This window comes from Serratia sp. AKBS12, assembly GCF_024793895.1.
In the GTDB taxonomy this organism is placed as follows: domain Bacteria; phylum Pseudomonadota; class Gammaproteobacteria; order Enterobacterales; family Enterobacteriaceae; genus Serratia_F.
Genome location: NZ_JANUSB010000002.1, coordinates 57,672 through 519,044 on the forward strand (window position 1 = coordinate 57,672; position 461,373 = coordinate 519,044).

395 protein-coding genes, 6 tRNA genes, 13 pseudogenes, 3 CRISPR repeat arrays, 1 riboswitch and 1 other annotated feature (2 of these 419 running past the window's edge) are annotated in these 461,373 nt (G+C 56.9%); of the genes and pseudogenes, 161 read left to right on the forward strand and 253 right to left on the reverse strand.

All coding sequences use genetic code 11. The annotated features are described in order from the left end of the window. Positions 1–449, reverse strand: the 5' portion of a protein-coding gene (locus tag NYE85_RS00300; RefSeq protein ID WP_259002314.1) for an aminotransferase class I/II-fold pyridoxal phosphate-dependent enzyme. Its footprint begins 733 nt before the window's first position; 449 of the gene's 1,182 nt are visible here — the first part of the coding sequence; its start codon is at positions 447–449; its stop codon lies off the left edge, out of view. 135 nt (positions 450–584) lie between these two features. Here NYE85_RS00300 and NYE85_RS00305 point away from each other — a divergent pair, with 135 nt between their 5' ends. From NYE85_RS00305 to queD, 6 genes are all read left to right on the forward strand, one after another. Further along, positions 585–833, forward strand: a complete 249-nt coding sequence (locus NYE85_RS00305) for a hypothetical protein (RefSeq protein ID WP_259002315.1) — start codon at positions 585–587, stop codon at positions 831–833. Further along, positions 830–2,377, forward strand: coding sequence for a sodium:solute symporter family protein (locus NYE85_RS00310; protein WP_259002317.1), 1,548 nt, complete (start codon positions 830–832; stop codon positions 2,375–2,377). The genes NYE85_RS00305 and NYE85_RS00310 overlap by 4 nt, the downstream gene beginning before the upstream one ends. Beyond that, on the forward strand, positions 2,374–3,375 hold the full coding sequence (locus NYE85_RS00315) for a GntR family transcriptional regulator (RefSeq protein WP_259002319.1): 1,002 nt from the start codon (positions 2,374–2,376) through the stop codon (positions 3,373–3,375). Before NYE85_RS00310 ends, NYE85_RS00315 begins: the two co-directional genes overlap by 4 nt. Continuing rightward, positions 3,362–4,063 (forward strand): creatininase family protein, encoded by a 702-nt coding sequence (locus tag NYE85_RS00320; RefSeq protein ID WP_259002321.1) that lies wholly within the window; start codon positions 3,362–3,364, stop codon positions 4,061–4,063. Before NYE85_RS00315 ends, NYE85_RS00320 begins: the two co-directional genes overlap by 14 nt. After that, positions 4,060–5,226 (forward strand): beta-aspartyl-peptidase, encoded by a 1,167-nt coding sequence (gene iadA / locus NYE85_RS00325; protein ID WP_259002322.1) that lies wholly within the window; start codon positions 4,060–4,062, stop codon positions 5,224–5,226. The genes NYE85_RS00320 and iadA overlap by 4 nt, the downstream gene beginning before the upstream one ends. A 74-nt stretch (positions 5,227–5,300) precedes the next feature. Then, the gene (gene queD / locus NYE85_RS00330; protein ID WP_259002323.1) at positions 5,301–5,660 is read left to right on the forward strand and encodes a 6-carboxytetrahydropterin synthase QueD; all 360 of its coding nucleotides are present in this window, start codon (positions 5,301–5,303) and stop codon (positions 5,658–5,660) included. Between the two features lie 139 nt (positions 5,661–5,799). Here queD and queE read toward each other — a convergent pair whose 3' ends face one another. After that, complete coding sequence (gene queE, locus NYE85_RS00335; RefSeq protein ID WP_259002324.1) at positions 5,800–6,471, reverse strand: 7-carboxy-7-deazaguanine synthase QueE; 672 nt, start codon at positions 6,469–6,471, stop codon at positions 5,800–5,802. A 280-nt stretch (positions 6,472–6,751) separates the two neighbouring features. Here queE and NYE85_RS00340 point away from each other — a divergent pair, with 280 nt between their 5' ends. The 8 genes from NYE85_RS00340 (at position 6,752) to hutH (NYE85_RS00375) (ending at position 17,543) form a co-directional block, all read left to right on the forward strand. Further along, entirely contained in the window at positions 6,752–8,089 is a 1,338-nt protein-coding gene (locus NYE85_RS00340; protein WP_259002326.1) for an aromatic acid/H+ symport family MFS transporter, read from the forward strand. 373 nt (positions 8,090–8,462) lie between these two features. Then, positions 8,463–10,154, forward strand: coding sequence for a urocanate hydratase (gene hutU / locus NYE85_RS00345; RefSeq protein WP_259002328.1), 1,692 nt, complete (start codon positions 8,463–8,465; stop codon positions 10,152–10,154). After that, positions 10,151–11,686 carry a histidine ammonia-lyase gene (gene hutH / locus NYE85_RS00350; RefSeq protein WP_259002329.1) on the forward strand — a complete coding sequence of 512 codons (1,536 nt, stop codon included), beginning with the start codon at positions 10,151–10,153 and terminating at the stop codon, positions 11,684–11,686. Before hutU ends, hutH (NYE85_RS00350) begins: the two co-directional genes overlap by 4 nt. A gap of 99 nt (positions 11,687–11,785) precedes the next feature. Beyond that, a complete protein-coding gene (locus NYE85_RS00355; protein ID WP_259002330.1) occupies positions 11,786–13,189 on the forward strand; it encodes an amino acid permease in 1,404 nt (467 codons plus the stop codon). A gap of 63 nt (positions 13,190–13,252) precedes the next feature. Next, positions 13,253–14,233 (forward strand): ABC transporter substrate-binding protein, encoded by a 981-nt coding sequence (locus NYE85_RS00360; protein ID WP_259002331.1) that lies wholly within the window; start codon positions 13,253–13,255, stop codon positions 14,231–14,233. A 63-nt stretch (positions 14,234–14,296) separates the two neighbouring features. Next, on the forward strand, positions 14,297–15,151 hold the full coding sequence (locus tag NYE85_RS00365) for a proline/glycine betaine ABC transporter permease (RefSeq protein WP_259002332.1): 855 nt from the start codon (positions 14,297–14,299) through the stop codon (positions 15,149–15,151). Next, on the forward strand, positions 15,151–16,008 hold the full coding sequence (locus tag NYE85_RS00370) for a glycine betaine/L-proline ABC transporter ATP-binding protein (RefSeq protein ID WP_259002333.1): 858 nt from the start codon (positions 15,151–15,153) through the stop codon (positions 16,006–16,008). The genes NYE85_RS00365 and NYE85_RS00370 overlap by 1 nt, the downstream gene beginning before the upstream one ends. 8 nt (positions 16,009–16,016) lie before the next feature. Then, positions 16,017–17,543, forward strand: a complete 1,527-nt coding sequence (gene hutH / locus NYE85_RS00375) for a histidine ammonia-lyase (protein WP_259002334.1) — start codon at positions 16,017–16,019, stop codon at positions 17,541–17,543. Between the two features lie 84 nt (positions 17,544–17,627). Here the strand turns inward: hutH (NYE85_RS00375) and eno are convergent, their stop codons facing one another. From eno to rlmD, 5 genes are all read right to left on the reverse strand, one after another. Further along, positions 17,628–18,923: a phosphopyruvate hydratase gene (eno, locus tag NYE85_RS00380; protein ID WP_004955312.1), complete on the reverse strand. Its 1,296-nt coding sequence runs from the start codon at positions 18,921–18,923 to the stop codon at positions 17,628–17,630. 207 nt (positions 18,924–19,130) lie between these two features. Continuing rightward, on the reverse strand, positions 19,131–20,768 hold the full coding sequence (pyrG, locus tag NYE85_RS00385) for a glutamine hydrolyzing CTP synthase (RefSeq protein WP_198773292.1): 1,638 nt from the start codon (positions 20,766–20,768) through the stop codon (positions 19,131–19,133). 380 nt (positions 20,769–21,148) lie between these two features. Beyond that, on the reverse strand, positions 21,149–21,943 hold the full coding sequence (gene mazG, locus NYE85_RS00390; RefSeq protein ID WP_259002335.1) for a nucleoside triphosphate pyrophosphohydrolase: 795 nt from the start codon (positions 21,941–21,943) through the stop codon (positions 21,149–21,151). Positions 21,944–22,046: 103 nt separating this feature from the next. Continuing rightward, positions 22,047–24,278, reverse strand: a complete 2,232-nt coding sequence (gene relA / locus NYE85_RS00395; protein WP_259002336.1) for a GTP diphosphokinase — start codon at positions 24,276–24,278, stop codon at positions 22,047–22,049. A gap of 9 nt (positions 24,279–24,287) precedes the next feature. Next, complete coding sequence (rlmD, locus tag NYE85_RS00400; protein WP_259002337.1) at positions 24,288–25,637, reverse strand: 23S rRNA (uracil(1939)-C(5))-methyltransferase RlmD; 1,350 nt, start codon at positions 25,635–25,637, stop codon at positions 24,288–24,290. A gap of 62 nt (positions 25,638–25,699) precedes the next feature. Between rlmD and barA the strand changes: the two genes are divergently transcribed. Further along, positions 25,700–28,429, forward strand: coding sequence for a two-component sensor histidine kinase BarA (barA, locus tag NYE85_RS00405; protein ID WP_259002338.1), 2,730 nt, complete (start codon positions 25,700–25,702; stop codon positions 28,427–28,429). 160 nt (positions 28,430–28,589) lie between these two features. Here barA and NYE85_RS00410 read toward each other — a convergent pair whose 3' ends face one another. The 6 genes from NYE85_RS00410 to NYE85_RS00435 are packed head-to-tail and all read right to left on the reverse strand — an operon-like array spanning position 28,590 to position 35,513. Beyond that, positions 28,590–29,729: a glycerate kinase gene (locus NYE85_RS00410; RefSeq protein ID WP_259002339.1), complete on the reverse strand. Its 1,140-nt coding sequence runs from the start codon at positions 29,727–29,729 to the stop codon at positions 28,590–28,592. 12 nt (positions 29,730–29,741) lie between these two features. Then, the gene (gene garR / locus NYE85_RS00415) at positions 29,742–30,632 is read right to left on the reverse strand and encodes a 2-hydroxy-3-oxopropionate reductase (protein WP_259002340.1); all 891 of its coding nucleotides are present in this window, start codon (positions 30,630–30,632) and stop codon (positions 29,742–29,744) included. Between the two features lie 10 nt (positions 30,633–30,642). Next, positions 30,643–31,416 carry a 2-dehydro-3-deoxyglucarate aldolase gene (gene garL / locus NYE85_RS00420; protein WP_259002341.1) on the reverse strand — a complete coding sequence of 258 codons (774 nt, stop codon included), beginning with the start codon at positions 31,414–31,416 and terminating at the stop codon, positions 30,643–30,645. Positions 31,417–31,460: 44 nt separating this feature from the next. Continuing rightward, a complete protein-coding gene (gene gudD / locus NYE85_RS00425) occupies positions 31,461–32,801 on the reverse strand; it encodes a glucarate dehydratase (RefSeq protein ID WP_259002342.1) in 1,341 nt (446 codons plus the stop codon). Positions 32,802–32,823: 22 nt separating this feature from the next. Then, positions 32,824–34,161 (reverse strand): glucarate dehydratase family protein, encoded by a 1,338-nt coding sequence (locus NYE85_RS00430; RefSeq protein ID WP_259002343.1) that lies wholly within the window; start codon positions 34,159–34,161, stop codon positions 32,824–32,826. Further along, the gene (locus NYE85_RS00435) at positions 34,158–35,513 is read right to left on the reverse strand and encodes an MFS transporter (protein ID WP_259002344.1); all 1,356 of its coding nucleotides are present in this window, start codon (positions 35,511–35,513) and stop codon (positions 34,158–34,160) included. Before NYE85_RS00435 ends, NYE85_RS00430 begins: the two co-directional genes overlap by 4 nt. A 452-nt stretch (positions 35,514–35,965) precedes the next feature. On the opposite strand from NYE85_RS00435, the gene garD reads away from it, so the two are divergent. After that, a complete protein-coding gene (gene garD, locus NYE85_RS00440) occupies positions 35,966–37,531 on the forward strand; it encodes a galactarate dehydratase (RefSeq protein ID WP_259002345.1) in 1,566 nt (521 codons plus the stop codon). Positions 37,532–37,673: 142 nt separating this feature from the next. On the opposite strand, the gene NYE85_RS00445 is transcribed toward garD, so the two are convergent. The 3 genes from NYE85_RS00445 to dgt form a co-directional block, all read right to left on the reverse strand. Beyond that, the gene (locus NYE85_RS00445; protein ID WP_004955335.1) at positions 37,674–38,828 is read right to left on the reverse strand and encodes a CdaR family transcriptional regulator; all 1,155 of its coding nucleotides are present in this window, start codon (positions 38,826–38,828) and stop codon (positions 37,674–37,676) included. 177 nt (positions 38,829–39,005) lie between these two features. Next, positions 39,006–40,442, reverse strand: a complete 1,437-nt coding sequence (gene degP, locus NYE85_RS00450; protein ID WP_259002346.1) for a serine endoprotease DegP — start codon at positions 40,440–40,442, stop codon at positions 39,006–39,008. A gap of 185 nt (positions 40,443–40,627) precedes the next feature. Further along, positions 40,628–42,145: a dGTPase gene (gene dgt / locus NYE85_RS00455; protein ID WP_259002347.1), complete on the reverse strand. Its 1,518-nt coding sequence runs from the start codon at positions 42,143–42,145 to the stop codon at positions 40,628–40,630. Between the two features lie 130 nt (positions 42,146–42,275). Between dgt and mtnN the strand changes: the two genes are divergently transcribed. Genes mtnN through NYE85_RS00470 form a run of 3 tightly spaced genes read left to right on the forward strand, consistent with a single transcriptional unit; the run spans position 42,276 to position 44,399 of the window. Next, a complete protein-coding gene (gene mtnN / locus NYE85_RS00460; RefSeq protein ID WP_259002348.1) occupies positions 42,276–42,977 on the forward strand; it encodes a 5'-methylthioadenosine/S-adenosylhomocysteine nucleosidase in 702 nt (233 codons plus the stop codon). 1 nt (position 42,978) lies between these two features. Next, positions 42,979–43,785, forward strand: coding sequence for a vitamin B12 ABC transporter substrate-binding protein BtuF (gene btuF / locus NYE85_RS00465; RefSeq protein ID WP_259002349.1), 807 nt, complete (start codon positions 42,979–42,981; stop codon positions 43,783–43,785). Further along, entirely contained in the window at positions 43,785–44,399 is a 615-nt protein-coding gene (locus NYE85_RS00470) for a TRIC cation channel family protein (RefSeq protein ID WP_259002350.1), read from the forward strand. Before btuF ends, NYE85_RS00470 begins: the two co-directional genes overlap by 1 nt. A 55-nt stretch (positions 44,400–44,454) precedes the next feature. Here the strand turns inward: NYE85_RS00470 and erpA are convergent, their stop codons facing one another. Next, entirely contained in the window at positions 44,455–44,799 is a 345-nt protein-coding gene (gene erpA, locus NYE85_RS00475; RefSeq protein WP_259002351.1) for an iron-sulfur cluster insertion protein ErpA, read from the reverse strand. Positions 44,800–44,888: 89 nt separating this feature from the next. Continuing rightward, positions 44,889–46,328: a H(+)/Cl(-) exchange transporter ClcA gene (gene clcA, locus NYE85_RS00480; protein ID WP_259002784.1), complete on the reverse strand. Its 1,440-nt coding sequence runs from the start codon at positions 46,326–46,328 to the stop codon at positions 44,889–44,891. A 179-nt stretch (positions 46,329–46,507) separates the two neighbouring features. Here clcA and hemL point away from each other — a divergent pair, with 179 nt between their 5' ends. Then, positions 46,508–47,797, forward strand: coding sequence for a glutamate-1-semialdehyde 2,1-aminomutase (gene hemL / locus NYE85_RS00485; protein WP_259002352.1), 1,290 nt, complete (start codon positions 46,508–46,510; stop codon positions 47,795–47,797). 46 nt (positions 47,798–47,843) lie between these two features. Here the strand turns inward: hemL and ampE are convergent, their stop codons facing one another. Then, on the reverse strand, positions 47,844–48,698 hold the full coding sequence (gene ampE / locus NYE85_RS00490; RefSeq protein WP_259002353.1) for a beta-lactamase regulator AmpE: 855 nt from the start codon (positions 48,696–48,698) through the stop codon (positions 47,844–47,846). 210 nt (positions 48,699–48,908) lie between these two features. Between ampE and nadC the strand changes: the two genes are divergently transcribed. From nadC to hofC, 4 genes are all read left to right on the forward strand, one after another. Next, positions 48,909–49,799: a carboxylating nicotinate-nucleotide diphosphorylase gene (gene nadC / locus NYE85_RS00495; RefSeq protein ID WP_259002354.1), complete on the forward strand. Its 891-nt coding sequence runs from the start codon at positions 48,909–48,911 to the stop codon at positions 49,797–49,799. A gap of 201 nt (positions 49,800–50,000) precedes the next feature. After that, complete coding sequence (gene ppdD / locus NYE85_RS00500; RefSeq protein ID WP_259002355.1) at positions 50,001–50,444, forward strand: prepilin peptidase-dependent pilin; 444 nt, start codon at positions 50,001–50,003, stop codon at positions 50,442–50,444. Further along, the gene (gspE, locus tag NYE85_RS00505) at positions 50,441–51,880 is read left to right on the forward strand and encodes a type II secretion system protein GspE (RefSeq protein ID WP_259002356.1); all 1,440 of its coding nucleotides are present in this window, start codon (positions 50,441–50,443) and stop codon (positions 51,878–51,880) included. Before ppdD ends, gspE begins: the two co-directional genes overlap by 4 nt. Continuing rightward, positions 51,877–53,076, forward strand: a complete 1,200-nt coding sequence (gene hofC, locus NYE85_RS00510) for a protein transport protein HofC (protein WP_259002357.1) — start codon at positions 51,877–51,879, stop codon at positions 53,074–53,076. Before gspE ends, hofC begins: the two co-directional genes overlap by 4 nt. Positions 53,077–53,116: 40 nt before the next feature. Here hofC and NYE85_RS00515 read toward each other — a convergent pair whose 3' ends face one another. Next, positions 53,117–54,160: a GMP reductase gene (locus tag NYE85_RS00515; RefSeq protein ID WP_259002358.1), complete on the reverse strand. Its 1,044-nt coding sequence runs from the start codon at positions 54,158–54,160 to the stop codon at positions 53,117–53,119. 317 nt (positions 54,161–54,477) lie between these two features. Here NYE85_RS00515 and coaE point away from each other — a divergent pair, with 317 nt between their 5' ends. From coaE to yacG, 3 genes are read left to right on the forward strand one after another with little or no spacing between them, the layout of a single operon-like run. After that, positions 54,478–55,092, forward strand: a complete 615-nt coding sequence (gene coaE / locus NYE85_RS00520) for a dephospho-CoA kinase (RefSeq protein ID WP_259002359.1) — start codon at positions 54,478–54,480, stop codon at positions 55,090–55,092. A gap of 5 nt (positions 55,093–55,097) precedes the next feature. Next, on the forward strand, positions 55,098–55,850 hold the full coding sequence (gene zapD / locus NYE85_RS00525; RefSeq protein ID WP_259002360.1) for a cell division protein ZapD: 753 nt from the start codon (positions 55,098–55,100) through the stop codon (positions 55,848–55,850). Between the two features lie 49 nt (positions 55,851–55,899). Beyond that, the gene (gene yacG, locus NYE85_RS00530; RefSeq protein ID WP_259002361.1) at positions 55,900–56,103 is read left to right on the forward strand and encodes a DNA gyrase inhibitor YacG; all 204 of its coding nucleotides are present in this window, start codon (positions 55,900–55,902) and stop codon (positions 56,101–56,103) included. A 100-nt stretch (positions 56,104–56,203) separates the two neighbouring features. Here the strand turns inward: yacG and mutT are convergent, their stop codons facing one another. The 3 genes from mutT to secM form a co-directional block, all read right to left on the reverse strand. Beyond that, on the reverse strand, positions 56,204–56,608 hold the full coding sequence (gene mutT / locus NYE85_RS00535; protein WP_259002362.1) for an 8-oxo-dGTP diphosphatase MutT: 405 nt from the start codon (positions 56,606–56,608) through the stop codon (positions 56,204–56,206). A 94-nt stretch (positions 56,609–56,702) separates the two neighbouring features. Next, positions 56,703–59,414 (reverse strand): preprotein translocase subunit SecA, encoded by a 2,712-nt coding sequence (gene secA / locus NYE85_RS00540; RefSeq protein WP_259002363.1) that lies wholly within the window; start codon positions 59,412–59,414, stop codon positions 56,703–56,705. An 85-nt stretch (positions 59,415–59,499) separates the two neighbouring features. Further along, the gene (gene secM / locus NYE85_RS00545; RefSeq protein ID WP_259002364.1) at positions 59,500–60,033 is read right to left on the reverse strand and encodes a secA translation cis-regulator SecM; all 534 of its coding nucleotides are present in this window, start codon (positions 60,031–60,033) and stop codon (positions 59,500–59,502) included. A 26-nt stretch (positions 60,034–60,059) separates the two neighbouring features. Between secM and NYE85_RS00550 the strand changes: the two genes are divergently transcribed. Continuing rightward, positions 60,060–60,584, forward strand: a complete 525-nt coding sequence (locus tag NYE85_RS00550; RefSeq protein ID WP_259002365.1) for a DUF721 domain-containing protein — start codon at positions 60,060–60,062, stop codon at positions 60,582–60,584. Between the two features lie 160 nt (positions 60,585–60,744). Here the strand turns inward: NYE85_RS00550 and lpxC are convergent, their stop codons facing one another. The 21 genes from lpxC to leuO form a co-directional block, all read right to left on the reverse strand. Further along, positions 60,745–61,662 (reverse strand): UDP-3-O-acyl-N-acetylglucosamine deacetylase, encoded by a 918-nt coding sequence (gene lpxC / locus NYE85_RS00555; protein ID WP_004955367.1) that lies wholly within the window; start codon positions 61,660–61,662, stop codon positions 60,745–60,747. 103 nt (positions 61,663–61,765) lie between these two features. Further along, positions 61,766–62,920 (reverse strand): cell division protein FtsZ, encoded by a 1,155-nt coding sequence (gene ftsZ / locus NYE85_RS00560; protein ID WP_004955368.1) that lies wholly within the window; start codon positions 62,918–62,920, stop codon positions 61,766–61,768. Positions 62,921–62,994: 74 nt separating this feature from the next. Continuing rightward, positions 62,995–64,251 carry a cell division protein FtsA gene (ftsA, locus tag NYE85_RS00565; RefSeq protein ID WP_004955369.1) on the reverse strand — a complete coding sequence of 419 codons (1,257 nt, stop codon included), beginning with the start codon at positions 64,249–64,251 and terminating at the stop codon, positions 62,995–62,997. Beyond that, positions 64,248–65,111 (reverse strand): cell division protein FtsQ, encoded by an 864-nt coding sequence (gene ftsQ / locus NYE85_RS00570; protein ID WP_259002366.1) that lies wholly within the window; start codon positions 65,109–65,111, stop codon positions 64,248–64,250. Before ftsQ ends, ftsA begins: the two co-directional genes overlap by 4 nt. Before the next feature lies 1 nt (position 65,112). Then, positions 65,113–66,033, reverse strand: a complete 921-nt coding sequence (locus tag NYE85_RS00575) for a D-alanine--D-alanine ligase (RefSeq protein WP_259002367.1) — start codon at positions 66,031–66,033, stop codon at positions 65,113–65,115. Beyond that, positions 66,023–67,501, reverse strand: a complete 1,479-nt coding sequence (gene murC / locus NYE85_RS00580; RefSeq protein ID WP_259002368.1) for a UDP-N-acetylmuramate--L-alanine ligase — start codon at positions 67,499–67,501, stop codon at positions 66,023–66,025. The genes NYE85_RS00575 and murC overlap by 11 nt, the downstream gene beginning before the upstream one ends. Before the next feature lie 86 nt (positions 67,502–67,587). Further along, a complete protein-coding gene (gene murG, locus NYE85_RS00585; protein WP_259002369.1) occupies positions 67,588–68,652 on the reverse strand; it encodes an undecaprenyldiphospho-muramoylpentapeptide beta-N-acetylglucosaminyltransferase in 1,065 nt (354 codons plus the stop codon). Positions 68,653–68,655: 3 nt separating this feature from the next. Then, positions 68,656–69,858, reverse strand: coding sequence for a cell division protein FtsW (gene ftsW / locus NYE85_RS00590; protein ID WP_259002370.1), 1,203 nt, complete (start codon positions 69,856–69,858; stop codon positions 68,656–68,658). Next, on the reverse strand, positions 69,855–71,174 hold the full coding sequence (murD, locus tag NYE85_RS00595; protein ID WP_259002371.1) for a UDP-N-acetylmuramoyl-L-alanine--D-glutamate ligase: 1,320 nt from the start codon (positions 71,172–71,174) through the stop codon (positions 69,855–69,857). Before murD ends, ftsW begins: the two co-directional genes overlap by 4 nt. Positions 71,175–71,176: 2 nt before the next feature. Then, positions 71,177–72,259 carry a phospho-N-acetylmuramoyl-pentapeptide-transferase gene (gene mraY, locus NYE85_RS00600; protein WP_259002372.1) on the reverse strand — a complete coding sequence of 361 codons (1,083 nt, stop codon included), beginning with the start codon at positions 72,257–72,259 and terminating at the stop codon, positions 71,177–71,179. Beyond that, positions 72,253–73,614 carry a UDP-N-acetylmuramoyl-tripeptide--D-alanyl-D-alanine ligase gene (gene murF / locus NYE85_RS00605; RefSeq protein WP_259002374.1) on the reverse strand — a complete coding sequence of 454 codons (1,362 nt, stop codon included), beginning with the start codon at positions 73,612–73,614 and terminating at the stop codon, positions 72,253–72,255. Before murF ends, mraY begins: the two co-directional genes overlap by 7 nt. Continuing rightward, entirely contained in the window at positions 73,611–75,098 is a 1,488-nt protein-coding gene (gene murE, locus NYE85_RS00610; RefSeq protein ID WP_259002376.1) for a UDP-N-acetylmuramoyl-L-alanyl-D-glutamate--2,6-diaminopimelate ligase, read from the reverse strand. Before murE ends, murF begins: the two co-directional genes overlap by 4 nt. After that, the gene (locus tag NYE85_RS00615) at positions 75,085–76,848 is read right to left on the reverse strand and encodes a peptidoglycan glycosyltransferase FtsI (protein WP_088499869.1); all 1,764 of its coding nucleotides are present in this window, start codon (positions 76,846–76,848) and stop codon (positions 75,085–75,087) included. Before NYE85_RS00615 ends, murE begins: the two co-directional genes overlap by 14 nt. Positions 76,849–76,890: 42 nt before the next feature. Further along, positions 76,891–77,211, reverse strand: coding sequence for a cell division protein FtsL (gene ftsL, locus NYE85_RS00620; protein WP_259002378.1), 321 nt, complete (start codon positions 77,209–77,211; stop codon positions 76,891–76,893). After that, a complete protein-coding gene (gene rsmH / locus NYE85_RS00625) occupies positions 77,208–78,149 on the reverse strand; it encodes a 16S rRNA (cytosine(1402)-N(4))-methyltransferase RsmH (RefSeq protein WP_259002380.1) in 942 nt (313 codons plus the stop codon). Before rsmH ends, ftsL begins: the two co-directional genes overlap by 4 nt. Positions 78,150–78,151: 2 nt before the next feature. Beyond that, on the reverse strand, positions 78,152–78,610 hold the full coding sequence (gene mraZ, locus NYE85_RS00630) for a division/cell wall cluster transcriptional repressor MraZ (RefSeq protein WP_259002382.1): 459 nt from the start codon (positions 78,608–78,610) through the stop codon (positions 78,152–78,154). A gap of 754 nt (positions 78,611–79,364) precedes the next feature. Next, positions 79,365–80,369, reverse strand: a complete 1,005-nt coding sequence (gene cra / locus NYE85_RS00635; protein WP_259002384.1) for a catabolite repressor/activator — start codon at positions 80,367–80,369, stop codon at positions 79,365–79,367. 215 nt (positions 80,370–80,584) lie between these two features. Next, positions 80,585–81,076: an acetolactate synthase small subunit gene (gene ilvN / locus NYE85_RS00640; RefSeq protein WP_039991162.1), complete on the reverse strand. Its 492-nt coding sequence runs from the start codon at positions 81,074–81,076 to the stop codon at positions 80,585–80,587. A gap of 2 nt (positions 81,077–81,078) precedes the next feature. Further along, positions 81,079–82,797, reverse strand: a complete 1,719-nt coding sequence (gene ilvI, locus NYE85_RS00645; protein ID WP_259002386.1) for an acetolactate synthase 3 large subunit — start codon at positions 82,795–82,797, stop codon at positions 81,079–81,081. A gap of 323 nt (positions 82,798–83,120) precedes the next feature. Continuing rightward, entirely contained in the window at positions 83,121–84,920 is a 1,800-nt protein-coding gene (locus NYE85_RS00650) for a long-chain fatty acid--CoA ligase (protein ID WP_259002388.1), read from the reverse strand. 455 nt (positions 84,921–85,375) lie between these two features. After that, a complete protein-coding gene (gene leuO / locus NYE85_RS00655) occupies positions 85,376–86,323 on the reverse strand; it encodes a transcriptional regulator LeuO (protein ID WP_259002390.1) in 948 nt (315 codons plus the stop codon). Between the two features lie 882 nt (positions 86,324–87,205). Here leuO and leuA point away from each other — a divergent pair. Genes leuA through leuD form a run of 4 tightly spaced genes read left to right on the forward strand, consistent with a single transcriptional unit; the run spans position 87,206 to position 91,890 of the window. Beyond that, a complete protein-coding gene (gene leuA / locus NYE85_RS00660; protein WP_259002392.1) occupies positions 87,206–88,780 on the forward strand; it encodes a 2-isopropylmalate synthase in 1,575 nt (524 codons plus the stop codon). Positions 88,781–88,782: 2 nt separating this feature from the next. After that, on the forward strand, positions 88,783–89,874 hold the full coding sequence (gene leuB, locus NYE85_RS00665; protein WP_259002786.1) for a 3-isopropylmalate dehydrogenase: 1,092 nt from the start codon (positions 88,783–88,785) through the stop codon (positions 89,872–89,874). Between the two features lies 1 nt (position 89,875). Beyond that, positions 89,876–91,276, forward strand: coding sequence for a 3-isopropylmalate dehydratase large subunit (gene leuC / locus NYE85_RS00670; RefSeq protein ID WP_259002394.1), 1,401 nt, complete (start codon positions 89,876–89,878; stop codon positions 91,274–91,276). Between the two features lie 11 nt (positions 91,277–91,287). Then, a complete protein-coding gene (gene leuD, locus NYE85_RS00675) occupies positions 91,288–91,890 on the forward strand; it encodes a 3-isopropylmalate dehydratase small subunit (protein ID WP_259002396.1) in 603 nt (200 codons plus the stop codon). A gap of 58 nt (positions 91,891–91,948) precedes the next feature. Here the strand turns inward: leuD and NYE85_RS00680 are convergent, their stop codons facing one another. From NYE85_RS00680 to sgrT, 3 genes are all read right to left on the reverse strand, one after another. Beyond that, complete coding sequence (locus NYE85_RS00680; protein ID WP_259002398.1) at positions 91,949–93,421, reverse strand: anion permease; 1,473 nt, start codon at positions 93,419–93,421, stop codon at positions 91,949–91,951. Between the two features lie 141 nt (positions 93,422–93,562). After that, a complete protein-coding gene (locus tag NYE85_RS00685) occupies positions 93,563–94,750 on the reverse strand; it encodes a sugar efflux transporter (RefSeq protein WP_259002400.1) in 1,188 nt (395 codons plus the stop codon). Between the two features lie 145 nt (positions 94,751–94,895). Beyond that, positions 94,896–95,069: a glucose uptake inhibitor SgrT gene (sgrT, locus tag NYE85_RS00690; protein WP_259002402.1), complete on the reverse strand. Its 174-nt coding sequence runs from the start codon at positions 95,067–95,069 to the stop codon at positions 94,896–94,898. A 92-nt stretch (positions 95,070–95,161) separates the two neighbouring features. Here sgrT and sgrR point away from each other — a divergent pair, with 92 nt between their 5' ends. The 7 genes from sgrR to ilvN (NYE85_RS00725) all read left to right on the forward strand — a co-directional run bounded on the left by sgrR (position 95,162) and on the right by ilvN (NYE85_RS00725) (position 102,694). After that, positions 95,162–96,823: an HTH-type transcriptional regulator SgrR gene (sgrR, locus tag NYE85_RS00695; protein ID WP_259002404.1), complete on the forward strand. Its 1,662-nt coding sequence runs from the start codon at positions 95,162–95,164 to the stop codon at positions 96,821–96,823. A 37-nt stretch (positions 96,824–96,860) separates the two neighbouring features. Continuing rightward, positions 96,861–96,959: riboswitch (TPP riboswitch) on the forward strand. 82 nt (positions 96,960–97,041) lie between these two features. Continuing rightward, a complete protein-coding gene (gene thiB / locus NYE85_RS00700; protein ID WP_405050651.1) occupies positions 97,042–97,998 on the forward strand; it encodes a thiamine ABC transporter substrate binding subunit in 957 nt (318 codons plus the stop codon). Next, on the forward strand, positions 97,974–99,578 hold the full coding sequence (gene thiP, locus NYE85_RS00705; RefSeq protein ID WP_259002408.1) for a thiamine/thiamine pyrophosphate ABC transporter permease ThiP: 1,605 nt from the start codon (positions 97,974–97,976) through the stop codon (positions 99,576–99,578). Before thiB ends, thiP begins: the two co-directional genes overlap by 25 nt. Positions 99,579–99,685: 107 nt before the next feature. Continuing rightward, complete coding sequence (thiQ, locus tag NYE85_RS00710; RefSeq protein ID WP_259002410.1) at positions 99,686–100,387, forward strand: thiamine ABC transporter ATP-binding protein ThiQ; 702 nt, start codon at positions 99,686–99,688, stop codon at positions 100,385–100,387. Positions 100,388–100,492: 105 nt separating this feature from the next. Continuing rightward, positions 100,493–100,591: an ilvB operon leader peptide IvbL gene (gene ivbL, locus NYE85_RS00715; RefSeq protein WP_071586693.1), complete on the forward strand. Its 99-nt coding sequence runs from the start codon at positions 100,493–100,495 to the stop codon at positions 100,589–100,591. A gap of 112 nt (positions 100,592–100,703) precedes the next feature. Then, positions 100,704–102,398: an acetolactate synthase large subunit gene (ilvB, locus tag NYE85_RS00720; protein WP_259002412.1), complete on the forward strand. Its 1,695-nt coding sequence runs from the start codon at positions 100,704–100,706 to the stop codon at positions 102,396–102,398. A gap of 2 nt (positions 102,399–102,400) precedes the next feature. Continuing rightward, complete coding sequence (gene ilvN, locus NYE85_RS00725; RefSeq protein ID WP_259002415.1) at positions 102,401–102,694, forward strand: acetolactate synthase small subunit; 294 nt, start codon at positions 102,401–102,403, stop codon at positions 102,692–102,694. Between the two features lie 35 nt (positions 102,695–102,729). Here ilvN (NYE85_RS00725) and NYE85_RS00730 read toward each other — a convergent pair whose 3' ends face one another. Further along, complete coding sequence (locus NYE85_RS00730; protein ID WP_259002417.1) at positions 102,730–103,497, reverse strand: DedA family protein; 768 nt, start codon at positions 103,495–103,497, stop codon at positions 102,730–102,732. A 191-nt stretch (positions 103,498–103,688) separates the two neighbouring features. On the opposite strand from NYE85_RS00730, the gene NYE85_RS00735 reads away from it, so the two are divergent. The 3 genes and pseudogenes from NYE85_RS00735 to rluA all read left to right on the forward strand — a co-directional run. Beyond that, entirely contained in the window at positions 103,689–106,043 is a 2,355-nt protein-coding gene (locus tag NYE85_RS00735; RefSeq protein WP_259002787.1) for a DNA polymerase II, read from the forward strand. 268 nt (positions 106,044–106,311) lie between these two features. Beyond that, a complete protein-coding gene (gene rapA, locus NYE85_RS00740) occupies positions 106,312–109,218 on the forward strand; it encodes an RNA polymerase-associated protein RapA (RefSeq protein ID WP_259002419.1) in 2,907 nt (968 codons plus the stop codon). A 53-nt stretch (positions 109,219–109,271) separates the two neighbouring features. Further along, a pseudogene (gene rluA / locus NYE85_RS00745) lies at positions 109,272–109,766 on the forward strand (bifunctional tRNA pseudouridine(32) synthase/23S rRNA pseudouridine(746) synthase RluA); the annotation flags it as partial. A gap of 73 nt (positions 109,767–109,839) precedes the next feature. Here rluA and djlA read toward each other — a convergent pair. After that, entirely contained in the window at positions 109,840–110,667 is an 828-nt protein-coding gene (gene djlA / locus NYE85_RS00750; protein ID WP_259002421.1) for a co-chaperone DjlA, read from the reverse strand. A 223-nt stretch (positions 110,668–110,890) separates the two neighbouring features. Between djlA and lptD the strand changes: the two genes are divergently transcribed. From lptD to apaH, 6 genes are all read left to right on the forward strand, one after another. Beyond that, the gene (gene lptD, locus NYE85_RS00755) at positions 110,891–113,260 is read left to right on the forward strand and encodes an LPS assembly protein LptD (protein WP_259002423.1); all 2,370 of its coding nucleotides are present in this window, start codon (positions 110,891–110,893) and stop codon (positions 113,258–113,260) included. A 66-nt stretch (positions 113,261–113,326) separates the two neighbouring features. Then, positions 113,327–114,628, forward strand: a complete 1,302-nt coding sequence (surA, locus tag NYE85_RS00760) for a peptidylprolyl isomerase SurA (RefSeq protein WP_259002424.1) — start codon at positions 113,327–113,329, stop codon at positions 114,626–114,628. Further along, the gene (gene pdxA, locus NYE85_RS00765; RefSeq protein WP_259002425.1) at positions 114,615–115,607 is read left to right on the forward strand and encodes a 4-hydroxythreonine-4-phosphate dehydrogenase PdxA; all 993 of its coding nucleotides are present in this window, start codon (positions 114,615–114,617) and stop codon (positions 115,605–115,607) included. Before surA ends, pdxA begins: the two co-directional genes overlap by 14 nt. Then, complete coding sequence (rsmA, locus tag NYE85_RS00770; RefSeq protein WP_198773268.1) at positions 115,600–116,418, forward strand: 16S rRNA (adenine(1518)-N(6)/adenine(1519)-N(6))-dimethyltransferase RsmA; 819 nt, start codon at positions 115,600–115,602, stop codon at positions 116,416–116,418. The genes pdxA and rsmA overlap by 8 nt, the downstream gene beginning before the upstream one ends. Positions 116,419–116,430: 12 nt before the next feature. Beyond that, a complete protein-coding gene (gene apaG, locus NYE85_RS00775) occupies positions 116,431–116,808 on the forward strand; it encodes a Co2+/Mg2+ efflux protein ApaG (RefSeq protein WP_259002426.1) in 378 nt (125 codons plus the stop codon). 2 nt (positions 116,809–116,810) lie between these two features. Beyond that, complete coding sequence (apaH, locus tag NYE85_RS00780; protein WP_259002427.1) at positions 116,811–117,662, forward strand: bis(5'-nucleosyl)-tetraphosphatase (symmetrical) ApaH; 852 nt, start codon at positions 116,811–116,813, stop codon at positions 117,660–117,662. Between the two features lie 66 nt (positions 117,663–117,728). On the opposite strand, the gene NYE85_RS00785 is transcribed toward apaH, so the two are convergent. The 4 genes from NYE85_RS00785 to NYE85_RS00800 all read right to left on the reverse strand — a co-directional run bounded on the left by NYE85_RS00785 (position 117,729) and on the right by NYE85_RS00800 (position 121,837). Further along, positions 117,729–119,618 carry a PhoX family phosphatase gene (locus NYE85_RS00785; protein ID WP_259002429.1) on the reverse strand — a complete coding sequence of 630 codons (1,890 nt, stop codon included), beginning with the start codon at positions 119,616–119,618 and terminating at the stop codon, positions 117,729–117,731. Positions 119,619–119,959: 341 nt separating this feature from the next. Continuing rightward, complete coding sequence (folA, locus tag NYE85_RS00790) at positions 119,960–120,442, reverse strand: type 3 dihydrofolate reductase (protein ID WP_259002430.1); 483 nt, start codon at positions 120,440–120,442, stop codon at positions 119,960–119,962. 133 nt (positions 120,443–120,575) lie between these two features. Then, positions 120,576–121,040: a threonine/serine exporter gene (locus NYE85_RS00795; RefSeq protein ID WP_259002432.1), complete on the reverse strand. Its 465-nt coding sequence runs from the start codon at positions 121,038–121,040 to the stop codon at positions 120,576–120,578. Further along, positions 121,037–121,837, reverse strand: a complete 801-nt coding sequence (locus NYE85_RS00800; RefSeq protein ID WP_259002434.1) for a threonine/serine exporter ThrE family protein — start codon at positions 121,835–121,837, stop codon at positions 121,037–121,039. Before NYE85_RS00800 ends, NYE85_RS00795 begins: the two co-directional genes overlap by 4 nt. Before the next feature lie 126 nt (positions 121,838–121,963). Between NYE85_RS00800 and NYE85_RS00805 the strand changes: the two genes are divergently transcribed. Next, a complete protein-coding gene (locus NYE85_RS00805; protein WP_259002435.1) occupies positions 121,964–122,578 on the forward strand; it encodes a LysE family translocator in 615 nt (204 codons plus the stop codon). Positions 122,579–122,709: 131 nt separating this feature from the next. Here NYE85_RS00805 and kefC read toward each other — a convergent pair whose 3' ends face one another. The 6 genes from kefC to dapB form a co-directional block, all read right to left on the reverse strand. After that, a complete protein-coding gene (gene kefC / locus NYE85_RS00810) occupies positions 122,710–124,569 on the reverse strand; it encodes a glutathione-regulated potassium-efflux system protein KefC (RefSeq protein WP_259002437.1) in 1,860 nt (619 codons plus the stop codon). Next, the gene (kefF, locus tag NYE85_RS00815) at positions 124,562–125,119 is read right to left on the reverse strand and encodes a glutathione-regulated potassium-efflux system oxidoreductase KefF (protein WP_259002438.1); all 558 of its coding nucleotides are present in this window, start codon (positions 125,117–125,119) and stop codon (positions 124,562–124,564) included. Before kefF ends, kefC begins: the two co-directional genes overlap by 8 nt. A 186-nt stretch (positions 125,120–125,305) precedes the next feature. Then, on the reverse strand, positions 125,306–127,477 hold the full coding sequence (gene fhuE, locus NYE85_RS00820; protein ID WP_259002440.1) for a ferric-rhodotorulic acid/ferric-coprogen receptor FhuE: 2,172 nt from the start codon (positions 127,475–127,477) through the stop codon (positions 125,306–125,308). Between the two features lie 304 nt (positions 127,478–127,781). Further along, positions 127,782–131,003: a carbamoyl-phosphate synthase large subunit gene (carB, locus tag NYE85_RS00825; protein ID WP_259002442.1), complete on the reverse strand. Its 3,222-nt coding sequence runs from the start codon at positions 131,001–131,003 to the stop codon at positions 127,782–127,784. A 17-nt stretch (positions 131,004–131,020) separates the two neighbouring features. Then, complete coding sequence (carA, locus tag NYE85_RS00830; protein WP_405050646.1) at positions 131,021–132,169, reverse strand: glutamine-hydrolyzing carbamoyl-phosphate synthase small subunit; 1,149 nt, start codon at positions 132,167–132,169, stop codon at positions 131,021–131,023. 470 nt (positions 132,170–132,639) lie between these two features. Next, positions 132,640–133,461 carry a 4-hydroxy-tetrahydrodipicolinate reductase gene (gene dapB, locus NYE85_RS00835; protein WP_259002445.1) on the reverse strand — a complete coding sequence of 274 codons (822 nt, stop codon included), beginning with the start codon at positions 133,459–133,461 and terminating at the stop codon, positions 132,640–132,642. A gap of 325 nt (positions 133,462–133,786) precedes the next feature. Here dapB and NYE85_RS00840 point away from each other — a divergent pair, with 325 nt between their 5' ends. The 6 genes from NYE85_RS00840 (at position 133,787) to NYE85_RS00860 (ending at position 139,814) form a co-directional block, all read left to right on the forward strand. Then, entirely contained in the window at positions 133,787–134,518 is a 732-nt protein-coding gene (locus NYE85_RS00840) for a FadR/GntR family transcriptional regulator (protein ID WP_259002447.1), read from the forward strand. Positions 134,519–134,644: 126 nt separating this feature from the next. Beyond that, positions 134,645–135,049: a 2-dehydro-3-deoxygalactonokinase gene (locus tag NYE85_RS22770; protein ID WP_405050647.1), complete on the forward strand. Its 405-nt coding sequence runs from the start codon at positions 134,645–134,647 to the stop codon at positions 135,047–135,049. Beyond that, positions 135,046–135,693 carry a 2-dehydro-3-deoxy-6-phosphogalactonate aldolase gene (locus NYE85_RS00845; RefSeq protein ID WP_259002449.1) on the forward strand — a complete coding sequence of 216 codons (648 nt, stop codon included), beginning with the start codon at positions 135,046–135,048 and terminating at the stop codon, positions 135,691–135,693. Before NYE85_RS22770 ends, NYE85_RS00845 begins: the two co-directional genes overlap by 4 nt. A 106-nt stretch (positions 135,694–135,799) precedes the next feature. Further along, positions 135,800–137,197 (forward strand): MFS transporter, encoded by a 1,398-nt coding sequence (locus tag NYE85_RS00850; RefSeq protein ID WP_259002451.1) that lies wholly within the window; start codon positions 135,800–135,802, stop codon positions 137,195–137,197. Positions 137,198–137,199: 2 nt separating this feature from the next. Next, a complete protein-coding gene (gene ilvD / locus NYE85_RS00855; RefSeq protein ID WP_259002453.1) occupies positions 137,200–138,912 on the forward strand; it encodes a dihydroxy-acid dehydratase in 1,713 nt (570 codons plus the stop codon). Continuing rightward, a complete protein-coding gene (locus NYE85_RS00860) occupies positions 138,912–139,814 on the forward strand; it encodes a dihydrodipicolinate synthase family protein (RefSeq protein ID WP_259002454.1) in 903 nt (300 codons plus the stop codon). Before ilvD ends, NYE85_RS00860 begins: the two co-directional genes overlap by 1 nt. Before the next feature lie 183 nt (positions 139,815–139,997). Here NYE85_RS00860 and NYE85_RS00865 read toward each other — a convergent pair whose 3' ends face one another. Then, the gene (locus NYE85_RS00865) at positions 139,998–141,257 is read right to left on the reverse strand and encodes an MFS transporter (protein WP_259002455.1); all 1,260 of its coding nucleotides are present in this window, start codon (positions 141,255–141,257) and stop codon (positions 139,998–140,000) included. Positions 141,258–141,335: 78 nt separating this feature from the next. Further along, positions 141,336–142,643, reverse strand: a complete 1,308-nt coding sequence (locus NYE85_RS00870) for an alpha-glucosidase/alpha-galactosidase (RefSeq protein WP_259002456.1) — start codon at positions 142,641–142,643, stop codon at positions 141,336–141,338. A gap of 221 nt (positions 142,644–142,864) precedes the next feature. Between NYE85_RS00870 and NYE85_RS00875 the strand changes: the two genes are divergently transcribed. Further along, positions 142,865–143,737: an AraC family transcriptional regulator gene (locus tag NYE85_RS00875; RefSeq protein ID WP_259002457.1), complete on the forward strand. Its 873-nt coding sequence runs from the start codon at positions 142,865–142,867 to the stop codon at positions 143,735–143,737. 46 nt (positions 143,738–143,783) lie between these two features. Here NYE85_RS00875 and ispH read toward each other — a convergent pair whose 3' ends face one another. From ispH to ribF, 5 genes are read right to left on the reverse strand one after another with little or no spacing between them, the layout of a single operon-like run. Next, a complete protein-coding gene (ispH, locus tag NYE85_RS00880) occupies positions 143,784–144,737 on the reverse strand; it encodes a 4-hydroxy-3-methylbut-2-enyl diphosphate reductase (protein WP_259002458.1) in 954 nt (317 codons plus the stop codon). Further along, positions 144,718–145,188 (reverse strand): FKBP-type peptidyl-prolyl cis-trans isomerase, encoded by a 471-nt coding sequence (fkpB, locus tag NYE85_RS00885; RefSeq protein ID WP_259002459.1) that lies wholly within the window; start codon positions 145,186–145,188, stop codon positions 144,718–144,720. The genes ispH and fkpB overlap by 20 nt, the downstream gene beginning before the upstream one ends. 1 nt (position 145,189) lies before the next feature. Continuing rightward, a complete protein-coding gene (lspA, locus tag NYE85_RS00890) occupies positions 145,190–145,711 on the reverse strand; it encodes a signal peptidase II (protein ID WP_259002460.1) in 522 nt (173 codons plus the stop codon). Positions 145,712–145,725: 14 nt separating this feature from the next. Beyond that, positions 145,726–148,542 (reverse strand): isoleucine--tRNA ligase, encoded by a 2,817-nt coding sequence (gene ileS, locus NYE85_RS00895; RefSeq protein ID WP_259002461.1) that lies wholly within the window; start codon positions 148,540–148,542, stop codon positions 145,726–145,728. Positions 148,543–148,573: 31 nt separating this feature from the next. Next, positions 148,574–149,512, reverse strand: a complete 939-nt coding sequence (ribF, locus tag NYE85_RS00900; RefSeq protein WP_259002462.1) for a bifunctional riboflavin kinase/FAD synthetase — start codon at positions 149,510–149,512, stop codon at positions 148,574–148,576. A gap of 392 nt (positions 149,513–149,904) precedes the next feature. Between ribF and rpsT the strand changes: the two genes are divergently transcribed. Next, a complete protein-coding gene (rpsT, locus tag NYE85_RS00905) occupies positions 149,905–150,168 on the forward strand; it encodes a 30S ribosomal protein S20 (RefSeq protein WP_039991180.1) in 264 nt (87 codons plus the stop codon). 65 nt (positions 150,169–150,233) lie between these two features. Here rpsT and nhaR read toward each other — a convergent pair whose 3' ends face one another. The 4 genes from nhaR to dnaK all read right to left on the reverse strand — a co-directional run bounded on the left by nhaR (position 150,234) and on the right by dnaK (position 155,868). Further along, the gene (gene nhaR, locus NYE85_RS00910) at positions 150,234–151,130 is read right to left on the reverse strand and encodes a transcriptional activator NhaR (RefSeq protein ID WP_259002463.1); all 897 of its coding nucleotides are present in this window, start codon (positions 151,128–151,130) and stop codon (positions 150,234–150,236) included. Between the two features lie 189 nt (positions 151,131–151,319). Continuing rightward, entirely contained in the window at positions 151,320–152,486 is a 1,167-nt protein-coding gene (nhaA, locus tag NYE85_RS00915) for a Na+/H+ antiporter NhaA (protein WP_259002464.1), read from the reverse strand. 230 nt (positions 152,487–152,716) lie between these two features. Beyond that, positions 152,717–153,847 (reverse strand): molecular chaperone DnaJ, encoded by a 1,131-nt coding sequence (gene dnaJ / locus NYE85_RS00920; RefSeq protein ID WP_259002465.1) that lies wholly within the window; start codon positions 153,845–153,847, stop codon positions 152,717–152,719. Positions 153,848–153,954: 107 nt separating this feature from the next. Then, complete coding sequence (gene dnaK / locus NYE85_RS00925; protein WP_259002466.1) at positions 153,955–155,868, reverse strand: molecular chaperone DnaK; 1,914 nt, start codon at positions 155,866–155,868, stop codon at positions 153,955–153,957. A 324-nt stretch (positions 155,869–156,192) separates the two neighbouring features. Between dnaK and satP the strand changes: the two genes are divergently transcribed. Continuing rightward, positions 156,193–156,792 (forward strand): acetate uptake transporter, encoded by a 600-nt coding sequence (satP, locus tag NYE85_RS00930; protein WP_259002467.1) that lies wholly within the window; start codon positions 156,193–156,195, stop codon positions 156,790–156,792. Between the two features lie 44 nt (positions 156,793–156,836). Here satP and NYE85_RS00935 read toward each other — a convergent pair whose 3' ends face one another. The 3 genes from NYE85_RS00935 to tal form a co-directional block, all read right to left on the reverse strand. Then, a complete protein-coding gene (locus NYE85_RS00935; RefSeq protein WP_259002468.1) occupies positions 156,837–158,144 on the reverse strand; it encodes an MFS transporter in 1,308 nt (435 codons plus the stop codon). 120 nt (positions 158,145–158,264) lie between these two features. Continuing rightward, on the reverse strand, positions 158,265–158,852 hold the full coding sequence (gene mog / locus NYE85_RS00940; RefSeq protein ID WP_259002469.1) for a molybdopterin adenylyltransferase: 588 nt from the start codon (positions 158,850–158,852) through the stop codon (positions 158,265–158,267). A gap of 147 nt (positions 158,853–158,999) precedes the next feature. Then, on the reverse strand, positions 159,000–159,953 hold the full coding sequence (gene tal / locus NYE85_RS00945; protein ID WP_259002470.1) for a transaldolase: 954 nt from the start codon (positions 159,951–159,953) through the stop codon (positions 159,000–159,002). A gap of 381 nt (positions 159,954–160,334) precedes the next feature. Between tal and NYE85_RS00950 the strand changes: the two genes are divergently transcribed. Continuing rightward, positions 160,335–161,768, forward strand: coding sequence for a sodium:alanine symporter family protein (locus NYE85_RS00950; protein ID WP_259002471.1), 1,434 nt, complete (start codon positions 160,335–160,337; stop codon positions 161,766–161,768). 107 nt (positions 161,769–161,875) lie between these two features. Further along, positions 161,876–162,649 (forward strand): peroxide stress protein YaaA, encoded by a 774-nt coding sequence (yaaA, locus tag NYE85_RS00955; protein WP_259002472.1) that lies wholly within the window; start codon positions 161,876–161,878, stop codon positions 162,647–162,649. Positions 162,650–162,693: 44 nt separating this feature from the next. Here yaaA and thrC read toward each other — a convergent pair whose 3' ends face one another. From thrC to NYE85_RS00980, 5 genes are all read right to left on the reverse strand, one after another. Further along, complete coding sequence (gene thrC, locus NYE85_RS00960; protein WP_259002473.1) at positions 162,694–163,983, reverse strand: threonine synthase; 1,290 nt, start codon at positions 163,981–163,983, stop codon at positions 162,694–162,696. 3 nt (positions 163,984–163,986) lie between these two features. Further along, positions 163,987–164,916 (reverse strand): homoserine kinase, encoded by a 930-nt coding sequence (gene thrB, locus NYE85_RS00965; RefSeq protein WP_259002474.1) that lies wholly within the window; start codon positions 164,914–164,916, stop codon positions 163,987–163,989. Between the two features lies 1 nt (position 164,917). Further along, complete coding sequence (thrA, locus tag NYE85_RS00970) at positions 164,918–167,377, reverse strand: bifunctional aspartate kinase/homoserine dehydrogenase I (protein ID WP_259002475.1); 2,460 nt, start codon at positions 167,375–167,377, stop codon at positions 164,918–164,920. A gap of 25 nt (positions 167,378–167,402) precedes the next feature. Further along, positions 167,403–167,522: a sequence feature (Thr leader region), on the reverse strand. Further along, entirely contained in the window at positions 167,461–167,547 is an 87-nt protein-coding gene (gene thrL / locus NYE85_RS00975) for a thr operon leader peptide (protein WP_071586630.1), read from the reverse strand. It overlaps the preceding feature by 62 nt. Before the next feature lie 194 nt (positions 167,548–167,741). Then, positions 167,742–168,428 (reverse strand): tRNA/rRNA methyltransferase, encoded by a 687-nt coding sequence (locus NYE85_RS00980; protein ID WP_259002476.1) that lies wholly within the window; start codon positions 168,426–168,428, stop codon positions 167,742–167,744. Between the two features lie 628 nt (positions 168,429–169,056). On the opposite strand from NYE85_RS00980, the gene arcA reads away from it, so the two are divergent. Then, a complete protein-coding gene (arcA, locus tag NYE85_RS00985; RefSeq protein WP_004955501.1) occupies positions 169,057–169,773 on the forward strand; it encodes a two-component system response regulator ArcA in 717 nt (238 codons plus the stop codon). 50 nt (positions 169,774–169,823) lie between these two features. Here the strand turns inward: arcA and creA are convergent, their stop codons facing one another. Next, on the reverse strand, positions 169,824–170,303 hold the full coding sequence (gene creA / locus NYE85_RS00990) for a protein CreA (protein WP_259002477.1): 480 nt from the start codon (positions 170,301–170,303) through the stop codon (positions 169,824–169,826). 343 nt (positions 170,304–170,646) lie between these two features. Between creA and robA the strand changes: the two genes are divergently transcribed. Beyond that, complete coding sequence (gene robA, locus NYE85_RS00995; RefSeq protein WP_259002478.1) at positions 170,647–171,516, forward strand: MDR efflux pump AcrAB transcriptional activator RobA; 870 nt, start codon at positions 170,647–170,649, stop codon at positions 171,514–171,516. Here robA and gpmB read toward each other — a convergent pair. Further along, positions 171,513–172,160 (reverse strand): 2,3-diphosphoglycerate-dependent phosphoglycerate mutase GpmB, encoded by a 648-nt coding sequence (gpmB, locus tag NYE85_RS01000; RefSeq protein WP_259002479.1) that lies wholly within the window; start codon positions 172,158–172,160, stop codon positions 171,513–171,515. The two genes, robA and gpmB, sit on opposite strands and share 4 nt — an antisense overlap. A gap of 112 nt (positions 172,161–172,272) precedes the next feature. Between gpmB and yjjX the strand changes: the two genes are divergently transcribed. After that, positions 172,273–172,815 carry an inosine/xanthosine triphosphatase gene (yjjX, locus tag NYE85_RS01005; RefSeq protein ID WP_259002480.1) on the forward strand — a complete coding sequence of 181 codons (543 nt, stop codon included), beginning with the start codon at positions 172,273–172,275 and terminating at the stop codon, positions 172,813–172,815. Positions 172,816–172,832: 17 nt separating this feature from the next. Here the strand turns inward: yjjX and trpR are convergent, their stop codons facing one another. Beyond that, on the reverse strand, positions 172,833–173,162 hold the full coding sequence (gene trpR, locus NYE85_RS01010; protein ID WP_259002481.1) for a trp operon repressor: 330 nt from the start codon (positions 173,160–173,162) through the stop codon (positions 172,833–172,835). Positions 173,163–173,216: 54 nt separating this feature from the next. Beyond that, positions 173,217–175,136, reverse strand: coding sequence for a murein transglycosylase (gene sltY, locus NYE85_RS01015; RefSeq protein ID WP_259002788.1), 1,920 nt, complete (start codon positions 175,134–175,136; stop codon positions 173,217–173,219). Positions 175,137–175,654: 518 nt separating this feature from the next. Between sltY and NYE85_RS01020 the strand changes: the two genes are divergently transcribed. The 4 genes from NYE85_RS01020 to ettA all read left to right on the forward strand — a co-directional run bounded on the left by NYE85_RS01020 (position 175,655) and on the right by ettA (position 179,848). Next, on the forward strand, positions 175,655–176,260 hold the full coding sequence (locus NYE85_RS01020; protein WP_405050648.1) for a YfiR family protein: 606 nt from the start codon (positions 175,655–175,657) through the stop codon (positions 176,258–176,260). Then, entirely contained in the window at positions 176,257–177,504 is a 1,248-nt protein-coding gene (locus NYE85_RS01025; protein ID WP_259002482.1) for a diguanylate cyclase domain-containing protein, read from the forward strand. The genes NYE85_RS01020 and NYE85_RS01025 overlap by 4 nt, the downstream gene beginning before the upstream one ends. A 37-nt stretch (positions 177,505–177,541) precedes the next feature. Continuing rightward, a complete protein-coding gene (locus tag NYE85_RS01030; protein WP_259002483.1) occupies positions 177,542–178,039 on the forward strand; it encodes an OmpA family protein in 498 nt (165 codons plus the stop codon). A gap of 141 nt (positions 178,040–178,180) precedes the next feature. Continuing rightward, complete coding sequence (gene ettA, locus NYE85_RS01035) at positions 178,181–179,848, forward strand: energy-dependent translational throttle protein EttA (protein WP_259002484.1); 1,668 nt, start codon at positions 178,181–178,183, stop codon at positions 179,846–179,848. A 61-nt stretch (positions 179,849–179,909) separates the two neighbouring features. Here the strand turns inward: ettA and NYE85_RS01040 are convergent, their stop codons facing one another. Then, on the reverse strand, positions 179,910–180,815 hold the full coding sequence (locus NYE85_RS01040; RefSeq protein ID WP_259002485.1) for a LysR family transcriptional regulator: 906 nt from the start codon (positions 180,813–180,815) through the stop codon (positions 179,910–179,912). A 101-nt stretch (positions 180,816–180,916) separates the two neighbouring features. On the opposite strand from NYE85_RS01040, the gene NYE85_RS01045 reads away from it, so the two are divergent. Next, complete coding sequence (locus tag NYE85_RS01045) at positions 180,917–181,918, forward strand: zinc-binding alcohol dehydrogenase family protein (protein WP_259002486.1); 1,002 nt, start codon at positions 180,917–180,919, stop codon at positions 181,916–181,918. 24 nt (positions 181,919–181,942) lie between these two features. On the opposite strand, the pseudogene NYE85_RS01050 reads toward NYE85_RS01045, so the two are convergent. From NYE85_RS01050 to serB, 4 genes and pseudogenes are all read right to left on the reverse strand, one after another. Beyond that, positions 181,943–182,204, reverse strand: a pseudogene (locus NYE85_RS01050) (glycosyltransferase); the annotation flags it as partial. A gap of 228 nt (positions 182,205–182,432) precedes the next feature. After that, complete coding sequence (gene nadR / locus NYE85_RS01055) at positions 182,433–183,683, reverse strand: multifunctional transcriptional regulator/nicotinamide-nucleotide adenylyltransferase/ribosylnicotinamide kinase NadR (protein WP_259002488.1); 1,251 nt, start codon at positions 183,681–183,683, stop codon at positions 182,433–182,435. A gap of 58 nt (positions 183,684–183,741) precedes the next feature. Continuing rightward, entirely contained in the window at positions 183,742–185,121 is a 1,380-nt protein-coding gene (radA, locus tag NYE85_RS01060) for a DNA repair protein RadA (protein ID WP_004955526.1), read from the reverse strand. A 92-nt stretch (positions 185,122–185,213) separates the two neighbouring features. After that, complete coding sequence (serB, locus tag NYE85_RS01065) at positions 185,214–186,191, reverse strand: phosphoserine phosphatase (protein ID WP_259002489.1); 978 nt, start codon at positions 186,189–186,191, stop codon at positions 185,214–185,216. Between the two features lie 102 nt (positions 186,192–186,293). Here serB and NYE85_RS01070 point away from each other — a divergent pair, with 102 nt between their 5' ends. Further along, entirely contained in the window at positions 186,294–186,965 is a 672-nt protein-coding gene (locus NYE85_RS01070; RefSeq protein WP_259002490.1) for a YtjB family periplasmic protein, read from the forward strand. A gap of 96 nt (positions 186,966–187,061) precedes the next feature. Here the strand turns inward: NYE85_RS01070 and deoD are convergent, their stop codons facing one another. From deoD to NYE85_RS01100, 6 genes are all read right to left on the reverse strand, one after another. Then, positions 187,062–187,793 (reverse strand): purine-nucleoside phosphorylase, encoded by a 732-nt coding sequence (gene deoD, locus NYE85_RS01075; protein ID WP_004955532.1) that lies wholly within the window; start codon positions 187,791–187,793, stop codon positions 187,062–187,064. A gap of 69 nt (positions 187,794–187,862) precedes the next feature. Beyond that, a complete protein-coding gene (deoB, locus tag NYE85_RS01080; RefSeq protein ID WP_259002491.1) occupies positions 187,863–189,086 on the reverse strand; it encodes a phosphopentomutase in 1,224 nt (407 codons plus the stop codon). 244 nt (positions 189,087–189,330) lie between these two features. Further along, positions 189,331–190,653, reverse strand: coding sequence for a thymidine phosphorylase (gene deoA / locus NYE85_RS01085; RefSeq protein ID WP_259002492.1), 1,323 nt, complete (start codon positions 190,651–190,653; stop codon positions 189,331–189,333). Positions 190,654–190,719: 66 nt separating this feature from the next. Then, positions 190,720–191,499, reverse strand: a complete 780-nt coding sequence (gene deoC / locus NYE85_RS01090; RefSeq protein ID WP_259002493.1) for a deoxyribose-phosphate aldolase — start codon at positions 191,497–191,499, stop codon at positions 190,720–190,722. A 299-nt stretch (positions 191,500–191,798) separates the two neighbouring features. Next, the gene (locus tag NYE85_RS01095) at positions 191,799–193,076 is read right to left on the reverse strand and encodes a NupC/NupG family nucleoside CNT transporter (protein WP_259002494.1); all 1,278 of its coding nucleotides are present in this window, start codon (positions 193,074–193,076) and stop codon (positions 191,799–191,801) included. 220 nt (positions 193,077–193,296) lie between these two features. Next, positions 193,297–193,620 (reverse strand): 5'-nucleotidase C-terminal domain-containing protein, encoded by a 324-nt coding sequence (locus NYE85_RS01100; protein WP_259002495.1) that lies wholly within the window; start codon positions 193,618–193,620, stop codon positions 193,297–193,299. Between the two features lie 187 nt (positions 193,621–193,807). Here NYE85_RS01100 and NYE85_RS01105 point away from each other — a divergent pair, with 187 nt between their 5' ends. Next, positions 193,808–194,812, forward strand: a complete 1,005-nt coding sequence (locus NYE85_RS01105) for a LacI family DNA-binding transcriptional regulator (RefSeq protein ID WP_259002496.1) — start codon at positions 193,808–193,810, stop codon at positions 194,810–194,812. Positions 194,813–194,818: 6 nt separating this feature from the next. Here NYE85_RS01105 and araD read toward each other — a convergent pair whose 3' ends face one another. The 15 genes from araD to NYE85_RS01180 all read right to left on the reverse strand — a co-directional run bounded on the left by araD (position 194,819) and on the right by NYE85_RS01180 (position 209,129). Then, positions 194,819–195,511: an L-ribulose-5-phosphate 4-epimerase gene (araD, locus tag NYE85_RS01110; protein ID WP_259002497.1), complete on the reverse strand. Its 693-nt coding sequence runs from the start codon at positions 195,509–195,511 to the stop codon at positions 194,819–194,821. Continuing rightward, entirely contained in the window at positions 195,505–196,374 is an 870-nt protein-coding gene (locus NYE85_RS01115) for an L-ribulose-5-phosphate 3-epimerase (RefSeq protein WP_259002498.1), read from the reverse strand. The genes araD and NYE85_RS01115 overlap by 7 nt, the downstream gene beginning before the upstream one ends. Next, complete coding sequence (locus NYE85_RS01120; protein WP_259002499.1) at positions 196,361–197,848, reverse strand: FGGY-family carbohydrate kinase; 1,488 nt, start codon at positions 197,846–197,848, stop codon at positions 196,361–196,363. The genes NYE85_RS01115 and NYE85_RS01120 overlap by 14 nt, the downstream gene beginning before the upstream one ends. 8 nt (positions 197,849–197,856) lie before the next feature. Further along, positions 197,857–198,846, reverse strand: coding sequence for an ABC transporter permease (locus NYE85_RS01125; protein ID WP_259002500.1), 990 nt, complete (start codon positions 198,844–198,846; stop codon positions 197,857–197,859). Continuing rightward, positions 198,843–200,333, reverse strand: coding sequence for a sugar ABC transporter ATP-binding protein (locus NYE85_RS01130; protein WP_259002501.1), 1,491 nt, complete (start codon positions 200,331–200,333; stop codon positions 198,843–198,845). Before NYE85_RS01130 ends, NYE85_RS01125 begins: the two co-directional genes overlap by 4 nt. 54 nt (positions 200,334–200,387) lie before the next feature. After that, positions 200,388–201,305, reverse strand: a complete 918-nt coding sequence (locus NYE85_RS01135; RefSeq protein ID WP_004955564.1) for an ABC transporter substrate-binding protein — start codon at positions 201,303–201,305, stop codon at positions 200,388–200,390. A gap of 134 nt (positions 201,306–201,439) precedes the next feature. Then, complete coding sequence (locus NYE85_RS01140; RefSeq protein WP_259002502.1) at positions 201,440–202,507, reverse strand: zinc-binding dehydrogenase; 1,068 nt, start codon at positions 202,505–202,507, stop codon at positions 201,440–201,442. A 428-nt stretch (positions 202,508–202,935) separates the two neighbouring features. Beyond that, complete coding sequence (locus tag NYE85_RS01145; protein ID WP_259002503.1) at positions 202,936–203,718, reverse strand: TatD family hydrolase; 783 nt, start codon at positions 203,716–203,718, stop codon at positions 202,936–202,938. Next, positions 203,715–204,833: a patatin family protein gene (locus NYE85_RS01150; protein WP_259002504.1), complete on the reverse strand. Its 1,119-nt coding sequence runs from the start codon at positions 204,831–204,833 to the stop codon at positions 203,715–203,717. Before NYE85_RS01150 ends, NYE85_RS01145 begins: the two co-directional genes overlap by 4 nt. A 10-nt stretch (positions 204,834–204,843) precedes the next feature. After that, entirely contained in the window at positions 204,844–205,029 is a 186-nt protein-coding gene (locus NYE85_RS01155; protein ID WP_259002505.1) for a stress-response protein, read from the reverse strand. 57 nt (positions 205,030–205,086) lie between these two features. Beyond that, on the reverse strand, positions 205,087–205,248 hold the full coding sequence (locus tag NYE85_RS01160) for a DUF1328 domain-containing protein (RefSeq protein ID WP_004955572.1): 162 nt from the start codon (positions 205,246–205,248) through the stop codon (positions 205,087–205,089). Between the two features lie 150 nt (positions 205,249–205,398). Next, positions 205,399–206,013, reverse strand: coding sequence for a molecular chaperone OsmY (osmY, locus tag NYE85_RS01165; RefSeq protein ID WP_259002506.1), 615 nt, complete (start codon positions 206,011–206,013; stop codon positions 205,399–205,401). Between the two features lie 500 nt (positions 206,014–206,513). Next, positions 206,514–208,103 carry a peptide chain release factor 3 gene (gene prfC / locus NYE85_RS01170; RefSeq protein WP_004955577.1) on the reverse strand — a complete coding sequence of 530 codons (1,590 nt, stop codon included), beginning with the start codon at positions 208,101–208,103 and terminating at the stop codon, positions 206,514–206,516. 200 nt (positions 208,104–208,303) lie between these two features. Further along, positions 208,304–208,747: a ribosomal protein S18-alanine N-acetyltransferase gene (rimI, locus tag NYE85_RS01175; RefSeq protein ID WP_259002507.1), complete on the reverse strand. Its 444-nt coding sequence runs from the start codon at positions 208,745–208,747 to the stop codon at positions 208,304–208,306. Next, entirely contained in the window at positions 208,692–209,129 is a 438-nt protein-coding gene (locus NYE85_RS01180) for a DNA polymerase III subunit psi (protein ID WP_259002508.1), read from the reverse strand. Before NYE85_RS01180 ends, rimI begins: the two co-directional genes overlap by 56 nt. Before the next feature lie 156 nt (positions 209,130–209,285). On the opposite strand from NYE85_RS01180, the gene rsmC reads away from it, so the two are divergent. Continuing rightward, on the forward strand, positions 209,286–210,332 hold the full coding sequence (gene rsmC, locus NYE85_RS01185) for a 16S rRNA (guanine(1207)-N(2))-methyltransferase RsmC (RefSeq protein WP_259002509.1): 1,047 nt from the start codon (positions 209,286–209,288) through the stop codon (positions 210,330–210,332). A gap of 95 nt (positions 210,333–210,427) precedes the next feature. Here the strand turns inward: rsmC and NYE85_RS01190 are convergent, their stop codons facing one another. Then, positions 210,428–211,420, reverse strand: a complete 993-nt coding sequence (locus NYE85_RS01190) for an aldo/keto reductase (RefSeq protein WP_259002510.1) — start codon at positions 211,418–211,420, stop codon at positions 210,428–210,430. Positions 211,421–211,540: 120 nt separating this feature from the next. Here NYE85_RS01190 and NYE85_RS01195 point away from each other — a divergent pair, with 120 nt between their 5' ends. The 4 genes from NYE85_RS01195 (at position 211,541) to NYE85_RS01210 (ending at position 212,903) form a co-directional block, all read left to right on the forward strand. After that, positions 211,541–212,485, forward strand: coding sequence for a LysR family transcriptional regulator (locus NYE85_RS01195; RefSeq protein ID WP_259002511.1), 945 nt, complete (start codon positions 211,541–211,543; stop codon positions 212,483–212,485). A gap of 72 nt (positions 212,486–212,557) precedes the next feature. Beyond that, positions 212,558–212,644 (forward strand) — tRNA-Leu (locus NYE85_RS01200). 40 nt (positions 212,645–212,684) lie between these two features. Then, positions 212,685–212,771 (forward strand) — tRNA-Leu (locus NYE85_RS01205). Between the two features lie 45 nt (positions 212,772–212,816). Then, a tRNA-Leu gene (locus NYE85_RS01210) sits at positions 212,817–212,903 on the forward strand. An 83-nt stretch (positions 212,904–212,986) separates the two neighbouring features. Here the strand turns inward: NYE85_RS01210 and NYE85_RS01215 are convergent. Beyond that, complete coding sequence (locus tag NYE85_RS01215) at positions 212,987–213,271, reverse strand: DUF1435 domain-containing protein (RefSeq protein WP_259002512.1); 285 nt, start codon at positions 213,269–213,271, stop codon at positions 212,987–212,989. 368 nt (positions 213,272–213,639) lie between these two features. On the opposite strand from NYE85_RS01215, the gene NYE85_RS01220 reads away from it, so the two are divergent. Then, complete coding sequence (locus NYE85_RS01220; RefSeq protein ID WP_259002513.1) at positions 213,640–214,716, forward strand: diguanylate cyclase; 1,077 nt, start codon at positions 213,640–213,642, stop codon at positions 214,714–214,716. A 4-nt stretch (positions 214,717–214,720) separates the two neighbouring features. Here NYE85_RS01220 and fucP read toward each other — a convergent pair whose 3' ends face one another. The 7 genes from fucP to NYE85_RS01255 form a co-directional block, all read right to left on the reverse strand. Continuing rightward, the gene (gene fucP / locus NYE85_RS01225; RefSeq protein ID WP_259002514.1) at positions 214,721–215,950 is read right to left on the reverse strand and encodes an L-fucose:H+ symporter permease; all 1,230 of its coding nucleotides are present in this window, start codon (positions 215,948–215,950) and stop codon (positions 214,721–214,723) included. A gap of 138 nt (positions 215,951–216,088) precedes the next feature. Further along, complete coding sequence (locus NYE85_RS01230) at positions 216,089–216,448, reverse strand: L-rhamnose mutarotase (protein ID WP_259002515.1); 360 nt, start codon at positions 216,446–216,448, stop codon at positions 216,089–216,091. Then, entirely contained in the window at positions 216,445–217,221 is a 777-nt protein-coding gene (locus NYE85_RS01235) for an SDR family oxidoreductase (protein ID WP_259002516.1), read from the reverse strand. The genes NYE85_RS01230 and NYE85_RS01235 overlap by 4 nt, the downstream gene beginning before the upstream one ends. Beyond that, on the reverse strand, positions 217,205–218,056 hold the full coding sequence (locus NYE85_RS01240; RefSeq protein ID WP_259002517.1) for an amidohydrolase: 852 nt from the start codon (positions 218,054–218,056) through the stop codon (positions 217,205–217,207). The genes NYE85_RS01235 and NYE85_RS01240 overlap by 17 nt, the downstream gene beginning before the upstream one ends. An 8-nt stretch (positions 218,057–218,064) precedes the next feature. Beyond that, positions 218,065–219,342, reverse strand: a complete 1,278-nt coding sequence (locus NYE85_RS01245; protein ID WP_259002518.1) for an L-fuconate dehydratase — start codon at positions 219,340–219,342, stop codon at positions 218,065–218,067. A gap of 2 nt (positions 219,343–219,344) precedes the next feature. After that, the gene (locus NYE85_RS01250) at positions 219,345–220,199 is read right to left on the reverse strand and encodes a fumarylacetoacetate hydrolase family protein (RefSeq protein ID WP_259002519.1); all 855 of its coding nucleotides are present in this window, start codon (positions 220,197–220,199) and stop codon (positions 219,345–219,347) included. A 53-nt stretch (positions 220,200–220,252) separates the two neighbouring features. Continuing rightward, positions 220,253–220,993: an SDR family oxidoreductase gene (locus NYE85_RS01255; protein WP_259002520.1), complete on the reverse strand. Its 741-nt coding sequence runs from the start codon at positions 220,991–220,993 to the stop codon at positions 220,253–220,255. A gap of 235 nt (positions 220,994–221,228) precedes the next feature. Between NYE85_RS01255 and NYE85_RS01260 the strand changes: the two genes are divergently transcribed. The 4 genes and pseudogenes from NYE85_RS01260 to ampH all read left to right on the forward strand — a co-directional run bounded on the left by NYE85_RS01260 (position 221,229) and on the right by ampH (position 225,251). Further along, positions 221,229–221,987, forward strand: a complete 759-nt coding sequence (locus NYE85_RS01260; RefSeq protein ID WP_259002521.1) for a FadR/GntR family transcriptional regulator — start codon at positions 221,229–221,231, stop codon at positions 221,985–221,987. A gap of 985 nt (positions 221,988–222,972) precedes the next feature. Further along, positions 222,973–223,376 (forward strand): annotated as a pseudogene (locus tag NYE85_RS01265) (heme-binding protein). A 52-nt stretch (positions 223,377–223,428) separates the two neighbouring features. Continuing rightward, a complete protein-coding gene (gene uraH, locus NYE85_RS01270; RefSeq protein ID WP_259002790.1) occupies positions 223,429–223,839 on the forward strand; it encodes a hydroxyisourate hydrolase in 411 nt (136 codons plus the stop codon). 269 nt (positions 223,840–224,108) lie between these two features. Beyond that, positions 224,109–225,251, forward strand: a complete 1,143-nt coding sequence (gene ampH / locus NYE85_RS01275; RefSeq protein WP_259002522.1) for a D-alanyl-D-alanine-carboxypeptidase/endopeptidase AmpH — start codon at positions 224,109–224,111, stop codon at positions 225,249–225,251. Positions 225,252–225,289: 38 nt separating this feature from the next. Here the strand turns inward: ampH and NYE85_RS01280 are convergent, their stop codons facing one another. The 11 genes from NYE85_RS01280 to NYE85_RS01330 all read right to left on the reverse strand — a co-directional run bounded on the left by NYE85_RS01280 (position 225,290) and on the right by NYE85_RS01330 (position 235,709). Further along, positions 225,290–225,805 carry a 4-hydroxyphenylacetate 3-monooxygenase reductase subunit gene (locus NYE85_RS01280; protein WP_259002523.1) on the reverse strand — a complete coding sequence of 172 codons (516 nt, stop codon included), beginning with the start codon at positions 225,803–225,805 and terminating at the stop codon, positions 225,290–225,292. Between the two features lie 19 nt (positions 225,806–225,824). Then, entirely contained in the window at positions 225,825–227,387 is a 1,563-nt protein-coding gene (gene hpaB, locus NYE85_RS01285; protein ID WP_259002524.1) for a 4-hydroxyphenylacetate 3-monooxygenase, oxygenase component, read from the reverse strand. Between the two features lie 213 nt (positions 227,388–227,600). Beyond that, complete coding sequence (hpaA, locus tag NYE85_RS01290; protein ID WP_259002525.1) at positions 227,601–228,482, reverse strand: 4-hydroxyphenylacetate catabolism regulatory protein HpaA; 882 nt, start codon at positions 228,480–228,482, stop codon at positions 227,601–227,603. A 27-nt stretch (positions 228,483–228,509) separates the two neighbouring features. Next, positions 228,510–229,880, reverse strand: coding sequence for a 4-hydroxyphenylacetate permease (gene hpaX / locus NYE85_RS01295; RefSeq protein WP_259002526.1), 1,371 nt, complete (start codon positions 229,878–229,880; stop codon positions 228,510–228,512). Between the two features lies 1 nt (position 229,881). Further along, positions 229,882–230,676 (reverse strand): 4-hydroxy-2-oxoheptanedioate aldolase, encoded by a 795-nt coding sequence (hpaI, locus tag NYE85_RS01300; protein WP_259002527.1) that lies wholly within the window; start codon positions 230,674–230,676, stop codon positions 229,882–229,884. A gap of 26 nt (positions 230,677–230,702) precedes the next feature. After that, positions 230,703–231,506, reverse strand: a complete 804-nt coding sequence (hpaH, locus tag NYE85_RS01305) for a 2-oxo-hept-4-ene-1,7-dioate hydratase (protein WP_259002528.1) — start codon at positions 231,504–231,506, stop codon at positions 230,703–230,705. A gap of 14 nt (positions 231,507–231,520) precedes the next feature. Continuing rightward, positions 231,521–231,907, reverse strand: a complete 387-nt coding sequence (locus NYE85_RS01310; RefSeq protein WP_259002529.1) for a 5-carboxymethyl-2-hydroxymuconate Delta-isomerase — start codon at positions 231,905–231,907, stop codon at positions 231,521–231,523. 8 nt (positions 231,908–231,915) lie between these two features. Further along, on the reverse strand, positions 231,916–232,773 hold the full coding sequence (hpaD, locus tag NYE85_RS01315) for a 3,4-dihydroxyphenylacetate 2,3-dioxygenase (protein ID WP_259002530.1): 858 nt from the start codon (positions 232,771–232,773) through the stop codon (positions 231,916–231,918). Between the two features lie 91 nt (positions 232,774–232,864). Next, a complete protein-coding gene (gene hpaE / locus NYE85_RS01320; RefSeq protein ID WP_259002531.1) occupies positions 232,865–234,319 on the reverse strand; it encodes a 5-carboxymethyl-2-hydroxymuconate semialdehyde dehydrogenase in 1,455 nt (484 codons plus the stop codon). Continuing rightward, the gene (locus NYE85_RS01325) at positions 234,316–235,080 is read right to left on the reverse strand and encodes a fumarylacetoacetate hydrolase family protein (RefSeq protein WP_259002532.1); all 765 of its coding nucleotides are present in this window, start codon (positions 235,078–235,080) and stop codon (positions 234,316–234,318) included. The genes hpaE and NYE85_RS01325 overlap by 4 nt, the downstream gene beginning before the upstream one ends. Further along, complete coding sequence (locus NYE85_RS01330) at positions 235,077–235,709, reverse strand: fumarylacetoacetate hydrolase family protein (RefSeq protein ID WP_259002533.1); 633 nt, start codon at positions 235,707–235,709, stop codon at positions 235,077–235,079. Before NYE85_RS01330 ends, NYE85_RS01325 begins: the two co-directional genes overlap by 4 nt. 297 nt (positions 235,710–236,006) lie before the next feature. Between NYE85_RS01330 and hpaR the strand changes: the two genes are divergently transcribed. Continuing rightward, on the forward strand, positions 236,007–236,462 hold the full coding sequence (gene hpaR, locus NYE85_RS01335; protein WP_259002534.1) for a homoprotocatechuate degradation operon regulator HpaR: 456 nt from the start codon (positions 236,007–236,009) through the stop codon (positions 236,460–236,462). Position 236,463: 1 nt separating this feature from the next. Here hpaR and NYE85_RS01340 read toward each other — a convergent pair whose 3' ends face one another. Genes NYE85_RS01340 through NYE85_RS01360 form a run of 5 tightly spaced genes read right to left on the reverse strand, consistent with a single transcriptional unit; the run spans position 236,464 to position 240,883 of the window. Beyond that, complete coding sequence (locus NYE85_RS01340) at positions 236,464–237,246, reverse strand: SDR family oxidoreductase (RefSeq protein WP_259002535.1); 783 nt, start codon at positions 237,244–237,246, stop codon at positions 236,464–236,466. Continuing rightward, a complete protein-coding gene (locus NYE85_RS01345) occupies positions 237,243–238,043 on the reverse strand; it encodes a molybdenum cofactor biosynthesis F family protein (protein WP_259002536.1) in 801 nt (266 codons plus the stop codon). Before NYE85_RS01345 ends, NYE85_RS01340 begins: the two co-directional genes overlap by 4 nt. 9 nt (positions 238,044–238,052) lie before the next feature. Continuing rightward, on the reverse strand, positions 238,053–238,835 hold the full coding sequence (locus NYE85_RS01350) for an SDR family NAD(P)-dependent oxidoreductase (RefSeq protein WP_259002537.1): 783 nt from the start codon (positions 238,833–238,835) through the stop codon (positions 238,053–238,055). Next, entirely contained in the window at positions 238,828–239,415 is a 588-nt protein-coding gene (locus NYE85_RS01355) for a DUF3156 family protein (protein WP_259002538.1), read from the reverse strand. Before NYE85_RS01355 ends, NYE85_RS01350 begins: the two co-directional genes overlap by 8 nt. Continuing rightward, positions 239,390–240,883 (reverse strand): APC family permease, encoded by a 1,494-nt coding sequence (locus NYE85_RS01360; protein WP_259002539.1) that lies wholly within the window; start codon positions 240,881–240,883, stop codon positions 239,390–239,392. Before NYE85_RS01360 ends, NYE85_RS01355 begins: the two co-directional genes overlap by 26 nt. A gap of 433 nt (positions 240,884–241,316) precedes the next feature. Here NYE85_RS01360 and NYE85_RS01365 point away from each other — a divergent pair, with 433 nt between their 5' ends. The 4 genes from NYE85_RS01365 to NYE85_RS01380 all read left to right on the forward strand — a co-directional run bounded on the left by NYE85_RS01365 (position 241,317) and on the right by NYE85_RS01380 (position 245,296). Then, positions 241,317–241,976 carry a response regulator transcription factor gene (locus NYE85_RS01365; RefSeq protein ID WP_405050649.1) on the forward strand — a complete coding sequence of 220 codons (660 nt, stop codon included), beginning with the start codon at positions 241,317–241,319 and terminating at the stop codon, positions 241,974–241,976. Positions 241,977–242,103: 127 nt separating this feature from the next. Further along, positions 242,104–243,288 (forward strand): MFS transporter, encoded by a 1,185-nt coding sequence (locus NYE85_RS01370; RefSeq protein WP_259002540.1) that lies wholly within the window; start codon positions 242,104–242,106, stop codon positions 243,286–243,288. Then, positions 243,285–244,397 (forward strand): class II histone deacetylase, encoded by a 1,113-nt coding sequence (locus NYE85_RS01375; protein WP_259002541.1) that lies wholly within the window; start codon positions 243,285–243,287, stop codon positions 244,395–244,397. The genes NYE85_RS01370 and NYE85_RS01375 overlap by 4 nt, the downstream gene beginning before the upstream one ends. Before the next feature lie 59 nt (positions 244,398–244,456). Then, positions 244,457–245,296 carry an alpha/beta hydrolase gene (locus NYE85_RS01380; protein ID WP_259002542.1) on the forward strand — a complete coding sequence of 280 codons (840 nt, stop codon included), beginning with the start codon at positions 244,457–244,459 and terminating at the stop codon, positions 245,294–245,296. On the opposite strand, the gene NYE85_RS01385 is transcribed toward NYE85_RS01380, so the two are convergent. The 3 genes from NYE85_RS01385 to NYE85_RS01395 all read right to left on the reverse strand — a co-directional run bounded on the left by NYE85_RS01385 (position 245,272) and on the right by NYE85_RS01395 (position 247,813). Then, the gene (locus NYE85_RS01385) at positions 245,272–245,637 is read right to left on the reverse strand and encodes a cupin domain-containing protein (protein WP_259002543.1); all 366 of its coding nucleotides are present in this window, start codon (positions 245,635–245,637) and stop codon (positions 245,272–245,274) included. The two genes, NYE85_RS01380 and NYE85_RS01385, sit on opposite strands and share 25 nt — an antisense overlap. Positions 245,638–245,655: 18 nt before the next feature. Next, positions 245,656–246,957: an FAD-binding oxidoreductase gene (locus NYE85_RS01390; protein ID WP_259002544.1), complete on the reverse strand. Its 1,302-nt coding sequence runs from the start codon at positions 246,955–246,957 to the stop codon at positions 245,656–245,658. 97 nt (positions 246,958–247,054) lie between these two features. Next, positions 247,055–247,813: a response regulator transcription factor gene (locus NYE85_RS01395; RefSeq protein WP_259002545.1), complete on the reverse strand. Its 759-nt coding sequence runs from the start codon at positions 247,811–247,813 to the stop codon at positions 247,055–247,057. A 159-nt stretch (positions 247,814–247,972) separates the two neighbouring features. On the opposite strand from NYE85_RS01395, the gene NYE85_RS01400 reads away from it, so the two are divergent. Both NYE85_RS01400 and NYE85_RS01405 read left to right on the forward strand, forming a co-directional pair. Continuing rightward, positions 247,973–249,100, forward strand: coding sequence for an iron-containing alcohol dehydrogenase (locus tag NYE85_RS01400; protein ID WP_259002546.1), 1,128 nt, complete (start codon positions 247,973–247,975; stop codon positions 249,098–249,100). A 192-nt stretch (positions 249,101–249,292) separates the two neighbouring features. After that, positions 249,293–250,387, forward strand: coding sequence for a hypothetical protein (locus NYE85_RS01405; protein WP_259002547.1), 1,095 nt, complete (start codon positions 249,293–249,295; stop codon positions 250,385–250,387). On the opposite strand, the gene NYE85_RS01410 is transcribed toward NYE85_RS01405, so the two are convergent. The 7 genes and pseudogenes from NYE85_RS01410 to NYE85_RS01440 form a co-directional block, all read right to left on the reverse strand. Beyond that, positions 250,384–251,634, reverse strand: coding sequence for a phospholipase D-like domain-containing protein (locus NYE85_RS01410; protein ID WP_259002548.1), 1,251 nt, complete (start codon positions 251,632–251,634; stop codon positions 250,384–250,386). The genes NYE85_RS01405 and NYE85_RS01410 overlap by 4 nt on opposite strands. Then, positions 251,627–252,277, reverse strand: coding sequence for a MotA/TolQ/ExbB proton channel family protein (locus NYE85_RS01415; protein WP_259002549.1), 651 nt, complete (start codon positions 252,275–252,277; stop codon positions 251,627–251,629). Before NYE85_RS01415 ends, NYE85_RS01410 begins: the two co-directional genes overlap by 8 nt. Positions 252,278–252,295: 18 nt before the next feature. After that, complete coding sequence (locus NYE85_RS01420; protein ID WP_259002550.1) at positions 252,296–254,539, reverse strand: TonB-dependent receptor; 2,244 nt, start codon at positions 254,537–254,539, stop codon at positions 252,296–252,298. 39 nt (positions 254,540–254,578) lie between these two features. After that, a complete protein-coding gene (locus NYE85_RS01425; RefSeq protein ID WP_259002551.1) occupies positions 254,579–255,331 on the reverse strand; it encodes an energy transducer TonB in 753 nt (250 codons plus the stop codon). Between the two features lies 1 nt (position 255,332). Then, positions 255,333–255,740 (reverse strand): biopolymer transporter ExbD, encoded by a 408-nt coding sequence (locus NYE85_RS01430; protein ID WP_259002552.1) that lies wholly within the window; start codon positions 255,738–255,740, stop codon positions 255,333–255,335. 287 nt (positions 255,741–256,027) lie between these two features. Beyond that, positions 256,028–256,948, reverse strand: a complete 921-nt coding sequence (locus NYE85_RS01435; RefSeq protein ID WP_004955671.1) for a L,D-transpeptidase family protein — start codon at positions 256,946–256,948, stop codon at positions 256,028–256,030. A gap of 79 nt (positions 256,949–257,027) precedes the next feature. After that, positions 257,028–257,351 (reverse strand): annotated as a pseudogene (locus tag NYE85_RS01440) (SOS response-associated peptidase family protein); the annotation flags it as partial. Positions 257,352–257,763: 412 nt separating this feature from the next. Between NYE85_RS01440 and NYE85_RS01445 the strand changes: the two are divergent. Together NYE85_RS01445 and NYE85_RS01450 are read left to right on the forward strand one after the other, a co-directional pair. Further along, entirely contained in the window at positions 257,764–259,197 is a 1,434-nt protein-coding gene (locus NYE85_RS01445; protein WP_259002553.1) for a glycoside-pentoside-hexuronide (GPH):cation symporter, read from the forward strand. Between the two features lie 80 nt (positions 259,198–259,277). Then, positions 259,278–260,630, forward strand: a complete 1,353-nt coding sequence (locus NYE85_RS01450; RefSeq protein WP_259002554.1) for a NosD domain-containing protein — start codon at positions 259,278–259,280, stop codon at positions 260,628–260,630. Between the two features lie 89 nt (positions 260,631–260,719). On the opposite strand, the gene NYE85_RS01455 is transcribed toward NYE85_RS01450, so the two are convergent. The 4 genes and pseudogenes from NYE85_RS01455 to NYE85_RS01470 form a co-directional block, all read right to left on the reverse strand. Further along, the gene (locus NYE85_RS01455) at positions 260,720–261,685 is read right to left on the reverse strand and encodes a carbohydrate kinase (protein ID WP_259002555.1); all 966 of its coding nucleotides are present in this window, start codon (positions 261,683–261,685) and stop codon (positions 260,720–260,722) included. Continuing rightward, positions 261,685–263,412, reverse strand: a complete 1,728-nt coding sequence (locus tag NYE85_RS01460; RefSeq protein WP_259002556.1) for a glycoside hydrolase family 32 protein — start codon at positions 263,410–263,412, stop codon at positions 261,685–261,687. Before NYE85_RS01460 ends, NYE85_RS01455 begins: the two co-directional genes overlap by 1 nt. Before the next feature lie 108 nt (positions 263,413–263,520). Further along, a complete protein-coding gene (locus NYE85_RS01465) occupies positions 263,521–264,531 on the reverse strand; it encodes a LacI family DNA-binding transcriptional regulator (RefSeq protein ID WP_259002557.1) in 1,011 nt (336 codons plus the stop codon). A gap of 146 nt (positions 264,532–264,677) precedes the next feature. Then, positions 264,678–265,036 (reverse strand): annotated as a pseudogene (locus NYE85_RS01470) (resolvase); the annotation flags it as partial. Between the two features lie 150 nt (positions 265,037–265,186). On the opposite strand from NYE85_RS01470, the gene NYE85_RS01475 reads away from it, so the two are divergent. The 3 genes from NYE85_RS01475 to NYE85_RS01485 all read left to right on the forward strand — a co-directional run bounded on the left by NYE85_RS01475 (position 265,187) and on the right by NYE85_RS01485 (position 267,244). Then, positions 265,187–265,447: a hypothetical protein gene (locus NYE85_RS01475; protein ID WP_259002558.1), complete on the forward strand. Its 261-nt coding sequence runs from the start codon at positions 265,187–265,189 to the stop codon at positions 265,445–265,447. 690 nt (positions 265,448–266,137) lie between these two features. After that, positions 266,138–266,638 carry an RES family NAD+ phosphorylase gene (locus NYE85_RS01480; RefSeq protein WP_259002559.1) on the forward strand — a complete coding sequence of 167 codons (501 nt, stop codon included), beginning with the start codon at positions 266,138–266,140 and terminating at the stop codon, positions 266,636–266,638. Positions 266,639–266,902: 264 nt separating this feature from the next. Then, a complete protein-coding gene (locus NYE85_RS01485; RefSeq protein WP_259002560.1) occupies positions 266,903–267,244 on the forward strand; it encodes a colicin E1 immunity protein in 342 nt (113 codons plus the stop codon). 10 nt (positions 267,245–267,254) lie between these two features. Here the strand turns inward: NYE85_RS01485 and NYE85_RS01490 are convergent, their stop codons facing one another. Further along, positions 267,255–268,001, reverse strand: coding sequence for a colicin-like pore-forming protein (locus NYE85_RS01490; protein WP_259002561.1), 747 nt, complete (start codon positions 267,999–268,001; stop codon positions 267,255–267,257). Between the two features lie 81 nt (positions 268,002–268,082). Between NYE85_RS01490 and NYE85_RS01495 the strand changes: the two are divergent. After that, positions 268,083–268,626: pseudogene (locus NYE85_RS01495) on the forward strand (antirestriction protein ArdA). Between the two features lie 61 nt (positions 268,627–268,687). On the opposite strand, the gene NYE85_RS01500 reads toward NYE85_RS01495, so the two are convergent. Together NYE85_RS01500 and NYE85_RS01505 are read right to left on the reverse strand one after the other, a co-directional pair. Further along, positions 268,688–269,566, reverse strand: coding sequence for a helix-turn-helix domain-containing protein (locus tag NYE85_RS01500; protein ID WP_259002562.1), 879 nt, complete (start codon positions 269,564–269,566; stop codon positions 268,688–268,690). Positions 269,567–269,576: 10 nt separating this feature from the next. Further along, positions 269,577–269,960 (reverse strand): hypothetical protein, encoded by a 384-nt coding sequence (locus tag NYE85_RS01505; RefSeq protein ID WP_259002563.1) that lies wholly within the window; start codon positions 269,958–269,960, stop codon positions 269,577–269,579. Positions 269,961–270,079: 119 nt separating this feature from the next. On the opposite strand from NYE85_RS01505, the gene NYE85_RS01510 reads away from it, so the two are divergent. Beyond that, complete coding sequence (locus NYE85_RS01510; protein ID WP_259002564.1) at positions 270,080–270,901, forward strand: helix-turn-helix domain-containing protein; 822 nt, start codon at positions 270,080–270,082, stop codon at positions 270,899–270,901. Between the two features lie 11 nt (positions 270,902–270,912). Here NYE85_RS01510 and NYE85_RS01515 read toward each other — a convergent pair whose 3' ends face one another. The 9 genes from NYE85_RS01515 to NYE85_RS01555 form a co-directional block, all read right to left on the reverse strand. Then, on the reverse strand, positions 270,913–271,893 hold the full coding sequence (locus NYE85_RS01515; RefSeq protein WP_259002565.1) for an AraC family transcriptional regulator: 981 nt from the start codon (positions 271,891–271,893) through the stop codon (positions 270,913–270,915). 45 nt (positions 271,894–271,938) lie between these two features. Next, positions 271,939–274,284, reverse strand: coding sequence for a beta-glucosidase (locus NYE85_RS01520; protein ID WP_259002566.1), 2,346 nt, complete (start codon positions 274,282–274,284; stop codon positions 271,939–271,941). A 15-nt stretch (positions 274,285–274,299) separates the two neighbouring features. Further along, positions 274,300–275,658, reverse strand: a complete 1,359-nt coding sequence (locus tag NYE85_RS01525) for an MFS transporter (RefSeq protein WP_259002567.1) — start codon at positions 275,656–275,658, stop codon at positions 274,300–274,302. A 363-nt stretch (positions 275,659–276,021) separates the two neighbouring features. After that, positions 276,022–276,792: a 3-hydroxybutyrate dehydrogenase gene (locus NYE85_RS01530; RefSeq protein ID WP_259002568.1), complete on the reverse strand. Its 771-nt coding sequence runs from the start codon at positions 276,790–276,792 to the stop codon at positions 276,022–276,024. 13 nt (positions 276,793–276,805) lie between these two features. Then, complete coding sequence (locus NYE85_RS01535) at positions 276,806–278,200, reverse strand: GntP family permease (RefSeq protein WP_259002793.1); 1,395 nt, start codon at positions 278,198–278,200, stop codon at positions 276,806–276,808. Positions 278,201–278,226: 26 nt separating this feature from the next. Next, a complete protein-coding gene (locus tag NYE85_RS01540) occupies positions 278,227–279,150 on the reverse strand; it encodes a 3-hydroxyacyl-CoA dehydrogenase family protein (protein ID WP_259002569.1) in 924 nt (307 codons plus the stop codon). Positions 279,151–279,163: 13 nt separating this feature from the next. Beyond that, a complete protein-coding gene (locus NYE85_RS01545; RefSeq protein ID WP_259002570.1) occupies positions 279,164–280,348 on the reverse strand; it encodes an acetyl-CoA C-acetyltransferase in 1,185 nt (394 codons plus the stop codon). 14 nt (positions 280,349–280,362) lie between these two features. Further along, the gene (locus NYE85_RS01550; RefSeq protein WP_259002571.1) at positions 280,363–281,016 is read right to left on the reverse strand and encodes a CoA transferase subunit B; all 654 of its coding nucleotides are present in this window, start codon (positions 281,014–281,016) and stop codon (positions 280,363–280,365) included. An 11-nt stretch (positions 281,017–281,027) separates the two neighbouring features. Continuing rightward, positions 281,028–281,726: a CoA transferase subunit A gene (locus NYE85_RS01555; protein WP_259002572.1), complete on the reverse strand. Its 699-nt coding sequence runs from the start codon at positions 281,724–281,726 to the stop codon at positions 281,028–281,030. A 164-nt stretch (positions 281,727–281,890) separates the two neighbouring features. Between NYE85_RS01555 and NYE85_RS01560 the strand changes: the two genes are divergently transcribed. The 5 genes from NYE85_RS01560 (at position 281,891) to NYE85_RS01580 (ending at position 286,546) form a co-directional block, all read left to right on the forward strand. Then, positions 281,891–282,781, forward strand: coding sequence for a LysR family transcriptional regulator (locus NYE85_RS01560; RefSeq protein WP_259002573.1), 891 nt, complete (start codon positions 281,891–281,893; stop codon positions 282,779–282,781). Between the two features lie 94 nt (positions 282,782–282,875). Next, complete coding sequence (locus NYE85_RS01565; protein WP_259002574.1) at positions 282,876–283,277, forward strand: hypothetical protein; 402 nt, start codon at positions 282,876–282,878, stop codon at positions 283,275–283,277. 274 nt (positions 283,278–283,551) lie between these two features. After that, positions 283,552–284,091, forward strand: coding sequence for an SRPBCC family protein (locus tag NYE85_RS01570; RefSeq protein ID WP_259002575.1), 540 nt, complete (start codon positions 283,552–283,554; stop codon positions 284,089–284,091). Next, complete coding sequence (locus tag NYE85_RS01575) at positions 284,091–285,257, forward strand: zinc-dependent alcohol dehydrogenase (protein WP_259002576.1); 1,167 nt, start codon at positions 284,091–284,093, stop codon at positions 285,255–285,257. The genes NYE85_RS01570 and NYE85_RS01575 overlap by 1 nt, the downstream gene beginning before the upstream one ends. A 212-nt stretch (positions 285,258–285,469) precedes the next feature. Continuing rightward, positions 285,470–286,546 (forward strand): YncE family protein, encoded by a 1,077-nt coding sequence (locus NYE85_RS01580; RefSeq protein WP_259002577.1) that lies wholly within the window; start codon positions 285,470–285,472, stop codon positions 286,544–286,546. Between the two features lie 26 nt (positions 286,547–286,572). Here NYE85_RS01580 and NYE85_RS01585 read toward each other — a convergent pair whose 3' ends face one another. From NYE85_RS01585 to NYE85_RS01615, 7 genes are all read right to left on the reverse strand, one after another. Further along, the gene (locus NYE85_RS01585) at positions 286,573–287,730 is read right to left on the reverse strand and encodes a sugar diacid recognition domain-containing protein (protein WP_259002578.1); all 1,158 of its coding nucleotides are present in this window, start codon (positions 287,728–287,730) and stop codon (positions 286,573–286,575) included. 23 nt (positions 287,731–287,753) lie between these two features. Continuing rightward, entirely contained in the window at positions 287,754–288,920 is a 1,167-nt protein-coding gene (locus tag NYE85_RS01590; RefSeq protein ID WP_259002579.1) for a glycerate kinase, read from the reverse strand. Between the two features lie 10 nt (positions 288,921–288,930). Then, entirely contained in the window at positions 288,931–290,268 is a 1,338-nt protein-coding gene (locus tag NYE85_RS01595; RefSeq protein WP_259002580.1) for an MFS transporter, read from the reverse strand. A gap of 112 nt (positions 290,269–290,380) precedes the next feature. Beyond that, positions 290,381–291,571, reverse strand: coding sequence for a thiolase family protein (locus tag NYE85_RS01600; protein WP_259002581.1), 1,191 nt, complete (start codon positions 291,569–291,571; stop codon positions 290,381–290,383). A gap of 10 nt (positions 291,572–291,581) precedes the next feature. Then, complete coding sequence (fabG, locus tag NYE85_RS01605) at positions 291,582–292,319, reverse strand: 3-oxoacyl-ACP reductase FabG (RefSeq protein WP_259002582.1); 738 nt, start codon at positions 292,317–292,319, stop codon at positions 291,582–291,584. Beyond that, positions 292,316–293,923, reverse strand: coding sequence for an acyl CoA:acetate/3-ketoacid CoA transferase (locus tag NYE85_RS01610; RefSeq protein WP_259002583.1), 1,608 nt, complete (start codon positions 293,921–293,923; stop codon positions 292,316–292,318). Before NYE85_RS01610 ends, fabG begins: the two co-directional genes overlap by 4 nt. A gap of 18 nt (positions 293,924–293,941) precedes the next feature. After that, positions 293,942–295,483 carry a class I adenylate-forming enzyme family protein gene (locus NYE85_RS01615; RefSeq protein ID WP_259002584.1) on the reverse strand — a complete coding sequence of 514 codons (1,542 nt, stop codon included), beginning with the start codon at positions 295,481–295,483 and terminating at the stop codon, positions 293,942–293,944. A gap of 270 nt (positions 295,484–295,753) precedes the next feature. Between NYE85_RS01615 and NYE85_RS01620 the strand changes: the two genes are divergently transcribed. Further along, a complete protein-coding gene (locus NYE85_RS01620; protein ID WP_259002585.1) occupies positions 295,754–296,515 on the forward strand; it encodes a metallophosphoesterase in 762 nt (253 codons plus the stop codon). Between the two features lie 112 nt (positions 296,516–296,627). On the opposite strand, the gene NYE85_RS01625 is transcribed toward NYE85_RS01620, so the two are convergent. After that, positions 296,628–297,137 carry an SRPBCC domain-containing protein gene (locus NYE85_RS01625; protein ID WP_259002586.1) on the reverse strand — a complete coding sequence of 170 codons (510 nt, stop codon included), beginning with the start codon at positions 297,135–297,137 and terminating at the stop codon, positions 296,628–296,630. A 127-nt stretch (positions 297,138–297,264) separates the two neighbouring features. Between NYE85_RS01625 and NYE85_RS01630 the strand changes: the two genes are divergently transcribed. The 5 genes from NYE85_RS01630 to NYE85_RS01650 all read left to right on the forward strand — a co-directional run bounded on the left by NYE85_RS01630 (position 297,265) and on the right by NYE85_RS01650 (position 303,503). Beyond that, positions 297,265–298,167, forward strand: a complete 903-nt coding sequence (locus NYE85_RS01630; protein ID WP_259002587.1) for a LysR family transcriptional regulator — start codon at positions 297,265–297,267, stop codon at positions 298,165–298,167. A 261-nt stretch (positions 298,168–298,428) separates the two neighbouring features. Next, positions 298,429–300,603 carry a carbon starvation CstA family protein gene (locus NYE85_RS01635; protein ID WP_259002588.1) on the forward strand — a complete coding sequence of 725 codons (2,175 nt, stop codon included), beginning with the start codon at positions 298,429–298,431 and terminating at the stop codon, positions 300,601–300,603. Between the two features lie 83 nt (positions 300,604–300,686). Beyond that, positions 300,687–300,890, forward strand: coding sequence for a YbdD/YjiX family protein (locus NYE85_RS01640; protein ID WP_259002589.1), 204 nt, complete (start codon positions 300,687–300,689; stop codon positions 300,888–300,890). A gap of 11 nt (positions 300,891–300,901) precedes the next feature. Continuing rightward, complete coding sequence (yjiA, locus tag NYE85_RS01645; protein WP_259002590.1) at positions 300,902–301,864, forward strand: GTPase; 963 nt, start codon at positions 300,902–300,904, stop codon at positions 301,862–301,864. Between the two features lie 40 nt (positions 301,865–301,904). Continuing rightward, the gene (locus tag NYE85_RS01650; RefSeq protein ID WP_259002591.1) at positions 301,905–303,503 is read left to right on the forward strand and encodes an ABC transporter substrate-binding protein; all 1,599 of its coding nucleotides are present in this window, start codon (positions 301,905–301,907) and stop codon (positions 303,501–303,503) included. A gap of 118 nt (positions 303,504–303,621) precedes the next feature. Here the strand turns inward: NYE85_RS01650 and NYE85_RS22720 are convergent. The 3 genes and pseudogenes from NYE85_RS22720 to NYE85_RS01660 form a co-directional block, all read right to left on the reverse strand. Next, positions 303,622–303,699, reverse strand: a pseudogene (locus NYE85_RS22720) (TIGR03757 family integrating conjugative element protein); the annotation flags it as partial. Positions 303,700–303,800: 101 nt separating this feature from the next. Then, the gene (locus tag NYE85_RS01655; protein ID WP_259002592.1) at positions 303,801–304,103 is read right to left on the reverse strand and encodes a hypothetical protein; all 303 of its coding nucleotides are present in this window, start codon (positions 304,101–304,103) and stop codon (positions 303,801–303,803) included. Positions 304,104–304,724: 621 nt separating this feature from the next. Then, positions 304,725–305,477 (reverse strand): Appr-1-p processing protein, encoded by a 753-nt coding sequence (locus tag NYE85_RS01660; protein WP_259002593.1) that lies wholly within the window; start codon positions 305,475–305,477, stop codon positions 304,725–304,727. A gap of 291 nt (positions 305,478–305,768) precedes the next feature. Here NYE85_RS01660 and NYE85_RS01665 point away from each other — a divergent pair, with 291 nt between their 5' ends. After that, positions 305,769–305,942, forward strand: a complete 174-nt coding sequence (locus NYE85_RS01665) for a type I toxin-antitoxin system SymE family toxin (RefSeq protein WP_259002594.1) — start codon at positions 305,769–305,771, stop codon at positions 305,940–305,942. A gap of 45 nt (positions 305,943–305,987) precedes the next feature. Here the strand turns inward: NYE85_RS01665 and NYE85_RS01670 are convergent, their stop codons facing one another. Genes NYE85_RS01670 through NYE85_RS01680 form a run of 3 tightly spaced genes read right to left on the reverse strand, consistent with a single transcriptional unit; the run spans position 305,988 to position 311,046 of the window. After that, positions 305,988–306,317, reverse strand: a complete 330-nt coding sequence (locus tag NYE85_RS01670; RefSeq protein ID WP_259002595.1) for a hypothetical protein — start codon at positions 306,315–306,317, stop codon at positions 305,988–305,990. Further along, positions 306,310–310,581: an RHS repeat-associated core domain-containing protein gene (locus NYE85_RS01675; RefSeq protein ID WP_259002596.1), complete on the reverse strand. Its 4,272-nt coding sequence runs from the start codon at positions 310,579–310,581 to the stop codon at positions 306,310–306,312. The genes NYE85_RS01670 and NYE85_RS01675 overlap by 8 nt, the downstream gene beginning before the upstream one ends. Positions 310,582–310,593: 12 nt before the next feature. After that, positions 310,594–311,046 carry a DUF1795 domain-containing protein gene (locus NYE85_RS01680; RefSeq protein ID WP_259002597.1) on the reverse strand — a complete coding sequence of 151 codons (453 nt, stop codon included), beginning with the start codon at positions 311,044–311,046 and terminating at the stop codon, positions 310,594–310,596. Between the two features lie 674 nt (positions 311,047–311,720). Here NYE85_RS01680 and NYE85_RS01685 point away from each other — a divergent pair. Further along, positions 311,721–312,536, forward strand: a complete 816-nt coding sequence (locus NYE85_RS01685; RefSeq protein WP_259002598.1) for a hypothetical protein — start codon at positions 311,721–311,723, stop codon at positions 312,534–312,536. Positions 312,537–312,573: 37 nt separating this feature from the next. Here NYE85_RS01685 and NYE85_RS01690 read toward each other — a convergent pair whose 3' ends face one another. Continuing rightward, complete coding sequence (locus NYE85_RS01690; protein WP_259002794.1) at positions 312,574–313,215, reverse strand: hypothetical protein; 642 nt, start codon at positions 313,213–313,215, stop codon at positions 312,574–312,576. 681 nt (positions 313,216–313,896) lie between these two features. Here NYE85_RS01690 and NYE85_RS01695 point away from each other — a divergent pair. Beyond that, complete coding sequence (locus NYE85_RS01695) at positions 313,897–314,202, forward strand: hypothetical protein (RefSeq protein ID WP_259002599.1); 306 nt, start codon at positions 313,897–313,899, stop codon at positions 314,200–314,202. Between the two features lie 477 nt (positions 314,203–314,679). On the opposite strand, the gene fbpC is transcribed toward NYE85_RS01695, so the two are convergent. The 6 genes from fbpC to NYE85_RS01725 all read right to left on the reverse strand — a co-directional run bounded on the left by fbpC (position 314,680) and on the right by NYE85_RS01725 (position 322,481). After that, on the reverse strand, positions 314,680–315,726 hold the full coding sequence (gene fbpC / locus NYE85_RS01700) for a ferric ABC transporter ATP-binding protein (protein ID WP_259002600.1): 1,047 nt from the start codon (positions 315,724–315,726) through the stop codon (positions 314,680–314,682). 4 nt (positions 315,727–315,730) lie between these two features. Beyond that, positions 315,731–317,809 (reverse strand): iron ABC transporter permease, encoded by a 2,079-nt coding sequence (locus NYE85_RS01705; RefSeq protein ID WP_259002601.1) that lies wholly within the window; start codon positions 317,807–317,809, stop codon positions 315,731–315,733. A 72-nt stretch (positions 317,810–317,881) separates the two neighbouring features. Further along, a complete protein-coding gene (locus NYE85_RS01710; protein WP_259002602.1) occupies positions 317,882–318,913 on the reverse strand; it encodes an ABC transporter substrate-binding protein in 1,032 nt (343 codons plus the stop codon). A gap of 4 nt (positions 318,914–318,917) precedes the next feature. Further along, a complete protein-coding gene (gene uhpC / locus NYE85_RS01715; protein ID WP_259002603.1) occupies positions 318,918–320,225 on the reverse strand; it encodes an MFS transporter family glucose-6-phosphate receptor UhpC in 1,308 nt (435 codons plus the stop codon). Between the two features lie 85 nt (positions 320,226–320,310). Further along, positions 320,311–321,852 (reverse strand): MASE1 domain-containing protein, encoded by a 1,542-nt coding sequence (locus NYE85_RS01720; RefSeq protein WP_259002604.1) that lies wholly within the window; start codon positions 321,850–321,852, stop codon positions 320,311–320,313. Next, positions 321,852–322,481 (reverse strand): response regulator transcription factor, encoded by a 630-nt coding sequence (locus NYE85_RS01725; protein ID WP_259002605.1) that lies wholly within the window; start codon positions 322,479–322,481, stop codon positions 321,852–321,854. Before NYE85_RS01725 ends, NYE85_RS01720 begins: the two co-directional genes overlap by 1 nt. Positions 322,482–322,875: 394 nt before the next feature. Between NYE85_RS01725 and tnaC the strand changes: the two genes are divergently transcribed. From tnaC to NYE85_RS01745, 4 genes are all read left to right on the forward strand, one after another. Continuing rightward, on the forward strand, positions 322,876–322,971 hold the full coding sequence (tnaC, locus tag NYE85_RS01730; RefSeq protein WP_071586633.1) for a tryptophanase leader peptide: 96 nt from the start codon (positions 322,876–322,878) through the stop codon (positions 322,969–322,971). A 126-nt stretch (positions 322,972–323,097) separates the two neighbouring features. After that, positions 323,098–324,486 (forward strand): tryptophanase, encoded by a 1,389-nt coding sequence (gene tnaA, locus NYE85_RS01735; RefSeq protein ID WP_259002606.1) that lies wholly within the window; start codon positions 323,098–323,100, stop codon positions 324,484–324,486. A gap of 381 nt (positions 324,487–324,867) precedes the next feature. Further along, on the forward strand, positions 324,868–325,125 hold the full coding sequence (locus tag NYE85_RS01740; protein WP_259002607.1) for a YjhX family toxin: 258 nt from the start codon (positions 324,868–324,870) through the stop codon (positions 325,123–325,125). Positions 325,126–325,258: 133 nt separating this feature from the next. After that, entirely contained in the window at positions 325,259–326,005 is a 747-nt protein-coding gene (locus NYE85_RS01745) for a cyclopropane-fatty-acyl-phospholipid synthase family protein (protein WP_259002608.1), read from the forward strand. Between the two features lie 171 nt (positions 326,006–326,176). On the opposite strand, the gene NYE85_RS01750 is transcribed toward NYE85_RS01745, so the two are convergent. The 5 genes from NYE85_RS01750 to NYE85_RS01770 form a co-directional block, all read right to left on the reverse strand. Next, positions 326,177–327,667 (reverse strand): sodium:alanine symporter family protein, encoded by a 1,491-nt coding sequence (locus tag NYE85_RS01750; protein ID WP_259002609.1) that lies wholly within the window; start codon positions 327,665–327,667, stop codon positions 326,177–326,179. Positions 327,668–328,145: 478 nt separating this feature from the next. Next, entirely contained in the window at positions 328,146–329,471 is a 1,326-nt protein-coding gene (locus tag NYE85_RS01755; protein WP_259002610.1) for an MFS transporter, read from the reverse strand. Between the two features lie 50 nt (positions 329,472–329,521). After that, entirely contained in the window at positions 329,522–330,379 is an 858-nt protein-coding gene (locus tag NYE85_RS01760; protein WP_259002611.1) for an NAD(P)-dependent oxidoreductase, read from the reverse strand. A 20-nt stretch (positions 330,380–330,399) separates the two neighbouring features. Then, on the reverse strand, positions 330,400–331,404 hold the full coding sequence (locus tag NYE85_RS01765) for a transketolase family protein (RefSeq protein WP_405050650.1): 1,005 nt from the start codon (positions 331,402–331,404) through the stop codon (positions 330,400–330,402). Continuing rightward, positions 331,401–332,252 carry a transketolase gene (locus tag NYE85_RS01770; RefSeq protein ID WP_259002796.1) on the reverse strand — a complete coding sequence of 284 codons (852 nt, stop codon included), beginning with the start codon at positions 332,250–332,252 and terminating at the stop codon, positions 331,401–331,403. Before NYE85_RS01770 ends, NYE85_RS01765 begins: the two co-directional genes overlap by 4 nt. Before the next feature lie 191 nt (positions 332,253–332,443). On the opposite strand from NYE85_RS01770, the gene NYE85_RS01775 reads away from it, so the two are divergent. After that, on the forward strand, positions 332,444–333,337 hold the full coding sequence (locus tag NYE85_RS01775; protein ID WP_259002612.1) for a LysR substrate-binding domain-containing protein: 894 nt from the start codon (positions 332,444–332,446) through the stop codon (positions 333,335–333,337). 348 nt (positions 333,338–333,685) lie between these two features. After that, positions 333,686–334,444 carry a DNA-binding transcriptional repressor XynR gene (gene xynR, locus NYE85_RS01780; RefSeq protein ID WP_259002613.1) on the forward strand — a complete coding sequence of 253 codons (759 nt, stop codon included), beginning with the start codon at positions 333,686–333,688 and terminating at the stop codon, positions 334,442–334,444. A gap of 4 nt (positions 334,445–334,448) precedes the next feature. On the opposite strand, the gene NYE85_RS01785 is transcribed toward xynR, so the two are convergent. From NYE85_RS01785 to NYE85_RS01805, 5 genes are all read right to left on the reverse strand, one after another. Further along, entirely contained in the window at positions 334,449–336,068 is a 1,620-nt protein-coding gene (locus tag NYE85_RS01785) for a glycoside hydrolase family 43 protein (protein WP_259002614.1), read from the reverse strand. Positions 336,069–336,079: 11 nt separating this feature from the next. After that, positions 336,080–337,462, reverse strand: coding sequence for an MFS transporter (locus NYE85_RS01790; RefSeq protein ID WP_259002615.1), 1,383 nt, complete (start codon positions 337,460–337,462; stop codon positions 336,080–336,082). A gap of 335 nt (positions 337,463–337,797) precedes the next feature. Beyond that, positions 337,798–339,765 carry a xylonate dehydratase YagF gene (yagF, locus tag NYE85_RS01795; RefSeq protein WP_259002616.1) on the reverse strand — a complete coding sequence of 656 codons (1,968 nt, stop codon included), beginning with the start codon at positions 339,763–339,765 and terminating at the stop codon, positions 337,798–337,800. Positions 339,766–339,779: 14 nt separating this feature from the next. Further along, positions 339,780–340,688: a 2-keto-3-deoxygluconate aldolase gene (yagE, locus tag NYE85_RS01800; protein ID WP_259002617.1), complete on the reverse strand. Its 909-nt coding sequence runs from the start codon at positions 340,686–340,688 to the stop codon at positions 339,780–339,782. 225 nt (positions 340,689–340,913) lie between these two features. Then, positions 340,914–341,366 (reverse strand): YhcH/YjgK/YiaL family protein, encoded by a 453-nt coding sequence (locus NYE85_RS01805; protein ID WP_259002618.1) that lies wholly within the window; start codon positions 341,364–341,366, stop codon positions 340,914–340,916. A 458-nt stretch (positions 341,367–341,824) separates the two neighbouring features. Here NYE85_RS01805 and NYE85_RS01810 point away from each other — a divergent pair, with 458 nt between their 5' ends. Then, positions 341,825–342,217 carry a VOC family protein gene (locus NYE85_RS01810; RefSeq protein ID WP_259002619.1) on the forward strand — a complete coding sequence of 131 codons (393 nt, stop codon included), beginning with the start codon at positions 341,825–341,827 and terminating at the stop codon, positions 342,215–342,217. Between the two features lie 77 nt (positions 342,218–342,294). Here NYE85_RS01810 and NYE85_RS01815 read toward each other — a convergent pair. After that, a pseudogene (locus NYE85_RS01815) lies at positions 342,295–342,381 on the reverse strand (DUF4102 domain-containing protein); the annotation flags it as partial. Between the two features lie 287 nt (positions 342,382–342,668). Beyond that, positions 342,669–343,466 carry a helix-turn-helix transcriptional regulator gene (locus NYE85_RS01820; RefSeq protein ID WP_259002620.1) on the reverse strand — a complete coding sequence of 266 codons (798 nt, stop codon included), beginning with the start codon at positions 343,464–343,466 and terminating at the stop codon, positions 342,669–342,671. A gap of 238 nt (positions 343,467–343,704) precedes the next feature. Here NYE85_RS01820 and NYE85_RS01825 point away from each other — a divergent pair. Continuing rightward, positions 343,705–343,989 (forward strand): annotated as a pseudogene (locus tag NYE85_RS01825) (5'-nucleotidase). Between the two features lie 77 nt (positions 343,990–344,066). Here the strand turns inward: NYE85_RS01825 and NYE85_RS01830 are convergent. The 5 genes and pseudogenes from NYE85_RS01830 to NYE85_RS01850 all read right to left on the reverse strand — a co-directional run. Next, on the reverse strand, positions 344,067–344,942 hold the full coding sequence (locus NYE85_RS01830) for a phosphorothioated DNA-binding restriction endonuclease (RefSeq protein WP_259002621.1): 876 nt from the start codon (positions 344,940–344,942) through the stop codon (positions 344,067–344,069). Positions 344,943–345,157: 215 nt separating this feature from the next. Continuing rightward, a pseudogene (locus NYE85_RS01835) lies at positions 345,158–345,289 on the reverse strand (integrase); the annotation flags it as partial. Positions 345,290–345,740: 451 nt separating this feature from the next. Continuing rightward, positions 345,741–346,748, reverse strand: coding sequence for a restriction endonuclease (locus tag NYE85_RS01840; protein ID WP_259002622.1), 1,008 nt, complete (start codon positions 346,746–346,748; stop codon positions 345,741–345,743). Positions 346,749–347,005: 257 nt separating this feature from the next. Next, positions 347,006–347,086 (reverse strand): annotated as a pseudogene (locus NYE85_RS01845) (TA system toxin CbtA family protein); the annotation flags it as partial. Then, a pseudogene (locus NYE85_RS01850) lies at positions 347,084–347,868 on the reverse strand (IS3 family transposase); the annotation flags it as partial. The pseudogenes NYE85_RS01845 and NYE85_RS01850, both read right to left, overlap by 3 nt. A gap of 200 nt (positions 347,869–348,068) precedes the next feature. On the opposite strand from NYE85_RS01850, the gene NYE85_RS01855 reads away from it, so the two are divergent. After that, positions 348,069–349,295, forward strand: coding sequence for a phospholipase D family protein (locus NYE85_RS01855; protein ID WP_259002623.1), 1,227 nt, complete (start codon positions 348,069–348,071; stop codon positions 349,293–349,295). Here the strand turns inward: NYE85_RS01855 and NYE85_RS01860 are convergent. From NYE85_RS01860 to NYE85_RS01875, 4 genes and pseudogenes are all read right to left on the reverse strand, one after another. Beyond that, positions 349,292–350,128, reverse strand: coding sequence for a hypothetical protein (locus NYE85_RS01860; RefSeq protein WP_259002624.1), 837 nt, complete (start codon positions 350,126–350,128; stop codon positions 349,292–349,294). The genes NYE85_RS01855 and NYE85_RS01860 overlap by 4 nt on opposite strands. Then, on the reverse strand, positions 350,125–351,372 hold the full coding sequence (locus NYE85_RS01865) for a type II toxin-antitoxin system RelB/DinJ family antitoxin (protein ID WP_259002625.1): 1,248 nt from the start codon (positions 351,370–351,372) through the stop codon (positions 350,125–350,127). The genes NYE85_RS01860 and NYE85_RS01865 overlap by 4 nt, the downstream gene beginning before the upstream one ends. A 350-nt stretch (positions 351,373–351,722) precedes the next feature. Next, a pseudogene (locus NYE85_RS01870) lies at positions 351,723–352,986 on the reverse strand (tyrosine-type recombinase/integrase). A gap of 176 nt (positions 352,987–353,162) precedes the next feature. Continuing rightward, positions 353,163–353,247: transfer RNA gene (locus tag NYE85_RS01875), tRNA-Leu, on the reverse strand. Between the two features lie 475 nt (positions 353,248–353,722). Here NYE85_RS01875 and NYE85_RS01880 point away from each other — a divergent pair. From NYE85_RS01880 to NYE85_RS01890, 3 genes are read left to right on the forward strand one after another with little or no spacing between them, the layout of a single operon-like run. Continuing rightward, positions 353,723–354,490 carry a DeoR/GlpR family DNA-binding transcription regulator gene (locus tag NYE85_RS01880; RefSeq protein WP_259002626.1) on the forward strand — a complete coding sequence of 256 codons (768 nt, stop codon included), beginning with the start codon at positions 353,723–353,725 and terminating at the stop codon, positions 354,488–354,490. 26 nt (positions 354,491–354,516) lie between these two features. Continuing rightward, positions 354,517–355,479: a D-erythronate dehydrogenase gene (gene denD, locus NYE85_RS01885; protein ID WP_259002627.1), complete on the forward strand. Its 963-nt coding sequence runs from the start codon at positions 354,517–354,519 to the stop codon at positions 355,477–355,479. Next, entirely contained in the window at positions 355,479–356,867 is a 1,389-nt protein-coding gene (locus NYE85_RS01890) for a GntP family permease (RefSeq protein WP_405050652.1), read from the forward strand. Before denD ends, NYE85_RS01890 begins: the two co-directional genes overlap by 1 nt. Positions 356,868–356,928: 61 nt before the next feature. Here the strand turns inward: NYE85_RS01890 and lptG are convergent, their stop codons facing one another. Beyond that, positions 356,929–357,999, reverse strand: coding sequence for an LPS export ABC transporter permease LptG (lptG, locus tag NYE85_RS01895; protein ID WP_004955810.1), 1,071 nt, complete (start codon positions 357,997–357,999; stop codon positions 356,929–356,931). Then, entirely contained in the window at positions 357,999–359,093 is a 1,095-nt protein-coding gene (gene lptF, locus NYE85_RS01900) for an LPS export ABC transporter permease LptF (RefSeq protein WP_259002629.1), read from the reverse strand. The genes lptG and lptF overlap by 1 nt, the downstream gene beginning before the upstream one ends. A 282-nt stretch (positions 359,094–359,375) precedes the next feature. Here lptF and pepA point away from each other — a divergent pair, with 282 nt between their 5' ends. From pepA to NYE85_RS01920, 4 genes are all read left to right on the forward strand, one after another. Then, a complete protein-coding gene (gene pepA / locus NYE85_RS01905; RefSeq protein ID WP_004955813.1) occupies positions 359,376–360,887 on the forward strand; it encodes a leucyl aminopeptidase in 1,512 nt (503 codons plus the stop codon). Positions 360,888–361,046: 159 nt separating this feature from the next. Beyond that, a complete protein-coding gene (locus NYE85_RS01910) occupies positions 361,047–361,496 on the forward strand; it encodes a DNA polymerase III subunit chi (RefSeq protein ID WP_259002797.1) in 450 nt (149 codons plus the stop codon). A gap of 13 nt (positions 361,497–361,509) precedes the next feature. Further along, positions 361,510–364,386 (forward strand): valine--tRNA ligase, encoded by a 2,877-nt coding sequence (locus tag NYE85_RS01915; protein ID WP_259002630.1) that lies wholly within the window; start codon positions 361,510–361,512, stop codon positions 364,384–364,386. 198 nt (positions 364,387–364,584) lie between these two features. Beyond that, complete coding sequence (locus tag NYE85_RS01920; protein ID WP_259002631.1) at positions 364,585–365,088, forward strand: GNAT family N-acetyltransferase; 504 nt, start codon at positions 364,585–364,587, stop codon at positions 365,086–365,088. A 163-nt stretch (positions 365,089–365,251) separates the two neighbouring features. Here the strand turns inward: NYE85_RS01920 and NYE85_RS01925 are convergent, their stop codons facing one another. Further along, complete coding sequence (locus NYE85_RS01925) at positions 365,252–366,010, reverse strand: tRNA isopentenyl-2-thiomethyl-A-37 hydroxylase MiaE (RefSeq protein ID WP_259002632.1); 759 nt, start codon at positions 366,008–366,010, stop codon at positions 365,252–365,254. Positions 366,011–366,065: 55 nt separating this feature from the next. Continuing rightward, entirely contained in the window at positions 366,066–366,497 is a 432-nt protein-coding gene (gene rraB, locus NYE85_RS01930) for a ribonuclease E inhibitor RraB (protein WP_259002633.1), read from the reverse strand. 163 nt (positions 366,498–366,660) lie between these two features. Between rraB and argF the strand changes: the two genes are divergently transcribed. The 5 genes from argF to NYE85_RS01955 all read left to right on the forward strand — a co-directional run bounded on the left by argF (position 366,661) and on the right by NYE85_RS01955 (position 373,319). Continuing rightward, positions 366,661–367,680, forward strand: coding sequence for an ornithine carbamoyltransferase (gene argF / locus NYE85_RS01935; protein ID WP_259002634.1), 1,020 nt, complete (start codon positions 366,661–366,663; stop codon positions 367,678–367,680). 428 nt (positions 367,681–368,108) lie between these two features. Next, complete coding sequence (gene pyrB / locus NYE85_RS01940; RefSeq protein ID WP_259002635.1) at positions 368,109–369,044, forward strand: aspartate carbamoyltransferase; 936 nt, start codon at positions 368,109–368,111, stop codon at positions 369,042–369,044. A 13-nt stretch (positions 369,045–369,057) separates the two neighbouring features. Continuing rightward, a complete protein-coding gene (gene pyrI, locus NYE85_RS01945) occupies positions 369,058–369,522 on the forward strand; it encodes an aspartate carbamoyltransferase regulatory subunit (protein WP_039992442.1) in 465 nt (154 codons plus the stop codon). A gap of 222 nt (positions 369,523–369,744) precedes the next feature. Beyond that, positions 369,745–370,131 carry a 2-iminobutanoate/2-iminopropanoate deaminase gene (gene ridA, locus NYE85_RS01950; RefSeq protein WP_259002636.1) on the forward strand — a complete coding sequence of 129 codons (387 nt, stop codon included), beginning with the start codon at positions 369,745–369,747 and terminating at the stop codon, positions 370,129–370,131. 203 nt (positions 370,132–370,334) lie between these two features. Beyond that, entirely contained in the window at positions 370,335–373,319 is a 2,985-nt protein-coding gene (locus NYE85_RS01955) for a non-ribosomal peptide synthetase (RefSeq protein ID WP_259002637.1), read from the forward strand. Positions 373,320–373,355: 36 nt separating this feature from the next. On the opposite strand, the gene NYE85_RS01960 is transcribed toward NYE85_RS01955, so the two are convergent. Then, complete coding sequence (locus NYE85_RS01960) at positions 373,356–375,746, reverse strand: beta-N-acetylhexosaminidase (RefSeq protein ID WP_259002638.1); 2,391 nt, start codon at positions 375,744–375,746, stop codon at positions 373,356–373,358. Positions 375,747–375,910: 164 nt separating this feature from the next. Next, entirely contained in the window at positions 375,911–378,619 is a 2,709-nt protein-coding gene (gene mgtA / locus NYE85_RS01965; protein ID WP_259002639.1) for a magnesium-translocating P-type ATPase, read from the reverse strand. A 411-nt stretch (positions 378,620–379,030) separates the two neighbouring features. On the opposite strand from mgtA, the gene treR reads away from it, so the two are divergent. The 5 genes from treR (at position 379,031) to nrdG (ending at position 386,501) form a co-directional block, all read left to right on the forward strand. Then, positions 379,031–379,978, forward strand: a complete 948-nt coding sequence (gene treR, locus NYE85_RS01970; protein WP_259002640.1) for a trehalose operon repressor TreR — start codon at positions 379,031–379,033, stop codon at positions 379,976–379,978. Between the two features lie 265 nt (positions 379,979–380,243). Further along, on the forward strand, positions 380,244–381,662 hold the full coding sequence (treB, locus tag NYE85_RS01975; RefSeq protein WP_259002641.1) for a PTS trehalose transporter subunit IIBC: 1,419 nt from the start codon (positions 380,244–380,246) through the stop codon (positions 381,660–381,662). A gap of 130 nt (positions 381,663–381,792) precedes the next feature. Further along, on the forward strand, positions 381,793–383,457 hold the full coding sequence (treC, locus tag NYE85_RS01980; RefSeq protein ID WP_259002642.1) for an alpha,alpha-phosphotrehalase: 1,665 nt from the start codon (positions 381,793–381,795) through the stop codon (positions 383,455–383,457). Positions 383,458–383,817: 360 nt separating this feature from the next. Then, complete coding sequence (gene nrdD, locus NYE85_RS01985) at positions 383,818–385,956, forward strand: anaerobic ribonucleoside-triphosphate reductase (protein ID WP_259002643.1); 2,139 nt, start codon at positions 383,818–383,820, stop codon at positions 385,954–385,956. An 80-nt stretch (positions 385,957–386,036) separates the two neighbouring features. Beyond that, a complete protein-coding gene (nrdG, locus tag NYE85_RS01990) occupies positions 386,037–386,501 on the forward strand; it encodes an anaerobic ribonucleoside-triphosphate reductase-activating protein (RefSeq protein ID WP_259002644.1) in 465 nt (154 codons plus the stop codon). Positions 386,502–386,517: 16 nt separating this feature from the next. Here nrdG and NYE85_RS01995 read toward each other — a convergent pair whose 3' ends face one another. Further along, a complete protein-coding gene (locus tag NYE85_RS01995) occupies positions 386,518–387,576 on the reverse strand; it encodes a permease (RefSeq protein WP_259002645.1) in 1,059 nt (352 codons plus the stop codon). Positions 387,577–387,800: 224 nt separating this feature from the next. Between NYE85_RS01995 and phnF the strand changes: the two genes are divergently transcribed. The 10 genes from phnF to phnP are packed head-to-tail and all read left to right on the forward strand — an operon-like array spanning position 387,801 to position 395,436. Next, positions 387,801–388,526 carry a phosphonate metabolism transcriptional regulator PhnF gene (phnF, locus tag NYE85_RS02000; protein ID WP_259002798.1) on the forward strand — a complete coding sequence of 242 codons (726 nt, stop codon included), beginning with the start codon at positions 387,801–387,803 and terminating at the stop codon, positions 388,524–388,526. After that, positions 388,527–388,970: a phosphonate C-P lyase system protein PhnG gene (gene phnG, locus NYE85_RS02005; protein WP_259002646.1), complete on the forward strand. Its 444-nt coding sequence runs from the start codon at positions 388,527–388,529 to the stop codon at positions 388,968–388,970. Between the two features lie 2 nt (positions 388,971–388,972). Further along, entirely contained in the window at positions 388,973–389,554 is a 582-nt protein-coding gene (phnH, locus tag NYE85_RS02010) for a phosphonate C-P lyase system protein PhnH (protein WP_259002647.1), read from the forward strand. Further along, positions 389,554–390,639 carry a carbon-phosphorus lyase complex subunit PhnI gene (locus NYE85_RS02015; protein WP_259002648.1) on the forward strand — a complete coding sequence of 362 codons (1,086 nt, stop codon included), beginning with the start codon at positions 389,554–389,556 and terminating at the stop codon, positions 390,637–390,639. The genes phnH and NYE85_RS02015 overlap by 1 nt, the downstream gene beginning before the upstream one ends. Then, a complete protein-coding gene (locus NYE85_RS02020; RefSeq protein ID WP_198773194.1) occupies positions 390,632–391,489 on the forward strand; it encodes an alpha-D-ribose 1-methylphosphonate 5-phosphate C-P-lyase PhnJ in 858 nt (285 codons plus the stop codon). The genes NYE85_RS02015 and NYE85_RS02020 overlap by 8 nt, the downstream gene beginning before the upstream one ends. After that, positions 391,489–392,277, forward strand: a complete 789-nt coding sequence (gene phnK / locus NYE85_RS02025) for a phosphonate C-P lyase system protein PhnK (RefSeq protein ID WP_259002649.1) — start codon at positions 391,489–391,491, stop codon at positions 392,275–392,277. Before NYE85_RS02020 ends, phnK begins: the two co-directional genes overlap by 1 nt. Positions 392,278–392,292: 15 nt before the next feature. Next, positions 392,293–392,997, forward strand: coding sequence for a phosphonate C-P lyase system protein PhnL (gene phnL, locus NYE85_RS02030; protein ID WP_259002650.1), 705 nt, complete (start codon positions 392,293–392,295; stop codon positions 392,995–392,997). Next, entirely contained in the window at positions 392,994–394,130 is a 1,137-nt protein-coding gene (gene phnM / locus NYE85_RS02035) for an alpha-D-ribose 1-methylphosphonate 5-triphosphate diphosphatase (RefSeq protein WP_259002651.1), read from the forward strand. The genes phnL and phnM overlap by 4 nt, the downstream gene beginning before the upstream one ends. Continuing rightward, the gene (phnN, locus tag NYE85_RS02040) at positions 394,130–394,696 is read left to right on the forward strand and encodes a ribose 1,5-bisphosphokinase (protein ID WP_259002652.1); all 567 of its coding nucleotides are present in this window, start codon (positions 394,130–394,132) and stop codon (positions 394,694–394,696) included. The genes phnM and phnN overlap by 1 nt, the downstream gene beginning before the upstream one ends. Beyond that, on the forward strand, positions 394,687–395,436 hold the full coding sequence (phnP, locus tag NYE85_RS02045) for a phosphonate metabolism protein PhnP (protein ID WP_259002653.1): 750 nt from the start codon (positions 394,687–394,689) through the stop codon (positions 395,434–395,436). Before phnN ends, phnP begins: the two co-directional genes overlap by 10 nt. Here the strand turns inward: phnP and NYE85_RS02050 are convergent. After that, on the reverse strand, positions 395,426–396,067 hold the full coding sequence (locus NYE85_RS02050; protein WP_259002654.1) for an NAD(P)H-binding protein: 642 nt from the start codon (positions 396,065–396,067) through the stop codon (positions 395,426–395,428). The two genes, phnP and NYE85_RS02050, sit on opposite strands and share 11 nt — an antisense overlap. A 194-nt stretch (positions 396,068–396,261) precedes the next feature. On the opposite strand from NYE85_RS02050, the gene NYE85_RS02055 reads away from it, so the two are divergent. Next, positions 396,262–396,780 (forward strand): type 1 glutamine amidotransferase domain-containing protein, encoded by a 519-nt coding sequence (locus tag NYE85_RS02055; protein WP_259002655.1) that lies wholly within the window; start codon positions 396,262–396,264, stop codon positions 396,778–396,780. Positions 396,781–396,819: 39 nt separating this feature from the next. Here the strand turns inward: NYE85_RS02055 and NYE85_RS02060 are convergent, their stop codons facing one another. The 9 genes from NYE85_RS02060 to ascF all read right to left on the reverse strand — a co-directional run bounded on the left by NYE85_RS02060 (position 396,820) and on the right by ascF (position 410,604). Further along, a complete protein-coding gene (locus NYE85_RS02060) occupies positions 396,820–397,248 on the reverse strand; it encodes a YhbP family protein (RefSeq protein ID WP_259002656.1) in 429 nt (142 codons plus the stop codon). A gap of 117 nt (positions 397,249–397,365) precedes the next feature. Next, positions 397,366–397,873: direct repeats of the CRISPR family, unit length 28 nt; unit sequence TTTCTAAGCTGCCTGTACGGCAGTGAAC. A gap of 128 nt (positions 397,874–398,001) precedes the next feature. Continuing rightward, positions 398,002–398,556, reverse strand: coding sequence for a type I-F CRISPR-associated endoribonuclease Cas6/Csy4 (gene cas6f / locus NYE85_RS02065; RefSeq protein ID WP_259002657.1), 555 nt, complete (start codon positions 398,554–398,556; stop codon positions 398,002–398,004). A 9-nt stretch (positions 398,557–398,565) separates the two neighbouring features. Beyond that, positions 398,566–399,570, reverse strand: coding sequence for a type I-F CRISPR-associated protein Csy3 (csy3, locus tag NYE85_RS02070; RefSeq protein ID WP_259002658.1), 1,005 nt, complete (start codon positions 399,568–399,570; stop codon positions 398,566–398,568). A gap of 17 nt (positions 399,571–399,587) precedes the next feature. Further along, entirely contained in the window at positions 399,588–400,520 is a 933-nt protein-coding gene (csy2, locus tag NYE85_RS02075; RefSeq protein ID WP_259002659.1) for a type I-F CRISPR-associated protein Csy2, read from the reverse strand. After that, positions 400,517–401,869, reverse strand: a complete 1,353-nt coding sequence (gene csy1, locus NYE85_RS02080) for a type I-F CRISPR-associated protein Csy1 (protein WP_259002660.1) — start codon at positions 401,867–401,869, stop codon at positions 400,517–400,519. Before csy1 ends, csy2 begins: the two co-directional genes overlap by 4 nt. A 28-nt stretch (positions 401,870–401,897) precedes the next feature. Next, positions 401,898–405,152, reverse strand: a complete 3,255-nt coding sequence (gene cas3f / locus NYE85_RS02085; RefSeq protein ID WP_259002661.1) for a type I-F CRISPR-associated helicase Cas3f — start codon at positions 405,150–405,152, stop codon at positions 401,898–401,900. Further along, positions 405,149–406,129: a type I-F CRISPR-associated endonuclease Cas1f gene (cas1f, locus tag NYE85_RS02090; protein ID WP_259002662.1), complete on the reverse strand. Its 981-nt coding sequence runs from the start codon at positions 406,127–406,129 to the stop codon at positions 405,149–405,151. Before cas1f ends, cas3f begins: the two co-directional genes overlap by 4 nt. Before the next feature lie 304 nt (positions 406,130–406,433). After that, positions 406,434–407,481: a CRISPR direct-repeat array (repeat unit 28 nt; unit sequence TTTCTAAGCTGCCTGTACGGCAGTGAAC). 216 nt (positions 407,482–407,697) lie between these two features. Beyond that, positions 407,698–409,128 carry a 6-phospho-beta-glucosidase gene (locus tag NYE85_RS02095; RefSeq protein ID WP_259002663.1) on the reverse strand — a complete coding sequence of 477 codons (1,431 nt, stop codon included), beginning with the start codon at positions 409,126–409,128 and terminating at the stop codon, positions 407,698–407,700. 36 nt (positions 409,129–409,164) lie between these two features. Then, the gene (ascF, locus tag NYE85_RS02100; RefSeq protein WP_259002664.1) at positions 409,165–410,604 is read right to left on the reverse strand and encodes a PTS cellobiose/arbutin/salicin transporter subunit IIBC; all 1,440 of its coding nucleotides are present in this window, start codon (positions 410,602–410,604) and stop codon (positions 409,165–409,167) included. A gap of 200 nt (positions 410,605–410,804) precedes the next feature. Here ascF and NYE85_RS02105 point away from each other — a divergent pair, with 200 nt between their 5' ends. Both NYE85_RS02105 and NYE85_RS02110 read left to right on the forward strand, forming a co-directional pair. After that, the gene (locus tag NYE85_RS02105) at positions 410,805–411,848 is read left to right on the forward strand and encodes a LacI family DNA-binding transcriptional regulator (protein ID WP_259002665.1); all 1,044 of its coding nucleotides are present in this window, start codon (positions 410,805–410,807) and stop codon (positions 411,846–411,848) included. Positions 411,849–411,852: 4 nt separating this feature from the next. Further along, positions 411,853–412,170 carry a GIY-YIG nuclease family protein gene (locus tag NYE85_RS02110; RefSeq protein ID WP_259002666.1) on the forward strand — a complete coding sequence of 106 codons (318 nt, stop codon included), beginning with the start codon at positions 411,853–411,855 and terminating at the stop codon, positions 412,168–412,170. Here the strand turns inward: NYE85_RS02110 and NYE85_RS02115 are convergent. Beyond that, a complete protein-coding gene (locus NYE85_RS02115) occupies positions 412,157–412,660 on the reverse strand; it encodes a GNAT family N-acetyltransferase (protein ID WP_259002667.1) in 504 nt (167 codons plus the stop codon). The two genes, NYE85_RS02110 and NYE85_RS02115, sit on opposite strands and share 14 nt — an antisense overlap. Next, complete coding sequence (locus tag NYE85_RS02120) at positions 412,654–413,175, reverse strand: SCP2 domain-containing protein (protein ID WP_259002668.1); 522 nt, start codon at positions 413,173–413,175, stop codon at positions 412,654–412,656. The genes NYE85_RS02115 and NYE85_RS02120 overlap by 7 nt, the downstream gene beginning before the upstream one ends. A gap of 254 nt (positions 413,176–413,429) precedes the next feature. Here NYE85_RS02120 and NYE85_RS02125 point away from each other — a divergent pair, with 254 nt between their 5' ends. Together NYE85_RS02125 and NYE85_RS02130 are read left to right on the forward strand one after the other, a co-directional pair. Next, on the forward strand, positions 413,430–414,425 hold the full coding sequence (locus NYE85_RS02125) for a peptidase U32 family protein (protein ID WP_259002669.1): 996 nt from the start codon (positions 413,430–413,432) through the stop codon (positions 414,423–414,425). Between the two features lie 11 nt (positions 414,426–414,436). After that, positions 414,437–415,315, forward strand: a complete 879-nt coding sequence (locus tag NYE85_RS02130) for a U32 family peptidase (RefSeq protein WP_259002670.1) — start codon at positions 414,437–414,439, stop codon at positions 415,313–415,315. A gap of 86 nt (positions 415,316–415,401) precedes the next feature. Next, a CRISPR array of direct repeats spans positions 415,402–416,029; the repeat unit is 28 nt; unit sequence TTTCTAAGCTGCCTGTACGGCAGTGAAC. A 159-nt stretch (positions 416,030–416,188) separates the two neighbouring features. Here NYE85_RS02130 and NYE85_RS02135 read toward each other — a convergent pair. The 3 genes from NYE85_RS02135 to NYE85_RS02145 are packed head-to-tail and all read right to left on the reverse strand — an operon-like array spanning position 416,189 to position 419,432. Next, positions 416,189–417,328, reverse strand: a complete 1,140-nt coding sequence (locus NYE85_RS02135) for an ABC transporter permease (protein ID WP_259002671.1) — start codon at positions 417,326–417,328, stop codon at positions 416,189–416,191. Beyond that, positions 417,325–418,479, reverse strand: a complete 1,155-nt coding sequence (locus tag NYE85_RS02140; protein WP_259002672.1) for an ABC transporter permease — start codon at positions 418,477–418,479, stop codon at positions 417,325–417,327. The genes NYE85_RS02135 and NYE85_RS02140 overlap by 4 nt, the downstream gene beginning before the upstream one ends. Then, positions 418,461–419,432, reverse strand: a complete 972-nt coding sequence (locus tag NYE85_RS02145; RefSeq protein ID WP_259002673.1) for an HlyD family secretion protein — start codon at positions 419,430–419,432, stop codon at positions 418,461–418,463. The genes NYE85_RS02140 and NYE85_RS02145 overlap by 19 nt, the downstream gene beginning before the upstream one ends. A gap of 209 nt (positions 419,433–419,641) precedes the next feature. On the opposite strand from NYE85_RS02145, the gene NYE85_RS02150 reads away from it, so the two are divergent. Next, positions 419,642–420,655 (forward strand): luciferase-like monooxygenase, encoded by a 1,014-nt coding sequence (locus NYE85_RS02150; RefSeq protein ID WP_259002674.1) that lies wholly within the window; start codon positions 419,642–419,644, stop codon positions 420,653–420,655. A 29-nt stretch (positions 420,656–420,684) separates the two neighbouring features. Here NYE85_RS02150 and yedF read toward each other — a convergent pair whose 3' ends face one another. The 19 genes from yedF to rlmE form a co-directional block, all read right to left on the reverse strand. Further along, positions 420,685–420,924: a sulfurtransferase-like selenium metabolism protein YedF gene (yedF, locus tag NYE85_RS02155; protein WP_259002675.1), complete on the reverse strand. Its 240-nt coding sequence runs from the start codon at positions 420,922–420,924 to the stop codon at positions 420,685–420,687. Beyond that, positions 420,921–422,135, reverse strand: a complete 1,215-nt coding sequence (gene yedE, locus NYE85_RS02160; protein ID WP_259002676.1) for a selenium metabolism membrane protein YedE/FdhT — start codon at positions 422,133–422,135, stop codon at positions 420,921–420,923. Before yedE ends, yedF begins: the two co-directional genes overlap by 4 nt. Before the next feature lie 144 nt (positions 422,136–422,279). Continuing rightward, positions 422,280–424,208, reverse strand: a complete 1,929-nt coding sequence (locus tag NYE85_RS02165) for a DEAD/DEAH family ATP-dependent RNA helicase (RefSeq protein WP_259002677.1) — start codon at positions 424,206–424,208, stop codon at positions 422,280–422,282. Next, a complete protein-coding gene (yrbN, locus tag NYE85_RS22775; protein WP_096335046.1) occupies positions 424,198–424,278 on the reverse strand; it encodes a protein YrbN in 81 nt (26 codons plus the stop codon). Before yrbN ends, NYE85_RS02165 begins: the two co-directional genes overlap by 11 nt. A 118-nt stretch (positions 424,279–424,396) precedes the next feature. Further along, positions 424,397–425,281, reverse strand: coding sequence for a lipoprotein NlpI (gene nlpI / locus NYE85_RS02170; RefSeq protein WP_004955899.1), 885 nt, complete (start codon positions 425,279–425,281; stop codon positions 424,397–424,399). Positions 425,282–425,409: 128 nt separating this feature from the next. Next, positions 425,410–427,530 carry a polyribonucleotide nucleotidyltransferase gene (gene pnp, locus NYE85_RS02175; protein ID WP_259002678.1) on the reverse strand — a complete coding sequence of 707 codons (2,121 nt, stop codon included), beginning with the start codon at positions 427,528–427,530 and terminating at the stop codon, positions 425,410–425,412. Between the two features lie 242 nt (positions 427,531–427,772). Then, complete coding sequence (gene rpsO / locus NYE85_RS02180; RefSeq protein WP_010279698.1) at positions 427,773–428,042, reverse strand: 30S ribosomal protein S15; 270 nt, start codon at positions 428,040–428,042, stop codon at positions 427,773–427,775. 155 nt (positions 428,043–428,197) lie between these two features. Continuing rightward, entirely contained in the window at positions 428,198–429,142 is a 945-nt protein-coding gene (truB, locus tag NYE85_RS02185; RefSeq protein ID WP_259002679.1) for a tRNA pseudouridine(55) synthase TruB, read from the reverse strand. Beyond that, positions 429,142–429,552 (reverse strand): 30S ribosome-binding factor RbfA, encoded by a 411-nt coding sequence (rbfA, locus tag NYE85_RS02190; RefSeq protein ID WP_004955903.1) that lies wholly within the window; start codon positions 429,550–429,552, stop codon positions 429,142–429,144. The genes truB and rbfA overlap by 1 nt, the downstream gene beginning before the upstream one ends. 82 nt (positions 429,553–429,634) lie before the next feature. Further along, positions 429,635–432,325: a translation initiation factor IF-2 gene (gene infB, locus NYE85_RS02195; protein WP_004955904.1), complete on the reverse strand. Its 2,691-nt coding sequence runs from the start codon at positions 432,323–432,325 to the stop codon at positions 429,635–429,637. Positions 432,326–432,349: 24 nt separating this feature from the next. After that, complete coding sequence (gene nusA / locus NYE85_RS02200; RefSeq protein WP_004955905.1) at positions 432,350–433,837, reverse strand: transcription termination factor NusA; 1,488 nt, start codon at positions 433,835–433,837, stop codon at positions 432,350–432,352. A 21-nt stretch (positions 433,838–433,858) separates the two neighbouring features. Beyond that, positions 433,859–434,311, reverse strand: coding sequence for a ribosome maturation factor RimP (gene rimP, locus NYE85_RS02205; RefSeq protein WP_071586634.1), 453 nt, complete (start codon positions 434,309–434,311; stop codon positions 433,859–433,861). 216 nt (positions 434,312–434,527) lie between these two features. Next, positions 434,528–434,604, reverse strand: a tRNA-Met gene (locus tag NYE85_RS02210). 61 nt (positions 434,605–434,665) lie between these two features. Continuing rightward, positions 434,666–434,752: transfer RNA gene (locus NYE85_RS02215), tRNA-Leu, on the reverse strand. A 70-nt stretch (positions 434,753–434,822) separates the two neighbouring features. Further along, positions 434,823–435,158: a preprotein translocase subunit SecG gene (gene secG, locus NYE85_RS02220; RefSeq protein WP_004933519.1), complete on the reverse strand. Its 336-nt coding sequence runs from the start codon at positions 435,156–435,158 to the stop codon at positions 434,823–434,825. A gap of 236 nt (positions 435,159–435,394) precedes the next feature. Further along, complete coding sequence (gene glmM / locus NYE85_RS02225; protein WP_004955912.1) at positions 435,395–436,732, reverse strand: phosphoglucosamine mutase; 1,338 nt, start codon at positions 436,730–436,732, stop codon at positions 435,395–435,397. Between the two features lie 4 nt (positions 436,733–436,736). Then, entirely contained in the window at positions 436,737–437,573 is an 837-nt protein-coding gene (gene folP / locus NYE85_RS02230; RefSeq protein WP_259002680.1) for a dihydropteroate synthase, read from the reverse strand. A gap of 91 nt (positions 437,574–437,664) precedes the next feature. Further along, a complete protein-coding gene (gene ftsH / locus NYE85_RS02235) occupies positions 437,665–439,596 on the reverse strand; it encodes an ATP-dependent zinc metalloprotease FtsH (protein ID WP_259002681.1) in 1,932 nt (643 codons plus the stop codon). A gap of 56 nt (positions 439,597–439,652) precedes the next feature. Beyond that, on the reverse strand, positions 439,653–440,282 hold the full coding sequence (gene rlmE / locus NYE85_RS02240) for a 23S rRNA (uridine(2552)-2'-O)-methyltransferase RlmE (RefSeq protein WP_088499850.1): 630 nt from the start codon (positions 440,280–440,282) through the stop codon (positions 439,653–439,655). A 143-nt stretch (positions 440,283–440,425) separates the two neighbouring features. On the opposite strand from rlmE, the gene yhbY reads away from it, so the two are divergent. Further along, positions 440,426–440,719: a ribosome assembly RNA-binding protein YhbY gene (gene yhbY, locus NYE85_RS02245; protein WP_004933536.1), complete on the forward strand. Its 294-nt coding sequence runs from the start codon at positions 440,426–440,428 to the stop codon at positions 440,717–440,719. A 114-nt stretch (positions 440,720–440,833) separates the two neighbouring features. On the opposite strand, the gene greA is transcribed toward yhbY, so the two are convergent. Further along, positions 440,834–441,310 (reverse strand): transcription elongation factor GreA, encoded by a 477-nt coding sequence (gene greA, locus NYE85_RS02250; RefSeq protein ID WP_259002682.1) that lies wholly within the window; start codon positions 441,308–441,310, stop codon positions 440,834–440,836. 256 nt (positions 441,311–441,566) lie between these two features. Between greA and dacB the strand changes: the two genes are divergently transcribed. From dacB to pmrB, 3 genes are read left to right on the forward strand one after another with little or no spacing between them, the layout of a single operon-like run. After that, entirely contained in the window at positions 441,567–443,000 is a 1,434-nt protein-coding gene (gene dacB, locus NYE85_RS02255) for a serine-type D-Ala-D-Ala carboxypeptidase (RefSeq protein ID WP_259002683.1), read from the forward strand. 24 nt (positions 443,001–443,024) lie between these two features. After that, positions 443,025–443,687, forward strand: coding sequence for a two-component system response regulator PmrA (pmrA, locus tag NYE85_RS02260; protein ID WP_259002684.1), 663 nt, complete (start codon positions 443,025–443,027; stop codon positions 443,685–443,687). Continuing rightward, a complete protein-coding gene (gene pmrB, locus NYE85_RS02265; RefSeq protein WP_259002685.1) occupies positions 443,684–444,748 on the forward strand; it encodes a two-component system sensor histidine kinase PmrB in 1,065 nt (354 codons plus the stop codon). The genes pmrA and pmrB overlap by 4 nt, the downstream gene beginning before the upstream one ends. A gap of 70 nt (positions 444,749–444,818) precedes the next feature. Here the strand turns inward: pmrB and cgtA are convergent, their stop codons facing one another. The 4 genes from cgtA to rplU all read right to left on the reverse strand — a co-directional run bounded on the left by cgtA (position 444,819) and on the right by rplU (position 447,802). After that, entirely contained in the window at positions 444,819–445,991 is a 1,173-nt protein-coding gene (cgtA, locus tag NYE85_RS02270) for an Obg family GTPase CgtA (protein ID WP_004955923.1), read from the reverse strand. 16 nt (positions 445,992–446,007) lie between these two features. Then, complete coding sequence (locus NYE85_RS02275; RefSeq protein WP_259002686.1) at positions 446,008–446,979, reverse strand: DMT family transporter; 972 nt, start codon at positions 446,977–446,979, stop codon at positions 446,008–446,010. 236 nt (positions 446,980–447,215) lie between these two features. Continuing rightward, positions 447,216–447,473, reverse strand: coding sequence for a 50S ribosomal protein L27 (gene rpmA / locus NYE85_RS02280; RefSeq protein WP_004955926.1), 258 nt, complete (start codon positions 447,471–447,473; stop codon positions 447,216–447,218). 17 nt (positions 447,474–447,490) lie between these two features. Further along, entirely contained in the window at positions 447,491–447,802 is a 312-nt protein-coding gene (gene rplU / locus NYE85_RS02285) for a 50S ribosomal protein L21 (RefSeq protein WP_004955927.1), read from the reverse strand. Between the two features lie 268 nt (positions 447,803–448,070). Between rplU and ispB the strand changes: the two genes are divergently transcribed. Then, on the forward strand, positions 448,071–449,042 hold the full coding sequence (gene ispB, locus NYE85_RS02290; protein ID WP_259002687.1) for an octaprenyl diphosphate synthase: 972 nt from the start codon (positions 448,071–448,073) through the stop codon (positions 449,040–449,042). 13 nt (positions 449,043–449,055) lie between these two features. Here ispB and NYE85_RS02295 read toward each other — a convergent pair whose 3' ends face one another. Then, positions 449,056–449,451 carry a DNA-binding protein gene (locus tag NYE85_RS02295; RefSeq protein WP_259002688.1) on the reverse strand — a complete coding sequence of 132 codons (396 nt, stop codon included), beginning with the start codon at positions 449,449–449,451 and terminating at the stop codon, positions 449,056–449,058. A gap of 178 nt (positions 449,452–449,629) precedes the next feature. Here NYE85_RS02295 and NYE85_RS02300 point away from each other — a divergent pair, with 178 nt between their 5' ends. Next, positions 449,630–449,890, forward strand: coding sequence for a helix-turn-helix transcriptional regulator (locus NYE85_RS02300; RefSeq protein ID WP_259002689.1), 261 nt, complete (start codon positions 449,630–449,632; stop codon positions 449,888–449,890). 67 nt (positions 449,891–449,957) lie between these two features. Here NYE85_RS02300 and mdh read toward each other — a convergent pair whose 3' ends face one another. Further along, on the reverse strand, positions 449,958–450,896 hold the full coding sequence (gene mdh, locus NYE85_RS02305; protein ID WP_004955932.1) for a malate dehydrogenase: 939 nt from the start codon (positions 450,894–450,896) through the stop codon (positions 449,958–449,960). 464 nt (positions 450,897–451,360) lie between these two features. Between mdh and argR the strand changes: the two genes are divergently transcribed. From argR to yhcN (NYE85_RS02320), 3 genes are all read left to right on the forward strand, one after another. Next, a complete protein-coding gene (gene argR / locus NYE85_RS02310; RefSeq protein WP_259002690.1) occupies positions 451,361–451,831 on the forward strand; it encodes a transcriptional regulator ArgR in 471 nt (156 codons plus the stop codon). Between the two features lie 415 nt (positions 451,832–452,246). Then, on the forward strand, positions 452,247–452,510 hold the full coding sequence (gene yhcN, locus NYE85_RS02315) for a peroxide/acid stress response protein YhcN (RefSeq protein ID WP_259002691.1): 264 nt from the start codon (positions 452,247–452,249) through the stop codon (positions 452,508–452,510). A gap of 130 nt (positions 452,511–452,640) precedes the next feature. Then, positions 452,641–452,904, forward strand: a complete 264-nt coding sequence (yhcN, locus tag NYE85_RS02320; protein WP_259002692.1) for a peroxide/acid stress response protein YhcN — start codon at positions 452,641–452,643, stop codon at positions 452,902–452,904. 405 nt (positions 452,905–453,309) lie between these two features. Here yhcN (NYE85_RS02320) and mpl read toward each other — a convergent pair whose 3' ends face one another. Then, positions 453,310–454,689: a UDP-N-acetylmuramate:L-alanyl-gamma-D-glutamyl-meso-diaminopimelate ligase gene (gene mpl, locus NYE85_RS02325; RefSeq protein WP_259002693.1), complete on the reverse strand. Its 1,380-nt coding sequence runs from the start codon at positions 454,687–454,689 to the stop codon at positions 453,310–453,312. A gap of 170 nt (positions 454,690–454,859) precedes the next feature. Between mpl and fbp the strand changes: the two genes are divergently transcribed. Beyond that, a complete protein-coding gene (gene fbp, locus NYE85_RS02330) occupies positions 454,860–455,864 on the forward strand; it encodes a class 1 fructose-bisphosphatase (protein ID WP_004955940.1) in 1,005 nt (334 codons plus the stop codon). 83 nt (positions 455,865–455,947) lie between these two features. Here fbp and NYE85_RS02335 read toward each other — a convergent pair whose 3' ends face one another. Further along, the gene (locus NYE85_RS02335; RefSeq protein WP_259002694.1) at positions 455,948–457,501 is read right to left on the reverse strand and encodes a methyl-accepting chemotaxis protein; all 1,554 of its coding nucleotides are present in this window, start codon (positions 457,499–457,501) and stop codon (positions 455,948–455,950) included. 246 nt (positions 457,502–457,747) lie between these two features. Here NYE85_RS02335 and ppa point away from each other — a divergent pair, with 246 nt between their 5' ends. Beyond that, positions 457,748–458,275, forward strand: a complete 528-nt coding sequence (gene ppa / locus NYE85_RS02340) for an inorganic diphosphatase (RefSeq protein WP_259002695.1) — start codon at positions 457,748–457,750, stop codon at positions 458,273–458,275. Between the two features lie 55 nt (positions 458,276–458,330). Here the strand turns inward: ppa and NYE85_RS02345 are convergent, their stop codons facing one another. Both NYE85_RS02345 and NYE85_RS02350 read right to left on the reverse strand, forming a co-directional pair. Continuing rightward, entirely contained in the window at positions 458,331–458,678 is a 348-nt protein-coding gene (locus tag NYE85_RS02345; protein WP_259002696.1) for a gamma-glutamylcyclotransferase, read from the reverse strand. Between the two features lie 2 nt (positions 458,679–458,680). Then, positions 458,681–461,373, reverse strand: the 3' portion of a protein-coding gene (locus NYE85_RS02350; RefSeq protein WP_259002697.1) for a translocation/assembly module TamB domain-containing protein. 1,126 nt of this gene lie beyond the right edge of the window; 2,693 of the gene's 3,819 nt are visible here — the last part of the coding sequence; the start codon falls outside the window, past its right edge; it ends in the stop codon at positions 458,681–458,683.

Consider the following 461,373-nt stretch of genomic DNA (forward strand, 5'->3'; position numbering starts at 1 on the left):
AGCAGCGCGTCAAGATCGCGACATACCAGACCAAAGCTGTACTGGATCATGACCGCTTTGGTGTTGGGCGTGATCGCCTGCGCCATCGCCGCCGCGCTGATGCCAAAGGTGTCAGCCTCGATATCGACAAACGCTATTTCGATACCGTTATAACTGAAGGCATTGGCCACGCACTGACAGGTAAACGCCGGGATCAGCACGCGATCCCCCGGCTGCAGCCCAAGCGTGTGGATCACCGCATACAACGCCGCACGCCCGGCCATAAAGCTGGCTACGCCGTCAGTCTGCCAGATTTCGCCAATCTGCCGATGCAACGCCTGCACCTGCGCTGCGGGGGCAATCGCCCTATCGTCCCCCTGCATCAACCAACGACGAGCACAGTGGTCCTCTTGTTCAGACAGCGTAGCGTTCAACAACGGCACCCGGCGTGCAAAGGGTGGAAAAGTCATCGCGGCTCCTTGACTTGCCAAAAAAAGTGTTGTTATTTTGCACTGCTGTTATAAAAAACTATAACACCTAATACAACAATAAATTATTCCTCAACCTGATTTTCTTATACGCAAACACAACGATAAGGGAAAACAATGGATATATTAAGTAACTGTTTTGAAAGAAAATGGTTTTATATCTTCATGTTTATGTATCTGCTGATCATGATGCCGTTGCCATTTTTCTTTAACACGCAATACCAACCCGGCTGGCTAGGGATCCCAACATTCATCTTCGGCTGGCTAATACATGGCATCACAGTATCGGCACTGATTATTCTGTTTGCCTGGCAGTGTCTGCAACGCCCGGAATATCAGGGCAATATCGACGAGGAACAGCCATGAACAGTCATCTCGCGACCCTGTTGCAACCGGAACCGATACCGTTTTACACCACCCTGATCCTGTTTTTGCTGCTACTTGGCGGCATTGGCTGGTACGCCGCGCGCGCCACCAAATCGTTGAGTGATTTTCTGGTGATGGGCGGCAAGGCCGGGGCGCTGGTCGGCGGTTTTGCCTACTTCGCCAGCCAGTACAGCATGAGTACCTTTATGGGCGTGCCGGCGATGACCTACAGTACCGGCTTTGCCGGCATGAGCGTGTCCGTGCCGGGATTGGCATTTTCCATGATCGTGCCGGTGCTGTTCGTCGGCCGCAAACTGATGCTGATGGGCCGTCGCTACAACATGATGACCATGAGCGACTACCTGTCCGACCGCTACGAGTCCACCGCCATTCGCGGCGTGCACGCGGTGATGATGGTGATCTTTCTGATCGCCATGATGGGCGCCCAAACGGTCGGCGCCGGGGTGATCCTCAACACCTTTACCGGCTTGCCGGAGTGGATTGGCGTGGTGGTGATGGGCGTAGTGGTGGTGTTGTACTGCATGACCGGCGGTATGACCGGCGCCATGATGACCGACGTGTTGCAGGGAGGGCTGATGATCGCCACCGCCGTGGTCACCTTTGTGGTGTCGATTCACGCCGGCGGCGGCATGGAGGCGATCACCGGCAAGCTGGCGGCCGAGATGCCCAACCATCTGACCCACCCCGGAGCCAAAGGCGACTTCCCGTGGCAAACCTATGTGTCGATGATCGTGATGTGGAGCTTCTTCACCATCGGTCAGCCGACGCTGTTTACCAAATTCTTCACCATGAACAGCTACCGCACCATGTTTAAAGCGGTGATCCTTGGCACCCTGGGCATGCTGTTCTCGGCGACCATGATTGAATGGTCCGGCGTCAATGCCGCCACCTTTATCAGCGGTCTGACCGGGCAGGAAACCGATTTTATCGTACCGGTGATCCTGCAACAGAATCTGTCACCATGGATCGCCGCACTGCTGATCACCGGCATCGTTTCCGCCGGGATGTCGACCATTTCGGCGTTGCTGGTCGTCGCCACCGGCGGCATTACCCGCGACATCTATCAGAACGTTTTCCGGCCACGGGCGTCTGCGGATCAGATCCTGCGGCTGTCACGCTGGATAACGGTGCTGCTGGGCATCGCCGCCATCGCCATCGGCATCATCAAGCCTGCGGGGATCTTCGCCCTGATTCGTTTTGCCTTCGGCGGCCTCGGGATCTGGGTGGCGCCGGTGATCCTCGGCATGTACTGGAAGCGCGCCACGCTCGCGGGAGCCATCAGTTCGGTGATCCTTGGCGAGCTGGCCTATGTGGCGATGAAACTGTGGTTCCCGCAGCTGGCGTTCGGCTTTGATCCGCTGATCGTCTGCTGGAGCTTTACCATGCTGGTGATGGTGCTGGTTAGCCTGTTCACCCGCCCGAGCAGCGATGCTACTCTCAGACGCCACTTTGACGATCTGGCTGCATTGTGTGCCGCACGCGCCCGACGAAGCACACCGACAACCGTGACACCAACCAAATGACAGAGGCCTGCATTATCAACATCGACAAGAACTTGCCCATTGCGCTGCAAACCCAGATCGTAGGGGCTATCGAATACGGCATCATGGCCGGCACCTATCGCCATGATGTCGCGTTACCGTCGGTACGCGCGCTCAGTAAACAGCTGGGAGTAGCGCAACTGACGGTCAGCCATGCCTACCAAACCCTGAAGAGCATGGGACTTATCGAGACCATCGCCGGCAAGGGAACCTATGTTGTGCGCAACCGGCAGGAAATGGCCCATGAAGATCAGGTCAGTCAGCTGCATCAGCGCTTTCAGCAATTGCTGCAGGATGCCGCGCGGCTTGGCCTGTCGGAGTCGTTCTTTATCGGTGCGTTGAATCAGATGCAGGCGGCCGCCCCGCCCCCCATCGCGCTGCGCATGGCGATGGTGGGTAATTCCAACCGTATCAATCGCAGCTATATCGACAGCATCTGCGAAGTTCTGGGTAATCAGCAACCGATCGATACCTATACCTTCCGCGAATTCGCCGAACTGGCGGCGGACAAACTGGCCAGCTATCAGTTCTGGCTGACCATTCCACACTGTATCCCGCGCTTGCGCCAGCGCATTGATCCACAGACGCCGGTATTTGCCCCGTATCTGATCCCCGCCGAAGATACTCGTACCCGGCTGGCTCAGCTCAGCGCCGATGCCTCGGTACTGCTGGTTTCACGCTATCAGGCTTTCCTGCCTGCCATGCTGGAAGGGGTAAAAACCTTCGCGCCGCATATTGGCCAGATAGCCGTCGCCGCGCTGGAAGATGAAGGTCTGACGGCGGCGCTGGCAAGCCACAAAACCATCATTTACAGCACCGGCTGCCATAGTCATCTGCAACCGCTGCTGCCGGCGTCCCGTATCGTCTTTGAATATCGCCATACCCCGGAACCCCGCTATCTGCGGGAAATCTTGCGTCCCGCCTGGCATCACTATTGTCAGCACCTGGCTCTTCAAGGAGAGAATAATGAAAATCAGTGAAATGAACTGGTTTCAAGTACAGGAATACCTCGCTCGTGACGATCGGGTTATCCTGTCACTTGGTAGTACTGAACAACACGCCTATCTCAGCCTGTGTACCGACCACCTGCTGGCTTCCCTGCTGGCCGAACAGGCCGGCGAACGGCTGGGCATCGCGGTGTATCCCGGCTTGCCGTTCGGTATGGCGCCCTATTTCAGTCAATTCCCCGGCACCATCAATTTACGCCCGGCAACCTATAATGCCCTGCTGGAGGATCTGCTCTCCAGCCTGTACCAGAGCGGTTTTCGTCGTATTTTTCTGCTTAATGGCCATGGCGGCAACAGCCCGGTACAGGTACAGATCCATAACTGGCTCAACCAGCATGACGACGCGCGCGTACAGTTGCATAACTGGTGGGCCGCGCCGAAAGTGATGGGGTTGGTGAAAAGTTTTTCCGCCAACGCCTCCCATGCCTCGTGGATGGAAAACTTCCCCTGGACGCGTTTACCCGACGTCGCCATGCCGCAACAGGAAAAACCGGCCATCGAGGTTGCCAGGCTGGCGCAACTGCCGGCCAGTGCGGTGAAGGCTTATATCGGCGATGGCAACTATGGCGGCGAATACCAACGCAGCGACGACGACATGCAGCGCATCTGGCAGGTCGGCCTGGAGGAAACCTGTCAGCTGCTGGAACAGGGGTGGATATGATGAGCTACAGCCTGATCGAAAACGCCCGGCTGCTGACCGGACAAGGTATTCAACGCCAGCAGCTGTTGATCGGCATGGGCCGGATTCTGGCCATCGGCGAGGATCTGTCAGCGCCGGCGCTGCAACCATGCCAACGCTTTGACGCCGGCGATCGCCTGCTGGCACCAGGACTGATCGACCAGCATGTCCATTTGATTGGTGGCGGCGGCGAAGCCGGGTTCCATACCCGCACGCCGGAGGTGCAACTGTCGCAACTGTTGCGCAGCGGTATTACCAGCGTGATGGGACTGCTCGGCACCGACGGCGTCACGCGCCACGTCCAGTCGCTGTTCGCCAAAGTGATGGGGCTGCGCAACGAAGGCATTTCCGCCTGGATGCTGACCGGCTCCTATCAAGTGCCAACCATTACCGTCACCGGGTCGATATGCGATGACATCACCTTTATCGAGCCGATATTGGGGGTGAAAACGGCGATTTCCGATCATCGTTCTTCACAGCCCAGTTGCGAAGCGTTGATCCATATCGCGACCCAGGCGCGCGCGGCAGCATTATTAACGCAGAAACCGGGACTGGTGGTAATGCATATGGGCAACGCGCAGGCCGCCCTGACGCCGCTGGAAGAGATTCGCGATCGCTGCGAGGTGCCACTCGGTCATTTCTTGCCCACCCACGTCAACCGGCAACGGCACCTGTGGCGACATGCCATGCGCCTGGCCAGGCAGGACGGCGTCAATCTCGATCTGACCTCGGGGATCAGCCCACATCTGGGCGCTCGTGGCGCAGTAAAACCCAGCGAGGCGATACTGGAAGCGCTGGACGAAGGGATCCCACTGGCACAGCTGACGCTCAGCTCCGACGGCAACGGCAGCATTCCGGCTTTTGACCAGGCCGGCAATATTTGTGGCATGGCAGTCGCCGGTTTCGGCAGTCTGCTTGACGAGGTGCGCGATCTCAGCGGCGAACTGCCGCTCGAACAATGTTGGGCATTGGTGGCGTCCAACGTCGCACAGCGCTTGAAACTGCAAGACAAGGGAGAAATCAGCGTCGGTAAAGATGCCGATCTGCTGCTGCTGGATGACGCCTTACAGCCCTGTTCACTGTGGGCAAAGGGGCGTTTGATGCTGCACAATGCCGAGCCGCTGGTTCGGGGAACCTTTGAATAAAACGGCAAGCTGATAGCCCCGGGCGTACATTTCCGGTAGACTTCGCCGGTTTTTGAGTCAATGAGGCCGTAATAATGGCAACCACGCTGTTTAAAGATTTTCAGTTTGAAGCCGCACACCGTTTGCCGCACGTGCCGGAAGGTCATAAATGTGGCCGTCTGCATGGGCATTCGTTTATGGTGCGTCTGGAAGTGACCGGTGAGGTCGATGCTCATACCGGTTGGGTAATGGATTTTGCCGAACTTAAAGCGGTGTTTACCCCCGTCTGGGAACGGTTGGATCACCATTATCTGAACGATATTCCAGGGTTGGAAAATCCCACCAGCGAAGTGCTCGCCGCCTGGATTTGGCAGCAGTTGAAACCGCAGTTGCCGGAGCTCAGCGCCGTGATGGTCAAGGAAACCTGTACCGCCGGCTGTGTATATAAAGGCTAATCCCCTTTATGCTTGAAGTGGCATCGATGTTGGCTACGCTCACTCACCCGAATCACTGACGCATGTCAGCTCATCGGGCCTGGTTTCCTGGCCGCCTTGATGCCACTCCCATTATTTGGGGTCTCAGCGCTCACCGCTGTTAAGCAATATTCAAATACTTATGGGTTTGCATCGATAACCGCCAGTTGCGCGCGATGCAGGTTTCAATGCACAGTCTGGTGGCTTCGTCTTTTTGACTGATCGGCTGCAAGGCGATAATCCGCCGTTTCTCATCGTGCAACGTATCCAGCAGTGCATCCAGCGCGTCAATATCACGTTGACGTCCCACCGGGTGCTTGATTTCATCGGCACGCGTCAGCGCCTGCTCCAGCACCTTCATGCCGCCACGCATATTCACTTTGGGTGAAACCGTCACCCAGGTGTTTGGCGTGCACAAAATCTCATGGGTACCACTGGTTTCAATCTGGCAGGCGTAGCCGTTGAGCTCAAACAGCCTGGTCAACGGGATCAAATCATAAATGCAGGGTTCGCCACCGGTGATGACGATATGGCGCGCGGTGTAGCCCTGCTGTTGCACCACCTCCAGCAGCTGTTCCGCCGTGGCACTCCCCCAGGCGTCGCTTTCTTCGGTTTTGACCAGGATCCGCTGCATGTCCACTTCCCGATTGGCTTCCTTTTCCCAGGTGTGTTTGGTGTCGCACCAGCTGCATCCCACCGGGCAGCCCTGCAGGCGGATAAAAATAGCCGGAACGCCGGTGAAGTAACCTTCACCCTGCAAGGTCTGGAACATTTCATTAATCGGGTACTGCATCGGTTTCTCAATTCGGAAGGATAAAGCGTGATTATCGCAGATTCCACGGCGGTGACCAAATCGCGCATGAGAAGATCGACCGCCTCGCAAAATCTAACAAACAAGCAACAGATAAGATAAATGTATTTGACATTTTGCTCGCCGACGCCCAGATGTATAGACATGCAAACACAAGCCGGGCGCGCGTTCCGGTAACTACAACAACCGTGAAACAGGCCCACATTATGCGGCTTGCAGGCAATGATCCTGCAACTGACGACATGGCGGGCTGGGAGGGACTATGGCATTTTCCAGCGAGTTGAACATCCAGCAGGCAATTGACGACAGCAGGTTTTCGTTATTCCACTGGACCCTGATTATCCTCGGCTTTCTGATCCTGGCAATTGACGGCTTTGACACCGCGGCAATGGGTTATATTGCGCCGTCGGTGGCGAAAGACTGGGATATCGTCAAGCAGGATCTCGGGCCGGTGCTCAGCGCCGCGCTGCTAGGGTTGTCGCTCGGCGCCCTGGTGGCCGGGCCAATGTCCGACCGCATCGGCCGCAAGCGGGTGCTGGTGTTTTCCTGTCTGTTCTTCGGGTTATCCAGTCTGGCCACCGCCTATGCCGGTTCGCTGACCAGCCTGACGCTGTGGCGTTTTCTTACCGGCCTGGGACTGGGCGCGGCCATGCCCAATGCCATCACGCTGATTTCCGAATATGCGCCACAGCGCTGCCGGTCGCTGGCGATTAACACCATGTACTGCGGCTTTCCGCTGGGTGCGGCGGGTGGCGGTGCCATCTCGTCCTGGCTGATTCCGGCTTACGGCTGGCACAGCGTATTGCTCCTGGGCGCCATAGCCCCACTGGTGCTAACGGTGTTGCTGGTGCTGTTTCTACCGGAGTCGGTCAAATATATGGTCAATCGCGGCCATGATGCGCAAAAAATCAAGCGCATCGCGCAGCGTTTTGTCAGTCAGAACATCAGTCATGTCACCCACTTCCTGCTGTATGAAGAAAAACTGGCCAAGTCGAAAACCAGCGTTGGGCTACTGTTCAGCGGCCCTTACCTGATCGGAACCCTGATGCTATGGATCACCTACTTTATGGGGTTGGTGATCTATTACGTACTGCTCAGCTGGATGCCGATCCTGATGCAGGGCCTGGGCTACCAGCTGGAACAATCCGCACTGCTGACCTCACTGTTCACCTTTGGCGGCACGCTGGGCATTTTGATCGCCGGCTGGCTGATGGACCGCTGGAATGCGCATAAGGTGGTGTCGAGCGGCTTCGTGGTTACCGCGTTGCTGATCGTGGCCATGGCGATGGAAGACAGTCACATCGTACTGCTGGGGGCATTGATCTTTCTGATGGGCATCGCCATGAACGGTGCGCAATCCGGGCTGCAAACGTTGGCGGCCACCTATTATCCTACCCATAGCCGCGCCACCGGCATCGCCTGGATGCAGGGCATTGGGCGTTTTGGCGGCGTAGCCGGCACCATGACCGGCGCGCAGCTGCTGGCGCTGCAATGGGAAGTGCAAAGCATCCTGATGTTCCTGTGCGTGCCGGCGCTGGTCGCGGCCATCGCCACCGTGTTCAAGATGACGCGTCGCCCGCTATTGCAGCCTGCCAGTTGAGCCACCCACGGGCGCAGATCGTGCGCCCGTTACCGCCAGGGATACGCTTTACTGATATCCCACCACAATCTGTAATACAGATGTAAAATTATTGTGACTTACCGCGCAGAAATGACGCGATTTTAGTTCGATTTTGTTGAATAGCTCACTATTCCAGACCGTTTCCTCGCCGCCAGTTTCGGAAAAAATAAAAATAATCTTCTGATTTTAAACAAGAATAATTTTTTCTTATGCCATTTATCGCTATTTCGCCGCTGGTGTTGCATATGCTTGTACATACAAGTATATGTTAATAAACCCATGCACGATAACGACGAGGCAATAACCCGGCCGCGTCATGCAATCTGTACCGATACTGTTTGAGGAAAAAGCTGTGACTGCAAATAACAAAGTTCGCAACGTTGATGTACGCGCGCCTCGCGGCACCACGCTAAACGCAAAAAGCTGGCTGACCGAAGCACCGCTGCGCATGCTGATGAACAACCTCGATCCAGAGGTCGCGGAAAATCCGCACGAGCTGGTGGTATACGGTGGTATCGGCCGTGCTGCTCGTGACTGGGACTGCTACGACAAAATTGTCGCCACCCTGAAAACGCTGGAAGATGACGAAACGCTGCTGGTGCAATCCGGCAAGCCGGTCGGCGTGTTCAAGACCCACAGCAACGCGCCACGCGTGCTGATCGCCAACTCCAACCTGGTGCCTCACTGGGCCACCTGGGAACACTTCAACGAACTGGATGCCAAAGGCCTGGCGATGTATGGCCAGATGACCGCCGGCAGCTGGATTTACATCGGTAGTCAGGGCATCGTGCAGGGCACCTATGAAACCTTCGTCGAAGCCGGTCGTCAGCATTACGACGGCAAGCTGCAGGGCCGCTGGGTTCTGACCGCCGGTCTGGGCGGCATGGGCGGCGCGCAACCGCTGGCCGCCACGCTGGCCGGTGCCTGTTCGCTGAATATCGAATGCCAGCAAAGCCGCATCGACTTCCGCCTGAAGACCCGCTACGTCGACGAACAGGCTGACGATCTGGACGACGCGCTGGCGCGCATCAAACGCTATACCGCCGAAGGCAAAGCGGTGTCCATTGCCCTGTGCGGCAACGCGGCGGACATCCTGCCGGAGCTGGTAAAACGCGGCGTACGCCCGGATATGGTCACCGACCAGACCAGCGCTCACGATCCGCTGAATGGCTATCTGCCAAAAGGCTGGAGCTGGGAAGAATACCGTGAACGCGCGCAGCGCGAACCGGCGCTGGTAGTACAGGCCGCCAAGCAATCGATGGCCGAGCACGTGCAGGCGATGCTGGCGTTCCAGCAAATGGGCATTCCAACCTTCGATTACGGCAACAACATCCGTCAAATGGCCAAAGAGATGGGCGTCGACAACGCTTTTGACTTCCCGGGCTTCGTACCGGCGTATATCCGCCCGCTGTTCTGTCGTGGCGTTGGCCCGTTCCGCTGGGCAGCGCTGTCCGGCGATCCGCAGGACATCTACAAAACCGACGCCATGGTCAAAGAACTGATCCCGGACGACGCCCACCTGCACCACTGGCTGGACATGGCCCGCGAGCGCATCAGCTTCCAGGGGCTGCCGGCCCGTATCTGCTGGGTTGGTCTTGGCCAACGCGCCAAACTGGGTCTGGCATTTAATGAGATGGTACGCCGCGGCGAACTGTCCGCACCGATCGTCATCGGCCGCGACCACCTCGACTCCGGCTCGGTCGCCAGCCCGAACCGCGAAACCGAAGCCATGCAGGACGGCTCCGACGCCGTTTCCGACTGGCCGCTGCTCAACGCCCTGCTGAATACCGCCAGCGGCGCAACCTGGGTATCACTGCACCATGGCGGCGGCGTTGGCATGGGCTTTTCACAGCATTCCGGCATGGTGATCGTCTGCGACGGCAGCGACGAAGCCGCCGAACGCATCGCCCGCGTACTGCATAACGATCCGGCCACCGGCGTGATGCGTCATGCCGATGCCGGTTACGATATCGCCATCGACTGCGCTCGCGAACAGGGTCTTAACCTGCCGATGGTCGCCGCAACTCAGGAGAAGCAGGCATGAAAACCTTGATAATCCGCCCAGGCAAACTTCAGCTATCGCAACTGCGCGAGGTGTATCAACAGCCGGTAAAACTCCAGCTTCCCGACGACGCCTATGCGGCGATCGACCGCAGCGTGGCCTGCGTTGAACGCATTGTCGAAGAAAACCGCACTACCTACGGCATCAATACCGGCTTTGGCCTGCTTGCCTCGACGCGCATTGCGCGGGAAGATCTGGAAAACCTGCAACGCTCAATCGTGCTGTCGCACGCCGCCGGCGTCGGCGCGCCAACCGATGACAATCTGGTACGGCTGATTATGGTGTTGAAGATCAACAGCCTGTCGCGCGGCTTTTCCGGCATTCGTCGTGAAGTGATCGAAGCGTTGATGGCCTTGGTCAACGCCGAAGTCTATCCACACATTCCATTGAAAGGTTCGGTCGGCGCATCGGGCGATCTGGCCCCGCTGGCGCACATGAGCCTGCTGCTGCTGGGCGAAGGCAAGGCGCGTCATCAGGGTGAATGGCTGAGCGCCGACGCCGCACTGGCGAAGGCCGGGCTGAAGCCGCTGACGCTGGCGGCCAAAGAAGGCCTGGCGCTGCTGAACGGCACCCAGGTTTCTACCGCCTTTGCGCTGCGTGGTCTGTTTGATGCCGAAGACCTGTACGCCGCCGCCACGGTGTGCGGCAGCCTGACGGTGGAAGCGGCACTGGGCTCGCGCAGCCCGTTTGACGCCCGTATTCATGAAGTACGCGGCCAGCGCGGCCAAATCGACGCCGCCGCCGCTTACCGTCACCTGCTGGGTGAACGCAGCGAGGTCTCCGATTCGCACCGCAACTGCGACAAGGTGCAGGATCCCTACTCCCTGCGTTGCCAGCCACAGGTGATGGGCGCCTGCCTGACGCAGATCCGCCAGGCCAGCGAAGTACTGGAAGTTGAAGCCAATGCGGTATCAGACAATCCGCTGGTGTTCGCCGAACAGGGCGACGTCTTGTCCGGCGGCAATTTCCACGCCGAACCGGTGGCAATGGCCGCAGACAATCTGGCGCTGGCGCTGGCGGAAATCGGCTCGTTGGCCGAACGCCGTATTTCGCTGATGATGGACAAGCATATGTCGCAACTGCCGCCGTTCCTGGTGGATAACGGCGGAGTGAACTCCGGCTTTATGATTGCCCAGGTGACCGCCGCGGCGCTGACCAGTGAAAACAAGGCGCTGGCGCATCCGGCCAGCGTCGACAGTATCCCAACCTCCGCCAATCAGGAAGATCACGTGTCGATGGCGCCGGCCGCCGGTCGCCGACTGTGGGAAATGGCCGACAACGTGCGCGGCATTATCGCCGTGGAATGGCTGGCCGCCTGTCAGGGGCTGGATCTGCGCAAAGGGCTGCACACCACCGAAGGGCTGGAGCAGGCACGCCGCCTGCTGCGCGAACACGTCAGTTATTACGACAAGGACCGTTTTTTCGCCCCCGACATTGAAGCCGCCAGCCAGCTGCTGGCGTCCGGTCACCTGACGGCGTTAGTCCCTGCGGCGTTGTTGCCAAGCCAGGCATAAACGCCACTACCCTACATCAAGTTCGTACCTATCCCGCCGGGGCAGCCCTGGCGGGATAGCGCTGCCCGTCCGATAACAACGCAAAATACGGAGAGCAACATGCGTAACGACGAAACACAACCCTCCCAGTTGCGGCGCGGCCTGAATGCGCGGCACATTCGTTTTATGGCGCTCGGCTCAGCCATTGGTACCGGGCTGTTTTACGGTTCGGCCGGCGCCATCCAGCTGGCCGGGCCGGCAGTGCTGCTGGCCTACCTGGTCGGCGGCGCGGCGGTGTTCATGGTGATGCGTGCGCTGGGAGAGATGGCAGTACACCAACCGGTTTCCGGTTCGTTCGGTCACTATGCCAGCCACTACCTCGGCCCGCTGGCCGGTTTCCTCACCGGCTGGACCTACACCTTTGAAATGGTGATCGTCGCACTGGCGGACGTCACCGCCTTCGGCATATACATGGGGCTATGGTTCCCGGACGTCGCCCAGTGGGTGTGGGTGCTGAGCATCATCTTCTTCATCGGTGCGCTCAACCTGTGCAACGTCAAGGTGTTTGGCGAAATGGAATTCTGGCTGTCGCTGATCAAGGTGGCGGCTATCGTGGCGATGATCGTCGGCGGTGCGGCGGTCATGCTGTTTGGCTTCGGCCAGACCCAGACCGCCACCGGCTTTGACAACCTGTGGCAACACGGCGGTTTTATGCCGAACGGCATCGGCGGCGTGGTGGCCTCGTTGGCGGTGGTGATGTTCGCCTTTGGCGGTATCGAGATCATTGGTATCACCGCCAGTGAAGCAAAAGACCCGGCCAAGATGCTGCCACGGGCGATCAATGCAGTACCGCTGCGCATCCTGCTGTTTTACGTGCTGACGCTGCTGGTGCTGATGGCGATTTACCCGTGGAACAGCATCGGCCAGAACGGCAGCCCGTTTGTCGAGATCTTCAGCAGCCTGGGCATCAGTTCCGCCGCCCATCTGCTTAACCTGGTCGTGATCACCGCCGCCATTTCCGCCATCAACAGCGATATTTTCGGCGCCGGCCGCATGATGTACGGCATGGCGCAGGAAGGTCAGGCGCCGAAGTGCTTTACCCGGCTGACCGGCAATGGCGTGCCGTGGATGACGGTGCTGGTGATGTCGCTGGCGCTGCTGCTGGGGGTGGTGCTCAACTACCTGATACCGAAACAGGTCTTTATGATCATTGCCTCTATCGCCACCTTCGCCACCGTCTGGGTGTGGCTGATGATCCTGCTGTCGCAAATCGCCATGCGCCGTACGCTGAGCAAGGCGGAGATTGCCAACCTGAGCTTCCCGGTGCCGTGGTGGCCACTGGCCCCCTTGCTGGCGACGGCGTTCATGTTCTTTGTGATCGGTCTGCTCGGTTACTTCGAGGAAAGCCGGATCGCACTGTATGTCGGACTGGTCTGGGTGGCATTACTCACCCTGGCTTACTGGATGTGGGTGCGCAAAAAAGGCGGGGGATCACCTGTCGCCACCTCACCCCAGGGTCTGTAGTGACGGGGCCCGCCGTTCCCGGGCCCTTACATTCTCCCAAACACATAATGGGGAAAGATAACCATGCAAACCACAACGTCAGTTGTTTTTAAAACACTATGGGTACCGCTTATTGCTCTCGGCTTAACCTTTGGCAGCAGCGCTGCCAAGGCTGCCGGCTGGTGCGAGTCCGGCAAGCCGGTCAAGTTTGCCGGGCTGAACTGGGAGAGCGGCATGTTGCTGACCGACATCATGCAATACGTGCTGCAAAAGGGTTATGACTGCAAAACCGATGCGCTACCGGGTAACTCTATCACCATGGAGCAGGCGGTCGGCACCAACGACATCCAGGTGTTTGCCGAAGAGTGGATTGGCCGTAGCGAAGTGTGGAACAAGGCCGAAAAAACCGGCAAGGCGGTCAGCGTCGGCGCGCCGATCGTCGGTGCGGCGGAAGGTTGGTATGTGCCACGCTATGTGATCGAAGGCGACGCCAAACGTAACATCAAACCATTGGCACCCGATCTGAAAAGCATTCCGGATCTGGCGAAGTACGCGCAGGTTTTCAAGGATCAGGAAGAGCCGGACAAAGGCCGCTTCTATAACTGCCCGGCTGGCTGGACCTGCGAGCTGGATAACACCGCCATTCTGAAAAAATTCAAACTGGACGACAAGCTTACCAATTTCCGCCCGGGCACCGGGCCGGCGCTGGATACCGCCATTCTGTCCAGCTACCGCCGCGGCGAACCGATCCTGTTCTACTACTGGTCGCCTACGCCGCTGATGGGTCAGCTCGATCTGGTCAAGCTGGAGGAACCCGGCGTGGATAAAAACATTCAGATCAAAGTCGGTCTTTCCAGCGTCTTCAATCAGCAGGCGCCAGAACTGGTGGCGGTGCTGGGCAAGGTCAATCTGCCACTCGATCTGCTGAACCAGAACCTGGCGCGGATGAGCAAAGAGCGCATCCGTTCCGACAAGCTGGCGCTGGAGTTCTTCCGCCAGCATCCGGAAATCTGGCAAAGCTGGGTGAGCGAAGAGGCAGCGAAGAAAATCCAGGCGTCCCTGTAAGGCGACTGACGTTAGATAACCACCGGGGCCGGCTGAACCCCGGCCCAGACAGGGGCTACATGTATGTTTCCAGAACGCTTTACCTTCTCGATTGCCGATTGGATTAATGGCTGGGTCGATATCCTGGTCAACAACTACGGCGATATGTTCCGCAATATTTCCGACAGCCTGCTGTGGGCAGTGATCCAACTTGAAGGCCTGCTGCGCGCGACGCCGTGGTGGCTGATGCTGGCCATCGTCGGCTTGCTGGCCTGGCATGCAACCCGCCGCTGGCTGCCAACGGCGGTGATGGTCGGGCTGCTGCTGCTGGTTGGCGCCGCCGGCATGTGGGACAAACTGATGCAAACGTTGGCGCTGGTGCTGGTCGCTACGCTGCTGGCGGTGATCGTTGGCATCCCGCAGGGTATTTTGGCAGCGCGTAGCGATCGCGTGCGGGCGGTAATGATGCCACTGATGGACGTAATGCAAACCATGCCAAGCTTTGTCTACCTGATCCCGGTGCTGATGCTGTTCGGCCTGGGCAAGGTGCCGGCGATCCTGGCCACGGTGATTTACGCTACGCCGCCGCTGATCCGCCTGACCGATCTGGGTATTCGTCAGGTCGATAAGGAAGTGATGGAATCGGTCACCGCATTTGGCGCCAACCGCTGGCAAAAACTGTTCGGCGTCCAGTTGCCGCTGGCACTGCCGAGCATTATGGCCGGTATCAACCAGACCACCATGATGTCGCTGTCAATGGTGGTGGTAGCGTCGATGATCGGCGCACGCGGGCTGGGCGAGGACGTGCTGGTGGGCATCCAGACGCTGAACGTCGGGCTGGGGCTGGAGGCCGGATTGGCCATTGTCATTCTCGCCGTGGTCATTGACCGCATCACTCAGGCATATGGCCGCTCTGCGGTTGTCGCGAGGGAATCCTGATGAATAAAATCGAAATCAAAAACGTTTACAAGATCTTCGGCCAACGCACCGCCGAGGCGCTGGCGCTAAGCCGGCAAGGAAAAACCAAGCCGGAGGTGCAGGCTGCCACCGACTGCGTGATCGGCGTACACGATCTGTCGATGAGCATCGCTGCCGGTGAGATCTTTGTCATCATGGGGCTGTCCGGATCGGGGAAATCCACCCTGGTGCGCCACTTCAACCGCCTGATCGAACCGACCAGCGGCGAGATCCTGGTGGACGGCGAAGATATCCTGCGCTACGACGAAAAACGGCTCGAGCATTTTCGCCGGCACAAAATCAGTATGGTGTTCCAGAGCTTCGGTCTGCTGCCGCATAAAACGGTGCTGGAGAACGTCGGTTACGGCCTGAAGGTGCGCGGTGAAACCAGAGAAGTTTTTCAGGCGCGGGCGCAACACTGGATCGACACCGTTGGCCTGAAAGGTTATGAGAAATCCTATCCGCATCAACTTTCCGGCGGTATGCGTCAACGCGTCGGACTGGCGCGCGCCCTGGCCACCGACACCGATATCATCCTGCTGGATGAAGCCTTCAGCGCCCTCGACCCGCTGATCCGCGCCGAGATGCAGGATCAACTGCTGGCACTGCAAAAAGAGCTGCATAAGACGCTGGTGTTTATCACCCACGATCTGGATGAAGCGGTGCGCATCGGTAACCGTATTGCCATCTTGAAGGACGGCAAACTGATTCAGGTCGGTACCCCGCAGGAAATCCTGAATAATCCGGCAGATGAATACGTGAACCGTTTTGTACAGCGCAGATTGGCGTTGGATGAAAACATGCAAAAACCGCGTCCAATGATGATGGCCAGCGCCTGAGGAGAACCATGATGCATTCCGTTTCCGGCGTGGAGATTGATTGCCAGCCGCTGCGCTGGCAGGACGTGGTGGCGGTAGCGCGCGACGGCGCGCCGCTCAGCCTGTCCCCTGCCGCCTGGGCGCGTATCGACAATGCGCACGGCATCGTCAGGCAGATTGTCGACGGAAAGCAGCGCGCTTACGGCGTCAATACCGGGCTCGGCGCGCTGTGCAATCAGGCGCTGCATGGTGAACAGCTGGCGCAGCTGTCGCGCAATACCCTGCTGAGCCATGCCTGCGGCGTCGGGGCGCCGCTCAGCGATAGCCAGACGCGGGCGATCATCTGCTGTGCCGTGATCAACTACAGCCACGGCAAGTCCGGTATCCAGCGTCCGCTGGTGGAAGCGCTGCTGGCGCTGCTAAACCGCGGCATTACGCCGCAGGTACCCGCGCAGGGGTCGGTCGGCTATCTGACGCATATGGCGCACGTTGGCGTGTCGCTGCTTGGCCTTGGCCAGGTCAGCTATCGCGGCCAGATTGTCGCCGCCAGCCAGGCACTGGCCGAGGAACAGATTGCGCTACCGGCGCTCGGCGCCAAGGACGGCCTGTGCCTGGTGAACGGAACTCCGTGCATGACCGGCCTGGCCTGTCTGGCACTGGCGGACGCCTGGAGTTTGCTGCGTTGGGCCGATGTACTGGGTGCGATGAGTTTTGAAGCGTTGCGCGGTCAACAGGCGGCCTTCGACCAGGAAATCCTGGCCTTGAAGCCGCATCCCGGCATGCAGCAGGTGGGGCATAATTTGCGCACCTTGCTGAGCGGCAGCGAAGTGATTGCCGCCGCAGAAGGCATCCGCACCCAGGATGCATTGAGCATTCGTTCCATACCACAGGTACATGGCGCCTGCCGCGATCAGTGGGCGCATGCCGCGCGGCAGATCGAAAACGAGCTGAACGGCGCCAGCGATAACCCACTGCTACTGGGTACACCGCAACGCTATCGCGTGGTATCACAGGCCAATCCTCACGGCGAATCGGTCGCGATGGCCGCCGATCTGCTGGCGATCGCCATGGCCGAACTGGGGGGTATCGCCGAGCGCCGCATCGATCGCCTGATTAACCCGCTGGTCAGCGGCCTGCCGGCGTTTCTGGTCAGTGAACCGGGGGTCAACTCCGGCATGATGATCGCCCAATACGTCGCCGCCGCGCTATGTGCGGAAAACCGCCAGTTGGCGCAGCCGTGCGTGGTGGACAACTACGTTACTTCGGCATTGCAGGAAGATCACCTCAGCCTCGGTACCGGAGCGGCGCTGCGCTTGCATAAGGCGGTGGCCAACTGCCGACAGATTCTGGCGATTGAATACCTGCTGGCCGCCCAGGCGTTTGAGTTCCTGACGCCAGCGCGTTTCGGCGTCGGCACCGGGCGAGCCTGGCAACGGCTGCGGCAGAGCGTCGCGCCGTATCACCAGGATCGCTGGCTGGCGCCGGACATTGCCGCCAGCGCCGCCTTGATTGCCGATGATGGTGTTCTGGCCGAAATCGCCCCAGCCCTCGGCTAACCACCACACAGGGCGCGAGGCGATCGACAGGCGTAAAAAAACCCGCCGCAGCGGGTTTTTGATTCATCACCTGGCAAAGCGTGATTACTGACCTTTCACTTCTTTCAGGCCATTGAACGGCGCGCGGTCGCCCAGCGCTTCTTCGATGCGAATCAGCTGGTTGTATTTGGCAACGCGGTCAGAGCGGCTCATGGAACCGGTCTTGATTTGGCCAGCCGCAGTACCTACCGCCAGATCGGCGATGGTTGCGTCTTCGGTTTCACCTGAACGGTGAGAGATCACCGCGGTGTAGCCAGCATCTTTAGCCATCTTGATTGCAGCCAGGGTTTCGGTCAGAGAACCGATCTGGTTGAATTTGATCAGGATGGAGTTGGCGATGCCTTTCTCGATGCCTTCTTTCAGGATCTTGGTATTGGTTACGAACAGATCGTCGCCAACCAGCTGGATTTTGTCGCCCAGCACTTTGGTCTGGTAAGCAAAACCGTCCCAGTCAGATTCGTCCAGACCGTCTTCGATAGACACGATCGGATACTGCTTGGTCAGCTCTTCCAGGAAGTGGGTGAACTCTTCAGAAGTGAAGGCTTTGTTGCCTTCGCCAGCCAGCACATATTTGCCGTCTTTGTAGAATTCGGATGCCGCACAGTCCATCGCCAGCGTCACGTCTTTGCCCAACTCGTAACCGGCCGCTTTCACCGCTTCGGCGATAACCGCCAGCGCTTCGGCGTTGGAACCCAGGTTAGGCGCGTAGCCGCCTTCGTCACCAACGGCAGTGTTCAGGCCTTTGGCCTTCAGCACTTTTGCCAGGTGGTGGAACACTTCGGAACCGATACGCACCGCGTCTTTCAGCGTCTTGGCGCCAACCGGCTGAATCATGAATTCCTGAATGTCGACGTTGTTGTCGGCGTGCTCGCCGCCGTTGATGATGTTCATCATCGGCAGAGGCATGGAGAATTTGCCTGGGGTACCGTTCAGTTCAGCGATGTGCTCATACAGCGGCATGCCTTTGGAAGCCGCTGCCGCCTTGGCCGCAGCCAGGGAAACCGCCAGAATGGCGTTGGCGCCGAACTGGGATTTGTTCTCGGTGCCGTCCAGTTCGATCATGATCTTGTCAATGTTCGCCTGATCTTTAGCATCTTTGCCCAGCACGGCCTGAGCGATTGGCCCATTTACTGCTGCAACGGCTTTCAGTACGCCTTTACCCAGGAAACGAGACTTGTCACCGTCACGCAGTTCCAGTGCTTCACGGGAACCGGTAGAAGCACCTGACGGCGCAGCAGCCAGACCAACGAAACCGCCTTCCAGATGCACTTCGGCTTCAACGGTTGGGTTGCCGCGTGAATCGATGATTTCACGGCCGATGACTTTAACGATTTTGGACATATAGGTTTTCCTCAGTCACAAGTTGAATATACCCTTGGTCTTTCAAGCCGCATCGTTGTTGGCTGCGGCTGCTCACCCCAGTCACCTGGTGATCCAGGCTGCCGAGGATGCGCATCCTTGCCGCCTGAATGCAGCTCGAAATCCGTTGGGTAACAAATCCCAGACAAACAACGCGCGGTTTATGCCGCGCGTTGCCTACCAAAACTCTTATTTCACTTGACGCTTCTGGTGCTCACCCGCCGCCTTGACAAAACCAGCGAATAACGGATGCCCATCACGCGGCGTCGAAGTAAACTCCGGGTGGAACTGACAAGCAACAAACCACGGGTGGTTCGGCAGCTCGATAATCTCAACCAGCTTGTTGTCTGCGGAGCGGCCCGCCACACGCAATCCGGCAGCTTCGATCTGCTTCAACAGCATGTTGTTGACTTCATAACGGTGACGGTGCCGCTCAACGATGGTAGCTTCGCCGTACATCTGGCGCACCAGACTGTTGTCGGTCAGGTGGCATTGCTGGCCACCGACGCGCATCGTGCCGCCCAGATCGCTTTCTTCGGTACGCACTTCAACGTTGCCGTCTTCGTCGCGCCATTCGGTGATCAGCGCCACCACAGGGTATTTACAGTCTGGCACAAACTCGGTCGAATTGGCGTGTTCCATACCCGCAACGTTACGGGCGAACTCCATCAGCGCAACCTGCATACCCAGGCAGATACCCAGATACGGAATATTGTTTTCACGCGCGTACTGCGCGGTCATCACCTTACCTTCAACGCCACGGTAACCGAAGCCGCCAGGGATCAGGATCGCATCCAGACCTTTCAGCACGTCGACGCCGCGGGTTTCAACGTCTTGCGAATCGATCAGCTTGATGTTGACCGTCAGACGGTTCTTCAGGCCGCCGTGCTTCAACGCCTCGATCACCGACTTGTAGGCATCCGGCAGTTCAACGTACTTGCCGACCATGCCGATGGTCACTTCACCGCCTGGATTCGCTTCTTCGTAAATCACCTGTTCCCATTCGGCCAGGTTGGCTTCCGGCACGTTCAGGCTGAATCGTTTACAAATATAATCATCAAGCCCTTGAGATTTCAATAGGCCTGGAATTTTATAAATAGAATCAACATCTTTCAGCGAGATAACCGCTTTTTCCGGCACGTTGCAGAAAAGTGCAATTTTCGCGCGTTCGTTAGCAGGAACCACGCGATCGGAACGGCAAATCAGCACATCCGGCTGGATACCGATGGAAAGCAGCTCTTTTACGGAATGCTGGGTAGGCTTGGTTTTCACTTCGCCGGCAGCGGCCATGTACGGCACCAGCGTCAGGTGCATGTACAGCGTGTGCTCGCGGCCCACTTCCACCGCCATCTGGCGAATGGCCTCGAGGAACGGCAGCGATTCGATGTCGCCGACGGTACCGCCGATTTCCACCAGCACCACATCGTGGCCTTCGCCGCCTTCGATGATGCGTTCCTTGATAGCGTTGGTAATGTGCGGGATAACCTGTACGGTCGCGCCCAGGTAATCGCCACGGCGCTCTTTACGCAGTACGTCGGAATAGATACGGCCAGTGGTGAAGTTGTTGCGGCGCGTCATTTTGGTGCGGATGAAGCGCTCGTAGTGACCCAAGTCCAGATCGGTTTCAGCGCCGTCTTCGGTGACGAAAACTTCCCCATGCTGGATCGGGCTCATGGTGCCCGGATCCACGTTGATGTACGGGTCCAGTTTCATGATGGTAACGTTGAGGCCACGGGCTTCGAGAATAGCCGCCAGAGAGGCTGCGGCAATGCCTTTACCCAGAGAGGATACGACCCCGCCGGTCACAAAAATATAATTAGTTGTCATGCTGAACCTGAGAGTTTAGGTTTAAAGACGATGGAAGAACCAAGACGGGAAAGTAGTATACCCGAACCTCTCTGGACCTACAAACGATCGTTTTACTCGCCATCATCTCTGTCGTCACCGTATGTTCCTCGAGGTTTAGCCTGTCAGCGCCGTTGACTCACTCTTTTCAAAACAATGAGTTAGTGGGAAAAATTTTTATTTAAAGCCATTCTGCCGCGCTAAAACGTCTTACATTTCAGTTTGTTGGCCTTTTCCCCTCGCCCCCGATGCACGGCTGCGAAACCATTTTCAGCTTAACCGTTTCAGCTTGGGCGAACCTTGTCGTCGATCAAACAAGCGGCAGGATTACCCTACCGCTGATGAGACAACGAAAAAACCGTTTAGTTTTCCGCTTTCTTCACCTGTTGCCAGGCCTGCTCCATCTGTTCCAGCGTGGCCTGCGACGTCGTCAGACCCTGCTGCGCGATCAGGGTTTCCACCTGCCGGAAGCGCCGCTCAAACTTGCGGTTGGCGGACTGGAGTGCGGTTTCCGCCTTATGGCCCAGATGGCGCGACAGATTCACCGTGGCAAACAGCAGGTCGCCGATTTCCTCTTCCAGTTTCTGTTGATCGACCACCGCCTGCTGCGCTTCGTGCATCACTTCGTCGATTTCTTCGTACACTTTGTCGAGCACCGGGCCGAGGGTATGCCAGTCAAATCCCACCGAGGCGCAGCGCTTTTGAATTTTGTGCGCCTTCATCAGCGCCGGCAGCGCCGCGGGAATGTCATCCAGCACCGAATGCAACGCCTTCTCCGCGCGCTCCCCGGCCTTTAGCTGCTCCCAGCGGGCAGCCACTGTGCCGGCATCGCCAGCCACGGCTTCACCAAAGATATGCGGATGGCGGCGTTCCAGCTTATCGCTGATGGCGTTACACAGGTCGTTGAAGTCGAACAGCCCCTGCTCTTGCCCCATCTGGGCATAGAACACCACCTGGAACAACAGATCCCCCAGTTCGTCGCGCAGATCGGCATAGTCGCGGCGCTCGATGGCGTCCAGCACTTCGTAGGTTTCTTCCAGCGTGTAGGGTGCAATGCTGGCAAAGGTCTGTTGGCGATCCCACGGGCAGCCGTTGTCAGGATCGCGCAGCGTTTTCATGATGGTTAGCAGACGCTGCAAGGCAATAGGTTGGGTCATGTAAAAGTCTCTGACAAAAGAAAGGGCCGGTTACGGCCCATAGCGGTTGATGCCCGGGGCTCTCCCCCCGCCAGCAACCAGGCGGCGCGAAACACGCCGGGATTCAGCTACCGTGCAGCCGCTTGGCATCGATCACGTCCGGCAACTGGTTCAGCTTGGCCAACACCCGCCCCAGCACCTGCTGGTTGTAGATTTCGATATCCATATCGATGGTTGCCACCTGCTTTTTGGTATCGCTCCTGCTGGCCACGCCCAGCACGTTGACCTTTTCATTGGCCAGGATGGTGGTGATGTCGCGCAGCAGGCCGCTGCGATCGTTGGCCGTTACGCGCACCACCAGCGAATAGCCGCTGGAGTAGCTTTCGCCCCACACCGCGTCGACGATGCGTTCAGGGGCATGGGATTGCAGCTCGGCCAGTTGATCGCAATCGGCACGGTGGATCGAGATACCGCGCCCCTGGGTGATAAAACCAATGATGTCATCGCCCGGGATCGGTTGGCAGCAGCGCGCAATGTGGTGCATCAGATTACCAACGCCTTCCACTACCACCCGGCCGTCATCCTTGCGGCGCGTAGTCGGCGGTGCCTTGTGCTGTACCAGCTGGCGCAAGGCTTCGCGGTCCTGCTCCTCGGCGCTCGGTTTGTTGAACTTGCCTTGCAGGAAGTTGACCATCTGGTTGAGGCGAATATCGCCGCCGCCGATCGCCGCCAGCACTTCATCCAGCGAGTTCATGTTGTAACGCGGGATCAGCAGCTTTTCCGCGTCCTTCAGGCTGATGCCAAGATGCTCCAGCTCGTTGTCGAGCATTTGCCGTCCGGCCAGTATATTCTTGTCACGATCCTGCTTGCGGAACCAGTTGTGTATCTTTGAACGGCCGCGGCTGGTGGTCACGTAGCCCAGGTTCGGGTTCAGCCAGTCACGGCTGGGGTTCGGCTGCTTCTGAGTGATGATTTCGATCTGATCGCCCATCTGCAACTGATAGGTAAATGGCACGATGCGCCCGCCAATCTTGGCGCCGATACAACGGTGACCGACATCGCTGTGAATATGGTAGGCAAAATCCAGCGGCGTAGAGCCGGCCGGCAGATCCACCACGTCGCCCTTTGGCGTAAACACATATACCCGGTCGTCGAATACCTGGCTGCGCACTTCGTCGAGCATTTCGCCAGAGTCGGCCATTTCTTCCTGCCAGGCAATCAGCTTGCGCAGCCAGGCAATACGTTCTTCATAACCGGAGCGCACCGTAGCGATGGCGCCCTCTTTGTATTTCCAGTGTGCCGCCACGCCCAGCTCGGCGTCTTCATGCATCTGCCGGGTACGGATCTGAATTTCGACCGTTTTGCCGCGCGGCCCGAGCACCACGGTATGGATTGACTGATAGCCGTTCGGTTTCGGGTTGGCGACATAGTCGTCGAACTCGTCAGGCAGGTGGCGGAAATGGGTGTGCACGATGCCCAGCGCCGCGTAGCAGTCCTGCAAACGTTCGGCCACGATACGCACCGCGCGCACGTCGAACAGCTCATCGAACGCCAGCGCCTTCTTCTGCATTTTGCGCCAGATGCTGTAGATGTGTTTTGGCCGGCCATAAATATCGACCTTGATGCCTTCGTCGGCCATCGCCTTGCGCAGCGAGGAGACGAAGTCGTCGATAAACTGCTCGCGATCGATGCGCCGTTCATGCAACAGCTTGGCAATGCGCTTGTACTCTTCCGGGTGCAGATAGCGGAAGCAGAAATCCTCCAGCTCCCACTTCAGCTGGCCGATACCCAGCCGGTTCGCCAGCGGCGCATAGATGTTGGAACACTCTTTTGCCGCCAGTACGCGTTCGTCTTCCGGCGCGTCCTTGACCTCCCGCAGATGGGCAATACGCTCCGCCAGCTTGATCACCACGCAGCGGAAATCTTCCACCATCGCCAACAACATGCGGCGCACGTTATCGACCTGCTCGGAGCCCATCGAATCGTTGTGCGTCGCCTTCAACTGGCGAATGGCGTCCATGTCGCGCACGCCGTGCACCAGGGCGACGATGCCCTTGCCAAAGGTCTCGCTCAGGGTATCTTCCGCCACTACGTTGGCATCCACCAGCGGGAACAGCAGCGCGGCGCGCATACTGTCGTTGTCCATGCTGAGCGTCGACAGGATTTCCACCATTTCCAGACCGCGCCATAACAGGATCGGCGCATCGGGATGATGCTGAGTTTGCTGCTCACAGTAGCGCCAGGTTGCGGCTAAACGCTCACATGACTGCGGGTTAGGTAGCCCAAGGCTTTCGATCCACGCATCGAGCGCGAATTCGCCCGCCGTGTTCAGATGTGCACTTCTTACCGCAACCATACCTTCTCCCTACTTTGCAGCGGCCCCTGACGCCGTGTCGTTTATGAACAGCGCCATTGATTCAAGATGCCCCGTGTGCGGGAACATATCCAACATTCGCACACGCGCAAGACGATAACCGGCGGCCAGCAACACCTTGCTGTCGCGTGCCAGCGTGCTGGGGTTACAGGAAACGTAAACCACTCGCTCTGGCGCCAGTTTTACAATATGTGACATCACGCCAGCCGCACCCGCACGGGCAGGATCCAGCATCACTTTATCAAATCCCTGTGCTGCCCAAGGCTGCCGCTCAACGTCATCTTCCAGATTCTCATGGAAGAAAGACGCATTATTCAGCAAATTCCGATGTGCATTATATTGCCCATTCGCTACCAGCGTGGCAACACCTTCGATGCCTACTACCGCTTTGGCGCGCCGGGCCAGCGGCAAGGTAAAGTTGCCCATGCCGCAGAACAGATCCAATACACGATCATTGGGCTGTAGCTCGAGCCATTCAAGGGCCTGAGCCACCATTTGCTGGTTTACCGCGTCATTTACCTGAATAAAGTCACGCGGACTGAAGTCTAAGCGTAGTCCGTCAACCTGATAATACGGCGTTTCACCGCACAGTTTTTCCAGCCGTTCGCTGTTGGCAGCCAGATAAATCGCTAGCGTATGCTGCTCGGCAAACGCCAGCAGCGCCTGGCGATCGGCCGGTTTCAGCGCATCAAGATGGCGCAGCACCAGAAGCGGACCGTTGTCCGCCAGCACCAGCTCGGCATGGCCCAGGCGATTGGCGGCCTGCAGGCCGCTCAGGCAGGCGTGCAGCGGTGACAACAGACGCTCCAGCGCCGGTGCCAGCACCGGACAGTGGCTAATGGGCACCAGATCGTTGGAAGCCGCCTGGCGGAACCCCATCGTCAACGTCTGCCGCCGGGGTTGCCAGGACAGCCCCAGGCGCGCACGGCGCCGATAGCCATACTGCGGCCCGGCAATCACCGGTTCCTGCGGCACTCTGACGCCGGTTTCCCGTTCGATCATCCGCCCGAGCGCCACCGCCTTGCTCTGCTGCTGCAACGTCGCATCGGCATGCTGCTGCTGGCAACCGCCGCACACGCCAAAATGCGGGCATTGCGGCTCAACCCGCTGCGGGCTGCGCGTCAGCAGGCGTTTCAGCTTGCCTTTGGCGAACTGACGCTTGTCTTCCGTCAGTTGGATTTCCGCCTGTTCGCCCGGCAGTACCCCGGCGACAAATACCGCCTTGCCGTTGTGACGCGCCACGCCCTGGCCAAAGGGATCGAGATCGTCCACGGTAACGGTCAATATTTGTGGACTCTGCCGGGTCGTCACGCGGCGTTTGGGAGAGTAGAATTGCGCCATAAAATTGTCGATTGCTGGTTCATTAAGCTAGGATGAGCGCAATTCTCCCACATTGGATTCCCATGACCAAATACAGTCTGCGCGCACGCATGATGGTACTGATTCTGGCCCCGACGTTATTGATCGGCCTGCTGCTCAGCACCTTCTTTGTGGTGCACCGTTACAATGAGCTGCAAGAACAACTGGTTGATGCCGGCGCCAGCATCATTGAGCCGCTGGCAGTGGCCAGCGAATACGGCATGACATTCCGCAGCCGCGAATCGGTACGCCAGTTGGTCAGCCTGCTGCATCGCCGCCATTCGGACATTGTGCGCTCCATCACGGTGTTTGACGCGCAGAACAACCTGTTTGTTACCTCCAATTATCACCATAATTTTGGCCAGTTGCAGTTGCCGAAGGGTGTGCCAATGCCCACCGAACTGATGCTGACGCGACGTGGTGATTCGCTGATCCTGCGTACCCCGATCCTGTCGGAAAGCCAATACCCCGACGAAACCGCCAGCGCCGACGTGCAACCGAATAATAATCTTGGCTACGTGGCGATTGAACTGGATCTGCAATCGGTACGCCTGCAACAGTATAAAGAAGTGTTTGTTTCCACCCTGCTGTTGCTGCTGTGCATGTGCATTGCCATTCTGTTCGCCTACCGCCTGATGCGCGACGTCACCGGCCCGATCCGCAACATGGTCAACACCGTCGACCGCATCCGCCGTGGCCAGCTCGACAGTCGGGTCGAAGGCTTTATGCTCGGCGAACTGCATATGCTGAAAAACGGCATCAACTCAATGGCGATGTCGTTGACCGCCTATCACGAAGAGATGCAGCAGAACATCGATCAGGCCACCTCCGATCTGCGCGAAACGCTGGAGCAAATGGAGATCCAGAACGTCGAACTGGATCTGGCGAAGAAACGGGCGCAAGAAGCGGCGCGCATCAAGTCCGAGTTTCTGGCCAACATGTCGCACGAGCTGCGTACCCCGCTCAACGGGGTGATCGGCTTTACCCGCCAGACGCTGAAAACCGATCTGAGTGCCACGCAAACCGACTATCTGCAAACCATTGAGCGCTCGGCCAATAATCTGCTGACTATCATTAACGATGTGCTGGACTTCTCCAAACTGGAAGCAGGCAAACTGGTGCTGGAGCATATTCCGTTCGCGCTGCGCGAAACGCTGGACGAGGTGATCGTGCTGCTGGCGCCCAGCGCACATGAAAAAGGGCTGGAGCTGACGCTGGATGTGCATAACGACGTCCCTGAGCAGGTGATCGGTGATTCGCTGCGCTTGCAGCAGGTGATCACCAACCTGTTGGGCAACGCGGTAAAATTTACCGAAACCGGCAACATTGATATTCGCGTCGAGCTGCGCAACCACTTTGAACGCCAGGTTGAACTGGAGGTGCAGATCCACGATACCGGCATCGGCATCTCCGAGCGCCAGCAATCGCAACTGTTCCAGGCCTTCCGCCAGGCCGACGCCAGCATCTCCCGCCGTCATGGCGGCACCGGTCTGGGGCTGGTGATCACCCAGAAACTGGTAAAGGAAATGGGCGGCGATATCTGCTTCCACAGCCAGTTGAACCGCGGTTCGACCTTCTGGTTCCATATTACCCTCGACCTGAACGAAGGCATGCTGACGCTGCCGTCGCGCCTACCTGAACTACAGGGGAAAACGCTGGCCTATATTGAAGCCAACCCAACGGCGGCGCAGGCGACGCTGAATATGCTCAGCGTGACGCAACTGATCGTCACCCATTCGCCGACCTTCGCCCAATTGGCCAAAAACGACTACGATTTTCTGCTGGTCGGCATACCGATCCCGTTCCGCGATACCCTTGGCCAGCACAAGGAAAAATTGCAAGAAGCGCTGCTGTTTGCCAAACGTGTGATCCTGGCGTTGCCCTGTCAGTCACAGATCGATGCCGAACAGCTAAAGCAGCTTGGCGCCGTGGGTTGCCTGACCAAACCGATTACCGCCAATCGCCTGTACCCGCTGCTGCGCATGGAAAGCCAGGCTCGGCAGAATGCATTGCCGGAACGCCGACGTTTGCCGCTGACGGTAATGGCGGTGGACGATAATCCGGCCAATCTGAAGCTTATCGGCACGCTGCTGGACGAGCAGGTAGAACAGACCCTGCTGTGCGAAAGCGGCGAGGAAGCGATCGCACTGGCGCGCGATAACGTGCTCGACATGATCCTGATGGACATTCAAATGCCAAACATCGACGGCATACGCGCTGCCGAACTGATCCGCCAAATGCCACACCACAATTCCACGCCGATCGTGGCGGTCACCGCCCATGCCGTCAGCGGCGAGCGCGAGCACCTGTTGCAGTCCGGCATGGATGACTATCTGGCGAAACCGATCGACGAAGCGATGCTGACACGCGTGCTGTCGCGTTATCACAGCGACGGCGACGCACTGCCAGCGACAATGCCGTACGCCGGCGATGCGCAGCGCTCACTCGATTGGCCACTGGCGCTGCGCCAGGCGGCCAATAAAGAGGATTTGGCGCGCGATCTGTTGCAAATGCTGCTCGACTTCCTGCCGCAGGTCAAAAAGCAGGTGCAGGCCCTGCTGGACGGCACGCTGGAGGTGGAGATTATCGACATCATTCACAAACTGCACGGCAGTTGCAGCTACAGCGGCGTTCCGCGCCTGAAGCAGCTGTGTTTTTATCTTGAACAACAGCTGCGTCTGGGCGTCAGCAGCAGCGATCTGGAGCCGGAATGGCTGGAACTGCTGGATGAGATCGAACTGGTCAGCCAGGCGGCTCGCCAACATTTGCGCTAGGCATGCGGGCCAGGCGCTCCCCCGTCAGAAGCTGGCCAATCCCAGGCCAATGCGCCGCGTTGCCGAGCGGCCTTGGTACCCGCACTCAGGGGGATTGCCGTGTTTGGCCATTGCATCCTATGGCTGAGCGGCCCCTGCACATACTGCCAGGGGCCAGAAACTACACCTGCTGCGCCAGTCGCAGCGTCGCCGCAATATTGCGCGCCGCCATGCGTACGTTGTCGGCCGCGCCGTTGAGCGCTTCCTCCAGGGTACAAACGCTATACAGCACGCTAAATACCGCATCCAGACCGTGTTGGTGCACCACACCGACGTCGCTGCTCAGGCTACCGGCAATGCCGATCACCGGCTTGTTATGACGCTTGGCCACCCGCGCGACGCCAATCGGCACTTTGCCGTTGATGCTCTGGCTATCGATACGCCCCTCGCCGGTGATTACCAAGGTGGCATCGCGCACCAGGGCATCAAGCCCCAGGGCTTCGGTAACGATTTCGATGCCCTGCCGTAACTCGGCCTGACAGAACGCCAGCAACCCGGCCCCCATGCCACCCGCCGCTCCGGCGCCGGGCACCCGTTCGACGTCGATACCCAGCGTGCGCTCAATCACCTGCGCATAGTGCTGCAAGGCACGGTCCAGTTCGGCCACCATCTGCGGCGTTGCCCCCTTCTGCGGGCCAAAAATGGCGGAGGCACCATCGGCGCCGGTCAACGGATTGCTGACGTCGCAGGCGACTTCGAATTTGCACTGACCGATGCGCGCATCCAGCCCGCTGAGGTCAATATCGGCCAGCGTCGCCAACGCCGCGCCGCCAAAAGCGATATCGTTGCCCTGCTCATCCACCAAGCGTGCGCCCAATGCCTGCACCATGCCGGCACCACCGTCATTGGTGGCGCTGCCGCCAATGCCGATAATGCAGTGCTTTACCCCATGATCGAGCGCACAGCGAATCAGTTCGCCGGTGCCGTATGAGGTGGTGTGCAGCGGATTGCGCCGGTCGGCCGGCAGCCGCTCCAACCCGCTGGCGGCGGCCATTTCAATAAATGCGCTTTGTTCATCACCGGACAGGCCAAAAAATGCCCGCGTTTTCTCTCCCAATGGCCCGGTTACCTCTACTTCGATTGTCTTGCCACCGGTTGCGGCCACCATCGCCTCAACCGTGCCCTCGCCACCGTCGGCCAGCGGTAATTTAACGTATTCCGCATCGGGGAAAATCTCCCGGAACCCGGCTTCAATACCGGTAGCCACCGCCAGGGCAGATAAACTTTCTTTGTATGAATCCGGCGCAATCACTATTTTCATAAGCAGCCTGCGTTACCTCTGACGAGTGACTTCAACCTGGGCCAATTTTTCGTAATAGCAGGCCAACGCACTGTGATCGGCATTGCCCAGATCGTCAACGCGCAACGCCTGCATCATTTCCATCACCGCGGCGGTGAGGGGCAGCTGGGCGCCAATGCCATGCGAAGTATCCAGCGCGTTGGCCAGATCCTTGATATGCAGGTCGATACGGAACCCCGGCTTGAAGTTGCGATCCATCACCATTGGCGCCTTGGCGTCCAGTACCGTACTGCCCGCCAGCCCGCCGCGGATTGCCTGATACACCAGATCCGGGTTGACGCCGGCCTTGGTGGCCAATACCAACGCCTCGGACATTGCGGCAATATTCAGCGCTACAATCACCTGATTGGCCAGTTTGGTGACGTTGCCGGCGCCGATTTCCCCGGTGTGCACCACCGAACCTGCCATCGCTTTCATCACTTCGTAGCAACGATCAAATACCTCTTTGTCGCCACCCACCATCACCGACAGACTGCCGTCAATCGCCTTCGGCTCGCCACCGCTGACCGGCGCATCCAGCATCGCAATCTGCTTTTCCGCCAGCCTGGCGCTGATTTCACGGCTGGCCAACGGCGCGATCGAACTCATGTCGATCAGTACGCTGCCCGCTCTGGCGCCGTCGATAACGCCGTGTTCACCCAACACAACCTGCCGTACCTGCGGGGAATTGGGCAGCATGGTGATCACGATATCGCTCTGCGCCGCCACCGCCTGCGGCGTCTCGGCCGACTCGGCGCCCAACGCCACCAGTTCGGCCGTGGTATCGGCGTGATAATTGAGCACCACCAGCGAATACCCGGCTTTCAGCAGGTTTTTGCTCATCGGCTTGCCCATGATCCCCAGACCAATAAATCCAACTTTCATCATATTCCCCTTATTTCTCGCTAGGTTTAAAACGGTCGCATAGCGCCTGGGTGGCATTGCGGAACACCCCCAGATCGCTGCCGACGGCGACGAACTGCGCGCCCCATTGCAGGTAGCGACGCGCATCGGCCTCCGCCGGTGCCAAGATGCCGCTCGGTTTACCGGCGGTTTTGGCTCGGTCGAAAATATGGCGGATCACCGCCTGTACTTCCGGATGATTCGGCTGGCCGAGATACCCCAGCGCCGCCGACAGATCGCCTGGCCCGACAAAAATGCCGTCCACGCCGTCCACTGCGGCGATCGCATCGAGATTATCGACCCCGGCCTGGGTTTCGATCTGCACCAGCACGCTGACGTTGTCGTTGATGGTGGCAAAATAATCCGCTACCGTGCCGTAGCCGTTGCTGCGGTGTGAAACCGACACGCCGCGAATGCCGGCCGGCGGGTAGCGCGTCGAGGCCACCGCCTGCAGCGCCTGTTGTTCGCTTTCGACAAACGGGATCAGAAAGTTGTGAAAGCCGATATCCAGCAAGCGTTTGATGATCACCGGCTCGTTGCACGGCGGGCGCACTACGGCAGCACTGTCACTGTCTTTCAATGCCATTAGCTGTGGTACGAAGGTGGTGATGTCGTTGGGTGCGTGTTCGCCATCCAGCACCAGCCAGTCAAAACCGGCCAGCCCAAGTACTTCTGTAGAAATTGGATTGCCCAGCGCCGACCAGCAGCCGATAAGGGTTTCCCCCTGCTGCAATGACTGGCGGAAGCGGTTGTGGCAACTTTTCATGGCGTTTCCTTGTATGTTGCGGTGGAGAAGAGGTGCATCGGGTATCAACGCACCAGGCATGGGCGTTTCGGGTCAAAGGTCCAGTCGGGGATCAGGTACTGCATGCCCATGGCATCATCGCGCGCACCGAGGCCGTGGGCTTTGTACAGCTCATGGGCCTGCATCAATCGATCGCGATCGAGTTCGATCCCCAGCCCCGGTTTTTGCGGCACCGCCACGCGGCCGCCGGTAATGCTCAGCGGTTCACGCGTCAGACGCTGGTTGCCCTCCTGCCATATCCAGTGCGTGTCGATGGCGGTGATATTGCCCGGTGCCGCAGCGGCAACGTGCGTAAACATCGCCAGCGAAATATCAAAATGATTATTGGAGTGCGAACCCCAGGTGAGGCCAAATTCGTGGCACATCTGCGCCACCCGCACCGAACCGCTCATGGTCCAGAAATGCGGATCCGCCAGCGGGATATCTACCGACTGCAATTGCAGCGTGTGGCCCATCTGTCGCCAGTCGGTGGCAATCATGTTGGTGGCGGTCGGCAGGCCGGTGGCACGGCGGAATTCCGCCAGCACCTCGCGGCCGGAAAAACCCTGCTCCGCGCCGCACGGATCTTCCGCGTAGGCCAGCACGTGCCGCAGCTGTTTGCCAAGGCCAATCGCCTCTTCCAGCGACCAGGCGCCGTTGGGATCGAGGGTAATGCGCGCCTGCGGGAAACGCGCCGCCAGCGCCGTGACCGCTTCGGCTTCCTCGCTACCGGCCAGCACGCCCCCCTTCAGTTTAAAATCGTTAAAACCATATTTTTCATAGGCGGCCTCCGCCAGCCGCACCACCGCCTGCGGCGTCAGCGCGGGTTCGTGGCGTAACCGATACCAGTCGCAGGCATCATCGGGCTGACTCTGGTACGGCAACGGCGTTTTACGGCGATCGCCGACATAGAACAGATAGCCAAGCATTTCGACCGAATCGCGCTGCTGCCCATCTCCCAGCAGGGCGGCTACCGGCACCTGCAGGAATTGTCCAAGCAGATCGAGCATCGCAGCCTCGATGCCGGTCACCACGTGAATGGTGGTACGCAGATCGAAGGTTTGCTGGCCACGCCCCGAGGCATCACGATCGGCAAAGCGCTGGCGCACCGCTGTCATCACATTTTTGTATTCGCCGAGCGTCTTGCCGATCACCAACGGCTGCGCGTCCTCCAGCGTCTGACGGATTTTTTCACCGCCGGGGATCTCCCCCACGCCGGTGTTGCCGGCGTTATCCTGCAAGATAACGATATTGCGCGTGAAGAACGGCGCATGCGCGCCGCTCAGGTTGAGCAACATGCTGTCGTGGCCGGCAACCGGCACCACCTGCATGGCGGTAATTTTTGGAGCAGCCTGAGTCGTTGTCATGTTTCTGTCCTTTTCGTTGTGTTCAGCGGCCAAACGCCGGGCGCTTGCGATCGAACTGCCAGCCGGGAATCAGATATTGCATTGCCAGTGCATCATTGCGGGCGCCGCTCGGCAGCGCCTGGTGCAGCCGGTGCGCCTGTTCCAGCGCCGCCCAGTCAAGCTCGACGCCCAGCCCCGGACGGTCCGGCAGAGCAATTTTGCCGTCGACAATCTGCAACGGGTTGTTGGTCAGGTGTTGACCTTCCTGCCAGATCCAGTGGGTATCAATGGCGGTGGGATTGCCCGGCGCCGCCGCGCCGACGTGGGTAAACATTGCCAGTGAAATGTCGAAATGATTATTGGAGTGGCAACCCCAGGTCAGCCCCCACTGGTCACACAGCTGCGCCACGCGCACCGCGCCGTGCATGGTCCAGAAGTGCGGATCCGCCAGCGGGATGTCCACCGCCTGCATCATCACCGCGTGGTTCAGCTCACGCCAGTTGGTGGCGATCATATTGGTGGCCACCGGTAAACCGGTGGCGCGGCGAAACTCGGCCATCACTTCACGACCGGAATAGCCCTGCTGCGCCCCGCACGGATCTTCGGCATAGGCCAGAATGCCCTGCATGCCTTTGCACAGCTCGATGGCCTCGTCCAACAGCCATGCACCATTCGGATCGACGGTAATGCGCGCTTCGGGAAAGCGTTTTGCCAGTTGGCAAACTGCGTCAATCTCCTGTTCGCCCGGTAGAACCCCACCCTTCAGCTTGAAATCCCTGAAACCGTAACGATCTTGCGCCGCTGCCGCCTGCTCGACGATCGCCGCACTGTCCATCGCCGGCTGGTGGCGCAGTTGGTACCACGGGTGCCGCCCGCTTTCACCGGCCTGATACGGCAAATCGGTCTGTTGCCGGTCACCGATGTAAAACAGATAGCCGAGCACCGTAACCTCATCACGCTGTTTACCGGGGCCAAGCAGTTCTGCCACCGGCACGCCGAGAAACTGCCCCAGCAGATCGAGCAGCGCCGCTTCAAGCGCCGCCACCGCGTTGACCCGCAGTTCAAAGGTCCAGGCACCGTTGCCGAAGGAGGCGAAATCCGATGACTGGTTGCCGCTGTGAATGGCGTGCACCAGTTTGTTCATGCAGGCGATTTGCTGGCCTTCCACCGGCGGGATCGCCGCCAGCAAGGTCTGGTAGATCACCTCACCGCCCGGCGCTTCGCCAACGCCGGTATGCCCGGCGCTGTCGGTCAGTACCACAATGTTGCGGGTGAAGTAGGCGCCGTGCGCACCGCCAATGTTCAGCAGCATGCTGTCATGGCCGGCGACCGGAATAACGCGCATGGTGGTAATCACCGGCGTCGCTTGTGTATGGCTCATGCTGCACTCCTTGCCATTGGCTTCAGTTCGATGCGCTTGATTTCACCAACGATGAACAGGTAACTGGCTACCGCCAGCAGCGCATGGATGCCGACGTAAATCAGCGCGCCGTTGAAGGAGCCGGTGGTACCGATGATGTAGCCGATGGCAATCGGCGTGACGATGCCGGAAACGTTGCCGAACATATTGAACAGGCCGCCGCTCAGCCCGCTGATCTCTTTTGGCGCGGTATCCGCCATCACCGCCCAGCCCAGCGCGCCAACCCCCTTGCCGAAGAACGCCATCGCCATGATGCCGACCACCATCCATTCGGTATCGACGTAGTTACAGAACACCATCGACATGGATAACAGCATGCCGAACACGATGGGGACCTTGCGCGAGAAGGTCAGCGAATTGGTACGCCGCATCAGGTAATCGGAAATCACCCCGCCGAGCACCCCGCCGACAAAGCCGCAGATCGCCGGAACCGAGGCCACGAAGCCGGCCTTGAGGATCGACATGCCGCGCGCCTGCACCAGATACACCGGGAACCAGGTAATAAAGAAATAGGTCAGCGCATTAATGCAGTATTGGCCGATATAGACGCCAATCATCATGCGCGATTGCAGCAGTTGCTTGATCTGGAACCACTTTTCACCTTTGATTTTCTGCGTTTTTTCCTGCTTCTGATCCATGTTGATCAGCGCGCCACCGGCCTCGATATAGTCCAGTTCAGCCTGGTTGATGCCGGGATGATCCTTGGGATTGTGCAACACCTTCAGCCAGACAAAGCTCAAAATGATGCCCAACCCGCCCATAAAGAAGAACACGTGCGACCAGCCGACTGCATGCGTCAACCATCCCATGATTGGTGCAAAAATCACCGTGGCAAAATACTGCGCCGAGTTGAAGATTGACACCGCAGTGCCGCGCTCATGCGCCGGGAACCAGGCCGCAACAATACGGCTATTGCCAGGGAAGGAAGGCGCTTCAGCCAGCCCGACCAGAAAACGCAGGGCAAACAGGGAAACGACGATGCCAAAGCCGCTGAAGATATCCACGAAGCCTTGCAGCAAGGTGAACAGCGACCAGATGAAAATACTCCAGAAATAGACGCGCTTGGAGCCAAAGCGATCGAGCAGCCAGCCGCCGGGGATCTGGCCGATAACGTACGCCCAGGAAAAGGCGGAAAAAATGTAGCCCATTCCGACCGGATCGAGGCCGATATCTTTCGCCATCGATGAACCGGCAATCGACAGCGTTGCGCGGTCGCCGTAGTTGAATGAGGTGACGATAAATAACATCACCACAATCCAGTAACGCGTGTTGGTTCTTTTTATTGCACTGGTCGCGGAACTGATAGTAGACATGGTGTTCTCCTGAATCTAGCCGTTGCTATATTCATCCTGAACTACATAAATTTCTCAGAACGAAATTGATTGAATTGAATGTCAGCCGTTGTTGAGCAGTGCGATTAATCCGGCAGCGGCAATACCAAACTCAATAAATTTCTCTACGGCAAAAAGTATATGTGCCTGTCCAGACAGACTCATCGGGCAATATCCCAAGGATCGGCGCGATATTGCCGCTTGTTTATGGCATTTGCCCTATGGTGCGCTGTACAGCTCACGAAACCCGGCAGCGCCGTGAGCCAGCTCACAACCTATTGGACCAATGCCAAACAATTGATTCTCCTATCAGCGTAATACCGGTCATTTGCATAGTGCCGCTCCCAGGCCCCCCACATATACTTATCCCTGAGCAGCCCGCCGGTGATATCCCGTAGCGAATAACAATAATGAATATGGCAAGTGAGGTTTTAATGTCTAAAGAAAATGATAACCGTGACGCGCCGCTGTATATAAAAGTTCATGCGCAAGATAATGTCGCCATTGTGGTTAATAATGACGGCCTGCCAAAAGGGACATTATTTTCCTGCGGTTTGCAATTAATGGAACATATACCGCAGGGGCATAAAGTGGCGCTGGACGATATTGCCGCCGGCGGCAATATTATTCGCTATGGCGAGATCATCGGCTACGCGCTGCGCAACATCGCCCGCGGCAGCTGGATTGATGAGTCGCTGGTAGTCCTGCCGGAAGCGCCCGAGTTGCACAGCCTGCCGCTGGCCAACCGGGTGCCGGCACCGTTGCCACCGTTGACGGGCTATACCTTCGACGGTTATCGCAATGCCGACGGCAGCGTCGGCACCAAGAATCTGTTGGGTATCACCACCAGCGTGCACTGCGTGGCTGGCGTGGTCGACTTCGTGGTGAAAATCATCGAACGCGATCTGTTACCAAAGTACCCCAACGTTGATGGCGTGGTGGCACTAAACCACCTGTACGGCTGCGGCGTGGCAATCAATGCCCCCGCAGCGGTGGTGCCGATCCGTACCATCCACAATCTGGCACTCAATCCCAATTTTGGCGGCGAAGTAATGGTGGTCGGGCTAGGCTGTGAGAAATTGCAGCCGGAACGCCTGCTGCAAGGCACTGACGATGTGCAGCCGATCTCGCTCGACGCCGGCAATATCGTGCGCCTGCAGGATGAGAAACATGTTGGCTTCAAATCGATGGTCGATGACATTCTGGCGCTGGCCGAACGCCATTTGCAGCGCCTTAATCGGCGTCAACGCGAACCCTGCCCGGTTTCCGAACTGGTGGTCGGCATGCAATGCGGCGGCAGTGATGCCTTTTCCGGCGTGACCGCCAATCCGGCGGTGGGCTACGCCTCGGATTTGCTGGTGCGCTGTGGCGCCACGGTGATGTTTTCCGAGGTAACCGAAGTGCGCGATGCCATTCACCTGTTGACACCGCGTGTGGCTGACCAACAGGTTGGCAAGCGTTTACTGGAGGAGATGAGCTGGTACGATGATTATCTGAGCCAGGGCCAGACCGATCGCAGCGCCAATCCCTCCCCGGGCAATAAAAAAGGTGGCCTGGCCAACGTGGTGGAAAAAGCGTTGGGGTCGATCGCCAAATCCGGCACCAGCGCAATCGTAGAAGTCCTGTCCCCTGGCCAGCGGCCAACCAAACGCGGCCTGATCTTTGCCGCCACGCCGGCCAGCGACTTTGTCTGCGGCACACAACAGCTGGCCTCCGGCATCACCCTGCAGGTATTTACCACCGGACGCGGCACACCGTATGGCCTGACGGCGGTACCGGTGATCAAAATGGCCACCCGCAGCGCGCTGGCCGAACGCTGGCACGATCTGATGGACATCAACGCGGGCACCATCGCCACCGGTGAGGCAACGATTGAGCAAGTCGGCTGGCAGCTGTTTGAGCTGATTCTGGCGATCGCCAGCGGCCGGCAGAAAACCTGGTCGGATCAATGGGGGTTGTATAATGCATTGGCCGTGTTTAATCCTGCGCCCGTCACCTGACTTCCATCCTCTTGGCCTTTTGCCGCCTAGCGTTGTTGGCTAGACGGCTGCCCCCGGGAACTGGCCGCTGCCGGCTCCCGGGGAGTTAGCCTCTTGCCACCTGGCTATACGACGAAATAGGTTGGGTATCGAAAATCCAGCGTTATACCTCATCCAGTTGCAGCCCGACGTACAGCAGCAGGCGGTCGTCGAAACTGGACAGATTCAACCCTGTCAGCTCTGAAATGCGATTTAGGCGATATTCCAGCGTATTGCGGTGAATATACAGCGCCTTGGCGGTAGCGCTCGGCTGAACGTTATTGAGAAACCAGGCATTCAGCGTACGACGCAGCAGGCCGTTACCGTCCATCGCCTTTAACCGCGCCAGCGGCCTGACCAGTTCATCGGCCTGCCAACCGCCACGCAGACTGTCCAGCAGCACTGGCAGCATCAGGTCCTGATAATAATAGGCGCGTTGATCGAACATTCGCTGTTTGCCGACCGCCATGGTAGTGCGCGCCGTACGATAAGAGCGGGCGATGCTGCCCGGCCCGGTAAAGAAGTTACCCAGCGCTACCCGTACCCGCAGGCGGCTGCTTTCATTCATGCGCGACAACAGATTTTCCACCCGCCGTCGATGGTCTTCGGCATCCCAGCGGCCATGCGCGTTGAGCGCCGGCTTCAGTACCACCATTTCGCTCAGTGAAACGATGGCGATCAGGTTGTCGCGCTCCGGCAATGTCAGCAACGCCTGCAGTTGCTGCAATTCCGCCATCGCGCTGTCAACGCCGAGCTGCCCGCTGTCTACTTCCACCACCGCCACTACCCGCGGTTGATTGGGATCGATACCTAATCGCTGCGCCCACTCCATCAGCGCCGGCGACAACTCTTCGGTGCGGATCAGGTTGAGTACCAGCTCTTCGCGAAATCGGCTGTCCTGCGCCAGCATATGCATCAGACGCGCCTGTTCGAGCATCATTTCGGCGGTCATGCACACCAGTTCGCCGTATTGCCGTAACTGCGCCGGATTGCCGGTCAGGCCAATGACGCCGACAATCTTGCCGTCGATGCGCAACGGGAGATTGATACCGGGGCGCACGCCGTGCAGATGGCGGGCAACCGCCTCATCGATGTCCACCACCCTGGCCTGCGACAGTACCAGCAGCGCACCTTCATGCAACTCGCCGACACGCTCACGATCGCCACTACCGATAATTCGGCCGCGCGCATCCATTACATTGACGTTGCCGTCAATGATTTGCATGGTGCGGGCAACGATTTCCTGCGCCAGCTTGCCGTCAAGATGGTATTCCGCCATTCAGTTCTGCCCCAAACCAATTTAGATAAGCGCCCAGCATACCGACGCCATACCGCCTGCACATTGTGCAGATGCCCAAAGCGTTTTGGCAGCAACGGGAGTTGTGGTGAGCTTCACAATTTTAAGACATAAAAAAGGCACGCAGAATGCGTGCCTTGGTCAGCATAACCGTGGTGATTACTGCATCAGCAGATACAGCGTGCTGTCGCCACGTTGAACGTTCAGCGCCAATACTGGCGGCTTGCTGTCGAGGATTTTACGCAACTCGCCCAGGTTCTGGATCGGCTGTTGGTTAACCCCGAGGATCACATCGCCTTTTTTCAGGCCGATACGCGCCGCGGCGCTGCCGGGCTTGACGCTGTCCACCTTAACGCCTTTCTGGCTACCCGCCTGGGTATTGCTCAGTTCGGCCCCTTCAATGCCGGTATAAATGTTGCCGGAATCGACCTGCGTCTGTTTGCTCTGCTCCAGCGTCACGTCCACCGTCACCGGTTTGCCGTCGCGGATCAGACCCAGTGCCAGTTTACTGCCGACCGGCAGCGTACCCACTTCGGCGCGGAAGGAGGCGAAGCTGGAAATCGCCTTGCCGTTAAGCGTGACGATCACGTCGCCGGCCTTGATGCCCGCCTTCGCAGCAGCTGATTTTGGCAGTACCTGGCTGATGAACGCGCCACGCTGGGCGTCGACCTTCATCGCTTTTGCCAACTCAGAATTCAGTTCGGTGCCCATGATACCCAGCTCACCGCGTTTTACCTGGCCATATTCCACCATTTGCGCCGTCAGGTTTTTCACCATATTGCTCGGGATGGCAAAGCCGATGCCGATGTTGCCGCCGTCCGGCGCCAGGATCGCGGTATTGATGCCAATCAGTTCACCGTTCAGGTTGACCAACGCACCGCCGGAGTTACCACGGTTGATAGCAGCATCGGTCTGAATAAAGTTTTCGTAATTTTCAATGTTGAGGCCGCTGCGACCCAGCGCTGACACGATGCCGGATGTAGCGGTTTCACCCAGCCCATACGGGTTACCAATCGCCACGGTATAATCGCCCACCCGCAGCTTGTCGGAATCCGCCATCTTAATCGCGGTCAGATTCTTGAAGTCTTTCAATTGAATCAGCGCGATATCGGAACGCGGATCCTTACCGATCATCTTGGCATCGAAACGGCGGCCATCGCTCAGCTGCACCTGGATCTTGCTGGCGTTATCCACCACGTGGTTATTGGTGACGACATAGCCTTTAGTGGCATCAATCACCACGCCGGCGCCCAGCGCCTGAAACTTCTGTTTGGCGCCCTGATCGCCCGGGCCACCTTGCCCGCCCTGACACATCGGCGAGCCCTGGAACGGTGAACCATCCTGGCAGAATGGCGAATCCTCACCGAAGAATTGCTGGAACTGCGGTGGCATACGCGGCGTATTGACCGCGGTGCTGCCTTCGACGTTGATGCTCACCACCGACGGCATGACCTTTTCCAACATCGGCGCCAGGCTCGGCAATTGCTGCGAAGGCGTGCTTGCCGATGCGGTCTCTGCGGCGCTGGCCGTTACCGGGCCCATCGCCATACCAATACTGAATGCCAGAGCGCTCAGAACTAATGCGGTTTTTTTCATCTGTGTGTCTCTTTAAAATTTTCGGGATAACTTTTTGTTGTGTTTAATGAGAACCTATTAATAGCGCGAAGTTCCAGCGTAGTTTGTTGATAATGGTAAATAAATATTGGGCATCTTTACAAAACTCCAAACAGCCTGCCCGCCGCATTGCACCCGGTGGGAAATAGAGTCGTTAGCCTGAAAAATTATTCCGCCGCCATTAACCGGCGGTATTCGTCATAGGCATAAAGATCGGTCATGCCGCTGATATAATCCTGTAATAGACGCGCGCGGAAATAATACTCTCGGATGACCAACTGTTCCGGCGATAAATGCTGTAATCCTTCCACCGCTTCCTGATAAGCCAGCCGGTGTTTGGTCGACAGTTTGTGAAACAGCCGCGTTTCAATCGGATAGCCGCGGTGACTGTCATCTTGCACCAGACGGCTAAAATCCGCCAACGGCATTGCCAGCAACGGGCTGTAGATATCCAGCAGGCCGCTGATGACACGGTAGCCTTGCAGTTCCAATTGCTCGACTTCCGGATGATTGAATACGTGCTTGAACGCCACATTCTTGAAAATCTTCAATAATTGATATGCCGGGCTGGAGTCCTCCAGCAGCGCCTGATTGAAATTGCCCTGATAGACCGCCTCCAGATTGTCGATAAAGCGCTGCGCAGCATGCGGCACCAGGCGCGCCACGGTAAATACTCGCAGATACATGAAGAACTGATCTTCCGCGCTGCGACGCGCGCCGCCACGGTCGATTTTACGAAAGGCGCTGGCGACGGTTTTATCAAACAGGTCGCCCGGGGTAATGACGCCCCATTCCTGAGTCAGATGCAGATAAAGTTGCTCAACGGTAAAGATATTCTTTTCTACCGCATCTTCCAGGTCGGCAACGCAATAAGAAATATCGTCGGCGGCCTCCATAATATAGGTCAATGGGAAGCGATCGAACTCTCCCATATTCAATTCTCGACGCAGGCGATCGACAAAGGCCTCTTCCGCCAGATAAAAGCCGGGCTTCTTCATCAAATAGCTGTGACTGGCGGGAATATCCGCTGCCCAATATGCCGGACGGGTATATTTTAATATACAGCCCACCTGCGCGTAGGTCAGATTCAATTTCAGCAGGGTATGCACCAACCGAATAGCCTGGGCATTGCCCTCAAAATGGCTAAGATCGTGACGAATGCGGCTGCGCAGGCGGTTAAGATCGCTTTCGCCCTCATGCAAACGCAATACCTCAACCGAGCAGCGATCCTGACTGCTCGGCTGGCTGCCGCAGCTGGCAGGATCCAGACGCTGGCTGAACCAGTCGTTGATCGCCGACTCGCCAAAGTGGCCAAACGGCGGATTGCCGATGTCATGCATCAGGCAGGCCATTTCCACAATGCTTTCAAACGGATCGAGCAGGCGGCTCAGACCGAGCCGCTCGATGCGCTGCTCCTGTTTGAAACGGTTAAGGATCTCTTTGGCAATATGCCGCCCGACCTGCTGCACTTCCATCGAGTGGGTCAGACGACTGCGCACCGCGGCATTGCGCTCCAATGGGAAAACCTGGGTTTTTTGCTGCAATCGGCGGATCGCCGCCGAATTGACGATCCGCCCGCGATCGCTCTCGAACTGACGAATGATATCGTATTCTTCTTCGGCCTCGATCGGTTTGCTGAACGGCCGCTGGAAGCTGATTTTCTGTTTAAAGTCGATCCCGGACATCTGGTTCTCCACCCTTGGCGCATCAGCCCCCGTGATAACAATTCCCGACGGCGGATGCAACGGATTATCTCTCTTTCACAGCCATGATAGACTATGCGCAATTCTCACACTCAATCAGCGAGTATTATTTATGAAAGTAGGCATCATCGGCGCCATGGAACAAGAAGTGACCCTGCTGCGCGAACAAATTGAAAACCGTCAGACGATTCAACGCGCGGGCTGTGAAATCTATACCGGTCAGATCGGCGGCGTCGAGGTAGCGTTACTGAAGTCTGGCATCGGTAAAGTTGCGGCAGCGCTGGGCACCACCCTACTGCTGGAACATTGCCAACCGGACGTGGTGATCAACACCGGATCCGCCGGCGGTCTGGCGTCAACGCTAAAAGTAGGCGATATCGTGGTGTCTGAAGAAGTGCGCTATCACGATGCCGACGTGACTGCCTTTGGCTATGAGCCAGGCCAAATGGCCGGCTGCCCGGCGGCCTTCGTTGCCAATGATGCGCTGATTGCGTTGGCAGAGAACTGCATCAAACAGCTGGAGCTCAATGCGGTACGCGGCCTGATTTGCAGCGGTGATGCCTTTATCAACGGCGCAGAGCCGCTGGCGCGCATTCGTGCCACCTTCCCAAATGTAGCGGCGGTAGAGATGGAAGCGGCGGCCATTGGCCATGTTTGCCACCAGTTCAACACGCCGTTCGTCGTGGTACGCGCCATTTCCGACGTCGCTGACAGCGAATCGCACATGAGCTTTGACGAGTTTCTGGTGGTCGCGGCCAAACAGTCCTCGCTGATGGTCAACGCGATGCTGCAAACGCTGGCCAAACGCGGTTAATGTGAAGCGACGCGGCTCTCTCTTTTCGTGGCTGCTGGCGCTGGCGCTGGCATTGCCTGCGTCAGCGGCGCAACGCGTCATCAGTCTGGCGCCAAACACCACCGAGTTGGCCTATGCCGCCGGCATGGGAGATAACCTGCTGGCGGTCAGTGCCTTTTCCGATTATCCCCCGCAAGCCAAAAAGCTGGAGCAGGTAGCCTCCTGGCAGGGGATCAATCTCGAGCGGGTATTGGCGTTGAAGCCGGATCTGATCCTGGCCTGGCGCGGTGGCAACCCACAGCGGGTATTGGATCAGCTAGCGTCTTTCGGCATCCCGATTTTTTATGCCGATGCGAAAAACATCGAAGACATAGCCCAGTCGCTGGACGATCTGGCTCGTTACAGCCCGCATCCGCAGCAGGCACACCAGGCGGCAGAACAGATTCGTCGGCAAACTGCGCAACTGAAAGCCCGCTATGCCAGCAATCAGCCGCGCCGCGTCCTGTTGCAGTTCGGCACTCAACCGCTGTTCACCAGTTCGGGCGCTACGCTGCAAAGCCAGGTACTGTCGCTGTGCGGCGCCGAAAATCTGTTTGCCGACAGCCGCATGCCGTGGCCACAAATCAGTCGCGAACAGGTGCTGGCACGCAAGCCACAGGCGGTAGTCATCACCGGCGACGCCAGGCAGATCGCCAGCGTCGAGGCGTTTTGGGCTCCGCAACTACAGGTGCCGGTGATTGCGCTGAACGAAGACTGGTTCAACCGCGCCGGGCCGCGCATTATGCTGGCGGCGCAGCAGCTGTGTAGCCAACTGGCGGAGATCCGCTGATGCTGGTGTTCTGGCTGGATATTCTGGGCACGGCGGTATTTGCCATTTCCGGCGTGCTGCTGGCGGGCAAATTACGCATGGATCCGTTCGGCGTCCTGGTGTTGGGGGTGGTCACTGCGGTCGGCGGTGGCACCATCCGCGATATGGCGCTGGCCAACGGGCCGGTATTCTGGGTGCAGGATCCTACCGATCTGGTGGTGGCGATGGTCACCTGCGTACTGACGCTGCTGCTGGTGCGACAGCCGCGCCGTCTGCCGAAATGGATCCTGCCGGTGCTGGATGCCGTCGGACTGGCGGTGTTTGTCGGCATCGGCGTCAACAAAGCCTTTGCCGCCGGCAGCGGACCACTGGTGGCCATCTGCATGGGGGTCATTACCGGCGTCGGCGGCGGTATCATTCGCGATGTGCTGGCACGGGAAATCCCGATGATCCTGCGTACCGAAATTTACGCCACCGCCTGCATTATCGGCGGCATCATCCATGCCACGGCCTATCACAGCTTCGGCATGCCGCTCCAGCAGGCAATGATGCTCGGTATGGCCATTACGCTGATAATCCGGCTGGCGGCGATTCGCTGGCATCTGAAACTGCCGGCCTTTATCCTCGAACAATAGGCAATAAAAAACCCGCCAACGGTATTCCGCTAGCGGGTTTTTGCCATTCAGTGCATCAGATGCTGAATGAAGAACCGCAACCGCAGGTGGTTTTGGCATTCGGGTTGGTGACCACAAAACGAGACCCTTCCAGCCCTTCGGTATAGTCCACCGCCCCGCCGACCAGATATTGCAGGCTCATCGGATCAACCACCAGCGCCACGCCCTGTTTTTCAATGGTCATGTCGCCTTCGTTGATCTTGTCGTCGAAAGTGAAGCCGTATTGGAATCCGCTGCACCCACCGCCGGTAATATACACCCGCAACTTCAGATCCGGGTTTTCTTCATCGGCAATCAGGAATTTCACCTTTTTTGCTGCCGCCTCGGTAAATTGCAGGGGCAGTGCCGTTTCATCGCTCATAGTCGTTACTCCCAACATTGTTCAGCCTCAGGTCGCGACGATGGCAGCCTGATTAATAATAATGATTATCCAATACCTGAGTGCTGCGTTCAAGTATTCGCCGCATTTGTTGCATCTTCTTTACCTGTTTTATCGGCCGCGGCCTGCCTCTGCCGCGCTTCCTGCTTTTCTAACGTGCGGGCCAACAGTGAGGAATACAAGGGCTTACCGCCGAGTAATTGCGCCACCAGCGTCGCACCGAGGCAAGTTATAATCATTGGTAATATCAACTGATAATTGTCGGTCATTTCCAGTACAAGCACGATGCCGGTCAGCGGTGCACGCACCGTGGCGGCAAACAACGCGCCCATGCCGGCAATGGCAAAGGTACCGGCTTCCAGGCCGTACTGCGGGAACAAGTGCCCGCTGGCCAAGCCAAATGCGGTACCGAACAGGGTGCCCAACGCCAGCATCGGCGCAAAAATGCCGCCAGGCGCACCGGAGGCGAAGCACAACAGGGTGGTCACAACGCGCGCAATAAAAATGAACATCAGCATGCCAACGGTGTAATTGCCTGCAGCAGCGATCGGTATCAAGCCAAAACCGCCGCCCGCCGCCTGCGGCTGGATAAGACCTAGAATGCCGCACATGCCGCCGAGTAGGCCACCGATCAGCAGGATCTTGCGCATGTTACCGCCGTGAATGCGTGCAAACATATCTTGAGTGCGGAATATCAAGCGGTTAAACATCACGCCAACCGCACCGAACACCGCACCGAGCACCAGATACAGCCACAGCGTATTGGTGGGTGCCGAAGACAGTTTGCCCACCTCGATCACCGAGTGTTGCCCATTGAAAATCTGGAACACCACCGCCGACATGATCACACCGATAAACACCGCTTTTATCGAAATCAGGTTATAACGAAACTGCGGACGCATCTCTTCGATAATGAACAGTATTCCGGCCAACGGCGCGTTAAACGCGGCGGAAAGCCCGGCGGCGGCGCCGGTGGCCAATAACGAATGACGCGCTTCCGCGCCGCGAATGCGGAAAACATCCAGCACCATGCGCCCGACGTTGCCCCCCATCTGCACCGTCGGCCCTTCGCGCCCGAGCACCATACCGGCTCCCAGCGTGCCCATGCCGCCGATAAATTTCACCGGAATCACTCGCCACCAGCGCACCGGCCGCAACTCCTCCAGCGCACCTTCGATTTCAGGAATACCGGATCCCCCGGCCTCCGGTGCAAAGCGCCGCACCAGGTAATAGCCGAGCACCGCCAGCGCCGCGGAGAACAAAAACGCCAGCGGCCAGACCAGAAACCAGTAATTGGCAACATAGGCCAAACCGGAGAGCCGTTGCTGCTGAACCCAATCTACGGCTTTCTCAAACGCGACGCCCAGCAAACCGGCCAGGGTGCCTACCAGCGCCGCCATCACCAGTATTGCCACCGGCGTTTTGTCGCGACGCATAAACTGGCGCACGCGGTCGCTGGGCTTCAGGTGCGCAAGACGCGCCTGCGGAGGTTGCTTTTGTAAATCAGTCATCATCAGTTGGTTATTATTGGCAAGATAAGTAATACAAATAGCGAGCGTGCCATTCTAGCGCAGACCGGCAGTTGCCGCCCGGCGAAATAGGTATCTGACTGTGATCGTTTCATAACGGCGCGCACTTCTCTAGAATATGCCGGTCAAATTAATTTAATGAAACCTCCAGGAGCCGATTTATGAGCTTACACAGCAAGTCCGAAAGTCTGTATGCGCAGGCGCAACAGTTGATCCCGGGTGGGGTTAACTCTCCGGTGCGTGCATTCACCGGTGTAGGCGGTGTACCGCTGTTTATCGAGCGTGCCGACGGCGCTTATCTGTTTGATGCCGATGGCAAAGCCTATATCGATTATGTCGGCTCCTGGGGCCCGATGGTGCTGGGACATAATCACCCGGCCATCCGCAACGCGGTTATCGAAGCGGCCGAGCGCGGTCTGAGCTTTGGCGCGCCGACCGAGATGGAAGTCAAAATGGCCGAGCTGGTAACCGAGCTGGTGCCGACCATGGATATGGTACGCATGGTGAACTCCGGCACCGAAGCCACCATGAGCGCCATTCGTCTGGCTCGCGGCTATACCAGCCGCGACAAGATCGTCAAGTTTGAAGGCTGTTACCACGGCCACGCCGACTGCCTGCTGGTAAAAGCCGGTTCCGGCGCGCTGACTCTGGGTCAGCCCAATTCTCCGGGCGTACCGGCAGATTTCGCCAAGCACACCCTGACCTGCACCTATAACGATCTGGATTCCGTTCGCAGCGCGTTCGAACAGTACCCATCAGAAATTGCCTGCATCATCGTTGAACCGGTTGCCGGCAACATGAACTGCGTGCCACCGCTGCCCGAGTTCCTGCCAGGCCTGCGCGAACTATGTGACAAATACGGCGCACTGCTGATCATCGACGAAGTAATGACCGGATTCCGCGTGGCGCTGGCCGGAGCACAGGCCCATTATCAGGTGGTGCCGGATCTGACCTGCCTGGGCAAAATCATCGGCGGCGGTATGCCGGTAGGGGCATTCGGCGGTCGTCGTGAGGTGATGGAAGCATTGGCGCCAACCGGCCCGGTCTACCAGGCCGGTACCTTGTCCGGTAACCCGATAGCCATGGCAGCCGGCTTTGCCTGCCTGAATCAGGTCGCTCAGCCGGGTGTACACCAGACGCTGACCGAGCTGACCGAAATGCTGGCGGCGGGCCTGCTGCACGCCGCCAAAGAAGAGAATATCCCGTTAGTGGTCAACAACGTCGGCGGTATGTTCGGCCTGTTCTTTACCGATGCCGCCTCGGTGACCTGCTATCAGGACGTGATGCAGTGCGATGTGGAGCGCTTCAAGCGTTTCTTCCACCTGATGCTGGATGAAGGCATTTATCTGGCGCCGTCGGCCTTCGAAGCCGGTTTTATGTCGGTGGCACACAGCAAGGAAGATATTCAGCGCACCATTGATGCGGCACGCCGCTGCTTCGCCAAACTGTAAGCTCGCTAGGCAAAAATGATAACGGGCGCCTTATGCGCCCGTTTTTTTACAGCAGCGTGCCGTAAATCGTCAGCAGCGCTACTACCACCACCACGACCAGCGTGACTTTACGTGCCAGCGTAACCGCGGCACGCGGTGTTTGCACCGGGTCGGTATGAGGCTCGCGCGCCAGCGAGAATTGTGCCAGATGTGTCAGCACCTGATACTGCGAAGTGCGGCGGTCGCCCAACGAGGCAAACCAGGCAGGCAGCGCCTTTTCGCCATGGCCGATCAACGCATAAGCCACGCCGACCAAGCGCACCGGGATCCAGTCCAGCCAATGCAGCAGGCTGTCAATGCCGGAGCGTGAACGTTCCAGCGGTGTATTATGACGCGCCAGCCAAGTCTGATAGGCACGCAGGAAGGCATAACCGGCCAACGCGATCGGACCGTAAGGACCGCTGACCACAAACCAGAACAACGGCGCCAGATAATAGCGGTAGTTGATCCACAGCAGCGCATTCTGCAATTCGCGCAACCGCTCTTCCTCACTGCAATCCACCGGCAGCCCGTGGATCAACGCCAGCTCTTCCGCCATTTGATCGCTGGCATGGGCATCACCCTGCCGTGCCGCTTGCAGATACGCCCGATAATGCTTGCGCTTGATGCCTGCCCCTACGCACAGCAAACCGATAATCACCCACAGTGCCAGTGTCAGCACGCCGAAGAACAGCCCCTGCGACAGCCACAAAAGTGCACCGACCACCACCATCCAGCCGAGCACCAGAGCCAGCGTTTGCGCCAGCGAGAATCGGTGCAACCGATGAAACACCACCTCCAGCCGGTGATCCAGCTGCCAGTGTTCGCCCAGTTTAAACAGGCGTTCCCACGCCAAAACCAGTAACAGCGTAAACAGCGTCATTAGCTATGCTTCTCCCTTATTATCGCGCCCAGCCGGGTGCCTGGGCTAAACTGCGTTGCTCCACAGATGCCAGATAATTCTTGCTGCCGATATCGGATAATACCTGATTCATATTTCAGTAACAGCGGCCCACACTGCCGGTGGTACTTATCTTTGCAACAGAGTAGCATGTTTCAACTTCTTACTAAGTCCCCTTTTCAGGAGTCACCTATGCCGTCACGTCGCTACAATGCCGACAGCCGCCGCAGCGAACTTCTTGCACGAATTGAACATGACATTCCCTATGCTGTGGCTCAGGCACTGCGGGAAGATCTGGGAGGTGAAGTGAATGCGGATCGCGATATTACCGCCCAGCTGTTGCCGGCCGACAAACAGGCACAGGCCACCATCATCACCCGCGAAGCCGGCGTTTTTTGCGGGCAGCGTTGGCTAAACGAAGTTTTTATCCAACTGGGCAATCGGGTCCAGGTTGAATGGCTGGTTGCCGACGGCGATGCGCTGACGCCCAACCAGCCATTGTGCCGTCTAAACGGCCCGGCGCGCATCCTGTTGACCGGCGAACGTACCGCGCTGAACTTTGTGCAAACGCTGTCCGGCGTCGCCAGCGAAGTCAGCCGTTACGTTGCCCTGCTGGCTGGCACCCGCGCCCGTCTGCTTGACACACGCAAGACACTACCGGGGCTGCGCACCGCCCTAAAATATGCGGTGCTGTGCGGTGGCGGCAGCAATCACCGCCTGGGACTGGCCGATGCATTTCTGATCAAGGAAAACCACATCATTGCCGCCGGCTCGATCAGAAACGCGGTAGAGCAAGCCTTCTGGTTACATGACGATGTGCCGGTAGAGGTGGAAGTGGAATCACTGGACGAACTGCAGCAGGCGCTGGATGCCGGTGCCGATATCGTCATGCTGGACAATTTCAGCGTCGACATGATGCGCCAGGCGGTTGCTCTAACCCAGGAGCGTGCCCAATTGGAAGTCTCCGGTAATGTCACCAGTGAAACCCTGCGTGAATATGCTGAAACCGGTATCGACTATATTTCGGTTGGCGCGCTGACCAAGCACGTTACCGCTCTCGATCTTTCCATGCGCTTTAACTAATCCCCCCTGTTAGCGCCTCCCATACCGGTCGGGAGGCGTGCCTGCCATGTAATGTTGCACTGCGCATCGCATAAATAATGCCGCCCATAGCAATTACCGCTCTATTTTGTGAAAGCAGTACGCAACCTGACCAACCGCCGCTCGCCCGACGTCATTTTGCGTATTACCGTTGCCACCTCAATCATAAGGAGGTAGCAATTGATGGACAGCCAACGTGGATTTACCCTGATCGAACTGATGGTGGTTATCGCCATTATTGCCATTCTCAGCGCTATCGGCATCCCTTCTTATCAGCGTTATGTCCAGAAGGCCGCCATGACCGATATGCTGCAAGCGATGGCACCTTATAAAATGGCGGTCGAGCTTTGCCTGCTGGAAGGCGGCGGTCCTGCCGGCTGCAACGCCGGTAGCAAGGGCATTCCTGAAGGCGCAGCATCCCGCTATGTGAGCAAAATTCAAGTGAAGCAGGGCGCGATCGATCTCACCGGCAGCCAAACGCTGCAAGGCCTGACGGTGGCGCTGACTCCGGTGCAAAACAGCGTCGGGCTGACGCGCTGGACCCGCCAGTGCAACAGCGAAAGCGACACTCTGAAACAAACATGTCAGGACGTGTTCCACTTCGACGATACGGCTCAAGAGCCATGACCGGTCACGACATTAGCGATGAAATCCATGCGCTGTGCCTACGTTACCAGGCGCTGGCGCTAAGCCAGGATGAGACACGCCTGACCATCGCATTAAACGGCGATCTGCCGGCCTTGCTACTGCCGGCGCTACGCTTCGCCACCGGCAAACACATCGTTGTCGAGCAGTGGCCGCTGGCACGTCTGGAGCAGGCGCGCAACGAACAGCAAAACTTGGCATTGCCGGCGCCAAGCGCCACAACAGATGACGCTGCACCATCGTTGAATGATGACAGTGATGCACCTGCGGTACGTTTTATCAATCTTACGCTGCGCACGGCACTCCAGCGCCGTGCCTCCGATGTCCACTTCGAACCTTATCAACGTCAGCTACGCGTTCGCCTGCGCATCGACGGCGTACTGCAGGCCGTTGTCTCACCGCCCTTCGCGTTGGCGGCTCGTGTGATCGCCCGGCTGAAGATCATGGGACAGCTGGATATCGCAGAACGCCGCTTGCCACAGGACGGCCAGCTCGGTGTACAGTTGGATAACGCCAGCTATTCAATGCGCATCTCCACCCTACCGACGTTGTACGGCGAAAAAGTGGTTTTACGTATCTTGCAAACTGACCGGCAGGAACTGCCGCTGGAACAATTAGGCATGAGCCCGGCCGATCGCGATGATTTTGCCAGCGCGCTTGCCAAACCTCAGGGCCTGATACTGGTCACCGGCCCAACCGGCAGCGGCAAAACCGTCACACTGTACAGCGGCCTGCGGCAGCTGAACGATCAACAGAGCAATTTGTGCAGTGTGGAAGATCCGATCGAGATCCCGGTGTTCGGCATCAACCAAACCCAGATCAACGCGAAAACCGATTTGGGTTTTGCTCGAGTATTGCGCGCACTGCTGCGGCAGGATCCGGACGTGATCATGATCGGCGAGATCCGCGACGCGGAAACGGCAGAGATCGCCGTCAAGGCGGCGCAGACGGGTCATCTGGTGCTATCGACGCTGCACACCAACTCCACCAGCGAAACGCTGACGCGCTTGACTCACATGGGGGTGGCTGGCTATCTACTGGCCGCCAGCCTCAAGTTGGTCATCGCGCAGCGGCTGGTGCGGCGGCTTTGCGTTCATTGCCGCTATCCGCTCACCGAGCCACAACGCTTCCCGCCGGCGATTTGGCCGCAAGCACTAACCCCCTGGCGTGCGGAGGGCTGCGAACACTGTTTTGGCGGCTATTACGGGCGGATCGGCATCTATGAACTGCTACACATCACCCCAGAGGTGCAACAGGGACTGCTGCAAAACCTGTCAGCCAATCAGCTGGCGGCCATTGCCCGGCAGCAGGGGCAGCGCTCGCTGCTGCAAGCCGGTCTGGCGCTGGCAACCCAGGGAGTGACCTCGCTGGAAGAGGTATACCGGGTAATTGGCAGCAGCAAGGATCACCAGCCATGAAAACCCGGCGATTATTTCTTTGGCAGGCAATTGATGCGAATGGCAATATTTGCCAAGGAGCGGTACTTTTCGAGACCAAGGCACAGGTTTACGACTGGTTGATTGAGCAGGGGTTGCAACCTTCCCGTGTCGGCGGCGGTAAACGGATCGCTCCCCGCCAATGGCGTGGCGAGGCGTTGGTCCAGTTCACCCGACAATTGGCCACCCTATTGCAAGCCGGGCTCCCGCTGGTCAATACCCTGCAATTACTGGCCCAGCAGCACCCCAGCGCCGCGTGGCGTTGCCTGCTGCATGAAATCGGCACTCAGGTCGCACAAGGGCAACCTTTTTCCGAAGCAGTAGCCGATCACCCGCAGGTCTTCCCGCAGGTATACCGGCAGCTTATTGCCATTGGCGAACTGACCGGCAATCTCGATCGCTGTTGTTGGCAATTGGCGCAACAGCAAGAGCAACAGCAAAGACTGCAGAAGAAAGTCGTCACGGCGCTGCGCTACCCACTGTTTATCTGCATGGTGGCGCTGTTGGTCAGCGTCCTGATGCTGACCATGGTACTGCCCGAGTTTGCCAAGGTTTACCAATCTTTTGACGCCCCCTTACCCTGGTTTACCCAGGGATTACTGGAACTGTCCGCTTTATTGATTACCGTAGGGCCTTATCTGTTGGCAATAACCACCGGCACCGCCGGGGTGTACTGGCAGTACTTGCACCCTCGCCCGGACTGGCAGCAGCGAGAACAACGGCTGTTGCTGCGGTTACCGCTTATTGCGCGCCTGGTTACCGGCAGTTGTCTGAGCCAGATTTTCCGTACGCTGAATATGACCCAGTTGGCAGGGTTAACGCTGGTTGATGGACTGCATGCAGCACGGTTGGCGATAGGCAATCCGTTTTTCCGCCAGGCGTTGGACAGCGTTCAGCAGCAGCTGGCACAGGGGGTGTCTTTCCATCGAGCACTGAGTGAGCAACCGCTGTTTCCGCCTCTTTGCCAACAATTGGTGCGGATCGGCGAAGCGTCCGGCACGCTGGACACGCTGTTAGGCAAATTGGCGCAGTGGCACGAACAACAGACGCACGAGCTGGCGGATACCCTGGCGCAAACGCTGGAGCCGGTGTTGATGCTAACGGTGGGCGGTATTGTCGGTGGCTTGGTTGTCGCCATGTATCTGCCGATCTTTCAATTGGGCAGCGTATTGGGATAACAGCTAAAACCCCCGCGTCTGCGGGGGTGATGCGCGTCGGTTACTTGGCACCGAAAACGCGGTTTTCCTGCTCCGCCACGCGGATAAAGGTCGTGCGCTTGGTCAGCTCTTTCAGGCGCTCGGCACCTACATAGGTGCAGGCCGAGCGCAGCCCGCCAAGGATATCACGAATAGTGAACTCCACTTCGCCGCGCAACGGCAGCTTGACGGTCTTCCCTTCCGCTGCACGGTACTCGGCAACACCACCCACGTGGCGTTTCATCGCCGATTCGGAGCTCATGCCGTAGAACAGCATGAATTTCTCGCCGTTTTCTTCCACCACGCTACCTTCGCATTCGTCATGACCGGCCAACATACCGCCCAACATGACAAAATCGGCACCGCCGCCAAAGGCTTTGGCCACGTCTCCCGGCACCGAACAACCGCCGTCGCTGACGATTTGCCCGCCAAGGCCGTGCGCAGCATCGGCGCACTCAATCACCGCAGACAGTTGCGGATAGCCAACGCCGGTTTTTACCCGGGTGGTACAAACAGAACCCGGTCCGATACCGACCTTGACGATATCCGCGCCGGAGAGGATCAGCTCTTCGACCATTTCGCCGGTAACCACGTTGCCGGCACAGATCACATGCTGCGGACAGGCTTCACGCGCTTTTTGCAGGAAAGCAACAAAATGCTCGGAGTAGCCGTTTGCCACGTCTATACAGATGAATTTCAACGCCGGAGACAGTGCCAGGATCTGCTTCATTTTGACGAAGTCGGCGTCAGACGTGCCGGTAGATACCATCACATGGCGCAATGTGGCTTCGGGAACGCGCTGAACGAATTCAGCCCATTGTTCAACGGAATAATGTTTATGCACGGCGGTGAGGACGTCAAAGGAAGCCAGCGCTTCAGCCATGCGAAAAGTACCCACCGTGTCCATATTGGCGGCGATAATCGGTACACCTGACCAGTTACAACCGGAATGTTTGAATGCGAACTGGCGGGCCAGTTCAACCTCAGAGCGGCTTTTCAGCGTGGAGCGCTTAGGGCGGATCAGCACATCTTTAAAACCCAACTTCAAATCTTCTTCAATACGCATGACAACTGATTTCCTGGTTTATGGCGACGGATCGCAGGGTGGTGATCGAATCTTTTAGTGCCAGTTCCAGTGGAGTTATCATACGCCGGAATAAACACACGACAAGACTGCGATTTCATCTTTATTTAGGCTACAATCACAGAAATTTACCCATGCAAATGCAGTGTGATGCTGCACTCACTTTCCCCACCCTATTGCAAAATTCCCAACCCTGCGTGACCGTTACAACAGAGTGCGTGCGTTGACTTGCACTTCTGTGCGATCGCTTTATGATTCGTCTATTATTTTTTTATGAATTTCGGGTGCATCCACAGACCATGACCTACATAGTTGCGTTGACCGGCGGTATTGGCAGCGGCAAGTCCACCGTGGCTGACGCCTTCGCACGCCATGGCGCGCCAATCGTTGATGCCGACGTGATTGCCCGCCAGGTAGTACAGCCCGATACGCCGGCATTGGCCGCCATCGCCGCGCATTTTGGTAAGGAAATATTGCTGTCGGATGGCACGCTTGACCGTGCGGCATTGCGTGAACGCATCTTTAGCCAGCCAGACGAAAAGGCCTGGCTAAATCAACTGCTGCATCCGCTGATTCAGCAGGAAACCCAACGCCAACTGGCCCAGACTGCCCACCCGTACGCGTTGTGGGTGGTGCCGCTGCTGGTCGAGAACAATCTTCAGTCGCGCGCCGACCGCGTACTGGTGGTCGATGTCGATCGCGAAACCCAGTTGGCCAGAACTATCGCCCGCGACGGCATCAGCCGCCAGCAGGCGCAAAACATTTTATCTGCCCAGGCAACGCGCGAGCAGCGCCTGGCCGTGGCGGATGACGTTATTGACAATAGCGGCACCGCTCAAGGGATAGAGCCACACGTAGCCGACCTGCATCGCCGCTATCTCGAACTGGCGGCACCGGCGCCCCAACAGGATTAAACTGAATGAGTGACGCTTCTCCAACCGTTCTCTTTGAACACCCGTTGAACGAAAAAATGCGTACCTGGCTACGCATTGAATTTTTATTACAGCAATTGCACGGTCAGCGGGCACTGAGCGAAACCGCAATCGCCCTGACCTTCTTCCGTACGATTTCCGATCTGCTGGACGTGCTGGAACGCGGAGAAATCCGTACCGAGCTGTTGAAAGAGCTGGAACGCCAGCAGCAAAAACTGCTGCAATGGGCCGACGTACCGGGCGTTGATATGACGCGCGTCGATCAACTGCGCAGTCAGTTAAAAGAACGCTCTAGCCAGTTGATGTCCGCACCGCGCATGGGTCAGGCACTGCGTGAAGATCGCCTGATCGGCCTGGTGCGACAGCGGCTAAGCATTCCTGGCGGCTGCTGCAGCTTTGATTTGCCGACGCTGCATATGTGGATGCACGTAGCCCAACATGAGCGTGATGCCGACGTCGCGCAATGGCTGCAAACCCTGGAGCCGTTACATCAGGCGCTGACCATGATTCTGAATCTGATCCGCCAGACCGAGCCGTTCCGCAACCAGATCAGCCTGAACGGTTTTTATCAGGATAATGCCGAAGGTGCCGATCTGCTGCGTTTGCGCATCGATCTGGCGCATCAGCTGTATCCGCAGATTTCCGGCCACAAGACGCGTTATGCGATCCGTTTTTTACCGCTGGATAGCGAGCACGGCCAGGTTCCCGAGCGTCTGACATTTGATTTGGCGTGTTGTTAGATTTTTGAATTAAAAGGCCTTTGATATTAACCAAGGCTAAGGAAGCAAGATGACTACCGTAGTAAAATGCCCAACCTGTGGCAAAGGCGTGGTATGGGGTGAAGTCAGCCCGCATCGTCCGTTCTGCAGCAAACGCTGTCAGCTGATCGATCTTGGCGAATGGGCCGATGAAGAAAAGCGCATTCCCAGCAACGGCGATTTGAACGAAAGTGATGAATGGTCGGAAGAACAGCACGATCGCGAGCGAGACTGACGACGCATGCAGTAGCACTAGCCAGGTAGCGGCGGGCACCAGCCAGGCCTGGAGCGACAATCTCACCGCTTAAACGGCCTGCTGACGCAGGCCGTAACCATTATTGGGCCGCGTTGGCCAGTGCTACCAGACGTTGTACAATGGTGAGGTTGGCCGGCGGAAACTCGCCTGCCTGCAAATCTGCCTGCCTGACCCAGCGCATCGGTTGCCCCTCTCGACCAAACGGCTCACCTTGCCAGCGTTCTACCAGATAGAAATTCAGCGTCACCATACGATCGGTGAACTGGTGCTCCAGCACCTCCAGCAGTTCGGCGCCTTCCGCCTTGATACCGGTCTCTTCCAGCAATTCTCGGGTCAGCGCCTGCTCGGGCGTTTCCCCCAGCTCGATTTTACCGCCTGGAAACTCCCAGAATCCTGCCATATGCGCGTCTGCCGCGCGGCGGGTGATAAAGATTTCCTGTTGAGCATTACGAATGATGCCCACGGCGATGTTGACATGTTTCATCGCAAATTCCTCGATAGCGGTATAATGTTGCGCCCAGATACGATTAGGGCCGGACATGCCGGCCCTAACGGGTTTAATCAACCTTTGTCGCGGCTTACTTTTGCAGGCGACCGTGGCATTGCTTGTATTTCTTACCTGAACCGCAAGGACACGGATCGTTACGTCCCACCTTGCGCTCGGCGCTGGCCGGGGCGTTCGGATCTTCCGTTACCAGCGAGTTCTCATCTTTGTGGCTCAGCTGTTGCTGCTGCGCCAGACGTTCCGCTTCTTCACGACGCTGTTGCTCCAGCGCTTCCACTTCTTCCGGCATCCGCACCTGAACCTTGCTCAGCACGCTGATCACTTCGTACTTGAGTGATTCAAGCATCGCGGCAAACATGGCGAACGATTCACGCTTGTATTCCTGCTTTGGATCCTTTTGCGCATAACCACGCAGGTGAATGCCCTGACGCAGGTAATCCATCGCTGCCAGGTGCTCCTTCCACAGGGAGTCCAGCGTTTGCAGCATCACGCCTTTTTCGAAGTTGCGCATCATCTCGCTACCAACAACCTCTTCTTTGCGTTGATACTCTTCTTTGGCGTTATCCAGAATGCGCTCACGCAGCGTTTCTTCGTGCAACTGCGGTTCTTTATCCAGCCATTCCGCAATCGGCATATCCAGATCGAAGTCGTTTTTCAGACGCTCTTCCAGACCCTGTACGTCCCACATTTCTTCCAGCGACTGCGGCGGAATGTAGTTATCAATGGTGGCCTTGAACACGTCTTCACGGATGCTGGCGATGGTTTCGCTAACGTCGGACACGTCAAGCAGTTCATTACGTTGGCTGTAAATCGCGCGGCGCTGATCGTTGGCCACATCATCGTATTCCAGTAGTTGCTTACGGATGTCGAAGTTACGACTTTCCACTTTACGCTGGGCGTTGGCGATGGCCTTGGTTACCCACGGGTGTTCAATCGCTTCGCCCTCTTTCATCCCCAGTTTGCGCATCATGCTAGATACGCGATCGGAGGCAAAAATACGCATCAACGCATCTTCCATCGACAGATAGAAGCGTGATGAACCGGCATCACCCTGACGGCCGGAACGGCCGCGCAGCTGGTTATCGATACGGCGAGATTCGTGGCGCTCGGTACCGATAATGTGCAGACCGCCAGATGCCAGCACCGCGTCATGGCGGAGTTGCCATTCCTGTTTGATAGCAGCAATCTGCTCTTCGGTTGGCGCTTCCAGCTTGGCAATTTCTGACTGCCAGCTGCCGCCCAGCACGATATCGGTACCACGACCGGCCATGTTGGTAGCGATAGTTACCGCGCCTGGCTGACCAGCCTGCGCCACGATGTCTGCTTCCATGGCGTGGAATTTGGCGTTCAACACCTTGTGGTCAATGTTGGCCTTCGCCAGCTCGCGGGAAATGACCTCAGACTTTTCGATCGAGATGGTCCCCACCAGCACCGGCTGACCATTCGCCGTGCGTTCGCGGATATCCTCAATGATTGCACCGATTTTCTCGAGCTCGGTCATGTACACCAGATCCGGCATGTCCTTGCGCAGCATTGGACGGTTGGTCGGTACCACGATGGTGTCCAGCTTGTAAATCGAGCTGAACTCAAACGCTTCGGTATCGGCCGTACCGGTCATGCCAGCCAGTTTTTCATACAGGCGGAAGTAGTTCTGGAAGGTGATCGAAGCCAGGGTCTGGTTTTCGTTCTGAATCTCTACGCCTTCTTTCGCCTCGACCGCCTGATGCAAACCGTCCGACCAGCGGCGCCCCTGCATGGTACGACCGGTGTGCTCATCAACGATAATCACTTCGCCGTCTTTCACGATGTAGTCAACGTCACGGGTGAACAGCACGTGGGCACGCAGGGCGGCGGTGACGTGGTGCATCAGCATGATGTTGGTCGGCGAATACAGGGATTCACCCTCTTCCATAATGCCGGCTTCGACCAGCATTTCTTCGATCAGGATCAGCCCACGCTCGGTCAGGTGAACCTGGCGCGCTTTTTCGTCGACGGAAAAGTGGCCTTCACCCTGGAAGCTGTCAGAGTCTTCCTTTTCCTGGCGAATAAGCTTTGGAATCAGCTTGTTAACCTTGATATACATTTCCGAACTGTCTTCAGCCGGGCCGGAGATGATCAGCGGCGTACGCGCTTCGTCGATCAGGATCGAGTCAACCTCATCCACCAGCGCATAATGCAGCTTGCGCTGTACCCGCTCTTCGGGGCTGAACGCCATATTGTCGCGCAGATAGTCGAAACCGTATTCGTTATTGGTGCCGTAGGTGATATCAGCAGCGTACGCTTCACGCTTGGCCGGTGCCGGCATGCCCGGCAGGTTGATACCGATGCTCAAACCGAGGAATTCAAACAGCGGGCGGTTGTTTTCGGCATCGCGCTGTGCCAGATAGTCGTTGACGGTCACCACGTGCACACCGCGGCCACTCAGGGCATTCAGGTAGGCAGGCAGGGTTGCGGTCAGGGTTTTACCTTCACCGGTACGCATCTCGGCGATGCAACGGTCATTCAGTACGATACCGCCCAACAGCTGTACGTCAAAGTGACGCATGCCGAATACACGCTTGCTCGCTTCACGCACTACGGCGAACGCTTCAGGGATCAGCGACTCCAGCACTTCGCCTTTCTTCAGGCGCTCGCGGAATTCGTTGGTTTTGGCTTTCAGCTCGTCGTCGGACAGTTTTTCCATGTCCGGTTCCAGACGGTTGATCTGCTCAACCACTTTGCGCATACGGCGCAGTGTACGATCGTTACGGCTACCAAAAACTTTGGTCAATAATTTAGCTAACATAATATTTGATGTCTCTGTCATGACCGCGCTCACAGGCGATCAACGTGCTGTTATTTTGTTGGTATAGGTGCCCAGAGGGCGAGAATCAGCTGCGAAGCGTCGGCCCGGCGCGAATGCCCTGCACCTGCGCGAGCCATAACCCGGCCTGATGCTGCGCTAAAGAAGGATGAACAGAATGATGGGTATCACGAATGATGGTCGGCGGCTTCGGCTCATGCGTCAGCAGCGCGTTAAGCGTTGACAGTAACGCCAGTCGTTCTACCTGCAATGGCGGCTCGGTGGCTTCGACCTCGCTTTCCTGTACCCGCGCATAGACAACCTGTGGCACCAGGGCAAAAGAAAGGTGACGAATGACGGTACGTAGCGCATGCTGTTGCCAATAATCGACGCTGAACGTCGGTCGACGATGCGCGTCTTGCAACAATGCCAGGCTGTTAAAGGCGTTGGCTGCGGAATTCTGCCGGTTAAGGCTGGATGAGGTACTCGGTAAGGCGGCCTGTTCGGCATTGCCCGACAGATTTTGCGGTACGCCAAGCGTGGCCGCTACCATCCCTAACAGGAGATGAGGCCAAAAATAACGTCTGCCAAATTGTCGCCAACGATTTAGAATACCGATCACAAGTTTATAATCCGCCGGAGCCCATTATGCGCGATAGCCGTCCACAATTATTAGATGTCCTGTTCGACGAAGCGTCCGCAGCAGATAAGGGACCGTTGCACAACGTACAACAGCGCGCCGTGGCGCTGCTGAAGCTTAACCGTGCAGTCAAGGGCTTATTGCCTGCTCCACTGCATCCCTGGTGCCGCGTCGCGAACTTCAGACAGGGTATTTTAGTGCTGGAAACGGCAAATGCCAGTTGGATGATGCGCTTGCGCTACGAACAGCCTAACTTGTTATCAGCACTACGAGCGCAAATTCTACCATCATTGTCATCGATCGACATCAGGATTAATCCTGCGTTGATGGCGAAAAGCAGCAATCTACAGCAGCAGGCGGATAAAAAGCCGGCAAACAGCCAGACAGATACGCCAATGCGCACCCTAAGCGTGGAAAGTGCGGAACAATTGAGGGGGTTGGCCAGTCGCAGCCCGGAAAAATTGCGCAAGACGCTGGAACGACTGGCATCGATGGCCGGAGAGGGTGCCAACGCTACCAGTCGTGACAAATAAAACCAGCGATATCTACCCGTCACGCTTCAAGCTGCATCTCAGGCGCTCTGTTCAGCCCATCCCGGTCGTTCGCCTGAGCAAATGAACTCGGGAGGGTGATAGCTTGGCCAGTTAACCGTCCCGTGCCACCAGGATGCGCTCGAGGTTCTCAGGTACAGGCTTATGCCAATACGGTTGACGGCGCCTTGAATGCCAATGGCATTTCGGCTTCGTCCTGGAAGGTGACGAATTCCCACGCTTCCTGTTTGGCCAATACGGCCTGCAGCAGTTTGTTATTCAATGCGTGGCCAGACTTGTACGCGGTAAACGCGCCAATGATGTTATGGCCGCACATAAACAGGTCGCCAATGGCGTCCAGCATTTTGTGGCGCACGAATTCGTCTTCAAAACGCAGACCGTCTTCGTTCAGTACACGGTAATCGTCGACGACGATGGCGCAATCGAAGCTGCCGCCCAGAGCCAGGCCACGGGATTGCAGATATTCGATATCACGCATAAACCCGAAGGTACGCGCACGGCTGATTTGACGCACGAACGAATCGGCAGAAAAATCCAGGCGGTAGCGCTGGGTGCTGGCGTCAATCGCCGGGTGGTTGAAATCAATGGTAAAGTCCAGGCGGAACCCGTTATGCGGGGACAGCTCGGCCCATTTATCGCCATCTTCAACACGCACTGTGTCTTTCAGACGCAGGAATTTCTTCGCTGAGTTCAGTTCTTCGATGCCGGCATCCAGCAACAGGAAGACGAACGGACTGGCGCTACCGTCCATGATTGGGATTTCGGCGGCGTCAACTTCGATAATGATGTTGTCGATGCCAAGCCCAGCCAGTGCGGCATTAAGATGCTCAACGGTAGAAATACGCACGTCATGCTCGTTCACCAGACAAGTACAGAGCATGGTATCACGCACGGATTTTGCATCAGCCGGAAAATCAACCGGTGGATTCAAGTCAGTGCGACGATAGATGACCCCGGTATTAGCCGGCGCTGGGCGCATGGTCAGCGTGACTTTCTTGCCGGTATGCAAACCGACACCAGTCGCCTGAACAATACGTTTTAATGTCCTTTGTTTGATCATCGTTTTATCTCGCAATGTTATCCATCCTACCAGCCAAGCATACAGCAAGGCCGGCGGGACAGTTTAGCACAAAGAGCGGAGATTCCAAATTATCAGGAAATTCTTAGTCTGCCTGCTTGCGCAGGAAGGCCGGGATATCCAGATAGTCAGGCTCTTTATTCGGTTGCGCGTTCTGATCGTTGACCACCTTGGCAGCAGGCTTCACTTCCTGTTGCAGCGGAGCCATACCGTGCTGTTGGTAACGGTGATCCATCACTGGCTGGCTGACCTGCTTGTTGGTCACCAGGGTGATTTCAGGACGTTTGTCCATGCCGATACCGGTAGCCACGACGGTAACACGCAGCTCGTCGTTCATTTCCGGATCCAGTGAGGTACCGATTACCACGGTCGCATTGTCGGAAGCAAACGCACGAATGGTGTTACCCACGGTTTCGAACTCATCCAGACGTAGGTCGAAGCCGGCGGTGATGTTAACCAGAACGCCGCGCGCGCCGGACAGATCGATATCTTCCAGCAGCGGGCTGGAGATGGCCATTTCAGCGGCTTCTTCAGCACGGTCTTCACCGCAGGCAACGCCAGAACCCATCATTGCGTAGCCCATTTCGGACATCACGGTGCGCACGTCGGCGAAGTCGACGTTCATCAGACCCGGACGGGTGATCAGTTCGGCAATACCCTGCACCGCGCCTTTCAGCACGTCGTTGGCCGCACCGAAGGCGTCCAGCAGAGAAATACCGCGCCCCAGAACTTTCAACAGCTTGTCGTTCGGGATAGTGATCAACGAGTCCACGTGCTTGGACAGTTCGGCGATGCCCTGCTCAGCGAACGCCATGCGTTTCTTGCCTTCGAAATTGAAAGGCTTGGTAACCACGGCTACTGTCAGGATCCCCAGATCCTTGGCAACTTCGGCCACCACGGGTGCTGCACCGGTACCGGTACCGCCGCCCATACCGGCCGCGATGAAGACCATGTCTGCACCTTCCAGAGCGGCGCGCAGGGCTTCACGGTCTTCTTCCGCCGAATTGCGACCCACTTCAGGGTTCGCGCCTGCACCCAGACCTTTGGTAATACCGCTACCAATCTGGATGGTTTGGCCAACTGCCGTTTTACGAAGCGCCTGAGCGTCTGTATTAACGGCAAAGAATTCAACACCTTCGATGCGCTCACGCACCATGTGTTCAACGGCGTTACCGCCGCCACCGCCGACGCCGATGACTTTAATCACCGCGTCATTGGTTAGTTCCATTGGTTCAAACATAGTTTCTCTCCGTTTTGTGCCTGTCGCTGCGAGATCATAAAAAGATTACTCAGCATGATCTCTTAGTTGAAACATTAAAACTCTTTTCTCAGCCAGCTATTGATACGTTTAAACCAATTGCCCACCGAGGCGCGTTTTTCTACTTCTGACTCACCGCTGAGGTGAGACTCTTTTCCATAGTGCAGCAGACCTACCGCCGTTGAGTAGTAAGGCTCCTGCGCATAATCCGTCAGACCCGTGATGTTCAAGGGTTGGCCGATGCGTACCTGGGTGTGGAACACCCGTTGCGCACAGGCTGCCAGGCCATCAATCTGGGCGGCACCGCCGGTCAGCACAATACCCGCTGCCAGATGGTGCTTCACCCCTTGCTGACGCAGTTGCTCCTGCAATTGCAAAATTTCGTCGTTAACCAGATTCAACAGTTCGGCGTAGCGTGGCTCAATGACTTCAGCCAGTGTCTGTCTTTGCAGACTACGTGGAGGACGTCCCCCGACGCTAGGCACCTCTACACTCTCATCCTTGCTAACAATCGACCCAAGCGCACAACCGTGTCGAACTTTAATTGCTTCCGCATCCGTCGGCGGCGTACCGAAGGCGTAGGCGATATCGCTGGTGACCACGTTGCCGGCATACGGAATAACCTTGGTATGGCGCAGCGCACCGCCGGTATACACCGCCATGTCCATGGTGCCGCCACCGATATCCACCACGCAAACGCCGAGTTCGCGTTCATCTTCGGTCAATACCGCATAGCTGGCGGCCAGACCGGCGAAAATAAGTTGGTCAACTTTCAGACCGCAACGTTCAACCGCTTTGACAATGTTTTTTGCCATGTCGTTATGGCAGGTAATCAGGTGCACCTTGGCTTGCATACGCACGCCGGACAACCCCACCGGGTTTTTGATGCCTTCCTGATAGTCGATGGCGTATTCCTGAGGAATCACATGCAAAACGCGATGCTCATCGCGCACACGCACCGACTTGGCGGTATGGACGACGTTCTCCACATCCTCCTGGGTCACTTCCTCTTCTGAAATAGGAACCATCCCTATTTCGTTCTGGCAACTGATATGTTTGCCCGATAATGCGAGGTAGACCGAAGAAATCTGGCAGTCAGCCATCAGCTCGGCCTGATCGATAGCGCGCTGTACGCACTTCACTACCGACTCCAGGTCGTTAACGCCGCCCTTATCCATACCCCGGGACGGACAACTGCCCACCCCGATAATGTTGACCATGCCATCGGGCAGAACTTCCCCTACCAATGCGGCGACTTTCGCCGTACCGATCTCCAGTCCAACTACCAGTTTTCTGTCCGTCGACTTGATCATTGTTGTTTTGCCTGTGCCTGATTTTGTTGCTGATTACTGTTTTGCTGTTGACGTGCCGCCGCATCGCCCGCCTGCGGGTCAATCGGCAACGGGGACCAGCCCACCGATGCACCTGCGTCATAACGCAGGTCGACATAACTGACACGCTTGCCTTCCGTCTGGCCCTGTTGCTCCAGTACCGGATACAGCTCGATAAAGCGTTGCAGGCGTCCTGCACGATCGTCACGCCCCAGTTCCAGCCGGACATCGTTATCCAGCGCCAGTTGCCAAGAGTGACGTGCCGTCATCGACGCCATTTTCAGCGTAAACTTGTCGGCCGCCAACGCGCTGCTCATGGTCCGATACCCTTCCAGAACGTCTTGTTCGCTCCCTTCCGGACCATAGAGCAACGGCAATTTCTGCTTGCCGACACGTTCTGCCGGCACGCTGAACGATTTGCCCTCGGCATCCACCATATGCAAATCGTTCCAACGCGCCACCGGGACATATTCCACCAAATGGATTTTCAGCTCGTCCGGCCATTGCTTGCGCACGCTGGCCTGCTTAATCCACGGCAACCGCTCAATCTGCTGCTGGATGACATCGACATCCTGCGTCATGAACGTACCTGGCGATCCCAGCGCCAGAATAGCCTGGCGAATATCATCGTTGGTGGTGTAATGGCGTTCGCCGGTCACCACCAGCCGCGAGAGCGGCAGGCGACTGGCATCTTTCATCCAGCCAATCACCGCCCAGCCGCTCCACAGGACCGTTCCCAACACCATCAGCAGGAAGACGATCCCCGCCAATTGGCTTCCGTTGCTGCGCCGCGGGTTATTTTCAACCTCGCGTTCGCGCGCATTCAGGGCAGCTTGCGACATATCAGTCGGCCAATTCCAAAATTCTCGCGACCAACTGCGAGAAGTCCAATCCAAACTGGCGCGCTGCCATCGGCACCAGGCTATGACTGGTCATGCCTGGCGAGGTGTTCACCTCGAGCAGATAGAAGCTGCCATCGTTATCCTGCATCACGTCAACCCGACCCCAGCCGCTGCAATCAAGGCCACGATAGGCCCGAGCTGCCAGCGCGGCCAGCTCGTTTTCCTGCTCGGCGCTCAAACCGCTCGGACAGAAATACTGGGTATCGTCCGAGATGTACTTGGCCTGATAGTCGTAAAATACGCCGGCCGGCTGAATGCGGATTGACGGCATTAATTGGTCACCCAAAAATGCCACGGTATATTCCGGGCCACTCAGCCACTTTTCGACCAGCACATCGTCGTCATGACGGAACGCCTCGTCCAGCGCCGCTGTGAGTTCGCCGAATTCGCTGACCTTGCTCATACCGACGCTGGAGCCTTCGCGGCTCGGCTTGACGATCAGCGGCAGGCCCAGTGCCTCCACGCTCGCCAGCAACTGGCTTTTCGCCTCGCCGACAAACTCCGCGCGGTGCAATGCCACGTACGGTGCTACCGGCAGCCCCATCGACTGCCACACCATTTTGGTGCGCCATTTGTCCATGGTCAGCGCCGATGCCATCACGCCGCTACCGGTATACGGCAGGCCGAGGAATTCCAGCATTCCCTGTAGCGTACCGTCTTCACCACCGCGGCCGTGCAGCGCGATAAATACCTTGCTGAAGCCCTGTTCCTTCAACTGGGTCAGCGGGAAGTCACGCGTATCAATACCGTGGGCGTCAATACCGGCTTCGCGCAATCCGGCCAGCACCGCCGCGCCGGATTGCAGAGAAACGTCACGTTCAGCGGAAGTGCCCCCCAGCAGGACGGCGACTTTATCGGCCATGCTGTTCCTCCTCGGTCTTCGGCGACTGCAGCTTCAATTCAGCCAGTTTGCGGGCAATTTTGCCGACGTTGCCGGCGCCCTGCACCAGGACCAGATCGTCATCTTGCAACAGCTGCGCCAGGGTTTCCGGCACCGTATCAGCGTCGGATACCAGGATCGGATCCAGCTTGCCGCGGTTGCGGATGGTGCGACACAGCGAACGGCTGTCGGCACCTGGGATCGGCGCTTCACCCGCCGGGTACACGTCCAGCATCAGCAACACGTCAACCTGAGACAGCACGTTGGCAAAATCGTCGTACAGATCGCGCGTGCGCGTGTAACGGTGCGGCTGAAAAATCATCACCAGACGCTTGTCCGGCCAGCCGGCCCGCGCCGCTTTGATGGTAGCGTCCACTTCCGTCGGGTGATGGCCGTAGTCATCCACCAGCATCGCACTGCCCGCCTTGTCGTTAACCGGCGCCAGCGGATACTCGCCAAGGAAGTCGAACCGGCGTCCGGTGCCCTGAAAGCCCGCCAGCGCGCGCAGAATATCGTCGTCTTCAATGCCTTCTTCGGTGGCTACCGCAACCGCCGCCGCCGCGTTTAGCGCATTATGACGGCCTGGTGCGTTCAGGGTCACCGTCATCAACGGCTTGTCCTGGCGGCTCAGGGTAAAGTGCCCCTGCGGGCCAACCTGGCTGTAACTCTCAATGCGCACGTCAGCATCGTCGCTGAAACCGTAGGTCGTAATGTGGCGACCTACGCGTGGCAGCAGTTCGCGCACCACCGGATCGTCAATGCACATCACCGCACGGCCGTAGAACGGCAGGTTGTGCAAGAAATTGATAAACGTCTGCTTCAGGTTTTCGAAATCGCCATGGTAAGTGTCCATATGGTCGGCTTCGATGTTGGTGACAATCGCCACCATCGGTTGCAGATGGAGGAATGACGCATCGCTCTCATCGGCTTCGGCAATCAGGTAACGGCTCGACCCCAGACGCGCGTGGGTGCCAGCCGCCTTCACCAACCCACCGTTGACAAACGTCGGGTCCAGACCGGCTTCCGCATAAATGCTGGAAACCATCGCCGTGGTGGTGGTTTTACCGTGCGTTCCCGCCACTGCGATACCGTGACGGAAGCGCATCAGCTCCGCCAGCATTTCCGCGCGACGGATCACCGGGATACGCGCCTCGCGTGCGGCGACGATTTCCGGATTGTCGGACGGGATCGCCGTCGACACCACCACCACGCTGGCATCCAGCACGTTTTCCGGCCGGTGATGGAAGTAAATTGTCGCGCCCAGCGCGCTCAACTGCTGGGTCACCGGGTTCGGCGCCAGATCCGAACCGCTGATCTGATAGCCTTCATTAGCCAACACTTCGGCGATACCACCCATGCCGGCACCACCGATGCCGACAAAGTGAATGTGCCGGACGCGTCGCATCTCGGGCACGAAAGTACGTAGTTTCGCCAGTTGCTGTGTATTCATCACTCTCTCTAATCCGGCTTCGGCGCACCGAGCCCTTACATGACGTTGCTGTATTTGCAGGCCCGGCGAACCAGACCCTGCATGTTTTATTTGGCGACGCGAATCAGCTCCGCCGCTACGCGTTCGGTGGCATCAGGGATCGCCACCGCGCGCGCCTTGTCGGCCATCGCCAGTAACGTTGGGCGATCCCAGCCGGCCAACAGTTCCGCCACCGTATCGGCGTTGAACTGCGGCTGTTCAATGATTTTCGCGGCACCGGCTTCTTCCAGTGGACGCGCGTTCCAATATTGCTGACGATCCTTGTGCTGGAACGGCACGAATATCGCAGGCAGGCCCGCCGCCGCAATTTCGCTGACGGTCAATGCGCCGGAACGGCACACCACCACATCGGCCCAGGCGTAGGCGGCAGCCATATCATCGATAAACTCGGTCACCTTGTGCCCGGTCTGCCCTACCCTTTCATATTCATGCTGAACCGATGCCAACGCGCCTTTGCCAACCTGATGCCAGAGCGTAATTCTATCGTCCAAACGCGCCGCGACTTCAGGAACTGTCTGATTCAGCACGCGAGCCCCCTGACTTCCGCCAATAACCAGCACGCGGATCGGCCCTTCTCGTCCGGCCAGGCGTTCTGCCGGCAACGGCAGCGCCAATACGTCGGTACGTACCGGATTGCCCACCACTGCGGCGTTCGGGAACGCGCCGGGGAAAGCCTGCAATACCGTTTTGGCCAGGCGTGCCAGCCAACGATTGGTTAACCCGGCAATGCCGTTCTGTTCATGCAGCACCACCGGTACGCCGCACAGCCAGGCGGCCAGGCCGCCGGGACCGGAAACGTAACCGCCCATGCCCAGCACCACGTCCGGTTGGTAGCTGCGCATAATCGCCTTGGCCTGGCGCACCGCACGCCAAATACGCAGCGGCGCACTCAGCTGAGCCATCAGCCCTTTGCCGCGCAGGCCGGAGATACGGATAAAATCAATCTCGATCCCGTGCTTTGGCACCAGATCGGCTTCCATTCGGTCTGCGGTTCCGAGCCAGCGCACCTGCCAGCCCTGCGCCATCAGATGATGTGCGACCGCCAGCCCCGGGAACACGTGTCCGCCGGTACCGCCTGCCATCACCATTAAACGCTTAGCTTTCCCGCTCATCCCTTACCTCTTCACAAACGCCTGGGCTTTCGCCAGACGCGTTTCAAAATCAATGCGCAACAACAGCACGATGGCCGTCGACATGATCAGCAGGCTGGAACCGCCGTAACTGATCAGCGGCAGCGTCAGACCTTTGGTCGGCAGCATCCCCGCCGCGGCTCCCACGTTAACCAGCGCCTGGAAGCTGAACCATACGCCGATAGAACAGGCCAGAAAGCCGGAAAAACGCTGATCGAGTTCTAACGCCCGACGGCCAATCGACATCGCGCGAAAAGCGACGAAGAATACCATTAACAGGGCAAAAACCACACCGATATAGCCCAGCTCCTCCCCAAGGATCGAGAAGATGAAATCGGTATGCGCTTCTGGTAGATACTCCAGTTTCTGCACTGAGTTCCCAAGACCCTGGCCCCAGAATTCACCGCGACCAAACGCCATTAGCGACTGGGTCAGCTGGTAGCCGCTGCCGAACGGATCCGCCCACGGGTTCCAGAACGATGTTACGCGGCGCATACGGTACGGCTCGGCAATGATCAGCAGCACCACGGCAAATACGCCGGAGCCGATAATCGCCAGGAACTGCCACATTTTGGCGCCGGCCAGGAACAGCATCGCCAGCGTGGTAATGAACAGCACTACCACGGTACCGAGGTCCGGCTGTGCCAGCAGCAGTACCGCCAACACCACCATTACGCCCATCGGCTTGCAAAAGCCCCAGAAGTTGCTGCGCACTTCTTCTACCTTGCGTACCAGATAGCTGGCCAGGTAGCAGAACAGCGACAGTTTCGACAGCTCTGCCGGCTGAATGCGCAGCGGCCCAAGCGAAATCCAGCGTGACGCCCCGTTGACCGAGCTACCGACCACCAACACAATCAGCAGCAGAACGATCGAGGCCAGCAGCATCACGTTGCTGTAACGCTGCCATACCGCCATCGGGATGCGCAGCGTGACCAGCGACAGGCCGAACGCCAGCCCCAGATAAAGCGCGTCACGTTTGGCGAACAGGAACGGATCTTCCGCCAGACGCTGACCGATCGGCATCGAGGCCGAGGTCACCATCACAAAGCCGATAATCGCCAGGCCGAAGGTCAGCCACAGCAGGGTGCGGTCATACAGCACCATGGTGGCGGCATCGCTTTCACGCGAACCCATCACCCAGTCTTTCAGCCTGTCGGTCAAACCGAAGTTCGGCATCCGTAGTTTCATCCGCCAAGCTCCTGCGCCAGACGGGCAAACTCATTGCCACGCACTTCAAAATTGCGGAACTGATCGAGGCTGGCGCAGGCCGGTGACAACAGCACCATATCGCCCGGCTGCACAACGGCAGCAATCGCCTGCATCGCCTGTTCCATGGTGTCGGTTTGCGTTGCCACATCGGAGCGTAGTTGCGCCAATTGAGCACCATCGCGGCCAAAACAGTACAAACGAATATTGTCGCCCTGCAGATAACGCGTCAGCGGCGAGAAATCGGCGGATTTGCCGTCACCGCCCAGCAGCAGATGCAGCGTGCCGTCAACTTGCAGACCGTTCAGCGCCGCTTCGGTGCTGCCGACGTTGGTGGCCTTGGAGTCGTTAATCCAGCGAACGCCATTATGATCCAGCACCAGTTGGAAGCGGTGCGCCAACCCGGCATAGGTAGTCAGTGCAGTCAGGCTGGAGGCCCGCGGGATATGCACCGCGTCGGCCAGCGCCAGCGCCGCCAGCGCATTGGTGTAGTTATGGCGGCCGGTCAGTTTCATTTCTCGGGTGTTGAGTATTTTTTCGCCGCGCACACGCAGCCAGATTTCACCCAACTGGCGATTCAGGTGGTAATCACCCACGTCCGCACCAAAGCTGATGCAACGCGGATCGGCACCGCGTACCGGCATGGTCAGCGCGTCATCGGCATTTACCACGCATACCTTGGCGTTCTCGTAAATGCGCAGCTTGGCCGCGCGATATTGCTGTAAACCGAAGGGATAGCGATCCATATGATCTTCGGTCACATTGAGAATCGTCGCCGCAGCGGCATGCAGACTGTGGGTGGTTTCCAATTGGAAACTCGACAACTCCAGTACGTACAGCTGATATTCCTGCCGCAGCAACTCCAGCACCGGCAGCCCGATATTACCGCCCACGCCCACCGCCCAGCCGGCGGCCTTCGCCATTTCACCGACCAGCGTGGTGACGGTGCTTTTGCCATTGGAACCGGTGATGGCAACGATCGGTGCCTGCGCTTCGCGACAAAACAGCTCCACGTCACCAACGATTTCCACCCCGGCATCCGCTGCGGCGCTCAACGCCGGTGATGCCAACGCCACGCCTGGGCTGGCGACGATCAGATCGGCTGCCAGCAGCCAGTCTTCATGCAGACTGCCCAGGTGGCGATCTACGCTTTCTGGCAACCGGTCCAGCCCTGGCGGAGACACGCGGGTATCCATGACGCGCGGCGTCACGCCACGTGCCATAAAGAAATCAACACAGGACAGGCCGGTCAGGCCCAACCCGATGATGACGACTTTTTTACCCTGATAATCCGCCATGATTAACGTACCTTCAGCGTTGCCAGGCCAACCAGCACCAGCATCAGCGAAATAATCCAGAAACGCACGATCACCCGTGGTTCCGGCCAGCCTTTCAATTCATAGTGGTGGTGAATCGGCGCCATGCGGAAAATGCGTTGTCCGCGCAGCTTGAACGACCCCACCTGCAAGATCACCGACAGCGTTTCAACCACGAACACGCCGCCCATAATCACCAGCAAAAACTCCTGACGCAGCAGTACCGCGATGGTGCCCAGCGCGCCGCCCAGAGCCAGCGAACCGACGTCGCCCATAAACACCTGCGCCGGATAAGTGTTGAACCACAGGAAACCCAGCCCGGCACCGACGATGGCGGTGCACACCACCACCAGCTCACCGGCGTGCCGCAGATACGGAATATGCAGGTAATTGGCGAAGTTCATGTTACCGGTCGCCCAGGCGACCAGGGCAAAACCGGCAGCGACGAACACCGTTGGCATAATCGCCAGTCCGTCCAGCCCGTCGGTCAGGTTGACCGCGTTGCTGGTGCCGACAATGACGAAATAGGCCAGCAGCACATACAGCAATCCCAACTGCGGCATCACATCCTTAAAGAACGGCACAACCAGCTCGGTGGCTGGCGTGTCTTTTCCTACGGCGTACATGGCAAAGGCGACAATCAGCGCAATCACCGACTGCCAGAAATACTTCCAGCGGGCGATCAGCCCTTTGGTGTCCTTGCGCACCACCTTGCGGTAATCGTCGACGAAACCGACGATGCCGTAGCCCACCAGCACGAACAGCACGCACCAGACGTACGGATTGGACGGGTAAGCCCACATCAGCACCGAAATGGTGATGGAGGTCAGGATCATGATGCCGCCCATGGTCGGCGTTCCGCGTTTGCTGAAGTGCGACTCAGGGCCGTCGTTACGCACCACCTGACCAAAGGACATCTTCTGCAGATGCGCAATCAGTCGCGGCCCCATCCACAAGGAAATAAACAGCGCGGTCAGCAGGCTGACAATGGCTCGGAACGTCAGGTACGAAAAGACGTTAAAGCCGGAATAATATTTGACCAAATGCTCGGCCAGCCAAACTAACATGGTGCTTTCTCCTGTAACGCGCGTACTACCTGCTCCATTGCGGCACTACGTGACCCTTTGATTAATACGGTAATTACCGCATGTTCCCTCAGTAATTCCGCCACGCGCGCGATCACTGCTGCCTTGTCTTGAAAATGCTCCCCCTGGCCCGATGCGGCGCTTAACAACTGGCTCAGCGAGCCAACGGTCAGCACTTTGTCGATACCAGCCAGACGGGCGGCTTCGCCCACCTGACGGTGACATTCTTCCGCTTCGTCGCCCAGTTCGGCCATATCACCAGCCACCAGCACGCGGTAACCCGGCATCTCTGCCAGCACCTGCGCTGCGGCGGTCATTGAACCGACGTTGGCGTTATAGCTATCATCCAGCAACAGCTGGCCGGGCTTGAGCTGAATGGGGAATAGACGCCCCGGTACTGCCTGCAATTGGCCCAGCCCGACGCGTACCGCCTCAAGCGATGCGCCGACCGAGGTTGCCAGTGCGGCAGCCGCCAGCGCGTTCGCCACGTTGTGGCGGCCCGGCAACGGCAGTTCGATCGCTACCTCGCCAAACGGGCTGTGCAAGGTAAACTGCGTCCCCTTGCCGTTTACGCTAATTTCGCTGGCAAAGAAATCCACGCCGTCGGTGGCCTGCGGCGAGAAGCGCCACACGGTTTTGCCCACCAGCTGCGCCTGCCAATGCGGCCAGTCATTGCTATCCGCGTTAACGATCGCCACGCCATCCGCCGGCAAACCGGCGAAAATTTCGCCCTTCGCCTGCGCTACGCCGGCCAACGACCCGAAACCTTCCAGATGCGCCGCCGCCAGGTTGTTCACCAGCGCAGTCTGCGGGCGCGTCAGCGCAGTGGTATAGTCGATTTCACCGATATGGTTTGCGCCCAGCTCAATCACCGCAAAATCATGCTGTGGCTGCAAACGCAGCAGCGTCAGCGGCACGCCGATGTCATTGTTGAAATTGCCGGCGGTATACAGTACCTCGCCGCACTGGCGCAAAATGGCAGCGGTCATTTCCTTCACCGAGGTTTTGCCCGATGAACCGGTCAAGGCGACCACTCGCGCCGGCACCTGCTGACGTACCCAGGCAGCCAGTTGTCCCAGCGCCAGGCGGGTATCCTTGACCACTAACTGCGGTGCATCTACCGGTAAGCGCTTACTGACCAGTAACGCACCGGCACCGGCGCCTAACGCGTCGGCGGCAAAATCATGCGCGTCAAAACGTTCGCCTTTCAGCGCCACAAACAGGCAGCCTGGAGAAACCTGGCGGGTATCCGTCGTCACCTCATTAATTTGGCAATCGGCACCGATCAACTCAGCGCTCAATACATCGGCCAAGGCCTGAAGGGAGACAGAAATCATGCGATTACCCCCAGCAAACGTGCGACGGTAGTACGATCGGAGTAATCCAGACGACGATTCCCCACCAGTTGGTAATCTTCATGGCCCTTGCCTGCCACCAGCACTACGTCCTGCTGCTCCGCCTGCATCACCGCGCTGGTGACCGCTTCTGCACGGCCATGAATGACCTGTGCACGCCCCGGGTCCAACAAGCCGGTCAGGATATCGGCGATAATTGCCTGTGGTTCTTCGGTACGCGGATTATCGTCCGTTACCACCACGCGATCGGCGAACTGCTCGGCGATGCCGCCCATCAACGGGCGTTTGCCCTTGTCGCGATCGCCGCCGCAGCCAAACACGCACCACAGCTGCCCCTGGCAGTGCAAACGCGCCGCAGCCAATGCTTTTTCTAGTGCATCCGGCGTGTGGGCATAATCCACCACCACCGTCGGCTTGCCTGGCGCAGTGAACACTTCCATACGGCCACAGACCGGTTGTAACTGGCTAGCGGACTTCAGCAATGCTGCCAGCGGGTAACCCAGTGACAGCAACGTTGCCAGCGCCAGCAACAGATTGCTGACGTTAAATGCGCCCATCAGGCGGCTTTCGATTTCCCCGTCGCCCCAGCTTGAGCTGAAACGCACGGTCGCGCCGTTATCGTGATAATTGACATCGGTGGCTTTCAGCCAACGACCACGACAGCCCGGCTGCAGGTTCCCCTGCATGGTCACTGCTACCGCATCCGGCAACTGCGCCAGCCAACGCTGCCCCACTTCATCATCAGCATTGATGATTGCTTGCCCCACGTCGTGTCCGGTAAACAGCGACCACTTGGCAGCTTCATAACTGGCCATGTCACCATGATAATCGAGATGATCGCGACTCAGGTTGGTGAACACCGCGGCGGCAAACGGCAACGCCGCCACGCGATTCTGCACCAGGCCGTGGGAAGAGACTTCCATTGCAGCAAAGGTTGCGCCGCGCTCGGCCAAATCGTTGAGAACATGCTGCACATCAACTGCCGAACCGGTGGTATTTTCGCTCGGACAAACCTGGCCCAGCAGGCCGTTGCCAACGGTCCCCATCACGGCAGCGGTCTCCCCCAGCAACTGGCTCCATTGCGCCAACAGTTGGGTAGTCGTGGTTTTGCCGTTGGTGCCGGTCACGCCGACCAGACGCAAACGTTCGGCCGGTTGATGGTAAAAACGCCCGGCCAACGCAGACAGACGCTGATTGAGCTGGCTCAGATAAATTACCGGTACGCCGTGCATTTCGCGGATTTCTCCGTCGGCGGCGTCACCTTCAGCCTCGGCGATCACGGCGGCTACGCCCTGGGCGATGGCTTGCGGAATATAGCGGCGTCCATCTGTCTGATGGCCGACGACGGCGACAAACAGATCCCCGGCAGCCGCAATTCGGCTGTCTAATGTCATTTCCCGCAGCGCGCGCTCGGGTGCCGTCGGCACCCATGGAGCGAGTAAGTCGCGCAAATTACGATCTGCCACCTGAACCCTCTTTTTTATTGATTACCAATTCGCTTTTATCCGCGGTGGGCAACGCATCCGGCTCGACGTTCATGGTACGCAGTACGCCGCCCATAATGGCGCCAAACACCGGTGCAGAAATTGCACCACCGTAGTACTTGCCACCCTGTGGGTCGTTGATGACCACCACCAGGGCAAAACGCGGGTTACTAGCCGGCGCAACGCCAGCGGTATAAGCGATATAGCGATTGACGTATTTGCCGTCCGGGCCGACCTTTTTGGCGGTACCGGTTTTAATGGCAATCCGGTACCCCTTGATGGCCGCCTTCACGCCACCACCGCCCGGCAGAGCCACGCTTTCCATCATATGCACCACGGTGCGAACCAGTGGTTCAGGGAAAACGCGCTCACCGGCGACCGGCGGGTCAACCTTGGTAATCGACAGTGGGCGATACACCCCCATACTGCCGATCGTTGCATAGACTCGCGCCAACTGTAACGGCGTTACCATTAGCCCGTAGCCGAAAGAGAAGGTGGCCCTCTCTATGTCAGACCACCGTTGTTTTTTTGGGTATATGCCACTGCTTTCTCCGACCAGCCCCAAATTGGTCGCTTTTCCCAGTCCAAAACGTGAGTAAGTATCTACCAACGCCGAGGACGGCATCGCTAACGCCAGCTTTGAAACACCGACGTTACTCGACTTCTGCAAGATCCCGGTGACCGAAAGTTCCGGATAACGTGCCACGTCTTTTATTTCATGGCCGTTAATGCGGTAAGGCACGGTATTGAGCACGCTATTCTCTCTTACCACACCGTGCTGCAAGGCGGTCATGACCACCATCGGTTTTACGGTCGAACCAGGTTCAAAAATATCGGTAATGGCACGGTTACGCATGGTGTCCTTCGGCGTACCGGCCATGTTGTTCGGGTTGTAGGACGGGCTGTTGGCCATGGCCAGCACTTCGCCGGTGTTGACGTCAATCAGCACCGCCGTGCCGGACTCGGCCTTGTTGAACGCCACCGCGTTGTTGAGTTCGCGATACACCAGCGCCTGCAGACGCTCGTCAACGCTCAACACCAGGTTGTGCGCCGCCTGACTGTCAACCGAAGAGATGTCCTCGATCACCCGTCCATAACGGTCTTTGCGCACCGTGCGCTCGCCCGGCTGGCCGGTCAGCCAGCGATCGAAACTTTTTTCAACCCCTTCAATACCCTGACCGTCAATGTTGGTGACGCCGATGATGTGTGACGTTACCTGTCCGGCCGGATAGTAGCGGCGCGATTCCTGACGCAGATAAATGCCCGGCAACTTCAGTTTGTGGATGTAATCACCGATGGCCGGGTTGACCTGGCGCGCCAGATACACAAAGCGCCCTTTCGGGTTGGCGTTGATCCGGCTGGACAATTTGTCCAGCGGGATTTCCAACGCATCAGACAGCGCCTTCCAACGGCTGTCGAGCGTGATGCCGCCGCGTTCGTTCAGCTCTTTGGGGTCGGCCCAGATAGCATTGACCGGTACGCTGACCGCCAGCGGGCGGCCGGCCCGGTCGCTGATCATCCCGCGTGCGGTCGGCACCTGCTGAACACGCAAAGAGCGCATATCGCCTTCTTTGACCAGCCGATCGGGGTTAATCACCTGCAGGTAGGCGACACGCAGCATCAATCCGACCAGCGCCAGCAAAATACAGCCGCACAGCAACGCAAAACGCCAGCTGACAAAGCTGGCTTGATCTTCCTGGCGTTTCAACTTACCGGGGCGTGCTGCTTTCATGCGTTCCCTTTTTGCTCCATGTTAGGCCGTCGGTTAAACCATTCATTGTTTAACGATGATATTTTCTTGCGCCGGATCCACATGCTGCATTTGCAGCTTCTCCGTTGCGATACGTTCCACCCGGCTATGATCGCCCAGGGCGTTTTCTTCCAGAATCAGGTTGCGCCATTCGATATCCAGCGCATCTTTCTCTAATACCAGTTGCTCGCGCTCCGCGGTCAACAAGCGGGTGCGGTGTGCCGTGGTCACCACCAGAATGGCGGAGACCAGTACGGCGATCAGCAAAATCAGCGGGATCTTGGCGTTGCGCAGCAAATCGCCGCCAATCACCCCAACCAATCCATGACGCTCGTTGCCAATCACGCAGGCATCCTCTCGGCAATGCGCAGTACCGAACTGCGCGCACGTGGGTTTTCCGCCACTTCCGCTTCTGACGGCATCATTTTGCCCAGCGACTTCAGGCTACGGCCGCCCAATTCACGCAGTTGCGCTTCGGTCAATGGCAGACCGGCCGGTACCTGGGCGCCGCGGCTGTGGTGGCGCATAAAGCGTTTGACGATACGGTCTTCCAGCGAATGGAAGCTGATGATCGATAACCGCCCCTGTGGTGCCAGCACTTCCAGTGCGCCATCCAGCGCACGTTCGATTTCTTCCAGTTCGCTGTTGATGTAGATGCGGATCGCCTGGAAACTGCGGGTTGCCGGGTGCTTGTGCTTTTCACGGAAAGGGCTGGCGTCGGCGATCAGATCGGCCAGCTCTTTGGTGCGCGTCATTGGTTCGGTCTTGTTGCGCTCGACGATGGCACGCGCGATACGCTTGGCAAAACGCTCTTCGCCAAAGGTTTTCAGTACCCAGGCGATATCGTCCGCTTCAGCTTTCAGCAACCATTCGGCCGCTGACTGGCCACGCGTGGGATCCATGCGCATATCCAGTGGACCGTCGCGCATAAACGAGAAACCGCGTTCTGCGTCATCCAGCTGAGGGGAGGAAACGCCAAGATCGAGCAGTACGCCGTCGATTTTGCCAACCAGTTCGCGTTCGCGCACATAATGTGACAAATCGGAAAATGGGCCGTGTACGATAGTAAAACGAGGATCTTCAATAGATTTGGCGGCTGCAATCGCCTGCGGATCACGGTCAATTGCCAGCAAGCGTCCTTCCGGCCCCAGCTGGGACAGAATCAGACGAGAGTGGCCACCGCGACCAAAAGTACCGTCGATATATATGCCGTTGCTGCGGATGTTGAGGCCATTAACCGCCTCATCCAACAGCACGGTGGTGTGTTTATAGTTTTCCAACATGCTTATAGCGACAAGTCCTGTAGCCGCTCAGACAACGGTTCCTGAGACGACTGTTCAGCGTCAATATCATCCTTGACTTGTTGATACCAGGTCTGTTCATCCCACAGCTCAAACTTGTTGAACTGCCCGACCAGCATCACTTCTTTAGTGAGCGCGGCGTGTTGACGTAGCGTACTGGCTATCAGCAACCGACCGGCGTTATCCATCTGACATTCACTGGCATGCCCCAACAGCAAGCGCTGAACGCGGCGCTCGACGGGATTCATGCTCGACAGACGCGATAATTTTTGTTCAATGATTTCCCATTCAGGCAATGGATAAAGCAGCAGGCAGGGCTGATGGAGGTCAATGGTACAAACCATTTGGCCTTGCGATTCCTCGTTCAGCGTTTCCCGATAACGGGTAGGTACGGCAAGCCGGCCCTTGCTGTCGAGATTGACCATCGTCGCTCCACGGAACATCCCCGAGCTACCCCTTCATGACCTTTTTCACCACTTTACCCCACAAATTCCCACATAAAGGAGTTTACGGAGGGTATGAAAACCTTGTCAAGCCAGAGCGGCAGTGCTTTGGCAATATTTCTCTGGGTATTTTGGGAGCTGGCTCGCGAAAGGAACTCTTTTTATTCGACGATTAAAAATTAACACCATGATAAACGAGGAGAATTTTCATAAAGGAAAGCGTGCGGTTAAAAACCTGGCAATTTGGTTATTAATTGGCTCAATACTTTCTTCTGCAATCGAGGTCTCATTTTTCAATTCGGTAATCACAGCCCTGTAGCACCCTCACCGCCGCAGCCGAGAAGGCCTCGCCGGGAGCTCGCCCGCTGCGCTGTCGGCCACTGAGGCCGGCGTTAATAACACACAGCTGCGGTAACGCCACAACAAGGGCGCTATATTACTTCAATTATTCGTGCAATACAGAGTGGGAGAAAAAAATAAATAGCTCGGATATTACGAGGTGGGCAAATATCGATTTAAATCATTCGGCTAAGATTATTCCCAAAATAACCGAGTGCGCGGGGAGTTTCATTTTCTTACATGTTTATTCCTATCGTTTTTTGCATTTTAATTCGGAAAAAACAGTCAAAAATCTCAACTCTTTGTTTTATATATACTTATTAAAAAATGGCAATTTTGCGGCCTAAGCATGGTGGGCTGCCGCCCTCGTCAGCGTTAAACAGGGACTCAGCGCTCGAATCCCTGTCAGCCAATGCTATTTGCGGCTCAGGCTGCCACGCCGAAACAGGTTGCGGCGGATACGCGTCAATCCCGGTTTCGGTTTGCGCGGTTCATCCAGGCTGGCCAGCACCAGTTCCAGCACGCGCTCGGCGACGTCACGATGTCGCTGCGCCACCGCCAGCACCGGGCATTCCAGGAAGTCCAACAGCTCGTTGTCACCAAAGGTGGCAATCGCCAGATCGGTAGGCAAACGGCCCTGTTGCTTGAGTGTCACATCCATCACGCCCTGCAATAACGAAAATGAGGTGGTGAATAACGCCTGCGGCATCGGGTTGCTCTTCAGCCAAGTGGCAAACAGCGTACCGGCGGCTTCACGTTCATAACCGTTGGCATAAAGATAATCGACGTGCCGTTCGTCGTCCTGCCAGGCCTGTCTGAACCCCTGTTCACGCAGGAAACTGACCGACAGTTCGGGCAATGCGCCAAGATACAGCACCGATTTGGCCGGGAAGGTGCGCAATTCCTGTGCCAGCGCGAAGGCATCTTCCTGATCGGCACCGACCACGCTAATGAAATGCTCGCGATCCAACGCGCGATCCAGCGCGATGATCGGCAGCGGATCGTTGGCCCAACGCTGATAGAACGGATGTTCCGGCGGCAAGGCGGTGGAAACGATAATGGCGTCCACCTGACGCTGCAACAGATGTTCAATGCAGCGCATTTCGTTATCGGGCTGGTCTTCCGAACAGGCGATCAACAGTTGGTAACCGCGCTGACGCGCCTGACGTTCGAGATAGTTGGCAATGCGGGTGTAACTGGTGTTTTCCAAATCGGGAATCACCAGGCCGATAGAACGGGTCCGACCGGCACGCAGCCCGGCCGCGACGGCGTTCGGATGATAATTATGCTCCCTGACCACGGCCATCACTTTATCGACGGTTTTATCGCTAACGCGATACTGCTTCGCCTTTCCATTGATGACATAACTGGCCGTGGTGCGCGAAACGCCCGCGAGACGCGCGATTTCATCCAGTTTCACGTTAACCCCTTACTGAAGCTGTTATGTAGAGTGTGACGGCTGTCGGCGGATCTGACTTTCCCCTCGTCCGGCCCAGCGATCTAACAGCAGAAAACGCCATCGGGCAACCGCTTTTGCCAAAAGCGGTTGGTAATCAAACAATTTGTATTGGAAATCTTGACCAAAAACAAAGGGCGCGCCGTGGCACCCTCCACATTATCAACATGTTTTACCTTTCAGCGCATGATTTTGTCGCCGCGCGATACGCCAACCACGCCGGAACGCGCCACTTCAACGATTTCCGCCACTTCACGCACCGCATTGATAAACGCATCGAGCTTGTCGCTGGTGCCGGCCAGTTGCACGGTATACAGCGTCGCGGTGACGTCGACAATCTGGCCGCGGAAGATATCAGCACAGCGCTTGACCTCTTCTCGCCCGTAGCCGCTGGCTTGCAGTTTCACCAGCATGATTTCCCGTTCGACATGCGCGCCCTGCGCCAGTTCGCTGACGCGCAGCACGTCCACCAGCTTGTGCAGTTGCTTTTCGATCTGCTCCAGCACCTTTTCATCGCCGACGGTCTGAATGGTCATGCGTGAGAGGGTTGGATCGTCGGTTGGTGCCACCGTCAGACTTTCAATGTTGTAACCACGCTGAGAAAACAGCCCAACCACGCGCGACAGGGCGCCGGATTCGTTTTCCAGCAGTACAGATAAGATACGGCGCATGATCAGGTCCTCTCCGTTTTGCTTAACCACATTTCGTCCATGCTTCCACCGCGGATCTGCATTGGATACACATGTTCGGTTTCATCGACGGTCACATCGACAAACACCAGCCGGTTCTTTTCTGCCAGCGCCTGCGCCAGCTTGCTTTCCAGCTCGTCCGGTGTGCGAATGGCGATGCCCACATGACCATAGGCTTCAGCCAGTCTGACGAAGTCGGGCAGAGACTCCATATAGGACTGTGAGTGGCGGCCAGAGTAGATCATGTCCTGCCACTGCTTCACCATCCCCAAATAACGGTTATTAAGATTGACCACCACTACCGGCAGATTGTATTGCAGCGCGGTGGACAATTCCTGAATGTTCATTTGAATGCTGCCGTCGCCGGTAACGCACACCACGGTTTCATCGGGTAGCGCCAGCTTCACGCCCAGCGCCGCCGGCAGGCCAAAGCCCATGGTGCCGAGCCCACCGGAGTTGATCCAGCGGCGTGGCTGGTCAAACGGATAATAAAGTGCGGCAAACATTTGATGCTGCCCAACGTCCGAGGTGACGTAGGCATCACCTTTGGTCAGGCGGTGCAGGGCTTCGATTACCGCCTGCGGTTTGATGGTCGGACCGGTTTTGTCATAGCCCAGGCAATCGCGCGCGCGCCATTGTTCGATCGCCTGCCACCAGTCGCGCAGCGCATCGTGATCCTGCTGCTTTTCCCCTTGTCCCAGCAGCTCGAGCATCTGCGTCAGCACCTGTTTGGCGTCGCCGACAATCGGGATATCGGCATCCACCGTTTTCGAAATCGAGGTGGGATCGATATCGATGTGCAGCACAGTGGCATCCGGACAGTATTTGGCCAGGTTGTTGGTGGTACGATCGTCAAACCGCACGCCAACAGCGAAGATGACATCTGAATGATGCATGGTTTTGTTGGCTTCATAGGTTCCGTGCATGCCCAGCATGCCTACGCTCTGACGATGCGTACCAGGGAATGCGCCCAATCCCATCAGCGTACAGGTCACCGGCAGGTTGAGTTTTTCTGCCAGTTCCCGCAGCTCTTGATGGCAGGCAGCATTGATGGCGCCACCGCCGACATACATCACCGGCTTCTTGGCCGCCAATATGGTTTGCAACGCCCGCTTTATTTGCCCTCGGTGCCCCTGCACCGTCGGATTGTAAGAGCGCATGCTGACGTCCTGCGGGTATGCATAAGGCATTCTTACCGCCGGCCCGACAATGTCTTTTGGCAAGTCGATGACCACCGGACCCGGGCGACCGCTGGCCGCCAGATAGAAGGCTTTTTTCAAAATGGAAGGAATGTCTTCGGTGCGCTTAACCAGGAAACTGTGTTTTACCACCGGGCGGGAAATACCCACCATGTCACATTCCTGGAAGGCATCGTAACCAATCAGCGAGCTAGGTACCTGGCCCGACAGCACCACCATCGGAATCGAATCCATATAGGCGGTAGCAATGCCGGTAATGGCGTTGGTCGCGCCGGGGCCGGACGTCACCAGCACCACCCCGACTTCGCCAGTGGCGCGGGCGTAGCCGTCGGCCATGTGCACCGCTCCCTGCTCGTGACGAACCAGCACGTGATCAATGCCGCCCACCGTGTGCAGGGCATCGTAGATATCGAGCACCGCCCCGCCCGGGTAGCCGAATACATGCTTTACGCCCTGATCGATCAACGATCGGACGACCATCTCGGCTCCTGATAACATCTCCATGGGTTTGCCTCCAGGCTTGCTTATTCTTGTCTGGCACCGGAACGTGGCGCCTACAGTGGGGAATGCCCCAACGTTTTTATGGTCTGTTCATAACCCCTTAACATAACGTCAGAGTATGAGGCAGGCAAACGGCAAAATGGCGCAATAATCGCACAGAAGGTGCAACAGGCTGGCGTCAGGGGGCGACTTAAAACAATGCACTAGCCAGAAGGGCGTTCGGCTAGGCATTGTTTTGGCAAGGACAGTAATTACAGAACTATATCGGGTGAATGACATGCCGGTTTTTTCGGCAACGGCGGTTCAAAAAAAGCCCAAAACAGCCGTTACCGGTACATGGCCTCAATTTCATGCTGATAACGCTGAAGAATGACTTTGCGGCGCAGCTTCAATGTCGGCGTCAGCTCGCCCAGCTCCATCGAGAATGCCGCTGGCAGCAGGGTGAACTTTTTCACCTGCTCAAAGCGCGCCAGTTCGTTTTGCATCTCACGCAGGCGCGCCTCGAACATCTCGATGATGTGGCTGTTACGTAGCAGTTCCAGGCGATCGTGATACTTCAGATTGATCGATTTGGCGTACAGTTCCAGCGACTCAAAACACGGCACAATCAGCGCGGAGACAAACTTGCGCGTGTCGGCGACGATCGCCACCTGCTCAATGAAACGATCCTGCGCCAACCTGCCCTCCAGCATTTGCGGAGCGATATACTTGCCTCCAGAGGTTTTCATCAGGTCTTTCAGACGCTCGGTAATGAACAGGTTACCGTGGTGGTCTACCGTACCGGCATCGCCGGTTTTCAACCAGCCGTCGGCGGTAAAGGCATCGGCAGTTTCCAGTGGCTTGTTGAAATAACCGCGCATGACGACTGGCCCACGAACCTGGATTTCGTTTTCTTCCGCGATGCGCACCTCGAGCGTCGGCAACGGTTTGCCGATCGAGCCGAAACGGAAGTCCCGCTCTTCCCAGCACGATACGGTAGCGCAGGTTTCCGTCATGCCATAACCGTATTTAATGTTCACGCCCATTGCCTGGAAAAACAAAATCACGTTGTCATCCAGTTTGGCACCTGCCGCTGGCAGAAAACGCACCCGGCCGCCTAAAATGCCGCGCAGCTTGCTCAGTACCAGTTTGTCTGCCCAACGGTGCGCCAGCTCCAGCGTTTTACCTACAGGTCTGGCAGCGCGCTCCTGCAAAAACTTTCGTTCGCCACAGCCGATCGCCCAATGGAACAGCTTTCTGCGCCACCACGGCGCACGCGCGACCTTTTCGTGAACCGCACTGTAGATCTTTTCATAGAAGCGCGGCACCGCACACATCACACTCGGCCGCACCGCTGCCATCGCCTCACGTACCCAATCGGTATTCGGCAAAAAGACGTTCTGGGCGCCGCAATGCATGATAAAGAAACTCCAGGCACGCTCGAAAACGTGCGACAACGGCAGGAAGCTGAGTGAAATGTCGTCGGCATCGACGGTCAGGCGTTGGTCATGCAAACACAGCTGAGCCGCCATATTGCGATAGTCGAGCATGACGCCCTTGGGCTCCCCGGTGGTGCCGGAGGTGTAGATCAGGGTAAATAAATCCTGCAAATCCTGGCCAGCAATACGTTCCGCCAGGCGCGCATGGTGCTGTTCAACGTCGGCTTCGCGCTCAATATGGCTCAGATAGCGGGCGATGTCGCAACCGCGCAAATCGACGGCATCGTCAAATACCACAATATGCGCCAGCTGTGGACAAACGCCGCGCAACGCAATCGCCGCATCCATTTGCGCCTGCTCGCCAACGAATAAAATGCGCACATCGGCATCATTAACTATAAATGCCGCCTGCGCCGGCGTGTGGGTAGCATACAGCGGCACGCTGATCGCCCGTAAATGCAAAATCGCCAGATCGGCCAGCGACCATGCCATGCTGTTATTGGCGAAAATTGCCACACGCTCCTGAACCTCGACGTTCATCGACAGCAGCGCGCTGGCAATATGATTGATATGCGTGCCAACCTGTTGCCAGGTCAGTTGGCTCTCTCCTGCTGGCGTCCATTGCCGGAAAGCCACGCAATCGGCACGTTGGGAAATCTGCTGCTGTATCCGGTTAACCTGGTGGTATTGTTGCAAGTCTTTGATCATAAAAGCTCGAGCCTGAAATAAATCAAAAAGTTAGCCTTCACCAGAGCCACAGCCCGGCATCTCAGCTTACACGTGTTTATTTTTTTCGCGCAGTCTACCTACACTCTCGTCACGGGGAAAGGATTTTCAGCGTAGGGCTGTGCGCCAAATATCGCCAGAATCGAGCGACGGACTCAGCACCACCGCAAAGCAAGCAGGGAATTTTACGGCCACAGAAGCAAAACAAAAGCCGGTAATAGCAGTAGAACAAAATACTGCCGTATAAAAAAATATTGGTGTTTGATATCAGACCAAAAAATATCTTTTCAATCCATATCAAACGATGGACACCCACTATCCGTTAGAGGATTAAATAAGAAAATACTGCCAGATAAATAAGTATTATCTTATTTATAGTATGCAATATGTCTATTAACCCGGAGCCGCTACCGGCTCCCGGACGAATATTCCCTGACTTAACGCAACAGATCTGCCTGGCTCAATACAGATTTTATCCATTGATGCCCTTTATCCCGCTCGGCAGATTCATGCCAGGTAAGATAGCAGGTGGCTTGATTTTGCTCTGAGGGCAACTCCAGCATCCTGATATTCAGCGCGTCGGTATATTGCTCGGCGAACCAGCGCGGTACCATCGCCACCCTGTCCGTATGCGCCACAATATGCAGTGCGCTATAAAGATCGGTGCATTGCTGCATTACCGTGCGCAACATGTTTTCCTGCAGATAGTAAGGCTTGCTGAAGGAACAATAATTATCCAATGACACCACGGCATGATGTTCCGCCAATAACTGCTCCTGAGTGATGCTGTCGTGGATCCGCGGGTGCGTCTGCGACACCACCAGCACTAATGGATCGGAAAATAGCGGTTGATTTTGAAACTCGTGATGGGCAAATGGGCTATAACCGATGACGAATCCCACCTCCTGGAAACGTAACTGGTGCTCGATATAATCATTAAAACAGGCGCTGACCCGCAAACGGATATGCGGTGCCATGCATTTTACGTTATTCAGCACTTTGGCCGTCAAACGCAAATCCAGCGGACTGCAAATGGCAATCGAAAATAGCCGATCGCTGGTCTGACTGTCGAATCCGCTGCCAGGCAGCTCGTTCCTCACCAATTGCAGTGCCTGCCGCACCGGCCCGAACAGCTGTCGAGCCCGTAAGGTTGGTTGAATGCCACGGCCGAAACGCACGAACAGCTCGTCATTGAACATGATTTTCAAGCGGGCCACCGCATTGCTCACCGCCGGCTGCGACATGCCCAATACGTTTGCCGCACGCGTAATATTCTGCATTTGCATTACGGCATCAAATACGGTGAGTAAATTAAGATCAACCCCACGTAAGTGAATATCTTCCTGACCCTTTTCTAAGACATTTCCTGAATTATATTCAGACATATCTAACCCCACTCCGTCCTATGTCATTAATATCACCTATGTACGGAACAGTGCGAATTATCGCCGCCACACTGCTGTATGTTCATTAAGCGAAATGCGTTATCGTGATGACTATCTGGTTGGCACAAAAAACAAGCGAACTTCGGTGAAACATTGCCACCAAAAGTGTTTTACACCCACTGAAAATCGCGCACTTATTGGACTGTCAGCAACGAAGTGATAAATCCACCCCGTAAACTACCTTCAGCCCGCATCGCTGCACGGTGAATAAAATCATGATATAGACAACCCACAATGCCATATAGGCAATCCGCCAATAAAGCAAGGCATTGCATTATTGTTAACAGAATATAATAGTAGAATTAATTTATAGACACCTAACAAAAACCATTAACAGAAAAAATTAGACCGCTGCTAATCAGTATTGGATTCAATCCATGCGCTTTTCATGCCAGGCGGTAATTTTAACCCAGCGAGATCGATAAGCAACGCGTTATCACTTTATTCAGCTGATTTATGCCAAGCGGCTCGCAATTCCGAACTTTTCGTTTAACTGGAACTATCATCTTTTACAGAACTATCTTCTGTTGGTTGTTCTCTGTCGATTATCGCGAGGCCAATTCGCGCCATTTTCAATCAAGAGTTGACATCGGCTGATCAATAACGTATCAAATTAAGCAACGCACACATTTAGAGACGTTGAATCACATGATCCGAATTACTCAGCTACTAGGCCTACTACTTATCGCATCTTCTTTGCGCGGTATGCCAGTGGGCAGAGTTCGGGGCTGATTCAGCCACTCACCCATAAGAAACCCGCGCTACTGCGCGGGTTTTTTTTTGCCCGCTTAGCGTGAAACAAACACGATAAGGAACAATCAGATGAGCCAACAAGTCATTATTTTTGATACCACGCTGCGTGATGGTGAACAGGCGCTGCAAGCCAGTCTGAGCGTAAAAGAAAAGATCCAGATCGCCATGGCTCTGGAACGCATGGGCGTTGATGTAATGGAAGTCGGCTTCCCGGTTTCCTCACCGGGTGATTTTGAATCGGTGCAAACCATCGCTCGCCAGATTAAAAACAGCCGGGTATGCGGTCTGGCTCGCTGCGTCGACAACGATATCGACGTCGCCGCCGAAGCGCTGCGCGTCGCCGAAGCGTTCCGTATCCACGTATTCCTGGCCACTTCGACGTTGCACATCGAATCAAAATTAAAACGTTCCTTCGACGAAGTGCTGGAAATGGCGGTACGCTCGGTGAAGCGTGCGCGCAACTATACCGATGACGTCGAATTTTCCTGCGAGGATGCCGGCCGCACGCCGATCGACAACCTGTGCCGCGTGGTGGAAGCCGCGATCAACGCCGGCGCCACCACCATTAATATTCCAGACACCGTCGGCTACACCACGCCAAACCAGTTTGGCGGCATCATCACTACTCTGTACGACCGCGTGCCAAATATCGACAAGGCCATAATCTCGGTGCACTGTCACGACGACCTGGGTATGGCGGTCGGCAACTCCATTGCCGCGGTACAGGCTGGGGCGCGTCAGGTCGAAGGCACTCTGAACGGCATTGGTGAACGCGCTGGCAACACCTCGCTGGAAGAAGTGATTATGGCGATCAAGGTGCGTCAGGACATCATGAATGTGCACACCAATATCAACCATCAGGAAATCTATCGTACCAGCCAGTTGGTCAGCCAGCTGTGCAATATGCCCATCCCGGCCAACAAGGCCATCGTCGGTTCCAACGCCTTCGCCCATTCCTCCGGCATCCATCAGGATGGCGTGCTGAAAAACCGCGAAAACTACGAAATCATGTCACCGCAGACCATCGGCCTGAAGGACGTGCAGTTGAATCTGACCTCACGTTCCGGTCGCGCGGCGGTGAAGCACCGCATGGAAGAAATGGGTTATAAGGAACAGGACTACAACCTGGATGATCTGTACAGCGCCTTCCTGAAGCTGGCAGACAAAAAAGGTCAGGTGTTCGACTACGATCTGGAAGCGCTGGCGTTCATTAACAAGCAGCAGGAAGAGCCGGAGCATTACAGCCTGGGCTACTTCAGCGTCCAGTCAGGCAGCAGCATTATGGCAACCGCATCGGTCAAACTGATCTGCGGCGGCGAAGAAAAAGCCGAAGCCGCGACCGGTAACGGCCCGGTTGATGCCGTTTATCAAGCCATCAACCGTATTACCGACTACCCGATCGAACTGGTGAAGTATCAGCTGACCGCCAAGGGTCAGGGTCGAGACGCGCTGGGCCAGGTTGATATCGTGGTTTCCTACAACGGCCGCCGCTTCCATGGCGTCGGGCTGGCAACAGACATCGTCGAATCCTCTGCCAAGGCGATGATTCACGTATTGAACAATATTTGGCGCTCCCAGCAGGTAGAAAAAGAAAAACAGCGTCTGCAACAAAATAAACATCAAAATAATCAGGAAACGGTGTGAACATGACGAAAAGCTACCACATTGCCATCTTGCCCGGAGATGGCATCGGCCCGGAAGTAATGGCCCAGGCACGCAAAGTGTTGGACGCAGTGCGCCAGCGCTTTGATATTCGCATTAGCGCAGCGGAATATGACGTTGGCGGTATTGCCATCGATCGCCACGGCAGTCCGCTGCCGGCGGCAACCGTTGCCGGCTGCGAACAGGCGGATGCGATCCTGTTCGGCTCGGTCGGCGGGCCAAAATGGGAGCATCTGCCAGCGGCAGAACAACCCGAGCGCGGCGCGTTGCTGCCGCTGCGCAAGCATTTCAAGCTGTTCAGCAACCTGCGCCCTGCCCGCCTGTATCAGGGTCTGGAGGATTTCTGCCCGCTGCGCGCGGATATTGCCGCCAACGGTTTTGACATCCTGTGCGTACGCGAGCTGACCGGCGGTATCTATTTCGGCCAGCCAAAAGGCCGCGAAGGTCAGGGCATGCAGGAACGCGCGTTCGACACCGAGGTTTATCATCGCTTCGAGATCGAACGTATCGCGCGCATCGCCTTTGAATCCGCCCGCAAGCGTCGTGGCAAGGTGACCTCTATCGATAAGGCCAACGTGTTGCAGAGCTCGATCCTGTGGCGCGAAGTGGTGAACGGCGTCGCCAAGGATTATCCGGACGTGTCGCTGTCGCACATGTATATCGACAACGCCACCATGCAGTTGATCAAGGATCCGTCGCAGTTCGACGTACTGCTGTGCTCCAACCTGTTCGGTGACATTCTGTCTGACGAGTGCGCGATGATTACCGGCTCGATGGGCATGCTGCCTTCTGCCAGCCTGAACGAGGCCGGTTTCGGCCTGTACGAACCGGCAGGCGGTTCCGCGCCAGACATCGCCGGTAAGGGCATTGCCAACCCGATCGCCCAGATCCTGTCCGCCACCCTGATGCTGCGTTACAGCCTGGGAGCCGATGAGGCCGCCGACGCGATCGAACGCGCCATCAACCAGGCGTTGGAACAAGGGTACCGCACTGCCGATCTGGCCGGTGAGGGCAAGGCAATCAGCACCGATGAAATGGGCGATATCATCGCTCGCTTTGTAGCTCAGGGGGCTTAACATGGCCAAAACGTTATATCAAAAACTGTATGATGCCCACGTAGTGTACGAAGCGCCGAACGAAACGCCGTTGCTGTACATCGATCGCCATCTGGTGCACGAAGTTACTTCTCCGCAGGCGTTTGACGGCCTGCGCGCCATGGGTCGCAAGGTTCGCCAGCCGGGCAAAACCTTCGCCACCATGGATCACAACGTCTCCACCCAGACCAAAGACATCAATGCCAGCGGCGAAATGGCACGTATCCAGATGCAGGAACTGATCAAGAACTGCGCTGAGTTCGGCGTATCGCTGTATGACCTGAATCACCCGTTCCAGGGCATCGTACACGTGATCGGCCCGGAACAGGGCATGACGCTGCCGGGCATGACCATCGTCTGCGGCGACTCGCACACCGCTACCCATGGCGCCTTTGGTTCGCTGGCGTTCGGCATCGGCACCTCCGAAGTGGAACACGTGCTGGCCACTCAGACCCTGAAGCAGGGCCGCGCCAAGACCATGAAAATCGAAGTGACCGGCGACGCTGCCGAAGGCATCACCGCCAAGGACATCGTACTGGCGGTAATTGGCAAGACCGGTAGCGCCGGCGGTACCGGCCACGTCGTGGAATTCTGCGGCAAGGCAATTGAGCAGCTTTCCATGGAAGGCCGCATGACGCTGTGCAATATGGCGATCGAAATGGGCGCCAAAGCGGGTCTGGTGGCACCGGACGAGGTTACCTTCGATTACCTGAAGGGTCGCCAGTTCGCCCCAACCGGCGACAACTGGCAGCAGGCGGTTGCCTACTGGCGTACGCTGAAGTCCGACGACGACGCCAGCTTCGACAGCGTGGTAACGCTGCGTGCAGAAGATATCGCGCCACAGGTCACCTGGGGTACCAATCCCGGGCAGGTGATCGCGGTCAATCAGGCGATCCCTGCACCGGAGTCGTTCAGCGATCCGGTTGAACGCGCCTCGGCGGAAAAAGCCCTGGCCTATATGGATCTGAAACCGGGCATTAAACTGACCGAAGTCCCAATCGACAAAGTGTTTATCGGCTCTTGTACCAACTCGCGCATCGAAGACCTGCGCGCAGCGGCGGCCATTGCCAAAGGCCGTAAAGTGGCCAGCGGCGTACAGGCGATCGTGGTGCCCGGGTCCGGGCCGGTCAAGGCCCAGGCAGAAGCGGAAGGCCTGGACAAGATATTTATCGAGGCCGGTTTTGAATGGCGTCTGCCGGGCTGCTCAATGTGCCTGGCGATGAACAACGACCGTCTGAATCCGGGCGAGCGTTGCGCATCCACCAGCAACCGTAACTTCGAAGGGCGCCAGGGGCGTGGTGGGCGCACCCACCTGGTCAGCCCGGCGATGGCTGCCGCAGCCGCCGTCAGCGGCCATTTCGCCGATATCCGTGAATTGCACTAAGGAGCACGACCGTGGCTAAATTTACTCAACATACTGGCATCGTCGTGCCTTTGGATGCCGCCAACGTCGATACCGACGCCATCATTCCAAAACAGTTTTTGCAGAAGGTGACGCGCACCGGCTTCGGCCAGCACCTGTTCAATGACTGGCGTTTCCTCGACGACGCCGGCCAGCAGCCGAACCCCGAGTTCGTGCTGAACAAGCCGCGCTACCAAGGGGCCAGTATCCTGTTGGCGCGTGAAAACTTCGGCTGTGGCTCCTCGCGCGAACACGCGCCGTGGGCACTGACCGATTACGGTTTCAAGGTGGTGATTGCGCCGAGCTTTGCCGACATTTTCTACGGTAACTCGTTCAACAACCAGCTGTTGCCGGTGACGCTGAGCGAACAGGATGTCGATACCCTGTTCCGGTTGGTCGCCGACAACGAAGGTATCGAATTTACCGTCGATCTGGAAAACCAGACGGTGAACGCCGGCGGGCGCAGCTACCCGTTTGACATCGACGGCTTCCGCCGCCACTGCATGATCAATGGTCTGGATAGCATCGGCCTGACGCTGCAGCACGAAACGGATATCACGCGTTACGAAGCGCAGCAGCCGGCATTTTTGAACTGATCGTCAGTTAATATCTGCAATCATTGACGCCGCCAGACGGCGTCAACAGTGGCTGGGATTACCAGTATCCCAGCCACTTCCACCATAAACTGCCAATGACCAGCCAGATCGTCAGGTTGACGACACTCATTACCAGGCCGGTTTTCCACCATTCTCCCAGCGAGACATAACCCGAACCGAAGATGATCGGCGCGGTCCCGGTTGCATAGTGGGTTAGCGACATCATCAGCGAAGAGGAAAACGCCAGGATCAGTCCAAGCAATACCGGTGGTGCGCCAAGGGCAATACCGGCGGCGAAGAAGGCGGCGAACATCGCGGTAACGTGCGCGGTGGTGCTGGCAAAGAAGTAATGGGAATAGAGATAAACCAGCGTCAGTAACAGCGTGCCACCCACCCAGCTCATCCCCATATGGGCAATAGCGGCGCCTACACTCTGCGATAGCCAGGTAATCAACCCGAGTTTGCCCAGATAGGTTGCCATCATCACCAGTGCCGAGAACCATACCACGGTGTCCCAGGCGCCCTTGTGTTTCAGTATGTCATCCCAGCTCAGCACCCCGCTGGCCAACAGCACCGCCAGCCCAACCAGGGCCGCAGTGGTTGGGCTCACCGCCAGCGCCGGGCCGAATATCATCGCCGGAATGCCGGCCCACAATACCAGCAACAGCGCGAACACCGCCAAAGTGATTTTCTCCGGCAGCGTCACCGGCCCGAGTTCACGCAGCTTTTCCTGAGCAAAATGCGGCGCATTCGGCGTGCTTTTGATTTCCGGTGGATAGAGGAGATAGATAACCAACGGCATAACGAACAGTGAACAGATCCCCGGTACCAGCGCCGCCAGCGCCCACATGCCCCAGGACAGCTCCACGCTGTCGTGGGTACCTTTGGCTATCAGACTGACCACCAGCGGATTAGGCGCGGTAGCGGTGATAAACATCGCCGAGGTCACCGGATTGATGTTGTAATTCACCAATGCCAGATAACGGCCAATTTTGCCCGCGGTGTTCAGTTCGGCCTTAGAGCCAAAGCTGTCGGCGATCGACTTCATGATTGGGTGGATGATCCCACCACCGCGTGCGGTATTGCTTGGCGTTACCGGCGCCAGCGTGGTTTCCGCCAACGTCAGCGCATAGGCAATACCCAGCGTCTTTTTGCCAAACAGCGAGATAAAGTAATAACCGATTCGCCCACCCAGGCCGGTTTTGTTCAGGCTGAGGGAAATCATGATCGAAAAACCGATCAGCCAGATCAGAGGGTTGGAAAAACCACTCAGCGCATCACTCAACGCCGCTCCGGGCTTGCCGGGATGGGTAACTTCGGTGAGCGCCACCAGCGCAATGGCAATGATCGATACCGCGCCTATCGGCATCGCTTTGCCGATGATGGCAATAATAGTGCCGATGAACAGTGCCAGCAGTTGCCAGGCATTGGGTTCAACACCCTCGGGAGCCGGGATGACAAACCAGATAAGCAGCGCAGCGGCGACGGCAATCAGCGTAGGAACAGGCTTGAGCGGAGACAGTTTGTCCATAACATACCCACTTTTTCAACGGATCGGCATCTCAAACAAGATGGCTGAGCGCGCTACAATCAACGCGCGGAAAGTCCGTTCAGCTTGGGGGTAAGGCGTAAGTTTCTCAATGACATATGTCAATGATGAGGGAAGTAACGATCATGCTTCGCGTACCCGGCTACATAACCATAGCGACAGAGCGGCCAACGCCGTCGCCAGCCAGTACACCGCGTAATGGCCAAGGTTCTCCACCAGCACGCCTTGCAGGATGCCCGCCAGGATGACGCCGGTCGAAATGCTGTTGGTGAACATGGTGGTGGCCGCACCGGGCCGACCCGGCATCAAATCCTGGAAGTACAGCATACCGATGCCAGCGATGATACCGATAAAAATCGCATTGAACAGTTGCAGCACCATCAGCGCCAGTTTGAACTGGAACAGCACCAGACCGGCGTAGAACACGATGCCGGCCACAATGGCAAACAGCATCATGCTGCGCTTGCCGAAATGCTTGACCACATAACCCGCCAGCAGCATCGCCGGGATCTCCAGCGCGGCTGCGGTGCCCATCAGCAGCCCCGCCAGCCGTTCCGGCAGGCCGAGATCGCTGGTGATATACAGGGGCATATCAATGATATACATGGTATTGCAGGTCCACATCAGCATCGATGCGACAAACAGCCGCCGCACATCGCGGTCGCGCCAGGCGCTCGGCGGTGCAATCGGCGAGGCGTCGAGGCTACCGGTTTGCGCTGCGCGCGGTACCGACGGCAGGCAAAACCACACCAGTATGGCACAGAGCAGGAAAATGCCGGCGGCAATCAGAAACATCACGGTAAAACCGTAATTCAGCGCCAGCGCAAACGACAGCGGCGGGCCAATAACCCACGCCAGAGACAATTGGGCGCGCATCACCGAACTGAACATCACCACTTCGCGCGCCGTACTGTCAGCATACTCACGCGCCAGGGCAAAGATTTGCGGCATGGCGGTATTGGCGATCGCCGCCAGCAGTACCCCGGCGGTAATCAGCGTCATATAGTCGCGGTTAAAGGCAAACAGCACGCAGTTCCCCACCGCCATCAGGCAGCACAGCAAAATCAGCCTGCGCCGGTCGCCGCGAGTATCCGAGCGCTTGGCCAGCAAAAAACTGACCAGAATGCCGGCCACGGCGTTAACGGTATAAAACAGCCCGACCCACAACGGCCGCGCTTTGACTTCGGTGGTTAAAAACAGACTCAGCGTCGGCGCCTGCAACGCGCCGGCGATACCGGCAAGAAAGGCAACAATCAGGAATGCGGTGAAAATCGGGTTAAAACGGCGTGGCAACCAGCGTTTGGAATTCATACCTGCATCCCTGACCAGAGACAAAATCGTTATGCTACAGAAGGAAATTGGCAGAAGAAAGCAGCAGCGAAAGATAAAAAAACCAGTGGGTCGCCCCACTGGCTGGTGAAATGCACCATTACTCAGAAATTGGGTTATTCAAGCCCTAGAGGCGCCGACGGTATTCCTTGTCCGACAGTGTCGGCAGATCCCACTGGGTGAGATGGGCCAGCATTTCCATACGCGCCTGCGGCGGCACCAGCGTCAGCCAATCGGCTTTTTGGCGGCCAATGGCGGCGAAATAGCGCTGATAAAACTGTCTGGTCAATAAAAGGTTCATAAGCCGCACCCCCGTGCTTTCATCTGACAAAATTATCGGCGTAATATAGGGAAAGATAAATTGACGAGTTAACCGCGGAGTGTTCCTCTTTTATGTCCACCTCACGCTTGCAACAACAATTCATCCGCCTCTGGCAACGCTGCCATGGTGAAACCACCGAAACCACCTTGCAGGAACTGGCAGAGGTACTCAGCTGTTCTCGCCGCCACGTGCGCTCATTGCTGGGCGCGATGCAGCAGGCCGGCTGGCTGACCTGGCATGCGGAGGCTGGGCGCGGCAAGCGTTCGCAACTGACTTTCCACTACACCGGCCTGGCGCTACAGCAGCAGCGGGCAGAAGAGTTGCTGGAACAGGATCGCATCGACCAGTTGGTGCAGCTGGTCGGCGACAAAAACGTGGTACGCCAGATGCTGCTTTCCCAACTGGGGCGCAGCTTTCGCCAGGGCAAGCACATATTGCGCGTACTGTATTACCGCCAGCTGTCCAATCTGTTGCCCGGCTCGGCGCTGCGCCGCTCGGAAACCCACCTGGCACGGCAAATTTTCAGCGGACTGACAGGTATAAATGAGGAAAACGGGGAACTGGAATCCGATCTTGCCCACCATTGGCAGGCGTTAACTCCACTGCACTGGCGTTTTTATCTGCGACCGGCGATTCACTTTCACCATGGCCGCGAACTGGACATGGAGGATGTGATCCAATCGCTGACGCGCCTGATGCCGCTGCCGCTGTTTTCCCATCTCGCTCGCGTCACCTCACCGACGCCGTATGTCATCGACGTCCATCTGCACAGTCCGGACTACTGGCTGCCATGGCTGCTGGGCAGCGTCCATGCGATGATTGTGCCGCGCGAATGGCGCAGCCTGCCAGATTTCGCCCGTCAACCGGTCGGTACCGGCCCCTACAAAGTGGTGCGAAATCATCAAAATCAATTGAAAATTCACGCCTTTGACGATTATTTCGGTTTTCGCGCACTGATTGACGAGGTCAATATCTGGGTATTGCCGGAGGTGACCGAAGAGCTGGTGCACTCCGGCGTACAGCTGCAAGCCGATGACACCGGCAAAAACGAACTGGAGAGTCGGCTGGAAGAAGGCTGCTACTTTCTGCTGTTCGACCAGCGTTCGGCGTTGGCCGCCGACCCGACGATCCGCAGCTGGCTGTGTGAGCTGATCAACCCCATTGCGTTGCTAAGCAATGCCGGGCCGGTGTACCAGCGCTACTGGTCCCCCGCCTACGGCATTTTGCCGCGCTGGCACCACAACCGACAGTTGGCACAACAAAGCAAGCCGCCAGGTCTGACCGAACTGACTCTCACCTACTACAGCGAGCACTCCGAATTTTATGCCATCAGCGAAGCCATTGAGCCGCTGCTGGCACAGCACGGCATCAGGCTGAAGGTGCAAATCATCGATTACGATTGCTGGCACCAGGGCGCAGCGCACAGCGATATCTGGCTCGGCAGCGCCAACTTCTACTTGCCGCTGGAGTTTTCGCTGTTTGCTACGCTGTATGAATTGCCGCTGATGCAGCACTGCATGAGCGAAGATCTAAATCAGGACGCGGCGCAATGGCGTGACAATACCCTGCCGCTGGCAGAATTCTGCCAGCGCCTGGTCAGCCGTCATCATCTGCACCCGCTGTTTCACCACTGGCTGCAATTGCATGGTCAACGCAGCATGCGCGGGGTGCGCATGAATACGCTCGGCTGGTTCGATTTCAAATCCGCCTGGTTCGCACCGCCGGAGGCATAATCGTCTTTCGCCGAAGACGCAGACTCTTTACAATAGCGCCGTCTCAACGGGGTGCGGAAGACAGTTTCCGCTGAGAGCAAACCCGTCGAACCTGAACCGGCTAATACCGGCGGAGGGATTTGAGCATCGCCAACGGATAACCCGCTTGCCTTCTCAGAAACCTTGCCCCCTTATTCCAGGAGTGCAACGTGATCAAAAAATACCTGCCCTGTCTGTTAATGCTGCTGGCCGCTCCGGCGCTGGCGAAAGAAACGCTGACGGTTTACACCTATGATTCCTTTGCCGCCGATTGGGGCCCTGGCCCGGCTATCAAAAAAGCCTTCGAGGCCGACTGCGACTGCGAACTGAAGTTCGTCGCGCTGGAAGATGGGGTTTCCCTGCTTAACCGGCTGCGGATGGAGGGCAAAAACAGCCCGGCCGACGTGGTACTGGGACTGGACAACAACCTGCTGCAGGCCGCCGAGCAAACCGGGCTGTTCGCGCCAAGCGGCGTCGATACCGCCAGTCTGACGGTGCCGGGCGGTTGGCAAGACCGCACCTTCGTGCCCTACGATTACGGCTATTTTGCTTTCGTCTATAACAAGCAGAAGTTGAAAAACCCACCGAAGAGCCTACAGGAACTGGTCAGTAGCGACCGACCATGGAAAGTCATTTATCAGGATCCGCGTACCAGTACCCCCGGATTGGGCCTGCTGCTGTGGATGCAGAAAGTCTATGGCGATCGCGCCCCGCAGGCGTGGCAACAGCTGGCGAAGAAAACCGTCACCGTGACCAAGGGCTGGAGCGAAGCCTATGGCCTGTTCCTGAAAGGGGAAGGCGATTTGGTGCTCAGCTACACCACCTCCCCGGCCTACCATCTGATCGAAGAAAAGCAAGACCTGTACGCCGCCGCCAACTTCAGCGAGGGTCACTACTTGCAGATCGAAGTGGCCGCCAGGCTGAAAGCCGGCAAACATCCGCAGCTGGCCGAACGGTTTATGCAATTTATGCTGACGCCGGCATTCCAGAACACCATTCCGACCGGCAACTGGATGTATCCGGTGATCAACACCACGCTGCCGGCGGGCTTTGATTCGATACAGGTACCGCAGACCGCGTTGCAATACAGCGCGCAAGAGGTGGCCAAACAGCGCAGCAACTGGATCCGTACATGGCAAACCGCCGTCAGCCGCTGATCCCCGCCTGGCTGTGGCCGGGGCTGATTGCCGCGGGTCTGCTCCTACTGGTCGCCGCGCTGGCGTTCGGCTCGCTGTGGCGACACGCGCCGCAAAGTGACTGGCAGGGCCTCTGGCACGACGCCTATTTGTGGCACGTGGTGCGCTTTACCTTCTGGCAGGCGTCATTGTCCGCGCTGATTTCCGTGCTGCCGGCCATTGTGCTGGCGCGGGCGCTATACCGTCGGCGCTTTCCCGGCCGCACGCTATTGCTGCGGCTGTGCGCCATGACGCTGGTGTTGCCGGTGCTGGTGGCGGTATTCGGGTTGCTCAGCGTCTACGGACGGCAGGGATGGCTGGCGGCACTGTGCGGCTGGCTGGGGATTGACTACCAGTTTTCACCGTATGGGCTGCAGGGCATTCTGCTGGCGCATATGTTCTTCAACTTGCCGCTGGCGACGCGATTACTGTTGCAGGCATTGGAAAACGTTCCGGTGGAACAACGCCAACTGGCGGCCCAGTTGGGCATGAACGGCTGGCAGCAGTTTCGCTTTGTCGAATGGCCGGCATTGCGTCGCCAAATATTGCCGAGCGGAGCGCTGATATTCATGCTGTGCTTCGCCAGTTTTGCCACCGTGCTGTCGCTAGGCGGCGGTCCGCAGGCCACCACCATCGAATTGGCTATCTACCAGGCACTGAGCTACGACTACGATCTTGGCCGCGCGGCGCTGCTGGCGCTGATCCAGCTTGCCTGCTGCCTGGGGCTGGTGGTGTTCAGTCAACAGCTGGGCCAGGCGCTACCGGTCGGTCATACCCAGGGCGCGCACTGGCGTAATCCGCAAGACAGCCGCCGACAACGCGTAACCGATTTTATGCTGATCGCCGCCGCCCTGCTGTTGCTAGTGCCGCCGTTGCTGGCGGTGATCGTCGATGGCGCCAATCAGGCGATGGCCAGTGTGCTACGCCAACCGGTGCTGTGGCAGGCGCTGCTAACCTCGCTGTACATCGCCGTCGGCGCCGGCCTGCTGTGCGTGTTGCTGACCATGATGCTGGTGTGGAGCAGCCGCGAGCTGAAACTGCAACAGCGTCTGCGCTGGGGGGAAACGCTGGAACTGAGCGGCATGGTGATCCTGGCGATGCCGGGCATCGTGCTGGCCACCGGTTTCTTCCTGCTGCTGAGCGATACCGTTGGGCTGCCGCAGTCGCCGTACGCGCTGGTTATCCTGACCAATGCGCTGATGGCGGTGCCGTACGCCCTGAAGGTGCTGGAAACGCCGATGCGCGATCTGGCGGAGCGCTATAATCCCCTGTGCCTGTCGCTGGGCATGCAGGGCTGGCAACGGCTGCGCTGGGTTGAACTGCACGCGCTGCGGCGACCGCTGGCACAGGCGCTGGCCTTCGCCTGCGTGCTGTCGATCGGCGATTTCGGCGTGGTGGCGTTGTTCGGCAATGAGCAGTTCCGTACTCTGCCCTTCTACCTTTACCAGCAAATTGGCGCTTATCGCAGCAACGACGGCGCGGTCACCGCGCTGATACTGCTGATGCTGTGCTTCCTGCTGTTTACCCTGATTGAACGCTTACCGGGCCGTACGGCCCGATAGATTTCACGCCGCCAAAGGCGCGGCGAGCAAGTGCGTAGCCGGTTCCCGAGAAGACAGGAACCTCTGATGCCAGCCAGCGGCGCGGTACTGTGAAAAATGAAGGATCTATGCTAGAGCTTGATAACCTGACCTATCTGTATGAACACCTGCCGATGCGCTTTGATCTGCGTATCCAGCCGGGTGAGCGCGTGGCGGTACTCGGCCCGAGCGGCGCCGGCAAAAGTACCCTGCTGAGCCTGATTGCCGGTTTTCTGCCGGCCGCCAGCGGCAGGCTGCGACTTGACGGCGGCGATCATACCCACACGCCGCCGGCGCAGCGGCCGGTGTCGATGCTGTTTCAGGAAAACAACCTGTTTGCCCACCTGACGGTACGGCAGAACATCGGACTGGGGCTGGATCCCGGCCTGCGTCTCAACGCCGATCATCAGAGGAGTCTGGCGCAGATCGCCGAGCAGGTCGGACTGGCGGAACATCTGTCCCGCTTGCCGGCACAGCTGTCTGGCGGCCAGCGTCAACGCGCGGCACTGGCCCGTTGCCTGATACGCCAGCAGCCGATTTTATTGCTCGACGAACCGTTTTCAGCGCTCGATCCGGCACTGCGTAGCGACATGCTGCAACTGCTGGACACGGTGTGCCGCCAGCGCAACCTGACGCTGCTGATGGTGTCGCACAATCTGGATGACGCCGCACGCATCGCCGCACGGACGCTGCTGGTGGTGGACGGGCGGATTTATTACGACGGTTCAACGCAGGCGCTGCTCGACGGCAGCACGCCGGCAGCGCGGGTGGTGGGGATTTCGGCAAAATAGTGATCTGACGCGCGTTTTTTATGCTGCGCCAATAAACCTGTTGTGCGAATTTTACGCCTGTGCTTTTATAAAATTCTGTTTTTCATTATTGATGATAAGGTCCCCATGATCGCATCCTCGCTGACTTCGACCCTACTAGTTACCGCGCTACCAGCCGCGGTGGTCGTCGTGCGTGTGGTGGTGGTCGTCGGCAGTGCGCCGTAGGGTCCGAATCAACGCATCGATTCCCAAACCCCGCCGGCGCAAACCGGGCGGGGTTTCTTGTTTCTACACCCTGCTCAGCGAAGCACACCGGCTCTGAGAAAAGGATAGAAACATGGCAATTTCGGGCACGCCTCATCCCAAGCAACGCTTTACCGGCGCACAGTTGATCGTGCATCTGCTGGAACGCCAGGGCATCACTACCGTCGCCGGCATCCCCGGCGGCGCCGCCTTGCCGCTGTACGACGCGCTGAGCCAGAGCAGCAGCATCCAGCACGTGCTGGCCCGCCATGAACAGGGCGCGGGCTTTATGGCGCAGGGCATGGCGCGCGCCAACGGCAAGGCGGCGGTGTGCATCGCCTCCAGCGGCCCGGGCGCCACCAACCTGGTGACCGCCATTGCCGATGCCAAGCTCGACTCGATCCCGCTGGTATGCATCACCGGCCAGGTACCGTCGTCGATGATTGGTACCGACGCATTCCAGGAAGTCGATACCTACGGTATTTCCATCCCGATAACCAAGCATAACCACCTGGTGCGCGACATCCGCGAACTGCCACAGGTTATCTGCGATGCGTTCCGCATTGCCGAATCTGGCCGCCCCGGGCCGGTGTGGATTGATATCCCGAAAGACGTGCAAACCGCCGAAATCGAACTGGATCGGTTGCCGCCGATCGCCGAACCCGACGCCGCACCGACGTTCGCTGCCGCCGAGGTCAGCCAGGCTGCGGCGATGATCAACCAGGCCAAACGGCCGATCCTCTATCTCGGCGGTGGTATCATCTGCGCCGAGGCACACCAGGCGGCACTGGCGCTGGCAGAGCGCGCCAACCTGCCGACCACCATGACGCTGATGGCGCTGGGCGCCATGCCGGTCGACCATCCGCTGTCGCTGGGCATGCTGGGCATGCACGCCGCACGCAGCACCAACTTTATTCTGCAGGAAGCCGACTTGCTGATCGTGCTGGGGGCGCGCTTTGACGATCGGGCGATCGGTAAAACCGAACAGTTCTGCCCAAATGCCCAAATCATTCACGTAGATATCGATCGCGCCGAACTGGGTAAGGTAAAACAGCCGCAGGTGGCAATTCATGGCGACGTCGGTCAGGTGCTGCAACAGCTGTTGCCGCAGATCGACGCGCAGTCGCGCAACGCATGGCTGAACACCGTCAACGACCTGAAACGCGAATTCCCGTTCAGCATGCCGAACGCCGACGATCCGCTGAGTCACTATGGGCTGGTACTGGCGGCGGCACGCTGCGTCGACGACAATGCGATTATTACCACCGACGTCGGCCAGCATCAGATGTGGGTGGCGCAGGCCTATCCGTTGCGTCGCCCGCGCCAGTGGCTGACCTCCGGCGGGCTCGGCACCATGGGGTTCGGCCTGCCGGCGGCTATCGGTGCAGCGCTGGCCGAGCCACGGCGCAAGGTATTATGCTTTTCCGGTGACGGCAGCCTGATGATGAACATTCAGGAAATGGCGACGGCGGTAGAACACGATCTGGACGTGAAAATTATTCTGATGAACAATCAGGCGCTGGGGCTGGTGCATCAGCAACAAACCCTGTTTTACCAGCAACGCATTTTTGCCGCCGCCTATCCAAAACGTACCGACTTTCTGAAAATCGCCGCCGGTTTCGGCATGGATATCTGTGATTTAAACGCCGCCGCCGATCCGCAGGCGGCGCTGGCGGATGCCATCCAACGCCCTGGCCCGTGCCTGATCCACGCATTGATCGACACCAATGAAAAAGTATTCCCGATGGTGCCGCCGGGTGCCGCCAACATCGACATGATTGGAGAATGAACATGCAACTACAGCAAAAGAACCCGCAGGTGATTCTGGAATTGGCAGTACGCAACCACCCGGGCGTGATGTCGCACGTCTGCGGCCTGTTCGCTCGCCGCGCGTTCAACGTCGAAGGCATTCTATGTATGCCGCTAAAAGATGGCCAGCAAAGCCGCATCTGGCTATTGGTGGCTGACGACCAGCGCCTGGTGCAGATGATCAGTCAGGTAGAAAAGCTCGAAGATGTGCTACAGGTAAAACGCCACAACGAAGACGTACGGGTGTTTGAGCAATTGGCCACCTTCTTTCAGTAAACCGCCACAGCGGGGCCGTCACCCGGCCCCGCCCTTCAGCCCGCCAGCACCTGCCACAGCAAGTGGCGGTAAACCGGCATCAGCGGCTGTTGGTGCATCAGGTAAAAACAGGCGGCGGCGGCCAACCAGGCCAGTACACAGGCCAGACGCAGGCGTAGCGGCGTCAGCCAGGCGCTTAACCGGTCGCTGCTGCGCTTGCCTGTGCGCCACCAGCGCCAGCTCAGCCAGACCGCCAGCCAGATCAGCACCACCACGCCAAACAGCAGCCATTTGAACAGGGCGCTGTGGCTATCGGCAGGAATATCCAGCGCCACTCCGGCCAGGATACCGGGGAAGAAGTAGACCGGTGGCCAGGTGATGCAGCCGATAATGTTCGGCAAGGCGAACTTGTACGGCGGCAGATCGAGCATGCCGGCCACCATCGGCACCAGCGGGCGCGTCGGCCCGACAAACCGGCCCAACAGCACGGTAAAGATACTGTGCTGGTGGAGCGCATGTTCGGTGCGGTCGAGCATCGCCTTGTGTTTTTTCAGGAATGACCAGCGATGCAGCGGCGCCTTGAACGCCCGGCCAATGAAATAGGAAATCCAGTCTCCCAGCAGGCAGCCACCGATACCCGCCACCCACGCCAGATAAAAATCAATCTGTCCGCTGCCAATCAGCGCACCAATGCTGGCCATCATCACCGTGCCGGGCAGCAGTAGCCCGACCAGCGCCAACGACTCCAGAAACGCCACCAGCGCAATCACCATCAGAGTGAAGGCCAATGACTGAGTAATCAGATGCTGTAAATAGGCTTCCATTGAACCTCTAGTGAATTGAAAATCGCCGGGTCGGGGATTGTCCGGTCAGTATCTCAATGAGTCAACTGGTGAATTGTATGCGTTTTTGGCAGTCTCGCCAGAAGGTGGACAATTACTGTATAAAAAACCATACTATTGCATATGTCTCCATCGGATAAGCCTGGCCGTTGAACAATACCGTCACCTCACCCATGCAGGGATTCCTGCTAACCCGCCACTGGCGCGACACCCCCGCCGGCAGCGAAATCGAGTTCTGGCTGGCCACCGACAGCGGCCCGCAGCAGCTGCGCTTGCCGCCGCAAACGTCGGTGGCGTTCATCCCCGTCGAACAGCGCCAGCGCGCCGAACTGCTGCTGCGCGGCGAACGGCAGATCTCGCTGAAAATACTGCCGCTGAAGGACTTTCACGCCCGACCGGTGCTGGGCCTGTACTGCCGTCAGCACCGTCAGTTGATCAAGCTGGAAAAATTGCTGAAAGAAGGCGGCGTCAGCGTCTACGAGGCCGATATCCGTCCGCCGGAACGCTACCTGATGGAGCGTTTCATCACCGCGCCGGTCTGGTTTAGCGGCCAGCCCAACGGCAACGGTCCGCTGCTGAACGCGCAGCTCAAACCCGCACCACACTATCGCCCACGGCTGAAGATGGTGTCGCTGGACATTGAAACCACCGCCCATGGCGAGCTGTATTCCATTGCGCTGGAAGGCTGTGGTCAACGGCAGGTGTACATGCTGGGTCCGGCCAACGGCGGCAATCAACCTCTGGATTTCGATCTGCACTACTGCGCCAGCCGCCCTCTGTTGCTGGAAAGGCTCAATCAGTGGCTGGAACAGTACGATCCCGACGCCATTATCGGCTGGAATCTGATCCAGTTTGATCTGCGGGTGCTGCAAAAACACGCCGACCGCTATCAGATCCCGCTGCGTTTTGGCCGTGGCGGCAACCTGCTGGAGTGGCGCGAACACGGTTTCAAACAAAATCACTTCTTTTGTTCCGCCGCCGGTCGGCTGATTATCGACGGCATTGAGGCGTTGAAATCTGCCACCTGGAACTTCCCGTCGTTCAGTCTGGAGTCGGTGTCGCAGACGCTGCTGGGTGAAGGCAAGTCGATCGATAACCCATATCAGCGCATGGCCGAGATTGACCGTCGCTTTGCCGAAGACAAACCCGCGCTGGCCCGCTATAACCTGAAAGACTGTGAACTGGTGACGCGCATCTTCGCCAAAACCGAGCTGCTGACCTTTTTACTGGAACGTGCCACCGTCACCGGACTGGCAGCCGACCGCAGCGGGGGTTCCGTAGCGGCCTTCAGCCATCTGTATCTGCCGCGCATGCATCGCCAGGGTTACGTTGCGCCCAATCTGGGCGAACTGCCGCAAGAGCACAGCCCCGGCGGGTTTGTCATGGACTCGCAGCCCGGCCTGTACGACTCGGTGCTGGTACTGGATTACAAAAGCCTGTATCCCTCGATCATCCGCACCTTTCTGATCGATCCGGTCGGACTGGTGGAAGGCGGGCAGCACCCAGACGATGCCGACTCGGTTGCCGGCTTTCGCAATGCGCGCTTCTCGCGCAGCAAACATTGCCTGCCGGCGATCGTCAGCCAGATCTGGCAAGGGCGCGAAACCGCCAAAAAACAGCACAACAAACCGCTGTCACAGGCGCTGAAAATCATCATGAACGCCTTCTACGGCGTACTGGGCGCCAGTGGTTGCCGGTTCTTCGATCCGCGCCTGGCCTCCTCCATTACGTTGCGTGGCCACGAGATCATGCGGCAAACCCGAGAGCTTATCGAAGCTCGCGGCTATCAGGTCATCTACGGCGATACCGACTCCACCTTCGTGTGGCTGAAGACGCCCCATAGCGAAGCGCAGGCGGCACAGATCGGTCGTCAACTGGTGGAGTACATCAATAGCTGGTGGCAACGGCATTTACAGCAGCAGTATCGCCTGGACAGCGCGCTGGAGCTGGAGTTTGAAACCCATTATTGCCGTTTTCTGATGCCGACCATTCGCGGTGCGGAACAGGGTAGCAAAAAGCGCTATGCCGGGCTTATCGCCAACCCCGACGGCAGCGAGCAAATGATCTACAAGGGACTGGAAACGGTACGTACCGACTGGACGCCGCTGGCGCAGCAGTTCCAACAGCAGCTGTATCAGCTGATTTTCAAACGTCAGCCCTATCGGGAGTTTGTACTCGATTACGTGGCCAAAACCCTCGATGGCACCTTCGACGATCGCCTGATATACCGCAAGCGCCTGCGGCGGCGGCTGGACGAATACCAACGCAATGTACCGCCGCACGTGCGCGCCGCGCGCATCGCCGATGACTATAACCGACAGCAGGGGCGACCGCTGCAATACCAGAGCGGCGGCTGGATCGGCTATGTCATGACGGTTGCCGGCCCGGAGCCACTGGAAACGCAACGGTCCGCCATTGACTACGATCATTACCTTGAGCGCCAGCTGCAACCGGTGGCAGACGCTATACTTCCTTTCCTGCACGATGATTTCGCCACGCTGGTCACCGGGCAGATGGGTTTGTTTTAAACGGCATCGGGTCAAGTGAATTCGTAATTTTCTTGCCGAATTGCCAGCGAATGCGGGAAGTAAAAAATCCTCAAGTTTTGCAGGTGACGAACGCGCTGCCTTCCATTACCATAGCGCCCTTCCCAAATTCTGAATCATTACCCGTGGCGTTGTAGAACGTATACATGGGAGCTATAGCTATTGCCCGCCAAATCACAATAAATCGGGTTTAATACAGGTCGCTGCACCGTAGCGACAGGACTTACTTAAAGAATCGAGCCGACAATATATGCCTTTTACACTTGGTCAACGCTGGATCAGCGATACGGAAAGCGAGTTAGGACTGGGAACCGTCGTAGCGCTGGACGCGCGGATGATTACTCTGCTTTTCCCCGCCACCGGCGAAAACCGCCTCTATGCCAGAAATGACTCGCCGATCACCCGCGTAATGTTCAACCCGGGAGACACCATCAGCAACCACGAAGGTTGGCAACTGCTGGTTGAGGAAGTAAAAGAAGATAACGGACTGCTGACCTACATCGGGACCCGCCTGGACACCCAGGAAAGCGGCGTGGCAATGCGCGAAGTGCTGCTGGACAGCAAATTGACCTTCAGCAAACCGCAAGACCGCCTGTTTGCCGGCCAGATCGATCGCATGGACCGTTTTGCGCTGCGTTTTCGCGCCCGCAAATATCAGAGCGAGCAATACCGCCTGCCGTTCGCCGGTCTGCGCGGCATGCGCGCCAACCTGATCCCGCACCAGTTGCATATCGCCTACGAAGTCGGCCAGCGCCATGCACCGCGCGTGTTGCTGGCCGATGAAGTCGGGCTGGGCAAAACCATCGAAGCCGGCATGATTATTCACCAGCAGCTGCTGGCCGGGCGCGCCGAGCGTGTGCTGATCGTGGTGCCGGAAACCTTGCAGCACCAGTGGCTGGTCGAAATGATGCGCCGCTTCAACCTGTACTTCTCGCTGTTCGATGACAGCCGCTACGCCGAAGCCAAGCTCGACAGCAGCAACCCGTTCGAAACCGAACAGCTGGTGATCTGCTCGCTGGACTTTGTGCGCCGCAACAAGCAGCGCCTGGAAGAGCTGGCAGACGCGCAATGGGACCTGCTGGTGGTTGACGAAGCACACCACCTGGCCTGGAGCGAAGAAGCGCCAAGCCGTGAGTATCAGGTTATCGAACAACTGGCCGAGCATATTCCCGGCGTACTGCTGCTGACCGCAACGCCAGAACAGCTGGGCCAGCAGAGCCACTTTGCCCGTTTGCGCCTGCTGGATCCGAGCCGTTTCCACGACTATCAGGAATTTGTCACCGAACAGCAGAAATACCGCCCGATCGCCGATGCGGTCACTCTGCTGCTGAGCGGCGAACGGCTGGCTGACGATAAGCTTAACCTGTTGGGAGAGCTTATCGATGAACAGGACATCGAACCGCTGCTGAAGGCGGCCAACAGCCACGACGACCAAGCCGAGTCGGCACGTCAGGAACTGGTCACCATGCTGATGGATCGCCACGGCACCAGCCGGGTGCTGTTCCGTAACACCCGTAACGGCGTGAAAGGCTTCCCGCATCGTCATCTGCATCAGATCAAGCTGCCGTTGCCGACCCAATATCAGACGGCAATCAAGGTGTCTGGCATTATGGGCGCCAAAAAGAGCGTCGAAGCGCGGGCACGCGATATGCTGTACCCGGAGCAGATCTATCAGGAGTTTGAAGGCGAGAACGCCACCTGGTGGAACTTTGACCCACGCGTTGAATGGCTGCTGAACTATCTGCTGGCCAACCGCCACGAAAAAGTGCTGGTGATCTGCGCCAAGGCCGCCACCGCGCTGCAGCTGGAACAGGTATTGCGCGAACGTGAAGCGATCCGCGCAGCGGTATTCCACGAAGGGCTGTCGATTATCGAACGTGACCGCGCCGCTGCCTACTTCGCCTCGGAAGAGGACGGTGCGCAGGTGCTGCTATGTTCCGAAATCGGCTCCGAAGGCCGCAACTTCCAGTTTGCCAGCCATCTGGTGATGTTCGATCTGCCGTTCAACCCCGATTTGCTGGAGCAACGTATCGGTCGTCTCGATCGCATCGGTCAGTTGCACGACATCCAGATCATGGTGCCATACCTGGAAAACACCGCGCAGGCAGTACTGGGGCGCTGGTTCCATGAAGGGCTGGACGCCTTCGAACACACCTGCCCAACCGGTCGTACCATTTATGACAGCAGCTACGAACGCCTGATCGGCTATCTGGCAGCGCCGACCGAACAGGAAGGTCTGGATGAGTTTATCCACGCCTGTCGTCAGCAGCATGATCGGTTGAAAATCCAGCTGGAGCAGGGTCGCGACCGCCTGCTGGAGATGCACTCCAACGGCGGCGACAAGGCGCAGGCGCTGGCCGATGCTATTGCCGAGCAGGACAATGACGTCAATCTGGTGGGCTTCGCGCTTAACCTGTTCGACATTGTCGGCATCAATCAGGAAGATCGCAGCGATAGCCTGATCGTGCTGACCCCGTCCGATCACATGCTGGTACCGGACTTCCCTGGCTTGCCGCAGGATGGCTGCACCGTGACGTTCGATCGCGATCGCGCACTATCGCGTGAAGATGCCCAGTTCGTCAGTTGGGAACACCCGATCATCCGTAACGGTCTCGACCTGATTTTGTCCGGCGACACCGGCAGCTGCGCGGTTTCCCTGCTGAAGAACAAGGCGCTGCCGGTCGGCACGCTGCTGGTTGAACTGGTATATGTGGTTGAGGCGCAGGCGCCGAAGCACCTGCAGTTGACCCGCTTCCTGCCGCCGACACCGATTCGCATGCTGATGGATCGTAAAGGCAGCAATCTGGCGGCGCAGGTGGAGTTTGAGAGCTTCAATCGTCAATTGAACGCGGTTAACCGCCACACCTCAAGCAAGCTGGTGAACGCCGTACAACAGGACGTTCACGCCATGCTGCAGCAGGCAGAAGGCCTGGTTGAAGCCGAAGCGCGCACGCTGATTGAGCAGGCGAAACAGGAAGCGGACGACCGGCTGAGCACCGAGCTGGCGCGTCTGGAAGCGCTGAAAGCGGTCAACCCGAACATCCGTGACGACGAAGTCGAAGCACTGGAGTTCAACCGCAGGCAGGTACTGGCAAACCTGAACGAAGCAGGATGGCGTCTGGACGCTATTCGCCTGGTGGTGGTCACTCACCAGTAACTCGCCGCAACGGGGGGCTTCGGCTCCCCGTCAGGCCCTCAAGCGGAGCTGTCATGCAACCCTACCATCCCCCTACCGGTCCGATGCACATTCTGTATCAGGATGAACATATCATTGTGGTCAATAAGCCCAGTGGTTTGCTGTCGGTACCCGGCCGCGCGCCGGAAAACAAGGACAGTCTGATGACGCGTATTCAGGCCGACTTTCCAGCGGCCGAATCGGTGCATCGGCTGGATATGGCCACCAGCGGGGTGATTGTGGTGGCGTTGAACAAGCCCGCCGAGCGTGAACTGAAGCGCCAGTTTCGCGAACGTGAACCCAAGAAATCCTACATTGCCCGGGTCTGGGGCCATCTGGAACATGACGAGGGGATGGTGGATTTGCCGCTGATTTGCGACTGGCCGAATCGGCCATTGCAGAAAGTGTGTTTTGAAACCGGTAAATCGGCCCAGACAGAATACCAGGTGCTGTCACGCGACGCCGATGGCAGCACGCGTGTCAAGCTGACGCCGATTACCGGACGTTCGCACCAGCTGCGCCTCGAGATACCCTAAATAATTGGCGTTGCGTCGCGGCGGCAACCAAGCGCACCCCGAGAGCGTACATAAAGTACGGGTATCGTTATTTGAAGCCTTTCTCACGCTTGATCAGGTCATACGCCGCCTGAATCTCCTGCGCCTTCTGCTTGGCCATTTCCATCATTTCCGGCGGCAGGCCTTTCGCTACCAGTTTATCCGGGTGATGTTCGCTCATCAGCTTGCGGTAGGCGCGCTTGATAGTGGTGGCGTCATCACTGCTGTCTACCCCCAGCACCTTGCAGGCGTCTTCCAGCGTCGGCCCACGTTGCGCCTGCCGGTGACCGCCGTGCGAATAACCGCCCTGTTGATGATAGCCGCCGCCAAACTGCTGGCCGCCTTCCATCATGCGTAGGAACTGATCGAACTGCGCGCGTGAAATGCCCAGCTCTTCGGCAATCACATACAGCACCTGACGTTCGTTCGGGTGCAGCGAGCCATCGGCAAACGCCGCCTGGATCTGAATTTCCAGAAACATCCTAATCAGATCGAAACGACCGAAACAGATGCTGCGAAACTGCTGCAGGGTCTCTCGCAACGGGAAATTGCCCTGCTTGCCTTCACGAAACGCCTGCTGGGCAGCGGTACGCGCTTCGCCGTGTAGCTGCATGCGATCCATAAACAGGCTGGCGATTTGTATGTCAGCCTCGGTAACGCGCCCTTTTGATTTGGTGAGGTGCCCCATTACCTGAAATGTGGTGCGGAAAAACAGCGTTTGCCGCGTTTGCTGGTCAGCGAAAAAGCCTCGGCTGCGCTTATTGTTGCGCGCAGTATCGATCATATGGCCGACAATCAGCCCCAAAACTACGCCCCAGAAGCCCGCGCCAGACCAAATGGCGACAATGACTCCGAGCAGTTTTCCCCAATACTGCATATACTCCTCAATTATATTACTTTCAGCGCAATGCCCCGCCGCAATAGCTAAGGGTTAGGCGATTTTTCCCAAGATTTCGATTATCATACCTGTCATTTATCGCTGCGCCTAACAACGACGCAGTTAAACGGCAGGATTTAACTAGCGCAACGCAGATGAGTGATATAGTCTCTGACCGTTTGCCGGACATGACGCCTCTGATGACGGAACACCAAAACCGCGTATGAAAAAAAGTTTCCCAACACTGCTGGCCACAATGATTTGGACGGCACTCTACAGTCAGCATGCGCTGGCTGATCTGGCCGAGCAGTGCATGCTCGGCGTTCCTACCTATGACAAACCGCTGGTCAGCGGCGACCCCAACAGCCTGCCGGTCACCATCAATTCCGATGATTCCCGCGCCGACTATCCGGGGAGCGCGTTATTCAGCGGTGATGTAAAAATCGAACAGGGCAACAGTACGCTGACGGCGAAACAGGTCGAACTGAACCAGAAGCAGGAGCCGGGTCAGGCCGATCCGATCCGCACCGTCACCGCCACTGGCGATGTGCACTACGACGATAACCAAATCAAGCTGAAAGGGCCGAAGGCCTGGTCAAACCTGAACACCAAGGACACCGATGTCTACCAGGGTGATTACCAGATGGTTGGCCGTCAGGGGCGCGGTGACGCGGACAAGATGAAAATGCGCGGCCAGAATCGCTACACCATTCTGGAAAATGGCACCTTTACCTCTTGCCTGCCGGGCGACAACAGCTGGAGCGTAGTCGGCTCCGAAGTGATCCACGACCGTGAAGAGCAAGTAGCGGAAATATGGAATGCACGCTTTAAAATCGGCGGCGTTCCGGTGTTCTACAGCCCGTATCTGCAATTGCCGGTGGGCGACAAGCGGCGTTCCGGCTTCCTGATCCCCAATGCGAAATATGGCAGCAATAACGGCTTCGAATTCATGCTGCCGTATTACTGGAACATCGCGCCCAACTTCGACGCCACCATTACGCCGCATTACATGACCAAACGCGGTCTGCAACTCCAGAACGAGTTCCGTTACCTGACGCAACCGGGCGCCGGCACCATCGAATTTGACTGGCTGCCAAACGACAGCGAATACAACAAGGACAACCCGCAGGACAGCAACGATACCCGCTGGCTGTTCTACTGGAACCATAGCGGCGTGATGGATCAGGTGTGGCGCTTCAACGTTGACTACACCAAGGTCAGCGACTCGCAATACTTTAACGATCTGGACTCGTTGTACGGTTCCACTACCGATGGTTACGCGACGCAAAAATTCAGCGCCGGCTATGCCGATGAGAACTTTGACGCCACCATCTCGTCCAAGCAGTTCCAGATCTACGACAATACCAGCCGTACCAGTGCGGATACCTACAAGGTATTGCCGCAGATTGACCTCAACTATTACAAGAATGACCTTGGTCCGTTCGACTTCCGCGTTTACGGCCAGGCGGCCAAGTTCGTCAACATCAACCCTTACAGCCCGGACGCCACGCGCCTGCACCTTGAGCCGACGCTGAACCTGCCGTTGACCAACGGCTGGGGCTCGCTCAACAGCGAAATCAAGCTGATGGCGACGCACTACCAGCAGGATATTCCGGACGGTTTCGCCGGCAACTACAAGAGCCGTACCGGCCGCGACGCGCCAGAGCTGGACGACTCGGTCAATCGTGTACTGCCGCAGTTCAAGGTTGACGGCAAGATGGTATTCGACCGCAACATGGACTGGGCGAAGGATTATACCCAGACGCTGGAACCGCGCCTGCAATACCTGTACGTGCCGTATCGCGATCAGAGCAACATCTATTCCTACGACTCCACGCTGCTGCAGACCGACTATTCCGGCCTGTTCCGCGACCGCACCTACAGCGGTCTGGATCGGATTGCCTCGCAGAACCGTCTGGCCGCCGGGGTAACGTCGCGCGTTTATGATGATGCGCTGGTTGAACGTTTCAACGTTTCTGTGGGTCAAATCTATTACTTCAGTCGTTCGCGCACCGGCGATCAGAACTCCGGTTACGACAACAATGATGACACCGGTAGCCTGGTATGGGCCGGCGACACCTATTGGAAGATCGACGATCGTTGGGGTCTGCGCGGCGGGGTGCAATATGACACTCGCCTCGACAGCGTAGCGCTCGGTGATGCAGTGCTGGAGTACCGTCAGGACGAAAACCGCATGGTGCAGTTGAACTACCGCTACGCCAGCCCGGAATATATCCAGGCAACGTTGCCGCAGGTCACCAGCCCGGGCTATCAGGACGGCATTTCGCAGGTGGGCGTTACCGCCAGTTGGCCAATTGCCGATCGTTGGGCGATCGTCGGGGCTTACTACTACGACACTCGCGCGCAACAGTCCGCAGATCAACTGGTTGGCCTGCGTTACAACACCTGCTGCTGGGCGGTTAACCTCGGTTACGAACGCAAGATTACCGAATGGGATACAGGTAATCAGTCCAGCAAATATGACAACAAAGTTTCATTCAACATCGAACTGCGTGGCCTGAGCAGCGATCATAGTCTCGGTTCCGGTGAAATGCTGCGTTCAGGCATTCTGCCATACCAACGTGCGTTTTGATGTTCTGTAATACTTTGAAAAACGAGAACTTTCACCCGCATTTGCGGATTACATAATGGGAAATGTATGAAGAACTGGAGAACGCTTATTCTCGGATTGGTGGTTTGTGCCAATGCCGCGTTCGCAGCACCCCAAGAAGTGGATAAAGTCGCCGCCGTCGTGGATAACGGCGTGGTACTCGAGAGCGACGTCAATGGCTTACTGCAGTCGGTGAAGCTCAATGCGCAGCAGGCCGGCCAGCAATTGCCAGACGATAAAACGCTGCGTCATCAGATCCTCGAGCGTTTGATCATGGATAACATCCAGTTGCAGATGGCCAAGAAAATGGGCATCAACGTCACCGATGCCGATCTGGATAAAGCCATCGCCAATATCGCCGCGCAAAACCGCATGTCCACCGATCAGCTGCGCAGCCGTCTGGCTTACGAAGGGTTGAACTACAACACTTACCGTTCGCAGATCCGCAAAGAGATGCTGATCACCGAAGTGCGCAACAACGAGGTGCGTCGTCGCGTCACCATCCTGCCGCAGGAAGTTGATGCACTGGCGAAGCAGGTCGGGGCGCAAAATGGCAGCGACACCGAAATGAACATCAGCCACATCCTGATCCCGCTGCCGGAAAACCCGTCGCAGCAACAGGTTGATGAAGCGGAAACGCTGGCCAAGCGCCTGATCGGCGAAATCAACAGCGGTGCCGACTTCGGCAAGCTGGCTATCACCTATTCTGCCGACTCGCAGGCACTGAAGGGCGGTAATATGGGCTGGGGCAAACTGCAAGAGATCCCTACCCTGTTTGCCGAACGCCTGGTCAGCGCCAAAAAAGGCGATATCGTCGGTCCCATCCGTTCAGGCGTTGGCTTCCATATCCTGAAGGTCAACGATCTGCGTGGCGCCAGCCAGTCCATTTCGGTTACCGAAGTTCACGCACGTCACATCCTGCTGAAACCGTCGGTGGTGATGACTGACGATCAGGCGCGGGCGAAACTGGAAGAAGTGGCAGCAGCAGTCAAAAGCGGCAAAGCCAAATTCGCTGACGAAGCCAAACAGCTGTCTCAGGATCCTGGTTCTGCCCTGCAGGGCGGCGACCTGGGTTGGGCGTCACCGGATATCTATGACCCGGCCTTCCGCGATGCGCTGCTGAAACTGCAAAAAGGCGAAGTCAGCCAACCGGTGCATTCGGCATTTGGCTGGCACCTGATCCAATTGCTGGATACCCGCCAGGTAGATAAAACCGATGCGGCGCAGAAAGAACGTGCGTACCGCATGCTGTTCAACCGCAAGTTTGCCGAAGAAGCGCAAACCTGGATGCAAGAACAGCGCGCTGCCGCCTACGTAAAAATTCTTGATGGCAGCGATGCACAACAATAATCGTCTGGTGATTACCCCCGGTGAACCCGCCGGGGTGGGGCCGGATCTGGTGATAGCGCTGGCGCAGCAGGCATGGCCTGTAGAGCTGGTGGTGTGCGCCGATCCGGCCCTGTTGCTTGCGCGTGCACAGCAGTTGAAGCTGCCGCTGCAGCTGCGCGAGTATCAGCCGGGCGTCGCGGCCCAGCCCCAGCAAGCCGGCAGTCTGACGGTGTTGCCGATCGCACTGGCGACGCCGGCGATTGCCGGTCAGTTGGACGTCAGCAACAGCAGCTACGTGGTGGACAGCCTGGCGCGCGCCTGTGACGGCTGTCTGAACGGTGAATTCGCCGCACTGATCACCGGCCCGGTCAACAAGAGCATCATCAACGATGCCGGCGTGCCGTTTAGCGGACACACCGAATTTTTCGCCGAACGCAGCCAGCGCGATCGGGTAGTAATGATGCTGGCTACCAAAGAATTGCGCGTCGCGTTGGCTACCACGCACCTGCCGTTACTGGCAGTGCCGGGCGCCATTACCGAGCAAAGCCTGCACGAAGTGATCACCATTCTTGATCATGATTTGAAAACCAAGTTTGGTATCGCGCAGCCGCAGATTTATGTTTGCGGGCTCAACCCGCATGCCGGGGAAGGCGGCCATATGGGCCGTGAAGAACTGGACGTGATCATTCCGGCGCTGACCGCGTTGCGCGCTCGCGGCATTGCGCTGACGGGTCCGCTGCCGGCCGATACGCTGTTCCAGCCAAAGTATCTGCAACATGCAGACGCGGTGCTGGCGATGTATCACGATCAGGGTCTGCCAGTGCTAAAATACCAAGGGTTCGGCCGCGCGGTGAATATCACGCTCGGCTTACCTTTTATCCGTACCTCGGTGGATCACGGTACCGCGCTGGAACTGGCCGGCACCGGCACCGCCGACGTGGGCAGTTTCAAAACGGCGTTAAATCTCGCCATTAAAATGATAAATAATTGTAATGAATAATAGAGTCCACCAAGGGCATTTTGCCCGCAAACGCTTTGGACAGAACTTTTTAACCGATCAGTTTGTCATCGATAGCATCGTTTCCGCCATTCACCCGCAACCGGGTGAAGCGGTGGTTGAAATCGGCCCAGGGCTTGGCGCATTGACCGAGCCGGTCGGCGCTCGCATGGATCGCATGACGGTGATTGAGCTGGACCGCGATCTGGCGGCCCGCCTTGCCAGTCACCCACAGCTGAAAGACAAACTGACCATTCACCAGCAAGATGCCATGACGGTCAATTTCTCCGAAATGGCCGAACAGGCTGGTCAACCGCTGCGCGTGTTTGGTAACCTGCCGTATAATATTTCGACACCGCTGATGTTCCACCTTTTCAGCTATACTCAGGCTATTCGCGACATGCATTTTATGTTGCAGAAAGAAGTGGTTAATCGCCTGGTTGCCGGCCCGAACAGCAAGGCCTATGGCCGTTTATCGGTAATGGCGCAATATTATTGCAACGTTATTCCGGTGCTGGAAGTTCCGCCAACCGCGTTCGCGCCGCCGCCAAAAGTGGACTCTGCCGTGGTACGTCTGGTTCCGCATGTTGTCATGCCGCATACCGTCAGCGATGTTCGCATGCTGAGCCGCATAACCACCCAGGCTTTTAATCAGCGTCGTAAAACCGTGCGTAACAGCCTTGGCGATTTGTTCACGCCGGAACAGCTGAGCGAGCTCGGTGTCGATCCTACGCTCAGAGCAGAAAATATTTCTGTGGCGCAATACTGCCAGCTGGCAAACTGGCTATCAGCCAAACCGGCGCCGCAGCAATAAGGAGTCGAAACCATGATTGATTCACCCCGTGTGTGTGTTCAGGTACAAAGCGTCTATGTGGAATCACAGTCGCAGCCGGAAGACGAGCGCTATGTCTTCGCCTATACCATCACTATTCGCAATCTGGGGCGTTTCAACGTGCAACTGCTTGGCCGTTACTGGTTGATTACCAACAGCAACGGTCGGCAAACTGAAGTTCAGGGCGAAGGCGTGGTTGGCGAACAGCCAATCATTCTGCCCGGCAGTGAATTCCAATATACCAGCGGCGCGATCCTCGAAACGCCGCTGGGCACCATGGAAGGCCACTACGAGATGGTTGATCATCTGGGTCAGTCGTTCCGCACCGCTATTCCCGTCTTCCGACTCGCTATCCCAACGCTGATCCACTAACTATGTCGACATATCTTATCGGTGACGTTCATGGCTGTTTCGATGAACTCAAGTCGCTATTAGCTCAGGTTTCTTTTGATCCGCAGCAGGATACGCTGTGGTTAACCGGCGATCTGGTGGCCCGTGGGCCGGGATCGCTGGAAGTGTTGCGCTTTGTGCGCTCGCTCGGCCCGGCAGTACGCATGGTATTGGGCAATCACGATCTGCATTTGCTGGCGGTGTACGCCGGCATTAGCCGCAATAAGCCCAAGGATCGCATAACCCCGCTACTGGAAGCACCTGACGCCGACGAACTGATCAACTGGCTGCGCCGCCAACCGGTATTGCAGGTGGATGAGCAGCAGCAGCTGATCATGGCGCATGCCGGCATCACGCCGCAGTGGGATATTGCAACCGCCAAAACCTGCGCGCGCGAAGTCGAAGCGGTGCTCAGCAGCGATAGCTATCCGCTGTTTCTCGATGCCATGTACGGCGACATGCCGAACAACTGGAGTCCCGAACTGAGCGGCCTGGCACGTTTGCGTTTTAGCACCAACGCCCTGACGCGCATGCGCTACTGCTTCCCGAACGGTCAACTGGACATGATCAGCAAAGACGCGCCGGGCACCGCGCCCGCGCCGCTAAAACCCTGGTTTTCCCTGCCGCGTCTGGTGGACCCGCAGTACACCATCATCTTTGGCCATTGGGCGTCGCTGGAGGGCAAGGGTACCCCTGACGGGATTATTGCGCTCGATACCGGCTGCTGCTGGGGTGGAGAGCTGACGATGTTGCGCTGGGAGGATAAACGCTACTTTACCCAGCCGTCCAACCGGCGGGAAATGCTGGACGGCAGCGATACGCTGGCGGCGTCATAACCGACTCGGCGTACAATGAACAAGGGCGCCGTTTGCGCCCTTGTTCATCAAGTCTGGCCAGCCGGGTCAGGCGCCAATCACCCCGCCGTCTTTGCGGGTGATCATCAATACCGAAGAGCGTGGACGCGGACTGTTATTCGGGAAGTGGGAATCGCCTTCCTCTCCAGGGTGCTGGACGTTGACAAACATCGTTTTGTAATCTGGCGTGAAGGTAATGCCGGTCAGTTCGCATGATTTCGGTCCTACCATAAAGCGGCGGATCTCGCCGCTTTGCGGATCGCCCACCAGCATCTGATTGTTACCCTGCCCCTGATAATCGCCTTTATTACTGTACTTGCCATCGGTCAGGATCCATAGGCGCCCCGCCTTATCGAACCCCAGACCATCCGGACTGTTAAACGTATTTTCCGCCGTAATGTTTGGCGTGCCACGGTTGACCCCTTCCGGATAGGCAATCGGATTGCCGCACAGCACATAAATATCCCACGAGAACGTTTCCGCCGTCGCATCACCGCCTTCGTCCCAGCGGATAATCTGGCCGTAAACGTTCTTTGGCCGCGGGTTGGCGGCATTCAACGGCATGCCTTCTTCGCCGCGCTTGCTGTTGTTGGTCAAGGTGCAGTAGGCACGCCCGTCATGCGGATTGACCGCGATCCATTCCGGGCGATCCATTTTGGTTGCGCCAACCTGCGCGGCGGCCTTGCGGGCAAAGATCAGCACTTCTGCCGCATCACGGAAGCCGTTTTCCGGCGTCAGGCCATTTTTGCCGAACTCCAGCGCGATCCAGCGCCCTTTGCCTTTAAGCGGCGTACCGTTGGCGTCGCCGTCAAACTGCGCCACGTACAGCGTGCCGTCATCCAGCAGGCCGCGATTATTCGCCGGGTTGGCGACGTCAACCTTGCCTTTGGAAACGTATTTATAGATATGCTCGCCGCGTTCATCGTCGCCCATATACACCACCAGGCGCCCGTCCTTAGCCACGGTTACTGCGGCATTTTCATGCTTAAAACGCCCCAGCGCGGTGTGTTTTATCGGCGTCGAGGTCGGATTCATCGGGTCGATTTCCACAATCCAGCCGTGGCGGTTAAATTCGTTCGGATTCTTCGCCACGTCGAAACGGTCGTCAAAATCCGGCCAGTTGCGTTCTGGCTCGCTGACGTTGAGCGTGTAGCGCTGCTGTTCCGGCGTGGTTTTATAATCGGCCTGTTTGGTGCCGAAATAGGTATCGAAGTTCTCTTCGCAGGTCAGATAGGTGCCCCACGGCGTTTTACCGTTGGCGCAGTTGCCAAAGGTGCCAAGCACCTTACGCCCGGACGGGTCGGCGGCGGTTTGCAGCAGCGGATGGCCGGCTGCCGGGCCGCTGAATTGCATTTCGCTATTGGCGGTAATGCGGCGGTTGTAGCGCGATGGACGCTCAACCTCCCAGCGCTGCGTATCGCCAATGCGTTTCACCGCCACAATCGAGACGCCGTGCCCAGCCTGAGACTTGCGCACGTCTTCCAGACTGGTGGCCTTGCTGCCGCCATGGGCGAACAGGTATTGCTCGTTAACGTATTCGTTATTGATCGCCATTACCCCGTGGCGCTCGTCGATCGGGAAGAAGCTCATACCATCGTTGTTATCGCCGAACTGTTTTTCCTGATCGGCCGCGCTGTTACCGCCATTGGCATCAAACGGCGCCGCGCCATCAACCAGCGGCTCCCCCCAGGAGATCAGCACTTCGGCCTGGTATCCCGGAGCAATCACCACCTCATCGGCGGTAGAAGCAGCAATCCCTTTAAAGCCCAGCAGCCTGTTTGCCGGCAGATCTTCGGCCAGCGCTTCGGCCGACACGCTCAAGATACCACCGCCGAGGAAACCGGCCAGGCCAACGGCACCGGCGCTGCCCAGCAGCAATTTACGACGAGTAGGATCGATCAGGCGATCGGCATTTAATTGCTCAATTTTATTGGTCATGATTTTCGCTTCCTGGTAGACGGCGCCACGATCAAAGGTCACCAGAGTTGCCGAGGCGCTCAAGGTTGGGCTTCATACTAATCAGGAAGTGTGACGAAAATGTTACAGATGTCAGCCAGAGGCGCAATTTGCCGGCAAAAGCAAAATAGTTCGCGAAAACAAAGCGCTTAAAATCCTCTGCATGCCGGATGACCGCCAGACTGGCGCGTTGCTGCCCCGTGCGCTAACCCGATCGGTGCCGCATAGCGTTCAACGTGTGGGGCTGAGGAGGGGAACCTCAGGGGCGCAATCGCTTTGCCCCCCTGCGAGCCTTTTACAGCTTAAGCTGCATGACCCGTCGATTAACGACGTTCGAGAATTTCAAAACAGTAGCTGTGCGAGTTCTGTTCGTCTGCGTCATGGAATTCGCTAAACGAGGTTTCCCATTCGTCTGGTTCGTAGTCCGGGAAATGCGTATCACCACCGACTTCTGCGTCGATGTGTGTCAGGTACATGCGGTTGGCACGCGCCAGGAACTGGCTATAGATACGCCCGCCGCCCATCACCATCACTTCTTCCACGTCGCCCGCGGCAGCCAGCGCTTCATCCAGCGAGGTTGCCCAGGTCACGCCGGTGTCGACGCCCGCTCGGCTGCTCAACACGATGTTATGGCGCCCCGGCAACGGGCGGCCAATCGACTCAAACGTCTTGCGGCCCATAATGACCGGCTTATTTAACGTATTACGTTTAAACCACGCCAAATCGGCAGGCAGATGCCATGGCATGGCGTTTTCCATGCCAATTACGCGATCCGCCGCCAAGGCAGCGATCAGGCTGATAATCATTGTTAAACCCTGTATAGGCAGCAAAATTGCTCACACTATACGTAAAGCCCCATCGGCCGTCGATAGGGCAAACAAGCAATGTGAATATATAAGATAGCTCTTATCAGAATAGCTAATAATTACCGCCACTAAGCTACACCCCGGGGCGTTTGCGATACAGCCATAATCCCGGTAACGACAGACCGATCGACAGCGCGCCGACGATAAAACATGCCTTGAGAAAATGCGTCACCATTACCGCCATCAGCGCCTCGCTATAGCCAAGGTGCGAAATCTCGACCAGCGTAATCATGGCGGTATAGGCCGGAATGCCGGGGAACATCGGGATGACCGCCGCTACGGTGAATACTTTCGGATGCGCTAACAGCCAGCGCGACCAATATATACCGATAATGCCAATCAGCACCGCCGCCAGAAACGACGCCCATTCTACGTTGATGCCAGCCAGCATCAGCAGCATGCGCGAGCCGTGCCCCAACGCACCAAGCAAGGCGCAATAGCGCAGCGCGCGCAATGGCACGTTGAACACCATGGCAAACCCCAGCGCCGGCACCGCCGCCAGCAGCATGTCGCGCACCAGCGCCCATAACAGCATCATGACCACCCCCGCAAACCCCACAGCGACATCGCCACTATTACGCCAATGCAGGTGGCAAGCGTTAACAGGCTGGCCATTGCCCAACGCGCCAGGCCGGTATTGACATGCCCTTTGAACATATCCGCCACCGCATTGATCAGCGGAAAACCCGGTACCAGCAGCAACACGCTGGCGGCCATTGCCACGCTGGCCGTCTGGTTAAACAGGGGCAGACGCAGCAGCAAGCCGGATACCGACGTGGCGACAAATGCCGTCAGGCAGAAGTTGATCAATGGGTTCATCTGTCGAGCGGTCAACATCTGCCGCACCCACATCGCCAGACCGCTGGCGATAAAGGTCACGGCGAACGCATCGCTGCCGCCGCCGTTGAGCATACTGAAGCAGCCGCAGGACAGCGCCACCATCAGCACCACCAGACCGCGTGGGTAACGCAGCGGGCGAATCTTGTCGAGGCGCTTTGCCACCTCGTCGACGTCCGCCAGCCGATGTTCCGCCAGAATCACCACGTGCTGCACCTCGGTAACCATATGCATGTTGATACCGCGATCGATGTTCTTGCGCGTCGTGGTCAGACAGGCTCCGTTGCTGATGGTCGTCAGCACCACCGCATTGGCGGAGATCGAGCTTTCCACGCTGTCCATGCCCAACGCCAGCCCGAGTCGGGTAGAGAGTTGTTCGACCACCATGCTTTCGGCACCGTGCTGTAACAGCATCAGTGCGCATTGAATACACAGCCGGGTGATGTCTCGTTGTTGCCGGTTAGGCTCCGGCATGCTGATGATGGCTTGTTGCTTCATACTGCCCCGTGATTCACGCTGAATGAATGTTCATCATATTGCTTATTCTGACCACAATGGGTTGATGCGCGTCAGGGTGCTCGGCGTTATTATCAACGCAATGACTTTTTTACCGAGATTGTGACCATGCTGGAAACCACATTATTTGTCGCCGGGATCGCCACGCTGGGCATGCTGTCGCCGGGGCCGGACTTTTTCCTGGTGATCAAGAACGCCGCGCGTTACCCGCGGCCGGCGGCGCTGATGACCGCCTGCGGCGTGATTTTCGGCGTCGCGACCCATATGTCGTATTGCGTCGCCGGGCTGGCGGTGGTGATCACCACTACGCCGTGGCTGTTTAACCTGCTGAAATATGCCGGTGCGGCCTACCTTATCTGGATTGGCATCCAGGCGTTGCTGTCACGCGGCGGCGGCAAGATAAACGTCAGTAGCCTGCCTGCCCAGCAGGTCAGCCTGAAAAACGCCTTTATGCAGGGTTATCTGTGCAATCTGCTGAACCCGAAAGCCACGCTGTTTTTCCTGGCGGTGTTCACCCAGGTGTTGCAGATCGATTCTGGCATCGGCGAAAAACTATGGTATGCGGGGATAATCCTTGGCCTGTCGGCGCTGTGGTGGCCGCTGCTGGTGTATCTGATTCAAAGCGGGCCGGTACGCCGCGGGTTGGAAAAAGCGCAAAAGGTAGTCGATAAACTGCTGGGCGGCATGTTGATTGCGCTTGGTATCAAAGTCGCGCTGAGCTGATTTACCCTGCATCCCCGCCGTTGCGCGTTGTTGGCTGTGTACATTTACCCCGGTCACTTGGCTCACCAAGCTGCCGGGGCTTCACCGACTTGCCGCCTAGCCGCAGCACCACATATTTTGGGTAAATATCATCATGATAAGCCCTTCGCTTCCACCACCTCGTCCTCCGGTGCCTTGCCGTCGATGCTGCCGCGCCAGCCGATTTGCTGCGATCGCACCAGACGTGATTGATCCTGTTCGATGGCCGTGCTGAGCATTTCCTTGGCCCGCTGCACGGTGGCGATACGGAATTCGGTATCTTCGTAATTCTCCATCATCGCCTCCAGCATTTGCAGATTGTAATGGCGGAAGGTGTCGGCTTTCTCACGTGCCTCGTAGGCATCCAGCCCCAGCAGCTCCAGCGTTTCACGACCAATGCGCAGCGAACTTTCGAAAGTCTCGCGCTCCGGCCTTTCCACGCCCAACTGACGCAACTGATACCAGTGGTCGACGTCGCGTGCACGCGCCACCACTTTCAGGTGCGGGAAATGACGCTTGGCCAGCTCGGTCAGTTGCAGGCTGGCCTCCACGTCATCGATGGCGTTAATCAGCACTTTGGCGTGCTCTGCGCCAGCGGCCTCCAGCAGATCGGCACGGGTGGCATCGCCGTAAAACACTTTGGTGCCGAACTTGCGCAGCGTTTCGATATGATCAGGGTCGTGATCCAGTACCACGGTGTGCACCCCGTTGGCCAGCAGCAAGCGACCGGCGATCTGACCAAACCGGCCAAAGCCGGCGATGATGACGCTGGCATTCTCTTCGTCAATCACATCGGCCGGACGATCGTCCTTCGGCGCATTCTTTTCCAGTCGCGCGGCGATAACCAGCAGCAGCGGCGTTGCCGCCATTGACAGAGCCACCGCCAGCGTCAGTGCTTTCGCCCAATCCACCGGCAGCACGCCGGCCATTTGCGCCGCGCCGAAGATCACAAACGCGAACTCACTACCCTGCCCCAGCAGAATGGCGAACAGCCCACGCTGGCGCTTCGGCACGCCCAGCAACGGTGCAATCAGCCACAGCATCGCGGCCTTGAGCAACATAAAACCCAGCAGCAGCGTGGCGATCAACAGCGGGTGGCTGAACAGCGTGCCGAAATCAATCGACATGCCGACGCCGATAAAGAACAGGCCGAGCAACAGGCCTTTGAACGGCTGAATGTCGCTTTCCAGCGCATGGCGGTATTCGGAGCTCGCCAGCAGCACCCCGGCGAGAAACGCGCCCATCGCCATCGACAGCCCGGCCATTTCCAGCAAAATGCCGAAGCCGAACACCAGGAACAGCGCCACGGCGCTGAACACTTCACGCATGCCGGAGCGTGCGACAAAGTGCAGCAGCGGCCGCGTCACGTAACGGCCAAGCAATACCACCAACGCCAACGCTCCAACCACCTTCGCCGCTGACAGTGCAAAGGCTTCCAGCGTGGTAGCCGCGCCGCTATTCGTCAGCAGCGGGATCATCGCCACCAGCGGAATGGCCGCAATGTCCTGAAACAACAAGACGGCAAACGAACTGCGGCCAATCGGTGACGGCGTCAGGTTGCGCTCGCTCATTGCCTGCATGGCAATGGCGGTCGAAGACAGCGCCAGCGTCAGGCCAATCAGCAGCGCCACTTTCCAGTCCAGCCCCAGAAAATAACAGAACGCGCTCAGCATCAGCCCGCAGCCGGCCATCTGTAAGCCACCGCCGCCAAACACCGAGGCGCGCAGCGTCCATAGCCGTTTGGGATCCAGCTCCAATCCGATGATGAACAGCATCAGCACCACGCCAATTTCCGCAAAGGTCAGGATCGATTCGGCATCTGACACCAGCTTCAACCCCCACGGGCCGATGATGCAGCCGGCAATCAGATAGCCCAGCACCGATCCCAGTCCCAGCCGCACCGCCATCGGCACCAGCAGACCGGCCGATCCCAGATAGATCAGCCCTTCAATCATCATGCCGTGGTTATCCATTTTCAACTCCCTGTGCCAACGGTTGTTCACTGTCCATCAGATATTGCATCAGCCGCTGGCGGTAAGCCTCGCCGGCGGCCATCAGCGCCGGCTCATTGCAGGTAAACGTGTTATGCACGGCAAAGTACGGCAGCCAGTTCATGCCACAATATATTGCCGTTGCCTGCAACGGTTGCGCCAACACCGCAAAGTTGGGGAAGTCTCCCAGATCGAAGTGGTGTTCATCGCCGCCGCTGGTCACCGCCCACAGGCAGTCCTTGCCAACCAGCGCATCGCCCTCATGGCCATACGCCCAGCCGTGTTCCAGCACCTTGTCGATCCACAGTTTCAACAGCGGTGGCAGGCTGTACCACTGCATCGGGTGCTGTAACACCACCAGGTCGGCACGCTGCAACGCTTGCTGCTCGGCATTGCTATCAATATTAAAATCGGGATAAAGCTCGTACAGCGAGCGGATTTCCACTTCGGGAATGTCCTTAACCGCCTGCAATAAGCGCTGATTGGCATGGGAATGCCGGGGATAGGGGTGTGCGTAAATAATTAGAATCATGCTGTTCTCATCATTCCTTGCCAATACATTAAGCATATATACCAATCACACAGCCTGACAGGTTGTGGTTTGATTGATAGCTGAAATTTTTAACGTAAGCCAACAAATTTGCTGAATGAATTTAAGCAGCGGATAAAAACCACCAGTAGCGTTCAAGGAGCCTGCAAAGCAGGCTCCTCCCTGGTATCAGAACTGATAATTGGCGGTGACGGAAACGCTGCGTGGCGCACCGTAGACCGCATAACTGCCGAGGTAGTCGTAATACTCTTTGTCAAACAGGTTATTCACGTTGGCCTGCAGCGAAAACTGTTGGTTGACCTGATAACGCGCCAGCAGATTCACCAACGCGTAGCTGCCCTGTTCGGGACGCGATGCCCCCGCCGGGCCGGCGTCGTCACGCCAGGTATGGTTTTGCCAGTTGACGCCGCCGCCGAGGGTCAGCGCCTGTAGCGTCGGCACGCGATAGCTGGAAAACAGCTTCAGCGTGGTGCGTGGCATAAACGGGTTTACCGCTTTGCCGTCCTTGTCCTCGGCAACAAAACGCGACGCGCCGAAGGTCATTTGCCAGTTGTCGGTCAGCGCGCCGTTGACTTCAAACTCCACCCCGCGGCTCACCGTGCCGCTGATCGATTCATATGCCATCTCGGCGGTGCCGGGAATATAGGTGCCGGTGCTGACACCCAGGTTATCCTGCTCGGTACGGAACACCGACAGTGAGGCCGTCAGACGGCTGTTATGCCAATCGCCCTTTACCCCCGCTTCGTAGTTCTTGCCGGTGGTCGGGTCAAGATAGTTGCGGTTGGCATCGCGAACCGTTTGCGGCTGGAAGATTTCGGTGTAACTGATATAGGCCGAATAGGTGTCGTTAATGTCGTAGATCAGGCCGGCATACGGCGTCACCGCGTCTTTGCTGCTGGTGGCGGTGGTACCGTTGGCGCGCCAGTCGGTATAACGCGCGCCGACAATCAGCGACAGCGGATCGGCCAGCGAGAAACGCACCGCGCCGTAGAATGACTTTTGTCGCAGCGTGTCGTCGGCATACACCACCCACGGTGACCAACTGCCCTGCGTGACGTTGCCGTCCCATTGGTTATAGTCACCGACGTCGGCGGTGGACAGCATCGACTGCGAGTTGAAGTAATAATTGTTCTGCTTGCTGTAGCTACCGCCGGCCACCAGTTCATGCTGGCGGCCGAACAGTTGAAACGGTCCGCTGGCGTAAGCGTCCAGCGAGTCGAGCTTGCGCGTGCCCTTGTTCCAGCCACCGTAGGCCATCACCCCATCGCCGGTGATTTTATCCGGATAACCCGAGGCATACATCAGCTTGGAGTCAAAGGTGGTTTTAGCGTGGGTTGCGTTCACGCGCGCCTGCCAGCCGTTGTCAAAACGCTGCGTCAGATCGGCGAATAGCTTGTTCGACTCCTTGTCCGAATACGCCCAGTCCGGCGCCGGGTTGAAACTGCGATCGTAATGAGTCCGACTGCCGTCGCTGTACCAGGTCGGTAAACCGCCCCAGGTCGGGTTGCTGGTGTGACTCTGCTGGTATTCCCACCCCAACGACAATTTGGTGGAGTCGGTCAGATCGGCATCCAGCGCGGTATACAGGAATTTTTTGCGATTGCCGTAGCGGTCCAGCCAACCATCACCATCCTGATAACCAGCCACCGCCCGCCCGCGCACGCTACCGTCGGCGTTGAGCGGCGTACTGACGTCACCAACGTAGCGCTGCTTGTTCCAGCGGCCATAACTGGCGGACAGATTGCCGGTCAGCTCGCGGCTGTCGGCATGTTTGCGTACCATATTGATGGCTGCTGACGGGTTGCCCGATCCGGTCATCAGGCCGTTGGCACCACGCACCACCTCGATGCGCTGATAGATTGCCGTATCACCGGCGGCATCGCCAAAGTTCCACACCTCATCGACGGTAGTCGGGATATCATCGTACAGATAATTGTTGATAAAGAAGCCGCGCGAAAAATAGGTCGAGCGATCGGAGTCGATATTGTTGGCGCTGATGCCGGTGGTGTTGCTCAGCACGTCACCGATGGTTTGCAGATCCTGATCCTGCATGCGCTGCTGAGTGATAACGCTGACCGACTGCGGAATATCGCGCGGCGTCAGCGCCATTTTGGTGCCGGCGCGTGTTACCGGCACCGCATAGTCCTGTTCCGGCAGCCCGCTGCCGTTGGCAGCGCCGTCGACGACAATGGTGTCTTCATTTTCCGCCGCCATGGCTACCGGCGCGGAACAGCACGCCGCCACCAATAGCGCCAAGCTGGAACGTGTAAAACCGCCGACGGCAGACGGCCGGAAGCCGCAGGCATGGTTTCCCCTGAGACAAGAAGCAGCGAAGGACATGATGGTTCCTCAATATAGTTTTTATTGTGTCAGGGCGCTCAACGCCCCGAGCAGGTCACGAATACGTTTGTTTGACGGCGCAGACATGCAAAAACAAATGAGAACTATACGCATTAGCCTTATCAGGGTAAACCGCTGTTTCAAAAAGTTCCAAGAAATTTCTTAATTGAGCGTGGGTCAAGGCAGGAGATGGAAACGACGGGTGAAAAAAGGCGGAGAAATGCCAGAGAAAAGGCGGAGAACGACGAACGGCGCTCTCCGCCAGCGTTCGCCAGGCAATCCCCTGGCGAACGCCGGTGCGGTGTTATTTGATACGGGCGTGCATTTCCTGCACCGAGGTAACCTGCTCGGTCGGATCGGCCTTCAGCGCCATGGCGGTGGCAAAACCGCCGTTCAGCGTGGTGTCGTAATGCACTTTATATTGCAGGGCGCTGCGGCGGATCAGTTTGGAATCCTCAATCGCCTGGCGACCTGCGGTGGTGTTGACGATATAGGTGTATTCGCCATTCTTGATGCGATCCTGAATGTGCGGACGCCCTTCATGCACCTTGTTGACCAGGCGCGGGTTAATCCCTGCCTCACCCAGCACCACCGCGGTACCATGGGTCGCATCCAGCTCAAAGCCCTGCTTCAGCAGGCTGGCGGCCAGATCGACCACCCGCGCCTTGTCGCCTTCACGCACCGACAGCAGCGCACGGCCCTGTTTTTTCATGCCGGAGTTGCTGCCAAGCATCGCTTTGGAAAACGCTTCGGCAAAGGTGCGGCCAACGCCCATTACTTCGCCGGTAGAGCGCATTTCCGGACCGAGAATCGGGTCAACCCCCGGGAATTTGTTGAACGGCAGCACCACTTCCTTAACCGAGTAGTACGGCGGAATCACTTCTTCCGTCACACCCTGTTCGGCCAGGGTTTTGCCAGCCATCACGCGCGCCGCCACTTTCGCCAACGGCACGCCGGTGGCTTTCGAGACGAACGGCACGGTACGCGCCGCACGCGGGTTGACTTCAATCAGGTAGACTTCATTATCCTTGACCGCAAACTGCACGTTCATCAAACCGCGCACCTGCAGTTCGAACGCCAGTTTTTCCACCTGTTGGCGCATTACGTCCTGGATTTCCTTGCTCAGCGTATAGGCCGGCAGTGAACAGGCCGAGTCGCCGGAGTGAACGCCGGCCTGCTCGATGTGCTCCATAATGCCGCCAATCAGCACGCGTTCGCCGTCGCAGATGGCGTCGACGTCCACTTCCACCGCGTCGTCCAGGAAACGGTCAAGCAATACCGGCGCGTCGTTGGATACGCTGACCGCATTCTGGAAATAGCGACGCAGGTCGATTTCGTCGTAGACGATTTCCATCGCACGGCCGCCCAGTACGTAGGAAGGGCGCACCACCAGCGGATAACCGATGCCGGCTGCCTTTTCTACCGCCTGATCGATTGCGGTAACGGTGGCGTTGGCCGGCTGTTTCAGACCCAGACGGTTTACCGCCTGCTGGAAACGCTCGCGGTCTTCGGCGCGGTCAATCGCGTCCGGACTGGTACCGATAATCGGTACGCCGGCCGCTTCCAGCTCACGTGCCAGTTTCAGCGGAGTCTGGCCGCCGTATTGCACGATAACGCCCTTTGGCTGCTCGATGCGCACGATTTCCAGCACGTCTTCCAGCGTTACCGGCTCGAAGTACAGACGATCGGAAGTGTCATAATCGGTTGAAACGGTTTCCGGGTTACAGTTGACCATAATGGTTTCGTAACCGTCTTCGCGCAGTGCCAGCGAGGCGTGCACGCAGCAGTAATCGAACTCGATGCCCTGACCGATGCGGTTCGGACCACCACCCAGCACCATCACCTTCGGTCGGTCATGGGTCGGGTTGGATTCACACTCTTCTTCATAGGTGGAATACATGTAAGCAGTGTCGGTGGAAAATTCCGCCGCACAGGTATCCACGCGCTTGTAAACCGGGTGCAGGCCGTAACCGTGACGCAGTTTGCGCACTGCGCTTTCCGCTACGCCGGCCAGTTTGGCCAGGCGCGCATCGGCGAAGCCCTTGCGCTTCAGGGTGCGCAGGAATTCCGGCGTCAGCCCGTTGATGCCGGACGCTGCCACCTGCTCTTCCAGACGTACCAGCTCTTCAATCTGCACCAGGAACCAGCGGTCGATGTTGGTCAGGTTGAACACGCCATCGACAGACAGGCCTGCGCGGAAGGCATCGGCGATGTACCAGATGCGCTCAGCGCCGGCGTCTTTCAGCTCGCGACGGATTTTGGTCAGCGCTTCCGGATCGTCCAGGCTGACTTTCGGGTCGAAACCGGTAGCACCCACTTCCAGCCCACGCAGCGCTTTCTGCAATGATTCCTGCTGGGTACGGCCAATCGCCATGACTTCGCCGACCGATTTCATCTGGGTGGTCAAGCGGTCATTGGCGCCGGCGAATTTTTCGAAGTTGAAACGCGGGATTTTAGTGACCACGTAGTCGATCGACGGTTCAAAGGAGGCCGGGGTACGTCCACCGGTGATGTCGTTCATCAGCTCGTCGAGGGTGTAGCCCACCGCCAGCTTGGCGGCGATTTTGGCAATCGGGAAACCGGTCGCCTTCGACGCCAGCGCCGAGGAGCGTGACACACGCGGGTTCATTTCGATCACGATCAGACGGCCGGTCTTCGGGTTCACCGAGAACTGCACGTTGGATCCGCCGGTTTCCACGCCGATTTCACGCAGTACCGCCATCGAGGCGTTACGCATGATCTGGTATTCTTTGTCGGTCAGGGTTTGTGCCGGCGCAACGGTGATCGAGTCGCCGGTGTGAATGCCCATGGCGTCGAAGTTTTCGATAGAACAGACGATGATACAGTTGTCGTTCTTGTCGCGCACCACTTCCATTTCATACTCTTTCCAACCGATCAGCGACTCATCGATCAACAGCTCTTTGGTCGGTGACAGATCCAGGCCGCGTTCGCAGATTTCCTCGAACTCTTCGCGGTTGTAGGCAATGCCGCCGCCGGTGCCGCCCATGGTAAAGGACGGACGGATAATGCAGGGGAACCCGACGTCAGCGGCCACTGCCAGCGCTTCTTCCATGGTATGCGCAATACCGGAACGCGCGGTATCCAGGCCGATTTTCTTCATTGCCACATCAAAACGGCGACGGTCTTCGGCCTTGTCGATGGCATCGGCGGTGGCGCCAATCATGGTCACGCCAAATTCCGCCAGCACCCCCTGACGCTCCAGCTCCAGCGCGCAGTTCAGCGCCGTCTGGCCGCCCATGGTCGGCAGTACCGCGTCTGGACGCTCTTTTTCGATGATTTTGCGCACCACTTCCCAGTGGATCGGCTCAATGTAGGTCGCATCAGCCATTTCCGGATCGGTCATGATGGTGGCCGGGTTGGAGTTCACCAGAATAACGCGGTAACCCTCTTCACGCAGCGCCTTGCAGGCCTGAGCGCCCGAATAGTCGAATTCGCACGCCTGGCCGATAACGATCGGGCCAGCGCCGAGGATCAGGATGCTTTTTATATCAGTACGTTTTGGCATTTTATCAAGGCTCCTGATTATTTGGCGTTGGAACGGTAAGTCTCAATCAGTTCGATAAAGTGATCGAACAGCGGGGCGGCATCGTGCGGACCCGGGCTGGCTTCCGGGTGTCCCTGGAAGCTGAACGCCGCTTTGTCGGTACGATGAATGCCCTGCACGGTGTGGTCGAACAGCGATTTGTGCGTCACGCGCAAATTGGCCGGCAGGTGGTTTTCGTCAACCGCAAACCCGTGGTTCTGCGCGGTGATCATCACCGTGTGGTTATCCAGATCTTTCACCGGGTGGTTGCCGCCGTGGTGGCCGAGTTTCATCTTCACCGTTTGCGCGCCGCTGGCCAGCGCCAGCAACTGGTGGCCAAGGCAGATGCCGAACACCGGGATGTCGGTGTCGAGGAACTGTTTGATGGCGGCGATGGCGTAATCACATGGCTCCGGATCGCCCGGGCCGTTAGAGAGGAAAATGCCGTCTGGCGCCATTTTCAGCACCTCTTCCGCCGAGGTCTGCGCCGGTACGACCGTCAGGCGGCAGCCGCGATCCACCAGCATGCGCAGGATATTGCGTTTGACGCCATAGTCATAGGCCACCACGTGGAATGGCAGCGCGGCCGCGTCTTTGGCTTCCGGCAGCTCGCCGTCAAGCGTCCAGCTGCCCTGTTGCCAGGCGTAAGCTTCTTGGGTGGTCACTTCTTTTGCCAGATCCATCCCTTTCAGACCCGGGAAGGCCTTGGCCTTTTCCAACGCCAGCGCTGCGTCCGGCGCGTCGCCGGCAATAATGCAACCGTTTTGCGCACCCTTTTCACGCAGCAGACGCGTCAACTTGCGGGTATCGATATCGGCAATCGCCACAATGTTGTTGCGCTTCAGATACTCCGACAGCCCTTCTTCACAGCGGTAGTTGCTGGCAATCAACGGGAGGTCGCGAATAACCAGGCCTTGAGCATGAACAGCGGAGGATTCTGCGTCGGAAGCATTGGTGCCGACATTGCCGATATGGGGATAAGTAAGAGTAACGATCTGGCGGGAGTAGGAAGGATCGGTGAGGATTTCTTGATAGCCGGTCATCGACGTATTGAAGACCACTTCCCCCACTGCCGTACCTTCTGCCCCGATGGCCCGACCGTGGAATTGGGTTCCGTCTTCCAGAACCAATAGCGCTGACTTAATCAAAACACCCTCCGAGGAATAATCAATCACAATATTTGCATATTAATTCAGATATCACGATCTAAATCAATGCAAAAACCGGCCTCAAGGCTAATTTTTGGCAAATTGGGCGCATTTTAATGATGGGTGCTCGGTTTGTCTACTCCAAGTGCCATTTTTCTAGCTATTTTTGCATATTTCACGGTTTTCTTGCCACCTCAGCCATAAAAAGACATGCAAACCGGCAATGAGTAAACGGTTGCGAGCCACAATGACAGGAAAGCCGGCTTTTTTCCACCTGGGAGACGGCTGGCGCGGGTAAAAAAGGTCAACCAACCAACATAAAGACAAGTTAACCAACGAAAATACAAGAAAAACAAATAAACCTGCATTAAAGCTCTATTTTTCATGTTAAAGAAAAGGGCAATAAATATATTGCCCTATTATCATGGAGTTATGATAAATAAACAGGTATCACGGCGATGTTAAAAAAATTATAACCGGTCCAAACCCAGCACGTCACGCATATCAAATAGCCCATTTTGGCGATCTGACAGCCAACCTGCCGCACGAACCGCACCATTAGCAAAGGTCATGCGACTGGAGGCCTTATGGGTGATTTCCACCCGTTCACCGATGTCGGCAAACATGGCCGTGTGCTCGCCGACGATATCCCCGGCACGAATAGTCGCAAAGCCAATACTATGCGGCTCGCGTTCGCCGGTATGGCCTTCACGGGCATACACCGCACAGCTTTTCAGATCTCGGCCCAGCGCGTCGGCGATTGCTTCCCCCATCGCCAGCGCGGTACCCGAGGGGGCATCCACCTTATGGCGATGGTGAGCTTCAACAATTTCGATGTCGGTATAGTCGCCCATCACTTTGGCTGCTTTCTCGAGCAGTTTCAGCACCACGTTGACGCCAACGCTGAAGTTGGCGGCAAACACGATGCCAATATGCTGCGCGGCATCGCGGATAGCCGCTTTGCCGGCATCGTCAAAACCGGTGGTGCCAATCACCATCGCCTTGTGATGCTCGACGCAAAACGCCAGATGCGCCAGCGTGCCTTCCGGACGGGTGAAATCGATCAGAATGTCGAAGTCATCCGCTACCTTTGACAAACTATCGCTCACGGTGACGCCCAGTGCGCCGATACCGGCCAACTCACCGGCATCGGTGCCCAACAGGCTGGACCCTGGACGCTCCAACGCTGCCCCCAGCACCACGCCCTGCGCCTGCTGCACGGCCTGGATCAATTGACGCCCCATCCGGCCACCGGAACCCGCAATCGCAATGCGGATCTGTGTATCAGTCATGCTTTTATCTCTCTTTTTGATTTGATGCCTATCCCATAGGCTATCGATTCAGGGTAACCGTCTCACCTTACCACCGCCAGAGGATTTAAATCATGATTAGAAAATTATGATATCCCCAATTTTTTATCAGTAACGCCATCACTGGCGGATAAGACGGCCGACGCGGTTTCAACCGCCGATTGTACATAATCATGCAATTTCAATCCGCGCGATCCGCGTCCCGCCAGGGTGTGTTACTTACCCGTGAAGCAGCATGGGTACCACCTGGTCGTCGCTTGGCTTATTATGTGATCCCAATGCCGTATTACCTGCCTGAGATCACCAGATGAAAAGCGTAAAAACCACCCTATCGGAAACTCTGACACAGGATTTAGCCCGCCGCATCATCAACGGTGAACTGCCGCCAGGGCTTTCGCTGCCCGGGGAAAACGAGCTGGCCTTGCAGTATGACGTGTCCCGTACCTCAGTGCGCAACGCCTTGCAGGTATTGGCCGCAAAGGGATTGATCAGCATTCAGGCCAAGAAACGCAGTACGGTCAATACGCGCGAACAATGGAGCTTTTTGGATCCGGACGTATTGAGCTGGTTGGCGCAGGGCAGTCTCGATCAGCAACTGGTTGAACAATTAATGGTCACACGGCTGATTTTTGAGCCGAATATCGCGGCATTGGCCGCGGTTAACGCCACTGGGCACGATCTTGCCGCGTTGGAAGATGCCTGCCAACTGATGGCGCAAGGGCAACGGCAGGCCAGCCGCCAACTGTTTGAACAGGGCGATATGGCGTTTCATCTCGCGTTGCTGGCCGCCAGCCATAATCCCTTTTTGCATTCACTAGGCAGCGCACTTTCCGCAGCCATGGCGCTCTCTTTTCAGCAAACGCTGGAAGAAGATGTCCGGCTGACCAAAAGTGCGGTAGAAGAGCACCAGCAATTGTTGGAAGCGATTCGCTTTAAACAGGTCGAAACTGCGCGCCAGCGTATGCGCGTCATTTTGCTCAACGCGGCCAAAAAGCATAACTGGCAGCAACAACCGGCGATGTTCGCCCATATCCTTTAAAAAACCTTCTTTGCGGTAATTTCGATCCCCCTCACAGATCCTGCGCGGTTTTCGCTCTAGCATTCTTGTATTACAAGATTAACATACATGTATTACCAACATGAATGACAACTGGATTGCTATTGATTGGGGGACGACTCACTTTCGCGCTTTTTTAATGCAGGTACAGCGGCTGCTGGGCTGCTTCAGTCGCTTCTGCGGCCGGCCTGCGGCAGGAAAAAACCGCCTCGCCGTTACCCTGCAAATCCTATTACCCCCTGGTTGCCTGAGCAGGGTGCCTTGCCGCTGGTCATGGCCGGCATGGTGGGGTCACAACAAGGCTGGCATGAAGCCGCTTGCTTCAACCAGCCGCGTGGGCTTAACGGCCTGGCCGCCGGCGCCATAAAGCTCACCGCCAACCGGAGCCGTCCGGCGTGGATAATCCATGGCGTTCAGGGGTTGGGGCTGTCCTTGAACACCATGGACGGCGATATCTGTTTTATCAACGGGTTAAGTCAACTTTACCCCCTACTGTCAGGAGTCTTCCAATGAGTCCAGAGAGCTTCATCCAACGATGGCAACAACAGGCACTTCCCCTGGTTGCCATTTTACGTGGCATCACCATCGACGAGGCGGAACCCGTCGCCGAAATCCTTCTCGACTGTGGTTTCCTCTACCTGGAAGTGCCGCTTAACGGCCCCGCCCCTTACGACGCTATCCGCCTGATCAGGAAAACCGTCGGCGACCGCGGTTTTGTTGGAGCCGGCACCGTACTGAACGTTAGGCAAGTTGAAGCGGTGGCCAACGCCGGCGAGCAATTGATAGTTTCCCCTAATACCGACGCTGCAGTAATTGGCCATTCCCGTTCGTTAAATCTGATCAGTTTGCCCGCCGCGGCCACCCCCTCCGAAGCCTTCAGCGCTATTAACGCCGGAGCCAGCGGACTGAAATTGTTTCCGGCGGAGAGTATTACCCCTGCGGTAACCAAGGCGCTGAGCGTGGTGCTGCCGAAGAATATCGTCTGCCTGCCAGTAGGTGGCGTGCAACCTGACAGTACGCAAATGCGCGCTTACCGATTAGCCGGCGCTCATGGTTTTGGCTTGGGCAGCGGTTTGTACCAGCCCGGAATCAACCTGATGGCGTTACGCCAGCGGGCTTTGGCCTATCGGGCCGCGTGGCGTCAATCGATGGAGTAACGCCCAATCTCTGCGTACCGAACCACCGTTACCCCAGGCTGTCGATCGCTCCTTGAATACGCCGATATCCCCCGGCGAATAAAAAAACAAATCAGAGGAAAACATCATGAAGCTGACCACGGAAACCCCAACGACAGAACAAGCCATTGAATCACGGGTATATGGCAAAATTACCCGCCGCCTGATCCCTTTCCTGATTTTGTGCTATTTCTTCGCTTACCTGGATCGCGTTAACGTCGGCTTCGCCAAGCTGCATATGCAAGATGCCCTTAGCTTCAGCGATACCGTGTATGGCCTGGGTGCCGGCATATTCTTTATCGGTTATTTTATTTTTGAGCTGCCTAGCAACCTGCTGATGCAACGCTACGGCCCACGTTTCTGGATCGCACGTATCATGGCAACCTGGGCGGTGCTGTCCGCAGCCATGATGTTTGTCACCACGCCAACCACTTTCTATGTACTGCGTTTCCTGCTCGGCGTAGCCGAAGCCGGTTTCTTCCCCGGTATCGTGTTCTATTTAACATTGTGGTTCCCGTCGTGGCGTTCCGCCCGCACGCTGGGCCTGTTTATTCTGGTCACACCATTGTCGGTGATTATCGGCAGCCCGCTTTCCGGCTTGATCCTCAAGCTGTTTGAAGACGTCGGTAATTTGCATAACTGGCAATGGTTGTTCCTGGTCGAGGCGATCCCCTCTTTTGTGCTGGCCTTTGTGGTGCTGCGTTACCTGGATAACAACGTGGCCGAAGCCACATGGCTCACCACCGCAGAGAAAAACCTCGTGCTGGCCGACCTGGCAAGGGATAGTAACAACCGGGATCGTGCGGCAAACGGCAAAGCAGCCCACAGCCTGAAAGAGATGCTGGCGAACCGCTATGTCTGGTTGCTGGCGCTGATTTTCTTCAGTTTCAACGTCGGTTATTACGGCGTCAGTTTCTGGCTGCCTTCCATTATTAAAACCTCGGGCATCAGCGACGATTTCCAAATCGGCCTACTGGCAGCCTTACCCTACGTTTTTGGTGCCGCATTTATGGTCTGGAACAGCCGCCACTCCGATCTGAAACAGGAGCGTCGCTGGCATATCGCCATTCCGGCAGTGATTGGCTGTATCGGTCTGACATTGAGCGCCTATTGCAGCGGCTCCACTTTCTGGATGATGACCTGGATCTGCGTTGCGATGTCCGGCACCCTGGCGCTGATCCCCACCTACATCAGCCTGCCTGGCACTCTGCTTTCCGGCACCGCCGCCGCTGCCGGTATTGCCCTGGTGAACTCTGTCGGCAATCTCGCGGGTTTCTTCGGCCCTACCGTGCTCGGCTGGCTGAAAGACCAAACCGGCCAAACCGACAGCGGCCTATACATTCTGGCGGGTTTCCTGCTGCTCTGTGCGCCGTTGATCTTCATGCTGCCAGCCAAACTGCTTGGCGCTAAAAAAAACCACGACACGCCCCCCCATGTAGAACAACCTGACACTGACAACCCTTTGAATATCAACGAGAGAATTTGACTATGAGCGGATGTGGAACCTGCGGCAACGGTGGTTGCAGCACGCATTTCAACCCCATTCTGGAAGGCGATGACGGCGCTTTGAAGCGCGCGCTGTACAAATCCATGGGGCACAGTGACGAACAGCTGCGCCGCCCGGTGATCGCCGTGGTCAACAGCTATACCAATGCCACCGCCGGTCATGCCAATCTGAACGAACTGACGGCCAAGGTATTGCAAGGCATTGAAGAAGCCGGCGGCGTCGGCATGGTATTTGGCACTATCGCTCCCTGTGATGGCATCGCCGAAGGGCATCTCGGCATGCGCTATATTCTGGCCGCTCGCGAAGTGATCACCGCCTCAATCGAGGTGATGATGCGTGCCCATCGTTTCGACGGTATGGTATTGCTGGGTTCTTGCGACAAAATCGTTCCCGCTATGCTGATGGCTGCGGCACGGTTGGACATTCCGGCTATTATGGTCAATGGCGGACCGATGTACCCGGCAGAATATAAAGGCAAACACTGGGATGGCAATATCGTCACCGAGGCCATCGGTTGGAAGATGCGAGGCGAAATCGATGAGGCAGAATTTGCACATATCGAAAATATCGCCGAACCCGGTCCTGGCTCCTGCACCATGTATGGCACTGCCAATACCATGTGTTGTATCGCCGAAGTGCTCGGCATGAGTCTGCCAGGCAGTAGCACGCTGCCCGCAGTTTCGGACGCGCGCCGTACGTGCGCAATCGACAGCGGGCGCACCGCGGTCGAACTGGTATTGAAAGGCATCAACGCGCGCCAGATCATCACCGCTGCCTCAATCCGCAATGCGGTGATCTACCTGCTGGCTACGGGAGGCTCTACCAACGCCATTCTGCATCTGCAAGCCATTCATTACGAAGCGGAACTGGGCCATCTGCCTCTGTCTGTCTTCGATGAGTTGAGCCATCAGGTACCGTTGGTCGCTTCGCTCTACCCGGCCAGCGAACACGACATGATCGATTTTTGGGAGGCGGGTGGCGTACCGGCAGTAGAGATTGAGATTGCCAGGCTGCTCGATCTCAATGCATTAACCGTTACCGGTAAAACCAAGGCTGAACTATTGGCGAAAACGCAGCCAAGTCGACGCCCGGAGGTCATCCACACCTTGGCTATTCCGGTGCGTAATGAGGCCGGCGTCGCGGTACTGCACGGCAATCTGTCACCGCTCGGCTGCGTCGTAAAACCGGCCGCCGTTCCGGAAAATTTAATGTGTTTCCGTGGGCCTGCCGTGGTGTTCAACAGCGAGCTGGAATCTGTTGAGGCGATAATGTCTGGCCATATCAAACCGGGTAGTATCCTGGTTCTGCGCTATGAAGGTCCCAAAGGTGGCCCCGGCATGCCGGAAATGTACAAGCCAATGAAATCTCTGGAGGGCATGGGATTAGCCGACAGCTGTGCCCTGATCACCGACGGCCGTTTTTCCGGCTCCAACCGAGGGTTGTTTGTCGGACATATATCGCCTGAGGCGGTGGACGGTGGCGAACTGGCATTGGTGCAGAACGGCGACGAGATATCCGTCGATATTCCCATGCGAACCCTGACACTGCACGTCAGCGAGGCGGTTTTGGCGCAGCGGCGTCAACGCTGGCAGCCGGTGGACAAAGAGGTACCACGCGGCTTCCTGCGTTTATATCGCCGCTGGGCTTTACCTGCCGCGCAGGGTGCCGTATTAGCCGATCGGGAGGTGAAGTAATGAACCGTTACCAAGCGACTAATATTGCCGGGGTCAACCCGATCGTCGCGATGCCGTTCAAGGCTAATGGCGAGACCGACCCACAGAGTTTTATACATCTACTGGAACATTTGGCCGCAACCGGCGTTCAAGGCATGACGCTGTTTGGCATCGCCAGCGAATTCCCAAAACTCGAGGAACGCGAACGTGAGCGTCTGGCGGAAATATTTATCAACGAATTGGCGGGGGCGTCGCTATATCGCGCTATATCGATCACCGATCACAGCAGCGAAGTCGCCGTAAAACGCGCCCGGCATTATCAAAAACTGGGGGCTGATGCCTTGATGCTGTTGCCGCCGTTCTTTCTGCAACCCAGCCCGCAGGCGATCCAGCAGCATATTTTTGCCGTTTTGGAGGCGGTAGAGATCCCCGTAATGGTGCAATATGCGCCGGGCGAAACCGGTTTGCCGATCACCCCGCAACAATTGGCCGACGTGGCAGCCCGCTATCCCCATGCCGTCTTCAAGATTGAATGTAATCCACCGGTGGATTACACCCGGGAGTTTTTGCAATTGGCCCCACAGGCCAACGTGCTAAACGGCTATGCTGGCCTTTATATGCTGCAAATATTGGCCGCAGGCGGTAAAGGCGTGATGCCGGGTTGTTCGTTCAGCGAGGTTTACCTGAGTATTTTTCGTCATTGGCAAGGTGGCGAAGTAGAGCGGGCGCAGCAACTGCACCAGGCATTATTGCCTTATATCCAACGTTGGATGAGCCACTGCGAATACATCATCCAGATTGAGAAAACGATTTTACATCGGCGCAATATCATCGCTACCGACTATTGCCGCCATCCCGGTTGGCAACTGGCGCCGGAGGATCATCAGATGATCGACCAATTCCTGAACCGGTTTTCACTGTAACCGGTGGCTGCCTTATCTCGATCGACTCTGGGCCCAGCGCCAGGATAAACGGCAAGGCAACCAATAGCCAAGCGCAGCAAGGGGGCAAAAGCCCCCTAGGATAAAACGTACTCACCCGGTTAATACCAGCGCCTCATCGGCGATGGTCGCCAGCGGCCACCGCGCAGCGTATAGCGGCTGGTGCTAGGGGGCTGGCGTGGCCAGGCGGCTTTTGTCGGCAAAGGCTGCCGGCGCTTTGCCACTTAGCGTAAAGGCCGAAACACAGGTAAACAACAGCGCAATGCACCCCAGGATCAGATAGGCCGTTTTGAAACCGTACGCCGAATACATCATGCCGGCCGCGTATGACATGACGATCGCCGAAAGCTGCTTGAAAAAACAGAAGCCAAACAGGTAGATGGAAGCTGACAGCTTGACGTCGAATTGCGTGGTGATGTACTTGAAAATGCCGACCAGCAAAAACGGCACTTCAAACATATGCAGCGTTTTCAATACGATCACTGCCGGAACCGAATCCGCAAAGGACGATCCGATAATCCGTACCGACATGATGACCCCGGCGATCAACAAAGCATTTTTGCCGCCAATGCGGTTAATGATCAACGGTGCAAAAAACATGATGAAAGCGTTGAGAAACTCCCCGAGGGTGGTGACATAGCCAAATGCCTGGGTACCGGCATGACGATCCTGAAAGAACGAGGTGAAGAAATTGGCGAACTGCTGATCAAATACGTCATATACGCAGGCCACGCCGACGATATACATCACCAGATACCAAAATTTGCGCATCTTCAGCAGTTGTAGCGCGGACCGCACGCTTACCGGGTTCTTGTTCAACGCCAACTGGTCTGCCACCGTCACGGTGTGGCTTGTTTCTGGCCGGAACAGGAACAGCAGCAGCGCCAGAATCAGCGTGCAGCCCGACGCCAGCCAAAACGAAAACTGGTTATTGATGGTAAACATGTAGCCGACGATGGAAGCGCAAATCGCCCAGCCGATACAGCCAAACAGCCGTACCCGGCCATATTCGAAATGGCTGCGGCGACTGACTTTTTCAACGTAGGCTTCAATCGCCGGCGAACCGCCGCTGGCCACCAGCCCAAGGTAGAGACCACACAGCAGTGCACCGAGCCAAAAATGCGTTTGCAGTAACGGCGATATCACATAGATAAACAACGGCGCCAAAAACACCAGCAATATGATAATCATCCACAACAGGTGTTTTTTTAGCCCAAATTTATCGGTGATCACGCCAAACACCGGTTGGCAAACCAGGGCAAAGAACGCAGTAATCGAAAACACCAGGCCGGTTTGCTGTTGGTCGAGGTGGTTGACGTCATGCAGCCAGATGGGAAAGAAAGGCAGAATCGAACCAAGGATGAAAAAGTAGAAGAAGCAAAAGCCGCTGAATATCCAGAAATTCTTGTTTTTTAGATAGTACATAGCTCGCCATCCCTTTTTGCAGGCGCGGGATCCGCGCCCGTGGTGTTATTGGAGGAAGTGATATGCAGGAGAGAACGGTTAGTGGTACGCCGGCAGCCAGTCGCCGTGGGCTTCGATCAGGGCATCACACAGCTTGCGAATGTCATCGATGGATAATTCGGCCGAAGTATGTGGATCAAGCAGCGCGGCATGGTAAATCGCCTCGCGTTTCTGGGTCACCGCCGCTTCAATGGTCAGCAATTGAGTATTAATGTTGGTGCGGTTAAGCGCCGCCAGTTGCTCCGGCAAGTTACCGACGTGACACGGCGTGACCCCCTGTCCATCCACCAGGCAAGGTACCTCCACGCAGGCTTCATTGGGCAGGTTGGTGATCAACCCGGTATTGAGCACGTTACCGCCGATCTTGTACGGCCGATCGGTTTCCATCGCCTCGATGATGTACGAAGCGTACTCATGAGTTCGCGTGTGACTGAGGTGGGCATCGTGGGTCAGCGCCTGTTTTTGCTGCTCCCACTGGGCAATTTGCTCGACGCAGCGGCGCGGATATTCATCGAGTGGAATATTAAAGCGCTCGATCAGCTCCGGGTAGTTGCGCTTGATCCAGTAAGGCATATATTCGGCGTTATGTTCGGAGGACTCGGTCACGTAATAACCGAAGGTTTTCATGATTTCATGACGCACCATATCATCATGCTTGTCATGCAGCGCGGCGGCCCGGCGTTTGATTTCCGGATAGAGATCCTGGCCATGGCGTCGTATATCCAGCAACCAGGCCATGTGGTTAATGCCGGCGATATGGAACTGTACGCCATCGCTCGGCATGCCCACGCTTTTCAACAACGTTTCTGCGCACACCTGAACACTGTGACACAGCCCGACGGTTTTCACGCCGGTATGACGTAGCATCGCGCCGGTCAGTGAAGCCATCGGATTGGTGTAGTTCAACAGCCAGGCGTCAGGGCAGACCTCCTCCATGTCGCGCGCAAAGGAAAACAGCACCGGGATGGTACGCAGAGCGCGGAAGATGCCGCCAATGCCCAGCGTATCGGCAATGGTCTGGCGCAGGCCGAACCGGTTCGCCACCTCAAAGTCGGTGACGGTGCAGGGATCGTAGCCGCCAACCTGGATAGCGTTCACCACATAATCTGCATTTTTCAGCGCCGCACGACGCTGCTCGACGCCGAGATAAGGCGTGATGATCGCTTTGCCGCCGTTAACGTTTTGATTGATGTTATTGAGCATGGTCAGCGATTCATTCAAGCGGCCGCTATCAATATCGTACAGCGCGATTTCCACTTCCTGTAAGGCCGGGGTGCACATGATATCTCCCAATACATTCTTGGCAAAGATAGTGCTGCCAGCCCCCATAAACGTCACTTTAATCATCTCATTTCTCCACTGTTGCGAGGCAGATTACCGTTGGTGTGTGTTGAAAATAGTGTTCGGCCGAGTGGTTGTATATGGAGGAAAGTGACCTGCTTATGGGTAAAAATGACGCTCGGGGGAAAGTGTGAGCTGGGTCTTGCTGTACTTACAGAACAACATACGACATGACAACAAGCTGCTACCGTTAATGCCATGGCATGCCAATGTGAAGGGAGCGGTTGATGCATAAGAGTTTTACCCTGGCACACACTTCGAACATCGAGCTGAACGTGTTCCAGTTTGGCGTCGAAGATTGTGCACCGGGCCACTGTTTCGGCCCGGCGGTGCGCCAGCATTATCTATTTCATTATGTGATATCCGGTACCGGTACCTTACGTACCGAGCATGGTACTTTTAGCGTGCAACCCGGCGAGGGCTTTCTGATTTATCCGCACGATATCACCACCTACAGCGCCGACCAGCAGTACCCCTGGCACTACATGTGGATCGAAGTTGACGGGCTGATGGCGGCCAATATCTTTCAGCAATGCCGTCTCAGCCGCCAAATGCCGATTTATCGCCCGCAACGCTATACGCCCGACGCCGCTGAGCGAGGTTATCTGACAGAGATTGTCGCACACCAACAAAACGAAGCCTGGCTGAAGATTATTGGCTTGAGCTACCTGTTTTTTTCCGCGCTGATTGCCAATGCGCATGCGTCCCCCAAAGCAAAGCCGCCGGAGAAGCAGCGTCACCTGGCAAAGGCGATAAAATATATCGAGAGCCGTTACCACGAGAATATCTCTATCGCGCAGCTTGCCGATTATTGCAGCATTAATCGCAGTTATATGAGTCGACTGTTCAAGGCCGAGTTTGGACTCGGGCCAAAAGAATATCTGTTGCAGTATCGTATGGGCATCGCCGCCGGCCTGCTGCGCCACGGTAGTGCGGCCATCAAGGTTGTCGCCCTGTCGGTCGGCTACGCCAACCAACTGCATTTTTCCAAGGCATTCAAACAGGTACATGGACTGACGCCAAGCGCCTGGCGCCACGGCGCAGACGGCCAGAGCCTTGACGCGCGCATCGCGCCTCGGCTGATTGCGCCGACGCTGTAACGCAAAACGGGGAGCCGAAGCTCCCCGTTACCTTGCCGCTAGTGGCTCAATCAACCTGCTTGATGTCCATCCGCAGCTCTTTCGGCACCTCGAACACGATATTCTCTTCACGGCCGGTGATCTCATGCACCTCTTTGCCGCCCAGCGCCTTCAGACGACCGATCACATCCTGCACCAGCACATCCGGCGCCGAAGCCCCGGCGGTAACGCCGATGTTGCTGGCATTTTTCAGCCATTGCTCCTGAATGTCTGCCGCAGAATCAATCAGATAAGCAGGTTTGCCAACCCGCTGCGCCAGCTCGGCCAACCGATTGGAATTGGAGGAGTTCTTCGAGCCAACCACCAGCACCACGTCCGCGTCTCCTGCCAGATTGCGCACCGCTTCCTGCCGGTTGGTGGTCGCGTAGCAGATGTCGTCCTTGCGCGGGCCGATGATTTTCGGGAAGCGTTGACGCAATGCGTCAATCACGTCCGAAGTATCATCCACCGACAACGTGGTTTGCGTCATAAAGCACAGGTTGTCTTCGTTCTTCACCTGCAATTTCCACACGTCTTGCGGCGATTCAACCAGGTACATGCCCCCTTGCGGATTGCTGTACTGGCCCATGGTACCTTCGACTTCCGGGTGTCCGGCGTGACCGATAAGGATCGCCTCGGTACCCTTGCGGCTGGCGCGCGCGACTTCCATATGCACTTTGGTCACCAGCGGACAGGTGGCGTCAAACAGCATGGTCAATTCGCGCGCTTTGGCTTCGGCTCGCACCGCCTGCGAAACGCCGTGTGCCGAGAAGATCAGAATCGAGCCGTCCGGTACTTCGGCAATTTCTTCGATAAACACCGCGCCGCGTGCGCGCAGGCTGTCCACCACGTAGCGGTTATGCACCACTTCGTGACGCACGTAGATCGGCGCGCCATAAAGCTCCAGCGCACGTTCCACGATGCTGATCGCACGATCAACCCCGGCACAAAAGCCGCGAGGGTTAGCCAGCAATATTTGCATGCGTCTCCTCCTGCTGCGGGTCGATTTCCAGTACCTCGATATCGAAGGTCACCGGGTGTCCCGCCAGCGGATGGTTAAAATCAACGGTCACCGATTCTTCTGCAACTTCACGCACCACGCCCGGCATTTCGCTACCGTCGATGGCAGTGAACAGCATAATGGTGCCCACTTCCGGCACGCCGGTTTGCGCAAAGTCACGGCGCAAGAAGAACTGAATCAGATCCGGGTTATTGTCGCCAAAAGCGTCTTCCGGTTGTAGCGTGAACGCGCATTTATCGCCGGCACGCAGGCCAACCAGCTGCTGCTCCAACGGCGCCGACAAACTGCCGTCGCCAAGGCGAAACAGCGCCGGCTTGCCGTTACCGCGCGTAGATTCCGCGGTGGAACCGTCTTCCAGTTTCAGCGTAAAGTGCACCAGCACCGCGCTGTCGGGTTGTACTTGGGCCGTCATGTTACTCACCTTGTTGCTTGTCCTGGCTGTCGCCTGCCCGCTTGCTGGCCGGCAGGAAACCTTCTAATACGATCATCGCAGCCCCTACGCAGATGAAGCTGTCTGCCAGATTGAAGGTCGGGTAATGCCAGTTGCCGACGTAAAAATCGATAAAGTCGACCACGAAGCCATGCCACAGGCGGTCGAACAAATTACCCAGCGCCCCACCGATAATAAAAGCGTAGGCGATATTGTTCAGCTTCTGCGTCGCCTGGCTGCGATACATCATCACCAGCAGCACCACCACAATCGCGATGGCAATGCCGGCAAAGAACCAGCGCTGCCAGCCGCCATGGTCGGCCAGGAAGCTGAACGCCGCGCCGTAGTTACGTGCATAGTACAGGTTAAACGAGGGGATCAAGGGCTGGGACTGGCCCAGCACAAAATGACTCAGGATCCACTGCTTGCTGGCAAAATCCAGCACCAGCACCACCAACACCAGCCACAGCCAACGCAGGCCGGTCGAACAGATCGGTTTTTTCATCAGGCACTTGTTCATTAGGCAAAGTTACGCTTTTCGCCGTCGCCGGCAACGTTGGTTACACAGCGGCCGCAGAGATCTGCGTGCTCCGCTACCTTGCCGATGTCGGTAGTGAAATGCCAGCAGCGTGGGCACTTCTCGCCTTCAGCAGTACCGAAGGCGATTTTCAGACCCTTCAGCAATTCGCTCTGCTGGGCATCTGCCGGAGCGTCTGCCAGCGGTGCAACGCGCGCAGCGGAAGTCAGCAGCACAAAGCGCAGCTCATCCTGCAGGCTGTTCAAGCGGGCCGCCAGCGCGTCATCGGCATACAGCGTCACCGCAGCCTCCAATGAACCGCCGAGGCGTTTGTCCGCCCGCGCCTGTTCCAGCACCTTGTTCACTTCGCCACGAACCTTCAGCAGCTCGGCCCAGAAGGCGTCGTTCATGCTTTCGCCCTCAGCCAGGCCGAACAGGCCGTCGTACCATTCTTCGGTAAAGACGTATTGCGCACGTTTACCCGGCAGGAAGCCCCAGATTTCGTCTGCGGTAAAGGACATGATCGGCGCCATCCAGCGCACCAGCGCTTCCGCAATATGGAACAGCGCAGTCTGACAGCTGCGGCGGGCGACGCTGTCGCTCTTCGCGGTGTACTGGCGATCCTTGATGATATCCAGATAGAACGACCCCATCTCGACCGAACAGAACTGCATCAGGCGCTGTACCACTTCGTGGAAATCGTAATTGGCGTATGCCTGTTCGATATCCAGCTGTGCCGCCTGTGCACGACCGACTGCCCAGCGATCCAGTACCACCATTTCGTCCGGCGCCACGCAGTCGCGGCTTGGATCGAAGCCATTGAGGTTCGCCAGCAGGAAACGCGCGGTGTTGCGGATGCGACGATAGGAATCCGCTGCACGCTTCAGGATTTCGTCAGATACCGCGATCTCGCCGGTGTAATCGGTCGACGCGACCCACAGACGCAGAATATCGCCGCCCAGCTTGTTCATCACGTCCTGAGGACTGATAGTGTTACCGATCGACTTGGACATTTTGCGGCCCTGACCGTCGACGGTGAAGCCGTGGGTCAGCACTTCTTTGTAAGGTGCCTTGCCCTTCATGGCGGTGGAGATCATCAACGAGGACATAAACCAGCCGCGGTGTTGATCGGAGCCTTCCAGGTACATGTCCGCACCATGGCCATGGAACTCGGGGCGCACGTCAACCACCGACGCGTGGGTCGACCCGGAGTCGAACCAGACGTCCAGCGTATCCGGCACTTTCACGTAGTCGGCCGCTTCCGCGCCGAGGATATCGGCCGGTTGCAGATCCCACCATGCCTGGATGCCGTCCTGCTCCACGCGTTTGGCGACCTCTTCCATCAGCTCGACGCTGCGGGGATGCAGCTGCTCGGTGTCTTTATGCACGAACAGCGACATCGGCACACCCCAGGTACGCTGACGCGAGATACACCAGTCCGGGCGGTTCGCCACCATCATTTCAATGCGCGCCTGGCCCCAGTCTGGGATCCACTGCACGCCCTTGATCTCTTCCAGCGACTGCTGACGCAGGCCTTTTTGATCCATGCTGATGAACCATTGTGGCGTAGCGCGGAAGATGATCGGCGTTTTATGACGCCAACAGCACGGGTAGCTGTGCACCAGTTTTTCTACGTGCAGCAACGCGCCCGCGTCGCGTAGCATCTCTACGATCAGATCGTTGGCCTTGAAGACAAACTTGCCGTCCAGCAGCGGATGAGTGCCGGTCAGGTAACAGCCGTTCGGCCCTACCGGATTGGCGATTTCCAGGCCGTATTTCTGGCTGATCACAAAGTCGTCCGGGCCGTGGCCGCCAGCGGTGTGCACCGCACCGGTACCGGCGTCCAGCGTGACGTGGTCGCCCATGATCGCCGGCACGTCGAACCCCATGAACGGATGCTGGAAGCGCAACAGCTCCAGATCGCCACCCTGGCAGCTGCCCAGCACCTGCCAGTCGGCAATACCGGCGCGTTTCATCACGCTTTCCACCAACTCCGCCGCCAGGATCAGGCATTGGCCGTCAATCTGTACCAATTGATAGGTGAAGTCCGGGTGCAGCGAGATGGCGCGGTTAGCCGGTAAGGTCCAAGGCGTGGTGGTCCAGATGACCAGCGAAACCGGGCCATTGACGCTGCTGACGCCGAATTTGGCGGCCACCGCAGCCGGATCGACCGCCTGGAACGCCACGTCGATCGACGGCGAGGTCTTGTCGTAATATTCTACTTCTGCTTCGGCCAGCGACGAGCCGCAGTCGGTACACCAGTGTACCGGCTTGGCGCCTTTCAGCAGATGACCGTTGCTGATGATTTTACCCAGCGCGCGGATGATGTTGGCTTCGGTTTTGAAGTCCATGGTCAGGTACGGACGATCCCAATCGCCCAGTACGCCCAGACGGATGAAGTCTTTTTTCTGGCCTTCAACCTGCTCGGCGGCATACTCGCGGCATTTCTGGCGGAATTCCGCCGCCGTGAGCTTTTCGCCCGGCTTGCCGTACAGCTGTTCCACTTTCAGTTCAATCGGCAGGCCATGGCAGTCCCAGCCCGGTACGTATGGCGAGTCGAAGCCGGACATCCCTTTCGACTTGATAATAATGTCTTTGAGAATTTTATTAACCGAGTGACCAATGTGAATGCTGCCGTTCGCATACGGAGGGCCGTCATGCAGAATGAAGGTTTTTTTGCCCTTTTTGGCAGCACGAATAATCCCGTACAGATCCTGTTCATACCAACGTTGCAGCATGCCAGGTTCGCGCTTGGCGAGATCGCCGCGCATCGGGAACCCTGTTTCCGGCAAGTTCAGGGTGTTCTTGTAGTCACTCATTAGATTCTCGATCTCGTTTCGGTTTGTGAGATTAAACCGGTGTCTTTAGCCCGAAGAAACTCCGGGCCGTCACCACATCATTGGCGATTTGCTGCTTCAGCGCATCGAGCGAAGCAAAACGCTGTTCATTGCGCAATTTTGCGCGGAGCACCACGTCAAGGTGGCGCCCATAAAGATCCATTGTGACATCCAGCAAATGCACTTCCAGTTGCTGACGCACGCCGGCAACGGTCGGGCGGGTGCCGATATTGGCCACGCCCGGCAGCGGCTGGGGCCCCAGGCCATACACATCCACCGCATAGACCCCTTTTACCGGGGCAACCAGGCGTTTTAGCGGCAGGTTGGCAGTAGGAAAGCCGATGGTGCGCCCCAACTCGTCGCCGTGCACCACGCGCCCGGAAATGCTGTACGGATGCCCGAGCAGCTTTTCCGCCAGCGGCAGGTCGTCATCACGCAGCGCATTGCGAATCGCCGTGCTGCTGATGCGCCGCTCGCCCTCACGGAAGGTCGGCGTGCTGACTACCTCAAAGCCGTATTCCTCGCCGGCTTTTTGCAACAGTGGGAAATCGCCAATGCGATTGGCACCGAAGCGAAAGTCATCCCCCACCATCAGGAACCTGACGCCCAGTTTCTCCACCAGCAGCTCGGCAATGAACGCCTGCGCGGTATTGGCGGCAAAACGGGGATCGAACTTGACGCACAGCAGGGTATCTACCCCGGCCTGCGCCAGATATTTGGCCTTGTCACGCAGGCGCGTAAGACGGGCCGGCGCCTTGTCCGCTGCAAACAGTTCCAGCGGTTGCGGCTCAAAAATCATGACTATCACCGGCAGCCCAAGGCGTTTGCCCTCTTGCTCCAGCTGCTCCAGCAGCGCCTTGTGACCGCGATGAACGCCGTCAAAGTTGCCGATGGTGAGCACGCAACCACGGTGGCGTGCCCGGATATTGTGAATGCCGCGAATTAGCTCCATAGCTGGCTCAAAACAGTGGAAATCGGCGGATTATACCTTGTACAGCGGTTAAGGTTAACCCGCGATTGCTTCCTTGGATGTAATAGTCACACCATACCGGAGATACGCCGCCGGAGAAACGTCTAAACCGCAGTTTCTCCGGCGGCGAACGCCGGTTTTATGCCCGGCAGCAATGGCTTGGCATCACCACGCAGCAAACAGTGGCGAATTTTCTCGCGAAACACTGTATTCCCATGGCCGAAGCTGGTAAAATCCTGCGCCATCACAACGTAGCAAGTGCCGCCCGTACAAACGGCGCTTATTTGCACAAATCCATTGACAAACGAAGGCTAAAAGGGCATATTCCTCGGCCTTTGAATTGTCCTCAATAGAATATATTTGGGAGTTGGACCTTGGCTAATATCAAATCAGCTAAGAAACGCGCCGTACAGTCTGAGAAACGCCGCAAGCATAACGCTAGCCGTCGCTCAATGGTGCGTACCTTCATCAAGAAGGTAGACGCAGCTATCGCAGCTGGCGATAAAGAAGCAGCACAAAACGCATTCACCGTAATGCAACCACTTGTGGATCGCCAGGCAGCTAAAGGCCTGATCCACAAAAACAAAGCAGCGCGTCATAAGTCAAACTTGTCCGCGCGCATCAACGCAATGCAATAAGCATTACGTTGTCTGCTTGTTGAAAAAACCGGCCTTGGCCGGTTTTTTTACGCCTGTCGTCAACGTCAGAAGTTGAACAGCGCCGAAAAGTCCTTGTTGCACACCCGCTGCACCGCCGGATGCTGGATCATTCGCTCAGCGAAGATGATGTAATATTCTTCCTGCACGTTATCGATACGACCGATTTCCACCACCGCGTCGTCATTATAGGTATCTTGCGCATACAGCGTTGGCGCCACGAAGATGGCATTGTGATACATGCCGAACGCCTTCATCAATGCCGCATCGTCAAATTCACCGAGAATTTCTACCTGGATGCCCTGGGTATTGAACCAGTTGAGCAATTGACGCCCGAGCATGGAACGACGGCCGGGGATTAATAGCTTACGCTGTTCCAGACAGGCGGGGAACGGCAGGTCCGGCACCGGCTGTCGGCAGAAGAAGCTGATGCCGCATTCACCCAGTTTCAACGAAAACAGCCCTTCCTGCTGGCTGGAGTCTACCGGACAGTCTGAAATAATCATGTCCAGCTTGTGCTGGCTCAGCTGTTCCAGCAGCATCTCGTGCGTCGATTCAAAGCAGCGCAGGTGAATCTGTTCGTGATCGACCACTGCGGTTTCCAGCACCTGGCTCACCAGCCGTTTGGACAGGGCATCCGCCACGCCGACGTCAAACAGCAAATTGGATTCTTTGCGGTAGTTGACGATATCCAGCATTTCCTGGCTGAGCATAAACATCTTGTCCGCGTAGCGGAATACCAACTGACCCAGTTCAGTAGGCACCAGCCCCCGCCCCTGGCGTTTGAACAACTTGCCATCCAGCCGCTCTTCCAGCGCCTTAATCTGGCCGGTGATGGTCTGTGGTGTCAGAAACAGCGCTTCGGCAGCGCCAACCACCGATCCTTCTTTGCAAACCTGCCAGAAGTAGTAGAGATGATTAAAGTTGATATGCGACATTCTCACGCGGTGAACTCCTTACGTTTCGCTGCGGCAAACGGTCTGCCGGATTAAGCGACAAACTCCCTTTGTTATTCGGACCACGAATTACAACGCTTGCTCCAAACAACGTGGCCGAAGCTACAGGAAAATCTCCCTACAGCTCCGACCAGATAGTGTAGTGCATCGATCAGATGAATGGTTAACCTAATCGAACTACCTTACTTTTGGCAACGAAAGACGCAGCAGACTATAGCCAACCGTCGCCGCCATCGTCGACCCCAACAGGATGCCCAGGCGAGAATACGTGCTCAGGGCAACCATGGTTTCGCTGAAGGCCAGCGAAGCGATAAAGATCGACATGGTGAAACCAATACCGCACAGCACCGAAACGGCAAATACCTGTTTAAATCCGATCCCCTCGGGCAGCCGCGCGATACCCATCTTCACCGCCAACCAACTAAAGAGGAAGATGCCCAGCGGCTTGCCGATAAACAACCCGGCGGCAATGCCCATCGGCAGCAACGAGGTCAGCCCGTCGAGCGTGACGCCTTGCAGTGATACGCCGGCGTTGGCAAAGGCGAACAACGGCAGAATCAAAAACGCCACCCAAGGATGCAACTCGTGTTCCAGGGTTTCCGAAGGTGACGGCCCCTTCTTGACGTTCAACGGGATCATAAAGCCGACAATAACACCGGCCAGGGTCGCGTGCACTCCAGACTTCAGGATCGCCACCCACAGCACCAGGCCAACTATCATGTAGATGGAGGTTTTACCCACCCCGCGCCAGTTCATGATCGCCAGCAGCGCCACCGCCGCCGCCGCCACCCCCAGTGCCGTCATCGACACCTCATGGGTATAGAACAGCGCAATAATAATAATGACGCCCAGATCATCAATGATGGCGAGTGCCAACAGGAAGACTTTCAGACTGGTCGGCACACGATTGCCCAACAGCGCCATCACGCCAAGCGCAAAGGCAATGTCCGTCGCCGCCGGGATCGCCCAGCCCTGACGCGTCACCTCATCGGCGCCGTTGAACAGCAGGTAAATCAGCGCCGGCGCCAGCATGCCGCCCAATGCAGCGACGGCCGGGAAAATGGCTTTATCCCGCCCTGCCAGCGAGCCTTGCATCAGCTCGCGTTTGACTTCCAGCCCGACCACCAGGAAAAAGATCGCCATCAGGCCATCATTGATCCACAGCAGCAGTGGCTTGGCAATTTCCAGCGAGGAAATCTTCACCATCACCGGTAAATTCAGAAAGGCCTGATAAATCCCCTGGGCCGGGGTGTTGGCCATGATCAAGGCAATAATGGCCGCCACGATCAGTATTACGCCGCCAGCGGCTTCCTGGCGTAAAAATTGACGAATAATATTGGTCACTCGGTTTGCTCCCGGTATCAGCATCGCGTTTCCGCTTCGCTTTCCAAACGATAAACTGAGTATAGCCCGCATAATGATTCGAAAAAACAAGTTTATTAATGCACAAATACTCGGAATAATCGATTCATAAGAGCCTTAAGTCACATTTTATATAGGGTTATAACTGGCCTTACGGCAAATAAAAACCCCGGTTAGAAACCGGGGTTGTCATAGAGGAATAACGGCAACGCTTAACGCGTCAGATCGTCAAAGAACTTTTTCACGCCATCGAAGAAGCTCTTCGAACGTGGGCTGTTCTTGTCACCGGACGGGCCACCCAGGCTCTCTTCCAACTCTTTGAGCAGCTGTTTCTGCCGATCGTTGAGTTTAACCGGGGTTTCCACCACTACGCGGCACAGCAAATCGCCCTGGCTGCCACCACGTACAGATTTAACCCCTTTGCCACGCATGCGGAACAGCTTGCCGGTCTGCGTTTCCGCCGGTACCTTCAGGTTGACACGCCCGTCGAGCGTCGGCACTTCGATTTCACCGCCCAGCGCAGCCATGGCAAAGTTGATCGGCACTTCGCAATACAGGTTGTTACCTTCACGTTCGAAAATCGGGTGAGCCTTCACCTGAACCTGAACGTACAGGTCGCCCGCAGGCGCACCGTGCTCACCGGCCTCGCCCTCGCCTGCCAGACGAATGCGGTCGCCGGTATCCACGCCGGCAGGAATTTTCACCGACAGCGTTTTGGATTTTTCCACCCGGCCATGACCATGGCACTTATTGCAGGGATCTTTAATGATCTGACCGCGGCCATGACAATGTGGACATGCCTGCTGCACGGTGAAGAAGCCCTGGCGCATTTGCACCTGGCCCTGGCCGTGACAGGTTGGACAGGTCACCGGTGAACTGCCCGGCTTGGCGCCGCTGCCATGGCAGACGTCGCACTCTTCCAACGTTGGAATACGGATCTCTTTGGTTACGCCACGCACCGCCTCTTCGAGGGACAGTTCCATGTTGTAACGCAGATCGGAACCGCGACTGGCGCGCTGACGGCGACCGCCGCCAAAGATATCGCCAAACACGTCGCCGAAAATATCGCTAAAGTCGGCACCGCCGCCAAAACCACCGGCACCACCGCCCATCCCGCCCTGCTCAAACGCAGCGTGACCGTATTGGTCATAAGCGGCGCGTTTCTGGTCGTCAGTCAGGATCTCGTAAGCTTCCTTGATCTCTTTAAACTTGGTTTCGGCGTCTGTTTCCTGGTTACGGTCCGGATGGTATTTCATCGCCAGGCGCTTGTAGGCCTTTTTGATTTCGCGCTCATCCGCCGTTTTGGCGACGCCAAGAACCTCGTAATAGTCTCTTTTCGCCATTATTTTGCAAACCCTTAACATGCGTGCACGGGCGTAGAGTTGCCTCGACGCCCGTGCTGGTTTCCGGTAACGCCACAGTCGACGTTACCGTGCCCGCTTAAGGGCGATTATTTTTTATCTTTAACTTCTTCAAACTCGGCATCGACCACGTCGTCGTCTTTCTTCGCCGCGTTGTCTGCACCTGCGTCAGCACCCTGTGCCTGCGCCTGAGCCTGAGCCATTTCCAGCAGTTTGCCGGAAACCTGCACCAGCGCCTGGGTTTTCGCTTCGATGTCGGCTTTGTCTTCGCCTTTCGCTGCGGTTTCCAGATCTTTCAGTGCGCTTTCGATAGCCGTTTTGTCTTCAGCCGGCAGTTGCTCGCCTGCTTCTTCCAGCTGCTTACGGGTACCGTGGATCAGGTGATCCGCCTGGTTGCGCGTTTGTACCAGCTCTTCGAACTTACGGTCAGACTCGGCGTTCGCTTCGGCATCACGCACCATTTTCTGGATTTCCTCTTCGTTCAGACCAGAAGAAGCCTTGATGGTGATTTTCTGCTCGCGACCGGTGTTCTTGTCTTTGGCAGAAACGTGCAGAATGCCGTCGGCATCGATGTCGAAAGTCACTTCGATCTGCGCCATGCCACGCGGTGCTGCCTGAATACCGTCCAGGTTGAACTGGCCCAGCGACTTGTTGTCGTTGGCGCGTTTACGCTCACCCTGCAGCACATGGATGGTTACCGCAGACTGGTTGTCCTCGGCGGTCGAGAATACCTGGCTGTGCTTGGTCGGGATGGTGGTGTTCTTGGTGATCAGTGGAGTCATTACACCGCCCATGGTTTCGATACCCAGCGACAGCGGGGTAACGTCCAGCAGCAGCACGTCCTTCACATCACCGGCCAACACGCCGCCCTGGACCGCAGCACCGATCGCTACCGCTTCATCCGGGTTAACGTCTTTACGCGGTTCTTTACCGAAGAAATCGGCAACTTTTTTCTGAACCATTGGCATACGAGTCTGACCGCCCACCAGGATCACGTCCTGAATGTCGGAAACCGACAGGCCGGCATCTTTCAGCGCCACTTTCAGCGGTTCAATGGAACGCGTAACCAGGTCTTCCACCAGTGACTCCAGTTTTGCGCGGGTCACTTTGATGTTCATGTGTTTTGGACCGGTGGCGTCTGCCGTCACGTACGGCAGGTTTACATCGGTCTGCTGAGCGGAAGAGAGTTCGATCTTCGCTTTTTCAGCTGCTTCCTTCAAACGCTGCATCGCCAGTGGGTCGTTACGCAGGTCGATACCCTGGTCTTTCTTGAATTCATCAACCAGATAGTTGATCAGACGGCTGTCGAAGTCTTCACCACCCAGGTGGGTATCACCGTTGGTCGCCAGCACTTCGAAGGTTTTTTCGCCGTCAACGTCGTCGATTTCGATAATCGAAATATCGAAGGTACCACCACCCAGGTCATAAACCGCGATGGTACGGTTGCCGACTTCTTTGTCCAGGCCATAGGCCAGGGCAGCTGCGGTCGGTTCGTTGATGATACGTTTTACTTCCAGGCCCGCGATACGGCCGGCATCTTTGGTCGCCTGACGCTGCGCATCGTTGAAGTAGGCCGGTACGGTAATAACCGCTTCAGTTACCGGTTCACCCAGGTAATCTTCCGCCGTCTTTTTCATTTTCTTCAGCACTTCGGCAGAGATCTGCGGCGGTGCCATTTTCTGGCCTTTCACTTCCAGCCATGCGTCGCCGTTATCCGCCCCGATGATTTTGTACGGCATGATGTCTTTGTCACGCTGTGCTTCTTCGTCCTGGAAGCGACGGCCAATCAGGCGCTTGATCGCAAACAGGGTATTCTGCGGGTTAGTAACAGCCTGACGCTTAGCCGGCTGGCCAACCAGAGTTTCACCATCCTGGGTATATGCAATGATCGAAGGAGTTGTGCGGTCGCCCTCGGCGTTTTCCAGCACGCGTGCCTTGTTACCATCCATAATTGCTACACAAGAGTTGGTAGTACCCAGGTCGATACCAATAATTTTGCCCATCTAAACGTCTCCACTAATAAATTCATGTTCGGTCAGGTTGCTAACCAATATGCGGGCGTTTTTTTGCTTTTCAACTGCCCGAAAGTTCACGCCTCAACGCGGTTAGCAACTGCGGTTGAGAATAAGATGGGGTCATCCCGACCGGCATCAAGGGGCAAGGCAAAAAAAATTTCTTTTTTATCCCCTGTCAGATCATTGTTTCCTGCTCGGCGGATCATTATGATGCCGCGCGCTCTGATGGAAATTAGCCTTTTTTCCGCCATTCGGGTCATTTCTTTTTTAAATAAGCTGTTTTCATTAATTTTCTGTTATTGCAGAGGACATATGCACACCAACAAGTTGGCGAATCCTGGCCCTCTGGGTCTGATGGGCTTCGGGATGACCACCGTCTTGCTGAACCTGCACAATGCGGGATTTTTTCCACTGACGTCCGTTATTCTCAGCATGGGGATCTTCTTCGGAGGGCTGGCGCAGATTCTTGCCGGGCTGCTCGAATACAAGAAAGGCAATACCTTTGGCTTGACCGCCTTTACCGCCTACGGCAGCTTCTGGCTGAGTCTGGTCGGGGTGCTGTTGCTGCCGCGCCTGGGGCTGGCTGAGCCAACCGACGCCACCTTCCTCGGCGTCTATCTAGCACTGTGGGGCATCTTCACACTGTTTATGTACTTCGGTACGCTGCGCGCCAACCGGGCATTACAGTTCGTGTTTGCCAGCCTGACGCTGCTGTTTACCTTGCTGGCGATCGGCAACATCACCGGCAACGCGGCCATTTTGCGCTTTGCAGGCTATGAAGGGATGCTGTGCGGCGCCAGCGCCATTTATCTGGCCATGGCAGAAGTGCTTAATGAGCAACTGGGCCGCAAGGTGTTGCCAATCGGCGAAGTAAAACCGACGGCACAAGTAACGCTGTCAGCACAAGCATAAACTGTATCAATGACAGGCCCTGCGGGTTAAACGCAGGGCCTTTTTTATACCAGCGATCCGCTGCGCTGTGTCTGGCGCTCGCCGTTCAGGTCACGATGCAGATAAATGCCCAACGCCAACCCAAGCACCGACAGCGCTAACACATAGTAAGCGGGCGCTAACGGGGTTAACTTCATGATCAAGGTCACAAATATTGGAGTTAAACCACCAAAAATGGCGTACGCAACGTTATATGAAAACGAAATGCCGCTAAACCGCACTTCTGCAGGGAAAGCGCGCACCATCACATAAGGCACCGCCCCCACCACGCCTACGCTAAACCCCACCAGCGCATAGCAGGCAAACAGCATTTCAGGGCGAACCCCCACCGTCTGATAGAACCACCAGCTGCATGCCGCCAACAGTACGCTACCCACCATAAAGGTTTTACTGGCGCCAAAGCGGTCTGCCGCCAGACCGGCGCTGATGCAGCCGAAAATCAGCATGATGGTGGCAATACTATTGGCCTGCAAGGTCAGCGCCGGCGCGATACCGAACTGCTTTTGCAGGTAGGTGGGCGTCATGAGGATCACCACCACGATACCGGCCGATAGCAGCCAGGTCAGCAGCATCGACACCACCACTTCTTTCTTATGGTTCACCACCACCGATTTCAGCGGTAGCTCTTCCGCCAGCGCCTTGCGCTCCTGCATTTCGATAAAAATCGGCGTTTCCCGCAGCCAGCGGCGCAAATACATGGCTATCAAACCAAACACACCGCCCAGCAGGAACGGGATACGCCAACCGCCGGCGGCAATGCTTGTCGGACTGAGGGTGGTATTGATGATGGTCGCCACCAGCGACCCCAGCAGGATGCCGACGGTCAGCCCGGCGGTCAGGGTTCCACAGGCGAAGCCAATGCGCTTGCGCGGAACGTGTTCGGCCACAAATACCCAGGCACCCGGCACCTCGCCGCCGATAGCGGCACCTTGCAACATACGCAGCAACAGCAGCAATAACGGCGCAGCGATGCCAATATTGGCGTAGGTTGGCAACAGGCCCATACCCAGCGTCGGTAGCGCCATTAATAAAATGCTCAAACTGAACATCTTCTTGCGGCCCACCAGATCGCCAAAATGCGCCATGATGATGCCACCCAGCGGGCGCGCCAGATAGCCGGCGGCAAAGATGCCGAAGGTCTGCATCAGTCGCAGCCATTCAGGCATGTCTGCCGGGAAGAACAGTTCACCCATTACCGCGGCGAAGAAAACGAAGATAATGAAATCGTAAAACTCCAACGCTCCGCCCAGCGCAGCCAACGTCAGAGTTTTATAGTCTTGCCGGTTCAACCGGCGATTATTATCGTGATGCATAGGGTACCGTCAGAGGAAGCAGTTGGAATCATGCGTATCCGCGGATACGCTGTAAACGTATGCTTACTATAACGGCAAATTATTTTCACACCACCCTACTCTTTACCTTTAGCGCGCTCGTTATGAATTGGGCTCCCGGCGCGCGTTTTTAGGGCGAAAAGCGGCGACCACCGCATCATGGGTTTCCACATACGGGCCTTCCAGCAGTTGGATACAGTACGGCACGCTGGCAAAAATGCCATGCACCACCACGCCGCCCTGCGGATCCTTGACCCCTTCCAGCGTTTCCTTGATCGATTTCGGTTGACCCGGCAGGTTGATGATCAGCGCCTGCTTGCGGATCACCCCCACCTGACGTGAAAGAATTGCCGTCGGCACATAGTGTAGGCTGATTTGCCGCATTTGCTCACCAAAACCCGGCATGACGCGGTCGGCAATCGCCAGCGTGGCGTCCGGTGTTACATCGCGCCGCGCCGGGCCGGTACCTCCGGTGGTCAGCACCAGATGGCAGCCCATCTCATCCACCAGCTCACACAGCGTGTGTTCAATCAGCATCTGTTCATCGGGGATCAGACGAGTTTCCAGTTTGAACGGCGTTGCCAGCGCACCAGCCAGCCATTCGGCCAACGCCGGAATGCCTTTATCCTGATAAACGCCGCCGGAAGCGCGGTCAGAAATTGAAACCAAACCAATGCGTAATGTATCCATGCTTACCTCTACTGCCTGAAGACGTCGGACGGGTTGTTTCCCCTCCTGTTATCAATGCGCAGAGTATACGGCGTCTGGCCGTCGGCGGAAGCCGCGCACATAAAAAAAGGCGGCCTAAGCCACCTTTTTCAGCATTGTCTGCGGTTATTACAGCAGATCGGCGATCATTTTTTCCAGTTTGCCCTGGTCTACGGCAAACTTGCGGATACCGTCGGTCAGTTTTTCAACCGCCATTGGATCCTGGTTGTGCTGCCAGTAGAACTCAGGCTCGGTCAGCGGGGCCGGACGCGCTTTGACTTCACCGGTGTAGGACAGTTTGCGCTCCAGCGCGCCCTCGCTTTCTGCCAGCTCTTTTAACAGCGCAGGCGCGATGGTCAGGCGGTCACAACCTGCCAGTTCGATGATTTCACCAACGTTACGGAAGCTGGCACCCATCACGACGGTATCGTAGCCGTGCTGCTTGTAATACTGGTAAATCTCGGTAACCGATACCACGCCCGGATCTTCGTGCGGCGCAAATTCTTTCTTGTCGCCGTTCGCCTTGTACCAGTCGAGGATACGGCCAACAAACGGAGAAATCAGGTAGACGCCGGCCTCGGCGCAGGCGCGAGCCTGAGCAAAGGAGAACAGCAGGGTCAGGTTACAGTTGATGCCTTCTTTTTCCAGACGCTCCGCCGCGCGGATGCCCTGCCAGGTCGAAGCCAGTTTGATCAGGATACGATCGTTGCTGATGCCAGCTTCGTTATACAGTTTAATCAGACGCTTGGCCTTGGCAACGCTGGCTTCGGTGTCATAAGACAGACGCGCGTCCACTTCGGTGGAGATGCGACCTGGCACCAGCTTCAGGATTTCCAGACCAATATTAACCGCCAGTTTGTCGGCGGCGTCGGCGATTTGCTGTTCGCGATCGCTGCTCTGCTCACGCGCCCAGGCAATGGCTTCGTCGATCAGTTTGCGGTATTCAGGAATTTGGGCTGCATTGAGGATCAGCGAAGGGTTGGTGGTGGCATCTTGCGGTTGATACAGCTTCATTGCAGCAATATCACCCGTGTCCGCAACCACCGTAGTGAGCTGACGTAGGGAAGTCAATTTATCGGTCATGTTGGCATTATCTCATCGTTTGTGCATGAACTTTTGGCATCGTTCAACCATGCCCTTTGCTGATAATAACATGCGCCAGGCCCGGCGCAAGGCTGGAAAATCGTGGCCAGACAGCGTGTGTTTTATCCTTGGGCGAGCAACCGTTTACGCCGCTATCTTTCGCCATTTCCTACAGTTTTAAAAGACAATAACGTGCTTTGGGTTGAAAAAATAATGTTAAATTTCCAAAATTGTGTGCAATTGACAGAAAAACCTGAGAAAAACCTCGGCTCGCCGAAACGCGTCTGCTTCCGGCTAAACGCGGGTAAAAAACTAGACCTATGCATTTCACCCCGGTGAATGCCGCGCTGTGCGCCTTACGTCGCTAACAAGGAGGGATCCGTGACGGATCTGATTAATTTTATTAACAATATCTTATGGGGCTCGGTACTGATCTATCTGCTGCTTGGTACCGGCATTTACTTTACTCTGCGCACTCGTTTTATTCAGTTACGCCACTTTGGCCACATGTTCTCGGTGCTAAAGAACAGCAATAAAAGCGACAGTTCGGGGATATCTTCCTTCCAGGCATTGTGTACCACGTTGGCCGCGCGCGTTGGCACCGGCAACCTGACCGGCGTTGCCATTGCCCTGACCGCTGGCGGCCCCGGCGCCATCTTCTGGATGTGGGTGGTGGCTTTCATCGGCATGGCTACCTCGTTCATTGAAAGCACGCTGGCCCAGCTGTACAAAACCCGCGACGATCGCGGTAACTACCGTGGAGGCCCGGCGTATTACATGGAAAAGGGTCTTGGGATGCGCTGGATGGGTGTGCTGTTTTCCATCTTCCTGATCATCGCCTTCGGCCTGGTATTCAACGCGGTTCAGGCCAACTCCATTGCCCAGGCCAGCGCGGTCGCCTTCGACTTTAATCCGTTGTATGTCGGTATTGGCCTGGTGATACTGAGTGGCATCGTGATCTTCGGCGGTATTCGCTCCATTGCCCGCGTGGCGGAGCTGGTGGTGCCGATCATGGCTATCGCCTATCTGCTGCTGGCCTTTTGGGTTATTGCCCAGCATATCGAGCAGCTCCCGGCCATTTTCACCCTGGTGGTCAAAAGCGCCTTTGGTCTGCAAGAAGCAGCGGCCGGTGCGGTGGGCTATGGAATTTCTCAGGCAATGACCCACGGCGTACAGCGCGGGTTATTCTCCAACGAAGCCGGTATGGGGTCGGCGCCAAACGCCGCAGCGTCTGCAGCGCCCTATCCGCCACACCCCGCTTCGCAAGGCTATGTACAAATGCTCGGCGTGTTCATCGACACTATCGTCATCTGTAGCGCCACCGCGGCGATTATTCTGGCTTCCGGCGCGCTGGATAACCCGAGCGCCGGTATCAGCGGCATCGAACTGACGCAGCGTGCGCTGTCCAGCGCGGTCGGCAGCTGGGGCTCGCCGTTTGTCGCCATTGCCATCTTCTTTTTTGCCTTTACGTCGATCATTGCCAACTACGCCTATGCCGAAAACAACCTGATCTTTCTGGAGCACAATCACCCCGCGCGCTTGCTGATATTCCGTTGCGTAGCTCTGGGAATGGTGATGTTCGGCGCGTTGGCGGAGCTGCCGATGGTGTGGAAAATGGCCGATACCGCGATGGCGCTGATGGCGATCACCAACCTGACGGCGATCCTGCTGCTTTCCCGCGTGGCGTTGAAGCTGGCGCGTGATTACAACCAACAACGCGCGCTGGGTAAATTGCCGACCTTCGATCCACAGCATTATCCGGAGCTGAAATCCCAACTGGAACCCGGCGTCTGGGAGGATAACAAGCCGCAGTAACGTCCAACGATTCAGGGCGCACCTAAAGTGCGCCCTATCAGACCAATTGCCCCTTTTCCCCGCGCTTTTTGCTACAGTATCCACACTTTGATAAACAGGATGTGGCCATGCTCGTTATTATTTCCCCTGCTAAAACCCTCGACTACCAAAGCCCGCTGGCAACTGAACGCTTCACGCAACCTGAACTGCTGGATAAATCCCGGCAGCTTATCAAGATCTGCCGTGAACTGACGCCGGCGCAAATTTCCAGCCTGATGGGCATCAGCGACAAGCTGGCAGGGCTGAACGCCGCGCGTTTTAGCGACTGGCAACCGACCTTTACCCCGGACAACGCCCGTCAGGCGTTGCTGGCGTTCAAGGGCGACGTTTATACCGGCCTGCAGGCGCAGGACTTCAGCGAGCAGGACTTTGACTTTGCACAACGGCATTTGCGCATGCTGTCCGGTTTGTACGGCGTGTTGCGTCCGCTGGATCTGATGATGCCATATCGTCTGGAGATGGGCATCCGGCTGGAAAACCCCAAGGGCAAGGATCTGTACAGTTTCTGGGGTGAGAAAATCACCAAAAAGCTGAACGAAGCGCTGGAGCTGCAAGGGGATAAAGTGGTGGTGAACCTGGCGTCAGACGAATACTTCAAGTCGGTCAAAACCGCCAAGCTGCACGCCACGCTGATCAAACCGGTGTTCCTCGACGAGAAGAACGGCAAGTACAAGGTCATCAGCTTCTATGCCAAGAAGGCCCGTGGCTTGATGAGCCGTTTTATTATCAAAAATCGTCTGACCAACGCCGAACAGCTGGCCGATTTCAATCTGGAAGGCTACGCCTTCGATCGGGCGGCGTCTAACGGTAATGAACTGGTGTTCAAGCGCCCGGAACAATAAAAAAAGCCGTCAGATGACGGCTTTTCAATGCGGCAACGCTACCCTCAGGCCGGCAATGCCATCAGGAATTTGCGCAATTCGGCAAAGTCGGCGCTCTGCGAATGCGACAGCAACGGCAGTTCGGCGCGCAGCGCCAGCGCCTTGGGCAACGCCAGCTGCTGCTCCAGGATCGCTTCTACGCTCTCCTTGAACTTGGCCGGATGCGCGGTACCCAGGAACAGCCCGAACTCCCCTTCCTTCAGTTGATCACGCAGCAGCCGATAGGCAATCGCCGCATGCGGCTCGGAAATGTAGCCCAGCGCCGCCAGCTCTTTCATGGTCTCTTTGGTCGTTTCATCACTCACCGCGCCGTAGCCCAGATCCTTTAACTGCCAGATCTTGCGACGGAACAGCTCTTCCACCCGCGGCCAGTTGTTGGGCTGGCTGACATCCATGGCGTTGGACAGGGTAGCAACGGTGGCATTAGGCTGCCATTGGCCGTTCACCAGGAAACGCGGCACCGTGTCGTTGGCATTGGTGGCAGCGATAAAACGCTTCACCGGCAGGCCGAGCGACTTGGCCAGCAGACCCGCAGTCAAATCACCAAAGTTGCCGCTGGGCACCGAAACCACCAGTTGGTTGCGGGCTTCCTGTGGCAGTTGCGCCACCGCTTCGAAGTAATAGCAAATCTGCGCCAGCAGGCGGCTGATGTTGATCGAGTTGGCGGAGTTGAGATGCAGCGCCTGTTTCAACGCCTGATCGTCAAACGCCTGTTTTACCAGTGCCTGGCAGGCGTCAAAATCACCGTCGATAGCTACGGTGTGGATATTGCCGCCCAGCGTGCAGAACAGTTTTTCCTGTAGCGGACTGATCTTGCCCTGCGGATACAGGATCACCACGCGCACGTTTTTCAGGCCGTAGAACGCATGCGCCACCGCCGCGCCGGTATCACCGGAGGTGGCGGTCAGAATGGTCACCGGTTGATCGCCGGCCACTTCCGCTAGCATCTGCGCCATAAAACGGCCGCCGAAATCCTTGAACGCCAGCGTCGGGCCGTGGAACAGCTCCAGACAGGCAATGTCATCTTGCACCTGTGCCACCGGCGCCGGGAACTCAAACGCCGCCTTGACCCGCTTGTGCAACGCCTCTTCGCTGACTTCCTCACCAATAAACGCGGACAGAATACGCGTGCTGCGGGTAACAAAATCCAGTTCCAGCAGATGATCGATCTCGGTCAGTTCGAACTCCGGCAGTTCCAGTGGGAAGAACAGCCCCTGCTGCTTGCCCAGGCCCTGTTTGATCGCCTGTGCGAAGCTGACCTGTTCGTTGTGATCCTTAAGATTGTACAGTTTCATGCGTTATCCCAATAGTCGTGCGCCTGCGGTATCCAGACGGCAAATATGAACAAAACCTTCGTCGTTTTGCAGATAGTGGTTTTTCAGCCAGTCGGCCATGCGCTGTGCGGTTGCGCCGTCGTCACAAACGGCAAACAGCGTAGGGCCGGAGCCCGAAATTCCACAGGCCAACGCACCGATATCCTGCGCGGCCTTGCGCGCATCGGCGAATCCTGGCAACAGGCGAGTGCGATATGGTTCGGCAATCACGTCCTGCATCAGTTTGGCCGCCAGCTTCGGCTGCTGCGTGTGGCAGGCATGGATAAAACCCGCCAGATAACGCCCGTGACTAATGCAATCCTGACGGCGATACTGCGCCGGCAAGATGGCGCGAGCTTCGGCGGTGGATACCTTGATGCCCGGGTACGCCATCACCCACAGCCAGTCGTTAAAGCATGGCACTTCCTGACTGATGAAGCCTTCTTCTTCCAGCATCAGTTGCAGGCCGCCGAGATAGCAGGGGGCGACGTTGTCGTAATGCACGCTGCCGGAAATCCGCCCTTCCAGTTCGCCCATCAGCGCCAGTAACTGCGTTTCATTAAGCGGGCGATGACAAAATTCGTTCATCGCCATCAGACCGGCAACCACCGAGCAGGCGCTGGACCCCAGGCCGGAACCGATCGGCATGTTTTTTTCCAGCCGCATGGCTACCGGAACCTCACGGCCGATTTCCTGGCAAAAACGCTGCCAACACTGATAAACGATGTTGTCTTGCGGATCGGCGGGCAGCTTGCTGACGAAACGCCCGGCATTTTCCAGGCTGAACGCGTCGGCTGCCTCAACGCTGACGCAATCACCCAGCAATGTGCCATCGATCGGTGAAACGGCAGCGCCAAGCACGTCAAAACCGACGCTGACGTTACCGATTGAAGCCGGTGCATACACCTTAACCATATTAAACTCCCAACTTCCATGACAGTGTGCGCAACAGATCGGCAAACACCCCCGCCGCGGTCACATCATTGCCAGCGCCATAGCCGCGTAACACCAACGGCAATGGCTGATAATAGCGACTGTAAAAGGCCAGCGCATTTTCGCCGTTTTTGACTTTATATAATGGATCATTGCCATCAACAGCATCAATACGCACCTGGCAGCGCCCCTCTTCAATAACACCAACATAGCGCAGCACTTTGCCCTGTTCTGTGGCATCGACCACGCGACGGGTGAATTCCCCGTCCAGCTCAGGTAAACGCGCCAGGAAGGTGTCTACATCACCGCTGGCATCAAAGCCTGGCGGCAGCACCGATTCCACCTCGATGTCGTCCAGTTCCAATTTGTAACCGGCTTCACGTGCCAAAATCAACAGTTTACGCGCCACGTCCATGCCGGACAGGTCGTCACGCGGGTCCGGTTCGGTATAGCCGTTGGCCTTGGCCTGCAAGGTGGCGGCGGACAGCGACATGCCTTCATCCAGTTTGCCAAAGATAAATGACAGCGAACCGGACAGAATGCCGGAGAAACGGGTCAGTTCGTCGCCGGCGTTCAGCAGGTTCTGCAGATTTTCGATCACCGGTAAACCGGCGCCGACGTTGGTATCGTAGAGAAACTTGCGTCGCGATCCGGCAGCGGCCGCACGCAGCTGTTGATAGAAATTCATCGACGAGGTGTTGGCTTTTTTATTCGGCGTGACCACGTGGAAGCCGTCGGCCAGGAAGTCGACATATTGATCCGCCACCGCCTGGCTGGAAGTGCAGTCGACGATCACCGGGTTCAACAGATGGTACTCTTTCACCAGGCGGATCAGACGCCCCAGATTGAACGGCTCTTGCGCGCTGGCCAACGCCTCGCTCCAGCTGTCCAGCGCAATGCCATGTACGTCGGTCAGCATGGCGCGGGAATTGGCAATACCACACACCCGCAGATCGATATGTTTTTGCTTCAGCCACGGCTGCTGGCGATAAATCTGTTCGATCAGCGCGCCGCCGACCCCGCCGACGCCAATCACGAACACCTCAATCACCTGATCGGTGTTGAACAGCATCTGGTGACACACGCGCACGCCGGTAGTGGCGTCTTCGTTACTGACCACCACCGAGATCGACCGCTCGGAGGAGCCCTGTGCAATCGCCACGATATTGATATTGGCGCGGGCCAGCGCGGAAAAGAAGCGTGCCGAAATGCCGCGCAGGGTGCGCATGCCATCGCCAACCACCGAAATGATCGCCAGATTCTCGACCACGTCCAGCGGCTCCAGCAGGCCGTCTTTCAATTCCAGGTAGAACTCATCGCCCAGCGCGCGACGGGCGCGTTGCAGCTCGTTTTGCGGCACGCAGAAGCTGATGCTGTATTCGGAAGATGACTGGGTGATCAGCACCACCGAAATGCCGGCCCGCGACATCACGGCAAACACTCGCGCCGCCATGCCGACCATCCCTTTCATTCCTGGGCCGGAAACGTTGATCATCGCCATGTTGTTCAAATTGGTAATGCCTTTGACCGGCGTATCGTCAGCCACGCTTTCACCGCCTATCAGGGTACCTGGCGCTTGCGGGTTGGCGGTATTTTTAATCAGGCAGGGGATCTGGAACTGGGCAATCGGCGTGATGGTGCGAGGATGAAGCACTTTGGCGCCGAAATAAGACAGCTCCATCGCTTCCTGATACGACATCGACTTCAGCAGCCTGGCATCCGGTACGGTGCGCGGATCGCAGGTGTACACGCCATCGACGTCGGTCCAGATCTCGCAGCAATCGGCACGCAGGCAGGCGGCCAGCACCGCGGCGGAATAGTCGGAGCCGTTACGCCCCAGCACCACCAGCTCGCCCTTGTCGTTGCCGGCGGTAAAGCCCGCCATCAGGATGATATGATCGGCCGGGATCGCTGCCGATGCAATGCGTAGCGTGGACTCGGCGATATCTACGGTAGATTCCAGATAGTGGCCCTGCGCCAGCAGTTTTTCTACCGGATTGATCACCGTCACCGGGAAGCCCCTGGCCTTGAACACCTCTTCCATGATGGCTATCGACAGTTTTTCACCACGGCAGATGATCGAGGCATTGACGCTGTCCGGACATTGGCCTAGCAGCGCTACGCCATGCAGCACCTGCTTGAGCTGAGCAAACTCCTGGTCGACGACGCTTTTCAGTCGAGGGTAGTCAAAGTTCGGCAGAGATTGTGCCAATCCGCTCAACAGATCGGCAAAAATGCGTTCCGCGTCGCTCATATTGGGCAGAATGTCTTGCCCCGCCACCGTTTTTTCAATCATCGCCACCAGATGGTTGGTGATTTTAGCCGGCGCGGACAACACCGTGGCAACCTGTCCCTGACCTGCGTTACTTTCCATGATATCGGCAACGCGCAAAAAACGTTCCGCGTTCGCCACCGAGGTTCCGCCAAATTTCAGCACTCGCATTTCTGTTATCTCCCGAATTTACGCCGAAAAAAAAGCCCGCACTGGTTAGGTGCGGGCTTTTTTCTTCTTGTTTCCTGTACGCGTCAGCCCGCCCCGTTACCTGTGGTATCGGTGGTGGTAATAATTGTGGTATTCAGGCTGATGGTTCGCATTTTGTCTGTCTGTCTCATTAGAATCTCTGTCCCCTCTATTGGTTAAAGCAATCGCGATCCCAAGTCAAATTATTTCTTGTTTTTGCGTAATTACTGTCCAATGACCAGGTTGCGCAATGAGACCGGCAAAAAAGCCATAAATCAGAATATAAAACGGCCATATGGCAATATTGCAGTCAATCACACCACAGATTCCCTTTGGCATATCGCCATCACTTGGTCAGTTTTTTTTCTATGTCGTGCAGCAAAGTATGTAGCATCACGGTGTCACGTTGCGGCAATGACCCCAGCCGTTGATGCAGCCAGTCACGCAATTTCTGGTCGTCACCCACCTCCAGATTTTGCAATAACCGATCGGCTCGCTGACGCAGCGCCTGCAGCTGACCGCCATCGGCCATTGGCGATTGCGGTGCAGCCACGTGCATCAACGCAGACAGCTGGTAGCAGTAGACCATTACCGCCTGGCCGAGGTTGAGCGACGGGTAATCCGCCTGCATCGGCACACCGGTCAGCAGATCGGCCAGCTCCAGCTCTTCGTTGGTCAGCCCCGAATCCTCGCGGCCAAACACCAGCGCCGCCTGCGGCATCCATTGGCTGCGTTCGCTTAATTGCCCCAGCAGTTCCTGCGGCGTGCAGTAATAATGGAAGCGGGCACGGCTGCGGGCGGTGGTGGCCACGGTGAAGTCAACGTCTGCAAGCGCCTGTTGCAAAGTGGGGAAAGTCTGCACCGCATCCAGTATCTCACCGGCGCCATGCGCCACCCAACGCGCCGCCGGCTGCAAATGTGCGTCGCTGTCAACGATACGCAGCGAACTGAACCCCATGGTTTTCATTGCCCGCGCGGCTGCGCCGACGTTTTCCGGCCGAGCCGGTGCGACTAAAACAATATGTAACTGCATCGATGCTCCATTACTGCGCGCTGGCTTTTGACTGTTCAGCGATGACTGATTATATTTACAAATGCGTAACAAAAATTCACTAGCATGATGAATGAATAATAAAATAAGCAGTTGACACATTAATGACCGCTAAAGACCCATAATTATAGGTTGTTTTTTTTACTTTTTATTCATCAATCAGTTAGACAGCAGAGTTTGGTATTCCGTCGAGAATTGTAACGCATTAATCCCACGAATGCTGAATCGTTAATACTTTTTGTGGTTCCAAGGCATAAACTGGCAGCCCGGTAAGTGTTTTTCACAAATCTGTTAACGTGCTACAATTGAATTTGATATATGTCAACAAACCGTAGTTTTGTTGGGTGATGAATTCGGCACGCGCTGTTATATTGCTGTTAATAGGGTTAGGATATGCGCCGTTTTGGCACCTTTGGGGTTGTAGGGAATAGCATCCCCACCAAGCTAGCGATCTTGTTGACATGAGATGGAAAGTGCATCAAGAACGAGTTTACGTACTTTAGTCATTTGGTAATGGGGGAACGTGAGCAATATCTCTGCCCTCGTCTAACAAAACAAAGACTTCTGTACTTCCTATTTTCTATTTTGTTGGCAATTTTAGGTAGCAAATATGCAGACCCCGCACATTCTGATTGTCGAAGACGAGTTAGTCACTCGTAACACCCTGAAGAGCATTTTCGAGGCGGAAGGCTACGTTGTTCATGAAGCCAATGATGGTGCAGAGATGCACAACATTCTGTCTGAAAATGATATCAACCTGGTTATCATGGATATCAACCTGCCGGGCAAAAACGGCCTGCTGTTGGCACGTGAACTGCGTGAACAGGCCAGCGTAGCACTGATGTTCCTGACCGGCCGCGATAATGAGGTAGATAAAATCCTCGGCCTGGAAATCGGTGCCGATGATTACATCACCAAGCCGTTCAACCCGCGTGAGCTGACTATCCGCGCGCGCAATCTGCTGTCTCGCACCATGAATCTGGGCAGCATTGGCGAAGAACGCAAGCTGGTGGAAAGCTACAAGTTCAACGGTTGGGAGCTGGACATCAATAGCCGCTCACTGATAAGCCCGGCTGGCGAACAGTACAAGCTGCCGCGCAGCGAATTCCGCGCCATGCTGCATTTCTGCGAAAATCCGGGCAAGATCCAGTCCCGCGGAGAGCTGCTGAAGAAAATGACCGGCCGCGAACTGAAACCCCATGATCGCACCGTTGATGTGACCATTCGTCGCATTCGCAAGCACTTCGAATCCACGCCGGATACGCCAGAAATCATCGCCACCATCCACGGCGAAGGTTACCGCTTCTGCGGCGAGCTGGAAGAGTAATCTCCCGCCTCGGTGATTAAAAAGGGTTCAGCATGCTGAACCCTTTTGCATTAGCGTGCGCCGCTCCATGGGATGATCGGCACCGCGCTCAAGGCGTTCTTTGGGGAACCGTCTACTACCTTGTCCGAATAGGTCAGATACACCAGCGCGTTGCGCTTGGCGTCGTAGAAACGTACCACCTGCAGCTTCTTGAATACCAACGAGGTGCGTTTCTGGAACACCACGCTGCCCTTGTCTTTACCATTCTTGATTTTGTCACTCAGTTCAATCGGCCCGACCTGCGAACAGGAAATCGCCGCATCCGCAGTGTCTTCCGCCAGTCCCAGGCCGCCTTTGATACCGCCGGTTTTAGCGCGACTGATATAACAAGTTACATTTTTAACATCAGGATCGTCGAAGGCTTCGACCACAATTTTATGATCCGGACCAAACAGTTTAAATACGGTATCTACGGAGCCTACCTGTTCCGCCTGCGCACTTGTAACCGTAGCGCAAACTAATCCCAACAAAAATATCCATCCTTTTTTCATTCACTTAACTCCAGCAAAAAGTGCGCGGTAATACCGAGGTTTATTATTAAACTTATTAATGCTTTTAGGCATAAAAAAGTGACCTCCCTGACCTATGGCGTTCTTTTTAGCACAGCGAGTGAAAAAAATCTTTGGAAGTCTCAAACGAAAAAAATTGCTATCATGCGGCGTCGTTATTTCTTTGCGCCCGGAGGGAGAATTACCCCTTCACACTCTGGCCATGCAGGCAACAGGTGGCAAAGATTGCAACGCAGAACCGCTTGGGACAAGCGTTCGTGACAGGCACCCGCGCATTGAATAAACAGTTCGGGTTCCGACCCCAAAAGCTCTACGAGGAAGATCTATGGATCAAGCCGGTATCATTCGTGATCTGCTTAGCTGGCTGGAAAGCCATTTGGACCAACCTTTGTCACTGGATAACGTGGCGGCAAAAGCGGGCTACTCAAAATGGCATCTGCAACGGATGTTCAAAGATATTACCGGTCATGCCATCGGCGCATATATCCGGGCCAGACGATTATCCAAAGCGGCGGTGGCGCTGCGTTTGACCAGCCGGCCGATTCTGGATATCGCATTGCAGTATCGCTTTGACTCACAGCAGACCTTCACTCGCGCATTCAAAAAACAGTTTGCGCAGACGCCGGCACTGTATCGCCGTTCCGAGGACTGGAGCGCATTCGGTATCTGCCCGCCGATTCGCCTGGGGGCGTTTACCCTGCCGCAGCCGGAGTTCATTGTCTTGCCGGAACAGCAGCTGATTGGCCTGACGCAAAGCTATTCCTGCACGCTGGAGCAGATCTCCAACTTCCGTACCGAACTGCGCGCGCAATTCTGGCGACAGTATCTGGGCGACAGCGACACGCTGCCGCCGGTGCTGTACGGCCTGCACCACTCACGCCCGAGCCAGGAAAAAGACGACGAGCAGGAAGTGCTGTACACCACCGCGCTCGAACCGCACCACGTGCCGGACAAAGTGTCGGAAGGCCAGCCTATCATGCTGCAAGGCGGCGAATATGCACTATTCCGCTACGAAGGGCCGAGTTCTGGCCTGCAGGATTTTGTCCTGACGCTGTACGGCACCTGCTTGCCGGCGCTAAAACTGACGCGCCGCAAGGGCCACGATATCGAACGGTTCTACCCGAAGGATAATCGCCGAACACCGCAGCCACCAAGCGAGCTCAGTTGCGAATACCTGATCCCGATTCGCCGTTAACGCTGTAATTCGTCCAGCGCGGGCATGTCGAGATGCGACACATCGCCCGCGGTTTCGACGATCCAGCCCGACGCCAGCCACGGGCTCTGCTGGTGATCGATCCGCGACAATGAGCAGTTACGCAGGCGCAGACGACGTTCGGCATACGGCGGTAAACCCAGTACCGTACCGATCAGACAGCCCAGCGCAATACCATGGCTGACTATCAGCGGCTTGCTGCCTTCCGGCAACATCAGGCAGCTTTCCAGCGCGCCGCGCATGCGTTCCGCCAGTTCGCTCATCGATTCACCTTGAGGGATTCGGCCGTCGGCAGTACCATCGACCATCTGCTTACGCCACTGTTCTTCCTGCGGGGTCAGACTGTCAATCAGACGTTCTTCCAGAACGCCCATGTGCAGCTCACGCAGGCGAGGCTCGTCGATCACCTCACAACCGCAGGCCTCTGCGATGATTTGCGCGGTGCGGCGGGTTCGGCCCAGGTCGCTGGTGATCACATGCGTGATACCTTCACCACTGACGCGTTTGGCAACCAGATGGGCCTGGTGTTCGCCGGTGGCGGTTAACGGGCTGTCAGATTGGCCCTGGATGCGGCGAGCCGCGTTCCATTCCGTTTCGCCGTGGCGAACGAGGTATACCTGTAACATTTTTCTTTTCCGTTATACTGCGTGAAACTTGAGTTTATCTTCCGAGGTCAAGCGCGTGCGCCCGTGCTCGGTATTCAGGATAGGCTCTTAGCTTAAGGATGCTAAACCCGTTATGTACCATGTTGTCGCTGCTACCACCAACCCGGCAAAGATCAAGGCTATTCAATTGGCCTTTGAAGATACCTTCGGTGCCGGCCACTGCCGCATTGAACCCCTTGACGTCGCCAGCGGCGTCTCACTGCAACCTATCGGCAATGCCGAAACCCGAACCGGCGCGCGCCAGCGTGTGATGGAAGCACGTCAGGTGCGGCCTGAGGCCGACTTCTGGGTCGGCGTCGAGGCAGGCATCGAAGATAATATGACGTTCGCCTGGATGACCATCGAAAGCCCGCACACCCGTGGCGAATCACGTTCAGCCAGCCTGATGCTGCCAGAAACGATTTTACAGGGGATCCGTGCGGGGCGCGAACTGGGGAGTGAAATGGCGGATATTACCGGCAACGCCGACGTGAAACGCCAGGGCGGCGCTATCGGCTTCTTCACCGACGGGCGCCTAAGCCGCACCAGCGTTTATCACCAGGCGTTAATGCTGGCGCTGGTGCCTTTCCATAATCCGATTTACCAAAACCACCTCAATAGCCCCCTGAATCAGTAAACCAACTGGGCTTGGCGCTACTGTGCTTCGCCCAGCAGTTGCTGTTCCAGCCATTGCTTGAGCGCCGGCGGCGCCGCCTTAAGGCTATTGGATCCACGGGTTATCGTGGCAATGCCGGCACCCAGCTCATTTTTCAGCTCGCGCTGGCTCATCTCGCCGCGCATCAGTTCCTGAATGATCCGCACGCGCGTACCCAACGCGGTGCGCTCGTCCGGCGTCAGCAGCAGTTGCATCAGCGGCTGGTGCAGCTCCTGGTCAAAAGCGTTCTGCAACAGCGCGACGAAGCGCAACCAATCTTCATTGCCTTGTTCTGAAAGAGCGGGATCGTTAAGAGATAATTGCGTCATGGCAGCCACCATACTATTTAACTAGTACAGCAGCATACCATAACGAAACTGAAATCAGTAACGCCTCTGCCATTCGGCATCGGTTAACACTTTTGCCTGCTGATGCATGAAGTAGCGATAAAACGCGTCATAGGCCAGCACGTTCTTCACGTAGCCACGGGTTTCCGAAAACGGAATGCTTTCGACAAACGCGATCGCGTCGATGCGGCCATCGCTGCTGCCAAGCCAGGTATTCACCCGTGACGGCCCGGCGTTATACGCCGCCGATGCCAGAATACGGTTACGGCCAAACTGCTGATAGACCGACTCCAGATACTGGGTGCCAATGGTAATGTTGGTTTGCGGATCAAACAGCTGGCTCTGACTTGAATAGCCTGCAATGCCGAACTTCTGCACCGTATGCTGGGCGGTGCGTGGCATCACCTGCATCAGGCCGGCGGCCCCTACCGGCGATTGCGCCTTCGGGTTCCAGGCACTTTCCTGGCGCGCGATCGCCATCGCATAACTCGGCGTAATGCCTTTGTCATCGGTGGCACGGCGGAATTCGGCCGGCCAGGCCATCGGGAAACGCTCTTCCAGATGATCCCACATTTTACCAACGATGGTAGCCTGAACGCTCAGGTTGGCCCATTTCTGGTCGAAGGCGTAACGCGCCAGCGCCTCCTGTTCCGGACGGCTGCGGCTGGCAACAAAGGAACTCCACTCGCTACGCGCCAGATTATCCATATTCCAGTACATCAGTTCACGCACCCGGGCCACTTCCGGGCCACTGACCAGCGGCGCTCGCGGCGTGGCGGCCACTGCCACCATCACCGGGTAAGTGACATTCAGTTTCTGCGCCGCCACCATCGGGTAGAAACCGCGATCGTTCATCAGGTTACGCAGCATCTCTTCGCCTTCGCTGCGCTGACCTTGATCGATCAAGACGCTGGCACGCCAATAGCGCCATTCATCTTTATTGCGCGACGCCTCCGGCAACCGCGCCAGCCAGGTTTTCAGCCCGGCCTTGTCACCAGCGCCCAGCGCCATACGCACCCGACGCTCAAGCAGCGACGGCGACTGGCTGCGCAGGATCACCGCATCGCGCCACTGCGCCTGTTCATAGCTGGCGTCGTTGCCCATCAGACGCCAGGCCACCGATTCCTCCAGCTCCAGCCGTTCGCTTTCGCTCATCTTTTGCAGACGGGCCAGGGTCGGGATCATCAAGCGGGCATTTTCGGCATCCTGACGCGCCAAACGGGCAAAGGCGATGCCGGTTGCCGCCCGGGTGAAATCGGTCGGGCCGACGCTGCGGGCAAACGCTTCGACGTTGGCCGGATCGTTTTGCAAACTGACCAGCGCGTCGCCCATGGTTTGGTAATCCGACGGCAATTGCCGCGCCAGATGGTTCACCAGGCCGCTGTTGCCCTCTTTCAATGCCAGCTTCATGCGCTCCAGCGTGATCAGCGGCGTTTGCCTGCCAGCGGCCTGCCAGACGCTGAACAGCTTGTCACAGGCGCCCGGCAACGACTTGCCAGACAGCCAGATCTCTTCCGTACCGGCCCAGGCGGCCTGGCTATCGCCGGTGGCCCATTTGGCATAGTAATAATTACAGCGGGCGGCGACCGGCTTTGGCGCCTGTGGACTGAAGGTCAGCAGCGTTCGCCAGTCTTCGCGACGCGCCAGTTCGTTGACAAAACGGGCGGAGAGAGACTTGGCCGGGGGTAACGTTGGGTGCTGCTGGATAAAGGTACTGACCTGAGAATAGCCGACGCTGCCAAGATCCTGCGTGAGCTGACGGTATTCCAGATATGGATAAAGCGGATAATCACGCAGCGTCGGCATCAATTGCGCCACCACGTCCAGTTGCTGATTGTCCCAGGCCTGCTTGATTTGCTGGTAGCGCTGGCGTTGAGCATCCAGGGAATCCGCCGCTGCCATCCCTGAAAAGGCCGTCAGGCAAAGGCCTACCGCCAGAAACCGCCACTTGTCCACCTTGACCATACTGATTCTATCCTCGCTGATTGTGGTGCCTGGAGCCGACGCCCCGTTGCCGCGCCGGCAGTCAACGAGCCGTGACGTTCACTCCACGAGTGTCTCACGCCCTACCGTGGAATGTCACGCCAGAGCAAATGCCTTACGCCAGAAATGGCGCTTTATCATAGACAGCGCAAAAGCCTATCCATTCATTACTGTAGATGAAAAACCGCGGAAAAATGCGCAACGCGCTGCCTGCACGCTGAATTATGGTGCGAACGCCAAATAAAAAGCCTGGCACAACCGGTTTGTGGTTTTTTTTAGTGCAAAAAAAGGTAGGATAATTCCGAGAAAACGGCACATAAAGCGCACATCAGGTAATGCTTATAATACAATCCGCGCAAATTGTGGGTTAGAAAACGTTCATTAAATAGTGCAGTTGATAGATTTCGGCAATATCTCTCCCCTTCATCCGGGCCTGGTTATTTATTATTTCGCTGCCGTCGCGGGGCTGCAAGCATGAGCGGAATCGGCAGATGACAATATTACAGCTTGCCAGCAAAGGGCGCACGGAGTCGCAAGGTTCATTGATGAGCCTGATTGTCGCACGCCCCTGTCTTGTCGCTCTGTTAATGTCGCTGATGGCGTTCAGCAGCCATGCGCGCCCCAAGGCGGTCGATCCACTGCAGACGCGCACCCATGCCGTCACCACCATTGTGGTCGGTATTATCAGTTATGCGCGTTGGCCGAGCGAGCCCAACCCCATCCGCCTGTGTGTCACGGCACCCACGCGTTATGCCGCCGGGCTGTTCGATCCGGTGCTGCTCGGCGCGCCGCACCCGATAAAAACCGTGAGCCTGCCGTTCGACAGCCCGGCGCTGAGCAGCAGTTGCGATGTGATCTACCTTGGCGAAGTCAGCCACGCACAACGGCAGGACTTTATTCGCCGTATCGCCGGCCACTCGATTCTCAGCATCAGCGAAAACGACGTTGAGTGTTCCGCCGGCAGCGCTTTCTGCCTGCAAAATAAAAGCAGCGATCAAGTCGGTTTTAAAGTCAATCTGGACGCATTGGCGCGCAGCGGCGTGCGTGTGCATCCAAACGTATTGCAACTGGCGCGCAAACAGGAGCCATCGCAATGAACCTGTTGCGCAAAAAGCGCTCGGGTCAGTCACGCCCGACGCTCGGTCGGGTATTGCAGCGCATGAACCTGGGATTGGCGTTAATCGCCGTCGGCACCGCCGGGGTGTTTCTGACGCTGGTGGCGCTGATTGCACTGCGTGCCTATGCCGATCATAACCTGCACCTGATCGCACGTTCGATAAGCTATACCGTGGAAGCCGCAGTGGTGTTCGAGGACCGCACCGCGGTGCGCGATACGCTGGTGATGATTGCCTCCCATGAAGAAGTGTCGGAAGCACGCATCTCCGACAGTCATAATAAAGTGCTTGCCAGTTGGCATCCCCCCAAAGACGGGCCGCTGCATGGCCTTGAGCAAATGGTCGCCCGCTGGGCGCTGCCGGAAGCCGTGGTGCTGCCGATCATGCACGGCGGCAAGCAGGTCGGCACCGTGTGGCTGAGTGGCCACGGTGGCAGTCTGCTGCGCTTTTTGCTGCGCGGCCTGATCGGCATGCTCGCCTGCCTGGCGCTCAGCACCCTGTGCGCTCTGGTCTTGTCGCGGCGCATGCTGCGCGGCATCGTCAGCTCGCTGGACGATATTGCCAACGTGGCACACGCGGTACGGCGCGATCGCACCTTTGGCCTGCGCGTACCATCGGCGCCGATTGCCGAACTGCATGAATTGAGCAGTGATTTCAATGGGTTGCTTGACGAACTGGAAGCGTGGCAGGCGCACCTGAAACAGGAGAACGACTCCCTGACCCATCGCGCCACGCACGACAGCCTGACCGGCCTGCCCAACCGCGCCTTTTTCGAGGGGCGGTTGAGCCGCGCGGTTAGCGACAGCGATGCCACAAAAAAACTGGCGGTGCTGTTTATTGACGGCGACCGCTTTAAGGAGGTGAACGACAGTTACGGACATGCGGCAGGCGACACGGTGTTAACCACCATCGCCGGACGTATCCGCGCGCAGTTGCGCGATGGCGATCTGGTGGCACGCCTGGGCGGCGATGAATTCGCGGTACTGTTGGCCCCGATTCACGGCACTGAGGACGCCACGCGGATTGCCGACAATATTATCGACTGCATGACACAGCCGGTAATGCTGCCGAACGAGGAACAGATGGTGCTCTCGCTCAGCATTGGTATTGCCCTTTATCCTGAGCATGCGGTAACGCCTCAGGGTTTATTGCACCAAGCCGACGATGCGATGTATCAGGCAAAGCATCGTTACAATGGAGGTTGGCGGCTCGCGATCCACCAATAAAGCACCGCAGCCAGCTAAGTAAAATCAGGGAAAAATTATGAAACAGCAATCGTCTAACACACCTTTCTCACTATTGGCCATGATGTTCATTGCCGTGCTGACCCTGGCGGGCTGCCAGAGCAAACCGCAGGGACTGACAGCGGAGCAGGTAGCACTGCTGCAGGCGCAAGGGTTCAAGTTGACCGATAATGGCTGGGAGTTCGGCATGTCGGACAAGGTGCTGTTCGGTAATAATATTGGCAAACTGAACCCTGAAAGCACCGAAACGGTGCAGAAAATGGGCCGCGCCCTGCTCAGCGTCGACATCGTCAAGTTCCGCCTGGACGGCCATACCGATAACTACGGCGAAGACAGCTATAACGATCGGCTGTCGTTGCGCCGCGCCAACGCGGTGGCCGATCTGCTGGCCAGCGTCGGCATCCCGCGCGCCAACATCGAAACCCGAGGCCGCGGCAAGCGCGATCCGGTGGCTGACAACCACACCGCCAGCGGCCGCGCCGAAAACCGCCGCGTTTCCATTATCGTCACCCCATAAATCACCGCAAAATGCGTCTGCAAAGGCGCATTTCCCGTTATACTTGGCGATCGTCACCTGATGGCTGGGATCAAACGGCAAAACGGGCTACACTCCCGCCCCAGACATCCTACAAAACTGATATAGCGAGGCTCGAGCACCGTGGCTCAATACGTCTATACCATGCATCGCGTCGGCAAGATTGTTCCGCCGAAGCGTCATATTTTGAAAAACATCTCCCTCAGCTTCTTCCCCGGCGCAAAAATCGGCGTTCTGGGCCTGAACGGTGCGGGTAAATCCACCCTGCTGCGCATTATGGCCGGCATCGATACCGACATCGAAGGGGAAGCGCGCCCGCAGCCTGGCATCAAGATCGGCTATCTGCCGCAGGAACCGCAGCTTAATCTGGAACACACCGTTCGCGAGTCGGTGGAAGAAGCGCTGGCTGAAGTGGTAGGTGCGCTGAAACGCCTGGATGAAGTGTACGCGCTATACGCCGAAGAAGGCGCCGATTTTGACAAGCTGGCCGCGGAACAGGGGCGACTGGAAGAGATCATTCAGGCGCACGACGGCCATAACCTCAATGCCCAGCTAGAGCGCGCCGCCGATGCGCTGCGCCTGCCAGAGTGGGACGCCAAAATCGCCAACCTTTCCGGTGGTGAACGCCGTCGCGTCGCGCTGTGTCGCCTGCTGCTGGAAAAGCCGGACATGCTGCTGCTCGACGAACCAACCAACCACCTGGATGCCGAATCCGTGGCCTGGCTGGAACGCTTCCTGCATGACTTCGAAGGTACCGTAGTGGCGATTACCCACGACCGTTACTTCCTGGATAACGTAGCCGGCTGGATCCTCGAACTGGACCGCGGCGAAGGTATTCCATGGGAAGGCAACTATTCGTCCTGGCTGGAACAGAAGGATGCGCGTCTGGCGCAGGAAGCCTCTGCCGAAGCAGCGCGTCGCAAATCCATCGAAAAAGAGCTGGAGTGGGTGCGTCAGGGTGCCAAAGGTCGTCAGTCCAAAGGCAAGGCCCGCCTGGCACGCTTTGAAGAGCTGAACAACACCGAATACCAGAAACGCAACGAAACCAACGAACTGTTTATTCCGCCTGGCGCACGCCTTGGTGACAAGGTGGTTGAAGTCAGCAATCTGCGCAAGTCTTACGGCGACCGTGTGCTGATTGACGATCTGTCGTTCTCGGTACCGAAAGGCGCCATCGTCGGTATCATCGGCCCGAACGGCGCGGGTAAATCCACCCTGTTCCGCATGATGTCCGGCCAGGAACAGCCTGATTCGGGCAGCATCGTACTAGGCGATACCGTCAAGCTGGCCTCGGTCGATCAGTTCCGCGACAGCATGGATAACGGCAAAACCGTCTGGGAAGAAGTGTCCGGCGGTCAGGACATCATGCGCATCGGCAACACCGAAATGCCAAGCCGTGCCTACGTCGGCCGCTTCAACTTCAAGGGCGTCGATCAGGGCAAGCGCGTGGGCGAACTGTCCGGCGGTGAACGCGGTCGTCTGCATCTGGCCAAGCTGCTGCAAGTGGGCGGTAACGTACTGCTGCTGGATGAACCGACCAACGACCTGGACATCGAAACCCTGCGCGCGCTGGAAAACGCCCTGCTGGAGTTCCCGGGCTGCGCCATGGTTATCTCGCACGACCGTTGGTTCCTTGACCGTATTGCCACCCACATTCTGGACTACCAGGATGAGGGTAAAGTGGAGTTCTTCGAAGGTAACTTCACCGAATACGAAGAATACAAGAAGCGTACGCTGGGCGCCGAGGCGCTGGAACCGCACCGCATCAAGTATAAGAAGATCGCCAAATAAGCCGTCTTCAGCAGCAAAAAGCCCGCAAAAGCGGGCTTTTTTATTGGTTTTCGCCAAGGTGTCAGAGCGACAGCGCCTGACCGTAATCAGCAAACGCCGGGTGCTGCGTGACGACATCGATAAAACAGGCCAGCGCCGGTGAGTTCAATTTGCGACTCGGATACACCAGATAAAGTTCATTGCCTTCCGCCCGCCATTCCGGCAACACCTCCACCAACCCCCGGTTTGCCACCACTTCACGGCTGAGAAACGCCGGCAGCAAGGTAATACCAGCCCCTGCCAGCGCACATTCCCGCGCATACAGCAAATTATCGGTGGTATGCGCGCTCGGCAACTGCCAGCGGAAATACTCGGCCTCACGTCGTAATATCAACGCCGTCCAGGCGCGATGAGCAATGCAACGGTGCAGCGACAGCTGCTGCGGATGCACGATCGGCGGGAACTGCGCCAGATACGCCGGTGACGCCAGCAGATAGCGTGGCGCATGGCCCAGCCGGCGGCCAATCAGCGATGAATCCTGCGGCTTGCCGGTACGCAGCGCTACATCAAACCCCTCTTGCACCAGATCGACCATGGTGTCGGATACCGACACTTCCAGCGAAACGTCGGGATATTGACGCTGAAAATCGGTCGCCAGCCACGGCAGCAGGGTTGCGCCAAGCCCCGCAGGGGTAGATATGCGCAAACGGCCGCTGGGATTGTCACGCAGCCGCTGCAAAGCCAGATCGGCGCGCTCGGCGGCGCTCAGCATCTCCTGACAATGCACCAGATAACGTTCGCCAGCAAACGTCAGGTTCAGCTGGCGTGTGGTACGGTTCAACAGGCGCAGCCCCAGCGTGCTCTCCAGTTGGCTGATGCGCTGACTGACGCTGGATTTTGGCAGCCCGGCGCGCTTCGCCGCTGCGGTGAAACTGCCGCACTCCGCCACCAGGGCAAATAATGCCATATCCTGCAGTTGCTTAAACAAGATTGTTCACCTGACACGAACTGTGAGTTAGTTATTGTCCATATTATCATTCATCGGCCACGGGTCTACACTGTGGTTATTCATTCAACAGGAGACTTATCATGTCTGTTAAAGCAATTGCCGTCGATCCCGCCAACCCTGCCGACTTTATCGAAATCAGCCCGGAGAAACCGGTTCCTGGTCAGTACGACCTGCTGGTGGCGGTGAAGGCCGCATCGGTTAATCCGGTCGACACCAAGGTGCATGCCGGCCTGCAAAAAAACGGTCTGCAACAGCCGCGCATACTCGGCTGGGACGCCAGCGGCGTGGTGCTGGAGGTAGGCAGCAGCGTTAGCGGATTCAAACCGGGCGATGAAGTGTGGTACGCCGGTGATATCACCCGCCCCGGCAGCAACGCCAGCCACCAGTTGGTTGATTCACGCATCAGCGCCCATAAGCCGCGCAGCCTGAACTGGGCCGAAGCCGCCGCAATGCCGCTTACCGCGCTGACTGCCTGGGAAGCGCTGTTCGAACATTTGCAGATTCAGCACGCGCAAGCCGGTAAAACCTTGCTGATCGTCGGTGGCGCCGGCGGCGTCGGCTCGCTGGCGATCCCCCTGGCCGCACTGCGCAGCAAGCTCAAAGTGATCGCCACCGCCTCTCGCCCGGAATCCGCTGCCTGGTGCCGTGAACGCGGTGCCGAACTGGTGGTGGATTATCACGATCTGCAAGGCAATCTGGCCAAAGAAGGCATTGAAAGCGTCGATTATATCCTGTGCCTGAACGATACCGACGGCCATTGGCAGGCGTTGAGCGAATTGATTGCGCCAATGGGACACATTTGCACCATCGTCGAAAACGAACGACCGCTGGATCAAAACGCGCTGAAATTAAAAAGCGCGGCTCTGCACTGGGAGTTCATGTTTACCCGCAGCATGTTCACCACGCCAGACATTGCCCGTCAGGGCGAGATCCTGCAACAGGTCGCACAGCTGCTGGATGAAGGGAAACTCACCGGCACGCTGAGCGAAACGCTGCAAGGACTGACGGTGGCAACGCTGAGCGCCGCGCACCGTAAACTGCTGGAAGGCCACATGCAGGGCAAGCTGGTGATCGCCTACTGAGTGACGATGGCTGACGCAGTGACGTCAATGCGGCTGCGGCCTGACAAAGGCCACGCATAGCATCTGCGGTTCAGCATGCGGATCGGCCTGGAACGGCAGATTCTGCTGCCAGGCAATGCGCAACTGCGGCCAGCTGTCCAGCACGTCGTTAAAGCGACTCTGCGCGCGGCTCTCGTCCAGCCGACCAATCAGCGCCATGCCGTGCAATCTGCGTGGCGCTGAGATCGGCGTTATAGACATTAGGTCGCGTAGCCGGCGTCCAGCGCGTCACAGTCTGCGGTCGGGAGCAGCGTCCATGCTACCGCATGGCGCAGCAACCAGAGAATCAATGGGCGATACGTCATAGCGTTACGATCTTGAGTTTGACGAAAAGCCCAACCTAATCAGTGCTTAATCAACCCTGGCTAAACGAGATGGTAAATACGCATGCACCGCGGCGTTGCTGTTAGCCAGACGGCACATTACGCTAACCCGCCACGGCCGACACTCGACTACCGCCTCTCTGACCGCACGGCTAACAGGCCAGCAGGCGCTCGGCATCGGCGGCCAGCAGTTGTTGCACCAGCTCGACGCAACGCAGGAAACGTTCTTCGTAATCGCTGGATTCGACGTGCACATAGTCAATGTTATTGGCGTGCAGCATCTCTTCGAGCAGATGCTGGAACGCCTTGCGGTCGGTCGGCGCCCCCAGGCTGCGCAAGCCGTCGGCCACCCACGGTGTGTTGTTTTCCAACAGGATCACCAGATCGAAACGGTACTCGTCAATCAGCGCCTGGACAAACGGGTGCTCGCGCCCCTCGTATTTTTTGCAAAACGCCTGGGTAGTGACGAAATCGGTATCGATAAACGCCACTTTGTTGGCATATTTCACAGCAAAATCAACGTATTGAGCCTGACCGAGCGCAATCTTGTCGTAGTCGGAATATTGCAGCGCCATCTCGTCGCCGCCAAGGTGGGAAAACACATAATCGCGGCCATATTCCCAGGCGCTGGTGGTATTGAAAATATTGGCCAGCTTGTTGACCAAGGTCGATTTCCCGCTCGACTCACCGCCGAGTATCGCCACGGTGCGCACGAAAAACGGTTTTACCTCGGTTGGAATGTATTCCCAATAGCGGAACGGATCCTGGCGAATCTGCCGACCGCTGATGTTCATAAATGAACGCTGGGGATCGATCAGAATGGTTTCGGTATCGAGGTACTCGCGATAACGCGGTGCGTCCTGCGTTTCGCTGGAATAGATAAAACTCGGTACAATGCCCTGCTGATCCATAAACTGCTTCATGCCGTTGCTCCATACGCCCCAGCCGTGCGGATACGGCTCGATGCCCTGTTCGTCAAACGCATGAATACGGATGTTCTTCTGGTATTTGAAGGTTTGCAGCAGCCAGCGCAGCCGGTCGCTGACCGTGGGCTGTTGCGACATTGAACTGTTTTCGAACAGCTCGCGATCGCGCGGTTCGTCGTAACACAGAATGACGTGCAGCTCATCCACCTGGCTGCAGGCGCGCTGGATCAGGTAGATGTGACCGGTATGCAGTGGGTAAAATTTACCAAACACCACGCCCACCGTTTTTACCCGGCGTGGAAATTCCAGCCCCAGATAACGGTGCAGCGCCTCCAGCTTTTGCGCGCTCGGGCTTTTGATTTTGTCGTTGAGCAATTGGCTAAGATAGCCTTTGGTCATGCTGCTGGCATCAGCCACCTGTTGCAGAGTGCAGCCTTTTTGCTTGATCGCTGCTTTCAGGTAATCAAATTGCGGCATACCGCCTCCCGTTTAATATGCTAAACAAAATAGCATAATTTCGCCGAACCATGGCAGATTAAAACTCGTCCAGCACCGCCAGCGCGTCCGCCAGTTTCTTCACGCCGAATACCTGCATATTCGGCGGCATCTTTTTCGGTACGTTGGCATGCGGCACGATGGCGCGCTTGAAACCGTGCTTGGCCGCCTCGGAAATCCGCTCCTGACCGCTCGGCACCGGGCGAATCTCACCGGCCAGCCCCACTTCGCCGAACACCACCAGATCCTGTGGCAACGGCCGATCGCGCAAACTGGACACCAGCGACATCAGCAACGCCAAATCGGCGCTGGTTTCCGTTACCTTCACGCCGCCGACCACGTTAACGAACACATCCTGATCCGCCATCTGCAACCCGCCATGGCGGTGCAGCACCGCCAGCAGGATCGCCAGGCGGTTCTGTTCCAGCCCGACCGCCACGCGACGCGGGTTGGACATCATCGAATGATCGACCAGCGCCTGGATTTCCACCAGCAGCGGCCGGGTACCTTCCCACACCACCATCACCGAACTGCCGGAGGTGACTTCACCACGGCTGAGGAAGATCGCCGACGGGTTGCTGACTTCACGCAATCCCTGCTCGGTCATGGCAAACACGCCAAGTTCGTTCACCGCGCCAAAGCGGTTTTTGTGGCTGCGCAGCGTACGGAAGCGCGAATCGGCATCGCCATCGAGCAGAATCGAACAGTCGATGCAGTGTTCCAGCACCTTCGGCCCGGCCAGCGAGCCGTCTTTGGTGACGTGCCCCACCATCACGATGGCCACGCCACGCGTCTTGGCGAAGCGCGTCAGATAAGCCGCCGTTTCGCGCACCTGCGCCACGCTGCCCGGCGAAGACTGGATATCCGCCATGTGCATCACCTGGATGGAGTCAATCACCATCAGCCTGGGCTGTTCCTGTTCGGCGATCAGGCAAATCTGTTCGATGCTGGTTTCCGACAGCATATTCAGATTGTCGGTCGGCAAGGCGAGGCGATGCGCGCGCATTGCCACCTGCTGCAGCGACTCCTCGCCGGTGACATACAGGGTTTTCATCTGTTCGGACAGTTTGCACAGCGTTTGCAGCAACAGCGTACTTTTCCCCGCGCCGGGGCTGCCGCCGATCAGAATGGCGCTGCCCGGCACCACGCCGCCGCCGAGCACACGGTCAAACTCCAGGAAACCGGTCGAGAAACGCGGTAGCTCTTCCAGGCTGATGTCCGACAGCCGCTGCACCTTGCTAACGCCGGTTTCGCCGGCATAGCCGCTGAAACGCTCGGTACGCGCCGAAGAAGACGCCGCAGCCAGACGAACTTCCGTAATGGTATTCCAGGCGTGACACGCGCTGCATTGCCCCTGCCAGCGCGGATAATCCGCACCGCACTCATTACATACGAACGCCCGTTTTGCTGCTTTTGCCACGTATTACCTCTTGAGAATGCTGATTGCTGATGCCACTGCTCCGCCCTGCCGAATGGCGCTGCACATCAGGATAGGTGCGTCGCCGCTCCGGCTTAGCGAACCTCGCGCTTCAAACTGCCGCTGAGCACGCATAATACGCCCATCAAATCGGCATGGCGAATCGCCACCTGTGCTTTGTCATACACTTTCGGCTTGGCGTGGTAGGCGATGCCCAGGCCGGCCGCCTGCATCATTTTCACGTCGTTGGCACCATCGCCGATGGCCACGGTCTGCTGTAGCGGAATCTGCAGTTTTTCCGCCAACCGCAGCAGCGTCTCCGCCTTGTGTTGCGCATCCACGATCGGCCCCAGCACTTCGCCGGTGAGTTTGCCGTCTCGGATTTCCAGCTCGTTGGCCACCACCGCCGTCAGCTTCAGCTTGTCGCGCAGGTGTTCGGCATAATAGGTGAAGCCGCCAGAAGCAATGGCGACGTGCCAATCCAGCGCCTGCAATTTACGCACCAGACTGGTGAGGCCGGGCATCAGCGGCAGCGTTTCCAGCACCTGTTTAAGAATATTGGCATCGGCGCCCTTCAGCGTGCCGACGCGTTGACGCAAACTGGCGGTGAAGTCCAGTTCGCCGCGCATTGCGCGTTCGGTGACCGCCGAGACCTGCTCGCCCACGCCGGCCAGTTTGGCGATTTCATCGATACATTCAATCTCGATCGCCGTGGAATCCATATCCATCACCAACAAGCCCGGGGAGCGCAGATGCGGGATCTTGCCGAGCGGCGCGACGTCGAGGCCATTTTCCGCCGCCAGCGTTTTAGCGCGCGGCGTCAGGCTACCGGCCAGGCGCACCACCTGATAATCCTCTACGCACCAGGCGGTGACGATGACCATTGCCGCACCCAGCTTGCGCTGAAATTGGGTGATGCGCTCCTTGTCCAGCCGTCTGCCATACAGTAGCCAACCGGTGTGACCCGCCCGATAATCCAGCGGCATCACTTCGTCACCGCTCAGCGAAAGCGGAAGACCCGGCCATTGAGAGATCTCGGCCGGGAGATCGCAATAGGTCAGACTATTCGACATTATTAACTCCTGCAGGGGCACCAGTAGAAAAACGACGCATCAAGCTATCCTATCGTAGTTGGTTCTGGCAACATAAAGTGTCCCTGATCCCAAGGAAGCCGCATGGCTAAAGCTAAACTTAAATTCCGCCTGCATCGTACGGCTATCATACTGATTTGCCTGGCGCTGCTGGTATTGTTGATGCAGGGTGCTTCCTATTTTAGCCTCAGTCATCAATTGGCGCGTTCAGAACAGGTGGAAGAGCTGGCGCAAACCCTGACCAAACAGGTCGCCTTCAGCCTGGCACCGCTGCTCGACAGCGACGTCGACGACCAACGAATAGACGCGATACTGCAACAGCTGACCGACCATAGCCGCATTCTCGACGCCGGCGTCTATCTGCTGGACGGTTCGCTGGTGGCCCATGCCGGCGAAAACATCAGCGTGCGCGATCGGCTGTCGCTCGACGGCAAGCGCGCCGGCAGCTATTTCAATCATCAACTGGTCGCCATGATCCAAAGCAAGGATGGCCCGCTCGGCTTTCTGCGCGTAACGCTGGATACTCACGTGCTGGCGACCGAATCCAAACAGGTCGACAACACCACCAACCTGCTGCGGCTGATGATCCTGCTGGCGCTGGCCATTGGCATTATTCTGGCGCGCACCCTGCTGCAAGGGCGACGCAGTCGTTGGCAGCAGTCGCCTTATCTGCTCACCGCCAACAACCCACTGGAAGAAGGCAGCAGCGTAGAAGACGCGCCGGACGACAAGTCGAATAAAACCGGCGGCGGGTAACGCGGCTGTTCAGCGGCAATAGAATGCAAAAATGCCGGTCAGGATTAACTGACCGGCATTTTTCATGGCGGCGCTGTCAACCGCCGCAACGTCGATTTACGCTTTGTCGCCCAGCAGCACGGCTTCCAGCGCGATGACGATCATGTCGTTAAAGGTGGTCTGGCGTTCCGCCGCCGTCGTCGCTTCGTGACGCAGGATATGGTCGGAAACGGTGCAGATGGTCAGCGCCTTGCAGCCAAACTCTTCATACAGCTCCGCCGCCACGCCGTAGATACCGGCAGCTTCCATTTCCACGCCCAGAATGCCGTACTTTTTCATGACCTGGAACATGTCGGCATCTGGAGTGTAGAACAGATCGGCCGAGAAAATATTGCCCACGCGTGCCGGAATGCCCTGCGCCGCCGCCGCGTCTACCGCGTTGCGTACCATGTCGAAATCGGCAATGGCCGCGTAGTCGTGATCCTTAAAGCGCATGCGGTTGACCTTGGAGTCGGTACAGGCACCCATACCGATCACCACGTCACGCAGTTTGACATCGTCACGCACCGCGCCACACGATCCCACGCGGATGATTTTCTTCACGCCGAATTCCGCGATCAGTTCACGCGCATAGATGGAGCAGGACGGGATACCCATGCCATGGCCCATTACCGAGATTTTACGGCCCTTGTAAGTGCCGGTGAAGCCCAGCATGCCACGCACGTTATTGACTTCCACCGCGCCTTCCAGGAAGGTTTCGGCGATATATTTCGCACGCAGCGGATCGCCCGGCATCAGTACTACGTCAGCAAAATCACCCATCTCAGCATTAATATGCGGCGTTGCCATAATTATTTTCCTTCAAATCATCGTCATGAATAAAAATGCGCCGGGCACTAACCCGGCGCCAACAGGTGTTTAGAACATGGATTTGCCATATTCCATCGGCGACAGGCCAAAGTAGCTGGCAACGGTCTGGCCGATATCGGCGAAGGTTGCGCGATGGCCCAGCGAACCCGGCTTGATTTTCGGGCCGTACACCAGCACCGGAATGTGCTCACGGGTGTGGTCGGTGCCGCTCCAGGTCGGATCACAGCCGTGATCGGCGGTGAAGATAATCATATCGTCATCTTTCACCAGCTTCAGCAGCTCCGGCAGGCGGCGATCGAACAGCTCCAGCGCGGCGGCGTAGCCCGCCACGTCACGACGGTGACCGTAAGAGGAGTCGAAATCGACAAAGTTGGTGAACACAATGGTGTTGTCGCCGGCTTTTTCCATTTCGCTTACCGTGGCGTCAAACAGCGCATCGATACCGGTAGCCTTCACTTTTTGGGTAATGCCGACGTTGGCGTAGATATCGGCAATTTTACCGATCGACACCACTTCCCCGCCCTTCTCATCCACCAGCTTTTTCAGCACGGTCGGTGCCGGCGGCTCGACCGCCAGATCGTGACGATTGCCGGTACGCTGGAAGTTGCCCGGCTTATCGCCGATGAACGGCCGCGCGATCACCCGGCCAATGTTGTAGCCGCCTTCGGTCAGTTCTTCGCGGGCGATCTCGCACAGTTGGTACAAACGCTCCAGGCCAAAGGTCTCTTCGTGGCAGGCAATCTGGAACACCGAATCCGCCGAGGTATAGAAGATCGGCTTGCCGCTCTTCATGTGCTCTTCGCCAAGCTGATCGAGGATCACCGTGCCGGACGAATGGCAGTTGCCAAGGTAACCCGGCAGCTTGGCGCGCTCGACCAGTTTATCCAGCAGTTCCTGTGGGAAACTGTTGTGTTCGTCGCTGAAATAACCCCAGTCGAACAGTACCGGCACGCCGGCGATTTCCCAGTGGCCTGACGGCGTGTCCTTACCGGAGGACAGTTCGCTGGCATAGCCGTAAGCACCAATGATATTGGCGTTTTCATCCAGCCCCTGCGGGAAGCTGCCGGTGGACTCCTGCGCCGCCTTGCCCAGGCCGAGACGGCTCAGATTTGGCAGGGTCAACGGGCCGTTACGGCCGGTATTGGCCTCACCGCGCGCACAGGCTGCGGCAATGTGGCCAAGCGTATCGGAGCCTTTGTCGCCAAAACGTTCGGCATCTTCGCTTGCGCCGATGCCGAATGAGTCCAAAACCATAATAAACGTACGTTTCATGCTGTTCTCCTGCGTGATACCCGTTGTCTTTCGCGCTGCGGCGTGGTTGGCTGCGCGTTACTCGGCCCATCGCCGGGTCTTGCCCTGCCGGGGCCAAGCTTGGCTGATTGGCCACCCCGGGCACTTACCGAGTAAGTTCCAGAGCTGCCCGCCCTTGCCGCCTAGCCGCGGTGCGAAATCCATTGGGTATAGCTGGCAACCACAAAAATGGCGGTTGCCATCAATTCAATATAATAAGCCGACGTTATGCCGTAATGCGCTTGTATACCACCGGCGTGGTTTCTGCTGCCGTAGTCCCCAGCGTCATCGCGCTGCGCACCGCGTCTGCCGCATGCTGCCAGCTCTCTTCGTCGTTGGCATGGATCACCGCCAGCGGCCGCTGGGTATCGATGCTGTCGCCCAGACGCGCCATGTCGGTCAGGCCAACGCTGTAATCAATGCTGTCGGTTGCCCGGCGACGTCCGCCGCCCAACGTCACCACCGCCATGCCCAGCGCACGGGTGTCCATGGCGGTAACGATACCCGGCTGGTCGGCATACACCGGCTTGCTCATCATGGCAACCGGCAGATAGTGGTCGTAACGCTCGACGAAATCGCTCGGCCCCTGCTGCGCCGCAACCATGCGGCCGAAGATCTCTGCCGCCTTGCCGTTGTCCAGCACCGCGTGCAGCTTGGCGCGCGCGTCGGCGTCGTCCTGCGCCAACCCTCCCGACAGCAGCATTTCCACGCACAGCGCCAGCGTCACTTCCAGCAGGCGCGGATTGCGGTATTCGCCGGTCAGGAAACGTACCGCTTCGCGTACCTCAACCGCGTTGCCAGCGCTGGAAGCCAGGACCTGATTCATATCGGTCAGCAGTGCGGTAGTTTTGCAGCCGGCACCGTTGGCCACGCCAACGATCGCCTGCGCCAAATCTTCTGACAGCGCGTAGGTTGGCATAAAGGCGCCAGAACCGACCTTGACGTCCATTACCAACGCGTCCAGCCCTTCCGCCAGCTTTTTGGCGAGGATTGAGGCGGTAATCAGCGGAATCGAATCCACGGTGGCGGTGATGTCGCGGGTGGCATAGAACCGTTTATCCGCCGGAGCCAGCGAGCTGGTCTGGCCGATAATCGCCACACCGACGTCCTTGATGATTTTGCGAAACGCGTTGTCATCAGGGAAAATATTGAAGCCCGGAATGGCCTCCAGTTTATCCAGAGTACCGCCGGTATGGCCGAGGCCGCGACCGGAAATCATCGGCACGTAACCGCCACAAGCAGCCACCATCGGGCCGAGCATCAGCGACGTCACGTCGCCCACGCCGCCGGTGGAGTGTTTATCGACGATTGGCCCGTTCAACGACAGGCTTTTCCAGTCCAGCACCGTGCCGGAATCGCGCATCGCCATGGTCAGCGCGACGCGCTCCGCCATGCTCATGTCGTGGAAATAGATGGTCATCGCCAACGCGGCGATTTGCCCTTCGGACACCGAGTTGTCACGAACGCCATTGATGAAGAAACGAATTTCCTCTTCGCTCAACGGTTGTCCATCGCGTTTTTTACGTATTATCTCTTGAGCCAGGAACACAGCATCCCCCTGCGTAAATGTAGGGTCATCAACACCACCGCAGGCATGCCACGGTGGAAAATGTCATCAGTAGCCGCTGCCGGAAGCCTGGCCGTCATGGCCCAGCGTCGTCAGCAGACTCGCCAGCAGGCTGGAGGCGCCGAAGCGGAAATGGCGCGCATCAGCCCAGTCTTTGCCCATGATACGCTCGGCAAGTTGCAGATAATGCAGTGCGTCTTGCGCGGTACGCACCCCGCCGGCCGGTTTGAAACCGACCCGTGCGCCGACGCCCATGTCGCGAATTACCGACATCATCAGCTCGGCGCTTTCCAGCGTGGCGTTGACCGGGACTTTGCCGGTCGAGGTTTTAATAAAATCGGCACCGGCGTTGATGGCAATTTCGCTGGCCTGGCGGATCGTTGCGGCGTCTTTCAGCTCGCCGGTTTCAATAATCACCTTCAACAGCACGTTTGCCTGCTCGCAGGCCTGCTTGCACTGCTTGACCAGATCAAAACCGACCTGGGCATTACCGGCCATCAGCGCACGATACGGGAACACCACGTCAACCTCGTCGGCACCGTAGGCGATGGCCGCGCGGGTTTCGGCCAGCGCAATGTCGATGTCGTCATTGCCGTGCGGGAAGTTGGTGACGGTGGCGATGCGAATGTCCGGCGTGCCTTGTTCGCGCAGCGTTTTGCGGGCAATCGGGATAAAGCGCGGATAGATGCAAACGGCGGCGGTATGGCCAGCCGGGCTGTTGGCCTGACGACACAACGCGATCACTTTCTCGTCGGTGTCATCATCGTTCAGCGTGGTTAAATCCATTAAATTCAGCGCACGTTGCGCTGCGGCGGTTAATTCGGTCATAAAACTCTCCAACTGAGTATCTTGCCGTTGGCGAGCGGACTTGGTTCCATGAAGATAGCGCGGGGCAATGATTCCCCTCGCGGCAACTGAGATCCTTCTCACCGCAGATGTAATAGCTATTTGAACACGCCCCTGGAGGGAAAATCGTGTTCGGATTCACATTCTATGAAATAACACTGTAACAGGCCGGAATTATATGTGAAGAACATCACAAAAGAACGCGATATCGTTCACAAATTCGCTAAGGGTTCGTACCGGGATAACGGGCGCCCAACCGGACGCCCGTAACAGAGTTTAGCTTAAAGCGCCAGGAAGAACCCGGCGATTGTGGCGCTCATCAGGTTAGACAGCGTACCGGCCACTACCGCTTTCAGGCCAAAGCGCGCGATATCGTGACGTCGGCTCGGCGCCATGCTGCCCAGGCCACCCAACAGGATCGCCACCGAAGACAGGTTGGCAAAGCCGCACAGTGCAAACGAGATGATCGCTTTGGTATGCGCAGAAAGCACCTGCAAGCCTTCGGCAGCCACCACGGCGTCCGGGCGCAGATAGGCCCCGAAGTTCATGTAAGCGACAAATTCGTTGACGATAATCTTCTGGCCGATAAACGAACCGGCGGTCATCGCCTCATGCCACGGCACGCCGATCAGGAAAGCAAGCGGTGAGAAGATCCAGCCAAGAATCAGCTCCAGCGACAGCTGCGGATAGTCGAACCAGCCGCCGATTCCGCCAAGGATACCGTTCAGCAAGGCGATCAACGCAATGAACGCCAGCAGCATGGCACCGACGTTCAACGCCAGCTGCATGCCGGATGCCGCACCGGACGCTGCCGCGTCAATGACGTTGGCCGGGCGGTCGTCTTCAGCGATCAGCTTCATCGCATCGTCTTTATCGTGGGTTTTTTCCGTTTCCGGCACCATCAGCTTGGCAAACAGCAAGCCACCTGGCGCCGCCATAAACGAAGCGGCAATCAGGTATTCCAGCGGCACGCCCATCTGCGCATAACCCGCCAGCACCGAACCGGCCACTGAAGCCAGGCCGCCACACATGACGGTAAACAGTTCAGACTGGGTCATGGTGGCAATATAAGGACGCACCACCAGCGGCGCTTCGGTCTGGCCAACAAAGATATTGGCGGTTGCCGACAGTGATTCGGTGCGCGAGGTGCCGAGCAGTTTTTGCAGGCCACCGCCGAGCACCCGGATCACCAGTTGCATGATGCCCAGATAGTACAGCACCGCAATCAGCGAGGAGAAGAACACGATCACCGGCAACACCCGCAGGGCGAAGACAAAACCACCACCGCCGAACACCTCGAACATCTTGTCGGAAACCAGTCCGCCAAAAATAAAGGAAATGCCCTGATTGCCATAGGCTATCACGTTAGCCACGCCGGCCGACATGCCGCCGAGCACCGCGCGACCCACCGGCACATACAGCACCAGCGCGCCGATGGCGACCTGAAGAACAAATGCCCAGACAACGGTGCGCAGATTAATCGCGCGGCGGTTGCTGGAGAGCAGTACCGCAATCGCGATCAGCGCCGCCATGCCGACCAGGCTCATGATGAGTTGCATGTAAAGTATCCCTGTTGCGAATAAAGTAATACATCCCTGCCCAAGAGGAACACAGGGTTGCTTATGAATGTTTTCGGGGTGTGATTATACGGAGCGGGACAATACCCGCACCGATTCATATCACAAAAATATACAACCAGACGCAATGGAAAACATAATTACGTGATACTAATCACAGTTTAATCCTTCCGTCTAACGCCTACTCGCCAGGTCTGATTGGCTACAATGCCAGGTCCTTAATGCGCTTGTGGGTATTGGGAACGATCTCCGGTTGCGACTTGATATAGTCTACCACCGCTGCCGTCGCACCGCTGCCGGGAAGCGTTCTGAGATTACGCCCTTCGGCAAAGGCGCTGAAGCCATCTCCTCCCGTCGCCAGGAAAGAATTCACCACAATCGGATACCAGGCGTCATCCTTGAGCGGCTGCCCTTGCACCGTTAGCGAGACAATGCGCTGATTGAGCGGCTTGCGGCTATCGTATTCCATCTCGATACCTTTCGAGACTTGCAGAACGCCATTGGTCAGATTTGCCGCATGATTCATTAATGAAAGCAGGCATTGCCTTGTCGCCATGGCCTGACGTTGCAACAATAGCGGCTGATTGCTGAAATGGCCGGGATCGTAAAAAGTGCGCGCAACAATTGCTGGACTTCCCCCACATCCCCCTAGCCCCCCAACCTCCCTTTCCCTACAATAAGGGATCTGTTGAGGCATAACGCAAGGAAAGACGGTGTCGAAAGCCAATCCCAATGCCACCATCGTGGACATCGCCCGCCGTGCCAGGGTGACCAATATCACCGTTTCCCGTGCCTTCAATAAGCCCGAGCTGGTCAAGCCGGAAACCCGTGAACGCATTCACGCCATCGCCAAAGAGCTAAACTACGTGCCCAACGCCTTTGCGCAGGGGCTGAAGAGCAGTAGCAGCCAGATTATCGGTATTGTCACCAGCAGCATGTATAACCCGTTCTATTCCGGCCTGATCAAGACCGTGTCGCGCATTGCGCGCCAGCAGGGTTACCAGATCATGCTGTTCGACACCGATGGCAGCGAAGAGGCGGAAATGCGCGCCATTCAGGCGCTATTCGGCTACAAGGCGCGCGGTATCCTGCTATCGGCGGTGCGTGATGACAAACACTATCGTCCCGCCTACCTCGAACTGGCCGAGGTGTACGGCATCCCTCTTATTCTACTCGACCGCGATCTCTACGATCAGCAACTGAGCGGGGTATTCCTCGACAACCGCGAGATCGGCGTTCTCGCCGGCCGCTATCTGGCGGAGCAGCCGGAGAAGAAACTGCTGATTATCGGCGGCCCGGCCGACTCGGAGATCACGCTGACGCGTACCGCCGGCATCGTCGCCGCGCTGAAAGACCGCGGCCGTGAACTGCATATCATCAACGGCGACTACGATTTCATATCGCAGGAGAGCGAGGTCCGCGCCTATCTGGCCCAGCCGGAGAATCGCCCGGATTACATTATCGGCCTGAACGGCATTATCACGCTGGGCGCCATCGCCATCTGCCACGAAATGGGGCTCTATCAGCAGGTGAAGTTCTTCTCGATCGACGAACCGCCACGCGCCGGCGCTTACGGCCTGCACATTCCCGGGGTATATCACGATACGCAGAAGTTGGGGGAGATCGCCGCGGAACTGTTGTTCAGCGCGATCAACAGCCCGCGCGGAGAGCTGCCGGTGCGCAGAGAGTTCTTCACCGGCTCGCTGTTGAATCGCTGACCGGCGTTATTGCCCGTAATAGGCGCGTTTACCGTGCTTGCGCAGGAAGTGTTTATCCAGCAGCGCCGGCTGCATCGGGGCGATCGCCGGTGCCAGTTGGCGCGTCGCCATCGCCATCACCGCCACCTCTTCCAGCACCACCGCGTTGTGCAGCGCATCCGCCGCGTCCTTGCCCCAGGCGAACGGCCCGTGGGAATAGACCAATACCCCCGGCACCTGCTGCGGATCGCGCCCGTCTTGCTGGAAAGTCTCGACGATCACCTTACCGGTTTCCTGCTCGTAATCACCGGCGATCTCGGTCTCGCGCATCGGCCGGGTGCAGGGAATATCGCCGTAAAAATAGTCGGCGTGGGTGGTGCCGAGCGCCGGGATCGGCAGTCCGGCCTGCGCCCAGATGGTGGCGTTGCGGCTGTGGGTATGCACCACGCCGCCGATATCGCCAAAGGCGCGGTATAACGCCAGATGGGTCGCGGTATCGGACGAGGGTTTGCGATGTCCTTCCTGCACCTTGCCGTCCAGATCCACCACCACCAGATCCTCCAGCGTCATCGCGTCATAGGCGATGCCCGAAGGCTTGATCACCACCAGCCCGCGTTGGCGATCGATCGCCGAAACATTGCCCCAGGTAAAGGTCACCAGACCGTATTGCGGCAGGCTGAGATTGGCGGCCAGCACCTGTCGCTTGAGTTCGTTCAGCATGTGATTCCTCCACCGATCATCTGTTGTTCGATCCAGGACTTGGCCTGGGCGATGCGCTGTTTATCCTGCCCGTCTTCACGTGCCCACATCTCCAGCAGATAGGGGCCGCGATAGCCGAGCGCGTCAAGTACGGAAAAGGCGTGGGCGAAATCCACGCAGCCTTCGCCGAACGGCACGTCGCGAAACTGCCCGGCGCTGCCCGGACCGACCGCGATGGTGTCCTTGAGGTGGATAGCGGTGATGCTGCCGATGTCCAGCGCCAGCTCGGCGGCAATATCGTTGCCCCAGGCGCTGAGGTTGCCGAGATCGGGATACACCGTGAACCACGGGCTGTTGACATGGCGCGCAATGTCACGCCATTTGCTGATGCTGTTGATAAACGGCGTGTCCATCACTTCCACCGACAGCATCACCTGCGCCCTGCCGGCCTGCGCCACCGCCCACTGCATGCCCTCGATAAAGCGCGCACGGCTGTGGCGATCGGCGGGTTCGTAATAGACGTCGTAACCCGCCAGCTGGATGTTGCGGATACCGAGATCTACCGCCAGTTCCAGCGCCTTGCTCAGTAGCACCCGCGCCCGTTCACGGGTGGCCACGTCGGCACTGCCGAACGGATCGCGCCGGTGTGCCGACAGACACAGGCTCGGCACCGTCACCCCACTGTCGAGACGCGCCTGGATAAACGCCAGTCGCTGACTGCGATCCCAATCCAGGCGCTGCTGGCGCGCCGGCTGTTCGTCGATCGACATCTCCACAAAATCAAACCCCAGCTCCGCGGCGATCGCCAGCCGCTGCGGCCAGCTCAGATTGGCGGGCAGTGCTTTTTCATACAGCCCGAGACAGGCGACATTAGTTGTTTGCATCATTGACCTCATTCAAAGCCTGGGCGACCGCCAGATAGCGCGCCTGCTGGGCGCGCAGACGCCGATGGGCGGCGGGCGCGGGGTAAAAACAACGCAGCTTGGGCGGCGCGGCGGCGATCGCTTCGGCGAACCCGGCATACTCTCCGGCGCCAACCGCGGCGCACAGCGCGGCGGCACGGCAGCCGCTCTGGCGGCTTGCCACCACCTCGAGCGGCAGATTGCCAGCGTCGGCGTACATCTGCATCCAGACGTCGGACTGCGTCGGCCCGCCGGTCATGCGCACCCGTTCAATACGCGGGTTCAGTTGTACCATGCGCTGCTGATGGATCAGGTGCGAGAACACGATGCCCTGATAGATAGCCTGAACCACGTCCGCCATTTCATGATGAGCGCTCAGGCCGATCAGCCCGCCTGGCGTGTTGCCGCCAAGGTTGGAGCCGTACAGATAGGGCAGGAACAGCAGCTCGCTGGGTCGTTCGCAGCGCTCCGCCACCCAGGCATTGAACTGGGCATAGCGTTGCCGGTCGTCGGCGCAAAACTGGCGCAGAAACCAGGCCAGATTGCTGGCCGAGGTCGGGCTGCCTTCATGCACAAAATAGAGGCCGTCGATGCAGTAACGCCCCCAGGCGTAGGGATAGTCGGCAGGCAGCAGTTGCTCAGTCACGCAAGTGGCTATCGACCAGGTACCCGCCACCGCGCTGAGCGTGCGATCGTCGGCTACGCCGGAGCCGAGCGCCGCGCCCACCACGTCGAACAGGCCGCCGTATACCGCGGTGCCCGTCCGCAGGCCGCACTGCGCCGCCGCTCCAGCCGTCACTCGCCCGGCCAGTTGCGCCGAGCCAATCACCGGCGCGGTTTTCTCCACCGCCTCTTCGATGCCAAAAGCCACCATCAGCGCAGGATCGTAAGCACCGCTGTGCTGGTTAAACAGATTGCTGCCGGAAATGTTGGTCACCTCGGCCGCCGCCTCGCCGGTCAGGCGAAAGCGCAAATAGTCATGCGCCATCAAAATACGATCGACGGCGGCGTACTGCGCCGGTTGATGCTGCTTCAGCCAGCGCAGCAGCAGCGCCGGGTGGCTGGGCCACAGCGGCTGCAGACTACGCGGATAGGTCTGCGCGTCCACGCCGGCGCGCTGCAAGGCAGCCACCGTTTCCGCTGCGCGGTTGTCCGAAGAGAGGATGCCGTTGCCGACCGGCTTGCCGTGCCGGTCGATGGCGTACAGCCCTTTGCCGTGCGCCGAAAAGCCGACGCCGCGCACCTGGCCTGCATCCAGCGCCGCTGCGTGCAGCGTCTGGCGGATCGCAGCGCAAACGTCATCCCACAGCGCCTCCATATTGCGTTCGCAAAAGCCTGGCCGGGCGGCGATCGCCGCGCCGTCGCGTTCGGCTATCGCCAGTTCTTCACCGTCGGCCCGGTACAGCCCGGCCTTGATCACCGTGCCGCCGACGTCTATGCCAAGAAAAATGCCCATCACGCCCCCTATTTGCGCCGCACGGAACTGAGGTAGATGGCGGCCAGGATGATGCCGCCCTTCACCACGTTCTGGATATACGGCGACACGCTCATCAGATTGAGTCCATTGTTCAGCACCCCGAGCATCATAGCCCCCACCAGGGTGCCGACGATGGCTCCACGCCCGCCGGAGATCGCCGCCCCGCCGAGCACTACCGCGGCGATGGCGTCCAGCTCGAAGCCTTCGCCGGCGTTGGGCTGCCCGCTCATCAGGCGCGAGGTCAGCACCAGCCCGGCCAGCGCGGCGGTCAGGCCGCTGATGACGTACACCAGCATCTTGTAGCGCGGCACGCGGATGCCGCTCAGGCGCGCCGCCTCTTCGTTACCGCCCATCGCGTAGATATAGCGGCCGAACGGCAGCTGGTTCAGCATCAGCCAGGCCAGCAGGTACACGCCGAGCATGATCAGGATCGGCACCTGGATGCCCAGCACCGTGCCGCGGCCAAAGAAGGCGAAAATCTCGGGCAAACCGGAGATCGGGTAGCCGCCGGTGTACAGCAGCGCCAGACCGCGGGCGATCCCCATCGACGCCAGGGTGACGATGATCGGCGGCATGCGCAGATAGGCGATGCAGGCGCCGTTGGCCAGACCAAACAGTGCCCCGACCGCCAATGCCGCCACCATCGCCAACGGGATGGGGATCGCCGCCAGCATCAGCCCGGCGGCGACGGAGCCGGCCAGCGCCATTACCGGCCCGACCGAAAGATCAATACCGCCGGTGAGGATGGCGCAGGTCATGCCCACCGCGATGATGGCGTTGATCGACACCTGGCGCGCCACGTTGGTCAGGTTGTTGACGCTAAGAAAACTGTCGTTCAGCACGCTCATCAGCGCGAACAGGATCACGAAGCCGATAAACGGCAGCACCGCTGGGTGATGCAGCAGTTTTTCCCAGCGCTTGCCCAGGCTGGGAGCAGCGGCGCGGCGCGCCACGGCGGGTTGTTCAATTCCGATCATAATGCACTCCCGGTAGCGTGAAGCATGATGTGGTTGGATTCGATGTCGTCGCCGGTCAGTTCGGCGACGATGTGACCGCCGCGAAACACCAGCACGCGGTCGCACACGCCGATGATCTCCGGCAGTTCGGAGGAAATCATGATGATGGAGATACCCTGCTGGGTCAGTTGCTGCATCAGCTGGTAGATCTCGGCCTTGGCGCCCACGTCGATGCCGCGCGTCGGCTCGTCGAAGATCAAAATGTTGCAGTCGTTGTTAAGCCAGCGGGCGATCACCACCTTCTGCTGGTTGCCGCCGCTCAGGGTGCTGACGGCGGTATCCGCGCCCGGGGTTTTCACGCCCACGGCGTGGATCAGCCGCTGTACCACGTCGCGATCCTTGCTGGCGCTGACGAAGATCTTGCCGCGCCGATGATGCCGGTTAAGGGTGATGTTCTGCGCTACCGAGAACGGCAGCACCAGACCTTCGGTTTTGCGGCTCTCCGGCAGCAGACCGATGCCCTGTGCCAGCGCCTGCGCCGGAGAGTTCAGCGCCGCCGGCCGGCCGCCGAGGCTCACGCGTTTGCGGTGGCAGCGACTGGCGCCGATCAGCGCCGACACGGTCTCGGTGCGCCCGGAGCCTACCAGACCGGCGAAGCCAAGGATCTCGCCCTTATGCAGCCGGAACCGATCCGTTGCACCATGCTTCTCGCGCTGGATCTCCGCCTCCAGCAACAGCGTCGAGGTATCCACCGGGTGCTGTTTCAGCGGGAAGGCGTTTTCGATCTTGCGCCCGACCATCAGCCGTACCAGCTCTTCCACGTTGGTGTCACCGGTGGCCAGCGTCTCGATATAGCTGCCGTCGCGCAGCACGGTGATGCGATCGCAGATGGTGAAGATCTCATCCAGATGGTGCGAGATAAACACCATGCCAACCCCCAGCAGTCGCAGATCGTTCATCACGCTGAACAGGTGCTCGGCCTCGCCCGGGGTCAGCGTGGCGGTCGGTTCGTCCAGCACCAGCACGCGCGCGTCCAGCGACAGCGCCTTGGCGATCTCCACGAACTGCTGTTGCGCCACGCTCAACTGCTCTACCGGGCAGTCGAGATCGATATCCACCGTCAGCCGTTTGAAGATGGCTTCGGCCCTGCGCCGCATCGCACGTCGATCCAGCAGGCCCCAACGATTTTTGATCTCCCGGTTGAGAAAGATGTTGTCGATGGCGCTCATGTAGGGAATCAACGAGAATTCCTGAAAAATAATGCCGACGCCGGCCTCGATCGCCTGGCGATAGTTGCTAAAACGGCACTGCTGGCCGTCGATAAAAATGTCGCCCTCGTCCGGCTGATAAATGCCGCACATGATTTTCACCAGCGTCGATTTGCCGGCGCCGTTTTCGCCCAGTAAGGCGTGCACCTCGCCGCGTTGAATGGCGAGATCGATGCCGTCCAGCGCCTTCACGCCGGGAAAGCTCTTTTTAATCCGCTTCAATTCCAGTAAGGCTGTCACCGCAATACCCTCCGCGCCGAACGCCCCACCGCAGCGGGGCGAACCTGGCCACTGTTACCAGCTAAAGCCGGCCGCATTGCTGCGGTCGATAAGCTTCACCTTGACCGGCACGGTTTTCGGCACGGTGGCACCCCAGTAGCGAGCCAGCGCGATACCGAGCGCGATACGCAACTGGTCACGCGGGAACTGCGCCGAGGTGGCGATAAACGGTGAATTCGGTTTGAGGATCTCTTTGATGGCCTCCGGCTGGCCGTCGACGCTGACCAGTTTTACCTTGGCGCCATTGCTTTCAATCGCCGCCAGGGCGCCGAGCGCGCCAACGTCGTTAACGCTGAAGATGCCCGCCAGATCCGGTGCCGATTGCAGCATGTTTTCAGTCACGGTCAGCGCGGTGTCGCGCTCCTGCTTGCCGTTTTGCTTGGTGACAATCTTGATGTCGGGGTACTTCTTCATCGCCGCTTCAAAGCCGCGCACGCGCTCCAGGATCGGCACCACCGGGATGCCGTCAAGGATCGCCACCTTGCCTTTGCCACCCAGTGATTTCGCCAGGTATTCGCCCGCCTGGAAACCGGCGTCGTAGTTTTCCGAACCGACGAACGAGTCCAGGGGGCCGTCGGCCTGCGCGTCGATCGCCACCACCACCGCACCGGCTTTATGGGCGGAGATCACCGCCGACTGTACCCCCACCGAATCGGTCGGGTTGATCAGCAGGATATCCACCTTCTTCTGCAACATGTCCTCCACGTCGCCGATCTGCTTGGCGACATCGTGACGCGCATCGGCCACGTACACTTTGGCGCCGATATCAGCCGCTGCCTGATCCAGCGCCTGTTTCATGGTGACGAAATAGTCGTTGTTCATCTCCTGGAACGACATACCGATAGTGATCTGCTTGGCCAGCGCCACATGGCTGGCCGCCAACATTCCACCGGCGACGATAAAGGGTAAGGTCTTTTTGAAAAATGAAAACATAGCCAATTCTCCTGTAGGGTAGCGTTTTGTTGTGATTATCAGAGCAACAGCATGTCTTTACCTTTGGCCGACCGCCGGCCCATCCCTGCGAACGGGACGGTGGTCGTTACTGCAACAGCGGTACGGCGGCAACCTCAGGGAACCAGGATCACCTTGATGGAGTCGGTCGAATCCGCCAGAGCGAAAGCCTGATCCCAGTCGTTCAATGAATAGCTGTGAGTGACCACGCCGTTGGAGGTCACCAGTCCGCGCTCGAACAGATCGATGGCGATTTCATAGCTGTAGGGCGCCAGGTGCGCGCCGCGAATGTCCAGCTCCTTGCGGTCACCGATGATCGACCAGTCGACGGTGGTTTCCTTGCCGAACACGCTGAACTCCACGAAGCGGCCCAGCTTGCGGATCATCTGCAGCCCCTGGGTCACGCCGATCGGCGCGCCGGTGGCCTCGATATATACGTCACAGCCGTAGCCACCGGTCAGCGATTTGACGATGCTGTCAGCGTCTTCTTTCAGCGGGTTTATCACCAGGTCGGCGCCGAACTCTTTCGCCAGTGCCAACCGCTCGTCGATGGCGTCGATGACGATCAGTTTCTTAGGCGTCTTCAGGCGTGCCACCTGCACCATACATAGCCCGAGCGGCCCGGCGCCGGCCAGTACCACCACGTCATCCAGCTGAATGTCGCCACGCGCCACGGTGTGAATGGCGCAGGCCATCGGCTCAATCAGCACCGCGTCTTCATGGCTCAGGCTTTCCGGGATCTTGTGCACGATGGCGTTCTCGGAAAAGCGCATATACTCCGCCATGCCGCCTTCCGCCACGTCTTTCTGGAAGCCGTAAATATTGTGCGTTTCGCACATCCAGTAGCTGCCGGACTTGCAGTAGCGGCATTCCCAGCACGGCACGATCTGCTCGGCGATCACCCGTTCCCCAACCTTGTATTTGCCTTCAGCGCCCTCGCCCAACGCGGCAATACGCCCATAGAACTCATGCCCTGGCACTACCGGCGGTTTCACCCATGGATTCTCCCCCCAGAACATCTGCGCGCCGTTTTTGCATTTGCAGTCACCGGCGCAGATGCCGCAGCCTTCCACCTTGATCACCAGTTCGCGTGCCTTCGGCAACGGCGTAGGCACCTGTTCGAAACGATAATCCTGCGGGCCGTGGCAAACGACCGCGCGCATTTTTTCCGGCAACTGGCTCATGTCTTCCTCCAATGTATTTGTTAACAGCTTGAATTCTCTTAATGTTGACGTTGTCATTTTTATCCAACAAAAAACGAACAACGTTATAAACCTATAAATTTCAATAAATTAATCATCACGAACACCGAAAACTCAAAATGACAACGTGAACATAGAGCAACATATAACCAAAGCTGTAAAAATAATTATTTGAGCAAAATCACATATCGTTAACATTAAGCTTAAAAATGCTACAAATCCGGATCGCGATCCCATTCTGCTGCATCATCGATCCGTTCGGATCCACTGATTTCAAGCCGGCACCGGCAATGGCAAATCCGGCAAACTGCCAGCCGCAACGCGCACGCATTCGGCCGCCGGGCAGCGTGTGAAGAGAATGGTGGGGCCAACAGCAACGGGAAATCAGGCGGGGGGATCGATAAAAGTCTTCAAGCCACTGGCATAAACAGGCTATCAGCGTTGTGTTGCAGCTGGGCGGCAATTTCGTCGGCTGACTCGGGACGCAGCTGACACAGCACCTCAAATACCTTGGCGGCGCGCTCCGGCCGATTGGGCTGCCCCTGATAGCCGGCTAACGGCATATCCGGTGCGTCGGTTTCCAGCAGCAGCGAGGTCAGCGGCAATTGCGCCATCACCGCCCGGGTTTTTTGCGCCCGCTCATAGCTGATGGTACCGCCGACGCCAATACGGTAGCCCAGGCGGATAAACGCCTGCGCCTGCGACAAACTGCCGGCAAAGCCGTGTACCACGCCACAACGCGGCACATCGGTGCGGCGCAATGTCGCGGCCAGCACATCGTGGCTGCGGCGCGAATGCAGGATCACGGGTAAATCATGCCGTTTTGCCAGTTTAAGCTGGGCAGTCAGCAACTGCTGCTGCCGCTTGAACTGCGGCGCTTCCATGTACAGATCGAGACCGATTTCACCAACGGCCACCAGTGTGTCCGGTTTGCCAGCCAATAACGCCGCCAGCTGTTCCAGCTGTTGGTCGTGGTGCTGTGCGACATACAGCGGATGCAGCCCGAGCGCGGCATACAGCGGTGGATAGTCCTTGGCCAATTGCAGTACCCGCGCGAAACGATCGGCGGTGACCGTCGGTACGATAATACGCTGCACTCCGGCAGCCGCGGCACGTTGCAGGCTTTCTGCCTCATTGCCGGCAAACGGCGGGAAGTCGAAATGGCAATGGGTATCGGTAAAACAGTGGCTCATGGCGCCTCTCCACCGCCACTCGGCTGGCCGTGTGGCAAGACGATCTGCGGCTGCGCTTCCGCTTGGCTACCGGTTACCGCAATGGACGAATGAACCGCCTCGGTGACGATCGGCGACGGCATCGCCACGCTGTCCGGCTGAATTAAACGGCGCGACAGCGGAGTTTTCACCTTGATACCGTCGTGTTTCTCCTGTGTCAGCAGCCAGTGGCCGACCGTGGCCAGGAAGTAACGCCCGCAGCGCCGCCCCAGATGGTAATCGCGATTCAACGCCGCAACCTTGCTGCCCAGCGCATTGCTGGCCAACGGTTTCGGCGGGAAGATTTCGAAGATACGCAAGTCGCTCGGCGGCTTTTCAATAAACTGCTGAATGCGGTGATAGCTCTGCTCATGATGCTGCATCACCCGTACCATCTGTTGCAGGCTGCTTTCACTCAGCCACTGCTCCATGCGCTTCACCCACTGCGGCGTATAATACATTTGCGATGGCACGGTGCGGATCACCACGATGGTATCGGCGCCGCGGCGATAGGCTTCCTCCACCGGAATGGCATCGCTGATGCCGCCATCCTGATAGCTGATGCCGTCCAGCTCTACGCCCAGGCGGTAAAAACCGGGGATCGCGCTGGACGCCTTGATCGCCGGCAACCAGCTGTCACGCTGCGCCGGTAGATAGGTGGGCTCAAAGTTGTCGCTGCGGCAGGCACACATCAGAAATTCCCGTCCGTCGATCAGCTGCTTTTCGGCAACGTCCATCGCCAGCGGCAATTGCTGCGAGGTAATGTCGACCAGCCAGTCGAGATCGATCAGATGCCCGCCGCGCACGAAACGCAGCGGGTTAAAGAAATTGGAGGTGGTGGTGTAGCGGGTGATGACCCTGCGCGCGTAGCCCAACTGCCCACAGACAAAGGCCGACAGGTTTTGTGCCCCCGCAGAGGTGCCGATCATCAGCTCAAAAGGGTTAAAGCGGGCCCGCTGGAATTCGTCCAGCACGCCGGCGGTGAAAATACCGCGCTGCCCGCCCCCTTCACATACCAGCGCCATTTTACCGGGCCGGTATGGTTTATACGCCAGTGGCTCTATATTGCCGAGCGTGATGGGTATTCTGTATCCCAACCCGATATCCTCAATGTGGTGTTTTGACTGAGGATACCTCTTCTTGCCCTCTTCCGTAATCTTCTTGCAGTACACCAGAAAGGCAGTCATTGCTCCCCGCCAGCCATGCGCAATCGCTGCCGGAGAAATCGGCCCAGGCCTGCCAGACCTGGCCTTTCAGCTGTTTCCAGCGTCCGAGAATAATATCGCTGTTCATGACTTGCCTCCCTACTGCAAGAAAAGGACTTAAGCTTTGTTACAATTTGAGAGCAGGCTAAGGACGTCGGCGACCGGTAAACAGGCTCACCAGGAACAGGATGATGCCGACAACAAAGACGATTTTAGCCGCCCAGGCAGCGGTCCCTGCCAGCGTACCAAACCCCAGCGCAGCGGCAATCAGTGCAATAACTAAAAAGATAATGCCCCAACGAAACATAAGCCTCTCCTTACCATAGTGAAAAAACGCATCACAGCCTGCCGGTTGCCCAAACAGGCAACGTAAAACCAGGCCGCGGGTTATTCTATTTTTGTGGTACTTCCCGGGCTGTTGCCCGGGAATTGATGCTTGCTGTTACCGGTATTGCGATTACGGTTTTACTACCAGATCGTTCTTGACGCTCTTCACGCCATCAATTGCCTTGGCAATGCTTTCGGCACGATCGGACTGCGCCTGTGACTTCACTTCACCAGAAAGCTGAACCACGCCGTCGGTGGTTTCTACTTTCACATTGCGTGAAGGCACGATATCGTCTGCCAGCAATTTGGCTTTCAGTTCGCTGGTGGTTGCAGTATCACCCGCGTAAGATTTAACAGACTGTTTATCTTCATCTTTCACGTGCAGCTTGTCGCTGACGGATTTTACGCCCTCAACTTTACCGGCCACCTCAACCGCATGCTCGGCCTGTGCCTGGCTGCCGACGAAACCACTCAGCGTCACTACACCCTGTTCCGTTTTCACGGAAATATCGGTGCTTTTGATGCTGTCATCGTCTACCAGTGCACTTTTAACTTTAGCCGTTGTTGCGCTGTCATCCATGTAGCCGTCGACTTTTTTCATGGAGCTATCGATTTTGGCGCCAGTGCTGTCAGCTGCGCTGTTTGCTTTATTGAGCAGCGTATCTTCAGCCAGAGCACTACCACTAACCAGAACGGAACCCAACACGACAGCCATCAGCGAATGTGCAAACTTGGTCTTTTTCATCGATCTCTTCCTTTTGTTGTGAATCCAAACCTACTGCGGATTCTTCCGCCACGACATGATGTGGCTCACTCATGAATACTTCACGTTATCTATTCGATCGGTAGTTCATGTCAGGACTCTTGCAACCGCCGTGCCAATCCTTTAACCGCCATATAAATCAATAAGATAATTAAATACGCTCAAAAAACACGCCGATTACTGTCGCTTATAAACGACAACTTTGCCCGACCGTGGTGACAGTATTGATAACTTACTGATATTTAACAGTTCACATTGTCTCTGATTGGCAACACTACCGAATAACACGCTACCGATCGTACAAATACCAGTGATTTTCGCTTTAAGCGAGGCAAATACACCCTGTTAAATATAGACCATTGGCCGGAGTTTGCCGGTAAAGGCGGAAGATTCTGAAGCGGCTAAAATGCCGGAACTGATGAGGAGGGTTAACGAATAAAGCAAGCTTACGGCCTGGCGCGAGAGCCAGGCCGTGGACGAGATTAATGCTCGCGCGTCTTGCGGAAGGTCACATCCGGGTAACGTTCTTGCGTCAGGTTGAGGTTAACCATGGTAGGTGCGATATACGACAGGTTGTCGCCGCCGTCCAATGCCAGGTTCTGCTCGTTCTTGCGCTTGAATTCCTCGAATTTCTTCACGTCGGCGCATTCAACCCAGCGCGCGGTAGAGACGTTAACCGATTCGTACAGCGCTTCTACGTTGTATTCGGTCTTCAGACGCGCTACCACCACGTCAAACTGCAGTACGCCGACCGCGCCAACGATCAGATCGTTGTTGGCTATCGGGCGGAACACCTGTACTGCACCTTCCTCAGACAGCTGTACCAGCCCCTTCAGCAACTGTTTCTGCTTCAGCGGATCGCGCAGGCGAATGCGACGGAACAGTTCCGGTGCAAAGTTAGGGATACCGGTAAACTTCATGTCTTCACCCTGGGTGAAGGTATCGCCAATTTGAATGGTACCGTGGTTGTGCAGGCCGATGATGTCGCCCGGATAGGCTTCTTCAACGTGCGAACGGTCACCTGCCATAAAGGTCAGCGCGTCGGAAATCACCACGTCTTTACCGGTACGCACCTGGCGCAACTTCATGCCTTTCTCGTAGCGGCCGGAAACCACGCGCATGAACGCCACGCGGTCACGGTGTTTCGGATCCATATTGGCCTGGATCTTAAACACGAAGCCGGTGAATTTTTCTTCGGCTGCCACCACCTCGCGGGTGTCGGTTTTACGCGGCATCGGCGCCGGCGCCCAGGCCACCAGACCGTCGAGCATATGGTCAACGCCAAAGTTACCCAGCGCAGTACCAAAGAATACCGGTGTCAGTTCACCGGCCAGGAACGCCTCCTGCTCGAACTCGTGCGATGCGCCCTGCACCAGCTCCAGTTCTTCACGCAGTTGGGCCGCCAGGTCTTCACCGACCGCAGCATCCAGATCCGGGTTGTTCAACCCTTTGATCATCCGCACTTCCTGAATGGTATGGCCTTTACCGGTCTGATAAAGATAGGTTTCGTCTTTATACAGGTGGTAAACCCCTTTAAACAGCTTGCCGCAGCCGATAGGCCAGGTGATTGGCGAACAGGCGATCTTCAGCTCGCGTTCGACCTCGTCCATCACTTCCATTGGGTCGCGAATATCACGGTCGAGCTTGTTCATAAAGGTCAGGATCGGCGTATCGCGCAGACGGGTCACTTCCATCAGCTTGCGGGTACGATCCTCTACGCCTTTTGCGGCGTCGATCACCATCAGACAGCAGTCCACCGCGGTCAGGGTACGGTAGGTATCTTCCGAGAAGTCCTCGTGCCCAGGGGTGTCCAGCAGGTTGACCAGGCTGTCGCGGTACGGGAACTGCATCACCGAGGTGGTGATCGAAATACCACGCTGCTTTTCCATTTCCATCCAGTCGGATTTGGCGTGCTGGCTGGAGCCACGCCCCTTGACCGTACCGGCGGTCTGGATAGCCTGTCCGAACAGCAGCACCTTTTCGGTAATGGTGGTTTTACCGGCATCGGGGTGCGAAATGATGGCGAAGGTTCTTCTTTTTGAGACTTCGCGGGCGAATTCACTAGGAGACATGTTTTTCACGTTTCTACGGTTAGTCCGCCCTGCATCATCGGAACGCGCCAATCGCGGCGCCAGGCAAAGCGGTGATAAAAAGATAATAGCCGGTCATTTTCGCTGATTTGGCAACCGGTGACAATCAATGGATGCCGCAGCGCCGGATTAATTGGTCAATGCAGACGGAAGTCTGGAGCTAACGCGCCCAATGCCGGCGATCACCCCAACGGCAGCGCCATCACGATGGCGTCTTCCCGGCCGTCGGCGCTGGGATAATAGTTGCGGCGCACGGTAACTTCGTTGAAGCCAAGGCGATGGTAAAGCGCGATTGCGCCGGCATTGGAGGCACGTACCTCCAGCCACAGCGTCAGAATGCCACGGCTTTCCAGCTGCGCGATCAGCGCATCCAGCAGCGCGCGGCCAAAGCCTCGGCGTTGCCATTGCGGATCGATGGCGATATTGAACAACGTCGCTTCGTCGAGCACCACCTGGGTGATGGCAAAGCCCGCCATCTGTCCGGCGGTTTCCAGTTTAAGATTGAGATAGCGTTCACCCTGATTGCTGGCGAGCGTGGCTTCGCTCCAGGGAAAGGCATGACTGGCCTGTTCAATCGTCAAGGCGGTGGCCAGATCGGCCGTCGTCAGGGAAGAAATGGTGTTCATAATGACAAATCTGCTGCCAGAGTGCGCGTTTGGCACTCGCGTCTAAAGAAAGCTCGGCCAACGCCGGGCTGGATAACTGCGCACCGGCTAGCGCAAGCGGCTCCGCAATGCCCAGCCGCCAACTGTTGCATTCGCTATCGTCCGGCAGCATCGCCGCCTGTTCCGGCGTCAGGCAGTAGGCCTGCGCCGGGGTCAGACCCAGGCTGCGCAGCACGTCGCAAAACAGCGGATCGCCGGCCTCTGGCAAAAGGGAGGCTACCACCACCAGTCGAGCTTCCGCCGGCAAATGGACCGCCACTTCGCCTTGCAACACCCCCGGGCGGCGCAATGTCCACTGCGTAATACCCAGTTGTTGTAACAGCCAGTCGCGTTGAGATGCCATGCCGATTCCTGTAGGGAGCTACCGTTAATGCGCGTTGCGCGCCATATGCTAACAAACCCGCGCGGCCAACGCACCTGCGGCTTGTAACAAGACGGGTATAAATTATCACCGCAACGCTCTATAATCGCCGGCTTAATCTTGAGGAGCCAAAACCTGATGTCTGCATTAACCCCCGCCAGCGAAGTGATGCTGCGCCACAGTGATGAATTTACCGAACGTCGCGTGCTGTTCGCCGGTGATCTGCAAGATACGCTGCCGGCGCAATTCGAGGCCGCGGACGTACGCGTTCATACCCAGCAATATCATCATTGGCAGTTATTAAACCGTGCGATGGGTGACAACGTGCAATTCGGCCTGACGGTCGATGCAGCCTTCGTTGCCGAATGCGATACGCTGGTTTACTACTGGCCAAAGAGCAAACAGGAAGCACAATTCCAGCTGTACAATCTGCTGGCGCTGCTGCCGGTCGGCGCAGAGATATTTGTCGTCGGTGAAAACCGCAGCGGCGTACGCAGTGCCGAACAGACCGTCGAAGGCCACGTTACGCTGGCGAAAATCGACAGCGCACGCCGCTGCGGTCTGTACCATGGCCGGATCGACGCCCAGACCACCTTCGATCTGAACGACTGGTGGGACAGCTACCCGCTGCACGATCTGGAAGTGAAAACCCTGCCAGGGGTATTTAGCCGCGACGGGCTGGACGTTGGCAGTTCACTGCTGTTGTCGACGCTGGACAAACACATGAAGGGCAAGGTGCTGGACGTCGGCTGTGGCGCTGGCGTGATGGCCAGCGTGATGGCCAGAATGTCGCCAAAGGTGAAGCTGACGCTGAGTGACGTCAACGCCGCAGCAATAGAATCCAGTCGCGCAACGCTGGCTGCCAACGGCATCGACGGCGAGGTGATCGTCAGCAACGTCTATTCCGACATTAGCGGCCGTTTCGACATGATCATCTCCAATCCGCCGTTCCACGACGGGCTGGCAACCAGCCTGACGGCGGCCGAAACCCTGATCCGCGGCGCGTTAAAACACCTGCCGATTGGCGGTCACTTACGCATCGTCGCCAACGCCTTCCTGCCGTACCCGGACATTCTGGACGCTACCTTCGGTAGCCATGAGGTATTGGCGCAGAACGGCCGCTTCAAGGTCTATCAAGCCACCGTTGGCCGCCCACCGCGTGATGCGAAGAAGAAAAAGAAATAGCATGCCCGCAATGGCAAAAAGCCGCCCGGTTAACCCTGGGCGGTTTTTTTTTGCCTGACCGGGACGCTACCAACGGCGGTGCCCGTCGCGTTGCATCAACCGTTAATGTAGGTCATGGCTTCTTCGCCATAGCGTGCCCCCGCCGCCGCCTGCAGCGGGAATACCGCCTCGATCGCCGCCAGCTCCTGTTCACTCAGGGCTATCGAGGTTGCGGCGACGTTTTCTTCCAGATAGCGCCGGCGTTTGGTACCGGGGATCGGCACAATATGTTCGCCCTGCGCCATCACCCAGGCCAATGCCAGCTGTGAGGGAGTGACGCCCTTGCTGCGTGCCAGTTCGCCGACCTTGTCCACCAGCGCCAGATTGCGGGCAAAATTATCCCCTTGAAAACGCGGATTGCTGCGGCGAAAGTCGTCCTCAGCCAGGTCGTCCGGCCGCTGAATCGCGCCGGTCAGAAAACCACGCCCCAGAGGGCTATAGGCCACAAAGCCAATCCCCAGACGCTCACAGGCCGCCAGTTGCCCCTGCTCGGCGTCGCGCGTCCACAGTGAATATTCGCTCTGTAATGCGGTAATTGGATGAACACGATGCGCCCGTTCCAGCGTTTCCACCGACGCCTCGCTCAGGCCGATATGGCGGATTTTACCCTCTGTAATCAGATCCGCCATCGTACCGACCACGTCTTCGATCGGCACCTGCGGATCGACCCGGTGCTGATAGTAAAGATCGATAGTCTCCACCCCCAGCCGCTGCAGGCTGCCTTCCACCGAGCGGCGGATGTAGGCCGGCTGGCTGCTGACGCCGCGTGCGTGCGGATCGGACGGATCGCGCACGATACCGAATTTGGTTGCCAGGAACACCAGCTCGCGCTTACCCTTGATCGCCTTGCCGATCAGTTGCTCGTTGGTATGCGGCCCATACATATCGGCGGTATCCAGCAGCGTAACGCCCAGCTCCAGCGCGCGATGCAGCGTCGCGATGGCTTCTTTTTCATCTTGATCGGTGGAGTAGAAATCGCTCATTCCCATGCAGCCCAACCCCAGCGCTGAAACGCTCGGACCCTTGGCGCCTAATTTTCGCTGTTGCATCGTTGTTACCTCATCAATCGGGTTAATGTCGATACCGAGTGTGGTTGTTGGCGCTGGAAAGATAAATAAGGCATATTGCTCAACACTGTTCAAAAAACGCTAACAATCATGGACGGCAGCATGGATCAGATCCAGGCAATGCGCATCTTCACGCGAATCGTCGAGCTGGGTAGCTTCAGCCGCGCTGCCGAGCGCCTGCAACTGCCGCGTGCCACGGTCAGCAATACGCTGAAACGACTGGAGCAGCGGCTCGGCGTGCGGCTGCTGATCCGCACCACCCGGCAGGTCAACGTCACCCACGAGGGCACCTTGTACTACCAGCGCTGCATTCAACTGTTGGGTGCGCTGGAGGAAGCCGATACGCTGTTCAGCCAGCAAAAGCTGCAGCCGTCGGGCAAAGTGCGTATCGATATGCCGCATTCGCTGGCCCGTGGCATCGTCATTCCGGCGCTGGGGGATTTCTATCAGCGCTATCCGCAAATCACCCTGGCGCTCGGTGCTAACGATAGCCATGTCGACTTGCTGCGTGAAGGGGTCGACTGCGTACTACGCGCCTGGGAAACCGAAGACGACAGCCTGATCGCCCGGCAGATCGCCGCAATGCCGCAACTGACCTGCGCCTCGCCAGCCTATTTGCAGCGCTACGGCATACCACAGTCGATCGACGATCTGCACCATCACCATGCGGTGGGCTATTTTTCTCTCGTCACCAACCGCGACTATCCGCTGGAATTCTGCCGCCATGGCGAGCTGGAGCTGCGCCAACTGCCCAGCCGGCTGAGCGTCAGCGGGGCAGATGCCTATATCAGCGGCTGCCGTGCCGGTTTGGGGCTGATACAGGCGGCGCGCTATTCGCTGTCGCCGTGGCTGAAGCGCGGCGATCTGGTGGAAGTATTGGCGGATACGCCACCACCGCCGATGCCGATTTACATCATGTATCCCCCCGGCCGCTTCCTTGCCCCTCGCGTGCGGGTGCTGATCGATTGGCTGATTACGCTGTTCGACGCGCATCAGCGGCAACGAGATGACGCTTTTTCCAGCAAACGCCCGCAATCACTGAAATAACAGTTGACGTCCACGCCAAAATCTCTAGAATTCGCCCCCGTGGTGACATTATTACGGTAATGTTTCTGGTACGCGAAGGTGGCGGAATTGGTAGACGCGCTAGCTTCAGGTGTTAGTGTCCTTACGGACGTGAGGGTTCAAGTCCCTCTCTTCGCACCAAATAACCACGCGATTGACATTTATATTGCACAGCATCTGTGCGAAGGTGGCGGAATTGGTAGACGCGCTAGCTTCAGGTGTTAGTGTTCTTACGGACGTGAGGGTTCAAGTCCCTCTCTTCGCACCACGCTGGTGACAATATAAATCAAATCGACGCAACAACATCGGCTGTGCGAAGGTGGCGGAATTGGTAGACGCGCTAGCTTCAGGTGTTAGTGTCCTTACGGACGTGAGGGTTCAAGTCCCTCTCTTCGCACCAATCGATGCTCTCTCCGGCAGTACCTCATTCAACTTTCCCTGTAAGCACAAGAAACAACACGTTTAAACGTGGTTTTGTGGTATTCAGTCGAGATTCAAATGCAGCCCAATTGCCGCCAGACCGCCCGCTAGCGCCATGCAGGACGGCAACAGCAGATAGTGTCGCCAGCGGCTGTTGAACAGCATCACCAGCGTCGCCAGCATGGCAATGACGATCAAACTGCGCAATTGCGTCATGTCCAGGTTGACCAAAGCCAGCAACGGTAACAAGGCACAGGGCAACAGTACGCCCCAGGCGCTGGCCAACCGGTCGCCCAGACACCAGCTCACTCCCCACAGCCCGCACGCGGTAATCATGGCGGCAATCATGATAACCTCACCCCTCAAGTGATAATGATAACCAATATCATATACCAGTTTTTTTCACCCCGCACCTATTTAACCGCCAACCGCTTTCCGAGATGACAGAACGGCGAAAAAATGATAGTTTGACATAAGAAAATTCTTAGATTCATCGCGCGTTAATAATCACCCGATAAAACTATAGTCAACGTCATTCGAGTTTCGTCGGCGCGGCAAATACCAGCCGTCGGCAAGACTCAGTGGCCGGGATGAGCGCATACAGCCAACCAGCATGCGGCGTGAGATATAACGGATATATTCACGCAAGTAATGTTTATCACTTGCCCAGAATTTTCAACACCCTCACTATTCGATTGGTAAAGAGTAAACTCCGTATGAACGCGCGTTCTTATCAGGAACTGCTGACCAGCAAGCATCGATTATCGTTATTCCTTTTCTTGTTGATGAATGCCGCCTCTTCAATATTTACGTTATTGATGCCATTCAAAAATACGCCGGTCATTACCTTGCCACTCATGGGGATTCCCTTATTTTGTCTGGCTGCCATGGCGTACACGGTATTTTGTCCTCGCGATTACGTGCGGAAACTGCATGGGTTCGCCGCTATTCTCGGCGTGCTGTGGGCGGCGCATATCTATTTAAAAAGCCGCTACTGCGTGCCGGATAGCCAAAATTTTTTATTAATTAGCCTATTCAGCATGTTTTTTATCAGCGCCATTGCGTTGACCGATAATTTCGTCGCTTTTTGCCTGCATTCGGTGCCTTCCGCCATCACCATTTTGCTGCTGGATGACATGAACAATACCGTGCGCATCGTGTTTACCTCGGTGCTGCCGATCATTGCTTTTTCTATCCATCACCTGATGCTCAAACGCAGCGAAGCCTTTACCCAGGCGCTGGTCGCCAACCTGTATGACGAGCGCGACAAACTCAGCGATCTCAGCATGCTCGATCCGCTTACCGGGCTGTATAACCGCCGCGGGCTGGAAAACAAGCTCAACCAGTTGCTGGCACCTACCGCCGGCCGTCACTTCGTGGTACTGCTGGATATCGATCGCTTCAAGGCCTACAACGACAACTATGGCCACACCATGGGCGATCAGGCGCTGGTACAGGTCGCCGCCGCAATCCGCGATGCGGTGCGCTCACGGGATATCGTGGTGCGCTATGGCGGGGAGGAGTTTCTGGTACTGTTGACCAACGTCAGCGAGGCCTATGCGGCGCAACTGGCAGAACGCGTGCGCCAACGGGTGTTGGGCTTGCAGATCCCGCATCGCTTCAACCAGTTGGCCATCACCAGCGTCACGCTCAGCGCCGGCATTTCGGCGCTGGAGCAACTGGACGTGAAGTCGGCTATTCGCGCCGCGGATGCCGCGCTGTACCAGGCCAAGAACAACGGTCGCAATACCATTCAACTGGCGGAAAACGCCCAGTCCGCGCCCCTGGCCTGACGCCTCAGTGTCGGCGTTGGTGGATGCCATAGAACAGCACCACGATAAAGCACAGCAGCGGCAAGACGTAAGAAATGGCGGTGCTGTAATGGTCAGCGATGGCGCCCATAAAATACGGCATGATGGCGCCGCCGACGATCGCCATGATCATGAAGGAACTGGCGCGTTTGGTATGCTTGCCCATGTTTTTCACTCCCAGGGCGAAAATGGTCGGGAACATGATCGACATAAAGAAGAATACCGCGATCAGCGCCACTACCGACACGCCGTCAATGCTCATCATCACCACCCCGCACAGCAGGATATTGATCAACGAATAGCAGGCCAGCAACGTAGCCGGTTTGACCCGCCCCATCAACCAGGTGCTGAAGAAACGGCCAATCATAAAGCAGATCATGGCAATGGACAGCAGATAGGATGCGCTCTGGTTGGACACGTCATCCCAGTGTTCGGTGGCATAGTTGATAAAGAACGCCCCGACGCCGACCTGCGCCGCCACGTAGAAGAATTGGGTAACCACCCCGCCGACAAAATGCGCATGCTGCCACAGCCCCTGCGCCACCACGCCATGCGGCAGCGGCTCGTCTTCACGAATGTCAGGCAGCCGGGTGCGGCTGAACAGCAAGGCGATGCCCAGCACCAGTACCGCAATCGCCACATAGGTCATCTTCACCATGTTTTGATCGCCGCCGCCGGCGCTTTGCGTTGCCGAAAAAAACAGCGTGCCGCCGATCATCGGGCCGATGAACTGCCCCAGCCCATTAAATGACTGCGACAGGTTCAGCCGACGTTCCGCGCCTTTCGCATCGCCCAGCACCGTGGCGTACGGATTTGCCGCCGTTTCCAGACAGCCAAGGCCACAGGCAATCACGAACAGCGCCAACAGGAATAGCGCAAAACTGTTGGCCGAAGCGGCCGGAACAAATAACAACGCGCCGACGGCATACAGGCACAGACCAACCAGAATCCCGGCCTTATAGCCGCGTTTATCCATAAAATAGCCGGCAGGCAACGCCACCAGGAAATAGGCGCCAAAATACGCCGCCTGCAATAATCCCGATTGCGCCTTGGTGACGTGCAACGTTTCCTGGAAATGTTTATTCAACACGTCCAACAGGCCATAAGACAGGCCCCACATAAAGAACAGACTGGTGACCAAAATAAAGGCCCAGCGCAGGTTGGCGCGCGCGTTGGCGACCACTTGCGCAGGCGCAGCGGTTTTATCAGCAAGCATGATATTATCCTCGTAGAGTACTTTCATACACCGGGCCGCCGCGACGATGGCACGCGTTCACCCCGGCCACGCCCTGTATCGACCTTTCCGGGGATTCGCTACACCAACCTTCTGCTGCAACTCGAATGATGTTGGCTATTATTGTTTTGCTAATGAAAATATCTGTTCCATTGCCACCCATTTTTCGCCCGGCGGCGTCCAGGGCGTGGCAACCTGGTATTGCCACATCAGCGCTTCCCAGCGCTGCACATCGGGATGATTGTTACTGGCGGCAGCAAAACGTTCGGCATCAAATTCCGCGCTGACCTCGACAATCATGAATAATCGGCTGCCGATGCGGTAAATCTCCATCTCCAGAATGCCCTGGTGGCGCAGGTGTTCGGCAATCTGCGGCCAGATGCGTTGATGATGGCGCTGATACTCGGCAATCAACGCCGGTGAATCCACCAGATCGAGCGCCTGGCAAAAACGCCGTCGGCAGGTCGCCGCGCCGCTCATGTAATAGCCCGATCGAGGTGCAGATAGCCGCCGTCTACCGACAGCCATTGGCCGGTGGTATGCGAACTGCGACTGGAAATCAGAAATACCACGGTATTGGCGATTTCCTGCGGCGTGGTCATGCGCTGTCCCAGCGGAATGCGCGCGGTGATTTTTTCCAGCTGCTGCTGTGGTTGCTCAAAAGTGTTGATCCAGCGCTGATACTGCGGGGTAATCACTTCCGCCGGCACCACCGCATTGACCCGCACGCCGTCCGCCCGTAGCGACACCGCCCACTCGCGCGTCAACGCCAGCACCGCTCCTTTGGCGGCGGTATAGCCGCTGGTGCCGCCCTGGCCGCTGAGCGCGGTTTTCGAGGCGATATTGATGATGGCGCCGTGACTGGCCCGCAGCGCCGCCTGGCACAGATGCGCCATCTGGTAATAATGCAGCAGGTTCTTTTCCAGCGATCCAAGAAACGCCTCGCGACCGGCCTCCAGCCCGACGCCGTCGTTCACCCCGGCATTGTTCACCAGACCGTCCAGCCGGCCGTACTGATCCAGCGCCTGTGACACTGCGCGCCGGCACTCCGCCTCGCTGCACAGATCGGCTATCGTCACGCTGCTGCGTGGTTGCAGGCGTTTAAGCTGGGTGAGGAAGTCATCATCCGGCATGACATTGGTGACGATAACCGGCACCGCGCCTTCTTGCGCCAGCGTCAGCGAAATCGCCGCGCCGATGCCGGAGCCGCCGCCGGTCACCATCACTACTTTATCGTTAAGATATAAATCCATCGTCAGATCCCGTTAAACCATAAATCCGGCAGGCCGTACCGCCCCAGATCGCCGCCTGCTGCGACGGGCTGAGCGTGGCCACCCCCTGCTCACATAGTTGATAAACCTGCTGATATTCACCGGCCAACAGGCACACCGGCCAGTCGGAACCGAACATCAGCCGCTGCGGGCCAAAGGCCTCCAGCGCCACCTCGAAGAAAGGCAGCAGTTGCGCGGCCTGCCAGTGACCGCCCGGCACTTCGGTGATAAGCCCCGATAGCTTGCACGCCACGTGTGGCAATGCCGCCAGCGGTGCGATCTGCCGGGCCCAGTGCGCCGCGCCGCGCGCCACGTCCGGTTTGCCGAGATGATCGAGCACCAGCCAGTGATCGTCATGGCGAGCGGCGAACGCCGCCGCCGCCGCCAGATGCCGATGCGTCACCAGCAGGTCATAGACGCAGCCGTGCCGCTGCAGCAGACGCATGCCGCGCTGCACCGCCGGCAGCGCCAGCCAGTCCGCCGGATCCGGCTCATCCTGCACCAGGTGCCTCACGCCGCACAGCAGCGGGTGGCGCGCCGCCAGACGCTCATCCAGCGCCGGCGCGGTAATGTCCAGCCAGCCAACCACGCCACACACCCCGTCAAGTTGCATCGCCTGCGCCAGCAAATCGGCATTTTCCGCCTCGCTGTGCCGTGCCTGCACCAGCAGCGCGCCGTCCAGCCGATGCTGCTGCAACAGCGGTTGCAGCTGCGCCGGGCCGAAATCCTGCTGGAGCACCGCCATCCCATCGTCGATCCATGGGTAATGCTGTGGCTGGTAGCGCCAATAATGCTGATGAGCGTCGATGCGCAACATACCTCCCCCTAACCGCGAAAGCGGTATTGCTCGATCGATTCCGGTCGCATTTCAATCGAATAGCCCGGCGCACGCGGTGGCATATAGGCCGCGCCGCGTATCTCGCACGGGTACAGGAAATGCTGATGCAGGTGATCGACGTATTCGATCACCCGCCCTTCATGGCTGCCGGCAATGCACAGAAAATCGATCATCGACAGATGCTGAACGTATTCGCACAGCCCGACGCCACCGGCGTGCGGGCATACCGGCAGGTTGTACTTGGCCGCCATCAGCATCACCGCCAACACCTCGTTAACCCCACCAAGCCGGCAGGCATCGATCTGCACCACGTCAATCGCGCCGCGCATGATGAACTGCTTGAACATGATGCGGTTCTGGCACATTTCACCGCTAGCCACCTTCACCGGATGCACTCCCTCGCGGATGCGCCGGTGCCCTTCCACGTCGTCGGGACTGGTGGGCTCTTCGATAAACCACGGCTTGGCAAAGGCCAGATGCTTCACCCACGGGATCGCTTCATCAACCTCCCAGACCTGGTTGGCGTCGATCATCAACTGACGATCCGGTCCGATCACCTCGCGCGCGATGCGCACCCGGCGAATGTCGTCCTCCAGATCGCGACCCACTTTCAGCTTGAGGTAGGAAAAACCGGCATCGACCGCCTGCTGGCACAGCCGGCGCAGCTTGTCGTCCGGATAGCCCAGCCAGCCGGCCGAGGTGGTGTAGCAGGGATAACCGTGTTCCAGCAGTTGCTCGCGCCGCTGCGCCTGGCCTGCCGCCCGATTTTTCAGCAGCGTCAACGCCTCCTGCGGCGTAATGCAGTCGGTGATGTAGCGAAAATCAATGCAGCGCACCAGCTCCTCTGGCGTCATGTCCGCCACCAGTTGCCATAGCGGCTTGCCTTCCGCCTTGGCCCACAGATCCCACAGCGCATTGATCACCGCGCCGGTGGCCAGGTGGATCGCCCCCTTGTCCGGCCCGATCCAGCGCAACTGACTGTCGCTGGTGAACTGGCGCCAGAACGCCCCCATATCGGCGGTGATGGTCGCCAACTGCTGGCCGACAATCTGGTGCTCCAGCGCACGGATCGCCGCGCAGCAGATTTCGTTGCCGCGGCCAATGGTAAACGTCAGCCCGTGACCGTTGAGATCGGCGCGATCGGTTTCCAGGATCACATAGGCTGCCGAGTAATCCGGATCCGGGTTCATGGCGTCGGAGCCATCCAGCCCCAGCGAGGTCGGGAAGCGGATATCTTCAACCCGCAGCGCGGTAATGGTGGTCATGGTCAATTCTCCTGCACCTGAACCGTTTGCTGTTGTTGTTCACCCAATCCCTCGATGCCCAGCCGCATCACCTGGCCGGGCTTGAGATAGATTGGCTGCGGTTTTTGCCCCATGCCCACCCCCGGAGGGGTGCCGGTGGAAATCACATCCCCCGGCTGCAAGCTCATAAAACGGCTCAGGTAGCTGATGATGTGCGGAATGGTAAAAATCATGGTGCTGGTATTGCCGTCCTGATAGCGCTTGCCGTCTACCTCGAGCCACAGGTTGAGCTGGTGCGGATCGACAATTTCGTCGGCGGTTACCAGCCATGGGCCGGTCGGGCCAAAGGTGTCGCAGCCCTTGCCCTTGTCCCAGGTGCCGCCGCGTTCAATCTGGAATTCACGTTCGGACACGTCGTTGATCACACAGTAGCCGGCCACGTGCTGCATGGCGTCCTGTTCGGCGATGTAGCGTCCACCCTTGCCGATCACCACGCCCAGCTCTACTTCCCAGTCGGTTTTTTGCGAACCGCGCGGGATTTCCACGTCGTCATTCGGCCCCACCACCGCGCTGGTCCACTTGTTGAACACCACGGGTTCCGCAGGGATGGCCGCGCCGGTTTCCGCCGCGTGATCGGCATAATTAAGCCCAATGCAGATAAACTTGCCGATGCCGCCGACGCAGGCGCCGATCCGCGGCTGCCCCTCCACCAACGGCAGGCTGTCGATATCCAGCCGCTGCAGTGCGGCGATGCTGTCCGGCAACAGCGCCACGCCGCCAACGTCGGCAATATGGCGTGAAAGATCGCGGATTCGCCCCTGAGGATCCAATACTCCCGGTCGTTCCTGCCCTACCTCTCCATAACGTAACAGTTTCATAATTTCCTCAATCTCAACGATAAATTTCCGCCCGACCCGCAAGCCGTGGCCAATCAGTTGCTCCAGCCGCCGTCGATAATCTGCACGGTGCCGGTGGTGTAGGAACTGGCGTCTGAGGCCAGATACAGCGCCAGTTGCGCAATCTCGCCGGTCTGACCGATGCGGCCAATCGGCTGGCGTGCAGCAAACGCCTGGTAGACGTCTTCTTCACTGCGGCCCTGTTCCCGCGCCTGTTCGGCAATGCGCTGACGCAGCGACGGTGACTCTACCGTGCCCGGACAGATGGCGTTGCAGCGTATGCCCCGGGTAACGTAGTCCGCCGCCACCGAGCGCGTCAGGCCAATCACCGCCGCCTTGGTAGCGCTGTAGGCAAAACGGTTCGGTACGCCTTTGACGCTGGAGGCCACCGAGGACATGTTGATGATCGAACCTTTCTGCTGCGTCAGCATGGCGGGCAAAAAGGCGCGGATCGTGCGGAACATCGCGGTTACGTTCAGATCGAGCGCGAACTGCCATTGCGCTTCGCTGCATTCCAGGATCGACCCGCTGTGCACTACGCCCGCACAGTTGAACAGCACGTCCAGACGACCGACGGTTTCCGCCGCGGCGGCGATGGCGTCGCCATCGGTGACATCCAGTTGCAGCGGCGTAATACCGCTGATTCCCTGTAACGAGGCGATATTGATATCGCTGGCAATCACCTCAGCGCCGGCCTCGGCAAACAGCCTGGCAGTGCTGAAACCGATCCCCTGCCCGGCGGCGGTGATCAGCACACGTTTTCCGGTTAAATCCATTGCAACTCCTTGGTCAAAAGGTCTAATGGTCAGGCCACTAAGGGCGGTTAAAGGTCAGACCTTTCACATGACAAAAGACGTTTTAAGCGTTATGGTTTGAAGAAGATGTGAATAAAAAAGATGTAAAACAGCATTTCAATTAACCAAGTTTTTACACCTGATTAACGAATACTCAAGCAGCTTGAGCAGTTTTTGTGCGCTGAATCACTTAACGCTAACGTGCCGAAGGTAAAAAATGCCGATTACCCGACTGGAAAATCCTCGTATTTACAGACAGATAGCCGACCAGCTGAAACGCCTGATCGAAAACAACGAATTCCCGCCCGGTAGTCGCCTGCCGTCGGAACGCGATCTGGCTCAGCAGTTACAGGTCAGCCGCGCCTCGGTGCGTGAGGCATTAATCGCCCTGGAAGTGATTGGTTTGGTCGACGTGAAGGTGGGTAATGGGGTGATCGTCAAGGGACTGTCACCGGCCATTACCTCACAGGAACCGGTGATGACCCAGGCCGGACGCAATCAGTGGGCCGACATCGACGACGAGCTGAACATCGAACTGGACTTTAACGCCGAGCTGCCGCCATTTTCGCTGCTGCAAACCCGTTTGCTGATCGAACCGGAAACCGCTGCGCTGGCGGCCCGACACGCCACCGATGAAGAGTTGGCGGGTATTCGCGCCGCGTATGAACAAAACTGTCGGGATAATCGGGCCGCTTCCGCCACCCACCCCGGCGATCGGCTGTTTCACATTCGCATCGCGCAGGCCAGCGGCAACCCGGCCTATGCGTTTATCATCGCCCACCTGCTCGGCCACCGCTATGGCAGCATGTTTCGCGTGTTGCAGCATCACTATACCCCGGAGGACATGCCACACCGTTCCGAGCAGGAACACCGGGCGATCCTCGCCGCCATTGAAGCCCGCGACGTTCGAGCGGCGCGTAAGGCGATGAAAACACATCTGGATGAAGTGATTGCCATCTTTACCCGGGCACAATAACCCTGCCGCGCGCCGTTACACCGCGATCCGGCGGCATGCGCTGGTCGGACAGACCGATGCCCAGCCAGCGCAACGGCGCTTAATCAACCGATTCACTCTGCCGAGGCGCGGAGATTAATCACTACAGCAGCCATGGCTGGGCAATGCCAGCCCTCGGTATCGCGTGCTCGGCGGGTTAACGTTTTGCCGTAGTGGTGGCCGTTACCGCACTAATGGCATCAATGACGTCAATGTCTGACTCCTGTTGATGGTAATTCGGAGGCATTGCACGGCTAAATACCGGTCTGCGACGGCGGTAATATACGATGAAATATATTAACCTCAATTACCGGCTTCCCCATTGCGCTATGGATATTATCTTTAATCGCCTGACACCGCGGTGGCTTTAAGCCTATCGAGGCTGTTTCAATAATTATTTTTCGGCACTCCCCCTCAGCGACTGTAATGTGATCATAAAAACGCATTGATATTCCCATTAGACGTTTTTTTATAAGGGGGTAAATCGGTGCGCTTTATCAATGAAAACCTTCCCCTGCCTGTTACCCAAATCTTAATCCGTGCTGCGCCAGACCGTCGGAAAACTGGGTATCACCGATGCTAACGGCGTCAGAACGTGCGATATCTTGGTCACCAAGATGCGCCGTTCAGCGCTATCCTGGCCACTAAACATTAACGTCAGCATTGCCGCATCCAGGCGGTTTTATTTCACAACGGAAAATTAAAAAACAACTAAGTCATGGGGTTTCTTCATTCCAATCATATAAATCACTACTTAACTCACCTTGCACTTAAATAACATTACAAAATTGTCACGGTCGTGACATGTTGCTGTTCATACTCAACGGATAATATCGCTTTCACTTACCACGGAACATGAAAAAGGATATTTACCATGCTTATGCATAGAATTTATTTCCCTTTGGCAGGCCTGCTGTTTGCCGTTTCCGGTAATGCATTTGCCGTTGCCCCCATCAAACAAAATAATATGTCGCTGGCCCTGGCAAATGCATTAGTGGAGGCCACCCTGTCCAGTTGCCATGGGCAAGGCCGTTCAGCCGTGGTTACCGTCATCGACCGCGGTGGTAACCTGTTGGCACTGCAACGTGACGATAATGTCGGCCCACATAATACCGAAGCCGCCCGCAAAAAGCGTTCACCGCCCTTTCAACCAAAACCCCGTCCCGGCAACTCGCCGAAAACGCCAGAAGTCAGCCTGAATCAGCGAACTTGACCACTGTCGATAGCCTGCTGCCGATCGGTGGCGGTGTCCCGGTAAAAATCGGCGATAAGGTGATTGGTGCGATCGGTGTCGGCGGCTCTGGCGGCGCGGCCTCCGACGAGGCCTGTGCCTTACAGGCGATCAAACAGGTTCTGCCCGCCGGTGAATAATATTTTTTAGTCACTACAGCAAGCCGTTGATTATCAATAAGGAGAGAACATGATGAAAACAAAAATGCTATTTACCGGGCTGTTGCTCAACGCCGCGCTCAACGCCACGGCCTTTGCCGCGACCAACCCGCTGAGCGTGCATGTACTTAATCTGCAAGACGGCCTGCCCTCCGCCGGCGTGAGCGTCATGCTGGAAAAGCAGGAAGGCAATAAATGGGTGCATCTCAGCGATGGCGTGACCAACAAACAAGGCCGTATTACCGCGCTTTACCCGGCCGATAACGCCATTGAAAAGGGTAACTATCGCGTTACCTTCAAAACCGGCGAATGGTTTGACAAGCATAATACCGCGACCTTTTTCCCTGAGGTTCCGGTGATTTTCAAAGCCGACGGTTCTGTGCCTCACTACCATATTCCGCTGCTGCTTAGCCCCTATGGCTTCTCCAGCTATCGCGGGAATTGATTTATTGCGCAACCCCGTGAGCGCGCCAGGGAGAAGTCAACCGATCTGGTGACAACGGGCCGGTTCGCTTCTCCTTTTCTGCCATTCACTTTCTCTTTCCCCAGGCACTACGCCAATAACCCGCGGGTAGTACAGCCCCTATCACGGGTCTTCCGACGGCGTAATAAAGTGCCATATCTTGCCATTTTTCAAATGCCAACGGGGTAATATGGCATTACACTGAAAGGCTGATTTCCCACCCTGTCGCCTTTTAATATGGATAACGATCGTTGAAGAACATTCTCTCTGTTTCCCTGCTGGTGCTGGGCCTGTGCGGCGCGCCGCTGGCTGCCTACGCCGCAACGCCGCAACTGACTTCACAGATCGTCGATCAATATGCCGAGCATATATTCTACAACAGCGGTGCGACCGGCATGGCGCTGGTGGTGATCGACGGCAATCAGGTGGTTAACCGCAGCTTTGGCGATACCAAACCCGGCAATAACCTGCGCCCACGCCCGGACTCACTGATCCGCATCGCCTCCATCACCAAGCTGATGACCAGCGAAGTGATGGTAAAAATGGCGGCGCAAGGCCAGGTCAAACTGACCGACCCACTGCGTAAATACGCGCCACGCGGTGCCTATGTGCCGAGCTATAATGCGCGCCAGCCAATCACCCTGTTGAATCTGGCGACGCACACCAGTGGCTTACCGCGTGAGCAACCGGGCAAGAAACCGCCGAAAACACCGGTGTTCGTCTGGCCGACCAAGGCGCAACGCTGGCAATGGCTGGAACATGCCAAAATCACCGTGCCGCCGGGGGTACATGCCGCCTATTCCAATCTGGCGTACGATTTACTGGCCGACGCGCTGTCACGCGCGGCGGGCAAGTCATACAACGCATTATTGAAAGAAAAAATCACCGGACCGCTGGGAATGGTCGATACCACGCTGACGCCGAGCGCCGAACAGTGCTCACGTCTGATGGTCGCCGCCGCCGGGCCGAGCGCCTGCCGTGATACCACTGCCGCCGCCGGCAGCGGCGGTGTCTATTCCACTCCGCGCGATATGCAGCGCTGGATGCAGCAATTCCTGTCCTCACAGGCGTTTGGGCCGCGCAAGCCCACCGCTGCCAACGAGCAGACCATGTACTTCCAGCGCCGCGATCTGGTATCGCTGAAAGGCATGGACGTACCGGGTCAGGCGGATGCATTGGGATTAGGCTGGGTGTATATGGCACCTAAGGACGGACTGCCGGGCATTATCCAGAAGACCGGCGGCGGCGGCGGTTTCATCACCTATATGGCCATGTCACCACAGCACAATGTCGGCGTTTTCGTAGTGGTTACCCGTTCCGAATTGAGTAAATTCACCAATATGAGCGATCCGGTCAACCGGCTGGTCAGCGATCTGGTGGCCAACAAAGGGTAGTAACGCAGCAACCGGCGCGCTCTCGCGCCGGTTGTCTGTCACGCCAGCGCCGCCATTTCATGCTTTACCGGGTGGAAGTTGCGCTTGAAGTAGATCAGACCGTGGCCACTGTCGCTCAGCACGATCTGTTTGATCTCCACCAAATAGACCTGATGGGTGCCGATGCTCTGGATTTGCGCGATCTCCCCTTCCAGGCTGGCGAGAGTATTGCACAGCAGTGGCTGGCCAAGCGGCCCCTGATGCCACACCTCCTGGCGGAAGCGCTCTTCCATGCTGACACCGGTCATGCCGGCAAAGTGGCGCGCCATCAGCTCCTGCTGGTGGTTAAGCACATTGACGCACAGCTTGCCGTTCTCTTGAAATACCGGGTTCATCGCGCTGTTGCGGTTGATACACACCATCAGCGTCGGCGGGCTATCGGTTACCGAACAGACCGCAGTAGCGGTAATGCCGCAGCGCCCCGCCGGGCCGTCGGTGGTGACGATATTCACCGCCGCCGACAGGCTGGCCATCGCATCGCGAAAACGCAGCCGGTGTTCATTTTCCTGAGACATACACACCTCCAAGACCAAACTATTTCAACAGGTTGTCTAACTGATTGATATCGCCGTTGTTATGCAGATGCGGCACCGTCCAGCCGTGTCTATCGTAATCAGACAGGCAGCGATCGACCATTTGCATCATCTGATCCATGCTGCCGGAAGTTTGCGCGTGACGCAGACACTGCAGGCGGATCTCGTCCTGGCTACCGGCATAGTTGATCTCATACAGTTCGTGACGGCCACCGAACTCACTGCCGATGGCATCCCACATCAGCTTGAGGATCTTGATGCGCTCAACGTGATCCATGCCGTTCGAGCCGCGCACGTACTGCGCCAGATACTTGTCGATCGCCGGATTGTCCATGTCGCGCACGCTGGAAGGCAGGTAGATCAGTCCGCTGGTGACGTTCTTTTCGATGATGTGCTTCACTTTGGTATAGGCCATCGGCGCCATCACGCGATAGGTTTGCAGCGCGGCCGAATCCGGCAGATAGGCGCCGTTTTGCCACTCGGTGGCTTCGGCACACATCGCATCGCTCAGCGACCAGAACAGGTTGCGCCAGGCCACCACTTCGCCCAGATCGGCCTGCACGCCACGGAACTCCAGTACCCCGGTGCAACCGAGGCTTTTTTGCAGCAACGCAGTGATAAAATCCATCTTCACCGCCAAACGTACACAGGCCTGCAATGGGAACAGGCGCGCAAAGCCGCCTTCGGTACTCCAGCGGCGGCAGCGATCGAAGTCGCGATAGATCAGCACGTTTTCCCACGGGATCAGTACATGATCCATCACCAGGATCGCATCGTTCTCGTCGAAGCGGCTGCTGAGTGGATAATCGAACGGCGATCCGGTAGCGCCAGCCACCAACTCGTATGATGCACGTGAGATAAGCTTGACCCCTTCGGCATCCATCGGCGCAACGAACATCAGCGCGAAGTCCGGGTTATCGCCCATTACCTGCGCCGAACCGAAGCCAATAAAGTTGTAGTGGGTCAGGGCCGAGTTGGTCGCAACCACCTTGGCACCGCTGACCACAATGCCGGCGTCGGTTTCTTTTTCCACCTTGATGAACACGTCCTTCACCTCGTTGACCGGCTTGTGACGGTCGATCGGCGGATTGACGATGGCGTGGTTAAAGTACAGGCCGGTTTCCTGAATACGCTGATACCAGTGGCGCGCATTGTCGGCAAACTGACCATAAAATTCAGGATTTGCGCCTAATGCGCTGCCAAAAGCGGCTTTATAGTCCGGCGTTCGCCCCATCCAGCCGTAGCTTTGGCGCGACCAGTCGGCGATGGCATCACGCTGTTGGCGCATCTCCTGTGGGCTACGGGCATAGCGAAAGAATTTATGGGTATAACCGCCGTTGCCGGTGTCGGTGCCCCAGCACAGGCGATCGTGGCTGGCCGGCGCGTGCAGTGCGTCATACAGCTGGCCGACGGACGCCGCCGCGTTGCGAAAGGCAGGGTGCGTGGTGACGTCCTTTACCCGCTGGCCGTAGATGTAAATTTCGCGGCCATCTTGCAGGCTTTTCAGGTATTCGGCTCCGGTAAATGGGCGCTTGGCATCAGCACGGAAATCTTCTGGTTTCATTGCATCTTCCTCGTAATCGGCAGTTTAAGACCGTTGGCTCGGTCATTGTTAAAATAATGTTTTTATTTGGTTGCTTAATTGAAGCTGCCGAGTGCGGTTTCGAGAAGAGACTTTTGCGGCAATCGCCGGTACTTTTCGGTGAGGATCGCCGCCAGAGCGGCAAACTGTGACACAGGTACGCTATGGCCGCCGCGCTGTCGGCGACGGCCTGCTTTAACGCGAGCGGTAACTCGATGGCGAGCAGCCTTCCAATCGATTGAAAAATCGTGCGAAATAGGCCGGATCCTTGAATCCCAGATCGTAGGCGGTTTCATGCACCGTGCAGGCACCGAACAATAGCAGCCGCTTCGCTTCGCGCAAGATCCGGTCAAAGATCAGCCGCTTGGGTGAGCGGTTGGCAAATCGCCGACACAAATCGTTGAGCCGCGACTCCGTCACCCCCAGCGCCTGTGCATATTCCGGCACCGGCAAGTGTTCGCGAAAGCGCTCATCCACCATTTTGTTGAAGCGCTGGAATATTTTCAGCTCGCCACGCACGCCGGTGGTGGCAGAATCCTCCAGATCGGTATTGCGCAGCAACAGCGTGAACACCGCCTGCGCCAGCAATGCCAGCGTTGACCCGCGAGCGGCCAGGTTGCCGGCAAACTCGCGACGGATCAGCGCCCAATAATGGCTGAGCGCCGTCAGTTCTTGCGGCACAGCGGCCAATGACAGGCAGATACCTGGCATATCCAGCGCCAGATTACTGCCGGGATACAGTCGCTCCAGCAGTGGCCAGATCAGTTCCTGGCGCACCGTCAGCACGTGTCCGTCGCTGTCGGGTTCGGTGAAAAAGGCATGCGGTACCGACGGTGGCGTCAGAATGAACAGCGGCGCCTGCACTGAATAATGCTGATCGTCCAGCTGCAGCTCGATTTTGCCGGTTTCCAGAAAATGCACCTGAAAAAAACTGTCATGCCAGTGCACCTGCATATCGCGGCCAAAAAACGCCGCCAGTCCGGCAAAGGTTTCGTAATGCACCTCATCTGCGGCGTAGCGCGCATCGTACTCCTTGCAAATATCGATGTTGGCGATAAAGCCGGTACTTTTCTGCACCTGTTGACTCCTCTGGTTTACCGGTGACTATGCCGTTGCGCGTGGGCGCGACGCCTTCATCGGGATCCGCCATACCAACAGCGCGCCGATCACCAGCAGCGCCGCCACGAAATACAGCCCGGCGTTGAAGCTGCCGGTGAGATCCTTGAGCCAGCCGATCAACAGCGGGCTGACCGCCGATCCGATATTGCCGGTGGCATTGATCACCGCGATCCCTATCGCACGCGCTTCCAGGCTGATCGACCGATCGGGGGTGGTCCAGAAGATCGCCATCGCGGTAAACGAGCCGACCGACGCCATGATGATGCCAAACAGCTGGATCAGGCTGTGATCGGTGGCCGACGCCAGCAGCCAGCCGGCGGCGGCAAACAGATAGGGCAATGCGGTATGGTGTTTGCGCTCCTGTAGTCGATCCGATCGTTTGCTCCACCACACCATGCCGGCGATGGTACAGATCTGCGGGATCGCCGCCAAAATGCCGATGGTGATATTGCTGCTACTCTGGTTAAAACTTTGCAGGATCTGCGGCGTCCAGATATTGATCGCACTGAGGGTATTGGTCAGGCAGAAATATGCCAGCGTATACGCCAGCACGATCGGCGTGAAGATTTCACGCCACAGGCTGCGCTGCTGCAATGCCTGGTGGCTGCGTGGCCCTTCCGGTTGCACCAGCGTCAGCCGGTCGGCGGCCATCATCGCCTGCAGGCTGGTTTTTTCCTCGTCCGTCAGCCATTTGGCCTTCGCCGGCGTATCGTCGAGGTAGAACCACACCGCCACGCCGAGGATCACCGACGGGATGCCTTCCAGCAGGAACAGCCACTGCCAGCCTTTCAGATCCAGCACACCGTCCAGCGCCAGGATGTAGCCTGAAACCAGCGAACCGATCGCCATGGTCACCGGCATGGCGATCATGAACAGCGCGTTGGCGCGGGCGCGGTAAAACGCCGGGAACCAGTAAGTGAGGTACACCAGAATGCCTGGCAGAAAACCGGCTTCGGTGATGCCGACGATCATGCGCAGCACGTACAGACTGGTCGGCCCGGTGGCGAACAGCGTGCAGGTGGAGGCGATGCCCCACAACACCATGATGGTGGCTATCCAGCGGCGCGCACCAACGATGCTCAGCATCATGTTGCTGGGGATACCGAAAATCACGTAAGTCACGTAAAACAGCGTGGCCGCCAAGCCGAACATGGTCGAACTAAGCCCAAGATCCTTGCCCATGGTCAGACCGGCAAAGCCGATGTTGATGCGGTCGAGGAACGAGAAAACAAACAGTACAAACAAGAACACGATCAGGCGCCGAAACAACTTTTTAATCACCGATTGCTCGGCGGCGGTTAACGCTTTATGTTGCTGCGCCGGATTGGCCGGCGCGATCGAATCGACGTGGTTCATATCAGTAGACCCCGGAAGGTTGCGTCGGCGAGTTACCCGGCTTGAAACGGCCGGCCAATGCTTCGGCTGCGCGCGCCAGCAACGTGGTATCGACCCCAACGGCGACAAACAGCGCGCCGGATTCCAGATAGTGCTGCGCCAGATCGGGCTGCGCCATCAGGATGCCCGGCGCTTTGCCGGCGGCGCAAATGCGCGCAATGGCGTCGTCAATGGTGCGCTGCACCTGCGGATGCTGCGGATTGCCAGCAAAGCCCATATCGGCGCTGAGATCGGCCGGGCCAATGAAAACCCCATCCACGCCGTCCACCTGTAAAATTTCATCCAGGTTTTTCACCGCTTCGCGGGTTTCTATCTGCACCAGCACGCACATCTGCGCGTCGGCGGCCTGCAGGTAGTTCGGCACCCGGTTCCAGCGCGACGCGCGCGCCAGCGCACTGCCCACGCCCCGTATGCCCTGCGGTGGGTAGCGGGTAGCACGCACCGCGTCCCGCGCCTGTTCGGCATTTTGGATCATCGGGATCAGCAGGGTTTGCGCGCCGATGTCCAGCAGTTGCTTGATCACCACCGGATCGTTCCACGGCGGGCGCACCACCGGCTGCACCGGATACGGTGCCACCGCCTGCAACTGGCCGAGTACCGTCTGCACGTTGTTGGGGGCGTGTTCGCCGTCGATCAGCAACCAGTCAAATCCGGCCCCGGCGAGCAGTTCCGCGCTGTAACTGCTGCACAGCCCTAGCCACAGACCGATCTGTGGGCGTTTTTGCTGCATCGCCTGCTTGAAGGCATTGGTTAACATGATGTTCTCCTTGTTGACTGCCGGCGTTAGACAAAGCGGCAGCTGATACAACCCATCTGGCCATAATCCACGTGGAAGGTGTCGCCGCGCCGCGCCGCTACCGGCCGGGTAAACGATCCGCCGAGGATGATCTGCCCGGCCTCCAGTTCCACGTCATGCGGGAACAGTTTGTTCGCCAGCCAGGCAACGCCGTTGGCCGGGTGGTTGAGCACCGCAGCCGCAACCCCAGACTCCTCGATCACCCCGTTGCGATACAGCAGTGCCGATATCCAGCGTAGATCCAGGGCGTCCGGTCTGATCGGCCGCCCGCCCAGCACCACGCCGGCGTTGGCCGCGTTGTCGGAGATGGTGTCGAACACTTTGCGCGGTCGCTGGGTTTGCGGATCGACGTTATGGCTGCGTGCGTCAATGATCTCCAGCGCCGGGATGACATAGTCGGTGGCGTTGTAGACGTCGAACAGCGTGCAGTTCGGCCCGCGCAGCGGTTTGGCCAGCACGAACGCCAGCTCCACTTCGACGCGCGGCACGATAAAGCGATCAAGGGGGATGTCACCGCCGTCGTTAAAGAACATATCGTCCAGCAACGCGCCGTAGTCCGGCTCGCTGATTTGCGAACTGACCTGCATGGCACGTGACGTCAGGCCAATCTTGTGCCCCTTCAACTGCCGCCCTTCGGCGATCTTCAGCGCTACCCATTGCCGTTGAATGGCATAGGCGTCCTCGAGCGTCATCTCTGGGTGATCCAGCGACAGTGCGCGGATCTGCTCCCGATTTTGTTCCGCCTGATGCAGGCGTTGTACGGCACGGCTCAAAACGTCTTTATCCAGCATTTACGGCCCCTTGCTCACTCGTTACGCAATAGCGCGTGTACGTTGTTCTGCTTGTAATTCAGCAGCGGATCCAGTTCTTCAATGGTGAACGACAGCGCCAGATAGCGGCTGGCCATCAGCGCGGCGAAATGCTGCCCGATCAGGTCGAACAGCATCTCGCCCACCTGTTGTCGGCTGTCCAGGCTGCGACCGTGGCCGATTTTCAACGTCATGTGTACAAAGGCGTAGTCATGCTGGCCGTCGGCCATCTGCCAGGTATCCAGCCAGATGGCGCGGCTGCGCACCCCGGCCAGCGGGAAAATACCGGTATCGGCCAATGCCTGGTTGACCTTGGCGAACAGCCCAGGTAAATCAGCCTCTGCGCGGATATTGTCAGTACATTCAGCGTAAAAATGTGGCATGCGGCACCTCAAGCGTCGGCGGGCAGAGGAAAAACGGCATTAACCTGCCCGGTGCCGGAACTGGCGAACAGCGGGGTGATAAACTCTACCTTGCCGTCATAGTTATCCCAGCCAAGCAGGCCCAACAGCATCACGGTGTCGTGCATATTGCCTTCGCCATAGCAGTAGTCGGCGTATTCGGGCAGCATTTCGCAAAACTCGCGAAAACGCCCTTCTTCCCACAGTTTCACCACCCGTTGGTCCATTTGCCGATCGAACTGGCGGGTGTAGCTGTTCATCCCCTGTTCGGCACGTTGATCGTCGATAAAGCGATGCGACAGCGAGCCGCTGGCCAACACCGCTACGGTGCCGTCGTATTGTTCAATCGCGCTCCCGATCGCTTCGCCCAGACGGCGGCTGTCGGCAAAGTCGTGCACCGTACAGAAGGCGGAAATCGACACCACCTTGAAGTGCCGATCGGCGTTCATATAACGCATCGGCACCAGCGTGCCGTACTCCAGCTTGAGGCTCGGGATATCATGCGCCTTGGCGCGTACCCCGAGCTTGCAGGCCTCGTCGGCGATCAGCTGTCCGAGCTGCGGATTGCCGTCATATTCATAGCTCATGTCGCGAATGAAGTGCGGCAGTTCGTTGCTGGTGTAAACGCCCTGAAAATGCGCGCTGCAATTGATGTGATAGGCGCTGTTCACCAGCCAGTGCGTATCGAACACGATAATGGTATCAACGCCCATTTCACGGCAGCGGGCGCTGATTTCCCGATGGCCGTCGATCGCCGCCTGGCGGCAACCGTGATTTTTGCCCGGCAGTTCGGACAGGTACATTGATGGGACGTGTGTAATCTTTGCTGCCAACGCTAACTTACCCATAGGTCCTCCTCCCCCGCATCCTTCGCATCGCCGCCTGTCCGCAATCCGACAACCCCGGGGTGTATTTTGTTTTTAATATAAAAACAACCGGTTATACGCCCCAGCGCGGGATCGGGTGATCCCCCATGGAAATACAGACGTTCTTCATTTCGGCAAATACCTCGAAGCTGTACTCGCCCCCTTCACGCCCGGTGCCAGAGGCTTTCACCCCGCCAAACGGCTGGCGCAGATCGCGCACGTTCTGGGTATTGACGAATACCATGCCGGCTTCGATGCTGCGCGCCAGACGCATCACCTTGCTCACGTCCTGGGTCCAGATATAGGACGCCAGACCGTACTCTACGTCGTTGGCCATGCGCAGCCCGTCCTCTTCGCTCTTGAACGGCAGCAGGCAGGCCACCGGGCCGAAGATCTCCTCCTGCGCCACGCGCATGCGGTTATCGACGTCTGCCAGCACCGTCGGCCGCAGGAAGTTGCCGTGCTCCAGCCCCTGCGGTTTTTCCGGGCCGCCAGCCAGCAGGGTGGCACCCTCTTCCATTCCCAGCCGGATATAGCCGGAGACCTTTTCCCAATGCTGCTGACTGATCAATGCGCCCACCTGAGTGTGCGGATCGGTCGGATCGCCAACCCGCAGGCGATTGGCGCGCTCGGCGAAACGCTCGACGAACTGCGGATAAATACTCTGCTGAATGAAAATGCGCGACCCGGCGGTGCAGCGTTCGCCATTGATCGAGAAAATGGTGAACAGCGCGGCGTCCAACGCGCGCTCAATGTCGGCATCCTCGAACACCAGTACCGGCGACTTGCCGCCCAGCTCCATCGAATACTTTTTCAGGCCGGCATTTTGCATGATGCGGCGACCGGTAGCGGTGCCGCCGGTAAAGGACACCGCACGCACGTCGGCGTGGCGCACCAGCGCGTCGCCGGCGCTGGCGCCGTAGCCCTGCACCACGTTCAACACCCCGGCCGGAATGCCGGCTTCCAGCGCCAGTTCACCCAGCCGATCGGCGCTCAGCGGCGACAGTTCGGACATTTTCAGCACCGCGGTATTGCCCAGCGCCAGGCACGGCGCCGTTTTCCAGGTGGCGGTCATAAAGGGGACGTTCCACGGCGACACCAGCGCACAGACGCCGACCGGCTGCACCAGCGTATAGTTGAGCATCTTGTCGTCCACCGGGTAGGTGCGACCATTCATCTGCTGACAAATTTCGGCAAAGAATTCAAAGTTGTGCGAAGCGCGCGGGATCAGCACATTCCTGGTCTGATGGATCGGCAAACCGGTGTCGGCAGTTTCCATTTCGGCAATCTGCGGCACGTTCTGGTCAATCAGCTCGCCCAGACGCCGCATCAGGCGCGCACGTTCCTTCATCGGCGTGTTGGCCCATTTCGGAAACGCCTGTTTGGCGGCGGCCACCGCCAGTTCGATTTCCGCCTGTCCACCGGAAGCGACCTCCGCCAGCACCTCGCCGTTGGCCGGATTGCTGGTGGTGAAGTATTCTTTGCTGGCAACGTTCTTGCCGTTAATCCAATGGTTGATGGTTTTCATCCCAGGCTCTCCTGATAATTTCTTTCACTGATGATGTGGTTGACCAAACGACCAATGCCTTCGATCTCCACCACCACTTCATCCCCCGGCTGCACGTCGGCCAGCCCCTTCGGCGTCCCGGTGGCGATCATGTCGCCCGGTTGCAGCGTCATAAACGCGCTCAGATAGCTGACAAGGAAAGGAATGTCGAAAATCATGTCGGCGGTGGTACCGCGCTGGCGCAGCTCGCCGTTGATATAAGTGCTGAGTGATAAATTGTGCGGATCGTCAATATCGTCACGATCGACGATATACGGGCCAATCGGCGTCAACCCGTCGCGACTTTTCACCCGCAGATTCGGACGGTAGTAATTTTCCAGATAGTCGCGAATGGCGTAGTCATTGCACAGGGTGTAGCCGGCAACATACTCCATCGCCCGTTCACGACTGACGTTGCGCGCAGTTTTGCCGACAACCGCCACCAGCTCGGCTTCATAATGCATGTATTCCACCCCGGCCGGGCGCACCGACACCTGACGGTGGCCGATCAGCGTGTTCGGTGCCTTGAGGAACACCAGCGGCTCTTCCGGTGCCTTGAACTCCAGTTCGCTGGCGTGATCGGCGTAGTTCAGACCCAGCGCGAACACCGTACCCTGCGATGGCGGCAGCCATTCGACCTCGGTCTCTTCAAGGATCTGGCCGTTCGGCAGCGTTACGCGCAGCTGCGGGTCAACGGTTACGTTCAGCGTCTGGCCATGGTGGCGAATACGGGCGTGTCTCATGGTTGGCTTCCTCCTTGCACCACACGGTTAGTCAGCGGCGGCAGCCCGGCGGCGCGCAGCGTTAGCTGGTCACCCGGCCTGATTTCAACCCGCCGCTGCGGCGTGCCGAGCAGCAGCGCATCGCCAGGCTGCAAGGTGATGAATTCGCTGATGGCGGCGAGCAGCTCGGCAGGCGAACGCAGCAAATCGGCGCTAGACCAGCGGTCCTGTTCCACGCCGTTGATTTCGGTGACAATCTGCACATCATCAAGCGCCGCCAGCGGGCCGATATCCCCCAGCGGACAAAAGCCGTCGCGACATTTGGCTTTGATCGCCGGACGATAGAAGCTGTCTTCCGCCAGGCTGACGTCATTGGCCAGCGCATAGCCGGCAATGTAATCAGCCGCCTGTTGTACCGGCACCTTACGCGCCACGTCACCGATCACCATCGCCAACGTAGCGCCGCTGTAAACGGCTTCACCCTGCGGCAACGGGATGACGCCGCCATTGGCGAGGAAGGTGTTGCGCGGTTTGATAAACCACACCGGCGTTTTCGGCGGGGTTTTATACGGCGGTTCGCGAAACGCCTGATGCCAGGCGTCGAGCTGGCTGCGGTGATTGAGCGCAACCGCAAAAACGGTTCCTTTCATGCAGACTCCTTGGGGGTCGGTCGTGACAACGGCCATTCATTAATATATTAACGAATACTTTTATCCGCTGTTCAGGGTTTGTGCAATGCGGGAAATTTAATTTGTGATCGTGATAACAAAAAATTTACATATTTGAAATATTCATAATATTAATCAGCGAATTGCGGTTAACTTGCATTTTTTTTCACCGAAAATTGTTTTTTTGCTTCCTTCGTTACAATAAACCTGGCTACTATTAAGTTATTAACGAACGGCCGCGGTCCGCGGGCGCAACACTTTTAACAGCAGGCCATCGCTATGCATGAATCCTTGACCATCGCCCTGTTGCAGGCGCGTGAAACTGCCATGGGTTTTTTCCGCCCGATATTGAAACGCCATAACCTTACCGAACAGCAATGGCGCATCATCCGCGTGCTGGCGGACCAGCGGTCGATCGAATTTCACGAATTGGCGGCGCAAACCTGCATTCTGCGCCCCAGCCTGACCGGCATTCTGTCGCGCATGGAACGCGACGGGCTGATATTCCGCCTAAAGCCGGTCAACGATCAGCGCAAGCTGTACGTTTCGCTGACTCAGCAGGGCCAGGCGCTGTATGACGTGGCGCGCTCGCAGGTGGAACAGGGTTACAACGAGATAGAAGCGGCGTTTTCGCCAGAAAAGATGCAGCAGTTGATGGCGTTGCTCGACGAGCTGATCACCCTCGGTGACAGCCTGCCGAACAACGTTATCGCCCACCCCGGCAAGCAGCAGTAAGTCAGGTAGGCAGAACCGTTTCAGGCAGCAACGCACCACCGTCCACCACCAGCGTCTGCCCGGTGATATAACCCGCCGCGCTCGAGGCGAGAAATACCATCGCGGCGGCAATATCCTCCGGTTCGCCCAACCGACCGAGTGGCACCGCCGTGCCAATCGTCCGTGTCAGCGCCTCGCCGCCCAGATTGGCCATCGCCGGTGTACGGATCATCCCCGGTTCAACGCCGTTGACGGTGATGCCGTACGGTGCCAGCTCCAGCGCCGCGGCGCGGATAAACCCGTTCACCCCAGCCTTGGAGGCCGCGTAATGCGCCAACCCCGGGTAGGCCACTTTCGGTCCGGTCACCGATGACGTCACCAACAGCCGCCCGCCGCCCTGCCGGCGCATCCACGGTAACGCGGCCTGTGCCAGAAAGAACGGCGCCATCAGGTTGACGCTGAGGGTTCGTTGCAGCAGTTCGGCATCAATGTGCGCAAACGGCGTCAGCGGGAAGTAAGCCGCATTGTGGATCACCACATCCAGCCGCGCGTGTCGCTGCGTCACCCGAGCCACCAGTGCGGCGATTTGCGCCGGTTGCGCGACATCACACGCCTCTGCCTGCACCTGCCAACCCAGCTCGACCAGTTCGGCGGCCGCCTGCTGCGCTTTGCCCGCCTGCCTATCCGCCAGCACCACCGTTGCCCCCAGCTGCGCAAAGGCGCGCACAATCGCCAGCCCGATGCCTTGCGCCCCACCGGTCACCAGCACCAACCGGTGCTGGAAGGCGTTTGCGGCAAACGTCATGCAGCCCCCCGCGGGTGCCGCGTCACATTGAGCACCTGCGCGTGTGCGCCAACCGCAAAGTTGCTCAACGCAGCGAAGTCACTGCCCTGATAGCCAAGGATCTTGCCGTCGGTACGCATCCCTTGCAGATCGATCATTACCACGCCGAGCGTGGGCACGATTTTTTCGCGCCAGACGAACAGGTAGAGTTTTTCAGCCACTTTGACATAGTGGCAGCGATCAACGTCTGCCAGCCCCTGCTCGACGCCGTCCAGGCACTGCCAGGCATAAAAATTGTCATTTAGGTAGATATGCTCGTAACGCTCGGTAGGACTGTAGGTATACATATTGCGCAGCCCAATCAGCTCATCGGTAAACTGCGGCAACGGTGCATCGCGGTTATCCAGCCGGCCAAAACGAAACATTGCCTGCACCGCCGTCAGTGGCAATCCTTGTTCCACCCGGCTAAAGGCGTCCAGACGGACTTGCCGTTGGTCCGGCAATGCGCCGTACAGCGCGGTGAAATTGCCCTGATGCCGATCGCATACCATGCTAATGCTGGCGTTGGCGCGCTGAGGGTCAAGAAAATCGATAAACAGTATGCCGTCGCGAATGCTGGTGGCGCGATAAGCCACGCGCTGCCCGTGCCACTCCAGCGTCTGGCTGTCGACAAACCGCAACGTCGCCAGCTCGCCGTCGGCAAAATGCAGGGCCAGTTGCCGACCCGCCAAATCCGCCAAGGGTGCCAACGTGTGGCTGTGCGGCGCGAAACCGTCCGCCAGCGCGCCGACCTGAATAAATACCGCTTCTGAATCCATGATTGCTCCTTAAAGAGAAGTAAAAGCCAGGGTGGGAACGTCTACAATGCTTGAGCCACCATCAGCCACCAGCGTCGCGCCGGTGATCGCCGACGCCTCCGCAGAACAGAGAAAGCGGCAGATACGGGCGATTTCTTCCGCGCTGGCCGGACGGCGCAGCGGCACGTCGCGACACACCCGCTGATATGCCTGTTCCAGCGTCAACTGGTGCGCCGCCATCAACGGTTGCATTTCTTCATCGGCCATCGGTGTCGTCACCCAGCCGGGGCATAGCGCATTGGCTCGCACGCCAAGCGGGCCGTAGTCGCGGGCAATCGAGCGCATCAGTCCAATCAGTGCATGCTTGGCCGTCACGTAACCGCATACCGCCGGCCCGGCGGCCAGCGAGGCGATCGACGCCACCAGCAGCAGGTTGCCGCCGGTTTTCACCAGTTCCGGCAAACAGGCGCGCGCGCTGGCGAAGGCGCTGTTGAGATTGCTGTCCAGCGCTTGCCGCCACTGGGCATCGCTGACCTCGGTAATTTGCCCCAGCCCCATGCCGCCGGCGCAGCCCAGCAAACAGTCGATACGGCCCGCTGCGTGCAGGATCTGCGGCAACAGTTCATCGCGCCAGCACTCGCCGCTGGCAGCGTCGCCAACCAGCGCCAACGCGCCAATGTCGTCGGCCAGCGCGGCAAGCGGTGCGCGGCGGCGGCCGATAACCACCACCCGGTCGCCCTGGGCCGCCAATAGTCGTGCGCAGGCAGCGCCGATGCCGCTGCCGCCGCCGGTGATCACCACCACTCTATTCATCCAATTTCTCCATTAACTGACTGAACATCAGGCAAACGCTCAGCAACAGGCGACGCTGCTCAGGCAATAGGCGCAGATATCGCCGCCCGGCGGGTAGCCGGCTCACCACCTCGGAGGCGGCGAAATGCTCCAGTTCCAGCTGCCAGTGGCCATCGCGCAGCGTCAAGGCCGCGTGGCGGAAATCCAGCTGCGCCAGCGCCTCGCCAATCTGCGGATAACGTTGCAGTGCCGCCAGCAGCCGTTGCCCACCGCTGCCGGCGTGAACCAGGCGATAACGCACCGCCCCGCGCCGCAACCAACCGCCGACGCCGATGGTCAGCGTCAGCGCATCCGTTAACGCCGTACCGCCATTGAGGCTGAACCGGTGGCTGACGATATGCGCCAGAAACAGCGACTGCGGCCGTTCGCGCACCGTAATCACCGGCCCCTGCGGCAGCCTCAGCGTCAACGCGCCGATGGCGTGGCGTTCGCAGGCATAAGGGCGTAAATCGCGCTGTAACCGATCGAGCGCCTCTCCCGGCCGATAACCGGCGGGATTACGCCGCCAGAAGCGATCAAGTGAGGGAAGTAAGGCGATCAAACTGCACCTCCTCACGTTCGGACTTGTCAAACGCCGCCAGCAATACCTGCTCTATCGGCACCGGCTTGAAGGGATTGACGCGCTGCACGCACAGCGTCCAGAACAACGCATAGATCGCGGTCAGGCCAATCATGACGCCAAACGGGATATAGACTTCGCTACGCTGCATACCCGGCGGCGTGATATAGACGATTGCCAGCACGATACCCATGCTGGAGACTATCTGTGGCAGCGGAAAAAACGGCGATTTATAGGCACGCGGCAAGTCCGGGCGACGCAACCGCAGCAATACCACCGATAACGTCACCAGCAGATAGGCCACACCCCAGGCGCACACCGCCGCCAGCACCATCGGGATAATGCGATTGAGATCGCCCTGAATGGCAAACGCATGCACACAGGGGATCAGCACCGCCACGGCAATACCCACTACCGGCGTTTTAAACCGCGGGTGCAGGTACGAGAACATTTTCGGCAATGCGCCATCCAGCACCATGCCGTAGAGAATGCGCGGCACCGCCGCCATCAGCGTATTGATGGTGGCCGCACCGGCCAGCAGCAGACCAACGCCGAGCCAGTATTTACCGAACTCGCCCATCACCTGGCCGGCAAACGCCGGGATCGCCATCGGCGTATCCAGCAGCCTGACGTTGTTGGCAGCATCAATCACCACATTTTCCACCTGATGGCCAAGCGCTGCGCCGTACAGCGCCATACACACCGCCACCCCACACAGACCCAGCGCCATGGCGCGCGGGATCACCCAGGCGGAACGTTTGATCTCCGGCGCCATCGGCGTGACCAGTTCGCAGCCGACAAACATGAACATCGCCATCCCCACCAGGCTGAAAACGGCAAACGGGTCGCCAAGATCGAGCGTGCTGCCAAACCAGCCAGGCAGCGCCACCGCGTGCGGCGACAGCAGGCCGGCGATGCCAAAAATCACCAACGTGCTCCACATGCCGAAGGTCAGCACGATTTCCGTCTTGCCAAAGGCTTCAATGCCCAGCGCATTCAGCAGGCCGAAAATGATCACCAGCCCAACGCCAACCATCCAAGAGGAATTGTGGCTCTCCATCAGGGTGTTGAGATGTTCGAAGTTCACCAGCGCCATAATGCCGGCAAGAATGGTTTCGGCGGTGCCGGCAAAGATATGCACGATCAGGTAGGCGGACAGCGTGCCGGTAATGGCAAAAAAACGCCCCATGCCACAGGAGATATAGTCGTAGACCGAACCGGTGGTCGGCAACAGCGCCGACGCTTCGGCAAAGGTGGTGAGCTGCGCCTGCATCATGATGAAGGCAATCAGCATCGCTAACGCAAAGGTATCTCCGCCAATGCCGAACCCACTGGTGACGGTCAGGATCACCGGGCTGGCCATAATAACCCCCACCGAACTGGCCAGCGTGGTGGGGAATCCGACTTTGCCCCGTTCAAGGTGGGCGTGCAGCCGTGACGACAGGTTCATGGGTGTGTCCTCTCAAGTGTGGTTAGACTCGCCTGACGACCACTGTGGGCGCTACCGGCACTATAGAAAGGAACGGAAAAGTCTGGCTATCGTTCTTAAGAACGAGGCGAAAACGCGCTGGGCGAGGGCTAAAACGGCTACCGCCCCAACGACCTGCGGCAACACACCGCCTAGAACCGCAGGGAAAAACAGGTCAAATGAGGAACATAGACTTCATTAACAGTTTAATGAAGTGCCTGAGAGAGGAGGAAAACAGCGCCAGAGACAACGGTTTCTGCTTTGTTATTTATGGTATTTATTGCAATCCAGTTCACGTTGTTAATATGTTTTTATTGTGTTGCCAAATTGCTACAACTATGCTTTTATCGTTCAGATATTGACCGCATTCCAATTCCCAAACTGAATGAAAAACGCAAATGGGAGGAAATGAATTATGCACACTCAGTTGTCTGCTGGCGCTAATGATGCATTGATATCCAGCTGTCTGAATACCATCGCCCATTTGATTCCGGTTTCAGCCGGGGTATTTTATTTGGTTAATCCACAATTAAAACCGGAACATTATATTCTACAGGGAATAACCGATAACACCCATCGGCAATATCTGGACTATTACCAGCAGATTGATCCGTTAAAACCGGCCAATTTTCATCAGCAGGATATCACCATGGTCAGTATGACACCGTCGGCCATCGCCGATAATCGGCAATATTACCATGACTTTATGCTGCCCAATCGCATGCGCGACATGACCGAGATTTTTATCCGCCAGCGCAGACGCATCGTCGCCGGGGTTTCACTGATCCGCGATACGCCATTTACCGCGCTGGAGCGCAGCCGCCTGCATGCCGTACTGCCGTTGATCGAGCTGGCCACCCGCGATCTTCTGCCGGAAGGCGAAGCACAATTGCTGACAGCCAAAGAACAGGAAATCGTCAATATGGTACGCGAGGGCGCCAGTAATAAACGCATTGCGTTAAACCTGGGAATCTCCCTGTCCACGGTAAAAACCCATATGCGAAATATATTCGCCAAAACCGCAGTGGTTAATCGTACCGAATTAGTTTCCAGCGGTTTTATTGCCCAGGGCTGAGGCAATATTCCGCCATAATTAATTGCCATAATAAAAATATATGGCTCCATAGCATATACCTTTAATTCGACGTTAACGGGGCGGGTTTCGCCTGTTCGCAATACCGTCATCAACCAAGGTAGGCATTATGTCCAGCAGTTCCTATTCTACGCCGGTTAATCGGCCGGCATTGCCCTGTCCGCCAAGGTTGCTGACGGCGATTATCGTTTGCGCCGCCATCGCGCCGGGGATTTTAATGACCGCACCGGCGGTGGCGGCGCAGTTGGCAAGCGAATGGCGCCTGTCACCCACTCAGATTGGGCGACTGTTCTCCACCGAACTCGGTGCCATGAGCCTTGCCACCCTGCCAGCCTGGTGGTGGATCGGACGCATGGACTGGCGGAAAGTGGCCGGATTGGCGGCAACGGTGTTCCTGTTCGCCAACCTGGCGTCGGCGCTGACCAGCGACTTCAGCACCCTGCTGCCCCTGCGTTTTATCGCCTCGCTGGCTGGCGGCACGCTGATGATTTTGTGCATAACCTGCGCCGCCGGCACTGCCAATCCCAGCCGAGTTTATGCCGGTTGGGTATTGGGTCAGTTGCTGCTGGGCACGATTGGCCTGCTGGTGCTGCCGTCGCTGTTCGGCTACTTCGGTCTAATGGTGGTCTATCTGATTTTGGCAGCGCTGATGCTGTGCTGCCTGCCGCTGCTGGTGGCGTTCCCCCGCGGCTTTCAAGCGCCAACCGCCCAGTCGGCAACCGCAGCGCCCTCGCCGCTCGTCAGGCTGGGCGCGCTGCTGGCAGTACTGTGCTTTTACATTAGCCTGAGCGCGGTATGGACCTTTATCGGTAACATCGGCATCAACGCCGGGCTGTCGGCGATACACAACGGCCAGGTGCTGGCGGCGGCAACGGTGTTCGGCATCGTGGGCGCGGCAACCGCGGCGTTGGCCGGCGGCATGCGCCGACGCCTGCTGATGACGCTGGGCTATCTGTTGCTGACGGTCAGCATCGCCCTGCTGCTGAACACGCCAGCGCTGCTGCGCTTTGCCGCCGCGGCGGTGATGTTCAAATTTACCTGGACCTTCGTGCTGCCATTCATATTGGCGCAGGTTGCCGAACTGGATAATAACGGCAAGCTGATGAACGGCATCAATCTGGTCATCGGCGGCGGCATGGCCATCGGGCCGCTGCTGGCCGGTTATCTGCTGCAAACTTCCGGCGGCTTTGGTGCGCTGCTCGGCGCTGCGCTGGCTTGCGCACTGCTGTCGCTGCTGCTGATTTCGCTGACGTCCCCGCGCACAACGCGCCCTGTAACAGGAGTTGAAAGGTGAAACGAAAAACCGGCTTTTTCTTCGATGAACGCTGTTTTTGGCACAGCACCGGCCTGCATGCCACCACGCTGCCGGTGGGCGGTTGGGTGCAACCCCCTGCCGGCGCGGGTCATGCCGAATCGCCGGAAACCAAACGCCGCATGAAGAACCTGATGGACGTATCCGGTCTGTCGTGCCAGCTCCAGCTGCAAAGTGCCGAACTGGCCGACGAAGACGACTTACGCCGCATCCACCCTGCCGATTATCTGCAACGCTTCAAACAGTTGAGTGATAACGGTGGCGGCATGCTGGGTGAGGAGGCACCGCTCGGGCCTGGCAGCTATGACATCGCCAGACTGTCCGCCGGATTGGCCTGCGCCGCGCTGGAATCGGTACTGCGGGGCGAACTGGATAATGCCTATGCGCTGTCGCGCCCACCGGGCCACCATTGTCTGCCGGACCGCTCGATGGGGTTTTGCTTTCTGGCCAACATTGCCATCGCCATCGAACGCGCCAAGGCAAAATGCGCTCTTGGCAAGGTGGCCGTGATCGACTGGGACGTTCATCATGGCAACGGCACCCAGCATATTTACTGGCAGCGCGACGATGTGCTGACCCTGTCACTGCATCAGGACGGCTGTTTCCCGGCGGGTTACGCCGGCGAGCAGGATCGCGGTGCCGGCGCGGGGCTGGGCTGCAATATCAATATTCCGCTGATGGCCGGGGCCGGTGATGACAGCTATCTGTACGCCATGCGTCAGATAGTCATCCCGGCGCTGGAGCGCTTCCAGCCGGAGGTGATTATCGTCGCCTGCGGTTATGACGCCAATGCCCTCGATCCGCTGGCGCGGATGCTGCTGCACAGCGACAGTTTCCGCATGATGACCGCACTGGTTCAGGATGCCGCCGATCGGCTATGCGGTGGCAAACTGCTGATGGTGCACGAGGGCGGTTATGCAGAATCCTACGTACCGTTCTGCGGGCTGGCAGTGATGGAGCAGCTCAGCGGTATCCGCACCGAGGTGCAGGATCCGCTGTTGGCATTTATTCAACAACAGCAACCGCGTGAGGCCTTCAACCGTTTCCAGCGTGACGCCATCGACCAGCTGGCGCGACAGTTCAGCCTATAATTGCTCTGTGAAGCCACGGGCGCGCCGATCGCGCCCCAACAGAACAGGAAGGGGGGAATATGTCGGAACATAACGTCAGTTTTATCAAGGGATGCCGCGGCAACATCGCACTGCATGACTGGGGCAATCCGCAGCCACGTTTTCTGGCGCTGCTGGTACACGGTTACGGCGAACACCTGGGGCGTTATCACTACGTGGCGCGCACGCTGCACGACATCGGCGCACGGGTGTTCGGCCCCGACCATCTCGGCCACGGGCTGTCACAGGGCGAACGGGTGCTGATTGACGACTATGACGCGCTCGTCGATGACCTGCATCAGGTTGCGACACGCTTTCAGCATCAATTTCCCTCGCTGCCGCTGGTGCTGATTGGCCATTCGATGGGCGGGATGATCGCCAGCCGCTACGTACAGCGCTATGGCGAGCAGGTAAACGCGCTGGTGCTGTCCGGGCCGTTGATCGGCCGTAAAACTGCCATTTCCGACCTGTACGATCTGGACACGCTACCCGACGATCCGCTGGATACGACGACGCTGTCGCGCGATCCGGCGGTTGGCGCAGCCTATAATGCCGATCCACTGGTGTGGCACGGCCCGTTCAAGCGGGCAACGCTGGGCGCCATGCAGGCCATGCTGGCCAGGATTAACGCCGGGCCTAGCTTTGGCAGCCTGCCGACGCTGTGGCTGCACGGCGAAAACGACAGGCTGGTACTGCTGGAAGAAACCCGCACCGGCATCGACATACTGCGAGGCAGCAATATTGAAACGGCGATCATCCCTGGCGCACAGCACGAAATATTCAATGAAATCAATAAAGATCAGGTACTGAAACGGGTGACGACCTTTATTGAGCGCCAGCTGTCGTCACCTCAGCCTCAGCCGCTGACCACCGCCAGATAGTGCTTCACAAAACGATCGCAGGTGATTTCCCAATGCACTTTGCGGCCCTGTTCGACAAACCAGGCGTCGCCGGGCTGATAGTGCACCGACTCGCCGGTGCTTTCGTCGGTCAGCGTCGCCGTCCCCTGCCAGACCGTCGCATGTTCGGCAAACGGGTATTCCATCGCAAAGCTGCCGCGCGTACAGCTGAACACCCCGCAACTCAGGCTGTCCGTGGGTTGACCAAAGATCATCGCCACGCCAACGTTCGGATCCCCAGTCAGCACCGTAGCCCCCAGATTGCTGACGCTGCCAATTTCCTGCAACGGCGGCAGAGGGTGTTTAAGCAATAATGGTTTCATGTTTTCTCCTCGAGATGATTAACGACGTCCTTTCCAATAGCCGGAAGTTTGATGCCAGATCTTGCCAGCCGAGGTAATCACAGGGCGCAGTTGATGTTTGCCAAAAATATTGCGATGCGGGATAGAACTCAGCAGGTCATAACGTGCCGACCCCTCCGCCATCCCTTCCGCTAGCACCTTGCACACAATGTGGCTGGGGGTCACGCCAAACCCCGAATATCCCTGCACGTAAAACACATTGTCATGCGCCGGCAGCGTGCCGATTTGCGGGAACAGATTGGCGCTGCAACACAGCGGCCCGCCCCAGGCCAGGTCGATTTTCACGTCCTTAAGATAGGGGAACACCTTGAGCATCAGATGGCGGTTCCAGGCTTTCAGATCGGCAGGAATATATTCAAGCAACCGGGTGGCGCTGCCGAACAGCAAGCGGTTTTCATTGGTCACGCGGTAATAGTCGATCACCGGACGTATATCGCTGTAAGCGCCGCGAATCGGGCTTATCTGCCGGATCAGCGCCTCTGGCAACGGTTCGGTCGCCAGTTGAAAGGCATAGGTATTGATGGTTTTTTTATCGATATACGGCTCCATGCCGTTGAGAAAGCCATTGCAGGCCCACAGCATTTTCGCGGCACGGATCGACCCCGTCGCGGTGCGGACGGTCACGCGCGCTCCATACTCCACGCTCAGCACACTGCTGTTTTCGAAGATCTGTACGCCATAGCCGGTCAGAGCCTTTGCTTCGCCCAACAGCAAATTGAGCGAATGTACGTGACCGCCCCCCATGTGCTTCAACGCGCAGGTATAGGCATCGGAACCGACTACCTGCTGCACCTCTGCGCCGGTGTACAGTTCGATCTCTTCCTGTGGCGATACCGACTTGAATTCTTGCAGCCAGCCGCGCAGGGTCTTTTCCTGACGCGCGTTACTCCCCAGATAGCCGTAGCCAAAGCAAAAGTCGGCGTCTATCGCGTACTTTTTGATGCGCTCGCGGATGATGCCGGCACCGAGATTACTGATCTTGAAAATGGTTTCCAGCCCCTGCGACCCAACGTGACGCTTGATCTTTTCCAGATCGTGGCCAATGCCGGCCATCACCTGGCCGCCATTGCGGCCGGTGCCGCCGTAGCCCAGATGTCGCCCTTCGAGAATGGCAATATTAGTGATGCCTTTTTCCGCCAGCTCCAGCGCGGTATTGATGCCGGAAAAACCGCCACCGACGATCACCACGTCAACGTCCAGATCGTCAGCCAGTACCGGGAAACGCAGATCGTATTTTTTGGTTGCCGCATAATAGGTTAACGATTCGATATTGTTGTTCATTGCCGCACTCCGGTCGCCGATGCCATAAACGGGATTATCGGCGCAGGCAGCGGACGCGGCCATGTCCCTTTAGGGATATTTTAACTGTTATTTAACATTATCGACGGGAGGGCGAAGCGGTCGCCAGAAACAGATTAAACAGCGCGGCCTGTGAGCCGATGCCGAGCTTGCTATAGATGTTTTTGCGGTGATTTTTAACCGTGCCGAGGCTGATGAACAACCGGGCGGCGATTTGCCGGGAACCCAGCCCTGCCAGGATCAGATCGACGATTTCCCGCTCGCGCGCCGTCAGCGTTTGGCCAGCGCAGGCGAGCGGGTTTGGCGCCACGTCGGCCGGCAGCTTGTCCGCCATCGATGCGGCATGCAGCCGTACGACGCTACGGGCCAGCACCAGCGCTTCCGGCAGTTCGGCGGCGCTGGATTGGCGTACGCCCACCGTCTGCTGCGACGAACCGAAGAACACGCCAAGGCGGCGCTGCGGCGTCAGTTGCAACAATACACCGGCTTCGTCTCGCCAACCGGTTTTGCGATAAAAGTTGCGGTAATATTCGCTGTGATAGAAGCCGCACGGGGCCAATTGCCGCAGGGTGAATAGCTCACTCTGCGCGTTGTCGTTCAGCGCACGGTAAAACGGATCTTGCAGGTAGGCGCCCTGCTGATAAAGTGCGTTAATCGCATCGCTGTTTTCTTTTTCGGCCTTGTAGAGGCAGCATGGCGCGCGCTGGGACTCAAACGCGTAAATCAGGGCGTGGTCGAACGCAAAAAAGCGTTCCAGATAATCGAGTAATTGCGGATAGAAATGGCGGGTTGTCGCCGCGTCGATTAGCGACGCCAGTTTTTCAACCTGAATGCCCATGCCGCCCCCAAATCATTAACAGATTAACGATCGACGTCGTATTCTGGCGAAACGGCGCATTCGGCCAGATACAGATAAAAAAGCACCCCGCTGGGCGAAAAGCAACCAGACAAACGTTATCATGTTAAATAAATCACAACTTCGCAACAAGGAGATCCCATGTCCAGCAGTCTGACGATCGCCAACCGGCAAACCTGGTTTGGCCACGGCAGTATTCGGCACCTGCTGCCACTGCTCCAGGCAGAGGCGCAGCCCACCCTGTTGTTCAGCTGCCGTTCGTTTCTCAACGGCGAGGTTTATGCCGCACTGGCCGCCGAACTGGAGCCGTTGCTGGTGGGAACCGAAATCGTCAGTCACGAGGCGTCGCCGCAGGACATCGATCGCTGGGTGGCTCGCTGGCGTGGTAAAGCCGCTCGGGTGGTCGCCATCGGTGGCGGCAGCGTGCTGGACGCCGCCAAGGCATTTTCCGCGCTGGTACAGCACCCGCTGCCGACGCTGCGTTATATGGAAAAGGTCGGTGATAGCCCGCTCAGCGGCGCGACGTTGCCGCTGATTGCCATTCCCACTACCGCCGGTACCGGCAGCGAGGTAACGCAAAACGCCGTGATCACCGATACCCAGCTCAGCAAGGTGAAAGCCTCGTTGCGCCATAACAATTTTGTGCCGCAGGTGGCGATCCTCGATCCGCAGCTGCTGGCCGGCGCGCCGGATCGGGTGCTGACCTACTGCGCCATTGATGCCTTCACCCACCTGTTTGAAGCCTATCTGTCCAAAACCGCCAACAGCCTGTCGCGCGAAATGTCATTGACCGGCATCGGTCTGTTCCTCGAGGCCTGGCCGGCGCTGAACCGCAGCGATGCTGCGCGGGAAGCCATCATGCACGCCTCGTATCTGGGGGGGCTGACGCTGAGCATGGCGGGGCTGGGGGTGATCCACGGTATCGCCGGTGAAATCGGCGCGCTGCGCGCCTACCACCATGGCCAGCTGTGTGGCCGACTGCTGCTGCCGTTTCTGTCGTTGCTGGCAGACAGTGCGCAGCCCGAGCAGCGCGCGCGCATGGCACAGCTGGCGGCGCGGCTGTTCCCGCAACACGCCCAGCGCCCGGAACGGTATCTGCACCAGATGATTACCGAACATGCCATCACGCCGTTTTGGCAAAACGATCTGCCCTTGAGCGAGGATCAGTTGCTGATCGTCATCGACAAGTCCAACAGCAAGAATTCGCTGGTTGATTATTCTGCCGCCCAGCGCCGCACGATGATCGAACAGGCATTGCGCATTGAATGATCATATAATCAAACAACTAGCGGGAGGTAGGTATGAGTATCATTGATTGGATCCTCGCCGGCATCGCGGTGGGCCTGATTGTCGGTGCACTGATGAAAATGTTCGGCAAGAAAAACAAAGACCAGTAACTTACCGAGGGAGCTATGCAAATAGCTCCCTTGGGAGCCGGTGATGACAACTTCAAGGGACTGGATGATGAACCGTTTACGCTTATTTCTCGCCTCACTAACCCCACAAAACATAAACATTGCCCTTGCGGTCACGTTTATTGCCATCGCAATAATCTCCCCCAAAATGGCAGCGATACTGATATATATAATAATGGGGTTGGCATTATTAAAAATAATATACTCAACGATAAAAAGAATTTTCGTCATTTTCCCCCTGGTAAGAAAGAAGATAATCACACGCGGCTGGCGTATGGTGGTGCATACACGTAAATTTTATGCCATATCCCCCACGACCGAATTATTCTTTCTACTATCCTTATTGATTATTCCGGTTATTTTCGTCGTTCTGCTAATCTGGCAGAACCTATCCGGGGCAAATGTGCTTATCGCGATATTGGCCATCACGCTATCATGTGCGGCCTTCTTCGATATTAAAGGCAAGGTAAGCTGGCTGATAAAGAAGGCCTGGGCACGTGTCATCGGCAAGCTGCTGTTCGCCGGTATCGGTTCCGTTGCTTTTTTTATCGCGCTCGCAGGGATCAAGCAATCGCTCTATCAAATGACACAGGTCGACGCCAAGCACTTTCCGGAGTTCGTCAATCTTGCTGCCACCCTTTATACACCGATAATCTACTGCTATTTCATCGGTTTTTTATTGATGACGATGGTCGTGATTGAATGGTTTGCCATCATGCTACCGATGTCGATTTCACCGCTTTTAAGCTCTTTTTACCCCGGGAAATTAGCGCGCGTTTCTTATCGCCTGCGCACCGGTAAAAAAGAGCCTTCAGACCATACGCCATTTCAACCCAGAGACCTGCTGTTCCTGTTGCGCATTTTCGCACCATTAGCCTTAGTCATTACCTTTAGCTATATTGCCAATGGCTTATCGGCAACCACCGACGGCTGGCTCAACAAGACTATTATCTCCGCGCTGATTGAAATGCATTATCACGATAATGCCGATTGTCAAAACTTACCTTGGAATACCAAACTGTTACGTTTGGACAAAGACACGGTTTCTGTCGTTCAATCGACAGAAACCGGCGGATTCACATTTTCAAAACAACGCTGTCCGTTAACGTCGGTAATGGATAATCCACAACATAATCCTTAATCACCGCCCGGCTTTGGTGCCGGGTAGTCATAGTCGACGCGCAGCGCAGCGGCGTAGTCACTGTCCCACAGCTGACTGAACAGCCGATCGACCCGCTGCGCCATGGCGGCGTTGTTCAGCACCAGTTCCAGATTGCGTGAATTATCCAGGTAGCCGCCGGTCCAGTTGCTGGTGCCGATCCACGCACGTTCGCCGTCAATGGACATGATTTTGCTGTGGATCACCCGCGCATACGGGATGAAACCGCCTTGCGCCTCGGGGATGGTCACCACCTTGATCTGCACATTAGGCAACAGCGCCAGGCTTTTCAGGTAGTCGATATCGGGCTTGTCGGTGTTCCAGTTGGCAACCATCAGTTCGATCTGCACGCCGCGCGCTGCCGCGCTACGCAACGCGTTGTCGATCACCGCGTAGTAGGGTCGGCTGCGTTGCGGGCCATAAGACAGTGGCGCATAATCCATCACCTGCACCCGCACCTGCCGCTTGGCCGCTGCCAACAGGCGTGGCAGCTCGTCTTGCGAATCGGTAACCCCGGGCGGATCGTAAGCCCGCGGGCTGGCAACCAGATAATTTCCGCCGGACTGCGGCTCTGCCGGCGGCTGATAATCCAGCGCCGGCACCGGCTTGCCGGCCGCCAACCGGGCCTGAGCCTGCCAATCCTGCTCAAAAATCGCCTGCACCTGGCTCACCACCTTGCCGTCGCTGATGCGCAAACCGGTTTCCTGGATATGTTCCAGCGCCCGCCAGTCAAAATTCTGACTGCCGACAAACGCCTGTTCACCGTCCACCAGCAGGTATTTGGCATGCAGAATGCCGCCGCTCAACTGCTGATACGGGATAATACGCAACTCAAGGTTGGGGATCGCCTTCAGCTGTTCCAACGTGGCCGGCGTCGAGTTGCGGATCCCTTTCTGCTCCAGCAGAAAACGGATCTTCACTCCGCGCTCGCCGGCCGCCTTCAACTGCGCCAACACGCCGTCCAGCCGCCCTCCGGGCTGGTTGGCAACGTAAAACTGGGCAATGTCGATACGCTGCCTGGCCGCCGCAAACATCTGTTGCCAGACCTCGGCGGTGTCGCGCAGATCGTCGTTATGCAGGCGGGTCTCCACTGGCGCGCTATACACCAGTTCATAGCCGGGGATTTCAAAACGCGCCGCGGCGGCGTGGCTCAACATCAACAGACAGCTCCCCCATAATGCCGTGCATAGGCGGTGTGATGGCCGCCGTGGTTGACGGCCATTAGGCATAACGTTGCTCCCCACTGTCAACCCAACGGTCGGTCTGGTCTTGTTCCGGGCGGCTGGTCGGCGTGCCGGCACGGATCAGCAGTACCTTCAGCAGTTCGTTAATCCGCTCCATGCGGCTTTGCAGGTAATTATTGCCTACCAGACACAGCAGCGCGATGGCGATACCGAGGCCGGTGGCGTACAGCGCGGTGCCCATGCCGGCCGACACCAGGCTCGGTTCGGACACCCCGGACGCCGCCAACGCCTTGAAGGTTTCGATGATGCCCATCACCGTGCCGAGCAGTCCAAGCAGCGGTGCGGCGGTAACGATGGTTTCCAGCAGCCACAGCCCGCGGCTCATCAGCGGTTTGCTCAACAGATACTGCGCGTCGATCACATCCCCCAGCGCTTCACGATCGCCAGCCTGATGTTTATGTTCCAGTACCGGCAGGATCACCGCCAGCGGCAAACTGTTGCGCTGGGTTAATGACTGCGGCAGATCGCCGGCGCGGCGCACCTGCGGCGTCAGCGCCTGTTCCAGCCGACGCGCCTGCCGTTGGGTGTAGGCAAAATACAGCGCGCGTTCGATAATAATCACCAGCGCAATCACCAGCGCGGCGTACATCACGTAAAAGATAATGTCGTGCAACAGATTGGCATTCATAACGCCCCCTTCAATCAATTAAAATGTGGCTTCCAGCGATACGCTAAAGGTGCGCTCTTCGCCGACGTTGTAATACGGCGTGCTGGCTTTTACGCCGTTATACGCTGCCGCATTGAACGTGGTACTGCGCACCGAGGTCAGGTATTCCTTGTCAAACAGGTTGCTGACGCCAAAACGCAATGCCGCGCTCTTGACGATTTTCTTGTCCACCGGCAGATAAACCCCGGCCGCCAGATCGACCACCGTGCGCCCACCGATTTTTTCGTCGTTGGTCAGATCGCCATAGAACGAACTGACGTATTTGCTACTGACGCTGCCATAGTACAAACCGTCGTCGTAGCCCAGCGTCAGGTTGAGCAGGTTCCTGGGTACGTTAGGCACGTCCTTGCCGGAGGTCGGCAATTCATGGCCGCCGTTGCTGACGATGTTGTTCTGCTGCTTGGCCTGGGTGTAGGTATAGGAAGCGTAATAGTTGAAGTTATGCGGCAACTGACCGCTCCACTCCAGCTCCAGCCCCTTGTTCTCCACATTGCCAATGTTCATCATTTCGTAATCGCCGTCGGCATTGGTGGTAGAAATCTGCCGATCGCTGTAACGCAGGTAGAACAGCGTGGCGCTCAACAGCATGTCCTCCTGCTGGAAACGCCAGCCCAGCTCGTGGTTCCAGCTGAGTTCCGGTTTGGTATTGATCGAATCGCCCACGTTGTACAGCACGTAGTTCGGCGGGGTGCGCATATTGCGCGTCAGGTTGTAAAACAACTGGTTTTCCTGATTGAGCCTGTAGCTGGCGCTGAAGTTAGGCAGTAATTCGTGGTAAGTGGCCTTGCGGTTTTCCGGCACGTTGTACAGGCTGCCGCGGTTTTCCCCCTTGCGCTCCACATACTGGTACGCCAGCCCGCCGACAAAGGTCCATTCCGGCGAGAAGAACCAGGTATCCTGCAGCCAGACTTTTTGCGCCGGCGTCACGGTGTACTGGTTGCGCCCCTGTACGGTGTTGCCGTTGGCGTCCTGTACCTGATCGCTGCCGCCCGGCTTGCCCCAGATCTGCGCCGGGTTGCCGTCGCCGTTGATGCTGATGAACGGCTGCGTTTGCAGCTGACGTGCTCGCTCATACCAATAGCCCACGTCGAGGCTGTGCTGTTCGTTGATGTCCCACTTCAGTTTGGTGGTAATGCCCGGCCGCCAGGTTTGTGTCCACGATGGGCGATAGTAGGTATTGGACCCGAGATTGCTCAGGTCATATTGTCCGGCGCGATCCGAGGTGCTGGACAGTACCGAGGCGGTCTGGCCGGTGAAGCTGCCGCCGTTGCCCCAGTAATAGTACGGTTGCAGCGTCAACGACAGGTTGTCGCGCAGTTGCAGCTTCTGGGTAAACGACAGGGTAAAGTTTTCGAACGGGTTGCGGTCGATTTTGTAGTATTTGTTCAACTGTCCTTTGCTGTTGTACTCCGGCGTGGTGGCGTAATCGGTATAGCGGCCATCCTGTTCGAACTGCGCCTTGCTCAGGGTGTTGTAGTTGGCGTTTTCCTGCCGGTTATATTTCATCACCAGGTTACTGCTGTTGCCGTTGCCGTCTTCATACAACGAGTTCATTTCAAACTTGTCGGAATATTCACGCCCTTCGCCGCGCCACTTTTTGGCTTCGGTGTGCGAATAGGAGATCCAGTTGCTAAAGCCGTTATACTCGCCGGTTTCCAAACGAGCGAAGGTCTTGCTGAGATTATTGCTGCCGAGCGTCTGCTTGACGAAGCCGCCAAAGTCCTTGGCCGGGCGGCGCGTCACCAGCCCGATATTGCCGCCGCTGGAGCCGATGTGCGGACCGTCGACCTCGGAGGAACCCTGGGTGACGAAAATTTCCTGCAGGTTTTCCGCGTCGCCTAGCAGGTTCGGATAGACCGCATAGTTACCGGAATCGTTAATCGGAATGCCGTCCATCGACAGGCCGATTTGGTCTGACGTCATGCCGCGCATGGTGTAATCAACACCGCTCAGACCGCTGGCGTCGTTGCTGTTAATGTTCAGGCCCGGCGTATATTTCAATTTATCGATGGCGTTACCGGCGGCCGGCATTTTATCCAGCGCTTCCCTGGTCACGGTAGATCGCGCCTTGGCGCTGTCCTCCTGCACCATCATGCCGCCGCCCAGCGGCTGCCCCTGAACGCTGATGGTACCGACGTCGGTACCCTCTTGCGCCATTAGCGCCCCTGGCAACAGCGCCGACATCACCACCAGGTAAATCCCAGAACGTTTGAACGATTTCATTATTTTTCATCCCATAGCGAACAATGGTTATTTCAGGCTTTATGGCGCCCGATAATTAAACGTGGCTGTGAAACGTTTTTTTGCCTGCCCGGCAAAAGCCTGGCTGGGGAACGGCTTTACCTGGTTGATGCTCTGCAGACTGCTGGCTGCCGCGCGGTTAAGCAGCATGCTGCCGGCTTTGCTGGCAATGCCCGAGGCCACTACCCGACCACTGCGATCCACTTCCAGCCATACTTCCACATTGCCCTGCGGCCGCTCCAGCGACGCCTGACGTCCGGTTGGATAACGCTTGCGCTGTTCCAGTTCGCGGCGCAGCGCAAGCAGATAGCCATTTTCCAGCGCCTGGGCATTGACCGTCGGCGTTGCCGGGCGGGCAGGCGCAGCGGCCGGGGTTGGCGGCGACGTGCTGGACAACGCGCGCGGTGCACTGGCGGTTGGCCGTGGCTTGTCCGCCACTCTGGTTTTTTCCTTCACCGGTTTCGGTTGCGGTTTGGGCTCAGGCTTCGGCCTGGGTTTGGGCTGCGGCTTGGGCGTCGCCTCAACGATCGGTTCCGGCGCTGGCAGCAGCGGTTCGGCAATCGGCGGCGGTTCCGGCTGCGGCAGCGCCTCCGGCACAGGGGGTTCCTCCGGGGATTCCTCCGGCGTTTCCACCAGCGCCAACGCCATGGTGGTGTCGTCGTAGCGAGGCTGGATCTTCAACGTTGCCTGCTGGCTGGCGAACAGCAGGCAACCAGCGACGATCAGCGCCGGCAACCAGCTGAAAAGGTGTCTTGAGCGATAGAGCAGATACATGTCACAGCTTCCGGGTAGCGATGGAAACAGAGAAGAAGCCGCCCTGGCGCAGGCTGTCCATCACGGCTACCAGCCGCTCCACCGCAACGCCCTTATCACTGTTGACGATAATGGTGGTAGGCCGATCGCCCTGCTGCTGTTGCTTTAGTGTGCTAACCAGGGCGTCCAGCGCAACCGGCTGCCCGTCGAGCTGCAACTGCTCGTCGGCGCCCAGGGTGATGATGGCCTTTTTCTGCGGCTTCAACTGCTGCGCGCTGCCGGCGCTGGGCAATTGGGTCTTCAATCCCAGCGCCGGGATCACGTTCAGGCTTATCAAGACGAAAAACACCAGCAAAAACATCATCACGTCGATCATCGGTATCAGTTCGATGTGCGCTTTATTTTTCTTAGGTTCGTTCCAGTTACGCATGGCATGCCCTCCCAAAAGCAAAGCAGCCAATATAGTGAGGGTATGTTTATCTTTTGTTACGTTTGTGTGATGTTATTTTCACAATCACGTCATTTTGAGAGGATTTTTTCAATTCGAAGGGCAGTTTGAAGGCGCGAAAATCGCGAGTGCTCTGGAGGAAAGGAGAATATCGCAGCAAAAAAGCCGGCAAGCCAGGCGCCTAATGCCAATGCAATGTGAGAATAATGACAGCCTGCACCATAAAAAAAGACGCCCGTGGGCGTCTTTTCACCGCGAAACAGCCGCTGTCAGTTCACTTTGACCGGCATGCCGGAACGCGCCTTGATTGCCGCATCCACTTCGCTCTGGTTGATACCCGCATCCATCAGCACTTTGCCGACCGCAGGGGTGATGGTTACCGGCACCGGATCTTTCGACTTCAGTTCTTCTTCGTTGGCGGAAAGCGGATTGTGCACTTCCAGATAACGGGAACCGTCTGGCTCCACCGAGGCTTTCACCGGCTCATTGATAAACTGCACGCGGGTGCCGACCGGCACGCTGTCGAACAGATATTTGATGTCGTCGGCACGCAAACGCACACAGCCATGGCTGACGCGCAGGCCGATACCGAAGTTGGCATTGGTACCGTGAATGGCATACAGACGGCCTACGTACAACGCGTACAGACCCATCGGGTTGTCCGGGCCGGCCGGGAATACCGCCGGCAGGATTTCGCCGTCTGCGGCATATTCTTCACGCATTTTGGCGGTCGGCGTCCAGGTCGGGCCGTCTTTCTTGCGCTGTACGCTGGTTACCCAGTTCAGCGGCGTGTCCTTGCCCAACTGGCCGATGCCGATTGGCAATACCACCACGGTGTTGCTGCCCTTCGGGTAATAGTACAGGCGCATTTCGGCGCTATTGATGATGATGCCCTGACGCGGCGCGTCTGGCAGGATCAACTGCTGCGGAATGGTCAGGGTGCTGCCCGGCGTTGGCAGGAAGGGATCCACCCCCGGGTTGGCTTCCAGCATATTGCTCAGGCCCATCTGATATTGAGCGGCAAAGCTTTCCAGCGGCAGCTTGCTGTCGGCTGGAACCTGGATTTGAATATTTTGCCCCACCAGGCGGCTATCCTTGGCAGGCAGTGGGTATACAACGGCGAAGGCTGCCTGGCTGAACGCAACCAGTGCCGTAAACAGGGTTAATAACGCGCGAATGCTCATTTTCATCTTCGTGTTGGTGTGTGGGCCGCACTGGCATAAGTATTATCCAGGTCAAAAAAGACCGGATGCGCATTATATGTGCACTTTAGCAAAAGTGTGAAACTTTCCCGGTTGCAGAACGCACTTTTTTGTAACGCGCTAAGCTGGTATTGAGCCAGTCGCGCGCGGCGGCCGGTGGCAGCGACAGAGGGCGTCGATCATGAATATCAGCCAGGCTGGCATGACTGGCGGCCGTGATAATGACAAAGCTGCTGCAGCCGTCGCCATCCGCTGCGTACAGCGCCGCAAAGAACAGCGGCTGGCGATCGGCGCCACGGATAAAATAGGGCTGCTTCAGCCGAGGATTGTCCGACGATTTTTTCCATTCGTACCAGCCTGATGCCGGCACCAGCGCGCAGCCATGCTTCCAGGGGTCAATTTGGATATCGAAAATTATTGTACGTTAAGGCGATTTTTTGTACCTCGGAGCTGTGGTAGAGCTTAAACACTTTGACGAGCAGCTCTGAGCGAAGTGCAGATATTACAGCCATTCTAATTGATGCATTAATCATCTGCGCGCAGGTCAATACCAGTCTACGACGTTGGTATTTGACTCTGTGTCACTACGCCAAATTATAGTGAGAGCAATATCCGTTTTCTATGTAACGAAAAGACATGTGCCCTTGCTTACATTTTTCACTTTCTTCACCCTCTATAGTGGGTCCCACTGTTAGTGCGCCACACGATTCTGTATACCCAGAACGGGGGCATATTCTCCCTTTTTCGTTGGTACTGCCGTCACGGTCAGTGCTCTAGATTCTTGACTATGCAATGAGGTGTGTATGTCTGCTTCAGTAATTGAAAAGCAGAGTGCTTATGGGAAGTTGAACCTGAGAGAAAAAGTCGGCTACGGCATGGGTGATGCAGGTTCCTGTATGATCTGGAGTGTCCTGGCACTTTACCTGACCTGGTTCTATACCGATGTTTACGGGCTGGATCCTGCGATCGTCGGTACTTTATTTCTGGTCATTCGTATTTTCGATGCTTTTAGCGATCCCATTATGGGAGCAATATGCGATCGTACCAAAAGCCGCTGGGGTAAATTCCGCCCGTGGTTGTTGTGGATGGCTATTCCCTTTGGTTTGGGGGCGGTCGTGATGTTTTCCACGCCAGACCTGAGCATGAACGGAAAAATCATTTACGCCTGGGTCACCTACCTGATGATGTCCTTAATCTACACTGCCATCAATATTCCCTATTGCTCGGTAGCAGGTGTTATTACGCTCAATCAGAAAGAACGCATGAGCTGTTTATCATGGCGTTTCTTCCTTAACGGCCTGGCAACGCTTATCGTCTCCTCAACTATATTACCCCTTACCGACTGGCTGGGTAACGGCAGCCGTGCCTCTGGTTTTCAGTTGACCATGATGATTATGGGAGGAGCTGCAACCTTAATGTTCCTTTTCTGTTTTTCCAGCATTAAGGAGCGTGTTGTTTCAGTAAAAGCCAATGAATCGTTAAAACGTGACCTGAAAGATATAATTAAAAATGATCAATGGTTGCTGATGATTTCCATTACGTTTCTGAACGTCTTTCCCGCCTTTATTCGTGGGGCGGTCACCATTTACTATGCAACTTATGTCATGCATGCCTCTGTCGGGTTCATTACCTTCTTCATGGCGCTAGGTGTTGCATGCAATATGCTGGGAAGCGTTATTGCGAAACCTCTTACCGATCGTTTCGATAAAATTAAAATCTTCCGCGTACTTAATATTATTCTGGGTATACTGTCGTTCGCATTATGGTTTGTGAACCCCGTTTCCCTGACACCACTGTTAACACTGTTTGTCATCATTAATATCCTGCATTTGATTCAGTCTGGCCCTATTCTGTGGGCTATGATGTCCGATGTTGACGACTACGGCGACTGGAAGTTTGGCAAGCGCCTGACGGGTATTTCCTTTGCAGGTAACCTGTTTATGCTGAAAATGGGCCTCGCTGTGGCCGGGGCTATCGTTGCCTGGGTTCTGGCATCAACAGGTTATATCCCCAATCAGCCACAACAGAATCCCGAAACGATCCAGTGGATTATCATCATGTTCTCGTTAATGCCAATGCTGAGCTATTTTGTCAGTGCGTTTCTGGCGAGCTACTTTAAATTAAACGACGCATTCCTTGAAAAAATAAAAGTCGAACTGGCAAAACGTGAACTGGCAAATGGCCGGTCGCAACGATCAGAACGTATTGACACCCACACGACTCAACTCTCACATTAATTTATGAATAAAATGTGGCATCCCAATAGCGGATGCCGCACTGTTTGATTGTTATTTTTCGATTCAGGAGTATTTAATTAATGTCCAGTGTAAATTATTATGATGTAACAGAATGGAATGTTGGCAACCCGTACAATGATATTGGTGAAGTCATCAATAGTATTATCGCGGATATCAAAGACAGGCAAACGCAGGTTGATCTTGATGAAAACGGGAAGCCGGGTGCGGTTATCTATATTCCACCGGGAGACTACCATCTCACGACACAGGTCTTGATTGACATCAGCTTTCTTAAAATCATGGGTTCCGGTCACGGCTTTACGTCTTCGAGTATTCGGTTTAATACGCCGGATACCTCAAACTGGCATGAAGTGTGGCCGGGGGGTAGCCGGGTCATGGTTGATCTGTCTCCGCAGGTGGGGGATGAAGAATATAAGGGGGCTGCGTTTTACGTGAAACGCGATGGCGACCCGCGTATCAGCTCCGTTGAATTCACTAATTTCTGTATTGATGGTTTGCACTTTGTCGATGATGGCTCAGGGGACAACGATCCTGAGAATACCTATGTGAACGGAAAAACGGGTATTTACATCGCCAGTGCTCAGGACTCATTTCGGATCAATGGCATGGGGTTTGTCTATTTAGAACACGGCTTTACCAGCTATGATGCCGACGCCCTGTCAGTCCATGACAACTTTATTGCTGAATGCGGGAACTGTATTGAACTGCGCGGCTCAGGACAGGCGTCAAAAATCACCGATAACCTGATCGGTGCCGGTTACAAGGGTTACTCCATTTATGCCGAGAACTTTGCTGGCCTGTTAGTGACCGCGAATAACGTCTTTCCACGCGGTTCAAGCAGCATCCATTTCTCCAACGTAGTACGTTCAACGATCGCCAGCAACAGGCTGCACTCGTTTTATCCAGGCATGCTGGTTCTTGATAACCAATGTACCGAAGTTCTGGTGTCTTCTAACCACTTTTTCCGCGAGCATGAACCCTGGGAGCCAATGCAACCGTATGATAACGGTTTAGATGATTTGCACGGCCTGTTATATATTAATGGCAGCAATAACTCATTAATTTCAAATCATATTTCTGAATCTATCGACGCACAGTACATTAAGCCACTCGGGGCAAAACCAGTCATCATCCATGTGGTTTCAGGCAGCGGAAATTATATTTCTGACAACCGTATTGTGGCAACGACGTGCGCTACTGGTGCCAAGACGACAAAAACAGATTCCTGTTTCGAGGCGCAGGTGAGCTCAATGCTGTCGGTCAGGGATCTTGTTCCGCTTGACGTCACCATGGTACATATCGAACAAGAGTCTCAGCAAAACATCGTTCTGGACTCAGGAAATAACACTCAGGTTGTCATGGACATTGCAGTAAATGCATTCAGGCCGACTCCGGTACCTGGCGGCGTATAGATTATTATCTGAATTTATCAATGGTCAATGGGAGCTTCAAAAGCCCCCATTTTTATACCTGAAAGTAAATACTGAACCGTTAGCTGTTTTTAAACCAGTTCAGCCAAAGATGGGATAGCGTCGATTGCGCCAAATTGCGTACAGGTTAGCGCCCCGACTCTGTTAGCCCAGGCGACATCCACGACAAAATCATCAAAGTTTATTGCCAGGGAGTCTCGCTGGGTAAAGCGCAGCAGCAGCGCGCCAACAAAAGCATCCCCGGCTCCTGTTGAATCGACGGATTTGACCGCGACAGAAGGAACCAGGACATACTTACCGTCCCGATGGCTAGCCCAGGTTCCCTTACTGCCGAGGGTGATGGTGACAAACGCGGCCCCCCGGTCGTGTAAATACCGACATCCCTGAACCCTGTCGGTACAGCCGGTAATGAGCTCCAGTTCTTCCTCACTCATTTTGATCACATCGGCCATATTCAGGAATGGCTCACAGCGCCGAATAAACTCGGCCTCGTTCCCTCCCCACAAACCGCTGCGGAAATTAGGGTCGAAGGAGAGCATTTTGTCCTCCTCTTTCGCCCGACGAGCGACCGTCGCGTAAGTCTGATAAAACTCGCCGTCCAGTAAACCGGTCGCAGCCCCAAGGTGAACAATCCCACTACCTTTTAGAAAATCAGCAGGCAAACTTTGCAGCGATAAATTGCCATCGGCCCCACGGCAGAACACAAAGTCACGCTCACCGTCGTGCTGGATCCCCACAAAAGCCAGTGTTGTGGGTACACGGCTATCGCGAATAATAAGCGTGGTGTCCACTGCTTCCTGACGCATTGTCTCTATCAAAAACTCACCAAAAGGGTCGTTTCCTACCTGTGCTGCCAGCCGGACCTCGCCACCCAGACGGGTAATCGCCACAGCAACGTTTGCCGGTGCTCCGCCCGCTTTCTTCAGAAAGTTCTCACCTTTTACCAGCCCCTGATCGATGTCGGTACACACAAAATCAATCAGCAGTTCACCCAGACATACAATGCTCAGGTCCTTCATGGTTGCTTCTTCGCTCATTATTGTTGACTCCATGCCGTACGATATTGTGACAATAATGCCGTCGTCATTGTCGCTGAAGGGTTATATTCCAGTTCAATAAGCTGGCATTCACTGACGTGGAAGTAGCGACGCGTGCCGCACCGGCTCCCCTGGTTGGCAAACACCTCAAGAATGCCCGCGTCGAAGAACATCTCAAGTTCGCTGAGCTCGTCCACGTGAACGCTGTAGCGCATATCATCCAGCCCGATGGCATGTAGCGTCAGCATCTCTGCGCTGTAGCACAGCGTAATGTGTTGACCGTTTTCGCTGTGCAACGTCAGCGTTACATCGCTAAGCGCGGTGCCTTTCAGCTTCAGTGAGAATGATTGCCATGCATCAACATGAAGCTGCAACCGCCCTTCAGCGCATGCGTTCAGGTGATCTTGTTGCTGGATAAGGCAGGAAGCTGGCGGCGGTACAGGTTGCATACACACCAGCCCGGCGTTGTTGAGCTCAAACTGGCGAGGAAGGGACATTTCACCGTTGTAAACGGAATCAGCGGTTTTCTTGCTGGCCCAGTTATACAGCCACGCAAAGCCAATTGTCTTTTCCTCATCGCGGAACGTTTGTAACGCATAAAAATCCGTCCCGAAATCAAGCGTCTGCATGATTTTATCATCAGGAATAAAGCGACCATCATTAAACTCACCGGTCACGGCATAAAGCAGGTTGTGACGCCCGGTTTCAGGTTCCGTATAGCCCACGATCCCCATGATTAACACCCATTTATCACCGATGGGGAAAAAGTCCGGACATTCCACGCAGCGCCCTCCGTGTTGGCTGAAGGTTTTATCCGCCCTGTAGAGCACATGGTCAAATACCCAGTCATCCCCGTTTGGGGAAGTGAAAAGCAATACGGCGGGATCGTTGTCCACCGCCGCACCCAGCAGCATAAAATAGCGCTGCTGTTGTTTATCAAACCAGACCTTTGGATCGCGGAAGTCACAGCTTACCCCCTCTGGCAGGTCGCTCAACACCTGTCTGATAGATTCCACCTTATCCAGCCAGCGACCGGGGCGCGCACATTTCTGAACTTCCCGATAACCGGAATAGAGGTCGTAGGCAGGTAAACGCTCGGTGAAGTAGAACCGGGTACTGCCATCACGGTCCTGGAAAGCAGTACCGGAAAACGCACCGCCGGACGCGCCGAGAGCTTCAAGATTCTGCTCTGGCTGTAAAAACACCGGATAATGACGCCAATGGTAGAGATCGTCGCTGATGGCGTGCCCCCAGTGCATGGGGCCCCATTCAGTGCTATGCGGATGAAATTGATAGAAAAGGTGATAGGTATCGCCAATTTTGCACAGTCCGTTGGGGTCATTCATCCAACGGCTAAACGGTGAAAAGTGCAGTGCCGGGCGCAACGGTTCTTGCGTATACCAGCCCTCCATTTCATCTTTCCCCACTGCGCGTAGCGAATTGGCTTCACCGACCAGGTACGTCACTCCCTCCCGGTGTACCGTTTCAGGTTGCCAAAAATAAAATAACGAAATATCAGCCGCGTCATTATCCCATTCAATAGATATCGACTCGTCAGAATAGTGAGTCCAGGTGAAATACTGATAATATTCAGCAGCTGTTTTTATAGTGTAAACGATTTTTCCGGCCACTGAAAACTGTAGCAGCGGTGAATTGTGCTCATGACTTTTCTTCAGCCACAGATCAAACCGCGTGCCTGACACCGCGGGCAGAATTAATTTTTTCATAGTGATTGCTCTTTGGTTAATTGATATAAAATTCCTTTGGACAGAATAGTGCCACCTTCGAACAGGATTAATAAAATGGATTGATATTTAACGAGTAAGCAATGTGGGTTAATTTTTGGTTATCGTCATCCCCAGACTGCTTTCACGAACAATCAATCGGGTCGTTAGCTCAACTGAATCAATGCCATCTTTTGTTTCCGTGCTATTGATCAGTTCAAACGCTAACTTGCCCATTTCATTAATAGGTTGGGCGATGCTGGTGATATTCATCATTTGGGCGATAATAGTGTTATCGAAGCTTGCTATCGCGATATCCTCTGGGATGTTAACGCCTTTTCGCCTCAGCCTTTCAATTACGTAGCTCGCAGCAACATCGTTATAAATAATCAGACAATTTATTTTGTTGCCCTGAGTGATAATATTATCTACGATATTATCCAGCGAGTGGATATGCCCCCGGTTAATTTCACCATCGCCTTTAGGTATCCAGTAACAATGGTGTTTCTCCACCTGATGGCCATGGCTGAGCGTTTTCTTGCAGAAGGCTGACATTTTACGATTGTCGACACCATCTTGACCGATAAAGCCAGGGCGAGTACGACCGATATCGATAAAATGCCCGGCTATTGTCTCTGCCCCACGCTCCTGGTTATTGCAAACAGAATTAAAAAAGCGTGAATTTTGTGTCACCACAGCGGTATGGATACCGGTGTTTATCAGCCACTCCGACAATGATGATTCGGCTTCTGTAGGCACCCAAATCAACGCTTCAATACCCATCCCGGCAAGCGTTTTAACTATTTGCTTGTCCTGAAAAGGCTGGTTTTGATGTGTTTTAACAATGACAGATTTGCCGACATATCGGGCCTCTTCCTCAAGCGAGGCCAGCAGTTCGCAAAAATGCGGATTAAGCAAATTAGGTACTACAACCCCAATCAAACCGGAGCATTTGCCACTCAGCTGAACGGCATTTCTGTTGGGAACATAGCAAAGAAAGTCCATAGCTTCATGCACTGCGCGGCGAGTTTGTGCCGTCACGCTCGGGTGATTGTTAATCACCCTGGATACCGTAGCGGTTGAAACACCCGCCTTCGTTGCCACATCTTTGATAGAAGCCATTAAGTTATGTTACCGATTACATTAGTTACATACATTGTAACTCAGCCCCTGTCGAAAAATATCTTGTAGATCTCATGTTGCGTCGTTACATCGTTCTAGTCTTAAGATCACAGATTCAGAAGGACAAATACCGCTATCCCAGCTTTTCAGGCAGATTCATTATTTTTATAAAGCGATTGTATTCGACAAACTTGCGAAGTACTGTAACCCGTTGCATCTGCGGTCTCGCGAATGCTCAGTTTCTTGATCTGTCGGGAGTACAGGACTTTCTGATGTCGTTCTTGATCGGCCTGCTTACCCCGGTATTTTCCCAACGTATGTGCCCGTTCAATCCCCTGTTTTGCCGCTGGCGGCGACTCAGCCAGTCCTTATGTGACATTGCGGCCATCAGGTCGATAAGCATACTATTGATGGCGGTTATTACTGCGCGAGTGATCGAGTCGGCTTGCGACGGGTCTTTATCTGACAGTGCCTGCCATGATGTGGGCACATCAAAGCTGACAATCATACGGGGAAGCGTAGCTTTGCCGTGTGTGAAATGATACAGACTGCCTCTCCTACCCGCATCCTTCCTCCTGAGTCTAGAGATCATAAAGGTCGGGATCGAACTTATCGTCGGGATGAATCGTTTGGTCGAAGGTTATCTCGTAACGATATGAAGGCGTTTGATCAGGGGTTGCTGGCAGCCGTGGGTATGTACTCCTTGCAGGAGAAACTTGATAGAACAATTCAAAACGGTCAGATGCAGTCAGCTGAGTTGGAGGAGTTACGGCCTGAAGTTGAAACAATACGGGAAGAACTTGCGGAGTTGAGGGATAAATACCGTATATTGTCTGGCTTGTACCAAGCATCATCTGGACATGCTACAAGAGAAGACGTTGAGCAGGAAATCATAGAGTATATAGGGCTTGGCTAGCAGTCAGAATAGTGGTGTACTTAGCGCATTGGTAGGGGTAAAGAGACGGCACTCTCCCTGCGACGCTGAAAGATGCAAGCCGACGAACACAAAATTTGTAGTACAAAAAGGCCACCTTATTAGGTGGCCTTTTTGTATATCTATATCAACAGATTCCTTTTCATACTGATGCGCGGATAAAATTCTTGTCCGTTCGATAAGACGCCAATTCTGCCGAGTGCCCCGCCGCCCTATTTTTTCGGCTTCTCAGCTTTGGCTTTCGGTTCAGCTTTCCCGGTCAACAGCACAGCCAGTTGGTCGTTATGCGCTTTCAGCGCCTGAAGCTCGCCCGTCATGACCGCTTTTGCCTCCCGCGCATCGCTGGCCGCTTTCTGAGCACTGTTCCAGTGCTTTTTGGCGGGTTTTCATTTCCTCGGCGTGCTGTGCCCTGCTCTCCTGCATTTCTGCCGCATGGCGTGTGATCGCCTCGGCCAGCTTGTTCTCGGTGTCGGGGGGCTTTCGCCTGCCCTGGTGTTGGTCAAGGATTCGGTTAAACTTTTGTACAGAACGATTTAACCGAACCGTAGCCGGCGTGCCAACCGCAGCGCTGGGCAAGCACAGTGCTGCATCCATCCATAGCAGAAAGGATCATTCCTATGTTTACCCCATGCTTATTTCACTATTCACATCCCCTAAGAAAAGGAGATATTAATGACTTTAGAATGTGAGGGCGACCTACATGATCGCCTAAATGACATTATGCACTTGGAAGACCAGGGCGAAATTGAGGTGACGAAAATCATCCCAGCCGGCACTGGCTATTACAAGTTGCAGGCCGAATACCACGGCGGGAACGGCGTGTACTTCAATCCTGAAAGCAACAACCGTTTTTCGTTGTCCGAGCAATCCAAATGGCCGATGTACCTGGCCGACTCGCCCCATACGGCGTGTAGTGAATTTTTCCAGGATGAAGAGTTCATTGATCGTTCGGACTTTGAGACCAACTGCATGGCTGAAATCACCATAGAACGGCCATTGAAGGTGTTTGATCTGACCCGCTTAGGGCCTCATCTGAGGCTGCCTGTCGGCGATTTGATGGCACCCAAAGCGACCTATCCGTTGACGCAGGAACTGGCAACGGAGATGGCACAGCATGCAGATGGCGTTGAGTATTTGTCCAGACACACCGGTAAGCCGTGCCTGGCTATTTGATCAGACAAATTACAATGAAAATCTTAAACGCGCGCAACTTTTATACATCCGTTTGGATGTGACACAACCCCCTTCCGTTTTCTGCCAAAGTCGGAAAGCCTCTTACAGATGCAGTTTGCCGTTCATGCCCGCGTACTGGTTAGGATGCCTACTTTTCAGTGAGCATGACATTTACCTTTTCAGCAGGCATTACGTTTTCACCCGGCAAGGGTGGTAAAATATAAATCGAGCTGCAGGAACGAGAGTGACAACACGGGAAAGATAATGATGACCAAGGCATTTTATCTGAAGAATATAGTGTATGGTTCTTTGTGGGCGGTCTTGGCCGTGTTTGTCTATTACAGTGGTTTCAATCAGGGTCATTCGGTAGGCATGTATCTCATCTTTGGGCTGTCTGCCGTCCTCTTTCCTTTTGCAAAATGCCTGGTTGAGACGCTGGCCCTCAAATACACCACACGTGAGTTCTGGTCGCGGGGACCGTTTGTTGAGACCCCGGCAAAGAATGGCCTCTACGCCTTGTACCATATGGCTTGCTTCGTGGTTTCCATCCCGTTTGGTCTTCTCTATCTGCTGCTCAATAAAAACGCCCTACAGGGTAAAGTGTAGGGCGGTAAGTTTAGCGGAAAATGGTGTCGTTGATTTTTCGGATCAACGCATCATTGATTAGCGTGCTGGTGATGGCCAGTAACAACCCATAGGCCAGAATGCCCAACGGTGTGGCGGTTAGCACCGCAAAGGTAAAGGCAACAAGGGCCGATGCCGCCAGTGAGGCACCAATGGTCTCGGCCCTGACATAAAAGGACTTGTAGTCGCCGGTCCGGATCCCTTTGGCTAACTCCACGGACAGCGATACGGCGTCAATGGTGTACCCTACTGCGCCGAAAGCTTTACTGAATTTGGCCAGATTTTGGGCCACCAGATCGCGATTCACAGATTCCAGGGCACGTGCAATCGCTTCTCGATCCTGCACGCTGAATTTGCGGTGTATCGCAAGCCCATACTTTTCATACGCTTGCAAGGCTTCGGTGACATTCCTGATCTTTTTCCCTTTTGCCGAATCCGCCAGTTCCCGTGCGATGGCGGCCGAGTTAACCCCATATTTCGCAGTAACCTCTTTAAAATAATCAGCGGTGAATCTCACCGCCGCATTAATTTCATTGAGATAGGCGCGTACCTGATCCTCTGCTTTATTATGTTGATAACGCCTTACTGACGTATTAGCACTCTGTTTTCCTGAAACTAAAGAAGGATAAAGGTCTTGTTTTTCATTATAAACCACTACTGAAAAGGTATTGTTCTCAACTTTAGAGTAATACTCAGGACTGTCGTTATTTGCACCAAAGAATCGACCAGTATCTACCACATTCTTCGCTTTCCGTCGGGCTGTCGTGTCGGCACGGCATACGCCGGTCTTATCACCACGCTTGACTATGGAGATATGACGATGAACAGCGCAACTATCCCATCGGTATATGTAGGTACCTACCATAAATATAACTGCGGCAGTATCCAGGGCGATTGGGTTGATCTGACCGAATTTGATAACCAGACGGATTTTTACCAGGCATGCTGTCGAATGCTACACAGTGACGAAGCCGAACCGGAATTGATGTTTCAGGACTGGGAGGGAATTCCTCGTACAGTATCTTCCGAAAGTTCAATTGATTGGACGTATATCGCGGCATTCAAGCAGGCTCATGACAATGGGCATGATGAGGCATATGTAACATGGGTTGAATACACCGGTGAAACGGATTACGACGCATTTCAAGATGCCTACTGCGGGCTGGCGGAAAGTGAAGAAGAGTACGCAATTAACCATGTTGAAGAACATGGGGGTACTTGACGGCGTTCCGAGTGAGCTCCGTGGCTACTTTGATTACGAAAGTTATGCGCGCGATATGTTCTGCAATGGACTAACCACAGAAGATGAATTTTATTACCCAACGGCGTTTAGCGATTGCCCCGTAAACCCTCGCCCAATCTGAACTGCACCCCAAAAGTTGGACACCAACTGAGTAAGGTGCAGTTCATAACGGCGGGGAGCAGTCACCACGCCGTTTTTCCAGCCGACAGCCGACGGATGGGGATCAGGTATTCGCAACGGATAGCGCTGGTCGCCTGATGGTAAAATCCGCTTTGCGCAGGGTAAAACCGTTCGATATCACGCCCCGGTCGGCGCACCACGTCCAGTTCCGGCATCGCGGTATCGTAAATTCGCGCAATAAAGTTTTGCAACTCCTCGGCCTGGCCATGGTAAACGAAGCTGGCGTACTCACCCGGTTCAATCTGCACCACCTCCCCCACGGTTTGCTCATCTACCAGCGCGGCGGTGTACACCATGCGCTGCCGATCGCGCTGCCGGCCGTCGAGTTCCAGGCCGATCAGACCGTAAGCCACCGACGGCGGCAACGCATTGGGTTGCGGCAACGTACTCCAGGCGCTATGGCGCAACTCTTTCTTCATGCGCCCCAGTTCGTTCAGCGTCATCATGCGGCGCTGGGTCCGCCCGACCAACCGCATCGCCGGCAGTTCGACAAAGTCCGCCGGCGGTAACGGTTGTGCGGCGATGCGCAATGGCGGCTGCATACCGTAGCTCGACCAATCGGCACAACGCCGGTAGGCCGCGGGCGGCAGGCCAAACTGCTTTCGAAAACCGCGGGTAAAGGTCTGCTGCGAATCGAACTGATATTTGTCGGCGACGATCGCCACGCTGGTGCGCGTCAGACGCAGCTCGCGTGCGGCGGCGGTCAGCCTTCGGCGGCGCGCGTAGGTGCCCAGTATGTGGCCGGTCTGCTGCTTGAACATCCGCTGTAAATGCCACTTCGAATAACCGGATTTCGCAGCAATGTCATCCAGCGTCAGCGGCTGTTCCAGATTCTGTTCGATCCAGGCCAATAATTGGTCGATCACGTCCAACTGATGCATCGCTGCCCCCTTATAAGCTCAACAAATTTTGCGCCCGCTGCCGGGCCTGTGTTTCATCGGCCACCACCTCGATCGGATAACCCCAAAATCGACTGGCGAAGTCGGCAAACTGCTCGGCAGCGCTGCGACGTTCCACGTCTGGCTCAATCATGACCATGCCTTTGACATATTTTTTCAGCGCATCGCGGCGGTCACGTTTCCACAGCGCTACCTGCGTGCGCCGATCGCGATCGGGCTCTTGCTCATCGGTGATACGCAGTGCACACAACAGCACAAACGGCTGCTGTCTGGCTAGCAATGCGTCAAACTCGGCAAATTCATCGGCGACGTCGCGAGGCTGCCCCACCGGTTGGCGCATCCACACCCAAGGGAAACTAGCAGTATCTAATGACATTACGTTGACTCCAAAGAAACCTGACGGCATGCCGCTTACTTTATCGACGACCGCACTAGACCACATTGCACAATCAGGACATAATATTTCTCATTCACGCCAAAATGAGAACTATTCTCATGAGTTTCGTTGCCACCAAACCACGTTTGGATATTGATAAGGTGCCGCGCACCATTTTTGCCGTGCAGGGCACCAGCATTACCGAGGATTGGGAAGTTGCGCCGCATCGCCACCAGAAAGCGCAACTGATCTACACCGCACGCGGCATGATCCGCTGCGAGGCGGAAAGCGGCCTGTGGCTGGTACCACCGCAATGTGCGTTATGGATGCCCAGCAACACCATGCATAATGCGCAAGGCACCGGATCAACCGAGTGCTATTGCCTGTTTGTCGATACATCGACCTTCGACGGCCTGCCGCAAAACTGCTGTACCCTGGCGATTTCACCGTTGCTGCGCGAGCTCTTGCTGCAGGCCAGCCGTTTTGACCCGCTGTACGACCAACAGGGCAGCGAAGGCCGTCTGATTGCGGTGCTGCTGGATCAGCTGGCGATCGCACCGGTAGAAAACCTGCATCTGCCGGTGTCGCAGGACGTGCGCATACGTCAACTGATGGAGCGACTGTTGGCCAATCCGGCGGATAAATCCACCATCGGGCAATGGGCGCAGCGCATCGGCATGAGCGAACGCTCGCTGAGTCGCACGCTACAGCAGCAACTGGGTATGAGTTTTGGTCAGTGGCGACGCCAATTGCACGTCATGCTGGCGCTACAACGCCTGACGCAGGGCGAAAGCGTACAGACCGTGGCGCTGGATCTCGGCTACGAAAGTGCCAGCGGTTTTGTGACGATGTTCAGGAAAGCCGTCGGCAAGCCACCGGCGCGTTATCTGGCAGAAAAAGCGGCGGCCGGCCAGCAACTGGACGGCAGCATAGCCATGTGATGTACCGGCATTCAGGCGGGTGCAGACAACCATTGGATGACTTGGGCACTGAGCGGCAAACAGCGAAAATCGGTCATTACCGCCAAATCCGCGTCGGGCTGATTCAGCCCGGCCAGCATTCTTTTACGAAACTCGCTGGGAGTCACCGAACAGTATTTGTTAAAGCAGGCATTCAAATGCTTATGTTCTTTAAAACCGCAGAGGTGGCTGATTTCGGTAATCGGGATCTGGGTATTTTTTAACAGTGATTTTGCTTTATTGGTACGCAGGATCATCAGATATTCTTTGAAATTGTATCCGCTGACTTTCTTGAACATGCGAGAAAAATGGAAGTAACTCATACCCGCCATGTCCGCCATCTTCGACAAATTCAGCTCGCGGGTTAAGTGCTCCGCAATATAATGCATGCTCTGCTTAACCAGTTGGCCGTCACGTTTGCTGTATCCCTCGGACGGCACGCCCGCGCCGGGCTGCTCGGCATATTCAAGCGCACTCAATAACGTATAGATCGCAGCCAGTTTGGCAAAGGACGAAGCCTGCGCCATCTGCCGCTGGGTAATCAGCAGTACGGCGTCCCGCAATGCCCGATCCTGTGGCCGTTGCTCGGCCCAGGACGCACGGCAGTAATCGATATGCGGCGCCGGGTGAGCGTCATCAAACAGGCGTGGGGAAAACTGGATGGTCAGTAAGCGGCTGTTGGCTGCCGTGGCCTCCAACGCATGTATCTCATCGGGATTGATATACACCATACCGCCGGCGGCCACCTGATGGCTGCGCTGACAAACATTGACAGTGAAACTGCCGGTCAACACGCAGATCAGCTCCGGTGCGCTATGCCAATGGGGTTCACAGTAGCGCACCTCGGCAGCAAACAGATTGTATTTTTCGGCATCAAAGGAAATCAGCTCGTACCCTGACCCTTCATGCACGCCCCCCGAGCGATGGCTGCCTGCGCTCTGCCCAGCGCGATGGACTACTGCGAATGGAAACATGTGCTCCCCCGGTTCCCGGCAGGGCTGCCCTGCCGGCCAGAAAAGTTAATCGACGCTGCCCTGCAACGCCGCCTCGAGCTCGTCAATACTGATGTCCACGGCCAGAAACTCGGTCAGGCCAATGAACATGCCGCAAAACAGTTCAGGCGCTATCGATGCGAGCCTGTCACCGACAACCCCCTCCGGTTGACCGCTTTTTTGCGCCACCAATGCGGTGACCCGACGAAAGGCTGCCGGTTGCTGCAATAGCTGTTGCAAGGAGTTATCCGGTTTTAACGGTAAATACCACGGTGCCGCCTGCAGGCTCACCACCGCCTGCAAGGCAACGTCACGCGACGATCTGGCTATATGCAGGCCATAATCCCCTGACGACATGACCCAGCGTTGCAGCGTAGGATGATAGCAGGCCAAGTCCTGCGCCTGAATGTTCATGCTCACGCTGCGCGTTTCTCCCGGTTCAAGGGCAACCTTGGCAAAGGCCTTTAACGCCCTCGGCTCTCGCGGCAGCGCCTGTTGCGGCGCGCTGATATACAGCTGAACGATTTCCTTGCCGGCACGTTGGCCAATATTGGTGATATCCACGCTCACGGTCAGCGTTTCCCCCTCACGCAGCGTTGGCGTGGAAAGACGCAAGTTGTCATAGGCAAAACGCGTATAGCTCAAGCCAAACCCGAACGGGAACAGCGGCGTCATCTTGCGCTTGTCATAGTAACGATAACCCACATAAATCCCTTCGGCATAAGCATGTTTTAAATCTTCGCCCGGATAATGCAGCCAGGCGGGAGTCTCCTCCAACGTATTAGGCACCGTCACCGTCAGCTTGCCGCATGGGTTGGCATGGCCAAACAGAATATTGGCCACTGCACGCCCCATTCCCTGGCCGGCGAAGAAGGTTTCCAGCACGCCCTTGCAGTGATTCAACCAGGGCATTACCACCGCGTCGCTGTTCGCCAGCACCACGATCAGATTGGGTTGCACCGCCGCAACGGCGCGAATCAACGCCTCGTGGCTGGCGATAATATCAAGATTACTGCGGTCACCGTTTTCGCCGTCCTCGCCGATGGCGGTGCTGGCAAACACCACCGCCACGTCTGACTGGCGCGCCAGCGCAACCGCCTGAGCCAGCGCGGCGGCGTTGTCCGCGTCGTCATCGGGTGCGCCAATGGCATAGTCGATATGAAAATCATTGCCGGCAACGTCCAGGATCTCGTCCAGCGGCCGATCCAGCATATAGGGTACGGTGGTCGCGCAGCCGGATCCCTGGATCACCGGTTCATGGGCCGGCTTGCCCAAAATCGCGATGCGCTTCACCTTGTCGACCGTCAGCGGCAAAATATCCGCCTCGTTTTTCAACAGCACGACAGACTCCTGGGCTATCTGCTGAGCCAGGGCATGGTGCGCAGTAAAATCGGCCTTGAACCCCGGTTTGCGATGCCGCTGCACCTTGTCAATCAATGCCAGCATACGCAGGCAGGAGCGATCGACCACGGCTTGCGGTACGTCACCGGCATTAATCGCCGCTAGCAGCGAGCGCTTGTCGCGCCGCGTTTCCGGCATCGCCAGATCGTTGCCGGCCAGCAGCGATGCCGGGCGATGCTTAATACCGTACCAGTCTGACATCACCACGCCGTCATACTGCCACTCGTCCCGCAGTATCTCGGTCAGCAACTGGTGATGTTGGGATGTCTGAATGCCGTTGAGACGGTTATAAGAGGACATCAGCGTCCATGGATTGGCCTTTTCAATGACACGCTTGAAACCGGCCAGGTAGATTTCCCGCAGCGCACGCTCCCCCACCTGCGAATCCATTTCGGTTCGTCGATATTCCGAATTGTTGCAGGCAAAATGCTTGAGGCTGGCGCCGACCCCCTCATCCTGCAAGCCGTTGATCAAGCCTGCGGCAATATCAGCGCTCACCAGCGGATCTTCCGCATAGTATTCATAACCGCGGCCGGCTAACGGCGTGCGGCGGATATTGATGCCCGGCCCGAGCAGAATGCCAACCCCCATCTCCTGGCATTCGTGAGCCAGCGCCTGCCCCATGCGGTAAGCCAGTTCAACGTCCCAACTGCACCCCAGGCTGGAACCGTTGGGGAAGCAGGTCGCCGGGCGCGAATAGCTGAACAGCGCTTCGGAACCACCGGCAGCCTCCTGATGACTTTCTGCTGCGTTTTGGCCGACAACCGACAGGAAATCGGTAATGCACCAATTTTCCCCGCCATCGATCTGGCTGGCACTGTAACGCACGCCGTAGGTGCCGTCGGTCATCACCAGGCTTTCAATACCCAGTCGCGGCAATGCCGCCGTGCGCCACAACCCCTGGCCAGTCAACAGCGCCACCTTTTCTTCCGTAGTCATGGTAGCAAGCGTGGCGGAAAAATCGTTTTTCATAAGAATCACCTTGAGTTACGCGAGGTTTTGCTTGGCCAGTTCAATTTTTTTAATAATTTCACGGTAGGTTTTTTCATCTAAGGTATAAAACACCACAAATACCATACCGAGAATAAACATCAGGCCGGGGAAGACGGTCATCATCAGATTGATGCCATTACGCGCAGGTTCGCTGATACTTTCTGCACTGTAATTGAAATAGTCGAGCATAACGCCGGCGCAGCCGCCGCCGATCGCCATGGCTATTTTGGTAATAAAATTAAAGAATCCGTAAATAGCCCCTTCGGTTCTGACGCCATGTTTCCATTCCGCATATTCGACGGTGTCGGCAATCATTGACCACATCGAAACAAACCCCATACCCAGAGTAATACTGAACAGACACACGCCGGCCATAATTAAATAGATGTTTTCACCAGCAAAAAGATATTGACCAAACAGGCCGACAACCCCAATGGTCAGCGCCAGTAACGTCATGTATTTTTTACCCATCATGGCGATCAACCTGGCTGAAATCACCGTACCCAAAATATAGGCTGCGGACTGAATGGCAAAAAACTCGGAGGTGAACGACTCATCGCTAATGATATACTTGATGAAATACACCGCAATCGCCATCCAAACGGTGTAAGCGATATAAAAGAATACGGTAAACAGGGAAAGATTGATCAGCGGCATATTACCGGAAACCGCCTTGATCATTTCTTTTAACGTCGGGGACTGCAATTGTACCTTTACCCGCTCTCGGGTCATGCCAAAGCAGGCAAGGAACAGAAAGGTCGCCAATAGCGCAAAACAGCTGACGGCAAAAACATACCCCATTTTTTGATCGGTAACGCGCGAAATCAGCAGATCGGCGCAGGTCGACACCACCAGATAGCCCAAAATGGCAAACACAAAGCGGTACACCGACAGCGATGCGCGCGATCCTTCATGCTGGGTCAGCATATTGGTCATGGCCGAATACGGCGTATTAACCGCAGTATAAGCCAGACAATAAAGGGTGTAAGAGCACAATGCAAAATAGAACTTGTGATCGATATCCGGTGTGTAAAAGCAAAACAGGGTTAATAAACCTAACGGTACCGCGCCAAAAAGCAGATAGGGTCTTAATTTCCCATAGCGCGTTTGCGTTTTATCGATAAAGAACCCAACGGCAATATTGAACAAGGCATCGATAACCCTGGCAATAACAAAAATCAGACTCGCCTGGGTGGCGCTGATACCGTAAATATTGGTGTAAAAATAAAGCAAAAACAGGGAGACGAAGCCAAAAGAAAGATTCGAGGCCATATCGCCAAAACCATAGCCAATTTTTTCTCGCACGCTGACTACGACATAACTATCACTCACCACTGCGGTTGTTTTTTTCATACCCTGGCTCTTTTAATGTTGGTGAACATATGCGGTTTATCGTAAGGGCCACCTGATAACATGGCCTGACGCTGGCAGCGGTAATCGCTAATAAAACCGGCCAGGTCAATACGTTGTTTAATTGATTCTCACCGCAACGCCATATAACCATAAAAAGAGTGACGCGACTTCCCGCTTTTTGCGGGATGACTACCGTTTTTTTGCCGTCTCGGGGTTTATGCAAAATATGTGAGGAGCCGCATGTTTTTGCCGTTCTGGCCGCGGCGACAGCGGCAGCATGTGGCGCGACCGCGTCGGATTTCAGCAAGTCACCAGAACGGGGCGATCGGCATCGCCGCGCAGAAGGAATACCGCTGGCGCGAATTATTGCGCCAGCCAGCCGCCGTCGATGTTCCACGCCGCGCCGCGCACCTGTACCGCCGCGTCACCGCACAGGAACAGCACCAGTTCGCCCAGCTGCTGCGGCGTGACAAACTCCTGTGACGGCTGTTTTTCCGCCAGCAGATCGTCGCGCGCCTGCTGCGCATCGACCCCTGCGGCAATGCGTTGGTCGATCTGCTGCTGCACCAGCGGCGTCAGCACCCAGCCAGGGCAAATGGCATTACAGGTAATCGGCGTACGGGCTGTTTCCAGCGCGACGGTTTTCGTCAGTCCGACAACGCCGTGCTTGGCCGCCACGTAGGCCGCCTTGTCCTTTGACGCTACCAGCCCGTGCACCGAGGCCACGTTGATGATGCGCCCCCAGTTACGCCGGCGCATCATCGGCAGCGCCAGACGGCTGGTATGAAACACCGAAGACAGGTTGATCGCGACGATCGCATTCCATTTTTCCTGCGGGAAAGCGTGAACCGGCGCCACGTGCTGGATGCCGGCATTGTTCACCAGAATATCCACCCCGCCGTAGCGCTGCTCGACGTAACGCATCAGATCGTCGATCTGCGCCGGATCGCCGAGATCCGCCGGATGATAGCCCGGCTCCAGTCCCAACGCTGCGATATGCCGCTTTGCCTGTTCTACCTCGCCAAAGCCGTTCAGGATCACCTGTGCGCCAGCCATTGCCAGGCTTGACGCGACACCCAGGCCAATGCCGCTGGTGGATCCGGTGACTAATGCCGTTTTACCGGTTAAGTTCATGTTGCTTGCTCCTCTAGACAATGCCGGTCAGGTAAAATACGCCAATCACAAACAGCACCGCGGCACTTTTGATCACGGTGATGGCGAAGATGCCACCATACGCCTGACGGTGGCTAAGGCCGGTAATGGCCAACAGCGTGATCACCGCCCCGTTGTGCGGCAGCGTATCCATGCCGCCGCTGGCCATCGAGGCTACCCTATGCAGCACCTCCAACGGAATGTTGGCCGCATGGGCCGCCGCGATAAACGAATCTGACATCGCCGCCAGCGCGATGCTCATGCCACCGGATGCCGAACCGGTGATCCCCGCCAGCAGCGTCACGCTGATGGCTTCGTTTAACAGCGGATTCGGGATAGCCGCCAGCGTACTGGATAACACCAGAAAACCCGGCAACGCGGCGATCACCGCGCCAAAACCGTATTCGGAGGCGGTGTTCATTGCCGCCAGAATCGCACCGCCTACCGCGGTTTTACTGCCTTCCGCCAGCCGGCCGCGTATATTGCGCATGCCAAACAGCACCACCAGCAAAATGCCGGCCACCAGCGCCGCTTCAACCGCCCAGATGGCGGTGATCTTGCCAACGTCGGTGTTAATCGGCGTTGCCAGCCCCGGCAGCGCCAGCGTATGGCTGGCCCCGTACCACTGCGGGATCCAGTGGGTAAACAGCAGGTTGAGCACCCCGACCGCGAACAGCGGCATGATGGCGATCAGCGGATTGGGCAGATTGATGTTATCCGGCGTTTCCGGCTCGTTTTGCAGATCGCTGCCATAACCTTCGCCGCGCGCCTGCGCCTTGCGTCGCTGCCGCTCCAGATAGCACAGCCCGACAACGATGATAAACAGCGACCCGATAAGCCCCAGCCACGGTGCCGCCCAGGCATTGGTGCCAAAAAAACTGGTGGGAATGATGTTCTGGATTTGCGGCGTGCCGGGCAAGGCGTCCATGGTGAACGAAAAAGCGCCAAGCGCCACCGTCGCCGGGATCAACCGTTTGGGAATGCCGCTCTGGCGGAACAGTTCGGCGGCAAACGGATACACCGCGAACGCCACCACAAACAGTGATACGCCGCCGTAGGTCAGCAGCGCACACACCAGCACGATCACCGGAATGGCGTGACGCCGGCCCAGAATGCGGATCGCCGCCGCTACAATCGAGCGGGAAAAACCGGACAGTTCGATCAGCTTGCCAAACACCGCCCCCAACAGGAACACCGGAAAATAGAGTTTGACGAAGCCGACCATTTTTTCCATAAACAGGCCGGTGAAGGTCGGGGCCACCGCACCGGGGTCGGTAAGCAATACCGCGCCCAGTGCGGCGATCGGCGCGAACAGAATGACGCTGTAGCCGCGATACGCGGCCAGCATCAGCAATCCCAGTGCTGCTAACGCTATCAATACGCTCATAATGCAGTTAACCCATTGTTATTGTGTAATCAAGGTTTTAGCGCAAAGCGCAGTTGATGTGCGCGTCGCCGTTGAATGCGCTCCTTGCGGCCATCGTCCCAGGTATAGAATCCGCTGCCGCTGCGCAGCCCGGTGTTGCCGTCTGCCAGCCGTTGCCGAACCAGCTCCATCATCTCGCTGCCGCTGGCCAGAGTCGGCAGCAGGTGCTGGGCGATATCGCATACCGTGTCCAGACCGGTCATGTCAGCGGCCTCCAGCGGCCCGACCATCGCATAGCGTCGCCCCAGTGAAGCTCGCATCACCCGATCGACCACCTGTGGGCTGGCGATACCGCTTTGCACGATGTGCAACGCTTCGCGCAGCAGCGCAAACTGCAAACGGTTACCGACAAACCCCGGCGCGGCGCGCTCCAGCAGCACCGCTTCCAACGCCATGTCGCTGAGTAGGGTTTGCAGCGCCTGCAGGTGCCGTTGATCGGTGGCGCTACCGGGTACGATTTCAACCAGGGGGATCAGGTGCGGCGGATTCCAGAAATGTGCGATCAGCAAACGCTGTGGATGGCGCATGTTTTCTGCTAACCGATCCGGCGGTAGGCCGCTGGTATTACTGGCGATGATCGCATCCTCGGCGATCAGATCCTCCAGTTGCGCATACAGCGCATGCTTGAGCGGCAGACGCTCCGGAATGGCCTCGATCAGCAGGCGCGCCGGCGCCAGCCGTTGCAGATTGTCGCTGCCGTGCAGCCGCGCCAGTATCTCCGCCACCTGTGACGCCGCCAGCAGATCGACCTCGACCAGCTCCGCCAGAATGCTGCCGGCTACCGCCGGCACCTCCGCCAGCCGGGCAGAGTCAGTGTCGTACAGCAGCACCTCATGGCCGTAGCGGGCAAAATGGACGGCGATACCGACCCCCATCAATCCGGCGCCCAGCACCGCAGTCTGCGTGTCATGCATGATGTTTCTCCTGTCAGGGACGCTCAACCGCCAGCGCCACGCCTTGCCCGCCGCCGACGCACAGCATCGCCAGCCCTTTACGCGCCTCGCGCTGCTGCATGGCGTGCAGCAACGTCACCAGTATCCGGCAGCCGGATGCGCCAATCGGGTGCCCCAGCGCAATCGCCCCGCCGTTGACATTGACTCTGTCTTCGTTCCAACCCAGCAACTGCCCCAGCGCTAATGCCTGGGCGGCAAAGGCTTCGTTGGCCTCAATCAGATCCACCTCATCCAGTTGCCAGCCGGCGCGTTGCAGGCAACGCTGTGCCGCCTGCACCGGCCCAATGCCCATCACCGCCGGATCGACGCCCGCCACCGCGTAGGAAACAATGCGTCCCAGCACCGGCAATTGCAGCTCGGCGGCCCTGGCGGCGCTCATCAGCAGCACCGCCGCCGCGCCGTCGTTCAGCGACGAAGCATTGCCGGCGGTCACCGTCCCGCCTGGTTTGCGAAATGCCGGACGCAAGCGCGCCAGTATTTCCGGCGTGGTTTCCGCACGCGGTTGCTGATCCTGCGTAACTGTCAACGGCTCACCTTTCGCTTGCGCTACCGTCACCGGGGTAATTTCCGCCGTAAAGCGCCCGGCGGCCTGCGCCAGCTGGGTTTTATGTTGCGATCGCGCAGCAAACGCATCCTGCGCTTCGCGGCTGATAGCGTACTTTTCCGCCAGATTTTCGGCGGTAATGCCCATGTGATAATCGTTGAAAGCGTCCCACAGGCCGTCGTGGATCACACTGTCGACCAGTTTTCCGTGGCCAAGGCGCAAGCCGGCCCGCGCGCCCTCCATCAGGTACGGCGACTGACTCATGCTTTCCTGCCCGCCGGCGATCACCCCCTGCGCGTCGCCACAACGGATGGCCTGCACCGCCAGATGCACCGCTTTCAGGCCTGAACCACAGACCTGATTGACGGTAAAGGCCGGCACCGTGAACGGCAGGCCGGCACCGATCGCCGTCTGACGCGCCGGATTTTGCCCGCAGCCGGCGGTCAGCACCTGACCCATGATCACTTCATCAATCGATTCGACGGCAACGCCGCTACGCGTCAACAGCGCCTTGGTCACCAGCGTGCCCAGCTCCACCGCCGTCAGCGATGCCAACGCGCCATGCAGGCTGCCAATCGGCGTGCGGGTGGCCGCAACAATCACTACCTCTTGCATCTTTGCCTCCTGGTTCAAAACTGCATTTCCGGCACGTTGTCCGGTACGATCAACTGGCCCGCCGTTTTGGCGACGATCTCCGCCACGCTGACCCCCGGCGCGCGCTCGCGCAACACAAAGGCGCCACGCTCGATTTCCAGATAGGCCAAATCGGTCAATACCTTGCGAATACAGTTGGCACCGGTGAGCGGCAGCGTGCAGCGCGGCAGCAGCTTGGATTCGCCATTTTTCGACGCGTGGGTCATCACCACAATGATGTTTTCGGCACCGGCCACCAGATCCATCGCGCCGCCCATGCCTTTGACCAACTTGCCGGGGATCATCCAGGAGGCGATGTTGCCCGCCACATCAACCTCAAACGCCCCCAGCACGGTGAGATCGACATGGCCGCCGCGGATCATGGCGAACGACTGCGCCGAATCGAAGATCGACGCGCCGGCGCGGGCGGTGACGGTCTGCTTGCCGGCGTTGATCATGTCGGCATCCAGCTGCTCCTCGCTGGGAAAGCCCCCCATGCCAAGCAGGCCGTTTTCCGATTGCAGCATCACGTCCATACCGGCCGGCACATAGTTGGCCACCAGCGTTGGGATGCCAATGCCAAGATTGACGTAATAGCCGTCACGCAGCTCTTGCGCCACGCGCTGCGCCATTTGTTCACGGGTGAGCATCGCGGTTCTCCTTAGCTACGCAGGGTGCGCTGTTCGATGCGCTTTTCGAAGGTGCCTTGAATCAGGCGATCGACATAGATGCCTGGAGTATGGATCGCCGCCGGATCCAGTTCGCCCGGCGCCACGATCTGTTCCACTTCCACCACCGTGATACGCCCGGCGGTAGCCATCAGCGGGTTGAAATTTTGTGCGGTATGGCGGTAAATCACATTGCCGTAATAGTCCGCCTTCCAGCCTTTGACGATGGCAAAGTCACCAACGATCGCCGGCTCCAGGATGTAGGGACGGCCGTTGAATTCACGTACCTCTTTGCCTTCGGCCACCGGCGTACCGTAACCGGTAGCGGTGAAAAACGCCGGTATGCCGGCGCCGCCGGCGCGGATCTTTTCCGCCAGCGATCCTTGCGGCGTCAGCACGACTTCCAACTCACCGCTGATCGCCTGCTGTTCGAACAGCGCATTCTCGCCGACGTAAGACGCTACCACCTTGCGGATTTGCCGGTTTTCCAGCAGCAGACCCAGGCCAAAACCGTCGACGCCACAGTTATTGGAGACCACCGTCAGGCCATGCACCCCACGGCGACGGATTTCATTGATCAGGTTCTCCGGAATGCCGCACAGGCCAAAACCGCCCGCCAGCACCGTCATGTTGTCGGTCAGCCCCTCCAGCGCTTCCTGATAGGTGCCGACGCGTTTGTCTAATCCCGCCATACGCAGCCTTGTGTTTTTTGCCGGGAGCACCGTGCTCCTGCCCATGCCTGGCATCATCAGCGTGCAAAAATGATTTGTTAATTTTGTTTTTGTGACCTATTCATTGGGATTTTTTATTAATATGTTGTTAATTAATATTTTCCAATAAGTTAAGAAACTGCAAAATGAAAATGAACATCAAGCAGTTACGCGCGTTTTTAGCGGTAGCTCACACTCTGAACTTTGCCCAGGCCAGCGAACGGCTGAATATTTCGCAGCCGGCGCTCAGCCTGTCGATCCGCGGGCTGGAAGAAGCGCTGGGGGGTGCCTTGCTGATGCGCACTACCCGGCGTGTGGCGCTGACGCCGGAAGGGGAAAGCTTCTTCCCGATGGCAAGGCAATTGCTGGCGGACTGGGACAACGCCGAAGAGGCACTGAGACAACGCTTCACCCTGCAACGCGGTAAGGTGTCGATCGCCGCAATGCCCTCGTTTGCTGCCAATCAGCTACCGCCAATCCTGAAGCGCTTTCGCGATCGTTATGCCGGCATCAACGTGGCGGTGCACGATGTGATAAATGAACAGGTGTTCGAAATGATCCGCGAAGGCCGGGTGGAAATGGGCATCGCCTTCGAACCGGAACCCAGCGACACTCTGCACTTCACTCCGCTGGGTAACGATCGCTTTGTGGCGGTGGTACCGCACGATTCGCCGTTGGCAAGCAAAGAGCAAATCAGCTGGCGTGAACTGCTGACGCTGGACTTCATTACCCTGCAACGCCCTTCGGCGGTACGCCTGTTGCTGGAACAGGCGCTGGCCCGCAGCGGTACGAAACTGGAGGTAGCGTTCGAAAGCCATCAGTTGGTGACCGTCGGCCGGATGGTGGCCAACGGATTGGGTGCCAGCGCGGTGCCGGCGCTGTGCGAACGGCAAATGGGCGAACTGGGCGCCAAATGCGTGCCATTGATCGGCCCGTGCATCGAACGACGCATCGGCCTGCTCCGCCTGGCGCAGCATCAACTGTCCACCGCCGCACAGGCCTTGGCCGAGGTGATTGAAGGGGAGGTCAGCGGGTGAGGTTTCAGATAGTTTATAGGTAATAACATTATCATCCGGCTGTTCCCTGCCAGCTGAAAATGTTAAGTTTCACGATATTGATGCTAGGTGAATAATGAAAATCGCGGTCATCGTCTGTTTATTGTTGGTTTTGCTGTGCATCCTGGTTCAATACCTGCTTGCTCGTCTGCATAAAAAAGAATTCGATGATTTTTATAAAAACTATGTCGCATATGGACATTTTGTCCCGCCTTACGTGGTGTTTGCAGATAACCTGGGCGTCCTTGGCACCTCGTTGAAGGCAAAATGGTTTCTTTGGATTTTGCGAGGCAGGAAAATAAAAACACAGCGCAATAAGTGGTTGGATAAAAAAACGTATGATTTTGTACAGGAGCACGCTTCAAAAAAGTTGCAATCCTGGATCAGGCTCGACCTTACCCTATTGATATATCAAGGAATATTTTTGTTTCTGGCTGAGGCACTCATTTTACTGATAAATAATGAAATAATCAGCTGAGATGAAATACCTCGGGATTGGTTAAGCTAATAACAGGCTGTTTTATTACCGATAACATTCTTCTCGAACGGGACAACGTTAACACCACAATCCAGCAGCGATCCCTCTTTGTTCTGCATTACCTTTCACGCCCCTCTCCTGCGCCAGCCAAGCGTAACGGCAGGAAAAATCCTGAGTTTTTGCTTAACTTGAATAATGAGGAAATAACCCACAAGGAAACCCCGAACACCGCAGACTGTATTTAACACGGCCTGTGTTAACGACGAGGAGAGTTATGCAACATACTCAACTGAACGTCGAAGGCGTTAAAAACAAAAGCAAAGCGGTTGAAGTCAACCGATGGATCACCATCGGTAAACCGGCGCTGGAACTGCAACGGCTGTGGTGCGAACCGCATACCTTGCCGCTGATCATGTCCCACTTCGCCAAGGTCGATATCCTCAACGAACGCGAATCCAGCTGGATGGTGGAAGATATGCTGAGCCAGAAATGGTATTGGCAAAATCGCATCACCGAGCTGCAACCTGGCGTCGCCATCTATTGGCAATCCTTGCAAGGCGCCGACCTGCCAAACGAAGGCAGCCTGCTGTTCCGCGAGGCTCCAGCCGCGAAAGGCACCGAACTTTCCCTACGGGTTATTTTTGAGCCCCCCGGCGGTGAAATGGGCAAAAAAATCGCCGACTGGTTAAACGTGGTGCCAAATGAGATCGTCAGCAAAGCGCTACACCGCTTTAAGAGCCTGGCCGAAACCGGCGAAATCCCGCTGGTTTCACCACCGCCGGCTGGTGCTGACCGAGCGAAGAAGGAGGCGTGATGCGAGCACTGTGCTGGAACGGGGTCAATGACCTGCGTGTAGAAACGGTGAACGACCCCACGCTGCTCAACCCTGGAGACGCAATTGTGAAGGTCAGGCTGACCACCACCTGCGGTTCGGATTTACACCTGATCGACGGGCTGATCCCCAGCATGCAAGACGGCGATATTCTTGGCCACGAATTTATGGGTGAAATTGTCGAAATCGGCCGTGGGGTCAAGCGGGTAAACGTCGGCCAGCGCGTGGTGGTACCGTCATTCATTGTTTGCGGCTCCTGCTGGTACTGTCAGCATCAGCTGTATTCCTGCTGCGACAATACCCACCCGCAGCCCGAGCTGGGCGAAACCATGCTGGGCTATCCCACCGCCGGTATCTATGCCTACAGTCACGCCTTTGGTGGCTACGCCGGTTCGCACGCCGAATACGTGCGCGTGCCGTTTGCCGATAACGACTGTTTCGTCATTCCGGACGGCGTCAGCGATGAACAGGCGCTGTTTTTGTCCGATGCGGCGCCCACCGGCTATATGGGTGCCGATTTCTGCAATATTCACTCTGGCGATATCGTCGCGGTGTGGGGCTGCGGCGGCGTCGGCCTGATGGCACAGCAGAGCGCGTTGCTGATGGGCGCCGAAAAAGTGATCGCCATCGATCGCTTCCCGGAGCGGCTGGCATTTGCGCAAAACACCTTCGGCGCCATTCCGCTGAATTACACCCAGGTAGATGTGCCGGAAGCGTTACTGGAACTGACCGGCGGCCGCGGCCCGGACAGCTGCATTGACGCCGTCGGCATGGAAGCCAAAGGCGAAGGGCTGACCCAGATCTACGATCGCACCAAGCAGCTGCTGCACCTGCAAACCGACGTCGGTGCCGCGCTGCGTCAGGCGCTGTACTGCTGCCGCAAGGCCGGCACCGTGGCGATTCTCGGCGTTTACGGCGTGATGGATAAGTTTCCGGTCGGGCTGATGATCAATAAAAGCCTGACGATTCGTACCGCCCAGCAGCACGGCCAGCGTTATGTACCGACGCTGCTGGATCTGGTTGCCACAGGGAAAATGAATCCGGCGTTGATGGCGACGCATCGCTTTTCGCTGGAGGACGCGCCCCAGGGCTACCAGATGTTCAAGCATAAAACCGACGGCTGTTTGCGCGCCGTGTTCGCCCCCTGACGATAGGCCTGTACCGTACGCAATGTGCGCTCCGACGGCATCGGCGGCAAAATAGCTCCCCTTTCCAATAAATAATGATTATTATTCTCAAATATAAAGCCGGACGCGCAATGACGTGTCCGGCGTCGTCGTGCTTTTAATTCAATGTTGAGCTGTTTTCGCCGTTCGGCATCCGCCGGCGGCCACAACACGATTAACCATATGGAGATGTTATGAACACTGTGATGACAACCGGTCGTCGTTTCGGCGGGCGGGCGGTTTTGCCACTGATGCTGCTCACCAGCCTGCTGTTTTCTAGCGTATCGCACGCGCAGTCCGACACACAACTGCTGCGCAAGCCGATTGGCAAGGGTGCGTATGAAATGGCCTATAGCCAAAGCGAAAACGCGCTGTATCTGGCCACCTCGCAGAGCCGTAAGCTGGATAAAGGCGGCGTGGTATATCGCCTGGATCCCACCACGCTGGACGTGACGCAGATCATCCATAACGACCTCAAGCCGTTTGGCGCCGCGATCAACGACAAAACCAATACGCTGTATTTTGGCAACACCGTCGACAGCAGCGTTACCGCCATCGACGCCAACAGCGGCAACGTGAAAGGTCGCCTGGTGCTGGATGCTCGCAAGCGTTCCGACAGCGTAAAACCGCTGGCACCGCGTGAACTGGTGGCCGACGCCAATACCGACACCCTGTATATCACCGGTCTGGGTGAATCCAGCGTGGTATGGGTAGTGGACGGCAAGGATCTGACGCTGCGCGCCACTATCGCCAACACCGGCAAGTATGGCACCGGCCTGGCGCTGGACGCCGCCGCTGGCCGCCTGTACGTGACCAACGCCGACGGCGAGCTGCTGACCATCGACACCAAAACCAACAACATCCTGTCGCGCCACAAGCTGGATCAATCCAAAGAGCACTTCTTCCTGAACATCAGCCTGGATCCGGCGAACCATCGTGCGTTCATCACCGATTCCAAACAGCCGCAGGTGCTGGTGGTTGATACCCGCAACGGCGCTATCCTGCACAAAATCGAGGTACCGACCTCGCTGGCAGTGCTGTTTAATCCGGCGCGTAACGAGGCGTACGTCACCCACCGCGAAGCTGGCGAAGTCAGCGTGATCGATGCCAAAACTTATCAGGTGCTGCGCACCGTCAAAACGCCGACCCACCCGAACAGCCTGGCGCTGTCACCGGACGGCCAGACGCTGTACGTCAGCGTCAAGCAGGCTGCCAGCCGCGAGAAGGAAGCCACCGATCCGGATGACGTGATCCGTATCGCACTGAAGTAAGCAATATCGGGGGTGCTGCGGCGCCCCTAACTCACCCCGGCGATCCACGGGCTCTGTTTCGGTTGATGCTTGCGATAGCAATGAATCGATACCGACAGCTGGATCAGATCCATAAAGACCATCGGATCCAGATGCAGCTGCTTTTTCACCTGCTGTAAACGGTAAGCCAGCGTATTGCGATGGATGCCCAGCGCCTGCGCTGTCCGCCCCAGTTCCGCATTATGGGCAATAAAGCTGTCCAGCGTTTCCAACAGCACCTCACCGGAATCATGGCGCAGCAGCTGATGCACGATCTTGTCGAAAAAATTCAGCAGATAGCTGCTTTCCAGCACCTTGAACAGGCACAGTACCGCCATCTCGCGAAAATAGTAGAGCTGTTGCTGCGGCTGCACCTTCATGCCAACCGCAATCACCGCTCGGGCAAACTGAATCGCCTCGCGCAGATCGTTCGGCGACTCCGCCCGCAGGCCAACGCCGATATGGTATTGACTGATCTGGCTGTCGAGTATAAAGCGGATCTGCTCCAGCAGTCGCTCCTGCCCGCCATCGTCACGGACCAGTACCAGCAGCTCATGGCTGCCCAGCAATAGCACCTCGGTCACGTTTTCCAGCATGCTGATCTGGCGCAGCAAGGTATCCAATATTTCACAGATACGCGCCTGGGCAATGGCAAGATCGACCACCAGCGGCACCGTCGGCGCGTGAAAGGTAAAGCCCAACTGCGCCAGACGGCTGAACGCACGCTGCCCCGCCGGGTGATCGCCGTGCTCCAGATACTGGCTGAACAGCGTGTCACGCAGCCGCTGGCGCCAATTGATGTCACGCATCTCCTGCGCCTGGCGTACCAGCAGTTCGGCGGTCAGGATCGCCAGTTCCGCATAACGGCCGATGGCGCCCGGTTCTCCGCTGACGCCGACCACCATCACCACCCGATCGTCTACCGTGATCGGGTGGTTGATGCCGGGGTGCACGTTGCGAAACCGCGCCGCCTGCTGGGCATTGTCGATGGTAATGCGCTTGCCGGTGCGGATCACTTCCACGGCGACATCATGCTGTTCCCCGATCCGATGCCGTTCCCCCGAGGCAATAATGCGGCCATGGTGATCGATAACGTTGACGTTATGATGGATGATTGCCATCGCGCGCGTAACAATTTCGTTGGCCAGGTGTGTTGTGATCAGCATGCTTTTTCCCGTTGATGATGTGGCTAACGGCCGACGGACGCCATGCTGGCCCCCACTCGCAGCGTGCGCAGCAGGTTTTCAGCCGTGTCGGCCAACAGTGACTCACAGGCCGAGATGGATTCAGCCAGCGCCATCGGGCGTGGGCAGATCGACCACATGGCCTGCAGATGATGTTGATACAGCTCACGGCTGTCCTTGTCGCGATCGCCACACAGAGCGATGGTCGGCACGCCGCAGCGCGCTGCCGCGCCGGCTACCCCGATCGGCGCTTTGCCAAAGGCACTTTGCCGGTCCAGACGCCCCTCGCCGACGATTGCCAGCGACGCCTGCTGTAAATGGCGTTCTGCATCCAGCAGCCGCAGTACCAGTTCGATTCCCGGCACCAGCCGGGCACCGCACAGCCACTGCAACATCGCCCCCATTCCGCCGGCGGCCCCTGCACCGGGTTGATCGCTGATACACCGACCGCTGGCGGCTTCCATCACCCGGGCCAGATTGGTCATGCCCGCTTCCAGCGCGCTTAACGCGGCGTCATCCGCCCCTTTCTGCCGACCGTACACCCAGGTCGCGCCGTGCGGCCCCAGCAAGGGGTTGCTGACATCGCAGGATGCGGCCAGATCGCAATGTCGCAGCCGGGGGTCGAGACTCGCCATATCGACTCGGGCAATGTGCGCCAGATCGTCACCGCAGGCTCCGGCGGCCAGCAAGCTGCCATCGTCACGGTAGAAGCGCACGCCCAGCGCCTGTGCGCAACCGACGCCACCGTCATTGCTGGCGCTGCCGCCCAGGCCGACGATCAGCCGTTCACCGCCGCCGTCGAGTGCGGCGCGCAGCATCTGCCCCAGACCATAGCTACTGGCGCGGCCGACCTCGCGCTGCGCCGGCGGCGTCAGTTCCAGCCCACAGCATTGCGCCATCTCCACCACCGCACCGCCGTCCCCCAAGTTCAGATAGGCACCGTTGACTTCTGCGCCGTACGGACCACGACAACGCTGCTCATGCCAGGTTGCCGCAGGCAGTAGCGGGCTGTGCGCCAGGGTTTGCAACAAGCCCTCTCCGCCGTCGGATACCGGCATTTCCACCAGTTCAAGCTCGGTATCTACCCGCCGCAGCCCCGCCGCTACCGCAGCGCAGGCCGCCTGAGCGCTACAGCTGCCCTTGAAGGAATCCAGCGCAATCACAATCTTCATGCCACTCCCCTTACTGGCCCGCATCGACGCGTTCCGCACCGGCTATTGGCACATTGCCGCTCGGCTTGCGGCGTATAAAGCCGGACACCAACGCCCCTACCAGCAGCAATACCACGCCAAACCACAGCCCCGAGACGGCAGAGCCGGTACGATCCTCAAAAGCGCCAAGAATAAACGGCCCGAGGAACCCGCCGCACAACCCCAGGCAATTGAGCAAGCCGAAGCTGCCGGCCAGCATGCTGCCGCTCATCAGATTCGGCGGCCAGCTGAAGATAATGGATTGCACAAAGAAAAACATGGAGGCGGTCAGGCAAAAGCCCAGCAACCCGACCAGCGAGCCTCCCAATGCGCCGATGCATAGCCCGGCGGCCATCACCAGATAGCCCCCGGTCAGCATGCGGCGTGAACGCAGGTCGCTATTGGCGAAGCGCGGCAACAGCACTCCGCCAATGGCGGCGGCAATCCACGGCACTGCCGTCAGCAAACCAATCTGTAGCGAACTCAGACCGCCGTGTTCACCGATGATGGTCGGCAGAAAATAGCTCAGACCGTAAACCGAAAACTGATGAGTAAAATACACCAGCACCAGCAACATGAACGGTCGATTGGCAAACGCCGCCTTCAGCGAAAAACGTGCTGGCGTGTGCCCCTGCTCACGCGCTTCGGCCGCCAGCTTGTCTTCGATATAGGCCACGTCCTGCGCATCCAGCCATGTGGCATCCGCCGGCCTGTCCGGCAATTTACGCCACACCACCCAGGCCAGTACCAGCGCCGGCATCCCTTCGATCACGAACATCCATTGCCAGCCAGCCCAGCCCATGATGCCGTCCATGCTCAGCAGCGCACCGCCAAGCGGCGCGCCGATAATATTGGCCAGGCAGACGCCAAGCAGAAACAGTCCGGTGGCCTTGGCGCGCTCTTCGCGGCTGAACCAATAGGTCATATAGAAAATGATACCGGGATACAGGCCGGCTTCCGCCGCCCCCAGCAGCAGGCGCATGACGTAAAACGAGGTTGGCCCGGAAACAAACGCCATCCCGGCCGAAATCAGCCCCCAGGTCACCATGATGCGGGTGATCCAGCGCCGCGCGCCGACCTTTTCCATGATCAGATTGCTGGGGATCTCCAGGATCGAATAGGTCAGAAAGAATAGGCCCGCCCCCAGACCAAATGCGGTGGCCGACAGGCCGATATCCGCTGACATCGCCGTTTTGGCGATGCCGATATTGGTGCGATCGAGAAAACTGATGATATAGGCGATGATCAACAGCGGCATCAGCCGACGATAGATTTTGCCGTTGGTGCGTGCAGCCTGATCCGGCGCCGCCCGTTGGTTATTGTTAGGCATGTCAAACGATCCCCATGGTTATGGCCGGTAGCGATGCGGCTGCCCCTCGGCCCAATAAACTTGCCTGCGATCCGGCTCGACGCCAGGCGCCGGGCCGTTTATCCCGCATCAATCACGCCGTTTCGCGCTCAAACAGCATGGCGATCCCCTGCCCACCGCCGATACACAGCGTGGCCAAGCCGTTGCGAGCACCACTGCGCTCCATTTCGTGCATCAGCTTCACCGGCAGTATGGCGCCGCTGGCGCCGACCGGATGACCGAGCGCGATGGCACCGCCGTTGACGTTGACTCGCGTTTCATCCAGTTCCAGATCGCCTATCACCGCCAGCGCCTGAGCGGCAAACGCCTCGTTAAGTTCGATCAGCTCGACGTCACCAACATTCATTCCCAGGCGCGCCATCAGACGGCGCGTCGCCGGAACCGGCCCGATCCCCATGATCGCCGCATCACAACCGGCGACCGCCCAACCACGAATGCACATGCGCGGTTGCACCCCCAGACGTTCCGCCTGCCGACGGGTGGTCAATACCAGCGCTGCGGCGCCGTCATTGATGCCGGAGGCGTTGCCGGCGGTGATCACCCCGCCGTCGCGAAAAGCCGGGCGCAGCGCGGCCAGCTTTTCCCGTGGTGTATCGCGCGGGTGCTCGTCGGTGTCGAACTGCCGACTGCCCTGCTTGCCCTCCGCCACCGTCAAGGGCAGGATCTGTGACTGGAAGCGGCCGCTACGGATTGCCTGCAGCGCTTTTTGCTGGCTATGCCAGGCGAAATCGTCCATCGCCTCACGTGAGATGCCAAACTGCTGCGCGACGTTTTCCGCCGTGATGCCGTTGTGGTACGGCCCTTCCGGCCAGGTCAGAATGGAAATCAGGCCATCTTCCAGTTCGCCGTTGCCCATGCGGTACCCTTCACGCGCCCGGCGCAGGTAGTAAGGTAACTGGGTCATGTTTTCGGTACCGCAAGCCACTGCCACCTCGGCCTGGCCACTTTGCAGCAGCATCACCGCGTCGGCCAGAGCCTGCAGGCCGGAGCCACATTGGCGGTTGACCGAATAGGCGGTAGTTTGCTCCGGCAACCCGGCACGCAGTTGGCAGATGCGGCCGATAAAACCGCTTTCGGCCACCTGACCGACGTTGCCCACCACCACTTCATCCACGTAGTGCGGTGCGATGCCGGCGCGCGCCACCGCTTCCCGAATCACCGCTGCCGCCAGATCGTGCTGATGGCTATGCCGCAGACTGCCGCCGAAGCTGCCGATGGCGGTGCGTACGCCGTCAATAACGACGATGTCATTCCCCTGTTTCATGTTTTGCTCCTTACAGCACCATGCCGCCGCCAACGTTAATCACTTCGCCATTGATATAGCGCGCCGCACCCGACGCGAGGAATGCTACGCACTCGCCGACGTCCGAGGCCTGCCCGGCATAGCCGGCCGGTATTTTGTCAACCATCATTTGCCACACCTTTTCCGGTACCCCGCGCGTCATGTCACTGTCGATAAACCCGGGGCAAATGGCGTTGACGGTGACGCCCTTGCGCGCCAGTTCGCGGCAGGCGGTTTTGGTCAGTCCCACGACCCCGGCCTTGGAGGCGGCATAGTTGGCCTGCCCCACATTGCCCAACCAGCTGGCAGAGGCAATATTGACAATGCGGCCTGCGCCACGCTCGCGCATATGGCGCGCCGCCTGTTGCATGCAGAGGAAAGTGCCTTTCAGATTGACGGCAATCACCGCGTCCCAGTTTGCTTCGCTGATGTTGTGCAGCATGGCGTCACGGTTGATGCCGGCGTTATTGACCAGAATATCCAGCCGACCATGGCGGCTCAGCACCGTATCGAACAATGCCTCGACCTGCTGCGCATCGGCGATATTGCACGCGACGAACTGCGCCTGATGTCCCGCCGCGCGTAGCGCATCAACGCAGGCCTCTCCGGCCTGAGCGTCGACATCGGATACCACCACCAGTGCGCCTTCGCGTGTCAATACCTCGGCGATCCCCTTGCCGATGCCGCGGGCGGCGCCCGTAACAATGGCCACTTGCTGTTGCAGTCTCATGCTGTTTCTCCTGAAGGGTTAAAAGGTTGCGCCGTCTCCTGGCTGCGCCACAACCCCAGCGGCGGCGCCTGGAACAGTGCCGGATCCATGACGCCGAGCTGTGGATCGATAAGCGGCGTAAAGTCCATCTGCGCCAGAATGTCGCGCTGCACATCGACGCCGGGGGCTATTTCCACCAGCACCGGGCCTTCCGGCCGTAGTTCAAACACCGCGCGCTCGGTCACAAAATGCATGCGTTGCCCTGCGCTTCTCGCCAACTCGCCGTTGTAGGAAACCTGCCCGACGGCGGAAACCAACTTGCGCACCGCGCCTTCCTGCAAGATATGCAATTGGCCGCCTTCACAGGCGATGTCCAGTCCGCTGGCGGTAAAGCTGGAACAGAACACCACATGGCGGGCATTCTGCGTGATGTCGATAAATCCACCGGCGCCTGGGCAGGTATTACCGAGCCGCGTGGCGTTGACGTTGCCGGCGGCATCCATCTCGCCGGCGCCCATAAAGGTGATGTCCACGCCGACGCCGTTGTAGTACAACATCTGGTCCTGGTGGCTGATCATCGCGCTCAGGTTGCGACCAACGCCGAAGTCGATGCCGCCCGCCTGCCAGCCTCCGTAAATACCCGACTCCACCGTGATGGTCAGCCGATCGTCGATTCCCTCTTCGTGCGCAATGGCGCCGATAACATCGTTGGGGATGCCGGTGCCGAGGTTGATCACGCAGCCAGGGGTCAGATAGCGGCAGGCAATACGGCCGATCAGCTTGCGCAGCGTCAGGGGCAGCGGGGGAACGGCGCTGTTCGGCAGGCGCAAATCGCCACACAACGCCGGATCAAACGCCCAACTCGCCGTCTGGCGATGATCGTGCTGCGCCGATTCGCACAGCACCAACGCATCAATCAGATTGCCCGGTACGGTAACCCGCTTGGGATGCAGCGAATGACGCGCCACCCGGTGCTTGACCTGGGCTATCACCGTTGCCCCACGGCTTTTGGCTGCCAGCACCGCCGGTAAAACCTCAAGCGCCATCGGCTCTTCGTCGGTCGTCAGATTGCCGTCCTCATCGGCGTGCGTGCCGCGAATAATCAGCACGTCGAACGGGATCGCCGGGTAATAGAGATACTCTTCGCCGCGGAACATCATGTGTTCCACCAGCGGCGGCAGTTGCCGCGTGCGTCGGTTCATGCGCCCGCCCTCCAGACGAGGATCGACGAAGGTACCCAGCCCGACTTTCGACAGCCGGCCCGGCAGGCCGGCAGCCATCGCCGCATACAGATGCACCATCTGCCCCTGCGGCAGACAGAACGCCTCGACCTCGTCGTTGTTGATCATCGCCATCCAGCGCGGTGCCAACCCCCAGTGCGAGCCGATCAGTCGCCGTACCATTCCCGGGTGGGCAAAATGCTGGTTGCCGCGCTGACGATCGCTTTGCCCCGCCGCGTGTACCAGCGTCAGATCCCGTGGCGCGCCGGTGTCAAGAAAGCGCGCTTCCAGCGCCGCAAGCACCGACTCGGCGGCGCCGGTCAGCGTCATCCCCACGGTGCAGACGGTGTCACCGCTGTTTACCCGCTCTGCCGCCTGTGCTGCGCTAATGAATTTTTCCGTCATGGCTGCTGCCTCCTGCGTTCAGAAAAGTGAAAGGTGTTGGCTGAGCTGCCGTTTGAGCTGGCGTTTATTGATTTTCCCGTTGTGGGTGCGCGGCAGGGTTCGTGTGAACAGAATGCGCGCCGGCAACTTGAAGCGCGCCAGCTGCGGTCGCAGCCAGTCAAGCAGTTCCTCGCTGGTCAGGCAGCTCTGGGCATCGGTCACGACAAACGCCAACGGCTCCTCGCCGTACAAGGGGCTGGGCATCGGCACCACCGCCACTTCGCTGATGCCCGGATAGGTGGAAATCAGGTTCTCCAGCTCGATCGAATAGATCTTCTCGCCGCCGCGATTGATCATGTCCTTGCTGCGATCCTTGATGTACAGATAGCCGTCGTCATCCAGGTAACCGATGTCACCGCTGGCGAACCAGCCATCGTCGGCGCAGGCCGCCTGCGTCTGCTGCCGCTGCCAATAGCCACGGCTGACAACCTCGCCTTTCAGCCAGATGTGGCCGATCGCTCCGGCAGGCAGGGCACATTGCCGTTCGTCACGGATGGCGATTGCCAGCCCCGGGATTGCCGTGCCGGCGCTGCCGGCCTTGTTGCTGCGGCGCACGTCGCCACGAAAAATGGTGGCAGGCGAGCTGGTTTCCGTCAGGCCATAAACCGGATGGATTGCGGTATGGGGGAAGGCTTCGGCCAGCGTGGCTATCAGGCCGGCATTGAGATGGCCGGCGCCACAGGCAATGGCGCGCAGCGCAGCGAAGGTATCCGGTGCGGCGACAGGCAGCCGTTGCGCCTGCTCTTTCAGCGCCCGCGTCAACAACGTGAACACCGTCGGCGAACCGTGTAAAAAGGTGATGCCGTGCTCGCGAACGGCGTTGAGCACCGCCTCGGCGTTGAAGCGATGCTGGAGCCACAGGCTGCCCCCGACGTGGATAAACAACGCCAGCAGCGCCGACAGGCCGGTAATATGATAAATCGGCACGGCCAGTACGCTGCTGTCGCCGGCGCTCAGGTTCAGCGTCTGCGCATAGGCCTCTACCGCCGCCAGCAGATTGCCGTGGCTCAGCAGCACGCCTTTTGGGGTACCAGTGGTGCCGGAAGTAAACATCATCACCGCAGTATCCTGCCGACCGACCGGCGCAGGGCGGACGTCAGGCGGCGGCAGCTCGAGTTGCCGCCAGTGGGTCAGCGATACCGCAATGCCCTGCTGCCAGTTCGCCAGCCAGGGCTGGCAGGCGGCATCGTAAAACAGCGCCTGGGGTTCGGCCTGTGATAACAGCTCGCGCACTTCGTCCTCACGCAGTTTGGTGCTCAGCGGCACGACTTCGATCCCCAGGCCAACGGCGGCATAAAACAGCTGACAGAATTCCGGCGTATTGCCCCAGGCCAGCAGAATGCGTTGCCCCTGATGTAGCCCCCAGCATGCGTGCAGTTGCGCCATCGCCCGCTGTACGCCACGGTAAAAATCGTCATAGCTATAGCGCTGCCCCTCAAAGGCCAGCGCCAGCGCCCGTGGGGCACGCTGCGCGCTCAGACTCAGGCTGTGGAAAAGATTCGGGCATGCGTCAACGGACATCGGCGTTCTCCGGCAGGTCAATTACGATGCATGCAGTCTAGGAGGATTGCCGGGGAGGACTTTGTGGATCCATTCACAACATTCAGCGGTCAAAACATTTACATCGTTGTAACCTTGCACAAACGCATGTGTCGTCGCTCACAGAATCGTCACGCGCGCTGCCAGCCACGGATCGACGCATTGTTGGCTACCCTTGTAATAGGGTTTTACAGCGCCGCCTGCTGCCAACGTCGATCGGACAGCGGCCGACGGTTAACGGGAGGATCAAGCATGATCGTCACCCTTGACGACAATCGCCACGGTCGTGATTTTGCCGTTGGCGATCTGCATGGCTGCCTGCGGCCGCTGCAGTCGTTGCTCAATCACGTGGCATTTGACCGCCAGCATGACCGCCTGATCGCGGTTGGCGATCTGATCGATCGCGGCGAGCACAGCCTGCCGTGCCTGGAACTGCTGACGCAGGACTGGTTTTATGCGGTACGCGGCAATCACGAAGCACGAGCGCTGGAGTGGTGTGCCGCCCGCGAGCGGCAGCAGCCGGCGCTTGATTTGCAACTGATGTGGCAGATTGACGGCGGCGAGTGGTTTTTCCACCTCAGCCCACAGCAGCAACGCTATTGTCAGCAGTTGATGCAACCGATGCCATGGGCAATTGCCTTGCAGGCCGGGCAACGACGCTACGCGATTTTGCATGCCGAAGTGCCACCGGAGATCGATGACATCGACACCTTCTACCGCCGTTTGCGGGCCGGCGACCACGCGGTGAAGCAGGCCTGCATCTGGGGACGCGAACGTTACATCAACAACCTGCAACGGCCAATCGTCGGCGTCGATTATCTGATCTGCGGCCATACTCCCGGCGACCCGCAGGACGCCCTGCATGGCAACAGCCTGGACATCGATTTTTGCGCGTTTGCCATGGCAAGCGGCGGTGCGCTGGGGATGCTGGAACTGAGGCAGGAGCAGTTGTACATCAACAGCCGCAGCGGCATTCGGCAAACTACGCTGGCGAGCCTTGCCCAGCGCCATTAAGCTGGCTGACGGCGTCGCTGCTTTATTCCCGTCCGAGCGTTTTCGCACTCTCGCCGACGTGAACAATTTCCACCGCCATCTTTTCCAACGCGCTACATGTCAGCCGGTCGTGCTAGCGCGCCTGTCGAGCCGCCTGTGCCAGCCCGTCAATCCATTCCTGATGCGCGTTCAGCATCGGGTTTGGCCGGGTCTGCGCCAAAGCCTGCGCCGGTTTGCCATTCTGGGTTTCCTGCGTCAGGATGCGCACCCGCTGGCCAGGCAAATCTTCAAACAGCCATGCGTGGTGAACGTCCAACCGCTCTTCCGCGTCGCCTTCCACCCAGCCGTGCCAGGCGATGCGCGCCGCTTGCCCCGCCGCCGGCGCCTGGTATTCCGTCACCTGCGCTTCTACCAGAAAACCAAAGGTGGTGAAGCGGAAACGGCTGCCGTCCACCAGTTGCGGGCCGCTGCCATCATGGAAAATGATATCCGAGGCGTTGCTGTAGTAAGTCGGCCAGGCTGCGGTGTTGGTGATGCAAGGCCACACCTCGGCGGCGCTAAGCCCCGCGACGATAATTTCATTGGAAACCGCGTTGTCGGTGGTGCCAGGCAGATAGCCTGCAGGCCAGATAATGGCGTTCATAATCGTTCCTCGTGATTGAATAGGTTGCCCGTGACCGGCCAGACGCCGAGCCGCACTTCGGTGGACGAGGAACAGTGTGGGTGCTAGGGTGAAATAAATAAAATCACCATTTAGCATATTTGCCATCATGAATACTGATATCAGAACGCTCGACTTCAACCTGTTGAAAACCCTGGATGCGTTGCTGGACGAACGTAACGTCACCCGCGCCGCCGAGCGCCTGGCGCTAACGCAACCGGCGGTCAGCGGTATGTTGACGCGGCTGAGGGAAAGCTTTGACGACCCGCTGTTTGTACGTGCACAGCGTGGGATCGTGCCGACGCCGCGGGCGCTTGAGCTGGCCGAACCGGTCAAGCGCATCCTTGGCGAGGTAGAAAATCTGCTACAGCCGCCGGCGTTCGACCCCTCTACCGCCAGCCTGACGCTGACCCTGGCGTCTACCGACTATGCGCTGCGTGCCGTGGTGGTGCCGTTCTTGTCCGCGCTGCGCCAAAAAGCGCCCGGCATCCGGCTGGCGGTGCTGCCGGTTGATAGCGCCCGCCTGCCCGCACGACTGGAACGCGGTGAGATCGATTTGGCGCTGCTCACACCGGAAAGCACGCCGCAGGATCTGCACGCCAGAACGCTGTTCGACGAGCAGTATGTCTGCCTGCTGCGCCAGGACCATCCGTACGCTCAGACCGGCGAACTGACGCTGGAACGCTTTTGCCAGCTCGACCATGCGCTGGTGTCGTATGAAGGGGGCAACTTCCTAGGGGTAACCGACGACGCGTTGCGTAAACTGGGGCTACGGCGCCGCGTTACGCTGTCGGTCAGCAGCTTTCTGGTGCTACCGGACATCCTGCGCGTGAGCGATCTGATTGCGGTGGTACCTGCCAGGCTGGCCGCCGCTACCCGCGATCTGGCGGTACTGCCGCCGCCGCTGGCGATTGAAGGCTTCAGCAAGGTGGTCGCCTGGCATCAACGCACCCATCACGACGCCAGCCATCGCTGGTTGCGCCAACTGCTGTTTGAGGCCTGCGGCAGTTAACCTGTTCGCCGGGGCCGCAGCCCCGGTCAGCGCGCCAACCGCTCACCCGACGTTTTCAACCGCTCAATCTGCCGATCAAACCGCTTACTGAAATTCGCCTGCCATCGCTTGTCATCACAAGCCATGATGAGCTGTTCCTAAACCTGCCCCTAACCACTGGGGTCACCCACTCCGAGATCCGCACACGGGCCGCTGACGGTCCAGAAAATCAATAAGCGGATTAACCAATACATTTTTTGCAGATTGGAATAAGGACACCTCATGAAACCAGAGGGAATACTCAAACACTTACCGTGGATGCTGCTGGGGGTGCTCGGCGCCTCCTGTCTTGGCGTCGTGGCGCTGCGTCGCGGCGAACACATCAGCGCACTGTGGATCATCGTCGCGTCGATCGCGGTGTATCTGGTGGCCTATCGTTATTACAGCCTGTACATCGCCAGTAAGGTGATGAAGCTGGACGCCAGCCGCGCCACGCCGGCGGTGGTCAACAACGATGGTCTAAACTATGTGCCGACCAACAAGAACGTGCTGTTCGGCCACCACTTTGCGGCGATCGCCGGAGCCGGTCCGCTGGTTGGCCCGGTGCTGGCGGCGCAGGTCGGCTACCTGCCGGGTACGCTATGGCTACTGGGCGGCGTGGTGCTGGCCGGTGCGGTGCAGGATTTTATGGTGCTGTTTATCTCGTCACGACGCAACGGCGCGTCACTGGGCGAGATCATCAAAAAGGAAATGGGCCCGGTGCCCGGCACCATCGCGCTGTTCGGCTGCTTTATGATCATGATAATCATCCTGGCGGTGCTGGCGCTGATCGTGGTGAAAGCGCTGGCGGAAAGCCCATGGGGCGTGTTTACCGTCTGTTCGACGGTGCCAATCGCACTGTTTATGGGCGTGTATATGCGCTTCCTGCGTCCTGGCCGGGTGGGTGAAGTCTCGGTGATCGGCATCGTACTGCTGGTGGCGTCGATCTGGTTTGGCGGCGTGATTGCCCATGACCCTTACTGGGGGCCGGCGCTGACCTTTAAAGACACCACCATCACCTACACGCTGATCGGCTACGCCTTTGTGTCAGCCCTGTTGCCGGTCTGGCTGATCCTGGCACCGCGCGATTATCTGGCTACCTTCCTGAAAATCGGCGTGATCGTCGGGCTGGCTATCGGTATCGTGATCCTCAATCCCGAGCTGAAAATGCCGGCAGTCACGCAGTTTGTCGACGGCACCGGCCCGGTGTGGAAAGGCTCGCTGTTCCCGTTCCTGTTTATCACCATCGCCTGTGGTGCGGTTTCCGGCTTCCACGCGCTGATCGCCTCCGGCACCACGCCGAAGCTGCTGGCCTGTGAGACCGATGCGCGCTACATCGGCTATGGCGCCATGCTGATGGAGTCCTTCGTGGCGATCATGGCGCTGGTCGCGGCGTCGATTATCGAACCCGGCCTGTACTTCGCCATGAATACCCCTCCGGCGGCGCTCGGCATCACCATGCCCAACCTGCACCAGTTGGGTGGCGATAATGCACCGATGATCATGGCGCAGCTGAAAGACGTGACCGTTCACGCAGCCGCCACCGTCAGCTCCTGGGGCTTTGTCATCAGCCCGGAACAGATCCTGCAAACCGCAAAAGACATCGGCGAACCGTCGGTACTGAACCGCGCCGGCGGCGCGCCAACGCTGGCGGTAGGTATTGCGCACGTATTCCACCAGATCATGCCGGCGGCGGATATGGGCTTCTGGTATCACTTTGGCATTCTGTTTGAAGCGCTGTTCATTCTGACCGCACTGGATGCGGGCACCCGTTCCGGCCGCTTTATGCTGCAAGACCTGCTGGGCAACTTTGTGCCGTTCCTGAAGAAAACCGATTCGCTGGTGGCCGGCATTATCGGTACCGCCGGCTGCGTCGGGCTGTGGGGCTATCTGCTGTATCAAGGGGTGGTCGATCCGCTTGGCGGCGTCAAGAGCCTGTGGCCGCTGTTCGGCATCTCCAACCAGATGCTGGCCGCAGTCGCGCTGGTGCTCAGTAGCGTAGTACTGATCAAGATGAAGCGCACCCGGTACATTTGGGTAACGGTGCTGCCGGCGGTGTGGCTGCTGATCTGCACCACCTATGCGCTGGGCCTGAAGCTGTTCAGCGACAACCCGCAACTGGAAGGCTTCTTCTTCCTCGCCAACGAGTATAAGCAGAAGATTGCCGCTGGCGGTGCAGAGCTGAGCACACAGCAGATTGCCAACATGAACCATATCGTGGTGAACAACTACACCAATGCCGGCCTGAGCATCATGTTCCTGCTGGTGGTGTACAGCATCATCTTCTACGGCATCAAAACGGCGCTGGCGGCACATAAAAATCCGCAGCGCAGCGACCAGGAAACGCCTTACGTCGCGGTTCCGCAGCAGCCATCCGCCAACTCTGAGGGCGAGGTCAAAGTTTCGCCGCAGCATTAAGCGCAATTTGCCTGCATAATAACCTTAACCACGGGCGCTGCATGCGGCGCCCGTTTTCACCTTTCTTTCCCAGGAGAAAAACGATGTTCGGCAATCTCGGTCAGGCAGGAAAATATCTTGGGCAAGCGGCGCGGATGCTGGTCGGCGTGCCGGATTACGATACCTATGTTCAACATATGCAGGACAATCACCCGGACAAACCGGTGATGACATACAAAGAATTTTTCCACGAACGCCAGCAGGCCCGCTACGGCGGCGACGGCAAAGGCGGCATGCGCTGCTGTTAAAAGGATCCGCAATGAAACCCATCGCAGTCACCATCCTGACCGGCTTTTTGGGCGCCGGCAAAACCACCCTGCTCCGCCACATCCTCAATGAAAACCACGGCCATAAAATTGCCGTTATCGAAAACGAGTTCGGCGAAGTGCCGATCGACAACGCGCTGATTGGCGACCGCGCCAGCCGCATCACCACGCTCAGCAATGGCTGCATCTGCTGTAGCCGCGCCAATGAGCTGGCGGATGCGCTGCTCGATCTGCTGGACGGCGTCGACAACGGCGAGCTGGCGTTCGATCGCCTGATCATCGAATGCACCGGCATGGCCGATCCGGGGCCGATAACCCAGACCTTCTTCTCACATGAGATCATTCGCGAGCGCTTCCTGCTGGACGGCATCATTACGCTGGTGGACGCGGTACACGCCGATCGACAGCTCAGTGAGTTCACCATTTCGCAGGCCCAGGTGGGTTACGCCGATCGTATTCTGCTGACCAAAACCGACCTCGCAAGCGATAACGAGCCGCTGATCCAGCGCTTGCAGTCGATGAACGCCCGCGCGCCGATTTATAAGGTGACCCACGGCAATATCGATCTGAGCGTGCTGTTCGACATCGAAGGCTTTGTGCTGAACGACCAGCTGAACCTCAGCGCGCCGACGCCGCTGTTCCGGCGCATTGCGCAACCGCAAAACAATATCCGCTCGATCGTGGTCCAACACCCGCAGCCGCTGGAACTGATGCAGATTTCCGACGTGATGGAAGGTTTATTGCTAAAATTCGCTGATAACCTGTTACGTTATAAAGGCATATTGTCAATCAAAGACGACCCGCGCCGGTTGCTGTTCCAGGGGGTTCAGCGGCTGTACAACGCCGACTGGGATCGTGAATGGCTGCCCGAAGAGCAGCGGCAGAGCACGCTGGTATTTATCGGCATCGATCTGCCGGAGGAGGAAATTCGGGCGGAATTCGCGGCTCTGGGCTGACGGCGCGTCGCCAGTCATCATTCAGAGGGTTATCATCCGTATGCTGTTCAAACATAAAACCGTGAGTCTGTTGCTGGCCGGAACCGGCCTCCTGTCGGCAGGCTGCGCCCTGGCCGCCTCTGATACGCTGGTGTACTGCACCGTGGCATCGCCGGAATCGTTCAACCCGCAGCTGTCCAGCTCCGGTCCGACGTTTATCGCCACGTCGCAGGTGTTGTACAACCGCCTGGTGACGCTGCGTGAAAGCGACAAAACGCCCGCTCCCTCGCTGGCGACCGACTGGACCATCAGCCCCGACGGTAAAACCTATACCTTCACCCTGCGCAAGGGGGTGAAGTTCAACAGCAATAAATTCTTTACCCCGACCCGCGATTTCAACGCCGAAGACGTGGTGTTCACGGTGATGCGCCAAAAAGACGTCAATCACCCGTATCACAAGGTCTCCGGCGGTAACTATTCCTACTTCAGCGATATGGGGCTGAACCAGCTGATCACCAAGGTGGAAGCGCTGGACGACAACCACGTGCGCTTTACCCTCAGCCAGCCCAATGCCGCATTCCTTGCCGACTGGGCGATGGACTTCGCCTCGATCCTGTCGGCAGAGTATGCCGACGCGATGATGAAGAAAGGCACGCCGGAGAACGTCGATAACTGGCCTATCGGCACCGGTCCTTACGCGCTGCAACAGTACAAGCAGGACTCGCTGATCCGCTACATCGCCAACCCGCATTATTGGCAGGGCGAAGTCGCCAGCAAACACCTGATCTTTTCCATCACGCCCGATGCACAAACTCGGCTGTCCAAGCTGAAGACCAACGAATGCCAGATTATTCCGGCGCCGCTGCCGGAGCAGTTCGAGGCCATCAAGCACGACAAGAACCTGCAACTGCACAACATCGACGGCCTGAACGTCGGCTATCTGGCGTTCAACACGCAGAAAAAACCGTTCGACAACGTACTGGTGCGCCAGGCGCTGAGCTACGCGGTGGACAAGAAGGCGATTGTCGCCGCGGTGTTCAAAGAGAGCGGCACGCCGGCCAGTTCGCTGTTGCCGCCGGGCATGCTGGGCTACAACGACAAGCTGCCGGAATACGCCTACGATCCGCAAAAGGCGCGCGAACTGCTGAAGCAGGCCGGGCTGGAAAAGGGCTTCGAAACCGATATCTGGTCAATGCCGGTCGCGCGCCCATACAACCCGAACTCGCGCCGCATCGCCGAAATGATCCAGAGCGACTGGGCAAAGGTCGGGGTCAAGGCCAAAATCGTTACCTGGGAATGGGGTCAGTATCTGGCGGGGCTACGCAAAGGTGAGCAGCAAAGCGCGCTGTACGGCTGGATGTCGGATAACGGCGATCCGGACAACTTTGCCACCCTGCTGGGCTGTGCCGGTGTGGAAAGCGGCGCTAACGTCGCCCGCTGGTGCGATAAGGATTATGACCGCCTGATCCAGCAGGCGATTAACGTGTCGGCACCTGCCGAACGCGACAAACTCTACCAGCAGGCACAACAGGTGTTCGCCAAACAGGTGCCCTGGCTACCGCTGGCCACCGGCAAGGTGTTCTACGCCACCCGCAACAACCTCAGCGGCTACGTGGTAGACGTCAACGGCAGCGACTTTGCCAAGGCGAAGCTGAACTAGTCCGGGAATGAACTTGGGATTGCCTGCGCCAGCGGGCAATTCACTTATGGTGGCGGGTAGCTCAAGGAGTATGGCGATTTTTCGTCTGTCGGCATCAGAGGGGCAGCCCTGCCGTAAGGGTAAGCAGTGCCGTGCCGGCAAGCACCGATGCCGGCATCAGCAGTGGGAACAACGTCAGCAACGTGCTGATTTTTATGATGTGTATCTTGTATGGAGAGAGTCCACACAGGGTGCTACGAGGCGATCAGAAAGGCAGTAAAGAAGTCTTTATTGGATTACAAAAAGTTTTTTTGTTTTTCAATCTTGAAAATCATCGTGTTCGAGGTAATAAACAACCGCTTGTAACAACTCTTTCTCACCCACCCCAGGGTTATGTTCAATTTTATTCTCAATAATCGCCCTGAATGTAGGATATTCAAGCCATGTTTTATAATCATCTTCCATGTCATCATCTTCGTCAGGTGTTTCAGCAAGATAATAACGTGCCGTCTCAATGTGCTCTGCCCTATTAACAAAGCCTTCATCGACAAAAAAGCCACCTACTTTAGGTAAACCTTTATAAATCGCAAGCAACTCTTTGAAACCATTAACTGTTTTCACATTACCACCCTATTAGCGACAATCTGTACCACTCCCAGAACTATCATGATAGGATATTTTTGATACTTATATGATCATTAAAAACACCTCGAATGGACGACATGGATCAAATCATTTATTTTTATTGATTAATATCTAAATTTTTCATTATTCATTGGTTGAACATATCCAAAAACGCTCGCGGGCTCGTTTGCAATTCCCTTTTTATCGGGGGTTCCACTTACAACTACTTATAAACCTATTAATTATCATGACTAACGTACTCTTTATCAGCATGGTATATACCATTGGGCCTAACATATCTTTTGGAAAAAATAGTTTATATTAATCACGGCAAACTTACCTTTATCAATCCAAACAGAGCCATCCACAGCGTCGGATTCAGTTCACACATGCAAAAATTATCACCTCCTGAAACACTATCAAATTGGAGCAGGTAATGCGTCCCCCGTCTGTAGTAAAATAATAGATATATTCCACCTATATTATTAGGTTATTACTGCATGGAAAAATGACAAATACCTCGATATTAAAATATCTATAGAAATAACATAAAAGTATAACCCAGCCGTTAGTGATTGGGTTATACTAAAAAATAATCATTGAATTCATTATCATGTATTACAATCTCAAAATATCACACTTTATTTTATTTCTTGCTATTTTGTTCTTGATAATCTCTTCTATAATATTCCAATCACCACCACCAAGCCCAGCGCCAATCATAGGCAGTTGTATACTTAATCTTTTTTCTAGAGCAAAGGCAGCAACAAGTGATAAACATTTCTCAAGATGCTCATAGGAAATATACTGATTACTGTCTTTGTAATTTCTTTTAATCCCGTTTTGGGCAAGCATATTTGCTACAAAAACATTCTCAACCTCGTCTACAACAACGAACTGAACATTACCTAGAGCAAAAGACTTATCGTCATTAACCCAATCCTGGTACATTTTCTTTACCACTGGATAGCGCTTTGATAGAGCAACAACAAATCCCTTCCCCCATTTTCCCATATTATTTACAATATGAATAATCAAACGAGATGAAGAAATAGGAATGGTTGCATCACCTGTTTGATAACTTATGTAAGAGTTCACAACGGAATCGGAAAGAGTTTTATCCCATTCATATTCGAACTGCATCTCATCTATAACTTCTGATTCCTGTAAATCAATCTCGTTTTTTTTCCCATCGTACAACAGATAACCAACATTTTCGTCCCAATCCTCTAGCGAAGAAGATGAATACATAATACCATTAAAAATGGTAATTTGCCGAGTCGCTACTTCACCATAGAACTCAGTAATAACCGTTCCTTCGCCTTGAGGAAGTTCACATTTACTTTGATAATAACTCTTATCAATTTCCACAACTTTTCCCGCTCTTAACTATTCGATTAGAGATATCCAGTTTACCATTATTAGCAATCCTGAAAGTATTTTTCTTTGGTTCAGAAACATCGAGACCCGTCACATCAATTTCCACGTAATGGGAAACACTGTTAATCTTTCTGGAGTCGCCATATTCCTGAGCTGATTATCGATGCCAGGGATATTATCAAGGCGGGGTTTGTGGCGGGGGCTGTATTTAAAATAGAGCCGTATCGGGATGGGTTGATAATAACCCTGATAGTTGATGACACAGAGATCCAGCGGTTATTATTGGATGTAGACGCTGATCCTAATATTGGCGTGGACTGGATACGGGATAACGGCGAGCTGTATCTGGCGGGAGACTGGCTGACGCAGTGCGGCCTGACTGGGCAACCGCTGGCGATCAGCGTAATGCCTGGTCAGGTGGTGATTAAGGTTCAGCAGGGTAATATGTTGGCGTAACAACAGATAAAAAAGAGCGAACAATATGCCCGCTCTTTTTATTGCTTATTTAGTCGAAAATGGATAAATACATGCTTTAAATAATTCATGCATTGTTTCTTCATCCATTTTACTTATAGATTCGCTCTCAGAGCGTTCTATTTTATCCATTACTGCTTTTTCATTATCTGGATTTCTTTTACTATAAAATTCTCTTGCATAATCACCAAGGTAATCCACATCAAGAATTTTATCTAAAAAACTATTAATTGAGTCGCTACCAGCATACAACAATGACTCGGTATCATCACATGAGAATTTAACATACATGATGAGTTTTTTTAATGCACTAATCTCACCTTGTGTAATAGATATTTCTTTTACAGGCTCATCCACCGCACTTACCTCTTGCTTTCACTTGATTTCTAGTTAGTTTATAACGAGTATCATAACTCATTTTTGATGTTATCGAGTATGGATTTTCACCAGAATAAAGAACATCTTTGAGTTTGATTCGTCCTGAGTGTATATACTCAAGCTCTGACGACATCTTTATGTTACTTCTTTGAACAGAGTCCGCCTTGAATATAACAGCATAATCCCCTCTGCCAACGTGTTTTTTATTATTAATAAGTATATCTCGCTCAATATCTTTAGGGGACATAAGTATATCGGTTATATAAACCTTACCTTGTGAGTTAGGATTAATAACACCAGCTTTCATTATACTTTCAAAACCAGCTTTATCAGTGTAGTGAATAAATACATTATCACCACTCAACCCAAGCGGGTCGATCCACGTTAACGGATTCGGAACGTAGGCATACAAGTTATGCCCACCCGCCAGCCCGATTGGATCCTGCGTGGTGAAACGCCCGACCTCCGGCTCATAGTAGCGGAACAGATTATAGTGTAATCCGCTTTCGTTATCCTGGTACTGCCCGGCATAACGCAGCGGTTGATGGTAGACCGGTCCGGTGCGTTTGGCTGCACCGGCCACCGTCTGGCCGGTCAGCTTGCCGAAGGTGTCGTACTGCCCGGACCAACGTAACTGGCCGTCGGCGTCGGTCACTTCCAATGGTGCGCTGTTGAGATCGGTGTGCAGCCAGTAAATATCCGCCTGGCGGGCACTGCCGGCCTGTTCGAGCGCCGCCAATGGCGTCCACGGGCTGGCCGGGTCGTAACTCCAGGTGCAGCGCGTGCCGTCGTCGCGCTGCTCTTGCAACAGCCGATAACCCTGCCACAGGAAGCGCGTATTAACCGTCGGTTTGCCTTTCAGCTGTACCTGTTTGCGACAACGGCGACCGAGCGCATCATAGTGGTAGTGCGCGACAAACTCGCCTTCCGGCCCGCGCCCCTGGGCCTGAATCAGACGGTTATCGGCGTCGTAGCGGTAATGCTGTTCATACAGCCCGTTGCGGCGGCTGATAAGGTTGCCCCAGGCGTCGTAACGGTAGAATAATTGCTGCCACTGCGGCAACCGGTTGTTGCTGACCGCCGCCAGCGGCAAATGGCTTTCCACCTCGCTGTGCGGGCTTTTCTCGCCCAGCAGGTTGTCGGCGGCGTCATACACCAGCCGCAGACCGCGCTTGCCGAGGTTTTTCTCGCGATGTTGCAGCAGCCGACCTTCGGCGTCATAGCCGTAATGGATATCGCCACGCAGGGCATCGCTGACGCCCTCCAGCTCACCACGGCCGGTATAGTGGAACACTCGCCATAGCGCGCCGTCTTCCGGCTTGACGATTTGCCCGTGCAGGAAGCCGCTGCTTTGCCAACGGCGACGCCCCAATGCGTCATACTGGCGCTGTTGCTGTAACGCGCCCTGCGTGCGGCCGGTTTCCCGGTGCAGGCGGTCGCGGGTAAATTCGCTCACCAGTTGCTGGTTGTACTTAACCGCGCTGGCGTGGCCAGAGCCGTAATACAGCCATTGCAACCGGTCGCCCTGCGGCAGCGTCAGCGCCTGCAGATTGGCCAGCGCATCCCACTGATATTGCAGTTCGCCGTTAATCCCCTGCTCGGTGAGCAGATTGCCCGCCGCGTCGTATTGCAGCCGCACGCTGTCGGCGGCGATACCCAGCGCCACGCCGGCGGCGGTAGGGGTGCGCGCCAGTGCATTCAGGCGGCCGACAGCGTCATACTGATATTGCCATTCCGCGCTGTCGTTGCCGCGCCACACCAGTTGCCCCGCTTCGTCGAAACGAAAACGCTCAAACCGCTGCGCCGGTTCGCCAGATCGGGTTTGCCCGCCGGTTTCACTACGCTCATGCAGCAGTCCGGCGGCATCATAACGGTAATTGTGATGCAGACCGTCTGGCCGCTGCTCCGCCAGCAAGCGCCCGCTGGCGTCATAACTAAACTGGTAGTCGCCGCCGTTGCCGTTTTCCAGCCGCATCAGCCAGCCGCGTGGGCTGTAGTGATACTGGCGTGTACGGTTGATGCGATCGGTGATGCTGACCGGCAGACCCAGCGGGTTATAGCGCCAGTGGGTTTCGCTGCCGAGCGGATCCCGGTGGCTCGCCAACTGCCCCTGCGCATTCCAGTCAAACTGTTCTTCGCTGCCGTCCGGATGACGCAGGGTTTGCAGTCGACCGGCAGCGTCCCAACGGTATTGCGTCAGGTTGCCCTCGGCGTCGGTGCGCGCGGTCAGTTGCCCCAGCGCATCGTAGGCATACGCGGTTACGCTGCCAGAACAGTCGGTGTAACGCGTCAGCAGTCCCTGGCCGTTCCAGGCCAGTTGCACCACGCCGCCCAGCGCATCGGTAATGCGCGACGGCAGGCTCTCCTCGTCGTCCGGATAGTGGTACAAGGTGGTGTTTTCCAGCGCGTCGAGGCTTTTGGTCAGGCGCCCCTGCGTATCCCAATACTGGCATTCACGACTGCCATCCGGATAGGTAATGGAGAACAGGCGGCCGCTGTTGCGTGAATATTGATAGGTGGTGGTGCGCCCCAACGGATCGGTTTCGCTCAGCAGGCGGCCGTAGCTGTCCCACTCGCTTTGCCGTTGCGCGCCGCCCGGCAGCACCACGCTGCACAGCTCGCCGCGCGCATAGATAAAGCCGTACTGACGTCCGTCAAAATCGGTGAACTGCGCCACGTTATCGTCGTCATCCAGTTGCCAGACCGCCTGCATGCCGTCGTCGCGCAGCGCGCTACGGCGGCCACCGGCAAAATCATAACTGAAGTCCAGCCGTTCGCCGGCGCTGTTGCGGTAGGCCACCACGCGCGGCAGATGATCAAGCTCCTGCCAGCGGTATTCGTTCAGCAGCCCGGCAGCGTCCTGATGGCTGACCATCAGCCCGTCGAGCCAGCCAAAGCGTCGCGTGATTTCACCGGCGCGGTTGGTGACGCTAATCAGTTGCCCCTGATGGTCGTAGTCGTAGCTGACCAACGTCACGTCGCCGTCTGGCGTATGCAGCAGCACCGCGCTCAGGCGGGCCAGTCCGTTGGCGGTGGTGAGATAGCGACAGCTCAGGCGCTGGCCGGCGCTGTCGACCAGCTCGCTCAACTGACCGCTGTCATCATAAAACAGTGAAGTAGTATTGCCGATGGCATCGGTGAGCATGCTCAGGCGGCTCGGCTGTTCGCCGTCCAGACGCGGGTAGTGATAGCTTTGTTCACCGACGTCGAATAGTTGCCAACTGCCGTCCGAATTGTGCATCAGCCAGCATTTTTCGGCTTCGCAGTAGGTTTTGTGGCCAAGCGGTACCATCGGGAACGAGACGTAATCACCGGACGGTGCGCGCCACACCAGGCCATCCTGATACGGTTGCAGGCTGCTTTCCCAGAACAGGCTCCAGCCACGGCCGAGCACGCTGTCTGCCGGATTGCCGCTGCGCCAGTAGCGCTGCCAGGCCACCGGCAGGCGCGACGGCAGCACAAAGTCCAACTCATCGTCACCGTCGAGGAACTTCTGGCCGCTGACCACGTCGATTGGGCGGGCGATGATGCCGGCAGCCGCGGTAGCGGTCATCAGGGTGCCGGCACGGCAGGCAACTCGTCCCAGTTTGTTGATGCCCGGCGCTTTGCTGAGCATGCGGCCAATGGCGCCCAGCTTGCTGGCCGCGCCGCCAACGCCGCCGACCAGGCCGGCAAACAGCAACGTCAGATCAGAGACCTTGTACAACCAGTCGGGTACTTCGGGTTTGATCGGTAAGGTGGTGGCGGTGCCACCACCAATAGTGACGTTGGGCGAGCCTTCCATCACCGTGGCGTCGCAGTTGGTTTTATCGCCGACGCGCGAGGCCGGGAAATCGTTGATGGCTACCTTGTCCGAGCCCTGCGCCATCTGCATGCTGGGGCCGTCATCCGCACAGGTGACCTGGCTGAGGGTAGCGATCGCCGCCGGTTTGCCATTGATGAACACATTGGGGGAACCGGTCAGTATGGTGCCCTTCGGCGTCAGACTGCCGGCCCCGGCATCGGCAATGCCGTCGCGGGCCGCGGTGGCCGCCTCCCCGGCGAGATAACCCACCGCCAGACTGGCACCAATCAGCAGCACGCCGACGCCAACGCAGGACGCGGCCAGCCCGGCGACGAACAGCGCACCGGCAGCCACCGCCCCCGCCGCCGCAATCAAGCCGCCGACGATAGTGCCGCCAATCATTCCGGCCAAGGCATGGGAATGGCCGATGGCGTCACCGACGCGTGCCGCTTCACTCATGACAAATTCCTTTTATGCTCGATCGGCCACGTTGGGAGCCGGCTGATAACTGTCCAATACCTGTAGCAACAGCGCCTCGTCCTGCGGCGCCAGCTTGCGTGGCTGCGCCAGGGTGAACACCAGCACCTGCCCCTGCTCCAGCGCAAACACCGCCTGACGCTGCCAAATGCGTTTGCCGTCGCGCAGATAACTGGCGTGCACGCTTTCCCCCGGCAGACGCGAGTTGCCCAAAGCCGCAGGCTCACGCCCCTTCAGCACCCAGCCCTTCAGGCTGTGGGATAGCGTCTCGAGCTGGCGCGTGATGTAGTCTGCCAGCGCTTCGCCCGGCTGCAACGCATCACGGGAAATATTCAACGAAGGAGAAGCATCATCACCGGCCAACAGCACGTTGACGGTACGATCGCTGTAACCTTCCGGCAACATCACGCTGCCTTCGGTGAAGGTGCAACGAGAAAAATCAGGCATCACGCAGGGTCCTTTTGCTAAACAGGATGCCAAGAATGACATAAGCCGGCGGTGATGGAAATATCGGTAAGGAATAGTTATGAGTTGGAGCGGCAACTGGGCTAGCAAGCGATACGCTGCGCCGCCCCTGCGGAAACGAAAAACCGCCGATTATGCCGCAGGCAGCGCCTGCCTATCGATACCCCGCGCAGGAGGGATATTGGCGCACAACGCCGCAGGGTGATATCTCCTCAATCGGCAATAATAATGATTATTTTTGCTGTTGAATCATTGCCTTTAGTTCGTCGATGGTTAGCGTTTTGTTCTTTTTCCGGTGGATAATGCTATGACAATTGGCACACACCGGCACCAGATCGGTGGCGGGATCCACCTCTTTTTGACCGCCAAATTCAGAAACGGCCTTGAACCTGTAGCCCAGCGACAAAAATCAGGGCGCTGGCTCTTACCGGTGCACAATACGCAGTACCTTTACCTGCGAAATAAGCAAATATAAATCAATAAATTACAAGAAAAAACAAACCCTATTGTTGTGTGGTACGTATCACTGCGGTGATGACAATCTTTATCATCATCACAGGAATACACTTATTTCCATTCGCTATCCAAGTCCTTTGATAAGGCTGGATTTCCGGTTGACAAAACAACTCCCTTTCATCATCAAATAAGGATATATCATGAGTGATCCAAACAGCGGTTCAGGCTGGGGTGTAAGTCATACCCCGTACGGTGACGTACGTAACTACAATCCGAATGAATTCGGTGGTAGTACCGGCGGTGGTGAGGGTGGTAATGGTGGTAGCCGCGGTGGAAACAGCGGCAACCAACCCGGTACTGGCTCGTATTCCGGCCGTTTCAGTGTGGGCTCATTCTCTGCCGATGCGCCAAATATCGGTTCTGACGAGCTAAAGGAAATTTTTAACAACATAGCGCGCTGGGAAGGGGTGTCTCACAACATGTATGCCGACAGCGAAGGCAACGTCACTGTCGGGATTGGTACGCTGTTGTCGACCGCTGACGATGCGGTCAAACTGGGGTTCCACAATCGACGTGTCACACGTGGCCACGGTGATGAGATAGTTGGCTACGTACGGTCCTCAGAAGGGGAAATCCGTAGTAATTTTCAGCGGGTGAAGGATGTGTATAACGATAAGTCCCTGAGCTATCGTCAAAAGGTTTTAGAATGGTCAGGGAGCGGAATGGTGTTGACGGATAATGAGATCGGTTCATTGGCCACAAAGCATATCAACCGAGACCGTGCGGCGCTCCAAGGGCTTTATGCCGGTTTTGACAGCTTCCCTCGTAGCGCAAAAGTGGCGCTGCACGATATGGCGTACAACATGGGGATCTCAAAATTGCGTAACGGCTTCCCACGCTTTAACGATGCGGTAAATCGCCGTGACTGGGCAGCAGCATCTGCTGAATCTCATCGGGTCGGTATCAGTGATGATCGCAACAATGCCACCCGTGAACAGTTGCTACGTGCTCGCTAATCATTAATTTAGCCCCCTGGCTCCGGGGGCTAAATTATCACAGCGTGGTGTTTTCAGTCACCGGCATGATAATCCAAATCTTACCCTTGGCGTCATCGATACGGTAGGTTGACAGCGTGCCCAGCGTTCCACCAGTTACCGCTGACCCTAATGTGATGAATGACTGCGATTTGCCCTGCGGGTTTTTAAATGTCTGGTATTGGCTGACAGCGTAAACAACTTGCTCTTTGTCCGACACCATCCGCCCATCCTTCAGCACCAGAGATGGTGTCCATTCCTGCAGTGTTTTACCCGCACCTTTGGCTTTCAACTCCTTGACGTCTTCATCAGAAACCACCAAAGCGGCACTGGCGGGGAAGTGCGCGACCACTTTCTCAATACCCGGCACGTCAACCTGGGGATCCAACACGAATTGGTGCTGTTGTGCATAGTGCTGAATATTGCACTGAACCAATGAGTCCTTGGCTTCAACATAATCGCGATCGGGCAAACCGCTAATAGATGTGATCTGTTGGTTATTTTTTCGCAAGGCAAGGTAGTCATCACACGTGGCCAGAGAATGTTTTTTCCCATCAGCTGTCACCACCTGCAAAGGCTTTCCCTGAATGGAAATGTCCTGTTCGGCGGCCAGCGCCGAAGCAGAAACCAGCAGAGCACAGCCGGTGCCCAATACTTTCATTTTGTTCACGATAACGCTCCCTAACATGACAGGTAAGATAGGACAACATTCAACAAGATAAGCATATCACAGGGGAAAATACCCCCTATGACTTATCTACGCGACAAATGATTTATCAGTAAATAACAAATACACAATCCATGCAGTTCGCCAAAAAATACCAGTGGAAAAGATCGATCGTTTGACCAGCCCAAGGTTGGTGACAAAAGTTGCCGGTTGGAACGCGATACCCGAGCCTGGCGCAATCTATTTCCCTTCCTGCAGCTTATACCGCTACATCCAACGGTATGCTCTTCCAACACTTGATTTTGTTAACAGTCTGAATATATCGCAATGGATTGATTTTTAAAATTAATATTAATGCACTAACGTTGGGATCGTGATTCCATAAATGACAACAACTTACTGTAAATGCGCCCAGCCTATTTGGCACCGAACTAGCGTGCGCTAAGGTAACCGAGCTGCGGCAAAATCCGCGCTCAGGATTGGAACCCTGATAACCTAGGACTTAAAAAACTTGTGTTTTTTAAGTTGGCGCATGCACACTGCATCGTGGCTCAGGCAGGGCAACCGCAAGGTTGGCCGGTCACTAGGTCCGGAGTTCCAAACCTGCCTGGGTCACCCCTTTTGCTTGGAACCAGAAGGCGTGATGATACTGAACCTAGAAATGGAATTTTCATCATGAATACTCCTCAATATAATGCGCCTGACTCCTCCATCGCCCTATTCTGCCGTCTGGTTAGCACCTTTGATCTGTCCGCATTATCCGATATCGATCTCGCCGATCTCAACGCGCTGAGCGCCGGCGGTATTGAAGGCCTCTGCCATGGCTTGCTATTTATTAGTGACTCATTGGAGCAGGAAGTTATTTATCCGCCTGAAAGTGTGCGGCAGTTAAGCGCATTTTTAAACGCCAGCGCGCACCTGATTCCAGCATTGGCCATGCTCGGTGATAAAGCGCTGATTCAGTTAGGGGAGATGCATTAATCATGTGGTATATGACGCAGAGCCTGGGTAACCAGGCTCTAGAAAATCATCAGCTAGCTGAGAAAAACCAATAACGTTGCATTTGGCAAAGGCTTTTCCGCAGGTAAGTTTTCAACGCGATAAACACCGTTGAGATTTGTCACTTTAAAACGCGCCATACATGCCCGCCCGTAAACATCCTATAAGCTGTTTCGCTCCTCAATAGGCACAAAACCCAGCCTGATGTTATAGACATGATTTTCTTTAACACGGTAGTCGTCGTGGGTAACGCAGATCCTCTCTGGCGGCGTTTGTTTACCCACCTCAACAAGCTTTTCACCTACTCTGGTGATGATGTACAGCCGGTCCGGCACCTCTTTTTCTTTTGATGGCAGATAAATGCAGCTGTCACCGCGCCTTTTTGCCGTCGCATTGAGAGGAATATCCGGCGCATAGCGCTGATAGCCAATTCCCCTCCCGCAAAGGAGGGGGCGCTAACTACGCGGCATCCACCAGCATAAACATGCCGTAAGGATGGATTTCGAGGTAATAGCTTTCGCCAACGTCCGGTTGCAGGCGCGTGGCGTTAACCTGCAACAGAATTTCCTGCCCGTGCCAGTCAACGCTCACCTCATATTGCGGGCCCATATAGGCAACATGGCGAATGGTGCAGCGCTGGCTGTCTTCGCCACGCTGGCTGAGGGTGATCGCCTCTGGCCTGACGCCGACGCTGCCGGCTCCCCGTGCCGTGAAATGGGCCGGGCGCGGCAGGCGATAGCCATAAATTTCTACCGACTCCTGGCTAATATTGGCCGGGAACAGGTTGGCGTCGCCCATAAAGCTGGCCATAAAGCGCGATGCCGGCTGGCGATAAAGCGCCTGCGGAGAGCCGATCTGCATGATCTCGCCTTTGTTCATCACCAGCACGGTGTCCGACACCGCGAACGCCTCGCTCTGATCGTGGGTGACATACAACGAGGTGATGTTGAACTGCTTTTGCAGCGCTCTGATCTTCTCGCGCATGCTGCGCCGCAGGTTGGCGTCGAGATTGCTCAGCGGTTCGTCAAACAGCAGCACCTTTGGTTTCAGGATCAGCGCTCGGGCCAGCGCCACCCGCTGCTGCTGACCACCGGAGATCTGATCTACGTAACGATCCTCAAAGCCGTCCAGATCGACCATCGCCAGCGCTTCTTTCACCCGCGTTTTGATTTCGCTACGGGCGACGCCCAGCATCTTCAGACCATAGCCGACGTTGTCCCCCAGCGACATATGCGGGAACAGGGCATAAGACTGGAACACCATGCAGATATCACGCTGCTGGATAGACCGATCCGTCACGTCTTCGCCGTCGATAATGATTTGCCCGGCGCTGGGTTTTTCCAGCCCGGCCACCAGCCGCAACACGGTAGTTTTGCCGCAACCGGACGGGCCAAGCAGCGTCACCATTTGCCCCTGCGGAATGGCGAGGTTGATATTGTCGATAACCGTGTTATTGCCAAAGCGCTTGGCGACGTTGCGCAGTTCCACGAAATGTTTTTCAGTCATAATGTTACGCCTGTTGTTTGGCTTTTGAACGGGAGGTTCGCGCCTCGCCGATCAGCCAGTCAAAGAGGAAAATAATCGCCAGCATCACCACAATCAGGATCGAACCATAGGCAATCGCCACGCCGTACTCACCGTCTTCTACCCGGTTGAGAATGTAGGCCGTCGCCACGCGGGTGTCTGGCGTGACCAGGAAGACGATGGCGCTGACGGTGGTAATGGCGCGGACAAAGCTGTAGATCAGCGCCGACAAAATGGCCGGGCGCAGCAGTGGCAGCAGAATATGGGTGATGGTACGCAGCGAGCCGGCGCGCAGGCTTAACGAGGCTTCGTCGAGCGACTTGTCGATCTGCCCAAGGCCGGCGATCCCGGCGCGGATGCCGACCGGTACATTACGCATTACCATCGAGATAATGACGATCGCCGCCGTGCCGGTGAGGTACACCGGGGCACTGTTGAATGCCAGAATGTAAGACACGCCGGCCACGGTGCCCGGAACGGCGAAGCACAGCATGGTGCTGAACTCGATGGTCTTTTTGCCCCTGAACTGCTGGCGAACCACCACCCAGGCGATCAGCAGCCCGAACAGCGCGGTGATCGGCGCAGCAATGCCGGCATATAGCAGCGTATCGAGTAGTGAAGGCCATGCGCCATCGCTCATGCCCTGGCCGAACAGCTTGATAAAGTTATCCAGCGTCAGGGTGTAATCCACCCCCCAGTTAACCGTGAAACTGCCATAGAAAATACTGCCGTACAGCAAGGCGTTGAAGACGATCCATACGCCAAGAATGGCGATCACACTCCACACCAGCGTTACCGGCAGCGGCTGCACGTCGCCACGGTAGGATTTGCCGGACACGGTGACGTAGGATCGTTTGCCAATCCACATGTACTGCACGCAGAACACCAGCAGCGAGAACAGCAGCAGGAAGGCGCCAAGGGTGCTGGCTGCCTGGTAATCCAGCTGCGATCCGGTGATGTAGAAGTAGATTTGCGTTGCCAGCACGTCATAGTTGCCGCCCAGCACCAGCGGGTTACTGAAGTCGGCCAGCGATTGCACCACCACGATCAGGAAGGCGTTGGCCAGAGCCGGTTTCAGCAGTTGTACAAACACGCCGTTAAAGGTCTGCCAGCGACTGGCACGCAGGGTATACGACGCCTCTTCCAGCGACGGATGAATGGTCTTTATTGCGCCGTCGAGGATCATGAACGCCATCGGCGTAAACGCCAGTACCTGCGCCAGCCAGATGCCGGTAAAGCCGTACAGCCAGTTGGTGTTGTCAAGGCCGAACCAGGTCACCATCAGCTCGGTAACGTAGCCGGAACGCCCCATCATCAGCGTGACGCCGAGCCCGACGACAAACGGCGGGGTCACAATCGGCAGAATGGAAAAAATGCGGCCGATAATCGCGCTGCGCCTGGCGATGCGGGTGGTGTAAATCGCCAGCACCAGGCCAAAAAAGGTGCAGCCGATGCCGACCGCAATCGACAGCATGATCGAGTTGAGGATCACCTGGACGATATGCGCCTGCGACAGTACGTTGAGAAACGCCAGCGGCGCAAACTCGCCGCTTTCGCTGGTGAACATCGGGATGAAAATCGCCACGCTGGGCCAAACGATAAAGATGCCGATCAGCGCGACGATGGCGATCAGCGAAGCGATAACAAAACGGTCGCCGCCCAGCCATTCAAGACGGGTCAGCGCCAACGTCATGATGGCCGCCAATACCACTAACAGTACGATGGCGGCATAGCCGAGGCCACGCTCGGCAACGGTGGCGCTGATGACGATAAACGCCATGCACAGCAGCGCCCAACCGGCGTCAAGGTAATGCCGGGCGCGCCGTTCGCGTTGCGCCGGCTGCAACGGGCGGATCAACAGCAGGCTGGGCAACAGGTACCATAAGATGCTGACGTTCAGCTGCGACCAACTATACGCCGCCAGCAGTTCGTCAGCGGTGGATTCCATCAGGCCATAGTCCAGGCTCCAGCTCGGCAGCAGAACAAACGCCGCCCAGCCGAGTAGCAGCCAAAGGAAGACCGCATCCCGCTGTGGTGCGGGATGGAGAGTAAGTGTTTGTGACATAAGCGTACCGATTCTGAGTAGGCCCGGCCGCGGCCGGGCAAAAGGTGGCGCGTTTAACGCCGGATCGTGGGCTTATTTACCCATCTTCACGTCGCTGACCCATTTGTTAATCAACGCTTTACGCATGTCCGTCGAACCGTATTTATCCATGTCGTAATCGATCAGCTTCAGCCCATCGAGCTTCAGCGAGTTGGGCGAGGTCGTTGCCGTGGTGTTGGTGAGGATCTGGTAAGACTTGCCTTTTTGCCAGGACAGCTCCTGCGCCTGTTTTGACAGCACCCAGTCGACAAACAGTTTGGCGTTTTCGCTGTTGCGCGCGCCCTTGAGAATGCTTACGCCGCCAATCTCATAGCCGGTGCCTTCGCACGGCGAGATCAACTCCAGCGGCGCGCCCTGCTCTTTTTCCAGCGAATAGTCATGCAGGAAGCCGATGCCAATCGCCGTTTCACCGCGCGCGGCGTTGCGCGCCGGGGCAATGCCGGACTTGGTGTATTGCGATACGTTGACATTGAGCTGTTTCAGGTAATCAAACGCCCGCTCTTCGCCCCACAGCTGCACAAAGGTGGCCAACGCGGTGTAGGCGGTGCCGGAGCTTTGCGGGTCGGCAATCTGGATTTCGCCCTTATATTCGGCCTTGGTCAGATCCTGCCAGCACTGCGGCACCGGCAGGTTCTTTTCCTTCAGGCGTTGCGTGTTGACGCCAAAACCGAGAATACCGACGTACACCGCAGAGGTGTAGTTGCCTTTAACCTTGGCCGGATCGCGGAACCGTTCCATGATCTGCGGCAGCAGCGGTGATTGATATGGCTGCAACAACCCCATTTCCCCGGCCTGGGACTGCGGATCCAGCGTACCGCCGTACCAGACATCCGCCTGCGGGTTTTTCTTTTCGGCGTCAACCTTGGCCAGCGTGCTGCCGGAGCCGTTACGGATAAAGGAGGTTTTCACCTGATATTTTTCGCTGAATGCTTTGGTTTCGACCTCGCACATTTCGTTGGTGGCGCTGCAATAGACCACCAGCCGGCCTTTGGCCTGTGCGCTGCCGGTCAACGCCGCCAGCGCGATACCGGAGGCAATCAGGGTAGAGAGGAGCGTAGTTTTCATTATTCTATCCTTGGTGTGTTAGATAACTGCGAGAAGCGGTAACGCCCGCCATCAGCAATGGCATTAATAACAACCCCATCAGTACGGCAGCCACGGACAGCAGACTGAACATGCCCGACCAACCGTAACGTTCGATAACCTGTGACAGTGGCCAGCCCGCCAGCGCCGCTCCCAGATAGGCAAACAGGCCGAGAAAGCCGGTAATCGAGCCCGCTGCCTGTTTGTGGCCGCACTCTACGGCGGCCAGGCCGATCAGCATCTGCGGGCCGAAGACAAAAAAACCGACGCTGAAGAAGCACATCGTCAGCAGCGCATAGTGATGCAGCGGCGCCAGCCACAGCGCGGCCACGGAAATAATCAGGCCGAAGGTGAACAGCAATATCATCGGCGCGCGCTGGCCGCTGAACAGCAAATCGGCTCCCCAACCGGCAAACAGCGCTCCCAGCAGGCCGCCAACTTCAAACAGCATCACGGTGGCGTTGGCGCTCAGCAGGTTGACGCCATGGGTTTCGCTGAGCCAGATGTTGCCCCAGTCGTTGAGCGCAATGCGAATCAGATACACCAGCACATAGGATGCGCCGAGCAGCCAGATCAGCGGGTTCTGCAACATGGTGCTACGCAGCATCTGCCATAGCGCCATCGGCGGGCTGGCCGCCACCTGCCGCAGTTCAAGCGGGTCGTTGCGCCACTCGCCGACCGGCGGCAGCCCCTCCTCCTGCGGCGTACCGCTCAGCCGGGTGATCAGCCACAGCCCCAGCAACATGCTGACGATCCCCGGCGTCAACATCGCCGCCTGCCAGCCCCACCACTGGGCGGCAAAGGCGCAAATCAGCGGGACGATCGCCCCGCCAATGTTGATCGAGGTGTTCCAGCATCCCCACCAGAAGCCGCGCTCGTTGCGCGAATACCAATGGGTCAGCAAGCGGGCGCAGGGTGGCCATCCCCATCCCTGGAAGAAACCGTTCAGCGTCCAGATGATCAACAGCATCAGCAGTGAATCGCCGAAGGCGAACAGCAGGTTCAACATCCCGGTCGCCAACAGGCCAATGCCCATAAACGCCCGCTGCCCGTGGCTGTCGTGCCATAGCCCTGCGACGAACTTTGACAAGCCGTAACTGAGGTAAAACAGCGAGCCGAGCAGCCCGATGTCGCTTTTGCTCAGCCCCAAATCCAGTTGCAGCGCCGGCAATACGTAATTGACGCTTTTGCGCGTCAGATAAAACGCCGCATAGCCGATCACCATGTACAGCAGCAGGCGCGGTCGCTGCGCCCGATAGCGTTGGGTAACCTGTTCAGCAGACAATGCGTGCATGGCGTTCTCCGTTTGAAACGACTCTATGAAACTGCGGGTAAAAAGGGATGAGACAAAGTCTGGCGCAACTAAGACTTTTTCCTGGTTAACGCGGGGTTTGTTGCAAAACTGTGGGCAAGTTAACAATTACGCGCGTGCCGCGCTGCGACATCAGCGTCAGCTCGCCGCCGAGGGCATGGACGCGCTCGCGCATCCCCTGGATACCGAAACCGGGCATGTTCTGCGTGCCGATGCCAACGCCGTCGTCGTTCACCTCCAGATGCAAGAACGCCTCCTGCTGGTACAGCACGATGTTCACCGCGCTGGCGTTGGCGTGCTTACTGACGTTATTCAACAGCTCTTGCAGCAGCCGATAAAGGGTAAGTACCAGCGTGTCGTTTTGCGGTGGCGCCGGCAGCCGGTAGTCAAAATGGCAGCGGATACCGCGTTCGGCGAAGGCAAACTCACCCACCAGATGGCGCAGCGCGTCCTCGAAGGAGAGTTGATCCAGCACCGGCGGGCGCAGCTGGCGCAGCAACTGGCGGGTGGAATGGTGAATGCGCCGCGCCAACTCGTTGATTTGGCCGGCGGCGTCAACCGACTGCGGGCTGCTGGCCGTGCGTTTAATCAGCTGCGATTGAATCTGAATGGCGGTGATGTTCTGGCCGATCTCGTCATGCAGTTCGCGAGCCAGCTGCTTGCGGGTGTCTTCTTCGGTATGGATCAGCTGTTCCGTCAGCGCCCGGCGCGCCTGCAACTCCCCTTCCAGCCGGTGGCGATAATGATCCAGATTCAGCGCCAGATGTTGCTGGCGGCTAATGGCGATCCCCAGGCCGATGCCCAACAGCGACTGGGTCGCAAGGAAGATCTCCAGCTCCAGCAGATCGCTGAACCCGACGCCGATTTGCCGGGCAACGGTGATAGTGATGCTGCCCAACAGCCCGGAGAGCACCCCGCCCTGCCAGCCGAACTTCCACGCCATGATCACATTGGGCAAAAACACCACGATTAACAACAGGCGTTCCAGCGCTGGCGACAGCGCCATCTGGGTGGCGATGCCGATGATAAAGAACAGGCTGCACCAGATCAGCAGCGACGCCCGCAGCGGCGGGTTGCTGGTGTCCAGACCGAGTAAATGGTAACGGTGCTGCTGGCGTAAGAATTCAAACATCAGGTAGACAAAGGGTGTCAGCAATACGCCGCCGGTAAACGACGCCAGGGCCAATAGCGTCAGCGAACTGGACAGCCACGGCGCCAGCACCACGGTCTGCAGCAGGGCATTTGCCGTCACCGCCATCAGCAGCAGCGACAGCCGCTGCCAATACAGAGGGAAGCGGTGCCAATAACGCTGCACCGCAAACGCCGGCAACAGAGCCAGCGGCGGCGAGAGCAGCATGACGCAGGCGCTCAGCAACTGTTCATGATACAGCCAGATAATCATGCCCAGCGGCGGCAGCAACAGCGCCGGCCAAAAGCGACGCGACAGCAAAATCAGCATCGCCAGATACACGCCCTGCGGCAGAAACAGCGCCGCCTGCTGGCCGTTGCCGGTCAGATAAAAGCTGAGCGTCCACAGCATCAGCCAGCCGGTGCCCCAGGCAAACAGAATGAACAGCGACAGCAGCGCATGCCGTAAACGACGCTTCATTAATGCCCCGTCAGCAACTGGTGTTGCAACGCAAAATGCACCAGTTCGATGGTGCTGCTGCACTGCAGTTTGCCGAGCACGTTAGCGCGGTGGACATGAACCGTTTTGTGGCTGAGTTCTAGCTGATAGGCAATTCCCTTGACGCTTTCGCCCTGGACCAGCAGATAAAACACTTCCCGCTCACGCGGGGTTAGCGCCGCCAGCACGTTGGCGTCCTGCTGGCCGCCACGCAGGGCCTTGACCGCGTCGGCGCACAGATAATGCCCCCCCAGTCCGACCGAGCGCACCGCCTGCACCAGCTCCTCGGGGCCGCAGCGTTTGGTCAGGTAGCCGCTGGCGCCGCTATCGAGGGCACTTTGCACAAACGCCGGGGTATCGTAAATGCTGAGGATAATGGCGCGAAATGCCGGCCGCTGTTGGCGCAGACGCTTGAGCAGGCTCAGACCGTTTTCATCGGGCATCGCCACGTCCAGCACCACCACATCAATGTCATCATTAAGCAGCGAAGGCCAGGCCTGCGCCGCCGAGCCGTATTGACCTGCCACCATGATATCGTGTTCCAGCCCCAACAGCTGGGCAAAACCAGAGCGTACAACCACGTGGTCGTCTACCAGAGCCACTTTAATCATTAGCGGATACCCTTACCTGAAATCACTCCATGATGCCCACTGCGCGCACGCTGGCAATGGCGAAAGGATGGTTATGCAATCAATGTAACAAAATCGTCATAAATATCGCCCGCTCCCCCATATGGCTCTTTTGCAACAACATGGCGGCCAGCCAGGCGGCGGTGTTGCCCGCCTGAACCCCAGCGTTTATTCGGGCTCAAGGCGCGCGCGCGATCGGCCTGGGAAATTGGCGACGATGGTTAACGCTGGCGCTCGTTATGGGCTAATCAACCACCAAAATGCCTGTTGCCGGATTTATATAAATATCCAGCTTGAAAATTGTGACCCATCTCTAGGATAAATTTTAACCATTAGCTATTTTTTAGATTCCCTATCACACGCAGAGAATCTTGTAATGAACCATAAATCGTTTTATCGGCTCATTGCTGTAGGCGGTCTGTACTCTTGGTACAATCTCGATCCACGCCTCTCTAACGACTTCCCGCGCTAATTCTTTCTGCTGTTCCCTATCTGATAAAAATTAACTGAACGCTGCGTTCGGTGGTTATTTGCTGCGCCTTTTCCATAAGGGGCAAATAACCGCTGCGCAGCGTGGGAAGCTATTGGAGAAGATAAGATGAAGCGTATTCCCGAGCCGTTCCGCATTAAAATGGTCGAAAACATCCGCATGACCACCTACGACGATCGCGTGAAAGCCCTGGCAGAGGCGGGTTACAACCCGTTTCTGCTGAAAAGTGAGGATGTGTATATCGATCTGTTGACCGATTCCGGTACCGGCGCAATGAGCGACCGCCAGTGGTCGGGGATGATGATCGGTGATGAAGCCTATGCCGGCTCACGCAACTATTACCATTTGTGCGACACCGTGAAAGAGCTGATTGGCTACCCGTATACCATTCCCACCCACCAGGGGCGCGGTGCCGAGCAGATCCTGTTCCCGAGCCTGATTGCCCGCCGCAACGCGGCGCAGCCGGTGTTTATTTCCAACTTCCACTTTGACACCACCGCGGCCCACGTCGAAATGAACGGCGCCAAGGCCATTAACGTGGTGACGCCAAAAGCCTTTGACACCACCTCCTGGGACGCCTGGAAAGGCAACTTTGATATCGACCGGTTGAATGCCACCATCGCCGAATATGGCGCGGAGAACGTGGTGGCCATCGTCACCACCGTGACCTGCAACAGCACCGGCGGCCAGCCCGTTTCCATCGCCAATATGCGCGAGGTGTATCAGATTGCCCAGCGCAACAACATTCCGGTGGTGATCGACTCCGCCCGCTTCTGCGAGAACGCCTGGTTTATCAAGCAGCGCGAACCGGGATACGCCGATAAATCGGTTAAACAGATCGTCCGCGAGATGTACCAGTATGGCGATATGCTCACCATGTCGGCGAAGAAAGATGCGATGGTCAACATTGGTGGCTTGTGCTGCTTCCGCGCCGACGAACAGCTGTTCAACGAGGTGCGTATCCGCTGCGTGCCGATGGAAGGATTTGTCACCTACGGCGGCCTGGCGGGACGCGATATGGAAGCGCTGGCTATCGGGCTGGAAGAAGGCACCAACGAAGAGTTCCTCGCCTACCGCATTAACCAGGTGGAATACCTCGGTGAACGCCTGCGCGCAGGCGGTATCCCGATTCAGTATCCGACCGGCGGCCACGCGGTGTTTGTCGACGCAAAATTGCTGCTGCCGCATATTGCGCCGGAAGCGTTCCCGGCGCATGCGCTGAACAATGAGCTGTATCTGGAAGCGGGGATCCGCAGCGTGGAAATCGGCTCGCTGTTGCTTGGGCGCGATCCGCAAACCGGCAAACAAAAGCCGTCGCAAATGGAGCTGCTGCGCCTGACCATCCCACGCCGCGTATACACCAACGACCATATGGACTATATCGCCGATGCGCTGATTGCAGTCAAAGCGCGCGCCTCCAGCCTGAAAGGACTGACCTTCACCTATGAACCACCGGTACTGCGCCACTTTGTGGCACGGCTGAAACCACTGCCATAAGCCCGGCCATCGCGCTCCGTTCAGCGGAGCGCGATGTTATACGATGCTGCGCATCGGTATCCGGCACCGGTTGGGAGCCACGGGAGATGCTGGCGCATGCTCAATCCCCGCCATCCGTACCGCAGGCTATGGATGGCTGAAGTCCAACCTGGCTCACATTTTTTTGGCTTATATATACCCATAACAAAAACAGGTGTTATCATTCACCCCGTAAATACCTTTCAACTCAATCCGAGGCTTTGATGCTGGAGAATGTAATCATCCGATAATCAGCTTACCGACCTTATCAGGCCGGACTGATTATCAATGCGCTGAAATCGAATGCGGGCACCGCTGTGTGTTTGCAGGTTTTGCACATGATGATTAAACAGGTTCTTCAGTATGAATTTATCCCGTCAGGAACAACGTACCTTACACGTTCTCGCCAAAGGTGGCCGAATCGCGCACGTTCGCGATGCATCAGGCCGCGTTACCGCCGTTGAATGCTACACCCGCGAAGGGCTGCTGCTCAGCGACTGCACGCTTGCCGTATTCAAAAAACTCAAAACCAAAAAGCTGATCAAGTCCGTCAATGGACAACCTTACCGCATCAATGCCAGCGGGCTGAGCAACGTTCGCGCCCAGTTGGATAACCGCTAAGGAGAGAATGATGTCTACCAACCCCCGCCTTTATGCTGCCGACCCCGGCTACGGCCAGCCGGCACCGGCATGCCGTAGCAACCATGGCGAGAGAAGCGCACTGATTAATCTACGCACTAAAAGGAATTAACCTATGGATATCCCACGTATTTTTACCATTAGCGAAAGCGCACACCGCATCCATAATCCGTTCACGCCAGAGAAGTACGCCACGCTTGGCCGCGCGTTACGCATGGAACCGGGCTGGCGAATTCTCGATCTCGGCAGCGGCTCGGGCGAGATGCTCTGCACCTGGGCACGCGATTATGGCATCACCGGTGTCGGTATCGACATGAGCCAGTTATTCAGCCAACAGGCAAAAATGCGCGCGCAACGGCTCGGCGTCAGCGATCGGGTTAGCTTCATCCACAACGATGCCACAGGCTACGTCGCCGAAGAAAAATGCGACATAGCGGCCTGCGTCGGTGCCAGCTGGATCGCAGGCGGCGTCGCCGGCACGCTCGAACTGCTGAACCGCAGCCTGAAACCGGGCGGGATACTGCTTCTCGGTGAACCTTACTGGCGCCAGTTACCCCCAACAGAAAACGTGGCCCAAGCGTGCGGTGCTACATCACTGGCCGACTTTTTTTCGTTGCCGGAGCTGGTTGGTTACTTCGACCAACTTGATTATGACGTTGTGGAAATGGTACTGGCGGATCAGGAAGGCTGGGACAGGTACGAGGCGGCCAAGTGGCTGACCCTGCGCCGCTGGTTGCAGCAACACCCCGACGATCTGGCCGTGGATGAAATCCGGGCACATCTGACCGCCTGGCCAAAACGTCACGTGCTGTACACCCGTGAATATGTAGGATGGGGAGTATTCGCACTGATGGCACGCTAGGCGGGATCGTGACGCCCGTCGCCGCGCTACCGTTTGAATCAGATTGTTTGATATTGACCGAGAAAACCGGTCGCCCCCTACCGGGGGCGACTTCAACAAAAAACCGGCCGCAGCCGGTTTGAATACGTTTTACGCAATCTCATCAGCGCCGGCGCTGGCGAGGAGGCGCAATCAGCCAAGCCCTGCCTTTCCGTCAATCTTGCCGGTGGCCTCTTGGATCCGGTTTACCTCGGCGCGATTTTCTACCCAATAGTCGGCCCGCTTGATGCCGAGTTTTTCTGGGTGAAACACCGGGTCAATCCCGTCGGCCAACTGCTTTTCATAGTCCTTCAGACAGGTGAAGGCGGTATTGCGCAGCAGCAGGATGGCAACGATGTTCAGCCAGGCCATCAGCCCCACACCGATATCCCCCAGGCCCCACGCCAGATCGGCGGTTTTCACCGTGCCATACACCGCAGAAGCCATCAGACCGATCTTCAGTACGAAGGTCAGCCATGGGCGATGGATCTTGCGGTTGAGGTAGGCGATATTGGTTTCGGCAATGTAGTAGTAGGCAACGATGGTGGTGAAGGCGAAGAAGAACAGCGCAATGGCGACAAAGTAACTGCCGAAGCCGGGCATCATGCTTTCCATTGCGGTTTGCACATAGCCAGGCCCTGCGGCAATGCCGGCCACCCCGGTGTACAGTGCGGCACCGTCTGGCCCCTGTACGTTATACAACCCGGTAATCAGCAACATGAAACCGGTAGCAGAACAGACGAACAGCGTGTCGATATACACCGAGAACGCCTGCACCAGCCCCTGCTTGGCCGGGTGACTGACCGCCGCGGCAGAAGACGCATGCGGACCGGTACCCTGAGCCGCTTCGTTGGAGTACACGCCGCGCTTGACCCCCCACATAATCGCCAGCCCGAGGATCGCGCCAAACCCGGCGTCGAGACCAAACGCGCTTTTCCACACCAGCAGGATAACGCCCGGCAGCTGCTCAATGTTGAGAGCCACTATCACGCAGGCGACGATGATATAGCCCAGCGCCATAAACGGCACCACGGTACCGGCAAAGTTGGCAATGCGCTTAACCCCGCCGAAGATGATGAACCCCAGCAGCATCGCCAGCAGCGCGGCCGTCACGTTCGGGCTGATGCCAAACGCGATGTCCAGACTTGCGCCGATCGAGTTGGCCTGCACGCCCGGCAGCAATACCCCACAGGAAAAGATGGTGACGATGGCAAAAATCCAGGCATACCACTTCATGCCGAGACCTTTTTCGATATAGAACGCCGGACCGCCGCGGTATTCGCCATCAAGCTTTTCTTTATAAACCTGGCCCAATGTCGATTCCACAAACGCCGAGCTGGCGCCGAGGAAGGCAACCATCCACATCCAGAACAGCGCCCCTGGACCACCGAAGGTGATAGCGGTAGCGACCCCGGCAATGTTGCCGGTCCCGACCCGCCCTGCCAGCGTCATGGACAACGCCTGGAAGGACGACACCCCGGCGTCGTTAGCCTTGCCCTGAAATATCAGACGAACCATTCCCTTCAGATGTCGCAGCTGCAAAAAGCGGCTGCGCAGAGAAAAATACAGCCCGGTTCCCAAGCACAGGTAGATGAGCGCCTGGCTCCAAATCACGCCGTTGACGGCATTGACAAATTCATTCATGCAATCCAACCCCTTCGTTGATGCCCCGATCGGTACGCAGTAGATCTGCCTGACTCCGGGCAACTGCCTATATTCGCCGTCTAGCGTGAGAGTTAACTTACGTGGATCGTTTTAGTTACATATCGCAACTAATTTCACATACATTTAACCTTTCGTAAACCCCTGGGAATCACAAGTACAACAGCAAGCCTGTGGCGCGCTTAGCAAATTTGGAATTTGGTTGGGGTTGGGGTTGGGGTTGGGGTTGGGGTTGGGGTTTGAGCTGGTAGATATTAGCTAATAGTGGCTATGTGGGGCCAAGAGCCACGTTGGGTGGCAGAGTATGCCAAGAGTGAGTCTCCCGCACGTATGCTGCCATCAGCGGAGCGGGGTCAGTCCAACTATAGGGCAGGGATCGTCTAGCGGAGCGGGGTCAGTCCATACCTTCAATCTGAGAGCACGTTGAGCAATAACGGGCGACATGGTCGCCCGTTTCAGATTACACGCCAGGTGTGACCGAGGTTGATGAAGTGGATAGTGAATGTTGCTCCATTTTGATCGGCGCCGTTTCCCGGGTATGAAATGCAACCCACGTCGAGACAACGCCCAGTAAGGAAAACATCACCGCCGGCCCAATCCAGCCGACCATGCCATAGAGTCCCGTCGCGATAAAGGGCAGCAGTCCAGCCACTACCGAGGCTCCATTGTACCCAAGAGAAATACCGGAGGAACGCACATTAGCCGGGAACTGCTCGGAAAACCAGCTGGACTCCACCGCAAAAATGGGATCATGACTGAACAGCAGCGACATCGCCACGGCAACAATCACCATCATTACCGCGCCGGTATTAATCAGCATAAACATCGGTATACCGAAAAGGATGGTAAAAACAGCACCAATAAGGAAGACGGGGCGGCGACCAATTCTGTCACTTAGCGCACCGAACAGAAGATGGCTGCCCAGCCCGAGCGCCGAACCAATCAGCGTCCCCAAGAGTACATGACGCGTATCGGTGATATCCGCCAGCAGCACATAGGACAACATAAAACTCGTGGTAATGTAGTAACCGCCGGTCTCCGCCAAGCGTAACCCCATGATTTTGAGAACGGTACGCCAGTCACGGCGAATGACTTCCAGCGCCGGTTGCTGCATAATCTGCTTGTCTGCCTTGGCTCTTTCAAACTCCGGCGATTCCGCAACCTGCATACGAATGAAGATACCGATCGCCACCATCACAAACGAGATTAGAAACGGCATACGCCAGACCCAGTCACCTTCAAATAGTGCTTCGGAAAGCAAGAAGGTTCCGTTCGCCAGCAGCAAACCCAGTGGGATACCGAGTTGCGGCACTGCGCCATAAAAGCCACGTTTCTTCGCTGGCGCATGCTCAAACGCCATCAATACAGCGCCGCCCCATTCTGCACCAAAGCCTATCCCCTGGATCATGCGTAATAAAATCAATAAAATCGGAGCCATCACGCCTACTTGTTCATAGGTTGGCAGCGCTCCAATTAACACCGTTGCCCCTCCCATCCCCAGCAGCGACCAGAACAACACCGCTTTTCGGCCATAACGATCGCCAAAATGACCCGCAAGATAGCCGCCTAACGGCCGCATCAGGAAACCGACCGCCAAGGTAGCAAAAGCGGCAAGAATGCCAACAATAGGCTCTTGCGTATGAAAAAAAATCTTGCCGAACCAGGCGGCCGCGGCCGTGCCGTAGATGAAGAAATCGTAGCTCTCTACCGCTGAGCCAATCATTGAAGCGAAAGAGACCTTCGCAGCATTACTACGGGTATTTGCAGGTACAGAAGTCTTATTCATGTTTTACCCCGGTATTATTAAATGTATCGGGAAGCTGTGGCAGAGCTGTTTTATTTTGCAGGATTGCTCCAGGTCTCAATCACTCTGCTGTCATCACATTGTCCCAAACCGGCTTTCGCCGCCGCCAGATATCGGGCATGAGCAATCTGTAACAGCGGAACCTCAGCGTGACAGGAGGTTGCCGCTTCTGCCACCAGACCGCTATCTTTCACAAAAATATTGATGGCACTGGAAACATCAACATCCGTCCCCTCCAGCATTCGCGGACCGCGATCTGACAACATCCATGAGCCGGCGGCGCCGCGTTCAACCAGCTTTAATACCTGTGCGGGATCTAACTTCAGCATCTGTGCCAGATTCAGCGCCTCCGCCGCCGCCACGATATGGATTGAACAAAGATGTTGATTAATCACTTTTATTCCCTGGCCTTCACCGACCTCGCTCCCTACGATGGATACCGATCCCATTGATGCGAGCACCGGTTCTACCTTGGCAATGGCTGCTGGCGTACCTGATGCAAAAATGACTAATTCTCCGGTACTGGCACGGGCGGTTCCTCCCGTAACAGGTGCATCAATGACCCTGGCGCCAGCCGCAATCAGTTGGGATGCAGCTTCTCGTACTGCCTGAGGTCCTACGGTGGACATAATCACCCAGTGTTGCCCGGCGGCCTGCGGCAGGGCTTCAGCGACCAGATCCTGTAACTGTTGAGGCGTGGCCACCATCACCACGACCACATCCGCTGCTGGGGCTTGCGTAATACTGCTTACCGCTTCAATGCCTTGTGCCTGCGCCCGCTGACGCGACGCTTCAATCACATCCACGCCTAAAACCGCATGCCCTGCGCGCTTTATCTGGCAAGCCATTGGCAGGCCAATCGCCCCGGTACCGACAAAAATAACCTTCATGCTTTTCTCCTTCCGCACACTTACGCCAGCCAGGCGCGGATCGCGCTGACCATGGTTTTCGTGGAAATGCCGTAGCGGTCGTGCAGTGTCGGCAGAGCGCCGGCGTCAAGAAAACGATCGGGTAGACCGATATGACGAAATACCGGCATTATCTGAGCATGCATCAATGTCGTGGCAATACTCTCACCTAACCCCCCCACCAGGCTGTGGTTCTCCATCACGACCACCAGACGTCCCTCACGGCGGCACTGAGCGATTACCGTTTCGCTGTCCAGTGGTTTAATGGTTGGCACATGCAATACCGCAACATCAACATTATCTGCCGCCAGAGCTTTGGCAGTTTCCAGTGCACGCATGGTCATGATGCCGCTGGAGATCAGCAGGACATCGCGACCATCACGCAGTAATTTGGCTTTGCCCAGTTCAAACTGGTAATCATATTCGTCTAACACTAACGGCACTTTGCCACGTAGAAGACGCATATAAACTGGTCCCTGATGGTCGGCAATCGCAGCGACCGCCTGTTCGGTATCCAGTGCATCGCAAGGATCAACAATGGTCATGCCGGGAATAGCCCGCATCAGGGCAATATCCTCCGTTGCCTGGTGGCTTGGGCCGTAGCCTGTGGTTAATCCCGGTAACGCCGCACAAATCTTCACGTTTAACTGCTCTTCCGCAATGATCTGGTGAATAAAATCGTAAGCACGACGGGTGGCGAACACCGCATAGGTGGTAGCGAAGGCCGTCATACCCTCTTTGGCCATACCACCGGCGGCTCCCATCAGTAGTTGTTCCGCCATCCCCAGCTGGAAATGCCGCTCCGGATAAGCCTGTGCAAAAATATGCAAATCCGTGTATTTCGACAGATCGGCAGTCAATCCGACGATATTGGGGCGGGTTGCAGCTGCTTTGACCAGGGCGTGACCAAATGGCGCAGCAACCGTGGGCTGCCCTTCGGCAGCAATTGACGCAATCATTGCTGAAGTGGTTAAACGTGGTTTCTTCTCTACGATTTCGCTACTCATTGTCTGTTCTCCTGCGCCTGATCGAGAATAGCGATGGCCTGCTGCCATTCTTCAGCTTCTACCCGAATAAAATGGTTTTTTTCACGAGCCTCCAAGAACGGCACGCCTTTACCCATCAAAGTATCGAGCAATATGACGCGCGGCTTTGGCTCTCTTAACGCCCGCGCCTGGTCAAAGGCCTGCTTTACAGCAGCAATATCGTGGCCATCGACGCGCTGAACGTACCAGCCAAAGGACTGCCACTTGTCTACAAGCGGTTCGAATCCCATTATCTTGCCGGACGGGCCATCCGCCTGCTGCTGGTTGATATCGACCAGCACAATCAGATTGCCGAGTTGGTGGTGTGCCGCGCCCATCGCTGCTTCCCAGGTGGCGCCTTCATCCAGTTCACCATCAGACATCGAGTTGTACACAAACGCGGGATTGCCTTTACGCTGTAGCGCCAGCGCCATACCGACCCCGATGCTCAGACCCAGCCCGAGTGAGCCACCGGAGATTTCCATCCCTGGCGTGTAAGTGGCCATTCCGGACATCGGCAAGCGACTGTCATCGGCACCATAGGTTTCGAGCTCCTCCCTGGGGATCACACCGGCTTCGATTAATGCCGCATACAGTGCAATAGCGTAGTGCCCATGTGACAGCAAAAAGCGATCGCGGCCTTCCCACGCAGGCTCATCAGCGCGGTAATTCAGCGCATGACACCAGGCGACGGCCAACATATCGGCCAGGCCCAGTGCCTGTCCGATGTAGCCCTGGCCCTGTACTTCACCCATTTGCAGTGCGTAGCGACGAATGCGATATGCATGCTGCTCCAGGCGTTCGGTGGTGGTTACTTCAGGTTCTGTCATAGTCGTCATATGTGTTCCCGAATGAAGAGAAAAGTAACAACGTTGGCAAGCCGTCAGCTAATCTGTCATGGTGAAAGATGTAACGTATTCATGTGCCATATTCATCGGCTTACCCTTTAGCAGAGGTTACCTAGCCTGTTCAGGCCATGACAAAAGCAAAAAATACATAATCAGTTGAGAAAAATTCACAAATGACGCTATTGAGAAAAGCCCCGCTTTCGCTGTTGCGGGCATTTGAAGCTGCCGGCCGAACGGGGGCTTTCACCGCGGCGGCAAAAGAGCTGGATTTGTCACCCAGTGCCATTAGCCATGCGATCCGTAAACTGGAAGAAGTTCTTGATACGCGTCTGTTTCAGCGCAGTACGCGTGAAGTAATTCTGACTAAGGAAGGCAACGTGTTGCTGGAACACGTCCAGCGAGGATTTGATGAAATGCAGCGCGGGCTCACGCTGGTTACGGCCGATGAATCACGACCGCTGCGGTTGCACACCGCTCCCAGTTTTGCCCATCAATGGTTACTGCCGCGCCTTGGTCATTTTATTCGGGCACATCCACAAATCGATTTGCGTTTATCGGCCAGCACGGAGTACGCGCGCTTTGAGCAGGATGACTTCGATCTGGATATTGTGTATGGCGAGCCGCGCCCCTCGCCCTATGAAAAAATTCCGCTGGCGGTAGAAGAGCTTACACCGCTCTGCTCACCGGCCATTGCCGCACATATCCAGCGACCAGAAGATCTCTACCATCAGTCGCTTATCCAATGCGATGTGCAGCTTTATCAATGGAAAGGCTGGTTTGAGGCCAATAATCTTACGGCACCTCGTCATTATGGTTTGCGTTTTGACCGCAGCTTCATGGCAATTTCAGCAGCCGTCGATGGGCTGGGTGTGGTCCTGGAATCCAAGCTATTGGCAGAGCGTGAGCTGGCAAGTGGTCGCCTGGTGTGTCCATTAATTGAGACAACCCAGGAAATTCACTACATTGGCCACTACCTGGTGTTTCCCCGCCACCAGCATCGTCACTTCGCCCTGGACAGTTTTAAAGAGTGGCTGCTCTCCCAGCTCAATCAGGCCCAGCTACGGTGATTGATGACGATCACAAAATATTTCTGGCGAACAAAAACAGGCCGCGCAATGTAACCCGTTTTTTGTGAGCTTGTTCAATGCAAAGTGACGTAAGTGTAATCTTGCTGTGTATGAGATCGGTAAATGTTAAATCATAAATGCTGTCTACAGACCGAATGCCTGCCTCCCTATCCGACAAGATCCAGATGGATGGATCCGTAAAGCGTTGCCGATGGAATGTTTACCCCGCAAAAGTGTGTAAGTATCCCGTTTTAGCTCCACGCACTTTTTGAGTGCTCCGCTTCATTGATTTTTCCGCCTGAAAAAGGTACGTTTTCGCCTTAATTCCAGCGTGGACATGCCAGCATTATGCCGATTATTCAGTCTGTTGAACGCGCGTTGCAGATCCTCGACCTGTTTAACGAGCAGGCCACCGAGCTTAAGATCACCGACATCAGCAAACTGATGGGGCTGAGCAAGAGTACCCTCCACTCGCTGCTGAAAACCCTGCAGCTTCACGGCTATATCGATCAGAACCCGGAAAACGGTAAATATCGTCTCGGCATGAAGCTGGTTGAGCGCGGCCATTTTGTGGTGGGTTCGATGGACATTCGTCAGCAGGCCAAAGGTTGGCTGACGGAGCTGTCGCAGCGTACCGGGCAGACCACCCATCTGGGGATCCTGGACGGGCGCGAAGGCGTTTATATCGAGAAGATTGAAGGCAAGCTGGCGGCTATCGCCTATTCGCGCATTGGCCGTCGGCTGCCGGTTCATGCCACCGCCATCGGCAAGGTGTTGATTGCCTGGCTTGGCGAGGCTGAGTTGAATGCCCTGCTTGAGGGCTATCAGTACACCACCTATACCCCTTCCACCCTCGCCTCCCGCGACGCGTTGCTGGATGCCCTCGCAAGGACCCGCGAGCAGGGTTACGCCCTTGACCGCGAAGAGAACGAGCAGGGCGTGCGCTGCGTGGCGGTACCGGTGTGGAACCATGAATCTCGCGTGATTGCCGCCCTGAGTCTGTCGACGCTGACCTCACGGGTGGATGACGCCGAACTGTCCCGCTTTCGCGAGCAGCTTCAGCTGGCCGGGCTCCAGCTCTCACGCGCGCTGGGTTACCCGGCCTGAGCCGCTATTTCGCGAGCGGTTGGTAGGTGAAGTAATCAAAGTCAGCGTGGCAGCCGTCACCGCTGATGTCTTCGCAGTGCAGGCCGACAAACGCGCCGGTAAAGAAGCCGCGCCCGCCGATGTAGTCATCCGACAGTTTCCACGCGTCATAGGTGACCGGCACGGCGTGCCACGCCTCACCGTCAAACGAGTAGCTGTAGCGGTAGACAAGGGTATCGACGTCAACCCGTAGCCAGATGCTCTCCGCACTGTCCGGCACCGGGATCGGCTGTTCATGCAGCGGCCATGACGGCACGTTGTGGTCGAGCTGGATCACTTTGATTGTTCTGCCCTGCCCCTCCTCGTAATCCACAAAACAGTAGCTCCAGTTTTTACTGTTGTAGTAGCAGGTCAGCCCGGCGCTCTGCTGGAAGTGAACCGGCGAGAACTGCATGCGCGTCTCTGCCCGGAACGTGAAGTGCTGCCAGCGGCGTGCCACGGTCGACTGGGTAAAGGTCGAGTTGAGCGAGTCGTTGCCGTAAAGGCGCAAATACCCTGGACGCACGCTGAGCGAGCCGAGGGTGTCGTCGTACGGAACGCGCAGGGTTTGCAGTTCCGGGTCGAGTGCGCTGCCGTCAAAATCCTCCCGCCAGCTGTCCCGGGAGACGGCGGGCTGTTCCGTCATCTGCGGGCCGGGAACGGTTAGCTGCGCGTGTTTGCCGCCCTCGACATACGGCCAGCCGTCGCGCCATTCGATGCGCGCAATGCCGGTCTCGCGTCCCAGCGGGCAGTAGCCGCGCCCGCCCGAGGCCAGCAGCGGTATGCCCGGCAAGCGCAGCGGCCGGCTGGTGAGGTAGGCCATATACCACTCCCCGGTGTGGGTCTGCAGCAGCGAGCCGTGGCCGCTCTTTTGCAGCGGGTTCTCCGGCAGATGCCAGCTGGTCATCATCGTCACGTCCGGATGCAGTTCATACGGCCCGTCAATGGTTTTTGAGCGCAGCACCACCACCGCGTGTTCATAGCTGGTGCCGCCTTCGGCCACCATCAGGTAGTACCAGCCCGCGTGGCGATAAAGGTGCGCCCCTTCGGTGTAGCAGAGCGGCGTGCCGGTAAACAGGGTTTTGCGCTCGGGCGAGAGGCTGCCGGTCTGCGGATCAAACTCCTGCATCACGATGGTGTTATGCGGGTTGCTGTGATGACGCGGCCCCCACGGGCGATAGAGGTAATATTTGCGGCCATCGTCGTCGTGAAACAGCGACGGGTCGAACCCGCCGTTGCCCATCGGGATCGGTTCGCTCCACGGCCCCTCGATGGAGGGCGCAGTAACCAGGAAATTACGGCCATTTTTCCACGGCGAGTCGACAATTTTCACGTCGGTATAAAGCAGCCAGAATTGGCCATCGGCGTAGCTCAGGCACGGCGCCCAGATGCCACCAGAGTCCGGGTTGCCCTTCATGTCCAGCATCGACACCCTGTCCAGCGGCGTGCTGACCAGCGACCAGTTCTTTAAGTCACGGGAGTGGTAGATGCGCACGCCCGGAAACCATTCAAAGGTCGAGGTGGCGATATAGTAATCCTCCCCCTGACGGCACAGGGACGGGTCCGGGTTGAAGCCGGTGAGGATCGGGTTCGTTATCATTGTCATGTTGCCTCCTGTTAATGGGATGCGGCTGCCGCAGCGTCGGGCATGGCGTCACCCTGCGTTGCGCGGTGCTTGATCAGCTGCTGGCTGATGGCCGCCACGCGGGCGTCGGTGAGTTTGTAAAACGACAGCATGATGAACATGCCCGCGTAGAGCACCACCGGCACCACGCAGAACAGAATTTTGATGGTGGTCAGCACTTCGACCGGCTGCACGCTGCTGCTGGCGGAGTAGTTCACATACGCGAGGATCCAGCCCACCACCGCGCCGCCAATTGCCAGTCCGATCTTCAGGCTGAACAGGTAGGTGGAGAACACCAGCCCGTCGAGGCGTCGCCCGCTGCGACTCTCCTCGTAATCCACCACGTCAGAAGCCATCAGCCACTGCAGTGGAGTGGTGGTGTTAAAGACAAACAGGAACAGAATGTTAAGGGCGAAAATCAGGGCGATGTGTTCGGTCGGGATGAAAAAAATCAGCAGGCTGATCAGGGAGTACGCCACGATAATCCACTTGAAGGCGGTAACCCGGTCAAAGCGCCCCAGCAGGCGGGATGAGCAGAGCGAACCAAACATGGTGGCGAGACTGCCGTAAAGCAGAAACTGCGTCGCCAGCTCCGGGTGATCCATGACGTATTTAACGAAGTAGAGCGTTGCCCCGCCGCGGACCACGTTGGAGCAGGTCGCCATCATCTTGAACGCACACATAATGCGCCACTGGGTGTTACCAAACAGAAGCTTGAGGTCTTTCGACACCGACGACCCCGGCTGCACCTCAAAGGTGTAACGCTCTTTGGTGGTAAAGAAACAGACGTAGAGCAGAACCACGCCAATGAGCCCCAGCACGCACATGGCCCCAAAATAGCCGACCTGTTCATCCCCTTTACCAATGATGCTCACCAGCGGCAGCGCAATGCCACTGATGGCAAGCGATCCCACCGCCGCAAGGAAAAAGCGCCAGGACTGCAGCGCATGACGCTCTTTCGGATCTGCGGTGATGACGCCCGGCATGGCGCAGTAAGGGACGTTAACGAAGGTGTAGACCAGGGTCAGCAGAATGTAGGTTATGCAGGCGTAGATGATTTTACCCTGCGCGGAGAAGTCCGGCGTGTAGAAGGTCAGCACGCAGACAATACCGAACGGGATCGCCCCCCACAGCAGGAACGGGCGGAACTGGCCGTGACGGGTGCGGGTGCGGTCAACCAGCAGCCCCATCAGCGGATCGGTGACGGCATCCAGCACGCGGGAAACTAAAAACAGCGTCCCCATAATGCCCGCCGACAGGCCAAACACGTCGGTATAGAAATAGGCCAGCAGGAACATGGTGGCCTGCCAGACAAAGCCGCAGGCGGTGTCACCCAGCCCGTAGCCAATTTTATCTTTCATGGTTAATTGCATCATTACCCCCAACGGCAGTACGTGGAACAGTGCAAACGCCAGGGTCCTGATTCGGGCAAATAAATACCCGGTGCATCATCAGGAATACACCCTTATTTCGTGTGCTGAATTCACAACATCGTATTAATAGAGTGTAATTAAGTGTTCAATTAATCGACAATGGTCATATCTTATTTATGAATTATGATATTTTGCTTTTGTGACGCTACTCGATATCTTGAAATAATTTAAATATGTTGTTTTTCATGCAATTAAAATATTCAACCAACAATAAAAAATAGACATGCAAAAGCCGTCCACGGAATATTTTCCGTAGACGACAAAAGCAATAAATATAATTAAAGCCCGAGCGCTTTTTTACCGGCGTTAATTACCTCGATGATTTTATCGGTGTCATAAATACACCCTTTCCAGGTGCCGCCGCTCACCGACTGCAGAGCCGCCCACAGGCGGGTATCGTCCGGCAAAAACGCGTGGGCGCCCAGGTCAGGATGCAGCTGACGCGCCGCCAGTACGCGCGCGCCTTCTTCCGGCGTCAGCGGCTGCTCTGCCGTGCCGATAAAGTTGACGCTACCCGTCAAGGTCAGGCGGTCGACACCGATCTCGATGATATCGTTGTCGCGCAGTTTGCCGATGGGGCCACCTGCCAGCGCTTCCGGCGACACATGGCCGAAGCACGCCCCGGTCGATACTCCCGAGAAGCGCGCATCGGTGATCAGCGATACCGTCTTGCCCCACGAGATATGTTTCAGCGCGGAGGTCAGCTGGTAGGTCTCTTCCATGCCGGTGCCGGACGGGCCTCCGCCAATCACCACCATAATATCGCCCTGCCGGATCGCTTCCTGCTTGATGGCCTTGATGGCCTGCGCTTCAGAGACAAACACCCGCGCCCGGCCGGTATGGCGGTAAACGCCATCGTCCCCCACAACGGACGGGTCGATCGCCGTGGCTTTGATCACCGAGCCTTCGGGTGCGATATTGCCGGTCGGGAAGCAGACCGTCGAGGTCAGCCCTTTCGCGCGGGCGCGTTCAGGCGGCAGGATCACGTCATCCGGATCAACGCCGTCCTGCTCGCGCAGGCACTGACGAAAACGCGCCCGACGCTCCGAGTTTTCCCACCAGTCGAGGTTCTCCCCGACCGTCTGACCGGTAACGGTCATGACATCTTCATGCAGCAGTCCCAGATCGCGCAGATGGAGCATTACCTCCGGCACGCCGCCCGCAAGGAAGGCGCGCACCGTCGGGTGGTAGTCCGGGCCGTTTGGCAGCACGCTCACCAGACGCGGAATCTTACGGTTGATGCGCGTCCAGTGTGCCACATCCGGGATGGTGCAGCCCGCCGCGTGAGCAATCGCCGGGATGTGCAGCAGCAGGTTGGTGGAGCCACCAAACGCCGCGTGAAGCACCATGGCGTTTTCAATGGCTTTGTCGGTCAGGATATCGCGGGTCGTGATCCCGCGGTTATCCAGCTCGCTCACCGCCCGCGCAGACTGGCGGGCAATCTCCAGCCATACGGCCTGCCCGGACGGGGCCAGCGCGGAGTGCGGCAGCGCCAGACCCAGTGCTTCTGCCACTACCTGTGACGTTCCCGCGGTGCCGAGGAACTGGCAGCCGCCCCCGGGTGATGCGCAGGCGCGGCAACCCAGCTCGGCGGCCTCCTGCAACGATAGCTCATGGTTAGCGAAACGCGCGCCAATAGTCTGTACCTTGCCGGCATCTTCCCCCACGGTCGGCGGCAGCGTCGCGCCCCCCGGCACCAGAATGGTCGGCAAGTTATGCATGGAGGCCAGCGCAATCATGGTCGCGGGCAGCCCTTTATCGCAGGTTGCCACGCCGATCACCGCGCGCCGCGTCGGCAGGGAGCGGATCAGACGGCGAAACACGATCGCCGCGTCATTACGGTACGGCAGGGAGTCGAACATGCCGTGGGTGCCCTGAGAGCGCCCGTCGCACGGATCGCTGACGAAGGCCGCAAACGGGATCCCACCATTGCGGGTGATCTCCTTTGCCGCCGCCTGCATCTGCATGCCAATCTCCCAGTGCCCGGTGTGATAGCCCAGCGCAACAGGTCGGCCGTCCCCGGCGCGAATGCCGCCTTGAGTACCGATAATCAGCACCTCTTTGCCGGTCAGCTTGTTGGCGTCCCAGCCCATACCGGCGTTTTGCGTCATGCCAAACAGGTTACCGCTGGGGGATTCCATCAGCATTTGCGGCGTCAGCGGCAGTGCCCCCTGCGGCCCGGCCGCGTGGGTGATGACGGCATAAAACGCATCATCCTGTGGGGTAAAAATTTTCTCAATGGTCATCGTCGTCTTCCGGCTCAGCAGAGCTTGAGCTGTTGCAACAGGATTTTCAGCTGCGCCTTACGCGGCTCATCCAGCGGCGACGCGGGCGGCAGCACGTACGTGGAGATCCGCCGGCCGCACAGCACTATCGCCTCTTTAATGACGTTCACAAACGGCGTATCGAGCTGATACATCTGCGGTATTTGCAGCAGGATCTGGTGGTATTCGGCCGCCTTCGCCATCTCCTGGTCACGCCAGGCCTTCAGCAGATTCACCGACACCTGCGGGGCAAAGTTACCGCTGGCCGAGATCGCGCCATCGCCACCAAGCAGCAGGGTATTAAACAGGTGATCGTCATAGCCACACAGCACCGTGAAGTGCGGATGGGCAGATTTGACGGTGTGGATCATGCTGCGCAGATGGGCGACGGAGTCGATCGTGTCTTTGATGCCGACAATATTGCTCCGCGAGTCGGCCAGGGTTTTGACCAGCGCCGGGGTCAGATCCTGCCCGGTCAGCGCCGGAAAGTTATACAGCATAACCGGCAGCGTGACGCTGTCTGCCACCTGTTGAAAGTAGCGGATCAGATTCGCTTCAGACACTTTCCAGTAGTACGGGTTGATCACCACGATCCCGTCGGCGCCGGCCTGCTGCGCATGCTGGCTCAGTTCAATGGTTTCCCGGGCGTTGGTGCCACCGGTGCCAATCAGAACCGGCACCCGGCGATCGACATGTTCGATAGCAAACCGGGCTATGGTTTTACGCTCTTCGGCGTTTAGCTGGGAGAACTCACCGCCGCTGCCCAAAAAGAACAGGCCATCGACGCCCGCGGCGATCAGATCGTCGATCAACGCGGCGGTGCCGTGTTTATCAAGCTGCCCATCGGCGGTAAAGATGGTGGAGACAGGGGGAATGATTCCCGTGAACAACGCGGTCTGCGGCATGAGATCTCCTTGCTGAATCATTTTGTTCTACATTATAGAACAGCGTTCACTAATTTAACGATCATACTATGACGCAGAAAAAGCGCAGGTAAATGGGAGACGATGAGGGAGTGTGGAAAATATAAGCTGGATCACATAATGACCGGGTGCGGACTGATGCCCTCACCCTAACCCTCTCCCACAGGAAGAGGGTACGATTCACCCTTCTCTTACGGTGTCAGGGGCTTACCCCACCAGCATTTTCACCACCACCTTACGCACCTGCGCAGGCGCACCCACCGCGCACAGCGGCTTATGCACTTCGCCCGGGTAGAACACCACAAAATCACCTTCGCTTAACACCACCGTTTTCTCCTGCTCGCCCTCGGGCAAAAACGCGATGTCTTTATCCGCCAGCCAGTCGGTGTCCGGCGTACCGTGCGGCAGGGTACTGAAGGTCATGCCCTCCTGGCCTTCCATGACTATCTGAATATCCAGATAGCGGGCGTGAAACTCAGCGCGGCGCTCGGCAAACGGCTGGGTCATATCTTCTGACACCAGATAAAACAGGTTGTTGCCGTTGATGTCGTGTTTGCCGCAGGGGGTAGCGCCGGTGACGTGAGCTTTGACGTGTTCGATAGCCTGACGCAGTTCTTCAGGTAGCCAGGACTGCAGATGATGGATGTTGCCAACGATCATAGATAAATCCTCAATATAAAACACCGTTTCATTTTAATCTTTTATACGAGAATTCAGTCTGCCCTACCACCGGTTTTTCGATGAGTTTTGCGCCAGCGCATGTTTAGCGGAAATGTGTTACTTCATTGTTAATCGCTCATAGGCATTTATGCAGCCTTTATGCATAACCTCGGCCATCCGCTTTCAGCCTGTAATGCTAACTTACCGATCGTATGTGCTTCACAGCAAAAGTTTCCGTGACTTCACACTTTATCATTTTGGTAATTTGCTATTAAATCCCATAATTATTTATTGATTTTTCTTAACTAAAAAACAGTTAATGGGTAATAGTGCACAGTCATTCTGCACGCTATTTATCCCGCCTGCTTAAACTGCCACAGCAGCATCCGAGCCAGGCGGCATCACCGACAGGCTGCCAGGAGCAATAATGCAAAAGCTAACCTGAACGAGGAGGGTTTATGTTTTCTTACGTAATGCTGGGGACTAACGATCTGCCGCGTGCCATCAGGTTCTACGACCCGTTGATGGAATTGCTTGGGCACCCAAAGGCAGGCCGTAACGAAGAAGGCGCCTCCTGGGGGACATTTAATGACAACTCCACCACCGGGCTTTGCGTCGGTAGGCCCTTTGACAGACAGCGTGCCGGAGTGGGAAATGGCACGATGGTGGCGCTGAATGCCCGCTCGTTTGAACAGATACGGCAGTTGCACACGCTTGCGCTCAGCCTGGGCGGCACGGATGAAGGCGCGCCGGGGCACAGGCCGCAATACGGACAGGGTTTTCATAGCGCCTACGTACGCGATCCGGACGGGAATAAGCTCGCGTTTGTGTATTACGATTTTGCGCTCTGATATGTTCAGTTCCCGGCAACGCGAATTCCAGTAAGTCGCTGCTTTAGCTCGGCGATTCAATAAGGGAGCCCTTAACCCAGCAAAACCATACCTTCGCCGTCAATCAGCTTATAGGCTTTTGCTTCAGGCTTAGCTGTACGAACCTTCTCATCACTCAGAGCCATAACGGGCATCCTTTCGGGGGCTCTGTATGAGAAATTATCGAACCACAAGACACCCGTAATTATCTCCAGCGGCTTGCCTTAGGTAGCGTAAAAAATCAGGGAAAAACCGTACAGATACCAAACTCCAGACACAAAAAAACATCTGTCGGTGGCAAGGCCGGACTCGGACATAACGCATAACCGAATGATTTTATACAAAAAACCATTCTGTTATACCAGCGCGAAAATTCATTGATTTTCGGCATCGAACCAGGACGAGTGTGGCTTGGTTAAGATGCCGAACTCTGTTACTCGTTATCTTCCTCGACAGACTCTAGCGCATCAAGCGCGACTCGCACCATCGCAATAGAACCAATACGGATAAAAGCATCTTCCCCATCTATGTCGGTTAACTGATACCGCTCGGTTGATTCCGGCTCTGATTCAAGAATGTCAAAAAATGCATTCAACTGACCGATATCGCCATCACTTTCGTCCTCGGACTCATCTGGCTCACAGTAAAGCTCAATAACCGGACCACCATTCACCATGGTGATATGGACATTCCCATATCTTCCTTCATTTGCCTCACCATCCTCTTCTTCAGGAATAGGTGGAAAACCATCAAACAAGAATTGGTGGAAAATCACCTCTCGGGCATTTAAAGCATAACGATGCTGTTCAGAGTCGAAAACAAAGAAATGCTCATAATCAGGCGCTGTTCTTTCCTGAAAGTATGAGTAAAAACGACGCTTATCAGCCGGGGAAATAGGTAACAGCAAATAATCTTGCTGCCCTCGTAACCAGAGTTTCACCGTCCAAATGCAGCCATCCATTTCAATACCATTAGCAGCAATTTTTTCCAGCTCCTCGTCGCTACGGCTAGTCTGATTGCGCAATTTTTTCAGCAAGTTATCACTTTCAGGAAAAACTGCCTTCAGTGGTTTATTTAAGACAGCGCTTATCGCTTGCGCCAGCCCTAACTTGGCCGCAACTTTTCCTGTCTCGATACGTTGGATCTGTTGTTGGCTGGTACCAACCATATCCGCCAATTCACGCTGAGTGATTGATAGTTGAGTACGAAGTTCTTTAATTTTGTTTTGCATGATGCCCTCCCCACTTGCCAAGAAGTAATGATATCATTAAAACACAAAAGAGTGTAAGAAACACAAAAATGAGTTTTTCTTGTTGGTGAGAAATTCTCGCTAACGAAAAGAAAATCTTTTCATCGTTCTTCTTGGGTATGTCAGAGGATAACCTCCCATTTTTAACGGCGGTAATAAGTAGAATGGAAGGGGGACCATATGCCACTCTGTTAAAAAAATAGCCAAGCTTCAGGAACGACTGCCAACCCACGTTGAGTATTCTCCCGTCCATATTACACTTGTGACGGCCAGAAACAGCCCATCAGAAATGCGCGTCATTAAAACGCTCAGAAGCTGGGGAGTATAATGTCGATGAGGCTTTTTTCTCGGCGGTGTAGAGAAAACAAAAGTTCTAAAGGCGTTTAAGCCACACATTTTCTTTGACGATCAGGATGTGCATTTCATCGCGGCTGCAAAGGTTGTACCTTCTGGAAAAGTCCCTTATGCCGGTGACTCCGAACTTGCAGAACGTGAAGCATCGTGATTGTCCCTGACAAACCATTTAGTCATCAAGGCTGAATGGTTTATATACCACACGCAAAATAACTGCCCTACCCCAGTTCAATGCTCTCCTCTGAACACCTCTTTCCTGTGCCATTCCACAAACCGCTCGCGCGGATAATTTTCTTTAACCGATGGCAACGCAATCGCTTTTCCCGCAAAATCCCAGAACAGCCGCTGTACCACCCCACCACCATTCACCGCGTCGGAAACCATCACACGCATATTTTCATCCAAGCCAATCGAACCACGATCAAACGCTTTATGATGAATTACGCACAATGCCAGGCCATTAGGTACTTCACAAGGACCATGATGCTGCTTCCATCTGATATGGGCAGCTTCCAGAGCAATCGGCGCATTATCGTGGCGCATGTTGAAGCCGCAAATAGCGCACTGATAATTGTAAGCACGTAGCACCATCTGGCGGAACTTCGGATCGCGTTGACGAAGAGAGGTGCGAATATCAAAACCCATCTCGTCAGCGATGTCTTCCTGAATACTGGCCGGGAAATGCGCCTCCAGGAGCTGCTGCGCCAGCGTATCAATTAACCTATGATTTTTTGCCACCAACGCAAAATTGTCGGCATTAAATCCACCCGCGACATTATATTCGATGAGTTCACGTCGGGGCGGCTGGCGGCTACCATTGGTTGAACACAGTTCCGCGTTTTGTAGTTCCCAGAAGCCATCGCCCTTCAGACGCCAGAACGGCATGTCCGGGCGCTGGTCACGGCGCTGCGGTCCATAACGTTCCAGAAGATCCAACAGGGGCTCGTAGATTTCAGAACCATAGTTAAACAGGCGATCATGACCCTGCCGATAGCGTGAGAGGACGTGCAGCAGCAATAATGGCTTATGTGGCGCACGCTGTTCGCCTTTGCGCCAAATAGTAATATTTGATATCGCTTGCTTTAGGGTTTTGTCTGAGGTCATTGCGTTGAAGAATCCATGAACACATATTTGCGATGATGCTCGCAACTATATGTACATTCAAGGCATTATTGCAGACATCTTTTTTGTCTGTCGACTCTCCACCTGGCAGTTAGAATTCTGAAAACAACGGTAAAAAATACAGCGACCAACCAGTCCTAAGCGAGCTGGTTGGTCATTTTATTTTAAACATCAACCGAGAAATAAAGACATTCAACTCACACGCTATTCCCCCAGTTGCTCTTCGCATAGTCAAACGGCGTAATCGCTCTCTCCCGATTGGCATCCAGAAAATCAGCCCACAACTGCAACATAAGCTTGCGAACATCCAGATGTTCCGCTTTATGGATAGGGTGAACCAGCAACACCATGCCTTCACCGTCAATAAGTTTATAAGCTTTTGCTTCAGGCTTAGCTGTACGAACCTTCTCATCACTCAGAGCCATAACGAGCATCCTTTCAGGGGCTCTGTATGAATAATTATCGAATCGCGAGACACCCGCAATTATCCCCAGCGGTTTTCCTTAGGTAGCGTAAAAAATCGGGGAAAAACCGTACAGATACCAAACTCCAGACACAAAAAAACCACCTTTCGGTGGCTTCTTGTTCGCGCGGTTACTAATGGCAAGGCCGGACTCGAATTTTACGCCTAGAAGACTGATATTAATATTGTTTAGAAACAGGAATAATTAGTTATACTCGCACTTGTACCCACAAGTTAAGATCCGTACAAAAAATAGACATTGCAAGTGGGTATAAAGCCACACCAGTAGAACACCGATATGGCTGTCGAAGCAAGACTCAGGCTGGCAGGAACGTTTTCTTCAGAGGCACCAAAAGTTTAGTCTCGATATCAACTTGTTCGTAGTTCTCAATAAGCGCACGGACGAGATCATCAAGTGTCCAGAGAGTCAGTGGTATTGTCGAACGGTCGGCTTCATATCGAGCATCTTTTGTAAAACCACCGGTACTGACATAAAGCCCGCGATCGTCTTTGTGGCGACCGCCGATAAAGCTGCGGATCTGTTGGCTTCCCATTTGCTCCCTGCGATGTTTTACCTCAACGATAATACGTGGATTTTCAAAACCGAATCCATCAGGTGAAGCAATGATGTCTTTACCCCGATCGGCACCCGCAGGTGACACCTGCGTTTTATAGCCCATACTACGTAAAACTCCGGCAACCAGATTTTGCATCTCGTCCCAGTCAAGAGAGTTGATACGATCTTTGATACCCTCAAACGCCAGCATTTCCATATCGCGGAGCGGATCAGAAACGACCTCATCTTCATCCATCACAACTGGACTCTGAGTAATCACATCTACAGTGGGTTTCTTGTCCTGCAAAAGTTCTTCTAGAGCATATTCTGGAAGCTGGAAAACTGTCAGCGTAGAACCCAATGTGTTTTTGGTAGCAACAGACAGTCTATCGCGGTCGATTTCTTCAGTATTCCATTTAACCTGCCGAGCGATCCCCATCCCCTCTTCAATCCATTCAGGATGATATTGGAAGTCTGAAGTGACTTTGCCTAGCAAATAAGTACGGTTGGCTGGCGAATAGGTAATAACCCAATCACCCTTTTGGATCTCATTCACAAAACGCCAGACCTGCGATGCACCAGAACGCGCAGTTCCCAGCTTTGTTAAAGGATCTGCCTCCTGGTATAAGGCGAGTAACTGGGCTCGGGACAGGCCGGGTTTAACTAATGGAGCCAGCTGAGACCAACCGATGCCTACAATTTGCTTATCGCGAAAATCGTCATAGAGCTTGCCGCCGTCACCGCGGATCATCCACATTCTGTTGCCCATACCCGTCCCTTCATAAGGAAAAGAAATTAAGCTGGATCATAAGCTTGTTCGCCGCATGCGTCAAAACCATCAACAACGACGGCCCAGCATTCCCGGATTGTACTTGCGATAATGTGCCCAGTTAAAATCACAGCTTCTATTTGCATGATATTTCGCCATATAAGTAAAAGCACCAACCAGCATCGGCAGGTGCTTTTTGGAATGAGTAAATAAGTAAGGAAAGCTGCAGTGTGAATCAGGAAGGCTATTCCCAATGTTCACCGTGCCGCGCTACTACGATTTCTTTTCAATAAACCAGTTGCCTGTCGCGCCCGCAGAATATCGACTGCCCGCAGATAGCCCCTAAAAAGCGCGATGCTGTCCAGAATGCGCGTGACCTGAACGCCTGAAATACCGAAAGCGGCGGTGATCGTCAGACACACCTTCGTGAAATCATCCACACAGGTCAGGCACTTGATCCTCCGACCGTTGGCCAGTGCGTCCATAACGAAATCCATCGACCGTGTCAGGTTCGGGGCATCCGGGCGCAGAAGCGGAAACCGTTCGGTCGCCAGCCCTTTACGGCGTCGTCTGCGTATTACGCTCAGTCCATTAAGGTGGTAAATACGGTATACCCGCTTGTGATTGACGTGAAGGCCTTACCGACGCAGCAACTGCCAGATGCGGCGGTAGCCAAAACGCCCGCGCTCCAGTGCCAGCTCAGTGATGCACCCTGATAAATGCGCATCAGCTGCCGGACGCTGAGCCTCATAGCGGCAGGTCGACAGGGACAAACCTGTAAGCCTGCAGGCACGACGTTGCGACAGACCGGTCGCATCAAACATAAACTCAACGGCTTCCCGCTTCTGGCCTGTCGTCAGCACTTTCGCTCCAGAGCCACCTGAAGAGCCTCCTTATCCAGCATGGCTTCGGTAAGTAGCTTCTTGCGGCGGGCGTTCTCCTCTTCAAGAGATTTAAGCCGCTTCACCTCAGGAACTTCCATGCCACCAAACTTCTTGCGCCAGGTGTAGAAAGTGGCATCGGAAATGGCGTGCTTACGGCAGAGCTCACGGGCAGAAACTCCGGCTTCCGCCTCGCGAAGAATACTGATGATCTGTTCGTCGGAAAAACGCTTCTTCATGGGGATGTCCTCATGTGGCTTATGAAGACATTACTAACATCGGGGTGTGTTAATCAACGGGGAGCAGGTCAAGAGACTATCCGACATGCAAAAAGATATTTATTATGTTGCTTATGCCTTTGTTGAGACTGATGTTTATGTGTTCAAAACAAAAAGCCCGAAGAAACTATGAGAAACAGGATAGTCCAAAGGAGAACTGAATGGAACTGATGAACCAGCCTTTTACCGGACAGCTTGGAAACCGTCTGATTGAATTGCTCGAGTCACCGGATTACCACACGCTGAATATCGTAGTCGCTTTCGCGAAGAACAGTGGTGTCCTTAGAATTAAAGATTCGCTTGAGAGGTTCAGAAAACGCGGCGGAATCGTTAATGCTTACTTAGGGGTCGACCTTGGTGGGACATCGTACGAGGCTCTGACTGCATTGCTACTGAATACTGACTCTTTGAATGTTATACATGCTGAAAAGGCGCAGACATTCCATTCAAAAATCTACCAGTTTTTAGGGAATAGCAAAAGTTTGATTGTTGTAGGCTCACACAATCTAACCGGGGGAGGCCTATGGACCAACTTTGAAAGCTCAGTACATATCGCAATTGACGGGACGAACGAAAATGAGGGGGAAATAGTCAGTGGACTGGAGAAATACATTGGGGAATTAACGTCACTCGACAATTCATTCATGCCGATAGCGTCACGAGACGACATAGAAACGCTCCTTGAGAATGGATATGTGTTTAAAGAGGTCGCCGAAAGGATTCGATTGGCAACTAAGGATAAAACAGAACGAGCCCAGGTGGGTTTGTTTGGTAATGGTGTCTCAGCTCCACTTCCTCGTATCGGTATGTTGCAGGTGGAACAATCGACAGCAATTATCAAGCATCCAACGGAATCTCACTCAGCTTCCCTGGAAAAAGAGGGGCAGACCATCTGGTTTGAAACAGGGAAAATGACAGGAGGATCACGTAACATTCTTGATCTCTCTAAGAAGTCTCTGGTGGAACACGGAGACCCCAGCGGTACTTCTTTTGACCTTGGAAATAAAAAGTTTATGCGTGGTGGGGTTGAGTTTTTTGGCCTAGATCCAGCAGCTATTGACCAGTATAAAAATATAACCCTCAATTTTGAAGGGGTTGACTATTTTGCCAACACTATACTTTTTCCTGAGGGGAATAACGCAAATGGCACATGGAGGCTGCAAATAAAAGGAACTAGTACTTCCGGAAGGAAGATCACTGACGCTTTTAGAGCCAAAGGCGAGGCTGAATACTTAGTCAGAAAAATAATCACCTTTACTAAAATTCAAGGTGATTATTTTTATATGTCAGTATTCGCCGCATCGGAGCTTGAGAATTTTAAGGCGGCCTCTCGTATTTTGGCACGAAATGGGGCTACGACAAGCGCCAGGCAGCTTGGGTTACTCTAGAAACGGTTTAACCATTCTTCGTGTTTCCCTTTCCTGTTCCCGCTGATGCCGCCTTTGGCACCGCCAAAAGTAAGCAATATAGCGCTTTCATTCAGCGGGACTCCCTCCGAAATAAACAACGGAGCGCGATTAAACTCTCGAAAGCGGTTTATGAACGATGGGATATCGAAACCAAATGCATAACCTGTTGTGCTTTTATATGGAGGGTCTACATAGACGATAGCATTTTCAGGTAAAGGATTATCCAAGAATGTCATTATATCCATATGAAGACAGCTTACTCCTTTCATGCCATTTACGAGGGCATCAATTCGGCGACGCAACTCGACAGGTGATGGCTGCATTGGGTTGGCAGGACTACGACGAATACTGGTTGCGGTTGGTTCCCAGTAATCCCTGAAGCAGGCATTTGCCCAATATTCGCCTTTGCGCCAAATTTGCTTACCTCCAAAGGAGCAGGCCTGAAGCACTGGATATAGTTCAGCCTCGATGTCATTCACTGGAAGCGCCGATAGCGTAGACATATAAGCTTTAAAAAAGCGTTTATCATTAGGCAATCCGGATAAAATGCCATCAAAAATATCCATATTGAATGTTCCGGAGCCAATAGCAGACCAGAATGCCCCCCATGAGCTAATATCAAGCATCCTTATGCGTGATGGATCGACGCCTCTGTTAACCAATTCTATAGATACTGCGCCAGACCCACAACACAGGTCATAGAATAGAGTGTCCGGACCGGGATTAGACTCAAAAAGAAGGTCGACTATCTGAGCTGCTACACGCTGCTTACCCCCCTGATATGCACAGGGTACGCGCATTAGGTTGCTCATAAAGATTTCCTGCGGATTAAAATTCTTGCATAAACGCGCCGGCCATTGATAATACCTACTCCTCCCCTATCTTCAGGATGCGGACGATATCCAGCCTCTTTGAGAATGCTTGAAGATACATTGCTACGTGCGTTGCCGTTGGCAAGCATGACGATTTCAAACTGATCTGGACTGTATTTGTCGAGAAATGTAATTGGCACTCCCATAATTCCATCGTAGTCGACAGGAATGTTTTGGGTGCGTCCGACCTCAATTGCGTCGTAGTTTTCGTAACGTGGGTATTCTTCTGGAGAATAGTGGCAAGTTAATTCTATAGGCTCATGTCGCCTACTGGTATCAAGGTTGGTGAACCAGCGAACGCCCTTTACCCGGATGAAACGTCGCCCCCCCTCATCTATACCGCAACCAGATGCATTTAACGGATAGCTGTCAGGAACATAAAATTTGCGATCCCCGGAACGGATAGATTCTCCGTACCAAACTTTGTTATGACAGAAAAGAGGGAATACCTCTTTATATGTCGCTGCATTCATATTTCCAAGGATAATAAAATCTTTTTCGTGACGCACCAATAGGCTAATGTATTCGCGAAAAAGACTAAATGGAGGATTAGTGACCACTATATCTGCTTTCTTGAGCAAACTTTCACATTCATTTGAACGGAAATCTCCGTCACCAGTAAGATGCTCAAGAGAATTTCCTGGCAATGTAAATAATGGCTCTAAATCCAGCGAACCGTCAGGCCTTACCAGAGTATCAACAGGCACTTCAGTGACTACAGCTTTATAGGCTCCTGTCACGCCCTCTAATGGGTATTCACGGCCCGCAATCGGAGAGCCGGCGTAGCAAGTGGATGTCAAGCCCGAAAGTCCTAGCTTTTCGAAATTCAGTACAAAGAACCGGAAGAAAGCTGACTCGAAAGGATCATCACAGTTACAGAGTATAGTTTTACCCTTTAACTGCTCCCGATGCTTCATCATTTCCCTAGCTACGTCTTCATACTGCGTATAAAACTCATCCTTTTTGACGATGAAGGCATGATTGAGAGTGGCATTTCCTGATTTTGAGTGTAACTTAGGGCGTTCTAAATTTATATCAAATGGCATAGTACCCTCGCGAACCACCGCTTTAAGAAATGTATTTATTGCGGCGGACATGCCGATACCTATTTCGTCGAACACTTCACTGGCGCGTCTCTTGACATCCAAGTCGATTCGTATTGTTGTAGTGGGTTTTGTCGACATAATTTCACCTCTTAGTGAAATACAATGTAGCACGTTTTGCGTTTGAGTTAAAACGTAGCTTACTGCAATAAATGTTGTGTTTTCTTTCTCCGGTTGCTATTGGTGATTTATCCACTCCTACTTTTTTAAGGACTACAATGGACGCCCCCGTTGAGGGAAAATAATTTTTTTGTAAAATCATATAGTTAGTTAATATTCAGGTCAAAGAAGAGGCCCAGCTCTTTGTGCTATTTAGGCATTGGCAGGCCAATGTAGGTTGGCCGTGAATACTGTTTATCCACGAGTACAAAACGCGCCCTACCTCTGGCTGGTTAAGGCCTCAAACCTTCCAGCTGAATTTGGTTCGGTAACTATCTTGAGTACTGTTTAGCAAAGTCAAAGGGACTTACTGACTTCTCTGCATTTGCATCCAGAAAATCAGCCCACCACTGCAGCATCAACCTACGCTCCCCAAGATGCTCCGCCTTATGGATGTAAGCTGCCCGAACAGAGCTACGCTCCTGATGGCTCATCTGCCGCTCTACCGCATCTCTAGGCCACAGCCCCGACTCAATCAACGAACTACACGCCATGGCCCTGAAACCATGCCCACATACTTCCGTTTTCGTGTCATAGCCCACCACTCGCAGAGCTTTGTTCACTGTGTTTTCGCTCATAGGCTTACACGGATCGTGATCGCTCACAAAGATCAGCTCTCGGTTCCCATTCATGCTTTTGATCTTTTCCAGAATAGCTAAGGCCTGACGCGATAAGGGAACAAGATGGGGCGTCCGCATCTTTGAACCTCGCTGTGAATGTTTAACACCGTCCAGCGCTTCACGCTCACCGGGGATCGTCCACATGGCCGTTTCAAAATCCACTTCTGACCAGCAGGCAAAACGCAGCTCGCTTGAACGGATGAAAACCAACAATGTGAGTTCTATAGCCAGTCGAGTTAACGGCCTGCCGGAGTAATGATCAATACGGTGAAGTAATTCAGGCATGCGATTAAGCTCTAGCGCAGCGCGATGCCGCCGTTTAGCCGTAGCAACCGCACCGGCAATCTCTTGCGCAGGGTTATAATCGATTAAACCACTCTGTACAGCAAACCTCATAATCGCGGTAGTCCGTCCGCTGCTGTAAACGGGCGGCGACTTCAAGACGCCCGGATGACTCCACAGCCTTGATGGGTACAAGCAGATCCCGCGTCTCCAATTCAGCAATGTTCCGCTTACCGATAGCAGCAAAGACATTATCTTCAAGGCTTTTCAATACACGTGCGCTATGCGATGCGGACCACTTCTGATTACTGGTATGCCAGTCTCTAGCAACCACTTCAAACGTTATCGCCTCTTGCTCCTGCGCTACCTTAACGGCTTTCTTGTTCTCACTTGGATCGACACCATTAGCTAACAGCTTACGGGCCTCATCCCTACGTGCCCTGGCATCCGCCAGCGAAACTCCAGGATATTTTCCCAACGCAAGCATCTTTTCTTTGCCGCCAAAACGATAACGCAGCCGCCAATATTTCGAACCGTTAGGGTGAACCAACAAAACCATGCCTTCACCGTCAGTCAGCGTATAAGCTTTTGCTTCAGGCTTAGCTGTACGAACCTTCTCATCACTCACAGCCATAACGAGCATTCTTTCAGGGGCTCTGTATGAATAATTATCGAATCGCGAGACACCCGCAATTATCCCCAGCGGTTTGCCTTAGGTAGCGTAAAAAATCGGGGAAAAACCGTACAGATACCAAACTCCAGACACAAAAAAACCACCTTTCGGTGGCTTCTTGTTCGCGCGGTTACTAATGGTGCCGAAGGCCGGACTCGAACCGGCACGTATCTCTACGGTTGATTTTGAATCAACTGCGTCTACCGATTTCGCCACTTCGGCACTGAAGTAGTATGCGGAAAACGGGTGTATTATACCTACCAGCGATCGCCGCGCAATAGTTATCGTGGCGTCAAAGAGTTAAGTGCTGAAAAAAACGGCGGCGCATGCTCTGGCTCGCACTTCCCGGCCATCCCGCCCTGCCATCCCGCCCTGCCATCCCGCCCTGCCATCCCGCCCTGCCATCCCGCCCCGCCATCCCGCCCTGCCATCCCGCCCCACCCTCCTGCTCGCCCGCTCACAAACCTTGTTATACGTCACATTATTTATCACAGGCGGTTGTTCACAGCCTTTCGCGCATCAACTCAAAATAAATTCACTAATTTCAAATAATTAAAAAGACATCCATCACATTGCTTCCGTGCCGCAATTGTGACCACTATCGCTTACTTGTTAAATCAGATCGTCAAATATTTCCCGTGATAACAAAAAATAACAGCCACGACGACGGCCTGTCGTCAGTGCCTGAGGAGCGAGCATGATCCCGTCCGAACGCCGCGATTTTATCTATCGCTATGTGCATGAATACCAGTTGGTGCCCATCGTAGCCCTGGCAGAGCTGATGAGCGTCTCCCATATGACGGTGCGGCGCGACGTCCGCGTGCTGGAGGAGGAAGGCAAAGTGATCAGCGTCAGCGGCGGCGTGCGGCTGAGCGACACGCTGCGCCAGGAGCTGGCCTACAACGAAAAGGCCCAACTGCACCACCGCCACAAGCGTGCCATCGGCAAGTATGCCGCCACGCTGGTGGAGGACGGTCAGGTGGTGTATCTGGATGCCGGCACCACCACCTATGAAATCGCCCGCAATCTGGCTGAGCGTTTCAACCTGACGGTAGTCACCAACGATTTTTCCATCATCCAGCACCTGATGAACCGCCCGCAGCTCAGCCTGTTCCACACCGGCGGGCTGGTGGATCAGCGCAATTATTCCTGCGTCGGCAACAGCGCCGCAATGCTGCTGCGCACGTTGAACATCGACGTGGCGTTCATCAGTACCAGTTCGTGGGATCTGGAGCACGGGCTGTCGACCCCGCACGAAGAAAAAGTGCTGGTGAAGCAGGCGCTGCTGGAGGTCGCCCGCCGTCGGGTGCTGGTCTCCGACAGCAGCAAATACGGCAAGTACGGCATGTTCCGCGTCTGTCCGCTGGAAGCGCTGAACGACATCATCTGCGACGCCGCGCTGGCGCCAGAGGCACAACAACAGCTCAAAGAACGCGGCCTGCGGCTGCACAACGTCCAACTCTAATCACAACGCTTGGCAAGGAATAACACATGAAAATCATCATCACCGGCGGAGCCGGATTTTTGGGTCAGCGCCTGGCCACCGCTTTGCTGCAAGGCCAGCACAGCCTGAGTTTTGACCAACTGGTACTGGCAGACATCCAACTGCCGCGCTCGCCGCTGGACGATCCACGCGTCAGCTGCGTCGCGCTCGATCTCAGCCAGCCACAGGCAGCGGAGGCGCTGATCGACGCCGAATGCGGCGTGCTGTTCCATCTGGCGGCCATCGTCAGCAGCCACGCCGAAAGCGATTTCGATCTCGGTATGCAGGTCAACTTCGACGCTACGCGGCAGCTGCTGGAGGCCGCACGCCGCAAGGCACCGGCGATGAAATTTATCTTCACCAGTTCGCTGGCGGTGTTCGGCGGCCAACTGCCAGCGCTGATCGACGACGGCTGCGCGGTCACGCCGCAGTCCTCCTACGGCACGCAGAAGGCAATGTGCGAGCTGCTGATCAATGACTATGCGCGCAAGGGCTTTGTCGACGGTCGCGTGCTGCGCCTGCCGACCATCAGCGTGCGGCCGGGCAAGCCGAACCAGGCGGCATCATCGTTCGCCAGCGGCATTATCCGCGAGCCGCTGCACGGCGAGCCGGCGGTGTGCCCGGTATCACCGAGTCTGGCGCTGTGGCTGTCCAGCCCGGCCAGCGTGGTGCGCAACTTTATCCACGCCGCCACGCTGCCCGCCGAGGCGTTCGGCACCGCGCGCACCGTCAACCTGCCGGGCATCAGCGTGCGGGTACAAGAAATGCTGGACGCGCTGCGCGAGGTGGCCGGCGAGCAGGTCAGCAGCCTGGTGCGCTTTGAGGCCAATGAGGCGATAAACCGCATCGTCGCCAGCTGGCCGGGCAACTTCGACGTGCGCCGCGCGCTGGGCATGGGCTTCGTCGCCGACGAGAACTTCCAGCAGGCGATCCGCGCCTTTATGCGCGACGAGCAACAGGGCGGGAGCTGATTATGGAATTGTACATTCCGATTATCGGACTGGCGGTGGCGATGTTCGTGCTGGTGTTCCTGGTACTGCGCACCCGGGTGCACGCGCTGATCGCCATGCTGATCGCCGCCTCGATCGCCGGGCTGTCCGGCGGGCTGAGCGCGGTGCAAACCATCGACGCCATCACCAAAGGCTTTGGTTCGACTCTCGGCAGCATCGGCATCGTCATCGGGCTGGGGGTAATGATGGGCCGAGTGCTGGAAGTCTCCGGCGCTGCCGAACAAATCGCCTACAGCTTTATCAAATGGCTGGGCAAAAAACGCGAGGAGTGGGCGCTGGCGATTACCGGCTATATCGTCAGTATCCCGATCTTCGTCGATTCGGCATTCGTCATTCTCTATCCGTTGGTGAAAGCGTTGGCCAAAAAGGGCCAGCGCAACCTGCTGACGCTCGGCGTGGCGCTGGCCGGCGGGCTGATCATCACCCACCACGCGGTGCCACCGACGCCGGGACCGCTGGGCGTGGCCGGCATCTTTGGCGTCGATATCGGTGCGATGATGCTGTCCGGGCTGATATTGGCCATCCCGTGCGTGATCGGCATCGTGCTCTACGCACGCTGGCTGGGCAGCAAATACCCGGAATTTGCGCTACAGCCGGACGATGAGCCGCCGCTGGATCTGCACGCCGCCCACCAGAACTATCTGGCCGAGAAGGCCGCCAAGCCGCTGCCCGGTCTGCTGCTGTCGCTGCTGCCGATCGTCACGCCGATCGTGCTGATATTCATTAACGCGCTGAATAACATGCTGGCGAAAACCGCCGGGCTAAGCGGGCTGAATAGCAGCCTATGGGGCCAGAGCTTCGCCTTTCTCGGTTCGCCGGTGATTGCATTGGCGATCAGCGTACTGCTGGCGGTGGCCACATTGATGCCAAAGGTCGACAAGCAGCAAACGCTGGAACGGCTGGAGGAAGGGTTGCAATCGGCGGGGATCATCCTGCTGGTGACCGGCGCCGGCGGTGCGCTGGGAGCGGTATTGCGCGAAAGCGGTACCGGCAATCTGCTGGCACAGCACGTCGCCAGCCTGCCGCTGTCGCCGATCCTGATCCCGTTTGTTATCGCCACGCTGGTGCGCTTGATTCAGGGCTCCGGCACCGTGGCGATGATCACCGCCGCCTCGATTTCGGCACCGATCGTCAGCCAACTGCCGGGCATCAACATGCTGGCAGCGGCGCAGGCGGCCACGCTGGGGGCGCTGTTCTTCAGCTATTTTAACGACAGTATGTTCTGGGTGGTGAACCGTATGATGGGCATCAAGGAGGTAAAACAGCAGATCATGGTGTGGTCGGTGCCGACCACCATCGCCTGGGCGATCAGCCTGGTCGGGGTGCTGGTACTGGATTGGGTGATGTAACGACGCCTGGCGCCAAAGGCAGGGATCCGGCCCCTCGATGTACAGGGGCCGGCAAAGCGGATTATCTGCGCTTGAGCAGCAGATACACGCTGATCAGCAGGAACAGCAGGCTTGGCAACAGCGCACCGAGTACCGGCGGCATGTTATACACCAGGCTCAGCGGGCCAAAGATCTGGTCCATCACGTAGAACAGAAAACCGAAGCTGATGCCGGTGACCACGCGCATCCCCATCGGCACGCTGCGCAGCGGCCCGAAGATGAACGACAGCGCCATCAGCATCATCACCGCCACCGACAGCGGCGAAAAGATTTTGCTCCACATGTTCAGCTGGTAACGGCTGGCTTCCTGACCGCTCTGCTTGAGGTACTTCACGTAGTTATGCAGGCCGCTGATCGACAGCGAATCCGGGTCCAGCGCCACCACGCCGAGCTTGTCCGGCGTCAGGTTGGTTTTCCATACCCCGGTCAGCGTCTGGGTGCCGGTCACCTGTTTTTCGTTAGTCAGATCCGAGGTATCCACCTGCGACAGCTGCCAGGCGCCGTCTTCAAAGGTGGCGGTGGCGGCATAGCGCACCGTTTCCAGCCGACGACGATCGTTGAAGTGGTAGATATTGACGCCGGACAGTTCGTTCTCGCCCGCCACCCGTTCGATGTAGATAAAGTCGTTGCCGTCCTTCGCCCACAGGCCGTTTTTGGTCGACAGCAGAGAACCGCCGTACATTTGCTGCGCACGGTAGTTACGCGCCATCTGCTCGCCCTGCGGCGCGACCCATTCGCCGATCGCCATGGTCAGCAGCACCAGTGGAATGGCGGTTTTCATCACCGAGCCGGCGATTTGCAGGCGGGTAAAGCCGGAAGCCTGCATCACCACCAGTTCGCTGCGCGTCGCCAGCTGGCCCAGCCCGAGCAGCGCGCCCAGCAGCGCCGCCATCGGGAAGAAGATCTCCACGTCCTTCGGCACGCTGAGCAGGGTATACATGCCGGCGCCCAGAGCGGAATATTCACCCTGGCCGACTTTGCGCAGCTGATCGACAAACTTGATGATGCCGGACAGCGACACCAGCATGAACAGCGTCATGATAATGGTGTTGAAGATGGTTTTACCGATATAACGGTCTAATACGCCAAACATCAGGCAGCTCCTCTCAGGCGTGCGCGCAGCTTGCGCATCGGCACGGTATCCCACAGGTTCAATGCCAGCGCGATGGCGAAGTACACCGCGTTCACCAGCCAGATCCACAGCATCGGATCCAGCTTGCCCTTACCGGCGTTAGAGCGCAGCGAGGTCTGCAGCAGGAAGAAAATCAGGTACAGCAGGATCGCCGGCAACATGCTCAGCACCCGGCCCTGACGTGGGTTGACCACGCTCAGCGGCACCACCAGTAGCGCCATCAGCACCACCGATACCACCAGCGTCAGGCGCCAGTGGAACTCGGCGCGCGCTTCCTGATCGTCAGACTGCCACAGGGTGCGCATCGACATCTGTTCGGCCTGGGTGTTGTCTATCGCCACCGCGCGGTGGCCGACCACCGCCTTGTAATCGCTGAAGTCGGTAATGCGGAAGTCGCGCAGCAGCGCGGTACCCTCAAAGCGGGTGCCCTTGTCCAGCGTCACCACCTGCGAGCCGTCTTTCATCTGGTTGATCTGGCCTTGCTCCGCCACTACCACCGACGGTCGCTGGTTGCCGTTCGGCCGCAGCTGCGCCAGGAACACGTTGTTGAAGGTATTGTCCTTCACGTTGCCGACGAACAGCACCGCGTTACCGTCCTGCGACGGCTGGAACTGCCCTTCCGCCAGCCCGGCAATGCTCGGGTTGGCCTTGGCTTCGGCGATCACTTCATCCTGATGGCTGGAGGCCCACGGCCCAATCCAGAAGACGTTGGCGGCGGCAACCAGCGAGGTGAGCAGCGCCAGCACCATGGCGGCAACAATCAGCGTGCGTTTGCCCAGACCACAGGCGTGCATCACCGTGATTTCGCTTTCGGTATACAAACGCCCAAGCGTCATCAACAAGCCGAGAAACAGGCTTAATGGGAGGATTAGCTGCGCCATCTTCGGCACACCCAATGCGAGCAGAGATAAAACCAAATTTGTCGGGACATCGCCGTCCACCGCGTCCCCTAACACCCTGACCAGGTTCTGACAAAAGAAGATCAGGAGCAGGATGAACAGGATCGCGATTTGGCTCTTGAGCGTTTCCCGTACCAGATATCTAATGATGATCACGCTTATTACGCCTGTGAAAACTTGTCTTTTTGCAGGAAAATCGATAGTTTCTTCGCTAATCCGCCATTTATTCTCATCATATGGCAACCTTCACAGCTAAAATAGTATTAGAACATCAAGCCGTTTGGGTGCCCTATAGGAACAAACCTATAGTCGCCAAAACAGAACAATTTACGCCGTAAAGGTTAACATACTTTAGTTAACTCATTGGCGGGAGATCGTTACGGAGTGGGTCATTCTAGCCGTAGCGTCCGCCTTTGTCTTTAAGATTCAGGAGAGTGCATGGAGTTCAGTGTAAAAAGCGGTAGCCCGGAAAAACAGCGCAGTGCCTGTATTGTAGTCGGCGTTTTCGAACCGCGCCGCCTGTCCCCTATCGCAGAACAACTCGACAAAATCAGTGATGGTTATATCAGCGCCCTGTTACGCCGTGGTGAACTGGAGGGCAAGGTCGGTCAGACCCTGCTGCTGCACCACGTGCCGAACATTCTCTCCGAGCGCATCCTGTTGATCGGCTGTGGCAAAGAGCGCGAGCTCGATGAACGCCAGTACAAACAGGTGATTCAGAAAACCATCAATACCCTCAACGATACCGGCTCGATGGAAGCGGTGTGCTTCCTCACCGAGCTGCACGTAAAAGGCCGAAACACCTACTGGAAGGTGCGTCAGGCGGTGGAAACCGCCAAAGAAACGCTCTACACCTTCGATCAGCTGAAAAGCAACAAGGTGGAGCCACGCCGCCCACTGCGCAAAATGGTGTTCAACGTGCCGACCCGCCGCGAACTGACCAGCGGCGAGCGCGCCATCCAGCACGGCCTGGCGATCGCTTCCGGCATCAAGGCGGCGAAGGATCTCGGCAATATGCCGCCGAACATCTGTAACGCCGGCTACCTGGCGTCGCAGGCGCGGCAGTTGGCCGACGCCTTCAGCACCAACGTCACCACCCGCGTGATTGGCGAACAGCAGATGAAAGAGCTGGGCATGAACGCCTATCTGGCGGTCGGCGCCGGTTCGCAGAACGAATCATTGATGTCGGTAATGGAATATAAGGGCAACCCGAACCCGGACGCTAAGCCTATCGTGCTGGTCGGCAAGGGCCTGACCTTCGATTCCGGCGGCATTTCGATCAAACCGGCCGACGGCATGGACGAAATGAAGTACGACATGTGCGGCGCCGCCACCGTCTACGGCGTAATGCGCGTGGTGGCGGAACTCAACCTGCCGCTGAACGTGATCGGCGTACTGGCCGGCTGTGAAAACATGCCGGGCGGGCGCGCCTACCGTCCGGGCGACGTGCTGACCACCATGTCCGGCCAGACGGTGGAAGTGCTGAACACCGACGCAGAAGGCCGTCTGGTGCTGTGCGACACCCTGACCTACGTCGAACGCTTCGAGCCGGAGCTGGTAATTGACATCGCCACCCTGACCGGTGCCTGCGTGATTGCGCTGGGCCACCATATCACCGGGCTGATGTCGAACCACAACCCGCTGGCGCACGAGCTGATCGGCGCGTCCGAACAGGCCGGCGATCGCGCGTGGCGCCTGCCGATGGCCGACGAATACTACGAGCAACTGGACTCCAACTTTGCCGATATGGCGAACATTGGCGGCCGTCCGGGCGGGGCAATTACCGCAGCCTGCTTCCTGTCGCGCTTTACCCGCAAGTACAGCTGGGCGCATCTGGACATCGCCGGCACCGCCTGGCGCTCCGGCAAGGCCAAGGGTGCCACCGGCCGTCCGGTCGCGCTGCTGTCGCAGTTCCTGCTCAACCGTGCGGGGCTGAACGGCGACGATTAAATGCCCGACATCTTTCAAGCCGCGCCGTTGGCTGCAACTTGAAACCTATGGGTATATAATCCTCTCAGCAGCGAAGGAGCAGAGCTATCTGCTCCGTCCCAAAAGGGCGCAACCACTACGTTGTGCCCTGTTTTTTTATCGGCAGCGGTGAATCAGATGATCAAGCAGGCAACGTTTTACCTCCTCGAAACCGACCAGCCCGTCGGCGCGCTCAGCGCGCATGAAGCCGTGGCCTGCGACGTGGCCGCCGAACGTTGGCGCGCAGGAAAGCGCGTGCTGATTGCCTGCGAAACTCAGGAACAGGCGCAGCGGCTGGACGAAGCGCTGTGGCAGCGCGATCCACATCAGTTCGTGCCGCACAACCTGGCGGGCGAAGGGCCGCATTACGGCGCGCCGGTCGAGCTATGCTGGCCGGGCAAACGCGGTAATGCGCCACGCGATCTGCTGATCGCCCTGCTGCCGCAGTTTGCAGATTTTGCTACTGCTTTCCATGAAGTGGTAGACTTCGTGCCTTACGAAGAAACCTTGAAACAGTTGGCGCGCGACCGATACAAAGCCTATCGCAGCGTCGGCTTCCACTTGACCACGGCAACGCCGCCAACTCACTGAATTACGAAATAAAATGGAAAAGACAAACAGTCAGCTCGATACCGCATACGATCCTTCCCAAATCGAACAGAAGCTGTACGACCATTGGGAGAGTCAGGGTTACTTCAAGCCGAATGGCGATACCAGCCAGGAAAGCTTCTGCATCATGATCCCGCCGCCGAACGTCACCGGCAGCCTGCACATGGGTCACGCCTTCCAGCAGACCATCATGGATACCATGATCCGCTACCAGCGCATGCAGGGTAAAAACACCCTGTGGCAGGCAGGTACCGACCACGCCGGCATCGCCACCCAGATGGTGGTGGAGCGCAAGATCGCGGCGGAAGAAGGCAAAACCCGCCATGACTACGGCCGCGACGGCTTCATCGACAAAATCTGGCAGTGGAAGGCCGAATCCGGTGGCACCATCACCCGCCAGATGCGTCGCCTCGGCAACTCCGTGGACTGGGAGCGCGAGCGCTTCACCATGGACGACGGCCTGTCCAACGCGGTGAAGGAAGTGTTTGTCCGCCTGTACAAGGAAGATCTGATCTACCGCGGCAAGCGCCTGGTGAACTGGGATCCCAAACTGCGCACCGCCATTTCCGATCTGGAAGTGGAAAACCGCGAGTCCAAAGGGTCGATGTGGCATCTGCGTTATCCGCTGGCCGACGGCGCTAAAACCGCAGAAGGCAAAGATTATCTGATCGTCGCCACCACCCGTCCGGAAACCGTACTGGGCGACACCGGCGTGGCAGTCAACCCGGAAGACCCGCGTTACAAGAGTCTTATCGGCAAGGAAATCATTCTGCCGCTGGTCGGCCGCCGCATCCGCATCGTCGGCGACGAGCACGCCGACATGGAAAAAGGCACCGGCTGCGTGAAGATCACCCCGGCGCACGATTTCAACGACTACGAAGTGGGCAAGCGTCACGGCCTGCCGATGATCAACATTCTGACCTTCGACGGCGATATCCGCCAGGAAGCAGAAGTGTTCAACACCCTCGGCGAAGCCTGCAGTGACTATGGTAACGAGATCCCGGCGCAGTTCCGTGGCCTGGAGCGTTTTGCCGCGCGCAAGGCGGTGGTTGCCGCCTTTGACGAACTCGGCCTGCTGGACGAGATCAAACCGCACGACCTGACGGTGCCTTACGGTGACCGCGGCGGCGTGGTGATCGAACCGATGCTCACCGACCAATGGTACGTGCGCACCGCACCGCTGGCCAAAGTGGCGGTAGAAGCGGTTGAGCAAGGCGATATCCAGTTCGTGCCAAAGCAGTACGAAAACATGTACTTCAGCTGGATGCGCGACATTCAGGACTGGTGTATTTCTCGTCAGCTGTGGTGGGGTCACCGTATTCCGGCCTGGTATGACGCCAACGGCAAGGTCTACGTCGGCCGTACCGAAGACGAAGTGCGTCGCGACAACAATCTGGGCGCCGACGTGGCGTTGAGCCAGGACGAAGACGTGCTGGACACCTGGTTCTCCTCCGGCCTGTGGACCTTCTCCACCCTGGGTTGGCCAGAGCAGACCGACGCGCTGAAAACCTTCCACCCGACCAGCGTGATGGTCAGCGGCTTCGACATCATCTTCTTCTGGATTGCCCGCATGATCATGCTGACCATGCACTTTATCAAAGACGAAGACGGCAAGCCGCAGGTGCCATTCCACACCGTGTACATGACCGGCCTGATCCGCGACGACGAAGGGCAGAAAATGTCCAAGTCCAAAGGCAACGTGATCGACCCGCTGGACATGGTGGACGGTATTTCGCTGGAAGACCTGCTGGAAAAACGCACCGGTAACATGATGCAGCCGCAGCTGGCGGAAAAAATCCGCAAGCGCACCGAAAAGCAGTTCCCGAACGGCATCGAGCCACACGGCACCGACGCCCTGCGCTTCACCCTGGCGGCGCTGGCCTCTACCGGCCGCGACATCAACTGGGACATGAAGCGTCTGGAAGGTTACCGCAACTTCTGCAACAAGCTGTGGAACGCCAGCCGTTTCGTGCTGATGAACGCCGAAGATCAGGATTGCGGCTTTAACGGCGGCGAAAAACAGCTGTCGCTGGCGGATCGCTGGATCCTGGCGGAATTCAACCGCACGGTAAAAGCCTACCGCGAGGCGCTGGACAGCTACCGCTTTGATATCGCGGCCGGCATCCTGTACGAGTTCACCTGGAACCAGTTCTGCGACTGGTATCTGGAGCTGACCAAGCCGATCGTCAGCAACGGCAGCGAAGCGGAACGCCGCGGCACCCGCCACACGCTGATCACCGTGCTGGAAGCGCTGCTGCGTCTGGCGCATCCGATCATTCCGTTCATCACCGAAACCATTTGGCAACGGGTTAAACAGATCAAGGGCATCAGCGCCGATACCATCATGCTGCAGCCGTTCCCGGTCTACGACGCCGCGCTGGAAGACGCGCAGGCGCTGGCGGATCTGGAGTGGATCAAGCAGGCGATCACCGCGGTGCGCAACATTCGCGCCGAAATGAACATCGCGCCAAGCAAACAGCTGGAAGTGCTGCTGCGCAATGCCAGCGGCGACGCTCAGCGCCGGGTGCAGGACAACCAGAGCTTCATCGAAAAACTGGCGCGTCTGCAATCCATCACCCTGCTGCCGGCGGGCGAAAAAGGCCCGGTATCGGTTACCAAACTGGTGGACGGTGCCGAGCTGCTGATCCCGATGGCCGGTTTTATCGATAAGGATGCGGAAATTGCGCGCCTGACGAAGGAAATGGCCAAGCTGGACGGCGAGATCGCCGCCATCGAAGGCAAGCTGGCAAACGTTGGTTTTGTGGCCCGCGCACCGGAAGCGGTGGTGGCCAAAGAGCGCGAACGTCTGGCGGCCTGCAAAGAAGGCAAAGTGAAGCTGCAAGAACAGCAGGCGACCATCGCCGCGCTGTAATTTCTGGTTCACACCGGCAGCGATGCGTATCAGACAGCGGGTTAACAGCCCGCTGTTTTTTTATAGGCATTGCATCCCGCCGGGTATAAGTGCTATTACACATTAACAATGCAGCAAGGACGCCGTTGGGAGATCAAACCCCGACGCGTTTTTAGCTGCAATAAAAAGACGTTTTTTATTTGGCGAGTGAGTAAACACATGACAATCGCAACCCCCGTGCGCCTGCTGGTGCGCCCAATAGCGATAGCAGACAATGCCGCTATTGCTCATGTGATCCGCGAGGTCTCCGCCGAGCACGGCCTGACGGCGGACAAGGGCTATACCGTTGCCGATCCCAACCTGGACGCGCTGTATCAGCTCTACAGCCTGCCGCGCAGCGCTTACTGGGTGGTAGAAATCGACGGCAAGATTGCCGGTGGCGGCGGTGTCGCACCGTTGCAGGGCGGCGAGGACGACGTATGCGAACTGCAGAAAATGTATTTTCTGCCGCTGCTGCGCGGCCAGGGCCTGGCCAAACGACTGGCGCTCCAGGCGCTGGAGTTCGCCCGCCAGCAAGGGTTCCGCCGCTGTTATCTGGAAACCACCGCCAGCCTGACGCAGGCCATCGGGCTGTACCAGCACCTCGGTTTTGCACACATCGATCGGCCGATGGGCAACACCGGCCACGGTGATTGCGAAGTGACGATGCTGAAAACGCTGTAACGCGCATCGCATCGCATCGCAACAATGCCAGTCCGCACGCCTGCCGACTGGCATTTTTTTGCTCGTTCGGCGATACGGCGCGTAATCCGTAGTCGCGTTTTGAGAAGGCAGAAAACGCCCGTTCGAGAGTTTTGAAAAATCTAAAAAGGCGCCTGTTGGGTTATTACGCCGGCACGCCGCTGTGAAAACGGAACTCGCTGTCCGGCGACTGAATCAGCTCGGCCTCGACCCGGCCGAAATGCGCCACCCGCTCGCTGATATCGCCGCCGGCGATCTGCTCCGCCAGCGTCAGGTAATCCTGGTAGTGCCGAGCTTCCGAGCGCAGCAACGAGACGTAAAAACGGTTCAGTTCTTCGTCCAGATGCGGCGCCAGTTTGGCAAAACGTTCGCAGGAACGCGCTTCGATATAGGCGCCGCAGATCAACTTGTCGATCAAGGTCGCCGGATCGTGGGTACGCACCTCGCGGATCATGCCCTTGGCGTAGCGGCTGGCGGTGATCTTTCGGTAGCCGATGCCGCGCGACTGCATGATGTCCAGCACCTGTGAAAAATGATGCAGCTCCTCTTTGATCAACAGCACCATGCTGTCCACCAGAGCCTGGCCGTAGGTCGAGGTTTTTTTCGGCAGGATCTTCCTGGTGAACTGGCTTTGCTTGAATAGCGCTTGCGGCACGCCCTGCGCTTCATGCACAAACGCCTCATACGGCCGTAGCAATGCCAGCAGCGCATCGCCGCTTTCCTTGTCCGCCACGTAGCGTCGAATCAGCCACATGCCGGTCTGCGCGGCTTTCAGCTCGCACACCAGATGATCGGTCAGCAACAGCGGCAGGTTTTCCGTGCGGCGCGCAGTTTCAATCCAGGCATCCGGGGTTTCGCAGTGCAGGAATTGTAAAATCGGGGATAGTAGTGATTGGTAAGTCATGTCTGCTTATCAAGGCCGGCTGGCGCCGGCCCTTGTGAGTCGTCGGGAACCATGATTAATGGCGTTTGCCGTCGTCGTCTTCGTCGATGAATTCACCGTCTTCGTCGTCTTCGTCATCGCCGTCTTCACCGTTCGGGTCTTCGTAGTAGGTGCCCCAGCCGTCGTAATTAACGCCGCATTTTTCTGCCAGCGCCACCAACTGCTCCACCTGGGTATCGATCACCTCGGCATTCAGGCCCACTTCGCTTATCACGTCGCAGCACATCAGCAATGAACCGTCTTCAACTTCCAGCTCTTCGGCGTCGGTCACTTCGTAGCCCAATTTAAAGGCTTCGACGGCGGCCTGCTCCAATACCTCAAACTTTTCGGCAGAGAAATGGTGCTCGATGGTGTAGAGCGCATCCGGATCGCTGCCGTCTTCCAGCAGTTCTTCGATGATCAGACGGGTCTCTTCACGTTGTTCTTCCAGCAATTCGCGGTTTGCCATGTCTCTATCCTCAATAAATGGCTTTCATTACTTCTATTTTCACACACCGTCGACGCGCCTGCCACGTTAAACAGCAAAGATTTATACAATGGGGTTGAATTTGAATATTCATACATATAAAGTGAATTTTAATTCAAAAAACAACCATCAGGGATACCCGAAGATGAGTACGCTAAACCCGTTCTACCGTCGTCACTTTTTGAGGTTGATGGATTTCACTCCCGCCGAGATCCAGGCGCTGTTGCAGCTGTCCGCCGACTTGAAACAGGCCAAGAAACAGGGCCGCGAAGTCCGGCATCTGCAAGGCAAGAATATCGCGCTCATCTTCGAAAAAGACTCTACCCGCACACGATGCTCTTTCGAAGTTGCCGCATTTGATCAGGGTGCCCAGGTCACCTATCTCGGCCCCAGCGGTAGCCAGATCGGCCATAAAGAATCGATGAAAGACACCGCGCGGGTGCTTGGCCGCATGTATGACGGTATTCAATATCGCGGTTACGGTCAGGCACTGGTGGAAACCCTGGCGCAGTATGCCGGCGTGCCGGTGTGGAACGGGCTGACCAATGAATTCCACCCGACCCAGTTGCTGGCCGATCTGCTAACGGTACAGGAACAGCTGCCGGGCAAACCGCTGTCGGCGGTCAAATTCGCCTATGTCGGCGACGCGCGCAACAATATGGGCAATACCCTGCTGGAGGCGGCGGCGCTGGTGGGCATGGATCTGCGCCTGGTGGCGCCAAAGGCCTGCTGGCCGCAGGCGGAGCTGGTGGCGCAGTGCCAGCAACTGGCCCAGCAGACCGGCGGCAAGATCACCCTGACCGAAGAAATTGCCGAAGGCGTGCAGGATGCGGATTTTCTGTATACCGACGTCTGGGTGTCGATGGGCGAGCCGAAAGAGGTATGGCAGGAACGCATCGCGCTGCTGAAGCCCTATCAGGTCAATATGGCGATGGTGCGCCAGACCGGCAACCCGAACGTCAAGTTCCTGCACTGCCTGCCGGCGTTCCATGACGATCAGACTACCCTCGGCAAGCAAATGGCGCAGCTGTACGGCCTGCAGGGCGGTATGGAGGTCACCGACGAGGTGTTTGAATCGGCGCACAGCGTGGTGTTCGATCAGGCGGAAAACCGGCTGCATACCATCAAGGCGGTGATGGTGGCGACGCTGAGCAATACGCTGTAAACGGCAGAAGATGAATTTTTAAAAATTTGAGCTAAGCTCAGAAACGTATTGCCGGGGCGCGTCACGCAAAGGCAATGGGGTGCGGGTTTCGATCCGTGCCCCAATCCCCTCTTTATCCTCTCGTTTTCCGCCATGGCGCTGACGCTCACCCGAGCAAGCCAATCGTTTGCCAAATGACAAAGTTCAGCGTTTTAGCGCTTGCAGTGACGAAAAGCGCGAGTATAATGCGCGGCAATTTGCCAGGAGAAAGCATGAAAAACGACGTCTGTTTTGTTCGCCATACTCGACAAAACGCCCTGCTTCGCGGCGGCCGCCTGCCGTTGTTTCTCCTGTTGCCGAACCGATCGTATCAAGCCCCTCGTTGAGGGGCTTTTTTTTGCCTGAACACCCAGTCCCGCGCCACGGGCATTCGTCGAGGAGAGTGAAGCATGGCCAATCCGCTGTATCACAAAGATATCATCTCTATTAACGATCTCAGCCGTGAGGATTTGGAGCTGGTGCTGCGCACCGCCGCCAGCCTGAAAGCCCAGCCGCAGCCGGAACTGCTGAAGCACAAGGTGATTGCCAGCTGTTTCTTCGAAGCCTCGACCCGTACCCGCCTGTCGTTTGAAACCGCCATCCAGCGTCTCGGCGCGTCGGTGGTCGGGTTTTCCGACAGCAGCAATACCTCGCTTGGCAAGAAAGGCGAAACGCTGGCCGATACCATTTCGGTCATCAGCACTTACGTTGACGCCATCGTCATGCGCCATCCGCAGGAAGGCGCGGCGCGGCTGGCTGCCGAATTCTCCGGCAGCATTCCGGTACTCAACGCCGGCGACGGCGCCAACCAGCACCCCACCCAGACGCTGCTGGATCTGTTCACCATTCAGGAAACCCAGAGCCGCCTGAACAACATCAACATCGCCATGGTGGGCGACCTGAAATACGGCCGCACCGTGCATTCGCTGACCCAGGCGCTGGCCAAGTTCGAGGGCAACCGCTTCTTCTTCATCGCGCCTGACGCGCTGGCGATGCCGGGCTACATTTTGGCGACGCTGGAAGAAAAAGGCATTCAATACAGTCTGCATAACAGCATTGAGGAAGTGGTGCCGCAGCTGGATATTCTGTACATGACCCGGGTGCAGAAAGAGCGTCTCGATCCGTCCGAATACGCCAACGTCAAAGCCCAGTTCGTGCTGCGCGCGGCAGATCTGGAAGGTGCCCGCGACAACATGAAGGTACTGCACCCGCTGCCGCGCATCGACGAGATCGCCATCGACGTCGACAAAACGCCATACGCCTACTATTTCCAGCAGGCCGGCAACGGTATTTTCGCCCGTCAGGCGCTGCTGGCGCTGGTGTTAAACGCAGAACTGGCTCTTTAAGGGGGATATGACCATGACTCACGACAACAAACTCCAGGTAGAAGCAATCAAATGCGGCACGGTGATTGACCATATCCCGGCGCAAATCGGCTTTAAACTGCTAACCCTGTTCAAGCTGACCGCCACCGACCAGCGCATCACCATCGGCCTCAATTTGCCTTCCAAGGCACTGGGGCACAAGGATCTGATCAAGATCGAGAACACCTTCCTCACCGAGCAGCAGGCCAACCAGCTGGCGATGTACGCACCGAACGCCACCGTCAACCGCATCGATAATTACGAGGTGGTACGCAAACTGACGCTCAGCCTGCCGGAGCATATCGACGGCGTGCTTACCTGCCCGAACGGCAACTGCATCAGCCGCAGCGAACCGGTGCCGTCCAGCTTCAGCGTCAAGGCTCGCGCCGACCAAGTGCAGCTGAAATGCCGCTACTGCGAAAAAGAGTTCGACCACCGGGTGGTGTTAAAGGCGGAGTGAAATTGACAAATATCCGGGCGTGGCGCTGTTCATCTGTCTGCCACTCCCTATAATGAGTCTCTGAAGTTAACTCTACCCACGTTGCTACCCAATGGATTGCAAGCCGCGGCCAGGCGGCTGGTGCGCGGGGCCCCAGGCGCTGACGGACGTCGGTGAGCGGGGTGAACGCAGGCAGCCGACAACGCCGTGGTTTGCAACACCCAGGGTCTATCAGGAGAAAAAATGTCACGTAATATCAGCACCGAAAACGCGCCGGCAGCCATCGGCCCTTACGTACAAGGCGTGGATCTGGGCAGCATGATCATCACCTCCGGCCAGATCCCGGTAAACCCGAAAACCGGCGCGGTAGCCGACGACATTTCCGCTCAGGCGCGCCAGTCCCTGGAAAACGTCCAGGCGATCGTTGAAGCCGCCGGCCTGAAGGTGGCCGACATCGTCAAAACCACCGTGTTCGTCAAGGATCTGAACGACTTCGCCACGGTAAACGCCACCTATGAAGCCTTCTTTACCGAACACAATGCGCCGTTCCCGGCCCGTTCCTGCGTGGAAGTGGCGCGCCTGCCAAAAGACGTGAAAATCGAGATCGAAGCCATCGCCGTGCGCCGTTAATCGGTTCGCAGGCCATCAACGGTCAGCCAGGGCTGACCGTTTTATTTTTTGTCACGCCATCCCTCGCTTTAATTCAATCAATAATAAAATTCCGCAATTATTTTTAAACCCATATTGAATTTGCATCTATAATTATTTTCGTCCGGCCGGGCCGTATTCCCTCGTTGCAGTTTATACAGATAATTCACCGTCAGGAGAATATCATGATTGATAACGTATTGGATGCTTTTATCCAACAGGTTTCCCTTTCCCCAAATAACCCGGCAATTATTGATAAAGATAATAATATTAGCTATCAACAATTAGACCAATACAGCAATCAACTGTGTGCACTGCTGCAACAGCGCGGCGTTGGCCCACAGAGCTACGTCCCGCTGTTGGCACAGCGCACCCCGCAGCTTATCATCGGCATATTGGCGATTGCCAAGGCGGGCGCTGCCTATATCCCCATCGACGCCGGTTACCCGCCAGCCAGAATAAGTGCCATCGTGGAACAGAGTGGTTCGCCGTTAATTCTTACCAGCAATAAATCAATTAACAACCTTATTAATTCCCCCAATATGGAAATAGTTGCAATTGATGATATTTCAAATAGTGAGCCATTAAATCATCAGCCTTTGCCTCTATCTGCCAACGCGGCGGCGTACGTTATTTTTACCTCCGGTACCACCGGGGCGCCAAAAGGCGTGATAATCGAGCATCATTCGCTGTGGAACCTCATACAATGGCACAATCAGCAATTCGGCATGAACGCCGATTGCCGATCAACGTTAATTGCCGGCGTCGGCTTTGATATCGCCCAATGGGAAATCTGGTCGGCGCTGACCAGCGGCGCCACCCTGTATTTACCGCCAGAAGACAGCCGATTGCAGCCCACGGCGCTGCTGGAATTTTTTGCCGCCAGCGGCCTGACGCACGCTTTTGTGCCCACGGTACTGGTACCCGAGGTGGTCAGCGCACCGCAACCCGCCAATTTGACGCTGCGCTATATGTTCACCGGAGGAGAAAAGCTGCCGCCGGTTGATTTGACCTCTCTGCGCTGCCCGCTGATAGATTATTATGGCCCGACCGAAGCCACGATTTTCGTCACCTGGAACCCGGTGGACAGCGCAACGCTGAACCCGCCGTCAACCATCGGCCGCCCGCTTGCCGACACGGAAATATTCATTCTTGATCAACAGCAGCAACCGGTGCACGGTGAACAGGCCGGCGAGCTGTACATCAGCGGCCGCTGCCTGGCACGCGGTTATCACAATAACCCGCGCGTTACCGCCGAAAAGTTCCTGCAACTGCCGCAGTTTGGCGGCAAACGCCTGTATCGCAGCGGCGATCGCGCCCGCTGGCTTGCCGATGGCCGCATTCAATTTCTCGGCCGCCTGGACGATCAGATCAAAATCCGCGGCAACCGGGTCGAGCTGGGCGAGATAGAAAACGTGATGCGCCAGGTTCCCGGCGTTAAAGCGGCGGTAGCGGTGGTCACCACGCCCGAAAACGCCGTAGACAAGAAGATCATCGCGTTTCTGGTGCCGGTTGAAGGCTCATCGGCACTACTCGACGCCGTCAAGTCACGGCTAAAACAGACGCTACCCTCTTATTTTTTGCCGGCGGACTATGTGCTGCTGGAGCAGCTACCGATCAACGCCAACGGTAAAACGGATAAAACCGCCCTGTTGGCGAGCTATGTTCCGCAGCGACCTACCGCCAACGGCGACAGATTGGATGCACAGCAAGAGAAGATCGCCGACATTTGGCGCGAACTGCTGGGGGTGACGCAGGTTGGCGCACATGACAATTTTTTCGACATTGGCGGCCACTCGCTGTTGGCAGCCAAACTGGCGACCATGCTGTCCGAACGGTTCGAGGTCAAGACCTACGTGCGCGATGTCTACGACTACCCCAACGTCGCCGCGCTGACGCAGGCCCTGGCGGAACGCACCGGCCACGCGGCACCGCGGGTCGACAGCGAGCCGGTTCGCGCGCTGCAAGACGACGTTCGCCTGCCGGATGGCCTGCATATCGATCCGCATTATGAGGCACGCCAGCTCACCGATCCGCGCGCCATTCTGTTGACCGGCGCCACCGGTTTTGTCGGCTCGCATTTGTTGGCGGAGCTACTCGGCACCACCCAGGCGGATATTTACTGCCTGGTTCGCGACCGCTCGACGACGGCGGCACGGGCTCGGCTGGATGAGGTTTTACAGCGTTATCACATCACGCTCGACGCAGAACAGCACAGCCGGCTGCATCTGGTGACGGGCAACCTGGCCGAGCCGCGTTTCGCGCTGGACGACGAGCAATACCAAGCGCTAAGCCGCCAGATAGACTGCATTTATCATTCCGCCAGCGCCGTGAACTTTATCCAGCCTTATTCCTACATGAAACGTGACAACGTGCAGGGACTCAGCGAGGTGATTCGCTTTGCTGCTCACTACCGCACCAAGCCGCTGTTGCTGCTTTCCACCATTTCGGTCTACAGCTGGGGACACTTGCACACCGGCAAGCGAGTGATGCTGGAAACCGACGACATCGACCAAAACTTGCCGGCGGTGATTACCGATATCGGCTACGTGCGCAGTAAATGGGTGATGGAAAAAATTGCCGATCTGGCGGCGGCGCAGGGGTTACCGCTGATCACGTTCCGGCTGGGCTATGCCACCAGCCACAGCCAGACCGGTGTCAGCGCCAGCTACCAGTGGTGGGGGCGGCTGGTGAAGACCTGTATCAGCAGCGGCAGCGTGCCCGACCTGCATGATTTGCGTGAAGGGCTGACCACGGTGGATTACATGACGCGCGCCATCGCCCATATCAGCCGCAACCCGCAGGCGTTGGGGCACAAGTTCAACCTGATCCACGAGCACCACAACAACCTGACGCTAAAGGCATTTTTCCAATTGCTGGAGCAATATTTCGGCTACCGTTTCCGGCTGATGCCCTATCGCGACTGGCTGGCACAGTGGGAGCATGACAAGAACGCGCCACTGTATCCACTGCTCAGCCTGTTCCGAGACAACATGGTAAACGGCCAGTCAACGGTCCAGCTATATCAAGATACCTATCACTGGGATTGCAGCAACGTGAAACAGTTTCTTGCCGGCAGCGGCATTGAGGAACCGCGCTTTACCCGGCAGGAGCTGCTAAGTTACCTGCAACGTTCGATAGGCGATTTGCCGCAGTCCCAGCCGGCGTAACGGGAACGCGGGGGCGTGCGTAACGCCCCCGCGCGCTCAGCGCACCGTCAGCGCATGCAGCAGCGTTTCCAGCGGATACACCGCCGCAATCACCAGTTCGTCACGCACCTGTGCCGCCGTATCCAACTGGCGTTGCACCTGCTGCGCTTCGCTGTCGGTCAGCGGCTTGCCCTGCTGCCAGCGGTCCAGCAGCATCAGCCCAATGCCGGCCAGCGTCTCGACGTCCTGCGCCACCGGTGCCAGCTCAAGCATCAGCCGATTGCCGGCCACCGTCGGTTGCAGCGCCGCACCGTTTTGCTGCCAACGCTGCAACCGTTCACGCAGCGCCGCCTGCGCCACACGATTGTCACGATCCTTGAGCAATGCCGCCACCTGCAACGTCATGTCACGCACCGCGCTGCTTTCCGCCGGCAAGGCGTCGGCGAGGCGATTCAGCGGCTCGAACTGGTGATAGTTGCCGGCCTGGAACTTCAGGTGCTGGCGGGTGTAATACTGCGCCGGCTCTAGCGCTTCGGCGAAAATCTGCAACGGCATGATGTCAACGCCGTTGGCCAGTCGGGTGAATTCACGCGCGGTTTGCGCATGCTGCTGCAAACCCACCGACACCACCGACCAGGCATCTACCGCCGCCAGGCGTCGGTACATGTTATTTTCATCGCTCACCTCCTGCGCCGACCACAAGCGTTCCGCCACGGCAAACGTGCGCGGCCACAGCTTGAGATCGATCAACGGCGCACGCACGTTTTCCGCCCATAGCGCCGCTTCTCCCCCGAGAATATTGGCCCGTTGCCGTTGGTCCGGCACCACCGGCATTTTACCCTGCGGGATCGCTGCCAGCCTGCTGCCGCTGGTGGGGTAACGCACGTTACCGACGCGTATGTAACCGCTCAGCGTCTGCTGCTGCAACCGCAGTACCGGACGCGTTTCGCCCATCCAGCTGTCGACGCGGAAGGTCAGCCGGTCCGGTGCCAGCCAGACGATATCCTGCAACGCCCGCCGCGATTTGCCGTTGAAATCGATAAATCCGCGCCAGCCGCTGGCCCCCTCGATCAGCGTGAAACTGCCTTCCACCGGGCTGCCCTTGAGACGTGGCATGCTGAACTGCCAGCTCTGCGCCCGTTCCCCTTCGCCCACCGCGCTATCGACCCCCAGCGGCTGCGGCAGGATTTCATTGCGGTAGTGGTAGGCGGTGCTTTGCGGCTGATCGAGATAAAAGCCGGTCGACAAAATGCCCTGATAACCGTCCTGCGCGCTGGCACCGAGCGAGTCAGGCCCCTGCCACGACTGGATGACGATGGTGCGCGGCAGCGACGGGTGATAAATCTCATCCCAGCCGACCATCCGCCGTTGGTGACGTTCGAGGATCTGCTCCAGTTTTTGGTTGAACCAGGCCTGCACGGCGTGGCTATCCGCCAGTTGCTGCTGTTTCATCAACGCCTGCACCGCGCGGGACTGCTGCCACTGGCTGGCGTTCACTTCGTCGCCGCCGATATGCAGGTAAGGATCGGGGAAAATCTCTGCCAGTTCGCCGATGATCGCCTCAATAAACCCGTAAACCTGTTTATTGGACGGATCCAGCGTCGGCCGATGCACGCCCCATTCACGCTGCATCTGGTAGGGGCCTGGCGCGCTGATCAGCTGTGGATAGGCCACGGCGATACTGGAGGCGTGGCCCGGCAGATCGATTTCCGGCACCACACGGATGCCCCGCGCGGCGGCATAGGCCACCACCTGCTGCATCTGTTCGCGGGTGTAGTACTGACCGTCGCTGGCCAACTGTTGCAATTTTGGATAACGCGTCGAGGCAAAGCGCCAGCCCTGGTCGTCGGTCAAATGCCAGTGAAACACGTTGAGCTTGGCCGCCGCCATGCCGTCCAACTGGCGCAGAATATCGGCCACCGGCAAGAAATGACGCGCAGAGTCCAGCAATACCCCACGCCATGGGAAGCGCGGCACATCGGTTACCGATACCAGCGGCAGGAAGGTGCCGTCAGCGTCGGTTTGCACTAATTGCAGCAGGGTTTCCATGCCGCGCAACGCGCCAAAGCGGGTATTGGCGATCAGCTTCGCCCCTTGCGGCGTCACCGACAGCTGATAACTTTCGTCGCTGTCAGGCAGCGGCTGGGCAGCTACCGCGTGTTTGACGATCACCTCGATGGTCGCCGCGTCTGGCGAGGTGGCCGGAGCCAGTTGCCAGCCGGTTTGCATTTCAATGCGCTGCCGCCAGCGCGTTACCGCCTCGTCCAGATCGTCGCCCTGCACGCGGATCGCCAGACGTTGGTTCAATAGCCATTTGCCCGGCGGCTGCGCCAGCGTCACCTGCTGTGGCCACGGCATCAGCGGTAACTCGCCAGCCGGCTGTGCCAGCGCATTGAGGGAAAGTAACAAGGACAGGGCCGGTAGCGTATAACGATGGATCTTATGCATCGGAAATTCCTCAGAGGAAAAACAGCAATAAAAACAGCCAACGCTGTAGATAAAGACCGAGCATAGTCCAGATGTCCAACCGCAACGGCAAAAAGGCGCGCCTGATCACAGCCTGTGGGCGGGCAGCGCCCTGCCCGCACCCCCAGTCGCGCCCCGGCAGCCGGCTACTGCCAGCCGTAGCGGCGCACAAACCAGCCTTTCACCCCCTGAGTCAGCACCATGTAACCGGCCAGAATCAGCAGCAGCCATGGGAAATACCCTGGCGGCAGCGCCTGCAATTGCAGAAAACCGGCCAACGGCGAAAAGGTCAGGCCGATGCCGCAGGCGATCACCAGCAGGGTGGTCAGCAACAGCGGCCACGACGGGCGACTCTGTACAAAGGGAATTTTGCGCGTGCGGATCATATGCACAATCAGCGTTTGCGACAGCAGCCCTTCAATAAACCACCCCGACTGGAACAGCGTTTGCGCTTCCGGCGTATTAGCCTTGAAGATCCACCACATCAGGCAGAAGGTCAGTACGTCAAAAATAGAGCTTAATGGCCCAAAGAATGCCATAAATCGCCCCAGATCGGCGGAGTTCCAGCGTTGCGGCTGCGTAATCTGATCGTCATCGACGTTATCGAATGGAATGGCGATCTGCGAGACGTCGTACATCAGGTTCTGCACCAGCAGATGCAGCGGCAGCATCGGCAGGAACGGTAAAAAGGCGCTGGCAATCAGCACGCTGAATACGTTACCGAAGTTGGAGCTGGCGGTCATCTTGATGTATTTGAGCATATTGGCGAAGGTGCGACGCCCTTCAATCACCCCTTGCTCCAGCACCATCAGGCTCTTTTCCAGCAGTATGATGTCGGCCGCCTCTTTGGCGATATCCACCGCCGAGTCCACCGAAATGCCGATATCCGCCGCCCGCAGCGCCGGCGCATCGTTGATGCCGTCGCCCATAAAACCCACCACGTGCCCCTGTTGCCGCAGCACCTGCACAATACGTTCCTTGTGCAACGGCGTAAGCTTGGCGAATAGCGTGGTGTCTTGCGCCGCAGCCGCCAGCTGGGCGTCGCTCAGCCGTTCGATGTCGTTGCCGCACAGCACCCGTTCAGTGGCCAAACCAACGTCGCCACAGACCTTGGCCGCCACCCGCTCGTTGTCGCCGGTCAGGATCTTCACCGTAACGCCATTGCGCTTTAACGCCGCCAGCGCTGGCGCGGTGCTCTCTTTTGGCGGATCGAGGAACGCGATGTATCCCTCAAGGATCAGATCCGCTTCATCGACTACGCCGTACTGCCGACTCTCTGCCGGCAGCGTCTTGACCGCCACGGCCACCACGCGCAGTCCCTGCTGGTTAAGATCGCTGGTGATGCGGCGAATGCGCGCCAGCAGCCCGGCGTCGAGCGGCAGGGTCTGCGCTCCCTGACGTACCTGGCTGCAAATCGCCAGCATCTCTTCCAGTGCACCCTTGCAGATCAATTGATGCTGGCCGTCATCTTGCGCCACCACCACCGACATGCGCCGGCGTTCGAAATCAAACGGAATTTCATCCACCTTGCGGTAATCACGCAACGCATCCGGCTGGCCGCTCTGCTCGCCGCAGCTCAACACCGCCACATCCAGCAGATTCTTCAGCCCGGTCTGGTAAAAACTGTTGAGCCAGGCGTAGCGCAAAACCCGATCGCTGTTGACGCCGAACACGTCGGTATGGCGCTCCAGCGCAATTTTGTCCTGCGTCAGCGTACCGGTTTTATCGGTGCAGAGGATGTTCATTGCACCGAAGTTCTGAATAGCGTCCAGACGTTTGACGATCACTTTTTGCCGCGACAGTTTCACCGCACCGCGCGCCAGCGTTGACGTGACGATCATCGGCAGCATTTCCGGCGTCAGCCCGACCGCCACCGATAGCGCAAACAGCGCCGCTTCCCACCAGTCGCCCTTGGTGTAGCCGTTGATCAGCAATACGATCGGCGTCATCACCAGCATAAAACGGATCAACAGCCAACTGATCTTGCCGATCCCCCGCTGAAAGGCATTGGGCTCTTCCGCCTGCCCGGTGAGGCGCTGCGCCAACTGGCCAAAGTAAGTGTCACCGCCGCTGCCGATCACCATCGCCAGCGCGGTGCCGCTCACCACGTTGGTGCCCATAAAGCACAGGTTTTGGCATTCCAGCGGATCCTGTGCCAACCGGTGTGGATCGGCGACTTTCTCCACCGGCAGCGACTCGCCGGTCAGCGCCGCCTGGCTGATAAACAGATCCTTGGCGCTGAGCAGCCGCAGATCCGCCGGGATCATGTCGCCCGCCGCCAGCTTGATGATGTCCCCCGGCACCAGCTGCGCTATCGGCAGTTCGCGATGCTCGCTTTTACCGGTCAGCGCATCGCTGCGGATCACCGTGGCGGTAGTGCTGACCATGGCCTTCAACGCATCGGCAGCGCGGTTGGATCGCGCCTCCTGAATAAAGTTCAGCAGCGTAGACACCAGCACCATCAGCGCAATCACCAGCGCACCGGTGAGATCCTCGGTGGCATAAGAGATCATGCCAAGCGCGGTCAGCAGCAGATTGAACGGGTTGCGATAGCAGTGCCACAGGTGACGCCAGGCACTTTCCTGTTGCCGATCGTCGATGATGTTTTCACCGACGCGATCGCGCTGGATCTGCGCCTGGCGATCGGTGATGCCTTCCGGATGACTGTCAAAACGCGTATAGAGCTGGAGGTCGCTGGCGGCGGCGCACTCCAGCCGCTGCTGCGCCAGGCCGGTCGGCATTGCGCGCCCGTCGGTGGCGACGCCTTCCAGCAGGCGATCGCGGTGCACCAGGCGGTGCGGCAGATTGCGGCTGAGCAGGTTCAGCAACAGATGTGGCAGCATTTTCAGGTTCATTGTTCGCCCCTTTTGCTACCGCCTGGCGGCGGCAGCGCAGTCGCAAATCGGCTACGGCGGACGATTTTTGAACGCACCAAAAACCTCCGCCGTGGCAGATTCTTTTTATCAATAGCAACAGAAGCGAACAGCCAGGCGCACGCTACCGGTTACCGTTTACTTCACCGGTAAATCAGCAGCGCAAAGCGGAGAGGTTTACCGGTGAACCGAGTGGGTGTTTGCGGGGGTAGGATCAGGGTCCATACGGGTGATAACCTCCGGTAAGTGAAAAGACAGGGCGGTAGCCTCGGCCGCACCGACAATGCGCAGATACGCGCTCAGCACCAGGATCCATTTTGCAAAATGCGCTATTCTGACCGGCACTGACAGAGCACAAAGTCTACGCCTTTCAACTTAAACGATAAATAAACCATGCAAAACCGGCTGACAATCAAGGATATAGCTCGCCTGAGTGGCGTAGGAAAATCCACCGTATCACGCGTTTTGAACAACGAGGGCAGCGTGAGCCCGCAAACCCGCGAGCGGGTGGAAGCGGTGATCCGTCAGCAGGGATTTACCCCTTCCAAGTCGGCACGCGCCATGCGCGGGCAGAGCGATAAAGTGGTGGGTATCATCGTTTCCCGTCTGGATTCGCCGTCGGAAAACCAGGCGGTGCGCACCATGTTGCCGCTGCTGTATCAGCAGGGATATGACCCGATCGTGATGGAGAGCCAGTTTGACACTCGTCTGGTTCAGGAGCATTTGCACGTATTGGCGCAGCGTAACGTCGACGGCGTGATCCTGTTCGGCTTTACCGGGCTGACCGCCGACATGCTGCACCCGTGGCAGGAAAAAATGGTGGTGATGGTGCGTGAATACGCCGGCTTTTCCTCGGTGTGTTATGACGACGTCGGCGCGGTCAATTTGTTGATGGAACACCTGCAACGCCAGGGCCACCGGCACATCGGCTATCTGGGGGTGCAGCAATCCGACGCCACCACCGGCCAACGCCGCTATCAGGCCTATCTGGACGCCTGCCGACAACAGCAGATTGAACCGCATGCGGCGCTGGGCGAACTGAGCTATCAGAGCGGCTTCCAGCTGGCGGCGTCGGCGATCGCCGAACAGACCACCGCGCTGGTCTGCGCGTCGGACAGTATTGCGCTCGGCGCGATCAAGTATCTGCAACAGCAACAGACTCGCCCGATTCAGGTGTGCGCCATCGGCAATACCCCGCTGCTCAGCTTTCTGTTCCCGGAGACGCTGTCGGTGGAGTTCGGCTACGGCAGCGCCGGTTTACAGGCGGCACAGCAGCTGCTTGGGCAGCTCAACGGCGAACTCGCCATTCGGCACATCGTGGTACCCAGCAAACTTTCCTGATTAAAAAACGCACTTATTTTGGCATTTTGTGATCGTTGCCCCAAACCGGGAACGTTCCCATTTCATTAAAAAAGCCAAATGGCTAAGCTTCGATCAGCTCGAGATCCCAACACATGGAGGTCGCATCAAGGCGGCAAGCAAATGCATCCCGATGAGCTGACTCAAGTCAGTGATTCGGGTAAATGCGCGCAGCCAACACCGATGCGGCTTCAAGTATGACGGGTAACCGGCTCACCTCTGCGTTCTGCCAAAAAAGGTATTTATAATGAGTAAAGTCAACCAGCAGGATATCGATCGTCTGATCGTGTTGGTGGGTGGCCGCGATAATATCGCGACCGTCAGCCACTGCATTACCCGGCTCCGTTTTGTGCTTAAGGATCCCACCAAGGCCAGCCCGAAAGAGATTGAGGAGCTGCGTATGGTCAAGGGCTGCTTCACCAACGCCGGGCAATTCCAGGTGGTGATTGGCCCGGAAGTCGGCGATTACTATCAGGCGCTGATCGCCACCGCTGGCGTCAACGAAGCCGATAAGGAGCAGGCCAAAGTGGCGGCGCGCCAGAACATGACCTGGTTCGAGCGCACCATTTCGCACTTCGCCGAAATCTTCTTCCCGCTGCTGCCGGCGCTGATCAGCGGCGGTTTGATCCTCGGCTTCCGCAACGTTATCGGCGATATACCGATGTCCGACGGCCAAACGCTGGCGCAATCCAGCGCCGGTTGGAAAACCGCTTATGACTTCCTGTGGCTGCTCGGCGAAGCGATCTTCATGTTCCTGCCGGTGGCGATCTGCTGGTCAACGGTGAAAAAAATGGGCGGCACGCCGGTATTGGGCATCGTGATGGGCATTACGCTGGTGTCGCCGCAGCTGATGAATTCCTACCTGCTCGGCCAGCAGTTGCCAGAGGTGTGGAACTTCGGCTGGTTCACCATTGAAAAGGTCGGTTATCAGGCGCAGGTGATCCCGTCGATCCTGGCCGGCATGGCGCTGGGCTGGATCGAAACCCGTTTGAAAAGGATCGTGCCGGATTATCTGTATCTGGTGGTGGTGCCGGTGGTGTCGCTGCTGCTGGCGGTGTTCCTGGCGCATACGCTAATCGGGCCATTCGGCCGCATGATCGGTGATGGCGTCGCCTGGGCGGTAAAAGCGGTGATGACCGGCGCCTTTGCGCCGATTGGCGCCGCGCTGTTCGGCTTCCTGTACGCGCCGTTGGTGATTACCGGCGTGCACCAGACCACGCTGGCGATCGACATGCAGATGATCCAGAGCATGGGCGGCACCCCGGTGTGGCCAATCATCGCGCTGTCCAACATTGCGCAGGCGTCGGCAGTGCTGGGCATCATTATCGTCAGCCGCAAAACCAACGAACGAGAAATCTCCGTGCCGGCCGCCATTTCGGCCTACCTCGGGGTCACCGAACCGGCGATGTACGGTATCAACCTGAAATACCGCTTCCCGATGCTGTGCGCGATGATCGGTTCCGCCGTCGCCGGCCTGATCTGCGGTCTCGATGGCGTCATGGCCAACGGCATTGGCGTCGGTGGTTTACCGGGCATTCTGTCTATCCAGCCGCAGTTCTGGATGGTGTTTGCGCTGGCCACCCTGGCGGCGATCGTTATCCCACTGGTACTGACGGTGCTGATTTACCAACGCAAGGCGCGCCGCGGCGAGCTGCTGGTTTTATAATTTTCCCAAGCCCTTCTCGCTGGCCGCTGCCGGGCAACCACCACGGCGGCGCTGGCCGAGCGGCGGGAAGGATGACGGAAACGGGGGCCGACGGTTCGGCCCCGCTGTTACAGTCAAAAGGTATTCTGTTATGAGCAACCCAATCCCCTGGTGGCAAAACGGCGTCATCTATCAAATCTACCCGAAGAGCTTTCAGGACAGCACCGGCAACGGCTACGGCGATCTGGCCGGCGTTATTCAGCGACTGGACTATCTGCAAGAGCTGGGCGTTGACGCCATCTGGCTGACGCCGGTGTATCTCTCGCCGCAGGTGGACAACGGCTACGACGTGGCGGATTACTGCGCCATCGACCCGGCCTACGGCACCCTGGAGGACTTTGAGCGGCTGGTAGCCGCCGCGCATCAGCGCAGTATCCGTATCGTCATGGATATGGTGTTCAACCACACCTCTACCGAGCACCCATGGTTCAAGGCGGCACAGGATCGCCACAGCCCGCATCGTCAGTTTTACATCTGGCGCGACGGCAGCGAACAGACGCCGCCCAATAACTGGCGCTCCAAATTTGGCGGTCAGGCGTGGCAGTGGCACGCCGACAGCGGCCAGTACTACCTGCACCTGTTCGCCACCGAACAGGCGGATCTGAACTGGGAACATCCGCCGGTGCGCGAAGAGCTGAAAAAAGTCTGCCAGTTCTGGGCTGACAAAGGCGTCGACGGCCTGCGCCTCGACGTGATTAATCTGGTATCAAAACAGCAGGACTTTCTGGACGATACCCTCGGCGACGGCCGGCGCTTTTACACCGACGGGCCGCGGATCCACGAATTTCTGCAAGAAATGAGCCGTGAGGTATTCCAGCCGCGCGGCCTGATGACGGTCGGCGAAATGTCGTCTACCACGCTGGAACATTGTCGGCAATATGCGGCCAAAAGCGGCGAAGAGCTGTCAATGACCTTTAACTTCCACCATCTTAAGGTGGACTACGCCAACGGAGAAAAATGGACGCTGGCCGCGCCGGATTACGTCGCCCTGAAGTCCATTTTCCGCCATTGGCAACAGGGTATGCACAACCGGGCATGGAACGCGCTGTTCTGGTGTAACCACGATCAGCCACGCATCGTGTCGCGCTTTGGCGATGACGGCGAGTTGCGCGTGCCGGCGGCCAAAATGCTGGCGCTGGTGCTGCACGGTATGCAGGGCACGCCGTACATTTATCAGGGCGAGGAGATCGGCATGACCAACCCCGGTTTCCAGCGTATCGAGCAATACCGCGACGTGGAAAGCCTGAATATGTACGCCGAACTCAGCGCCCAGGGCGTCAGCGATCGGCAACTGCTGGCCATTCTGGCCTGCAAATCGCGCGACAATGGCCGCACGCCGATGCAATGGAGCGCCGACGCCCATGCCGGTTTCACTCGCGGTTCACCGTGGATTGCCTGCGCCGACAATTACGCGCAGATCAACGCCGAGGCGGCGCTGGCCGACCAGGATTCGGTGTTTTACACCTATCGCCACCTGATTGCGCTGCGCAAGCAGCACCCGCTGCTGACCTACGGCGATTACCAGGATCTGGCGCCCGAACACCCGGCGCTGTGGTGCTACCAGCGCAGCTGGAACGGCCAGCGGTTGTTGGTGGTCGCCAATCTGAGCCGCGAACCGCTGCGCTGGCAGGCAGAAGGCGTCGACGCCGGCGAACTGTGGCGCCAACTGGCCGCCAACTATGCCGACGCACCGGCGCTGCCGCAGGCAACCACGCTGCGCCCGTTTGAAGCGGTGTGGTGGCTGCGGGAAGATTGACGCCAGACGAGCCTGCCCGCGCGGGCCCGTCCATTGCCAGTCACTACGATCGCCATCACAGTTTGCCAAATTTTTTTTATGGCCCGTCAATACATGCAGCCCGCGAATTATGGGGGCTGCATTCATCTGCACTATTTACGTTTGTACAGCGATCCAACTGTCGCCAAACTTCCTTGTCCTACATCAAAAAAACCGCCACAACACCCATATATAGTGCGTAGATAAATCCAAGCAACTATATGTAGTAGTTATCCACAAAATCTTCCACACGTCGCCGCAGCCCTTGCGCGCTGCGGTATTGCCCTGTGGATAAGCCCAACAACGGGCATAACGCTCCCGAGCGGAACAAGGAGTAGCATCGTGAAACCAGTAGTGATTAAACGGGACGGTTGTCAGGTACCTTTTGACCAGACGCGGATCGGGCAGGCTATCGAACGGGCCGCGCTGGCCGTCGGTGTGGTTGACGCCGATTACTGCGCCACCGTCGCCCGCGTGGTCGCTCAGCAAATGGAGCCACAGCAACGCGTTGATATCCATGATATTCAGCTGGCGGTCGAGAATCAGCTGATGGCCGGACCGTACAAGCAACTGGCACGCGCCTACATTGAGTACCGCCACGATCGCGACGTTTCGCGTGAACTGCGCGGCCGGTTGAACCAGGAGATCCGCGGCCTGGTTGAACAGAGCAACGTCGCGCTGCTGAATGAAAACGCCAACAAGGACAGCAAAGTGATCCCGACCCAGCGCGATCTGCTGGCCGGCATCGTTGCCAAGCACTACGCCAAGCAGCACATTCTGCCGCGCGACGTGGTGCTGGCGCATGAACGCGGCGAGATCCATTATCACGATCTCGATTATTCACCGTTCTTCCCGATGTTCAACTGCATGCTGATCGACCTGAAAGGCATGCTGACCAACGGCTTCAAAATGGGTAATGCCGAGATTGAGCCGCCAAAATCAATCTCTACCGCCACCGCGGTTACGGCGCAGATCATCGCCCAGGTCGCCAGCCATATTTATGGTGGCACCACCATCAACCGCATCGATGAAATTCTGGCGCCGTTCGTCAGCGAAAGCTTCCGTAAGCATCAACAGGTGGCCGAACAATGGCAGATCCCGCAGGCCGATGACTATGCCATGGCGCGTACCGAAAAAGAGTGTTACGACGCATTCCAGTCGCTGGAATACGAAGTAAACACGCTGCACACCGCCAATGGCCAGACGCCGTTCGTCACCTTTGGCTTTGGCCTCGGAACCAGTTGGCAGTCGCGGATGATCCAGCAGTCTATTTTGAAAAACCGCATCGCCGGGCTGGGCAAGAACCGTAAAACGGCAGTATTCCCCAAGTTGGTGTTCGCCATTCGCGATGGCCTGAATCACCAGTACGGCGACCCGAACTACGACATCAAGCAGCTGGCACTGGAATGCGCCAGCAAGCGTATGTATCCAGATATTCTTAACTACGATCAAGTGGTTAGTGTTACCGGTTCGTTTAAGACGCCAATGGGCTGCCGCAGTTTCCTTGGCGTTTACCAGGAAAACGGCGAGCAGATCCACGACGGCCGCAACAATATCGGCGTGATCAGCCTGAATCTGCCACGCATTGCGCTGGAGGCGATGGGCAACGAAAAACGCTTCTGGCAGTTGCTGGATGAACGCCTGCTGTTGGCGAAGAAAGCGCTGATGACGCGCATCGCGCGCTTGCAGGGCATCAAGGCGCGGGTGGCACCGATCCTCTACATGGAGGGCGCCTGTGGCGTGCGACTCAACGCCGACGATGACATCGCCGAAATTTTCAAGCATGGTCGCGCGTCGATTTCGCTCGGCTATATCGGCATTCACGAAACCATCAACGCACTGTGCGGTAACCGCAGCCACCTGTATGACGATGAGACGCTGCGCGCCAAAGCGCTGGCGATCGTCGAACGCCTGCGTGCCGCCACCGAAAGCTGGAAAGCGGAAACCGGCTACGGCTTCAGCCTGTACAGTACGCCAAGCGAAAACCTGTGCGATCGTTTCTGCCGGCTGGATACCGCCGATTTCGGCGTGGTGCCGGGCGTCACCGACAAGGGATACTACACCAACAGTTTCCACCTCGACGTGGAGAAAAAGGTCAATCCGTACGACAAGCTGGACTTTGAGGCGCCCTACCCACCGCTGGCCAACGGCGGTTTCATTTGCTACGGCGAATACCCGAACCTGCAACACAATCTGAAGGCACTGGAAGACGTATGGGATTACAGCTACAGCCGCGTACCGTATTACGGCACCAACACGCCGATCGACGAATGCTATCAATGTGGCTACACCGGCGAGTTTTCCTGCACCAGCAAGGGCTTTACCTGTCCAAAATGCGGCAATCATGACTCGGCGAAGGTGTCGGTCACGCGCCGGGTGTGTGGCTACCTCGGCAGCCCGGACGCACGGCCGTTCAACGCCGGCAAGCAGGAAGAGGTCAAGCGCCGGGTGAAACACCTGGATAACGGGCAGATCGGCTAACGTCGGCCGCCTGATGGGCCAGCAGCAATCGGCTCATCAGGCGGTATCAATCCAAACAATAGCCTGATGGCAAAGCGTCTATGAATTATCACCAGTATTACCCGATCGATGTGGTCAACGGCCCCGGCACCCGCTGCACGCTGTTTGTCGCCGGCTGCGTTCATCAATGCCCCGGCTGCTACAACAAAAGCACCTGGCGGCTGAATTCCGGCCAGCCGTTCAGCGCGCAGATGGCGGATCGCATCATTGCCGATCTCAACGATCAACGCATACCGCGTCAGGGGCTGTCGCTGTCGGGCGGCGATCCGCTGCATCCGGCCAACCTGGCGACCATATTGCAACTGGTGCAACGGGTACGCGCCGAATGTCCCGGCAAGGATATCTGGCTGTGGACCGGCTACCGGCTGGATGAGCTGGACCACCAGCAGATGCAGGTGGTGGATCTGATCAACGTGCTGATTGACGGCAAGTTCGTGCAGGATTTAAAAGACCCGGCGCTGATCTGGCGCGGCAGCAGCAATCAGGTGGTGCACAAGCTGCGCTAGATACCCTAACCGACCATCAAACCAACACCAGTCCCATCAACCCGGTGGCAATGCCGCACAATGCCACCAGCGCGGCGGTCAGGCACAGCGCCTTGGCAGAAAATGCCTTGTTGAGCATCAACAGCGAAGGCAGGCTGACTGCCGGCAACGTCATCAGCAGCGCCAGCGCCGGGCCAGACCCCATACCCGCCAGCATCATCGCCTGTACGATAGGGATTTCCGCCGCGGTGGGAATGACAAACAGGCAGCCGGCGATCGCCAGGCCGACAATCCACAGCAGGCTGTTGTCCACCGCGCCGTCGGCATGCGGGAACAGCCAGACGCGCGCCGCGCCCAGCAATAGCACCGCCAGGATATAAATCGGAATGGTTGACCAGAATAACGCCCACAGCGCCTTTATCCAGCGGCCGAAGAACGGCCTATCTGGCGTTTTCTCCTGCGGGGTGAGCGCGGCCTGCAGTGCCGCCGGCGGCGCATCGTTGGCGGTAACACGCTGCACCAGCCAGGCGATGCCCAATACCATGACCACGCCGGCCACCAGCCGAATAACCGCAAACTGCCAACCGAGCACAAATCCCATAAAGATCAGCGTCGCCGGGTTCAGTACCGGGTTGCTTAGCCAGAATGCCAATGCCGCGCCGCTGGACACCGACTGACGCCGTAGCCCGGCGGCGACCGGTGCCGCACAGCAGGTGCACATCATGCCGGGCAGCGCAATCAGCGTACCAAGCAGCGTACCGGAAAAGCGCCGGTGGCCGAGGGTACGCACCAGCCAGTCTCGCGGGATCAACACCTGCACCAGCGACCCCAGCAGCACGCCGAGCACCGCCGCCTTCCATACCGCATTGAAGTAAACCAGCGCGTACTGCCATGCCGCCAACCACGGGCTGTCAGCCGGATTGGCCAGAATGGAGTTGCCGATCGAATGGCTATCCGCCGCCAAAAACGCCTTGCCGTAATACGGTTGCCACTTGACGTAATACAGCCCGACGGCGACCACCAGCAGGAACAGGAGCGGTTTCCACAGCGGCCATGCGCGAGCCGGGGATTCAGGAGCAGTAATGGGTTGAGACATGTTGCGAACCAACGTGAGAGCAAACAATGGCGCTAGCTTAGCGCGACGTGAGCCGCTTGGCATCCCTCTGTCGAAAATAGTTCATCTGTTCGCCACCAACCCGTAACGCGATTGTCATCTCGCGGCGGCACCCTATGGCCAACGTGATCAACGGGTATGCACCATGCCGCAATTTACATTCGACACCACCGACAGCGCCCCGGCCAACGGAGGTTTTTATTATGATGCAGTTATCTAGACATCCGACCACTTACCCAACCCGTTACCAGCAAATCGCCGCCCAGTTGGAAGAAGAGTTACGCGCCCACTATCGCTGCGGCGACTATCTGCCTTCGGAGCAGCAACTGGCCGACCGCTATCAGGTCAATCGCCATACGCTGCGCCGTGCGGTCGATCAGCTGGTTGAACGCGGCTGGCTGCAGCGGCGCCATGGCGTCGGCATTCTGGTGCTGATGCGCCCTTATGACTATCCGCTGCATGCCAAAACCCGCTTCAGCCAGAACCTGTTCGAGCAGGGCAGCCACCCCACCAGTGAGCGCTTACTCGCAGTTTTGCGCCCCTGCAACGGCCATATCGCCAGCGCATTATCGCGTGAAGAGGGCGAAACGGTGATTCACCTGCGGACGTTGCGCCGGGTCAATGGCGTGCCGCTGAGCGTTATCGACCACTACCTGCCGGAGCTGGATTGGTGGCCGGCGCTGCAACAGTTCCACAGCGGCTCGCTGCATGAATTTATCGAACAGCGTATCCACCAGTCGCTGTCCCGCAGTCAGACGCGCATCAGCGCCCGCCGCGCGCAGGCCAAAGAGAGCCAGTTGCTGGAGATCGCCACCCACGCGCCGCTGCTGTGCGTGCGCACCCTGAATACCTGTGTCGGCAGCAACAGCGTGGCGGAATACTCCGTCAGCCTGGCGCGCGCCGACATGATCGAACTGACGATGGAGCACTGAATGCAATCCTTATCGAGCAGACAACGCTGGATGTCCGTGTTGGCACACAGCCAACCGGCCCAGTTACGCAGCCACTGGCAGGCGCTGAACCTTAGCCCGCGCTATCAACTGCTGCGCGCGCCGGAAATCGGCCTGGCGCAGTTGCAGGGGCGGATGGGGGCCACCGGCCGCCGCTTCGTGCTGGGCGACATGACCGTCACCCGTAGCGTGGTGCAATTGGACAACGGCGGCCACGGTTACAGCTACATCGCCGGGCGCGATAAAGCCCATGCCGAGCTGTGCGCGCTGGCCGATGCGCTGCTGCAACAGCCGGAACACCACGAACTGCTGCAACAGCGGCTGATTGAACCGCTGGCGGCGCTGCAACAGGAGCAGCGTCAACTGCGCTCCCGCGCGGTAGCGGCCAGCCGGGTCGACTTCTTTACCCTGGTGCGGGGGGAATAGCCATGAGTTTACTCACCGGCTTTGCCCAGCCGATTGAACAGGCACAGCACGCCTTCCGCTTGATTCTCAAGGCGTTAAGCGAACCGGGCGTTACGGTGACGCTCGGCGACGGGCCAGTATGGCCGCCGTTGAACGCCGCTGACACCGCAGCGCTGCTGACGTTGGCCGACGGGGAAACCCCGATCCAGCTCTGCCCTGCCCTGAATTGTGAGCAAGTGCTGACAAACATTCGTTTCCACACCGGCGCGCCGCTGGCTGACTCGCCAGCAGCGATCCGCTTTGCGCTGTGGGACGACAGCCTGCAAGCGGTGGATTTAAGCCAATTGCCGTACGGCAGCGATATCTCGCCAGAATTCGGCGCTACCCTGCTGGTGCAGGTGAGCAGCCTGACGGCAGGCGCACCGCTGCGCCTGAGCGGCCCCGGCATTGAACGGCAACGGCTGGTCAGCCCGGCGCTGCCCGCCGCGCTGCGCGATTACCTGCTGGAACGTCCGCACCGCTTCCCGCTGGGGATTGACGTACTACTGACCTGTGGCGAGCAACTGATCGCCATTCCACGCACCACGCATCTGGAGGCCTGCTGATGTACGTCGCGGTGAAAGGGGGCGAAAAAGCCATTGAGGCCGCCCATCAGTTACAGGAAAACCTGCGTCGCGGCGATAGCTCGCAGCCGGCGCTGAGCGCCGAACAAATCGAGCGACAACTCGGGCTGGCGGTGGATCGAGTGATGACCGAGGGCGGCGTGTATGACCGCGAACTGGCGGCACTGGCCGTCAAACAGGCCAGCGGCGATCTGGTAGAAGCCATTTTTCTGCTGCGCGCCTATCGCACCACCCTGCCACGGCTGGCGGTCAGCGAACCGCTGGCCACCGACAAGATGCGTCTGGAACGACGCATCTCCGCGGTTTACAAAGACTTGCCCGGCGGGCAGGTGCTTGGCCCAACCTACGATTACACCCATCGTCTGCTGGACTTTGCGCTGCTGGCAGAAGGCGAAGCGCCCGCCGCGCCGTTGGCCGAAGAGCCGCTGCCGGAGCAATGTGCCCACGTGTTCGATCTGCTCGGCCAGCAGCAACTGGCGCAGCCCGAACAGGATGACGGCAGCACGCCGGACGACATTACCCGCACGCCCCCGGTTTATCCCTGCCCGCGTTCGGCACGCCTGCAACAGTTGGTACGCGGCGACGAGGGCTTTCTGCTGGCGCTCGGTTATTCGACCCAGCGCGGCTATGGCCGCACCCACCCGTTCGCCGGGGAAATTCGCAGCGGCTACCTGACGGTCTCCATCGTGCCCGAAGAGTTGGGCTTTGCTATTGATGTCGGTGAAATCCTGCTGACCGAATGCGAAATGGTCAACGGCTTCGTTGATCCGCCGCAACAGCCGCCGCATTTTACCCGCGGTTACGGGCTGGTATTCGGTCGCGCGGAACGCAAGGCAATGGCGATGGCGCTGGTCGATCGCGCTCTGCAAACCGCCGAATACGGCGAGAGCGTCGCCAGCCCGGCACAGGACGAAGAGTTCGTGTTGGCGCATGCCGATAACGTGGAGGCCGCCGGCTTCGTTTCTCACCTTAAATTGCCGCACTACGTTGATTTCCAGGCCGAACTGGAATTGTTGAAACGCCTGCGGCAGGAATTTGCCGAGCGTCAGGAGGCACGCCATGACTGAAGTATTGAGCGGCTATAACCCCGGTTATCTGGACGAACAGACCAAACGCATGATCCGCCGCGCCATCCTGAAGGGCGTGGCCATCCCCGGCTATCAGGTGCCGTTCGGCGGGCGTGAAATGCCGATGCCCTATGGCTGGGGTACCGGCGGCATTCAGATCACCGCCAGCGTTATCGGCCAGCACGACGTGCTGAAAGTGATTGACCAGGGTGCGGACGATACCACCAACGCCGTCTCCATCCGCCGCTTTTTCCAACGGGTGGCCGGCGTCGCCACCACCGAACGGACGCCGGAAGCCACGCTGATCCAGACCCGCCACCGCATTCCGGAAACGCCGCTGCGAGAAGATCAGATCCTGATTTATCAGGTGCCGATCCCGGAGCCGCTGCGCTTTATCGAACCGCGCGAGACCGAAACCCGCAAGATGCACGCGCTGGAAGAATATGGCGTGATGCAGGTGAAACTGTATGAGGACATCGCCCGTTACGGCCACATTGCCACCACCTACGCCTACCCGGTGAAGGTCAACGACCGCTATGTGATGGATCCGTCGCCAATCCCGAAGTTCGACAATCCGAAAATGCACATGATGCCGGCGCTGCAACTGTTTGGTGCCGGGCGAGAGAAGCGCATCTATGCCCTGCCGCCGTTCACCAAGGTGGAAAGTCTGGACTTTGACGATCACCCGTTCAGCATCCAGCAGTGGGAGGAGCCGTGCGCGCTGTGCGGTTCGCGTCACAGTTATCTGGATGAAGTGGTGCTCGACGATCGGGGCAGCCGCATGTTCGTCTGTTCCGATACCGATTATTGCCGGCAGCAGCTGGCGCAACAGCAAGAGGCGCAGCACTGATGACTTCCGCACTTTTGGACAGCGCCCCGCTGCTGTCGGTGAACAACCTGACTCACCTGTACGCGCCCGGCAAAGGTTTTAGCAACGTGTCATTTGATATCTATCCCGGAGAAGTGCTGGGTATCGTTGGCGAATCCGGCTCCGGCAAGACCACCCTGCTGAAGTCGATTTCGGCCCGCCTGGCGCCGCAGCACGGGCAGGTAATCTATCAGCCACAGGCCGGGAAGCGGCACGATCTGTACGCAATGGCGGAAAGCGATCGACGCCGTCTGCTGCGTACCGACTGGGGCGTGGTGCACCAGCATCCGCTTGACGGTCTGCGGCCGCAGGTCTCCGCCGGCGGCAATATCGGCGAGCGGCTGATGGCAATTGGCCAACGGCATTATGGCGATATCCGCCAGCAAGCCGCGCAGTGGCTGGAGGACGTCGAGATCCCGGTGTCGCGCCTGGACGATCTGCCAACCACCTTTTCCGGCGGCATGCAGCAGCGGCTGCAAATCGCCCGCAATCTGGTCACCCACCCCAAACTGGTATTTATGGACGAACCGACCGGCGGACTGGACGTTTCGGTACAGGCGCGGCTGCTGGATCTGCTGCGCACGCTGGTGGTGGAGATGCAGCTGGCGGCGGTGATCGTCACCCACGATCTCGGCGTAGCGCGGCTGCTGGCACACCGTTTGCTGGTGATGAAACAGGGAGAAGTGGTGGAAAGCGGCCTGACCGACCGGGTACTGGACGATCCGCACCATCCCTATACCCAGTTGCTGGTTTCGTCAGTGCTGGCATAACGGAGTGAAAATAACATGACGCTTAAAATCCGGGTTGAACACCTGAGTAAAACCTTTGTACTGCACCAGCAGCACGGCACGCGACTGCCGGTATTGCATGACGCCAACCTGACGGTCAACAGCGGTGAATGCGTGGTGCTGCACGGCCATTCCGGCAGCGGGAAATCCACGCTGCTGCGGTCGCTGTACGCCAACTATCTGCCGGACAGCGGCCATATCTGGCTCGAGCATCAAGGCCAATGGCTGGACGTGGTTCAGGCCGAAGCGCGGCAAATCCTGGCGGTGCGCCGCCATACCGTCGGCTGGGTCAGCCAGTTTCTGCGGGTGATCCCACGGATCAGCGCGCTGGAAGTGGTGATGCAGCCGTTGCTGGAGCTGGGCGTCGAACGCGCCATCTGCCGCGAGCGTGCCGAAGCATTGCTCAGCCAGCTCAATGTGCCGCAACGCCTGTGGCCGCTGGCGCCGTCGACCTTTTCCGGCGGCGAACAGCAGCGGGTCAACATCGCCCGCGGCTTTATCGTCGATTACCCGATTTTGCTGCTGGACGAGCCGACCGCCTCACTCGACAGCCGCAACAGCGCGGCGGTAGTGAAGCTGATTGCCCAGGCGCGACAGCGCGGCGCGGCAATCGTCGGCATTTTCCATGATGAACAGGTTCGCGCACAGGTTGCCGACCGATTGCATGATATGCAGGCGCCACAGGCGCTGGAGGTTCCGTGATTATTAACAACGTCAAATTGGTGCTTGAGGATCGGGTGGTTAACGGTTCGCTGGAAGTCAGCGACGGGGTGATCCGCAGCTTCGCCGATGGCAGTAGCCGTCTGCCGCAGGCGCTGGACGGTGAAGGCGGCTGGCTGTTGCCGGGGCTGATCGAGCTGCATACCGACAACCTCGACAAGTTTTTCACCCCACGCCCCAACGTGGACTGGCCGGCGCACTCGGCCATGAGCAGCCACGACGCGCTGATGGTGGCTAACGGCATCACCACGGTGCTGGACGCGGTCGCGATTGGCGACGTGCGTGACGGTGGCCACCGGCTGGACAATCTGCAAAAGATGATCGACGCGGTGATCCACAGCCAGCGCGCCGGCGTCAACCGGGCCGAGCACCGGCTGCACCTGCGCTGCGAGCTGCCCCACCACAGCACCCTGCCGCTGTTTGAACAGCTGATGGACAAGCCGGGCGTATCGCTGGTGTCGTTGATGGACCATTCACCGGGCCAGCGCCAGTTCGCGGCGCATGAAAAATATCGTGAATATTATCAAGGCAAATATAACCTGAACGACGGGGAAATGGACGCGTTCGAACAGGAACAGATCGCCATGTCGGCGCGCTGGGCAACCCCCAACCGTGAAGCGATTGCTGCGCACTGTCGGGCGCGCGGCATTGCCCTGGCCAGCCATGACGACGCCACCGCGGCGCACGTCAGCGAGTCCTGCGCTCTGGGCAGCGTAATCGCCGAGTTCCCCACCACCGAAGCCGCCGCCCGCGCGTCGCATCAGCAAGGATTGCAGGTGCTGATGGGCGCGCCGAACATCGTGCGCGGCGGTTCCCATTCCGGCAACGTGGCGGCGCATCACCTGGCGGCGCTCGGGGTGCTGGACATACTGTCGTCCGACTATTACCCGGCCAGCCTGCTCGATGCCGCATTTCGCCTTGCCGCCGACCCGCGCAATGACTATGACCTGCCGCAAACGGTGGCAATGGTGACGCGCAATCCGGCGCGAGCGCTGGGGCTGCACGACCGTGGCACCATCGGCGAGGGGCTGCGCGGCGATCTGGTGCTGGCACGCCCGCACGGCGAGCATATTTACGTACAAAACGTCTGGCGTCAGGGCAAGCAGGTGTTCTGATGGCGTATCTCATCTATCTGATGGGCCCGTCTGGCGCGGGCAAAGACAGTCTACTGGAACGGTTGCGGGCCGATCCGCACGGCGCACCGCTGGTGGCGCACCGTTACATCACCCGGCCGGCGGCGGCCGGCTGTGAAAATCACATTGCCCTCAGCGAAGTGGAGTTTCTGCGCCGGCGAGCCAAAGGCCTGTTTGCCCTCGACTGGCAGGCGCATCAGACTCATTACGCTCTGGGGATCGAGGTGGATCTGTGGCTACTGCAAGGGATCGACGTGGTGGTCAACGGTTCTCGCGCTCATCTGCCACAGGCGCAGCAGCGCTACGGCGCACAGCTGTTGCCGGTGTGCCTGCAGGTCGAGCCGGCCATTCTGCGCCGGCGATTGCAGCAGCGCGGGCGCGAAGACGCCCAGCAGATAGAGCAACGGCTGTCACGCGCGGCAGCCTACCAGCACGCCTTGCCGCCCGGCTGCCACCGTCTGGATAATAATGGCGATCTGGCCACCACGCTGGTGGCATTGACGGCGCTGCTGGCACGGCATCAGCATAAGGAAACGTCATGCAATTAACTTTTCTTGGCACCGGCGGTGCGCAGCAGGTGCCGGCATTTGGCTGTGAGTGCCTGGTGTGTCGACGCGCGCGGCGAGAAGCGGCCTTCCGGCGGCGGGCATGCAGCGCCATGTTGCAATATAACGGGGAAACCAGCTTGCTGGATGCGGGATTGACGTCGTTGGAACGGCGATTTTCGGCGGGGCAAATTCAACGTTTTTTACTGACACATTACCACATGGATCACGTTCAGGGTCTATTTCATTTGCGTTGGGGGTGCGGAAATTCCATTCCGGTATATGGCCCGCCCGATCCTCAAGGCTGCGACGATCTGTTCAAACACCCCGGGATCCTCGACTTTCAGCCGCCGTTGGCGCCGTTTGTCAGCGTCGAGATCGGTGGTCTGCAAATCACGCCGCTGCCGCTGATCCACTCAAAACCGACCCATGGCTATCTGATCCAGACGCCGGGCAAGGCGCTGGCCTATCTTACCGATACCGTCGGCCTGCCGCCGCAGACCACGCGTTTCCTGCAAGATGTGCCGCTGGATCTGCTGGTGCTGGATTGCAGCCTGCCACCGCAGGCGCAGGCGCCGCGCAACCATAACGATCTGACCCGCGCGCTGGAGATCCAGCAGGGCTTGCAGCCGCGCCGTACCCTGCTGACACACATTAGCCATCAGCTCGATTTATGGCTGCTCGACAACCCCTTACCTGGCGGCCTGGAATTGGCGTTTGACAATCTGCGCGTCACTGCGTGACGGAGTGAAAACAGCGCAACTGGTTGGATTCCAATATCTTTACCCCACTACCGGCGCTGAACGCCTGTTCCATCATGGTTTGCGCCACGTCTTTGGCGGCGATCGCTTTCCATTTGCCCGGCAGCAGATTGAACAGCGGCTGGGCGATGCGCTCCATCAAGCGCGGCGTCGGCCGCCGGCCCAGCAGCATTGACGGCCGCACCAGCGTCAGGCGCTGCCAACCCTGTTCGCGCAGCGCCTGTTCCATTTCACCCTTGGTGCGGTTGTACAGAAAGGTCGAGCGCGTGCTGGCACCCAATGCGCTCACCGCCAGGCAGTGCTGCGCCCCCAGCCGGCGGCCGGTCAGTGCGCTTTCCACCACCAGCGTATAATCCACATAGTGGAAATTGCCGTCGCTGCCGGCCTCGCGTCGGGTGGTGCCGAGGCAGCAGAACACCATGTCGACCGGCTGATCCAGTCCGGTCAGCAATTGAAACAGATCGTCGCCGACCGGATTGTGCAATTTTTCATGTGGCGGCAATGGCTTGCGCGTTGGCGCGACGATCGCCGTTACCTGCCGATTGGCCTGCAACAGGCGTAATAACTCACCGCCCACCAGTCCGGTCGCGCCAATAATCAGTACCCGTGCCATAAGCCCTCCCGTGCCGATTTAGCTACTCGACTTCAGTATAAGTGATTTGCGGCTGTCACACCCTGTTACGTGTTGTGCATGGCGACAAACCGCGCCATACCGCGCCCGCTGGTTTTTTCTGCCCGCTCGGGGTTGAGAATGGCGCCCGGCGCCCCTAGCCTTATAAGACGGTCATTCATCAGAAGGAGGAAAATGTGAGCAAGAAAATTGCGGTGCTGATTACCGATGAATTTGAAGACGCCGAATTTACCTCTCCCGCCGACGCCTTTCGCCAGGCGGGTCATCAGGTGATCACCATTGAAAAACAGGCCGGTAAAACCGTTAAGGGCAAGAAAGGCGAAGCCAGCGTAACGATCGACAAGGCGATCGATGAGGTACACGCCGCCGATTTCGACGCGCTGCTGTTGCCCGGCGGCCATTCGCCCGATGCGCTGCGCGGTGACGATCGCTTCGTCGAGTTTACTCGCCAGTTTGCCGACAGCGGCAAGCCGATTTTCGCCATCTGCCACGGGCCGCAGCTGCTGATCAGCGCCGACGTGGTGCGCGGTCGCAAACTCACCACGGTCAAACCGGTGGTGGTGGACGTGAAAAACGCCGGCGCCGATTACTACGACAAGGAAGTGGTGGTGGATAACGATACGCTGGTCACCAGCCGCACGCCGGAGGATTTACCGGCCTTTAACCGCGAATCGCTGCGCATATTGTCGCAGTGAATGCCCAACCGGGGCGCACCCTGCGCCCCCTTTATACCGTCAGCCCCGCTGCCAATACAGTTTTTTGCCAAAGCCCAGCGCATTGTCGGTCATTTTGACCTCCAGCAGATCGAGCTGCCACAGCGTCGCCTTCATAGCTTTGGCGATCGGGAAACGCCGACAGTAGCGCGCACGTGCCAACGCCTCGTCGTCACCGTTCAGCGCAGTGACCAGGCCGCGATACTGCACGCCCTTGATCAGGGCGATGGTTTTTGGCCGTGGCGCAATGGTGCCCACCACGCTGGGGTTGTGCTGCATCAGCGTGCCATGCCGGGTGTGCGGCTCGGTCATCAGCCACAGCGCCATGCGTTCGGCATCGAAGACGTAAAAACAGTTGGCGCACCACATGTCGAGGCCATTGCCGGCGCACAGCGTCAATACGTGCTGCCTGGCAAGGAAATGGGTGATGTGGTCTAAGTCCGAATCCATGGGGTTTCCTGGCGGTAATAGCATGCAATAAGAGTACTGTGCCCGACAAAAATTCTCTAATAGTGTTTGCTTGGGTAACGCTTGCTAGCCGTGCAACTGGCGGCTGACGCCGCTGTATTTCTAAGCTGCCTGTACGGCAGTGAACCAGGCCGCTGAAAATGCGGCTGCTATCGATAATTTCTAAGCTGCCTGTACGGCAGTGAACAGCGTGCCCTGGACACCGCGCGATTATTCCTGTTTCTAAGCTGCCTGTACGGCAGTGAACTTACAGTATTGACCTGCGCACCAATAACGGCTTTTCTAAGCTGCCTGTACGGCAGTGAACCCCTTTCTTCCCGCCCTCTCCCTTTTTACCGGTTTCTAAGCTGCCTGCACGGCAGTGAACATGCTCGAGGCGGCAACCAATGCAGTGAAAGATTTCTAAGCTGCCTGCACGGCAGTGAACCTAATAACGCCGAGAACAGTGTTTTCACTAATTTTCTAAGCTGCCTGCACGGCAGTGAACCGGAAATGTCGCCCAGGCTGGCGCCTTCGGTATTTCTAAGCTGCCTGTACGGCAGTGAACGCACAGCGTCCGTAAGCCCGGCTGAGCACGCATTTCTAAGCTGCCTGTACGGCAGTGAACCGTTGCGATTACACGCTAATACACTGTTTATAAAAAATTTATGTCCAAAACGCTTAAAAAAGGCTTTTTTAAAGCGACTCAATCCCACCTGTTAAATCAACAGGTTAGGATTGGCCGTCATAAAAGGGTTAAAACCAGGGAATAGTAGCGGTGGCGCTTAGGCCGTATGCGCTGTACTGACCTACGGTTGGGGTATCTCGCAGCGTGCCTTGTTCAATAAACAGCAAAAATACCTGTTCACTGGATAAACTTTTCAAACGTATAAACGGTAGGGAACAACGCTGCTCTCTTGCCGCGGGAATTCGTTCCCGGGCCTGTTCTTGCGTTAGCCACCCTTTAGCCACCGACCGACGACGCAGCCTTTCGGCGTTACTTTTTACCTGTACACGCCGCACTGTACGGAATTTTACCTGCTCAGGGATAGGGCGTATCCCTGAATGTTCAGTGTAATCACGCAGCCCTTTTCGCCACGGTTGCTGTTCGAACTCGGTCAGCGCGGCCAACGAGCCGTGTAAACGCAGCCGATCTCCCAATGTTTTGCCCGCAGCCGGGAAGCTAACGCCAATTCGGCCTTGCCCTGCGTTACCTAATGCACGATGTAACTTTGCATAGAGAGCTTCGAGCAACGCAACGGTGCTGAATTCGGGATCGGGCAACACGCGGATTTCAAGGTAGTAATCCATCTGGCCTCCTTACTCGCCTTTCTCACCGAACACGCCGCCGCGGATAAGAATGGCCATCACATAGTGTTGCTGTTCAACGTCCGGGACCTGACCTTTCGTCACCCAATTATCCAGCAAGGTGTAGAAATCCATTTTTTGCTTCGGTTGGCGATAGGCCCTGCCTCGGCTGGTGACCGATCCGTACGGCTCGACCGCGATCGGCCCAAGACCCAGCTCGTCAGCCTCTGGATACCAGGTGTCTATGGTGCGTACTGCGTTACCGATCTTTTGTGAGTGCAACGCCGCAATGCCATTGACCTGGTACAGCACCTTGCTTTTTTTGCTATTGCTGTCCAAAACCAATTCTTGAGAGGGGAAAACTTCCTGACCATTGCCTAAACGAACCAAAGCTTCAACATTAAACAGAGCGAAACTATCGCCAGACAGACCTTGCTGAATTTCCTGTGCCAGTTCAGCAAGCGCGCCGACCGGTTGGCCAAATGCACGCAGGCTATAGGCCTCCCCATCAAACTCCCAGGTTTTGGACTTGCCGGTTACACGAACCTTAATCGCATCCGCACCTACACGGTTGCGCCACAGGAAGCGCCCATTGGCCAGGTTTTCAGCGTAGCGTGCTGCCAACTCCCCGACGCCGTGTTCGGCAAGATAACCGTTAATTACCTCTGCCAGCGCTGCCTGATATTCCTGATCGTTACACACCGATGGCGTTGCCAGGTTGCCCATCACGCGCAGGGTAAACGTGACCTTTAACGTGTCGGTATCAAACGCCAGCGCGGCGGCATCAACCCGTTGCAGGTTGGCTTTTTGAATTTCAGCGTCCAGCTTTGCCGGATCGCTGGCAATCGCGTTTTTCAAACGGTTTGAAATCGTGCCGCGCACCGATTTCTCCTGAATCGTTACGGGCTGCCATTCACTTTCCTGCTGCCAGTTGCCGGCGAACATCATGGCATCCGAGTTTGCCAGTTTACGTTCGAACGCTAATACCGATGCCGTTTTTATCGTTGCTTTAGCCATGTCGTTAGTCCTTTAAATTATTCTTCATCGTTAAATTCATAGATTTCGTTTACCGCTGAAACTGCACTGCGGCATAGGTAACTGTCGTCATGCCAATCGTATTGCCAGAGCAGTTGTTGCAGATCGGTAATACGGTGCAAACTGCGCCATTCGCCAACGCCGTATATCGCTTCTGCAAAGCGGAAAGGCGTGGTTGCATCACGCGTTTGTTTAACCTCGCCCGGTGCATACAACGGGGAAATGGCGCGGTAACCGGTTTGAATCGGCACCAGATACCCTGCGGCCGGCTTGGGCACATAACGCCACTCACAGGCTTCGGCGCCCTCATCCATAGCCGCTTGCCGTTTCAATGCAGCGAAATCAAGCCAGGCATCAATCAGTTCCGCGCGTGGATTGGTTTGCAGTAACGCCTGGTAGTGGGTTTGCAACAGTTCGCTGCGATCCAGCAAGGCAAAACCCGGCAGCAGGCGGCGCATCACACCACGCAAGTCTTTTGGTTCATGAGGATAGGAGGTTACGCCGATCTTGCCAATTGCGGTAATGGTGCCTCCGGCAAGGCGTTGCGCCTGGCAAAGAACTGCGAGTTCATCTTCAAGCTGTCTGGCTCCTTCTGCGCCGTTGGCTATCATGCCCGAGCATTCAATTAATAGAGAAACCGTCATATGCATGCGGCCCTCTTCATTAAACGCCGCCGTTTTAGCCTCTTTGGTCAATGGATTGCGCGTCAGCGCAAAAACGGTGTCGTAGCCAGACGAATAAGCATGCAACTGCTGTTGATGGCAGACCACGCCGCAACTTTTTAAGGTAAGGCCGTGGCTGCGTTGAAGTTTGCGTGATAGCGCGTGGGTAAAGCCAAGAAAATGAGTTATTGCCGGGAAACCATACGTCAAACCGGCAATGGCATTCGCGTTTTCAACCCTTACATGACGTAAAATAATCAGTGAACTCATTGCGTATCCTCCGCCCATTCGGCTTCAAATTCTCGCAGGCGCTGCCTGAATAACGCAGCTACTGACCATTCCCGACGTTCCACCTCGCCAAACTTCAACTCGGCATGCTCCAACTGGCGGTTCAGCCAGACGCCGAAATCCAATGCTAGCTCTTTCTGCCAGTCCTTTCCTTCACGTTCAAAAGCAAAACCCGCATCGTTTTTGCCGCGCAGCGGATCCAACCATAGCTGTTGCGAACGCTTAAGCTGGCACCCTTCGCCTGCGCTCCATCCGGCTTGAATATCGAGATTTTGAATGCCTGCTGCATAATTGAATAAAATATCAATAATTTCATCCATATGAGATAAACGCCGCTGCCGGATCTCCTGCGTTCCCTCAAGCATTCTGACACTGAGCAGATATTCACGCATTTTCCACACGGCAGGGCGTACCTTGCTGGCAAACTCACCGCGCTGATTAAAGATGGAAGTCTGTTTTAACGGCGGCTGCTGCTGGCTCACCCAGTTTGGGGCCGCACAGCTAAGCAACCAGTTGCGACCACCGCGCACGCTATTTAAATAGGAAATATTCTGTGGTTTAGTGCCGCCAATATTTTGTACCGCGGTATTGGGGTAACTGACGCGAGGCTCCGCGTGCCATTTGCTTGCTCTTGCCGCTGCGGCAATCTCTTTTGCCTTATCGCTAAACCGCGCCTCTGCCAATCTTTGATGCATCGCCTGCGCTAACGAGGACGAAAACAATGGGCTAAGCAGGTGATATTGGTTTTCCCCTACCGGGAAATAGAGTTGTTTGGCCAAGGTGTGTGAGGAAGGTTGTTTATCAGCCAATACCTGCTTAAAACCACTTACCCAGAGTTGTAGTTGCCGTTCGTCCTCAGCCCATTCGGCCAGGGCGGAGTAATCTCCCCGGTTTAGCTGAGCAATCAGCGTATCGCCTTGAAATTCTGTTTGCAGCAGCTTGGCAACGTCTAAAGCGGCCGCATTGCCCACTGCGTCTATGGCTGGATTCTGCAAGGTGGCGGTGGCAAGGTAACAGGCCCCCCTATCGTCTCGATCCTCGGTAAATACGCTGGTGCCTTTGGCATCACTGTGGGTGAACTTCAGCGCGTGAGTGACCAAATTAATTTGCGCGGCACGATTGGCCGCTTCTGTCAGCCAGTTGCGAACCTCATAGCGTTTTTCCAACTCTCGCCGCTGTGCTAACGCGGCTTGTTTAGCCGTTGCGATCTCATCCGCATCAACCAAACCAGCCAGCTTTTTCTCGGTCTCTTTATCAAAAGCTTCCAGCTTCGGTTGCTTTCGGCTTTCGATGTAGGAAATTATAAATTGGCTTAGGTTTTTACTTTCCATATACCTCCCAAATATCTGTAATCATTACTCATTCGAGTGCGCCAAACACACCTAACAGTGGGTGATAACGCCACGCTCCTTCCTGTTTTTTTCGTAGGTTCATTTCGCCAAACTTCTGGCTAACCTCACTTAACTCCATCTCCATCTGCTCGGATAAGCGCATATAAACCGTCTGATAATCGGCGTCTATCCAGGCGCTGACCCCGGGGGCCAGTACCGGCTGCCACTCAAGAAAGCCGCTGCTTTGTTTCCACTCGCCCGGTAACCTGTCTGGGGACATGAACTTTGGCGTATCTCCTTCGTCAGCGATCCACAGATAATGCTGTTTCTCTAGCTCTGACTCTGACTGTCTGAAGGGGGAAATACGCTGCTGTTCGCCGCTCCACGTCCCCTGTTCACGCCACCACAAAGCGGCGTAATACGCCCGTTGCTCTTTCGCGCCTTGTAATACCGTGCGCAAACTGACGTGTTCCAAATCCACAAAATTATCTTTTGGCCGCGGAGGCAAACGCTCTTGTACCCGCGGGATCGCCGTAATGACTTCATATTGCGCAGGCAAGAGGATTTCAGCGAGATCGTGACTGCGGAGCGTGTACGTAACCGATTCAAAACCCGGCTTGTGATAAGCCACCGCTGCGCCTTCCAACGCTTTAATGTTCTGCTGCAAAACGTACAGATTTGGCGAGCTACAAGGCTGTTGTCGGTGACGTTGAATACGTCCCGCCAGTTGGATCAGCGAACGCATAGAACTGGGTTCGGCAATCGCCCAGTCATAATCATGATCGCGGCCGACCTCTGCCACTGAGGTAGCCAACACCACAAAAAGATGATGTAGTTCCGCATGCTGGGTCAGTGCGCTTTTGATTTCAGGGATTTGCCATAGCGCCTCGTTATCGTAACGCGTCAGCGTTTGGTCTAGGCGTTGCTCAATATGGGAGCGCATGGCTAACGGATGCTGGCTGTGATAGATGCAATAATGAATGCGCATACCCGGCGGAGCTGGCGTATTGAGCAGACGCAAGGCCACGGCGACCAGTGGATCGATATTCGCCATACGCACCACGCCAAGCGATACCGTTTTGCCATTGATGTGCCGCTGATGATGAGCATTATGTAACTGCTGCATGGCGGTAAACAGGGTGGCTGCAACGCTATCCAGAACGTCTTTTTTTTGCCGGCTGGGCGCTACCAGCGGAATTAACCGAGCGCGGCGAAGCACTTCGCCAGACTGCAGCTTTTCTACGCGCCGCGCGACAAAACGCTCATGCACCTGCCTAAAGGCTTTTGCCTCGCTAATATCCTGTTGTATCGCATCATTTTCGTCAAACCACGCGCAACATACATTTACCGCAGCCCCAGGCAACCCGCAGACCTGCTGATAGTCTGCTCGCCCGGCACGATAAGCATTAAACAACGCCTGTACCAATGCCGGTGGCAAGGTAGCCGAAGACAGTAAGACACGCGACCCCAGCATACCGGCCCAATTCACCAAACGACACAGCGCCGGCAAATCTGCGATATCGAAATCATCGGGTTCGTCCAAGACCAAATCGGCCGTCAATAAACGCAGCATCGGGGCGATTTGTTTGCCGCCACGCAGCCCTTCCGTTGCGCCAATCAGGTGATCGATGGTGGTGACCAGTACCGGAGCGCTAAGTAACTTATTAAGCTTGTCGCTATTTTTCAGCCAGCGGCTGAGACGACCGTCGTCCAGGCCCCCCTCATAGCTGACGTACTGGTGCTCGGCAAACAGCTCGTCCGCCGACGCGCTACCGGTACCACGGGGGATTTTTGCATCGTGATGCAGTTGATGCAGCTGCGTCACCGCTTGTGAACCAATCATCACCGCCAGGTCATCGTCTTGTAAGGTAAGTTTTTCCCGCAACGCATCCCCGGTTTGTAACGTCAGGGTACGTAGCCCCAGCGCCACGGAGAAACGACATCCCAGTTTTTCATCGGCTAGCGCATACATGATTCGCGCATTGGCGAAGGTCTTGCCGCAGCCAGTAGACGCCATATTCACGCCAAAGAACCCCTGCTGAACAGTACGCTCGCGCACTGCACTGGCAATATCAAACGCTTGGTCCTGCCAGCGAAACCTGGCATTCTCACTACGGCGTTTAAAGCCCTTGTGCCGGGTAATTGCCGGTAAGGTGTTGCGGATATACGGTAAGCTGCGCCCCAATAACAGCGCATTTTGCCCGACGCCGATGGTGTGTTCGTCCAGCTTCTGCTTATATTCCCCAGTTTGACGATCGGTATTGGCATACGCGCCATAGTTATCATCTTGCCAACCTGGCGTTGCAGGTAATGATGAGTAATGATGGTCTGCGAGCATCAGTACCAAACGGGCCATATGGCTGGTAAATCGCTGGTCTAGCATGCCAATGTCATTTAACGAGGGGAGTTGCAAAGTACGGCGTGCAAACTTGCGGGCTTTAGCACACCATATTTGGCTACGCATCGGCGTTCCCTGCGGAAAAGTCCAAACCGCCTGCCTTTCTTCTGGCGTCCAATCAGCAAAAGTATGATTGAGCGAATTCCACTCTGCGGTAAGTTGCAGAGTAAGCCAGTTGCCCATATAAGCCAGCGCCGGTTGGCCAGTATTATCGCCGAGATAGGTTGGCAAGCGATGATGCGAAACAATCAGCCAAGCGACGGTCGTTGCCAATGGGGGTAACGTCACGAAAGGATTTACAAAACGATCGCACGAATCCCTGACCAAATTAGCCATCATCTGGCTTTCATCACCTGCACTAATATCACCAAGTGCCGTCAGCCATTGGCGATCGTCACGTCCGTTGATCCAGGCCTGGAATAAACGCAATGATATCCACTCGTGTCGATACGGCTGATAGCGTTTTCCTTGCCCAGCCAGACTTTGCTGAAATAATGCATTAGCTTTGCCAAAATCATGAAACAACCCGGCAATAGCGGCTAACAAGCTGATACACTCAACGCTATGCCATTGATTCTCTCTATCATTACGCAGGATATCTCGCCCAGTAGAATTAGTGGGCACCGCACCTTGCCGATTAAAAGCGCGCTGGTTACCGACGATCCACAGCAATTGCGTTTGATTCGCACCTTTAATCCAATGGCAAGCCACCGCAGTATTACGTCGCGCGCTTTTACGCAATAATTTTCTTAAAGTGTTTAAGCCTTCCAACGTAATCGCCGTCTGCCAGGTTCGTTCACCTCTGCGTTCGGCAAACTGATCCAGAATACGCCGTGTTTCTATCAACGCGCGCTTATTACATTGCGCCACCAACATGATATTCATTGCGTTACCTGGCTGAGTTGTACGGCGGTATTTTGTAAAGCCTCAATCATCAGATCCAATGCATCCGCTTTTTGAAAACCGTTAAGGCAACGCTGGCGGAATTCCTGTTCATCTTCTCCGTTCATTGCCGCAATAAACGCCTGAGGAAGGATTAATGCGTCCTTGATCAAATCAGCAACATCAAACACCAACCCACCACGACGTGTTTTGCCATGTAATACCGCCAAGCCGTGCGGCAAGCCAATAACCCAGGTTGCCACCGCTGCCAGTCCATAAGCCAGATAGTTGCCATGGTCGAGGAAACGATTGGCGACGTCCACGCCGCCGCCACGTTTCGCTCGAGTAAATTCACCATAACCGCTGGCGTTCGCCGCTAATTTATACAATGCCTTGGTCATCACGGCTTCTTGCGCCAGGAGATCGCTACTGCTACGGCAGTCGACTAAACGCTTTTCATAGTTTGAGAGCAGTTGCAGCAGGCGGTTTTCATCAATGGTGAAGCCGGTTTCGCGCTGCATCGTTGGGCCAAGCCAGTGCTTTTGAATTTGCTGGATACGCACACGTTGGAAGGCCAGCGCGGCGGCAAGTCGTTGCACATCATCGAACCAAAAGCTCACCCAATGCTGAAGATATTCAGTGGGGCGGTATTCACTTTGTGACGTTAACCAGGAAACGGCGACTTCTACCTCATTACATGCATACAGCGGTGTTCCGCCACCGCCACAAAAGCCAACCAGTACGCCCGCTTTGGCAAGTTCCCGCATCGCTGCCTGGGTTATCGACGTACCGGTTCCCAACATCACTACCGTCGTGTTGGCGATGGGGATATTCCAGTACAGGGACTGCTTACCTTCATCCGTAACATATTCCACTCGCCCGCCATTGACCAAAACTCGGCAATATTGCAGGTAATACAAATTAGCACGTTTGGAATGCAATATTGTTTTTAGCTCTGAAGGCGTAAGCGAGTTTGCCATTATTTCTATTCAATCCATGTGAAATTATTTAAGTTGCAATAAAAATTAATGAGATTCTTTATTGTTGGGATTTTTTAATGGCAGTGGTGATCAGGCTGAAATATTCAGCCAACTGTTCCCCAGGGTTATTAGCATAATGCTAAGTAGTTTTGAGGCATAACCAACATCACAACGGATGGTATAAAACTACCATAAAAACGCTAAAAACTTAGGTTCGAGACCGTGCTATTTACCATGCAAAGATCGTCTAAATTGCCTGTTGAGCATTGAATAGTCCATGACAATGGTCACATTACGACAGAATTATTTGGGCTGCCTGTACGGCAGTGAACTGCCAGAACTGAATACCCGGCCTCGTTTCGGTTTTCTAAGCTGCCTGTACGGCAGTGAACCAGCAGCGATGATAACCCGCGTATCCTGCGTCTTTCTAAGCTGCCTGTACGGCAGTGAACGGAAACCCCTCCTACCCTCACCCTCGATTTTATTTCTAAGCTGCCTGTACGGCAGTGAACTGAAATCTGCTGTTTTCGATGCAGGGATGTAGTTTCTAAGCTGCCTGTACGGCAGTGAACTTGCCATCTACCTTCTCCTGTAGCGTTTGTCTTTTCTAAGCTGCCTGTACGGCAGTGAATGCTCATTGCGCATAGACGACGGCGCCATCATTTTTCTAAGCTGCCTGTACGGCAGTGAACATTTCCAGCAAGTTATTAACAAGATTCGCACCTTTCTAAGCTGCCTGTACGGCAGTGAACACCTGAATATCTTCACTGAAGTTGGCTTTGCCTTTCTAAGCTGCCTGTACGGCAGTGAACACTCACGGTATTTTTTTTATCCTTGCATTGTTTTTCTAAGCTGCCTGTACGGCAGTGAACATCCAGTCATTGCGTGGGTTTGCCGTTATGATTTTCTAAGCTGCCTGTACGGCAGTGAACTTTGACACTACGGCAGCCTGACGCTTGGCTATTTTCTAAGCTGCCTGTACGGCAGTGAACGCCAGCTACCGTGGCCTTCTTATCGCCGTCAATTTCTAAGCTGCCTGTACGGCAGTGAACCCACCCGGGGAGTTGATATGCAGGTTAATCTGTTTCTAAGCTGCCTGTACGGCAGTGAACTCAGAGCGCTCGCAGGCTACACATCGGATATTTTTCTAAGCTGCCTGTACGGCAGTGAACTCCTGTTGGCGCTAGCGGCTGTTGTTGGCGCTTTTCTAAGCTGCCTGTACGGCAGTGAACAGCGCGATCAGTTCGAAGCCGCGGCGACGCACTTTCTAAGCTGCCTGTACGGCAGTGAACAAGACAGCCGGCATGAACGGCTGGGAATGTCTTTTCTAAGCTGCCTGTACGGCAGTGAACCGTTGCAGCATAGCGCTAGCCGTATGATTTTAAAACAACATCAGCGTTTCCATGCAAAAAACCCTTTTTTTAATCTGGCAGGCAAGCCTGCTATTAATCAATGGGTTACACCAAGACGCAAAAATAGGGTCAAAGAGAGGGGCAAGAAAGGCCGATAACCGCCGGCGTTAAAAAATGGGCGCAACGGCGCCCATTGCTGCGTTCGTGCCGGGGTAATTAGGCTAGATCCGCACCGTTACTGGCGATGACTTTTTGGTACCAGTAGAACGATTTTTTTCTGGTGCGCGCCAGCGTGCCGTTGCCCTGGTCGTCGCGATCGACATGGACAAAGCCATAGCGTTTGCTCATTTCTCCGGTGGAGGCGGAAACCAGATCGATACAGCCCCAAGAGGTATACCCCATCACCGGCACACCGTCTTCAATGGCGTCGGCCATCGCTTTGATATGCTCGCGCAAATAGCTGATACGGTAGTCGTCGTCAATTTCACCCTGCTGATTGAACTCATCTTTTGCGCCCAAACCGTTTTCTACCAGGAACAGCGGTTTTTGATAGCGGTCATACATCATGTTCATGGTGATGCGCAGGCCGAGTGGATCGATGCCCCAGCCCCATTCGCTGGCGAGAATATGCGGATTCTTCAGCGATTTGACCACGTTGGCGGCGCTGCTGTTGTGCTCGTTCATTTCGGCCGAGGCGCAGCGTGAAGCGTAGTAGCTAAAGGAAACGAAATCGACGCTGTTTTTAAGGATCTCGCTGTCACCGGGTTCCATCTCGAGCGTCACGCCCTTTTCCCGCAACAGCCGTTGCGTATAGGCGGGATAAGCCCCACGCGCCTGCACATCGATGAAGAACAGGTTTTCGCGGTCTTTTTCCAGCGCCGCCCAGACATCTTCCGGCTTGCACGACCAGGGATAAAAACTGCCGCCGGCCAGCATGCAGCCTACCTGATTGTGCGGATTGACCTCATGGGCAATTTTAGTCGCCAGCGCGCTCGCCAATAACTCATGGTGAGCCGCCTGATATTTCACCTGCTCCTGATTCTCGCCGTCCTCGAACACCAGCCCGGCACCAGAGAACGGACTGTGCAGCAAGATGTTGATTTCATTAAAGGTTAGCCAATACTTTACCAGGCCATCAAACGCTTCAAAACAGCTGCGGGCATAGTGGGTGAAGAACTCCACCATTTTACGATTACGCCACGATCCGTATTCCCGCACCAGATGCATCGGCACGTCAAAATGGCACAGCGTCACCAACGGTTCGATACCGTGCTTTTGGCATTCGCTGAATACATCGCGATAAAAGGCGATGCCTTGCGCATTGGGCTGCGTTTCATCCCCACGCGGAAACAGTCGACTCCAGGCGATCGAGGTGCGGAATACGCTAAACCCCATTTCCGCCATCATCGCGATATCCTCTTTATAGCGATGATAAAAGTCGATGCCTACATGGCTGGGATAGAATTCATCCTCGCGCAGCGTGAAACGCTTTTCCTGCCCCAGTTTTACCGCTAGCCGATGAGCGCCGTGAGGGATCATGTCGACCGTGCTCAGCCCTTTGCCGCCTTCACGATAGGCGCCCTCGGCCTGGTTGGCAGCTAACGCACCACCCCATAAAAAGTCTGCGGGGAAAACAGATGCTGGCATACTACACCTCTTGTTGATTATGTATTTTCATCATGGTCATACCGAGAGTGCCGGCGCGGTGGCGGCTTTTTCACTTTGCGCCTCCTGCTCAACGGGAATATCTTCAAACCCCAGCAGCAGCGTAAGAATAAACGACAGCACTACCGCCAGGACCATCACGCCAAACACCCAGACAATGGTCATCGGATTGCCAGGGTCAAAGAATTGCACGCTGGTGAACAGGCCCGGTGACGCCATCGAATGGCTGGCCAATCCGGCAATCCCGGCCACCCCGCCGCAGACAAAACCACTGATTAGCGCCGCCACCAGCGGGCGCTTCAAGCGGACCGCCACGCCGTACAGCGCAGGTTCTGAAATACCGGCCACGATAGCCGACGCCGCGGCAGCCAGCGCCGTCTGCCGCAGTTCCGGGTTTTTGGTGCGCCAGGCCACCGCCAGCGATGAACCGCCCAGCGAAAGATTGGCGCCAATTTCTGACGGCATCACCATGCCTTCTTTGCCGGTTTCCGCGATGGTCTGAATAATGGTTGGCGTAAACACGCGATGCATGCCGGTCATTACCAGCAACGGCCAGAGACCGCCCATAATGGCGACCGATAACCACCCCAGATAGTTATGGATGGTGTAGACCAACGCAGAAATACCGCTGCCGATCCAGATACCCAGCGGGCCAATCAGCAGGATGGCGATCGGAGCCGCAATCAGCACGATCAGCATCGGTTTGAGGAAGTTTTTCGTCACCGCCGGCGTAATGCGATCGACCCATTTTTCAATGTATGACAGCAGCCAGGTCATGCACAGCGCCGGAATGACCGTGTAGGTGTATTTTACCGCGGTGATTGATAAGCCGATAAATTCCACCTGTTGGCCCTGAGCTGCCTTGGCCATTAAATCGATAAAAGAGGGATGCACCAGCACCCCGGCAATGGCGATGGCCAATGACATGTTGGTTTTGAATTTTATCGCGGCAGAAGCGGCCACCATCACCGGCAGGAAGAAGAATGCCCCGTCACCGATCACGTTCAGCACGATCAAGGTTGAAGAGCCAGGGCTGAATACGCCGGTCATATCCAGGATCATGGCGAGCAACTTCACCATTGATCCACCGATAATCGCCGGGATCAGCGGTGACATGGTGCCAATCAACGCATCCAGAATACCGGCGCCGATGCGTTTCAGGGTGATTTTACCTTTTGGCGGCGCAGGTTGCTGCGCCACTGCCTGGTCGGGCAATAACTTCACCACCTCGGCATAGGCCTGTGAAACCGTATTGCCGATGATCACCTGACACTGGTTTTCGCTTCTCACCACACCCAACACGCCGGCGATCGCCTTCAAACCGGCAGTATCGACAACGCTGTCATCGTTAAGCACAAAACGTAAGCGCGTCATGCAATGCGTCACTGCCGCAATATTGCTCGCACCCCCAACTGCTTCCACTATCGATCGTGATACCGCCGCATAATTCTTTGCCATGAGGATAACTCTCACAAATAAGTAACCGGTTTCACACGAGACTGATAATATTGCATGCGAATATCAATTTATATTTTTTATTTTTATCTGATTTGAGAAGTTGATCAACATACGCCGCGCGCAATAATCTGCGCGATGCTCTGCTCAGGCGCGGCGGAATGTGTAGAATATGGGGCACGTCAGCAAGCCAGGAAAACGCCATGTCAACCATGCAGGAAGTCGCCCGCAAAGCAGGCGTCTCAAAGGCCACGGTTTCACGCGTGCTGTCCGGTAAAGGATACGTCAGCGAGGCCACCCGGGATCAGGTATATAAAGCCATAGCAGCGGCAGGTTACCGCCCTAATTTGCTGGCCCGAAATCTGGCGACCAATAAGTCGCAATGCATTGGCCTGGTGGTCACCAATACTCTGTATAACGGCAGTTATTTCAGCGAACTACTGTCCCAGGCGGCACAAAAGCTGGAAGATAATGGCCGGCAGCTGATTCTGGTCGACGGCAAGCACAGCGCCGAAGAAGAGCAGGAGGCGATCCAGTTTTTGCTGGATTTACAATGCGATGCGGTGATCCTCTATCCGCGTTTCTTAACCATCGACGTGATGGACAAGATTATCGAGCAGGTTAAGCAACCGATCATGGTGGCTAACCGCCGGCTGAGAAAGAACCAGAGCCACTGCGTTTGTTGCGATCACAAAGGTGCCAGTTTTAACGCCACCAAATACCTGATCGAGCAGGGCCACCGCGATATCGCCTTTGTTACCGGTTCGCTGGATTCTCCGACTGCCATCGAGCGTTTATCGGGTTACAAAGAGGCTCTGGCCCGGTTCAATATTCCCTTGCAGGATCGGCGCATCATCAAGGGTAAATGGACGCCGGCCTGTGGTGCCGCGGCGGTAGCCAATCTGCTTAACGACAGCATCCCGTTTAGCGCCTTGCTGGCCAGTAACGACGACATGGCGATTGGCGCCATCAAACAACTGACCGAGCGGGGCATTGCCGTACCGGGCCAGGTGTCTGTTATTGGCTTCGATAATATTCCTACCGCGCCTTATCTGACGCCGGCCTTGACCAGCGTTAAAGACCCGGTGAGCGACATGATCAACGAAGTGATCAATCGGCTGATTGCCATGCTCGACGGCGGCTATTTGTCAAAAGACACGCTTTTTAGCTCGCAGCTTATCGTCAGGGATTCGGTCGCCCATGGCCCTTTCCGGGGTGACGGGCGGCACGAACTCGGCGGGGAGTAACCGCATGCCACAAGACGCCGTCAGTAGCCAGGCCACAACCTGGCATCTGTATATGCTGCGCCTGCCCAACGGCATGCTGTATACCGGCATCACCACCGATGTACAGCGGCGTTTGGCGCAGCATCAGGCCGGCAAGGGGGCAAAGTCGCTACGCGGCAAGGGGGAACTGACGTTGGCATTCCACTGCCCGGCGGGGGATCGGTCGCTGGCGCTGCGCCTGGAATATCGGGTTAAGCAACTGAGCAAAAAGCAAAAAGAGAGGCTGGTGTCGCACCCGCCCCTCTCGTTGGAACACCTGCTACCGCAGGTTAAAATCGGTTGAACGGCGCGGCATAGGCAACCAGGCCGTTGACGTCGTTCAGCGCGTCTTCTGCCAGTGGGTACACCTGAAATGCCTGCTCCGTTTCCGGCCAGCGGCAATACAAGTCGTAGTCGGCAGCTCTTTTGAAGCCAAAGCGGCCGTAATACGCCGGTTCTCCCAGCACTACCACCGCGGCGTAACTGAACTCGTTCAACGCGTCCAGCCCTTCGTAGACCAGCTTTTCACCCAGTCCTTGCCGACGCAGGCTTTCGTCCACCGCCAACGGCGCCAGGCCAACCCACTGCCGATCCTCTCCGGCCACCTCGACCGGACTGAACGCGGCATAGCCAACCACACCGCCCTCGTCGTCCGTGGCCACAATCCCCAAGGTCAGCAAGCCGTCCTCACGCAGTTGCTGCACCAATTCGGCCTCATCATTGCCGCCGAACGCGCGGCGCAGCAAATTGTCGATGCCAGCGGCGTCTACCGGAATTTCTACGCGTATCAGCATGATGCCATCACACGGTCAGACTGCACCGTGCCCTCCTGCATACCCGCTTCGATAAAGTCCGCCAACTGTAACAAGCCCGTGCGCAGCGGCGCCGGCATCGTGTCCAGTTCGATGGCGTCCATCAGATTTTTTACATACAGGCCCAATTCGGTGTCCCCTTCTATCCGCAGCCGACGCTGGAAAAACAGCGTGTCAGGATCCTGTTTGCGTGCCGCGATCAGCACCAGATCGTTGGCATCACCGCTGAAACTGACATCTGCCTGCGCGTGCTGGCTGACAACCAGCCGGTCGCTTTCGACCGTCATAAACCAGTGTAGCGCCAGATCGCGCACTTCGATCTTCAACCAGCGCGATTCGAGGAATGCCAGATCGCCGTCCTCGAGCGCCTGACGGAACTGCCAGCCCAGCACCTGTTGCAACAGTTGGCGTTGCAGAGCAAACGGCGTGAGTTTTAACGGTACGCGCAAGAACGACGGCCCTTGACGCACAATGCGTGCTCGTAGTTTTTCCAACACGGTCATCCACTCCTTTCAACTCGGTTTGCGGTCATTTTGCCACAACGGTGCCCAGCTTCAGCGGTCTACATCAACAAATAGTGCAATTCAGCGCGCGTCACACCGCCTATCAATACGCCAGAAACTGCCTCAAATCAAAACCTGTTAACCGCAGCTTTACTAAAATCGTCCACCCGATAACAAAAACTGCCGCCGGAAAACACCGTACGGCGACCATCATCACGGCGTAAAACCCGCTGGAGCAGGATAAAACCATGGAACTGCTTTGTCCCGCCGGTAATTTGCCGGCCCTGAAGGCTGCGGTCGATAACGGCGCTGACGCCGTGTACATCGGCCTGAAAGACGACACCAACGCGCGACACTTTGCCGGGCTCAATTTTACCGAAAAAAAACTGCAACAGGCGGCAGATTACGTACATCAGCACCGCCGCAAGCTGCACATCGCGATAAACACCTTCGCGCATCCGGACGGTTTTGCCCGCTGGCAACGCGCCGTCGATATGGCGGCACAGCTGGGTGCCGACGCGCTGATCCTGGCGGATCTGGCGATGCTGGAATACGCCGCCGAACGCTATCCGCAGATTGAACGCCACGTTTCGGTGCAGGCGTCGGCCACCAATGAAGAAGCGATTCGCTTTTATCAACGCCATTTCGCGGTACATCGCGTGGTGCTGCCGCGCGTGCTGTCGATGCACCAGGTTAAACAGCTGGCGCGCACCAGTCCGGTACCGCTGGAGGTGTTTGCCTTCGGCAGCCTGTGCATCATGGCCGAAGGCCGCTGCTATCTGTCCTCTTACCTGACCGGGGAATCGCCCAATACCGTCGGCGCCTGCTCGCCCGCGCGCTTTGTACGTTGGCAGCAAACGCCGCAGGGCATGGAGTCGCGGCTGAACGATGTGCTGATCGACCGCTATCAGGACGGCGAAAACGCCGGTTACCCAACACTGTGCAAAGGCCGTTATCTGGTGGACGACGTGCGCTATCACGCCCTGGAAGAACCCACCAGCCTCAATACCCTGGAGTTGTTGCCAGAGCTGCTGGCCGCCAATATCGCCTCGGTGAAGATCGAAGGCCGCCAGCGTAGCCCGGCATACGTCAGCCAGGTGGCGCACGTCTGGCGTCAGGCGATTGACCGCTGCATCGCCGATCCGGCCGGCTATCGGGCCGACAGCGCCTGGATGGAGACGCTCGGCGCGATGTCCGAAGGGTCGCAGACCACGCTTGGCGCCTATCACCGCAAATGGCAGTAGCAGGAGTAACCATGAAATATGCATTGGGGCCGGTACTCTACTACTGGCCAAAAAACCACGTTGAAGCGTTTTACCAGCAGGCGGTCAACAGCAGCGCCGATATTATTTACCTGGGCGAAAGCGTCTGTACCAAACGGCGGGAGCTGAAAGTCGCTGACTGGCTGGCGCTGGCGCAGGCCATCGCCCAATCTGGCAAGCAGGTAGTGCTCAGCACGCTGGCGCTGTTGCAGGCTCCCTCCGAGCTCAACGAGCTGAAACGCTATGTCGAAAACGGCGATTTTCTGATTGAGGCCAACGATCTTGGCACGGTAAATATGGCGGCAGAACGCGGCTTGCCGTTTGTCGCCGGCCACGCGCTCAATTGTTATAACGCCTACACGCTGCGCCTGCTGCATAAGCAGGGTATGACGCGCTGGTGTATGCCGGTCGAACTGTCGCGCGACTGGCTGGTCAATCTGCTGGCGCAGTGTGAAACCCTGGGTTTTCGGCGGCAGTTTGAGGTCGAAGTGCTGAGCTACGGCTATCTGCCGCTGGCCTATTCGGCGCGTTGCTTCACCGCCCGCTCAGAAAACCGTGGCAAGGATGAGTGCGAAACCTGCTGCATCAAATATCCGCAGGGTCGCAGTATGCGATCGCAGGAGAATCAGCAGGTATTCGTGCTGAACGGCATCCAGACCATGAGCGGCTATTGCTATAACCTGGGCAACGAACTGCATGGCATGCAGGGGTTGGTAGACATCGTACGCCTGTCGCCGCAGGGGGTAGACACGCTGGCGATGCTCGAGCGCTTCCGTGCCAACCAGCGAGGCGATGCCCCGCTGACGTTGACCAATGATGCCGAGTGCAACGGTTACTGGCGGCGCGTCGCCGGGCTGGAGCTGGTGGAGTAAGCGGTTCATGACGGTATCTGGCAATGCTTGCAGGCTGCGCGCAAGCATTGCCTCGCCGTTTTTGTTCAGCGGGCGGCACCGGTTAATTTATAAGCTGCCTGTACGGCAGTGAACAGATGAACTCAGGCGGTGCCACTTTAGGATTTTTTCTAAGCTGCCTGTACGGCAGTGAACGAGAAGACGGAGCAAATGCGGCAATAGCTTCTTTTCTAAGCTGTCTGTACGGCAGTGAACCGGTGTAGTCGCCGAGGATAAATATTCGGTCATTTCTAAGCTGCCTGTACGGCAGTGAACCGATCACCGCTATCAACGATGTTTCCTGTGTTTTTCTAAGCTGCCTGTACGGCAGTGAACAGCATTCATTCGTTATCGCATTGTTGGCGATCTTTCTAAGCTGCCTGTACGGCAGTGAACCTCCACGCTGGATCGACGTTGGCGAGTTAATTTTTCTAAGCTGCCTGTACGGCAGTGAACGGTTTGGGTCTGGTACACGCCGTTAATAAACATTTCTAAGCTGCCTGTACGGCAGTGAACTGCGACACTCCGTCGAAGATCTGGCGGTTTAATTTCTAAGCTGCCTGTACGGCAGTGAACCTTGGACAAGCACACCGTAATTGCCGCAGCATTTTCTAAGCTGCCTGTACGGCAGTGAACATGGCTACACCGACGGCGACGTCGAGGCCGACTTTCTAAGCTGCCTGTACGGCAGTGAACCGTTACGAAAATCCGCCAGCTTTTTGTTTTTAAAGCATAAGGGGCAATTTCCTGATTAAAACCCTTTTTTGGCCCCCTATATTTGTGCGCTTTAAAATCAATCGGTTATCTAGGCGCCATAAAAAAGGGTGCCATGGGCGATCGTTAAAATACCCACGCCTAGGCTCGTCGTTTATGGAACAGGTTGCGCAGCGCCACGCTGTTGCGCATCAAGCCGACGGCAATGCCTATGGCGGTATACAGCGCCCCCAACAGCAGCAACATCGCCACGTCGCCCCACACGTCACGTAGCGGCAGGCCCATCTGGTTCACGCCGGCTATCGCTTTGGTCGCCCAGGTAGAGGGAATCATTGACGAAATGGCGCGCACCCAGCCCGGCATCGCCTGTAGCGGCCAAATGGTGCCGGAAAGATAAAACACCGGCGTGGTGATAAACGACAGCGTCAGGTAAATCATTTCCACGCTGCGCAGACATTCGGTCACCAGCTTGCCCAGCCCTAACACCGCCAGCAGGAAGGGGAACGTCAGCAGCAGTATTTCCGGGATCGCCGCCGCCTGGCGGTATCCCAGCACCCACGGCCACAAGACAAACAGCACGATCGACAAGAACAGCCAGATCGGCAGCAATGCAGACAGTCCACCAAGATACACCGGCAGCGAAGGCTTGCCGCCCGGTGCGCTTTTCAGCGCGATGCTGACGCGCACGCTGGCTATCAGCAACGAGTGCTGTAACAGCATCACCAGCAGGCCAGGGAAGATAATCGCCGCAAAGCTGATACCGGGGTTAAACAGATCCAGCGTCTGGCCCTGTATCGGCGTCAGTACCACCTTGGCCTGCCGTTCGCTAAAGCCGTTTCGCAGCAGCAGCTCGGTATTGTATTCATTGAGCAACTGCTGATAAGCGGCAACCACGTCCTGTTGAATCTGTCCATTGGCCAACCGGTTGGTGGCATCACCGAATACCGGAATAACCAGGCTTTCCCCGTGCAGAATTTTCTTTTCGAGATCCACCGGCATGATGATGATGGCAAACAGTTCGCGCCAGCCCAGATCGCGCTTGGCTTCGTCCAGATTGTCATAGATCTTGATGGCGATTTTTGAGGTGGCATCCAGTTGGCGGATCAGTTGGCGGCTGGCAGTGCTGTGATCCTGATCGACCACCGCCACCGGCAAATCCCACACCGTGCGGTTGGCGTAAACCATACTCATGATGCACAGCGACAACACCAGCATCAGCCACATCGGCCGTTCCAGCATGCCGATCAGCACCCGGCTAAAGGTCTGCCAGAAACTTTTCATGCCGCACTCTCCTGTTTCGCCAGTCGTTTCAACAGCCGGTTACGCACCAGCAATGCCGTCACCAACGGATAAACCAGCAACAGGGCGCACACGCCGAAAATCGCCCGCGCCGGCACCTGGCGCAGGAATACGTCAAACATGGCATACAGCGCATGGGTCAGGGGCTCGATGTTGGAGATAATCCGCGCCGGCAACGGCATTGACAGCTCCGGCACCGCCATCCCCGAAAAGGTCAGCGCGATACTGACCAGGATACCGATCAGGCTGTAGGCGGTGATGGCGCTGCCGGTAAAGGTATACAGCAGCAAGCCGACGCTCTGAGCAGCAATCACGTAAAAGAAACCGATCAACAGCATAAACAGCGGGTTGCCGCTGACGCGCGCGTCGAAAATCCCCACCAGCGCGGCGATTTCCACCATCAGCAACGTGGTGAAACAGAGGGTATACGGCGCCAGTTTACCCAACAGCGCCAGGCTGAACGGCCGCGCTTTCAGCAGAGATTTACTGCGCGCCAGAACATAGATCATGCAGGTCACGACGAACAGCTGCAGCAGATGAATGGTGGCGGCGAACTGCTGGTAATAAATATAACTGCCGCTGGCATTGAACAGACTGCCGTAATTGAGCGTGACGTTCGCCAACGGCGGCAACGTTTTGCCCATTTCACCGGCAATAATCGAACGGTAGTTGCCGTTGGTTTCGCTTATCAACCCGGAGAAATCCTGGGTGGAATACAGCCCTGCGCCGTAGAACAACGCGTTGTAATACAGCACGATGCTCGGCTGTCTGCCCGCCAGTACATCGGCTTCAAAATTCGGCGGCGCATACAGCAGCGCGTAATCCTGCGCGCTGCGCAAACGGCGCAGTGACTCATCCATGCCGCCGTCATAGGCCGCGACATGGGCGTGAGAACCGGCGTCCAACTTGCGCACCAGCGACTTCGACAGCGGGCTGTGATCGCTGTTGACCACCGACACCGGCAAGTCCAGCAGGGTGCCCTCGGAAAAGTTGCTGCTGATCAGACCGAACAGCAGCAGCGGGAACAGCCAGCCGAGCCAGTGAATGACCGGGCTGCGCAGAGCAATGCGGCATTCGCTGTCAAACGCGTGGCTGAAGCAGCGCCAGCAGGCCCTCAGTCTTTCCATTGCCATAAGGTGCTCATCCCCGGTCGCAACCCTTCAACTGGCTGCGCCGGATACAGACGCACCTCAAAGGTTTTCAGATCAAAATCGCCGGTGGCGCGGGTGGCGCGTTTGGTGGCGTAATCTCCCAGTGGCGCAATGTAACGCACTTCGGCCTCGATGGTTTTGTCTTGCAGCGCCGGCACGCGCAGCGACACTTTATCGCCCTTGCGCACATGGGCCAGGATATCTTCCCGCAGGTTGAAGACGAAATAGGCGTCCGGCACGCGGATCAGCGTCAGCAGCGGGCTGGAGGCGTTAAGCAGCTCCCCCACTTCGGCCGGGATCGGCCCCACTTCACCATCCACCGGCGCTTTGACCTGCAGATCGTCGGTTTGCGCCTTCACTTCCAGCAGGTTTTCTTCTGCCGCCCGCAGCGCCGCCGCGTATTGCTGCCGCAGTTCAATGCGATCGCCGTTAATGCCTTCATCCAGACTGGCCTTGGCCGCCAATACCTGCTGATAGGCGGTATCACGTGCGCGCCGCGAGTTATCCAGCTCGGAACGGGAAACATATCCTTTGGCGGCCACGCTCTGATTGCGATCGTAATCACGCTGCGCATTACGCAGTTCGGCCTGCGCTTGCGCCAGACTGGCGCGCAGATTGCGGATGCTTTCTTCACGGGTACCGTGCAGCGATTGCTCAAGCTGCGCCTTGGCTTCATCACGCGATGCCTGTGCGGAACGCAGTTGCGCCATCAGTTCCGGACTGTCTAGTTGAATCATCAGTTGCCCGGTTTTGACATCGTCGCCCCGCTCGACCAAACGTTCAATCACCCGCCCTTTGGCCTTGGAAGCCACGATCACTTCCGGTGCATCTACTTCACCCTGCAATAACAGATACTGGTTATGCGCGCGGAACAATACCGCCATGGCGATAACGATCACCACCAGCAACAGGGTAAATAGCGTCTTTTTTTTCATGCACTCGGCTCCCTGAACGATACGTGGCGGGGGGAAAGGTAACGGTCCATATTCGTTGAATCTCCTAACATATCATTTCTGTAGCAAGAATATCACAAGCACGGATATCCCCTTTTATAACCGCAATTTGAATTATGCTTTTAACGTTAACTTGCAGATTGCTGCACTCGCCCTTTACGCGATAACACTTTAGCCAATGGACGAATAACATGACTGAAACCACACGGGTACCGCTTTCGGTACTGGATCTTTCACCGATCCCGGCCGGTGCCAAACCGCGCGATGCTTTCCACAGCTCTTTAGATTTAGCACAACATGCTGAAAAGTGGGGCTTCCAACGCTATTGGTTAGCGGAGCATCACAATATGACCGGCATCGGCAGCGCCGCCACCTCGGTATTGCTGGGCTACCTGGCCGCCGGCACGCACAGCATCCGCCTCGGTTCTGGCGGGGTGATGTTGCCAAACCATGCGCCGCTGGTGATCGCCGAGCAGTTTGGCACGCTGGAATCGCTGTATCCCGGGCGCATCGATCTGGGGCTGGGCCGCGCGCCCGGTACCGATCAACGCACCATGATGGCGCTGCGCCGTCACCTGTCGGGGGAAGTGGACAACTTCCCGCGCGACGTGCAGGAGCTGCAACATTACTTTGGCGAAGTGCAGCCGGGCCAGGCGGTACAGGCGGTGCCAGGACAAGGCCTGCATGTGCCAATCTGGCTGTTGGGATCCAGCCTGTACAGTGCGCAACTGGCGGCCAAGCTGGGGCTGCCGTTCGCCTTTGCCTCCCACTTTGCGCCAGACATGCTGTTCCAGGCCTTGAAGCTGTACCGTGAAAATTATCAGCCATCCGAACGCTGGCCACAGCCGCATGCCATGGTATGCGTCAACGTAGTGGCCGCCGACAGTGACAATGATGCACGCTTCCTGTTTACCTCGATGCAGCAACAGTTCATCAATCTGCGCCGCGGCTCGCCTGGCCCATTGCCGGCACCGGTCGACAATATTCATGCACTGTGGACCGCCGGCGAACAATACGGCGTTGAACAGGCGCTGAGCATGTCGATTATTGGCAATGAAACTACCGTACGCCACGGCCTGCAAACGCTGCTGCGGGAAACCGAAGCCGACGAAATCATGGTTAACGGCCAGATCTTCGATCATCAGGCACGTCTGCGTTCGTTCGAGATTGTATCATCGGTCAAAGACGATCTGCGCAAGAGCTAAACCATCGGGCGCCGCACGGCGCCCTGTTTTCAGCGTTGGATAAGATAGCGAATGGTGGGCCCGTCCTGCTGAATATCCAACACCTGATAACCATGATTGCGCGCGTCGATCGGGATATTGTTGATCGACTGCGGACAGTCGCTGATCACTTCCAGCACCTCGCCCGGCTTGAGTTGTGGCATTGCCTCCAAGGTGGCGACCGCCGGATAGGGGCAGGGTTCGCCCAGCATGTCCAACCGGTAATCCGGCACTATGGTAGATTGTTTCATGACATATTCCTCAAATTGCCTACCTGCGCCTGCGGTCTGGCACGGAAAAAGCGTTTTTCCCACCACAGCATGGCGACGAACGCCAACGCCAGCAGCAGGTAGGTTACCAGCAGGCCGCCAAGCGGGCCGAAGGTGTCCAGCAGATTGACTTTGTCATAGTTGGTGGCCAATGCCGGAGCCAGATCGTCCCAATAATAGGCCAGTAGCGTTGCACCGATGATATTGCCAAGCCCGACCCACCAGTAATGGATTTGCCCTTCGACCGCGCGGTACATCCAGCCGGTTTCACAGCCGCCCGCCAGCACGATACCAAAACCAAACAGCAGTCCCCCCAGCACCGCGTTCGGACCTGCCCACATGATTTTGGGCGATACGCCAAGCTGAACATAGCTGAAGATGCCTATCGCGCTGACCGCCATGCCCAGAATAATCGCCTTGGCCATGTGGGTGCGGCCGGTGATCCACACATCGCGGAACGCCGAGGTGAAACAGATCTGCGCGCGTTCAATCAGCAGGCCGAAGCCGATACCAAACAGCATGGCAATGCCGAGCTTGGGCGCATCAAATAGCGTCCACAGCGACCAGGCAACGGCCAGCAGGAATATCAGCATGCCGAGCCGAAAACGACGACGCGCCTGCTGCGGTTGCTGCGTCAATGGCGCCGCAGCTTGCACCTTCTGCAATTTCACCGGGATACGAAACAGCGGCAACAGGGTAAATTTGGCGCCGAAGTACGACCCCACGGCGGTCGCCAGCGCAAAAAACCAGGCGTGCAGCGAAAATTGCGGAATACCGGTAAAGAAGGCGGCAAGGTTGCAACCCATCGCCAAACGCGCGCCAAAGCCGGCGATGATGCCGCCCAACAACGCCTGTACGATACGAATACGGTGCTGCGGCCGGCGCAGCTTAATATTGTTGGCCCACAGCGCGGCGGCAATGCAACCGGCGAACATGCCGATTATCATCCGTCCATCGATGCGTTGTAGCGGCGTCCCATCGAGGCCGATAAGCTTGAAGTAGCCCCATTGTTCCGGGTGAAAACCGAGCCACTGCAACACGTGGCCGCCCCAACGGGTAAATTCACCGGTCACTGCCCAGAAGGTGCCGGTCAGGCCGAAATAATAGGTGGCAAGGATCCCCGCGGCGATCACCGCCGGTAATGGCGCCCAAAAGCGCACCAGATATTGCGATTGGAATTGCTGCCAGCTCATGGCATCTCCTGTACATCACATCCATGAATAATAACCTGATGAATGATACGCCATTAACCGCAGCAATCTCTATTTTTCAGACATAAAAAAACCAGCCCGAAGGCTGGTTTTCATCATGACTTAATGCGAACGATAAATCAGTGCTTATGCATCACCGAAACGACGGCGTGGAGCGGCTGGCGCTGCATCGTCACGGCGCGGTGCGCGGTCACGGTTGAAGTTACCGCCGCCACGACGTTCGCCACCGGCTGCATTGCCGCCTTCACGACGCTCGCCAAAAGAACGACGCGGTGCGCCTTCACGACGTTCGCCGTTGAAAGGACGACCGTTGCCACGACGTTCGCCACCGGCGTTACCGCCTTCGCGACGCTCACGACGTTCATGCGGCTGAGCATCGCCCAGCAGTTGCATATTCATCGGCTTGTTCAGGATGCGGGTGCGCGTGAAGTGATTCAGGATCTCGCCCGGCATGCCTTTTGGCAGTTCGATGGTGGAGTGGGTACCAAACAGCTTGATGTTACCGATGTAACGGCTGCTGATGTCGCCTTCGTTGGCGATCGCACCAACGATGTGACGCACTTCCACGCCGTCATCACGGCCAACTTCGATGCGGTACAGCTGCATTTCACCCACGTCACGACGTTCGCGACGCTGTGGACGCTCACCGCCGTCACGGCTATCACGACGACGGTCACCGCCGCGATCGTCACGGTCGTTGAATTCACGACGCTGACGCGGTTTGAACACCGGATCCGGTGGCAGGATCAGTGGGCGTTCGCCCTGTGCCATCTTAAGCAGTGCTGCTGCAAGCGTTTCGATGTCCAGCTCTTCTTCCGGCTGCAGTTTAGCCAGCAACGCGCGGTACATGTCCAGATCGCTGCTTTCCAGCTGCTGCTGGACTTTAGCGGCGAACTTGGCCAGACGGCGTTGACCCAGCAGTTCTGCGTTCGGCAGCTCAACTTCAGGGATCGTCAGCTTCATGGTGCGTTCAATGTTGCGCAGCAGGCGGCGTTCGCGGTTTTCCACAAACAGCAGCGCGCGGCCAGCGCGGCCCGCACGACCGGTACGGCCGATACGGTGAACGTAAGACTCGGAATCCATCGGGATATCGTAGTTGACTACCAGGCTGATGCGCTCAACGTCCAGACCACGGGCCGCAACGTCGGTAGCAATCAGGATATCCAGACGACCGTCTTTCAAACGCTCCAGGGTCTGCTCACGCAGCGCCTGGTTCATGTCGCCATTCAGCGCGGCGCTGCTGTAACCGCTGCGCTCCAGCGCTTCGGCCACTTCCAGCGTGGCGTTTTTGGTACGCACGAAGATGATGGCTGCATCAAAGTCTTCTGCTTCCAGGAAACGCACCAGCGCTTCGTTTTTACGCATGCCCTGCGCAGTCCAGTAGCTCTGGCTGATGTCAGGACGGGTAGTGATGCTGGATTGAATGCGCACTTCCTGCGGCTCTTTCATAAAGCGGCGGGTAATGCGACGAATCGCTTCCGGCATGGTAGCGGAGAACAGCGCGGTCTGATGTTCAGCCGGGATTTCCGCCATGATGGTTTCTACGTCTTCGATAAAGCCCATGCGCAGCATTTCGTCGGCTTCATCCAGCACCAGGCCACTCAGGTTGGAGAGGTTCAGGGTGCCGCGTTTCAGGTGGTCCAGCAGACGGCCTGGGGTACCCACTACGATTTGTGGACCCTGGCGCAGGGCGCGCAGCTGCACGTCGTAACGCTGGCCGCCGTACAGGGCCACAACGTTAACGCCGTTCATGTGTTTGGAGAAATCGGTCATCGCTTCGGCAACCTGAACCGCCAGTTCACGGGTCGGAGCCAGCACCAGAATCTGTGGTGCCTTCAGGGAAGCGTCAAGGTTATGCAGCAGTGGCAGCGAGAACGCCGCAGTTTTACCGCTACCGGTTTGTGCCATACCCAGCACATCGCGACCGTTCAACAGGTGAGGAATACACTCTGCCTGGATCGGTGACGGTTTTTCATAGCCCAGATCGGTCAGGGCGGAAATGATAGGAGCAGACAGCCCCAGGTCAGCAAAAGAGGTTTCAAGCTCAGTAGTCATGTACACGTGCCTCATTAATAATGGCAGCCAGTCTACATAACTCGTCGAGAAAATTTTCAGTCATTTTCATTGAAAAGTGTGAACCGGCTCAAATTAGATTATAAAACGAACAAAAAAGCCCTCACCCGTGAAGGCGATAGCTATGGTCGGTTAAACCAAGGTCTATCAGGCTGTAAGATGTTCGTCAGCTATTGCTGGTCCGATTCCGATAGGTCGTCTTGTTCTTGGCCCAAAAGCGCCAATTCCAACAATGCATAGCGGTGCTCAACAAAGTTATGAACGTTGTTAGCCACCGTCAGTTTGAACAGCGCCGAAGCGGTGTCCTTGTCCCCCAGACTCAGGTAGTGTTTACCCAAATAGAAGTCAGTTTCACTGAGATGCTCAGCGAGCGAAGTGTTATCCGTTGCATCCGCCTTGAGGCTTTCCATCAGCGTTTTTTCGCTGATCTTGCCCAGGTAGAATTCGACAATTTTCCATCCCCATTGCCCTCGGTCCGCTTTGTCGTAACGCTGTTGAAGCGCTACGTCAGCCTTCTTGGGATCGATTTCTCGTTCCACAAGATACAGCCACAACGAACGGAAGGGATCATTTGGGTCGTCTTGATAAAACGCCAGCAGATCATCCTGCGCCAACGGGAAGCGGCCGCCATAATACAGTGCGATGCCCCGGTTTAAACGCGCGTAATTGTAAGTTGGATCAAGCTCTAGTACAGAATCAAACGCTTCATAGGCAGCATCAAAATTGCCTGCCTGCGTTAAGTAAATGCCCAGGTAGTTGAAAACTTCCGGCATATCGGGACGTATCGCCAGCGCTTGTGAAAAGTCATTGCGCGCCAGTGCACGTAACCCAAGACTATCATACAGCACACCGCGCTCATATAAAAGCTGCGCGCGCTCATCGTCCGTCAGTGCCCGACTGGCAAGTATTTGTTCCATGCGCGCCAGGATCACTTCCTGCTGCAACGTAGGCTGCAACGGGATAGCCAGAACGTCATCTTTACGCCAATCATTGTTGCTGCATCCTGCCAGCATGAGCGCTGTCGCAACGTAACACCAGCGTAAGAAAGGCTTCATTTCCCACTCCCGAAGACAAACATTGGATGAACGTCCTGTCCTCCGCTTGCTAAAACGCGGGCTTCCTACCCGCGCGATACGAACAGCTCCCAACCCCAGGGCGGGGAGCTGTCAAAACTGCTTTACAGTTATTCTGCTTCTGGTGCAGCAGGAGCATCCGTTTCAGGCGCGGTAGCTTCCTTGATGCTCAGACGCACACGGCCCTGGCGATCGACTTCCAGCACCTTGACCGGCACTTCCTGACCCATCTGCAGATAGTCGGTCACTTTCTCAACGCGCTTGTCAGCGATTTGTGAAATGTGAACCAGACCTTCTTTACCGCCGCCGATCGCCACGAAGGCGCCGAAGTCAACGATACGGGTCACTTTGCCCTGGTACACGCGGCCTACTTCGATCTCTGCGGTGATCTCTTCGATGCGGCGAATGGCGAACTTGGCCTTTTCACCGTCGGTAGCAGCGATTTTAACTGTACCATCATCTTCGATTTCGATGGTAGTGCCAGTCTCTTCAGTCAGCGCACGGATGACTGAGCCGCCTTTACCGATCACATCTTTGATCTTGTCCGGATTGATCTTGATGGTGTGGATGCGTGGTGCAAACTGAGAGATATCGCCACGCGGGGTGCTGATAGCCTGTTCCATAACGCCCAGGATGTGCAGACGCGCGCCCTTGGCCTGGTTCAGTGCCACCTGCATGATTTCGCGGGTGATGCCTTCAATTTTAATGTCCATTTGCAGCGCGGTGATGCCATCACGGCTACCGGCAACTTTAAAGTCCATGTCACCCAGGTGATCTTCGTCACCCAGAATGTCGGACAGTACCACAAAGTTGTCCTGCTCTTTCACCAGACCCATGGCGATACCGGCAACGGCAGCCTTGATCGGCACACCGGCGTCCATCAGCGCCAAAGAGGCGCCACAGACCGAAGCCATGGAAGAAGAACCGTTGGATTCGGTGATTTCAGAAACCACACGCACCGTGTACGGGAAATCTTCCGGTTTAGGCATCATAGCCAATACGCCGCGTTTCGCCAGGCGACCGTGACCGATTTCACGACGCTTAGGCGAACCCACCATACCGGTTTCACCCACGGAGTATGGAGGGAAGTTGTAGTGGAACAGGAAGCTGTCGGTTTTTTCGCCCATCAGCTCGTCCAGATTCTGCGCGTCACGTGCGGTACCCAGAGTCGCGGTCACCAGCGCCTGAGTTTCGCCACGGGTGAACAGCGCGGAACCATGGGTGCGCGGCAGTACGCCGGTGCGCACGTCCAGACCACGAATCATGTCTTTTTCGCGGCCGTCGATGCGCGGCTCGCCACGCAGTACGCGGCTACGCACTACGTTTTTCTCGACGCTGCCCAGGATGTCCTGGATTTCGCCAGCGTCCAGGGTTTCGTCCTGCGCCAGCAATGCGGCGATCACGTCTTCTTTAATCGCATCGACCTGAGCGTAACGCTGCTGTTTTTCGGTGATGTGATAAGCGTCACCCAGGCGGCCTTCAGCCAGTTCCGCTACGCGAGCATGCAGCGTCTCGTTAACCGCTGGAGCCTGCCAATCCCACTTCGGTTTGCCGGCTTCGGCAACCAGGGAATTGATGTTTTCAATCACAACCTGCTGCTGATCGTGGCCGAATACCACCGCGCCCAACATCTGATCTTCGCTCAGAACGTCAGCTTCGGATTCAACCATCAGTACCGCGCCTGCGGTACCGGCAACCACCAGATCCAGACGGCTTTCTTTCAGCTCGTCGGTGGTTGGGTTCAGCACATACTGGTCATTGATGTAACCGACGCGCGCTGCGCCGATTGGGCCGCTGAACGGAATACCGGACAGGCTCAGGGCGGCAGAAGCACCGATCATCGCCACGATGTCTGGGTTAACCTGCGGGTTGACCGAAACCACGGTCGCAATCACCTGCACTTCGTTCAGGAAGTTGTCCGGGAACAGTGGGCGGATTGGACGGTCAATCAGACGCGAGGTCAGGGTTTCGCCTTCGCTTGGACGGCCTTCACGACGGAAGAAGCTGCCTGGGATACGGCCTGCCGCGTAGGTACGCTCTTGATAGTTAACGGTCAGAGGGAAGAAGCTCTGCCCTGGCTTGGCCTTTTTCTGGCCTACAACGGTAACGAATACCGCGGTGTCATCCATGCTTACCATGACGGCAGCAGTGGCCTGACGTGCCATCATACCGGTCTCGATGGTGACGGTATGCTGGCCATACTGGAATTTGCGAATAGTCGGTGTCAGCAAAATTTTTTCCTTAGATTAGGCGCGCAATCGTATTGACGACTCGACACGCCGGTGACTCACTGATCTTCACACTACATCCTCGCGACTAATGACAATCCTTATCCCATGCACGAGATAAAGTCTCTCATTAGCCGCGCGAACCTCTGTACCGGAAGATCCTCAACAATACATTAACCTGATTTGCTTATGCTTCCTAGAAGAAAGGGGCCAAAATAGGCCCCTTTCCACTGAAACTTGTTCGATTAGCGACGCAGACCCAGACGCTCGATCAGGCTGGTGTAACGTGCTACATCTTTACGCTTCAGGTAGTCCAGCAGCTTACGACGCTGAGAAACCATACGCAGCAGACCACGACGGCTGTGGTGATCTTTTTTGTGCTCTGAGAAGTGGCCTTGCAGATGGTTGATCTGCGCAGTCAGCAGGGCAACCTGAACTTCGGTAGAACCGCTGTCGTTAGTACCACGACCGAAATCAGCTACGATTTTAGCTTTAGCTTCAACACTTAGAGACATTGTCATACTCCAGATTATAGATAATAAATACAGGCGCCGATCTCTAATTCAGCAACCCAATGCATAAGCTGCGCCATTCTACTCTGATCCCCGTCATCCTTCAAGCAACAGGCAATCTGCGCAGCAGCAACGCCAGACCAGGCGTTGTTAACCGGTCAATCGAAATGCTCGACAACCAGCCGTTTTGGGGCCACCCGACCATCGTCGGCAATCTCGCCGACGCCGATGAATTTATGCTCATCGCCTTCGGTGATACGTACCATGCCGCGTGCCGGTGCGCCGGCAGCCTGAACCGGCTGCCCCTGCTTGACGTAGCCCGCCACCGCAGGCAGCAGGTTAACTTCCGGGAAGTTTTCCACCGGGCTGTCCATCGGCATCAGTAGCGGATCGAGCAGTTCGCCCGGCGCGATGCCTTCGGCCTGCGCCTGCTCCAGCAATGTGCTCAGCTGTTCCAGCGTCACCATACGTTCGATTGGGTATTTCGCTACCTGCAAACGACGCAGATAAATCACGTGTGCGCCACAGCCCAGCAGTTCACCGAGATCGTCGGTAATGGTGCGGATATAGGTTCCTTTGGAGCAGTGAATTTCCAGCTCCAGCTCATCCCCTTCCCAGCGGATGAAGGTCAGTTCGTACACCGTGATACTGCGCGCCTCACGCGGCACTTCAATGCCCTGACGCGCGTATTCGTACAGTTTCTTGCCCTGATACTTCAACGCGGAATACATCGATGGCACTTGCTGAATGTTGCCGCGGAAGGTATCCAGTGCTGCATCAAGCTGCGCGCGGGTCACGTTGACCGGGCGCTCTTGCACTATCTGGCCATCCGCATCCGAAGTATCGGTGCGCTGGCCCAGGCGGGCTATCACCCGGTAACGCTTGTCAGAGTCAAGCAGAAACTGGGAAAACTTGGTCGCTTCGCCCAGGCAAATCGGCAGCATGCCGGTGGCCAGCGGATCGAGCGCGCCGGTATGGCCCGCGCGATTGGCGTTATAGCAACGTTTTACTTTTTGCAGCGCGTCGTTGGAAGACAGCCCCTGTGGCTTATCCAGCAACAAAACGCCGTGAATGTCACGGCCGCGGCGACGAGGGCGACTCATTAAGCCTCCTCGTCATCACCGGAGGCAGTGCGACGCTCGGCGTCGTTCTTCACCACGTTAGTCACCAGGTTGGACATGCGCATGCCTTCAACCAGCGAGTTATCGTAGGCAAAGGTCAGTTCTGGCACCACGCGCAAACGCATGGCCTTACCCAGCAGCGTACGGATATAGCCGGACGCGTCTTGCAGCGCCTTGATGCCGTTGGTGACCAGATCGGGATCGTGGTTTTCGGTCAGCACGTTCAGGAAGGTCACGTAAACTTTGGCATAGGCCAGATCGCGCGACACTTCTACGCCGGAGACGGTCGCCATGCCGACACGTGGATCTTTGACTTCACGTTGCAGAATGATGGCAATCTCTTTCTGCATCTCTTGCGCGACGCGTTGGCCGCGGCTGAATTCTTTTGCCATTTTGGATTCTCCAGACAAATCGGGGGGCACAAGGCCCCCCAGAACAGATGTTACCCATTGGGTATCAGCAGATATGCGATCGTTAAGCGATGGTGCGTTGGATCTCGATGATTTCGAATACTTCGATCATGTCGCCGACGCGCACGTCGTTGTAGTTCTTCACGCCGATACCACATTCCATGCCGTTACGGACTTCGTTAACGTCATCTTTAAAGCGACGCAGGGATTCCAGCTCGCCTTCGTAGATAACCACGTTGTCACGCAGTACGCGGATTGGGTTGTGACGCTTGATGTTACCTTCGGTAACCATACAACCGGCGATAGCACCGAATTTCGGTGATTTGAACACGTCACGCACTTCGGCCAGGCCGATAATCTGCTGTTTGTATTCTGGTGCCAGCATGCCGCTCATCGCCTGCTTCACTTCGTCAATCAGACTATAGATGACGGAGTAGTAACGCAGATCCAGGCTTTCAGCTTCGATGACTCGGCGCGCAGAGGCGTCGGCACGAACGTTGAAGCCAATGATGATGGCATTGGAAGCCGCTGCCAGCGTGGCATCGGTTTCGGTGATCCCGCCAACGCCGGAACCGACAATCTTCACTTTCACTTCGTCGGTAGACAGCTTCAGCAACGAGTCGCTGATTGCTTCGCAAGAGCCCTGTACGTCGGATTTCAGTACGATGTTCAGTTCTGAAACTTCGCCGTCGGTCATGTTGGCGAACATGTTTTCCAGCTTGGATTTCTGCTGACGTGCCAGCTTGACTTCGCGGAACTTGCCTTGACGGTAAAGCGCCACTTCACGCGCTTTCTTCTCGTCACGCACCACGGTCGCTTCGTCACCCGCTGCCGGAACGCTGGACAGACCGAGGATTTCCACCGGGATAGATGGACCGGCAGAGACCACTTCACGGCCCAGCTCATCACGCATCGCGCGCACACGGCCGTATTCGAAGCCGCACAGCACGATATCGCCCTTGTTCAGCGTGCCTTCCTGTACCAGCACGGTGGCAACCGGGCCACGGCCTTTGTCCAGGAAGGATTCGATGACAACGCCGCTCGCCATGCCGCTGCGCACCGCTTTCAGTTCGAGAACTTCAGCTTGCAACAGGATAGCGTCGAGCAGTTCATCGATACCGGTACCGGCTTTGGCAGACACGTGTACGAACTGCGCTTCACCGCCCCACTCTTCCGGCATAACGCCGTACTGGGACAGTTCTTGCTTCACGCGATCCGGATCGGCTTCTGGTTTGTCGATTTTGTTAACCGCAACCACCAATGGCACCTGAGCCGCCTTCGCGTGCTGAATGGCTTCGATGGTCTGCGGCATCACGCCGTCGTCCGCCGCCACAACCAGAACCACGATATCGGTCGCCTGAGCGCCGCGAGCACGCATCGAGGTAAACGCGGCGTGGCCCGGAGTATCCAGGAAGGTGATCATGCCACTGTCGGTTTCAACGTGGTAGGCACCGATGTGCTGGGTAATGCCGCCGGCTTCGCCCGATGCCACTTTGGTGGAACGGATGTAGTCGAGCAGCGAGGTTTTACCATGGTCAACGTGGCCCATGATGGTCACCACCGGAGCACGAGGCTCGGCAGCGGCAGCACCGGTATCACGATCGCTCATCAGCGCTTCTTCCAGCTCGTTTTCACGACGCAGGATAACCTTGTGGCCCATCTCTTCGGCAACCAGCTGTGCGGTTTCCTGGTCGATGACCTGGTTGATGGTGGCCATGGCGCCCAGCTTCATCATGGTTTTGATAACCTGGGAGCCTTTTACCGCCATCTTGTTGGCCAGTTCGGCAACGGTGATGGTTTCGCCAACGATAACGTCGCGGTTAACCGCCTGCGCTGGCTTGTTGAAGCCCTGTTGCAGCGTACTTGGCTTACGCTTGCCTTTACCACCACGGGTAACGGCACGCGCTTCTTCACGATCGGCCTTGGATTCGGACAGCTTGCTGCCTTTCTTCTGCTTGGTGGATTTGCCACCGCGAGTACGGGCACGACGGTCACCTTCGACCTTGGCGTCGTTCTCGTCTTCTGCGGCACGCGCATGCTGGGAGGTGGTAACGTGATAGTCGGCAGTTTCAACAGCGGCGCTTGCCGCGTCGGCTTCAGCCCACTTCTCGCCGTTTTCTTCCGCCATGCGGCGCGCTTCTTCAGCAACGCGTTTGGCTTCTTCTTCCACCTTACGGCGCACTTCTTCTTCCGCTTTACGTTTCAGTTCAGCGGCTTCGGCTTCGCGTCGTGCTTTTTCTGCCTGAGCTGGCTTGGTCATTTCGTCGGTATGTTGATTGGTCACTTTATCTTTTTCCGCTGCATCACGCTTAGCTTTTTCAGCGGCCTCACGTTTGGCTTGCTCTTCGGCTGCGCGCTTCGCTTCTGCTTCGCGTTTCGCTAGCTCTTCCGCTTCGCGCCGTGCCTGCTCTTCCGCTTCACGCTGTGCCTGCTCTGCCGCTTCCGCCTGTTGGGCTTCTTGCGTATCGCGATTTACATAAGTGCGTTTCTTGCGGACCTCAATTTGCACCGATTTACTTTTACCGCCGGTGCTCGGGATATTCAAGGTGCTGCGCGTTTTGCGCTGCAACGTCAGTTTACCTGGCGCGCTGCCGTGTTCACGGTTCAGGTGCGCCAGTAGGGTTTCTTTTTCTTGCTGGGTGACAGAGTCGGTCTCAGACTTGTTGATCCCTGCATCAGCAAACTGCTGTACCAGGCGATCAACCGGAGTCTGAATCTCTGCTGCCAGTGATTTTACGGTTACATCTGTCGTCATGCTGTTCCTTCCTGCTACAGTTTATTACGCGTTGTCGCCAAACCAACAGATATTACGTGCGGCCATAATCAGCTCGCCGGCTTGCTGATCGCTAAGCCCTTCAATATCAGCCAGATCGTCAACACCCTGCTCGGCAAGATCTTCCAGCGTACAAACCCCACGCGCGGCCAGTTTAAAGGCCATGCTGCGCTCAAGACCCGGCAGGTTGAGCAAGTCATCAGCAGGTTTTTGGTCGCCCAGGCTTTCTTCTTGAGCCAGGGCCAGCGTGGTCAATGCAGCTTTGGCGCGATCGCGCAACGCTTCAACCATATCTTCATCGAGACCGTCGATTTCCAGCAGCTCTTTGATTGGCACATAGGCCAGCTCTTCCAGCGTAGAGAAGCCTTCTTCAACCAGTACGGTGGCGAATTCTTCGTCGATATCAAGATATTTGGTGAAGGTATCAATGGCGGCATGAGCTTCGGCCTGATGCTTGGCTTGCAGATCGTCCGCCGTCATCACGTTCAGTTCCCAGCCGCTGAGCTGAGAAGCCAAACGCACGTTTTGGCCGTTACGGCCAATCGCCTGTGCCAGATTGCTGGCTTCAACGGCGATATCCATGGTGTGCCGATCTTCATCAACCACGATCGAGGCAACGTCTGCCGGGGCCATGGCATTGATGACGAACTGGGCCGGATTGTCGTCCCACAGCACGATATCAATACGTTCGCCGCCGAGCTCGCTCGAAACGGCCTGAACGCGAGCGCCGCGCATCCCAACGCAGGCACCGACCGGGTCGATACGCTTGTCGTTGGTTTTAACGGCGATTTTGGCGCGGGAACCCGGATCGCGGGCTGCCGCTTTGATTTCAATGACTTCTTCGCCGATTTCCGGCACTTCAATGCGGAACAGTTCTTTCAGCATTTCCGGGCTGGAGCGGCTGACGAACAGCTGTGCGCCGCGTGCTTCCGGGCGAACAGCGTACAGTACGCCGCGGATGCGGTCACCTGGGCGGAAGTTTTCGCGTGGCAGCATGTCCTCACGGCCAATCACGGCTTCGGCGTTACCGCCAAGGTCCAGCGCGATGCTGTCGCGGTTAACTTTTTTCACCACGCCGGTGACGATTTCACCTTCGTGTTGACGGAAGGCGTCGACCACCATCGCGCGCTCGGCTTCACGTACTTTCTGTACGATAACCTGCTTGGCGGTCTGGGTGGTGATGCGGTCAAAGGTGACGGATTCGATTTGGTCTTCGACATACCCGCCCAACTCGATGCTTGGGTCTTCATACTGAGCCGCTTCCAGCGTGATTTCACGCGTAGGCTGGGTAACTTCGTCAACGGCGACCCAGCGACGGAAAGTATCGAAATCGCCGGTTTTGCGATCGATGCTGACGCGCACGTCAATTTCCTGCTCGTATTTTTTCTTGGTTGCGGTGGCTAATGCGGTTTCCAGCGCTTCAAAAATCTTCTCACGCGGAAGGGATTTTTCATTGGAAACAGCTTCAACAACAGCCAGAATCTCTTTATTCATCCTAGTTGCCTCATCCAAACTTTAAAAGTGGGGTACCAGGTTCGCTTTCTGAATATTGCTCAGCGCGAACACTTCATCTTTCCCATCCACAGTAACCGTGATCATTTCGCCTTCGACAGACTTGATGATGCCCTGCCACTTACGGCGGTTCTGTACCGCCATGCGCAGGACCAGGCTGACTTCTTCACCGAGGAAACGAGTATAGTGCTCTGCGGTGAACATCGGGCGATCAAGGCCAGGAGAGGAGACTTCCAAGTTGTAAGCGACCGTAACCGGATCTTCGACATCCAATACGGCGCTGACCTGGTGGCTGACATCAGCACAATCATCAACATTAATGCCGTTTTCACTATCAATATAGATGCGGAGCGTGGATTGGCGCGCACGAATAAATTCTATGCCTACAAGCTCAAAGCCCAACGCCTCTACCGGTGCCGAAAGCATCTCTGTCAATTTTTGCTCTAATGTGGACAAGCCCACCCCCAAGACATAAAAAAAGGGCTTAATAGCCCAGTGATTCTGTTGCCAAATAACAAAAAACCCCGAAAATTCGGGGCTTTATGCAACTGGACCCTGTTTGCCGCAATGCGGCTTCGGTACAACTTTCTGACAAGTGTCATTTTCAAATGTTGTTCGAGAAAAGCGGATTCAATCGAAAAGTGTATTTGAAAATAAACACTTAAAGGAAAGTGGTTGCGGGGGCCGGATTTGAACCGACGACCTTCGGGTTATGAGCCCGACGAGCTACCAGGCTGCTCCACCCCGCGTCCGAAAACGTGGCAAATACTACGCTGATAATCGCAAAAATGCAAGTTATCTCTGGGATATTGGTACCGAGGATGGGACTCGAACCCACAAGCCCGTTAGGGCACTACCACCTCAAGGTAGCGTGTCTACCAATTCCACCACCTCGGTACTGATTCTTACTGCAACGGCCGTTTGCATTGCTGCCAACCACCGTTTAAACACCTTTGCTGCTGACGGCTTATTGCGGGATATCGCTGCTCGGCTTGGCTGGTGCTGCCGGCGCGGTAGTCTGCTCGGTTTTAACCGGCTGACCCAGGTTTTCCCACTCGCTGCCTTTTTTGCTCTGGTTGCTGCTCAGGTTGCCCAGGATCAGACTGATGACGAAAAACAGCGTCGCCAAAACAGCCGTCATGCGGGTCATGAAGTTACCGGAACCGCTCGAACCGAACAATGTGCCAGACGCACCTGCTCCGAATGAGGCTCCCATATCAGCGCCTTTACCTTGCTGCAACATGATCAGAGCCACAAGCCCGATCGAAATCAGCAGGAAAATTACCAGAAGAGCTTCGTACATAGTTGTACCCGTATCCTTGCGGCTTCACCGCGTGCCAAATGCTTCTCACCCCAAATGCTTCTAAACGAAGTCGCAGGCGTTGTTATCAACAGCCTACTGAAGCGGGTGTGAATACTAACCAAAGCCGTCAAACCGTGCAAGGGCAATTTGCTGCGGCAGGCGCGTTTGCGGAAAAAAACAGCAAACGCACCACACCCAGCGGTTCAAATATCCCCCAGGGAAGTTAACCGTCTGTTTTAACCCGCAGATTTTACCGCTTCGGCGATACGGTTGGCCAGTTCGGTTACCTGCTGCTCATCTTCGCCTTCCACCATCACGCGGATCAGCGGCTCGGTACCGGATTTACGCAGCAACACGCGGCCGCGCCCAGCCAGTTCGGCCTCCACCGCCTCGGTCACTTGACGTACCGATTCCGACTCGAGCGGGTTATGCTCGCCGGTGAAACGGACGTTAACCAGAATTTGCGGCAGCAATTTCATGCCGCTGCACAGATCGTGCAGGCTCATGTTGTTGCGCACAATGGCGGTCAATACCTGCAGACCGGCCACGATGCCGTCACCGGTGGTGGTCTTGTCCAGCAGGATCACGTGGCCGGAATTTTCCGCCCCGATGCGCCAACCCAGCTCTTGCAGTTTTTCCAGCACGTAGCGGTCGCCCACCTTGGCGCGCGCGAACGGAATGCCCAACTGCTTGAGCGCCAGTTCCAGACCCATATTGCTCATCAGTGTGCCAACGGCACCGCCGCGCAACTGGCCCTGACGCAGCCCTTCTCGGGCAATGATATACAGAATCTGGTCGCCATCAACCTTATTGCCAAGGTGATCTACCATCATCACCCGGTCGCCGTCGCCGTCAAATGCCAGCCCGACATGCGCCTTTTCGGCCAGCACCCGCTCCTGCAGTTGACGAACGTCGGTTGCGCCGCACTGTTCGTTGATGTTCATGCCGTCCGGCTCACAGCCGATGGCGATGACGTTGGCGCCCAGCTCGCGCAGCACGCTCGGCGCGATGTGATAGGTGGCGCCGTTGGCGCAGTCCACGACGATCTTCAGTCCTTTCAGGCTCAGCTCGCTCGGGAAGGTGCCTTTACAGAATTCAATGTAGCGACCGGCGGCATCGATAATGCGGCTGGCCTTGCCGAGTTCGGCCGACTCAACGCAGGTCAGCGGTTTTTCCATTTCGGCTTCGATGGCTTCTTCAACGTGATCCGGCAACTTGGCGCCATCGATCGAGAAGAATTTGATGCCATTGTCATAATACGGGTTGTGCGACGCGGAAATGACGATACCGGCTTCGGCACGGAAGGTACGGGTCAGATAGGCAATCGCCGGGGTTGGCATCGGGCCGGTAAACGACGCGGACAGCCCTGCCGCCGCCAGACCGGCTTCCAGCGCCGATTCCAGCATATAGCCGGAAATGCGGGTATCCTTGCCGATGATAATTTTGCGTGAGCCATGGCGTGCCAGCACTTTCCCTGCCGCCCAACCGAGCTTAAGGACGAAATCCGGCGTGATCGGACTGTCACCGACCTTGCCACGGATGCCATCGGTACCAAAATATTTACGCTCGCTCATGTCTCTACTGTCCCTTAGCTGAAAGTGTTGCCTCGACGACGCGCATCGCCTCGACGGTTTCTTTAACGTCATGCACCCGGATGATCTGCGCGCCTTGCATCGCCGCGATCACCGCGCAGGCCACGCTGCCGGTAACCCGCTGCTCTGGTGGCACGTTCAACAATTGCCCAATCATCGATTTACGCGACATGCCCACCAACAGCGGCAGGCCGAACTGGTGAAATTCGGACAGCCGTGCCAACAGCTGGTAATTATGCGCCAGATTCTTACCGAAACCGAAGCCCGGGTCGAGCAACAATTTCTGTTTTGCTATGCCCGCCGCAGTACAACGGGTGATATGCTGCTGGAAAAAGGCCATCACGTCGCCCATCAGGTCATCATAGCGCGGCGCCTGCTGCATGTTGCGCGGCTCGCCCTGCATGTGCATCAGACACACCGGCAGACCACTGTCGAGCGCCGCCGCCAACGCCCCGGGTTCCTGCAAGGAACGCACATCGTTGATCAGATGCGCACCGGCGTTGGCGGATTCACGAATCACCCCCGGTTTGGAGGTATCCACCGAGATAAATACCTCAAAGCGCCGGGCAATCGCCTCAACGACCGGCACCACGCGCGCCATCTCCTCGTCCTCGCTGACCTCTGCCGCGCCTGGTCGGGTCGATTCACCGCCCACGTCAATCATCGTCGCGCCGGCAGAGATCAATCCATGGGCATGCAGCAAGGCATCATTCAACGTGTTATGTTTGCCGCCATCGGAGAAGGAATCCGGGGTAACGTTGAGGATGCCCATCACCCGCGGATGGGAGAGATCGAGCGTCATGTCGCGCACGGTTAACTGCATCTATATTCCACCTTACTGTTGCTGTTCAACTGCCTGCGGGCAATAAAAAAACCCCGGCATGCCGGGGTTTGATGTTATTACACAGTCGATGTTACTTGTCGAGCTGTTCAGACATGGTATTGCCTGGATTTGGCGTACGAGGATCATCAACCGGCGTAGGGGCTTTTGGCGTGCCACCATTGTCGGAGTTATTGCCTTTACTCGCATCGTCCCAACCCGCTGGCGGACGCACGTCCTTGCGGTTCATCAGGTCATCAATCTGCGGCGCGTCGATGGTTTCGTACTTCATCAGGGCATCCTTCATCGAGTGCAGGATGTCCATGTTTTCCATCAACAGCGAACGCGCGCGGATATAGTTGCGTTCGATCAGGGATTTAACTTCCTGGTCAATGATGCGCGCGGTTTCGTCAGACATATGCTTCGCCTTGGCCACTGAACGGCCCAGGAACACTTCGCCCTCTTCTTCGGCATACAGCAGCGGCCCCAGCTTCTCGGAGAAGCCCCATTGGGTCACCATGTTACGCGCGATAGAGGTCGCGACCTTGATGTCGTTCGAGGCACCGGTAGACACTTTTTCCGGCCCGTAGATGATTTCTTCCGCCAGACGGCCGCCGTACAGGGTAGAAATCTGACTTTCAAGCTTCTGACGGCTGGCGCTGATCGCATCCCCTTCCGGCAGGAAGAAGGTCACACCCAACGCACGGCCACGTGGAATAATCGTCACCTTGTGCACCGGATCGTGTTCCGGAACCAGGCGGCCGATAATCGCGTGACCCGCTTCGTGATAGGCGGTCGATTCTTTCTGCGCTTCGGTCATTACCATCGAGCGACGTTCCGCACCCATCATGATTTTGTCTTTGGCTTTTTCGAACTCGACCATCGACACCACGCGTTTGTTGCCACGGGCAGCGAACAGCGCGGCTTCGTTGACCAGGTTGGCCAGATCGGCACCGGAGAAACCCGGGGTACCGCGAGCGATAACCGACGCGTCGATATCTGCCGCCAAGGGCACGCGACGCATGTGCACTTTCAGGATCTGCTCACGACCACGCACGTCAGGCAAGCCGACCACTACCTGACGGTCGAAACGGCCTGGACGCAGCAACGCCGGGTCAAGCACGTCAGGACGGTTAGTAGCCGCGATGACGATGATGCCTTCGTTGCCCTCAAAACCATCCATCTCAACCAGCATCTGATTCAGCGTCTGCTCGCGTTCATCGTGACCACCACCCAGGCCGGCGCCACGCTGGCGACCGACGGCGTCGATTTCATCGATGAAGATGATGCAAGGCGCGGCTTTCTTGGCCTGTTCAAACATGTCGCGAACGCGGGATGCACCCACACCGACGAACATTTCCACGAAGTCGGAACCGGAAATGGTGAAGAACGGCACTTTCGCCTCGCCGGCGATGGCTTTCGCCAGCAACGTCTTACCGGTACCCGGAGGGCCAACCATTAGCACGCCTTTCGGGATCTTGCCGCCCAGCTTCTGGAATCGGCTCGGTTCACGCAGGTAGTCAACCAGTTCACTCACTTCTTCTTTTGCTTCGTCGCAACCGGCAACGTCGGCAAAGGTGGTCTTGATCTGATCTTCGGTCAGCATGCGGGCCTTGCTCTTGCCGAAGGACATCGCGCCCTTGCCGCCGCCGCCCTGCATTTGCCGCATAAAGAATATCCAGACCCCAATCAGCAACAGCATCGGGAACCACGAAATGAAGATAGAAGCCAGCAAACTCGGTTCTTCCGGCGGTTCACCGACAACTTTCACATTCTTCGTCAGTAACGTATCCAACAACTTTGGATCGTTGACGGGGATATAAGTCGTGTATCGGTTACTATCTTTCTTGGTAACGTTGATCTCACGTCCGTTGATTCGCGCTTCGCGAATCTGATCTTGGGTCAGTTCGGACATGAAGGTAGAGTAATCCACCCTACGGCCATTCGACTCGCTGGGCCCAAAGCTCTGGAATACAGACATCAACACTACCGCGATGACTAACCAGAGAATTAGGTTTTTCGCCATGTCACTCAAGGGATTAACCTCATATTACAACTGTGTTAACAAACAGCGTTAGGGTACTACAGTTTGCGCCCTGTCGCTACAATGTACACTTCGCGCGAACGGGCGCGGGAAGCGTCTGGCTTACGAATCTTAACCTTCGTAAACAGGGAGCGAATTTCCCGTAGGTACTCGTCAAAGCCATCTCCCTGGAACACCTTCACCAGGAAACTTCCGCCTGGTGCGAGGACATCACGACACATTTCCAGTGCTAATTCCACCAGATACATCGATCTTGGAATATCGACCGCCGGGGTGCCACTCATATTCGGGGCCATGTCAGACATGACCACCTGAACCTTGCTTTCACCTACACGATCCAACAGCGCCTTTAATACCAGTTCATCACGAAAATCGCCCTGGAGGAAATCGACGCCAACGATAGGATCCATTGGTAAAATATCACAGGCGATGATCCGCCCGGTACCGCCGATCTGGGTAACGACATACTGCGACCAGCCGCCTGGCGCCGCGCCCAAATCCACTACCGTCATACCCGGTTTAAACAGTTTGTCGCTTTGCTGTATTTCATCAAGTTTAAACCAGGCACGAGAGCGCAGCCCTTTTTTCTGCGCCTGTTGTACATATTTATCGCTAAAGTGTTCTTGAAGCCAGCGACTGGAACTCGCCGAACGCTTTTTATTTGCCATCTCGTTTTCCAACTATCCTAAAAAGAGTCTTATGTCAGGTTCGCTGCTCACGTAGACTCTCATCGGTGAAGACCGATTTGGTGATACACATGAGATGGCGGTAGAATGTACCGTTTTCAATCCCAACTTAAGCAAAAAAGACAATGAATCTGAATAATAAACAAAAACAGCACCTGAAAGGCCTGGCGCATCCGTTAAAACCGGTTGTCATGCTGGGTAATAACGGTCTCACCGAAGGGGTGCTGGCTGAAATTGAACAGGCTCTGGAGCACCACGAGCTGATCAAAGTAAAAATCGCTGCTGAAGATCGCGAGACCAAAACCCTGATCGCCGATGCTATCGTGCGTGAAACGGGTGCCTGCAACGTGCAGGTTATCGGTAGTACGCTTATTCTTTACCGCCCTTCCAAAGAGCGCAAGATCAGTTTACCGCGTTAATTGACGCCGGTTTAACGAAAAGGTGCCATGCACCTGCGTCAGATAAAAGGCCGCCATGCGGCCTTTTTCTTTTCTTTACAAAACCCTGCCGAACTTCTGACCAGCGTTGGCCAATCAGAGGTATTCCACTTTCAGGATTTCGTAGTCTACGTCGCCGCCGGGGGTTTTGATCACCACCACGTCGTCCTGTTCTTTACCGATTAAACCACGCGCCATCGGGGAATTGACCGAAATCAGATTTTTCTTGAAATCGGCTTCATCGTCACCAACGATGCGGTAGGTGACTTCGTCTTCGGTATCCAGGTTCATCACCGTGACGGTGGCACCAAAAATCACGCGGCCGGTATTGGGCATTTTGGTGATATCAATCACCTGGGCGTTGGACAGTTTGGCTTCGATTTCCTGGATACGACCTTCACAGAAACCCTGCTGCTCACGTGCCGCATGATATTCGGCATTTTCTTTCAAATCGCCGTGTTCGCGCGCTTCCGCAATGTCAGCAATGATTTTCGGACGGCGCACGCTCTTCAAATATTCAAGTTCTTCGCGCAGTTTTTCAGCGCCAAACAAGGTCATCGGAATCTGTTTCATAATTTCACTACCTCTAAATCTTTCCTGTTCAAATAACCGTCATCCTGACGTATTCGTATGAAAACACGGATGGCTACCGCCAGCCGCCTCCAGGCGATAAACAAAAGAAGCCTGACTCGGAACTGTTGCCCAAGTCAGGATCGATTTTGCATTTTGATACGCATTTTAGCGTAGAGTTCCTTGAGGGTCATCGTTTACTTTTTCCCTGAATGCGCCGTAGTATGGCGGCACGTTACCCAGCAGCTATTCCGAGATTATGCGTTTTTCACGAATTGTCAGTGCATTGGCTTGCGCATTTGTTCTAAATGTAAATGCGGCCCCGGTTGAAGATTACACACAATATTTGCCTGATGGGGCCAACCTTGCCCTGGTAGTTCAGAAGATCGGCGCACCGGCGCCGGTCATCGATTATCACTCTCAGCAAATGGCCCTGCCCGCCAGTACCCAGAAGGTGCTGACCGCTCTCGCGGCCCTGTTGCAGCTCGGCCCGGACTATCGTTTCAGCACCACGCTGGAAAGCCAGGGCAACATTAACGACGGCGTGTTACAGGGCAACCTGATCGCCCGCTTCGGCGGCGATCCAACCTTTAAGCGCCAAAACCTGCGCAACATGGTCGCAGTGCTGAAAAAGCAGGGCGTGCGGCAAATCACCGGCGACGTGCTGGTTGATACCTCGGTATTCGCCAGTCATGACAAGGCGCCAGGCTGGCCATGGAACGATTTGACGCAGTGTTTCAGCGCCCCGCCCTCGGCGGCCATCGTTGACCGCAACTGCTTCTCGGTGTCGTTGTATAGCGCGCCGAAACCCGGCGACATGGCGTTTATCCGCGTTGCGTCCTATTATCCGGTGAACATGTTCAGCCAGGTGCGTACCCTGGCCAAAGGCTCACCAGACGCCCAATACTGCGAGCTGGACGTGGTGCCGGGCGAATTGAACCGCTTTACCCTGACCGGCTGTCTGACGCAGCGCAGCGACCCTTTGCCGCTGGCCTTCGCCATTCAGGACGGCGCCAGTTATGCCGGCGCGATATTGAAAGACGAGCTGACGCAGGCTGGTATCCAGATTGACGGTCATCTGAAGCGCCAGACACAGCCAGGCATCAGCGGGACGGTCATCGCGCAGACCCAGTCGGCGCCGTTGCACGATCTGCTGAAGATTATGCTGAAAAAGTCCGACAACATGATTGCCGACACCGTATTTCGTACCATCGGCCATGAACGCTTCGGCGTTCCGGGTACCTGGCGGGCTGGTGCCGACGCCGTGCGTCAGGTACTGCGCCAGAAAGCCGGCGTGGACCTCGGCAACAGCATCGTGGTGGACGGCTCGGGTCTGTCGCGCCACAACCTGCTGGCACCGGCCACCATGATGCAGGCATTGCAATACATCGCTCAGCATGACAGCGAACTGAACTTTATTTCGATGCTGCCGCTGTCCGGTTACGACGGCACCTTGCGTTATCGCGGCGGTCTGCATGAAGCCGGCGTCGACGGCAAAGTATCGGCGAAAACCGGGGCATTGCAAGGCGTGTACAACCTGGCCGGGTTTATCACCACCGCCAGCGGCCAGCGCCTGGCCTTCGTACAGTATCTGTCGGGCTATGCGGTGCCGCCGGAAGACCAGCGGCAGCGTCGTATCCCACTGGTGCGTTTTGAAAGCCGGCTGTACAAGGATATCTACCAAAATAACTGAGTAGCAAAATAACCGAGGCCCAATGTGAAATTACTGATCGTTGAGGATGATGAACTGTTGCTACAGGGACTGGCCATGGCGCTGGCCAGCGAAGGCTACGCCTGCGACTGCGCCCTGAGTGCCGCCGAGGCCAACGCGTTGATTGTCAGCAGCCAGTACAGCATGGTGATCCTCGACTTGGGCCTGCCGGATTTGGACGGCGCCAGTCTGCTGCGCCAGTGGCGCCGCCAGCATATCGACCTGCCGGTGCTGATCCTCACCGCCCGCGACGCGCTGGAGGACCGCGTCGACGGGCTGGACGCCGGTGCCGACGATTATCTGGTCAAACCGTTCGCACTGGTCGAATTGAAGGCGCGGGTACGCGCGTTGATACGCCGCTATCAGGGCCACAGCGACAACCTGCTGCAACTGGATGATCTGACGCTAAACCTGTCCAGCCAGCAGGTGTACGTCCAGCAACAGCCGGTGGACGTCACCCCCAAGGAGTTTGCCATTCTGTCACGCCTGATGATGCGCGCCGGACAAACGGTCAATCGCGAGCTGTTGCAGCAGGATTTGTATACCTGGAACGACGATCTCGGCTCCAACACGCTCGAAGTACACGTCCACAATCTTCGCCGCAAGCTGGGCAAGGATCGTATCCGCACCGTGCGCGGCATCGGCTACCGTCTGGAACCTCTGCCATGATCAGCATGCGTCGTCGCCTCTTGCTGATGCTGGCGCTGATCCTGCTGATCACTCAGTTGATTAGCGCCTTGTGGTTATGGCATGAAAGCCGCGAGCAAATCAGTTTTCTGGTTGATGAAACGCTGACCGCCAAGGTACGCACCGAGCGGGTCGACAACGAAATCGCCGAAGCCATCGCTTCACTGCTGGCGCCGTCGCTGATCATGATGATGGTCACGCTGTTGGCATCGTTCTGGGCCATCAGCTGGATTATCCGGCCACTCAATCAGTTGCAAACGCGTCTGGAGCAGCGTTCTGCCGACAACCTGTCACCGCTGCCCGTCAACAGCGACAGTCGCGAAATGGTCGCGGTCACTACCGCGCTGAACCAGCTCTTTTCGCGGCTGGACAATACCATCCAGCAAGAAAGGCTGTTTACTGCCGATGCGGCGCATGAACTACGCACGCCGCTGGCCGGCATCCGCCTGCATCTGGAACTGATGGAACAACAGGGCGTCAAGGAAAGCACCTTGCTGATTGCCCGTATCGATCAACTGATGCACACGGTTGAACAGCTGCTGATGCTGTCACGCGCCGGGCAGAACTTCGCCGGCGGTCATTATCAGCGGTTCGACTGGGTGGATAACGTCATCCAGCCACTGCAGGAAGAATTGACCGAGTTGGCGGCGCAACGCCAGCAGCGCCTGGTGTGGCAGCTGCCGCCCGCTGCGCCGACTCGTGGCGATCCGGTGCTGTTACGGCTGCTGTTGCGTAACCTGGTGGAAAACGCCCATCGCTACAGCCCGCAGGACAGTACCATTCAGGTACGGCTGGCGCAGCAGGCTGAAGGGCATCTGCTACAGGTGATCGACGCAGGGCCGGGAATCAAGGAAACCATGATCGGGGAAATCACCCAGGCGTTTCGCCGTATGGATCAACGCTACGGCGGCAGCGGCCTGGGCTTGAACATCGTCATCCGTATCGTACAACTACACCAGGGGCGTCTGACGCTGGAAAACCGTAGCGACAGCCACGGACTAAACGCCCAGTGCTGGCTACCGAACGACGCGCTGAAACCCTGATAGTCCCGCCGATACGCAAAAGAAAAAGGCCCTGCATCAAGCAGGGCCCTCCAATCATGACAATCGGTAATTACTTCTTGTAGATGAACTCGACGCCTTCGTCGTCTTCTTCATCCCAGTCATCATCCCAGTCATCGTCCGCTTCGGCTTCCACTTCGGCGATCTGTTCACGGTGGTAGTCATCCCACATGAATTCCACTTTTTCCGGCGCGCTTTCTTCGATCGCCATCGCTTTAGGCTGGGTGTTGATAAAGTTCATCACATCCCAGCACAGCGCATTGACGCCGGCGCGGTTGGCGGCGGAGATCATGTAGTACTTGCCTTCCCAGCCCATGCCTTCAACGATGGCCTTGGCACGCTCGGCGGCCTCTTCCTCGTCCAGCAGGTCAACTTTGTTAAACACCAGCCAGCGTGGCTTTTGCGCCAGATTTTCGCTGTACTGGTTCAGTTCGTTAACGATCACGCGGGCGTTTTCGACCGGATCGGATTCATCGATCGGCGCGATATCCACCAGGTGCAGCAATACGCGGCAACGCTCCAGGTGCTTCAGGAAGCGAATGCCCAAACCGGCACCATCGGAAGCGCCTTCGATCAGCCCCGGAATATCGGCCACCACGAAGCTTTGTTCGTTGTCCATACGCACCACGCCCAGGCTTGGCACCAGCGTGGTAAACGGATAGTCCGCGACCTTCGGCTTGGCAGCGGAAACCGCGCGAATGAAGGTGGATTTGCCGGCGTTCGGCAGCCCCAGCATGCCTACGTCAGCCAGCAACAGCAATTCCAGCAGCAAATCGCGCTCTTCGCCCGGCGTACCGTTGGTTTTCTGGCGCGGCGCACGGTTTACCGAGGATTTGAAACGGGTGTTGCCCAGGCCATGCCAACCGCCTTTGGCGACCATCAGACGCTGCTCATGGCGCGTCATATCGCCGAGGATCTCTCCGGTGCCCTGATCTTTCACGCGGGTGCCCACAGGAACCTTGATGATGACGTCTTTACCGCGCTTCCCGGTGCAGTCACGACTCTGACCGTTCTGGCCACGCTCCGCGCGGAAAGATTTTTCAAAGCGGTAATCGATCAGCGTGTTCAGGTTTTCGTCCGCCAGCAGATAAACGTCACCGCCATCGCCGCCGTCACCGCCATCTGGACCGCCGTTCGGAATATATTTTTCGCGGCGGAAGCTGACGCAACCATTACCACCATCACCTGCAACGACCAAAATCGCTGCTTCATCTACAAACTTCATTTACCGTCTCCGTAACTCATTCACCGGGTTGCTTTAGAGGAGCAACCAGGCGGGTTTCTGCCCGTCGCGGCCACCACCGGTGACCAATTGCGGAAAACATGGCGCCGGCAACCACCACGAAAGCACCGACATAACCGACGACATTGAGCGTCGGCGCGGTGAATACCTGTGGCCAGGCCAACGCCAATAAATCTGAAAACAGCAGGGTAAACAGTGGAGTAAGCGTTACTAACGCACTCACCTGCGCGGCCTGCCAGCGCGCCATGGCTTCCGCCAGCGCACCATAGCCAATCAGCGTGTTGGCACCGCAAAACAGCAGACAGGCCAATTGCCAGCTGCTGAGCTGGAAAATAACCGCCGGTTTCGCCAATGGGAACAACGCGACTGCACATAAAGTGTACAACATTACCAGAATCTGCGGCGAGGCCAATCGACGCAGCAGAACTTTTTGCGCCACGCCGTAGGTTACCCATACCATCGCTGCGCACACCCCCAACAGCACGCCAAGCGTGTAATCCGTCAGGCGGGTAAAGATTTCGATCAGGCTAACGTTAAAGAACAGCATCAACCCGCAAATCAGCATCAAGGCGCCAATCACCTGGGTAATACGCATTCGCTCTTTTAAAATCAACACGCTGGCAAACATCATGCCGACCGGCGACAATTGGCCGATAACCTGCGAAGCCGTCGGGCTGAGGTATTGCAGCGAAGAGCTGAAGAACACAAAGTTCCCCAGCAACCCCGCGGTAGCAATCACCAGCAACAGCAGCCAGCGCGGCTGGCGGAACATCTTGAGCGGCGGCAACCTGCCGCGCACCGCCAGGATCAGACCCAACCCGATGGCCGCCATGGTAAAGCGATACCAGACGACGGTAAACGGCTCCATCACCTGCAACACTTCCTTCATGGCAATCGGCAATGCCCCCCAGCAAACCGCCGTGGTCACCGCCAGAAAAATGCCAATACCGACCTGCTGTTTTGTTTCCATTCGTGATTTTTGCCTGCGCGCTGTCGGGCCGCTGCACAGCCCTATACCCTAATTGCAAGGAGCGTCAACTCGGTCGCAAACCGCTTGGTACTGCGAACCAGCCCGTTGCCCCACTACCGCCTGAAGCGCGTTTCGGGCACGCTCGGCACGCCTGCAATCTGAATATGCCGGGTATAAATGTAAAAAGCCCCGCAACGAATTGCGGGGCTTACATCTATTTAGTAAGGCTCGAAAAATTATTCAGCGTCGATGCTGATGAATTTACGATTGCTCGGGCCTTTAACTTCGAATTTGACTTTACCGTCTTTCAAAGCAAACAGAGTGTGGTCTTTGCCGCAACCCACGTTGGTACCAGCGTGGAATTTGGTGCCGCGCTGACGAACGATGATGCTGCCTGCCAGTACTGCTTCGCCGCCAAAGCGCTTAACGCCCAGACGTTTGCTTTCAGAATCGCGACCGTTACGAGTCGAGCCGCCAGCCTTTTTGTGTGCCATTAATCCGCTCTCCTAACTTAAGCGCTGATGCCGGTGATTTTGACGTCAGTGAACCACTGACGGTGGCCTTGCTGCTTACGGTAGTGCTTACGACGACGAAACTTAACAATCTTAATTTTCTCGCCACGACCGTGAGCAACGACTTCAGCTTTGATCTTGCCGCCATCGACGAAAGGAACGCCGATTTTGATATCTTCGCCATTAGCGATCATCAGAATCTGGTCAAACTCAACCGCTTCACCAGTTGCGATGTCCAGCTTTTCCAAGCGAACGGTCTGACCTTCGCTTACTCGGTGTTGTTTACCACCACTTTGGAAAACCGCGTACATATAAAACTCCGCTTTCCGCGTGCTCAACCGTGTAGTACAGAGCGCGCTATAAATATTCACAATAGGGCGCGAATTCTACGCAAAAATACAGCACATGACAAGAGCAGAATCCGGCCTGAAGCAGAAAAAAGAAGAAAAAAAGCACAGTTTCTTTCCTGGCGTTTATCTGAGGCGTTTTTCAAGTACAATCAAGGAACAGTTACCGCCATGTACCGATGTGAGCAGCGATCTCAACGCGGTGAAGAGAAACACAGCTGAAAACAATACAATGAACCTAGAACAAATTACCGAGTTAACCGCGCAGGATATGGCGGCCGTGAACGCAACAATTCTTGAACAGTTGAATTCCGAAGTCACGCTCATCAATCAGCTTGGCTATTACATTATCAGCGGTGGCGGTAAACGCATTCGCCCGATGATCGCCGTACTGGCAGCTCGGGCGTTGCAGTATCAGGGTGACAAGCACATTACCGTTGCTGCGCTGATCGAGTTCATCCACACCGCCACATTACTGCATGACGATGTGGTGGATGAGTCCGATATGCGCCGTGGCAAGGCAACCGCCAACGCGGCGTTCGGCAATGCCGCCAGCGTGCTGGTGGGTGACTTCATTTATACGCGCGCGTTTCAGATGATGACCAGTCTGGAATCGTTGCGGGTACTGGCGTTGATGTCGGAGGCGGTCAACGTGATTGCCGAAGGCGAAGTGCTGCAATTAATGAACGTGCACGATCCGGACATTACCGAGGAAAGCTACATGCGGGTGATCTACAGCAAGACCGCGCGCCTGTTTGAAGCCGCCGCACAGTCCTCCGCCATTTTGTCCGGCGCCACTGAGGCACAGGAACAGGGGCTGCAGGATTATGGCCGCTATCTGGGCACCGCCTTCCAATTGATTGACGACCTGCTTGATTACAGCGCTGACGGCGTCACACTGGGCAAGAACACCGGCGACGATCTGAATGAAGGCAAACCGACGTTGCCGCTGCTGCACGCCATGCACCACGGTAATGCGCAGCAGACGGCGATGATTCGCGGCGCCATCGAACAGGGCAACGGGCGGCATTTACTGGAGCCGGTGCTGGCAGCCATGGAGCAGTGCGGTTCGCTGAGCTATACCCGCCAGCGGGCGGAAGAAGAAGCAGACAAGGCTATCGCTGCGCTGCACGTCCTGCCACAATCACCGTTCCGTGACGCGCTGGAAGGCCTGGCGCATCTGGCGGTGCAACGGGATTTCTAGCAACCCAGTTTCCCTATCTTTTCTCAGGCTCGCTATCCGGGCCTGTCATCGCATCAGCGGTAGCCTCATCGCTGATGCGCGCCAACAGGCTGCCAATGCCTTCCCGCATCAAAAAAGCCAATATCTGTTCGCGCTCGCTCTCCGTCATGTGGCGGAAATATTCGATCCATACCGCCAACGAATCGTTGCGTTCAACATGATAACCGGCCGGCTCTTCTTGCATTATCAATAAATTACGCACCGGCAACGGCAGGCTTTCGATGTGGTACTCCACCGCTTTACCCTGTACCCCCTTGCGACGACGGCTAAGCCATCCCTCACGGCGCGCCATTTGATTGATTCCCTGTGGTGAGGACGGTAACCCTGCGATGCCTATTAGCTCCTTGGCGGCAAACCACTCGTTTTTCATAACCTTTTTCTCTGGAAAATTATGTGGCCAACGTTTTTTAAGAAACCAGACCGCCATTTTTAGAAAATAATGGTATTCTGGTTTCCGTCTAAGCGTTTCATGTTGTGCGAACGATTAATACATGCCTGTTAGTTATACCACTAACGGAACTTTGACTAATCAAAAAAGGAATGAAAACATGAATTCAAGGAGTCAGGATTGGCATCCGGCAGACGTTATTGCCGCATTACGCAAGAAAGGCACCACGCTGGCAGCGGTATCGCGACGCGCCGGTTTAAGCTCGTCCACCTTGGCAAATGCCCTGTCCCGCCCGTGGCCGAAGGGAGAATGGCTGATTGCCGATGCCCTGGGCATCCATCCGGCGGACATCTGGCCGAGCCGCTATTTTGATCCCGATACCCATCAGTTGCTGGATCGCAAATCGCGGATAAAGTCGTAATTGCGGGCAAAAAAAACCGCCGGAACGCTGTCCGGCGGCCTAATCAGGATTCACTCAGTGCAAGCTATCACTTGTTGACAAAAGTCTCGCCCAGCTCGATATCTTTGCGCAGAGTGTCTAACATCTCTTCCAGCGCTTTTTGCTCGAACGCGCTCAGGGTGCCGATGTCTTTGCGTTCTTCCACACCGTTTTTACCCAGCAGCAACGGTTGTGCGAAGAAACGGGCATATTTGCCGTCGCCTTCTACATAGGCGCATTCTACCACCCCTTGCTCGCCTTGCAGCGCGCGTACCAGGGACAGACCGAAACGTGCCGCAGCCTGACCCATGGACAATGTAGCAGACCCGCCGCCGGCTTTCGCTTCAACCACTTCGGTACCCGCGTTCTGGATACGCTTGGTCAGATCGGCAACTTCCTGTTCGCTGAAGGTAACGCCAGGGATCTGGGACAGCAGTGGCAGAATGGTCACACCCGAGTGACCACCGATTACCGGCACGTTCAGTTCTTCCGGCTTTTTGCCTTTCAGCTCGGCCACGAAAGTGTTGGAACGAATGATATCCAGCGAAGTAACGCCAAACAGTTTGTTCTTGTCATACACACCGGCTTTTTTCAGCACTTCGGCCGCGATGGCGACCGTGGTGTTCACCGGGTTGGTGATGATACCGATGCAGGCTTTCGGGCAGGTTTCCGCCACTTGCTGGATCAGGTTACGCACGATGCCGGCGTTGACGTTGAACAGGTCAGAGCGATCCATCCCTGGTTTACGCGCCACACCAGCGGAAATCAGCACCACATCCGCACCCTGCAAGGCAGGCTTCGCGTCTTCGCCGGCAAAGCCTTTGATGTTCACTGCGGTTGGGATGTGGCTTAAATCGACGGCAACGCCTGGGGTTACTGGGGCAATGTCGTAGAGGGAGAGTTCAGAACCTGAAGGAAGCTGGGTTTTGAGTAGAAGGGCGAGGGCCTGGCCGATACCGCCAGCAGCACCGAGAACTGCAACTTTCATCCTATACTCCTTTATTATCTTAAATATAAAAGCGCCGTGAATTTCTGGGTACGGACCTTAGATTATTACACCTTTTAAAACAATCTCTTAACAGTTGGACTGAGAGATGGCGCAACAAAATGGTCTCGATCGCGGACATTTTAGATTAAATAGCTTACGCATTAAGGGCATAGCGCACACTAATCGAAAATAGTGCGAGGTTATTCACGAGCAAGTTAACCGGCCGTTACATTACACCCTTACACAACATCAGAACAACATCATTTTAATAACATTTTCTTTACCGGTGAGGCGGCTTTTCCCCTGAGTGAAAAGGGCATATTCATGAGATACGGATTTTGTTAAAATACCGCCCTTTCCTTATTGTCCGGGCTACTTTGACCTTTCCGGGCAGTGCCTTGTTGCATAAAAATTCATATATATGCATAATAATGAACTCTATTGTTAACATTCACCGGTGCAAAATGCGTAATCCCGCAAAGCAGGAAGATCTGATCAAGGCGTTTAAAGCGTTATTGAAAGAAGAAAAATTCAGCTCGCAAGGCGAGATCGTTTTGGCGCTGCAGGAAGAAGGCTTCGAAAACATTAACCAATCCAAGGTGTCGCGCATGCTGACCAAGTTCGGTGCGGTGCGTACACGCAATGCCAAAATGGAAATGGTTTACTGCCTGCCGGCCGAACTGGGTGTGCCGACCACCACCAGTCCGCTGAAGAACCTGGTACTGGACGTCGACCATAATGATGCGGTGGTGGTGATTCATACCAGTCCGGGTGCGGCACAGTTAATGGCCCGTTTACTCGACTCGCTGGGCAAATCCGAAGGCATACTTGGTACCATTGCCGGTGATGACACCATTTTTGTCACCCCCGCCAACAACTTCAGCGCTCGTCAACTGTATGAAGCCATCCTGAAAGTGTTCGAGCAGGAGCTGTGATCGCCATGGCTAATAAAATGTGGATCTCCGCCGCATTTTATTAGCTTTTCTTAACGACTACTTTACGTTCACGGCATAGCCCCTCTATCGACTACCACGTATAACGCTGCGTAACATCCCATCTGCGACACATTTCCATGACATTTATCCGTAACTAGTGATACCTGCTATTAATTTCCGCACTTTTGGTCAAAAGCGCTTAGCCCGTTGAAATTACATCCATTTAACAATAAAAGTGTGTTTTGTGAGCGTTTTTTATTCCATTTTGCTATGAAAAATAATCAACGTTATGCGTAAGTTTCACAAGAAACAGTTAGCCAACTATTAATTTTTTACGTTACTAGATGTATACTCATTTCCGTGACGTAAATCACAGTTCACAGGAACTGACAAAAGAATTCCAAGAGGCAAAATCATGAAAGTTAAAACTACAGTAATGGCATTAAGTGTCCTATCCATGCTTTCTTTCGGATCATTTGCAGCACAATCCGTTAGCACAGATCAGGCGGCAAAACTGCAATCCGCCGGCACCATTACCGTTAGCGGCGTCGCTGGTGCACCGTCTGATATTCGCGCAGCGCTGTCTGCCAAAGCGGATGCCCAAGGCGCTACCGCTTACCGGGTGATCGAAGCGCGTAACGAAGGCAACTACCACGCCACCGCAGAAATCTACAAGTAAGCACGACCGGCATTACCCGACAACGGGCAATAAATCTCTGGAAAACAGCAGTACCTATCACGGCCTTCAAGAATAAAAAACGCTAGCAAGACCTTCCTGGCCGGGATGGACACCATCAAGGACTACCAATATGAACATGAAAATCACTCTCGCTGCGGTCAGCCTGCTCTCAGCCGTCAGTTTCGGTGCCAGTGCCGCTAGCCTGGTGGACAATGCGCAAGCCAGCAACATGCAGTCGATCGGTACCATTACTGCCAGCGGAGTGACCGGCTCCCCTTCCGACATTCGTCAGGCGCTGTCTGACAAAGCCGACAAGCAAGGCGCCAAAGCCTATCGCGTTATCGAAGCCTATGAAAATGGCAACTGGCACGCGACGGCCGAAATTTACAAATAACAATTCAAAGAACGCGTTATCGAACTGATTACCCTCGTCACTGCCACTGCCGAGTTTGACGTCAACGCGAATTCTTTGAAGAAACCCCTCGTCGTCCTATCCGACGAACCCCATTGCCTCCGCTCGCGGGGGCTTTTTTTTATGGTTCACGCTGATGCGATAAACCTTTTTTATGGGTGTACAAAAGGGCCGCAAGCGGCCCTCAGACTGACGATAAACCTCATTCCTGCACTGAACGAGTAGAGATCAATAAATAAAAAAGCAGGAAAATCAATTTATTGATTTTCGGCCGATCGCCACAAAGCAGGAAAAACCACGCTTTTTCCTGCTTTGCCAGCAACCTAAGGGCCGCAAGCGGCCCTGTAGCAACAAACGACGGGATGACAATGCCACCCCGATTGCCTGTCAGTAACGTTGCGGCGCTGCCGGCTTATTGGCCAGTGCCGTCAGCAGCTTGTCGTGAATACCGCCAAAGCCCCCGTTGCTCATCACCAGAATATGGTCGCCCGGCTGCGCCGTTTTCACCACCATTTCTACCAGCGTATCCACATCAGCGCTCCAATGGGCCGGCTGCACACAGGCTTCGGCCACTTCCGCCACCTGCCATGGAATATGGTGTGGCTGGAACAGGAACACTTCGTCGGCGCGCCCCAGCGACGGTGCCAGCTCGTTTTTGTTGATGCCCATTTTCATGGTATTGGAGCGCGGTTCCAGCACCGCCAGGATGCGTGCGGTACCGCCGACCTTGCCGCGCAGCGCCGCCAGCGTTGCCAGAATCGCCGTCGGGTGATGGGCGAAATCGTCATAGACCGTGACGCCGTTGGCTTCGCCGCGCAGTTCCAGACGGCGACGCGCGTTGATAAAATCATTCAAGGCGTGGCAGGCGTCTGCTGGCTGCACGCCAACGTGACGAGCAGCTGCGATGGCCATCAGACCATTATGCATATTGTGTTCACCCACCAGCGTCCAGTTGACCTCGCCCACCGTTTCGCCATTGAGCTGCACTTCATACCGGCTGGCATCGGTGGTCAGTTTATTGGCGCGCCAGACGCCCTCTTCGCCCACCAGCTCCTGTTCACTCCAGCATCCCATCGCCATCACCTGTTTCAGGTGCGGATCGTTGTCCGGCAGGATGATCTTGCCTTTGCCCGGCACCAGGCGAACCAGATGGTGGAACTGCTTCTGAATCGCCTTAAGATCGTCAAAAATATCGGCGTGATCGAACTCCAGGTTGTTCATGATCAACGTTCGCGGGCTGTAGTGCACAAATTTCGAGCGTTTGTCAAAGAAGGCACAGTCGTATTCATCCGCTTCAATCACAAAGAACGGGCTGCCACCCAGGCGAGCGGACACGTCAAAATTACCCGGTACGCCGCCGATGACGAAGCCCGGTTGATAACCGCAGGCTTCCAGGATCCAGGTGGCCATGCCGGCGGTAGTGGTCTTGCCATGGGTGCCGGCAACGGCCAGTACCCAGCGGTCGCGCAGCACATGATCATGCAGCCACTGCGGGCCGGATACATAGGGAATCCCCTGTTCCAGCACCGCTTCGACGCACGGGTTGCCGCGCGTCATGGCATTACCGATGATCACCATGTCCGGAGCGGGATCCAACTGCGCCGGATCGTACCCCTGGATCAAATCGATCCCCTGGTTTTCCAACAGCGTGCTCATCGGAGGATAGACGTTGGCATCGGAACCGGTAACCTCGTGTCCAAGCGACCGAGCCAACATGGCCAGCCCACCCATAAAGGTGCCGCAGATGCCAAGAATGTGAATGCGCATAGGTTTCTCATTTGAGTACGTCGAATGTGCGCTTATTCTAACGCTCAGAATCGTCCAGAAGAAATGGATTTGCCTATGAATGACGCAATGCTTTGGGCTACACTGCTGTGCGAAAACGTTGGCGGTATGTTAACAAACCGCTATCCATCCGTAGATTCAGGGATTGTGTCATGAAAACGTTAGGCGAATTTATCGTCGAGAAACAGCACGACTTCTCTCACGCCACCGGCGAACTGACTGCATTGCTTTCCGCAATCAAGCTGGGCGCCAAGATCATCCACCGCGACATCAATAAAGCGGGTCTGGTGGATATTCTAGGCACCAGCGGCGTTTCCAACGTACAAGGCGAAGTTCAGATGAAACTGGACCTGTACGCAAACGAAAAACTGAAAGCCGCATTGAAAGCGCGCGGTGAAGTTGCCGGGATCGCTTCCGAAGAAGAAGACGAAATCGTGATTTTCGACGGCGAGCGTGCTGAAAATGCCAAATATGTGGTGTTGATGGATCCGTTGGACGGTTCGTCCAATATTGATGTCAACGTCTCGGTCGGTACTATTTTCTCTATCTATCGTCGCATCACCCCCGTCGGTACGCCTGTTACCGAAGAAGATTTCCTGCAACCGGGCAGCGCCCAGGTCGCAGCCGGGTACGTGGTTTACGGCTCCTCCACCATGCTGGTGTACACCACCGGTTATGGCGTGCACGCCTTTACCTACGATCCGTCTCTTGGCGTATTCTGCCTTTCTCACGAGAAAGTGTGCTTCCCGGAATCCGGCAATATGTACTCGATCAACGAAGGTAACTACATCAAGTTCCCGCTCGGGGTGAAGAAGTACATCAAATACTGCCAGGAGCAGGATGAAGCCACCCAGCGCCCGTATACCTCACGCTATATCGGTTCACTGGTTGCCGACTTCCACCGCAACCTGCTGAAAGGCGGCATTTATATCTACCCAAGTACCGCCAGTCATCCGCAAGGCAAACTGCGCCTGCTGTATGAATGCAACCCAATGGCGTTCCTGGCCGAGCAGGCCGGCGGTAAAGCCAGCGACGGTAAAAACCGCATTCTGGACATTACCCCGCAGAAACTGCACCAGCGCGCGCCATTCTTCGTCGGCACCAAATCCATGGTGGAAGACGCGGAACGCTTTATTGCCGAATACCCGGACGAATAAAGCCCCATTCAGGGCCGGCTCGTCCGGCCCGATATGCTCCCTGACGACCATTCCAGGCCGCGCTACCGTACGCCGTCGCCCAATTACACTTTGAACGCCGCCATGCTGTGCGCCAGCGCCTGTGCCTGCTCTTCCAGTGAACGCGTTGCCGCTGCGGACTCCTCCACCAGTGCCGCATTCTGTTGCGCCACCTGATCCATCTGCGCGACCGCGACGTTCACCTGCTCGATACCGCTGCTCTGCTCGCGGGTCGCCGCTGAAATCTCACGCATCAATGCCGTAACCCGCCCTACCTCATCGGCAATGCCGTTCATGGTTTTTGCGGCAGACTCGGCCATTTGCTCACCCTCCTGCACTCGATTTTGCGATGCTTCAATCAGCCCCTTGATCTCTTTGGCCGACTGCGCACTACGCTGTGCCAGGCTACGCACTTCGCCAGCCACCACGGCAAAGCCACGGCCCTGCTCGCCAGCGCGCGCGGCTTCCACCGCCGCATTCAGTGCCAGAATATTGGTTTGAAACGCGATACCGTCCATCACGCTGATGATATCGGCAATGCGGCGCGAACTGTCGGTAATCGCCTGCATTTTATCTTTGACCTGGCCAACCACCTGACTGCCGCGATCGGCAATATCGGACACGCTCAACGCCAACTGGTTGGCTTGCTGAGCATTTTCGGCGTTCATTCTGACCGTTGAGGTCAGCTGTTCCATGCTGGCGGCGGTTTCCTCCAGCGATGCCGCGGACTCTTCGGTACGTTGCGCCAAATGTACGTTGCCGGCAGCCAGTTCTCGCGATCCAATATCAATCTGGCTGCTGGCGTCACGCACTTTGCTCACCGACAGCGCCAGAGATTGCTGCATGCGCTGCATGGCATGCGTCAGACGCCCCATTTCGGTAGTGCCGCCGCCGTGAATGTTACGGGTCAGATCGCCATTGGCAATATGCTCCAGCTCGGCGATCGACACATCCAGCGGCCGCAGAATGATCACCCGCAGCGCAAACCAGGCCACTATTGCCAGCAGTACGCTGAGCACGCCGGCCGCCACGATCAGCATAATCTGCGTACTGGCATTGCCTTGCGCCTCATCTACTCGCTGCTGACCGATCTGCATGGCAAAGCTGCGGAACTCGCCAAGATCGTTTTCAAACGCAATGCTCAACTTTGAGATGCGCGTTTCCTGAATGGCGTAATAACCGGCGATATCACCGGCCTTGATGGCATCTGCCATCGGCCTCACGCCCTGTTCCTGATAGGCCTGATAACTGGCCTGCAAGCGTTTGGATAACGCTTTACCCTGTTCGGTCACCGTGCCAACGCGAGTAAAGCGCGCCATCTCCTGCTGCGACTGGTTCAGATAACCGTAGATACGGCCTACCGTAGCATCGGACACCTCAATCTGGCCGGTTTCGCGCTGGCGCACCGCCAACGATGCTGCGGTGCGGGCACGCAGCGTCAGATTGGAGCTGTTGGCCAGCGATCCCAGCTCCTCTCCCAGGATCTGGTTCAGCGTATGCAGTGAGCGGGATCCCTGATTGATGGCGTTTACGCCGATTACGCTGACCATAATCAGCAATACCGTCATCAGTCCCAGCAAGGCAATCAGCCCGGCCTTGACCGTAATCTTGTTTAACATGTGTTCTTCCCGGCTTTAGACAAATAGGTGTGGTAGAGGCAGAGGCATGACACGGCGCACGCACCGTTATTATTTATTGGGTTTATCGGCACCAAAGGGAAAAACTTGACGGCAACGACGGATTATTCTGGAAATTCATGCTAAAGGAGACGCGCGCGGCCACGCTGATGAAAAGGGCAGGAAATCGCAAAAGAGTCCGCTATAATACCCGGCACTCCATTTCTGGTTTGATTAAAGGAAACCGACATGAGCTTGAACCTGGTCCCTGCTGGCAAAGACCTGCCGGAAGACATCTACGTTGTTATCGAAATCCCGGCCAACGCCGATCCGATCAAATATGAAATCGACAAGGAAACCGGCGCACTGTTCGTTGATCGTTTCATGTCTACCGCAATGTTCTATCCGTGCAACTACGGTTACATCAACCACACCCTGTCACTGGACGGCGATCCGGTTGACGTGCTGGTGCCTACTCCGTACCCGCTGCAGCCTGGTTCCGTGATCCGCTGCCGTCCGGTCGGCGTACTGAAGATGACCGACGAAGCCGGTGAAGATGCCAAACTGGTTGCAGTGCCGCACAGCAAACTGACCAAGGAATACGATCACGTAAAAGACGTGAACGAACTGCCAGAACTGCTGAAAGCCCAGATCGCTCACTTCTTCGAGCACTATAAGGATCTGGAAAAAGGCAAATGGGTGAAAGTGGAAGGCTGGGCCGATGCCGCCGCCGCCAAAGCCGAGATCGTTGCCTCCTTCGAGCGCGCCAAGAAGTAAGTCTTCGCCCTGGCGATAGATGAAAAAAACACCGCTCAATGAGCGGTGTTTTTTATTACGCTTCGTCGTGACGCTTCAGCCAGTCACCGCTTTCAATGAGCGGATATCCCTCTACGCTGTGTCGATACAGGTAGATCCACGCAGTGCCATAAGGCGTCTGAATCAGCTCGCGCTTATAGTCCTTGGTGTTGCTTTTCAGTTCGTCAAGCTCTGCCAGAATCGATGAGTTAATACGATACACCTCACAATGTATCGCGCCCTCTCCAGGGATCGCCGCCGGGTAATGGCCCAGATTATAAATCTGATAACCTTCGAGCTCATGCTCGCCTAACCATTGGGCGTTGGTCATCCAATGGCTGTTTCCCTGTTTGCGTCGTAAACTGCCGTAGACAATTATTCGCATCGCTAAAACTCAAACTGATAGAGCAAATCTAGTGCCTGGTCGAGACCGGACACCGCTTCCAGATACAACTTAGGCATCAGGCGGTAACGCAACGTCAGCGTGGCCAGCGAGTCGAAAATACCCACCCCATATTTTACTTGTAAGCCAGGGAGGACATAACCGCTCACGACAACCTGGGAGCTATCACCCACTCCCGCCGTATCAAGGGCCAAATTACTTACGCCAAACGCCTCGCCGATTTTACCCACAAGTTGACCACTTTGTGCAACCCCCAGACCAACTAACATTGAGGTCATGGCGTTGCCGTCAGCGCCGGAACTGCTCAATCCCTGACCGCGCAACAGATAAGACAGCGCTTCCTGTTGCGATTTGGCCGGATCCGAGAACACTTCCAGTTTGGGCGCATCCGCCAGCCCGGTGACACGTACGCCGGCGGTAACGCCGTCTTCGGTGGCCTCCGGATTACGAATCGCCTCCATATTCAGCAGCGGCTGATCCGGCGGACCGGAGAACATCAACTGCCCCTTGCGGATGATCAGATCCTGACCGTAAGCATGGAAGCGACCCGACGGGATGTCAATCTGGCCGTTCAGCCCCAGGCCGCGCTTGTCCTGCGCCACTTTCAGATCGCCCTTCAGGCGGGCTTTCAGGCCAAAGGCGTCCAGCCGCACGTCGTCGCCGACGTGAATCATCAGGTTGCTGTTAATCGGTATCGACGCGGTTTTCGGCTGAATCGGCTTCAGTTGTCGATCCAGCATCACTTCGTCGGACGAAACGCCCACTGCGCTCTCCGGCAGTTCCTGCACCGTAATGCGCGCCCAAGGAATATCGACGTTGCCGTTGAGCGAGAACAATTGCGGCGTCGCTTCAAACACCAGATCGGGAGAAACGTCGAGACGTACCATCGGCGGTACCGTCACCCGCAGCTTGTTGCCCTTGGCGGCAATGCGCGCGCGCCAGGCGTTGATATCGCTCCAGTCGGCGTCGCCGGTCATGTTCAACTGACCCTGGGTGGTGGTGATCAAGCCGTCTAGCGTCGAATTCATGCCGTTAAAGTTGATCGCCAGGCGGCCGTCGGTCATGTCGAACGGCATCCAGCTACCGTCAATATCCACCTTGTCCAGCGCCAACCGGCCAAACACCAGCGGTTTTTGCGCGTTGCCACCCAGCCGCAGATTGGCGTTCAACATACCAGCGGCTTTCTCGCCCTGCATCAGCGCCGGATTAATCAGTGCCAGGGAGATATTGGTGATATTGACGTTGCCACTGAGATTGCGCCGCGTCTGCGGGTCGGTGACCTGCACATTGCCGTCAAACTGGCCGTTATTGTTCAGCTTGATGCGCCAGTCGGCCTGCGCCCGGCCATTGTTGATGCCTGCGTTAAGGTTGAGCGTATCAAAGGCGATCGGCAGCGGGTTACCCTGTACCTGCTGCACCACTTTCACCCCGTTGCCCACCAGGGCCACCTTGGCCTGCGGCAGCGCGCCACCCGGCGTCCAACTGACGTCGGCCCGGCCGGTGAACACGCCGCTCAGCGCAGTGTCCGGTCCAAGGAACGGTTTAATCATCTTCAGATCGAAACGGTTGAGCACCACGCTGGCCTGGCCACTGGCGCCGGCTTCGATGGTTTTCGGCACGCATAGTTCGGCATCCGGATTTTGCCAGCAGTGTGGCCCGACGCTGATTTTTTGCTGGGTATTGAGGTAGTCGAGCGTCATGGCCCGCGTCAGGCGCCACTCGCCCACCGGCGTATCAAAGCGGGTGTTGTTCATGCTGCCGCGCCAGCGTTGCTGCTGTCGGTCAAAGCTGCCGGTCAGCGCCAGCTGGCCGGATACCGGCTTGCCGTCGATCTTCAGCTGTAGCGCGTGCTGCTTCTCGCTGCCCTTGGCGTCCAGCGTCAAGAGGTTGACCTCCAGCGCATCCTGCTTGAGCTGTTCCACCCGCACCGCCAACTGCCCCTGGATCTGATCGGTGGAACGCACGTCGCCGTCCACCTTTACTCGCCGGATATGCAGTGCCTGCCATTGCAGGCCGGAGGCGGTCAAATCCGCCAACAGTTGCGGCGCCTGCAGATTGCCGCGCAGTTTCAGCTGGCCTTTTGCGGTGCCACCGAGCCCCGGCAGCGCGCCGTCCAACTGCGGTGCGTCAATGTCGGCATCCAGATTCCAGTTTTTCTCATCCAGTTGCCCTTTCACATGCAGACGGTTACGCCCCAGCGCCAGATCGACTGCGGGGATTTTCCATTGCCCGGCGGCGTTGCCGCTGAGTGAACCACGCGCCGATACCTTGTTTTGCTTGACGTTGCCGTCCAGTTGCAGCGTCGGCACCTCCAATTGCCAACTGCCGCCGTACAGGCTGCCGCGGGTGGTGATTTTGCCGTCGAGCTTCGCCGGCCACTCCGGCCACTGCTTGGCGGTATTGATGCCGCTCAGTTGCAGCTGCGACGTCCAGCTGATGGCCTTGCTCCAGTCCACCAGCGCGGTCAGATCGGCATTGCCCTGCAACGCCGCCAGCCGCAGACGTTGTAGTTTGAACTGCTCGACGTTGCCTTTACCGTCCAGTGTCAGTACTGCCGGTGGCAGATCCTGGCCTTTGATATTGGCACGCGTCGACAGTGCATAATCGGTGGCTTTGCCGTTGAAGCGCAGTCGTAAACCGTCAACCTGGTACTGCGCCTCACCGCTAAGCGGCCATC

Coding starts and splice junctions, on each gene's coding strand:
- folP (WP_259002680.1), bottom strand. CDS start 437,573: ATGCAGTTAACCGTGCGCGACATGACGCTCGATCTCTCCCATCCGCGG.
- NYE85_RS01450 (WP_259002554.1), top strand. CDS start 259,278: ATGTCCAGTGTAAATTATTATGATGTAACAGAATGGAATGTTGGCAAC.
- NYE85_RS01880 (WP_259002626.1), top strand. CDS start 353,723: ATGATCCCGTCCGAACGCCGCGATTTTATCTATCGCTATGTGCATGAA.
- NYE85_RS01435 (WP_004955671.1), bottom strand. CDS start 256,948: ATGAAAATGAGCATTCGCGCGTTATTAACCCTGTTTACGGCACTGGTT.
- NYE85_RS00315 (WP_259002319.1), top strand. CDS start 2,374: ATGACAGAGGCCTGCATTATCAACATCGACAAGAACTTGCCCATTGCG.
- nrdG (WP_259002644.1), top strand. CDS start 386,037: ATGAATTATCACCAGTATTACCCGATCGATGTGGTCAACGGCCCCGGC.
- NYE85_RS01405 (WP_259002547.1), top strand. CDS start 249,293: ATGATGAACCGTTTACGCTTATTTCTCGCCTCACTAACCCCACAAAAC.
- pyrG (WP_198773292.1), bottom strand. CDS start 20,768: ATGACAACTAATTATATTTTTGTGACCGGCGGGGTCGTATCCTCTCTG.
- phnK (WP_259002649.1), top strand. CDS start 391,489: ATGACTTCCGCACTTTTGGACAGCGCCCCGCTGCTGTCGGTGAACAAC.
- NYE85_RS02105 (WP_259002665.1), top strand. CDS start 410,805: ATGTCAACCATGCAGGAAGTCGCCCGCAAAGCAGGCGTCTCAAAGGCC.
- thrA (WP_259002475.1), bottom strand. CDS start 167,377: ATGCGAGTGCTGAAATTTGGCGGAACCTCGGTGGCGAACGCGGAACGT.
- NYE85_RS01865 (WP_259002625.1), bottom strand. CDS start 351,372: ATGTCGACAAAACCCACTACAACAATACGAATCGACTTGGATGTCAAG.
- leuO (WP_259002390.1), bottom strand. CDS start 86,323: ATGTCTGAATATAATTCAGGAAATGTCTTAGAAAAGGGTCAGGAAGAT.
- NYE85_RS02130 (WP_259002670.1), top strand. CDS start 414,437: ATGAAATATGCATTGGGGCCGGTACTCTACTACTGGCCAAAAAACCAC.
- hpaB (WP_259002524.1), bottom strand. CDS start 227,387: ATGAAACCAGAAGATTTCCGTGCTGATGCCAAGCGCCCATTTACCGGA.
- NYE85_RS01840 (WP_259002622.1), bottom strand. CDS start 346,748: ATGGGCAACAGAATGTGGATGATCCGCGGTGACGGCGGCAAGCTCTAT.
- NYE85_RS01220 (WP_259002513.1), top strand. CDS start 213,640: ATGAACGCGCGTTCTTATCAGGAACTGCTGACCAGCAAGCATCGATTA.
- NYE85_RS01455 (WP_259002555.1), bottom strand. CDS start 261,685: ATGAGCGAAGAAGCAACCATGAAGGACCTGAGCATTGTATGTCTGGGT.
- argF (WP_259002634.1), top strand. CDS start 366,661: ATGAGTACGCTAAACCCGTTCTACCGTCGTCACTTTTTGAGGTTGATG.
- fucP (WP_259002514.1), bottom strand. CDS start 215,950: ATGCTTGCTGATAAAACCGCTGCGCCTGCGCAAGTGGTCGCCAACGCG.
- NYE85_RS00875 (WP_259002457.1), top strand. CDS start 142,865: ATGCATAAGAGTTTTACCCTGGCACACACTTCGAACATCGAGCTGAAC.
- NYE85_RS01685 (WP_259002598.1), top strand. CDS start 311,721: ATGAGTGATCCAAACAGCGGTTCAGGCTGGGGTGTAAGTCATACCCCG.
- NYE85_RS01785 (WP_259002614.1), bottom strand. CDS start 336,068: ATGACAATGATAACGAACCCGATCCTCACCGGCTTCAACCCGGACCCG.
- ilvD (WP_259002453.1), top strand. CDS start 137,200: ATGAGCGGATGTGGAACCTGCGGCAACGGTGGTTGCAGCACGCATTTC.
- NYE85_RS00310 (WP_259002317.1), top strand. CDS start 830: ATGAACAGTCATCTCGCGACCCTGTTGCAACCGGAACCGATACCGTTT.
- tnaC (WP_071586633.1), top strand. CDS start 322,876: ATGAACCATAAATCGTTTTATCGGCTCATTGCTGTAGGCGGTCTGTAC.
- surA (WP_259002424.1), top strand. CDS start 113,327: ATGAAGAACTGGAGAACGCTTATTCTCGGATTGGTGGTTTGTGCCAAT.
- mdh (WP_004955932.1), bottom strand. CDS start 450,896: ATGAAAGTTGCAGTTCTCGGTGCTGCTGGCGGTATCGGCCAGGCCCTC.
- NYE85_RS01830 (WP_259002621.1), bottom strand. CDS start 344,942: ATGACCTCAGACAAAACCCTAAAGCAAGCGATATCAAATATTACTATT.
- NYE85_RS01725 (WP_259002605.1), bottom strand. CDS start 322,481: ATGATTAAAGTGGCTCTGGTAGACGACCACGTGGTTGTACGCTCTGGT.
- leuC (WP_259002394.1), top strand. CDS start 89,876: ATGGCCAAAACGTTATATCAAAAACTGTATGATGCCCACGTAGTGTAC.
- NYE85_RS01230 (WP_259002515.1), bottom strand. CDS start 216,448: ATGAGCGGCGCGGCGACCTGCCGACGGCGTTTTTGCCAGGCGCTCGAT.
- NYE85_RS01420 (WP_259002550.1), bottom strand. CDS start 254,539: ATGAAATCGTTCAAACGTTCTGGGATTTACCTGGTGGTGATGTCGGCG.
- ampE (WP_259002353.1), bottom strand. CDS start 48,698: ATGACGCTGTTTACGCTGTTACTGGTTTTGGCGTGGGAACGCCTGTTT.
- lpxC (WP_004955367.1), bottom strand. CDS start 61,662: ATGATCAAACAAAGGACATTAAAACGTATTGTTCAGGCGACTGGTGTC.
- mog (WP_259002469.1), bottom strand. CDS start 158,852: ATGGATACATTACGCATTGGTTTGGTTTCAATTTCTGACCGCGCTTCC.
- NYE85_RS01600 (WP_259002581.1), bottom strand. CDS start 291,571: ATGAAACAGGGGAATGACATCGTCGTTATTGACGGCGTACGCACCGCC.
- NYE85_RS01575 (WP_259002576.1), top strand. CDS start 284,091: ATGCGAGCACTGTGCTGGAACGGGGTCAATGACCTGCGTGTAGAAACG.
- ispH (WP_259002458.1), bottom strand. CDS start 144,737: ATGCAAATATTGCTGGCTAACCCTCGCGGCTTTTGTGCCGGGGTTGAT.
- murD (WP_259002371.1), bottom strand. CDS start 71,174: ATGGCGGATTATCAGGGTAAAAAAGTCGTCATCATCGGGTTGGGCCTG.
- queE (WP_259002324.1), bottom strand. CDS start 6,471: ATGCAGTACCCGATTAATGAAATGTTCCAGACCTTGCAGGGTGAAGGT.
- NYE85_RS01500 (WP_259002562.1), bottom strand. CDS start 269,566: ATGCATCAGTTGGACGTGATCGACCAATTATTGGCCTGGATCGAACAG.
- pdxA (WP_259002425.1), top strand. CDS start 114,615: ATGCACAACAATAATCGTCTGGTGATTACCCCCGGTGAACCCGCCGGG.
- truB (WP_259002679.1), bottom strand. CDS start 429,142: ATGAGTCGCCCTCGTCGCCGCGGCCGTGACATTCACGGCGTTTTGTTG.
- phnH (WP_259002647.1), top strand. CDS start 388,973: ATGAGTTTACTCACCGGCTTTGCCCAGCCGATTGAACAGGCACAGCAC.
- deoB (WP_259002491.1), bottom strand. CDS start 189,086: ATGAAACGTACGTTTATTATGGTTTTGGACTCATTCGGCATCGGCGCA.
- garD (WP_259002345.1), top strand. CDS start 35,966: ATGTCTAAAGAAAATGATAACCGTGACGCGCCGCTGTATATAAAAGTT.
- NYE85_RS01425 (WP_259002551.1), bottom strand. CDS start 255,331: ATGTATCTGCTCTATCGCTCAAGACACCTTTTCAGCTGGTTGCCGGCG.
- rpmA (WP_004955926.1), bottom strand. CDS start 447,473: ATGGCACACAAAAAGGCTGGCGGCTCGACTCGTAACGGTCGCGATTCT.
- queD (WP_259002323.1), top strand. CDS start 5,301: ATGGCAACCACGCTGTTTAAAGATTTTCAGTTTGAAGCCGCACACCGT.
- mazG (WP_259002335.1), bottom strand. CDS start 21,943: ATGACCCAACCTATTGCCTTGCAGCGTCTGCTAACCATCATGAAAACG.
- rapA (WP_259002419.1), top strand. CDS start 106,312: ATGCCTTTTACACTTGGTCAACGCTGGATCAGCGATACGGAAAGCGAG.
- NYE85_RS01380 (WP_259002542.1), top strand. CDS start 244,457: ATGTCGGAACATAACGTCAGTTTTATCAAGGGATGCCGCGGCAACATC.
- yrbN (WP_096335046.1), bottom strand. CDS start 424,278: ATGAAAATGACTGAAAATTTTCTCGACGAGTTATGTAGACTGGCTGCC.
- yhcN (WP_259002692.1), top strand. CDS start 452,641: ATGAACATGAAAATCACTCTCGCTGCGGTCAGCCTGCTCTCAGCCGTC.
- NYE85_RS01710 (WP_259002602.1), bottom strand. CDS start 318,913: ATGAAAACTACGCTCCTCTCTACCCTGATTGCCTCCGGTATCGCGCTG.
- csy1 (WP_259002660.1), bottom strand. CDS start 401,869: ATGGAAAGTAAAAACCTAAGCCAATTTATAATTTCCTACATCGAAAGC.
- rlmD (WP_259002337.1), bottom strand. CDS start 25,637: ATGGCGCAATTCTACTCTCCCAAACGCCGCGTGACGACCCGGCAGAGT.
- folA (WP_259002430.1), bottom strand. CDS start 120,442: ATGATTATCAGCCTGATCGCTGCCTTGGCGGCGGATCGCGTAATTGGC.
- NYE85_RS01235 (WP_259002516.1), bottom strand. CDS start 217,221: ATGGATTTATATCTTAACGATAAAGTAGTGATGGTGACCGGCGGCGGC.
- mtnN (WP_259002348.1), top strand. CDS start 42,276: ATGAAAGTAGGCATCATCGGCGCCATGGAACAAGAAGTGACCCTGCTG.
- nadC (WP_259002354.1), top strand. CDS start 48,909: ATGCCGTCACGTCGCTACAATGCCGACAGCCGCCGCAGCGAACTTCTT.
- relA (WP_259002336.1), bottom strand. CDS start 24,278: ATGGTTGCGGTAAGAAGTGCACATCTGAACACGGCGGGCGAATTCGCG.
- yhcN (WP_259002691.1), top strand. CDS start 452,247: ATGAAAGTTAAAACTACAGTAATGGCATTAAGTGTCCTATCCATGCTT.
- thrC (WP_259002473.1), bottom strand. CDS start 163,983: ATGAAACTGTACAATCTTAAGGATCACAACGAACAGGTCAGCTTCGCA.
- NYE85_RS01345 (WP_259002536.1), bottom strand. CDS start 238,043: ATGGATTCAGAAGCGGTATTTATTCAGGTCGGCGCGCTGGCGGACGGT.
- NYE85_RS01255 (WP_259002520.1), bottom strand. CDS start 220,993: ATGGATTTAACCGGAAAACGTGTGCTGATCACCGCCGCCGGGCAGGGG.
- NYE85_RS02125 (WP_259002669.1), top strand. CDS start 413,430: ATGGAACTGCTTTGTCCCGCCGGTAATTTGCCGGCCCTGAAGGCTGCG.
- NYE85_RS00445 (WP_004955335.1), bottom strand. CDS start 38,828: ATGGCGGAATACCATCTTGACGGCAAGCTGGCGCAGGAAATCGTTGCC.
- cas3f (WP_259002661.1), bottom strand. CDS start 405,152: ATGAATATCATGTTGGTGGCGCAATGTAATAAGCGCGCGTTGATAGAA.
- phnP (WP_259002653.1), top strand. CDS start 394,687: ATGCAATTAACTTTTCTTGGCACCGGCGGTGCGCAGCAGGTGCCGGCA.
- NYE85_RS01590 (WP_259002579.1), bottom strand. CDS start 288,920: ATGAAGATTGTGATTGCGCTGGATTCCTTCAAGGGCAGCTGTAGCGCT.
- denD (WP_259002627.1), top strand. CDS start 354,517: ATGAAAATCATCATCACCGGCGGAGCCGGATTTTTGGGTCAGCGCCTG.
- djlA (WP_259002421.1), bottom strand. CDS start 110,667: ATGCAGTATTGGGGAAAACTGCTCGGAGTCATTGTCGCCATTTGGTCT.
- NYE85_RS01755 (WP_259002610.1), bottom strand. CDS start 329,471: ATGAATAAGACTTCTGTACCTGCAAATACCCGTAGTAATGCTGCGAAG.
- phnG (WP_259002646.1), top strand. CDS start 388,527: ATGCAATCCTTATCGAGCAGACAACGCTGGATGTCCGTGTTGGCACAC.
- NYE85_RS00365 (WP_259002332.1), top strand. CDS start 14,297: ATGTTTCCAGAACGCTTTACCTTCTCGATTGCCGATTGGATTAATGGC.
- trpR (WP_259002481.1), bottom strand. CDS start 173,162: ATGACGCAATTATCTCTTAACGATCCCGCTCTTTCAGAACAAGGCAAT.
- fkpB (WP_259002459.1), bottom strand. CDS start 145,188: ATGACGGCCCAAGTACAACCCGACAGCGCGGTGCTGGTGCACTTTACG.
- NYE85_RS01915 (WP_259002630.1), top strand. CDS start 361,510: ATGGAAAAGACAAACAGTCAGCTCGATACCGCATACGATCCTTCCCAA.
- clcA (WP_259002784.1), bottom strand. CDS start 46,328: ATGACTGATTTACAAAAGCAACCTCCGCAGGCGCGTCTTGCGCACCTG.
- NYE85_RS01095 (WP_259002494.1), bottom strand. CDS start 193,076: ATGCAACTCATCATGAGCCTGGTCGGCATGGCGGCGCTGATCGCGATT.
- nusA (WP_004955905.1), bottom strand. CDS start 433,837: ATGAATAAAGAGATTCTGGCTGTTGTTGAAGCTGTTTCCAATGAAAAA.
- NYE85_RS00410 (WP_259002339.1), bottom strand. CDS start 29,729: ATGAAAATAGTGATTGCGCCGGATTCATACAAAGAAAGTTTATCTGCC.
- NYE85_RS01995 (WP_259002645.1), bottom strand. CDS start 387,576: ATGTCTCAACCCATTACTGCTCCTGAATCCCCGGCTCGCGCATGGCCG.
- coaE (WP_259002359.1), top strand. CDS start 54,478: ATGACCTACATAGTTGCGTTGACCGGCGGTATTGGCAGCGGCAAGTCC.
- NYE85_RS01615 (WP_259002584.1), bottom strand. CDS start 295,483: ATGTCCGTTGACGCATGCCCGAATCTTTTCCACAGCCTGAGTCTGAGC.
- NYE85_RS01610 (WP_259002583.1), bottom strand. CDS start 293,923: ATGACGGAAAAATTCATTAGCGCAGCACAGGCGGCAGAGCGGGTAAAC.
- NYE85_RS01475 (WP_259002558.1), top strand. CDS start 265,187: ATGAAGGCGTTTGATCAGGGGTTGCTGGCAGCCGTGGGTATGTACTCC.
- NYE85_RS00435 (WP_259002344.1), bottom strand. CDS start 35,513: ATGTCTACTATCAGTTCCGCGACCAGTGCAATAAAAAGAACCAACACG.
- gudD (WP_259002342.1), bottom strand. CDS start 32,801: ATGACAACGACTCAGGCTGCTCCAAAAATTACCGCCATGCAGGTGGTG.
- gspE (WP_259002356.1), top strand. CDS start 50,441: ATGACCGGTCACGACATTAGCGATGAAATCCATGCGCTGTGCCTACGT.
- pmrB (WP_259002685.1), top strand. CDS start 443,684: ATGATCAGCATGCGTCGTCGCCTCTTGCTGATGCTGGCGCTGATCCTG.
- NYE85_RS00515 (WP_259002358.1), bottom strand. CDS start 54,160: ATGCGTATTGAAGAAGATTTGAAGTTGGGTTTTAAAGATGTGCTGATC.
- yagE (WP_259002617.1), bottom strand. CDS start 340,688: ATGCCGCAGACCGCGTTGTTCACGGGAATCATTCCCCCTGTCTCCACC.
- NYE85_RS02110 (WP_259002666.1), top strand. CDS start 411,853: ATGCCACAAGACGCCGTCAGTAGCCAGGCCACAACCTGGCATCTGTAT.
- gpmB (WP_259002479.1), bottom strand. CDS start 172,160: ATGTTACAGGTATACCTCGTTCGCCACGGCGAAACGGAATGGAACGCG.
- iadA (WP_259002322.1), top strand. CDS start 4,060: ATGATGAGCTACAGCCTGATCGAAAACGCCCGGCTGCTGACCGGACAA.
- thrL (WP_071586630.1), bottom strand. CDS start 167,547: ATGAGACAGACAGACAAAATGCGAACCATCAGCCTGAATACCACAATT.
- cas1f (WP_259002662.1), bottom strand. CDS start 406,129: ATGGCAAACTCGCTTACGCCTTCAGAGCTAAAAACAATATTGCATTCC.
- argR (WP_259002690.1), top strand. CDS start 451,361: ATGCGTAATCCCGCAAAGCAGGAAGATCTGATCAAGGCGTTTAAAGCG.
- NYE85_RS01560 (WP_259002573.1), top strand. CDS start 281,891: ATGAAAATGAACATCAAGCAGTTACGCGCGTTTTTAGCGGTAGCTCAC.
- NYE85_RS01920 (WP_259002631.1), top strand. CDS start 364,585: ATGACAATCGCAACCCCCGTGCGCCTGCTGGTGCGCCCAATAGCGATA.
- ridA (WP_259002636.1), top strand. CDS start 369,745: ATGTCACGTAATATCAGCACCGAAAACGCGCCGGCAGCCATCGGCCCT.
- tal (WP_259002470.1), bottom strand. CDS start 159,953: ATGACCGATAAATTGACTTCCCTACGTCAGCTCACTACGGTGGTTGCG.
- NYE85_RS01775 (WP_259002612.1), top strand. CDS start 332,444: ATGACGCTATTGAGAAAAGCCCCGCTTTCGCTGTTGCGGGCATTTGAA.
- ftsZ (WP_004955368.1), bottom strand. CDS start 62,920: ATGTTTGAACCAATGGAACTAACCAATGACGCGGTGATTAAAGTCATC.
- NYE85_RS01515 (WP_259002565.1), bottom strand. CDS start 271,893: ATGTTTCCATTCGCAGTAGTCCATCGCGCTGGGCAGAGCGCAGGCAGC.
- hpaR (WP_259002534.1), top strand. CDS start 236,007: ATGCATGAATCCTTGACCATCGCCCTGTTGCAGGCGCGTGAAACTGCC.
- NYE85_RS01550 (WP_259002571.1), bottom strand. CDS start 281,016: ATGCTCACCCGTGAACAAATGGCGCAGCGCGTGGCGCAAGAGCTGCGT.
- yacG (WP_259002361.1), top strand. CDS start 55,900: ATGACTACCGTAGTAAAATGCCCAACCTGTGGCAAAGGCGTGGTATGG.
- yedE (WP_259002676.1), bottom strand. CDS start 422,135: ATGAGCTGGCAGCAATTCCAATCGCAATATCTGGTGCGCTTTTGGGCG.
- greA (WP_259002682.1), bottom strand. CDS start 441,310: ATGAAACAGATTCCGATGACCTTGTTTGGCGCTGAAAAACTGCGCGAA.
- NYE85_RS01120 (WP_259002499.1), bottom strand. CDS start 197,848: ATGGGCATTTTTCTTGGCATAGACGTCGGCGGCACGGTGATCAAGGCC.
- nadR (WP_259002488.1), bottom strand. CDS start 183,683: ATGCCGCAATTTGATTACCTGAAAGCAGCGATCAAGCAAAAAGGCTGC.
- NYE85_RS01860 (WP_259002624.1), bottom strand. CDS start 350,128: ATGAGCAACCTAATGCGCGTACCCTGTGCATATCAGGGGGGTAAGCAG.
- NYE85_RS01180 (WP_259002508.1), bottom strand. CDS start 209,129: ATGGCATCTCAACGCGACTGGCTGTTACAACAACTGGGTATTACGCAG.
- xynR (WP_259002613.1), top strand. CDS start 333,686: ATGCCGATTATTCAGTCTGTTGAACGCGCGTTGCAGATCCTCGACCTG.
- robA (WP_259002478.1), top strand. CDS start 170,647: ATGGATCAAGCCGGTATCATTCGTGATCTGCTTAGCTGGCTGGAAAGC.
- sgrT (WP_259002402.1), bottom strand. CDS start 95,069: ATGAACCTTTTATTGACCAGACAGTTTTATCAGCGCTATTTCGCCGCC.
- NYE85_RS01635 (WP_259002588.1), top strand. CDS start 298,429: ATGAAACCAGAGGGAATACTCAAACACTTACCGTGGATGCTGCTGGGG.
- NYE85_RS00680 (WP_259002398.1), bottom strand. CDS start 93,421: ATGGACAAACTGTCTCCGCTCAAGCCTGTTCCTACGCTGATTGCCGTC.
- NYE85_RS02135 (WP_259002671.1), bottom strand. CDS start 417,328: ATGAAAAGTTTCTGGCAGACCTTTAGCCGGGTGCTGATCGGCATGCTG.
- NYE85_RS00305 (WP_259002315.1), top strand. CDS start 585: ATGGATATATTAAGTAACTGTTTTGAAAGAAAATGGTTTTATATCTTC.
- NYE85_RS01155 (WP_259002505.1), bottom strand. CDS start 205,029: ATGAACAGCGATATTATTCTCGGACGCTGGAAACAGCTGAAAGGCCAG.
- NYE85_RS01570 (WP_259002575.1), top strand. CDS start 283,552: ATGCAACATACTCAACTGAACGTCGAAGGCGTTAAAAACAAAAGCAAA.
- creA (WP_259002477.1), bottom strand. CDS start 170,303: ATGAAAAAAGGATGGATATTTTTGTTGGGATTAGTTTGCGCTACGGTT.
- barA (WP_259002338.1), top strand. CDS start 25,700: ATGACCAAATACAGTCTGCGCGCACGCATGATGGTACTGATTCTGGCC.
- yjjX (WP_259002480.1), top strand. CDS start 172,273: ATGTACCATGTTGTCGCTGCTACCACCAACCCGGCAAAGATCAAGGCT.
- NYE85_RS00935 (WP_259002468.1), bottom strand. CDS start 158,144: ATGCATCACGATAATAATCGCCGGTTGAACCGGCAAGACTATAAAACT.
- deoD (WP_004955532.1), bottom strand. CDS start 187,793: ATGGCAACGCCGCATATTAATGCTGAGATGGGTGATTTTGCTGACGTA.
- NYE85_RS01250 (WP_259002519.1), bottom strand. CDS start 220,199: ATGAAACTGTTACGTTATGGAGAGGTAGGGCAGGAACGACCGGGAGTA.
- tnaA (WP_259002606.1), top strand. CDS start 323,098: ATGAAGCGTATTCCCGAGCCGTTCCGCATTAAAATGGTCGAAAACATC.
- NYE85_RS01680 (WP_259002597.1), bottom strand. CDS start 311,046: ATGCCTGATTTTTCTCGTTGCACCTTCACCGAAGGCAGCGTGATGTTG.
- NYE85_RS00785 (WP_259002429.1), bottom strand. CDS start 119,618: ATGACCAATAAAATTGAGCAATTAAATGCCGATCGCCTGATCGATCCT.
- yagF (WP_259002616.1), bottom strand. CDS start 339,765: ATGACCATTGAGAAAATTTTTACCCCACAGGATGATGCGTTTTATGCC.
- NYE85_RS01555 (WP_259002572.1), bottom strand. CDS start 281,726: ATGGCGGGATTAGACAAACGCGTCGGCACCTATCAGGAAGCGCTGGAG.
- NYE85_RS00360 (WP_259002331.1), top strand. CDS start 13,253: ATGCAAACCACAACGTCAGTTGTTTTTAAAACACTATGGGTACCGCTT.
- ftsW (WP_259002370.1), bottom strand. CDS start 69,858: ATGAAACTACGGATGCCGAACTTCGGTTTGACCGACAGGCTGAAAGAC.
- NYE85_RS01360 (WP_259002539.1), bottom strand. CDS start 240,883: ATGAACCTGTCGTCACGGCTGCACGCCCACCTTGAACGGGGCAAAGTC.
- NYE85_RS00650 (WP_259002388.1), bottom strand. CDS start 84,920: ATGATCAAAGACTTGCAACAATACCACCAGGTTAACCGGATACAGCAG.
- deoC (WP_259002493.1), bottom strand. CDS start 191,499: ATGACCGAATTAACCGCCGCAGCGCAACGTGCGCTGAATTTAATGGAT.
- phnF (WP_259002798.1), top strand. CDS start 387,801: ATGCAGTTATCTAGACATCCGACCACTTACCCAACCCGTTACCAGCAA.
- NYE85_RS02345 (WP_259002696.1), bottom strand. CDS start 458,678: ATGCGAATAATTGTCTACGGCAGTTTACGACGCAAACAGGGAAACAGC.
- NYE85_RS00340 (WP_259002326.1), top strand. CDS start 6,752: ATGGCATTTTCCAGCGAGTTGAACATCCAGCAGGCAATTGACGACAGC.
- NYE85_RS01760 (WP_259002611.1), bottom strand. CDS start 330,379: ATGAAGGTTATTTTTGTCGGTACCGGGGCGATTGGCCTGCCAATGGCT.
- rsmH (WP_259002380.1), bottom strand. CDS start 78,149: ATGTTGGAAAACTATAAACACACCACCGTGCTGTTGGATGAGGCGGTT.
- ascF (WP_259002664.1), bottom strand. CDS start 410,604: ATGGCAAAGAATTATGCGGCGGTATCACGATCGATAGTGGAAGCAGTT.
- rraB (WP_259002633.1), bottom strand. CDS start 366,497: ATGGCAAACCGCGAATTGCTGGAAGAACAACGTGAAGAGACCCGTCTG.
- rplU (WP_004955927.1), bottom strand. CDS start 447,802: ATGTACGCGGTTTTCCAAAGTGGTGGTAAACAACACCGAGTAAGCGAA.
- NYE85_RS01625 (WP_259002586.1), bottom strand. CDS start 297,137: ATGAACGCCATTATCTGGCCTGCAGGCTATCTGCCTGGCACCACCGAC.
- NYE85_RS01510 (WP_259002564.1), top strand. CDS start 270,080: ATGAGTTTCGTTGCCACCAAACCACGTTTGGATATTGATAAGGTGCCG.
- mgtA (WP_259002639.1), bottom strand. CDS start 378,619: ATGAACCTGAAAATGCTGCCACATCTGTTGCTGAACCTGCTCAGCCGC.
- NYE85_RS01045 (WP_259002486.1), top strand. CDS start 180,917: ATGTCTGTTAAAGCAATTGCCGTCGATCCCGCCAACCCTGCCGACTTT.
- NYE85_RS00735 (WP_259002787.1), top strand. CDS start 103,689: ATGCAGGGATTCCTGCTAACCCGCCACTGGCGCGACACCCCCGCCGGC.
- treB (WP_259002641.1), top strand. CDS start 380,244: ATGAGTAAAGTCAACCAGCAGGATATCGATCGTCTGATCGTGTTGGTG.
- pyrB (WP_259002635.1), top strand. CDS start 368,109: ATGGCCAATCCGCTGTATCACAAAGATATCATCTCTATTAACGATCTC.
- NYE85_RS02020 (WP_198773194.1), top strand. CDS start 390,632: ATGACTGAAGTATTGAGCGGCTATAACCCCGGTTATCTGGACGAACAG.
- NYE85_RS00805 (WP_259002435.1), top strand. CDS start 121,964: ATGCTGGAAACCACATTATTTGTCGCCGGGATCGCCACGCTGGGCATG.
- leuB (WP_259002786.1), top strand. CDS start 88,783: ATGACGAAAAGCTACCACATTGCCATCTTGCCCGGAGATGGCATCGGC.
- araD (WP_259002497.1), bottom strand. CDS start 195,511: ATGCTGAACGAACTCAAGCGACAGGTGCTGGCCGCCAATCTCAGCCTG.
- secA (WP_259002363.1), bottom strand. CDS start 59,414: ATGTTAGCTAAATTATTGACCAAAGTTTTTGGTAGCCGTAACGATCGT.
- NYE85_RS01310 (WP_259002529.1), bottom strand. CDS start 231,907: ATGCCACATTTTTACGCTGAATGTACTGACAATATCCGCGCAGAGGCT.
- mraZ (WP_259002382.1), bottom strand. CDS start 78,610: ATGTTCCGTGGAGCGACGATGGTCAATCTCGACAGCAAGGGCCGGCTT.
- eno (WP_004955312.1), bottom strand. CDS start 18,923: ATGTCCAAAATCGTTAAAGTCATCGGCCGTGAAATCATCGATTCACGC.
- NYE85_RS01215 (WP_259002512.1), bottom strand. CDS start 213,271: ATGATTGCCGCCATGATTACCGCGTGCGGGCTGTGGGGAGTGAGCTGG.
- zapD (WP_259002360.1), top strand. CDS start 55,098: ATGAGTGACGCTTCTCCAACCGTTCTCTTTGAACACCCGTTGAACGAA.
- mutT (WP_259002362.1), bottom strand. CDS start 56,608: ATGAAACATGTCAACATCGCCGTGGGCATCATTCGTAATGCTCAACAG.
- ppdD (WP_259002355.1), top strand. CDS start 50,001: ATGGACAGCCAACGTGGATTTACCCTGATCGAACTGATGGTGGTTATC.
- NYE85_RS01640 (WP_259002589.1), top strand. CDS start 300,687: ATGTTCGGCAATCTCGGTCAGGCAGGAAAATATCTTGGGCAAGCGGCG.
- degP (WP_259002346.1), bottom strand. CDS start 40,442: ATGAAAAAAACCGCATTAGTTCTGAGCGCTCTGGCATTCAGTATTGGT.
- NYE85_RS00980 (WP_259002476.1), bottom strand. CDS start 168,428: ATGCAGTTACATATTGTTTTAGTCGCACCGGCTCGGCCGGAAAACGTC.
- NYE85_RS01025 (WP_259002482.1), top strand. CDS start 176,257: ATGAACCTGTTGCGCAAAAAGCGCTCGGGTCAGTCACGCCCGACGCTC.
- yhbY (WP_004933536.1), top strand. CDS start 440,426: ATGAATCTGAATAATAAACAAAAACAGCACCTGAAAGGCCTGGCGCAT.
- NYE85_RS00860 (WP_259002454.1), top strand. CDS start 138,912: ATGAACCGTTACCAAGCGACTAATATTGCCGGGGTCAACCCGATCGTC.
- ftsQ (WP_259002366.1), bottom strand. CDS start 65,111: ATGTCGCAAGCTGCCCTGAATGCGCGCGAACGCGAGGTTGAAAATAAC.
- NYE85_RS01145 (WP_259002503.1), bottom strand. CDS start 203,718: ATGAGCCACTGTTTTACCGATACCCATTGCCATTTCGACTTCCCGCCG.
- NYE85_RS01525 (WP_259002567.1), bottom strand. CDS start 275,658: ATGAAAAAAACAACCGCAGTGGTGAGTGATAGTTATGTCGTAGTCAGC.
- thiP (WP_259002408.1), top strand. CDS start 97,974: ATGGCAAACCGCCGTCAGCCGCTGATCCCCGCCTGGCTGTGGCCGGGG.
- NYE85_RS01720 (WP_259002604.1), bottom strand. CDS start 321,852: ATGAAGCGTCGTTTACGGCATGCGCTGCTGTCGCTGTTCATTCTGTTT.
- NYE85_RS01410 (WP_259002548.1), bottom strand. CDS start 251,634: ATGCCTAATGGCCGTCAACCACGGCGGCCATCACACCGCCTATGCACG.
- NYE85_RS00840 (WP_259002447.1), top strand. CDS start 133,787: ATGAAAAGCGTAAAAACCACCCTATCGGAAACTCTGACACAGGATTTA.
- secG (WP_004933519.1), bottom strand. CDS start 435,158: ATGTACGAAGCTCTTCTGGTAATTTTCCTGCTGATTTCGATCGGGCTT.
- ribF (WP_259002462.1), bottom strand. CDS start 149,512: ATGGAGCTAATTCGCGGCATTCACAATATCCGGGCACGCCACCGTGGT.
- NYE85_RS00320 (WP_259002321.1), top strand. CDS start 3,362: ATGAAAATCAGTGAAATGAACTGGTTTCAAGTACAGGAATACCTCGCT.
- NYE85_RS02150 (WP_259002674.1), top strand. CDS start 419,642: ATGACTGAAACCACACGGGTACCGCTTTCGGTACTGGATCTTTCACCG.
- NYE85_RS02300 (WP_259002689.1), top strand. CDS start 449,630: ATGAATTCAAGGAGTCAGGATTGGCATCCGGCAGACGTTATTGCCGCA.
- NYE85_RS00685 (WP_259002400.1), bottom strand. CDS start 94,750: ATGAATTCCAAACGCTGGTTGCCACGCCGTTTTAACCCGATTTTCACC.
- NYE85_RS00470 (WP_259002350.1), top strand. CDS start 43,785: ATGCTGGTGTTCTGGCTGGATATTCTGGGCACGGCGGTATTTGCCATT.
- NYE85_RS02275 (WP_259002686.1), bottom strand. CDS start 446,979: ATGGAAACAAAACAGCAGGTCGGTATTGGCATTTTTCTGGCGGTGACC.
- NYE85_RS01245 (WP_259002518.1), bottom strand. CDS start 219,342: ATGACCACCATTACCGCGCTGCGGGTTGAAGATATCCGCTTCCCGACC.
- murF (WP_259002374.1), bottom strand. CDS start 73,614: ATGATTTCTGTCTCCCTTCAGGCCTTGGCCGATGTATTGAGCGCTGAG.
- NYE85_RS01810 (WP_259002619.1), top strand. CDS start 341,825: ATGTTTTCTTACGTAATGCTGGGGACTAACGATCTGCCGCGTGCCATC.
- NYE85_RS01790 (WP_259002615.1), bottom strand. CDS start 337,462: ATGATGCAATTAACCATGAAAGATAAAATTGGCTACGGGCTGGGTGAC.
- NYE85_RS01140 (WP_259002502.1), bottom strand. CDS start 202,507: ATGAGCCAGTTGCCGGAAAAAATGCGCGCGGTCGTTTGCCACGGCCCG.
- NYE85_RS01030 (WP_259002483.1), top strand. CDS start 177,542: ATGAAACAGCAATCGTCTAACACACCTTTCTCACTATTGGCCATGATG.
- hutH (WP_259002329.1), top strand. CDS start 10,151: ATGAAAACCTTGATAATCCGCCCAGGCAAACTTCAGCTATCGCAACTG.
- NYE85_RS01385 (WP_259002543.1), bottom strand. CDS start 245,637: ATGAAACCATTATTGCTTAAACACCCTCTGCCGCCGTTGCAGGAAATT.
- NYE85_RS01340 (WP_259002535.1), bottom strand. CDS start 237,246: ATGACGTTTGCCGCAAACGCCTTCCAGCACCGGTTGGTGCTGGTGACC.
- NYE85_RS01955 (WP_259002637.1), top strand. CDS start 370,335: ATGATTGATAACGTATTGGATGCTTTTATCCAACAGGTTTCCCTTTCC.
- yedF (WP_259002675.1), bottom strand. CDS start 420,924: ATGAAACAATCTACCATAGTGCCGGATTACCGGTTGGACATGCTGGGC.
- ivbL (WP_071586693.1), top strand. CDS start 100,493: ATGATCGCATCCTCGCTGACTTCGACCCTACTAGTTACCGCGCTACCA.
- NYE85_RS01595 (WP_259002580.1), bottom strand. CDS start 290,268: ATGCCTAACAATAACCAACGGGCGGCGCCGGATCAGGCTGCACGCACC.
- NYE85_RS01650 (WP_259002591.1), top strand. CDS start 301,905: ATGCTGTTCAAACATAAAACCGTGAGTCTGTTGCTGGCCGGAACCGGC.
- NYE85_RS01765 (WP_405050650.1), bottom strand. CDS start 331,404: ATGAGTAGCGAAATCGTAGAGAAGAAACCACGTTTAACCACTTCAGCA.
- carB (WP_259002442.1), bottom strand. CDS start 131,003: ATGCCAAAACGTACTGATATAAAAAGCATCCTGATCCTCGGCGCTGGC.
- mraY (WP_259002372.1), bottom strand. CDS start 72,259: ATGTTAGTTTGGCTGGCCGAGCATTTGGTCAAATATTATTCCGGCTTT.
- dacB (WP_259002683.1), top strand. CDS start 441,567: ATGCGTTTTTCACGAATTGTCAGTGCATTGGCTTGCGCATTTGTTCTA.
- thiQ (WP_259002410.1), top strand. CDS start 99,686: ATGCTAGAGCTTGATAACCTGACCTATCTGTATGAACACCTGCCGATG.
- yaaA (WP_259002472.1), top strand. CDS start 161,876: ATGCTCGTTATTATTTCCCCTGCTAAAACCCTCGACTACCAAAGCCCG.
- apaH (WP_259002427.1), top strand. CDS start 116,811: ATGTCGACATATCTTATCGGTGACGTTCATGGCTGTTTCGATGAACTC.
- NYE85_RS01705 (WP_259002601.1), bottom strand. CDS start 317,809: ATGTCACAAACACTTACTCTCCATCCCGCACCACAGCGGGATGCGGTC.
- NYE85_RS01675 (WP_259002596.1), bottom strand. CDS start 310,581: ATGAGTGAAGCGGCACGCGTCGGTGACGCCATCGGCCATTCCCATGCC.
- NYE85_RS01370 (WP_259002540.1), top strand. CDS start 242,104: ATGTCCAGCAGTTCCTATTCTACGCCGGTTAATCGGCCGGCATTGCCC.
- satP (WP_259002467.1), top strand. CDS start 156,193: ATGCACACCAACAAGTTGGCGAATCCTGGCCCTCTGGGTCTGATGGGC.
- arcA (WP_004955501.1), top strand. CDS start 169,057: ATGCAGACCCCGCACATTCTGATTGTCGAAGACGAGTTAGTCACTCGT.
- NYE85_RS01690 (WP_259002794.1), bottom strand. CDS start 313,215: ATGAAAGTATTGGGCACCGGCTGTGCTCTGCTGGTTTCTGCTTCGGCG.
- hofC (WP_259002357.1), top strand. CDS start 51,877: ATGAAAACCCGGCGATTATTTCTTTGGCAGGCAATTGATGCGAATGGC.
- NYE85_RS01190 (WP_259002510.1), bottom strand. CDS start 211,420: ATGCAACAGCGAAAATTAGGCGCCAAGGGTCCGAGCGTTTCAGCGCTG.
- hpaH (WP_259002528.1), bottom strand. CDS start 231,506: ATGCTGGATAAAGACGTTTTGAGCCGTGCCGTACAACGCCTGCATCAG.
- lptG (WP_004955810.1), bottom strand. CDS start 357,999: ATGTTTGGCGTATTAGACCGTTATATCGGTAAAACCATCTTCAACACC.
- ilvN (WP_039991162.1), bottom strand. CDS start 81,076: ATGCGCCGTATCTTATCTGTACTGCTGGAAAACGAATCCGGCGCCCTG.
- rpsO (WP_010279698.1), bottom strand. CDS start 428,042: ATGTCTCTAAGTGTTGAAGCTAAAGCTAAAATCGTAGCTGATTTCGGT.
- NYE85_RS01460 (WP_259002556.1), bottom strand. CDS start 263,412: ATGAAAAAATTAATTCTGCCCGCGGTGTCAGGCACGCGGTTTGATCTG.
- NYE85_RS00355 (WP_259002330.1), top strand. CDS start 11,786: ATGCGTAACGACGAAACACAACCCTCCCAGTTGCGGCGCGGCCTGAAT.
- infB (WP_004955904.1), bottom strand. CDS start 432,325: ATGACGACAGATGTAACCGTAAAATCACTGGCAGCAGAGATTCAGACT.
- dnaK (WP_259002466.1), bottom strand. CDS start 155,868: ATGGGCAAAATTATTGGTATCGACCTGGGTACTACCAACTCTTGTGTA.
- ilvB (WP_259002412.1), top strand. CDS start 100,704: ATGGCAATTTCGGGCACGCCTCATCCCAAGCAACGCTTTACCGGCGCA.
- pepA (WP_004955813.1), top strand. CDS start 359,376: ATGGAGTTCAGTGTAAAAAGCGGTAGCCCGGAAAAACAGCGCAGTGCC.
- uhpC (WP_259002603.1), bottom strand. CDS start 320,225: ATGCACGCATTGTCTGCTGAACAGGTTACCCAACGCTATCGGGCGCAG.
- NYE85_RS00865 (WP_259002455.1), bottom strand. CDS start 141,257: ATGTACTATCTAAAAAACAAGAATTTCTGGATATTCAGCGGCTTTTGC.
- NYE85_RS00615 (WP_088499869.1), bottom strand. CDS start 76,848: ATGAAAGCAGCACGCCCCGGTAAGTTGAAACGCCAGGAAGATCAAGCC.
- NYE85_RS01585 (WP_259002578.1), bottom strand. CDS start 287,730: ATGCTGATCACAACACACCTGGCCAACGAAATTGTTACGCGCGCGATG.
- NYE85_RS00800 (WP_259002434.1), bottom strand. CDS start 121,837: ATGAAGCAACAAGCCATCATCAGCATGCCGGAGCCTAACCGGCAACAA.
- nlpI (WP_004955899.1), bottom strand. CDS start 425,281: ATGAAGCCTTTCTTACGCTGGTGTTACGTTGCGACAGCGCTCATGCTG.
- dgt (WP_259002347.1), bottom strand. CDS start 42,145: ATGTCCGGGATCGACTTTAAACAGAAAATCAGCTTCCAGCGGCCGTTC.
- erpA (WP_259002351.1), bottom strand. CDS start 44,799: ATGAGCGATGAAACGGCACTGCCCCTGCAATTTACCGAGGCGGCAGCA.
- NYE85_RS01485 (WP_259002560.1), top strand. CDS start 266,903: ATGATGACCAAGGCATTTTATCTGAAGAATATAGTGTATGGTTCTTTG.
- NYE85_RS01240 (WP_259002517.1), bottom strand. CDS start 218,056: ATGTTGCGCATCGACGCTCATCAGCATTATTGGCGCTACCAGCCACAG.
- hpaX (WP_259002526.1), bottom strand. CDS start 229,880: ATGAACCACGTCGATTCGATCGCGCCGGCCAATCCGGCGCAGCAACAT.
- mpl (WP_259002693.1), bottom strand. CDS start 454,689: ATGCGCATTCACATTCTTGGCATCTGCGGCACCTTTATGGGTGGGCTG.
- NYE85_RS01260 (WP_259002521.1), top strand. CDS start 221,229: ATGCCGATTACCCGACTGGAAAATCCTCGTATTTACAGACAGATAGCC.
- NYE85_RS01350 (WP_259002537.1), bottom strand. CDS start 238,835: ATGAATAGAGTGGTGGTGATCACCGGCGGCGGCAGCGGCATCGGCGCT.
- NYE85_RS01395 (WP_259002545.1), bottom strand. CDS start 247,813: ATGGGCATTCAGGTTGAAAAACTGGCGTCGCTAATCGACGCGGCGACA.
- NYE85_RS01805 (WP_259002618.1), bottom strand. CDS start 341,366: ATGATCGTTGGCAACATCCATCATCTGCAGTCCTGGCTACCTGAAGAA.
- murG (WP_259002369.1), bottom strand. CDS start 68,652: ATGAGCGGGAAAGCTAAGCGTTTAATGGTGATGGCAGGCGGTACCGGC.
- NYE85_RS01620 (WP_259002585.1), top strand. CDS start 295,754: ATGATCGTCACCCTTGACGACAATCGCCACGGTCGTGATTTTGCCGTT.
- dapB (WP_259002445.1), bottom strand. CDS start 133,461: ATGACTGATACACAGATCCGCATTGCGATTGCGGGTTCCGGTGGCCGG.
- NYE85_RS01195 (WP_259002511.1), top strand. CDS start 211,541: ATGGATCAGATCCAGGCAATGCGCATCTTCACGCGAATCGTCGAGCTG.
- NYE85_RS01330 (WP_259002533.1), bottom strand. CDS start 235,709: ATGAAAGGAACCGTTTTTGCGGTTGCGCTCAATCACCGCAGCCAGCTC.
- ftsA (WP_004955369.1), bottom strand. CDS start 64,251: ATGATCAAGTCGACGGACAGAAAACTGGTAGTTGGACTGGAGATCGGT.
- garR (WP_259002340.1), bottom strand. CDS start 30,632: ATGAAAGTTGGATTTATTGGTCTGGGGATCATGGGCAAGCCGATGAGC.
- hpaD (WP_259002530.1), bottom strand. CDS start 232,773: ATGGGTAAGTTAGCGTTGGCAGCAAAGATTACACACGTCCCATCAATG.
- NYE85_RS01855 (WP_259002623.1), top strand. CDS start 348,069: ATGGAACTGATGAACCAGCCTTTTACCGGACAGCTTGGAAACCGTCTG.
- rsmA (WP_198773268.1), top strand. CDS start 115,600: ATGAATAATAGAGTCCACCAAGGGCATTTTGCCCGCAAACGCTTTGGA.
- phnL (WP_259002650.1), top strand. CDS start 392,293: ATGACGCTTAAAATCCGGGTTGAACACCTGAGTAAAACCTTTGTACTG.
- fabG (WP_259002582.1), bottom strand. CDS start 292,319: ATGAGACTGCAACAGCAAGTGGCCATTGTTACGGGCGCCGCCCGCGGC.
- NYE85_RS01630 (WP_259002587.1), top strand. CDS start 297,265: ATGAATACTGATATCAGAACGCTCGACTTCAACCTGTTGAAAACCCTG.
- csy2 (WP_259002659.1), bottom strand. CDS start 400,520: ATGAGTTCACTGATTATTTTACGTCATGTAAGGGTTGAAAACGCGAAT.
- NYE85_RS01925 (WP_259002632.1), bottom strand. CDS start 366,010: ATGACTTACCAATCACTACTATCCCCGATTTTACAATTCCTGCACTGC.
- phnN (WP_259002652.1), top strand. CDS start 394,130: ATGGCGTATCTCATCTATCTGATGGGCCCGTCTGGCGCGGGCAAAGAC.
- rlmE (WP_088499850.1), bottom strand. CDS start 440,282: ATGGCAAATAAAAAGCGTTCGGCGAGTTCCAGTCGCTGGCTTCAAGAA.
- NYE85_RS01100 (WP_259002495.1), bottom strand. CDS start 193,620: ATGAATCATGCGGCAAATCTGACCAATGGCGTTCTGCAAGTCTCGAAA.
- ileS (WP_259002461.1), bottom strand. CDS start 148,542: ATGAGTGACTACAAGAACACCCTGAACTTGCCGGAAACAGGGTTCCCG.
- cgtA (WP_004955923.1), bottom strand. CDS start 445,991: ATGAAGTTTGTAGATGAAGCAGCGATTTTGGTCGTTGCAGGTGATGGT.
- NYE85_RS01430 (WP_259002552.1), bottom strand. CDS start 255,740: ATGCGTAACTGGAACGAACCTAAGAAAAATAAAGCGCACATCGAACTG.
- NYE85_RS00575 (WP_259002367.1), bottom strand. CDS start 66,033: ATGGCCGATAAAGTCGCCGTCCTGCTGGGGGGCACTTCCGCTGAACGT.
- dnaJ (WP_259002465.1), bottom strand. CDS start 153,847: ATGGCGAAAAGAGACTATTACGAGGTTCTTGGCGTCGCCAAAACGGCG.
- NYE85_RS01465 (WP_259002557.1), bottom strand. CDS start 264,531: ATGGCTTCTATCAAAGATGTGGCAACGAAGGCGGGTGTTTCAACCGCT.
- NYE85_RS01505 (WP_259002563.1), bottom strand. CDS start 269,960: ATGTCATTAGATACTGCTAGTTTCCCTTGGGTGTGGATGCGCCAACCG.
- lspA (WP_259002460.1), bottom strand. CDS start 145,711: ATGAAAAAACCGATCTGTTCGACCGGCCTGCGTTGGCTGTGGCTGGTG.
- kefC (WP_259002437.1), bottom strand. CDS start 124,569: ATGGATAACCACGGCATGATGATTGAAGGGCTGATCTATCTGGGATCG.
- NYE85_RS01445 (WP_259002553.1), top strand. CDS start 257,764: ATGTCTGCTTCAGTAATTGAAAAGCAGAGTGCTTATGGGAAGTTGAAC.
- garL (WP_259002341.1), bottom strand. CDS start 31,416: ATGAAAAGTTGCCACAACCGCTTCCGCCAGTCATTGCAGCAGGGGGAA.
- NYE85_RS02145 (WP_259002673.1), bottom strand. CDS start 419,432: ATGAAAAAAAAGACGCTATTTACCCTGTTGCTGGTGGTGATCGTTATC.
- ilvI (WP_259002386.1), bottom strand. CDS start 82,797: ATGGAGATGTTATCAGGAGCCGAGATGGTCGTCCGATCGTTGATCGAT.
- NYE85_RS02015 (WP_259002648.1), top strand. CDS start 389,554: ATGTACGTCGCGGTGAAAGGGGGCGAAAAAGCCATTGAGGCCGCCCAT.
- sgrR (WP_259002404.1), top strand. CDS start 95,162: ATGTCCACCTCACGCTTGCAACAACAATTCATCCGCCTCTGGCAACGC.
- NYE85_RS01325 (WP_259002532.1), bottom strand. CDS start 235,080: ATGAGACACGCCCGTATTCGCCACCATGGCCAGACGCTGAACGTAACC.
- treC (WP_259002642.1), top strand. CDS start 381,793: ATGAGCAACCCAATCCCCTGGTGGCAAAACGGCGTCATCTATCAAATC.
- NYE85_RS02095 (WP_259002663.1), bottom strand. CDS start 409,128: ATGCCAGCATCTGTTTTCCCCGCAGACTTTTTATGGGGTGGTGCGTTA.
- NYE85_RS02050 (WP_259002654.1), bottom strand. CDS start 396,067: ATGGCACGGGTACTGATTATTGGCGCGACCGGACTGGTGGGCGGTGAG.
- NYE85_RS02295 (WP_259002688.1), bottom strand. CDS start 449,451: ATGAAAAACGAGTGGTTTGCCGCCAAGGAGCTAATAGGCATCGCAGGG.
- prfC (WP_004955577.1), bottom strand. CDS start 208,103: ATGTCTCCTAGTGAATTCGCCCGCGAAGTCTCAAAAAGAAGAACCTTC.
- rimI (WP_259002507.1), bottom strand. CDS start 208,747: ATGAACACCATTTCTTCCCTGACGACGGCCGATCTGGCCACCGCCTTG.
- kefF (WP_259002438.1), bottom strand. CDS start 125,119: ATGATTCTAATTATTTACGCACACCCCTATCCCCGGCATTCCCATGCC.
- hutH (WP_259002334.1), top strand. CDS start 16,017: ATGATGCATTCCGTTTCCGGCGTGGAGATTGATTGCCAGCCGCTGCGC.
- NYE85_RS01125 (WP_259002500.1), bottom strand. CDS start 198,846: ATGATCGGAATTGAACAACCCGCCGTGGCGCGCCGCGCCGCTGCTCCC.
- NYE85_RS00850 (WP_259002451.1), top strand. CDS start 135,800: ATGAAGCTGACCACGGAAACCCCAACGACAGAACAAGCCATTGAATCA.
- NYE85_RS02115 (WP_259002667.1), bottom strand. CDS start 412,660: ATGCTGATACGCGTAGAAATTCCGGTAGACGCCGCTGGCATCGACAAT.
- NYE85_RS01415 (WP_259002549.1), bottom strand. CDS start 252,277: ATGAATGCCAATCTGTTGCACGACATTATCTTTTACGTGATGTACGCC.
- murC (WP_259002368.1), bottom strand. CDS start 67,501: ATGAATACACAGCAACTGGCGAAACTACGTACTTTCGTGCCCGAGATG.
- NYE85_RS00430 (WP_259002343.1), bottom strand. CDS start 34,161: ATGAGCCATACACAAGCGACGCCGGTGATTACCACCATGCGCGTTATT.
- NYE85_RS01960 (WP_259002638.1), bottom strand. CDS start 375,746: ATGCATAAGATCCATCGTTATACGCTACCGGCCCTGTCCTTGTTACTT.
- NYE85_RS01540 (WP_259002569.1), bottom strand. CDS start 279,150: ATGCATGACACGCAGACTGCGGTGCTGGGCGCCGGATTGATGGGGGTC.
- NYE85_RS01365 (WP_405050649.1), top strand. CDS start 241,317: ATGCACACTCAGTTGTCTGCTGGCGCTAATGATGCATTGATATCCAGC.
- hpaE (WP_259002531.1), bottom strand. CDS start 234,319: ATGAAAACCATCAACCATTGGATTAACGGCAAGAACGTTGCCAGCAAA.
- NYE85_RS01695 (WP_259002599.1), top strand. CDS start 313,897: ATGAATACTCCTCAATATAATGCGCCTGACTCCTCCATCGCCCTATTC.
- glmM (WP_004955912.1), bottom strand. CDS start 436,732: ATGAGCGAGCGTAAATATTTTGGTACCGATGGCATCCGTGGCAAGGTC.
- NYE85_RS01160 (WP_004955572.1), bottom strand. CDS start 205,248: ATGTTTCGTTGGGGCATTATCTTTTTAGTTATTGCACTGATTGCCGCT.
- thiB (WP_405050651.1), top strand. CDS start 97,042: ATGCTGCTGGCCGCTCCGGCGCTGGCGAAAGAAACGCTGACGGTTTAC.
- NYE85_RS00730 (WP_259002417.1), bottom strand. CDS start 103,497: ATGGAAGCCTATTTACAGCATCTGATTACTCAGTCATTGGCCTTCACT.
- csy3 (WP_259002658.1), bottom strand. CDS start 399,570: ATGGCTAAAGCAACGATAAAAACGGCATCGGTATTAGCGTTCGAACGT.
- NYE85_RS01545 (WP_259002570.1), bottom strand. CDS start 280,348: ATGCAAGAGGTAGTGATTGTTGCGGCCACCCGCACGCCGATTGGCAGC.
- NYE85_RS01390 (WP_259002544.1), bottom strand. CDS start 246,957: ATGAACAACAATATCGAATCGTTAACCTATTATGCGGCAACCAAAAAA.
- NYE85_RS01580 (WP_259002577.1), top strand. CDS start 285,470: ATGAACACTGTGATGACAACCGGTCGTCGTTTCGGCGGGCGGGCGGTT.
- ppa (WP_259002695.1), top strand. CDS start 457,748: ATGAGCTTGAACCTGGTCCCTGCTGGCAAAGACCTGCCGGAAGACATC.
- thrB (WP_259002474.1), bottom strand. CDS start 164,916: ATGGTTAAGGTGTATGCACCGGCTTCAATCGGTAACGTCAGCGTCGGT.
- fbpC (WP_259002600.1), bottom strand. CDS start 315,726: ATGACTGAAAAACATTTCGTGGAACTGCGCAACGTCGCCAAGCGCTTT.
- NYE85_RS01020 (WP_405050648.1), top strand. CDS start 175,655: ATGACAATATTACAGCTTGCCAGCAAAGGGCGCACGGAGTCGCAAGGT.
- hpaI (WP_259002527.1), bottom strand. CDS start 230,676: ATGTTAACCAATGCCTTCAAGCAGGCGATGCAGCAAAAACGCCCACAG.
- pyrI (WP_039992442.1), top strand. CDS start 369,058: ATGACTCACGACAACAAACTCCAGGTAGAAGCAATCAAATGCGGCACG.
- NYE85_RS01135 (WP_004955564.1), bottom strand. CDS start 201,305: ATGTTTTCATTTTTCAAAAAGACCTTACCCTTTATCGTCGCCGGTGGA.
- NYE85_RS01820 (WP_259002620.1), bottom strand. CDS start 343,466: ATGCAAAACAAAATTAAAGAACTTCGTACTCAACTATCAATCACTCAG.
- NYE85_RS01770 (WP_259002796.1), bottom strand. CDS start 332,252: ATGACAGAACCTGAAGTAACCACCACCGAACGCCTGGAGCAGCATGCA.
- NYE85_RS01530 (WP_259002568.1), bottom strand. CDS start 276,792: ATGAACTTAACCGGTAAAACGGCATTAGTCACCGGATCCACCAGCGGC.
- NYE85_RS00795 (WP_259002432.1), bottom strand. CDS start 121,040: ATGATGCTGTTATGGGCGCTGGTGCGCGACATGCTGCTGGCGGCGGTG.
- yjiA (WP_259002590.1), top strand. CDS start 300,902: ATGAAACCCATCGCAGTCACCATCCTGACCGGCTTTTTGGGCGCCGGC.
- NYE85_RS01280 (WP_259002523.1), bottom strand. CDS start 225,805: ATGTCTCAGGAAAATGAACACCGGCTGCGTTTTCGCGATGCGATGGCC.
- NYE85_RS01745 (WP_259002608.1), top strand. CDS start 325,259: ATGGATATCCCACGTATTTTTACCATTAGCGAAAGCGCACACCGCATC.
- NYE85_RS02335 (WP_259002694.1), bottom strand. CDS start 457,501: ATGTTAAACAAGATTACGGTCAAGGCCGGGCTGATTGCCTTGCTGGGA.
- treR (WP_259002640.1), top strand. CDS start 379,031: ATGCAAAACCGGCTGACAATCAAGGATATAGCTCGCCTGAGTGGCGTA.
- NYE85_RS00870 (WP_259002456.1), bottom strand. CDS start 142,643: ATGATTAAAGTGACGTTTATGGGGGCTGGCAGCACTATCTTTGCCAAG.
- NYE85_RS00845 (WP_259002449.1), top strand. CDS start 135,046: ATGAGTCCAGAGAGCTTCATCCAACGATGGCAACAACAGGCACTTCCC.
- ispB (WP_259002687.1), top strand. CDS start 448,071: ATGAACCTAGAACAAATTACCGAGTTAACCGCGCAGGATATGGCGGCC.
- ilvN (WP_259002415.1), top strand. CDS start 102,401: ATGCAACTACAGCAAAAGAACCCGCAGGTGATTCTGGAATTGGCAGTA.
- rbfA (WP_004955903.1), bottom strand. CDS start 429,552: ATGGCAAAAGAATTCAGCCGCGGCCAACGCGTCGCGCAAGAGATGCAG.
- NYE85_RS01400 (WP_259002546.1), top strand. CDS start 247,973: ATGTCCAGCAGTCTGACGATCGCCAACCGGCAAACCTGGTTTGGCCAC.
- NYE85_RS01480 (WP_259002559.1), top strand. CDS start 266,138: ATGACTTTAGAATGTGAGGGCGACCTACATGATCGCCTAAATGACATT.
- fhuE (WP_259002440.1), bottom strand. CDS start 127,477: ATGTCCTTCGCTGCTTCTTGTCTCAGGGGAAACCATGCCTGCGGCTTC.
- leuA (WP_259002392.1), top strand. CDS start 87,206: ATGAGCCAACAAGTCATTATTTTTGATACCACGCTGCGTGATGGTGAA.
- NYE85_RS02165 (WP_259002677.1), bottom strand. CDS start 424,208: ATGACTACTGAGCTTGAAACCTCTTTTGCTGACCTGGGGCTGTCTGCT.
- NYE85_RS02060 (WP_259002656.1), bottom strand. CDS start 397,248: ATGGATTCGGACTTAGACCACATCACCCATTTCCTTGCCAGGCAGCAC.
- lptD (WP_259002423.1), top strand. CDS start 110,891: ATGAAAAAAAGTTTCCCAACACTGCTGGCCACAATGATTTGGACGGCA.
- rsmC (WP_259002509.1), top strand. CDS start 209,286: ATGTCTGCATTAACCCCCGCCAGCGAAGTGATGCTGCGCCACAGTGAT.
- osmY (WP_259002506.1), bottom strand. CDS start 206,013: ATGAAAAAGACCAAGTTTGCACATTCGCTGATGGCTGTCGTGTTGGGT.
- NYE85_RS01115 (WP_259002498.1), bottom strand. CDS start 196,374: ATGCAAACAACTAATGTCGCCTGTCTCGGGCTGTATGAAAAAGCACTG.
- hemL (WP_259002352.1), top strand. CDS start 46,508: ATGAGCTTACACAGCAAGTCCGAAAGTCTGTATGCGCAGGCGCAACAG.
- NYE85_RS00550 (WP_259002365.1), top strand. CDS start 60,060: ATGCGCGATAGCCGTCCACAATTATTAGATGTCCTGTTCGACGAAGCG.
- NYE85_RS01520 (WP_259002566.1), bottom strand. CDS start 274,284: ATGAAAAACGATTTTTCCGCCACGCTTGCTACCATGACTACGGAAGAA.
- NYE85_RS01740 (WP_259002607.1), top strand. CDS start 324,868: ATGAATTTATCCCGTCAGGAACAACGTACCTTACACGTTCTCGCCAAA.
- NYE85_RS00370 (WP_259002333.1), top strand. CDS start 15,151: ATGAATAAAATCGAAATCAAAAACGTTTACAAGATCTTCGGCCAACGC.
- fbp (WP_004955940.1), top strand. CDS start 454,860: ATGAAAACGTTAGGCGAATTTATCGTCGAGAAACAGCACGACTTCTCT.
- NYE85_RS01750 (WP_259002609.1), bottom strand. CDS start 327,667: ATGAATGAATTTGTCAATGCCGTCAACGGCGTGATTTGGAGCCAGGCG.
- ftsH (WP_259002681.1), bottom strand. CDS start 439,596: ATGGCGAAAAACCTAATTCTCTGGTTAGTCATCGCGGTAGTGTTGATG.
- NYE85_RS02140 (WP_259002672.1), bottom strand. CDS start 418,479: ATGGCAATGGAAAGACTGAGGGCCTGCTGGCGCTGCTTCAGCCACGCG.
- apaG (WP_259002426.1), top strand. CDS start 116,431: ATGATTGATTCACCCCGTGTGTGTGTTCAGGTACAAAGCGTCTATGTG.
- NYE85_RS01070 (WP_259002490.1), top strand. CDS start 186,294: ATGGCTAAAGCTAAACTTAAATTCCGCCTGCATCGTACGGCTATCATA.
- uraH (WP_259002790.1), top strand. CDS start 223,429: ATGAAAACAAAAATGCTATTTACCGGGCTGTTGCTCAACGCCGCGCTC.
- serB (WP_259002489.1), bottom strand. CDS start 186,191: ATGTCGAATAGTCTGACCTATTGCGATCTCCCGGCCGAGATCTCTCAA.
- cas6f (WP_259002657.1), bottom strand. CDS start 398,556: ATGGATTACTACCTTGAAATCCGCGTGTTGCCCGATCCCGAATTCAGC.
- NYE85_RS01565 (WP_259002574.1), top strand. CDS start 282,876: ATGAAAATCGCGGTCATCGTCTGTTTATTGTTGGTTTTGCTGTGCATC.